Source organism: Pedobacter gandavensis, from assembly GCF_032678465.1.
Taxonomy (GTDB): Bacteria; Bacteroidota; Bacteroidia; order Sphingobacteriales; family Sphingobacteriaceae; genus Pedobacter; species Pedobacter gandavensis_B.
Window position 1 is genome coordinate 57,672 of sequence record NZ_JAVTSK010000006.1, and the last position, 334,082, is coordinate 391,753.

A 334,082-nucleotide genomic window follows, 5' to 3' on the forward strand; every position below is an offset into this window, starting at 1 on the left:
TGTGCATGAAAGAGGCATGTTGTGGGTTCCTGGTTGTTTTACCCCAACAGAGATCAATACGGCACATCAGTTGGGGGCTGGACTGATTAAATTATTTCCAGCGAATATCCTTGGCCCATCTTATATGGCGGCCATTAAAGATCTTTTTCCGGGTCAATTGTTCATTCCTACAGGCGGTGTTGAAATTGAACAGGCTAACATCAGCAACTGGTTTAAATCGGGCGTATGTGCCGTTGGAATGGGCAGCAAGCTCATCAGTAAAGCTATTTTAGAAAATAAAGATTATATCGAATTAGAGAATCTCACCAGAAAGTCGATTGAACTGGTAAAAGCAGGTAGATAATACCGCAGCAATCGAGAACCACAACCAACCAAAAACCAAATATAATGAAAGAGACTAAAATGAGTAATTACAGATGGACAATCTGTGCGTTACTGTTTTTTGCAACCACAGTCAATTACCTTGACCGACAAGTGTTAAGTCTCCTGCATCCCATGCTGGAGAAAGAATTCAACTGGACAAACAGCGATTATGCCAATATAACTGCCGCATTCCAATTCGTATACGCCCTCTCTATGCTCTTTGCCGGGCGATTTGTAGATAGGTTAGGTACGAAATGGGGCTATACCGTAGCCTTGATCATCTGGTCTATTGGTGCGATTATGCATGCAGTAGCCATTCCAATAGGAGAAGGCGCGACCTCTATCCTGACCTGGATCGGTCTGGGAGCAATGCCGGTTTCTGTAGTTGGGTTTATCATTGCCAGAGCAGTGCTCGCTTTTGGTGAATCGGCGAACTTTCCGGCAGCCATTAAAGCTACAGCGGAGTATTTTCCTAAAAAAGAACGTTCTTTTGCCACAGGTATATTCAATTCCGGAGCTAATGTTGGTGCAATTTTAGCCCCTTTAACCGTACCCTGGATTGCGACGATGTGGGGTTGGGAGGCTGCATTCTTAATTATCGGTGCCGTAGGCTTTGTATGGTTGGCTTTCTGGGGTATTTTCTATGAGAAACCGGAAAATCAAAAGAGAATGTGTGCCCAGGAACTGGCCTATGTAAATAGTGATCAGGAAGAAGCTGTAGCGGTAGAAGTCATTGAGGAAGGAAAAAAAGTAACCTGGACTAAATTATTGGGCTATAAACAGACCTGGGCTTTTGCCTTTGGCAAGTTCATGACTGATGGAGTATGGTGGTTTTTCCTATTCTGGTTGCCTTCTTATCTTAAAGTGCAGTATAACCTGCAAGGAACAGACATCATGTTGCCATTAACCGTGCTTTATAGCATGACCATGATTGGTAGTGTGGGCGGCGGCTGGTTCCCGATGTATTTCATCAATAAAGGATATTCAGCATATGACGGCCGAATGCGTGCCATGTTTCTGATTGCTTTGTTCCCGCTGTTGGTTTTATTGGCGCAACCATTAGGGCATTACAGTTATTGGATTCCAGTGGTATTGATTGGTATTGGTGCTTCAGCACACCAGGCATGGTCGGCAAATATTTTCACTACCGTATCAGATATGTTTCCTAAGAAAAGCATTGCTTCCGTGATTGGTATTGGCGGTATGGCTGGAGGAATGGGTGGAGTAGTGATGTCTAAACTTGGAGGCGCATTATTTGACCATTATAAAGAACTGGGGCATACACAAACCGGTTATACCATCATGTTTGCCATTTGTGCCGTAGCATATTTACTGGCCTGGATCGTTATGAAATCACTGGTTCCAAAATATGCACCCATTACCGATCTATAATTCATTTTTTATTTAACCAACCACATTACTATGAATTTTAATGAGCAGCTCCAGTCTATTTTTGTAGAGGAGCATCAAATTCCTGAGGAATTTAGGCTGGCAGAAGAGGTTCACCAACGCGAATATTTAAGCAATGGAGAACTATGTGCATGGGATGGAGAAATACATGAAGTTTTGTCGCCCATCTGCGTCAGGAGCCCGGAAGGCCTGAAGCGTAAAGTGATTGGCACTTACCCTTTGTGTGCTGAAAAGGAAGCTGCAGAGGCCTTAGAAGCTGCTGTAGCTGCATACAACAATGGTAGGGGCGAATGGCCAACCATGAGTGTAGCAGATAGAATCCATTGCGTAGAGAAGTTTACGCATCGTATTGTAGAGAAGAAAGCGATTGTAGTGAAGCTTCTGATGTGGGAAATCGGCAAGTCTTATGCCGATTCTCTGAAAGAGTTCGACCGTACAGTGGAGTATATTCATGCAACGATAGATGCTTTAAAGGACCTGGACAGACAATCTTCCAGATTCAGTATAGAACAAGGAATTGTGGCTCAGATCAGACGTTCTCCATTGGGGGTGGTGTTGTGCATGGGCCCTTTCAATTATCCCTTGAATGAAACTTTTACCACATTGATCCCGGCTTTGATCATGGGGAATACCTTGTTGTTCAAACCACCTAAGCATGGTACTTTATTGCATTATCCTTTGTTGGAAGCCTTCCGCGATTGTTTTCCTAAAGGTGTTGTGAATACAATTTACGGGCGTGGGAATAAGATCATTCCTGGTTTAATGAAATCCGGACAGATCAATGTGCTGACTTTAATCGGTTCGAGTAAGGTGGCCAATGAATTGAAAAAGCTACATCCCAAAGTAAACCGTCTGCGTGCGATTTTAGGATTAGACGCAAAGAATGCAGCGATCATTACCGCTAAAGCAGAAGTCAGTTTGGCTGTTCAGGAAACGGTATTGGGTGCCTTGTCTTTCAATGGGCAGCGTTGTACTGCATTGAAAATCATATTTGTTCATCGAAGTCTGGCAGAGGTGTTTTTAAAAGAGTTGAATGCCGCAGTAGCAGCGTTGAAATTTGGAATGCCCTGGGAAAATGGGGTGGCTTTAACGCCGTTACCAGAACCTCATAAACCAGCCTATTTACAGGAATGCATCGCAGATGCGATCGCGCATGGTGCTCAGGTCGTCAACGAAAATGGCGGAGCGGTCAACGCATCTTTCGTGTACCCGGCGATTGTTTATCCGGTGACAAAAGAGATGAAACTCTATACTGAGGAGCAATTTGGGCCGGTAATCCCCGTAGTCCCTTTCGATGATTTAGAAGAAACCATCGAATACCTGATTGAATCCACTCATGGGCAGCAAGTCAGTATATTTAGTAACGATAATGAAGAAATTGCCTGTCTGATTGATCCTTTGGTAAACCAGGTAAGTCGTGTCAACATCAATTGTCAATGTCAGCGCGGTCCGGATGTTTTTCCATTTACCGGCAGAAAGGACAGTGCAGAAGGTACACTTTCTGTTGTAGATGCCTTGAGGTCATTTTCTATTCGTTCCCTGGTGGCAACGAAACTTAATGAAAACAATAAGCACCTGATCAATGAAATTGTAGATAACAACAGCTCTAACTTTTTAAGTACAAAGTACCTGTTTTAATTAAAACGGCTATAATGATATAAGCCGGAATCATGGACTTTACTCCAAATTGATTCCGGCTTCTTTATAGGCTTTTAAACTTTCATCATTTGGATCAATATCCGTAACTATGATGTCAATATCACTGATGCTGGTAATGTAATAAGGCTCTGTGGTCCCAAGTTTTTCAACGGTGGCCAGTGCCACAATCAGTTTAGATGTTTCTACCATGGCTTTTTTAACCTGGCAATCCTCATAATTAATCCCGGTCACTCCTGAGATCAGGTCTATACTGCAAATGCCCAGAAAGCATAGGTCAGGGCGGATACCTCTTATAGTTTGAATCACTTCAAAACCGGTAGTAGAGAAAGAAGTTTTGTTGAGCCTGCCTCCTAAAAATATGACTTCAATGCAGGGATGATCTTCCAGTACTGTAGCCACGGGAAAGCTGTTGGTGATCACCGTAATCTGTAAATCTCTGGGTAAAAGCGTTGCAATTGCTAAGGCAGAGGTTCCTGAATCAAACAATACTACTTGTCCGTTCCTGATCAGTTTCAATGCCTTTTCAGCGATAATTCCCTTATGACTCACATCATAATGTTCCCTTTCCCGGAAATGACGGGGGATTGGAGACCTGGAAATTGCACCTCCACGTACGGCTTTCAGTAATCCCTGATCGGAAAGCTCCTTGATGTCGCGCCTGACCGTATCCTCAGAAACGCCCAATAGGGTACTCAAGTCGCTCAATAGCACCTTTCGCTCTTTGCGAACATGCTCTATGATCAGTTGTAATCTTTCTTCCTTTATCATATTGTTGCAAATGTAAGTAAATAATCTGAGCAATATAATGCAATATATTGCAAAGTATTGCTATATTTGTTGCAAGATATTACAATAACATATGAATGAGATCAAAAAAACAATAGGAATTGACATGGATGGCGTTCTTGCAGATATAGAAGAACAATTTATGGATTGGTACGAAAACGAATACGGTGTGAGGGTGCCAAGATCGGAAAGACTGGGTGTGCTGGAGCCTGAAGGTTTTCCTGAAAAAGGAGCAATAAAGCGCTATGTAAATACCCCCGGTTTTTTTAGAAGCATCCCGGTAATGGAAGGGGCAGTAGCAGCTGTTAAAAAACTGATGGAAGATTACGAAGTTTATATCGTTTCGGCAGCAATGGAATTCCCATTATGTTTATCAGAAAAGCATGAGTGGTTAGCGGAACACTTCCCTTTCATCAGCTGGAGAAATATCATTTTCTGTGGAGATAAGAGTGTGGTAGTGACCGATTATCTGATTGACGACCACTGTAAAAACCTCGACTTCTGTAAAGGAAAGGCCATCATGTTTGATGCTTCGCATAATGTAAACCAACATCATCACTTAAGGGTGAAAAGCTGGACAGAAGTACTGGACTTTTTTGAGCAGGAGAAATCAAAAATGCAAGACACTGCTAACGCTGAAATTGCTTAGAACTTATTTCTTTTATCTATATTTCAATTCTTAACGGAAGCACAAATATATGATAGAAGAAATCAACCAAAACTATCCCAAGGCCTATATGGCCATCGATGAAGTGACAAAATATGCAGGCTTTTCTATGGCCTCTGCAACAATGACCTGCTCTTTATTGCAAACCCTTGCCGCTTCAAAACCAGGTGCTGCTTTTCTGGAACTGGGAACAGGAACGGGCTTGTCGACCGCCTGGATTTTATCAGGAATGGACAAGGGGGCTACTTTGACCTCCATCGACAATGATACACAGTTTTTAGACATTGCCAGTCGTTTTCTTGGGGAAGATGAACGATTAACATTAGTATGCATAGACGCCGGGCAATGGCTGCTCCAAAATAAAGGCCATAAGTTCGATTATATCTTTGCGGATACCTGGCATGGGAAATATTTAATGCTGGATGAAGTACTGGAGATGTTGAACCCTGGAGCATTTTACATTATTGACGATATGCTTCCTCAGGAAAACTGGCCGGAAGGACATGCAGAGAAGGTGTTGCGCTTAATTGAAACACTCGAACAACGTGAAGATCTGGTACTGACCAAGCAATGCTGGGCAACAGGAATTGTAATTGCTACAAAAAAAGCAATATAGGTCATACAAAATCTGATTACCTTTAAGGCCTGGAATTGCCAATGCAGATGGAGGTTAGAAAAGAATACCTATTAACAGATTTTGATTTCTCAGAATTAACAGATTTATATATATTAAAACACGTCAATGAGCGCGTAGATACTGCGGTTAAAGGGTTTTACGAACTGGTCCCGGAGCATCTCGACATTGACGTTGTTTTTTTTACCCAAGTGGGCAGCAGCATTCCATTTCCCGGGGTAGGGATTAGTCAGCGGAATCGTCAGACCCTGATTACCTGTGGCTGTATGGATGCCAATCCAAAATTATGCAGTCATCAGGCTCAGGCGCTTCATAACCTTTTAAACCGGCCTTCTTTACGTCTTTTCTTTGACGAAAAACTCCGCAGGGAAAGAATGAAAATACAAGCCAAAGATTATGGATTAGAAGCAGAAGCGAACCTGACTGATTTTTTTGAGCTGGTATATCAGCAGGGTCAGACACTAATCAAGGCTAAAGTAAGAGAAATGTTTCCCTTAAACGGAGATACGAAACAACATCTTAAAAAAAATCTATTGCCAAAAGAAGGATTGCAATTACCGCTTTCCGGCGGACTGAAACCTAAACATAAAATGGGATTGGTGTTCGGTCAGCATCGTTTCTATGGTCACCTGACTTTAGAAATTATTGAAGCACAAACTACGTTGGATGGAAAATTCAAAAATCCGGTTCAAACGATCAGTCCTTCTGACCTCCTTTGGAAAACAGAAGATACAGCCTCTTTAAAATTCTATAGTGGCATTTTAAAGTTCCAAAACAATTATAATGCAGAACGCAGTGATTCAGATCTGGATGCCCTCCGTGCCATAGCAAAGAATCCGCTAAAGATGGAAGTCTTTTTGCATGATCCTAAAGTTTCAACGAATATTACCGCTAGCGCTATGATTCCGATACAACTCAATGCGCTCCGAATTGATATGGCCATTCATGTCAGTCAAAGGCAGGAGTTTTATGAAATTTCCGGAAAGTTGACATTAAATGGGACAGCATATGCAATGGATCAGATCCAGTTGAAATACAATTATTTCATTAAAATGAATCAATGTCTGCATTTTATCGATAATCCAAACTTTCTTCGTGTCATCGATTTTTTTAAACAGCATCATGACAGGCTACTGATTCACCATTCTAAATTTGAAGCGTTTCAGGAGGAGATCCTTTCCAAATTAGAAAATAAAGTCAAGGTAACTTACGATTACCTGAAACCTGCTACAAAAAAACAAATTGAAGAAAAGGGTTTTGACCTGGAGAATGAAAAAATCCTATACCTTACTGAATCCGATGATTTTGTATTAATAACGCCGGTTATGAGGTATGGTCATCTGGAAATCCCTGTATTATCCAGAAAACAGATTCAGTCTAGGGATAGAAATGGCAACTTGTTCAGTTTAAACAGGGATACAGAAACTGAGCTGCAGTTCATTTCAGATATCATGAGGCAACATCCTTATTTTGAGGAGCAATTGGAAAGCAATGACTGTTTTTATCTCCATAAAACCAGATTATTAGAAGATCAATGGTTCTTGCATGCTTTTGAAGCGTGGAGGAATAAAAACATCAACATTTTAGGCTTTAATCAGTTAAAAGACAATAAGCTGAATTCCTATAAGGCCAGTATTTCCATCCAGGTGATGAGTGGAATTGATTGGTTTAAAACTTCCCTGAAACTGAAATACGGAAATCAGGTGGTTTCTCTTAGGCATTTACACAAATCAATCCGCAATAAGCACAAGTTTATAAAGCTGGATGATGGTACGATGGGGATGCTTCCTGATGAGTGGATCGAGAAATTCAACAAGTATTTTAATGCTGGTGAAATTGAAGAAGAACACATTTTAACGCCCAGGATTAGTTTTACGGCTATTGAGGAGTTGTACGAATCACAGCTATTGGATGAATCTGTAAAAGATCAGCTGGCATTATATAAAAGTAAGCTTTCGGGCTCTGCTCATTCCATTACTGAGGTTAAGATTCCCGCAGGATTGAATGCCACTTTAAGGCAGTACCAGAAAGAAGGATTGAACTGGCTTAATTTCTTAGATGAATTCAACTTTGGAGCTTGTCTGGCAGACGATATGGGACTTGGAAAAACCATACAAATCATTGCCTTTATTTTGACTCAAAGAGAGAAAAGCCAACACAATACCAATTTAATCGTGGTTCCGGCCTCTTTGATTTTTAACTGGCAACAGGAACTTCAAAAGTTTGCACCTTCAATCAAAGTATTGACGATTTATGGCGCCGACAGGATTAAAAGTCATCAGGATTTTGATCGGTATGAGGTGGTGTTGACTTCTTATGGGACATTGTTGACAGATATTCGATTCTTAAAAGATTATAGGTTCAATTATGTCTTTCTGGATGAGTCTCAAACGATCAAGAATCCGGAATCCCAGCGGTATAAATCTGTCCGCTTATTAAAATCCAGAAATAAAGTAGTGCTCACAGGTACACCAATAGAAAACAATACGTTTGATTTATATGGACAATTGTCTTTCGCCTGTCCGGGTTTGTTGGGCAGTAAACAGCATTTTAGAGAAATCTATTCCACACCAATAGATCAGTTTAAAGACCGTAGAGCGGCAATGGAACTGCAGCAGCGGATTAGTCCTTTCTTGTTGCGAAGAACAAAAGAGCAGGTTGCTAAAGAATTGCCGGATAAAACGGAAATGGTGATTTATTGTGAGATGGAGGCTGATCAGCGTAAAGTATATGAAGGGTATGAAAAAGAAATCCGTGATTACCTGACCAATCAGACAGATGAAGAAGTAGCGAGTAATACCATGAATGTGTTGAAGGGCATCACTAAATTAAGGCAGATTTGTAATTCGCCGGCTTTGTTGAGTGAGGATGAGTTTTATGGTAGTTCTTCTGCTAAAATGGAGGTCTTGCTGGAACAAATTGAAAATAAATCACCACAGCATAAAATTCTGGTTTTCTCCCAATTTGTGGGGATGTTGGATTTGATTAAAAAAGAACTGCAGGACAGGGGAATTGCTTTCGCTTATTTAACTGGTCAGACGAAAAACCGGGAGTCGGTGGTCGATTCCTTCCAGAATGATCCCAAAATAAGAGTCTTTTTAATTAGTCTTAAAGCAGGAGGAGTGGGGTTGAACCTTACCCAGGCGGATTATGTGTATTTGGTTGATCCCTGGTGGAATCCAGCGGTTGAAAACCAGGCGATCGACCGTACTTATCGGATTGGCCAGCAGAAGAATGTAATTGCGGTGCGTTTGATCTGTCCGGATACCGTCGAAGAGAAAATCATGAAACTCCAGTCTACTAAAAAAGATCTGGTCAAAGATTTGATCAAAACCGATACTGCTATCTTTAAATCTTTATCGAAAAAAGACCTTCTGGCGCTATTTAGTTAAGGATTTCATGCAAACGTTTGTGTGAAATTTGATGGGTTTTAGCTGTGATGGAACTCGAATTTGTACTTAGCTTGGTGTTGGAGGAGATCAACATCCTTAAACCACACATGAAAAGAAGAAATTTTTTGAAATCAGGCATTACCGCTGCTGCATTACTTCATATTGGAACACCAGGGGAAGCCAGGACCGTAAATCCGGATCTTGAAACTAAAGCGTTTGACAATGAGGTTAAAATGGTCGGCTTTCCAACACTGATGTCTCCCTATGAAGATACGATATCCATTGTCTGGCAAACTGACCAGCCTTCTGTAGGTTGGGTAGAATATGGGACTGATGAAAAATGTAGTCAGAAGCAGGAAACACAACACAATGGGCTTGCCGAGTTTTTCCATGTGCATAAAGTGACACTAAGGGGGCTTAAACCAGGAACCACCTACTATTTCAGGACCTGTATTGAAAGTCCCCTGGCGGAGGAGCTTCGTCCGGTCGTAAAAACCGATCCTCAGTCATTTAAGACTTTAAATTCCAAAGCCGGAACGATCAGCTTTGGAATCATTAATGATACCCACGAAAATCAACCGGTACTGGATAGGATTCAGCAAATAAATAAAGATTTTAAACCTGATTTCTTATGTTGGAATGGGGATCAGATCAATGACCCTTCTTCGGAGAAACAGATCACTACAGCTTTATTGAATCCTACAAAACAAGCCTTTACCAGTGGAACGCCTTTAGTATATGTTCGTGGAAATCATGATACACGTGGAAGCTGGGCATCCCAACTGAGCAGATATTTGTCTGTCCCCAACGGTGCTTATTATTATCATTTTATTCATGGCCCGGTAGCTTTTACAGTACTGGATACCGGCGAGGATAAACCTGATCAACACAAATATTGTAAAGGAAGAACACGTTTTGAGCCGTATCGGGACGAACAGGCCATCTGGCTGGATCGGGCATTGAGTAGGAAGGACATGAAGCGTGCGGCATTTAATGTGGTTTTGTTGCACATTCCATTATTCACAAAAAGTGGCTGGGATTCACCGGATTCCAGAGGTAAATGGTTAGCAATCCTTCAGAAGCATAAAGTCGATTTGTTAATTTCAGGTCATACCCATACCTACGAATTTGTGAAGCCTGGAGAAATCACTGAATCTTCGGAATGGCTGGACTGGAATAAAAAAACGAAGGTAAAGGCGAGTATTCCACAACTGGTTGGTGGTGGGCCAAAACTGGAAGGAGAAGAGTTTGCGACCTATATCAAAGGAGAAGCTTCTGCGAAAGAGTTGAAAATTTCTGTATTGGATATGAAGGGAAATACACTGGATACTTATACTTTTCCAGGTTCTAAAAACCCTAAAATCTAAGGTTTAAGCATTGACGGTTCTCTTTTTTGGAAGCAGCTCTACAGCGCTTTTATATTCGTAATGATTGATTCCTCCTTAACATGGCTTTGCTAGGGCTTTAATTGCGCTAAATGCCCTGTTAAGGTGGTTTAATAGACATATTGTTCAGGCATAGGTTCAGAACTCTTCCTCACCTGAAATTGTAATTTCCGGCCTGTTAAGTCAAAAAAAGTCAGGAATAAGATCCTGACTCAGCTGGAGAAAGCTGGCACAATAGATTTACTTTATTTTAACATTAAATTTACGTATATTTAATAGGAAGCAATCCTTTTTTTATGGGCCATCTCTTAAAAATATTCGGAACATTATGTTTACTGTTGATGCTGGGTACCGCTTATGGACAGCAAAAGCAGGATATTTCTTTTGAGTTTTATGGAGGAACATTTCATAGCAGCCTGGATTCTTCCTTATTTGTTCCCGCTCCTGAGCTGTCATCAGGCTCTATTAAAAAAGCCTATCAGCTTTTAAACTCCGGTGATTACCATGTTATTATTGATTCCCTCCTGGCTTATAAGAACAAACTGGAGCTTAACGATTGGTTATATTACCAATTGATTCGGAAAACGGCGGAGCAATTGAGTCCGAAATCGGTTAATTATAGTCGTTATACCTTATATAAGTGGTTTTTATTGGCGAAATCCGGTTATGATGCCCGTTTGGCCTTAAGCAGAGATAAGATCATTTTTTATGTGTTCAATGATGAGGATATTTCTGATATTCCTTTTTTTATGGTGGATAAAAAGAAATACATGTGTTTAAACTACCATGATTATCCGAAAGCTGACCTGAACCTTGATCCTCCGGTCCCAGTGCAAATTACGGTGCCTGAAGCAACTAAATCTTTTTCTTATAAAGTGACCAAATTACCGGATTTTAAACCCGAGAATTACGAAGAAAAGAAACTGGAGTTTGTTTATAAGCATAAAGCATATCATTTCAATGTGAAATTGAGTAAAGATGTGGAAGCCATATTTGCCAATTATCCCGGGGTAGATTTTGAAACTTATTTCAACATTCCCCTGAGTAAAGAAACCTATGGTTCATTGATTCCCTTGCTGAAAAAAAATACAAGGGGAATGAGCCAGAAAAAGGGTGTGGATTACTTAATGCGTTTTACCCGCTATGCTTTTCTTTATCAGGATGATGAGCAGAACTATGGGATGGAGAAGCGTCTTTCTCCGGAAGAAACGCTGTTTGCCAGTCATAGTGACTGCGATGATCGTGTTGCATTGTTTTTCTATTTGGTCAAGGAAATCTATAACCTGCCGATGGTTGCCATGCTGTACCCTACACACATCACTATGGGGGTTCAGTTTGATCAGCCGATTGGTGATGCAATTCTGTACAAAGGAAAGCTGTATTCAGTATGTGAACCAACACCGCAGAAAGAGGATCTGCCAATTGGAACAATTGCGGCTAAACTAAAAAACATTCCTTATCAGATTGTTTATCAGTATGATCCTAATCGCTAAATTCCTATCTTAAGCACTCAATAATTACTGATCATTTATGACCAAAGTACTTTTTTGTTTTTGCGGCAGTTTGCTGTGTAGTGTAGTAATGGGATATGCGCAGTTAAAACCATTGGATGATGGTAATTATATGGAGCAAAGAGCTGGTTTAGGGCATTCCATAGAAATATTTGAACATCAGAAAACCGCGACGGTTGCTTTTTTGGGTGGATCTATCACTTATAATCGAGGATGGAGAAATAAAGTCTCTGCAGATTTAGAAAAGCGCTTTCCGGAAACAAAATTCCATTTTATTGCCGCTGGGATTCCATCGCTTGGAAGTTTACCTCATGCCTTTCGTTTGAAGCGGGATGTACTGGATTCCGGAAAAGTAGATTTGCTTTTTCTGGAGGCTGCTGTAAACGATGAGGTAAATGGTACGGATAGCCTCAGCCAGGTCCGCGCGCTGGAAGGGATCATCAGACATGCTAAATTAAATAACCCGAAGATGGACATCATCCTGATGTCTTTTGCGGATCCAGATAAGACAAGCACTTATCATAAAGGAAAGGTTCCGCTTTCTGTAAAAAACCATGAATTAGTGGCCGGTCATTATGGATTGCCATCTATAAATCTGGCAAAAGCAGTAAGCGATAGGCTGGCCAATCAGGAATTTAGCTGGGAACATGATTTTAAAGATCTGCACCCTTCCGAATTTGGTCAGGAGCTCTATTTTAAAGCCATTCAACGTTTATTAACTGATGCCATTTCAGTACAGCAAGTTAAGGGAGTTTCCAGCAACCTGAGCTTAGCAAAAGCATTAAACGATGGTAATTTCTCAAAAGGACAGTATGTAGATATTCAGAATGCCAGAATAAAGACTGGCTGGGTATTGCAGCAGGATTGGAAGCCTGAAGATGGAAAAAATACCCGAAAAGGCTTTGTACACATTCCGATGCTATGTGCCACCGAGGCAGGATCGGAATTGAGTCTGAATTTTGTGGGCAATGCGATTGGAATTTCAATCGTTTCCGGACCAGATGCAGGAATTTTGAGCTATTCAATTGATGAAGGGCCTGAACAGCAAATTGATTTGTATACGCAATGGAGTAAATCATTGCATTTACCCTGGTACCTGTTATTGGGTAGCAATCTTAAAGCGGGGAAACATCAGCTCAGGTTAAAAATCAGCGAAGCAAAAAATATTAATAGTAAAGGTAATGCCTGCCGAATTGCTCATTTCCTCCTAAATGCAGGTTAATTTGAATACGAATACTTTTATTTCTATAAATAGCACTTTAAATAGGCTTAGGAGAGTTCCAGTTTTTGGATTATTTTAGCGCCACAAAATGAACCATGAATAGACGATTAGCCATAAAACAGGTATTGATATTTGCAGGGGGAATGGCCTTGTTGCCTTCTTGTTTAAGAGAAAAGGGAAAAGTGTCCATTCAACTTAAAAACCTTGATATTTCTGCCGAACAGGAAAATCTACTGGCAGAGATTGCCGAATTGATTATTCCCAAAACTGACACTTCCGGGGCAAAGGACCTGAAGCTCCATCTTTTTGTATTGAAGATGCTGGATGACTGCTACGAGCCTGCGGATCAGCAGGAGTTTTTATCAGGATTGAAAACTTTTGAAGGCCAGGAGGGCAAAGATTTAGCGAAGTTGGTTGCTGATGCCAATAGTCAGGTGTCTGGAACTACCGCAGCAGTCTCTAAGTTCTACGGAATCATGAAATCAAGAACAATTGCTGGATACCTGAACTCCAAGTATGTGATGAGTAATTTGTTGATCTGGGAACTTGTTCCAGGGAGGTATAATGGTTATTTCCGGGTTAAATCCGCTTAATTAATATCAAAAATGTCAAATCTGAATATAGATAGTATAAAAGAACATACCTATGATGCCATTGTAATTGGCTCAGGGATTAGCGGTGGCTGGGCAGCCAAGGAGTTTACTGAAAAGGGATTAAAAACCTTGGTGCTGGAGCGGGGTAAAGACGTAAAACACATTGTAGATTATCCGACTACTAATAAGTATCCATACGAATTTGAACATCGAGGGGAACTTACTTTGGCGATAAAGAAGGAAAATCCGGTGGTGAGTAAATGTTATGCTTTCAGGGAAGATGCCATGCATTTTTTTGTAAAGGATCAGGAACATCCATATGTGCAGGAGAAACCCTTTGACTGGATTCGTGGTTATCAGGTAGGTGGTAAATCATTACTTTGGGCCAGACAGACACAACGCTGGAGCGACCTGGATTTTGAGGGACCGCTACGCGATGATTTTGCAGTTGACTGGCCGATCAGGTACAAAGATCTGGATTCCTGGTATACCTATGCGGAGAAATTTGCAGGAATTTCAGGAAATAAGGATGGTTTACCGGCTTTGCCAGATGGCGATTTCTTACCAGCTTTTCCACTGAATGCAGTAGAAGATTATTTTAAAAACACCATAAGGGAAAAGTTCGAAGGTCGCCATGTGATTAGTGCAAGATGTGCACATTTATCTCAGCCTAAACAAGTGCATTTTGACCAGGGGAGAGGGAAATGCCAGAACCGTAATTTATGTCAGCGGGGTTGTCCCTTTGGAGGTTATTTTAGCAGCAATTCTTCTACCTTACCATGGGCAGAGAAAACAGGTAATTTAACATTAAAGCCTTTTTCTGTTGTAGAGTCTGTCTTGTATGATGAGAAATTAGGCAAAGCTTCCGGTGTCCGCGTAGTGGATACCAATACTAAAGAAGTCCGGGAGTATTATGCAAAAGTGATCTTTGTGAATGCAGCAACCATTAATACAAACCTGATTTTATTGAATTCTAAATCTTCACGTTTTCCAAATGGCCTTGGTAATGATAGCGGGACATTAGGAAAGTACGTTGCTTTCCACAATTATAGTGCGAGAATCAGTGCGGAATATGATGGGTTAAGAGAATTCAGTACTGATGGCAGAAATCCTGCTGGTGGAGGATATATACCAAGATTTAGAAATTTATTGAAACAGGAAACCAATTTCAAACGTGGTTATGCTGCCGGCTTTTCGGCTTACCGAAGTCCGGATAGGGATACTTCTGGATTTGGGACAGATTTAAAGGCGCAATTGCTCCATAAGAATCTGGGACTATGGCAGGTCGGTTCACACATGATGGGTGAAACGATTCCTAAAGCTACGAATTTTGTGAAATTAGATGCAGATCAGAAGGATGCCTGGGGAATTCCGTTGCTCAGGATCTCTGTTGACTATGATGAAAATGATGCGAAAATGAAAAAGGATTACCTTGATCAAATGACGGAAATGTTTAGCGCAGCAGGTTTTACAAATATCAAGGCAAATGATGCAGGACAAGCACCTGGTTTAGATATTCATGAGATGGGAGGGGCCAGAATGGGGCATGATCCAAAAACTTCGGTACTGAATAAATGGAATCAGTTACACGATTGCAAGAATGTTTTCGTTACTGATGGGGCTTGCATGACCTCTACGTCAACGCAAAACCCATCATTAACTTATATGGCACTTACAGCACGTGCGGTTGACTATGCTGTTTTTGCGCTGAAGAAAGGGGAGCTTTAAACTCTTCTTCCATCTTTAGATATTCTTTTAGCAGGGCAATTTGATTGATTGCTCTGTTAAAATTATGGCCTTCATATTTGGCTCCATAATAAATGTCGTTCTGCAAGTAGTCTGCAAGGAAGCGAATTGCCTGCATATAGATGATGAACTTTCCGGCATAACTGAAATATTGTTTTTCAGTTTCGCTCAATACTTCTGCCATTTCTTCCATATACCCTTCATGAATGGCTTTAAAGAAATCCTTTCTGATGCTGATTTTAGTCAGGTCAGTTTCTTCTTCACTTGCTGCACATAGATAGGTCCTCATCATATCGCCCACATCACTGATGAAATAACCAGGCATTACTGTATCCAGGTCAATTACACAGATTCCTTTATTGTGTTCGTCAAATAAGACATTGTTGATCTTTGTATCGTGGTGAATTACCCTTAAAGGAACTTCCCCGTTGGCTACAATTTCAAGATAGGTATTGACCAGATCTTTGTGGTCATTGATGAAATCAACATATTCCTTTGCTTTTTCCAGGCGTTCCGGATTTGCATTGGCACAGGCAGTTTTAAATTGCTCATACCTTAAACTTAGGTTATGGAAATCAGGAATGGTGGTATTTAAGGTTGAAGCGTCAAAATCTGACAATAACCCTGAGAATTTTCCAAACTGTTTAGCTGCTTCATAGGCTTCTTCTCTTTTTGTCAGTGCATTCAGAGAAATTGAGCCTTCTACGAATGGGGTCATACGGAAATATCCGGATGGGGTATTTAAAAGTGATTCGCCTGATAACGCCTTAATCGGAGATACAAATAGGTATTCCGGGTCTTTTTTGTTTAAAAAGTCCTTTAACAGGTTAAGGTTTTTATCAATATTTGAAGGCTCTTTAAATACATCAGTATTTACCTTTTGCAGGATATAGCTTTGCTCATTGGCAGTTACTTTCCATGTATGGTTTATCAGGCCATCGCCAAATAGGTTAACAGTCGTGTTATCAGAATTCAGGCCATACAATGGTAAGATATTTTCGAACATGCGTCTTTTCAAGATTGGTTACAAATTCAAACGTAATTATTTATATGATTAAAACCATTGAGCAAACGTTTGCGCAAAATTACTTAATATTAGAAATAATTAGCTCCGAATCTACAACTACGTTAAAATAAGCCTGTTCCGTTCCGGTTTCATTCTTAGGCCTGTTGATCAGGTCAATTAAAATATCAGCGGCTTTCTTTCCTTGCTTGTATGGGAATTGCTCTACAGAGGCTATTGGCGTGTAATCCATATAATTGATGATGGGAAGATTGGCATAGCTGACAAAATCAATTCCTTCCAGCTCCAAGGAACGTGTGTATCTCATCGCAAATAAAGCAACATAATCATTAAAAGTAACGATTGCTGTTGGTTTACGTCTATGGTTAAGCATGGTATTCATCACCTCAATAGTACCGCTTTCGGAAAGGTCGCAGCTGACAATCAGAGAAGGGTCAAATTTCAGACGGTTAGAAATCATTGCTTTAATGTAACCTTCTTTTCGCTCATGACTGGCTACCAGTGTGGTAGGGCCGTTGATCATGCCTATAGTGCGGTGTCCTTTCTTTAATAAGAAATTGACAGCTTCATAGGTTCCATTCTCCAGGTTAGAGGCCACATAGTGGATGTCTTTAATAGGAGGTATGCGGTCAAAGAATACGACCGGAATATTCAGTTTTTTGAAAATCTCAAAATGTTCATAGGTACTGGTGGTTTTGGAAACGGAGACCAGTAGTCCATCAACACGTTGGGTTTTCATTTTTTCTACCAATAGTTTCTCGCGATCCGCATCATCATGCGATTGCGCGAGTAGTACAGTATAGTTTCTTTTATAGGCAACATCTTCAATGCCACTAATGGCAGTGGAGAAAAAAGATTCAGACAATTCCGGTAAAATCACCCCTATAATATGGGACTTCCCTTGTAAAAACTGGATTGCTTTCTGATTTGGTTCATAATTTAGCTCTGCAGCCAGCTTTTTGACCCTCATCTTTGTTGTTAAACCGATACTGGAATGGTCATTTAAAGCCCTTGAAACGGTGGAAACCGAAATCTTAAGTATTTTGGCTATTTCTTTTATCGTGGTTGGTTTATCAGACATGATGTTCAAATATTGGCATAAAGTTTCAATAACCTTCAATTATTTTTAAAAAACAATTCTCCTAAAACCCAATTGTTTGATGCTTAGGTCTAAAATGTGCGCAAACGTTTGTTTGGAAATACTAGCCTTAATTCTGGTTTTGGAAGAGATTTTTTTTGTGTAAATCCTGTTTTATAACCTGAAATAGCCATGTTTCGTTGAATTATGTCAGAATTGTATGTGCAAATGATCATGAAATTGTTACAAATTGGGCAGAGTCGATGTTTTTTATTGAATTCTCTTGTTTATCGGATAGATAATTGGAATATCAAACGTTTGCGTGTATTTTTTGAAGGTCAATCTGCATCAGTTTTGGATATAGTCTATACCTTGTAATCGAAAAATCGTGGATGGTATGCCATAAAAGCGATACTTTTGAACCGAACATATATAATGAACTGAATATTATGAATAGAAGACAATTTGTTAGAAATAGCGGCATCACTGCCGCAGCTATAACGGTTTTACCTGAGCAATCTATTTTTGCGAGCACTAAGGGTGAAAAGATTAAGGTAGCAATGATCGGAGTGGGAATGAGAGGCCAAAATCATCTTGATCTTTTATTGAAGAGAAATGATGTGGATTTGGTAGCGATTTGTGATGTAGACGATGTGATGTTGAATTCTGCAAAAGCAATGATTGCTAAATCTGGAAAACCTATGCCAAAGATTTACACAGGTGATGAAAATGCCTGGAAAAAACTTTTGGAAACAAAAGGATTAAAAGCGATCGTAATTTCTACACCATGGGAATTGCACAAGCCAATGATCATTAAATCTATGGAAGCTGGTCTTAAATATATCGCGACTGAAGTGATGTTAGGCGTGACCCTTCAGGATCACTGGGATGTGGTACAAGCAGCGGAAAAACATGATGCTCATGTCATGATGCTCGAGAACGTTTGTTACAGAAGAGATGTTTTAGCGGCATTGAATATGGTACGTCAAGGTGTATTTGGTGAAATTATGCACTTACAAGGTGGATACCAACATGACCTTAGAGAGGTTAAATTCAATGATGGTAAAAAACCTTATGGTGGTGGTGTAGAATTTAATGAGAAAGGTTTCTCAGAAGCAAAATGGAGAACCAATCACTCTGTACACCGTAATGGTGATTTATACCCAACTCATGGTATTGGTCCGGTTGCACATTGTATCAACATCAACAGAGGTAATAAATTCTTAAAATTGAACTCTTTTGCTACTAAAGCAAGAGGTTTGCATAACTATATTGTAGAGAAAGGTGGCGAGAACCATCCAAATGCAAAAGTAAACTTCCGTTTGGGAGATATTGTAACGACAACGATCGACTGTGCAAATGGCGAGACCATTATCTTACAACATGATACTAACCTTCCTAGACCATATTCTATTGGTTTCAGAGTTCAGGGAACTAAAGGTCTTTGGATGGACATCAATAAGAGCATTTATGTAGAAGGAGTAAGCAAATCTCACCAATGGGATCCAGCTAAAGAGTGGTTAGAAAAATACGATCACCCACTTTGGAAAAAATATGGTAATGATGCAGAAGGTGCAGGACACGGTGGAATGGATTTCTTCGTAATTCATGCGTTCATTGAAGCAGCAAAAAGAAATGAGCCGACTCCAATGGATGTTTATGATGCAGCTGCATGGAGTGCAATTACACCATTAAGTGAGCAGTCTATTGAATTAGGAAATGAAACAGTTGACTTCCCTGATTTTACAAGCGGCAACTGGATGACTAGAAAACCGATTTTCGCATTAAACGACGATTATTAATCATATTGATTTTTAGCCTGCTTTTCTGATGATTTTTGAATTGAATTAATTTAGTCTCAAAATTCCAGACAATTGCTAAAAGTTGAATAAGTATATTTTCATAAAAGGAGCAAGTGTTTTTTGCATTTGCTCCTTTTATTTTGACAAAAAAATGGGAAGAAAACGATTTTCTTAACGTTAACTTAACATTGGATACGCATCTTTGCATATGTTTTTACAGATTCTTGCCTTAACCTTTTTATTGTTCGCTTTGATCGCAGCTTTTAAAATGGAGTCCTTTTTACAAGGACTTTTATTTATTGTGGCTTTGGCTGTCGTTGCTGGAGTATTTTATTTATTTATTCTTTTTCCGGGCCTTTCAGGCCTGGCGGTAGCTTTAATGCTGGCAGCTTTTATTTTTAGACAGTCTAAAAAGTAAAAGTCGCTATCTACCTATTATGCAGCGATTTGTCTGATTAAAATCGGGCGTTTTTCTTGTGTTTTTTTGCCTTTTTGGGCCTAAAAAAACACAAGAAATTCAACTGCTTTTAGCTCGTTTTTTTGCTAAAATCTTTAGTTTAAAAAAGCCCTCCAGATTATTTATTTCAAAATTTTGTAATAATATGATAATATTATATTTAATATTTCTTAAATTTATTTCAATTAGGGGTTATTAAACAATAATAATATTCATTATGAAAACATTAGGGGAGAAATTTAGAATTTTACGTCAAAAAAAAGGGGTCAACCAAAAAGCGATGGCCGATTTGTTGGATATCTCAATTCCAGCATACTCAAAACTGGAAACTAGTATTACTGATCCAAATTTTAGTCGTATCAATCAGATCGCTGAAGTACACGGATTGAGCTTAAGAGAGTTTCTAGATGTTGGGGAAGAAGGCGTAAGCGAACACATCCAGATCATCGAACAATTGAAAGAAAAAATCAGTCAATTGGAAAGTTCTGTGATTCGTTTGCAAAGTAAACTGATTGATTTATATGATAAAGAAGATCAGCGTAATAAAAACGCTTAGTATTCTCTAACTTTGTAAGTATCAGTGTTTTAAAAGTCCTCATTTTTTGAAGATAGGCTTGGTTTTTTCCAATATTTTTCAAAAATAATCAGCTTTTTTAGACACTGATACTTCCTGGTTTATCTTCAGTTTTCCTACAGAATAGTCGCTTACATTTGACTATAATATTATAGTTATATGAGCTTTTCTTTTCTGTTGAAATCCAGGTACACTGTACTCATTTCTTATGTAGCAACCTTTATTGCCGGGTCGTTCCTGATTCGTCTTGGGTTAATGGTTGCTACATTGGAAAAAACCGGGTTTTCTTTCTTTTCCATCCTTCGTATTTTCTTTCAAGGATTCGTTTACGATTTTGGTGTGGCGATGTTTCTGGTTTTGCCATATGCCATTTATTTGTGTTTTCTGCCTCAAAGATTCATCAGGTCTACTTTTAATATTGTGCTCAGCTATTCGGTTTTATTGCTGATGATCGTCATTGCCATGTTTTCATTTTTTGCAGAACTAACTTTTTGGCAGGAATTTGAGAGTAGATTTAATTTCATTGCTGTAGATTATCTGGTATATACCTATGAAGTGATTCATAATATTAATGAATCTTACCCTTTGCCATTGTTAATTGGTGCAGTGCTGTTGATCAGTCTTTTGGTATTGTTCGGCTTTGTAAAAATCAATGCATTTACCCGATATTTTCAGTCGAATATGCCTTTTAAGAAAAGGGGATTGGTGTCTGGAATGATCTTGCTGATTTGTCTGTTTTATGGATTTTTTGTGCCGAATTCCTGGGCAGAGGAAGGCTCGAACCGTTACCATAATGAGCTCGCTAAAGCAGGGATATATGCTATTTTTTCCGCTTTTAAAAACAATGAACTGAACTATAATCATTTCTATAAAATGCTGGATAAGCGGGAAGCGAATCGTGTGATCAGGTCTGTCCTTCAGGAAAATAATAGCCATTATCTACAGGCGGATTCGGGAATTAAAAGAATGATCAGCGGGACCGGATCTGCTTATACACCAAACGTTATTATGATTACAGTGGAAAGTCTAAGTGCAGATTTTATGGCACATTTTGGAAACAAAGAAGGCTTAACACCTGTGTTGGATTCTTTAGCCAGTGCAAATGTGTTGTTTACCAATATGTATGCTACCGGAACAAGAACAGTAAGAGGAATGGAGGCGCTTTCTCTGGCTATTCCACCTACACCAGGAAGTAGCATTGTTAGACGCCCCGGTAATGATAGCCTGACTACTATTGGAAATATTTTTGCCAAAGCAGGGTATCAACGTAGTTTTTATTACGGTGGGGATGGTTATTTTGACAATATGAATCAGTATTTTGGAAGCAACGGTTATGACATCATTGATCGTGGAAGAAAGGTCATGGCTGGGGATCATTATCTGAGCAGGCGAACGATCATTTCGGACGATCAGGTTCATTTTGAAAATGCATGGGGAATCAGTGATGAGGATTTATACGCTGCGCTGATCAGAGGTTCTGACCAACAGTTTAAAGCGGGTAAACCATTTTACAGCTTTGTCATGACCACCTCAAATCACCGCCCATTTACCTATCCTTCCGGGGAAATTGACATCCCTTCCGGAACTGGTAGAAACGGAGCGCTCAGGTATACAGATTACGCAATTGGTAAATTTTTAAAGGAAGCCGCTCTGAAACCATGGTTTAAAAATACGGTGGTGATTATCGTGGCAGATCATTGTGCCAGTAGCGCTGGTAAGAATGAAATAGATATCAGTAAATATCATATTCCTTGTATGGTATTGAATTTGCCTGAACAAGCTTTGCACCAGGTTGCGCAGCTTCCGGCTTTGAATCATTCTTCAGAAAACAGGAAGAACGAAATCACACCATTGTGTTCCCAAATTGATCTTTACCCAACTTTATTTCAATTATTCGGATGGAGTTATGAAAGTAATTTATTTGGTAAAGATGTTTTGTCAACAACCTACGTTCCAAGAGCTTTTCTGGGAACTTATCAAAAGCTGGCGTATTTAAAAAGAGATAGTTTGGTGGTATTGAGTCCTCAGCAAAAAGTGGAGACTTACATTTACAACCAGACGAAAAACGAACAGATTCCCCGGAAATTCTCGGGGAAGGTAATCAATGAAGCTATTGCAAATTACCAGACTGCTTATGATCTTTTTAAGAACGGTGGTCTTCATCAATAAATAATGATTAACTTAAAAGGCATCTAAACTACCATATTTAATGAAATTACTATTAATTGAAGATGAGCAGTCGCTTCGGGAGAGTATCCAAACTTATTTTAGTGCGGAAGGAAACATCTGTGAATTGGCTGCTGATTTTCAATCCGCAATGGAAAAGATCAGCCTTTATCAATATGATTGCATTTTACTAGACCTGACCTTACCTGGTGGAGAGGGCATGGAAATTTTGCGTGCTTTAAAGAAAAGGAATAAGAAGGATGGGGTATTGATCATTTCCGCAAGGCATTCGCTTGATGATAAAGTAGACGGATTAAATCTGGGTGCTGATGATTATCTGGTGAAACCTTTCCATCTTTCTGAATTGCAGGCCAGGGTAACTGCGATTGTCCGGAGGAAGAGTTTTGATGGAAATAATACGATTGTATTTAATGAAATCAGTATTGATACGCTTGCGATGAAAGTGACGGTTCTGGACAAGTTGTTGAATCTGACTAAAAAAGAATTTGATTTATTGATCTATTTTACGGCCAATCAACGGAAAGTGGTCACAAAGAGTGCAATCGCAGAGCATTTATGGGGGGATGAGATGGATTTATCGGATGATTTCGACTTTATATACACACACATTAAGAATTTAAGGAAAAAATTAATCGAAGCTGGTAGTAAGGATTACATTAAATCAATGTATGGTGTAGGTTATAAGTTTGAGAACATATCATAAGATCGGACAATCATGAAACTTTCCAGCAAATATAATCGCGTCAATATATTGGTATCTCTTCTGGTATTGTTATCCACCGGAGTGATTTATTATGTGGTCATTCACTTTATTTTGACGGAGAAACTGGACCGTGACCTTCGGATTGAAGAGGAAGAAATCCGTGCCTATGTAGAAAAGTATCATAAACTCCCTTTGCCTGGTGATTTTCATGACCAGAAGGTAAGTTATAGGAAGGTAAGTCCTTCCGACACTGCAGGTAGAAGTTATAATAATACCATTTATCTGAATGAAAAAGAACATGAAAAGGAACCGGGAAGGAGCCTGACCACCTTTATGACCGTAAAAAATGAGGTATTTGAAGTGACCGTCGCCAAATCCAGATTGGAGGCGGAAGGTCTGGTGCGCATCATTTTTATCATCAGTTTGTTGATCATTATCCTGTTGTTACTCACACTTTTTATCGTCAACAGGTTTTTATTAAAAAGCTTATGGCAACCATTTTACCATATTCTGGATCAAATGAAAGCGTTTAATCTGACGGGTAAAAATGAGGTTAAAGTGGAGCATAGTAAGATCGATGAATTTGTGGAATTGAATCAGGCGGTATTATTAATGTCTCAGCGGGTTAAAGAGGATTATAAAGAATTGAAATCTTTTACAGATAATGCTGCACATGAGATGATGACGCCACTAGCAGTGATCAATTCGAAACTGGATACTTTATTGCAAACGGAAGGCTTTACTGATCATCAGGGTGAATTGATCGAAGATATTTATCTCGCAGTAGGCCGACTAACCCGCCTCAATCAATCTTTGTTATTATTGGCAAAAATTGAAAACAATATGATCAAGAACGAAGAGCTCATAGCGCTTAAACCATTGATCGAACAGAAGCTAAGACAATTTCAGGAGTTACTGCAATCTGCTGAAATTTCGGTTAAGACAATATTGGAGGATAAAGAAGTATCCATGAGCAAGTATTTGGCTGATATTTTACTCAATAATCTCATCAGTAATGCGATTCGCCATAACATTAAACCTGGTCGGCTGGAGATTCAGTTGACTGATCATCAGTTGATTTTTAGAAATACGGGAGCCAATTTGCCTTTGGATGGGGGAAGGACTTTTGAGCGTTTTAATAAAACCGCAGCATCTGAAGGGATGGGATTAGGATTGGCCATTTCCCGACAGATTTGTAACCACTATGGATTTACGATGAGCTATACTTATGAGGCTGATTTTCACATTTTCCTGATTCATTTTTAAATTTATTTTCTAAAGTAACGCGGAGATCTCCGGATTCCAATCTGATCCTCTAAAACGCAATCGTTATCGTAAATATTTCAGGGTATTCAAGGGTATTCAATGTTTAATTTCCTTAACATTGATTCTAGTATTTAACCTATATAATCATAAAGTATGAAGGGCAAAGATCTGTTTTCATTAGAAAACAAGGTAATTGTAATTACCGGTGCAACCGGTGTTTTAGGCGAGTCATTTGCATTGGCTGTAGCTGCTGCCGGAGCAAAAGTTGCCATTTTAGGCAGAAATGAAGAGAAAGCGAATGAACGTGTTAAGGCGATCACCATCAATGGCGGAGAAGCTATGGCAGTCATTACCGACGTCCTGGATGAAGAAGCATTGATCGCAGCAAGAACCCAAATTTTAAATGCATGGGGAACCATTGACGGTCTTGTTAATGCTGCCGGAGGTAATATTCCAGGCGCAACGATCGGTCCGGATCAAAATATATTTGATACAAATATCGCCGATACCCAGAAAGCGGTAGAATTGAACCTCTTTGGAACAGTACTGCCTACACATGTATTTGGAAGGGTAATCGCAGAAAAAGGAAAGGGTTCTATTGTCAATATTTCTTCTTTAGCAGCCCAACGTCCTTTAACCAGGGTTCTAGGTTATACTTTGGGTAAAAATGCAATAGAAGGGTATACGAAATGGATGGCGGTAGAACTGGCGCAACGTTACGGCGACCGTGTCCGGGTGAATGCCTTAGCTCCGGGCGTATTTTTAACGGAACAAAACCGTTCCCTACTGACCAATCCAGATGGCTCTTTTACAGATCGTGCCCAACGTTTTGTAAATCATACTCCTTTTGGTAGATTAGGTAATCCGGAAGAATTGAATGGAACATTGATCTATTTACTTAGCGACGCTTCTGCTTTTGTAAATGGAGAAACGATATTAGTAGATGGTGGATTTAATGCCTATAGCGGCGTATAGAACTATGAATAAAAAGAACCATAAATTATTACAAACATGGCGCTGGTATGGGCCATCAGACCCTGTAAGTTTAGCTGACGTGAAACAGGCAGGAGCGACAGGAATTGTAACCGCTTTACATCATATCCCTCATGGGGAAGTCTGGCCAATTGCTGATATCCTGGAAAGAAAGTCAATTATTGAGGCTTCGGGCTTACATTGGGCAGTAGTAGAGAGTGTACCGGTTCATGAGGCCATCAAAACCAGGCGTAAAGATGCTGAAGTATATCTTGCCAATTATAACCAGAGTTTAAAAAACCTGGCTGCTTGTGGAATTAAAACCGTGTGTTATAATTTTATGCCGGTATTGGACTGGACACGTACCCAGTTAGACCTGACCATGACAGATGGTTCTAAAGCACTGTATTTTAACTGGACTGATTTGGCGGTATTTGATCTGTTCATCCTGAAAAGAGAAGACGCTGCAGCAGATTACCCGGAAAACATCAGAGAAAAAGCAAAATTGAGGCATTCAGAAATGACGGATTCCGAGCTGGAGTTGTTGAGAATCAATGTCTTGATGGGAATTCCTAATGAGAAAGAGATTGAGCTGGACGCACTGCGCAACAGCATTGATGAATATAAGGTGATTGGAACTGCAGGTTTGAAAGAAAATTTAATCTGGTTTCTGAACGGAATTTCAACAGTTTGTGAATCCGAAGGGATAAAAATGACGATTCATCCGGATGATCCACCATATCCGATTTTGGGTTTGCCAAGAATTGCGAGTACCAGGGAAGATTTACTTCATATCATTAATAGTGTAAATCTGGATTTCAATGGCATCTGTTTTTGCACAGGCTCTTTAGGAGCAGGCCTAACGAATAACCTTCCGGAGATCTTTGAAGCAGTGAAATCAAGGGTGTATTTCCTGCACCTTCGAAATGTAACCAAAGATGAAGAAGGTAATTTTTACGAGGCTGATCACCTTGGGGGTGATGTAAATATGTATGAAGTGATGAAGGCGATTGTTGCGGAGAATACTTCCAGAGCATTGCCGATTCCTTTTCGACCTGATCACGGGCACCAGATGCTGGATGATCTCAACAAGCAGACCAATCCGGGCTATTCTGCGATCGGCCGATTACGAGGACTCGCTGAACTTCGCGGATTAGAATTGGGGATCAGCGGAAATTATTAGTTATTCAAAATGAAATTTTTATAGTCTGGTTCGATCTGGTCCATTTAACTGGACCGGATCGAACCAATTTTGTTTGAAGCAGGCTAAGTATGGCTTTGGACCATTTGTGTGGAATCCCGAAACATAATTTCGGTGTCCAGCTTAATGGTTTCAAAATCAACTTCTCTATGTTTTTGCTCTATTAAGGAGATCAGTTTTTCTGCTGCAAGTTGCCCGATTTCAAAAGCCGGCTGATGAATGGTACTCAAGGCGGGTTTCATCGCATCTGCCAGTTCCGTATTGGTGAAGCCAATGAGCGCCAGGTCTTCAGGGATTTTATAGCCTAGTTTATTTAATAAAGATAAACACCTGGTAGTGATTTGATCAGTAGCCGTAAATATGGCATCTGGTGGCTCTGGTAATGCCATGTAATACTTTATTGCTTCTTCCAGATCCTCATTTAATTTATGGGTATCGGTATAATCACAAGAGCGAAGGTAAGCTGGCTTGAACTCAATATTCCGATCTGAAAGTGCTTGTTTATAGCCATTTAATCTATCAATAGAAATGCTGAGTTTTGTATTGGTATTGAGGTGGGCGATTCGCCTGAAGCCATTGTTAATCAGGTGCAATGTGGCATCATAAGCTCCTTTAAAGTTATCAGCACCAACTTTATGGGTATCTATCTGATCCGTAAGTCTATCGAATAAAACCATAGGTAAACCAGATTCCTGTAAATTCTTAAGGTAACTAAAATCAGTCGTTTCACAAGCAGGGGAAATGAGCAGGCCATCTATTCCTCCAGCGTAAAGCAAATCTATACAGGCGATTTCCTGCTTTTGCGATTCTTTACTTTGCATGATGATGATCTGGTAGGACTTATCCGTACTGATTTTGTCGATTCCATCGAGCATTTGCGCGACAAAGTTATTATCCAATGAACATACGACAACACCTATCGATTGACTTCTGCCTTGTTTTAGTCCCTTAGCCATCCGATTCGGAACATAATGATGTTCCCTTGCATAAGCAATCACTTTCTTTTTTGTTTCTTCTCCAATTTCATAGCTGTCATTTAAGGCTTTGGAAATCGTAGAAGTAGACAAGTTGAGTGCCTTTGCAATATCCCTCAATGTGATATTGTTGTTCATACCAGTTTTATATTTACGGCCTAAAATGCAATTATTAGAGGAAATAAGGGAATCTTTTTTCATTTAGCGGGAAATATGGATGCCTTTTAAAGGCAATTCTTTCAATTTTATTTTTGATTGATCTTTAATATCTTTAAGGGAATAAACACTTAAAATATTCCTCATGAAAAGAACGCTCGGTTTACTATTGCTGGTTTTGTTATTTGGTTCAATGAAAAATGATAACGAGCAGCGAGCTTCAAAGGAGCGACTGGGGAAAAAGGTGGTGATTGGTTATGTAGGTGGTTTTAGGGGATTAGTGAATATGGATCTGATATCTCCAGAGAAGCTAACACATATCAATTATGCCTTTGTAGATGTTCAGGGAAACCGCGCTTTTCTAACCAATGAAAAAACAGATACGGTAAATTTCCGGAAACTATTGTTGCTGAAAAAGAAAAACCCTGCACTTAAGATTTTGATTTCTATTGGGGGTTGGGCATGGAGCAAAAATTTTTCAGATGCTGTTTTAACCGATACTTCAAGGGCTGCTTTTGCAGCAAGTGCTGTTGATATCATTAGAAAATATAAACTGGATGGGGTAGATATTGATTGGGAATATCCTGGGAGACCTGGAGAAGTTGGGAATATTTACCGGCCGGAAGACAAGCGCAATTTTACCTTGATGTTTGAAGCAATTAGAAAAGACCTTGATGTCCTGGAAAAAGAGACTGCTCAAAAGAAACTGTTGACTACTGCGGTGGGTGGTTTTTCCGATTTTCTGCTACATACTGAAATGGATAAAGCTGCAAAATACCTGGACTATGTTAACCTGATGACTTATGATTATTATTCCGGTAAAGTAGCAGGACATCATACCAATTTATATGCTTCTAAGCTTTATCCCGGAGCGAATTCGGCAGATATCGCTGTACAGGCCTATATTGATGCTGGTGTTCCAGTTTCTAAATTAGTGATGGGACTGGCATTCTATGGTAGAAATAGTAAAGTGGAATCAGGAACAGCAACAGGTCTTGGAGCGAACTATATTAAAGGAGAGTTTGGTAGTGGTTTTACCAGGATAAAAGATAGCCTGATCAATAATAAGGGCTTTGTAGCCTATAAAGATAAGGATGCCAGAGCTTCTTACCTTTTTAATGCGAATACGCAGACCCTGATTACTTATGATGACGAATGGTCAGTGACTGAAAAATGCAATTATGTGAAAGAACATCAAATGGCAGGGGTGATGTTTTGGGAATATGCCTCAGACCCAAAGGAATACTTGTTAAATGAAGTAGTCAAGTCTTTTAGATAAGGAACAACCTTTATATTTCCTCTTCTCATTCTTGTTCAATCTCTCAAATTTATTCAGCGTAAATTATATCTTTGGGAAATTATATATTTAATTATGGTTGCAGGGGATATGTTAAAGAGAAAGGCAAGATACTTTTTATTAATACTGATTTTATGTGTTTTTTCCTCCTGTTTTCAGATTATAGAAGAAATCAATGTAGCTAACAATGGCTCAGGCACCGTTAATTTAACAGTGAATTTGAGTGCCAGTAAAACTAAAGTCGCCTCATTGATGCTACTGGATAGTGTGAATGGCTATAAGGTTCCAAGTAAACAGACCATTCAAAAAGAAATGGAAGAAGCAGTGGCTTATCTTAAAAGTTCTCCAGGAATCAGCAATGTAAAGAAAACCCTTGATTTTGATAACTATATTGCGACTGTCAGTTTCGCTTTTAAAAATATCTCCAACATCAATAATGTGAATCAGAACGTATTGAAAAAGATGAAAATTAAAGCGATTAATAATTCTTCCTATAGTTTCAATCCGGAAAGTGGAATTTTTTATCGTCGTTATACCCATACTAAGGGGGCTTTAATCGAATATAATAAGCTGAAACCAGAGGTCAAAAATGTGTTCAAGGATGCCAGTTACACCAGTATTTATCGCTTTGAAAAACCAGTAGCCAGCAGTTTGAATCCATTGTCTAAAGTCTCAAAAACCAGGAAAGCAGTGATGATGAATACTGGGATCATGGGCTTGATTAATGGAAAAACCAATATTGCTAATCAAATTATACTAGCGAAATAACGTCATTTTACCTCTACTATCTATTTTAAAACACCTATACAAACATGAATTATTATTTTAAATCTGCAATTGCTGGCTCTTTCTTATTCAGTACCCTTGCAGTAAATGGCCAGGATTTAGCTCGTAAAATACCTGCTGATGCGCTCGCTGTTGCAACGATTAAAGGAGGGAACCTTACCGAGTTGATGTCGGTTACTGAGTTCAACCAAACCTTTCTTGGTAAAAAGCTATTGGAATATCTGGCTAAAGACGAAAAAAGCGGTATCACTGGTATGGAAGATTTTGGTTTTAACCTGTCTTCGGATTTTTATTATTACAACCAAAGTACTGATAGTGTAAGTTACAACTGTTTGTTGTTTCCTATTAAAGATGCAACCAAACTAGATCAGTTTTTTACAAAACGTGGTAAGAAATTTACATTAAAAGACCAGGTTAGGTCATATTTTAATGCAGACTCAACAGAAATGGTTCATTGGAACGGAGAAATGTTGTTGACCGTGATGCCAATCGAAAAGAGCGCATATTTCAAGCTTCCGGAGAACAGGGAACGATTTGGTTTATCGAAGCCTGATGAGATCAGTATAACAGCTCCTGAAAATTCAGCTGAAGAGGCTGTTACAGATTCAGCAGCAGTCGCCGTGGCTGTTGCCGAAGCAGCAGAGGTTGTAGAACAGGAAACAATTGCCGTTCAACCACCTGCAAAGAAGAAATCTACCACAGGTTTAAAAAACAGGTCCAAAAATAACAGGTCAAAAGGGAAGAAAACAAGCGCAAAAAACTATAAGAAGAAGCCGCTAAAAAAGAACTCAGCTCCTAAGGAAGCCATAGTGCTAACAGCGGAGGAAGAAGAGTTAATCAGGTCTTCTACTGAGGGCGGAGAGCGTATGGCGGATGAGGCAGCAATGCCAGAGACCGTAGATGCAGCATATGCTCTTGAAGATACAGTCAATCCTTATTTTACAGACTTAAAATTGAAAAAAAGCATACTGGCTGGATGGACCGCGAAAATGTCTGAAGATTTTTTTGCAGGAAAGCATCAAAGTTCCATTTTAAGCAATGCAGATTTTGCTAAAAGTATCGATCAGAAGGCAGAAGCAACGATCTGGATTTCCGGGGTCGAAAAGTTAAGTAATGCCTATTTGCCGTTGGAAAATTTTAAAGGAATCAACTTTATGGGTGGCTATGGTACTGCCAATGCGAAGTTATTCCTTGAAGATAAAGCGATCAGGATGAGTTCTTCAATGACTTTCAGCGATGATATGGGCAGTGTTTTGAGAAAAGTCCACAAAAGAAAGTTGAATAAAAAATTTCTGAAATATATCCATGAAGATCAAATGATCGGTTATATGGCCTATGCGATGGATACCAAAGCCTATTTACAGGAATACCCAAAATTGGTTTCTAAAATCTATGGCTCTGTGTATGCAGAGGAAGTAGGGATGGCTACAGATTTGTTCTCTTTATTATTGGATGAAGAAGCAATTGGAAAAGTGATCAAAGGAGATGGAATGTTCATTTTCAACGGATTGGTGCAAAAAGAAACTTCTTATAAGTCGTACGACTATAATGAGGAAAATTTCGAAACCACCGAAGTGATGAAAACCAAGAAGGAGACTTTGCCAGATTTCTTAATGATGATTTCTACGGAGGATACTCGTTTGATCGACAAATTGATTGCTTATGGTGTAAAAAAGGAATTTCTGAATAATAGTTATAAAAGCAATTTGTATGAGATTACCATTCCTAAAAGTCCGATGGCCCTCTATTTCAGTATCAAGGATGGTGTGATTTTCCTAAGTACTGATGAGCGTGCGATTTCGGAAATATTGACCAATACGTTTGCTTCAAAGCTAAGTTCAAAGCATAAAAAAGCATTGTTAGGTAATAATTATGCAGCCTATTTCAGCCCTAAAAAACTGGCAGGGAAAATACCTGCAGAAGAATTAGGCAATGGAGTTGAAAAGGTCAATAAAACTTTAAATTCATTAGGAGATATTTACATCAGATCTTTCCCTATGAACAGCAACACTGTTTCTGCAGAAATCAGCATGGATATTCCAGCTCAGCAGAAAAATGCTTTGAAATACCTCTTTTCTTTAACTGAGGACCTTCAAAAGTAACCATATCCGGATGAAATTGACATTAAAAATATCAGCAGCAATAATTTTATTGCTGCTGATTTCTGTTTATGGGTATTTGCAATTTAGAGATTCCCGTTCTTATGAAGGACAGATTGCTAAAAATGCCCAGGTGGTTTATAAATTGAATGTGGATGCTTTAATGAAAACCATGGCCGCGGACTTCATCAGCAATCCTGGTTACTATATGAAAAGTAAAGGACAAGGAGGGGAAAGACCCGATTTCTCTTTACCTGCGAATTTATTTGCCTACTCATTGAAAACAAATGAGCCTGGAACTGTTTTCTCATGTATGACCTTATCTGACAGCACAGGATTAAATGCTTATTTGAAGAGGGCTTTGAAAATAACTGATTTTACAAAGTTTTCAGAAGAAGTAACAGCAAGCAGTACTGATAAGGGAAGAATTTTGGGTATTTCTGCGGATCGTAAACTCACAGTACTTTATAATGAGAAGGCTATTGCCATTGCTTTTTCTCTTAAAAAAGAAAATGTAATGAAAGAGTTGAATGACATTCTGGATCAGAAAAATAGAATGGAATCCTCCGATCCCCTGATGATTGCAGTGAAAAAGGCAGAAGGTCATTTGAGCTGGATAGCCGATGGTTTTTCTGGTCGGCTGGACTTCAAAGACGGCCGCGCCGAAATGCAGGGAAACTTTCCCATTGCCGGTTTGAAAATTCCTGCTCAACCACAATCATTGGTTAAATTCTCGGATCGTGCATTAATAAAAGCCTGGGTAAATGCTGGTTTAAGCGATCAAGCCAGTAAGTCTGGGAAAGCAGAAAGCGGTACATTTAAGTGGTCAGGTAGGTTTAAGGAACAAACCCTGAAGGGAATAACAATTCAGCCAGATAGCTTGCTGAAATCATACCATGGTTTTGCAGCGCTGGAAATGGGCCCAGGAATTACACAAATGGATTCATTAGTTGCCTATGAATATAATGACGACTTTGAAAAGGTCGCTACAGTACAATTGAAAAAAGTAACCGTACCACATTTCAGGATTAGTGTTGCAGCTCAAACGAAGACTTTAATGGAGTATTTAAAGGCAAAACAAGTCCTGCTTCAAGGTCATCGGTTGAATAAGGAAGTTTTTCCCTTATATCAGGTATTTAGTCAGAATAATGGCCTTATTTGGCAATTGAGCACACTGGAGGATGATGTCATCACTTTAGAGAAACCAAAATCAGGTTCTTCGGCTCCGAAGGCGGAGCATGCCGATTTTTTTTCTTTGACTGCTGATTTAAAGGGAATTAAAGCCCAACAGTTATTTCCATTATTAAACACCTGGATAAAACCCTTTTCTCATTTGAAAATTACTGCAGCTAAAATAGATGAAAGAACTGGTAGGGTATCCGGAATACTGAAATTCGAAAATAAAAACCTCAATGCTTTTATACAATTGATCCGGTAAATTTGATCCGGCTAAAGATTATCTTAAAACATAAGGGGGACAATTTTATCAGCAGATGAGCACTCTTTCTCAAAATTGAATACAAAAAAACAGGCTTTAATACTTATTAAAGCCTGTTTTTTTGTATTTGACAAATTAATGATGGATTTTATCAGAACAACTCTATACATTTGCTTAACAGTGTTAAATTATTTACACTGTTATATTTTCTAAAACATGGGCAGTAAAGAACGCATACAACGATTAAAAGAGGAGACTAGACTCAATATATTGGATGCTGCCCTGGAAATCGTGAAAGAAGATGGTTGGCAGTCACTCAGCATGAGAAAGATTGCCGATAAGATTGAATATACTGCACCCATTATTTATGAATATTTTGCAAATAAGGAAGGGATCTTACTGGAATTAACCAGAAAAGGATACATCATCCTATTTCAGGAATTGAAAGCGGCTAAAATACAACATGAATTACCACAGGATCAACTGGAGGGAATGTGGATGGCTTATTGGAACTTTGCCTTTAAATATAAAGAACTTTATCAATTGATGTATGGGGTGGATATGAGTTGTTGTGAAGTGATAAAGGCTTTTCCTGAATCTGAGGCGACAACCAACATCATATGTGACACGATAAAAGACCTGATGACTGCTAATCCGATCAATGACGACCTGGTTTGCAGAAAGTACTTTACTTTCTGGTCTGTTGTTCATGGTTTGATTTCCATCAATTTTGTCCGTAAAGGAACTGATAATACAACGAATCAACATATTCTAAGAGATGCACTCAAAGGGATAATAAAATACATTAATGATTAATCATCAGTATTATGCAAATAAATTTGATTAAAACTGAACAGAATTCTGTCTAGACATTTGACAAAAGAAATAAAATAAATATACTTTGTTGGTATGCTCATCTAGAAATAGATCCTATACTGGCAGAAAACAAAAACTCAAGAAGATAACAGACGGATAAATGAAATCCGTTTTTTTATCCAAGACTACTTAACACTGTTAAATCACTTATGCCCGTTATTTGCACCTGTAAGGGAGCATTATAGGGAAAGTGTTGAATTTTAACAACGATTTAACGCTGTTAAATTACTTATATCCGTTATTACGCATCAAAATCAATAAAATGACATGAAATTTCCATCGCTCAGTACTTCCTATTTAACACTGTTAAATTACTTATATCTGTTTTTTAAACTTAAAATCAAATGATCATGAAATATTACCCCTCATTCATACAACAGTCCGAAATGATTCGTCGGCCTTTATTTATTAAACCTTCAAATTATCTTATGAAATCAATATTTTTACTTTCTACAGCCGTATTTTTATTCGGATGCGCTGCTGAGCCAGCAACAGAAATTGCCGCTCCTGCGCCGACATTACCCGTAGTTGCAATCAGCAAAACTTCGGAAACCACTTTTCTGGAATACCCAGCCTCATTACAAGGTGCTGTGGATGTGGAGATCCGCCCTCAGGTAACTGGGGTACTGGAACAGGTTTTGGTAAACGAGGGTGCACTTGTTCATGCCGGACAACCTTTGTTTAAAATTAATGCACTTCCTTTTCTGGAACAGCTGAATAATGCTAAAGCCAATCAACGTGCCGCAGAAGCAGCGGTATTGAATGCCCAACTGGAAGTAGATAAACTGATTCCTTTGGTTCAGAACAAAGTAGTTTCTGATTTTCAATTGAAAACTGCCAAAACAGCACATCAGATTGCGTTGGCTAATGTTGCTCAAGCAAAAGCAAGTGTAGGGACCGCACAAATCAATATGGGTTATACCCTAATTAAAGCTCCGGTAAGTGGTTATATCGGCCGTTTACCTAAAAAACAAGGAAGCTTAGTTTCAGCAGCAGATCCATTGCCACTCACCAATTTATCGGATGTACATGAAATCCGTGTTTATTTTTCCTTAGGTGAAGCCGACTTTATCAATTTCAAAGCGAAGTATCCATCAGAAACTACAGCTGGAAAATTGAAAAACCTGGCACCAGTATCTCTGATTTTATCAGATAATAGCGTATATGCCCAACAAGGTAAAATTGATATGATCGATGGTCAATTTGATAAAAATACAGGTTCAATCACACTCAGAGCAAGTTTTCCCAATGCAGAGGGCTTATTAAGGTCTGGAAACACAGGAAAAGTAAGGATGAGTCTGGAACATGATCAGGCCATGCTGGTTCCGCAATCCGCTACTGTAGAAGTTCAGGATAAAGTATTTGTTTACACGGTAGACCAACACAATAAGGTTTCTAAACAGCCGATTAAAGTGATCGGAACAAGTGGTACCAACTATCTGATTAAAGAAGGATTGAAATCTGGCGACCGTATCGTTTCTAAAGGATTTGAGATTCTTAAAGACGGAGATGCGATTGTGCCGGAAGTATCCAATGAAAAAACATCAAAAATAGCCGCTAACTAACAACAGTCATGTTTAAGATATTCATACAAAGACCGGTCCTGGCCACAGTCATCTCTATTTTATTAGTGATTCTGGGTTTGCTTGGACTTTCAAAATTACCATTACAACAGTTTCCCGATATTGCTCCGCCAGCAGTTCAGGTAACGGCCCTGTATCCGGGGGCAAATGCGGAAACCGTATTAAGGGCTGTAGCGCCCTCATTGGAAGAGTCCATTAATGGGGTAGAAGGCATGAGTTACATGAGTTCTACTGCCAGTAATGATGGATCTTTAGTGATTACGGTTTATTTTAAATTAGGTACTGATCCGGATCAGGCCGCAGTAAATGTACAGAACAGGGTGGCTCAGGCTACCAGTCAACTGCCTGCAGAGGTAGTTCAGGCAGGTGTCTCTACCGCAAAACAACAGAACAGTTTAATCATGGTTTTGGACATGTACACTGATAACGAATCAGAATATGACCAGATTTTCCTGACCAATTATGCTCAGATTAACCTGATCCCAGAGATTAAAAGAATTCCTGGAGTAGGCTCTGCCAGTGTTTTTGGTGGTAATAAAGATTACTCTATGCGTATTTGGTTGAATCCTTCACAAATGGCCAGTTACAACCTGATGCCCAATGAAGTGATGGCCGCGATTCAGAGTAAAAACGTAGAAGCAGCTCCAGGAAAATTTGGAGAAAGCAGTAAGAATGCTTTTGAATATGTGATCAAATACAAAGGAAAGCTAAATCAACCTAAAGATTATGAAAACATGGTGATCCGTTCTAATGCGGATGGTTCATTTTTAAGGTTAAAAGATGTTGCCAGAGTGGAGTTTGGCGCTTATACTTATGGAAGTTTAACCCGTATCAACGGTAAACCCGGACTTGTAGTTGGGGTTTTGCAATTGGCAGGTTCCAATGCCAATGAGATACAGATTAAGATTCAGGAATTCATGACCAAAGCAGAGAGGGATTTTCCTAAAGGTGTTCATTATGATGTATTGTACAGTACTAAAGCATCTTTGGATCAATCTATTGATCAGGTAAAACATACCTTGATTGAGGCCTTTATTCTGGTATTTATTGTCGTATTTATTTTCCTGCAGGATTTCCGTTCTACTTTGATCCCGGCTATTGCTGTGCCGGTAGCGATTATTGGTACATTTTTCTTCATGCAACTTTTTGGCTTCTCCATCAACTTGCTGACTTTGTTCGCTTTGGTATTGGCCATAGGTATTGTTGTGGATGACGCGATTGTGGTTGTAGAGGCGGTCCATGCAAAGATGGAACAACAACATTTACCTCCAAAAGAAGCAACGGCTTCCGCGATGCAGGAAATTACTGGAGCCATTATCTCGATCACCCTGGTGATGTCTGCTGTATTTTTGCCGGTTGGTTTTATGGAAGGATCTACAGGGGTATTTTACAGACAATTTGCATTTACACTGGCCATTGCGATCGTAATTTCAGCAGTTAATGCACTGACCTTAAGTCCGGCTTTATGTGCATTGTTCTTAAAAGACAACCATGCTACTCAAAATGGAGGAGCAAAGAAAACTTTTACAGAGCGTTTCTTTTTAGGTTTCAACACTGGCTTTAACAGCCTGACTAATAAATATGTTGCTGGCCTTCGGTTCCTGATTCGCTTTAAGTGGCTTGCATTAGTTGGACTTTTGGTGATCACCCTTTCTACAGTATGGATGGTGAAGAAAACACCAACTGGATTTATTCCATCAGAGGATCAGGGTTTTATCGCGATTGCGCTGTCGATGCCTGCAGGAGCTTCACTGGAGCGTACCACAGCGGCATTAAAAGAAGCTGAAAAAATTCTGTTGCCCTTAGAGTCGAGTCGCCTACTGAATGCACTATCTGGTTTTAATATCATGACCCAGAGTACGAGTCCTTCTGCGGGGGTGGCCTTTGTGTTGCTGAAACCTACGGAAGAACGTGGTAAATTGAAAGACATCAATGCCATCATGAATGATATCAGAATTAAACTAGCTAGTGTGAAAGGGGCCAATTTCTTTGTCTTTACTTTCCCTACGGTTCCGGGTTTTAGTAACGTGGATGGTTTAGATCTTGTTTTGCAGGATAAAACCGGAGGAAAACTGGATAAGTTTAGTGGTATCGGTTATAATTTCATTGGGGAATTGATGAAACGCAAAGAGATTGCAATGGCCTTTACCACCTTTAAAGCTGATTATCCCCAGTTAGAATTAAAAATCGACGAGGAGAAAGCAGAGCAGCTAGGCATAAACGTTAAAGATGTGCTGCAAACGATGCAAGCTTATTTTGGTAGTGCTCAGGCTTCAGATTTTAACCGTTTTGGTAAGTATTACCGCGTGATGGTACAGGCCGATATTGCAGATCGTGCTGATGCTTCGGCAATGGATGCGGTATATGTCAAAAACAAACAGGGCGAAATGGTGCCGATTAAAACGGTAGCCACATTATCCAGAGTGTATGGTGCAGAAACTGCCTCCAGGTACAATTTGTTTAATTCAATTGGCGTAAATGCCATTGCTAAACCTGGTTATAGCTCTGGTGATGCGATTAAAGCAGTGGAAGAAGTGGCAAAGAAACACCTGCCATCGGGTTATGCTTTCGAATTTTCTGGTCTGACAAAAGAGGAGATTTCTTCAGGTGGACAATCGACCGTCATTTTTATGTTGTGTCTAGTTTTTGTTTACTTCCTGTTAGCTGCTCAATATGAAAGTTACATCCTGCCATTGGCGGTAGTACTTTCTATTCCAGCAGGGGTATTTGGGGTGTTTGTGGCCATTGGCTTGACGGGTATTGAAAATAACATCTATGTACAGGTAGCCTTGGTAATGTTGATCGGTCTATTGGCAAAGAATGCGATTCTAATTGTAGAATATGCAGTTCAGCGTAGAAAAGCAGGAAAAACATTGGTTGCTGCCGGTTTAGAAGCTGCAAAATTACGTTTACGTCCGATTATTATGACCTCTCTTGCCTTTATTGTGGGCTTGGTACCGATGATGAGTGCTACAGGTCCATCTGCAATGGGTAATCATTCGATTAGTATTGGTGCAGCAGGAGGAATGGTTTCTGGTGTAATATTAGGACTATTCATCATCCCGGTGCTATTTGTCATCTTCCAGTATTTGCAGGAAAAGATAAGTGGTAAACCAGTATTGGCAGAAGAAGTAAAGCATGGGGTTAGTGTTAAACCCGATACGGAAATCATTTACTCTTAATTTTTTAAAATGGGTCAAACCTCCAGCTCAGTATGACAAGGATATTTAGCTGGTGGTTGGCACTCAAAAAAACATTAGAAAACAATATTTCAATAGAAAAATCAAATGAAAACACCAATAAATAAATTTGCAGCATTGATACTCTTGTTGGGGCTGGCAGGCTGTAAAGTTTCAAAAGACCTTGTTTTACCTGTACAAAGCATTCCGGAAACTTTCAGGGATACCCAGGTAGATAGTACGAAAAGTATTTCTAAATTATCTGTGCAACAATTTTTTACAGACATAACCTTACGTAATCTTATAGATACGGCTTTGCTGAGAAATTACGATTTGCAAATTGCCATGAAAAACATGACTGCTGCTGAATTGTTGTTCAGACAAACGAAATTGGGAAATCTACCACAAATCAATTTAAACATCACGGCCAATAGCAGCAGGCCTTCAGACAATAGTCTGAACGGACTGAGTGCGGGTCAGTTTCTAGGCACGAAGCATATTGAAGACTTTAATGCCAATCTGGGATTGAGTTGGGAAGCAGACATCTGGGGGAAAATTGGCAGTCAGAAGAAAGCAGCACTGGCGAGTTATCTGCAAAGTGCTGAAGCCAGGAAAGCAGTTCAGATGAGATTAATTGCCAGTGTTGCTCAGGGTTATTACCGTTTATTAATGTTAGATACGCAAATGCTGATAGCCAGAAGAAATGTAGCTTTGACCGACAGCACTTTAACCATGATCAAAATGCAGTTTGATGCCGGACAGCTGAGCTCTTTGGCGATTCAGCAAGCAGAAGCACAGCAACTGGTGGCCATTCAGCTGGTTCCGGCATTGGAGCAGGACATTGCGATACAGGAAAATGCACTAAGTATATTGGTTGGTCGGCTTCCAGCTGCGATTATTCGTAAAGGCAGTCTGGATCGGGCTAATTTTCCAGCTCAATTATCTGCAGGAATCCCTGCGGCATTACTGGCGCAAAGACCTGATGTTCGTTCAGCTGAGCTGGGGCTGGATTTGGCAAATGCTCAGGTTGGAATAGCTAAAGCGAGCATGTATCCATCTTTAAACATCAGCGCTACGGCCGGATTAAATGCCTTCAAGGCCAGTAACTGGTTCAATATTCCCGCTTCATTATTTGGGGTAGTTGCAGGAGGAATCACCCAGCCCTTATTTCAACGTAAACAATTGAAAACTCAGTTTGAAGTGTCGAAAATTGAAAGAGAAAAAGCAGTCCTTCAGTTCAGACAATCTGTTTTAATCGCTGTGGGGGAGGTTTCCGATGAGTTGATGCGCATTAAAAAGTTAAAACAGCAGCAAGTTATTGCTGAACGCAGGGCTGAGACTTTAAAGCTGGCAGTTAAAAATGCAGGTTTATTGTTCAATAATGGAATGGCAAATTATCTGGAAGTCATCACCGCTCAAAGCAATGCTTTACAAAGTGAATTAGAGTTGGCCAGTATTAAAACAGCAGAACTCAATGCTACTGTGGCACTTTACCGCGCTTTAGGAGGTGGTTTTTAAACTCAGTACTAATTGAACGTTAATTTTATTATTGTAATAATGATAAAATTAATGTTTTAATTATTTAACATTGGCCCTTATTATAATCTCTTATAAAGGCTATGTTTCCTAATAAACCGGAAGGTTATACCGAACAGGAATTGCTGGAGGAAGTTGCGGGGGGCAACGAATCAGCGTTTAAACTGCTGTATGATAAGTACGCGGCGAAGGTATATACCATGGGTATGAATTATCTAAAATCCCCCTTTTTGGCCCAGGATGCTGTCCAGGAGGTGTTTGTGAAGGTTTGGAAGAATCGGGAACAATTGACTACCCTGAACAGCTTTCCTGCATGGCTGACTACCATTACCAGGAACCAGTTAATTAATGACCTTCAGCGTCAGATTCCAATGGAATCTCTGGAAGCCATCCCTTCTGGGGATCCCAATCAGCATCAGACCAGCACCAGTAATGAGATTGATTTTCGTGAACTCGAAAAAGCCATCAAAATTGGCCTCAATAGCTTTTCTCCACGGCAGCAGGAAATTTATAATCTGAGCAGGGAAGAAGGACTGAGCCATAAACAAATTGCCTCGAAACTCAATATCTCCTACGATATGGTCAGAGAACATATGAGCAATGCATTGAAAAACCTACGTAAGTTTCTTGAAAACCATTATACCCATTTGCTACTCTTATGGTTGTTTTTCAGAAATAATTAAAAAAAATAAAAAAACACCCCCCCACAACATTTCATTTTCACTGTCTATATCATTGTAATGACACCAGAAACATTTAAATCACTTTTAACAGGTTACCATTTGGGCAGTTTAAGCCCGGAGGAGCAACAGCAGCTTCAGGCTTTGTTGCACGACCCGGACTATCGTGAACAACTGGAAAATTTATTTACAGAAAACCTGTCAACACCAGATATTGCTGTAACTGCCAGCAAGGAAGAGCTGGATTTGATTTTTGAGCAAGTTAAGTTACACACAAATGAGGCTAAAGTAGTCGCATTTCAGCCGATGAGATGGGCTGCTGCAGCAGTAGCGGTTTTGGCTATAGGAATTGGTAGTTATTACTTCAGTTCCAGACCTGAAGTGAATCAGGTGAACAGGATAACTTATAGTAAGGGTGAGCACATTCGCCCAGGTGGCAATAAAGCAGTGCTTACTTTGTCAGACGGTTCTCAGATTGAGCTGGATGATATGGCAAATGGAGAAATTGCCAAAGAATCTGGAGTAAAGATAACCAAAACTGCAGATGGCAGAATTTTATATACAGTAAGGGAAGGATTATCCCATGTAAAGCCGGCTTTTAATACCATTTCAACTCCTAAAGGTGGACAATATCAGATTGCCCTTCCTGACGGGACCATGGTTTGGCTGAATGCAGCTTCTTCTTTGAAATATCCTTCATCCTTTACAGGAAAGGATAGGTTAGTGACTTTGATTGGTGAAGGCTATTTTGAAGTAGCGAAGGATAAAAAACGGCCATTTAAGGTGGAAACAGCTCAGCAGGAAGTGGAAGTATTGGGGACGCATTTTAACATCAATGCTTATGACGATGAAGATGGCGTCAAGACCACACTGATTGAAGGAAGCGTAAAAGTTAAATTACCCTCTAATAAATCAGCAGTACTTAAACCAGGTGAGCAGTCCTTGGTCTTAAATGGAATTCAGGTTAACCAGGTAGATGCAAACTCGGCGATAGACTGGAAGCAGGGTTTGTTCTGGTTTAATGATGAGAGTATCTATAGCATTATGCGTCAGTTTTCAAGATGGTATAATATAGAAGTAGAATATAGGGGAGATGTAAGTAATGTTCGTTTTGGTGGACAAGTTTCCCGGATGAAAAATTTATCACAGGTACTCCGCATTATGGAACTTACGAAATCCGTTCAATTCAGAGTGGAGGGGAACAAGATTATTGTGATGCCATATGTTTCAACAGCTGAAAAAGGCATGAAATAGATAAAGCGTAAAATTTTTAAATAAATAACCATTGAATACCAATTAATATACAAGTTAGACAACACATAAAACACACACAAAATGAAAAACCTATTCTTATTTGCAGTTGCCTTGCTTTTTAGCATGACTGCAAGCAGTCAGATCCTGAAGCCTGTGAAATGGAGTTATGCCGCCAAAAAAACTTCTAAAACTGAAGCCGTATTGTACCTAAAAGCAACAATCGAAGAAGGATGGCACCTTTATTCACAAAATATTCCTGATGGTGGTCCTGTAAAAACATCTTTTACCTTTACGCCTGCAAGCAGTTATAAGCTAAATGGAAAAACGATTGAGCCAAAACCCATCGTTAAATTTGAGAAAGCATTTGATATGAACGTTGGTTATTTCGAAAACTCAGTAATTTTCCAGCAAAAGATTAAGTTAACCGGCGCAAATGCGACCGTTAAAGGCACATTGGAATTCATGGTTTGCGATGAATCGCAATGTCTTCCTCCAGAAACCGTTCAGTTCTCGATTCCGGTAAAATAAGTTAAATATGATTTTTAAATACATTCAGACGAGCGTTAAAACGCTCGTCCTGGGACTCTTATTGCTTTTTTGTTCGGTATCTCTGGCATTTGCACAAGCGGCCGATACGACAATGGACGACCTTGAGTTTACGGAAATCAAGGAAGAAGCACCATTGAAGGATAGCATTACGGCTACTATTGTTGCGGCTTCCAAAGACAGTTCAGTAATTACAGATGGGAAGGTGATGGTCAGTACTGAGCTTGTTCCGGCAGAGCAGGAAGAAGAAAAAGGCCTGATGGGGATCTTTATCGCGGGTTTTATAGGTGGTTTAGCGGCATTATTGATGCCTTGTATTTTCCCCATGCTTCCATTGACTGTGAGTTTTTTCACTAAGGGGAGTCAGAATAAAGGAAAAGCCGTAAGTCGGGCCATGTTTTATGGTTTGTCTATCATAGTGATTTATGTGGTATTGGGATTACTAGTTACCGTAATCTTTGGTGCCGATGCTTTAAACAGCCTTTCTACTAATGGGCTCTTTAACTTCCTGTTCTTTATTTTACTGTTAATCTTCGCAGTTTCATTTTTAGGTGCTTTTGAAATTACCTTACCCTCTTCATGGGTGAATAAAATGGATGCGAATTCAGATAAAGGTGGACTTGCCGGATTATTTTTTATGGCGGGTACCCTGGCATTGGTTTCCTTTTCCTGTACTGGTCCGATTATCGGTACCTTATTGGTTCAGGCAGCAACAAGTGGTGCTTTATTAGGCCCGGCAATTGGAATGTTTGGTTTTTCTTTTGCACTGGCTATACCTTTTGCGTTGTTTGCACTGTTCCCATCATGGTTGAGCGCCTTACCAAAATCTGGTGGTTGGTTAAATAGTGTAAAAGTGGTATTGGGTTTTCTTGAACTTGCTTTAGCAATGAAATTCCTAAGTAATGTTGACCTTGCTTATCATTGGAATTGGTTCGACAGGGAGGTGTTCCTGGTATTGTGGATTGTGATTTTTGGATTAATGGGCTTATATCTGTTAGGAAAACTTAAGTTTTCTCATGATAGTCCGGTTCATTTCATCTCTGTTCCAAGATTAATGATTGCTGTAATTGTGCTTTCCTTTACCGTTTATATGGTGCCAGGTTTATGGGGTGCCCCATTAAAGTCTATTTCTGCATTCCTGCCTCCGCAAAGTACCCAGGATTTTGATTTGTATACGCCAACTTTAACCGGAGGTGTAATTGCAACTACAGATAAACATGCAGAAGGGCCTCATAAATACTCAGAGATATTCCATGCTCCTTTAAACCTGAATGTTTTCTTTGATTACGAAGAAGGGATGGCTTATGCTAAAAAGGTAAACAAACCTGTTATGATCGATTTTACAGGTCATGCCTGTGTGAATTGCAGAAAAATGGAAGCTAATGTATGGCCAGATAAAGCTGTTTATAGCAAATTGAGCAATGATTTCGTCATCATTCAACTTTATGTAGATGACAAAACGGAGCTGACCCAGGATGAAAAATTCATTTCAACATTTAGCGGTAAATCCGTGAATACGATTGGAGGTAAATGGAGCGACTTTCAGGCCGCGAAATTCAATTCCAATTCTCAACCTTATTATGTGCTTTTAGGGCATGACGAAAAGTTGCTGGTGCAGCCTACAGGTGCAAATTACAATGCAGAGGAATACCTTAAATTCCTCAATAGTGGCTTAATTAATTTCAATAAATAATTGAAATTTTAGGTTAATAGTTAATAGTCGTAAATGATGGCCTGTGGATGCAGGTCATCATTTTAGTAAACAGACATTTTTTTATGGTAAAAAAAATGTTATTCTCCGTCTGCTATGTTAGATCATGAAATTAAAAAGATAATTTAGAAAAATATAAACCAATTATTAAGAATGAAACAATTAAGTTTGATCACACTGGTGTTATTAGGCGCCGGTGTACAGGGCTTTTCTCAGCAGAAAAATCCGAAAAAAGGAACGGTAGTTCCTCCTGGAAACCCAAATCCGGCTAACAGACCAGTAACGAGTGGTCCTAAGCCTTATAAGGAAGTCATTACAGCTAAAGCTAAAACTGACAATGGACTTTTTAAAGTGCATACGATCGAAGATCGTTATTTCTTCGAAATTCCTGATACACTATTAGACAGAGATATTTTGGTCGTGAATAGAATCAGTAAATCGGCGGCAGGAAACCGTTCGCAAATGATGGGCTATGGTGGTGATCATATTGGCGACAATGTAATTTCCTTCCAAAAAGGTCCTGCCAATAAGTTGTTTCTTAAGAGTATTTCTTATGCGGAACGTTCGCAGGACACCACCGCACATGGTTTATATAAATCTGTAATGAACTCAAACTTACAGCCTTTAGTGGCTTCGTTTGATATTAAAGCTTTAGCTAAAGATTCAGTTTCAGGCGCTAAAGGGGTTGTGATTGATGTAACAGAATACATGAATGGCGATAATGAGATTTTCTTCTTTGACCCAAGTGTAAAGAAAGCATTGAACCTAACGGGAATGATGCCAGACAGAAGTTATGTTAAAGAAATCAAGGCCTTTCCAATGAATATTGAGATCCGTACCTTGAAAACCTATATGAAATCTGCTGCACCTTCGCCTGGTGGCCCTCCGCCAAGTGCATCTCCTGCAACTTATGAGCTGAATAGTTCAATGGTATTGTTGCCTGAAAATCAAATGAAGGCCAGGTATTTTGATCCACGTGTAGGTTATTTTGCTACTGGATATGTAGATTTTGATTCAAATCCACAAGGCGTAAAAAATCTTTCTTTAATCACCAGATGGAGATTAGAGCCAAAAACCGAGGATATTGAGAAGTACAATCGTGGAGAATTGGTAGAGCCTAAAAAACAGATTGTATATTACATTGATCCGGCTACTCCAAAAAAATGGGTACCTTATTTAATGCAGGGCGTAAACGACTGGCAGATTGCCTTTGAGAAAGCAGGCTTTAAAAACGCGATTGTTGCGAAAGAAGCACCTTCAGACCCTTCATGGAGTATTGAAGATGCGAGACATAATGTAATTGTTTATAAACCTTCTGATATCCCTAATGCAAGTGGACCTCACGTTCATGATCCCCGTACCGGAGAGATTCTTGAAACGCATGTGAACTGGTACCACAACGTGATGTTGCTGCTAAGAAATTGGTATCTGATCCAGGCTGCTGCAGTAGATCCTCAGGCTCGTAAGATGAAATTTGATGATAAATTAATGGGTGAACTGATCCGTTTTGTTTCTTCGCATGAGATTGGTCATACCCTTGGCTTGCGCCATAACTTTGGTTCTTCTGCCACCGTACCAGTAGAAAACCTGAGAAACAAACAATGGGTAGAGAAAAATGGTCATACGCCTTCTATTATGGATTATGCACGTTTTAACTATGTAGCACAACCTGAAGATAACATCAGTTCTAAAGGAATTTTCCCAAGAATCGGGGATTATGACCTTTGGGCAATTGAATGGGGTTACAAATGGAAACCAGAGTTTAAAGGTCCACAGGAAGAACTACCTTCTTCGAATAAAGAAATCATCAGCAGAATAACTGCGAATAATCGTTTGGTTTTTGGTACGGAAATGGACCCTAATGATCCACGTAACCAGAATGAAGATTTAGGTGACAATGCTATGCTGGCTTCGGCTTATGGTATTAAAAACCTGAAGCGTATTCTTCCTAATCTATTAACCTGGAGTAAAGAACCAAATGAAGGATACCAGAATGCAAGAATGTTTTATGCTGAGTTGATTGGTCAGTATGGTCGTTATATGGGCCATGTCGCCAAAAACGTTGCTGGTATTTACACTACGCCAAAAACAGTGGAGGAAGTAGGTGCAGTATATGTTGCAGTTCCATTTGCAAAACAAAAGGAAGCAATGACCTTCTTAAACAACCAGTTGTTCAATAGCCCAACATGGTTGATCAATAAAGAATTGATAGACCGAACTGGTTACAATCCTGTTGATGTTTTCCAGGGGGTTCAGAAAAGTACATTGAGCAGATTACTTAATGCAAATACGATCAGTAAACTCATCAACGCAGAAGTAATGAATGGTGCTAAAGCTTATACTGCTGACCATCTTTTTGCAGATCTTAAAACTGGTGTCTGGTCTGAATTATACAGCCATAAACCAATTGATGTGTACAGAAGAAACCTTCAGAAAGCCTATGTAGACTATTTAAGTAAGCTGATGGTAGCTCCGGCTGCGACTGGACAGGCTGGCTTCCCAGGCAGAGTAATTGATCCTACAGCATCGGATGTATCGAGTATCAGTCGCGCAAATATGGCGGCTTTAGCTAAAGATATTCGTGCAGCTATCCCAACGGCAACAGGATTGAGTAAATACCATTTACAGGACCTTTTGGTGCGTGTAAATAATGTATTGAATCCAAAGTCTTAATCGGATAACAACAAGTTTTAAGAGGCCCTTCCGGATGTTGCAAATTAGCAACATTTGGAAGGGCCTCTTTTTTTTAGTTGCTTATTGAGGATCCAAAACAGGTTGCAAATGGGTGCTGATGGCAATCCTGTTCCAGGCGTTGATGGTTACAATTGCCATGATGATTTCGGTGATCTGGATTTCTGTAAAGAAGGCCAACATCGCTTCATGAGTTGCTGATGAAACACCGGAAGGGATTAGGGTAACTTCCTCTGTAAATGCGAGTAAAGCCATTTCTTCTTTAGTAAAGAAGGAGGTTTCTCTCCAGGCACTTAAAGTATGTATTCTTTGAGGGCTTTCACCATGTTTTAGGGCGTCTTTGATGTGCATGTCTAAACAAAAAGCACATCCATTGATCTGCGACGCCCGGATTTTTATCAGCTCTTTTTGGGTTTTGCTAAGGGAACATTCGGCTAGAAAACCTTCCAGGGCATACATTGCTTTGTAAGCTTTAGGATTAATTTCCTGCATATTGATTTGATCTTTCATATTTTTGTGGTTTTAATTTCTGATTCAAATTTACACAATCTCCAGCTCAAGAAACTTGAACTAGTTTAAGAAATGGTCCGTACTTTTTTTGCCCTGATCTTACTTAAAAATTCAGGTGTAAAGCCAAGGTAGGAAGCCAGCATATATTGGGGGATGCGCTCTGCAAAATCAGGAAAGGATTTGACGAAATGACGATATTGTGCTTCCTTGGATAAGCTGTGATTGTATCTGGCTAAATGCTGACTGGCGCCATAAGCACGTTGGAGCATGACGCGGAAATATCGTTCCAGACAGGGTACTTGTTCAAACAGTAGCTCCTCAGTTCTGGTTTCCAAAAGGAATATGGTACTATCTTCAATTGCCTGTAAATAAAAAGTAGATTTTTTTTTAAGTGCAAGGCTGGTATAGTCGCTGATCCACCAGTTTTCAATTGCAAATTGGGTGGTTTGTTCAACTCCTTTATCATCTATGAAAAACAGCCTTAGACAGCCTTTCCCAACAAAATAATTGCCTTTACAGCTTTGTCCTGGTTCAAATATGATGGTTTTCTTTTTGACTTGCAGTATGCTAATGCTTTCCGAAATTATTTTTTCTTCCAGCTTGTTTAAGGGAATGTATTGGCGGATGTGTTGAAGAAGTGATTGCTGCATAGATCCGGGTTAAGAATACAAAGATAGGAATCTCCCTGAGGATCTAATAAACGGCAGGTCCCTGCGACTTTAACTGCCGTTTATGATGCTTTTATAGCTTAGATGCTTAAAGAAGTGTCCGCTAACTCTGTTTGCGGCACCGTATTGATGTCATTTGTTGCATACATTGCCGCAACATGCGTATTCAGGTATCTGGAAGTGTAATATGGGTCACTTACATTAATAAATAAAACCGTCCCACCTTCAATAGAATTGATCACCTGGTTTGCCAATTCTGGAGCCACTGCAGGGCATCCCTGACTGCGTCCCAATCTGCCCAGTGCATTGATGGTGCCCTGACTCACATAATCCGCTCCATGAACTACAATAGAACGTTTACGCGCATTGGAATTAAAACCTTCATCCATGCCGTCAAGACGGAGTGATTTACCATGTTGTCCTCTGTAAACTTCAGCAGTTAAATAGAAACCAATGCTGCTCTGAAAAGAATCATTTGTATTGGAAAAGCGGGTAGCTTTATCCGTTCCACTACGCTGTCCGTGGGCCACCCAGGTGTTGAGTAATAGTTTTTTTTGATCAAGATCAATGATCCAAAGTCTTTTTTTAGTGCTGCTTTGATCAAAATCTGCAATCGTCAAAATGTCTTTGTGTTCAGAAAGTTGTCCGGATTTTTTGAGGTTATAGAAACCTGTAACGGCTTTCTCGAATACGGATTCTGTTAATCCGCTTTCAGCAAGGTGTGCTGATTTATACAACTCATTTACATGCCTGTTGTAAATACTATCTGGCGTTAATTTTACAACTGATGCAGTCGGGGCCATTGGAGTGCTTAGCGATTCCTGGTTAACCAGGGTAGTAAGTGCTAAAGAAATTGTAATCAGGCCTGCTCCACCAAAAAGGTATTTCATCATAGAATCGGGTTTTAGTGCTATGAATAATTAATCTGTTATTTAAGTTGAAGTGTTTCTATAAGCTTTTGTTTTTTTACAAATGTATTGATTAGTTGGTGGTTAACTAAATTTATCTTAATTTTTTGTTTTAAAATGACGGTATTGCTACATGTTGAGGGATGCCTGCATCTCTCTATTGCTTCATTGACTTTTCCTGAGGCAAAAGGTTTAAACCCGGTTTTTCCAGTTCTTAGTGTAAGCCAGACGCCAGTTGGTGTAAAAGATTAGTTTAATATCTAAATGTAATGGAAATTCCATGAAAAAAGCACTAATTCTTTTGTAATGAATATTAAATTAAATATCAGTCCTGTAGTGTTGTTGCGAATTCCAGCCTTTTCATTAACAGATGAATTACCTGAAGTGTGGGAGGAGCTGAAGGAAGCTATTGCTCATTCATCCAGTAGTTTTTATAACCGAATTCAGTCTTTTAAAGCTGAAGATATTTCCCATCTGGAACCCAAGATGCAATTCAGCATTTGGAAATACTTTAACCGCTCTAAGTACCGCGGGACACCTTTTGGTCAGTTTGCAGGCTTTGCAGTAGCCAGCCTGAGTTCTGGTAATGCTGAATTGGTTTTCTCAAAAAAACAGTATTTCCATCGTTTTAAGGACTGGTCAAGCTATGAGAGGCCTAAGTTGTCTCATGCTAATTTGACTGCCTTAGATCGCATCTATTTATCAAATTCCAGCCTTTATAGGATGGCTGATCATATTCGTTTCATTTCTTTGGAAAATAAAGCTTTTGAATTGTCATCAATCGCTTACAGTACGTTCATTTATGACTTACTCGTATTTTGCACAGAAAAGGTCAGATACACCAAGCTGCTTCAATTTGCAAAGGAAAAATCAATTACTGAAGAAGTATTGCAGGGTATTTTGGAGGTAATGCTGGATTTTCAACTGTTATTTACTGATTTGAATGCAAATTTAATTGGTCCGGATTATTTCGAACGGAGCAATCAACTTCATCAGGAAAGTACCGGAGATTACCTGATTGCGGAAAGAAAACTGATTTCCGGTCATTTGTCTGATGCTCCACTTAGACATCTTTCATCGTGTATCAATTCTTTGCTTAAATTGGGTCATTATAAAGAAAATAAGGGTATTAAGGATTTTGCTACCCACTTTAATCAGCGTTTTGAAGGAAGCATGATGCCCTTGATGCATATCCTTGATCCGGATTCGGGGATCGCTTATGGGGAGTTTATAGCATCCAGCGGAAATGCCGGTTTGGCGGAAGAGTTGAGTGGCTATACCCCTGAGAAGAGTTTATCTGCAACTCACTGGACGGATTTTAATAGCAGTCTGCTGAGGGCGATGCTTAAAGGGGCTGGAGTTAAGAATCAGGTATTGCAACTGAAGGATTTAATGACTACAGCTAATGAAGTAGCAACGTTAAAACCGGCAAATAGTTTTAGTGTGCTGGCCAGGTTTGCTGGTGATCTTGTGGTATTGGATAGTGTGGGTGGTTGTACTGCGAATGCACTTGCCGGGCGTTTTTCCTTGGCCAATGAAAGCTTCGGCGAACATTGTATTGCGACTGCTTCAGGAGAGTCTGCTGCAAATCCTGAGGTGATTTTTTTTGATGTTGCCTACATGGCAGAAGGAAGGGTGGATAACATCAATCGCAGAAAACAGATTTATGCGTATGAATTGCCGATTCTTAATTATTCCTGTACTGAAAATCTGATCGGGTTGAATGATATTCTGGTTACCGTTCAGGGGGAAGAGGTCATTCTTTTCTCTAAAAAATATGGAAAAAGAATGATTCCGAGACTTGCCTCGGCTTATAATTATAGTCGATCAGATTTGCCGGTTTACCGTTTTCTGTGTGATCTTCAACATCAGGGAATTCAATCCCAGCTTTTATTTAATGTTCAGGAACTCCTTCCAGGATTAGATTATTATCCCAGAATTCAATATGAAAATATCGTGCTTTCTCCGGCCAGGTGGAGGCTTAGGGCGAAGGATTTGAAGGGGGTAGCGCTCTCGGTAGTATTGGAGAATATGGGGCTGAGTACTTATTTTTCAATTGGAGAAGGTGATCAGACTTTATGTTTTAATAAAAGCAAAACCAGTGATGTTGCTTTCCTAAAACAGTATGTAAATCAATATGACGATTTCGTTCTAACTGAGGTTATATGTGCAGACTGTCAGGTATTTAATGACGAGTTGATGAATAAATACTTTACGCAAGTTTTGTTGAGTGTTTCCCATCATGAGGAAATTTATTCCGGTTATACACCCAGTGTTTCTAGTCCATCTCAAGGCCTGGAGTCAGTGATAATGCCCGGAAAGGATTGGTTATATTATGAAATCTACTGTCACCCGGACACAACCAATTTCCTATTGTCAGAGCGAATTGCTGAGTTCATCAATGCGCATGATGCGGCTTTCAAAACCTGGTTCTTTATCAGGTACAATGACCCCAGTCCACACCTTAGATTAAGGATTCAATTGAAAGATCAGCAAAGCGGATATGTATATATGAGCAGGTTAATGGAGCTGCTGGCAGCAGACCTGCAGGAAGGACTGATTAAAGATGTAAAGCTGAATACCTATCATAGGGAAATTGCTCGATATGGCGCATTACAAATGCCGCTGACGGAACAGCATTTTAAAAAAGACAGTAATTATGCACTGGAAGTAATTGGGCAAGAATTGAATGATTTTGCTATTTATAGAAACTGTATAGAATTGATGAAAGCTGCATTAAAACTGCTTTCATTGGAAGGGAAAAAATTGCTCGGATTTGTCCTTGGGATACAGCGTGCCTTTGAGAAGGAGCACCAACTCAAAAGCAATGATTTTAAAATGGTGAATCGGGAATGGGCCGATTTTAGAGTCCAGGCTCAATTGCCAGAAGAAGAACTGCCCTCATCCTTAAAAGAATTGCAGCAGTCCTTCCTGGATACGCTATGGGCAACAGAGGAGACACAACGGCAATCATTGTTCCGTAGTTTGTTTCATATGCACATTAACCGCTTGTTTTCTCAGTACCAAAGGGCGCATGAATTGCTGATTTATAGCTTTCTTCATAAGCAATTACAAATGGAACAACAAAAACTATTGCAGGAATAAGGTTTAAGTTTTTACTGGGTATTGAGGTCTATTTCCAGTAAGACCATAAATTGATCCTCTTGTTTAGACGTATGGATAGCTGCCCGCTCTCCATACGTTGCTTTTAGACGCTTCTTTACGTTATCCAGGCCAATATGGTGACTAGGATGCGTTTGTTTTTTATTAATCAGGTTTTTGGTTTCCAGCTTTAACAATCCCTTTCTATACTTTAGGTCAAGATATGCAGGATAGGCTTCCTGTAACAAATCGCCATGTTTAAACATATTTTCAGCAAGCGTCATCACCAGAAGGGGGATGATTTCCAATTCGGCGACTTCTTCATCATAGTCCAGGCTGATGTAAAGCTCCTGATGTGACTTGATCTTATGCAGTTTAATGAGATTTTCCACTTGCTCCAGTTCTCCGATCAGAGGAGTATTGGAATGGCTGACTTCCTCAATCGAGAACCTCATCATTTCCGATAAAGCAAGAATGGCTTCAGCTGCCTCTGGGGTTGTTTTCCTGGTGCTTGTATAAATGAAATTTAAGGTGTTAAATAAGAAATGCGGATTGATTTGTGCTTTCAGGTGTGCGTGTTGGGATTTGATCAGATCGGCATATATTCTTTGATTTTCAATAATCACCAGTAACCGTTCTTTTTCCTTTTCCTCCACGAGTTTCCTTTCTTTAAAATAGCCCAGGATATAATAATAGGCACTTGAAAAAAGAATAAAATAAATGACGCGATAAGACATGCCAATGTAGGCATCAATGCCAAAGTAGGGTGGACTTTGAAAAGTCATATAGCCATTTCTATGAAGGAAACTTGTTAAATTTAAGGTAATGGTGATGTAGACGAAAACCTCGATGACAATAAACAAAGGTAGCCTCCAGAGTGCCTGAACGGTCTTCATCCTGGCCGCAGGCATAACGAAATGCGCATGAAAATAAAACAGGGTAATATTAAAAAAATAAAAGAAAGCGTAATTTCCAAAAGGAGCAAATTGTTTTCTTATAAGCCCCATGATTACTACCTCGTAAAAAATAAAGATAGACCAGCCAATGAAATGGATCTTGTAGTTACGTAAATAGTTAATCAGATCCGATGTAGTAATTTTCATTTTGTGTAAAAAAAAAAAGCGTTAACGTAATACTTTTCAGACAGGTTTGGGACTGCGCTAATTTTCATAAAAAAACACAGTTATGAAAAAAGAAATCATCTCATTCGACCTCAAAAAAAGTACTTTATTTGTATTTAAATCAAAAAAAGGTAAAACAAACATCCCAACTGTAACTGATCCTACAAATGGAACAGCAACCTCGCATACCTGCTCTATAATCCCGATGATCGCGGGGTAATTTTATGCATAACGATGAAATCTATTCAGATATACTTCGGTTAGATTTCATCGTTTTCTCAGCAAGGAACATCAGGAATTGCTTTTTATAGGTTGTTCCCAAAGGAATTTCCATCTTATTACTCATCACAATTGTATTCCCTTCTACTTTCTGAATGTAATTTACAGCAACAATAAAGGAGCGTTGAACGCGTACAAAATTGTGAATGTCCTGTAGCTTACACTCAAGCTCTTTCATCGTCAGATAAGCCACATGGGTCTCCGAACATGTATGGATTTTTACATAATTGTTCAGACCTTCAATTGTGATGATGTCTTTAATATTGATCTTCGTGTATTTCTGGATCTGATCTGTTTTGATGAAGAAAAAGTCGTCAGCAGGACTGGATGCTTTAACCGTGTTTTCCAGACTAAGGAGTCGCTTAACCATTAGAGCAAACTTACTCATTGAGATGGGCTTTAACAGATATTCATTGGCCTGCACTCCGAAAGCTTCATAGGCGTATTTGGAATGACCTGTAGTAATGATCAGGTATTTTGTTTTTGCCCTAATGGCCACAGAAAGATCTATACCTGATATTCCAGGCATATCCATGTCCATAAAGATAATGTCAATATGGTCATCCTCAGATATCTCCATTAAAGCTTGTAATGGATCTGTAAAATATTTTTGCAGATGCAAATTCGGCATGGTTTCGATATAATCTGCCAGGAGTTCTACCGCATGCTTCTCGTCGTCAATAATGACGCAGTTTAATTTTTTATCCATTGATCTCCTCCTATAATTCAAATACTTTTAATAAATCTAATCAAAAAATATTCACAACGTAAAAACTGCAATTGACGTAATACTTTTTTTTGTTTCATGAAATTTATTATGGATTTGTAAAGGTAAATCAAATTTGGGGATAAATCCATATTTTCAGCATAGGAGTGAAGGTTTATGTCAGGATTGATTGATTCATAAGGTCGGCAGACTGCTGATCAGTGATTAATTCATTGACCACAAAATTATACTCATTCACCACGTAGATCACCTATTTGGTGTAAAAGAATTCGCAGATCAAATTCACTTATCTACTTTTAGAGCATCCCCCCTATAAAACAAGATTCCTGGTGCATGGAGGTGCATCAGGGATTTTAAATCAAGAAATCTATACGCGCTCAAATTATAAGAAAAAGGGGGTCATTCCCCTTTCTAATGCGTCCAATGCCCAACTCTTCTATACTTCATTCTCCCTCTTTTTAAATCCCCAGCAACAGGAATTTTCTGCAATGAAATTTATGGCTTTTGCTATATTTGAGTTTAAATGTGGAATATGCAAAGTGAATTGTTTCAAATTAATGCAGAAATGCCATGGGAAGACCTTGGGAATGGAATACAAAGGCAGGTATTTGGCCATAATGACCAGATTATGCTAGTGAAAGCCAAATTTGAAGTAGGTGCTATTGGTACCTTACATGAGCACCACCATACGCAAGTAACTTATGTAGACAGTGGGATTTTTGAGATGACCATTGGAACAGAAAAAAGAATCATCCAGGAGGGGGATGGGTTTTATGTCCCACCGCATACAGTTCACGGATGTGTGTGTATTGCGGCAGGCATATTGATTGATGCTTTTAATCCAGCTCGGGAAGATTTTTTATAACAGAACTATCTACTGCCTTCATGTATTTATACAAATAGGCACAGGCGAGTAAAAGGCAGGTCAGGATGAACCAAAGTACGGTGTATCCATGATGCTCAGCGATGTAAAATCCTGCCGATGGGCCTACTACCTGTGCAATTGACCATACCAGCATATAGCCAGCAGCATATTGCCCTCTGTTAAACTCATTTGCCCTGCTCATCACAAAAGTGTTTACAAAAGGTAGGGCGAACATTTCACCAAATGTGAACAAAACAATGCACAGCAGTCCCAGTACCAGGGGCGAACCAAATGGCAACATTAATACCATAAAAGAAGCCGCAATCAGCAATACGCCTATGGTGATAAAAAATACGGATGACTTCTTTCCTTCAATTTTATGGATCATCACCATTTCAAAAAGGGCAATAATCACTCCGTTGAGCCCTAAAATCAAGCCAATCATAAATTCGTCAATTTTCCAGGATTCTTTAAAAAATACTGGAACTACTCTGAACATCAGGAAAAAGCAAATGATAAAAATGGTGCTCAACAGTAGAAATTTGATAAATAAGACATCTTCCCAGGGTTTACGCACCACAATGCCTTTTACCTTTTCCTTAATTGCCTTTCTATACCCTTTGATTTTTGGAAGGAACCATAAAATGCTGAAACCAGCAAAAATGCTCACTGCACCATCTACATAAAATAATAATTTGTAATCGTATGAGGCAATTAATCCACCCATACTCACCCCGAAGGCCCATCCTATATTTGTGGCCAGTCTGTTTAAAGAATAGGATCGGGTTTCCAGTCCAGGTTTGGCATAGGCCGCAATAGCAGCAAAGTTTGCCGGACGAAAAGCTTCCGCGAAGAAACTGATGACTACCGCCAGAATACAAAGCGTATGAAAATGGGTAATGCTGGCAAAAAACAAGAAGAAGCTGCCACCAATGATGGCGGAAAGGATCTGAACAGGTCTAAAGCCAAAAACATCAGTGAGTTTACCACCCGCTGCAGAACCCATAATCGAACCTACACCAAAAAGTGTAATGATCAGTCCTGCATCTGAAGCTGAATGGTGTAAAGATTGTGTAACGTATAGCCCCATAAATGGGACCGCCATATAACCACTACGATTAATGAGCATAACAATGCTTAGAATCCAGGTTTCCCGGCTCAATCCAGAGAACGATCGTTTGTAGTTCCCTGCAATATCTTGAAATAATGACATGTTAAATTTTTGCTGTAAGCTGCCTGATGTAATATTTCTGCCAAGATATTAAAAATGAATTGCCATTCTGGTAAAAGCGACTAACTTTAAAAAGTTCAAATAAAGAAATTATGGCAATTAACTTACGTAAAGGCGAAAAAATTAACATTGGTCTCAGCAGAATTAGTGTGGGCCTAGGTTGGGATCCTAATGAGGGGACAGGACATGACTTTGATTTAGATGCCTCAGCATTTATGGTGGATGGGAGCAGGATGATTCCTGCGGAGGAGTTTTTTGTGTTTTATGGGAATGAAAAATCACCTGATGGTGCATTGTTTCATACTGGCGATGATCCTACAGGAGGGAACAGTGCTACTGGTGATGATGAGATCGTTAAAGTAGACCTCTCTTTAGTAGATGAGCGGATTCAGGAAATCTTGTTTGTCGTGACGATACATGATGCACAACTTAGAAGACAGAACTTTGGACAGGTGCGCAGTTCTTATATCCGTATTGTAGACGACACCAATGGTGATGAAGTAGCTAAATATGAATTAGACGAAGATTTCTCTATTGAAACAGCTATTGAATTTGGCAGGATTTATAAAAGAAATGGAAGCTGGAAATTTGAAGCCTCCGGGAGAGGATATAAAGAAGACCTGGCCTTCTTTCTTGCAAAATATTATACAGGGGAAATTATCAAGTAAAATCCCCTGATTGATTTACCTTAAGCTGAGTGCGGTAGGTGGATCATTTATCGGGAGAAGGATGTGAAATATACTTCCTTTTCCTGGTTCACTTTTTACCTGTATCGTGCCACCAAGATCTTCTACCTGGGTTTTTACCATAAAAAGACCCATTCCTTTTCCATCTACAGAAATATCAAATCTCTTATAAAGTCCAAATAGCTGACTGCCATGTTTTTTAAGATCAATACCTTTTCCATTGTCTTCAAAAACAATATTCAAATGTTTTCCAGTCAGGTAAGTTCTAATGATCATTCTTGGAGAAAGCTGTTCCTGCCTGTATTTTATACTGTTCAGGATCAGGTTATAGAAAATGCTGTATAGATAACCACGGACGGTATATACTTTTTCCTCTTCGAGCTGATATTCAAAGGTCATATGCTCACTTACCACCAGGTTATTGATGCTGTCTTTAATTTCACCAATGAGTGTTTGAATGTCTACCAGTTCTTTCATCCGTTCAGGTGCATCTTTTTTAACCGTCAATACATAATTAAGATCTTTAATCACGGTATCCAGGTTTTTAATAGAGGTACGGAGCCCTTGCAATAAGTCGGAAACAGCAACCGGGTCTGATTCCACCTCAGTTAACAGGTCGCTTAAACCCATAATGTTGGCAACCGGAGCGCGTAAATTGTGTGAAACCACATAGGTGAATTGCTCCAGGTCCTTATTCCGGCGAATCAGCTCTGAAGTAGTTTCATTCTGTGCTTTTGCAATATTCTTTTGCTCAGTGATGTCTTTGATGGACAAAATGAATCCTCTATATTGATGCTCATTGTCGTTCACACCAATCCATTTTAAAGCGTACCATTTTTCTGAGCCGTCTTTTTCGATGACATTGGTTTCATAAGACATATTTTGTCCTTTGATCACATCCTCAACAATCCGTTGAAGTCTGGCTCTTTTATTTTTGGCAAAATAGTCCAGTATACTATTTCCCTCCAGTTCTTTAAAATGCCCTCGGAATTCCGCAATTTCTTTTGCCAGCTGGCTATAAGAAATAATTTTGAATTGCGGATCAACCAAAATGTAAGCGGCATCTGTATGGTTTAATAAAGTACGTAGATTGGCTTCTGATTTTTTTAAAGTATCTTCTGCAACTTTTATGGAAGTTACGTCTTGCAAAGTACCATAAAGTCGGGTTGTGATGCCTTCCTTATTGATTTCAATTCTATTTTCTCCCTGTAATATTTTAACTTCTCCAGCTTTATTTTTAATACGAAAGCTGGTTTTCATGTTTTTTCCTAACCGGATCAATTTATCTACTTCATGTTCTACTCGTAGTTTATCATCCGGGTGGATGAGCTGATCAAAATGTTCATTTGCAGGGACAAGAGATTCATCTGCCCAGTAAATTTCTTTTAGGCCGTCAGACCAGGTCAGTTCTTGCTTAATGAGGTCAAAATTCCAATTGCCAATCTGGGCCATTTTTTGTGCTTCCGAAAGGACGGCTTTGGCCTGTTTGATCTGATCTTCGGTTTCTTTCCATTGCGTGATGTCGCTGATCACACCTTCTACGGTATGAAGCTGTCCATTGATCAGATGAGGCACTGCTTTGATTTCAATCCATCGGATACTTTTGTCCTGACATATAATACGGTACTGGCTTTTTATTTTTTCACCTTTCTCGAGGATTTCTCCATCCCGATCAGCAATATAACGGTCTTCAGGAAGGATAACATCATACCATAGATTGGGATTTTGATGAAATTCATCTAAATTATAACCGTATATCCGGGAACAACCTGCCGACAATTTCAGGTATTTATTATTTTGAACGTCTTTAAGGTAAAACCCTTCATTTACGGCATCCAGTAGTTTTTCAATTTCATGACTCACCAGGTCCTTTTCTTTTCGGTATTGTACCTGTTCTGTAACATCAGATCCCAGAAGGACTAAGCCGGAAATTTGTCCGGCAGGATCTCGCAAAGCCTGTATGGTAAAGTTGAAATAGGCATCTTCTGATGAGTCGGTGCTTACTTCTTTGATAATAGCAGTTTTTCCTGTTTCATAAACCTCCTCTGCTTTTTCATGTAGAAAGGCGAATTTAGTACCTTCATAAGTCTCTTTTAAAGTTTTGTTTATCGCGGCTTTATTCCCGATATTTTGTTGAAAAAAAGTATTGATAAACGTAAAGATGTGATGCTTGCCCTCGAGAACCGCAATTGCGGTAGGAATTTCCTGAAGTAAGGTAAGGCCTTTTGAGTTTGTAGCTGAACGACGTTCTTTTATAGCCTTTAAAATAGCATTTGGTAATCTCATGAGCCGATCCTCCACCAGGTAATCAGCTGCTCCGGACTCTAATAGTTTAAGGGCCTCATTTTCAAATTCAGGTTTGACAATACAAATGAAAGCTGGCTGATCCTCAGCTTCCTTGACTATACTTAATGCCTGATGGCCAATGGAATTTGTACGCGCACAGAATGCGAGGACTATATCAGGAGCAAAATTCTTTAATGTAAGCTTAAAATCATTTAGCTCAGTTATGGTTAATTGTTGAAAGTTGAGTTCTGACTGATCTAAGATGCTGGTTATTAAATTACTATCATTAGCTGGATCTCCCAAAATAAGGATTCTCAGAATGTTTCTCATTAGTTAAACGTGTTTTTAGATGTAGGTAAAGGATAATATAGACAAAATTTTAAAATCCAAACCATTATTTTGAGAAAAAACAAAAAGCCTCCAGAGGAGGCTCTTTTTTGTTTTTAAATGCAGACCAGTTATGGCAATTGTTTAAAGATGTTTTGTACTACTTTAGGGATTTCGTTAATGGCTTTTTGTGGATCTGTTAATTCGCCTTCAGCCCAGCCTCTCCATATTACTTTTGAGCTACTGCGTTCAATGATATCGATCATCACATTACCTTCTTTAATTGGCATTTTTCTTTCCCTACTTCCAACATATACGGGGAAGGGATTATCATACACATAGAAGAATCTGGCCTTGCCTTTATAATAAGCCACTCTCGGACTAAGCATCGGTGGCTGATTGTAATAAATGGGCTCATCATAGATTTTCATGCTTTTATTCACAATAGCCGAATAACGGATCAATAGGTCTGGATTTCTATTGTCAAGCGTTAAACCTTTTTTAGTCAGCTCGGTTTCCGTGGTTTCTACAATTTTATCGGTTACAATGTCATTGTTATAAATATTATTGGTTTGTCCGTCTTCTGGGGGTAACCAGGCGTAGGTTTTAAAGTCGGTTCCAACAGGCTTGCTGCCAACTGCATAGTAGTTGTAGGGTGAACAAGCCGACAGCATTCCTGCCGCTACGAGTAGTAATAATAGTTGTTTTTTCATGGTAAACGTTTTTAGAATGGGGTAATTTTTATGTTTCTTTAAAAGGTAAAAATCAGTTGTAATAGATACAAAACCGATTTTTTAACCTAATAATAGTATTACAATAAAAGCTCAAAAATGTTTAGTCAATTTGAAAAAAAATATAATAACATCTAAAATTTATCGTTTTCAGCAATTAAAACTTAACACGTAATCCGATTCCAAGCTGGAATATATCTGCGAGTGTTAGGGCAGATGTATTTTGGATATAATTAACCAGGTAATAATCGTTGGTGTTAATTTCAGAATAAAGGCTGATGGCTTTTAATCCAGAATCTTTCCAGATCTTTTTTGTATTAATCTCTAGTTCATTTCCAATGGAAATGTGTGGCCTAAAGGCTTCAGACCAATAGTAGTAATTGTCCGGGAAAAGGTTTTCATTGAAACGCATAGACAATTTGGGATGTGAGGTATAGCTGATAAAGAAACCAGGATTAAAGGGATAGAATTTACCCCAGTCTTTCAGTTTCAGCTCATACACTTTATAAGCGAATTTTGTGGTAAATACATGGAGTTCGCCACCTTTGCTGGCAGGGACATATCCATAATTAAAATCCAGAATTCCTTTTTTATTCTTAAAAAGGTCATAACCAGCACCTACACTAAAATAGCCGATGCTTCCTGCAAATTGGACAATTGCATTATCGGGGACAAGAAAATTTAGCTTCTGGGCAAATGCTTTTCCAGAAAAAACACTGAGGAATAACACCAGGATGGAGGCGCGCTTAAAATGATATACGTTCAAAACTAAATTTATGATTAATGATTTCAACTAATAAAAACTCTTGATTGCCCATAGCACTGGTAATGACATATGGAATTCCTGAATGGTCAGGGAAATAGCTTTCAAAAGAATGGGTATGGGCATGTAATGAAGCCAGGAAACCCGGAGTTTGAGCAAAAGCACCGGTATAGGCTTTGACTAACTTCTGGTCAAAATCCGGGGATAGCGTAGGGACATGAGAAATCGCAATATAATTACTCAGGCCTGCTTCCGCCTGAAGTTCTTTGGTCAACCATGGAATGTTAGGAACCTGGCCGTTAAATTTATATTCCCTGCTGTTGGTGTCATGACAAATAAATTTTGTACCCCCATAGTTGAATGTATAGTTTAAAGCTCCAAACATGCGCTCAAAAACTTCCTTTCCGCGAGAGGTCAGGTCATGATTTCCAATCACGCCCATATAAGGAACATTTAATTTTGATAGACTTCTGGCAATCCATTCCATTTCCTTCAATACACCAAATTCGGTGAAGTCGCCTGCAATAAGGATAAAGTCAATTCCTTCCATTTGATTTGCTTTTTTGACAAAAGCTACAGTCTCATCTCTGGATCTTTGGGTATCTCCGGTTAAAATAAAGCGTACAGTATCATCGGTTTTACCTTCGCCGAGGCGTTTTAAGCTGCTGGCATTGATATCCTGGGGGGAGTTTCTGTCGAAAGTCTGATTTGGGCTATACTCAAAGCGATTACAGCCAAACAATCCGGCTGTAAAAACAAGCCCCAATAGTATAAATTTGTTCATGGGAATTTTTAATATTTCCGCAAACCTAAGCTTAAAAAAAAGAGTTTAAACATCTATTATTGCCTTGTGGCATTCCTATAACCATTAAATGGCATTAATTTAACATTTCTGTCAAACTTAGGATGGTTATATTTCCGGGAAAATATCAGAAAGAATCGTAACTGCCTGTGCTTCTATAGCTGTGGATTTAAATTTGGCAAGGGGGATGAATTTCCAGGTAATTTGCGCTGCTGCACCTACGTTTAGAATTTCGATGGCCTGATTCATTAAATGTTGTTCAAAGAAGGATTGTTTGCTGTAAGCCCAGGCTTTAGGATCCCCTAAATTTGCTGGCCAGGTATATAGTTTATGGGCTTCAATTGATTTTTCCCCGAGCATATGATCAGAGGTTTTGGCAAGCAGTGAGTGGATGTGGTATTCTTCAACGGAGACTTTCGAATCTGCTTCATCCTTGCTGATATGGATTGCAGTAGCACTAAATCCAGTCACCATGGTGTTCTGGCCTTCATGGGCCGAGGGTGTTCCAAAAAACAAATACAATCCTGTCCTTAATTGTTGAAGTGCTGCAGCCATAATGATTTTAAGACAAAGCTACATTTTATATCCTGTCGTTTTGAATAGTAATCTGGTTTTTAAATTAACGAAAAGGGGCCGGATTGCTCCAGCCCTTTTTAAACATACATTGTACTATTGCATAGGGATTACTGAATTATTTTACCATCAGCACCGATTTTGATTGCTGCAGTTTCTGCGTCTTTCTTAACTTCTATGTGGTAATATTGTGTTTTGTCAGCATTAGTCACCAGGAATGCTGCTGTTGGTGTCCATGCTTTAACAGGATCTGATTGTAAAGTAGTTTTAACGGCATCAGGAAGGTCTTTCAATTCCACAGGTACTTTTGTAGTGCTATCTTGCTGTACTGTAATAGTCGTTGTGTTTTTTACTTCTGATGCGTTTACTGCTGAAATTCCTGCGAAAGCTAAAAATGCTGCTGATAAAATGATCTTTTTCATATCTTATGTTTTACTGTTAAATATTCTTGTTAATTCTGATTAGTCTATGCTTCATAATGATGCCATAAGAAAATACTTTTTGTAAAACCATGATTTTCAGGTGTTTATTTTTATTCTTCGAAATTTAACTGTAGAGATGCTCCACACTTTGTGGTATAAAGAAGCGCTTTATCACTGAATAATGTTAATTATTTATGTTGCTGTCCTAAAATATAAATCTTGTTTAGCCATTTTTCACGTTGCGCAGCAGTTGAGGTTTTGACGATTCCAATGGTACTTACTTTTACAGGTGATACACCACAAAATTCTAAAGTGCTTTTTTTCAATTGTCTAATGCTGGGATTTCCATAAACAAGGCGGTAAAACCAGGAGGGTTGATCCATGGTGCTAATGATTCTGGCCGTTTTACCTTTTAAAAGTCTATCCCAGAAAATGGAATTCTCCCGATATTGAAAAGCAATACCAGGAAGAAATAGACGGTCGATAAATCCTTTCATCAGCGCAGGCAATCCTCCCCACCAAACTGGATGAATCCACACCAGGTGGTCTGCCGCTTTGATTTTTTCTAAACTTTTTAAAAGATCAGGTTCTAAATCTATTCTTTGCGTATACCCATAAGCGAGATTCGGATTAAACTGAAGATCTGAAATGTTGATCTGACTAATCAATGCCCCCCTTTCGACTGCCCCGGAGGAGTAAGCTTCCGCCAGTGCATGATTAAAACTGTCCCTATTGGGATGTCCGTTTATGATAAGTATTCTGGTCATTTTCTACAATTTTATGGTACAGCACAAAATTAGCAGAGCGGAGGAAGCAGGGACAGGACAAATGTCTAAAAAGAAATTTCTTTTCTAAGCCGGCTGAGGTGTCTGGAGGTAATTCCTAAATAGGAGGCAAGATATTGTAATGGAATCTGCTGAACGTAAACCGATTGGTTTTCCAATAGATCAAGATACCGAACTTTTGCTTTTACCTGCTGAAATTGAAAAACTCGTTTTTCTAATTCCAGGTATTGTTGCTCGGCGATGATTTTTAGGAACTTAGTCCAATTGGGATTGGTATTGGATAAATGATCCAGGTCTTTTTTTTGAATCACCAGTAAATCGACAGGAACCAAGGCCTGTATGTTTTCTATACTTGGTACACCAGTAATAAAAGAGGAGTAGGCAGTCATTAATGTACCCGGGAAGGTAATGCAATAAGTGGTTTCTATCCCGATTTCCGTACGATAAAAGGTACGTAAAATGCCCTTATTTAGGAAAGCTACTTCTTTACACGTTTTACCCTCCTGAATAAAATAAGATCCTTTCTCTAAAGTTTTAGGCCTCATTAACGCTATAACTTCATCTATTTCTGATGAATTGAAAAGTTGGAAAGAAGTTAAAAAATCACGAATCATCTGGCTAGTCCTTTATTTGTTCTTTGAGGGTGTTTTTCAAAGATATGATTTTATCAGACTGATGAAGGAATGGCCTTAAAATCCATAAGATATGTTTCTAACATAATCACTATATATTACCTGAATAATAAGGGTATAATAAGGGGTTGGTATGTAGTTGCCATGTATTTGAGATATTCTTGCTATGTAGTTGGTATATTCCTGAATATAGCAACTACATAGCAACTATATACCAACAACATAGCAACCCCTTATTATACCCTTACAATAGCCCTGGAATGTATCGGCTGTAATGCTAAAAGCCCCCCATTAAGTCCTTAAACTTTATGGGGGGCTTCATTATGAAACTTTTTTCGGAAATATAGTGCTTCAATTATTGTTTAACAGGTTTACCGTCTTTATCTAATTTTACTGCAGCGGTTTCATCACCTTTTTTAATTTCTATATGGTAATAACTGGTTTTATCTGCATTTGTCACCAGAAATGCTGCTGTTGGAGTCCATTGCTTTACAGGTTCTGTTTGCAAGGTGGCTTTAACAGGCTCAGGTAAGTCTGCCAGTTCAACTGGAACTTTAGTGGTGCTGTCTTGTTTAACTGTTATTGCTAAAGGTTCTTTTACTTCTGTTGCGTTTGCTGTTGTTAATCCTGCGAAAGCTAAAAATGCGGCTGATAAAATGATCTTTTTCATATTTCTTGTTTTTCAGTTAATATTCTAATTAATTACGTTTAGCATAGGTTTAATAATAATGCCGTAATTATAGTTTTTTGGCATATCGCTGTTTTACAGGGTGTTGACTGGATTGTCTTCTGTTTTTATTGTAGCGTAATTCCACAGTTTGTAGGAGAGTGCATCAATTTGGAAATACCTAAAGAAATTTTCTTGTTTTCATTATAAATAAACAGGCCTGCTTTTCTAAAAAAACAGGCCTGTTAACTTGAAATCTTAAGGAATAGTAATTGTTAATTCATATCTCTTACTACTTTTTTAGCGGTACCTCTTCCTGGAAGATAAATTTGGAAACCTACTCCTAAGCTCAGGGTATGGCTATAGGCACTACTACCAAAACCTACAATCCCATTGTATTTTAGAAGCCCCTCCAATCCGATTGAATTAGTAACGAAATAAGTGAAACCCGGACCAAAGCTAAAGCCAAGGCCATTTGTTGATCCACCAGATCCCGCAGGGTTAATTCCATTTACACCTACAGTAGCCTCGCCAAAGAACCGGGAGTTTTTAACCACTTCATTTGCGCCGGTCATTCCATAAAACCTTCCCAATGCACCAATGCCATAGGAAATGCTGGTTCCTGCGCCTTTTGCCGTGGCTAAACCGAAATTAACATCACCACCCAGTGCCAAACCATCCTGAATAAACCAGGCCGCTTTTGGATTGATGTTTAAACTAAAAAGATTGGGCTTGTCTATCCCAAATTTAAGATCGGAAATGTTGGCACCCATCATTACATTTCCTTTTTGTATCTGTGCAGATGCTCCATAAAGCATCCCGATACTTAAGCCAAGTGTCAAGCATAATTTTTTCATGATATACGGTTTAAATGTATTAGGGTAACAACTTATATCAATTTTGGTTTTTGTAAACTCATTATCACTTAGGGTTTTAATGTTATAGCCCCAGTATTATTCCCGGATTAAATTTTATTTGTTTGGCCGATTCATCCCTGCTATAAAGCGCTTCGCGAAATATCTTAGTACCTTTGCTGATAGAAATTAATGTTATTTTAATGAAATTATCCTTTGGAACGGTTATAAATGATCAGCCTAATTACTTTATTGAAAAGATCTGGAAAGGCTTAACAAATGTCTCTGTACACATGGAAAAGGAATACTATCGATATCTGCAACGTCATTTAGAAAAATTCGGCCGAAGTTGGGATGGTGATCAGTATACAGAATTCCTCGAGCCTAAAATACACACCATCCGTAAAGATACTGAAGATTTATGGCATCCTGGTATGGAGATCGTCATGGTTATTGATAAAGACGGAGCCGAAGAATTTCAATTCGCAGCCCCATTAACCTGTCAGTCTATTCAGAAAATTAGAATGGATCAGAATGGAAGAGGAGGTATCCAGATCCGAATTGATGACCGCCTCCTTTCGGAACCTGAAGGACATCAGTTTGCAGTTAATGATGGATTTCAAAACACAGAGGATCTATATGCTTATTTTAAACAGGATTTTGCAGGTAAACTCATTCACTGGACTTCATTTAGATATTAGTTCTTTATCATTATGATCGTTACTTATCAACTTGGTGATTTCCATTCTCCTTGTGCCATTCCAGGTCAGTTTATCATGGACAGATTTGAAAATATAGGCCGGCCGATAAATATGGCATGGCCTCATAAACATGATTTTTATGAAATCTTGTGGTTGGAAAAAGGACCTTCATTGCATACCATCGATCATCATTCCTTTGAATTGTCTTTTGATTCTATTTTTTTTATTGCCCCCGGACAAATTCATGAGCTCGAGCATGAGGGGAATTTAAGAGGTTATAGCATTATGTTCAGTCCGGGATTTCTGGCTTTGTCTGATGCAGGGCATGAGCTGTTTTCGGGCTTGTCATTTATGGAGGATACCTATGCTCATCCCGCCTTAAAATTGCTTTCAAAAGATAAGGAAGAACTTTTTAATTCCCTGAATAGCTTACATGCAGAAGCGGCAAGAATGGATCGTTCTGCAAATATCATCAGGCATTTACTACTTGCATTTCTCTTTCAGATCAAAAGGATCATTCCTGAAAAACCGCAGTCAGTGAAAGATAACTTTCAGGTAATTACTTTTAAAAAGTTCAAGGTACTATTGGAACGACATTTTAAGCAGGAAACAAGACTTCCTTTTTACGCAGATGCCTTGTTCATCACTACAGCACAGCTCAATGAAGTGCTGAAAAATGTGGCCGGTAAAACTGTTGGAGAGAGCATCAGGGAAAGATTACTATTAGAAGCGAAAAGAATGCTGCTCCATGGGCATCTGAGTGTTGGGCAGATCGCCGCTGAACTTGGATTTACTGATTTTTCTTATTTCTCCCGACAATTTAAGAAGCAGGAAGGCTTGAGCCCGGCAGCTTTTCGGAAAACAAAACAGCTCATGTTGCACTAATGAAAGTGCGAAATACCTGCACATAAAAGTACCAATAATGCCGGGCTTTATCCTAAAATTAAAAATCAATTTGAGATACCTTTGTGCACTGTTAATTATTAAAAAGAGTTCATGCAAATGAGATTGAATACCATTCCTGAAGCAATTGATGCCTTGAAATCGGGTAAAGTTATCATTGTAGTAGATGATGAAAACAGGGAAAATGAAGGTGATTTCATTACCACTGCCGAAAATGCGAGTCCGGAGGTCATTAACTTTATGGTGACCCATGGTCGGGGTTTGGTTTGTGCACCCTTAACGGCTCAGCGATGCGAAAAACTTGATCTGCACCAAATGGTAGTGAAGAATACAGCGGCATACGAAACCAGTTTTACGGTCTCCGTAGATTTGCTTGGGGCTGGTTGTAGTACGGGAATTTCTGCCTCAGACCGATCCAAAACCATTCGCTCCCTGATAGATGATAAAACTAATGGTTTTGATCTTGGCCGTCCGGGACATATTTTCCCGCTTCGTGCACATCCAGGTGGAGTATTGGCTAGACCTGGTCATACAGAAGCAACTGTAGATCTGGCGCGTCTGGCTGGAAAGGCTCCTGCCGGAGTATTGGTGGAAATTTTAAATGAGGATGGAGAAATGGCCCGTTTACCTGATTTAATGAAGATCGCTGAAAAGCATCAATTGAAAATAATTTCTATTGAAGACTTAATGGTATATCTGGAAAAACAGAATTAAGGCTGATGGCTTTGATCTGCTAATCTTTTGATCATTGCAGAACTTTGTTCCCGTCCGTGTTCCAGTCTATCTTTGAAAAAGAGTTTGGTCTGATCAAAATGCTGTTTGTAACCCGCTATATCGCCGTAGCCAATAATTGATGCCCATTCCCGTACTGCAGAATGAAACTCCAGATCGTCTGCACGTATACTTTTATCAAATAAAGCGGCGCTGATGGATTCTTCCAGTAGTTCTTCGTTCCGAAACAGGTATTCTACAATTCCAAGGCGCAATCTGAAGGGTGGGGTTTGGCAAATCAGATTGTCGTAAGGGTTGGTTTGTAAATGGTACCAGGAATCCGCCATGCTCAATAAGCTGAGATGGGAATTCGCTTTTCTAACACCCGGTTTGGCAGAAAGGGAGAACTCCTGCATGATCTGATCATCCAGTAGCAAAGGCTTTCTACTTTCATGGAAAACAAAATCCCGGACTTTATAAAGTCGGGTTCTGAAAGCCTGTTCTTCCTCCATAATCATCATTTTGAAGAGTTCAGACTCTGATTGTGCATAGCGTTTTACCTGCTGACGGGCGAAGGGATTTAAAATGGCTAAACCAGCATAAATATGTGCTTTATAGCTAAAAATTCTTAAAGTAGTGAGGATCTTCACATTGTCGACTCCGCCCAGATAAGAAGCATTTTCCCAGGGAAAGAAGCCAGCGGATGCCCAGGCTGTCCCCATACTTTCAAAACCAACATGGGTAGCAGCCTGTGTATCGGCAACAATGCGGTCGTGGTCTTTATAATCCTTCATTTCCACCATCTCGGATCCTAAACAAGAGAGTAGGTCAGTCATGCGCTGATATGCAGCTCCGTCAGTTCTATGAGGAATCACGATCATTTTTTGTCCTGCAGGATCAAAGCCTGGACCATGTAAAGAATGACAAGTGATGATGTGGACATCTCTTGGCAAGTGCTTTTCAAAAGCCATAATTTCAGGATATTTTACTGAAGTCTGTCCAGCTACAATAGCTCCATATTTGGTAGAGCTACCATACCGTTCCAATACTTCTTCAATCTTTTCAGACTCTACTGCGTAGAAAATAACATCGCAAATGCGTGAAACCTCCTTGCCATCATAAAGTATGGCGATGCCTAAAGGGCTTAATTCTTCTTCCAGTTGGGAGCGCATTTGCGGAAGATCTGAGCCATAAACGGAATAACCTGCCTTAGCAAAGCGCTTGGCGTATAATTTCCCCATATCACCCAGACCAATGATGCCTACATTCATAATACCTGTTCTAATTGCAAATAAGGGAAATAACGTTTAATTACAAAATGATCAGCGTCACATTGTCGGGAGGCTTTCATTAATAAACGACCACCTCATCCGTAAACATGAAGCCTTTTTTCTCATTCTTTGCGGTAATTCTGATGTATCGTGCAGTGTTTCCTTTAAGGTCAAAAACAAATGTTTTAAATCTTAGGGCAGCATCTGTATAAGGCACATCATTATTTACCTGTGCGAATGGTTTGAAATTGATGCCATCGTTGGAAAGTGCGATTTTAACGTTTGCAGGCATATAGACACCAGGACCGATCAATTGCATGTACCTCATTTTCAACTGCTGCAATGCCTCCTGGTTTTCCATGTCAATTGTGATGTCCAGATCACCAAGGAAACCCTGCCATTGTCCGTCACCATAGGTGAGGTCTCCGGTTTGGCCATTCACAAGACTCAGCTCTTTTTGTGCCGGGTAATTGCTGCTGTACTGATGGTTATAAATTACTTTTTTCCCGATCGCTTTATGAAGGTCGATCTCTAATTCCTGTATTTTTCCTGCAGGAACCTGCTCTTTGAAAATTACAGCTTTTACAATGCCGGTTTGTGTTAAACTAATGCCATGAGTATACAAGGGAGATTGAACGCTTGGCGTACTTCCATCTGTAGTATACCTGATTTCTGGTTGAAATTGTTCAGAATTGATGGTCAGCTCAGCGACTTTATTGGCCATGTTAAATTTTGAAAGAATACTCAGTTCATTAGATGGTGGATAATAATTTACGTTAAATTGTTGTAGTAAACGGTAGTGTTTTTGCAGGCGAAACTGAAAGTCTTCCCAATTTTTGCCCGCCACTGGCGTCCATGCTACCTCAGAAAGGGCAATTGCTCTGGGGAAAACCATATAATCAACCTGATTTGAAGTATTCATATATTCAGCCCAAACATTGGCCTGAACGCCCAATACATGTTTTTGTTTTGCGGGATCAATCTCAGCCGGAATCGGTTGGTAGCTATAAACCTTTTTTAGGGGCAAATATCCGCCAATGGCTTCCGGCTGACCGATCGGGTTCGTTTGATAGGAATCCAGGTAAAGGTGTGAGCCTGGTGTCATGATCACATCATGTCCTGAGTTAGCCGCTTCAATTCCACCTTTTTCGCCACGCCAACTCATTACTGTCGCATCTGGTGCCAATCCTCCTTCTAAAATCTCATCCCAGCCAATCAATTTTCTTCCTTTACCGGTCAGGTAGGTTTCCATTCTTTTTATCGCATAACTTTGCAAACCATGTTCGTCTTTCAGATCCTGATCTTTAATGAGCTTCTGACATTTCGGACATTGCTTCCAGGCGGTTTTATCTGCCTCATCCCCACCAATGTGTATGTATCTGGAAGGGAATATTTCCAGGACTTCATCCAGTACATTTTGAAGAAAAGTAAAGGTATCCTCATTTCCGATACAGAATTCGGAGTTTTTATAAGGCAAACCATAACAAGAAAGGTGAGGATAGGCGGCCAGTACTTCTTCACTATGTGCTGGCATTTCAATTTCAGGAATAATGGTAATTCCTCTTTTATTTGCATAGCTGATCAGGTCTTTGGCTTGTTCGGCAGTATAGAAACCACCAAAAGCAGCCGGACTTCCCATTTCTGAATATTTTCGGCCATTGTTCCACCATTGTTTCCAGCTGGCGTCGGTTCTCCAGGCTGCGAATCGGGTAAGCTCCGGGTATTTTTTTATTTCTAATCGCCATCCGGCACCATCTGTAAGGTGCCAGTGAAAGGTGTTTAATTTATATAGAGATAGGAGATCAATGTATTTTTTTAAAAAGGTAATTGGTAAAAAATGTCGGGATACATCGAGCATTAGTCCGCGGTAACCAAAAGCAGGCTGATCTTCGATCCATACCGCAGGTAAGGTTTTGCTATCGTTTCTGGTATAAGCAATCTGACGTAAAGTAGAAATACCATGAAGTGCAGCCTGGACTTGATGTGCTGTAATTACAATTCTGTCTTTCGTGATTTCCAGGCGATAAGCATTTTGCGCAAGCGGATCTGATTCAGGTGCTTTAATTAAGATAATTCCTTGCTTTGGCAGTTGTCTCGTATTTTTTAGTGCTTTAACCTGATCAAATTTCAGGTAAGGATGTTCCTGTAACAATTGTGCGGCATCTTTAAAATCAGCACTGGCAAAAACTTCGGTTTGAGCAGGATATATATAATGCCCGGCTTTTGCAATTTGAACAGTAGGCTTAGGGATGATGTATAAAGAGTCTTGTGCAAGTGTAATTTCTGGGTTTAAACATAATGTTGCAGCAAAAGAAAGGGCTGCCACCCATTTAAAAGATGTATTCATGAAGCTTTGGTTTCAGGTTTGTGTAAATCAAATCTACACATTATATGGACAAAAGAAATTGAGATTGAATTTTGTTTTAGAAGGAAAGGCCAGATTTTATCTTATTAATTAATAAAGAAATTATTATATTTAAAAGGCCATAAATTACACGCTCATGGGTTTCTTGTCACGTTTTTTTGGAAAAGGTAGCTTAGAAGAAGGAAAAAAGAAGTTCAGTTTAGGTTATATACCGAAAGAAGATGCCCAGATGAATTGGGCAATGGAAAAGGCCAGGTTAACATTGTGGTATTTTGAAGCACAATTGAAGAGACCTGCTCCCGGTCAGGATTATTTTTCCATAAAAGTAATGGTAAAAGATCAGGATCAGGTAGAGCACCTTTGGTTGACCGCACCTGATTTTGATGAAGAAGGAAACCTATATGGGAAAGTAGGTAATGAGCCTGTTCAAGTGAAAAGCATAAAATTAGGTCAGGATATAGGGATTGGACGTGCTTTAATTTCAGATTGGATGATCGTAGAACAGGGGGTTCTGCTAGGGGGCTATACAATTCGTGCGATTCGAGATCGCCTTCCAGAAATGGAAAAACAATTTTTCGATGAATCCATTGGGATTGGCATTGATGCAGGAGCAGATCATTTTGTTCCTGATTTTAATACTCCTGAAGGGGCAATCACTGCTTTAGAAGAGGCTTATATCAATGAAGATCTGAGCGCTGCGGTGTCCTGCAAGGATTTCTACGAAGAAGCACGCTTATTATTGGCACATCTGGATTTAAAAACAACAGATGAATCCTTCATTCAGGAAACCTCAGAAGCGCTGGAAGCAGCTTTCATTGAGGGGCTGACTTCATACGGAATGCCTGATCTTTCTCAGATTAAACGGGCATTTTCTAAAAGGGAACAGGTTTCCGAGAATTCCGTTATCGTGACAGAAGTTTGTACTTTTCCCAATGGGCTGGTTACAGAGCAACGCCTGCTCACCTTTAAAACCAGGGAAGGCTGGAAAGTGATTGGTGTCATTAAAGAAAACATCGCTTCCTCATCCTGATAAAATCAGCAGCAAGCGATGTTAGCAACATATAACTAGTGATCGCTGGTATCTACACCTTTTTTAATGAAGGAAAGATAGTACGCGGAAAACATGATAATAACCACAAGAGAAAGTAAGAAAACTAACATACGTATTGATATTTAAAGTTGATAATAATTATGGTATGAAGGTAATGATTCTTTTTAAGACCCACAGCGATATCGTTGCTGTTTTTTTACATTCCAAATAACTTTCTCTTTTCCATAGTTTTATATTGAATTAAGGGTTGAATTTGTTGGAAAGAAGAGGTTCTTTATAATCATTATAGGGATAAATTGCTTTTACAATCGTAAATTAGCCGCGCCCGGACCCTTAATCCCTATTGAATATGGCCTTAAAGAGAGTATTAAAAGTCGGTTTAGATTCTGCCGCACCCTTCCCGATGCACTCAGACTATAATTCTGAACGTTTTGAAGGTTTTGAAGTAGATCTTTTGACTGAGATAGCAAAGCTGCTTGACTTTGAAATACAGTATGAAGTTTCTTTATGGAAGAAAATACTGGGAAAATTATTTAAAGGAGAATTAGACCTGATCTGTTCTGCGGTAACGATGACTTCTACACGTAAACATATCCTCGAATTTACCGAACCTTATCTTCACTTCAGACTCTGCGCTGTAGTTGCTGCAAATGATACCATGATCAATGAGGTCAATGATTTTAAAGAAAAAAAGGTAGGGGTAAGGATCGCAGCTGAAGCGGAACGCCATGTGCATACTAAATTCCCTGAAGCCAATATGGTTCATGGAGATACCAACAAGGAGTTGTATCATCAATTGGAATTGGGTGAAATTGATGTATTGATTGATGATTCTCCAATTGCAAATGGTTTCCTTAGAAATAATGACAAGTTAAAAATTGGCTTATTCCTGCCAGGAACGGATTCTCAATATGCAATTGCCATGAAAAAAGGAGACCTGGAATTAAAAGACCAGTTTAATGAAGCTTTGAAAATCATCAGAGAGAATGGTACTTATGACCGACTTTATGATAAATGGTTTTCGGGAATGAACTTTTAGAGTTTAGTTCCGCAATACTTGCAAAATTTAGCGTTATCGTCGTGGCCTTCACGTCCACAACCTGGACAAACTTGATTGTGAAAACCTTTCTTTCTGGCGGCAACAGCCATTTCTGTGGTGATGATACCTGTTGGAACGGCAATAATGGCATAACCAATCAGCATAATCAGGGAAGCGATGAATTTACCAAGTGGTGTAACCGGTGAAATGTCCCCATAACCAACAGTAGTAATGGTAACTATTGCCCAATAAATGCTTTCTGGTATGTTAGAAAAACCATTTTCCCGGTTTTCTACCAGGTACATGATAGAACCTAAAACAATGACTAAGGCCAGCACCGTGAGCATAAAGATGCTGATTTTACGCATACTTCCTTTTATGGCCACGGTTAGGAACTTCATCTCCGACAAATAATGCCCGAGTTTAAAAATCCGGAATACACGGAGTAGTCTTAGCGCACGAAGGGCAAGTAAGGATTGTGCACCCACAAAAATTACACTGAGGTAGGAAGGGATCAGGGCGAGTAAATCTACAATACCCAGTGGACTTTTGATGTAATTAAGAGGATGTCTGATAATGACTAGCCGCAGGATATATTCTATTGTGAACAAACCCGTAAATGCCCATTCCATAACAGAAAAGATCGCACCATACTTTTGATGGTAACTATGCACACTATCCAGCATGACAACCAGTATGCTGGTAAAAATGGCAATGAGTAAGGCCACATCGAATGCTTTTCCTGCATAAGTGTTGGACTCATAAATGATTTCATGGAGCTTTGCCCGCCAATCCTGATTTTTTTGTTGCTCCATGCTTTAATTTAATTCAGGGATTTAACTAAAGATTCTCAAAAAGTGGTTTTCCAGGTGATTTCTCATCGCATTTCTGAATAATTCAGGTGAACCGTTTTCCAGAATGTCTACCAGGCCTTTATGAGAAACAAACTTCTTAATTGTAGCTTGTTTTTTTAATAATCCACTGTTGTGTACATAGTCAAAAACCGGTAACAGGAGTTTCTGAAATTTCTTTAAGGTTTGATTTCCGGTGATTTCATACAGTTTTCCATGAAAAGTAATCTCATGATCGATATGGAAAACATAGTCCTCAGAAGTATCCGGTTCATTTTTTACGATTTCTTTCAGTTCCTTGATGTGCTCAGGAGTAATGTTCTGAAAAAGAAAATCAGCCATGCCAATTTCCAGAACGAGGCGCATTTCAAAAATTTCTTTTAGGGTTTCCTGATCCAGTAAATGTGGATCCAGAGATTTTTCAATGATGCTGAAAATATCAGGGCTGGTGATCACCGATCCTTTTTTCTTCTTGGTCTCGATCAGACCCCTCATTCTTAACCTTAATAAGGCTTCACGTGTAACGGTGCGACTTACACCAAGATTTTTTGATAGATCTATTTCTGTAGGAATGACATCGCCAATTTTCAACTTCCTGTCTACCAGTAGTTGTACCAGATTAGCCTCCACTTTATCGACCAAACTGCTGGTGTCCATTTGGATAAATGTATTCGATGTGCTGCTTTCCATATTATGTATAATAATAAACTGTTGAGAGAATAGCCTAAATTATATTAATAAAGCGATTTATCAAAATTGGCGTAAAAAAAAATATTAATAATTCTTGCTTTCGAATAATATTTATCTCAACTTAGTAGTATTATGTTATACATAATGCTAACCAAAATTTGAATAGTATGAAACAGTTTTACCTAAAAACGATTGTTTTAGTGTGCTGCCTATCCTCCTTTATAGGCGCATTTGCACAAAACAAAAAGGTAACCGGTACGGTTACTGGCGAAGATGACGGACAGGGGATTCCTAGCGTCAGTATTTCAATTAAAGGAGCAAAATCTGGGACACAAACCGATGTGAATGGGAAATTCGTGATTGATGCGAGTTCAAACGACATTCTCGTGTTTTCTTATGTGGGCTACTTAACCCAGGAACAGAAAGTTGGTAATAACACCAATTTAAAAGTAGTGATGAAGCCTTCAAATGCTAATCTGGATGAGATTGTGGTAGTGGGTTATGGTACGCAGAACCGACGTACGGTAACCAATTCTATCGCAAAGCTCGATAAAGAGGTGCTGGCAAATGCACCCCGTGCCAATGTGGGAACCGCTTTACAAGGAACGATTGCAGGTATTCAGGCGATTAGCAAGAGTGGTCAGCCAGGTGTTGGTCCAACTGTCTTTCTAAGAGGAGGGGCTTCAATCAACGCTCCCGGGACGCCATTAGTGATTATTGATGGGGTGATCAGAGATTACAACGACATCCCTTCAGAAAATATCCAGTCGATGGAAATTCTAAAGGATGCGGCTTCCACTGCAATTTATGGAGCCCGCGCTAACAATGGGGTGATTTTGATTACCACTAAAACAGGTGCTGCGGGTGTCGCTCAGATCAATTACAAATTTACCGGGGGCTACAATGTAAGACGAGACGGGTATACCTATTTAGGTGCTAAGGATTATATTTATTATACCCGTTTAGGATACCTGAATTCAGGTAAACCTATTGCAGATGCAAACAATGCTAGAGGTTTGGGTTTATTAAGCGATGCAGCCAATCTTGCGAGTTTTGACATCAGAAGGTATGTGGAAGGCACAACAACTTTACCAGCAGGCTGGGGCGTAGTAAATGATCCATATGGTGGACAATTGATGTATAAAGACCACAATGGTGAAATTGAAGATCTGGTATTCAGAAATACTTATACTAAAGACCATTATGTAAGTGCAAATGGCGGTAATGACAAAGGTAAGTTTTTTGCTGCTTTTGATTCATTTAATGAGGATGGTGTAATTGTAGGTTCTAGCTACAAACGTTATAGTGCTGACCTTAATGGTTCTTATAAAGTGAGATCTAATGTTGAGATCGCTGGTGGAACAACACTTTCTACTTCTTCCCAATTGGGTACAATTGGAGGTGAAGTGAATTCATTGTATAGAAGTTTGGCTTTATGGCCTACATTTAATCCATGGATAGATGAGGCGAAAACGCTTCCAAATCCAGGAAATAGTACAAGTGATGGTAATCCATTATACTGGTTGAGTAGGTTGAAACGCCAAAATGAGGTAAATAAAGTGGTGGTAAATGGTTCTGTTAAATGGGATATATTACCAGGACTATTCTTTAAAGGTACGGCGAATGCATATCTATTAGATAGAAAAGATGAGTCTTTCCAGAAATCAACTCAAACCTATGCCAATATTTTTGCCACGCCACAGTCGATTGGCAGTGCCAGCAGAGATGCAATTCTATGGTCGCGCAGAGATTTTCAAACACAGTTTAATGGAATCCTGAACTATACTAAATCTCTAAATCAACATAATTTTACTGCTATGGCTGGTGCGGAGACCTTTCAAATCAAAACATTAAACTCACAATTGTATGGTCAGAATGCACCTACGGATGAAATCCCTACCATTAATGCATCTACTGTATTCCCTGCAACGCTTAACAATGTAAAAGTAAATTATAGTGAAAAATCTCAATACCGAATCAATTCATTCTTCGGAAGATTTGCTTATGATTTTGATCAGAAATATTTATTTACTGCTGTATTCCGTGCAGATGGTGCCTCCAGTTTACCAGATCAACATAAATGGGGCTATTTCCCAGGAGTTTCTGCAGGATGGAATATTCAAAAAGAGAATTTCTTTGTGAATTCTGGGGTTGATAAATATGTTTCGACCTTAAAACCTAGATTGAGCTATGGTATCAATGGTAACATCGCAAATTTAGGAAGATATGAAGTTCAAGGTGTCTATTCTTCGCCTGTAAATAATTACGATGGCACTGGTGGTTTCTTCCATGATAAATTATCCAATAAGGATTTAAGATGGGAGCGTAGCAAAACTCTAGGAGCTGGTCTGGACTTAGGTATATTACAGGACAAAGTAACTTTGTTATTCGATTATTATGATCGTAGAACTTCAGATTTAATCACAGACCTGCCTTTGCCAGATTACATTGGTTATCCTCCAATCAGAACTAATTCTGGTACACTACAGAACAAAGGTTATGAGTTTGCGGTCAACGCCAGAGTGTTGAGTACTGAAGGTGGTTTTTCATTAAACTTAGGTGCAAACGCAAGTTTTGTGAAGAATAAAGTGCTAAAACTTCCTTTCAATGGAAATGAGAACAACAGACAAGGTGGTCTACAGGTATTTGATCCCAAATCAGGTCAGGTGATCTGGGTAGGCGGTCTTCAGGAAGGTCAGACGATTGGTGATATTTATGGTTTCAAACAGGTTTCTATTTTTAAAGATCAGGATGAAATCAACCGCATTGCAGCTAATAGAAGGGATGTGATCGCAAATGTTACCGGACCGAACCTGCCGGCAGGTTCTGCACCAGGTGGTAGAATTACTCCAGGTGATGTAAACTGGTTAGATGTAAACGGTGACGACATTATTGATTCAAGAGATCAGGTGTATCTGGGTAATATGGCACCAAAATGGACCGGTGGCTTTAATGCAAATGCAAATTATAAAGGGTTTAATTTATATACCAGATTTGAGTTTGCCTTAGGTCATACTATTTATAATGATTTATTGGCACGTACCCTTGGAAATTATCAGGGAACTTTCAACTATACCGACCTAATGCTAAAATCATGGACTCCGGACAATACGGTGACGGATGTACCTAAAGTATATTTTGCGGATCAGGTACAAGGTTCTAAACAAAATTATACCAGGGCAAATAATGCGGCTACGGTGGTAAATGGGAACAATTCAAGGCTTTATGAAAGAGGAGATTACCTGGCGCTAAGAGAGGTGACACTTTCTTATACTTTGCCAAAATCACTGTTGGCTAAAACTAAGTTTCTTTCCAATTCAAGAATCTATGCCACAGGAAGCAATCTTTTCTATATCACCAAATTTACGGGCTCTTCTCCGGAAGCACCTTTAGATGCGAATAACAAACTTACCGGTGTGTATTTAGGCGCATATCCTACTGCAAGATCCTTTGTTTTTGGTTTAGAAGTATCCTTTTAATCACCTTTAAGATTAAACATCATGAAAAATAATTATAAAAATATAATCGCAGCGGCCTTACTGGTGATGAGCCTCGGCGCCTGCAAAAAAAGTCTGGAATTAAATCCAATCAGTAACCTGAGTGATGATAATTTCTGGAAAACAACGGATCAGTATGATGCTTTTGTATCCGCAGTTCATAACAAATTCCGTGTTCACAATAACAATTTCATGCTTTTGGGTGAGTTGAGAGCAGATATATATGGAACTGATCCAGGTACAACTGCCTCATTTACCGGTGAGGCTCCACAAGGTTTAGAGCGTATGTGGCTGCAGACCCTGACCTTGGATGCAGCTGGCGTAATTACCTTTGGAACTTTTTATAGTAATATCAACCAATTGAACCTGTTGATTTACAAACTGAACACAGGAAATGTGGTATCGGAGGCGACTAAAAAGTACGATTTAGGGATGGCTTATGGCTTGCGGGCGTTTTATTACTATCAATTGTACCGTAGTTGGGGCAATGCGGTTATCGTTACTGATTTTGTTGATGCAGCGAATCTTGATTTGTTTAACCTTTCCAAAGCTGCTTCTCCAGCGGCAGATGTGTTGAAGCTTGTTAAGGATGATATTGAATTGTCGCTACAGAATTTTGGTACTGATTATTCGATTAAACGCAACAAAGGATATTGGTCTAAATCAGCCACGCTGATGCTTAAAGCAGACACCTACCTTTGGACTGCACATAGGACAGGTGGTCCTGCTGATGCAACTATTGCCAAGAATGCTTTAACAGAAATTCAAACAGCTGTTCCAGCTCTAGGTTTATTAACTGCTTCGAGTAATCCATTGAACACACCATTTGTCGATATTTTCTCTACTACAAACAGAGGAAATAAAGAAATTATTCTGGCCAGCAGAAACGGATTGAACGAAGCTGAAATGACTTATATTGCGGGGTCATTTACACCACAAACAGGTTTGATTTCAAATTTCTTTGATTCTCTGGCTAACAGACAGTTTAACGTAACTACGGATAACTATAATGGTTTGCTACGTGCACCTGTGAAAATTGCTACTTACAGGAAGTTTGATTCAAAAGACTCTCGTAGAGAAGGAACGATACAGGCTGCTTACAGAAGACCAAGTCCTGGAACCTATGTAATTGCAGGAGCTTTCCTAAGAAAATACCAGGGACAACAGGATGCGGCAACCAGAAAATACACCAACGATTTCCCAATTTATCGCTATTCAGACCTCTTGTTATTACTCGCGGAAGCCAAGGAGGTGTTGGGCGAAAGTCCTGCCGCTGAAATCAATGCCGTTAGAGCGAGAGCTTATGGCGCAAATTATAATGCGGCGGTTCAGGGTTTTCCAAATATGCCTGGTGACGCTGATATTAAACAAGCAATTTTAAGAGAACGTTTGTTTGAGTTTATCGGTGAAGGAAAGCGTTGGTATGATTTAAGACGTATGGGCGACAGTTATGTCTATGCCAATACGACACTTACCTCTGCTGAAGCCTATAAATTGTTATGGCCAATTGATCGTAATTCTTTAACAAATAATAAAGCCCTGAATCAAACCGCCGGCTACTCACAGTTTTAAGCTAATATTTGGTTGTAGGAGTGGAGACCTTTATGGTCGACACTCCTCATTTTTCCATCTCTATTTTGCATTCTTTAAAATACATATAAAATGACTATTCAACACTTACAAGGCCTTATTGCTGCACCATTTACTCCAATGGATGAAAATGGACAGTTAAATGTTTCCTTGATTCCGAGCTATTATCAGTTTTTAAAATCCAACAAAGTGACCGGCGCATTTATATGCGGATCTACCGGAGAAGGCGTATCCTTAACAAATGCCGAGAAAAAGGAAGTTGCACAGGCATGGGCCGATTGTACACGTGGCGACAATGACTTTAAAGTGATGATGTTCCTTGGTGGAACAAGCGTTGCTGATTGTAAAGACCTTGCCCGGTTTTCAAAAGAAATTGGCTTGTATGCCATCTCCTTCACTGCACCCTTTTACTTCAAGCCTGCAAATGTAGAAGTGTTAGCTGCCATGTGTGCTGAAATTGCTGCTGTAGCACCAGATATGCCTTTCTATTATTATCACATTCCAGTATTAACAGGGGTAGGTTTCGCGATGTATGACCTTTTACAGGCGATCGACGGTAAAATTCCTAATTTCGCAGGGGTGAAATATACCCATGAAGATTTTATGGATTTCCTATCTTGTATCCATTTCCAAAACGGTAAATATGATATGCTTTGGGGACGTGATGAAAACATGCTTTCTGCCTTGGTTTTAGGAACAAAAGGTGCAGTTGGAAGTACCTTCAACTATGCCGCTCCTTTATATTATGATATGATTGATGCTTTTGAAAAAAATGATTTGAAAAAGGCTCAGCTTTTACAACAAACTTCCATTGATATGATCAGATTGTTGGGTAAATATGGCGGTATTGCTACAGGTAAAGCCTATTTAAAATTAGTTGGTGTAGATTGCGGTGAATTTAGATTGCCAGTGAAAAACATGACTGCGGCAGAATTTGAGAATTTTAAACAAGATGTAGCTGCTGTTGGTTTCGAAAACTTTAAATCAAAAGCAGCTCATTAGCCTTAATAATGAATGCGATGAGTAAGTACTTATTTTATCTTTCAGTTCCCTTTATGTTGACAACAACAGCCGTTTTCGCGCAGAAAACTTCTGCTGAGCAGATCAAATGGTCTATCGCAGCTAAATTACAAACGCCCGATGGGCAAACTTCAATTGGCTTTGCCGGTGCGATAAATGCAGTGCTTGAGGATTGTCTAATAGTGGCCGGTGGTGCTAATTTTCCAGGCAAAAAACCATGGGAAGGGGGTAAAAAACACTACTCAAATGAAATCCATATTTTAGAGAAAACAGGACCTACTTTTACCTGGAATAAAGTGAAAGCATTTTTACCTGAGGCGATTGCCTATTGTGGAAATACCAGTACTAAATTTGGACTGGTATACGCAGGTGGGGAAAATGAAAATGGATTGTCCAGGAAGGTCTTTCTATTGAATTGGGACGGGACTCAGATCACTGCGAAAGCTTTAGCAAACTTACCTGTTGCAGTCACAAATGTTGCATTAACGAATATTGGAAATCTGGTTTATGCAATTGGCGGCGATCAGGAAAAAACAACTTCTAAAGCGATTTTTAGTCTGGATTTAACTAACACTGATGCGGAATGGAAGGTTCTGCCAGAGTTGCCAATTCCTCTGGCAAACTCAGTGGCTATCGTGCAAAGCCCGGAAAAACAGGCCTTAATTTATGTAGTTGGCGGACGAACTAAAACTGCTACTGGCATTAGCAATCTTCATTCTACACTTTTCATATATGATCCTATGAAACAAGAATGGAAAGAAGGAGCCCGGATTAAAGATGGTAAAGAAGTGATGAATTTCTCTGCTGGTACAGGTGTGGCTGTAGGAAAAGACCGTCTTTTGATTTTTGGCGGTGATAATGGAAAGACTTTTCATCAGATAGAAACATTTATTTCTGAAATCGCTAAAACTGAAGATCCGGAAAAAAAGGCAAAGTTAACGGCAGAAAAAAATCAACTGAGCATACATCATAAAGGTTTTTACAAGGGCATTTTATGCTATGATATACTTAAAAATACCTGGTCAAAATTAGGAGAAATGCCTTTTCCTGCACAGGTAACGGCCACGGCCACAAAATGGAATCATGATATCATCATTTCCAGCGGAGAAGTACAACCTGGAGTCAGGACACCGAACATTACGCTGGGAAAAATTAAAGATTAAAAATGAAAAGCACGAACAGATATGCCTGGGTGGTGGTTGGATTATTGTGGGTAGTGGCACTTTTAAATTATATGGACCGACAAATGTTGTCGACTATGAAACCGGCAATGCAAATGGACATCCATGAACTGCAGTCGGCCACAAATTTTGGTTACCTGATGGCGATTTTTTTATGGATATATGGATTTATGAGTCCGGTTTCAGGAATTATTGCCGATAAATTCAATAGAAAATGGCTCATTGTCGGTAGTTTGTTCGTCTGGTCATTGGTAACCTATTTAATGGGATACGCGACTACTTTTAATCAAATTTACTGGCTAAGAGCATTGATGGGAGTGAGTGAAGCACTATATATCCCAGCAGGATTATCGCTGATCGCTGATTTCCACTCTTCAAAAACCAGGTCTCTGGCAATTGGAATCCACATGACTGGTCTTTATATGGGCCAGGCATTGGGTGGTTTTGGTGCAACGATTGCCGATAAATTTTCATGGCAGGCCACTTTCCATTCTTTTGGATTAGTTGGGGTGGTTTATGCTTTTGTATTGGTGTTTTTCTTAAGGGAGAAGAAAGCTTCAGAAAGGACAGGGATGGACGATGAGATTAAAGTAAAAGCGAAACCTTCAATCTTTAAAGGCTTTGCCATTCTTTTTACCAATATCTCTTTCTGGATTATTCTGTTCTATTTTGCTGTTCCAAGTCTACCAGGTTGGGCCGCCAAAAATTGGTTGCCTACACTTTTTGCGCAAAACCTGAACATTCCAATGGCCACAGCGGGTCCTTTGTCGACCATCACAATCGCTTTCTCTTCATTTGTAGGAGTGATTTTTGGTGGAATTCTTTCGGACCGCTGGGTACAGAAAAACATTAAAGGGAGGATCTATACCAGTGCAATCGGTTTGGCATTGACCATTCCTTCTTTACTGTTTTTAGGCTTTGGTCATTCCCTATTCCATGTCCTGGGTGCAGCTTTGTGTTTTGGCCTGGGCTTCGGAATGTTTGATGCCAATAATATGCCCATACTTTGTCAGTTTGTTTCCTCAAAATATAGAGCAACAGCTTATGGTCTGATGAACATGACTGGTGTTTTTTTTGGTGCTTTTATTACTGATTTACTAGGTAAATCTTCTGATGCTGGTCATCTGGGACAAGATTTTGCCATGCTGGCTGGCATTGTTTGCCTGGCACTGTTTGTACAACTTTATTTCCTTAGACCAGTAGTCAACGATTTTGCAGATGCTTAGTTGGAAGCCAATCCTCTAAGCTAATGGGTAGCTTAGAGGATTGGCCAACAAACTAAAATACCTGCCGAAACTTTTTAATTACGATAAAAAATTATGATGATTACACAACACTATAAGTCTGCTGCCTTGGCACTTTTTTTATTAGCTACCGGTTTAACCGCCAGTAGTCAAAATGTTCAATCCAATACTGCTGATTTAAAAATTACAGCTCAGCAAACGGTAAACCCAATCCTAAAAAGAAAGGACATCAATCCGGTATGGCGTATGGAGATCGAAGTTCCTGAAGGAGGATCGACGTTTACAGCACTAATAGGTACGCTAAATAAAGTAGGTACAAATGATCTGAAATCCCTGGAGGTATATTTGAGCACGGAAAAACAAGCACTGGATGTAAAGAAAAGGCTGGGTTTAGCAGAGGTGTCAGGAAAAAACATCCGCATTCCGATGAATGCTAAATTAGCTCCGGGAAAACACCTGATCTGGATCAGTGCTACATTGAAACCGGAAGCGAACATCGACGACCGTGTGGAATTTAAAATTTCCAGCTTAATTGATGCAGCTGGAGCAAAACATAAAATCAATGTTCAGGGACCAGTTGTTGCCTCGAGACTAGGGATTGCTCTGCGAAATCCTAACGACGATGAGGTCAACTCTTACCGGATTCCAGGTATTGTGGAAACGGATAAAGGAACACTAATTTCCGTTTATGATGTTCGTTATAAAAATAGTGGTGATTTACCCGGAAATATTGATGTTGGGATGAATAGGAGTACTGATGGAGGTAAAACCTGGGCGCCAATGAAAATTATTATGGATATGGGTGCTCCTCATGAAAATAATGGTGTTGGTGATCCTTCTATCTTATTTGATCCGGCAACTAAAACCATTTGGGTAGCGGCTTTGTGGAGTAAAGGAAATCGTTCTATCGCAGGATCTGGACCTGGTCTGTCGGAAGAGGAAACCGGTCAATTTGCGGTAACCAGTAGTACGGATGATGGCCTGACCTGGTCGAAACCCTACAGCATTACCAATCAGGTAAAAAATCCAATCTGGAGATTGTTTTTCCCTGGTCCTGGAAATGGCATTGCCATGGCTGATGGTAAAATTGTTTTCCCAGCGCAATATTGGGATGAAAACAAGATGCCACATTCTACATTGATTTATAGTGAGGATCATGGAAAAAGCTGGAAAGCCGGAGTAGGGGCTAAATCTAATACTACAGAAAGTCAGCTGGTAGAAACTACGCCAGGAAAGCTCATGCTCAACATGCGTGACAATCGTGGTAAATTTAGAAGTGTGGCCACAACGACAGATATGGGCCAAAGCTGGAAGGAACATCCAACTTCCTATAAAACACTGATTGATCCGGTTTGTATGGCTAGTTTTATTAAAGCCCGTGTGAAAGTAAATGGAAAAATGAAAGAGGTTTTATTTTTTAGCAATCCGAATTCCTCTACCGATAGAAAAGACCTGACGATTAAGGTAAGTCTTGACCTTGGAGAGCATTGGGAGGATTCCAGTTTGTTGATTGATGAGCGAGGTTCTTTCGGATACTCGGCGCTGACTAAAATTGATGATGAAACTTTGGGGCTGTTATATGAAGGTGTGCGTGATTTATATTTCGTACGTATTCCGGTAAAAGACCTGATAAAATAGATTTTAAAAGAAATCCCTATGCAGAATTGAGGCTGGCATAGGGATTTTTTATTGGACTTATCTTTTAATATAGCTTAGCAGATACTAAGCGCCTAAACCAAAATAAACAAGGCTGCTAAAACAGCTGATCAATATCAACAAAACGGAATGAGAACCACTTTAAAAATCATCCTTGGGCTGTTGTTGCTTTTCTTGCAGTTTAACCTGTTTGCCCAGAATAAAAAGATCAAAGTAGCCTGCATCGGAAATTCCGTTACTGCAGGTTATTTGCTTAAAGATCCAGGGCATGAAGCCTATCCTTCTGTACTTCAGAATTTATTGGGCAATGCTTATGAAGTAGGAAACTTCGGACTGAGCGGGGCGACTTTACTAAAGAAAGGACACAGACCTTATTTTAAGACTAAAGAATTTACAGCTGCCCTGAATTTTCAGGCAGATATTGCCATTGTCCACCTTGGTTTGAATGATACAGATCCAAGAAACTGGCCGGAGTACAGGGATGAATTCCAGCGGGATTACGCCTGGCTTTTGGATACTTTAAAAAAAAACAATCCTAAAATCAAATTATATGTTTGCCGCTTAAGCCCCATATTTAGTGAGCATCCAAGGTTTAAATCAGGAACACGTGAATGGTATTGGCAGATTCAAAAAGAGATCCCTCTAATCGCTAAAGACAATCAGGCTTCGCTGATTGATCTGAATGCGCCATTAAATAGTCGTACAGATCTTTTTGCTGACAATCTGCATCCGGATAAGGAAGGTGCAGCTATTATTGCGCAAACAGTTTATCAAAACATAAGCGGTAACTATGGTGGCTTAAAACTGCCAGCATTGTTTACCAGTCATATGGTTTTACAACGTGATCAGGCCATTCCTATTTATGGAGTAGCTGATGCCGACGAACCAGTTACGGTTTTATTTAAGGGTGTCAGGAAAACGGTGATCACTGGAAAGGATGGTAAATGGAAAGTGCTATTTCCTGCCATGCCACATGGCGGGCCATACCAGCTGCAGATCCAGGATAAGAAAAGGAAAATCATCTTAAATGATGTTTTAATCGGGGATATCTGGCTATGTTCCGGACAATCAAATATGTATTTCAAGTTGAAACAATCTGCAACAGGTGCTGCCGTATTAAAGGATTTTCCGAGGCAACCTGAGTTGAGGTTAATGAAATTTACCCCAATTGCAGAAACTGATGCCGTTTCATGGGACAGTACGACCTTGGCTCAACTCAACCATTTGAATTATTTTTCAGGAAATTGGGAAACAGCAACTGCGGAGAATGCGGCTGATTTCTCTGCAATTGGTTATTATTTTGGTCAGCAATTGCAGCAGGACCAGGGCGTACCTATCGGTTTGATTCAAATGGCTGTTGGCGGTTCTACACTGGAATCCTGGATCGACCGTTATACGATGGAACATGATCCTCAATTGGTGGATGTGTTAACCAATTGGCGGAAGTCTGATTTTGTGCAGGAATGGGCACGTGGAAGGGCAAACCTTAACCTTAAAAACGCTTCGAACCCCAGACAGCGCCATCCCTATGAGCCTGCCTATAACTATGAAGCAGGGATTGCACAACTCATCGGCTCTCCCATAAAAGGCGTTATTTGGTATCAGGGAGAAAGTAATACACAGAATCCGGAACTTTATGCACACAGTTTTCCTGTACTCATCAAAAGCTGGCGCGAGAAATGGGGTATTGACTTCCCATTTTACTATGTACAACTTTCGGGAATTAATCGTCCTTCCTGGCCTTATTTTAGAGATATGCAACGCGTAATTCAATATCAGCTAGCTGATACTTATATGGCTGTAAGTTCAGATTTGGGTGATTCACTGGATGTACATCCAAACAAAAAGAAGGAGATTGGTCAACGATTGGCTTTACTCGCTTTAAAACATAGCTACCATAAAGACCTGATAGCCGAAGGCCCGGTCGCTAAATATGCATCTAAGAAAGGGGATAAAATAGAGATTTCCTTTGCAAGCGGAACAGTATTAAGCCCGAAAGATGGAGGCTTATTAAAAGGCTTTGATTTAGTGCTGGAAAAGGGAACGATCATTCCTGTATCAGCTTCGCTGTCCGACAATAAAGTGGAACTCCAGATTCCTACACAGATAAACAAAGAAAGCATAAGAACAGTAAGGTATAGTTACGAACCGTATAGTCAGGCCAACTTAACCAATCAGGTCGGACTGCCGGCCTCTACATTTACTTTACCTATAAATTAATAGAAGACATGAATTATACGCAAGAAGACCTTAAACAATTACAACAATTTTATAGTGATCAACTTTTAAATGATACCGTTCCTTTTTGGTTTCCAAGATCAGTAGATACTGAGTTCGGAGGTTATCTGTTGATGCGTGATCAGGATGGTACATTGATAGATGATGATAAGGCAGTTTGGATTCAGGGCAGAGCAGCATGGTTGCTGTCTACTTTATACAATACTGTTGAACCAAAGCAAGAATGGTTGTCGGCCGCAAAATCAGGAATAGATTTTCTGAATAAGTATTGCTTTGACGACGATGGACAGATGTTTTTCCATGTCACACGTGATGGTCAGCCGATTCGGAAACGTAGGTACTATTTTTCGGAGACTTTTGCTGTGATTGCCAATGCGGCTTATGCAAAAGCCAGTGGTGATCCTGCGGCAGCAGAAATGGCCAGATATCTTTTCGGAAAATGTATCGAGTATGCAACTACACCAGGCTTACTACCAGCTAAATTTACTGGAACGAGACCTACCAAAGGTATCGGTGTGCCCATGATTATGATGAATACCGCTCAGCAACTTAGAGAAACGATTGGAGATCCACGCTGTGATGAATGGATCGATAAATGGATTACCGAAATTGAAACTTATTTTGTGAAGGATGACATCCGATGTGTGATGGAACAGGTGGCTCCCGATGGCAGCATTGTGGATCATATTGATGGTAGAACGTTGAACCCCGGACACGCAATTGAAGGGGCCTGGTTTATTCTTCATGAAGCGAAATACAGAAATAATGATCCTAAGCTTATTGCTTTAGGTTGTAAAATGTTAGACTACATGTGGGAACGCGGATGGGATAAGGAACATGGAGGAATTTTATACTTTAAAGATGTATATGATAAACCAGTACAGGAATACTGGCAGGATATGAAGTTCTGGTGGCCACATAACGAGGTGATTATTGCCACTTTATTGGCCTATACCATCACAGGGGATGAAAAATATGCAAAATGGCATAAAATGGTGCATGATTATGCCTATGGTCATTTTCATGATCAGGTGAATGGAGAGTGGTTTGGATATTTACATAGAGATGGTAGTTTAGCACAAACGGCTAAGGGAAACCTTTTTAAAGGACCATTTCATTTACCAAGACAAGAATGGTATTGCGCGGCTTTACTGGCAGCGGAGCTCAATAAATAAATTTTATTATTCCTGATTTATAATTATGTTTATCCGAAACCTTTTAATAATTATCACTTTGTTGCTCTCTAACGATATATTATACGCCCAGGTCCCAACTCTGAAAGAGGACCAAAGGGAAATGCCCGCTTTAATGCCCCTTCCTCAACACCTGGAAAAGAAAACTGGTGTTTTTGATTTTAAAAAGTGTCAGGTAATTATAGTGGATAATGATCAGTTCATTCCAGAAGCTAAAATCCTGCAAAAGGGACTTAAAACTCAAGGCATAGAGGTTAAAATTGGAAAAATCCCAACAGATCATTCTCCATATATTCAATTGGGAAATGATGAAATGTCAGAGGCAGAATTCAAGGAAGAAGCTTACCGTCTTTCTGTGAGCCCAGAAAAAATACGCATTTCCGCCTTAACTAAGAAAGGTATTTTCTATGGTATTCAAACCTTAAAGCAATTGATCGATCCAGACAAAAAAGCGGTTTCCTGTGATATTGTAGACTGGCCAGCCTTTTCATGGAGAGGTTATATGGTGGATGTTGGTCGTAACTTTCAGCCTGTTGCGATGTTAAAGCAGCAAATTGATGTGATGGCTGCTTATAAGTTGAATGTTTTTCATTTTCATGCTACAGAAGATATTGCCTGGAGATTGGAAAGTAAACTTTATCCTCAATTAACCGCGGCTGAAACAATGATTCGAAATAAAGGTGACTTTTATTCTGTTGTTCAAATGAAAGACCTCATCGCATATTGTAAAGAACGTCACATTACTCTGGTGCCAGAAATCGATATGCCTGGACATAGTGAGGCTTTCAAAAGAGCGATGAAAACGGAAATGCAAAGCGATACCGGATTGAATATCGTTAAAAACCTGATTCGGGAATTTATTAAAACGTATAATTTACCTTATCTGCATATTGGTGCTGATGAGGTGAAAATTACCAACGTGAACTTCCTTCCAGAAGTGACAAAACTCATTGAACAATTAGGGAAAAAAGTAATCGGATGGGAGCCGGGTGGTAATTTTACAGAAAGTACCATCCGACAATTATGGATGGAGGGCGCTACAAAAGTTAGCAAGAATAAAAATATACAATATGTTGATTCCAGACACTTGTATCTGAATCATATGGATCCATTGGAAAGCGTAGTGACAATTTTCAACAGAAAGATCTCTAATCTGGACAAAGGCAATGAGAATGCCCTGGGCGGAATCATTTGCAACTGGCCAGATCGTAACATTACTAAACCAGAAGACGCCCTGATACAGAATCCGGTTTATCCTTCAATCTTAGCTTTTTCGGAGCGCAGTTGGAGAGGTGGAGGAATTCCAGGCTGGTTGGCAAAAATAGGTGGTGTTTCATCTCCGGAAGCACTTGCTTTCTCGGAGTTTGAAAGCCGATTGATGCAACATAAGCATCGTTATTTTGCAATTTTGCCCTTTCCTTATGTGGCTCAGTCTGATGTCAGCTGGAAATTAATCGGTCCTTTTGCTAATGGAGGAGATTTAACAGCTTCATTTGATCCGGAATCGCCTACTTTAAGTAAAGACAGTTTGCCAGTAGCAATGGAAGTTGTGGGGGGTACTATCGTACTTAGACATTGGTGGACACCACAAGTAACCGGAGTTTTAGACAAGCCTCAGGAAAATACCACCTGGTATGCTTACCGTAAAATTTGGAGTGATGATAATGAAACTAAAAATTTCTGGATCGGATTTAACAATATGTCCAGATCTTATGCTTCCAGTTCTCCGGAAAAAGGAACATGGGACAACCGTAAGAGTAGTGTTTATGTCAATGGAGTTCTGATAGATCCACCTGCCTGGAAACAGGCAGGCTTAGCTGGAAACATGGAAATTCCTTTGATCGATGAAGGTTATGAATTTAGAACACCTACCAAAATAGCCTTAAAGCAAGGTTGGAATGAGATTCTGCTAAAATTACCTATTGCCAGTTTTAAAGGAGCGGACTGGAAAAATCCGCAGAAATGGATGTTCACATTCGTGGCTGCAGATCCTTCCTTATAAAATGGGTTTTAGCACGCTCCATACATTCTCTGCCAGGATTTTCTGCCCTTCAGCTGTAGGGTGAATTCCATCTTCCTGATTCAACTTTGGCACTCCACCAACGCCTTGAAGAAGAAAGGGCACCAATTTCATATCGTTTTTCCTGGCTAGATCCGGGAAAAGCGATTTGAACTCATCTGCATACTTCGCCCCCATACTTGGAGGAATCTGCATACCGGCCAGGACAATCTTTGCTTCTGGATATTTTTTCCTGACTTTATCTGTGATTTCCTGAAGGTTCTTTTTCGTCTCTAATATTGGAAGTCCTCTGAGTCCATCATTAGCCCCTAATTCGAGGATCAATAGGTCTACCGGTTGTTTTAATAACCAATCAATGCGACTGTTTCCAGCAGCAGAGGTTTCACCACTTAAACCTGCATTGATCACCGTGTAGGGAAGTCCGGCTGCATCTATTTTCTCCTGTATCAAAGCTGGGAAAGCCTCCTTTACATCAAGGCCATAACCGGCAGTCAGGCTGGTTCCAAAACATAAGATGGTTTTATTGCTATTCTTCTTTGTTTCCATAGGGCTTTTAGTTGATTTGTTCTGGTTTTGTTTCATTTCGTCGGATGTGTCAGCAGCGCCCTGTCCAGTGCAGGAGCTGAATAGGCTGAATACTGCAGAAAATACCAACATTAAAACCTGGGAACCTTTAAATCTAAGCTGTAACATATCAAATTATTATTTATCAAAATACCACGAATGCACACTAAAGCCATTATATTTAATGGCATTGCCATTCATTTTTTATGTCAGGTAATATCGGTTGCAATTTTCTGAGTCATTAATTTATAGCAAGATCCTAAATAAACCGCCTGTGGAAGACATTCTAAACATTCGAAATGTAAGTAAAATTTACGAAAATGCCGGTCAAAAATTGCGGGTACTCGATCAGATCAATTTTTCCATTGAAAGGGGCACTACAGTAGCCATTACTGGTCCTTCGGGGAGTGGAAAGACAACTTTATTGGGTTTGTGTGCAGGTCTGGATCGTTCCAGTTCAGGGACAGTGTCTTTAAATCAGATCGATTTAGATCATTTAACCGAAGACGAAAGGGCAGCTGTAAGAAACCGTTATGTTGGTTTTATATTTCAGAATTTTCAGCTTTTGCCTACACTTACAGCCTTGGAAAACGTAATGGTTCCCCTGGAACTGAGAGGGGAAAGAAATATCAGACAACACGCCTTGGATTTATTGGATAAGGTTGGTCTGGCCGACCGATCCGGGCATTATCCTATACAGCTTTCCGGTGGTGAGCAGCAAAGGGTTTCTTTGGCAAGGGCTTTTTCAAATCGACCTGCCATATTGTTTGCGGATGAGCCCACAGGTAATCTCGATGCAGATACCAGTGATAAGGTGATTAAACTGTTGTTCGATCTGAATAAGGAGGCGGGAACTACGCTGGTTATCGTAACTCATGATCTGGAACTGGCCGCTAAAACAAACCGAATGATCAAATTAAAAGGAGGTCTGGTTGTTGATGATTTATTATTGAACCATGGCTGATCTTAATTTGAATAATAAGAGAGTAATTAATTACTCCTGGTTAATAAAAATGGCTTGGAGGGATAGTCGAAAGAACCGTTCAAGGTTGCTGCTATTTATGTCTTCCATCATCCTGGGAATCGCAGCATTGGTCGCAGTTTATTCATTTAAAGCGAATTTACAACGTGATATTGATGAACAAGCGAAAACATTAACAGGTGCTGATTTAATCGTACAAAGTCGCCGAGTTATAAGTCCGGCTGTTACCCGGTTATTAGATACTTTAGGAACGGTTCGTGCAAAGGAAAAGAACTTTGTGTCGATGCTCTACTTTATAAAGGGAGAAGGCTCCCGTTTGGTTGAAGTTAAGGCATTGGAAGGTGCATATCCATTTTATGGGACTATACAAACAAAACCTGTTGCAGCTGCCCAGACCTTCAGAACAGGCAGGAAGGCTTTGGTGGACCATACATTGATGGTACAATATCAGGCAAAAACCGGCGACTCCATAAAAATAGGAAAGCTGAGTTTTATGATTGAAGGAAATCTGGAGGGCGTTCCTGGCCAGGCTGGAATTACAAGCAGCATCACGCCTGTGGTCTATATTCCACTCGAATATCTGGAAAAAACAGGTTTGACTCAGTTAGGTAGTAGAATACAAACCCGCTATTTTTATCAGTATAATGACATTGCGTCCCTCAATAAGGATTTAAAGCGCTATAAGCGCTTCATGGATAAAGAACAATTGGGGCGGGAAACCGTGGCAACCAAAAAGGAAAGTACAGGAAGGGCTTTTAAAAACCTGAACGAATTCCTTGCTTTATCAGGATTCATTGCATTACTATTGGGCTGTATCGGTGTAGGAACTTCAATACAGGTCTATATTAAAGAAAAACTAGCAGTAATCGCTACATTAAGGTGTCTGGGTTTAAGTACCATAGAGGCCTTTCTGATTTATCTGATACAAGTGATGGTGATCGGCCTTCTGGGAGCGATAACAGGCGCTTTACTAGGAACTGCTTTACAATTTTTATTACCCCTGGTACTTAAGGATTTTATTCCTTTGGAGTTGTCTGTAGGTATTTCCTGGTCTGCAATCGGACAAGGCCTGGCCACAGGACTCTTCATATCCGTTTTGTTTGCATTGCCATCGCTCATCTCTGTCAGAAGCATTTCGCCTTTAAATGCAATCAGAGTCTCTTTTGAATGGTCAAAACCGAAAAGAGATATTTTAAAATGGTTTGTTTATTTACTGATCATTGGTTTTGTATATAGTTTTACCTATTTGCAAATGCATGATACTGCGAAATCTCTCGCTTTTTTAATCGGGATTTTAATTGCATTTCTCTTATTGGTAGGCCAATCTAAATTGCTGATGCTGATATTACAAAAAATGATACCAGCAAGTATCGCTTATGTGTGGCGTCAAGGTTTTGCCAATCTTTACCGCCCTAATAATCAAACGATGCTCCTTACTGTTGCAATAGGCTTATCTACGCTTTTTATCGTGACTTTATACCTGGTTCAAGGACAGCTTTTGAATAAGGTGTCGGTTTCAGGAGATGGTGCAAAATCCAATACGGTACTTTTTGAGGTTCAACCGGCACAGAATGCTGGCCTGGAGAAGCTGCTAAAAGCAAATAAACTTCCTGTTTTAGGACAAGTTCCTATTGTGACGATGAGAATTACCGAGCTCAATGGTAAAACCGCCGAACAATCTGAAAACAGTTACCTGAGTAAGGATGGCAATGATCAGGCTTCAGGTGCTTTTAGAGGGGAGATCAGAGCTACCTATCAAAAAACTTTAAGAAATACAGAAATGATCAGCGATGGAAAATGGACAGGGAATGTTTCAAAATTCGGGATCGTTTACATTTCTTTGGAAAAAGCCTATGCAAATCGTATAAAGGTAAAAGTCGGCGATTCTATTGTTTTTAATGTACAGGGAATGCCTGTTAAAACTATTGTGGGTAGCCTCCGCTCGGTGAACTGGAATACCGTAGAGCCTAATTTTCGTGTAGTATTTCCTGAAGGTGTGTTGGAACAGGCACCTCAGTTTTATGTATTTATGACACATGTTGATGGCACAGAACTTGCCGCAAAACTACAGTCTCAGGTATTGAAACAATTTCCAAATGTGTCAATTGTTAATTTAAATATGATTATTAAAGCAATTGATGAACTGCTGAATAAGATAAATTTTGTGATCCGTTTTATGGCCGGTTTTAGTATGGCTACTGGCTGGATTGTATTGTTGGCTTCGGTCATCAGCAGCAAAGGACAAAGATTAAAAGAAAGTGTGTTGTTAAGAACTATGGGGGCAAGTAGGAAACAAATCATGACTATCACAGGCTTGGAGTACCTCTTTCTCGGATTTATTGCCACAGCTGCAGGGATTATTCTTGCCATATTTGCCAGCTGGACTCTGGCAGTTTTTGCATTGGATAGTAATTATGTGCCAAATATTTTGCCTTTAATGGGATTCTTGCTAGGTATTCCTCTTTTAGTCATGATCACTGGTGTCTACAGCAGCAGGAGTGTTTTGAACAGACCCCCATTAGAAGTTTTAAGAAAAGAGTCCTAAGCAGCAATAGCATATACCTGCTATGCCTTATGAATTTAAAACTCAATTTATAGAAAGAAGATAGCATGAATTTAGTTGCCCTGGATTACTTTTATACGCTGCTGCATTTATTGATCATTGGCTTTAACCTTTTTGGCTGGGTATTTCCGGCTACCAGAAGGCTGCATTTATATGGTGTAGCCATTACTTTATCTTGTTGGTTGATTTTAGGAATCTGGTATGGAATTGGTTATTGTCCAATCACAGATTGGCAATGGCAGGTTAAGGAACAATTGGGAGAAAGAAACCTGCCAAATTCTTTTGTGAAGTACTATGGAGACCGGATGACCGGATATGACATTAACCCGGAGTTGGTAGATACCTTAACCTTGGGTGTATTTCTGATTTCGATCTCTATTTCTGTATATCTTAATTTTTTTAGAAAAAAAACATAATAGAAATTAGGGTGTATATGAACACTGTAACAGCTCTGTTACTCTGTGTTTTATGTGCTAATCATCTTTTGCACAGTTGATTATTCTTTTGTTTTCAGCTTAGAACCTAATAGAAATAGCCTCCAAATCCCTATTTTTAGAAAATTTCAGGCTAATCCCTGATTGAATATTGTTTTGCTAATGTTCCCGATTTATGAATAAAAAGCTGATTTTCCCCTTTATTTTTGTTGCCGCCATATGGAGTTCATGTTCCTCTATATACATGCCTAATGTTCCAAATACACCAATGTTGAGTGAAAAGGGGGAGCTAAGTGCAGGCGCACACATTTCACCAAAAGGAAACGCAAGTATCAATGCTGCTTATGCAGTTTCCAATCATTTTGGAGTATTATTCAGTGGTTCCTATATGAAAAATGAAAAAACCAGCAAGGATTTTCGTCATAAACTGCTCGAAATCGGAGGGGGGTATATCGATACCTTTGGAGAAGATAACAATCAGATCATCGAAATTTACGCTGGATTTGGTGGGGGAAGTGCTGATAGAAATTTCAGAGACTATGATGATCATGTTTTGATCAGCAGCTCTAAAGAAGAAGTGAGCTTTACAAAAAAATTTATTCAGGTAAACTACAGTTCTAAAAAGAATAGCTACCTGAAGCTTTTTGGAAACAGATATGCTTTGAACTATGGTACGGCCATCAGAATTAGCCATGTAGGTATGGATACTTTTCTAATTAATAATATTGGCCAGGCTAAAGAAGACAATATGTTCATTGAACCAGTTTTCTTTACCCGAATGAGGCTAAGTGATGCAGTACAGCTTCAATATACCACAAGTGGTAATTTTGGTTTACGAGACAGGAAATTTATGACTGCCGGGAATTCCATTTTTACCATTGGTGCAGTAGTCAACCTTGGAGGAAAGAAAGCGATGGTCAAATAGATAGCATCGCTTTCAAATTCCTCAATTTAGTAGTTAAGCTGCTGCCTTTTTTCAAGAAAGCCGGATAGCCTTTTAAGGTTTTTATTGCTTTAATTGCTTCATATCCCAAGGCAATACTCCGGATTTTATTCAGAAGAAAGGTATCGTCCTTAAATAAATCAGTCTCCAGTAGGAAGCCATTTCTCAGGAAATCCCGGATTAATATGGCCATCTGCTGGTTGGCATAAAGATGTAAGGGGAGTTGGAATACTTCTTTGTTTAAACGTTCATAAAGCGCATTGATCCAATCTACCTGTTCTTCATTGGTGACCACAATACGTTCATCTTGTACTTTAATGTGTTCCAAAAATAACTTGGCCGCGGGCCTATTGATTAATCCTGCATGAATGGAATCTCTGAGGGTATAATCCAGTCTGTCTGCACAAAGATCAGGCAAAGGTTGCTCCAGCAAGGGAAACTTGCCATCCAATATCTGATCCAGATGATAGCCGTGTTTTTTAAGTATATCGGGAATATCAGAGTTCATCAGTACTTCTGCAAACATTTCCTCATGATAGTTTTCCTCTTTATTTTTAAAGACATAATCGCCTACATGTGAGAATGCAGTATGGGAAAGGTCATGTAGTAATCCGGCAATTTGCTCCAGTTCAGAACCACCCAGTTTTCTAATCAGTAGCATTACCCCAGTTGAATGTTCTAACCGGGTATGGTTCAGTTCAGGATTAACGAGAAAGATGGCGCCACTTTGATGAACCCCGCCCAATCTTTTTAAAGCAGGACTAGCTAATAAATCCTCAAAAACCAGGGGTAGTTCTACATTGCCATACAATAAATCATTTACTATGATCATGTCTTTTCGAATTAAAATAAGTTTAACCATAATAGCCAGAAGGCTATTGTTGAGTCTACAAGTATACTAATAAATTTAGTTTAATGCCTATGTTTTTGGTTGGAGATTACTAATAAAAATAGATTTTAGTTTTAATATGCCTCCAGCTATCATCAGGAATAGTGGAATGGACAGTTTTTCTACTTATCTTTGGCCATTCAATCTTCTAATTTTTAATGCAACAATCTTCCGATTCTATTTATACCTTTCAATTTGGTCTGGTCTGCCTGAGCTCTTTTTTGTTTTCTGCCAGTTTCAATATGCTGATACCTGAGCTACCTGCTTATTTAACAGCCATGGGAGGCGTGGAATATAAAGGCTTTATCATAGCCTTATTTACGCTAACCGCGGGTATTTCCAGACCCTTCAGTGGAAAGTTGACAGATACTATTGGAAGAGTACCAGTAATGGCTGTAGGTTCTTTGGTCTGCTTTGTATGTGGTTTTTTATATCCAATGCTAACTACAGTTGCAGGTTTTCTGTTTTTAAGATTAATTCATGGCTTTTCTACCGGATTTAAACCTACAGCTACAGCAGCTTATGTTGCAGATATAGTGCCGGTTAGTCGCTGGGGTGAGGCAATGGGCGTACATGGTGTTTGTTTTAGCACCGGATTGGCTATTGGTCCTGCGATTGGGAGTTTAATTACCGATCATTTCGATATCAATATCCTTTTTTACTGCTCTTCACTTTTTGCCCTTTTATCGATTGTAATTCTGGCGAATATGAAAGAAACCCTTCCTGATAAAGAGAAATTCACAATCAGCCATTTAAAGATCAATAGAAAAGACATAATTGAATGGAGGGTAATTCCTTCAGTGATCATCATTTTCATGACTTATATCAGCTATGGAGCGATACTAACGGTAATTTCTGATTGGAGTGAAGCGTTGGGAACAAGTAATAAGGGGGTATTTTTTATGGTATTCACTTTAACTTCTCTTTTGATTCGTTTTGTGGCTGGAAAAGCTTCTGATCAGTACGGCAGACCTTTGATTTTAAAAGGTTCTTTAATATTACTCGCTGCTTCCACTTTATGGATAGCCCTTGCAGATTCTTCACTGATGTTAATGTCTGCCTCAGCATTGTATGGCGTAGCTACGGGAATGCTATCCCCAACCGCAACTGCATGGACCGTAGATTTAAGTGATCCGCATCATCGTGGTAAGGCAATGGCTACCATGTATATTGCATTAGAAGCTGGAATTGGACTTGGCGCATTACTGGCCGGATGGTTGTTTATCGATGATCTGGCAATGATTCCGGTTACTTTTTATGTTTGTACCGGAGTGACCCTAATGGCATTGCTGTACCTCCAATTTATCTATAAACCAACAAGTTTAAAATCAGAATAGCTAACGAAATAAACACCGCTTTTCTGGCTACCCTAAATTAATTCATTTTTTCTGTTGTTTTCTGAAAACTTATGTCAAATAAATTTATATTTTAGCCAGCTAATCAATATTTAAACCACAATGAGCGGACTTCACAAATACGATTACATCGTATTTTTCATTTACTTCATTATCGTATCTTCTTACGGTTTCTGGATCTATTACAAAAAGAAAACTGCAGCTGCAGATTCCAAAGATTACTTTCTAGCTGAGGGTTCTTTAACCTGGTGGGCCATCGGAGCTTCACTGATCGCCTCTAATATTTCAGCCGAACAAATGATTGGAATGAGCGGTTCAGGATTTAAACTTGGACTTGCTATTTCTGCCTATGAATGGATGGCCTCGGCTACGTTAATTGTTGTAGCAGTGTTTTTTATGCCAGTATACCTAAAGAATAAGATCTTTACTATGCCACAGTTTCTAAGTCAGCGTTATAATGAAAAAGTAGCGATGATTATGGCTGTATTCTGGTTGATGTTATATATTGTTGTGAATCTAATGTCTATACTCTATCTGGGAGCGCTGGCCATCAGTGGGATATCTGGACTAGACTTAACAGCTTGTATTCTTGCATTAGCTATCTTCGCTATTTTTATTACTCTGGGAGGAATGAAAGTGATTGGCTATACAGATGTAATTCAAGTATTTTTCTTAATTCTTGGAGGTTTAGTCGCAACCTACCTTGCTCTGAACCTGATTTCAGGTGGTGAAGGTATTGTAAAAGGCTTCGGTCTTTTAAGAACAGGCGCATCAGAACATTTTCATTTAATTTTCAAAAAAGACAATCCGAATTATATGGACCTTCCTGGTCTGAGTGTATTAATTGGTGGAATGTGGATTGCAAATTTAAGTTATTGGGGCTGTAATCAATACATCACACAAAGAGCACTGGGAGCTTCTCTACCAGTTGCCAGAGCTGGACTTTTGTTTGCTGCATTCCTTAAAATGCTGATGCCAGTGATCGTGGTTATACCAGGTATTGCCGTATATTTTATTGTTAAAGAGAATATGGGGGGTATTAAGGCAAGTGATTTATTAACTGCCTCAGGTGTAGAAGATCCAAATAAGGCATATCCTGCATTATTAGGTCTATTGCCAATCGGATTAAAAGGATTGTCATTTGCAGCATTAACTGCGGCTATTGTAGCCTCACTAGCTGGAAAAGCGAATAGTATTGCAACGATCTTTACCTTAGATATTTATAAGAAAGCATTTAATCCGAATGCAGGCGAACGTACCATGGTGAATGTAGGTAAAATCACTGTAGTGGTTTCTATGTTGATGGCAGTAGTTTTATCGCTAATTGTAGGTGATGCCTTAATGGGAGAAGGAAAGCAAGGTTTCCAATATATTCAGGAATATACAGGCTTCGTTTCTCCTGGTATTTTCGCCATGTTTATTCTTGGATTCTTTTGGAAGAAAACCACTTCAAATGCGGCTTTGTTTGCTACAATAGGAGGTTTCATCGTATCTGTAATCCTTAAATTCTTGCCGGGATTTGTTGACCTATCTTCTCTACATGAATATGGATGGGCAATTGCCAATTCAAGCGGTGTATTTGAGATTCCATTTATGGACAGAATGCTGATTGTTTTTGCAATTTGTATTCTTGGAATGTACCTGATTAGTATTTATGAAGGTAAGAAAGGCATAGTGACCAAAGGACTAGAGATTGATGCCAAAATGTTTAGAGTGTCCACTTCATTTGCAATTGGTTCTTTAATCATCTTTGCGATGTTGGTGGCTTTATATGCTGCATTCTGGTAGAAAATGATAATTATCCTATAAAAAAAAACGGCTTCTAAATATAGAAGCCGTTTTTTTTTAGGACAATATAGCGCTATTACACCAGATTATATTTTGGTTCCCATCGCTCAATTTGCTGGCCGTATAATGCTTTATTGGCCAGATGTACACAGAAAGCTGTGGTAGCACCTGTAATTACATTGGAGTCTGGCTGTTTTTTTTCCAGGATAGATTTATGAAAATCCTTTAAGGAGTAATAAGTGCCATCCTTAGCCGGAAGATCTGTTTTAATTGGAATACCACCATTCTTATCCCAGACGATTTTAGTCGCACCTGTTACACCATCAACAGTTTCAAGTTCTTTCTTAAGGCTCTTTTCAGGATAAAAAATCGCATCATTGACTAACAATGAAATCGTGCCTTTTGTGCCTTTTAGTTTAAATAAATAACCATCTCTTTCATTTCCAAGCGTAGTACCGAAATTGCCAATCATGTCATCATACCGAAACATTACCTGGACATTATCATAGGTTTCCCTGCCGTCTTTATAAGTGTCAATACCTCCAGTGGCCATAATTTCTTTTGGATGGGTATGAAAAGCCCAGTTGATGAAATCCATTTGATGTGATAACAATTCGGCCATCAATCCACCAGAATACTCTTTGTACATCCTCCAGTTCACTTTTCGCTCAAATGAAGGATCAGCTATTGGTCGCCTCCAGTTGTTGTTCCTGTCCCAGCGACTTTCAATTTGAGTTACTTTTCCTAAATACCCATTGTCGATCATTTCCTTAACCTTATAATAAATAGGAGCATAACGGTATTGATGGCCTACCTGAAGTGTTTGTTTAGGGTGCTTTTTCACTAATTCTACCAAAGCAAATGCTTCAGGAATATCATAAGTCATGGTTTTTTCCAGATAAACATGCTTACCTGCCTTTAATGCCGCAGAGGCAATAGGGAAATGCATATTCAATGGAGTAGAGATGAAAACTGCAGTGATCTGAGGATCATCAAGTAAAGCCCGATAATCAGCATAGGTTTTAACTCCTACAGCCCCAGGTTGCTGTAAAGTTTCCTTGATTCGAAAATCCAGCACATCTGCAATGGCCACAAGTTCAAATTCATCCGGTAATTGTTTGGCGATGTGAATTAAACCTTTGCCACGGTCTCCACACCCAATTACACCTATTTTAATTCTATTTTCGACTGCTTTTGGTTCATAACCGAGAAAGCTATCTGTAGCAAGGAGTTCCGACGGTAATAATAAGCCGCCAGCTAGAATACTACTATTTTGTATAAATTTCCTTCTTAGCATCATTAATATTTAAAGGGCTTTCCATCTACCATTACTTCTTGTTTTACCTCATCGAATATGGCCTTCTTACCTGTTCTGGCTGCTGCATTCGTCATAATATTTGCAATAGAATGGTAATAGCCAGCTTCTACTGGAGCATTGGTTTCTTGTCTGCTGCGGATACACTCCATCCAGTTTCTCATATGCGCTGAAGTTAGTTTATCTCCACCTGTATTCGCAGAGGCTGCTACTTTTTCAACCATATCTGTCAGCTTTAATTCTGGCAATAGATTTGGCTGCATATGCATGGCACTTGCAGCACCCGCTTTTAAGCCACCTTTAGGGGAAACCATATTGGTGTTTAGGTTCAGTTCGCCACCATTTGCGTAATAGATTTCTGCAGGATTTTCATCACCATTATGCATTCTGGAGGTAAATACCACTTGAAAACCTTTCTCTGGATGGTTATCCGGCCCATAATCAAACACGGCAGTGGTGGTGTCCCAGTTTCTGCGCCCATCGTTCCATTGGTAAATGCCACCATTGGCGACTACACTACGTGGATGTTTTAAGCCGGTAAACCAATGAACGGTATCAATTTGGTGAGACATCCATTGACCAGGCATACCGGAGGAATAAGGCCAGAATAGACGATATTCCAGGTATTTTCTAGGATCCCATTCCTCAAAGGGACGGTTGATGAGGAACCGTTTCCAATCCGTATCTTCCTGCTTTAGTTTGGCTACCAGATCAGGTCTGCGCCATCTTCCGGGTTGATTGACATTCCAGCTTAGCTCCACCATGGTGATGTCGCCAAACTTACCTTCTCCAATAAATTTTGAAGCGGCTTTATAATTTCCACCACTTCTCCTTTGAGAACCAATCTGAACGACCTGCTTTGATCCTTTGACTGCTTTTAAGGCCGCTCTGGCATCTTCCATTGTTTCGGCGAAAGGTTTCTCACAATACACATCGCATTTTGCTTTAATGGCTTCTATGGTGTGTACAGCATGTTGGAAATCCGCTGTGCTAACAATTACCGCATCAATATCTTTTAAATTGTATAATTCTTCATTATTCCGACAAGCCGAAATGTCATGACCAAATTTGGATTTCAACAGCTCCTGACCTAAACCTCTACGGTAGTTCCATAAATCAGAAACCGCTACAATGTCGAAATTGAGTTCTTTATGATGATTTAGGAAACTTGGTAGGAGAGAACCTGCAAAGCGATCGGAAAAACCAACTACACCAACCCTTACACGATCGTTGGCACCAATAATGTTTCCATAACTTTTTGCAGTTAAACCCATAGTCCCCATATAGGTTCCTGCAGCTGCAATTGCAGACTGTTTGATGAATTTTCTTCTTGAAGATAACATAATAACAAGGGATTATAGTTGTTTCAACTTGATGCTTCTGAAAGAAACCTGGTCGCCATGATCCTGTAATAGGATATGACCCTTAGGTGCCATTCCGAAATCTTTCCAATTCTTGTATTTACTATCAGCTACCAAGGCCAGAAATTCTGCCGATCCCCTGGTATACTCCAGAATTTTGTAACCGTTCAACCAATATTCGATTTTGTTATCTGGAAATACACGAATCAGGCCTCTGTTCCACTCACCAATACTGCGTTGGGCATTTGGAATCTTTTTACTGGTCATGAGGTCATACAAAGAGCCTAAAGTACGGTTGCCATCTTTTCCTAGTTTTGCATCAGGATGTCTGGCATCGTCAAGGATCTGATATTCAGGACCGATTGCAGAGCCTTTATTGCCTTCGCTGAGCGTTACAAAATACTTTACACCACTATTTGCGCCTTCAGAAAGTTTGAAGTCGAACTTTAGTTCAAAAGCAGCATACTGTTTTTCAGTTACAATATCACCACCATTGGTAGACTCGGCGCCATTCGATTTTTGAACGCTTAATTCTCCGTTTTCTATATCCCATCCGCTTTTTGGAAATCCAGCTTTATAAGCACCTCTCCATCCTTTACTGGTTTTACCATCCCATAACAAGGAATAACCTTCTGCTTTCTCTTGAGGGGAAAGGTCATTTGGTACCAGGTTGACTACAAAAATCTCATCTTTCTTTGATGGCTTTAGGTTTTCCGTCTGAATTCGGATATTTCGCCAGCGGATTTGTTTTCCCGGAGTGTCATTTTTACCAATCCCATGTACCTGTAGAGCAATGAAACCAGAAGGTGTCATTGCATCCACCACATTGGCAGCAGGAACTCCATTCACCCAGGTGCGAATAGAATTACCAATACATTCTACCCGATATTTATTCCATTGCTGATTTTTAAAGGCCATTTTTCCTTTGGGATTGATGTCCATTGGATATAACCATCCTCTTCTGGATTCATCATAAAGTCCACCGCTAAATTTCCTGTCTGATGGGTCGATTTCCACCTGATAACCATGAACACGACCATTTTGGTACTCCGGCTTGCTTTCACTTCTGATCTGTACCCCTGAATTCATCGAATCATCTACGAATAGTTCTAATTCCATAATGAAATCTCCGTAATTTTTTTCCGTGCTTAGGAAGGAATTGGGTTGATTGGATACTGTAGTACCTACAATCTCACCATTTACCACTTCATATTTTGCTTTTCCATTAAGTTGTTTCCAGCCTTGAAGGTCTTTGCCATTAAATAGGTCATGCCATTTTTGAGTCTGTGCCTGTAGTCCGGTTGGGTTTCCTGCCCATAGCAAGGCAGCTAAAAGTAGAATTGGTTTAGTTTTCATTTGTATGGTTTTGGTATGATTATGTGTTGAAATTGTATATAATTCTTATTGTTTATACTTAAAGCGTTGTTTTACTGAATTGTAAAGCCTGTTGATTTAAACTCTGTGTAGTAGGTTTTTCTGTTGAGCTGATCAATATCCGATAGCGGAAGGTGACCGATTGGCCAGGAGATAGGCTGAGGTTTAAATTTTCCTTTCCATTACTAAATACCTGCTGACCTAATGGGTTTGCTGCAAATAAGCCATAATCCCTGGCATGCCAATAGGTAGGATATCCAGGATTTTTTGGGTGATCAATTATAGCAATAGAGACATCCTGCTGGTCTTTTACACCAGCAAGTAAGCACCAGTTGGCTCGTGTTCCCCAGGCATCGTTGCCCTTTTTACCAGCACTGGTCAGATAATCGCCATTAGCGCCGTTTCCTGACGCAGAAACTTTAGTACGGTTGCCCTGACTGTCGGTAAATTCTGCGGTTTGGTTGGAAGGCATTTCCAATTCTTTGGTTACCCGGAGGGCAATCATTCCATCTTTTACATCCTTAAATTTTACGGTGTCTTTAACAGCGGTAAGTCTGGTAATTCGGTCTATCGTTCTTGTGTTTTTTGTACCCGAAATTATGAATGTTGTTTTTTCCTGTAAAAGTACATGTCGGTCTTGTCTTTCCCAGTTTGCGGTATAACTTAGCTCTCCTTTTTGAGAACCTGAGGTATAGCCAGTAACTTTAATTCCTCTTATCCAACCGTACTTATTTTTCTTTGCCTTCGGAATGTTGTAGGAATTGTTCCAAAAGTCGAGGCCGTTTACACTTTCATAGTTGAGCCACAAGCCCACATGATGAGGGTGGTCAGTACGTTCCTGATCTCTGGTCTGTAGTGGGAATCCACGGGTCAGGGTGAGTCCGCTTGCAGTTTGTAAAGGATAGAGAATAGGCTTTTCTAGACTATCCGGATAGATGAAGCTGCTGAAAAATTTTCCGTCCACATTGATGTTTATCTGTTTTCCATTTTTATGCGGCTGGAAACTTACGCGCCTGGACTGCGCATTTATTTGAAGGCTTAGCCCACAAAGGGTAAGGATCAGATATTTAGTCATACTTGGTTAGGTTTTTTACAGAATCAAACTGAAAAACAGTCAGTCCCTGCTTAGCTAAGATACTTTTCTTCTTGCACAACCCAATTAAAGAAAGACTTAATCCCATATAAAATTTACGAAAACGATGGAGTAAATCATATAGATTTCCTCAATTTGACTTATCATTGCAAAACAAAATTCGCATTTACACATAGTGAGTAGCTCATATGAAAAGGAAAGGTTTTATCTCTTTGATGCTGACTGCAGGATTTACAGTCCCAAGCTACTTTTCATTAGGAAATTCCTTAAACCTGTTTCCTGTTGCTCCGGTAATTATTCCAGCCTATCTAAAAACAGGTGATACCATTGGAATCACGAGTCCGGCGGGCTTTATGACCAGCGCAGAGCTTTTGCCTGCAATAGCCATGATAGAAAGTTGGGGTTTTAAAGTTAAAGTTGGGAAAACCATCGATAGAAGAGATTTCTGTATGGGTGGAACAGATCAGGAGCGTGCTGTTGACCTTCAGGAAATGTTAGATAATCCGGAAATTAAGGCCATCATGTGTGCAAGGGGTGGATATGGATTGGTCAGGATTATTGATCAATTAAATTTTACTAATTTTCAGCTCAATCCCAAATGGATCATAGGTTTTAGCGATGTTACCGTTTTACATTGTCATTTGAATCGCCAATATGGCATTGCCAGCATTCATTCTAAAATGTGTAATTCCTTTCCTGCTGATCCTGCTTTGGCAGATGCCGTTCAGTTGGAAACGATTCTATCGATAAAAAAACTGCTTAAAGGAGAATATCTCCAATACCAGGGACCTATGCTTAGTATCAACAAGCTAGGTAAAGCCAGAGGAATGTTAATTGGTGGGAACCTGAGTATTATTGAAACTATGGCCGGTACAAAATCAGACCTCAATACCGAGGGTAAAATCCTGTTTGTGGAAGATACCGGCGAATATCTTTACCGACTGGATAGGATGTTCTGGAACCTTAAAAGAACGGGAAAGCTGGATCGTTTAGCAGGCTTGATTATTGGTGGATTCAAGGTGAAACCGGATGATCCAGGCGAAGAATTTGGAAAAACAGTTTATGATATTGTACTTGAAAAAGTTAAAGATTATGGATACCCTGTAGCTTTTGATTTTCCAATTGGGCATCAAAAAAATAATTTTGCCTTAAAATGTGGAGTAATACATAGTTTAGATGTGGGGGAAAAGGGAAGCCGACTTTCTCCGGCTTAAGGTTTTCGTTTTTTACTAAACCAGGATTTTACTTTATTAAATACTGAAAGAACTTTCTCCCTCGGTTTTTTTGTGTATTTTTTTGCAATATATCCTGGAGAATGCTGATGAAGATAAATTTTTATACCTTGTTTTAGTTTTTCCTGATATTGCTCCTGGACATACAATAATTCAGCTTGTTTCTTTTTTAAGTCTGCCAGACTATTAATCTCTTTGTAATTGTAGTCATTTCCCATCAAATCTCTTTTTTGTAATTCCCAACATCAAAAAATTTTGCTAGACATGCTCTACGTGGTCGGCAAAGTCGTCCTTTTCAAAAGTATTCATCAAGCGCTCTTTTAAATGAGCAATATGTTCCAATTGTCTGGTCGTTTCAGCCTCGCTCTGCTGACCAGCACTTGTTAAACCAACCGTATGGCCATTGACTTGCTTGTTTTTCCTTTCAGAAGAAAACAATAGTCCCAATGCAGCACCAGCAGCTAAACCGGCAAAAATGCCCAATATTATTTTTGTATCCTGGTTCATATTCATCATTATAATTTCATTCCTGCATTATAAACTATCAAACAGTTGATTTGTTTTTAGTTTTCCTAACTTTAGGCCATAATCATACAGAAGTAGAACTATTGAACACTATTCCCTCCATAAAATTATCCGAACTCACCCGCCAGATTCAACAGGCAATTGATGGTGTATTCGGGCAACAGACTTTTTGGATCATCGCTGATATTACCAATTACACTTATAAGCCACAGAGTAATTACCACTATTTTGAACTTGTAGAAAAAGATAAGACAACAGCAAGAATCTTGGCTAAAGTGGCTGGTAGGGCATGGGGTAATGCTTCGCTGAATATTAATAATTTTGAAAAAGCGACTGGTCAAAAGTTCAAAAATGATATTAATGTACTCGTGCAGGTGTCTGTTCAATTCAATCCCACATTTGGTTTACAGCTCAACCTGCTTGACATTGATACCAATTTTACACTTGGAAAATTTGAACAGCAGAGAAAAGAGACCCTGGAACGTTTGCTACGGGACAATCCCGGATTTATTCAAAAGGATGGAGACCGATACCTTACTCGAAACAACAGTTTGTTATTAGGTCCAGTGATCCAAAGGATTGCCGTGATTTCTTCAGATACTTCTGCAGGATTTCAGGATTTCCGACACAGTCTGGAACATAATCCTTTTGGTTATAAGTTTGAAATAGACGACTATTTCGCTTTAGTTCAGGGAGATGGTAATGCCAAACAATTCCTTGCGCAGATCATCGCCGTTTATGAGTCTAAAATGCCATATGATGCTTTGATCATCATTAGGGGTGGTGGTTCACAAACCGATTTCCTGATGTACGACAATTACGAATTGAACCGCGCGATTGCAAAATTCCCAATCCCGGTAATTACAGGTATCGGGCATCAGAAAAATGAAACTATTGCGGATTTAATGGCGCATACTTCCACGAAAACCCCTACTAAAGCAGCCGAATTTATCATTTCCCATAACCGTAATTTTGAAGATTGCTTAACCGGTCTCCAGAAAATGATCCTGATTAAGACCTATCAGATGATCAATCATCATAAAGATCGTCTTGTACAATTGAATCAATCCACCATTAATACGAGCAGGAATTTGTTACATGGGCATCATCAACATATTTTACAGCTCTCTGGCTTCATTCTGACCAATCCCCGCATCCTTATTTCCAATAAAAGAAAAGACTTGAACAATCTGGCGCAGAACATGCAATCATACAGTAGAATGTATTTTGTAAACAAAAATGGAAACATTGCCCATTTCCAATCTGTTATGAGACTAATGAGTCCGCAAAACATCCTGAACAAAGGTTTTGCAATTTTAAAGGTAAATGGAAAGATCACCAGCAATGCCGATCAGATTGATGTAGGGGAAGAATTGACCATAAGACTGGCCAATTCAGAAATCAAAACAACAGTAAAATCAAAATCAGCATACCATGAAAACGAATTTAACCTATGAGTTGGCCTATAAAGAATTGGCAGAAATCGCACAGGAAATAGAGACCGAATCTGTTTCTGTGGATGTTTTGGCAGAAAAGGTGAAACGCGCCTCAGAACTCATTGAATTCTGTCAGAACAAGTTGCGTGCAACCGAGACAGAAGTAAATAAGATCATTAAACAAATGGAACTGCAAAAGTAGTATATTAGTCAGATTCGTAAACCATTTAAGCTTAAACATTATGTCTACACAACGGAATTTTAACGCCGAACAAGAAGAAGAGTTTTTTAATAAGATTGATCAGGTTTATGATTTAACGGAGGCTTCAGACTTTGATGCCGCGGAACAATTGTTAATGGAGATCAATGGTTCAATACCTGGACCTAAGGAAAACAGCAGTGTCGGAGGGGTGGTGCTCGACAGCATTTATTCGTTTTATGAGCAAACGGGAGCTTTGGAAAAGGCCTTGCCTTTCTTCCTTGAGGAGACGGAGTATCTGAAAGAAAAGATGGCACATCAGAAGATTCATTCTACACGTCATTTCCTGACCACCGGAGCAATTTATTATGCTTTAAAGGATCTGGACAATGCTAGAGCTAATTTCCTGATCGCTTATAACAAGGAGGGCAGCAAGATTTTCATTGATGAAAACACAGACTACCTGAAAATGGCTTTAATGGATGAACCTGAGTTTATTGCTTTCAAAGAAACCTTTGTCCCAAATCAGGATGAAGAGCAAATGGAACTCACGGAACAGGAGCATGAGCTATTGGATAAATTCTGTGAAGAAGGAAATTCGGAAATGGACAAAGAGAACTATGCAGCAGCCATCGCAGCTTTTAACAAAGCTTTAGAGGTATTACCAGCACCAAAAGACAATTGGGAAGCTACAGCATGGATTTCAGCTTCAATTGGCGATGCACACTTTGCGGAGAAAAAGTACAAAGAAGCATTAGACCACCTACACCGTGCTTACCAGATTTATGGCGAAGAGGATCCAAATCCATTCGTACTCTTACGTATGGGACAAAGTTATCTGGAGTTAGGTGAAGAAAAGCATGCTACAGATTATCTGCACCATGCTTATAAATTAGAAGGTAAAGAGCTATTTGATGACGATAAGAAATACCTTAAGTTTTTAACCTCAAAAGTTAAACTCTAATTGAGGAAATACAATTTGTTTATCCCAATTAAATAACCTTATAACCAATTATTCTTTTTATACCAGCTGACCGTTTCTATTAATCCTTTTTCAAGATTATAGCGGGGCTCAAAACCCAGGTCAGCTTTTAAATGGCCGATATTACATGCCCAGTTTATGGCAGTAAGCTCGGCCATTTTTTCCTGGTTCAACGTTGGAGTATTCTTGCTCTTTGCATAGAAAATGTCCATCATTGTCGCCATGAAGCTCACTACCGGAACCGGTAAATGAAACTTAAAAGTTTTCTTATTCAATGCTTTTTTAATCGCATCTGCTAAAGCATAGCGATTATAAATCTGCCCATCAGAAACGTTATAGCTATTTCCAACAAGGGGAGAAGTAAGTGCTTTGACAATTACATCAGCCAAATCTCTCACATAAATAAAGCTAAGTTGTTGCTGAAAGCGACCAATATGAGGCTCTAATCCTTTATTAATCGTGTTAAATAAGATGAACAAATCTTTTTCTCTAGGCCCATATACCGCTGTTGGACGGATGACCGTTAAAGGAAGGTTTGGAATCTCTGCTAAATATTGCTCCGCTAGTAACTTACTGGCACCATAATTAGTAACCGGACGCCCTGGAGAATCATCCTGAATTTCAGCAGATAAATCAGTTAAGGGACCAATTGCTGCCAGACTACTTACAAATACAAACTTTTCCAGCTTAATTGCTGCCGTACTTACTGCTAAAGCCAGGTTTTTAGAAAACTCAGCATTAACCTTATTGTAAATCTCTTTGGTCTTTGCTTTGGTAATTCCTGCAGCATGAATGATGTAATGGTATTGTTGTTCTTCCAGAGCGTTTTTGAGGTGATCTACGGAACTATAATCCAGGGTAGTATATTTGATGTCAAAATCTTTTAAATGAGACTTATCAGTGCCCGGACGAACTGCTGCATGCACCTCCAATCCTGCGCCTAATGCCTTTTCTATCAAATGATAGCCCACAAACCCTGTTGCACCGGTAATTAATACCTTTTTTATCATATTGATTTTTCGAAAATCCTGTATTTTCTGTAAAGTTTACCATTGATTTGCTCAATAGCACTGTTTACCATAGTGTTATGTTCTAAAGTCCAGGATGCTTCAGCATAATCAAACTTCTTTTCCTGGAACGTTTTTATGGTCAATCCATAGAGGCAAGCTTCAATACCCATTTTACGGTAACCATCTAAAACACCCAAGGCCATGATACGTAAACCTTTAATTTTACGCTTGTACCAAAGTAGTTTGAAAATTCCAAAAGGCAATAACCGACCTCTCTTAATTTTAATCAGTGCCTGGTTGATGTCTGGTATAGATAAAGAAATTCCTACCATTTTACCATCCTGCTCTGCTACATAGATAAAGTCAGGGTCTACAATCATTTTTAAATCCTTTGCCAGATAATGAAATTCTTTATCTGTTGCCGGAACAAAACCCGTATTGTGGTCCCATGCGCCATTATATACTTCACGTACTTTCACCACCTCATTCCAGAAGTCATTCATGTTGATCTTTCTGATGATGATGTTATTGCGTTTCAAGCGCTCGCGAATGGCTTCGGTTAGTTTAAGAGAACGGTCATTGTAATCACCGGCGATAAATTTATAAGCTCTTAAGTCTACCTTTTTAGCCAATCCCGTATTTTCCAGTAGTTGCTGATAATAAGGTGCATTATAAGGCATCATTGCTACAGGTGGACCATCAAATCCTTCAATTAATAAGGCGCAAATGTCATTGGTGGAGAAGTTTACCGGACCAATCATGCTGGTCATGTTTCTTTCTTTCAACCATTTTGCCGCAGCATTAACCAATAGCTGTGCCGTTTCCTGGTCATTGATACAATCGAAAAAGCCAAAATGTCCTTCGGTTGTTTGATTGACCTTATTGTGGTTGTTATTTTGAATTCCGGCAATTCTTCCAATGATTTTATCCCCGTCATAAGCTAGAAAAAGCTGTAAAGTAGAGTGTTCATGAAAGGGATGCTTACCTGGGGTAAGCATATCCTGTTGTGCTATAAAAAGTTCCGGAACATAGTTCGAGTCATTTTTATATAAATCATGTGGAAAGTCAATGAAAGATGCCAGTTGTTTCTTGTCGTTTACAGCAACGATTTTTTTCATATTGCGATCTGAGAAGGAGTTAAATCCACTTCTTTAGCTGCAAGAGCAATTTTCTCTACTGCCTCTTCAATTTGCGCAAACGTATGAGTTGCCATCAATGAGAACCTGATTAATGACGCGTCAGACGGTACTGCCGGAGAAACTACAGGGTTTACGAAAATGCCGTTATTGCTTAGAATATTGGTGATCATAAAAGTCTTGTCGTTATCTCTGATATACACCGGAAGGATTGGGCTATCGGTATGGCCAATGTCAAATCCAGCTTCTAATAATAGTTTCTTAGCATAATTGGTATTTGCCCATAATTGGTCGATACGCTCTGGCTCAGCTTCAATAATATCTAATGCTGCGATTACACTAGCAACTGCCGATGGAGGCATACTTGCACTGAACATCAATGAGCGTGCTCTGTGTTTCACATATTCAATTGTTTCTTCATTACCCGCGATGAAACCACCAAGGGAAGCTAAAGATTTACTGAATGTGCCCATGATTAAATCTACCTGATCAGTTAAACCGAAATGGGAAGCAGTACCTGCACCATTCACACCGATTACGCCTAAACTATGGGCGTCATCCATCATAATGTTTGCACCAAATTCTTCAGCGATTTTAACAATTTCCGGTAATTTCACTAAATCACCTTCCATACTGAAAATACCGTCCGCAACTATAAGTTTAGCAGCATCTTCTGGTAAACGGCTTAATTTCTTACGTAAATCGTCCATGTCATTATGGGCGTATTTGATAGATCTTGAAAAGGATAGACGGCTACCATCAATGATAGAAGCATGGTCATATTCATCCAAAATCAAATAATCGTTTCTGTCCAATAGGCAGGAAATCACACCAAGGTTTACCTGAAATCCGGTACTGAAAAGTACTGCAGCTTCTTTGCCTACATAAGCAGCAAGTCTTCTTTCCAGTTCGATGTGAATGTCTAATGTTCCGTTCAGGAATCTTGAGCCGGCACAACCTGTACCATATTTATCAATTGCAGCTTTTGAAGCTTCCTTAATTTTTGGGTGATTGGTTAATCCCAGATAGGAGTTGGAGCCAAACATCAACACCTTCTTCCCATCAATAACCACTTCTGTATCTTGTCCTGATTCAATGGCTCGGAAATAAGGGTATAGACCTCTTTCCTTGATTGCTGTAGCGTCTTTAAAAGCGGCTATCCTATCGTGTAATTTTTTGCGCATGCTAGTACTGTATGTTTAGATCACGGAGCTTTTTGTTGATGTTTGTCGGTTTGAACGAAAAATCATTAGCTCAGTATTTAATAATTTCTCCCGTTAAATCGTTTGTTCAATTTTGACAAATTTGTCAAATATTAAAAAACTTCCCAAAGCTAAGATCATAAACACAGAAAACAAAACTTCAGGACCTACAAGTTTGAATATATTACTTTTTAAAACAAAAATTACAATTTTCTTATAAAATCTTTGATTTAAGGCCAGAAATAAACTGTCTACTGAGTTATGATTTGCAAGCAAGGATACAATATTGATACCAAAAAACAAAACTTAGTTCTGCTTATGTATCATAAAATTGGGATATAAGCGTTAATAGCGATTCATATCCGGGATAAAATAGGGGTGTTTTCTATCTGATCAAAAGATTTTGTGTATTTTTGAAAAAAAAGATTACATGAGCACGATTAATGTTATACCTACGTTTGACAATTTTACCGATTTTTATAAGCAGGCTGTGGCGCCTTTAAAACAAGCCAATATAGCCCACATCAGATTAGATGGGAAACTAAAAGGAAAAACCAGGAACGTATTTGCCTACTTCATGTATGAGGGTAAGAAGTGGAGAGTAGATGCGGATACTTATATTGATAGATTGAAACTGGCTTATGAATTGGCACAGCAAACGGAAGCACCTTTTGTGATTAAAGCAACAAGAGATAATAAAGGTGAGTCGTTGTGTATAAAAGGACAACCAGTGAGAAATGATAGATTTAATGTTTACCGTGTAGGTTAATTTCAACCGGTATTAAACCATATAGAAAAGGCTATATCAAGATAAATGATATAGCCTTTTCTGTTTTTGACAGGTCGCTGGAATCGCTATGCTTTTAGAAACAATTGTTCCGGTTTATCCCTCTCTTTTTACATAAGTTTTGTTGCCGTTTTTGTTGATATAGTATTTACCACCTCTGGGGCCGGTTAAAATTTCTTCTCCGTTTGGCCCCTTCATACTTCTGTCTACAGTAGGTTTGTAATCTTTAACAGTGGTAGATGTTGCTTTAGGCTGGGTAACTTTGGTTGTAGCTGGAGTTGCTGCCGGGCTTGCTGCTGCTGCTTTAAAGCGTTTATCTGGGGTACCGTCTTTTTTAAGTCCAGGTGTAGTTGCTACAGTTGCTTCTTTTTTGGCTGAAGCAGCTGCAGCTTTTGTTTCTGTAGCAGTGCTTTTAGCTGTTGCTGAATAGCGTTTATCCGGTGTTCCGTCTTTTTTTAATTTTGTCCCGGCTGCTGCTGTTGTCGTTGCCTCTGCTTTTGCAGCCTTTTTAGCTGCCGCGGCTTCTTTTTTTGCAGCTGCCGCTTCCTTTTTAGCTGCCGCAGTTGCTGCTGTTTTTGATTCGCTAGTGGTACTACTCAGTTCTTTTTTTGCTTTTTGTTTTTTAGTAGTAGTACTAGGTACAGCAGTTTGAGCCATGCTTAAGCCTACACAGAAGCTCAGCATCATTAGTAATGAAAGTACTTTTTTCATGGTTTCTTTTTTTGATACGAGGTTAATAATTAAGATTGATCCTCAGGTAGATACAAACATTAAACCAATTTAACCATTTAAACAGAGAACATCTATGAAAACCGTAGGGTATTTTTTGTCAATTTTCTCGTAATCAGTTCTATAATGGTATTTTAAACTTTCTAAAAGTGCTTTTAAGCCCGGAAAATACTTATATTGGAATCAGTTTTACTTCTTTTAAATTTATCAAAATGGATCAAAGAATTATCAACCTTTACGATCAATACACCCATAGCAACATCAACAGGAAGGAATTTCTTAAAAAGCTGGCACTTTTAACTGGCAGTACCGCCCTGGCATTGAGCGTTCTGCCTTTACTGGAAAACAACTATGCGACAGCGGCTCCAGTTGATGATGAGGGACTCAGCACTGAAAATATCACCTACAAAGGTGTTAAAGGTGATATGAAGGGTTTTTTGGCAAAACCAAAAGGGAAAAAGAATTTAGGAGCTGTATTGGTGATTCATGAAAATCGCGGACTTAATCCACATACCATAGCGGTCACAAAAAGAGTCGCTGCTGAAGGTTTTTTAGCACTAGGTGTAGACGGATTGTCTCCTTTTGGGGGCACTCCTGCGGATGAAGATAAAGCCAGAGAACTGATTGGTCAGCTAAATCCAGAAGAAACACTTCAAAATTACCTGCTTGGTCTTGATTACTTAAGAAAACATCCAGATGGAAATGGAAAGGTAGGCTGTGTAGGTTTTTGCTGGGGTGGAGGAATGGCCAACAAATTAGCCGTAAACGATCCTACATTACAGGCAGCAGTAGCCTATTACGGGGCGCAGGCGAAAACAGCTGATGTACCTATGATTAAAGCAGACCTCATGCTTCATTATGCTGGTTTGGATGAGAGAATCAATGCTGGAATTCCAGAGTTTGAAGCAGCACTGAAAGAAAACCATATTCCTTATCAACTTTATATTTATGAAGGAGTAAATCATGCTTTTAATAATGATACTTCTCCTACAAGATACAATGAAGCAGCAGCCAAGTTGGCCTGGGGGCGAACCATAGGACTCTTTAAGAAAACCCTTGCTTGATTTCGATGTTTTAGGCGAAATTAGGAAGATCAGCACTGAAAAAACTAAAGAAAATAAGGGCAATTCATCGGGTATTGCCAATTACAGTGCTACAGAATTTCATATTGGGACTAAGAAATTAGCGTCGATTTAAGCCTTAAGAGGGGCTGGAAGTCATTCACATTTAAAAATTATATACTTTTTTTTATGGGAAGGAAGAATTCTCTTGTTTGCACATACTGAGTCGGTTGACTTTTCATAATCTTCCTTTCTGCGTCATGAAGAGGTAAAAAACGATTATTTATTTAAAATAACAGCGGTCCATAAAACAAAGAATAACCATTGACTGTTTGAAAAGTAATTAGATAATTATACTTATAACTGACACTAGCATTGGAATTTAAGCTAAAAATGCTTAACTTTGTGCAAATTTTTAAACATTAATGAAGATATTTATTACAGGCCTTCCACTAGAAGTAGGGGAAGATGAATTAACAGCCGTTTTTGGTGATTTCGGTCAAGTAAAATCACTTAGAATTATCAAAGATCGCGAAACTGGTCAGAGTCGTGGGTTTGGTTTTGTGGAAATGCCAGTAGAAGAAGAGGCAAAAGAAGCAATCAAACGCATGAACGGTGGCGATTATAACGGTAATCGAATTAAAGTTGCTGAAGCTCAAGAGAAACCAGGTACTGGTGGCGCTGGAGGCGGTGGTGGCTTTAAACGCAACAACCGTACAGAGAAAAGCTATTAATAGCTTTTTTCTTTTTGTAGACAATTCACTCTATCTATAGAGGTAAATTCATATGGAGCAGGAAATATAATGCAAGTTATATTTCCTGCTTTTTTGTTTCCAACCATCCAATCAGAAGCTTTTTCCATTCTGGGCATGTTTAAAAACCATTTTTTCATATATATCCATTTCGAAATCTCTTTCTGCATCTGGATGTTGTTTCTCATAGTAAAATTAACTGATGATTTATGACAGTTGCCAGTGCCTGATCCGCTCAAACACTTAAAATTTTTCACGTTCATCAGCATGTTTGATAATCGCGTGGAATATAATAACCCCTCGTTTTATATTATGTTTCTCATTTAACACTTTAACGGTAAAGAATTTATCGTGTATTTTATTAAATTAGGAATATGAAAGTTGATTATATCGCATTGTCTGTCCCCGTGTTCTTCATTCTTATTGGAATCGAATTGGCCTGGACCTTTTATAAAAAGCTAGATTATTATCGCTTTAATGACTCAATTGCTAATTTGAGCCAGGGAATTGGGCAACAGCTGACTGGCATCTTTATGAAAACAGCCTTATTTTTTGGTTACATGTATATCTATGAGCATTGGCGCTTATTTACGCTGCCACAAAATATTTGGATCTGGCTTTTACTGTTCCTTTGTGTCGACTTTTTTTATTATTGGTTCCACCGTATGAGTCACCAGGTAAATGCTTTATGGGCTGCGCATATTGTACACCATCAGTCTGAAGAATATAACCTCACGGTTGCCCTTAGACAATCCTGGTTTCAAGGTTGGTTTTCCTGGGTGTTTTATTTGCCGTTGGCCTTCCTGGGCTTCGATCCACTGATGTTTTTAACCCTAAGCGCATTCAATACCTTGTATCAATTCTGGATTCACACCAGGTTGATCAAAAACATGGGACCTTTAGAATATATCCTCAACACACCTTCTCATCACCGCGTTCATCATGGCTCTAATCCTAAGTATATTGATAAAAATCATGCAGGTACATTGATCATATGGGACAGACTGTTTGGTACTTTCCAAAAGGAAGAAGAAGAGGTTTATTATGGCATCACCACACCTTTAGCCAGTTGGAATCCTTTATGGGCGAATGTTCATTATTGGGATGAACTGTGGAATACTGCAAAGCAAAGCCCAAGATTACTTGATAAAATCAATGTATTTATCAAACCTCCAGGCTGGTTTCCTGCACATCTTGGTGGATTTAAATACGCACCAGAAATCGACACCCTCAATTACCAAAAGTACAATCCTGCATATCAACAGAAACGGCTACCTTATGTGGTCTTCCAATTTGTGATCGGTTTGATCGCAGCCATCGCTATATTGTTTTTATATCCAACGCTTCCCCTGGTCGCGGTGGTTACCGGGGTGATTTACGTCATCCTCACTCTCGTGACCTGCTCCGCTTTATTGGAAGATAAGAAATGGCAGGTTAAATTCGAATATGCTCGTCTGATATTAGGGATTTTAATAGTTTTGCTGCAGGATTTTCCGGTAGGATACCAGGTCATATTTTCTGGCCTTAACCTCTGCTCGGTGGTCTGGTTTTTTAACCTTCATAAAAAGAATAATAATGCTGAAGAAATACCTGAAGTTTAACCTTTTATTTGCCCTGATCTTTGTATTGCAGTTGGTAGCAGAGTTCCAACAGAACGCTACATTAACCTATTTCATCAAACCCTGCATTGTGATTTCCTTAATGCTGATGCTTTATAGAAGTACAAAATTAAATGGTCGTTTCCATAAACGCCTGTTTACAGGCTTGTTTTTTTGTTTATTGGGAGATGTATTGCTCATGTTGGTATGGCAGAATCCGGGTTACTTTATGTACGGTTTGGTGTCTTTTCTTTTGGGGCATATTTTTTATATCCGCGCATTTTACCTGGACTTCCGTTCCGCGCAGGAACTGGATAAAAAAGGAGCCAGGCTGGCCATCGTTTTGTGTGCAGCCTTCGGTATTGCCTTTTACTTCTATTTAAGGCCTCACTTAAATGATATGAAGCTTCCGGTAATGATCTACACCTTTGTAATCTGTTTGATGATGATGATGGCCACATTCCGTAATCAAAGAGTAAATGCTTTAAGTTTTAATCTCATCTTTCTTGGTGCATTTTTTTTTCTCGCATCCGATGCCACGCTTGCATATAACAAGTTTGTCAAAGGATTTGACTTTGCCGGAGTGCTGATTATGGCGACTTATATGATCGCTCAATACCTGATCACGATGGGTGGCGTTGAAAGAAAACTACTTAAAAAAGATTAGTCTTTTTCCTTGCTGAGGATAGTGAAAGATTGAACCAGTCTTTCACCATCTTCATCTACTAAGGTGAGTGTATGCTTTCCTGGCGCTGGATTTAAGGCGAGCTGATGAAAATTCTTCGTCGTCCCTACATACTCCTCATCAATGTGCCAGTAAATCTTCCCCTCGGTATTGCGGTGTGATACATTAAACACTACTTTTCCTCTGCTACCGTCCAGTTCAAGCGGGATGTAAATCTGGGCATTAGGCTTAGGATAAATCATCTCCATCACAAAATTGCTTCCTGCATCTCCGCATCCCGGCAGATAGGAGGGTAAGAGTTTATAATCGCTGTTCTTGATTTTGTAATAATATTCCATTGCCGGAGGTAAGACAAACCAGGCTTGGTGAACCATCATTGCAACTGGCTCACATTCATCTGTAACGCGGTAAGTTCCGGTTCTGTCCAGATGAATGAGCTTGTGATATGGACAGATCATGGTTTTTACCGCTGCAGGAGGAACCAGTTCTTCCACAACTTCTTTGCAATTTTCGCCAGCTTTATACCCGCTTTGCTTACATACACGCATTTTTTTGAGCTGATGTTTAGGTGTGCTAAACCATTTTGCATTGGGAAGCTCCCTGAAAATATCAAATAAGACCGGTGCAGCCACATCTACACCTGTTAAACCAGGCCGACCTTCACCATCGGCATTGCCCACCCAGACACATACGACAAAATCTGGTGTCAGTCCAACAGCCCAGGCATCTCTTGAACCCACACTGGTCCCTGTTTTCCAGGCTACCCTTTGAGAAGAGGCAAACTGCTCCCAAAGTCCTTCTTCTCCGGGCCGCATGACTTCTTCCATGGCATTAAAAGTATTCCAGATTGAAGCATAATCCAAGATGCCATTTAGCTGTGCATCCTCCGATGATAAACGTTTTTTGATCTTTTGTTGAAGATATACCGGGGGATCATAGTCTTGTGGATTGTAACGGCCCTGGTAATCATTAAAATGATTTAATGACCTGGCCATGCCCATATATGTTTTAGCCAGATCCCACATCGTCACTTCACTGCCACCAAGAATAATAGACAAACCATAATGATCTGCCGGTTTGCTTAAGGTACTGATGCCTAGTTTTTTCAACTGATCATAAAAGCGCTGATACTTATAATTTTGCAGCATCTTAACTGCAGGTATATTTAAGGATCGACTCAAGGCATGGTTTGCAGGAATTGCACCATCATAGCCTAAATCATAATTTTGTGGAGCGTAACCATTGATTTGTGTCGGAACATCAGGAATCAGGGTGCGGGGCAGGATAAATCCGTCATTCAACATACTCGCATACAATAAAGGTTTGAGTGTACTCCCCGGACTTCTGGCTGCTTTGATCATATCCACATGACTTTGCATTTCCCGGTTATCTGGCTGGTAAATATTGCCTACATAACTTTTTACAGTACGTGTTCGCACATTTAGTACCAAAGCGGCGATATTATTGATATCATTGGCACGATACCTATTCTGATAGCGCTTCAATAGGTTATTCACCTTGATCTGCAAGTTATAATCCAGGGTAGAGGTGATTCTCGTCGCCGGAATTTCCAATAGGCTGCGCTCAGTTTTAAAACGCTGCAGCAAATGAGGAGCATACTGTGGTAAGGGTAATGGCTTTCCTGGAATGGGTTCTAATTTAGAGAGATTGGCCGTTTCCTGATCTATGATTTTTAAACGGGCCAATTTATCTAATAGATCATTCCTTTTTTTGATCAGTTTTACAGCGTTTTTTCCTGGATGGACTAGTGAAGGACTGTTAGGTAATACAGCAAGTGTCGCCATCTCAGCCCAGGATAAACGATCCGCACTCCGGGCAAAGTAGCGCCAGGCGGCGGCATCCAGTCCAACTACATTACTTCCGAAAGGTGCATTGGCGGTATATAGTTTTAAAATATCTTCTTTAGAGTTACTGAATTCTAGTCGAATAGCCATGACTACCTCAACTAATTTTTGCCAAAGCGTCCTGCTTTCATTGCGGGATAATCGGATCACCTGCATGCTTAGGGTACTACCTCCACTTACGACTGTTCTTGCCTTAAAATTCTGTTGCATTGCCCTGGCCATAGCCAATGGATCTACGCCTGGGTGCTGATAAAATCGCTGGTCTTCAAAGGCAACAATACATTGTTGAAATTTTATTGGAATGGTGTCTGATACCGGAAATCGCCATTGACCGTCCTTTGCAATAGCTGCACTTAACAATTCCCCGTTAGAAGCCTCCAATACATAGGAGGTAGGGCTTAAAAACAATTTTGATGGTAAGAAGAACCAAAACCAAAGCAGCAAAAGCAAACAAAGCAAATCACTGATCAGTAGTTTTGGTTCTCCATATATTTTTTTAAACATTCTATTTAATTACCTGTGCCCATTTACCTGGTGTTGTGGCGCTAATGTTTTGGTTATACATCGCTTCACACTGTACTGCAGATAAATAATAACGACCAATATAGGCCGCGTTTAACAACACTTTATAAGTTACCGTTTCATTCTCCCTCAAATTGAAATAGGTAAAGACACGGTCGTCCCTGATGTCCCTGTAAATGTAAGGAGAGGAGGCAATTGCACTTTCCGTATCACTGATTCGCGTATTGATGATTTCCCATCCGGAAGGGAAAATCTGTGTCAGGGCCATTTGCTCATAATATCCCATCTTACCTGGGTTCTTAATCGTAACCTCCGCATAAAAATCAGTACTTTGTTTCAATATCGATGGGTCGATGGACTTCCCATTTAAGGTTTTATAATTAATACTCATGTCCAGTGCTTCCGGGTTGTTGGGAAGGAAGGTATTCTGACCGGCAGCAGGTTGTCCTTGTAAGATCAGACGGGCAAACAACACGCGGTTCCCGGTATTGGTAATGGATAGATAGGGGCTTTTAAAGTTTAAAGGAATGCTGTTCAGGAAGTCTTTGCTATCCTTACTTCCCTTTTTACCATCAATGATATAATTATATTTTAAGTTGTTGGCGGCGGTATTTGCACCACAGAATTTAGCAATCGCCAATAAACTGTAAGCAGTGGTTTGTGTGCTGTACCATTCATTAGCCCCTAATTTTGAGGCTACAGGTTGCAGTAATTTAGCCCCTTCCGTTTTTCGGCCCAATAAAGTCAGGGTTTCTAAAATCATGGCCTCATCTCTTAAATCAGAGCCATAAGTGCCGCCCAGTTGCTGATAAGGTTTTACTTCTATAGACAATCCTTTGATCAAACCATTTGCCGCGTCGGCTTGTCCTGCGAGCTGATATGCCGCTGCAAGGCGCCATTTTGCTGCCAGGGATAAATACTGGAATCCTTTAAGCCTATTCATTGCCGCCATTTCAGGCTTTTTAGCCAATGCAAGGACATACAACCGGTAAGCCTGGGTTAAGTCAGCTCCATAGAAATTGCTGCTGTTAGGCGCCCAGTTTGAAGCTTTACCTTTTAAATGGCGTAAAAGTTCATCCTGAATACCGACTGGTAAGCTATAACCGGCATTTTGTGCTTCAGTTAGGAAGTGAGCTCCATAAATACTTCCCCATTCGTCAGCACTTGTTGCACCAGGCCAATAGCCCAGTCCGCCGTCACCGGTTTGGAACGTACGTAATTTATTGATGCCAGCCTTGATATTTCGTTCTGTATTGGTCTTCTGCTGTTCAGTAAGTGGTGTTAATTTATTCAGGAACAATTGAGGGAACACTCCAGAAGTAGTTTGCTCTACGCAACCATGTGGATATTGCATCAGGTAACCCAGGCGCTTTTTAAGGTCAATGGGAGGGATGGCCGACAATTCCAGGTTCCCAGAGTTGCTTCCAGCCATGCCAATTGGGGCATAAGGTTGTGTCCAGCTTTTGCCAGGTTCGATAATGGCAGAGACCACATTGCTGACATAAGGATTTGGGTTACGAATATCCAGTTCTACATCATAAGCGATTTTTTCATGACCACTCTGAGCGATCAGCTTTACTTTCGCGATACCAGTGATTTCAGGAGCTTTAATTTCAAAATAAGCCATCTGTTCTCCAGGTTGTTTAAACACCAATTGCTGTGTCTTGCTGCCAATTACCTCCAGATTATTGGTCTGTAATTGCAAACTCACATTTTTCAGGTTCTGCTCTGTGGCAAACACTGTTGCTGGTAAAGTAAAGCTCTCCCCCGGACCGATAACTCTTGGAAGTGTGGCCAGCAACATCAACGGTTTTTTCACCTGGACGCTTTTCTCTGCATTGCCATAGGCACCATCCTGACCGGCAATAACCATGGCTCTTACCGCTCCAATATATTGTGGTAATTTAAATTTGTGGGTATTGCTGCTTCCTTTCGACAAGCTAAAGGGCCCTAGGTATTTCACTACAGGTACAAAGCGGTTTGCTTTGGCAGGGTTGAGGTTCTTGTTGATACTGCCATCACCACCAATGCTGAGAATCCTTTCCAGATTGCCTCCCCATGCACCCAATACATAATCAAACAAGTCAAAAGTTTTTACTCCTAAACCTTCTCTTGCATAGAAAACAGCATGAGGATCTGGTGTTTTAAATCTGGTCAGGTCTAGTAAACCTTCATCTACTATTGCAATAGTATAGGTCATTGCTTTTCCATTTTGCTCAGAAATACTGATGGTACTTTCTGTTTCAGGCCTCAGTTTATCCGCCATCTTGATGAGTGGTTTTAAGATGGTTTCCGGATCTTCAATCAGCAATGGAATCACCCCATACATACGGATTGGCAAATCATTTACTGTTTGGGCATGGGGTTGTAATAAGGTAATATTCGCAAACACATTTGGCGTCATGCTTTTCTCTGCCTTGAATTTAAACTGCGTTTGTCCTGCCTTGGTGTCTGTCCAAAAGGTTTTCAACACCCTGCTGCCGTTTTCTATGGAGATTAAGGCTTTACCATCTTTGCCTGAAGGAATTGTCAATACGATTTCTTCGCCTACTTTAAATTTGGTCTTATTGGCGGTAAAGGATAGCATCGCCGCTTCTGTTGGATTCTGTCCCTGTTCGCGTTGCGCCCAGCCTGGCCAGTCAATATAAACTGATTTTCCGGATACATGACCTGTTTTACGGTCTCTTACCAGGATCAGGTAACGACCCCATTCCGGTTCATCAATCCTTAACTTCCATTTTCCTTTTCCATTATCTAAGGATACTGTTTCTTTCCTGATCAGTTTGTTGTAGGAGTTCTGTGTGAAATTTGCATAAGCATCTTCCTGTTCGCGTTCCCACCACCAGCGCCATTGTACTTTATAGAGTTCTACATCTACCTCTTTAGTACCAGCCAAGATTTTTCCATCTCTGTTAACATTGACTATGTCAATCTGGTGGTCTTTACCAGTCAGCAACATACCTGTTAAACGGTCGCCCTCCGGAGTTTTTATGCCGTAATAATCGGAATATACATGGTAAGGGATGCTAAAATTATCGATGCTGAAATTACCACCTGCCTCGAAAACTTTAATAGAAAAATTGGCTTTTAACATCCCTGGTGCAGTATGATTTTCATTGAGGTTGGTGTTCACCGTAGCCATTCCATGCTCATCTAATGTGCCTTCAAAAATGGTCTTCAGCTGCGATTCGAAAACAATGGTCGGGTTGTCAAAGCTATAGGCTTCAAATCCTTTAAAAGTAGTTTTCATGGTATTTAAGCTCACATCTACTTTTGCCTTCAGATGTTTTCCAGGGGCACCAAACAACCAGGTGGCCGATAGTGTAGCGGTAGAGGCGCCACCAGAACCTAAATATGGACGATTGCCATAATTGAAATTAATTTTCAATCGGTTTGGCATTACGGTCTCTATCTTAAGGCTTTTAGAGAATACTGCTCCTCCGGCTTTTACCTTAGCCATCCAGTTACCAGTAGGTGCTGTACTTTCGGTAGCCGTTCTAAAGGAGTAGAAACCATTTAAAGGCTTACCATTTACCATACGCTTAACCAGTTGCCCTTTAGGGTTGTACAGTTCAAAAGTTACTGGATAAGCCCCTGGTAATTTCTTCAGTTTATCTTCCAGAATAAAGGATAGGAATAAGGAGTCTCCAGGACGCCAAACACCACGTTCCCCGTAGATAAAGCCTTTTAAACCCTGTTGAACCTGATCTCCAGCCACATCAAATCTACTCAGCGGTAAAGCATTTTCATCATTTACTTTAAGATATCCACGTTCATCACCCATTTTGGCAACCAGTAAAAAGGGCTTTCTTTTCTGCTCAAAGCTGACCATACCATTGCCATCCGTTTTAACCGTTTCAATTACCTGTCTCTGGTAGTCCTGTAATTCTATGGATACACCGCTCAATGGCTTTGCACTGAGCAGATCTGTGGTCACAATCAGCATACTGCCATCATTGCCGTTTTTTGCAATCAGACCAATGTTGGACGCGATTAGATTACGACTTGCAAACCTTTCACTTCTATAATAGGATGGGGTACAGGGGTTATCTCTATCTTCCCAACTATAATTAGCCGGGTAATAATTATCATATCTCAACCAGAAATCATCAAATTCATCCAGTTTTTCTCTAGGGTAATTCTCAAATTCCTCTTCATTTTCATCGCCCTTAACTTCATTATCCTCTGCACATTTAAACAGATTGTATGCACTTCTAAAACCAATGGTCACCCGATACATCGCGCCCGGCTCCGTACGGATGATCTTGTCAAGATCCAGTGTAAATCTATTCTTCTTGTGCAGATTTAGTGATTTATCTTCATCAAGGCGGATGGTTTTTTGGACAATTGGTCTACCTACACGACGTAATTCCTGATTCCCGTCAAATCCATTACTTTGGAAAAACTGAGGAATGTTGTTTTCATAAATTTTAATCACTGTCACATCAACCGCTTTCAGATTGACGGCATCAAATGGCAAGACCAATTTCCCTGAGTTCGGAAGGATGGTTCCTTTTCCGGAAATCTCTACTGATGGTAATCTGTTTTCAAAAACAATATTTGCTGTTTTTGCTGCTTTTAATTTTACGTTGCTGATGTTTTCTACAGCTCCATTTACGGTAAACTGGTAATTGCCCTCTAGTTTATCCGGGCTGTATACTTTTACCTGACTGCCATCAATGGTAAACCTAAGATTAGACAATTGCGATAGGGTAATTAAACCGTTCAGATCCTGCCCCACGTTAACAGGCTCAGAGAACTGTACCAGTGCAAAATCTTCCATATCCTGTACTGCTTTCATGTTCAGGATTTTGAAAACCCCTTTTGCAGGGACTACCAATTCTTCTTGTCCTGTTCTTGGTGCATGAATGGGCTCACCATTCCAATCTAAACTTAATCGCGTGTCTGAGGTAGCTTTAGGAATACTATCTATCGTAAAGCTGGAAGTATTTTTTGCAGGAAAATGTTGCCATTTCACTTTTAGAGTGCTTGGGAAATCAACTTTCAAACATTGTTCAATCAATTTTGGATCTTCCTGATCTGCCGTACTGATTTCTCCGTTTAACTTCATGTAGTCCAAAGAGGTATTATTCTGAGAAATCAATCCTTCCTGTGTTAAACTCAATCCAGGGTTGATGACTTTAAAATCGAAGTCAAAATCTCCCAGGTCTTTTTCTGTTTCTGTTACCTTGTCCAGGTGAAAAGTCATCTCATAGGTTTCTCCGGATTTCAAGGGTTTTTCCGGACGAAATTCTAAGGTTTGCGCGTCAATCCAATAGGTTTTTCCTTTGATGGAAGGGGAACTGCTAAATAAATCCCGGGAATCAGCTACGCCAATATCGCCCATGGTTTTCACCTGACTGGCTAATCTGATGGTAATGTTACTCTTTTTGGATACGGTGCCAGAGGTATAGGCCTCTATGTATTTGGCAAAGGCCTGATGGTTATCTTTTGAAGTTTTCTTCTTTAGGAAGAAGAAAACGGCAAGGCCGATAATGACGAGCGAAACTGCGCCAATAAAAAATCCTTTTTGTGTAATTTTCATGTAATCTGTTCTTATTGGTATAGATGTACATGAAAATTAACAAAAAGGATTGATTTCGGAAACTAAACCGAAATTAATTAGAATTATTTTATCATCACTCCTGGTTTGTTTACCAGCGGGATACGGATTAAATTCTCGTCTACGATGCTTTCAGGAAGAAAAATGAACTTCTTGTCATAAATTACCCCATTGATATAATAACTCAACCAATATTCATTGGTTAAGCCCAATACCTCAGGAGCAATTGCTTCTACACCAGCAAAAGTCTGTGGCAAAATATTTCCAAGGGAATGGCGCAATACAGAAGTCTGTACTTTTTTACCATCTTTTTCTCCGTAACCTTTTGAGCTGATCATTACATTTTCTAAAACCTCATTTTTCAGGTTCACCAGGTATACGGTCCAATTCTTAAACTCCGGACTTTCACTAGTCAATACCACCGCAATAGCGATATCTTCTACTATATTTTCTGGGAGATCTTTTTTCATAATTACGCTTAGCAGGGGTTACCTACACTTTATTTCTTTGCTACTGTTTTCTTTTTTGCAGGTGCTTTTGCCGCTTTTGCAGTGATCTTGGTTGCTGCTTTTTTCTTGGTTGCTTTAGGTTCGAATGCATTTGGAACCTGCTCCACAATTAATTTTTTTACTGCTTCAAGTGAAACGGAAGCCAGATCTTCAGGGCTATACTTCTCGCCTGTAGCTGGGTTCTTACCCAATTTCAGCATGTCTTTGCCGAAACGAATAAAAGGTCCCCATCTGCCGTTTTCAATGGCAATTTTTTCCTCTGGCCATTGCTGGATGAATCTATTGGCTTCTTTCTCAACTTTCTTAGAAATCAGCTCATTGATATCAGCCGCTGATAGCGCATCGAAGTTGTACGCTTTAGGTACATTGATAAATAAGTCATTCCACTTGATAAAAGGACCGAAACGGCCTTTACCCTTAGTCACAGGTAATCCTTCGTAGTGTGCAACAGGAGCATCAGCAGTGATTTTCTCCTGAATAATTTCAATAGCACGATCTCTATCTACTGATAAAGGTTCTTCATTCTTAGGGATAGAGATATAAGTATCCCCCCATTTCACGTATGGTCCAAAACGGCCTACACCTACAGAAACCTCTTTGCCTTCATAATCCTCCAATTGGAAAGGAAGTTTGAATTGTTCTAAAGCATCTTCAAGTGTTACGGTAGCCACAGATTGTGATTTCGCTAAACTCGCATAACGCGGCTTCTCTTCATCATCATTCTGTCCGATCTGTACCAATGGACCAAATTTACCCACTTTAGCATAGACATTCTTTCCAGAAACTGGGTCAACACCTAATAAACGTTCTCCGTTTGCACGCTCAGCTGTTTCTAAAGTGGTCTCTACCTCATTATGGAAAGGTGTATAGAAGGAGTGGAGCATTTTCGTCCATTCCTGTAAACCTTGTGCGATCTCATCAAATTCCTTCTCTACATTTGCTGTAAAGTTGAAATCGACGATCCCTTTGAAGTGTTCTACCAGGAAGTCGTTTACCACTTCACCTATATCTGTTGGGAAGAGTTTTGATTTCTCTGCACCTGTAATTTCTGTTTTAATTTGTTTGCTGACCTCGCCATTTGCCAATACTATTGAGGTAAATGTACGCGGACGACCATCACGATCTTCTTTGACCACATAACCACGGTTTTGAATGGTAGAAATGGTTGGCGCATAAGTAGATGGACGACCAATCCCAAGTTCTTCCAGTTTCTTGATCATGCTGGCCTCAGTATATCTTGCCGGCGGACGGGAGAAACGCTCTGTTGCATTCATTTCTCTTAAGCTCAATTCCTGACCTTTGGCCAATGGAGGCAACATGTTGTTGTCTTCAGAATCCTCAGCTTCATCATCATCGCTGGATTCCAGGTATACTTTTAGGAAACCATCAAATTTCAATACTTCACCTTCAGCAATCAAATGTTCTTTTCTGGTACTGATGGCGATCTGTGCGGTAGTTTTTTCAAACTGCGCCTCAGACATCTGAGAGGCAATCGCACGTTTCCAGATCAATTCATACAATCGTTGTTCTGAACTGTCGCCGGTAACGGTATGCTGATTAAAATAAGTAGGGCGGATGGCCTCGTGAGCTTCCTGTGCACCTGCAGATTTCGTTTTATAAGTTCTTAAATGGTGGTATTTTTCGCCCCATGCGGAGTTAATCTCCGCTGCCGCTGCCTGTAATGCGGTCTCCGATAAGTTTACGGAATCAGTACGCATATAGGTGATTCGTCCACTTTCATATAGCCTTTGTGCAACCTGCATCGTTCTGGAAACAGAATATCCCAGTTTACGGGAGGCTTCCTGTTGCAAGGTGGAAGTTGTAAAAGGAGGAGCAGGGTTTCTTTTTGCTGGTCTGGTTTCTAAACTGGCTACACTGAACCCGGCCTGGATACAATCGTTCAGGAATTTTTCCGCATCAGCTTCTTTTTCAAAACGATGAGGTAATTCTGCTTTTACCACTTCTTTCCCTTTTCCGGTGCCGAATTGTGCAGACACCTTAAAGGCTGCTGTCGCATTAAATTTATTGACTTCTCTTTCCCGGTCTACAATTAAACGTACAGCTACAGATTGCACCCTTCCTGCAGATAAAGAAGGTTTTACTTTTTTCCATAATACTGGTGAAAGTTCAAAACCTACTAACCGATCTAGTACACGGCGTGCCTGCTGGGCATTTACCAGATTATAATCGATGGTCCTTGGGTTCTCTATCGCCTTTAATATGGCAGGCTTAGTGATCTCATGGAATACAATTCGTTTTGTTTTATTTTCTTTTAGTCCTAATGTCTCAAATAAGTGCCAGGAAATCGCTTCCCCTTCACGGTCCTCATCGGAGGCTAGCCATACCATTTCGGCTTCCTTAGCTAACTTCTTAAGTTCGGCCACTACTTGCTTCTTATCGGCAGGTACCTCGTAGGTCTGGGCGAAATTATTGGCTACATCGATGCCCATATCCCCCTTAACCAAGTCCCGGATGTGTCCGTAACTTGATTTAACAAGGAAATCCTTTCCTAAATACCCTTCGATGGTTTTAGCCTTTGCAGGTGACTCAACTATTAATAAATTCTTCGCCATTCAGAACGTTTTTCTGCAAATAAAGCTATAAATAAGGCTAATTTCAAAATCCGACACGATTTTTATAGTAAATAAATTTGAAAAAGTCTCATTTTAGCCTTTATAAAGTGGTGATATCTAGCTAATTTATGGGGATTATGCGTTGTAATGTGTTTTTTTTCATAAAAACCAATGTCTTCGCCTGAAGAGAACCTCTGGTTTGGTTTATACATTAAAGCCTGATTTGTGTCAGTTTTAACCAAATTTTTGGTTAAAACCATCTTTTTGTGCTTAACTTCGTTTATATATTAAACATATCAAACTATGAATACATTATTAATATTATTGAGCCTGATCTTTAGCCCGCCGGCAAAAAGCGTGTATGATTTCAGCTTTAAAACCATCGATGGTAAAGAGGTAAAGCTGTCGAAATTTAAAGGAAAGAAAATCCTGATTGTAAACACAGCATCTAAATGTGGTTTTACGCCGCAGTATGAAGAATTAGAAAAGCTGAGCAAGCAATATGGTAAGAATGTAGTGTTGATTGGATTCCCTGCTGGAAATTTCAATGGACAAGAATTCGCCACTAATTCAGAGATTCAGGATTTCTGTAAGAAGAATTTTGGGGTGACCTTTTTATTAAGTGAGAAGGTGAGTGTTAAAGGAGATGACATTAATCCATTGTTCAAATACCTGACCACCGCCGCTAATCCTGATTTTACTGGTGATATCGACTGGAACTTTGAAAAGTTCCTAATCAATGAAAAAGGAGAACTGGTACATCGTTTCCGCTCTAAAGTAAAGCCTTTAAGCGAAGAACTGACTAAAAACCTTTAGGATTAAAAAAATGATTAAAAGACCTGTTTCCTTCGAAACGGGTCTTTTTTTAGGCGACTATTTACTTTACAGGAAGTAGTTTCTCCATTTCACCACACCTCCTTTTAAGCTGTAGCTATTTTTTGTTTGCCCGTATTTCTCATATAGTGCCTCAGCCGCAGCAACACTGCGTATTCCATGCTGACAGATAAATACGATGTTTTTTTCGGGAATGTCCGTAGCTAAAAACTCGGCAAACTCAGACATAGGTACTTTCTTGAATAGCTCCCCATCCAATACAGGGAACTCATGACGTTCCCTAACATCTATTAACAATGTAGAAGCATCCTTTTGAAGGTTACTCAGTTCTGCGGCATCAATTTCTATATATCCTTGCAGGAGTTCACAAGAATCCTGGTGTTCTATTTCCATATGGCAAATTTAAGATAAATACTGATGATCCCCGAATTTGAATTGTTGTCCGGCAAATCCCTTCAATTATCAGTGAATTTTCAATTTTAGTAGAATCATTTTTTTCTTTCAATACTTTGATTAGTTTTGCGACCAAAATGAGAGTAGTCGTATTTTTCGTGTCATTGTTTACCTTCCTGCTTTGCGGAGGGCACTATCTTCATGCAAATACACCCCATCATGCCAAACATTGTCCATCACAGCAAAGATTGGCAAAAAGCGAAAGGCCTAAGTTAACCCTTGCCGGGCAAGACATGACCATCATTGAAGAGGCCGATTTGGATCTTGACGAAGAACACTCGAATGGTGATGAGCTCCCAGTTAGAAACTTACATCAGGCGGACTATATCATTGAAAGGTGGTATCTGACCTTTTATTCACTTTTCAATGAAGAGGATGAAGATCATCAGTACTTCCAAACTTTTCAGCCGTTTTCCGGTAATTCTTCACCTATCTACATCAGACAAAGGGTTCTGAGGATTTGAGCATTAAATAACATCAGTTTACCGACTTAAACCTACTTCGTTTCCTGAAGTATGTTCAGGCAATTTTCTGGCTTGTTTTTTAAATCCAGCATTTAAAACTGATGTCTTTTCCATTAATTGGAATTCCATCCATTTATTCGCTTAATTTCCAATAATTACCCATGAAGAAAATACTCTTGTTCACAGGCGCTATTGCCTTGTTGAACCTTACAAGCTGCACCACAAAAAAAGAAGAAAAAAAAGAAGAAAGTCAGTTTACCGTGACTAAAGCACTAAAAACGGACACTTCATTTACTAAAGAATATGTTTCCCAAATTCGTTCTGTCAGAAACATTGAGATTCGCGCCCAGGAAAAGGGCTATCTCCAAAATATTTATGTCGATGAAGGACAGACAGTCAAAGCTGGTCAGTTATTGTTTCGCATTATGCCTAAACTGTATGAAGCAGAATTGCTAAAAGCTCAGGCAGAAGTGAAAGGAGCGCAAATAGAATTACAGAATGTGAAGTTGCTGGCAGATAAAAATGTAGTCTCCAAAAACGAACAGGCCATGGCTCAGGCTAAACTTGACGCTGCAAAAGCAGAAGTCGCTCTGGCAAAACTGCATTTATCGTTTACGGAAGTCAAAGCGCCTTTTGATGGCACTATAGACCGTATTCCTTTGAAATTAGGTAGTTTTGTTGATGAAGGTGCGCTGCTCACCAGTCTTTCCGATAACAGTCAGGTTTTTGCCTACTTCAATGTTTCAGAACCGGAATATTTATCTTATCAGATGAATGCCAAGGATCGTGGCGACAAGAAAGTTAGTCTGCTATTGGCCAACAATCAGCTTTTGGAGGATAAAGGTAATGTAGAAGTCATTGAAAGTGAATTCAATGGTGAAACCGGAAACATTGCTTTCAGGGCTCGTTTTCCAAATGCAAACAAGTTACTGAAAAATGGGGAAACGGGTAAAATCCAAATGTTGGTTCCTTTACGCGATGCATTGATCATTCCGCAGAAAGCAACTTATGAAATCCAGGACAAAATGTATGTGTTTGTGGTTGGAAATGACAATGTAGTCCGTTCCAGAAACATCACTATTGCAAGTGAAATGCCGGACCTGTACGTGGTGGGTAGCGGTCTTTCTGAAACCGACCACATCCTTTTAGAAGGGGTTCAAAAAGTTAAAGATGATGAAAAGATCAAGGCTAAATTCCAGGATCCTAAAGAAGTCATTGCTCATTTGAGATTAAAGGCGGAATAATCACCAGTCCTTTCAGTTTGATCCTATCACTTAAAACTAAGTAAATGTTTAATAAGTTTATACAAAGGCCCGTCCTTTCTATAGTAATATCGCTCATTATTGTGTTTCTTGGCGCATTGGCCTTAAGCCATCTGCCCGTTACACAATTTCCTTCTATTTCACCACCAAAGGTGAATATCACAGCCGAATATCCAGGAGCCAATGGTGAATTGATGATTAAATCGGTAATCATTCCATTGGAAAGAGCCATCAATGGTGTTCCGGGGATGAAATACATGGCCTCTGATGCCGGTAATGATGGTGAAGCCACCATCCAGGTCATCTTTAACCTTGGAACAGATCCTAATCAGGCCTCCGTTAATATCCAGAATCGCGTAGCGTCGGTGATCAATAAATTACCGCCATTAGTTGTTCGTGAAGGGGTAAAAATCACCCGTGAGGAATCAAACATGCTGATGTATATCAACTTGTATAGTAAAGATCCGAAAATGGATCAGAAATTCCTCTTCAACTTCGCAGATATTAACGTCCTTTCAGAACTGAAAAGGGTAGATGGTGTTGGTGTTGCCGACATCCTGGGTAACCGGGAATATGCCATGCGCATCTGGCTCAAACCAGACCGGATGCTGGCCTATAAAATTTCTGCTGATGAAGTTTTAGTAGCATTGAATCAGCAAAGTTTGGAAGCTTCACCAGGAAAAACCGGCGAAAGCTCTGGAAAAAGATCACAATCATTTGAGTATGTATTGAAATATCCAGGACGATTCACCACGAAAGAGGCCTATGGAGATATCATTTTAAGATCGACTCCGCAAGGAGAGATTTTAAGGTTAAAAGATGTGGCCAATATTGAGTTTGGAAGTTCAATGTACGATATCTACTCGAATCTCAACGGCAGACCATCAGCTGCCATCACAGTGAAACAATCTTACGGCAGTAATGCGAGTCAGGTGATCAAAGACATCAAAACCAAAATGGAGGAGATTAAGAAAACTTCATTTCCTAAAGGCGTAGATTATGAAATCAGTTATGATGTTTCGAAATTCCTGGACGCTTCTATTGAAAAGGTAGTACATACCTTGGTAGAGGCTTTTATCCTGGTGGGATTGGTGGTGTTCCTATTCCTGGGCGACTGGCGTTCTACCTTGATTCCTGCGATTGCTGTGCCTGTATCCCTGATTGGAACTTTTGTATTCATGCAGTTTTTCGGAATTACCATCAATCTGGTGACTTTATTCGCACTTGTGCTGGCGATCGGTGTGGTCGTCGATGATGCCATTGTGGTGATTGAGGCCGTTCATGCGAAAATGCAGGAGCAGCACATATCCGCCAGAAAAGCGACAAAGAAAGTCATGCATGAGATCAGTGGAGCGATCATCGCGATCACTTTCCTGATGGCTGCAGTGTTTATTCCAGTGGCCTTCATGTCTGGTCCGGTAGGGATTTTTTATAGACAATTCTCCATTACCATGGCTACTGCGATTATTCTTTCCGGTATCGTGGCCCTGACCTTAACTCCGGCTCTTTGTGCCATTTTATTGAAGAACCATCATGGAAAAGCTAAAAAGAAAAATGCTTTAGACAAATTTCTGGATGGCTTTAATAGCGGTTTCGACAAACTGTCTGGCAAATACCAAAAACTGCTAAGCCTCATCGTGAATCGGAAGGTGATCACTTTTGGCGTTTTACTTGCTTTCTGTGCAGGTACTTTTTTCCTGAACAATAGTCTACCTTCAGGCTTTATTCCCAATGAAGATCAGGGGATGTTTTATGCCATTATCCAAACGCCTCCAGGTTCCTCATTAGAAAGAACCAATGAGATCGCAGAACGCTTACAGAAAATTGCCGAAGGTGTCGAAGGTGTGCAATCTGTTTCCGCCTTAGCTGGATACGAGATCCTCACGGAAGGAACCAGTGCCAACTCCGGAACATGTTTGATCAACCTGAAAAGTTGGGAAGATCGCAAGCAGGGTGTGGAAGAAATTATGAAAGAACTGGAAGAAAAATCCGAGGGGATTTCAGGTGCTACCATAGAATTCTTCCAGCCACCAGCGGTTCCTGGATATGGTGCTGCCGGAGGTTTTGAATTACGTTTACTAGATAAAGCAGGGTCGGGCGACTTCAAAAAGATGGAGACGGTAAGTAAGGATTTTGTGAAAGAATTGAGTAAACGCCCTGAATTGTCTTCTGTATTTACTTTTTACAGTGCGGCCTTCCCGCAATATATGTTGCGTGTAGATAACGACATCGCCCAGCAAAAAGGAGTAACAATTGAGAATGCGATGAACACGCTTTCCACACTTGTTGGTAGTAATTATGAAACCAATTTCATTAAGTATGATCGTCAATATAAAGTGATGGTACAGGCTTTGCCTCAATACAGGGCGTTACCAGAGGACATATTGAAACTATATGTGAAAAATAACCGTGACGAAATGGTGCCTTTCTCTGCTTTTATGAGGATGGAGAAAGTGTACGGATTATCCGAAATCACCAGACATAACATGTACAATGCGGCCGAAATCAGTGGCTCTGCAGCCCCAGGTTATAGTAGTGGTGCCGCAATTAATGCCATCAATGAAGTGGCTGAAAAAACCTTACCAAGAGGTTTTAGTATCGATTGGGCAGGTATTTCAAAAGATGAGGTATCTCGTGGTAATGAAGCGATGTATATTTTCCTGATCTGTCTCGGATTTGTTTACCTGATTCTTGCGGCTCAGTATGAAAGTTTCATTCTGCCCTTAACGGTTATCCTTTCTCTGCCATGTGGAATTTTCGGTGCCTTCTTATTGCTGAAAATTTGTGGTTTGGAAAACAATATCTATGCTCAGGTGGCCTTTGTCATGCTGATTGGTTTATTGGGTAAAAATGCCGTACTGATTGTAGAGTTTGCAGTGCAGAAGCACAGAGCGGGAGCAAGTGTTTTACAAGCGGCCATGGAAGGCGCGGTAGTGAGGTTCCGCCCAATTTTGATGACCTCATTTGCATTTATAGCAGGGTTAATCCCATTGGTGCTGGCCAATGGTCCCGGCAAAATTGGAAACCGGACAATTGGTTCTGCAGCGGCAGGAGGAATGCTTTTAGGGACCATTTGCGGGGTATTGATTATTCCTGGCTTGTATTATGTATTCGGCAGAATTGCTGAGAAACATAAGTTAGTTAAAAACGAAGAAGAAAATCCATTAACCGAAGAAATTGATCACAATGTATAAAAACAAGTTATCAGGCTGCTTGCTTGCCTTGAGCGCTGCAATGGCTTTTGCCGGTTGTAAGGTGCCCTCGCTCGCAACATCAGTGGCAAATACGGCTGTTCCTGAAATTTACAGTAATAGCAAGGACAGTACCAATATCGCTTCGATTCCATGGCGTAGTTTTTTTAAGGACCAAAACCTGGTCAACCTGATTGATACCGCACTAAAAAACAATCAGGAATTGAAAATCACTTTGCAGGAAATTGAAATTGCAAAGAATGAAATCAGGATTAAAAAAGGAGAGTTGTTGCCAGGCGTTGGCCTGCGTGCTGGCGCCGGGCTAGAGAAAGTCGGACGGTATACCAGTCAGGGGGCAGGAGATGCAGGAACGGAAATCACTCCTGGAAAACCAGTTCCTGATCCCTTGATGGATTATAACCTTTCTGCTTATGCTCACTGGGAAGTAGACATCTGGAAGAAGTTACGAAATTCCAAAAAGGCTGCTGTGAGCAGGTATTTATCAACTGTAGAAGGCAGGAATTTCGCATTGACCAATCTGATTGCAGAAGTTGCCGATTCCTATTATGAATTGTTGGCTTTAGACAACCAAATGGAAATCGTGAAGCAAAACATAGCATTGCAAAAGAATGCATTGGCAATTGTAAAAGTTCAGAAAGAGGCGGCCAGAGCTACAGAACTGGCAGTTCAGAAATTTCAGGCAGAAGTACTGACTTCCAAAAGTCTGGAGTTCGATTTGCTTCAAAAGACCAAAGAAGCAGAGAACAGGATAAATTTTCTGTTGGGTCAATATCCGCAGGAGATCAAAAGAGACCGGACTAACTTTTTAAGTTTAGTGCCTGCTAGTGTTCAGGCTGGAGTTCCTTCACAGTTGCTGATCAATCGCCCGGACATTAAACAAGCTGAATTAGAACTGGCCGCTGCAAAACTGGATGTAAAAGTAGCCAGGGCTGCATTTTATCCTTCTTTGGATATTTCTGCGGCAATCGGCTTACAGGCATTTAAACCGGGTTACTTCTTAAAGTTTCCGGAATCGGTGTTGTATTCCCTTGCTGGAGATGTAGCTGGACCACTGATCAATAGAAACGCGATTAAAGCAGAGTTTAGCTCCGCAAATGCACGCCAGCTTCAGGCCATGTATAATTATGAACGAAGCATTTTAAATGCCTATTTAGAGGTTTCAAATCAACTTTCCAAGATTGGGAATCTGGAAAAGAGCTATGCACTGAAATCTGAGCAGGTAGCTGCATTAAACACCTCTATCGCGGTTTCAAATGATTTGTTTAAGTCCGCCAGAGTAGATTATTTCGAAGTACTCATGACACAAAGAGATGCATTGGAATCTAAACTTGAACTGATTGAAACAAAAAAAGAACAGCTGAATGCTGTAGTCCATTTTTATAGAGACCTGGGGGGAGGTTGGAAGTAAGCTCTGGCTTACTAACGCCCCCGGATGATTCCGGGGGCGTTTTTTTTATTATCTTTATTCAAGATATGCAATTGCCTCCACAACATTCGGTTCAGGGTTTGGTGAAACATTACCTGATATTAAATCAGCAAACTGATCAGCAACAGCAATACAGAATGTTTTCTGATGGTAATCCTGGAATGGTGTTCCATTTGAAAAATCCTTTATTGCAATGGAATGAGGGCGATTTAACACCCGGGTTACAGCCACGGAGTTTTGTATATGGTCAACTGAGTCGATACAATACGATTTCTTCGAGCGGTGCATTGGACATGATTGTGGTAGTTCTGGAACCCCATGCCATATTTTCTCATTTTCATATCCCTGCCGATCAGCTAACAGACCAAAGGATACCTCTGATTGATTTATTCGGACAGGAAGCGAGAGATCTGGAAGAACAAGTCCTTTCCGCATTAACAATTGATGTGGCCTTGAACTGCATTGAAAAATTTTTAAGCAAAGGAGAATTTCTCAGCAATGGCTTAAAAGGAGAGATCGCTGAAGCGATGCAGGTAATTTATCAGCACCGCGGAATGATCAATATAGATCAGCTATTGCAACTCGTCCCTATTACAGAAAGACAACTGGAACGTAAATTTAGAGAGGTGATTGGTACTACGCCTAAAAAATTCGCTGACACCATTAAGTTTCAAAATTTACTGAAGCTCTTTCAACAGCAACCTGCACATGAAAAAATTTCCGCATTGATCTATAGATCTGGATATTATGATCAGGCCCATCTGAACAATAATTTCAAAAGAATGACGGGGCTTACCCCAGGTCATTATAAAGATGCGCGCCAGTTGTTGGCGATCAATCTCATGACCCTTTATTAAATCACTTTTGTCGGTTTTATACAACTTTTCAGCAACCGGGCCAGGTAATTTTGAGGATATTCATTAAATACCTTAAATATGAAAAACATTAAAATAGCCTCAGCGCAATTTGAAAATCGTAGTGGTGATAAAGCTTATAACCTTTCGGTCATTGAGGAATTAACCAGGGCTGCTGCTGCAGAAGGAGCAGAAGCGATTGCCTTCCATGAATGCGCTATCACAGGTTACACTTTTGCCAGGGGGCTTTCCAAAGCTGAAATGCTGGATTTGGCCGAATTTATACCGGAGGGGCCAAGTATCCTTAAATTAATAGAGCTGGCTGCAAAGTACAAGATCGCTATTCTGGCCGGTTTGTTTGAAAAGGATCAGGAAGATCACTTGTATAAAGCCTACGTTTGCGTAGATCAAAGCGGCCTCATCGCGAAGCACCGTAAATTGCATCCATTTATCAATCCTCATCTGACTGCTGGTGATGCATATACTGTATTTGACCTTTGTGGTTGGAAATGTGGCATTTTGATCTGTTACGATAACAATATTATTGAAAATGTAAGGGCTACCAGATTATTGGGTGCTCAAATCATTTTTATGCCTCATGTAACGATGTGCACGCCCTCTACCAGACCTGGTGCTGGTTTTGTAGATGCGGCATTGTGGAAAGACAAAACAGCCAATCAGGTGGAGTTACGTCAGGAGTTTGATGGATTAAAAGGCAGAGAATGGTTGATGAAATGGTTGCCCGCACGTGCTTACGATAATGCGATATATGCGGTATTTTCAAATCCGATCGGAATGGATGATGATCAACTTAAAAATGGCTGTTCGATGATTTTAGACCCATTTGGTACAGTAATAGCCGAATGCAGGTCTCTGGGAAATGAATTTGTGATCGGAGATTTTAATCCGGAAACACTGAGTATGGCTGGAGGCTACCGTTATATACAAGCCAGAAGGCCGGAACTTTATAAAGAGATTATAGGAGCTGAGCATGAAAGTAACCAGCAAGTAGTCTGGCTCAAAACAGCACAATAAAATAATGAACTGTTAAAACCAAAAACCCTGCTCATTCCAGAGAATGAGCAGGGTTTTTGCTTAGATGATGTTTTCGCCATCTATCATGGTCACTTGTTTACCCATCTTTTTTTGAATGACTTCAAAATGATGTAAGTCATTTTTGCTGACTAAGGAAATGGCCTCTCCCGGTGCTTCTGCACGACCGGTTCTACCAATTCTGTGTACATAGTCTTTAGGTGATCTAGGTAATTCATAATTGATTACGTACGGAAGGAAATTGATGTCGATTCCTCTGGCCATCAAATCTGTGGCCACCAATACTCTTAATTTTCCTGACTTAAACAGGTATAATGATTCTGTTCTGGAACCCTGACTTTTTTTACTGTGGATCGCTTTCGCATCGATGTTATTTTTGCGTAGCTTGTTCACAACCGCATCGGCCTGGTGCGTAGAGGAAGTGAAGACCAATACTTGTTTCATGTCATGATGGTTGATCAGGTAGCGCAGAAATGGACCTTTCTTCTCTTCCGAAATGATATAAGCCAATTGATTGATGGTATCCAGTGTGTCTGCCTCAGCTTCAATTTTAATCACTACTGGATCATGAAGCAAAATCTGATTAATGTTTTCAATATCAGGACTTAGTGTAGCAGAAAACAGTACATTTTGACGCTTTTTAGGTAATAGGGCAAGAATTTTATTTACTTCTTCCTTAAAACCTAAATTCAGCATTTTATCGGCCTCATCCAGGACCAAAGTTTCAATTTCTGATAAGTGCACTGCGTTATGGTCTACCAGCTCCAATAACCTGCCGGGTGTAGCCACCAATACGTTTACACCCTGCATTCCCATCATCTGTGGATTGATTGATACTCCTCCATAGGCAGCCATGGTTTTCACAGGCTTTGGCAATGCCGGACTAAAGGTCTTGAATACTTCTTTTACTTGTTCTGCCAATTCACGCGTAGGTACCAACACCAATACATTCGCGTGGCGATTTTTTACACCAATGGTTTGCTGTAGGTTCATTAAAAGAGGCAACACATAACTGGCCGTTTTCCCTGATCCGGTTTTAGCAATACCTAAAACATCTTTCTTATTTAATATAGCTGGAATAGCTGTTTGTTGAATAGGAGTGGGCGCTATGAAATTCTGATCTGCTAGTGCTTTTAATAAAGCAGGCGACAAACCTAAGGCTGTAAAAGGCATAATTACTCAGTTTTTTGCGTAAAAGTAAGCAAAAAACGTTGTTACCGGTGGTTTATGTTTTGTTCCCTTCTAAATTTTGGAGAAATGTGGAGCATTAACTACACAGCTGGCGGATTCCCGGGAGGGCGCCAGCTGTGTAAATCAGATTAAAATTTAATCAGTAATTTTTCAGTTTTCAGTTTACCATTCTGATAATATTCAAAGAACCATTCGCCATTTTTCTTAAAGGCGATGCCTTGTGAGGTTGCATTATTTGCGATAAAATAGTCCGGTACGGTGCTGGTCAATAAAGTCAACACTACCTTTGGCTCCGTATTGATCAATTGAAAACCATTTGTAATGGGCTGAGCATACAAGGTGCCTGCGGGAGTAACCACTTCAGATGTTGCAGCAGGAGCTATGATCGGGCTAACTGTCACTACAGTTGCCTGTGGCGGAGCAATCATCGTAGTTGGCGTGGTAGTTGGCGCCACATAACTTAAGCTGTCCAGGGAATTAAATGCATCTCTGAGCGCAAAATTATAAGCGACTTTGTACTCTTTTTCTCTGCTTTTACCTTCTTTGCTTTTAAAAAGAATATTGCCCTGGCAATCCTTTAACATCACCGTAAGGTTGGTGGTAAACATGGTTTTTCTTTCCGCTAGCTCCAGATTAAGTGCTTTACATTTATTGTTCGCAATCTCTGAAGGCAATTCTGTATTGTCAAAATAAGCAGTAAAGCCCTTTTGCTCCACAAGAAATTTAGTAAGGTCATTTAATCCGTAAAGATTCGAAGATTTAAGAAAACTGAATTTTTCAGGAACCACTACATATTTGTAGTTATTGATGCTTTGTTGCGCAAATCCTGAAAAGGAAAAGAATAAAAAGAGTATAATGAAGTATCTTTTCATGATGGTGTTGTTAAAAATGATTTAGTATATGGAATCAAATATAGAAATCTGTTTTGTTTGTTGAATGTCCTTTATGTTCATTGATGAACAAAACACGGAAAATAGTGTTTTTACTGGTATCAACGTCAGAATTTAATGCTAAATCCATTGCCAGATTCTTATAGATAGGTCTTCATTGGTTACTTTTATTTTCGCAATTTTTTATACCTACATAGGCGTATTTTTATGACTAAAGCTACTACTTAATAGAGGAATGAGTAATTTAGGATATGCTCAGGATACTATTGCTTTGCACTTTATTCATTTTCTTATGCCTTCCAGTAAAAGGACAATTGCAAATCTTTGCCAATGGCCGTCAGATCGATTATAAAAATGCCAAGGTTCAATACCTGCTCACTTCATCCAGCGATTTTAGCGACACTGCCTTACTAAAATTACAAGCCAAACAATGGAAATACCTGATCAAAACCAAAACACCAATTAGTTATACTCCTTATAGCGTCTGGGTGAAAATTCCGATCAACAGCCTGCTGAAATACAACAACTTCGACTTTATTGACCTTCAAAATCCACATATCAATTTCCTCAAATGTTGGATCGTTAAAGATGGAAAAATCATCAGGCAATTTAATCAGACTGGAGATAACCTCCCTTTTGTCACCCGTCCATTACCGACTGCCAGCTTTGTCTTTCCAGTAGAAGGAGCAATTTATAAAGATGCAGATTTTGTGATGGTCACCGATAAAAGGTATACCAGACTTGATCTGCCAATTCATTTTTATTCGGAAGCCGTATATTTAAAAGAAAGTCAATCCAGAAATCTACTCACTGGTTTATCTATTGGAATCCTACTTTTCGCTCTTATTTTTAATTTCTACCTCTTCCTCAGTATGCGACAAACGCTATACTTATGGTATAGTATTTACCTGTTGATGATTGTCTTTTACCTTGGGACAAATCTGGGTGAATTGTTCAGGTATTTTTATCCGGAATGGCCATTTTTAAACGACATTATCAGACCCGCTGCATTTGCTTTGAGCTTTGTTCCACAGGTTCAGTTCTTTAATGAACTCATGGAGTTGAAAACAAAAATGCCTAAGATCTATCTTTTCAATATTAGGTTGTTAAAAGTATTTGTGGCTTTATTTATCATTGCTGTCCTGACTTCTGCCAGTGGTGATTACCGAATTCAAAGTTATTGGGTGTTTGCAAACCGGATTCTATACCCATTGTCCTTATTAATTATCCTGGTAGAAGCGATCTACTGCTTCCGGAAAGGATTGAAATATTCCATCTTCGCAGTGGCTTCCTTTTCCGGAATTGTAGTTTTTATAGTCATATATGTACTGCAACAAACGGAACTTTTGGTAAGAAACAATTTTACCGTAAACGCCATTTACATCGGACTGTTTTTTGAAGGAATGATCATGGCATTAGGATTGGCCTGGCGTTTCAAATCCTATAAAGAAGACTCAGAGCGCATGTCGGCAGAGTATCAGTTGCAACAGGAAAATATCTTTAAAGAAACCGCCACCTATCAGCAAAAAGAAATGCAAAGAATGTCTTCTTTATTACATGATACCGTTGGTGCTAATTTGGGTTTTCTAAGATTAGAAACTGATAATATGCCTTTAACGGAGCAAGGGAGGACTAAAATTGCCACTGCTATTACACAGCTTGGTCATGAAGTGAGGGCGATGAGTCATGGTTTTTCCCCACTGGTCTTACAAAATAAAGGGCTATATCAGAGTATTGAAGAAATGGTACAATTGATCCACAGAAATAACCAGATAGACCTACAGTTCGAATGGTTGGGTAAGAAAGAAGGAATGCCCATTCAGCATGAAATTCTGATCTATCGGATGGTGCAGGAAATTCTGCAAAATATGTTGAAACATTCCAAAGCAAGTTCGGGATTTCTTCAGATTATGATAGAACAAGGACTGATATCTATTTATGCAGAGGACAATGGCATTGGGTTAAAAGAAGATCATGTAAATGACGGTCTGGGTTTGAAAAGTTTAGAGAACCTGGTGGAGTTGTTAAAAGGTCGCTTTAATATCGACAGTAGCGAAAATAAAGGGTTTAGTATTTCCATTGAATTTAATCAGCCGAGCCATGAAAATTTATAATATTGGGATCACCGATGATCATCTTTTATTTGCACAGGGTATCAGTAACATTATTGCAAATAGAAGCGATCTGCATTTGACTTTTGTAGCCTCTTCTATGCCGGAGATGTTCGAGCTTTTAGCACAGGAACCTGTGGATTTTTTATTGCTGGATATCAATTTACCTCCTTATAACGGACTGGAACTTTTAGCCCAACTGAAACAGGAGGATAAAAAAATGAAAATTATGATTCTGTCGATGTACCAACCTGCAGATATCGGATTGGATCTGACCAGCTTTAAAGGGGATGCCTATGTTTTGAAAATATCAGGAAAAGATATTTTAGAAGAAGCATTTGATGCGATGAGTAAGGGAATCCTATACTTTGATCCAAATATCATCCGTAAACCAATGCAGGAAGATGCTTTCACCCATCAATTGAGACTCACCAAGCGGGAGAAAGAAATCATTTCCTTAATCGCTTTGGGTAAAACAAGCAAAGAGATCGCTGCTTTACTTTTTTTGAGCGAACTGACTATAAAAACCCATAGAAAAAACATCAGTGAGAAACTAGGTACAAAGAATGTGGTCGATCTGCTCGCTAAAATCTCTGGTAAATAAAATGACCAGATACAAAAAGCACAACAGAAATAGGGCAAACTGAAGCTCTAAGCTTCAGCAATATCGTATACCACCACTTTGGACCATAAATGGCTGTAGTTTTTAATGAATTCCAAATGTATAGGATGTGTTTGGTAAGCCGCTTGTCCAGCCAGATCTTTAAAAAAAAGGAGTTCTGAAACGCCCCAGCTACTGTCTACCACATCGCGTTTCTCCGTATCTGCCCTGATCCCCACATGCAGCTGTTGTACGCTTGGTATTTTTTTAAGGGTTTTTACTCCCTGAACCAATTGATCCCGATCAGCTTTGGAATCCGGATTCTTCAGCCAGAAAAATACATGATGTACCACAGGGTAATTTTCTTTTCCAGATGACAAAGGCATAGCTGATGCTGCTGTGCCTACTGCGATGACAGCGGCAGCGGTTCCAATAAATTTTCTACGGTTAGACTTCTCCATGCCCTGAATATATAAAAAAAGAAAACAATATACCGCCTTTTAGTTTGCAGTAACTCCTGTCGTCTCGCTCTTATGCTTTTTACCCCAGTCACTTAATTGTGCCCAGATAGGAATCAGCTCTTTGGCAAGATCTGTCAATTCGTAATCTACTCTGGGTGGGACCTCTGCATAAACTGTTCTTTTTACTAAACCGTCTTTTTCCAGCTCCCGTAATTGTAAAGTAAGCATGCGCTCTGTCACACTGGGAATCAGCTTCCTAATCTCGCCAAATCTCAATTTCCCATCTTCCAGCTTGCAAAGAATCAACAACTTCCAACGACCGCCCACTTTACATATCGCATACATTAAATCGCAACCTTCTGTGATGCATTTTTCGTTCAACATATTGGTTGAACCTTCTTTTCTTATTGCCATTACTTACAAATTTGTTAGTACCGTACAAATCGTTGTACAGTCCACAAAAGTAAAGTTAGCAAATAACTTTGCGGCATATGATTAAAACAAATACACATATGTATCCATCTAAACAAGGAAATAAGAAATTTGCCTATATCGGCTGCCTGGGCTTTATTGGCGTGATCACCACGGAATTCGGCGTCATTGGAATCCTACCGCAAATCGCTGCGCATTATCAGATCAGCATTGATACTGCCGGAATTTTACTGAGTGCCTTTGCATTGGTGATCGCATTAACCGGGCCATTCATGACCTTGTTGACGGCCCGGTTTGACCGCAAAAAAGTCATGCTGACGGCCATCTCAATTTTCCTGATCACTGGTGTGGTTTCTTCATTTTCACCGCCATTCTGGTTATTGATGCTGGTGCGGATGCTTCCTGCTTTTCTGCAGCCCGTTTACATCGCCTCCGCATTGTCAGTAGCGGTTTCTCAAGGCAATAAAAACAATGAAAATGAGCTGATGAGTATTGTATTCAGTGGGGTAGCAATTGCAATGGTCACTACTGTTCCATTTGCCACTTATCTGGCCAGCCAGTTTTCCTGGGAATATTCCTTTATGGTACAATCTCTGGTCAGCTTGATTGCAGTACTGGGCATTTACTTTCTCTTACCCAAAATGCCGGTAAAAGAGAAAAAAAGCTTTGGTAGCCAGTTGAAAATACTCAGTCAGCCTACGTTTATGATCAGTACCGCCATGAATTTCTTTATGATTTCCGGTTGGTTTTCTACGTATAGCTATTTTGCCGAATATCTGAATAAAGCGAAATTAATGGACAACACCATGGTCAGTTATATGCTCTTCTTATTTGGACTGATCGGTGTGTTTGCAAATTGGATCGCAGGGAAAATGTTGAATAAAAATGTGTCCAGAACTACCGCGTTTTTCCTGTCAGGAACGATCATCATTCCCATTTTACTGCATTTCTCAGGTGGAAATACCATTGCCACAATTTTAGTTATCGGAATCTGGGGATTTTTATACGCCCCAAGTTTCCTAAACGCATCCACCTACATGATCTCTTCAGTGCCTAACTCGCTGGAATTTGCCAATAGTCTGGCCACTTCATTCGGCAATCTGGGTGTCACTTTAGGAACCACACTCGGCGGTTGGATCATTGCCACAAAAGGAGTGAGCTACACCCCATGGGTTACGGTGGTTTTCGGAGCATTAGCCTTCCTGATGATGGCCTGGCGCAGCTATTTAGAAAAAGAAGCAAAAACCACTGATAAACAAATGCTCTGTAATTCAGAAGGCTAAAGCAAATCAGTAGGTCGGCCTAAAATGATCAACATCCAGCGTAAAATTGTTGTCAGATTTCTTTTGAGCGCAATTTAATTGGTTATTTTGTGGGCATACACCAATGCTACTTTCAAAGAACCAATTATGAAACGCTTTAAAGAAATCTGCTTCCTTTATGGTTTATTCCTGGCCAATTGCACTTCCCTTTTTGCGCAGAGCAAATCAACGGACAGACCCAATATTATCTTTATTATGGCCGATGACCATACCTCACAATCCTGGGGGATTTATGGGGGCGTGTTGAAAGACTATGTGGTCAATAAAAATATCAGGCGAATGGCGGCAGAAGGAGCAGTTTTAAACAATGCTTTTTGTACCAATTCCATCTGTGTACCTAGCAGGGCGACTATTATGACCGGACAGTACAGTCAGAAAAACAAGGTATACACCCTGGGTGATGGCTTGAGTCCGGAACACCCAAGCATTGCAAAAGTCCTGCAAAGCAACGGCTATCAAACCGCATTAATCGGTAAATGGCACCTCAAGCAAAAGCCTGCTGGCTTCGACCATTTTTTGGTGATGGACAATCAGGGGGTCTATTTTAATCCCACATTCAAAAGCGACAAGGATTGGAAAGATGATGGGGAAACCACCGGAACGGTCCATAAAGGTTACAATACAGATCTGGTGACCGATTATTCCATCGATTGGTTAAACCAGCGTGATGCCAGTAAACCTTTCTTCATGATGACTCATTTTAAAGCGACCCATGAGCCCTGGGAATATCCGGAAAGGTATAATGATCTGTATGCAGGAGTAACGATCCCTGAACCGGTATCCATCCTCGACTTTGGACCAGAAACCAATGGCAGAAGCTTTAAAGGACAGGACCTGGAAGAGCTGGAACAACGCTGGGAGCAATACCAGAAAAATCCTAAAACCTACTGGACCACCTATCCTGGAATGCCTTTCGATATTAAAGGTCTGGACAGCATTCAGGCACGTAAGAAAATCTATCAGAAGATGGTGAAAGATTACCTGCGTTGTGCCGCTGCAATAGATGATAACATTGGGCGCTTGCTGGATTACCTTAAAAGTAATGGCCTAGCAGAAAACACGATTGTGATCTATACCTCTGATCAGGGTTATTTCCTGGGAGAGCATGGTTTCTTTGACAAACGGATGATGTATGAAGAATCTTCCAGAATGCCATTTGTGATCTGCTATCCCAAAGAAATTAAAGGAGGAACAAGGTTAAATGACCTGGTGATGAATATAGATTTTGCCGCCTTATTCGCGGATTATGCAGGGATTAAGAAACCTGATTTCATCCAGGGCCAGAGTTTCAGGAATAACTTAAAGGGGAAAACGCCGAAATCATGGCGCAAATCTGTGTACTACCGTTATTGGGAGCATAGCAAAGACAGACCAGCCCACTTCGGACTCAGAGATCAGCGTTATAAACTGATCTTTTACTACGGACAAGGATTAGGAATGAAAGACGCTTCAAATGTAGCTACTCCAGCTGCCTGGGAGTTTTATGACCTGCAAAAAGACCCTAAAGAATTGAAGAACGCAATTTATCAGCCGGAATACCAGCAAACGATCACCGCCATGAAAGAGGAATTGCTGAAACAAAAGGCAGAGAGTGGTGATGATGACTCTGGTAGACCTATAATGAAAGAGATTATGGATAAGTATTGGAATATAGCAACTTTGTTGCATTAAATTTTGTTTATTGCGAAATATTAATGCAACTTTGATGCAGTTGTGAAAGAAAGCAAAAAACAAATCAGGAATCAATTGAAGCAGGGACTTTCTCTGCTGCTGCTCTTTTTGTTTTCCTTCCTCGCTGCGCTCCAGCTTTTCCATGTACATCAGGAGATGGAGAGGGGAAGTGTAGCACAAAACTTTCGGAAGGAGCAGGTACAGCTTTCAGACAAATGTTCGATCTGTGATTATTTCCATCATATCCAGGGCAAACAACTTTTTTCAGGAGCGCAATTGTGCTTACCGGCGATTTACCCAACAATAATTACAACTAGAAGGCAGCTAAATTCTGATAAATATAAAATCACAGTTCAGGGTTTTAGCAATAAAGGACCTCCCTATATCTCCTAATTTTCTGGCCGCTTTCCGGGCGGCCATTTTTTATCTGAATTTTTCTTAACCAGAAAGTCGAATGGATGCAGTCCGCTCATGGGCAGTTAATGCACATTCACGTTCTATAATTTCCAATATTTCCACTTGAATGAATAGAAGTTACAGGCTATTATTTTGCCTTTTAATTACCTGTTCCTCTGTTTTTGCACAGCAGCAGGTTCCAGTTACCGACAGTACCAAAACAAAAGCACAAAAACCAGCAGTCAACCAGCTCAAAGAAGTCCAGATTAATGACCGTCGGTTACAATTGCGCAAGGAAGAAGATGCCTTAAATGTAGAAATCCTGAGCAGTGATTTTATTCAGCGCAATCTGGGTGGAAGTTTAATGAAAACACTGGAGCGTCTGCCCGGAATTAAAACGATTGGCATTGGCTCCGGACAATCAAAGCCACTCATCCGTGGATTAGGCTTCAACCGGGTAGTGGTGGTGGATCAGGGCTTGAAACACGAGGGACAACAATGGGGGGCTGATCATGGTCTGGAACTGGATCAGTTCGCAGCTGGCGAAGTGGAATTGGTTAAAGGAGCAGCCTCTTTTATGTATGGTTCGGACGCGATTGCCGGGGTCATCAATGTAAAAGCACAACCCATACCACTGAAACATAGCTTTGGTGGATCGCTGAACTTATTAGGTAAAAGCAATAATCAGCAGTACGGAAGTTCTGTGAATCTCTACGCCCGTAAGGAAAACTGGTTTTTTGATTCCCGATTCACCTATCAGAATTATGGCGATTACCGGGTACCTGCCGACACGATTTATGTATACGATTATGCGGTTAAATTACACAATAGCCAATTGCGTAATACTGCCGGTCGGGAAAGCGCGCTTCATTTCAGCACTGGTTATGTTGGGGAGAAATTCAGGTCCCAGCTTTCTGTCAGCAATGTCTATAGCAAAAGTGGATTTTTCGCAAATGCACATGGTCTGGAACCCCGGAATGTAGATACAGAAATGCATGATGCTTCCAGCCGGGATATTTTAATGCCGAGTCAGGAGGTGAATCACCTTAAGTTGATCAACAGAACAGAATACCGGAGCAATGCACACCATTTTGCAATGGACCTCGGTTATCAGCGTAACTTCCGACAAGAGTTTAGTTCCTATGTGAATCATGGTTATATGCCAGCTGTATATCCTGCAGATTTAACGCTTTCTCCAGATCTGGAGCGGGAATTTGATAAACAGGTCTATAGTTTCAGTTTAAGAGATCTGATGGAATTGGGCAAGCACCAGCTCAGTATAGGCCTTAATTCCGAATTTCAAAACAACCAGATTGATGGCTGGACCTTTTTAGTGCCTGCTTTTAAACAATTTACTGCTGGTGTTTTTGCCTATGATAAATATAAGATTAATGAAAATCTGCTTTTACACGGCGCATTAAGGTATGACTACGGCCATATCCGGATGTTTAAATATGCCGATTGGTTTGAATCCGGTACCGCTCAAAGCGAATTGAAAAAGCTGATTCGGGCAGATGATCTGAACAGGTCTTTTCATAGCCTCGTTTGGTCGGCTGGAATGAATTATAACTTGGAAAATTTCTCGATGAAGGCAAATATCGGTAAGAGTTTCAGAATGCCAATCGCAAAAGAGCTTGGGGCAAATGGGGTGAATTATCATTATTTCAGTTATGAGAAAGGTGATCCAACACTAAATCCGGAACAATCTTATCAGCTAGACTTAAGTCTGGGTTGGACAGCAGATCGCTGGTCTGTTTTAGTTAGTCCATTTTACAATTATTTTCCGAATTACATCTACTTAAATCCTACTCCCGACCACGATTATTTCTATGGTGCAGGGAATCAGATTTTTCAATATGCACAAAGTAAAGTAGTTCGTTATGGTGGAGAGCTGCAGCTAAAAGTAAAATGGCTAAAAAGCCTGAGCACAGAGTTTCTGGGGGAATATTTACATGCCCAACAACGCTCTGGAGAAAAGAAAGGCTATACCCTTCCATTTTCTCCACCTGCATCAGCCTTATTCAATTTAACCTGGTCGCCGGAACTTTCATCGCAGTTTCATAAGACGTATTTATCTGTTGATTACAGGATTACTGCAAAGCAAAACCATATTGTTCCTCCGGAAAAGAAAACACCAGGTTATGGATTGATTAACCTGCAATTGGGAACGGAAATCCTGATCAATAAAAGACCGCTACAAATTAGTTTGCAGGCGCAAAATCTGATGAACACCAGGTACCTGAACCATACCAGTTTTTACCGCCTGATTGGCCTGCCAGAAGCGGGGAGAAACCTTGTTCTTTCCCTGAAAATCCCTTTTCAAACCACATTAAATAAATAGAAACCCATATTAAACACAAATACAATGATAAAGACAAAACAATTGATGAGCGCAGTGCTGGTATTGTTTACCGCTTTTTCGGCCTGTAAAAAAGACGAACAGATAGAGCTGGCCCTTGCGACTGCCGAAAACATAGAGATTGGCACCTCGAACAACAAACAAGCCCTTAGAGGAAGAGATTTTCATTTCAACGCAGATGTGACCGCGGCTACGAAAATCAAGAGTGTACAGCTTCAGATCCTGCAAAAAACCGGGGAAACCTATACTGCAAAATGGAAACTGGAATTGAACTGGCCGGAATATGCAGGCACGAAAAACACGAATGTTCACAAGCATTTCACGATGCCAGCTGAAGCACCGGAAGGCCGGTATGATTTCCTTTTTATTGTACAGGATGAAAATGGAACCAGTCTGGAGGTCAGGGAAGAAATTAGCATTACCGACCCTTCAAATATGCCTGTCGACCCAAAAATAGGCCGGGATATGATCTCTCGTAATGAGACCATGATTTATTACATGGAAACTTATGTAGAGAAAGAATTGATCTTCAAAAAAGGGGATGAAATGACGGCCCATGCCCAGGTTTCTGAGATTAAAAGCGATGGAGTTTTGTACACTTTATTGATCAAAAAGTCAGCAAATTACTATCCAGAATCTATTGATAAGCTTGATTTCAGCAAAGTGATTGTGATTTCAAAAGTGGAACATAAAAACCTTCCTGCGGCTTCAAAAATCAGTACCCTGAAACAGGTAAACGGAGTTTATGGCGGAGAGAAAATTACCATTGGAGCAGATAAAGATGGCAACGAACCAATACCCAATGCCATTAATGGTCCAAAAGCATGGGAATCTGGAAAGTATAATCTGGTGATCCTTTATAAAAATACGAGTTACAACAGAAGCGTTTATAAGAACCTTCCCATCACCATAGATTATAAATAAAATGAAAAAACTGAATTTAATCCTAAGTGGGATGTTGCTTAGTTTTGTGCTGAGCAATTGCAGTAAAGATAAGGCAGAGCCTATCGATACCATTTATCCGGAGATCAATACCAATCTGGCGGATGCCTTTCCGAAGCAATGTAGCGTACTGAAAAGAGGAGAAAAGTTTTCTTTTAAAGCGCTGCTGAGCGACAATGTGCAATTGGGCTCATTAAGTGTCGACATACACCATAATTTTGACCACCATACCCATAGTACTGAGCTGGAGGAATGTGAGATGGAACCAGTAAAGAAAGCAGTAAAACCATTTTTGTTGATCAGGAATATCCCTATTCCATCCGGACTGAAAAGCCATCAGGTGAATGCTGAAATTGAAGTTCCTGAAGATATAGATCCCGGAGATTACCATTTTATGATCAGACTAACCGATAAGGAAGGCTGGCAGACCATCAAAGGATTGAGTATTAAAATCAAATAAGCGTTTAAAATAGCCTTTCATCTTTATGGAAGGCTATTTTGCTTTTCCTTCCCGCGAAGCTTCAAACCTTTTGGTATTCAACAGTTGCTCTCATAGCTAGTTTTAGTAGTCCAGCTTCACATGTCCTCCCGATAAAATATATATATAAAGAACAGAATTGAAATTTTTAATTAGAATTTTCGAGGAGGTTGCTAGGGCTATTGTTGTACAAATTGCCAAATCAACTTTGGTACAACTTATTGTAAATCAATTAAAATGTTACTTGAAAATAGGAGTTTGATATAGAGTAGGTATGGGTAATGTGTTGATTTAATGTTATCTTGCTCTACGTCAATATAGACGAATTAACCTCTCAATTATGGCAAAATGCACAATAGGCCCTTATGGGCATCCTTCCGGGAAAATAGGAAACGTAGTTTTCTATATGTTAAATGGACAGCCGGTTTGTCGTCTTATCGGTCGACCAGGAAAACCAAGTTTAAAACAAAAAGGAAACCGTCAGGCCATGTCTGTGACTATGGATCTGGTAAGCTCATTGACTGATTTTATCAATGTCAGCTTTAAACTGGAGGCCGAAGGCACCGTTAGAAATCCACATAATCTGGCTACTTCCTATAATAAGAAACAGGCTTTAACAGGTGAATATCCCAATATCAAAGTAGATTACACCAAAGTCATCCTTAGTAATGGAGATCTGGAAATGGCAGAGGATTTGAGAATCAGAAAAGGAACAGCTGGGATCAATATCAGGTGGAATTCCAGTGCCTTACGCAATGGAGCTGCGGATGACATCCTGATGGTGGCGGTAAGTCATCCCACAAAGAAGCGGGCAACCAGCTTTCTGAATGCCGCGAGAAGGAGCGATGGGGGCTGTTTTATCCCATTGAACGAAGAATGGATGTTACAAGCCCAAATGGAGGTTTATGTATGCTTTAAATCGGCCAATGAAAAAATGATCTCTGATAGCGCCTATGCAGGCAACCTGAATGGGCAGCCAGAAACTGCGGGAGACATTGCGGCAAAGACAAAGTACAATGCTCTAAAAGCGCGTTTTGACTTGGTTGAGGCAGATTATTTAAAAAAAAGAACTGAAATTGAGGATGGCGTTCTTGGTGCCAAGGCCTTCAGAACGCTGGCTACAGAGTATCATGCATTAAAAATGAAGCTGGAAAACCTGCCCGGAAAACCTTCATGATGCCTGAAATAGAGCTATAAGTATTAATACCTGATTTTTTAAAACGGAGGTATTTACCTGTAAAAATCCGCGATTTATAGAATAATTTTAGGTCAATCAACCTTTTGTTCTAATAAATCTAAAAAAATGAAAACAATCACTTCAGCGATCTATGGAGGAGGTTCCATGTACGCTAACGAGAGCTCATTATTTGCCCTTAATCAATCCGGTTTTTCCACGATCATTTGTTGGTCGGTGCATGTAAGTGCAACCGGAGATTTGGCCTATAACAACATTCAACTTTGCAGCAATGGCAATTACATCGCAGATCCCAATTGGCCAGCTCAGTTGGAAGCGGTAAAAACCGGTGGTTCCGTAAATCGGATTCTTTTCTCTGTTGGTTCTGGTGGGGTTTCAGATTATACCCACATTATGCAACTCATCAATGAATATGGTACCGGGCCTGAAACCAATCTTTACAAAAATTTCCAGGCTTTGTTAACAGCCATTCCTGTAATTGATGGAATTGATCTTGATGATGAAGACAATCTGGACCAGAGCACCATTGTGAGATTTTCAGAGATGATTGCTGACATTGGGTATAAAGAAGTTACTTTTTGCCCTTATTGGAATAGTGACTTATGGAACAAATGTTTAGTTGAGCTGAACACCAGTAATCCTGGTTTGGTGACCGCTTATAATTTGCAATGCTATTCTGGTGGATCTGGAAATCTATACAGTGTGCCTGAATGGATTGCTTCAGTAAAACAGGTAAAGGGGTCGGATTTTGACGCTGCTGCATTTATCAATCCTGGACTTTGGTGTCAGAATGGTAATGGATGTTCCAGCGGAATGAGTCCGGATAAAATACAATCTTACTTCCAGGGATGGGCACCAGATGGGGTTGCCGGTGGATTTATCTGGTTATATGATGATGTAGTGAAATGTGGCAATGATCCATCCGCATATGCCTCGGCAATAAATAATGGCCTTTATGCTGACATCCCACAGGTACAACCTTAGATTTAAAATGATCCTGCATTTTAATCTTTTAAATAAGAAAAAGACTTCTGATTATTGTCTTTTTCTTATTTAGAGTTGACCTCTTTATTTTTCTAGTTTTTCTTGTTGGTTAAGTATTGAAGTGCTGCGGAAGCAATGTCTCTCGCGATTTGTGTGGGCGATTGGCAGTCACAGTTACTGAATCCGACCACATAAATGTCTTTTGAAGGGAGGTAAACCCCCATGGTTTTAAACCCAAAGATGCTGCCGCCATGTTCTCTGCTTGGCGTTCCATGGATAGATTTAATGTGCCATCCGTAACCATAATCAAAGGCTTCTCCGTTGTTTAACCGGTATTTCTGAAAAGCTTTGTTCGTGTTTTTTGTACTGAGTAAGCGATGCTGATTTAACGCATTTTGCCATTTTAATAGGTCAGTTGTAGTTGACATCAGGGAGCCTGAAGAGAAAGGAATACTAAAACTGATTACTGTTTTGTTGACGTAGCCGGTTTCTTTTTTATGATATCCATAAGCTCTTTTATGAATAACTTTTCGATCACTGGCATAAGAAGATTGATTCATCCCAATTTTTTGGAAGATCTGTTGTTGTATAAAGTCCTCGTAAGATCCTCCGGAAACCAATTCTATTAGGTATCCTAATAAAACATAGCCGGAGTTATTGTATTCAAATTTTTCCCCGGGTAAAAAATCAGCTTTTTCATCTTTAAAGAAGTCTACCATCATTTTTGGTGTCATCTCTTTTTGGGCAATCGTAGATAGGGATTTCATTTTGGTGAAATCTTTAATTCCAGAAGTATGGGTCAGCAAATGATGGATGGTTATTTTATCCCCTAAGGGGTAATCCGGGATGTATTTGGAGATAGGATCTCCAGTATTTAATTTTCCCTGCTCTTCCAGCATCAGCACAGCCACAGCAGTAAACTGCTTGGTCATAGAGCCCAATTGAAATATATTTTCAGGACTGAGGTCCAGCTCTAATTCCAGATTCGCTTTACCAAAAGCTTTTTGATATACAATTTTCCCATTCTGAGCAACCATAAATACGGCGCCAGGGCCATTTCTATCCTTAAATTCTGCGAGAATCAGGCTATCAATTTTGCTTTCAAGATTTTGTGCATTGGCAACCTGGAATGGATTAAAAAGGAAAATCAATAAGAATAGTAACAGGTATTTAGTCATGGGTTTTGCTTCATTTTTCACATCAGACGCGGTTAAAACGGATCCGGTTACAGCTCCTGAATAAAAGTTTATTTTATAGTGTAAAAAAATATCGTAACTTCTACACTTGTTTTACCTGGTAAAAAAAGCATTGTATCAGCTATAATCAGCAATTTTTATCTAAAACCATCAGATCAAATATGAACCAGACCGCTATTCCAACTTTTACTACTGAGGAAACATTACCATTAAAGACAGAACCTATCAAGATTAACGCCCATAAAGTACCCTACCTCTCTTCTTTGACCGCCTTACGAGGAATAGCAGCATTGCTAGTTGCGGTGTTTCATTTTGAAATGGCTGTTGCGAGATTCGTTCCTGCGGCAAGCTCCATGTTTTTTGAAAAATGCTATTTAATGGTGGACTTGTTCTTTATCATGAGCGGTTTCATCATGATGCATGTGTACCGCGATCAGTTCAAGGACAGTATTCAGGTGGAACCTTTAAAAAACTTTTTTGTAGCACGATTTGCCAGGGTATACCCTTTACATATATTTTCCTTATTGCTGTTGGTCGTCATCGTCCGCTACCTTACAGATTGGGGGAATCCTCCAATTCTTCTGGAGCAGCCATCTGACATTTTACCGAATATATTTTTACTTCATTCTTTTGGACTAACCAACATCTATTCCTGGAATATTCCTTCCTGGAGCATCAGCGCTGAATGGGCAGCTTATCTGCTGTTTCCGGTAATTGCCTTGTGCATCAATAAAAAGAGAACCATTTCCGTGATTATATTTCTTGGGCTGATCGTCTTTGCATACTATGCGATCATGTATATGTTACCGAGAAAAAATCCCATTAATCCAGCAATACCGGTTCCTCATAACCTAAATACTACATTTGATTACGGTTACATTCGTGGAATCGCCGGTTTCACTGTAGGCGTTTTAGTTTATTTGTTATACGAGCTAAAAGCCTTCAGAAAGGCTTTTTCTTCAGACTTCGTTTCTCTGATTCTAATCCTTGGAATCGTTTTATGCTTGCACTTTGCACTAAATGACGGAATAACGGTATTGTTATTTGCAGCATTGGTACTTAGTTTTACGGCTAATCAAGGCAGTATCGCTAAGTTCTGTAACCTGAAATTTATGCAGTTTTTAGGGAATATCTCTTACTCCGTTTACCTTATGCAGATCTTTTTACAGGAACCATTTTCACATGGAGCCTATTTGCCAGGCACGGTAGGAGTCGGAAGGGGGAAGCAGAATATTGATCTTTTTCCTGGACTGATGTATTGCCTGGTGTATCTCGTTTTACTTATTTTGATCTCTTATGTCACATACAGATGGGTAGAAGGACCTAGCAGGAGATTTATAAACCGCATCTGGGGGAAAGTCAACTAACATTCATGAGCTTAAAATTATATTAGATGAACGAACAAATCAAATTCTATGAAAACAAATTGGCCTTTGAAATGGATCCTTCAGATCTTTTTGAGGCTTTAAATAATGGAGAAAAGGTGATTGCACTAGATGCAAGAAAGCCTTTTGGCTTTGATACCGAGCATATTCCTACCGCCATTAATATCCCTCATCGTGAAATGAATGAGGAGCGTACAAAACATCTGGATAAAGATTATACTTATGTAACTTATTGTGACGGGATCGGATGCAATGCCTCAACAAAAGGAGCTTTAAATATGTCCAAACTTGGTTTTAAAGTCAAAGAGCTGATCGGGGGACTAGAGTGGTGGAAGTTTGATGGCTTTGCCACAGAAGGAAGCAATGCAAGTCAGACCGGTGAAAAAATTCAATGTGCTTGTTAATTGCCTTAAGCCCATTTAGATATGGGTAAAAATACCTGTTTTTAACAAATGGGGATTTTTACCCATAAAAGCTCGCGAAAGACGAGCTGGATCAGCAACTGATTAAAATGAGTGCGACCTGGAATTCTCCGATATTGCAGAGTGAGTTAATCCAGACCAATCCATTGCTATTATCGTGAGCGATTCAATTGCCAATATGGTTGGCACCACCGTTTAATTTTTCTATTACTGAACCATAAACCCATAATATTCCTTTCCCATGAAAAATAGAATTTTCATTTTAATCCTCATTTTTGTCGCAATCATTTCTCAAAATCAATCTGCTCTGGCACAAGATACCCTGAGGCGTAGATTTGACATCGGAAAACTTGATTCTTTAAACTCAAGGATATTAAAACAAAAACGGTTGATCGAGATATTTGTTCCGGAAGGCTTTACACCAGGGAGTACAGATAAATATGATGTGCTTTATGTGCTGGATGGTGGAAATTGGAATACCGGATTAATTAACACCATTAATGGTTATTTACAGGCAGAGCATTATATGCCTTCAACCATAGTGGTAAGCATCATGGGGATTGATCGCAATAAAGACCTTACACCAACGCATGTGGAAAATCTCAAGACCTCTGGAGGAGCTGCGAATTTTCTGGCTTTTATCAAAGAGGAGCTAATTCCTTACATCAATCAAAAGTACCCTTCAAATGGTGATAATACGCTCTGGGGGCATTCTTTTGGAGGCTTATTTGTAATAAATGCGCTATTGAATGAACCAAATAGCTTTAAATCTTACATTGCTGTGGATCCAAGTTTATGGTGGGATAATGGCTACATACAGCGCATCTCAGCAGATAAACTGCCTGCTTTGAAGGATTCAAATGTGACTTTGTTTATGAGTGGAAGAGAAGGAAAGGACGGGGAGGGAATGAAGATTGATACCATGGATTTGATTCTTAAAAAACTTGCCCCTGAAGGACTGACCTGGAAAAGCATTCGATACCCGAATGAAACACATAGTTCAGTAAGATTGAAGAGTATTCATGATGGCCTGAAGTTTTCTTATGGCTGGCAGAGCAGTGGTGTTGAGTTTCATCCGATGAATGGGATGGTATTAAAAGACAAACCAGTTCCAGTTTGGTATTTTGCCGATACCACAAATGTTCGATATACCACAGACGGAACTATTCCTACATTTAAATCAGCGAAGATTAAGCCAGAACTGTATTTAACAGGTGGAACAACACTTAATGTAAAGCAGTTTACGAATCGGAGCCGTTATGATAAACTTGTTACAGGTTCCTTTGTGAGGGGAAAAACTCTAATTCCTGTTTCCAGGAAAAGTGATTGGCAGTCAGGCGGCTTTCATTATGATTATTATGAAGGAGAATTTAACGAAAATGATGATTTTAAAAATCGGCAGCCAAAACAATCAGGGACGACCAATGCTGATTTTGGTATAGATAAATTACCCGCTAAAAACAATTTTGCGGTAGTGATTAAAGGCTTTTTGGAATCAAGGGAGGAAGGATATTATGCCTTTGTACTCAATGCGAATAAGGATTCAAAATTATATCTAAATGACCAGCTACTGATCCATTGTGAAGATTCTAATACTAACAAAGAATCACCATACACTTATGTGTTACCCTTAATTAAGGGATTCTATAATTTCCGTTTGGAATATATCCAGAAAAATGAAGGGAATAAATTAAAACTACAATACCTAAGCCCAAATAGTTTTGCAAGTAAACAACCTGTTCCGATTCCTTTAATGCTTCAATATAGAAAGCCATAAGATTCAAGAGTGAAAACATCGCTGGAATGCGATCTTATTTGTTAAATGTTCAGGGGATTATTAAAACTCCATCGAGTGGCAAGCAGGCGATGGAGTTTTAATTTGCTGAGTACATTTAGAGGAATAAATAGAATAAGTTTTGCTTAATAATACTCAAGGTTAAAGCTGCCGCAGCGCCCAATATCCCAAACGCGATCAAAGCGATTGTTATGGTCAACTTCCTCCTGGCAAGCTCATTTAAATTAAGTTCTGATAGTCTCTTCATCATGAAAAAATTGTTTAGTCAAATTTGGTCACTAAAATATCTTTATATGCTACACTGTCGTGTAAAAGAGCAAATTTCACTGTAAACACATGGAAGGAATCTCCTTTCGTTGACGTCATTGAGCACTTGGTTAAAAATGATCTTTCCACCAATTGCAGCAAGTGAAAATTTAATCATTGACATCAGGGGGAATTATCGGGATACAGCCAGATATATACCTGGATAAGTACGTTAAAGACTGGTTGCAATATGCATTTGAGTTTCTGGAAGAATAAATGGACTATACTAAAGTGTAATTTTATGATCTGGAATTCCTAACAATTGTCAAGTGGATCAGGTAGCCTATTCATGAGCTTTGTGTCATTAATAAAAAAACATCATGACACAGAAAAAATTAGCATTGGTTTCAGGAGCAAATGGACATTTAGGAAATAATCTGGTTAGGTTTCTCCTGGAAAAAGGGATACCTGTCAGGGCTTCAGTTCGCAATATCAGGAATAAAGTACCTTTTGCAGGACTGGACTGCGAGGTAGTACAGGCAGACATCACAGATAAAACATCTTTTGTAAAAGCCTTACAAGGTGTAGATACTTTTTATGCCGTTGGGGCGTCCTTTAAAATTTGGGCTAAAGACCCCATAAAAGAGATTTATGATGTCAATGTTCAGGGAACAAGGAATACGATTGAAGCAGCAGCAGCAGCTGGTGTAAAGCGCATTGTTTATGTCAGTTCGATAGCAGCGTTGGACTATACAAATTTACCTACAAAGGAAAGTTATGGCTATAATCCTGACCGCAGAGACATGTATTACAATTCTAAGAACGATGGCGAACGCCTGGCTTTTCAACTGGCAAAAGACTTAGGAATCGAACTTGTGGTGGTGATGCCTTCTGCCATGATCGGTGGTGAAGCTTTATTACCTCTTAACGTATCGTTCGGAGTGCTTAAACTAATTCTTAATAAAGAAATTCCTGTTGATACGAAAATAACACTGAATTGGATCGATGTCAAAGATGTAGCCGAGGGTTGCTGGCTGGCTGCAGAAAAAGGAAGAAATGGGGAGCGTTATATCCTGGCAAATGAACAATGTATGACGATTACCGACACCACCAGGCTCGCTAAGGAATTATATCCTGAATTAGGTCTTCGAGTCCCCGGTGCTGTTCCAAAATTTTTGTTATTTGCTATTGCAGGAGGAATGGAATTTGCAGCCAAATTGAGGAATCAGCCGCCTAAAATTACAAGAACCAATATTGCTGTATTTTCTGGATTGCAACAGAATTTTGACATCAGCAAGGCCAGAAAAGAACTGGGTTTTAGTCCAAAAAAACCAGAAAAGGCCGTAAAAGAAGCTTTAGCCTATTTAATGGAGCATAAAGTATTACATTGCTTACCATGAAACCAGGTCTTTTGAATTGGCAAGTCTTTCTGGGGAGCAGCGATACTCAAAGCTGATTGAGAATTATCCTGGGATTTTGCACCATGTTCCTTTGACCTATATTGCTTCTTTTCTGGGGATGAAGCCGGAAAGTCTAAGCCGAATCAGGAGGAAGAAGTAGTTAATAACCCCTGCCTTGTGTTTGGCAGGGGTTATTTGTTTTGCTATATAATTGTTTTACGGCTACTCAAGACATTGTCCGGGTCCTTACTGTAGTTTTCTTTTATCTCCTTGAGGCGATCATAGCTGTCCTGAAAATAAACTTTAGTTGGGATGCTGTCATCTTTAAAGCTGATGAAAGCACCGTAAGTAGCAGGAATATCATAATCACGGCAAGCCTCTAACCAGTCGAGCGCCCGGTTTACATAAGGGTGTACCAGCGTATTATCTACACCATCATTGTTCCACCAAACCTGATATTGTATGGTATAATTACATCCTTTGTATGGGAAGGAGCTGCCCTGCGGAAAAGTATTTCCCTTGTAATCGTAATTTTTATAATATTCGCCGCTAATGGCACCAAGGGTAAAGTAAGTCACCAAACCTTGTTTTGCGCCTTCCGCGTATAAGAGATTAGATTCCATACTTTCAATCAGCTTTTTTCTGCGAAGTTCAGCCAGTGCCTTATCATTCGTTGTTGAGGCGAATCTAGATGTGATTTTATGTGGTGCTGGCAAGTCTATTTCAGGTGGAATGGCCTGAAAGTGATGTGGTAGGGCAGCGGTATGATAAATGCCTTCCAGGACTGGGTTTTTATGGTGATCAGTATCCCAATTTACAATTCTGTCCCATGCAGAAAAGCTACTCCATGATCTCTTGTTTTTATCAGGAACTGCCATCAGTTTCGTAGCCGCACCATCGGTGGTATTATTGGATAATGCAGCCTCTATGCTATCCTCAAAACAGATTTTATATTCTCCAAATTGTTTCTTCGGAAACCAATCTTTGATGATCATTTCTTCGATTTGTTTTTCGAAGGCTGCCTGGCTGTTGAATTGTTTTTTAGTACCCATGTAATAGCCATAGAAATAACAATCGTGCAGGGATTTCTCTACAGGAGTCTGAGCTTTTTCATCTTTAGGTTTGGCTACAATTTTGAGATTCGTTCCAAGGAGGTCTTTTTTGACATCATAGTTAATGAGTTCTTCCCAACGTTTCAAAATATCGATAGCAGGAGCAGTGACTTTGCTGAACTTTTGATCCCAGGCAATTGTAAATTTAGTGGTGTAATCAGGTAAGGTAAAAGTCTTATAGATGAGTTCAGTAACTATTCCATAGCTCATACCTCCGCCGCCACGCAATGCCCATAAGAGTTTGCGGTCTGCTTCATTCAGGTCTTTTACGGGTTTACCTTCGTAGACAGGGATCAGTTTATTGTCTATGATAGATTTGTAGGAGCCATCTCCTAATACAATAGTAACTCCGGCAAGGCTTTCACAGCCCATACCTTTCTGACGTGTCCAGGGACCCCAGCCTCCACCGAATGAATAGCCTGCGATGCGTACAGAAAAGCAGGTACCATGGGGTAATCCAACATTCTTTGCATTCATTTGTTTTATGAGGTCGATAAACCTGATTCCGGGTTGTATGATGGCATAATTCTTTTCTGCCCGGATGTCGACTGTTTTCATGCCCGAAAGGTCTATTAAAAGGGAATCTGTTGCCGAGCATTCACCTTCATGGTCATGACCACCGGAAAGCACTCTCAAGATTCCTTTGTAATTGTATTTTTTAATACACTGCATCACTGCTGATACCTGTTCGGTGTTTGTACAAAATACTATTGCCGTGGGTCTGAATTGGTAATAAATGTTGAAAATCTGCCTTTTCTCATTGTAGGTGAAATTTGTTTCTGGCGAGTCGTACAATATTTCAGGCATATTGTCTTGTGGGAGATATTTTTTCAATATCTCAACGATGTTTAGGAGCGTTACTTCCATGATGTAAGTTTAAAGAGGTTAATAATTATTAAAAATAGGGTAAAATATTTATAATTATCAAGGTGTTTATACTTGTTTTTCCAGGGGAATGGGCTGGTGATTGGTTTTGCCTTCTATTGGACGATACGTGCGCTGGTTATTTACTATCTGATTGGCAAGGATTAAGTCATTAGGTAAATATACCCATTTAAAAAAATAGGTATTAATACTTACTTTCTCCAATATTTCTTTATAGACATTTGATTATAACTAATAGTTTTAAAAATAGTTGAGGCAGCTGTTTGATTCTTATAAGTAGAATTATATAAACTAAATGTTGAAAAATGTTTTTTTTGTTTAAAAAAAAACGCCAGATGATGTTAATAGATAAGAACACACATAATATGTTAATACAGAAGCTAGTACTTGTAGGATACGATAATACCGCGAGTTTATTGGTGTTATTTGATAAATTGAAAGAAACCGGACCCTTTACTTATCATATCATTTCTGCTACAATGGCTTCTAGTTTAAAAAGTATGCTCAGTACATTGAAACCGGATCTGATCATTTTATCTTTTCGAAATAATCAATATGTACTTAACGAGCTCCGACTTTTAACTGTACAGCCAATAATTCCGATACTGTGTCTTACCAATCGATTTGAAAATGAAAGTCTGAATTGGCATCAAAACAATAGTGTTTTTACCTGCCAGTTGGAATATCTTCAACAGACTAACTACCTAAGTTCAAGGGTAAGCTCTATTTTATTGATGACAAAAGAACAGATAATCCCACAGCAGAGCATGGGCCTTGCCAATGCGGCCATTGCCACTGTCGGGACTGACCATACCAGAAATTTGAGCAGGTATGTGATGGAACTCGATCAGAAGGTAGAGGTACTTTTAAAAGTAAAAGAACGAATAGGGGAGCTGTATCCGAATGTAGACGATCGGACGAGGACTCAACTTATATCTATTGTTAACTCCATCAAAATATCAGCAAATGATCATAGGCTCTGGGATAATTTTAAACTATACTTTGAACAGATCAATCCAGGCTTTCTATTACAGTTAACGAGCAACTATCCTTCTTTAACTTCAACCGACCTCAAGTATTGTTGCTATCTTAAAATGAACATGAGTAATGACGATATCAAAAACCTGTTGGGAATTAACCAGGAGAGTGTACGAACCCATAAGTACAGGCTAAAAAAGAAGATGTCATTGAGCAGAGAACAAGATCTGCTGACTTATCTTAGAACGGTAGACCAGCATAAATTAGCACCGGTATAAGTCTACGATTTGTCTACGTCATTTCTTCCAGTTCAGGGTTGCTGTACATGAAAAGTGTATGCTGCAACTTCTTTTTTTAAAAAGCAACTGCCTAATTTTAGATAAGCTGTTCAACCGAGGTTGTCACCCTTAACTGAGCTGAAATATTCAGGCTAAAGTTTTAAATATGATAAACAAAGCATTGCAATTTACAAGTGATACACTCAATCAGTTTCTAAGAAACCGCTTTGGTTTGGATGAAACTAAGGTAGTGATGAACAAGCTGATTGACAGTAACGGGCAGGTTCCATCAATTAACCAGAATAAAGTAATTATTTCATTGATTAATTTAGAAAAGGAAACGACTAAAGCCTATCATATCAGAAATCATTCGCTAAGCAATGGGAGTTTTGTGAATGTCAATCCTGCTGAAAGGTTCAATCTGGATATTTTGCTAAGTGCTAATTTCGATGATTACAGTGAAACGCTTAAATTCCTGAATGCAGTGATTCTCTTTTTCCAACTCAATAACTCCTTATCTGTAAACACCTCTTCCTCTTTTCCGGCGGGGCTTGAGAAATTGGAATTTGATATTGAAAAACTCAGTTACCAGCAGATGAATAATCTTTGGTCGGCGATGGGAGCTAACTATCAACCATCTGTAATTTACAAAATGAGGCTATTAACGATTCAGGGCTTTGAGTCTGAAGGATATGTCGGCGCTATTTCTACAATAGATAATCAGGTCACACAATGATAGAAAAGTATCAACGTCTCTTTCAGTTGGATGTGTTTCATTCCTATTTTCAGAAAGGCATTTGCCGTTGCCTGGAGTTTAATGCAGAAGCTGCAACTGAGCAGTTAATGAAGAGATTTCGTTTCCTAATAAGAAAGCAGATTAATGGGATTGGCTTCTATGTTCAGGGGGGACAATTAACAGAAGCTTTGTTGAGCTATATTGAAAGTTCTACGGGACAGGATTCTTTTTGTTTTCAAATCAGAAGCAATAATCCTGACTTTAACTTTTTTACAGAACTACCGCCCAACTGGGTTGGGCAGCTCTTATACGACAGTAACAATAGTACGGTAGTCGATCAGCAGATATATCTGAATCAGCAACTGTCTGGAAACGCAGGGACATTATGCATGGGTAAAGTAACACTTCGTTTTGCTGATATATTGAAGTTCAGCGATCAAACTGGCTTTGCCAATTTTGAGATAAAATATATGGCAAGGGCTACCCAATGGCAATATTTTGTAATCAACAGGAGCTCAGTTTCTTACGATGGACTGAGCATTTCAGGAAAGGGAAATATTGATTTTGAAGGACCTGAGAATGTGCAGACTGCAGCTGGAGAGGCCGCAATTTTATTCTCATCAGGAAATAATTTTATTCCATTAAGCGAGGCAGGTATACACAGATTTGATTTAATGAACAGTCCGGTTTCTGGCGATGGTACGGGTTTATCGCCACAGATTATTATAAAAGGACTACCAACGCCGATTCCAGAATGGATAGGACAGGTAATGGATAAAACGAACGGCCACCTTTCTTCACCAATGTATGTTTATTTATAAACCAATAAAAGCTAAAAAATAAGTCATGATTGAATCCAACATTAAGTCACCCGGTGTTTACATCAACGAACAAAATGCCTTTCCCAATAGCGTAGTCTCTGTAGCTACTGCTGTTCCGGCATTTATAGGTTATACTCCCCAGGCGGAATACAATGGGAAATCGTATACGAATGTGGCACATAGAATCACTTCTTTTGCCGAATTCCAGTCAATTTATTGTTATCCAAATCCTGCCCCACCAGCTAGTCCGGCCATTCAGTACAGCCCGGAATATTATCTGGTGCAGCAGAAAGCTAAGCCAACGGACAACAGTTACATGATTATTAATGGGTCTTATTATTCCATTTTGCCGGATCCCAATACCATCTATTATATGTACAACAGTATTGAACTGTTTTATCAAAATGGAGGAGGAGAGGCTTATATTGTTTCGGTAGGGACATATGGGCCGGCATCTGCGCAGGCAATGGGTGTTGGAGAGCAGATCATTAATCTCAATGTAATGTTGACCCAGCTTACAGATGGTCTTGCCTTGTTGCTGAATGAACAGGAACCCACCATGTACATCTGCCCTGAAGCGACCTTACTTTCCCCTGCGGAGAATTCGACATTGATGACCACGATGTTGTTGCAAAGTCAGACTATGCAAACGGCGATCTGTGTATTTGATCTGATTGGTGGCCGGAATCCCAATCCATTAACCTATTCTGATGACATTGATGCTTTCAGGGAGTCCACTGGTCAGCAGGGATTGGATTATGGAACGGCTTATTACCCCTTTATAGGAACCACTATCATGGAGAGTACGGATATTAATTATACCAATCTTTTTGGTGGTGATGTAGACTTTTTAGATCCATTAATCAATCCACCATCTAATCCGAATCCAACAGCGGCTACGATCCTCCATAATATTAAAAATCCTCCAGGAGGTGTGCCTTTAACGGTGACACAATACAATAATTCCTTGATTAATGCGAGTGCCGTTTATGCAAGTATCCTGAAAAATGTGTTGGCAGAAGCCAATATTCTTCCGGCAAGTGCTGGTATGGCGGGTGTGATGACTACTGTAGACAATCAGGAAGGCGTATGGCAGGCACCTGCAAACACTTCTATTGTTGGCGCGGTATCTTTACCGATTAATTTATCAGAGAGTCAGCAGGGAAACCTCAACGTAGATCCCGTTTCTGGTAAATCTATTAATGCGATTCGGTTTTTTAATGGAATTGGTATCCTGGTATGGGGCGCAAGAACATTGGATGGTAATAGTCAGGACTGGAGGTATATTTCGGTGAGAAGAACGATGATCATGATAGAGCAATCTTGTAAACTAGCTTCACAATCTTATGTTTTTCAACCCAATGTAAAGAATACCTGGGAAGCAGTGAAGGCCATGATCAGCAGTTTTCTGAATACCATTTGGAAGGAAGGTGGGCTACAGGGTGCTTCCGCTGCAGATGCGTTTTCTGTACAATGTGGTTTGGGAACCACTATGACCTCTGATGATATCCTGAATGGCTTTATGAATGTAACGGTAAAAGTTGCCGTGGTTCGTCCGGCGGAGTTTATCGTGCTTACTTTCCAACAGGAAATGCCAGTTTCGAGTTAATAGATTTATTCATTATAATTTTTAAAACACAATATTATGGCAGATGATGGAAGCGCACAAGGCGCAACATGGCCTATGCCCAAATTTAGATTTGAGGTGGACCTTGGAACAGAATTAAAAGGCGTAGGATTTCAGGAGGTATCTGGAATGGATGTCGAGAATCAGGTGATAGAATACCGTAAAAGCAATAGTCCGCTTTTCTCTCCGGAGAAAATGCCTGGCTTGGTGAAATATGGTAATGTGACCATGAAACGTGGTATTTTTGTGAACGACAATGTCTTTTGGGACTGGCATGCTGAGATCAAGATGAACCTGATCAAAAGAAGAACGGTACTGATCAAATTACTGGATGAAAGTGGTAATGTCACCATGCAATGGCAGCTTGATAATGCATGGCCTACAAAAATTAGCAGTACTGATTTGAAATCTGAAGGAAATGAGGTCGCCATTGACACCCTCGAAATTGCGCATGAACAATTAACCATTACGAATGGCCAGTAATAATTATCCATTAGGATTTTACTTCATGCTCTCTTTAAAAGGGGAGGATGCCGCTTTTCAGGAGGTATCTGGAATTTCTAAAGAATTGGGTGTTGAAGAAGTGGTATGTGGTGGGGAGAACCGGTTTAAATACAGGCTCCCCAATACCTCCTCCAGTCAGAATCTGGTGCTTAAAAGAGCATTGGTTCCAGGAGGTTCCGCCCTTGTGGATTGGTGCATCACCTGTATGGATGGTGGACTTGGGCCGGCCATTCAGACGAATGATATTTCGGTGAGTCTTTTGGACGCCAGTGGTGATGTTTTAGTGATGTGGACTTTTCATAAAGCTTATCCCATTAAATATTCGGTATCAGATTTAAAATCACAGGAGAACACCATCGTCATCGAGTCTATGGAGTTGGCCTATACTTATTTCGAGATCTCAGAAAGTACTAATATTTCTAATTTATATGACTAAGGCTTATGGCTATTGAAATCAGAGAACTCATTATCAAAACAGAAATTTCCGTTCGTGATCGAAATTATGAATCTGGAATTAATGAAGAAGAACTCCGGCAGCTGAAGAAACAGGTACTGGAAGAATGTAAAAGATTTATTGCCGAACGGACAAAAAAAACTAGTTATAAACGATAAGTAAAAACATATGGGAAGCCTGGAACCAATGAAGATCACCGGTTACACGAATGAACAGTTTACCAAACGTTTTCCAGGAGCTCCGTACCTGATGATGCTCAATCCAGAGTCGATTAAATGGCAGCGGAGCATCGACTACAATCAGCAACAGGCACCGGATTCGAGTTCTCCTTCTCAGCGTTATAAAAGTACGCCAAGTGATAAGTTGAACTTTGATATCGTGATTGATTGTACCGGAATTGTAGATCCAAAGCGGATCAATATGGCCACAGAAATCAGCACTTTAGAGAACATTATTTTCACCTATAACGGGACCATCCATCGGCCTAATTTTGTTAAGGTGCAATGGGGTAAGGATTTGGTTTTTAATGGTGTGCTAACTTCTTTTGACATCTCCTATACTTTGTTCAGACCAGATGGGAGTCCTTTAAGGGCAAAGATCTCTCTGGGATTTGGGCAGTATATTGCTCCTCAAACTGTAAAGATACAAGACCAGGATGAATCCCCGGATATCAGTCACCTTGTGACGGTCGTAGAAGGGGTCAGTCTACCGGAATTGTGCGAGAAGATCTGGAATAAAGAAGCATATTATATCCAGGTTGCGCGTTACAATGACCTCAATAAGTTCAGGAACTTGAAGGGGGTTGAGAAACTGATTTTTCCCCCTATTATACCCACAACATAATGGCATCATCATCCACAAATATCCCTAATGGCAGTCTGGCCACATATTCCATAAAAGTAGCCGGGAGCACCATTCCCGATGAAGTGAGTATACTTTCTGTTCATATAGAGAAAAGCGTAAACCGCATCTCCTCGGCAAAGATCGTGATCCTGGATGGAGAGCCGAATACAGGTACATTTGAGGCCAGTTCTTCAGATATTTTTGTGCCGGGTAACCTGATTAGTATTGAAGCAGGTTATGATTCGGACAATGTGGTGATATTTAAAGGGATCATTACCAGACAATCTATTCACATCGACAATGTTATTGGCTCTGCATTAGAGGTAGAGTGCAGGGATGAAGCGATCAAAATGATTGTGGGTAGGAAGAGTCTGACTTTTGCACAAAAAAAGGATAGTGATGTCATCACTTCCATCATTAACAGTTATAACGGATTGTCTTCAGAAGTTACGGGCACCACTACGGTATGGCCGGAACAAGTGCAGTTTTATGTCACCGATTGGGATTTTATCCTTTCGCTTTCAGAAATGAACGGGCTGATTGTAACCACCCTCAACGGGAAGGTTTCTGTGTTCGAGCCTGGAGCGAATGCTGATCCTGTAATGAGCATTGGATATGGTAGCGGACTGATGGAGTTTAGGGCGGATATGAATGCGATAACTCAATTAGAAAGTGTGAAAGCCAGCTCCTGGGATTATAAAAACCAGGTGGTGGCAAGTGCTACGGCTCCAAATGATTATGCAGGTCCGGGAAATATTTCTTCGAAAACATTGTCTGAGGTGGTCGGTTTGAAGGAATACGACTTACAGACCACAGCACCTATTGAAACAGATGAGCTTTCCAATTGGGCAAAAGCACAAATGCTCAAAACTGAATATGCAAAGATACAGGGAGAAGCGAAATTCCAGGGTAACAATTTGGTCGATCCCGGTAAATATATTAACCTTAATGGATTGGGAGGACGGTTTAATGGCAATTACCTGATTTCTGGTGTGACACATGACTTGTCTGATGGAAACTGGATTACTGAGGTTTCTGTAGGACTTTCGCCAGTTTGGTTCATTGAAGAACCTGATGTGATGGCTCCTCCTGCTTCAGGAACGTTGCCCGGGGTACGTGGTTTATTCAATGGAACAGTTAAAAAGATGTATGATGATCCGGATTCGCAGTTCAGAATTTTGGTGGATGTACCCATGTTCGACCAGGGTGGTGAGGGGATTTGGGCAAGGCTTGCCAATTTTTATTCTACCAGTGGTGCAGGTGCATTTTTCCTGCCTGAAGTGGGAGATGAAGTCGTACTCGGATTTTTAAATGAAGACCCACGTAGTCCAGTCATCCTGGGTAGCATGTATAGCAATACAAAGATACAACCTTATCAAGGGCTAACCCCGAACGAAAAAAACACAATTAAAGCCATTGTCTCCAGGTCAAAGCTCAATATTGAATTTGATGATGAGAACAAAGTGCTGACCATCGCGACGCCAGATAAAAACACCATGATCTTTAGTGATAAGGATAAAATAATTACGATTAAAGATGAGCATTCGAACAGTATTGAAATGTCTTCTTCAGGGATTAGCATGAAGAGCTCCCAGAATATCAATATCCATGCAGATCAGAGAATTACCCTTAGTGGAACACAAGGCGTGGTGATTCAGGCTTCTGCAGGAGATGTGGCACTAACTGGAATCAATATTAAACAGGAAGCGGAAAGTCAATTTTCTGCGGAGGGATCGATGACTGTTCAGATTAAGAGTGGGATGGAGATGAGCCTGAAAAGTGCAATGATCATGATTAATTAAAAAAACAACTATATGCCACCAGCAGCAAGATTAACTGATTTTCATGTTTGCCCTATGGTAAATCCAGGTCCAGTGCCAACACCACATGTTGGGGGACCAGTTATAGGGCCTGGCCAACCGACCGTATTAATTGGAGGTCTTCCTGCCGCAACAGTAGGTGATATGCTCATGTGTGTGGGACCTCCGGATAGCATTGTAAAGGGTTCTGCAACGGTGTTGATTGGCGGAATGCCGGCAGCAAGAATGGGGGATTCAACTGCCCATGGAGGGGTTATTATGGTTGGCGCATTAAATGTCCAGATAGGTGGTTAGTCATCAAAAGAAATATGGAAAAAGAATTAAGTAAAGCAGATCATCATTTTCTAGGATCAGGATGGGCTTTTCCAGTCACCTTTTCTATCGGAAATCATCAATTGAACCTCAGTGCTTACGAAGAAAATATCAATGAATCGATTGATATTATTCTGCAGACCAGGAATGGAGAACGCTGTATGGAGGGAGGTTTTGGAGGAGGCTTACAGCAGTTTCTCTTCAAAAAAATGGATGAAACGTTAAAGGGTGAGATCGCGGAAGCGGTAACTTATGCCTTGATGTATAATGAACCTAGAATTACAGTAACCGCTGTTGATGTACAGTTTAGAGATGTAAGAGGTGGGGTTGTAGAAATCTTACTGAGTTATTTCTACAACCTTACCAATACCAGGCACAACTATGTTTTTCCCTTTTATATCAATGAGGGAACTAATTTAATTTGAGCATATGAAGTTCGTTAATCAGCATAGTCTATTAAATTCGCTTTATGACGCACTTACACCAGACGCTGCCCTGATTGATGGGAGAACGGAGGAAGACTGGCTTCGGTTTTTGTCGGAGTTTGCTACGTTGATTAATTTCTATGACCTGGATAATTCGCTGAATGGGAGCTGGGAGCCCTTTTTGTTAAAGGATCCTGTTTTTTTGATGGCAGCGATTTCTGGAGCCAATTATACAAAAATGTATGCGCTTTATTTGAATACCTGCTATAAACTGGAACAGCTTTTAGGAATAGGTGGGGGAAATGAGGATTTGGCACACTCTTTTAATCAACTTTTTGATCAGCTGATTAACAACTTTCTTAAGATCAAACAGTGGTACAATTACATGGCGAACTCGAAAGTCGACTATCCACTTAAAACCTATGTGGCGACGCAGATCAGGACTACTTTTGGAAATGAGCTACAAGCCATTCTTTCTTTACGTAAGGAGCTGTTCAGGTCTGGGCTGATTGTTGGTTTTGCTTCCGTAGATCCTGCTGTGCTTGAGGAATTCTCAGGTTACAAGTCAAGGATCTGGAGGGAAGGCGCATATAGTGGACACTATTGGGAACTCTTGGGATTAACCTCTATTAAAGATAATTCCATTAATGATATTTTTAAGGCCTTAAGCCATGTAGCTGAGGCTTTGTTTAATTTTTTAAAAGTAATTATTACACAGGCCAAAATAGAGTATAGCCGGTTGCTGAAGTTAAAAAGCAGCTTTCCTGATACTACGCTATTACGCAGCTTTATTCATCTGCTAAAGGTTCAGCAAGCTCAGTTAAATGGAATTGCAGATCATCATCTCCGTTTTTACTACAGGGATGTTCTAATGCAGACTGAACGGAAGGCCGTTGCAGATCGTGCTTATTTAGTGGCTACTTTGACCGCCAAAGATGCGCTTGTTAGTTTGCCTGTGGCTACACTTTTTGATGCAGGATTAGATGCAGAGCGGCATCCGATTCTATTTGAAAGTACTGAAGAGGTGGTTCTGAATCCGGCAGCCATCCCTATGGCCTATACCTTGTCGAGAGTACCGGCCTCAAATGAGCTTTCCATTCTTCAATTATTAAGCATCAGTGATCCAGGTGTACTACAAAAAGATGAAGAAGGGAAGATTATGAGTTGGAATACAATGGGTAGCCATGAGCCTGATCCTGCCGCTCAAAAGCCACTAGGTATTGCGTTTGCTTCGCCAATGCTGTTACTGAGAGAGGGAACAAGGAATATTAAAATCTGTCTGAATTATACCGGCACAGTAAATTTGAACATGATACAGGGTGCACAGTGCTACCTGAGTACAACAACTGATTGGTTAGAGGTAACTGCGGAACTTACACTTGAAGAAACAACTGATCTGTCTGGGATCATTATTACGATTGCGTTAAAAAGTACAGATCCGGCAATTGAACGGTTTTTGGAGCATCCGGATGGCATTGACAGTTCCTGGCCGATGTTTAAACTGATTTTTAATCAGGTTACTGAACCAAAGGTGGCCGTTCCGGTATTACAGGCCATGAAAATCGAGGTCAGTGTTACCGATATGGAAACCTTTCAATTGTATAATGATTACGGTGCATTGAGCAGTAAAGTAAGCTATCCACTATTCGGGCCTACGCCTGAAAAAGGGAGTAATTTTATACTGGGCAGTAACGAGATCTTTAGTAAACCTGTGGAATCTTTAAATATCGAGTTGAATTGGGCTACACTGCCACAGCCGCCAGATTTCTCCATCTATTACCAGGCTTATAATTTATACCTGAATAAAGGACTTACCGTTACAAAAACGCCGGATTCCTGTTGGTTGAAGAATATTTTTAGCAACAAGAATACAGAGGTGCCGGCGACTGACATAGTGAATAAACCTTATAATAATACTTGTTTTGTGGTCGACTTTCAGGTGTTGGATGAAAAGAACTGGGAGTCAGTTGCATTTGATTCAAATTTGCTTTTTAGTCCGGATGGCGAAGGCCTTAGTAGCCAGAGTACTTATAGTTCCAATGCGATTCCGCTTAATGCATGTGATCCTTTCTTGCAAAATCAGCCCATGAAATTTACGGAGACTAGTACCGGGGGCTTCCTAAAGATGGAGCTGACTGGTCCCGACTATGGTTTTGGAACTACAATTTATCCCAATGTAGTATCGGCAGTTACTTTATGTAATTCGCAGATCCTATACAATAACGAAGATCAGCCCTTTTTTGAGCAGGCACAGTTGCCTTATACGCCGAAATTAAAAAGCTTTACCGGATGCTATGCCGCTTCGGCTCAGTATGTATTTAATCAGGAAACAGGGCTTGTGGATACCATCGACTCGTACCCTGTACAGGCGTTTTTATATACCCCTTTTACAAATTATTTGGTTTATGATAATTTGAATGAGGTTCCAGCACAAAAGGATACGATTGGTGATTCGGGAAGTGTGATAAGCGATGCATCAGGTATCCCCTTGTATGCCTCCTTTAATTATGATGGTTTTCTTTATTTGGCCATAGATAATTTGATCCCTGCTAGCAGCTTTAATATTTATTTTGAGCTGGCCAGAACGCATGTCAGCGGAAATGTTGAATTGCCTCAGGTGGAGTACTATTATTTAGGTAATGAAGGTTGGGCAGCGCTGGCTGTATTGTCTGATGGCACCCATAACCTGAGTTCATCAGGAATAGTCAGTTTAAACATTCCCGCAGACATCAGTTTAGAAAGTTCGCTAATGCCTAAAGGTTGCTATTGGATCGCCATTGTTGCCAACGACATTTCCCATGTGGCCGCCACGGTTTTATTAAGTACCAATGGGATAAGCGTACAACGTGCAACTGCTGATCCAGATATGGCTGCTCAACCCAATATCCCTGCGGGGACAATTACCCGGACAAAAATGCCATTTTCGAAAATCAGTAGCATTATACAACCTTTTCCTTCCTTTGGTAAAAGGGCAGCAGAAGATTTCAGGACAATGAACAGGAGGGTTAGTCACCGCTTGAAAACAAAAGATCGGGCAGTCAGTGCAACTGATTATGTGGTGTTGATTAAACAGGGATTTGAGGTCGTTTTTGATGCGGTTGTTAATTTCAATCCGCTTCAAAAAACGACAAATGTATATGTCGTAAAGTCTGTAGATCACTGGACGGTAGCACATGCCTTTATTCCAATGCTTAGTGTTGATGAGGAAGCGCAAATAAAGTTGTTTTTACAAAAAAGAACTTCCGCTTTTTCATTGCTGCGGGTAATGAATCCTGAATTTCAGAAGGTAGTAGTTTATGCGACCATCAGTATTCAGCCAGGTTATGAATTTTCCTTGGTTCAGCAGCAGGTAATGCAGGCATTGAATATTTATCTCTCTCCATGGATTAGAGACCCTGGACTACAGGTTACCATTTATGAGGACATTAGTGATGTGCAAATAGCTTCTTTTATCAAAACGATAGAGGGAGTGGAGGCTGTAGAGAGGGTGTGTTTTAAAACCTGGATGTATCATTCGGATTTTACTGAAATTCCGGAAAACCTGGAAGCCATACCATTAGTTACGCCCTTGATTAAATCAGCATTGTTTATTTCTAATATGATCCATGAGATCAGCCTTAATCCTTCTGCTAAATGAGTATAAATCATGTGATTGTTGATCATCCCTTGCCAGTCAATCAGGATTACCGTGCATTGAAGGATATGGGACTTGCTTATATCCAGATGCATAGCGGACAGGAATGGAGTAATCTGAATAATGTTGATCCTGGGGTAACTATCCTGGAGCAGGTTTGTTATGCGCTCTCTGAACTCGGTTATTGTACTGATTTTTCAGTCGCCGATATTTTGACCGGGCCAAAAGGAGATTTAATACTGAAGGATCAGTTCTATTTACCGGAAGAAATCTTGACGACTACCCCCGTCACTATAGATGATTATCGGAAATGCCTTATTGATGGCTTGTCTGGGCTAGCTAATGCAGTGATTCTTGCCCTACCATGTCCGAATGGTAGTGGAAACGGTATCTATCAGGTTTATCTTATGCCTTATCCTTCGCTGACCGCAGAAGAGCGGGAAATGCTTTGCAAGTCTGCCTATGTTTACCTGAACAAATGGAGAAATCTGGGAGAGCGCTTTTTGCTCCCGGTTTGTCTGGAGGATGATTTGTATACTATTGCAGGTAGAATAGAAATCAATGATGAAGCACAGCTCAACAGGATATTGATCGCATTGCAACAGCAGGTTCAACAGGCTATATTTCCATCGGTTGAGCCTTTGGGTTATGATACGTTGACGCTTGAGGGCATCCCAGCGGATGAGATTTTTAATGGTCCCTTATTACAGCATGGCTGGATTCCCACTTCCGCATTAGGGGAAAAGAAAGACGAGTTGCAATTGATCAGATTGAAACAACAAATCCTGAGCGTTCCTGGGGTAATTGAAGTTCGCAATTTATTGTTTGCTCAACATCCCTTAGTACAAGAAATTCAAACGAGCAGTACTCAATTGTTGCGGATTGATTGGATAGCCTCTTTAGGGGCTGGTCTGGATATTTATTGCAAAGAGAAAAAGCTGAACACAGCCAGTCATTTACGCTCTCTTTCTGTCAGCCGACAAAAAGCAATGGACCCAGGGCCGATATTTGGAGCAGCAGCAAATGTCCGCACAAGTTTGCCAAAAGGGAAATTCAGGGATATCAATTCCTATTATTCTATTCAAAATACCTTTCCGGAAATCTTTGCTGTAGGAGAAGACACAACGGTAGATTGTGCTACAGATTTTCAAATTGCGCAATCGCGACAGCTGAAGGGGTATTTGACCTTGTTTGATCAGGTTCTGGCCAATCAATTTGCCCAGTTGGCGAATCTGGGAACCTTGTTTTCTTTTAAAAATGCAGTTACTGGAACACCATCCGACCAGTCGACTTTTTATGACAATATAAGTCGGCCGGAACAAACACCATCCGAATATCCGGTTCCTTATCTTGCATTTACAGCTACCTACTTTTATCAGTCGCTATATTCAGTTCCACACATTAGACCTATACTCAAAGACAATGATATTTACAATTTCAGCAGGAGTAATGAAAGCGAAAAAGAACGGGAATATCAGAGTTGGATAGCCTATAAACAAGATCCATATAATGCCTATATAAAAGGATTAATGGACATTATGGTCGAGGATCAGAGTAACCTGACCAGGAGAAATAACATGTTGGATCATTTGCTCGCACGCCATGGAGAATCACCTCTTTTGATCAATACCATTCTTCAGGGGTCTTATTATGTTGGAGAAAGTATAAAGGATCAACTGATTTTTAAAAGTATTTATTTGCAGAATTTAGGCTTGTTTTCTTATTTCAGAACTAAGGCCTACAACTATGTCGAAGCAAAAAAAATAGCTGCCTATTTTAGTGATGTTCCGCATGACTTTGAGCGCCAGATTATGGGCAGCAATACTCATGATTTTATATTTGATTCGGAGAAAGTGGATCGGATGGAGGAACTAACAGCGGATGCCTTTGTCAATTACTGTGCTTTGGAGTTGAAGCTGAGCTTGCTTTTTGGATTGAAAACTTTATATCGTGATTTTATTGCAAACTATCTTGAAAAATTAAGCAGGGCCAGAGATTTAAAGTTAGCCATGTGGATGATCATGGAGCGTAGAGGTCTGCTGGTTATTGAAACGGGGCTGTTATTTCCGGACCATGAAATTCCATCGGGTATAGCACAGGTGATGCTGATTTTTCCAGCATTTATTCCGCAACTGCAGACTGAGGCATTTATGGAAAGACTAACCTTGTTTATGGAGGAGACGATGCCCGTACAGGTTTCTTATTGCTGTTATTTTTTGATTCCTAGTGTGTTAGAGATACTGATCATTGCTTATGCGGAATGGCACAACAGCCTGATCCATTCAAAGCGCAGCGGAGTTACGGAAAATTCCTTGCCTAATGCTGCTGATCTTCTTAGCGTTATTCATCAAATTCATCAAGAAAGTTATGCGTCAAAATAGTCATCATCTCATATCCAGGTTAAGGTGGGATACTTTATTTGATAATAAGGCCCAGGGTGTGGCACTTCAAGAGCGGCTAAGCGACTGGACTGGCTTCCAGATGCAGCAGGAACTAAGCGCTGTTTTTGATAAATTTTGTCCGCCGGAACAAACCTGGAGGATCCAGTCTTTAGAATTGGATCTGGGGACAATAGACTTTGATCATCTGGAAACGGAACTGACCATTAAACTTCGTCAGCAATTGAACGAAAAGCTCATTTCCTTGATGCTCTATTCACATCAATATGGTAGCGATATAGAGATTCTGGATGAAAAAAGATCCCATATACAGTTGATCCGGTATTTCTTATGGCATGGTTTATTGCCCTGGAATTATCAGGCTAACGATGGTTCTGTGAATCAGATCCTGACTGTACAGTTGCAGAATAATCAGGAGGAGTTACTGTTCATGTTAAAGGAATCAGGGTTAAATGCCCTACAGGTTAGGCGACGGATGGCCTGGCAGTTCAACGAACCGAATATGATCAGAATTATCACCGCCATTGAACCCAATGTGGCTGGGCAGATTATTCTGTTTTCAAATGAACTGACTAAAATTCAGCAAATGGAAAGGGTGGTACAGGTTAGTAGTACTACTGATTTTAAAAAAAATGTATGGTTTTGGGTATTGAACTACTTGCTCACAGAACGTGGAACTGTATTTAACAGGATCCAGTTTATGAAAAGCAATATCATTCAAATGGCAGCTCATTACAATATGAAATACGATCAGCTGTTTGAGCTCATTGAACTTTCTGTTTCAAAACTCAGCAGCAGTTTGAGTCTGCAACCCGATTTTATCATTACCCTGCAACTCCTATCTAAAGAAAATAGGGCTTACAAAAAAAAGAAGGTCAGTCCGGCGGAGGAAGTGGAGGATCATTGGTTGGCATTGGAAACGTTATTTCTAGATCAAACCCTGAGAAGGAATGCAGGAAATGTGGTGCGGTTTAATGACCTGGTTGCTGTGCTTTCGAATCAGGATCGAGTACGTTTCAGAACTCTGATGGTAGCTTTTGAAAACCGTGCTGAATTTTGGTTGATATTGATCAACGATTTGTCGGACCATAGCCTGAAAATGATGTTTAGTACCCTTAACGACAACAGGTCCGTTATTCTAACGGAGAGTATCTTCTTTTTGAACCGTTTACTGGGATCCGTTATGCAGGCTTCGGAGCGGAACGCGCTTTGGCATACAGGCTTGATTTTTCTGCTGGCGCATAAAAATGAGTCTTTTAATGAGACTGCCTTTGTTCATGTACTGGTTGCTGTTTTAGCTCAGAAAAAACAACGCTCTACCATGGTTTTGTTAGACCAGTTATTGGTCGCAGAAATCCCCAGCTCCATAAAAATATTACGTTATACCACAATTTACCGTACGCTGGTTAGTGTGTTTAAGATGGAGATTTCGAAGATGCCTGGTCCTCAGTTTAAAAAGCACCTGCATCAGTTGATGGAGCAGTTTCACTTGCAGGTAAGAGGAGGTGGCAAAAATCGAAAGCGCTTTGAAACCCTGAAAAATATATTAGAAAATTACTTCATATTCCAACCAAAAGTCTTTATGGAAGCACTAAAAACGACACCTTATCAACAAAGTCTTGAATTGTTTCTTCCAGAGGCTGTTTCAGGTAAAAAACATACCTTTATCAACCTTGCTGATGGTATTCACCGGAGTATAAATCAGAAAAAAACGGGGAGAAAGGAATTACAGAAAACAAAAGAATGGTTGGATGAGATGCTGCTTCAACCTGAGCAGTTTCTCGATTTTGTAAAAAAGGAGGTGATTGCGGAACCCCAATTACTTTGGCTCTACCAGCAGATCAACTTTGAAAGACTACTGAAGATGATTGGCAGTCAGCATCAAGCTCCTCAACCTATTTTGTCGGTTTTAGGACAATTTTATTATGTATTGGGTTTAGTTTCATTAAGCGGAATTTCTTCTGGAGAAATGCAGTTGCTATTGTTTAAAAAGGTGATCAGAGCCTGGACTTCAGGTAATTGGAAATTGATTGCTGCGGAAAATATTTGGAATGAAATGATATGGGAAGTATGTAGTAAAAAAGGGGTATCTAAAACGGACTTTCTTAGGGGTATGAATGTTCAAAATAGGATGTTACCTCCCGTGTTACAGCTGACCTTAGAATCCCTCCAGACTCAGGATCGTTTAGCTGCTCCATCTGATCAAGGTTCCGGATCAAAAAAAACGCTTCCAAAAGTAGGGCTGCCTGTTATAGGAAAAAATGACCTTATTAAAGAGCCTATACCTGTTAAAAATGCTGGCCTGGTCTTGCTCAATAATTATATCTCTTTGCTTTTAACTCGTTTGGAGCTGGTTCAGGGTGGGGATTTTTGTAATACCGAAAGCCAGGTAACCGCAGTACATTATCTACAATATTTGGTGACTGGGCAAAGTCATACGGAAGAATTCTTTTTGCCACTCAATAAGGTACTATGCGGTGTAGCTTTATCACAACCGGTACCGGAAGGCATCCATATGTCTAAAGTTCAGCAAGAGTTAATAGAAGGTCTAATTATGGCAGCTTTAAGCCATTGGCCATCCATTGGAAAAAGTTCAGTAGATGGATTTAGAGGAAACTGGCTGGTTAGAGATGGCCTGCTTATAGAGAAAGAAGACCGTTGGGAGCTGATCGTGGAGAAACGGGCATATGACCTGTTGATTCAGAAATCACCATTTTCATTTTCAGTGATCAGGTACTCCTGGATGGATAAACCGCTTCATGTGATCTGGCCTTATTAGAATGAAAAAGAAGAAATCAGTATAAATCAATTTAATGAACTAAGACCTAAATTATGAACTCTTACAATGAAAACCTACATTCCGCTATCGTAAGCTCTTTACAGAGCCTGGATACTGAGGAACAAAGTCTGGAGTCGCAGGTAAATGCAGCGATGTTTACGCTCTATCACTCGGAAGGTGCAGTCATCACGGCAGAACAGAACCTGGCTGCGGCAAAAGACATCTTTAAATCTAAATCTATCACACAGACTGAGACGGTAAAAGCCAGCAATGCGACCACCAATCTACTCAATTGTGTTACTCAGGCTAACCAATATGTTAAGCAGTCGACCACCAACGTAGCGGTTTGTGCTGCTAATGTTCAGATTTCTGCAAATGCTATTGTTCGTTTGGCGAGTGATATAAGTAGCATTTATAGCATTGTGAATGCCGCAGATTTTGACAGCGACATTTATTTGCTGGCGCGTGATGCTGCTGAGTTAATGAATGAAACTGCCTACGATGCAGAACTGGCTTCACAAAAGGCGATGGAAGCGTCGATGTTTACTGCAGAGGTTTCCAGTTCAACCGTACTTGATATGGCTAAAGCGACCAGCTCATTGATGAGTTCTGTGTTAAAAATCAGCACTGCTGATTTTGATGCATCTTCACAAGCAATTGTGACAGACAGTACTTTAGTTTCTACAGTTAGGTCTACGGAAAAATTGGATGAAGGCTCGCTGGAAATGGTCAGTATTGCTTATCATGCGACTACTTCAGCATATGCTTTGACCAATAGAGAACTAAATCTTGATTTGACTGTGACCACCTCCAAAAATGATGCACTTGAATTTACGGTTGATTTTAACACCATTAAGAACCCATTTCCAATAGAAAAATCACATCAAAGTCCGATGTTTCCGGTAGCGAAGTATTCGATTATCGTGGTTAAAGATCGGAAAAAGCAAACCTTCTCGATCTCTAATGCAGAGAACTTATTGTTAACGAAAGGAGGAGAGGTGATTGGTTTAGCGCCTACAGATAATCACCACATCAGACAGGTGGTAAATGTATACAGCAGCCTTTCAGAAAGTAAGGAAGTTGTAGTCTCGGTAGATTCGGACAATGATCCTATTGAATTAGGGAAAAGCTATGTGGTTTTTGTTCTGGCCGTTTTTAGCGATGAATATAAGAGAAAGACCGGTAGTTACGACGATTATTTATCCGCGCCATCTCAACCATTTACCTTAGCAACCAGATTGGAATCTATTCCTGGTCAGGCGATAACGGTGAAGCCTTATGTTAAAGGCGATTTGACGGATGAGGAAAGCAAACTGGAAGAAGAGTTTAGAGCCGAGCAGCTTAATAATATTGTTGACGCTACGGATGGAGATACACTGATTAATTACAATTATGTAATGAAGTTTCAAAGCAAAGAAAATTCAGATATAGCGCTGGAATACAGGTGTATGTTGTTGCCTTTTAGTCTAGATGTTTCTGATAAATTACTGACTGTTGAGTCACTTAACTTTTTAATCCAGAATGAAATTGCAAGAATGGAGGTTGCTGAAGCTCAGTTTGATCCTGAGATTACCCGGTTGGAGGAGGAGATTTATACGGAAGAACTTAAGTTGGATTTGTTGAATAAAGAATATGATGCCCTGGCTAAGGTACTGGATAATTTAGCAGGTTCTGGAGCACTTAGAGAGGAAACTACAGCCAGGATTGACGCTTTAAAAGCAGAGCAAAAGGCTAAACAGTCTCAATTAAAGGGATTGAAGAAAGATCAGGATGGCAAGATTAATCTGCTGAAATTCTTAAAAGAACAAGAAACTGAAAACTCGGAATTGGTACCAACGGTAGCCTCTGCCAAACCAGGCTTCCTTTTTAATGTGGCGATCGCCGAGCAGGTTTATGCAGATAGTTATACTGTGGCTAAGAAGGTGCCTGTAGGGAAAGATAGTGATCCGACGCAATGGATTGCCTTTTTTGGGCCAGACACGACTGATAACTTCGGCAACCGGTTAAATGATAATGAAAAATACCTGCCGGTAGTTCTTTCTTATTCCAAGGCAGCAGCGGAAAATGAAGCTGCTTTTGTGAATGTCTTATCAGTGATGGCTGATACCGATTATTTTCCAGTTTAAACTTTTATTATTCAATAATTTACATTATGAAATCCCCTCAAACAATGAGATATACATCAATTATCCAGGAGCGCCATAAGCGACATGGTATTACTGAATTCAAAAAAAATGAATTGGATGCTTTAACGATACAGGTCACAAATGCGCAGGAAAAGGTGGCACAATACCAATCTATTGTGAATTCTTTAACCACAAAATCTACTGACCTGCAGGGCTTTTTCGCTACCGCTACTAATAATAAAACTCAGGCTTATACGAACAAAATGCTGGTTGATCAGCTGGTATTAAGTGCTGCAGACCTTCAAAGGAATTCTGATATCGCCTTTAATGAAATGTCTAAGGCTAATTTGGCGATGAAAACCTTAACCGTTAACGTCAATTCGGTGATGAGTAAATTGATCTATACTGCGGATGTAATCAATAAACTGGCAACTTTGGTGCTGAGGAAAAAGGCGATGAATCCGCTGATTTCTGACGAGCTGGTGAGTATGATTAGCACGGCAGGGACAGATGCGAACAATGCAGTAGCGGTAACGCTAATCTCGCTTCAAAGCTCCTTTCTGGCACAAGCGACAGAGATGGAAGCTGAAACGGCAATAGGGTTAGCGTATACGCAATCTATCGCCTTAACTAAACTGCTTACAGGATCTTTTAAAGAGGGGAATCCAAACTCATTACAAAGTATTTTTTATCAGGCGTATAAGGATGCTAGTGTAAACTATACTTTAATAGAAGCAGCCAATTTCAGAACGAGCAAACAATTGGGCGCAGCTAAGGCACAGCTCAATACCGCACAAGTGAAACTTAAATCATTACAATCTGGTTTAGCGGCAGCCAATGCGGCAGCTTTAGCTTCTTAAATTGAATAAATTATTGTCCACCGTTTCTATGGTATAGGTACGGTGGATTTAAGCTCTTAATTTTTGCATATGGAAAATGTGTATAGGAATTTTTACCGGAACTTCTACAAGCGTACAAATGGTTTTATCCCTGTAGCACCATTCGGTCAGACTGTTTATCCGGGAGATTTTTTCCAGATCAGGAATGGTCAGATGATTGTTCTTGGGAATATTTTCAGGAAACAGGTGATTGAAGCTCATGACGTTGAAATCGGCTATCACCATCAGCTAAACCCGGCAGGATGGAACTTTAGTGATGGGCTAAGCAAACCTTATTCTGGCCGTGGAAGCGGTCTAGGGCCTATTGCAGGAGAATTTGAATTTAGCAAGCAAATCCTGGCTTTTGCTGCAAGGGGTAGTTTTATTTTCAAGGCCAGCGAGCCGGAATCGGTCAGAATTCTTAACTGGAATGATATACAACAGACGCTGATCATTAGGATGACGCAAACTTTTTATTCGTTCAGAGAAGTATATATAGTTACTGAAACGGCAACTGCCGCAGGTTGGACATTGGCTATTGCCGGCGCAAGTCAGGCTGAGCTGGAAATTGCTACAGATATGGAGAATTTTGGATTGGTGGACTTGTTTGGTCAGCAGTCTTCAAGAACAATACAGTCCAGAGACATTGAATTCTATCAAAGAGAGGAACTGAGAAAATCTTCCTTTTTCAAAGCGAAGAAATTGGTGATGAGGGAAGAAAAGTTAGAAAACTTAGTAAGTGATTTGATGTTGGAGTGGCAGGATCATAATGAATGGGCAAGGAGATTTTATGCCTATAATTTTCATTACGATCAACATTATCGGACAGGTATGGGGGGTATTTCGGAGCTGAATACCATGGATTTACTTCCTCCAAATGTGCTCAACCCCAACACGGCACTTCTTTATTTTAAATGGGTAGATGCGAGTCTTGAGGAAGTAGAAAAACTATTTTCAGCTGATGGGGAATAATATAGCACTATCGGTACTGAGGCATGAGATGGACTGGTTATCAGCGGTGATTAAACAATGCATGATTAGTTATTTTTTACAGGAAGGGCATGAAAAACAATGGACAGCTATTCCGTTACCGGATTTGTCTTTGGTTGATTGTCCATATGCGGATTTGGTTAGGAAATGGGAGCTGGATATATATTCGAGACTGGCGATTGCGTTAAGCATGGCGCCGCACCTTTGTCCGCATACCCTGGATCTTTTTTTTACCAAAAACCAATTGCAGGACCGTAGTTTTACCGAGTTTGGAGGATTGGTTGCCAAAGAGCACAACGGCTTTTTACCTACTGGTAACACCCTATGTTTTTTGATGACCATCCATCGTCCGGAGCTTCGCTATCTAGTCATGGATTTATTGGGGAATGGAAGTATTCTGATCAAAGAGGGGGTACTTAGTCTTGCTGAAACTGCGCCTAATTTACCCTGGTTTAATGGGCAGTTGATATTAAGCAGGAGCTGGTTTGATTATTTCCTCAGTGGAGAAAGGCAAATGGAGCAGAATAGTGCTTCATTTCCTGCGCAGCAGATTGACACTGCGATGGAATGGGAAGACATCGTACTCGATCGTTTGGTGTTAGAACAGTTGAACGAAATCACTTCCTGGCTAAAGTATGGAGATATCCTTATGAAAGATTGGGGGTTAAATAAGCAACTTAAGCCAGGATACCGGGCCTTGTTTTATGGGCCACCAGGTACTGGTAAAACCTTAACGGCAACACTGATTGGTAAAACAACTGGTCGTAGGACATACAAAATAGACTTGTCATTGATTGTTTCCAAATATATTGGTGAAACGGAAAAGAACCTCTCCAGGATTTTTGATCTAGCCAGTGATCAAAATTGGATTTTGTTTTTTGACGAAGCAGATGCTTTATTTGGAAAGCGAAGCACAGCAGATTCTGCAAATGATAGGCATGCCAACCAGCAAACGGCTTATCTATTGCAACGGATTGAGGATTTTCCAGGCGTAGTGATTCTGGCTACTAACCTCAAGGCGAATATGGATGAAGCTTTTGCAAGAAGATTTCAATCGATCATTCATTTTACGATGCCATCTACTGAGGAGCGCTATGCACTTTGGCAGAAAGCTTTTTCCGGTATTTGTAGGCTGGATGAAAAGATAGACCTAAATGCCATTGCTGAAGAATATCAGTTAACGGGCGGTGCTATTATCAATGTTTTGCGATTTTGTGCTTTGGAGGTTGTCCGTAGAAATGATACCGTAGTTAGCCTACAAGAGTTGTTGACAGGGATTAAAAGAGAGTTTAAAAAGGAGAACCGAACCCTGATCAGTTCAGGATGAGGTTGTTCTTGTAAAGTTTTAATCATGATTTGTGCTATAATTCTGCTCCAGGGTTTTGCAGGAGCTGGTCTATATATAGTTTAGGCATTGAAATCTTATTCCCGTCTAATTAGAAACTTTTAAAAAGTAAACAATGAATTCGTACGTCGAGAAAACAGAGGAAAATAGAATTCAAGTAGTATCCCATACATTTACCAAAAAAAGGAAAACTAGTGCAGTTGATTTGAGTTTAACAGATCGCCACCCAGTGAATGTTGCACAAATGCAGGTACAAGAAATAGCAAACAACAGCCCACAGGTACAAAAAGCTAAGCAATTACAAGCGGCGGCAAATACCTATTCTGCTTTGCTTGTTCCAAACCAAGGTATTGAGAAAGCAGAATTAATACCAGATGAACATTTGCATCAAGAGCAGACTGATCGGGCGCCGCGGTTAACGCGTTCGAACAGCATTGATAGGCAAGGATTGCCATTGGCAATTTCGGAAAGGAATACTAGCAGTACGGCGTTGAGTAGAACAGAAATGAAAGACTTCAGCGTGATCGCTGTTTTTTCACGAGAAGCCTTTGAAAATTTCGGAATAAAGTGGAAGGACAGAATGAATGACGAACCTTCAGAACTCGCCACCATGAGCTCGAAGAAAGAGATTAGTGATGAAGATGCAACAAAATTACTTTCGCTCCAATCCAGAACTGATTTAGGTACTGATTTTCAAGCCCAGGTACAGGCCTTACTGGAAAATAAAACAAGCCCACATGTCATTGCCGTAATTGAGGGTAAAGAAGAAATGTCTTCCCTTTCTGTGAAGACCAAAGTTGGAGATGATCTCATAGATGTTCCTTATACTCACATTACTTATATACAGGGTAAGAATACGAAAGGTTCTAATGACAATAAACAGAGCATGAGTGTTTACGTAAGGGACGATATGACAAGTGTATACAGTTTTTCTAAAGAAAAGATCATACATGATGGTGGTAAAGAAATAAATGCAGTAGGCGTGAATTACGCTACCTCAGATGGCCTGAAGTACAGGTCGCTCGTTGTTCATATTCCCAATGAATTTATCAAAACCGGAGTTGACCGGAGCAAAACGCATGCGTCATTCCAGAATTATGCCAGAAATGAGCGTGATAATTCAAGTCCGGTTATAGTAACAAGCTATTTTGGCGATACAAATTATGCATCCGAAATGGAGCCCTATTCATCTCCTTCTATGGGTGGCCATTCGTCAAATGGCAGGACTTTAAGTCCGCAAAGTAGCGGCGCCCAAAATGAAACTCACTTTATGCAAAGTGTGCCTTTGAATGAAGGCCGATTGGATCATAGTGTATTACAACCCTCGGCATTGAATTATGTATTTATCAATCCGAACGCAGCCAGCAGGGAAGCTACGGATCATCCTAGCATCATGCAATACGTCGCCCACGCTGGCGAATTAGTAGGGAAAGTCGATACGGATGCGCTGAGGCCTTTGGAATATGTGTAATCTGATCAGTCTAATTGAGATTACTATTTAAAGCTTTTGACTTTAGGTATGCGTTTAGCCTTCATAAAGTTGAAGAAGTTTCTACCGTATCTGATGCGCTAATATAAAATGTAGAAGAAAAAAACGAATAGGTTATTGACTGCAGTCCTACGAACAGTACTGGATAATATGGATACTTTCTACGAAACCATTAAAATTATAACAGCTATTGATAGTTATCGTTATGAAACAGACATGGGGTTTCAACAAACTAAACTCAAATTTGTCTTATATAGTTTTCCGATAGGGATAGTCTCATCCCCAATCTGTAGCTGTGATTTACTGATGTTCCTAATCTTGTTTTTATTAACTAGATAGGAGCGATGTATTCTTAGGAATTTCTCATCAGGTAAAACTTCAATTAGATTCTTCATGGTCATGTGAGTCATATGCCGTCCAGCTACAGTATGCAACAAAATGTAATCTTTTACTGATTGTGCATATAAAATATCACAATGATCTATTTTCAGTAATTTCCCGGATACTTTAAAATAGGTATAATCACGTATTTCAATAATCGGTAGGGGTTGGAGTTTAAGAAGCTTCGTTAGGCTTTTATCAAAGCGCTCTTTTGTAATTGGCTTAAGCAGATAATCAATAGCCTCCAAATCATAACTTGATGCTGCATATTCAGAAAAGGCGGTGGTAAAAATTACAGCCGGAGGGTTTTTAAGTGATTTCAAAAAATCGATTCCATTTAAACCCGGCATTTTTACATCTAAAAATAGTAGATCAATTTGTTGTTGATGTAGTATTTCAAAGGCTTCGAACGCAGTACTACATTTTTTATACAAACTTAGCTGATCATTAGCATATATATATTCTTCCAGGATATCCTGTGCCAATGGTTCATCATCAACAATTAAGCAATTCATCATTTCATTTCTAAGGTTAAGCTCACTTGATAAATTTTTCCATCATTCTGTATTTCCAAGTTATGATTTTTTGGATAGAGGATTGTTAATCTTTTTTTAACATTGACCAGTCCAATTCCCCCTGTATTTTGGTATGTTTTTGAAATGCTGTTATGTACTTCTAATGTTAACTCTTTTCTGGTTTTGCAGATTATGATGTTTACAAAACCTTCGTTTTCTTCTTCTTGAACGCCATGCTTAAATGCATTTTCTATAAATGGCAATAATAACAAGGGGCTTATCTTGCTTTCATCGACTATTCCCTGGGTATCGAAATTTATAGTGATGGCAGAGCGGTAACGAATATTTTCAACTTCTACATAATTTTTAATAAATTTTACCTCTTCTTTTAATGAAACCCATTTCTCATCAGCCTTATAAAGAATATAGCGCATCATCTCTGCTAGTTTAGCTACTAACGGCGCAGTATTCTTATCCTGCTTCAATGCCAAACTATAAATATTATTCAAGGTGTTAAAAAAGAAATGGGGCTGCAATTGAGCTTTTAAATAGGTTAACTCAGAAATGAGTTGTTGTTCCTTGAGCGTTTTTAGCTGTTCGTTTTGTTTGGCAGCGTGGATGAAATAGGCTAAAAATCCAATCCCACAAAGCTGTCCAATCATATAGCTAATCGTAAATCCCAACCGTTTTAAATGATACCATTTTATGGCGTCACTGCGTATGCTATCAGAAAGAAAATCCAGGTGCGAGATCAGTAAATGGGCTGCCTTTTTATAAAAAAAATGAAAGACCAAGAATAGCAAAATCATAGCTAAGAACGCCCATAATTTATTTTTTTTTAAAGTGTACTGTAATGCACGATAAAATAGCAGAAATGCAATGACATCACAGGTGCCATAAACCCACACAAATTCCAATTCCTGAGCTGAGATTCCTGTATAATGATTCTCCCAGAAATTATACTCAAAACTGGATAGTAAGCTTTTACCATAAAAATACACTAAGAAGAAAACGATTTCAATTTTAGTGTATTTAGAAAGTTTGCAAATCAGGCCTGGAGACATGGCATCAAGATAAAGATTATATAATAATTCGAAATTAGTCAAACTAGTTTTTCGACTAAACTGCGCTTTTTCTCGACTAAAGTTAATTTAATGTATCGGACGAATTAATCTGGGCCTTAGTCTAATTTTAAAAAACTAAAGGGCCGAAATTGATAGTTTTAAATAAAAAAATATAGCCCATGAACATGCTTAAAGCAATTGTAGGTATCCTAGTTATACTTTATATTTCTTCAACTTCAACGTTTCCGAAAACTTTCATTATCACAAGTACAACAACTGAAATTGATGATGATAATAATTTGGATTCATCAAAAGTGAGAGATGGTAAATTGATGCTAGATGGAAAAACCGAGGAAAAAAATAGCCACATGACTTATCGCATTGCAATTTTCAATCAAGTGAATGAAAAGCTTGCAAGCATGAAAACAGTAAAATATCATTATTTAAGAGAATTTAACTATCCATCAGCAGGATATATAAATAAAACCGAAGGTGAAATGTATATTGACTTTGCTAAGGAAAACGACCTTACAGGAATGAGATTTCAATATAAAGATGCTCAGGGTTTTATCATTTTCAATAATTCTCAACTATTTAACGGCAATAAAAAGGAACAAACGATATCGGTATCTAATATAAAAGCTCAAAAAGATCTTGAGGGCAAATCTCCGCTTTACAATTCTTTAGTAACTTTAAGAAATGCGCTTCCTCTCATCATAAAAGATGAAAATATTCAAAAGTCAATTACTGATACCTTGATCAATAATAAAAGGTATCATGTACTGCAGTTCTTTCTACAAAACAAACTTCTTACATACCTAGGGTCTGATTTTTCAAAAGTTACTAAGGATCTCACATTTAGATATCAAATTATTGTAGATAAAAGCACCTTGTTGCCATTAACCATTTTACAGACTAATGCTAATTCACAAGATTTAAATCGAACTGATTTTAAAGAGATCGATACGAGCCCAGCTCCTGTGGAAGAGATTTCATGGTTTTATACGAGCTATTTAAACAACTACACTATAGAGACTCCAAAAATCCCAGTTGTACTCATAAAAGCTGGTGAAGTAGCTCCTGATTGGGAACTAACAAATTTTGCTACCGATGTAAAAGAAACACTTGCACAGCACAAAGGCAAAATAATTTTATTAGAATTCTGGATCAAAAATTGTGGCTACTGCATTGAAGCTGTTCCTAAACTAAATGCGCTTAATGATTATTATGGGAAGAACAATTTCAAGATAGTGGCAATCAATACCGAAGATAATCGGTATAATGTTGGCGTATTTACTGACAAACATCCAATGAACTATTCAGTCGTATACGGAGATGACCCCTCTATAAATAAAAAATATGGTGTAGCTGGTTTCCCAACAGTTGTGCTGATCGCTAAAAATGGCAGGGTCCTTTATTCAGGAAGTCTTGACATAGAAACACTAAAACAACTAATCAATAAAAATTTATAGGTCAGATTTTATTGATAATGACCTCCTCCCTATAAACCGAGCATTCTAATTATAAAAATTGAAATTAACCGCATTTTCAGTGACATCTAAAAATCCGTTTTTGTAGGTGCCTTTTTTATCATAAGGACTTATGGTAAAGAGCTGATTTCTGCAGCAATGTTAACCCTTGCAGGTTGTTCGTAAATATTATGAAAGAAATCAGTTTTAAAAATGCGATCCATACCTAAAAAGTACAGAAGAACACGCTTTCTTCCCTGATCGAATTGTGATGTGTTTTCATATTCCAAAAGATGAAGCCAAGGTCTTCGCCTAAGCCAAAGAGCATGGGTTCGGATAGTTGAATATCAAGCTGGTGTATTAAAGTTCCGGTAGCAGTTGTTTCACAATGTTGTCCATCAAAAGGTTTTAGGATTTTCATTTTTTTTCTCAAAATTATATTGCCAACTGATAACCCTATGTCAATTGGCAGTATTTTTTTTTACGGATAACTTTTAGCTATCGTCACATTTGATGGCTCAGGGAATACAATACGAAGAAGATTCATTATTGCATAAACAAAGCAGCGATAGCAATTAAAAATAATATCATGAATACAAAAAGAATGATCTTGGTCCAGCTTATGGGACGTTGGCCAATCACTTCACCAGTACTGGCGTTAACCGTAAACTGATAGATTTTGTTATTGTAAGAATAAGCACTAACCCATACCGGCAGCATGATGTATTTTATTGCCTTATTTAGGTAATCGGTTGAAGTGTTGTCAATATCCTGTTCGTCTCCGCCAATATCATTTGCTATTGCTGCTCTAATTCTATCTGTGGTTTGTCGAAATGCGATCTCGAGACCAGTTTGAGGATTAAGCTGGTAGGTTTCAGAGCGGAAACCGCTCATGTACCGCTCGTCGAACTTCACCAGCAATTTAAAATTCCAGGGAGCCAGGTCATTTAGGGTTTTACTGGGAAGAGAATCACTAGCAGGTACGATAAGATCACGAAAGTCGCAATTGACCTTACCTGATACAGGTGACCATCTGGTGTGCCTTACTTGTCTTGTTCTGGTTTCTGTTTTACCGTTTTCCGTCACAGTGTAGTTTTCCGAGGTATAATAATAGTCACCACGATTACCATTATAATTGGTAATCGTGTCTGTATCATATGCCCAGTAGGGTAAGTAGATTCCATGAAGTGCTGTCGCACTCGAATTTACTATTTTTATCAAATCACTCGGTGCCCACCAAAGTCCACTGAGCCAATTTTGAAAATAGTAAATCCCTTTCTCCTTACTAATTTCGAAAGGTAAAATGTAATGTGGCGGCAGATATTGTTGTCCATCTTGTGGACTCAATACTAATGCTGCTGTGCAAAATGAGCATTTATCTGAGGTGGCAAAAGAGCTAAGTACTGTTTGTGAACCGCAGTTGCTACAGTTGACCACTTTCATTTCGTCACTCTTTTTATTCTGATCTAGATGGGTAATGAAAAGCTCATAATCAATAGACTTAATTGCCCTTTGTGTTTGATCAGTTGCTATAAGATTGCTCTCACCACAATGATCACATTTAAGACTCCCGGTGCCAGGTACAAAATAAAGCAATGCGCCACAACCATTACATTTTAGAGAAGGATTAAGGACACTGGGTTGTATTGTGTTGTTCATGAAATTAAGCTAGTGGTGGTGGTTCATGGTCAAACAATTCTGTTAACGATCCTGCCGGAGCCCATGCAGCCATACCTTTTTTCCAAACCTGTGTTTCTTTATTGATCACATTTGAGGCGATCAAGGTTTTAATTGTAGCAAGGGGGTGAGGGCCATCAGGCTTGCCATTATTTGCGAAATGGTATTCCACTATATTTAATGACGGAGGAGTCTCCCTGAGATTTTCATTGGGATTAAACTGGTTGTGCTGAAATATATTACCCACCTGACCCATCATTGCCGCGCCAACACCAAGACCCATACCTGCTGCACCAAGGTTACCACCAATGGTGTTTTCTGCAGATTTTTCAATTGCATTTGCTGCCTGAAACTGTGCATAAGCCCCAAGGTTTCCAATGATGCCCATTTGACTGCGTTTGTCTAGTGCCTGTTCTACTTCTGGAGGTAAGGACACATTTTCAACCAGTAATTTAGTAAGGTGAAGTCCAAGTTCAGCAAAATCAGGTTGTATGGTTTGCGTAACCAGCAGCCCCATTTCATCATAATTGGCTGCAAGATCAAGTACTGGTATTTTGGATTCGGCGAGGGCATCCATGGCACGAGAAACTACAGTGTTACGTAGTTGCTCATTAATGTCTTCTATACTGAAATTAGGATTGGTTGCGGCAATTTGAGTTAAAAACACTTTAGCATCCAGCACTTTAAAGTTAAACGTGCCAAAAGCACGCAGACGAACAGGTCCGAATTCTGCATCACGAAGCATCACAGGATTTTTAGTACCCCATTTTTGATTCAAAAATTGACGCATGCTAACAAAATACACATCTGCTTGAAAAGGACTGTTGAAGCCATGTTTCCAGCTCATAAGTGTAGTTAAAATGGGGATGTTCTGAGTACTGAGCTCGTACATTCCTGGGCTGAATACATCAGCGATCCGACCTTCGTTCATAAAAATTGCAACCTGCGACTCACGTACCGTAAGTTTAGCGCCCATCTTTATCGCGTTGTCATTTCGCGGAAATTTCCAAACTAGAGTATCCTGGCTATGGTCCACCCATTCGATAACATCTATAAACTCGCCTAATAATTTGCTAAATAATCCCATTGGATGATAACTTAAAAGTTTCTTTTCATAAATATAGTTTTATTACCCAATCAATCAAATATTACCTTAGAGTCAAGAAGGGGATTTTGCTACAATGTTTTTTTATGAAAATTGGCAGCTTAATCTGATGGAGCTGAGATCGCTATTTTTTCAATTGATGAGAATAAAGTATCTGGAATACTGAATCAAATGGAGTTTTAGCAGAATATAGATAGTATTGCCATGTACTATAGTTATCTTAACGAAATTATGGCCAATATTCCTTTTCGAAATAAGCTTGTACTTTGTTTATCCTTGATTATATTTTCATCCTGTAAGCATGAAAAAGTATATCAAACTTCACTTTTTGATATAAAAATTAATTTAAATGAACTCCCAAATGGTAAAAAACCTATATTTTCACAGCGTCATCTAAAAAGCAAGAAACAAAAATGGGTAGGGGGGCTATTTGGTTCTAACCAATTTATGGAATGGAATGAAGTGCTTTACAATGGTACGGTTATCAGGATAAATCCCCAGGTACCACCGCCCAACGATTCTGAATTTTCAGCTTACGCTTCTCAGGAGCGTTCACAATATGACTTTTATGACGTTACCTATATTAATCCATCCAAGACAAGTTTTATTGCGCGCATTTCTGGTCCAGATAATATCGGCAATAGATTTTATGTATTCAATGCACGAAAATCGGGTTTAGAGGTTTATAGTATAGATAGACCTACCATTATAGAGGGCGACCGAAAATGGGAAAACCGCGATATGCTGAAGATTGGAACTAACTTATTAATGGTAGATAATGACTATGTTTTTAACCAGAAAACCGGTAAAGCTTATGAAATAACCCGGCCAGGAAAAGACAGAGTTCGGGGAGAATTCACAGCATTGTCGCCAGATGGGCAAACTATAGCCTTTACAACCAGTCAACTGTTATACCAATGCCATTATCCCAGCGGGGAAGTCTACATCGAACCTATAGATGATCAACAACTGTCTAAAATTGTGAATAATAAAACAAAAGAGTGGCCATACAATTATTTCAGTTGGATTACTGTGAATGGCAAAATGTTTTTATATCCCCTTGTTTCTATGTTCCCATAAAAATCAATGGCTACCTGCCATGACTTTTTCAATAATTTATTTGAACTCGTCTGACCCCTATTATATATCTAATTTGCGTTCACTTAGTCATTTTAATTTTGCAGGGATCAGGATTGATCCAATAACACTGCGTTTAAATGATTTTAAAATAGAAAAACCTCAGAGAAATCTAAGGTTTTTTGTGATCCAGCTGGGATAAGAACCTTGTCCTATTTCCTGTGATTAATGACTATCTGTAAAGGTTTTGAGTGCTGACTCACCGAATCGCTCACCTTTTAATTGTATCTTTTAGTTGCAATTGCTGTTATTAAATATAGGGAATTTCTTTAAATAGTTCAAATAAAACTTAAGGTGGGAATTTATTTATAAGGTATTATATTTGTTGTCCGTTTTCTGATAGCGAGACTGCTATATAAAATAAGAAAGGCCAAAAAACATGTAGGTCTTGCAATGTAAGGTAATAACTTATTTGTTGTGCAATTTTCACTATTTGCTAATTTCTTTGCAAAAGGCTATTTTTAGAGCCAAGTTAGAACAAATGACATTCCGACTTAATTAATAAACGCTTTTCAAATGACATTTAAATTCCTCAAGGCTCAGAACGGAGACTGTACTGTTATTAAGTACATCGATGATAGTGGAACCAGACGCAATATTATTATTGACGCTGGTTTGGACGCAGCATATTTCGATCAAACAAACAATGTTTTTGGTGAACTAAAAGCAGAGGTTGAAGATATTAAGACCAAAAAGGAAAACATCGATCTTCTAATTTTAACGCATATTGACAACGATCATATATGTGGATTTTTGAAACTCTTTGAGATGGACGATGAAATACCAGCTTTTATTAAAAAAGTTTGGTTTAATTCTGGGAAGCTCATTGCAGAAGAGCTGAAAAAAAAGGAAAATAAAATGCTCACAATCTCAATGCTACAGGCTGGAGTAACGAATACTGGTGTGGCGGAGGGAATAGACTTTGAGAATTTTTTGCTAAGGTTCAAATTTTGGGAAAGGAAGTTAATATTATGCGGCCAGGAACATGAAGTCCATGATGCGAAGTTTCAGATACTCGGTCCAACTATACCACAGCTAAAAAAACTATTGAAAGAATATCATGAAGAAACTGGAGACGATAATTACACTGGCGCTGGCGGAAACGATTGGGGAACTGACATTGAAAGTTTTATTCTTGAAGAAAAAGCAAAAGGTTTTAGATTTTCCCAAGACAATAGTCCGAAGAACGGCAGCTCAATATCATTCATCTTAGAGCTACAGGGTAAAAAGTTTGTATTTCTAGGTGACGCACATCCAAATCCAGTTGCCAAAGCGCTTGCAGACCAGGGATACAATGCTCAGACTCCTCTAAAAGTTGAATTCCTCAAGGTTTCGCATCATGGTAGTAAAGCGAACAACAATAAAAAATTGCTTGCTGTAATCGATACTGACAAATATTTGGTCAGCACTAATTCGGTCGGTCACGGTCATCCACATAAGAGAACGTTATCTAGGATTATTTCAAAAAACCCGAATGCAATATTTCATTTCAATTATGAAAATGTTTGGGAAGGTGTTTTCAATGAGTCCGATAGGAACAAGTACAAAATTAATGCTTATCTGACACCTCATTTGGATTTTTAGTATGACGCCAGAACTGCTTAAAACATATGTAGTGTCATTAAAAAATGGCAGCGGATGCCTCTTCCAGCCTATGGCCGGAACAGATTCTTACACATACATACTTTCCGCAAAACACCTTTTCGAAGGGACCCGCCGTGCTGCTAATGGTCAAATGGAGCAATACAGTATTGATGCCGGAGACATCATACCTATTACAAGGTTGCTTTATCTTGACGGAATTTGGTCGGAGGTCGTGATCGATTTTGTCGTGGAAAAAGGAGTTAATTATTTCGTATCAAGTGTAGCTGATGCCGCAATTCTGAAAGTCGATTATATTCCCGGATTCAATGAAATTTTTCAGACAAATATTGGATTAAACACGGTTGGATACGCACTCAACGGTTATCCCCATTTGTTAGCAAACAGCATTGTTGGTGAAAAAAGTACCGAACATCCGATTGAACGATTGATAAGTCCAGGAGTATTTAATTACAGGGCACAATTGTTCGGTACAGCTCTTGCACATCCTCAAATTGAGGGAATGTCGGGCGGAGGAATAGTGAAAATTGTTGATGATGCAATTTCTATTATAGGGATTCAAAGCAAGGTTACACATCAAGCCCTTGCTTCGGGACAAATTGATTTTGTTCCAATACAGTATTTTAATCAAATCATCACTGAACTTGCAAACCCTCAGATACTTTCTGCATTATTTCCGCCATTCCTTAGTTCATTCGAATTTTTGAAAGATTCGGCTTTCATGCTTCCAGTCGACCAGATTGATGAAGATAATATTGCTGGCGCAAGAATAACACTTCGAAATAAAGCTGAGCAAGTTGTCAACTCAGATATTACGCCACGAGGAATTAAGGAGTTATTTGAAGCCAAGCTCCTGATTATCGAAGAAGAAACCAGTTGTTTCGCCCATAGGGAAATCTGGATAGCATGGTTGGAATTCCTGACAATTTTAAATATTGCGAAATATGACCCGATAGAAATGGAAATGCTTTCAGAAATATTCAACAATTATAGACTCAAATATATTGATGGGCATGGCTGGACGGAGGTTAGGGCAGATTTTGGCAAATCCGATTATGTAGGATTGAAGCCTGATTCAACAATATTTGTCAGTTCAAAGACGCCACCGAAATCGTCATTTATTTTAAAGAAAGGTAAAGTAATTGATATTGCCAAACCTTATGATAAACGTGGTTTCAAAACTGATGCAGGTATTGATCCATTCACCTGCTTTGACTTCGTCCATCTTGAACATTTCAAAGAGGTGTGTATTATACGGAAACTAGAGGAATATAGAGACTTGAATGAAATAGAGTTGTTAGCTAAACTTAAATCAGAATATCATGAGCTTTTCAATTGATCAATTCTTAGAGGTTGCAAATGCCACCTTTCAGCCATCGAAGGTAAGTTACCAAGAGCTTGACTATAATGGGAAAATCCCTGTGTTTTTTATCAAATGCAGCTCAATTGAAGATTTGGAGAATAATTGGACCGGATTAGTTGATTCAGTTGCTTTTGATTTTCAGAGTCAATTGACAGACGAGTTCCAAATTTGGAATATATATATGTTTTTTATTAAACCTGCGAAGACCATTGATTCGGTAAGATTTAATAGTCTTAAGCTAAAAATAGAAAATGATACATTTTCGAGCCGAAAGATTGTTGTGGAAGACCAAGATGCCAGTGACATAATTAATGAACACATAGTAAATAAGAATGTAAATTTCTCTGTCGAACTTGAAGCATCTCCAAAATCAGCATTTGCCGCAAATCCACTACTGTGGTCTATTTTGGAAGATAAAACGCTAAAGAAACAGAAACTTACAGCAGAGGCTACCAGTACATTTGATGACCTTGTTCAACAACTAAAAAGACAAATCGATGAAATTTAAGAAAATAGAAATTTCGGCATTTCGTATATACGACAAGGTTGAAAATGCGACCTTTGATTTCTCAATCGGTGAGAATTCAACCGCTGATTTTGTTTCTCTTTTTGCTCCGAACGGTTATGGTAAAACTTCGTTTTATGATGCAGTTGAATGGGGAATGACCAATAATATTCAGCGATTTTGGCAAAACAAGGTAATTACGAGCAGCGCTATTGATGCACTAAAAAGTCAATCCGAGGAACAAGTTAAACTCTGGCGGAATATACATTCGAACGAGCCGACGTATGTGAAAATTTTGGGAGATGGTATCGATCCAATAAATCGACAGTTGAAGCCACATGGCAATAAAAAGTCGGATGCTGATATTGAAAATGCTGATAACCTTGAAAACAGGACTTTTCGCAATGTTATTCTTTCTCAAGAGTGGATATCAGCTTTTCTGCGAGAAGTAGACGGGACAAAGAGGTATGAAATCTTTATGGATAACCCCGAGCTCAAAGAGATAAATAGTTATTATAAAAATCTTAAAGCGCTAATTAGCTATTGTCAAACAAGTATCAACTCAATTGATGGGAAGATAAGCGATGAGCAAAAAAGAATTTCTCAATTAGAGAGTGAAAATGTTTTAGAAAAGATAAACCAGCAGATCGATATCCTAATTGAAAAGTTTGCTCAAACGGGTCTACAGAAATTGACTTTGAAAACATCTAAAGAAGAAGTCAGTCGTTTAAAAAACCTAGTTGCAGATCAGTTAATTTCCTTAAACGAAGAATCTGCTATCCGAGAAAAGATAGGATGGGTTTCAATGGCAAAGATCGGAGGTGACCAGTATATCTCAATCCGAACCTACTTTGATCTAGAAAACCGAATCAAGGCAATAGATGAAGAAACTAAGCTAATCGTCGGCAGGTTAAACAAATACCAGACCTTAGAAATTAAAACAAATGAAATATCGGCGCTTAATAAGTTACTTTCTGAAAAAGAAGAATTAAAGGAAATTATTTCTGCTATTTTAATTCAATATGATGAGTATAGCCGCGTTGCCAACCTTTTGGTAAACAATGCAAGCAAGTTAACGGAGCTTAGATCGGAGACTAGTATCAAATCAGATCGTCTCAGCAGTCTTGAAGCAAAAGAGACAGAAACTAGGGCTGATCTAAATAATTCGCTAGCTGAAATAGAACAAACGAATGCTACGATAACTGCATTGCCAGAACGGGCAATTATAATCCAAAATCTAAGAGAGGAGATACAACAATTTAAGAATAAGATAACTGACGAGGACAATTTGGTAAAGCCTTTGGAATCCCAGCTTAGAGAAATCGAAAAGCAGATTCAAGCGTTGGAACATGAGTTGTCAGAGGTAAACAAAGGCGTATACTCAAAAAAATTGATCGAAGATCAGGTACTAGCATCAAGTATAGATGTAATCTTAGCAAATCGTGATGCATTGGCTAAAAATGAAGAGTTGCATAAACAACTGGCCAAACGCATCACAGAACAGGAGACGCTGAATTCTGAAATATTGGCATTTGTCCGCCAAGGCCTTGAGATTGTAAACAGCGATACATCGCGTATTTCGTGTCCGCTTTGTGAGCAGGCATACAATACTCATCAGGAGTTGGCAGAGCGAATAGCAAACAATAACTCCCTGGATAATCTTCTTAAGGGGCTTTTGGGGGATAAAAATAGATTGGATCAGGAATCTACAAGGCTTCAGGAAGAAATAAAATCCGCAACAGCGCTGTTAATCCGCTATCTTGAAGATAAAGTTAAAGACAAATTAGTTTCTAGAACTGCTGTTTCCGATCACATTAAAACGTGCAAAAATACGATTACTTCATTTCGAGAGTTGCTTGGTATAAGGGAGAATGATCTCCGCGAGATTGTAATGCGGCAGCTTGGTCTAAGTGATGAAGAATATGAGAGCGACTTAAATAAAAAACTTACTGTACTTAAGAGGGATGAAGAAAATTTCAACATTTTACTTAAGAAACTAGCCGAGGATAAAAAAGAGCTAACAGATTTTCTAGCAAAGTCGCGTGACGAAATTTCACATTTAACTGATTCTAATGATAAGTTAAGAGCATCTGAGCAATATTTGGCGGTCTTAAACTGGTTTCGCTCAAATTTCAATTCCGAAGAGGTTTCTTTGATTATTTTACAAAACCATCTTACCGAAAGCGATTCCTCTATTAAGGAATATTTTGACAAGATTGCCGCATTCAGATCTGAGCAGCAAGCCTTGCAATTGGAATTGAGTTCTTTCAATCAAGAAGCTGAAAAAGAACGACAAAAGAAATTGAAAGACGAGAAAGGAGAAGCAGATGGAAAGATGGATGGTTTCCGAAGCCTACTTAAAGATAAACTGGAAATCGAATCACAATTTATAGATCAAAAGACGCTTTCGGCTACTTTAGATTTAAAAGAGCAAGGGTTTAATATTTCGCTACTCAACAACAAATCGCTGCTCGATGAATACGCTAAAATCGAAAGGTATGCAGACCACATAAATGAGTTCCTCCAATCCGAAAATGCCAAACTAGCTTTAGAGCAGTTGGCTAAGGATAAAACATTCCTCGAAGAAAATGTTAAATCAGTTTTGAGCGAAGAATTCTCAAAGACAAAAGTATTCCTACAAGATAAAGTTAAGGAGTTCTTTTATGAGAGTTTGATCAACGACCTATATAGAAAAATTGATCCGCATCCTGATTTCAAAGAAGTACATTTTAGTGCTGATTTTGACGCAGATGTACCTAGGTTGGATGTTTTTGTGAGAGATCAGGTTAATAAGAAAATTGATCTAATTCCTAATCTCTATTTCAGTACAGCTCAAATCAATATATTAAGTTTAAGTATATTTTTGGCAACGGCATTAAACACACCTAGTTATGATTGTATTTTTATAGACGATCCGATACAATCGATGGATAGTGTAAATATTCTTTCTACAATCGACCTTTTGAGAAGTATCGTCTTGAATTATGGCAAGCAAATCATCCTCTCTACTCATGACGAAACATTCTTTAATTTGTTGAAGAAGAAAATGCCAGTCGGACAATTCAAATCTAAATTTCTTGAATTGGAAAGTGTTGGGAAATTAAAAACCACGTCTAGGTTATAGAATTAACACAGAGAAGGAACATGGGATATCACGACGATCCGATTGTAGATGAAAGTGAAAATGATGATATTACACAAGCTTAATCTGGATGTAAACTTATTTGTATGTACTCACCAACTGGATATTTAAGGATGGATTTAGGTATTTATATAATTAAATGGTTTCTAGGCTCGAAAATAGACTGTTCACATATCTATGCAAGTGATCCCTTCGATACAAGCGTTAAGGATGGCTTAGAAGTGACGGGTAATGGAGGAAATTTTTAATGGCAATGCAAAAACTAAACTTAATTCAAGACTCCTATAGGGAGGACTAAAAATATGCAATCATACCTACCATTGATTCATCTCTATAACAAATAATAAATTTCAAAAAACGATATTTCAGGCTAAAAGCATTGGACTGATAACATAAACCTTTGAAATGAAAAAGTTCATTAAATTCATAGCAAAACTTCAGTAAAACTGCTATTATCCTACTTAATAAATGGCAAAAAGAGAGATGGCGCCAGCTGATGGTGACCGATTAGATATTGGCGGAAAGCTACCGCAGTTTAAGGCATTTGCCTATTTTGTTTATAGACATTTATCCGCTGGTGATCTTGATTGGATAAGAATCGCCGACGTTTATGCGGATAAATTAGATGACATTCAATTCGCCACTAAATCAGAGATACATGCCTATCAGATGAAATGGAGTAATCAGGAGAATCCACCTGCATTTTCCTATCTGAATTTCAAAGAGCTTTTATTTGAGATGATTAAAGGTTGGAAAAATCTTATAACGTTCCATGCTAACGAAGGCAAGTTTCTCCACATACATATGATTACCAACAGGCAAGCCTCAGTGAATGATGATGTGCTTGATCGTAGTGGCAGTAAGGTTGGAAATTTTAAAGATTTTCTTGAACATGTTTACCATCCGGTGAAAAATGGCCAACCGGTAAGTCGCCGATGGCTGGGGATTTTGGCAAAGCTACATCGTGACACAGGTTTGGAAAAAAAACAATTTATTGATCTTTTTTCTGCATTGATTTTAAATATTGGGTTTGTTATTCCAACGCAGGAAGGAATAAAACCCGAGGAACAAAAGAAACAACAAGACCTGTACGATTTGACACGATTTATCATTGAAGAAATAGCAGACAGAAAGAAAAAGATCCATTATACTCGTGAGGAACTTATAAAATCACTCAATTGGGAACATCGTTTTAAGACGACTTTTCAACATGAGTTTTTCGTTGATAAATATCGATATCAGCCGATTACCTCGACCATTGAAACATTGAACGCAATGATTCGGCAAAATAGCTCAGGCTACATATTTTTAAGCGGATCGCCAGGTGCAGGTAAGTCAACATTACTTACGCAGTGGTCGAAGGCAAGTTTAGATCATATTGTGCGTTACTATGCCTTTTCAAATATTTCCATATCTCAAAATTTTAGCGAAAGAGGTGAAGCGGAGAAGTTTTATTTCGATTTGGTAGTACAGTTAAATGACCTTATTCCAGTAACGCGACAAACAATACTCCCACATCACGACGAAACTTATCTCCGAAGTGTTTTTTTTAATCAACTTCAGGATCTGAAAGAATCATATCAAAAAACTGGTAAAAAAACGATTATCATTGTTGACGGCCTTGATCATATTCCCAGGGAATATCAGACCATCAAAAGCTTACTCGGGAGTTTACCATCACCGGCCACACTGCCGGAAGGAATAATTTTCGTTTTAGGTAGCCAAAATTTTGAAATAGAAACGCTTCAGTTGGACGTGAAAAATTCGTATCGCACTGCCAAAAGAAATATTATTCTTGATTTTTTGGATAGAAAGGCTGTGTTTAACTATATAGAGCAATATCAGCCTAAAGTTATTATGACCATAGAAGATAAGGAAAAAGTATTCGAAGTATCTAAAGGTCACCCATTGCAACTCACTTATATACTGGAAGAATTATCCAACTTTCCTGATCATACTACATCTATATTGGCGTCTGACTATCATTATGAAAACATCGATGATTACTACCAAAAACTATGGGAAAGTATTATTGATGTAACCGAATTGCATGATATGCTCAGTCTTATGGCAAGAGTGCGTGGTGAGATTAGTCCTGAATTTGTAAACGAGTGGGGATTTAAAGAAAATGTCAAAGCAGAATTTCGAAAGAAAGCTTTTCATCTTTTTAGCAAGTCCAGTCATTCATGGGTTTTTTTTCACAATTCATTCCGGCAATTTATTATTAGAAAGACCTCAATAGATGCGCTGACGGGTAACTACAGCGAGCAGTACAATGAAGATTTTCATGAAAAACTGGCAGAATATTATCAATCGAGCAAATCTGAACCAGCGTGGAACCGTCTTTTCCATCTTTATCAAAGTAAGCAATATAAAATATTCCTTCAGGAAGCTACAGGTGCTGCATTTCTTTCACAAATACTGGAATACCGCCCTGTAGAAAAAGTTAGACAGGACATGAAACTTGGCCTGCAGATCGCCGGTAAACTTCGCGATCACACAGCACTCGTACGTTACCTTTTCCTTCTTTCCGAACTATATAATCGCGAGCAGAATTTTAACCCTATCAATTTTGTAGAGGAACATCTCAAATTAGGCAATCGAGAACAAGCGATAAGATACATGAGAGATGATCATATCCTAAATAGTTCGAAACGATATGCATTATCAGTCAGCCAAGACATGTATGCAATCGGGCTTTTTGATGAGGCAGTAAAACTCTACAACCTTGCTGAACCAGATGAAGTGCATGAAAATGGAATTATGGTTAATGCTGATCACCATTACGACGACACGAGCTCAACAATTGAAGAGTGGGCATCTGCCTCTGTTTTATTTGAAGACATAGAAGAAATTGTCCGCCTTATTACAAATACTGATCTTCAAGGCGATAAGAATCACATGCCGGGTAATGACACCGCCGAAAAATTGAAAGCACGGTTGTTCTATTATGCGGGACAAACAATAATTGGACAGAATAAATGGGACAAACTTGATCAAATACTCATTCAGCTAAACGGATCAAATGAGTACGAGCGGTATTTATTTATCATGCTACTTAGATCTGCTGTAAGATCTGCCGACCGCGCAGGAAATGATCTAATGGCAGAAAGATATTTTCGGCGTTTCACCTCACTCAACCCAGATGAATGTTCTGAACGTGAACGGGTCGTTATTGCAATGGCAATCTTTAAAAGAACACAAAATCGCGAAGATATTGAACGTTGGATTAATGAAATACCACAACCTAAACTGAATGATTTTGACCTGAGCGAAACCTATGATCTTCATAACTATTACCAACGGTTCGAACTGAATGTATTGTTAAATATAATGGATAAGGGAATAAGCCCTATTAGGGCAGTTCCATCAACCGGTAGAGATTATGATGATACGATGGTAGAGTTTGAGCGTATGATCTGCCTTTTGGCGGCTATTCATGCTGATGGTCTGCTAAAAAAGGGGGCAAATAACCTTATAAATAGAATCAAACCACTTCTGAATTTTTATTATGCAAAACGATCACACCGCGATACTAATAGGTACAAGATAAGCCGGCTTCGTAAAGCCTATTTTGAATTATTAATCAAAACCTGTTCGTTATATGGGGATGAGGCATTGAAAGAGTTAAAGGATTTTTTTCTTTCTCAATTTGGGGAACAGGAAGAGCACTGGGATCCCGAACAACGAACCGAAGTCCTTTTTCAATTAATCGGACAAGGGATACCCAAACATGATCTATTGCCTACTATTCAATCTCTCGAAGAAACACTTCTTGAAGGCGCAGATATGGCAGGTCGCGTCGAACGAGCGCAAACACAGGCTGAAGATTGGTTAAATATAAATGAACCGATCCGAGCAGAACAATGGATGCATAAAACGATTGAAGAGTCTTTAAGTATCGGATACAGGAAAGATTATCAGTTGAATACATGGTTGGATTGGCTGAATAAGGTTAACAAGATCGAACCTGAATTTGGCGAAGAGCGGCTACAACATTACCTGGAACGTTTGCAGTACGTGAAAGATGTTACCGAACTACGCCCTTTTTATCTTGCTGCGAAAAAGGTTCTGTCCGTTACTTATGAATGGAATTTTGGTGCCGGTGCCAATGCCCAGAAATATATGCTCAAGAATGGTCTGATCCATTATGAAGATTCAATTGTTGAATTAGTAAGTGGATTCTTAAACCTATGCCCACTTGAAGATTTGCCAGTAGTTAATGCATTGTTTGGCGACGTGTTACTTGATCTTTCTGAAGAAGAGCACTCTAAATTATTCAGAGGCTTGATTGAGCGGATGTGGCAGGCAAGAAATGTATTGGATCTAACGCAAGAATTGAGTTCGGCTGTTGCACGAATCAATACTAACGCACTGGAAATAAATAGAAAGTTTTATTATGAAGAACTGGTTCGCTTTAGTGAACTAACTGGCTTTGTAGTTACTATGTTCGATATACCAGTAAATACCAAAGCAGCCAAGGAGAGTTTTGAATATGAGAATCATTTAATGCTAAATGATCATTCCTCATTAAACGAAGAAGATGTTTTGGCAAAAGTGAATGATTTCGAATCACTTGAATCAATTTTTAATAAAGAAGACACGACCAATTCAAGCTTTAGATGGAAGCCCATATTTGATAAAGTTGGAAAACGCCTTACGCCTGATAACATTCGAGATCTTGCATCGTATTTGAAAAACCGGCGTAAGGATGCTGCTACCTCTTACGAACTTAGTAAGGCTGCCTACAATGCAGGAGATCATCATCTTGCGACAGAATTAGCTAACTTGGCTATAGAGCGTTCCAGTAGCAGTGGTTGGAATGAGTTTTACGATGGTGGTTCAAGGATTAATGGTTTTCGAGCACTTCAACAAACCGAAGGTACGGTGGCAATCGATAAGGCTTTTATTGCATTTTTGAACGACGTCTTGGCTACCGACTATCCGACAACTTATACTGAATCAATAGATGAAATACTACCAGTCATTACAGCTGATATTAACCTAAAGAAAGTTTATTTAGAAGTTGACAGTCATGTTAAGAATCTGTTGGCAAATGCCACGCCCGATCTTCGATCTGAAGGGGTTCTTAGTCTTAAATCTAATGACATTAAAGAGTCTCTTTTTGATTTGCTCCATTATTTAAGCAGGTACCCTGCCACGCCGATAAAATATAGGGTGAGGCGTTTTCTAGCACAGTATCTTGGTTACTTTCAAACAAGTGGCATAGGCAAACTGGCTGATGGTGATGATACAGATCAGGAGTTACTAATTGATTTTTTGCTATTTAATCAGGATGATTGGGAAATCTTAGAGGCTATGGCCGAACCGATCAGCAAACTACGAGAATCAAAGAGTTTTATTGTGAAGGATGGGGCACGCGCTCTAACTTCGTTAATTTCTTCGAGTATTATTGAGGATGAAGCGCCAATTACGACATCCTTAAACCCTACCTATACACTGGAAATACAACAATTAGGTAAATTAAATCCTCAAAAGACTGTGGATGAAGAAGGAAATATAATTGATACCGATGACGCGTCCACGCTTACAAGTTTTGTCCGGGTTCAGTCAAAAGCTATTTCAAAAACTTTTGGTTTTCGGGAAATTAACCTACATCATAGACTCTACGCTATAATGCGAGAGCTTGCAGAGCCATTCGCCTGGTCATCAGCAAATGAGAAAAAGGTTCGTGCTGAATTAGAATCGGTCGGGATTAAGATGTCAATGGTTAGGCCGAGAGTAGAACTCGTGTTACAAGCAATGTCACGAATGGTTGCAGAGCTTAATGATGCTGGTTTCGTACTACCAAGTTATTACATTCCTCATTTTTTCTTCAAAGATGTCGCCGTATGGTCGTTCACTGAGTCTATGCGGCCGTCATTTCTTAATCGACTAAAAACTGAACGATTTTCGGTCGGAAAAGAATGGGTAAACGATGTGAGAAAACACCCCCGGTTACAGACCGCGCCTGAAATAACAGATAGTGTTTGGAGGGTAATTGGAGAATATTATGTTATAAAACAGATGGAATGGGGTTTTCCTGAAGAGACCTTTCAGTCTCAGCTTCGAGCGAAAAATGCAATAGATGGATTTCACAGAGACTTCATCTTTGGTTCGGTTATGGAACGTCATGTCGACAACTATCTGTATTTGGAAGGGTATCCAGAGTCTGGTTACTTAGTAATTACCAATGAACAACATTCACCCCTCGGTGGGATGTCGTCAAGATGGATCGCATTTAACCCTAAAATAGCAGCGAAACTTTGCTGGGAGCCGTCAGAAGAAGAACCTTTTGGGTGGGAGGATGAAGAGGGCAATTTGGTCGTTCGGTCGGTTTACTGGCGAGACGGAAATGTTAATCTCTCTCAGAGAGTAAATGATTGCGAAACTGGTGGAGGTTGGTATCTAATTGCATCTGACAGCGGACTGAAAGCTATTGCTGAAATATATCAGGAACTAATATTTGAGAAACGTATCGAAAGAATTCATTTGGATGACAATGTTAATAGATCGGACATAGCAACACATTTAACACCTTTCAATCTGAATAGTTAAGAGATGTATCGCCCACAAAGCAGAGATGGAATATAAATCAGAGACATGCGTTTTATTGACAAATACATAGCGAAAAACAGTATTGATATTCATGCTACAATCGCAGGACGAAAGATCATTTATCTGGATTTGAAATATTGGATTATTTTAAGGGACGGGCTTGAGCAAGAGAATGATACAGTTGCCCGTAAAGTAGCTCATAGGATTATAGAATTGTATGAGAGCAGGAAATGTGTTTTTCCTGTAAGTGAGGTGGTGTTATGGGAAATATTGAAGCAGGAAGACAAAAATTCATTGATCAAAACTTTCCAATTAGTAGAACGGCTTTCCGAAGGAATTGCGATACTAGGCGATCAACAAAGAGTCAAAGTTGAATTTGCTTGCTGGTATTTGACTAATGTTAAAATAGATGATTTTCCAAAACTTGAAAAACTAGTCTGGAGCAAACTTCCGCTAATTTCTGGCTACTTTTTTTATTCATTAAAGGTAGAAGTGTAACCCTCCCTTTTTTCGAACTGGTTTAGGAGACGAGAATTCAAATCTATATAATATTTTTCATCCCTCATCATGCAATCAACTCCTGTGGAGTCGATTGCATGATGAGGCTCCATTCTGCTCTATATTCCAGTGGAGTTTTACCACCTAATGTTTCATGTGGTCTCCTGGAATTGTAATCTGTTACCCATTCTTCTGCTAGTATCTGTACCTGCATTACATCTTCAAATAAGTAGGCATCCAGAATACTTTCTCTAAAGCTTCGGTTGAAACGTTCGATGTATCCATTTTGCATGGGTCTGCCAGGCTGGGTATATTGAATTTTGATACTGTTGCCCTCGCACCAGGTGTTAAATTCCTTACTTATAAATTCTGGACCATTATCTACCCGGATACATTTTGGTTTCCCGTGTTCATAAATAATTTGTTCCATTAAGGCCGTAACTCTAACTGCAGGCATAGAATATGCGACTTCAATGGCAATTGCTTCCCGATTAAAATCGTCTATTACATTCAGTGTTCTGAATTTTCTTTGGTTGATAAGTACATCACTCATAAAATCAACAGACCACATCTCCCGTGGGGCCGATGGTTGTGTAAGGGGATTTTTCACTCTTTGTGGCACACGTCGGCGTGTTTTTCTTCTTTGATTTAACCCCAATAATAAATATACACGTCGCACCCGTTTGCGATTCCATTTAAAACCTTGTGTGCGGATTCGTCCATAATAAAGATCCTGTCCTTCAGTAGGATAACTAGCCGCTAATTCCTCCAGCTTATTAATCGTTTCTGAATCATCTTTTATCTTTTTATAATAATACATGGATTTCGGTAATAATACTACACGACAAGCTCTGCTAATACTAATCTGATGGCTCAGCACCACATAGGTAACCATGTCTTTACGCTGGCAGGGCTTTAAAACTTTTTTGAAAGCACCCGAGCAAGGTATTAAAGGGGAGCAAGTAGTGACCGTATTGGAAAGATTAAAGGAGGAATTCAACACCATTCCTAAAAAAATCAGGGTAGATAATGGTAGTGAATTTATCTCCAAAGTGTTGGATAGATGGGCTTACGAAAACCAGGTCATACTTGATTTCTCAAGGCCTGGAAAACCTACAGATAATGCGTATATTGAGTCTTTTAATGGAAGCTTCCGCGATGAATGCCTAAACACTAACTGGTTCTTATCGATGGAAGATGTCGTTGAAAAAGTTGAAGCCTGGAGAACAGAATATAATACCTTTAGACCTCACAGTTCTTTAGGAGGATTAACACCTCAGCAGATGTGGAAAAAAAGCCAATTAACGCCCTGATTTTCGAATTTACATTGTCCTAAAGTTGGGGGGAGGTCAAAGTTACGAATTTTCGCGTTTCAAAACAGTCCGATTTTTTGGGAGGGTTACACATTTATATTTCTTAATTATGACTTTAGTAGTCATCTATCCTAAACAGTTAACAGCAATCTAAAATAATCTCTAGCTTTACAATAACCAACAAACCAAATAAATGAACAGATTAATACTCTTAGGCAATGGCTTTGACTTAGCCCATGGCATGAAAACTAGCTACAATGATTTTATTTTAGATTATATGATTAAGTGTTTAACTGAGGTTCAGGAAAACAAAACGTTTGGAGACGAAGCGCTTGAGGTTACTACAAATAATTATTATTACATACTTGAAAGTTTAGGATGGGACTCGTTGGAAGCGTTTGTTATGGATATTTACCATACTTATGGATTAAAAGGATTATTTGATACAGAAACATTTTTTATTGGTACACGTTCAATAAAAAATATTTATGTGTTTAACTTTAAATATCCTTTTATCAAACACCTATTAGAAAATTGTTCGCTTAATACTTGGGTGGAGATTGAAAATGAATATTATTCTGAACTTAAAAGTATTTTAAGTAACAAAAGCACCAATAAAAAAGAAGAACTCATTGTACTAAATAAATCTCTTGCCTTTCTTATCAAACTCCTTGAAAATTACCTTTCTGATCTTCCAGAACCAGAATACCACCCGGATTATAGAAATATCCTGAGCAGCGTGTTTGACAAACCTATCGCTGATGTTTATAAACCGCTTGCCTATATGCAGCCCGAACATACGATGATTTTAAATTTCAACTATACATCGACCGTTATCCCGTATCTACGGGATATTGAAATCCATACAGAAGTTAACTACATCCATGGCAAACTAAATGATCTGCAACAACCAATCATCTTCGGCTTTGGAGATGAAATAGATAAAACGTATCAACAGATTGAAGATGATCAAAACAACCATTTCTTTACTTATATCAAATCCTTCTGGTATTTTCTGAATTCAAATTACCACGATTTAATAAGATTTATTGAAAGTGAAAAATATGAAGTATTTATTCTAGGTCATTCTTGTGGGCTTCCTGACCGTACGATGCTTAACATGGTTTTTGAACATGAAAATTGCAGAAGCATTAAAATTTTCTACTACCAAAATGAAAAAGAGCATACTAATTTTATTGAACTGACTCAGGAAATTTCCCGTCACTTTACTAATAAAGCAACCATGAGAAAAAAGATTGTTCCTTTTCCACTCTTATCGCCTATGCCGCAAGTAAAGCCATAAGTATTCTACACCCGAGAATTTATAAGATACTAAAAAACATGATTTACGATAACGACCTAGATGATTGAATACATGTTCTGATTAGATGTTACCGATTAAGCAAATTAACCTTCTATAGCAACTAACTATTCTCAAAAATTAAACAAATTAGTTAATTTGGTTTATAACCAATAAATTAAACGCTTATGTTTTTTCATCACCTCAAGAATTTCAGTCCTTATTCCGGTCATATCTATAATGACATGCGGTCTGGTATTGTAAGAAAAAATGGTGAACTAATCAGTAAAAATGATAACCGCTTTAAACTCATTGAACGTCTAGGTTATTTCCCATTTAGGGAACTACGTAGAAACAACCAAGCCTATTTTATAAGTAATCTGGAATTGTTTGATTTCTTTCAGGCTACAGAGCAGGAATTAAACGATTATCATGTAGAAGCTTATCCGAATTGGAGTTATACAGCAAAAGAACAATTGTTAAAACTATTTCTTGACGGATATCAAAACGGCCTAAACGCATTTACAGAAAAAATCGGGATATCATACTACACACTATCTTATGAACATAAAATAGAATACCTACGCAATTTCTGCCTGTTCTGTCTTGACTTTCTATATTTTGACGGTGAACTTGATAATACTCTATTTTATAATCTGGGCTATATTCAGGCTAGTTTGTATCTCGGATTTATTGACTTAACCATTTGCATAATAAATCTGTTATGGTTGATACAGAAAGAAGACTAAAACTCGCTCTTCATTTACGACATCTCTCCGTTGGGCTTATTTCAAATGACGATTTTGAAGATAATCTTATGAATGACGTTACGAATGGCTGGCTTCCAGAGCAATACTATAAATCGAAAGAGGCCAAGTTTGATGATAAAATAATCCAACCTATGCTTGAACTCTGCTGGGGATTATACGATGATACGAGAAATCATAGATTAAGAGGTTCGGACAAATTACCAGAGCAGAGCTTGAAAGTAATTGCACGTTGCATATTGTTCCTTCGAGGTGAAAAAGAATATGAATGGCCATATTTTGACACTAACAGTCCCTTATTTAAATTTTCATTGGGGGAAATTATTTTGACTATTCTTTCTCTTGGTCAGTACTCCCGAGACTTAAAGAAACATCAGGAAAAAGCATTCGAGGAATTTCAAAAACTTGGCAATTTTGAAATTTGGCCATTTATGAACCAAAACGACTATAATGAGCAGTTGAAGCATCAGCCATTTTTAAAATAGAAATTTCCATACTATACAAGACAAATGTTCAATCTTGAATAACGAAATTATTAACAAATGAATATAAATTACAATAAAGGAGATACCACAACTCCTCAGAACATAGGCAATAAAATAATCGTAGATATTTGTAGTGACCAATCCACTTTAATGGGAAGAAATATATCCGTGACGGTTTACGATTTTTAGTATGTGGACACCGATTTCATTAAGCGAATTAGAAAAGTGGATCTTACGTGGTGAGTCAGAACTTGAAGTTGAGTTGCTAAACTTTTGGACTTTAATAAAAATAAAGCCTCAAAAATGGCAAGAGGAAAAATATGGTGGCGAGGGCGGTGGTTTTTGGGTTGTGGCGATTTTTGGAACTGAAGTTATTTATTACAATGACATTGAAGAGGGGGTTTAACATTTCAAATTACGAAACTTATGGGCAAATTAAGGAATATCGGTGTAATCAAGCGAACTTAATTGGATAGTAATTGAACTTTACGAACGAATGAAAAGCAAAACATAAAGAATGGACTGGAGATTTAACACGATATGGTTTGAGCAATTAGAGAAAGACACTTTTTTTGAAAAGGACTTCAAGGAAAATACGATTGCGGCGAGCAATAATACTTTTGAAAACTCTGAATACGCAATTTTATGGCACCTAAAAGAAAAGTTAAACTCTTTTGGTGCTTTATCTGAATCAGATAAACTATTATACCTTGAATTAAACTGGGCTAACATCAAGGACTTTATTGGAATTGAAAAGTTCAGGAATCTAAAAAGACTTGAGCTTCATTATTGTGTAAAACTAGAAAATGACCAGGGTTTAAGTCAATTGAGAGATAGTGTTGAATTCTTGCATATTAATTCATCGAAGAAATTTAAATTTTCCAACGAATTACTTGGGCTTAAAAAATTGAAAGTTTTATGTTTAAACAATTGTGGGTCAATTGAAAACCTTAATTTTTTGAATGATTTCCCTAGTCTAATTGATTTTAGGTTTGTTAACACAAATATTTTAGATGGTAATCTCAATCCAATTTTAGACCATCCAACAATACGAACGGTAGGGTTTCTAAATAAAAGGCATTACAATTTTAAAGACGAGAAATTAAAATTAGAACTAAATAATAAGTTTTCTAATGAATACAAAACGATGGCTTATAAAGGACAGTACTTAACTTATAGATATGAGTATGAATAAACAAAAAAGCGGAAAGATCACTCTGACCATTCCCGCTTCATCTAAATTAACGCTCTCATATATAAAGACGTTAAACAGGGTTCAATATTGTATTGGCAATTAAATTAATGCATACTTCTTTTTCAATAGCGCCATATCAGAACCAACTTTTACATCCAGTATCTTAGCATAAAGCTGAGTAGTATGGATATTCGTGTGTCCTAGCATCTTTGATACACTTTAATAGGCACACCATTCATTAGCGTTACCGTTGTTGCAAAAGTCCGTTTGGCAATGCGGTTACCAATCTTTTTATTCACCTGCGAAAGTGCGGCGATCTCAACAAGATATTCGTTCATCTTTTGGTTACTGGAAACAGGCAAAACTCTGTCATGACTAACACAATAGGGGTGATCTTTATATTTGTCAACGATATTTGCTACAATCGGGAGCAATGGAATTGCCGCCCTTTTACCTGTTTTTTTTCGGTAAGTAAATATCTATCTTTCCCCATCAACCCCCTCACTGATATCGGACGGCCTGAGTTTCTCCACATCGGCATAAGAAAGCCCGGTATAACTGGGTATTTCGGAGTGATGGTGCCAGTGATTTCGGTCAAACCGTGCCACTTAAAAGATCATACAATTATATAAAAAAGCTGGGATTATTCCTTTTTCAATATTCCTTTTCTCAGGGATTCACCTTTCAGGTCAATCCGGTGTGAGGAGTTTACAATCCGATCCAGGATGGCATCTGCTATAGTGCCTTCACCACCAATGATTTCGTACCATGCTGATACCGGTATTTGGGAAGATATTATAGTTGATCTTTTACCATGCCGATCGTCTATAATATCCATTAGTGTTTCCCGGTCCTGGTTATCAAAAGCCTGCAGACCAAAGTCATCAAGTATCAACAGTTCCATTTTAGTTAGTTTTTCCAGTTCCTTGAGGTAGGTTCCGTCAACTTTACTCAATTTCATCTTTTTGATCAGTCTGGCAGTTACCATATAGAGTGTTTTTACTCCCGTAAGGCATGCTTGATTCCCAAGAGCCTGTGATAGATAGCTTTTCCCTGTGCCGGATGCGCCACATACAATGATATTTTCCTTTCTCAGCATAAAGTCGAGTGTACCAAGGCGTGCGAGCATGTTCTTGTCCAGATTTCTTTCACTGGCATAGTTTATATCACCAAGACTGGCGTTCTGCCTAAAGTTTGCCAGTTTCAGCAACCTGTCAATTTTATTGTTCTCCCGATCTTCCCACTGATGATCCGTAAGTAGGGCCAGGTATTCGTCGCATGTAATACCTTCAAACCTGTTTTCCTTTACATACTGTTGGTGTAATTGAGCCATGGCTCCCAGGCGCATGTTACGTAGTTTTTCAACTGTCTGATTGTTCATTTTTCTGATTTTTGATTGTCATTATTCATAAGCGGAAGCACCGCGTATATTGCTATGAAAAGGTATATGCGGTTGTATGGGTTCTAGCTGGTCGTTAAATAGCGGTAGTCTGTCCATATTGTTTTTGAGTATGTTCTTTATGCGCAGGTAAGAGCAGCTATCTGTATCTAAAGCCCTTTTGCAGGCATTGTTGAGTCGCTCAGAGCCATAGGAACGGTTCAGCTGGATAATGCCCAAAGAGCGCTTGTAGCTTATTTCAGGGTAATCCTGCGAGGCCAGTATCTTTTCAATACACGTCAAAACATATTCACCCTGGGCCAATGCTTTTTTCCTGAAGAACTCAGGGCTCCACTCCGAGTAGAACTTATGAGTGCTGCTCAGGTGATCTGTATTGGTGATATAGCTGCCCTTGTTCAGGTTGCGCTGATGCAGCGCAATCCTTTCATGGTTATAAAAGATCTCAATACGGCTCCTGGTGTAATGGATCATTGTCTCCCTTCCGATATACCGATATGGAACACTATAGTAACACTTGTCGGGAGAAAAGTATGCGTAGCCCATCTTCTGGATTTTGGCCCTTTTATAGTCTTTCATTTCATATGTATCAAGCGGTAGCTCTTTGAGATACTGACGTTCAATACTTTGGAAGAGTTCAATACGGCTGGATTCTTTTCGTTTAAACAAAAGATTGTTGTAAGGCTCCAATAAGACGGCAATTTCCCTGTTGAGATCTTCCAGTGAAAAGAACGTCATCTCCCGTAATGGATAATAAATACGCTGATAGACCAAATGCACCGCGTTCTCAACCAGGGCCTTGTCCTGGGGAGCATAACTACGGGTGGGATTGATGACACAGTTATAATGGCGGGCAAAGTCTTTAAAGCTACGGTTGACATCGGCTTCATATTTACTGGATCTATTAACTGCGGACTTTAGGTTGTCTGACACAATAGCTTTAGGCGATCCACCATAGAAACGTAAGGCATTAGCACAACAGGATATCATTTCTTCGCGTTTCTGACTCATACACGCCTGAACATATGTGTACTGGCTGCACGGAAGTATGGCTACAAACACTTCCATGGGAACAATCTCTCCTGTGTGCTTATCGATGATATGCAGCTTTTTACCGGCAAAGTCTATGAACATTTCTTCGCCAGCAATGTGCTGAAGTTTCATTGAGCCTTTTTCCTTAGGATACTTACGGCGGTAATGCTCAAGGAACTGCGTATAACTGTAGGGGTCTGCTGCTAGTTCAACATATTGCTGATAATGATACAGAAAGATAAAACCGGGGTGGTTCCGGGCCTTGTTGACCCCCTCAAAATAAAGCATGAGTTCATTATGCCGCACGGGATCTAGTGTAGTATGGGAGGAGAACAGCTCAGATAAAGCAGGGGTATCGAACCCCAGAAGCTCCTGAAATGAATAGTCGCTACCAGCAAATAGTTGCATATAGGTATTCACTGTATTACGGGAAATACCGAGAACAGAACCTATTTTACGATTACTGTAACCCTCCAGATGTAATGTGAGTATTTGTTTTAAGTCCATCGGATCAAGTTTGTTGGCCATATCGCTGTATTTAAAAACGATAAGGTAATTCTTTCTTGATCTTTTAAAGTGGCACAATTCAAACCGTAAAAAACGGAAAGATGGGCTAAAACTAAACCACTAAAGTGGCATCATTTAAACCGTAATCGCTGGCACTATCAGGCCGAAATAGCTGGCACAATTCAAACCGTAATATCCAGTATAACAGCTAAACAGGAAAACATCCTTAACCTGGGATAGTCTTGTGGTCGTAAATTCTTTCTCTTCGATTTTTCGCAATTCATCGGCTGTCAGGTATTCTCTATGCACCACCTTGGTTTTTAACTTGTAACCAAAGAAGGGGTCTGTGGTTATCCATTTTTCACTTAAACAGATTCGAATGATCTTACCTAAGTTTTTAAGATGTTTTACAGCGGTGTTAGTGGTGTTATTTTGGGCGGTTCGCAAATAGTAATCGAAACCACTGATAAAATCATAATTAACGTATTTAATATTGATGTTGCTTTTATGATATTTAGAAGCAAGAAAACCATTGACGTGTCTTTCCAGTATTTCAAATCTCTTAAGTGTTCCAATGGCATAGTCCTTACCAACCAGCTTTTTCATGTTCTTATTGTGCGTTTTAATGGCTTCGCATAAAGTATGCGTCTTTTCCTCTTTGCCCAGAAACCTACATTTGATGCTTTCTGCTCTTATTTCGGCATCTTCCGCACATAGTAGGCTATGTGCAACATACACTTCAGCCTTCATCTTATCCAGATAGGCATTCAATGCTCTAATATCGTCTTTTGTGCCTATTAAATGCCCGGCTTTAGCATTCCATTGGTTTGGCTCACATTTCCGGCTGGTGGCAAGTTCCGCACGGTTTCCCTCAACTGTGATCCTTAAATAGATAGGAACAACGCCATTACTGTAATTTTTCGGCTTTTTTAGATAGAAAAGCAAAGTGAAATTAGTTTTCATAATCAACTGACTTAAGGTTAACAAAATTAGCCTTGCAGTCTAAATGTATCAAGTCGCTTCATGATGAAACTTTCTGTAAATCAGAAAGTTGTATTTTATTCGGTGAGTAGTGAAAGCCTTGATTTACTCACCGAATCACTCTATTTTATATGCGATTTGATGGATATTTTAGGGTTTTCGGTAAAAAACAAAAGCTTGCAATCATTTGATTTGCAAGCTTTTACGTAGTTTTGATACTATCTTCTGTGATCCCGCTGGGATTCGAACCCAGGACCACTACATTAAAAGTGTAATGCTCTACCAGCTGAGCTACGGAATCAAAGCTTTCTAGCTTTACTCTAAGCGTTTCCGTTTAAAGTGATGCAAATATAGGGTTAGGAAATATATACTGCAAATTAAAACTATGTAAATTCTTTACTGTACTGATTCTAAGGAAGATTATTTTTCCTGAACTTATATTATCAGCCAATTTTAATGCCTAAACCTGCATTTTTAACCTCAATATGCATAAAAAAGGAGAGGAGTAGCGGAAAATAAATCAATTCATTTCCGCTCATTTACTCCTCATTTAGCTATTACCTTTTAAGAAAGTTCACCAGCAATTGGTTCACTTCTTCTTTATGTGTGATAAATAAGCCATGTGATCCGCCTTCTACTTTATAATAATCTGCATTAGGCAAAAGCATAGCAGTAATTGCACTCGTGGCTTCAGCAGGAACAATTTTATCATCATCTCCATGAATCACCATCACTGGAATTGTAATCGTACTCAGGTCTGTCCTAAAGTCCGTTTCTGAGAAAGAAGTAACACAATCCACCGTTGCTTTTGGGCTTGCTACTATAGCCAGCTGATGCATCCAGTTCTGAATCTCCTGGCTAACCGGCTTATTCGACACACCTTCGCTGAAAAAGTCTTTACCGAAACCAGATAAGAATGCGGGACGGTCTTTTTGGATATTGGCAATCATACCATCAAAAACTTCCTGAGGAACACCTTCCTCATGGTCATCAGTTTTTAACATCAAAGGTACAATTGAACTAATCAGCACTGCCTTTTCTACTTTAGAACTACCATATTTACCTAAATAACGAACGACTTCTCCGCCACCCATAGAAAAACCGACCAGGGTAACTTCTGATAAATCTAACGCAAGAATCAGTTCATTTAGGTCTGAAGCAAGAGTATCGTAGTCATAACCACCCCATGGTTTATCCGATTGACCAAAACCACGCCTGTCGTAAGCAATGCAGCGATAACCACTGTATACAATAGAGGCGACCTGATATTCCCACATTTCGTGCGATACGGGCCAACCATGAATTAAAATTACTGGTTTTCCTGAACCAAGATCTTCGTAAAATATATTAACAGATTTACTGTTTTCGGGATTTCTTTTGATATAGGGCATAATAAAAATTTTAAAGGTTCAACGCTTAATAACACCATATATCGTGATTATGTTTAACAAAAACGACATGAAGAGAGAATAAACAATTATAATATCTACATCTTTGCTGAAAAAATAACAATCAAATGAATAAAGCTATATTTCTTGACCGTGACGGTGTGTTAAATCACGAGATCTACGATTACATCTGCAGATTAGAAGATTTTGAAGTCCTGGAATACCAGATTCCACCGTTAAAGAAGCTGTACGACGAAGGTTATATGCTGATCATCATCACAAACCAGGGAGGAATTGCTTTGAAGCGATATACAGAAGAAACACTCGCTGAAATGCACCGCATTCTGGGCGAAAAGTTTGAAGCACAGGGGGCAAAAATCGCGCATGCGTACTATTGCCCACATCACCCAACGGTTTCTGAGCCTTGTAATTGTAGAAAGCCTTTATCAGGAATGTTGTTGGAAGCGATTGAAACTTACAACATTGATCCGGCTTTATCTGTGATGATTGGCGATAAGCCAAGAGACGTAGAAGCTGCAAACGGAGCAGGAGTGAAGGGAATCCTGATCGAACCTGACGAACAAATCAGTTATGAAGCCATAAAAAAAGTCCTGTCGAATTAAATCAACAGGACTTCTTAATATAATTAAATTGCCTATTTACCTGCAGCTTTCGCGTGATCAGCTAAGAACTGAGCAAGACCGCTGTCGGTTAATGGGTGCTTCATTAATGCAAGAATCGCAGAAAGTGGACCAGTCATTACATCAGCACCTAATTTAGCGCAGTTTACAATGTGCATTGGACCTCTAACTGAAGCTGCAAGAATTTCACATTCGTATTGGTAGTTATCAAAAATCAATCTGATGTCCTCGATCAATTGGAAACCATCTGTAGAGATGTCATCTAAACGGCCTAGGAAAGGAGATACATATGATGCACCAGCTTTTGCAGCGATTAAAGCTTGTCCAGGTGAGAAGATTAAAGTACAGTTGGTTCTGATTCCTTTAGAAGAAAGGTATTTAATTGCTTTAATACCATCTTTAATCATAGGAATTTTAACAACAATCTTTGGATCTAATTTCGCTAAAGCTTCACCTTCTTTGATCATGGTTTCATAATCAGTAGAAATTACTTCCGCACTAACGTTAGCATCTACGATATCACAGATTGCTTTATAGTGGTTCAATACGTTTTGGTCGCCAGTAATACCTTCTTTAGCCATTAAGCTAGGGTTGGTAGTTACGCCATCTAGAACGCCAAGGTCTTGAGCTTCTCTGATTTGATCTAGATTAGCTGTGTCTATGAAAAATTTCATAAGATATATAGTTTAAGAAAATATGTGGTTTTATTTAACTCGGGTTGGTAGTTAGAAAGAAGAGGATGCAATAGTAGCATATCAATCTAAAAAAATAAAAATGGGCAAGCCCCTTACATCGCACCGCTACAACCTTCTACCCTTGCTTCGTTCCCGCCCTGGGGGAGTTCAAAGGGAGCTGATCGTGTAAGACTTGCCCGTCACAAAAGTAGGAAAAGATCTGAATCTACCAAAGTATAAAATGCTTTTATTTCACTTTTTTCGCGGTTTTTTAGCTAAAACATTGAAATTAAAGGTATTGATGATGAAAATAATTTTAAACTTTTTTTTTGTGCGGGAAAGGGCTTTAGGACTAGAAGGACTGATTTTGAAGCTAACTCCCTTATATATACAAACCATCATTGCCAATATTGCATTTTACATCGATTTCAGATATCGATATTGCAATAAAAAGAGTTTATATTTTAAATGTACTGCATTTTTCCTAAAAAAGATGCCGATATTACAATTACTTGATTTATTTGCGTAACTTAGTGTTCGAATCACACTATACCAACCAACAATAAATTAAACTTATGGAACAAACACAAGATCAGCAAGGGTTATACGACCAGCGTTTTGAACATGACGCATGTGGCATTGGTTTCGTTGCTCATATCAAGGGGAGAAAATCGCAACAAATCATTTCCGACGCAATAACCATTCTTGAAAATCTTGATCACCGCGGAGCTTGCGGCGCAGAAATCAACACAGGAGATGGTGCAGGTATCATGATACAGATCCCTCACGAATTTCTGTACGACGAATGTCTTAAAATAGGATTCAGTCTGAATGAATCCGGAGACTACGGAGTAGGGATGTTGTTTTTACCGAAAGACGTTAAAGCGAGAGAAGAGTGCAGAGAAATTATTTACCGTGCAGGAGAGAAGCTAGGATTGGAAGTCTTGGGCTTTAGAAAAGTACAAACCAATACCGAAGGTATTGGAGATATGGCCCTCTCTGTAGAACCGGAAATGGAACAAGTATTTATCGCACGCCCGTATGCAATTGCTGCTGGTGCCGATTTTGAACGTAAGCTTTACGTTTTTAAGAATTACTTATCCAAGACTATTAATAATACGGTAAAAGGAATTAATGGCGAGTTTTACATTGCCTCTTTCTCTTCAAGAACGATAGTATATAAAGGACAGTTAACCTCATTGCAGGTTAGGTCTTATTTTACCGAGCTTAGCGACAAGCGGGTTGTTTCCGCTTTTGGCCTAATTCATAGTCGCTTTGCAACAAATACATTCCCTTCATGGAAATTGGCGCAACCTTTCAGGTATATTGCCCATAATGGAGAGATTAACACCCTACAGGGTAACCTGAACTGGTTTAGGGCTAGTGTGAAGTCTTTGGCTTCCTCTCATTTTACACCAGAAGAACTGAATATTTTACTTCCTGTAATTGATGAATCCAATTCCGATTCTGGCTGTTTAGATAATATAGTAGAGCTTTTAGTGCATGCAGGTCGTTCTCTGCCACATGTTTTGATGATGTTAATTCCTGAAGCATGGGATGGAAATGAAGATATGGATGAACTTAAAAAAGCATTCTATAAATTTCACGCTACTTTAATGGAGCCTTGGGATGGACCGGCGGCTGTTTCCTTTACAGATGGTAACCTGATTGGTGCCACACTGGATAGAAACGGATTGCGTCCACAGAGGTATGCCATTACGGAAGATGATCATGTGATTATGGCCTCAGAAGCCGGTGCATTGGCATTAGATCAAAGCAAAATCATTGAAAAGGGTAGGTTGACCCCTGGAAAGATGTTTGTGGTAGATATGGAGCAGGGTAGAATCATTTCTGATTCTGAGATCAAACAAATTGTATGTAGCCGCAGACCGTATGCAGATTGGTTAAATCAATACCAGATCAGATTAGAAGAGCTTTCTGATCCAAGGGTGGTATTCAGTGGTCTTTCTCAGGAGTCTATTTTTAAATACCAGCAGGTTTTTGGCTATAGCCGTGAAGACATCGATTTGATCCTGAAACCAATGGCTAAGGATGGTAAAGAACCAATTGGTTCAATGGGAACTGATATTCCATTGGCGATTTTGTCTCAAAAACCACAACACCTTTCCTCTTATTTTAAACAGTTGTTTGCCCAGGTAACCAATCCGCCAATAGACCCGATCCGCGAAAAAGTGGTAATGAGTCTTGCAGGATTCATGGGGAATAATGGTAATATCCTGGAAGAAAATGCTTTGCAATGTCACTGTGTGGGTATCAAACATCCGATTTTAACCAATTTAGAATTAGAAAAACTTAGAAGTATAGATACAGGAGTTTTCCAGTCTAAGACTTTACAAACTTATTTCAGAGCTACAGGTAAACCCGGCGCCATGGCCAAAGCATTAGATAGGTTATGTCGTTATGCGGTAGACGCGGTAGAAGACGGTTTCCAGGTAATTATCCTGTCTGACCGCGCTTTAGACTCTGAACATGCTGCAATTCCTTCTTTGCTGGCCGTATCTACTGTCCACCATCATTTGATCCGTAAGGGTTACAGAGGTGATGTTGGACTAGTAGTAGAGGCTGGTGATGTTTGGGAAGTGCACCATTTTGCTTGCTTAATCGGCTTCGGCGCAACTGCAGTAAACCCTTACTTAGCAGAAGAAACAATTACTGGTTTTGAAACAGAATTGGAGGTTAAACCTGCTAAATTGATCCAGAACTATATATATGCTGTAAATAACGGATTGTTGAAGATCTTCTCTAAAATGGGAATTTCTACTCTACAATCTTACCATGGTGCGCAAATCTTTGAAATTCTTGGTTTGAATAAACAGGTGGTCGACAATCACTTCACCGGTGCAGTTTCCAGAATCGGTGGTTTAGGGTTGGATGAGATTGCCAGAGAAACTTTGATCAAACACAATAGGATTTTTGGTTCGGCAACGCGTCCGGATATGATCCTGCCTACAGGAGGTAATTACAAATGGAAACGTAAAGGTGAGCAGCATTTGTTTAACCCTCAAACGATCCACTTGTTGCAAAATGCAACCAGAAAGAATGATTACAATGTATACAAACAATATTCTAAGCTCGTAAATGAGCAAACACATCAGGCATTTACCATTAGGGGATTGTTTGAATTTAATTACAAACGTCCTGCAGTATCTTTAGCGGAAGTAGAACCCGTAGAACAGATCCTGAAGCGTTTCGCAACAGGCGCAATGTCTTTCGGTTCGATTTCTCATGAAGCACATTCTACTTTAGCAATTGCAATGAACCGCATCGGCGGAAAAAGCAACACCGGAGAAGGTGGTGAAGATGAATTGCGTTATGAGACTTTGCCTAACGGTGATTCAATGCGCTCTGCGATCAAACAGATTGCCTCTGCACGTTTCGGTGTAACAAGTTATTACCTGAGCAATGCAGATGAGTTGCAAATTAAAATGGCACAGGGTGCGAAGCCTGGTGAAGGTGGACAATTACCTGGTGATAAAGTAGACGACTGGATTGCAAAAGTTCGCCATGCTACGCCTGGTGTAGGTCTGATCTCGCCGCCACCACACCACGATATTTATTCTATTGAAGATTTAGCACAGCTGATCTTTGACTTGAAAAATGCAAACCGCGAAGCTAGAATCAATGTGAAACTTGTTTCTAAAGCAGGTGTAGGTACGATTGCTGCCGGTGTAGCTAAGGCACATGCCGATGTGATCCTGGTATCTGGATTTGATGGTGGTACGGGTGCTTCTCCATTAACTTCTATTCAACACGCTGGTTTACCCTGGGAGCTTGGTTTAGCAGAAGCGCACCAGACTTTGGTAAAAAACCGTTTGCGTAGCAGGGTCGTATTACAAACAGATGGTCAGCTGAAAACAGGTAAAGACATCGCCATTGCAGCCTTATTAGGTGCTGAAGAATGGGGAGTAGCTACAGCGGCATTGGTGACCTCAGGTTGTATCATGATGAGAAAATGTCATTTGAATACTTGTCCGGTGGGGGTTGCTACCCAGGATCCTAACTTGAGAAAGTTGTTTACCGGTGAGGCAGATCACGTAGTGAACTTGTTCCATTTCTTAGCAGAAGAGTTAAGAGAGACCATGGCAGAGCTAGGTTTCAGAACGGTAGAAGAAATGGTAGGTCAGGCAGATGCTTTGAGCTTACGTGAAATAGATCCTAGCGACTGGAAATTAAAAGACCTGGATCTTTCTGCGATCTTATATAAAGCCCCGGACAATGGCTTAAGCTTATATCAAACAGAAACACAAGACCATGGCCTGGCAGATGTATTAGATCATCAATTGATCAAAGCTGCAGCTCCTGCATTATTGAATAAAGAGCCTATTTACAGAGAGTTTGAGGTAAAGAACACCAATCGTGCTTTAGGTACCATGCTTTCAAATGAGGTGTCAAAAATTTATAAATCACAAGGTTTACCAGCAGATACAATCAACTTTAAATTCAAAGGTTCAGCCGGACAAAGTTTTGGCGCTTTCGCGACAAAAGGAATCTCGCTGCAACTGGAAGGTGAAGCCAATGATTACGTTGGTAAGGGACTTTCTGGAGCTAGATTATCAATCTATCCTTTCAGTACGATCAGCTATGTACCCGAGCAAAACATCATCATTGGTAACGTAGCCCTATATGGTGCCACTTCCGGTGAGTTATTTGTAAGAGGTCAGGCAGGTGAAAGATTTGCGGTAAGAAACTCTGGTGCTACCGCTGTAGTGGAAGGTTTAGGTGACCACGGTTGTGAGTACATGACTGGTGGTGAAGTCCTGGTAATCGGTGATACAGGTAGCAATTTTGCTGCTGGTATGAGCGGTGGTGTGGCCTGGATCTATGACACGAAGCAGGAGTTTACCAATAAATGTAATAAGGAGATGGTAGACCTTGATCCACTGGACGAACAGGATGAATTGCGTATCAACGTATTATTGAAAAAGCACATCCAGCTTACAGATAGTAGTTTAGCTAAGTTTATCTTAAGCGACTGGGCAACTCAATCCGCACATTTCATCAAGGTATTCCCTAAAGAATACAAAGCAGTAATGATGAAAAGGGCTGCAGTAAGTGTTTAAGTATAGATCAAACAAGAGCCACCGTAAATTGAAACACAAAATGACGACAACCACTAAACTAAATATAGCTTAACCATGGGAAAAGTAACTGGATTTTTAGAGTATGAAAGAACTGCTCCTGTAAAAGAAGATGCTAAAACTCGTTTAAAGCATTATAATGAATTCGTAGAGAATTTTGAATTGGAACAGGTAAACCGTGAAGCCGCAAGGTGTATGGATTGTGGCGTTCCTTTCTGCCAATCGGGCTGTCCATTGGGAAATGTAATTCCTGAATTTAATGATGCCGTATATAAAGGAGATTGGCAGCTTGCTTCAACTATCTTGCTGAGCACTAATAATTTCCCTGAATTTACCGGAAGAATTTGTCCGGCACCATGCGAGTCTGCATGTGTACTTGGAATCAACAAATCACCAGTATCAATCGAGGAGATTGAAAAACATATTATTGAAATTGCCTTCAACAAAGGATATATAAAAGCAGAAGAACCACTGATCCGTACCGGTAAGAAAGTAGCTGTTATTGGCTCTGGTCCGGCAGGATTAGCTGCTGCAGCACAGCTGAACAGAGCTGGGCATGAGGTGGTGGTTTATGAACGCGATGATGCACCCGGGGGTTTACTGAATTATGGGATTCCTGATTTCAAACTTCAGAAGGATGTAGTTACCCGCCGCATCAAACTGATGGAAAAGGAAGGTATCGTGTTCAAATGTAATTCTAATGTTGGAGTAAATGTAGAATTGAATACTTTATTGAGAGAGTTCCAGAGTATTGTTTTGGCAGGTGGTTCTACCATCCCAAGAGATTTAACAATCAATGGTCGCGAAGCTAAAGGGGTTCATTTTGCTATGGATTTCTTAAAACAACAGAACAAACGCGTTCAAAATATCAGCTTTGAACAGGAAGCGATTCTTGCTACTGGTAAAGATGTAATTGTAATTGGTGGGGGTGATACGGGTTCGGATTGTATTGGTACTTCAAACCGTCAGGGTGCAAAATCTGTGATGCAGTTTGAAATCATGCCAATGCCTTCCTCACAACGTACTTCGAACATGCCATGGCCAACGTTCCCAATGTTGCTTAAAGTGACTTCTTCACATGAAGAAGGTTGCGAAAGAGCATGGGCTGTGAACACCAAGGAGTTCATCAAAGATGAGAACGGTAACCTTAAAGCGTTAAAAGTAGTAGATGTTGAGTGGGAAATTGATCCTACAGGCAGACCTTTGAATTTCAAGGAGAAGCCAGGTACAGAAAGAGATTTACCTTGTCAGCTGGTATTATTGGCCATGGGTTTCCTACATCCTCAAAAAGAAGGCTTGATTGAAAAGTTAGGTGTAGAGCTTGATAATAGAGGAAATGTGAAAGCCGAAGAAGGTAAATATCAGACCAATATTGCAAAGATCTTTGCAGCAGGAGATATGCGTCGTGGTCAGTCCTTAGTGGTTTGGGCCATTTCTGAAGGTAGGGAAGCGGCCCGTAAAGTAGATGAATACTTAATGGGACATAGCAGATTAGCTTCTAAAGACGGTATTCCTTACGCCTAAGCTAAAGCAATTTCAAAATAAAAAAGGTCTGGTATAATACCAGACCTTTTTTATTTATCGGATGCTCATGGAGAGCGATATTTTCCAGCTATTTAGCAGTTGGGTTTTTCTTCCCCGACAATAACATTTCAATTGTTTTCTCTATCCTAACAATTCTGGTTTTATCCTGTTTGGCAGTCAATATCCACAAAACATATTCCTTTTTATGGGAATAAGCCAATGTCAGGAAGTATTCCAGGGCTTTAGGATGTTGTTTTAATGCAAATTCCAAATCCTCTGGCATTTTCACCTGCTTACTCTGCACGTCGATGTAATTAGAAAAATCATTCTTTTGAATGTTCTCATTTCTGACCGCCGATGCTTTGACCTGGTCTACCGGCTTTAAACGGATACCTGTCCAGACCTCAGAAATCGAAGCAGAAGCACAAGGTGTTAAATGATAAGTTTTCAATTCATCCCATGGCCCCATCATGTTTAAATCTGTAGTGATTCCTGAACTTTTCTTAGGATAGGCAATCCAGAAAAGGGTGGTAGGTTGTAATAGTTGATGCAATCGACCAAGATGCTCTTCCAATTCATATGCATTGCTCACAAATAAAATCACTGCATCAAATTCCTTCTCCGAATTAAAACTAAGCTGGATCGCATCATAATCCCCCAGGAATTCTACTAAATCATCCGGAGCATGCTCGATAAGTACTTTAAATCCTGGTTTAATATGCAGTTTTTTAAGTAGGGAATTTTCCTTCAATCCGCTCATTTTATAAACGTTTTTTACAACCTTAATTTAGCAAAGAAATCCCAAAGTACAATCCCAGCAGAGATCACAATATTAAAGGAATGCTTGGTTCCGAATTGAGGAATCTCTATACATTCATCAATCTTTGTCATCACCTCATCGCTCACACCATTCACTTCGTTTCCAAAAATCAGGGCATATTTTTTCTGCTGATCCGGTTGAAAAGTATTCAACATGGTACTACCCGAAGCTTGCTCAATGGCTATGATTTCATATCCATCTTCCCTCAAACTGGCTACAGCATCCAATGTAGTTTCAAAATGTGCCCATGCTACAGATTGCGTTGCACCCAATGCGGTTTTCTCTATCTCGCGGTGTGGAGGTTGAGCGGTAATACCACATAGGTATAATTTCTCTATAGCAAAACCATCTGCAGTTCTAAATACAGAACCGATATTGTGCATACTTCGCACATTATCCAGCACTACAATAACCGGTAACTTTTCCTGTTCTTTAAACTCTTCTACACCTACACGGTTTAGCTCGTCTGTTTTTAATTTCTTCATTAAGGACTATTATTCTGTTCTAGTTGGCAAAAATAAGATTAAATTGCCGAAGCGCCATTGCCAATCTCACTGATATAGATAGATGCCGGATATCCAACACGTGCTACATAAAAATCGCTCAGTTTTTTAGAAAAATCTTCTTCTTCACCCTTTTTTAGCAACGCGATCGCACAACCGCCAAAACCAGCACCCGTCATCCTGGCACCAATTACATGTTCATAATTACTGCAAAACTCCACAACAGTATCCAATTCTTTTCCTGTTACTTCATAAAGGTCTTTCAAAGATTGATGAGAAGCATACATCAAACGACCAAATTCCTGTAAATTTCCATCGTTCAATGCTTTGGCAGCAAGGTTTACCCGATCGTTTTCCTTGATCACATGCGTTGCTCTTTTCAATACGGTTTCATCAGTAATCAATTGGCTATGCAAGGCAAACTTCTCTGCGTTAAGTTCGCATAGGTTGTGCAACTTGATTTCCTGGTTTAATGCCGCTAAAGCTGCCTGACATTCCGCTACTCGTTCATTGTATTTTGATTCCGCAAGCTTTCTAGGTTTATTGGTATTGATAATGGCCAGACGGTATTCACCAAGGTTGCAATCCACTGGTTTGTATTTTAAAGTGTCGCAATTCAAGACCAAAGCTTTGTGTTCTTCGCCAAATGCAACGGCAAACTGATCCATAATGCCACAGTTCACACCGATAAATTCGTTTTCTACTTTCTGTGCCAGCAACGGAATTTCAAGTTTTTCATATCCTAAGTTGAAGAAATCATTTAAGGCATAGGTCATGATCACCTCAATAGATGCAGAAGAAGAAAGACCTGATCCAATTGGGATATTACCGAAAAACAATAAGTCTAACCCAGTAGGAATTTTATGTTTTTTTAGAATTTCATGGAATACACCCAATGGGTAGTTGTACCATTCCGGGCCGGTTTTAACATAAGAATCCTGCAATGGAAACTCTTGCTCCTCAGGGAAGTTAAGACTTTTAAAGCGAATCACCTGGTCGTTATTAGGGGCAATACTCAACCAGGTACCAAGGGTAATCGCGCATGGCATTACTAATCCACCATTGTAATCAATATGCTCTCCAATCAGGTTCACGCGTCCAGGGGTAAAGTAATTCGCCTTTGGTTCTTGTCCGTATAGCGCTGAGAATTTTTCGGTCAATTCCGCTTTCATTGTAATTTTTTAAATTAATGTTTTTGTTTTAAGTAAAGTATTGATAGTATTGTTATAAATAACAACCGCCCTAATATACAATTTATGGAAACAAAGCTAATCAAGACCGGAAAATTTATTGACGATAAAGAAGTCTTCGGAATTGAGTTAACAAATACACAAGGAACTTATGTGAAAATATACAACTATGGTGCAATCATCAATAAGTTCATTGTAACTAATAAAAATGGTGAAAAGCAGGATATTGTACTTGGTTTTGATGATTTTGAAGGATATATCTCTGAAGATTACTTAGCAAACTACCCTTATTTGGGTGCAATCATCGGTCGTTATGCCAATCGGATTAAAAATGGAAGGTTTGAAATAGATGGGAAAGTACACCAGTTATCTACCGCAAAAGGAGGAGATTGCCTGCATGGTGGTGATACCGGTTTCGACAAAAGAGTCTGGACCATTTTGCCTACGATTGATCCGAGTCTGACACTACAATACATCAGTCCGGCGGGAGAAGAAAATTTCCCTGGAAACCTGACGATTCAGCTGACTTTTAAGCTAACAGACGATAATGAATTGAGACTGGACTATAAAGCGAGTACAGATGAGGCAACGGCAATCAACTTAACGCATCATAGTTATTTCAATCTTTCTCCAGACCTTGGTCCGATTGATCAGCACTTCCATAGAATGCCGGCAAGCAATTATCTGGAACAGGATGATAATTATGTGGTAACTGGTAAATTAATCCCGGTAGAGGGCACAAATCACGACTTTCTGGGCGGTAAGACCTTTGGTCATGATTGGAATCCTGAAGAAGGTTATGATCAAACTTACGTTCTGGATAAGCCATATGGAGAATTTACGCTTGCGTCTGAAACCTCAGAAGAAAAAAGTGGACTAAAGCTATCTGTATATACTACTGAACCTGTTGCACACCTATACACGGCAAAATATTTGACGGTGCAGGATGGCAAAGCCGGAGCAACTTATCATCCTTTTGAAGCTTTTTGCGTAGAAACACAACATCATCCAAATGGAATCAATATTCCTTCTTTTCCAAGTACAATTTTGAGACCTGGTGAGATTTATACACAAACAACAGTTTATAAAATAGAACATAATTAATATGAAAGTTGACATCTGGTCGGACGTAAGGTGTCCGTTTTGCTACATAGGAAAGAGAAAGTTCGAAGCTGCTTTGGCTAACTTTGATCACAAGGGAGAAATAGAAGTGGAATGGCATAGTTTCGAACTGGATCCAAATGCGGTCACAGTATTAGACAAGACATCTGAAGAGTATCTGGCAGAGCGTTATGGAAAGTCGAAAGAATGGGCAGCGGAAACCCATAAAAATGTGGCAAACGCAGCTGCAGAAGTAGGGCTTGATTTCAATTTTGACAAGGCCATTGTAGCCAATTCTTTTGACGCACATCGCTTAATTCAACTGGCAAAAACAAAAGGTCTTGGTGATGCAATTGAAGAAGCCATGTTTAAAGCACATTTTACCGATGGGAAAAATATTGATGATCATGAAGCTTTAACAGCAATTGGCCTTGCTGTCGGTTTGGAGGCCGCTGAAATTATAGAAACGTTAAATAGTGATCGTTTTACCGATGAAGTAAGGTATGATGAAAAAACGGCAGAAACCATTGGGGTTCGTGGCGTACCTTTCTTTGTATTTAATGAGAAACTGGCGGTGTCAGGTGCACAACCACCGGAAACATTTTTAGGCGCTTTAAATCAAGCCTGGGAGACCCGTTAATGATCTGGTAAAAAAGCCTTGCCCTGAATTAACTTTCATGAGCAAGGCTTTTTACCTTATAAAGGGATGTTATGTTGGGTAATTCTTTACTTTTTCTGCAACATTTCTTTTGCTATCATCGCCTTTTCCTCTAAAGGAAGACTTAAGCGTACAAAAAAAGGTTCTTCCTTTTCGCTAGGTTCATAATAAAGCATGATCGCATCCCCGTAAAGTTGACTATAGTTACTTTGATAATCTTCCAGGTCAGCTAAAAGCTGAGCTGTTGGTTTGGAATCATATTGCATTTCCAGGTGTAATTCATCTGTTTCAATTAAAATGATCACCTCTAATGAAACGGGATGATCGTGCCGGATCTTACAAAAAACTTCCAATAGGTTAACAATAGAAAGTGGCGCAATGTACTTATCACTCGTTATCCCTTGAATAGCTAACTTGAGTTGAAGCTGGTGATGTTGTTGATCCAGGCTAATAAAATGTACAAAAGACTGAAAAGCTGATAGCTCTTCTTTCAAAGGACTATAGAGTTGACGACCTCGGTAAAGTCGGTATCTCAACAGGTCAGAAAAAGTAAGGATAGCCTCAGGCGTGCTTTCTTCAGGCACTTTAGCTGACTCCTTCAACTGATGCAAAGACCTCATCAGGAAGTCAGGATTGATATTGTTTTTCAATAGGTCTAATTTTACCTGCTCAATTTCTTTCTTTTCTTTTTCCAGCTCTAACAATGTACTGTTTTCTTCATTTTTCTCCATAAAGAAGAGCATAATAGAGAAAAAAAAGAAATTCAGAAGATAGGTTGCCAGTTTACCAATATAGATTTGGGAGATGCCCAGGTTTGTATTGGGTTCAACAGGGTCTGTGAGGTGAACGAAGGCTCTTCCAAAAAAAATATCAAGAAAAGCTATCGTTAAATAACAAGTGATCACCAACAACCAGAACTGCAAATTCTTATTCCTTTTAAAAAAGTAGGGAATAAAGTATAAGCAATAGAGATAAAAAAAAGAAGCAATTAATAAATTCGACAGAAAGAAATGATTGAAAATTAAGGAAGGGGTAATTGGTCCCTTGGCACGCATTAACGTACTAACAATCAATACCCATATCCAATAGGCAATATGGGCTACCCAACGGTACTTATTAAAATAAACCCATCGGTTACGTTCATTAATCTCAAGTTGTACAAGATTGCTCATGGTTAAAAATTAAGGATTAGATAGATTTCAAAATAATCAGGAGCATTGTTGATATTTAATTTATGACGTCTCGGATATAGAATTTCCAGTCGTCGCTTAACATTCTTTAAACCGATTCCTCCTTGATATTCAGAAAAAACCTGGGGAGAGGCATGTGCAGGTTTGCTATTTTGCAATTTAAAATGAAGCTCATTTTCTAATACTTCAATCTCCATATTAATCCAAGAATTGCCTAAACTAGTTTTAGTGCCATGTTTGAATGCGTTTTCCAAAAAATTAATCAATAATAATGGTGCGATCTTACGTCCTTCAGTTTGTCCTTTAATTGAGGTCGTTATAGTACATTGTTCTTCGTTATGTCTTAATTTCTCCAGTGCCACATAACTATTGGTAAAAGTAAATTCATCGTCTAGATTCACCAGTTCTTCTTTACATTCGTATAGCATGTAGTGTAATAAAGACTCTAATCGTTCAATAATGATCGGGGTTCTTTCAGATTTCTTTAAACTGAGGGCATAAATATTATTGAGTGTATTGAATAGGAAATGTGGGTTGACCTGCGACTTTAAAAACCGGCTTTCCAATTCAATCTTTTCAGATTTAAAGTGCTCCAAACGCTTAATTTCCTTTTGCCGGTCATAAATGTCAATGAAATAATAAAAAGCAATAAACACAGTTGAAATGAACATATAAAGCATAAAATGCTTTTCCAGGAGAATCTGGAAGCTAAATTCTGGTTTAACACTCATTGCAGGAATTGCATTGATGGTTAATTTTATGATGCTAATATTTAAAATAAACCAGCTTAAAAAAACAAGTGGAAAACATAGCCAAAAAACATACTTCTTTTCCTTCTTATTTAATGGGATGATGAAAAGCAAAAATGTATAGGATTGCAAAAATATAGTCAGACAAAATGTGCTGAGAAATACTACTGGAAATGGTTTAGGGAATCTTGGACTGTTAAAAAATCCACTTCTACTGAAAATTAATAAGGCCAAACCAACAAATATGGTCCAGAATATAAGGTGAAGTAGCCATCGATAATTAGAAAAGGTTTGAGAAAAATGCTGTTTGAAAGCGGGAGTCATCAATTAATAGTTTAGGTTCGGCCAGGTAAAGTTATAATAAATTTGCTTCCTTCATTCTCTTTACTTTCCACAACTATGCTTCCTTCATGCTTTTCAATAAAATCTTTACATAACACTAGCCCCAAGCCAGTTCCACTTTCATTATTCGTGCCTCTACCAGGCATCTTCTTTTCAATACGGAACAGATTATTCAATGTTTTGATGTTCATTCCTACTCCAAAATCAATCACAGAAATTCGGACGGATTGATTGGTGATTTCTGCATGTATTTCTACGCTACCGAAATTTGGAGTGAATTTAATCGCATTGGACAATAGGTTTCTAAACACGGTGTGAATCATATCAACATCGGCTGAAATCAGAATTTTCTCAGGAACATAATTGATAATTTCAATATTTTTCTGGGCAGCAACGATCTTTAATACTTCTATGCTGGATTTCAAGGTCTCATAAACATCTAAAATACGGGGTTTAAAATTCATGATTCCAGCTTGATTAGTAGACCATAACAATACATTTTCTAAAAGCTTTGCACTATTACTTAGGCTGTTCTGTAACATGTGATAGGTTCTATTACGCTCTTCTGGATCTTCCTCAAATACACCTTCTTCCAGAAAAACAGTTAAGGCAAGTGCCGAATTTAATGGTCCACGAAGGTCATGTGCCAAAATAGAGAAAAACTGATCTTTACTTGAATTGATACTTTCCAGTTCTTCATTAGCAATGGTCAGTTTATCATACTGATACTCCAATATTTGTTTTTGGGATTGTATGAGACGATCCTGCTTAAAACGGGTCATATTATTGTTCCACAAAACCCAGGATATGACAAAAGAAACACCAATTACACAAAGTCCGTCGATCGCATTGAATAAAATAGTGTTTTGATTAGGCTGAGTGAGGGTAACTCCATAACAAAAAAAACAATAAATCATGAGGAAGTAAATCCCGGCATTTAAAGGTCTGATTAGAATAGTTGCGGCATTTAGTACACAGGCCAGCATAAAAGTAATGATGGCATTGTCTAATGACTGTCCGAAAATAGAGCACAGTGCACCACAAATAGCAAATACTAAGAAAACCAGATGTGGTAATAATTTACTGATCAGGGAATATTCTCTTTGCGTAAATTTAAGAAAGAGTCCAATCAAGCTTAAAAAAAGACATAGGGGCCCCATCACCATGTTGATAAAGAATAGGTCATTTAACCAACTCGTTTCCTCGGGACCTACTTTAAAATTACCATATCTAAAATAGAGATGGATAATTAAAGTGATTGGAACAAATAGACTGGTGATAGTGATACACCTGTCGAGGTTAGTAGAACTAACTTCATCTTCCATGATCATTTTGTCTAGAGGTGGCCTTTGAAAGAACCTCAGAAATAGATTGAGCGTGTTTGCCATTTTGATAATAGAACAAATCTATTCTTTTATTTTATAAATAGCTAATCTTTTGAAAATGAAGTGTTAATGAGCTTTTTATTTTAGATTATGTATGGCATAATCTACTTTTTAAAGCAAAAAAATTAAGCTTATCTCATCTTAAATAATCTTATCAATGGAAGTCCAAATGATTCGCAAACTTGACAATATGACGATCACTGCAACGCCTATAAACATCTTCTTAATGGGAAGTTTTCCTACTAAACGTGCAGCGATTGGGGCAGCAACCACACCACCAATGAGCAATCCAATAATAGACTGCCAATGACTTACACCAAGAATGAAGAAAAATGTGACTGCACTGGCCATCGTTACGAAAAACTCTGTTAAACTGACTGATCCAATCACATATTTAGGAGTTCGTCCTTTTGAAATGAGCGTAGAGGTGACTAAAGGTCCCCAGCCGCCGCCGCCAAAGGAATCCAGGAACCCTCCAGCACCAGCTAACCAACCTGCACGTTTCACTTTCTGCGGTTTAGGTTTTACCTTAAATGCATTAGTTAATATTTTGATTCCCAATGCCAGGGTGTAGACAGATATCACAGGCCTTATGTAACCAGAGAAAGCTTCGCCAGCATATCCTAGTAAAATGGCACCTGTTATTGCGCCTAAAACACCAGGGATAAGTAAAGTCTTGAAAAGTTTCTTGTTGACATTGCCAAATCGATAATGACTAAAGCCTGATGCACCGCTGGAAAACATCTCAGCAGTATGGATACTTCCCGAAATTACTGCAGGATTCAAGCCTCCCGACAACAATAACGTTGTTGAAACAACACCGTAGCCCATGCCCAGAGCTCCGTCTACCATTTGAGCAAGAAATCCAACCATGAGCATCCATAAGAAATTCTTATCCATTAATAGGTAAATCTCATTACCGTAAGCTAGCACAGATTCGTAGCTCAGATAAGAAGCTATTCCATAACCAATAAATAAGGCAGCTAAAATCAACAAGCACAAATAGGCAATTCTCTTCCATTTTTTTTCTTGTGAACCGCTAATTTTTCGGCTTAATGTAATTTCTTTTTCTTCTAAACTCATGAGTATCCTGCGCTAAAAATTTTGTTTGCTGAACCCTGGCACATAAGGACCAAGGCTATATTCAATCGACACACATAAAGTCTATCTAATTAGTAGACAATAATATGGTAACTTTTTGAATAAACAAAATTATCACAGGCATTTCAGGTGTTTTTAATTTAAAAATAACCTGTTAAGTTTTTAAAATGAGTAGGATATGATCAGCGATGAGTTGAGGATGGTCCAATAGCTGATGGGAGAAAAGGAGAGGGGTTAAAGACCGTCTTAATATAAAAAGATCCTGAAAAATTAATTTCAAGATCTTTTTATCAAGAAATATAATTTAAATCGCAGTTACGCGAGTTTCGATATTCCCTCTGGTAGCTTTAGAATATGGACAGGCGCGGTGGGCTTTGTCTGCCAATTTTTGCGCTTCTTCAGTAGTAATTCCTGGAATATGAACATCCAGATCCGCAGATAAAACAAAGGAATTATCATCTTTATTAAAAGAGACATGAACTTCGACGGTTGCTTCAGAAACATCAACTCCGTCATGATTTGCTACAGCACCTAAAGCGCCCAGATAACAAGGACCCCAGGCCGCTGCAAATAGTTGTTCAGGATTTGTTGCTCCACCTTGTCCACCCATTTCCCTTGGTTTTCTTAAGTCAAATTCTATTGTTCCATCGCTGGACTTAATATGCCCATCACGGCCACCTTTTGCCGTCACAGATGCGGTATATATTTTTTCCATAATTTAAATTTAATACCACTAGAACATTCTTTATGGCTATATGGTTTTAAATTTTAATTTTTTCGCAGAGTTTGAAAATATCGTAAGCTACTTTTTGGATCAGGTCAAATTGTTCATGAATGATGTCATCACTGTTGTCAATACCTGAAATTCCTGACTTTTTATTTTGTCTGATCAAGGGCACATTGCTCAGAGTAGTACTTTGTTTATCTAAGACCTCAAGAGATAAATTCATCAAATAGGTCGTATTATTCACTACTGGTTTCAGCTCTTCAAAGTTCGATATTCTAAAGGAATGCTCCTTGTTATATAAGGAGAGCGTGGCTACATAAGATGATAAAAGATGATTTAAAGCCGTAAACTGATGTAGCTCCTTCATCAGTAATTGCTTACTCTTAGGCTCGGAAAACATGCGCTGAAATAGTGAAGCTAAATTAGCAGTGGTTACATAAACTTCTTTTCTGGCCACCTTATAATTGGTCATGTTATGAGCGTCATCGCTATATAGAAATGTAACCTGTTCGAAATAATTCATATTAGCCCTTAAGGTAGCCAACATGGCTTCTTTTAGCTTTTGATGTTCCCAGTTTGGAAATAGGGAATAACTGGCCAGTAAAGCAATTCCAGATCCAATTAAGGTATCATAAATGCGTTCTCTTGCGACAGATAATCCACCCATCCCAAGAAAATCAAAAAGCACAAGAATATAAGGTGTCATAAATAAAACACTCACCACATAATTTTTACGCTGAAAGCTATAGCAGCCGATCATACAGAACAGCAGAATGACGAATAGGGTATGTTTATCCTCTATATACACTAGAATTCCCATTCCTATAAATGCGCCAACCACCGTGCCGATCAACCGTTCATAGTTTCGTTTTTTTGTGAGACTAAAACCTGGTTTAGATATCACGAGAATAGTTAATAAGATCCAGTAGCTGTGTGAAAAATTCAGCAACCTGGCTACTACAAAACCTATCAACATCACTATTGCAACCCTCAGCGAATGTCTGAAAGTAGAGGAGGTGAAGGTGAAGTTTTCAAATAGTAATTTTAAATCGATAGGCTGTCTGGTGATAAACCTTTCCACATCAATCTCCCTGGGTTTTAGATTTTTCTTTTCTTTCTTATTAAAATAACCATTAATTGTTTTTACTCTGGAAAGTATGTTTTCGATATTTACTTCTATGTTTTTAAGTGCAATGATTCCTAAAGTATTGTACTTTCCATCAGTATTGTTATTTTCGAGTGCGGTAATTTCATTTCTCAACGTTTCCACATCCTCAATTAGAGAAGTTGGAATTTTAGGAACACCACCACTTTTTAAAGCAAATGCAATCTCATCTAATTCCTCCGCGATTTTGATAATAACCGATTCATAATGTGCCAAGATACCAGACTCATCAAATTGGTCATGAAGCTGCTCATAATTATAATAGGTCGACATAACCTGCTCAAAAAGATCCACCATATCAACGAATACGAGCAAAAGAAAACGTCCCTCAGGTGTAGATTCCCTGATAATTTCACGGGTTTTGAACAACACTTCCCTTACAGCATCTTGCTTTTCATGCACAAGTACCTGTAACTGAAGTAGCTTTGCGTAATTATCATCATAATCGGTATTTTGATGATAGAATCTGGCCTTAGCACGTAAAAACTCGCTAATTTCATGAATTGAATCACTTAATGTTTGTTGTACTAAGCGGAATGGTCTGATTCTGTACACAAAATAGCTCAATAATGTGTACCAAATGCTACCTATAAAAATGAGTAAAGCAAATACCAATACTTCTTTCCAGGGCCTTACATCATCAATACTCAGCACCATGATCAGTAGGGCAGCAGTGCCAATGGCTGCAGACCTTAAACCATAGAGGAAAAACATAGAAAAAATGAAACTACATATAAATAGCAGTGTCCCAATGAAATAAACATTACTATTGGTTAAACCGACAACTATTGATATGATTGTAATCAAACCTGTAGTGATCATCATGGCATTCCGACGGTGGACAATCGGACCAGGTGTATCCACAACACTAACACATAAAGCGCCTAAAGATAAGGTCATTCCGTACTGAAGTAAGCCAAATTGTGCAAGAATAAGTGAAGGAAGCAATACACCGATGGTAATCCGGAGACCATCAGCAAAATATGTACTTAATAAAAAATCCTGGATACTTCTGATTGGACGATTGAACATAACGTAAAAATAAATTTACAATCATCAATTGTGCCATTAACAACTGCTTTATGCAAAATAACAAAATCACACCATAGTATTAAGACTTATTGCCTCATATCTAATAATAATTTTAATCTTGAAAATTCTAAACAAAATCTGTGAAGTTTTTTGCTTAATTTAGCTTTGAGCAAGATTTTTATTCTTAAAACTCGCTTTGCTATTTATTTTGCCCGAATTACCCGAATTTTAAAATTTGAGTCAGGATCGAGGCAAAATCAACCTGTGTAGTATAGGTTGACCATGATATAAACAGCTTTAAATCAAACAAATGAACAAGTTTGTTTAAGTGATTTTTACAGAGATTTTTGCTTTAATAGTGCTCGTAACAAAAGAATTTCTGGAATAAGCACATCTGTTCACAGATTCTCGACTCTCAAAATACCAAACAATCCATTACTTATATTAAAGTCTCATAATTAATATTATGTTAAGTAGTATTCTTTGATACACCTATTTGATGGTGTATTCTTGTGATTATTAGCTGATTAAAATTCTTTTCTAAAACTCTTCCAATTTCCCTTTTAGCTCCTGGACTTTGTCCAGTCTGTTTTTTCGGGTATAAATATCAATCAACAACTGAACTGTAGATTTGTCATTCTGATTGATTTCATGAGCTTGAAGTAAAGCGATTTCTGCACGATTAATATAAGACGTAAACGACGGGCCATCAGATTTCTTTGATTTTAACGATTCGTTTGCAGCATTTATATAAGCAATACCGAGTTGATGAAGTGCATCAAAATAATTCTCATCAATACTTAAAGCTTTATTATAGGCTAAAATTGCAGTGTTGTTGTTTGCTCTGTTTTGCTGTAGATATCCGTAAAGGAAATACAGCAACTTATTTTTACTCTCCGTCTTTAAGGTAGATTCTATGACACGCATGGCATCTTCATACTTCTCAGTATCCAATAAAAGATTAATATAATCATTGGTAAGAAATACATTGTAAGGATTCATTTTTAATCCATCTTCTAAAGATTTCAATGCCAATTCATGTTCAAATTTAGACGAATAAATTCCACTCAGTTTTTGATATACCGCTGGGTTTTTAATTCCGTTGTCTTTTGCTCTTTTATAATACACCAGGGCTTTATCCAAAGCTTGCATATTTTGTGCAGACAGAGCTGTATTGATCGCCATGGTGGTGTCTTTCGGAAAAAAATCACTTACTTCCTTTAAAAGTTCGTAAGCTGTACTGAAATCATTACTTGCAAAAGCAGCATTCCCTTTATCTTGTTTCTTGATATTTACATTGTAAACTGATGCCGAAATTAATTGCGAATTTGCCTGAAACTTATCTAATCTCTTGGCTGAATCGATGGCTTCAATTGCTAAATTGTAATAACGGTCTGAATTGCTCACATCTGTATCAATGATAGCAACATAAGAACTTAGGTATGCTTTAATCGCCCAGGTTTCCGGCCATTTTCTTGTTTTTTTATCATTTTGAGCAGCCTCAGCAGCCTTAACCCCCTCTCCTAGTATACTTAGCTGTTTTTTCTCGTCTGCTTTGTCGGCAATGGCGAGTTGTAGTTTACCTACACTATTTCTCGCAATTTGCAATTGACTTGTTTGCGAAAAAGCATGGTCAGCACTCAATAAAACTAGGAAAGCAGCATTCAATAAAAGGGTCTTTTTCATACTAAAGGGTGTTCTAGCTACAAACTTATAAAAAAAAAGGAGGGATAAAAATTACCCCTCCTTTTTAATCGAATTATTACGCGCTGATTAAGGTTGTGTTCCTCTTAAAGCGTCTAATTTTTTCTTGGTTGCTTCATAGTTTACCTTGTCATCTTTAAATAAATAAATGATTTTCAAGTTCTCTAATGCATTCTCATTTTTAGGATCCAATTCTAAAGCTGCTTTATAGTAAGGAGTTGATTGATCAATTAAAGCGATCATCTTGTTACTAACTGCGTTGAATTCTTTAGTTTTTTTAGGATCAATTTTATTTCTCTCTGTCTGTAAAGCTAAGGCTTGTTTGTAATAAGTGTCACCTAATAGATATTGATAAATTGCATTTTTTGGATCTTTTGCAATTAATTTATTCAACATCTCCTGAGATTTAGCAATATTGCCAGATTTGATATAAAGGTCAGTTTCTAACCCAATGAAATAAGAATCATCAGGAAATTTGCTGCTCGCTTCTTTTAGGATAGTCAGACCACCTGTAGTATCCTTTAATTTATCGAAAGTAATGTTAACAATCTCAGAATAAAGCACTTTTGAATCTTTGTAACCTAAATCAATTGCTTTCTTGAAGTTTTTAACTACTTCAGGATAGTTTTCAACTGCTTTTGCAGTCACACCTGCATTTACATAAGTAGCGGTATCATTTGGATTTTTAGCAGTTACTTCATTGAAAGCCGATAAAGCAGCAGCGAAATCTTTTTTGTTATAAGCGAAAATAGCGCGATTTCTCAAAGCATTGTCCACATTAATTTCTGCTTGCTGAATGTTATCCTTCTCAGCGCCCTTAGTGTCTAAAGCTTTTGCCTTCACGATTGCTTCTTCAGCAATTTTCTGGTTTGCTTTAGCATTATTAAGGTCTAATGAATCCACTAATGCAATTCTAGATGCAAATAAAGCTCTGTAAGACCATGCTTCAGGCATGTCTTTAGATTTTTCATGAACAATTGCTTTATCAGTATGTGCTAAACCTTCGTTTAACGTTTTCAAGTTATCTGCTAAAGTTGTTGTTTTAGCAATTGCTAACAACGTCCAAGCTTTTTTAGCTTCGTTTACTTCACTTTTTTGCGCATTTGCATAGGTGGCAGCACCTACAAGTAACATACTAAAAAGTACTTTTTTCATCTTGTTAATTTATGGGTCAAAAATTTAATTTTCTTCTTCTTCAGTATCGTCCTCAGCTTCCTCATCTTCTTCTTCCTCTTCTAACTCTTCTTCGATGATTTCTTCTGATTCCTCTGCGCCCTCAGTAACGATCGCATCGTTTACCACAACAGCACCTTCTTCTCCTTCTTCAACTTCTTCAACTTCTTCGTCTTCATGCTCAATCTTAGCTACAGAAGCGATTTCATCATTTCCTTTCAGGTTGATCAGACGCACACCTTGAGTTGCTCTTCCCATTACCCTAAGTTCACTTACTACAATTCTGATGACAATACCTGATTTGTTGATGATCATTAAATCATCTGCATCAGTTACATTCTTAATGGCTACTAATGCGCCGGTTTTTTCCGTTACACTAATGGTTTTAACACCTTTACCACCTCTGTTAGTCACGCGGTAATCTTCAATATCAGTACGTTTACCATAACCTTTTTCTGAAACTACCAGAATAGTTACGCCCGGATCATCAACAGCAATCATGCCAACAACCTCATCCTGGTCGTGTGCAAGGGTTACTCCTCTTACTCCAGTTGCAGTTCTACCCATTGGTCTCACTTTCTCTTCATTGAAACGAATTGCTCTTCCTGAACGTAAAGCCATTACAATTTCGCTCGATCCTGTAGTTAAACTTGCTTCCAGAAGTTGGTCACCTTCGTTAATGTTGATCGCATTGATACCATTTACACGTGGTCTAGAATAAGCTTCTAAAGAGGTTTTCTTAATTGTTCCCTTTTTAGTACACATGATAATGTAATTGTTTTCCAGATACTCCTGGTCTTTCAAGTTCTTTACCTTAATGTATGCTTTGATTTTTTCTTCTTTTGGAATGTTGATGATGTTCTGAATCGCTCTACCTTTACTTAGTCTTGATCCTTCTGGAATTTCATAAACTCTTAACCAGAAACAACGTCCTGATTCAGTAAAGAACAACATATAATTGTGGTTCGAAGCGATCAATAAATGTTCGATGAAATCTTCATTTCTTGAATCACTACCTTTAGATCCTTTACCACCTCTACCTTGAGTACGGTATTCAGTTGCCGGTGTACGTTTGATATAACCTTCATGTGAAATCGTGATCACTACCTCTTCATCTTCGATGAAATCTTCCATGCTCATGTCTTCCGCAGAATGTACGATTTGAGTTCTACGCTCATCACCGTATTTTTCCATCATCTCCGTCAACTCTTCCTTAATGATTTGCATACGTAAATCTTCTGAATCCAGAATAGATTGTAAGTATTCAATAGTTTTCATTAACTCATTGTATTCATCCTTGATTTTATCACGCTCCAGACCTGTTAACCTACGTAAGGTCATGTCAAGAATCGCTCTGGCTTGAATATCGCTCAAACCAAATTTCTCCATTAATCCAGTTCTTGCTTCTTCAGGAGTCTCAGAACTACGGATCAATTTAATTACTTCTTCAATATGATCTAAAGCAATTAATAAACCTTCTAGAATATGCGCTCTTTTCTTCGCTTCTGCCAATTCGAATTTCGTTCTTCTCACGACCACATCATGTCTGTGGTCAACGAAATGACGAATCAAATCTTTCACGTTCAGCATCTGCGGTCTACCATTCACCAAGGCAATGTTATTTACACTGAATGAGGTTTGTAAAGCTGTCTGTTTGAATAGGTTATTCAATACAATTGATGCATTCGCATCACGTTTTATTTCATAAACGATACGGATACCATCCTTGTTGGATTCATCTTTAATATTCGAAATACCTTCGATTTTTTTCTCACCTACCAGTTCAGCGGTACGCTCAATCATCATCGCTTTATTTACCTGATACGGAATTTCTGTAACGATAATGGTTTCACGGTCTTTATTTGTTTCAATTTCCGCTTTAGCGCGCATTACAATACGGCCTCTACCAGTTTCAAAAGCTTCCTGAACACCTGTATAGCCATAAATAATTGCTCCTGTAGGAAAATCAGGTGCCTTTATGTGCTTCATTAATTCAGCTACAGTGATTTCTTTATTTTCGATATAGGCAATGGTTCCATTAATAACCTCAGTAATATTGTGTGGAGGCATATTCGTTGCCATACCAACCGCAATACCAGAAGAACCATTGATCAGTAAGTTTGGAACTTTTGCCGGAAGAACCGTAGGCTCCTGCAGGGAATCGTCAAAGTTAAGTTGGAAATCTACCGTATCTTTATTGATATCGGCAAGCATATCTTCTGCGATCTTTTGGAAACGGGCCTCCGTATAACGCATTGCTGCCGGAGAGTCACCATCAATCGATCCAAAGTTACCTTGTCCTTCTACCATCAGGTATCTTAAGCTCCATTCCTGAGCCATCCTCACCATGGTATTATATACAGAGGCATCACCATGTGGGTGATACTTACCTAATACCTCCCCAACAATACGGGCAGATTTTTTATAAGGTTTGTTGTTTGCAAGTCCCAGATCCAGCATCCCGTATAAAACCCGGCGGTGAACTGGTTTTAATCCATCACGAACATCAGGTAAAGCCCTTGATACAATAACCGACATCGAATAATCGATGTAAGCGGATTTCATCTGCTCGTCAATATTGATTTTTATTATTTTGTCGTTTTCTTGATTTTCTAAATCTTCTGCCATAAATAGTAATGTTCCCTAAGAACGATTTAAACGTGGTATTCTTATAACCTTGCGAATTTAATAAAAAATGCGCCATTCAGGCGCATTGTGGAAAAAATTTATCGTATATATTTTAGGGCTAAAAAGGGCGGTTAAGCCCATTCAATGCCTTTTTTCAGCTTACTTAAAGTATCCGCTTCCGGGCTGTCAGTTAATGGCTGATAATTATACACCCATTTAGCCATTGGAGGCAGGCTCATTAGAATAGATTCTATCCTGCCGTTAGTTTCCAGGCCGAATTTAGTGCCTGCATCATACACCAGATTAAACTCCGCATAACGGGATCTTCTCAGGTACTGCCATTCCTGTTCTTCGGCACTATAATCTGCATCACGGTTTCTATCAATCAATTCTGTATATGCAGGAAGGAAAGTATTCCCAACAGCTGCAGAGAAATCCAGTAGGCGATCAAAATCTAATCCTGTGTTTTCCGGCTTCAGTTTATCATAAAAAATACCGCCAACGCCGCGGGTCTCTTCTCTATGCTTGATGAAAAAATAATCATCGGCATGCGCCTTAAATTTAGGGTAAAAAGAGGCATCAAATTCATCACAGGTTTGTTTCAGTAAATGATGAAAGAAACGCGCATCTGTATCAATTACATAGTGAGGCGTCAGGTCTATCCCACCACCAAACCATCTGGTCTGTCCATCCATCTCAAAATAACGGATGTTCATATGAATAATCGGCACGAAGGGATTATTTGGGTGCATTACAATAGAAACCCCGGTTGCAAAGAAATCATCGTTGTCGAGCTTAAAAGACTTCTTTATCGCCTCCGGTAATTTACCGTGTACCGCCGAGAAGTTTACTCCTCCTTTTTCAATTACATTACCATTTTGCAGAATTCGTGTTCTGCCGCCACCGCCACCATCACGGCTCCATAATTCTTCCTCAAATTTTCCTTTACCATCCGTTTGTTCTAAACCCTGGCAAATGGAGTCCTGAATTTTCTGGAAAGCTGCGACTACTTTATCTTTAAATACCATTTCTCTTAAACTTATCCTCAAAGTTAACTTTATAAAAATTGCCTTTGATGTTTAAGTTGAGATAGTACATTTTTTTGACATAGCGCCATTAAAGAGATGGATTTGATTAATCGTGGTGCATTTTTAGCTTATCCAGCAGCTCGGGAGAAACGTTTTCTGCATATACTCCATAGGCGTCTATTAATACTCCTTTCAGGTTTCCTACCGGTGAGGAGATTGCATAGATAACCGAACTGTCGCCGGGATCGGTCATCCCCTCAAAACGATAAAATTCATCGATCTCAAATTCCTCAGGCATCAACTGTAAATCAATAGCCTTGCATTCAATACAATCGGATGCCAGAATAAAATCATATTCATAACCTCTTTTCTCAAGGTCTGAAACTGCGGCGGTTAGGGTGTCATAAATATACATAGCTCTAATTTAATTAAAATTAATTGTAGTAAAGACCGTTTTAAATTTCATTGTTCAATAAACTTTCAGATATTTAAGCATCATGGTAGTATCAGAAAAAACGCTAAAATGGGGACTTTGTTTGTATCCACCTTTATTATTCCAGCGGATATGGGTAAAAAGATTCCATAAAGGTTTTCGGGGGGTAGATGTCAAAATCAACAGGAGTCTTTTTAACAAGAATTACAATGGATCAATATTCGGAGGGACGATTTATGCCGCAACAGATCCGTTCTATGCCTTATTGTTTGATCAACTCCTCAGACGGGAAGGTTATAAAATAAGGGTCTGGCTAAAAAGTGCTTCCATACAATACCTGAAACCGGGACATGGGGATCTCTTTTTCACCATAAGGGTGACTGACGAAATGCTCAATGAGGCGATAGAAGCAATGAACACGGTAGGCAAATTTGTCAAAGCCTATCCAATGGAAATCACCAATGCCCAGGGAGAATTATGCGCAACAGTGATGAATGAAATATATGTGCGCAATTTACATCATGGAGAAAAACCTCGCATCGCCTATTAGCTATGAACATCAGGAAACTCATCTTGCAAGGCGAAGGAACGACCCTTGATTTTAAGAAAACCATTACCAATCACGAAAAAATCGCGCGTAGTCTCGTGGCATTCGCCAATCATAAAGGTGGACAATTATTGATTGGCGTAGCCGATGATGGTACAATTAAAGGGGTGAAATCTGAAGATGAAGAAAAATATATGCTCCTTAAGTCTGCTGAGCAATTTTGCAGACCGGCGGTCGATTTAAGCTTTGAAGAAATCTATGTGGATGATAAATTGGTTTTGGTCGTGAATATCAACGCCAGCGAAACCAAACCTCATTACGCATTGGATGAAAACAAGAAATGGTGGGTGTATTTTAGAATTCAGGACAAAAGTTTACTGGCCAGTAAAATTTTAGTGGATGTCATAAAAAGAACAACGGAACATCCGCTACCTTCCATTCCTCAGGGGAAAGAAGAAAAGGCATTATTCGATTACCTGACACAGGAAGGGCGAATTACTTTAAAACAATACAGCAAAATCATTAAAACCTCGTACAAAAAAGCACAAAAGATACTAGTCAACCAGATTCTGACTGGCGCTATTCAACCCCATACTTCCGAAAAGGAAGAATATTTTACATCAATTTCACAATAAGATCATGTAAAATAATTTCATCTTCAAAAATTTGAGGATAGAAATGTCGACTTTTGTAGCAATGCTACAAACACTTTATTCAAAATATAAACCTTATTACTCAGACAACCTGCGTTTGGCCATGCCGATTGTAGTGTCGCAGTTGGGACACACACTTGTTCATTTAGCCGACAGTGTAATTGTAGGGCATTTTGCCGGAACCATTCAGTTGGCGGCAGTTTCCCTGGTCAACAGCCTTTTTATGCTCATTCTGGTCATCGGAATGGGGATTTCCTACGGACTAACGCCATTAATGGCTCAGGAAAACGGCCGTAAGAATTACGATGAATGCGGAAAATTGTTGTCAAACAGCTTAATCATTAATATCCTTACCTCTATTTTACTATATGGTTTCGTGCACCTTGGAACTTTACTGGTGATTGATCACCTGGGGCAATCTCCTGAAGTAGTGGCTTATGCCAAACCTTATCTTGGTTACCTGGCTATTTCCATCATTCCATTAATGATCTTCCAAACCTTTAAGCAATTTGCGGAAGGCCTGGGGTTTACTAAACAAGCCATGTTTGTGTCGATCTGGGGAAATCTCCTGAATATCATTTTAGGAATTGTCCTTGTAAAAGGAATGTTCGGCATCACGCCTATGGGGGTCAAAGGTGTCGGGATCAGCACCCTGGTAGACCGTACACTAATGGCCATTGTAATGTCCATTTATGTATTAAAATCCAAGTACTTTAAGGAATACATAAAGAGCTTTAAAGTCAGTTTTTTTGATAAAGTCAGGGCTTTGAAAATCATTAAAATTGGTGCTCCCGTAGCCTTACAATACTCTTTTGAAATCAGTGCTTTCAGTGGTGCTGCAATCCTGATAGGTACCATTGGCGCCGTTGAACAAGCTGCCCATCAGGTGGCTATAAACCTAGCCTCTGTCACCTATATGATGGCCAGTGGTATTGCTTCTGCAGCCACCATTAAAACCGGGAATAACTTTGGGAAGAAGAACTTCCTGGACCTCAGACAGTCGGCTATTGCCAGTTATCATGTCATCATTTTATTTATGAGCATTACGGCAATTTTGTTTATTGTAGCCAACAATTTGCTGCCCTTCATTTACACAGAAGATACAGCCGTAATTGGTATCGCAGCGCAACTGTTAATCATTGCCGGATTCTTCCAATTATTTGATGGCACACAGGTGGTCGGATTAGGTGTGCTAAGAGGAATTGGCGATGTCAATGTCCCTACATTCATCACCTTTGTTGCTTACTGGATCATTGGCATTCCACTGGGCTATTTATTGGGAATTCAACTCGAAATGGGCGTAAACGGAATCTGGTATGGTCTTACATTTGGTTTATTAACGGCTTCTATATTGCTATTCCTTAGGTTTCAGAATAAAACCAGGGCATTAAATGCTACGCTTACCTAATACGCGCAATTCTACATAAAAAAACTCCTGTGGTTCAAACCATCAGGAGTTTTTTTTATGTCTGATTTAAACTGATGTTACAGCAAAAGCTTGCTGGCTAGTCCGAGTAATAATAAAAATCCAAAAACGTCAGTAAATGTGGTGATGATAATCGAAGAAGCGATCGCGGGATCGATTCCAACTCTTTTCAGGATTAGAGGAATACCTGCTCCAGTTACCCCGGCAATCAGTAGATTCCCAGTCATCGCTAAAAAGATCACCAGCCCTAACAATGGGTTGCTATCAAAAAATATGGCGAAGATAAAAACAATCAAACCAGTCACCGCACCATTGATCAATCCTACTGTAAACTCTTTTAATACCGTCCGATAAGCCTGGTTATCAGTTAAGTCATATAAGGAAATCCTTCTTACAGTTACCGCCAGGGCCTGTGTTGCGGCATTTCCACCCATACCCGCAATAATGGTCATATATGCGGAAAGTACCGCAATTTTTTCAATTGTAGAGCCGAAATGCCTCACTACCGCTGAAGCTAGAAATGCAGTTCCAAGATTTAAGATCAACCATGGTAATCGGGATTTTACCGCTTCCAGCCAGTTACCGCTTAGTTCCTCATCCTCAGAAACCCCTGAAATTTTCAGAATATCCTCAGTATTTTCATCTTCCAAAACGTCAATTACGTCATCAAAAGTTACACGCCCCAGCAGCCTCATGTCATTGTCGACCACCGGAATACTGGTAATGTTGTATTGTGAAATCAATCTGGCTACCTCTTCCTGGTCTGTATCTGGTGTCACCCAGGCCACTTCAGCCTTCACTAATTCTGTAATATGTACGTTTCCTTTTGCTTTAATGATGTCTTTCAAAGACACGATTCCCTGAAACACATTATCGTCATCAATCACAAAAATGGTATAGAATTCTTCGATTTCTTCACTCTGACGGATAATCTCATCAATAGCATCCTTCTTAGTCAGGTTCAGATTCACACGAATAAACTCGGTGTTCATTAAACCACCTGCCGTCTTCTCATCGTAACTTAGTAAATTACGAATATTGGAGGCGTCATCTTCACTTAAATCTTCAAGGATTTCCTTTTGCTCATGCTCTTCCAGCTGGGAAATGATATCTGTAGCATCATCATAATCCAACTCTTCCACGATTTCCGTTCTCTTATCCGGGTGCAGTTGCAATAGCAATTCTTCCGGATGGGATTCCTCGTGCATCTCAGAAATTACTTCTGAAGCAATCTCTACTGGCAAAAGGTTAATGATGCGTTGGCGATCTTCTTTTGTGATGCTTTCGAATAGAATGGCTATTTCTGAGGCATGATACTCCGATAGAATAACTTTAAGTTGTTCATCATCACTATTTAAGGCGTTTTTTAATTTAGAAACGTCTGTTTTGTCCAGGTCGAAGGATTGCATCTATTGCCAAAGTTACAATAATCATGCTTATTTAAACCATCCCTTACGCCAGAAATATATGATTTGTAATACTGCAATTGCTGCCATAACCAGCATCGTATACACATAGCCATTCGCCTGATAAAGCTCTGGCATGTTCTGAGGCAACAGTTTACCGCTGACCGGATCTACATTAGCAAAGTTCATCCCGTAGATTCCTGCAATGAAAGTTAAAGGAATAAAAATAGAAGAAATGATGGTCAGCACCTTCATAATTTCATTCATCCGGTTGCTGATGATCGACAAATACATGTCTATATTACTTGCAGAAATCTCTTTTAAAGACTCCACAATATCAATGATCTGAATGCAATGATCGTAAGCATCCCGGATATACATTTTAGTCTGATCAGTTACCAAATGGCTGTCACTACGAAGGATATCGTTCAATTTATCCCGTTCCGGCCAGGCCACCCTTCTGATATTGATCAGGTTTCTTTTGATCAATTGTGTATCAAACATGACCGATTTATCCGGTTTATCGAATAACCGATCTTCGATATTGTCTAATTCATCGCCCCAGGTGCCAAGAATTTCGAAATAGGTATCAATAATAATGTCCATCAGGGCATACATCAAGTAACTACTGCCACCTAGACGGATGTTACCCTTCCCTATCTTAAGTCGGGAGCGAACAGGATCCAGACAGTCTTCATAATTTTCCTGAAAAGTGAACAAGGCGTTATCCGTAAGCAGGAAAGAGTACTGTTGATTCTCCAAATTCTGGTTTTCATCCAGTTGCAACATCCTGCTCACTGCAAAAACGTAATGGTCATACTCTTCCTGTTTCGGTCGCTGGTAAGTTCTGGTAATGTCTTCCAGAATCAGTTTATTGACCTCAAAATCCCTGCTTAAGGTTTCAAACAAAGCCAAAGAATTAAAGCCTTTAATCTCTACCCAAAAAGTACAGCTTTTATCCTTTAATAAGGATTTCAAGGTACTGATGTCATATAAATCCCTGACATCATAAGTTTCCGCATTATAGCGGTATAGCTTGATGACCGGCTTTAAGGCCTTTGGATCAATATAAATCATCCCCGGACTAGATCCGGCATGTGGTAGCGCTAAATGCTGTCGTTTCTTTTTGTGCTTTGCTGTTTTAGCCATTTAAAAATAGGATTTCGATTGCGGACCCTGATTAAACAACAAGTCCACGATACTTAAGTTTGGCTTGAAGCCCTGCCTGTCGTCAAAGACTTGAAAGTACGGTTTGAATTCGCCTTCTGGTTTTTTAAATACCGATTTGGAACGGAAATCAAGTTCCACAGGTACCTGATCCAGGTATTCATTCGTCAGTTCATACTTGGCGGTAATTTTCAATTGCTTGAACAACCACTCCATGATTTCCTGATTATAATCAAAAAGTGAATCAAATTTCTGGTGATAAAATCTGGAAAACTCATCCTCGTAGTACTCAAAATAGGCGGAATTTCGGTAACAACTCTCCAGGCTTTTCCAATGTAAGCGTTGCCAGTTAAAATCATTGCTGATTTTTACATCTTTCATTTTGGTATGTACCTCCTTACCACGAATCACAGGAACAATTAAATCTAAACTGCCATTCGGTGAATAGATGGTTGCACGGTTTCTGAATGTCTGTTTTGGGAAATGCTCCTCTTTTTCCAATAAAAACTCATTTCCAAAACGTTTCAATTCTTTGAAAAAACTTACTGGGGGAAGATAAAAAAGGGGAAATATAGCTAAACTTTGCATCTGTTATTTTATGTTTGCATTCTTAATCCGCCAAAATAATGATAAAAAAAAGCTTTTCTCACATAGGAGTAGTTTTTTTAAGCTTTTTCTCTCTTCTACCTACCCAGTTTTTATACATAATCTCTGCATTCTGTTACTATATCCTATATTATTTAGTAGGTTATAGAAAAAAAGTTGTACGTGAAAATCTGGTTAATTCTTTTCCGGAAAAAAGTATAAAAGAAATCATTCATATAGAAAAAAGATTTTTTCGCTACTTTGCTGATTTAGCGGTGGAAGTGATAAAAATGTCTTCGATTTCTGAAAAAGAGGTTTTAAAACGCGTCAAATTCAAAAACCTGCATCTGGTGGAAGCCCATTTTAACAAAGGAGAAAGCGTATTGGCCTGCACCGGTCATTATGGCAATTGGGAATGGGGAATGCTGGCACTAGGCCTCCAACTCTCCAAAACTTCCTACGTGATTTATAAACCACTCAACAATAAAATTTTCGACAACTGGTTCCTCAAAATGAGAAGTAAATATGGTAATGTTTGTGTGCCTATGCGACAAACCTTACGTATGTTGACCAGTAAAAAGGATGAACCTAGCATGTTCTGTTTTGCCAGTGACCAAAGTCCGGTTCGTGGGGAAGCGCATTATTGGCTAAACTTCCTGAATCAAGATACTTCTGCTTTACTGGGCCTGGAAAAAATTGCATTGCAAACCAACAGACCGATCTTTTACTTCAAATTGACCTACCTGAAAAGAGGTTATTATGAAGTAGAATGCGTTCCAATTTGTCCGGTGCCAAAAGAAACTAAGGAACATGAAATTACCGATACCCATTTCAGATTCCTGGAAAAAATTATTAATGAAGATCCATCTTACTGGCTGTGGAGCCATAGACGATGGAAAACAAAACGAGAATACGCATCATGACAACAGCAAGTGTAGCAGTAGTGATTTTAAATTGGAATGGAAAAACACTCCTGGAAAGGTTTTTGCCGAGCGTTGTACAATCCTCCTATCCTAATCTACAAATTATCGTAGGCGATAATGCCTCAACAGATGGCTCCGTCGCATTTGTTTCTGAAAACTATCCAAATATCCAGATCATTGAAAATGATCATAATTATGGTTTTGCCGGAGGTTACAACAAAGTACTGGAGCAAGTTGAGGCCGATTATTTTGTATTACTGAATTCGGATCTTGAAGTCCCTGAAAACTGGATTCAACCAGTTATCGATCTTATGGAAAATGATTGGGAAATCGCGGCTGCACAGCCAAAAATCAAGTGGCAAAAAGACAAGACTAAATTTGAATATGCAGGAGCTGCCGGGGGCTACCTCGATCTCCATTGCCTTCCCTTCTGTAGAGGACGATTATTTGATACCGTAGAGGATGACCATGGTCAATACAACGACGTAAAAGAGATTTTTTGGGCAAGCGGGGCTGCATTATTTGTTAAAAGTGAATGCTGGAAAATATCCGGTGGACTAGACACTGACTTTTTTGCGCATATGGAAGAAATCGACCTCTGCTGGCGTTTAAAGAATCTGGGCTACAAAATCATGTATTGCCCGGATGCAGAAGTTTACCACCTGGGTGGAGGAACTTTAAATGCTGATAATCCATATAAAACGTATTTAAACTTCAGAAATAACCTGATCATCATGCAGAAAAACCTGCCCTTATCAGATGCTTATTTTAGGATTTTCATCCGCTTTTTTATCGATTTTGTCGCATTGCTGAATTTTGTAGCAAAAGGAAAATTAGACTCCGCAATGTCGATTAGTAAAGCACATTTTCATTTCCTGCAAAAATTATCCATCAATGGGAAGAAAAGAGCAAAACACCAGATTCCTTACCATAAACACGCAGGATATTACTCTTCAAGCATAATTTATGCCTATTTTATCAAGAAAATAAGGTTCTTTAATGATTTGGGCATTAAGAACTAAGCCCTCAGCCTATCGGATCTGTAAAAAGAAAGCCTGTACAATTTAATGTACAGGCTTTCTTTTTACAGGCTAAGCGCTTTGCTTACTTTTTTTCAGGAACAAAAACAATTGGGCCCGGTCTGTTTGCAACGGTCGTCAAAGCTTTATAAATATAATCACAAACCAATTTTTCCCCCGGAACATTAATCAGCCTTCTGTCGTCTTCCGGAGTATGATATTGGGGATGTCCACCAGTATGAAATCCCAATACCGGGATGTTTTTCTTGTAGAAGGATACATGGTCAGAACCGCCTACATCGTAATGGTTGACAAAAGGATGAACACCAATTTCAGGACCTAGTTTGGTCAGTAATTCTACTCCACCATCAAATGTTGCAGCACCTCCCATATACAAATGCTTTTCTGTATTCATCCTACCCACCATATCCATATTGATCATCAGTTTAATCTGTGCTAATGGAACCAGTGGATTTTCGGTAAAGTACCTGGATCCCAATAAACCTTGTTCTTCCGCACCAAAAGCAATGACCATCACACTACGTTTCAGGGATGCTTTATTGGCGACCAGCTTTTCCGCAATCTCCAATAGTGCTGCAGTTCCACTTGCATTGTCGTCTGCCCCCAAATGAATCCCTACAGTATCAGGTTTTTTAGAAGATGCCCCTCCCATTCCAAGATGGTCATAATGTGCTCCAATTACAATAAACTCCTGCTTCAAAACCGGATCAGAACCTTCTATATAACCGATCACATTTTGAGTTTTCACATATGGCGTATCCGTAACTCCTTTTTTAACCCGCATTTTTGCAGTAAATTCCTGGATATAAGTTCCATTATATGGTGCAACTCCTGATTTTTTGAATTGCTTAACGATATAATTTACGGCTTTTTTGTTTTCAGCCGTTCCTGGAAAACGTCCTTTCATTTGCGGAGCTGCCAATGTCCAGATGTGTTCTTTGATTTCCTTTTCAGTGATGTCCGCCTGCGCGAATGCAGATGCGCAGATCGCTACGCATGCCGCAGATAAAAGAACTTTTTTCATTACAGATTTAGCTTTTCAAAAAACTCTCTATCGCTAAACGGTAGCCATCCAGACCAAAACCTGTCAGCACTCCTTTACAGTTTTTTCCGGTTAAGGATACATGTCTGTACTCTTCCCGGGCATAGATATTTGATACATGCACCTCTATTACCGGAGTCTTAATAGAAGCAATTGCATCTGCCAATGCTACAGAAGTATGCGTATAGCCACCTGCATTGATCACAACCCCATCATATTCAAAACCAACTTCATGTAATTTATTGATCAGTTCACCTTCCACATTACTTTGGTAGTAATCGATATGTAGGATGCTGTACATGCTTCTCAATTGCGTGATATATTCATCAAAACCTAAATTTCCATAAATTCCTGGCTCCCGAATACCTAAAAGGTTTAAATTTGGGCCGTTAATAATTTGTATCTTCATTAGCTCAAACTTAAAGCTAAAAACTTACAGTAGAAAATTTTTGTGTGATTAATAACCCTTATTTACCCTCGTTTAAAGCCTATTTAAAACTGGAACGCTCGCTATCCGGGAACTCCGTTGCAGCCTATCTAAATGATGTTCAGAAACTGTTTCAATATTTTGAAGCTGTAGAAGAGTCTCCGGCTGTAAAAGAAATCAGCAGTACTGATCTAAAAAAGTTCATCAGCTGGATCAATGAGCTCGGCATGTTGCCCAGCACTCAGGCAAGGGTAATCTCCGGATTAAAATCCTTTTTCAGCTTCCTGATGCTGGAACAAATCATTACAGTAGATCCTTCAGCCTTGTTGGAAACTCCCAGATTAGGAAAAAAACTTCCTGATGTATTGAACATTGAGGAAATCAATGGCTTGCTCGAAGCTATTGATGCTTCCAGGCCTGAAGGTATGAGAAATAAGGCCATTATTGAGCTATTGTATGGCTGTGGACTTCGTGTATCAGAATTGACCAATATCAAAATCTCCAATATCTTTTATGATAGTGAATTCATTAGGATCGTAGGAAAAGGAAATAAAGAGCGGATCATTCCAATTGGAGCTACCGCGCTTAAGTATATTAAAATTTACCTGGAACACAGCCGCGTTCATGTCCCTATCAAAAAAGGATATGAAGATTATATCTTTTTGAATCGTAGAGGTACAGGCTTATCAAGAATTTCTGTGTTTACCATTATTAAAGAGCTCGCACTGGCTTCAGGCTTAAAGAAAAGTATTAGTCCACATACCTTCCGCCATTCCTTTGCAACGCATCTGATTGAAGGTGGTGCCGACCTACGGGCTGTGCAGGAAATGTTGGGCCATTCAAGCATCACCACCACAGAAATTTACACCCACCTGGATAGAGCTTACCTGAAAGAGGTGATCACCGGATTTCATCCCAGAAGTTAAATTCTGGCTAGAATCATCCGAGGTTTACCTTGCATATCATTTCTTAAGCTGATGTCAGTAAAGCCTTTATGCTTTAACATCTGAATGGTTTCTTTTGATAAGTACTCATTTATCTCAAAAAATAATTCACCATGCTCATTTAAATGCTTCATCGCAAAATCGGCAATGGCTTCATAGAAAAGTAAAGGCTTTTCATCCGGAACAAATAATGCCAGATGAGGCTCATGTGCCAATACATTCTGATGCATTTCAGCCATTTCTGTACCTGTGATGTAAGGTGGATTGCTTACAATAATGTCGTATTTTCCGTCGATTTTCAGATTTAAAATATCAGCATGAATAAAATTCACATCAGTTTCTAATCGCAAGGCATTTTCTGTGGCCAGTAATAAAGCTTGTTCAGAAATATCTACAGCAGTTACCGAAGCTGCTTTGCTATGCTTTTTCAGGCTGATTGCGATACAACCACTTCCAGTTCCAAAGTCTATTACATTTTTATTCTCCAGATCAGAAGCCAGAATCCAATCCACGAGTTCCTCGGTTTCCGGTCTCGGAATCAACACTGCTTCATTTACTTTAAAGAAGGAACCATAAAAAAAAGCTTCTCCTAAGAGATACTGAATAGGTTTCTGCTCCCCTAAACCCTTCAGAATTTTCAGGAACTGCTGCTCTGCTTCCAGACTCGTTTCTTTATCCCAATTCATCATCAGGCAGCTCCTACTGAGCCCAAGTAAATGTTCTACACAAACAGAGAAAATCGACTTAACTTCCTCTTCCTCATAAACATCTTTTAATTCTGTCTTAAAATGGGCTAATAACTGGCTTAAATTCATGCCCTGCAAAAGTAAGTAAATCGAACAATATACCTTACTTTTGCTTCAATGGCCGACGAATTATATATAAAAAGATGTTTGGAGCTTGCTATTCTTGGCGCTGGAAAGGTTAGTCCAAACCCAATGGTAGGTTGTGTAATTGTAGCTGATGGACTGATTATTGGTGAAGGTTATCATCAAAAAATTGGGGAAGCGCATGCTGAAGTAAACGCCATCAAAGCAGTATTTTCCAAATATGGCGAGCTAAAAGCAGCTGCACTACTCAAAAAAGCAACCGCCTATGTGAGTCTGGAACCATGTGCACATTTTGGAAAAACTCCTCCCTGCGCAGACCTGCTGATTAAACATCAATTGAAAAGAGTGGTGATTGGAAATCGAGATCCATTTGCTGCAGTAGATGGTAAAGGCATCACTAAATTAAAGAATGCGGGCATCAATGTGGTTTCAGGTGTACTCGACGAAGAATGTGCCTATTTAAACCGGCGTTTCTTTACCAGAATTCGTCAACAAAGACCTTACATCATTTTAAAGTGGGCTGAAACTGCTAACGGCTATTTTGCTCCTGTAGGGAATGTACAAAAATGGATCAGTGGCCCATTGGCTAAACGACTCGTTCATAAATGGAGAACTGAAGAAGATGCAGTGCTTGTGGGTAAAACAACGGCTATGGTCGACAATCCTCAATTGAATGCACGTGAATGGCCTGGCAGAAGCCCGATCAGAATCATTATCGACCGTAAGCTGGAAATCCCAACTACACATCACATTTACAATAACGAAGTTAAAACCATTATATTCAACGAAGTAAAGACTGATGTTATTGGGGCGCTGCATTATATTCAAATGGAAGATATGTCCTTTTACCTTCCTCAAAAAATTGCCTTCCAACTGTATTTAATGGACATACAATCGGTAATTATAGATGGTGGAGCACAATTGTTCAATCAGTTTATTGAAGGTGGATTATGGGACGAAGCACGTGTATTTACAGCTAAACACTCCTGGTCGGATGGAATTCCTGCACCAAGAATCGGTAAGCCTATGACTGCTCAATATCAAATCGGCAACGATCAGTTGTCCATTTACCAAAATCACAACAAAGCATGATCTATTTAATCATCAGTATTTTTTGCAGTGTTACCGTTGCAGTTCTTTTAAAACTTGCACGCAGGTATAAAATCAATGTGTTACAAGCGATTACCTGGAATTATCTCTTTGCAATTGCCCTGAGTTTCATTTTTTTTAAACCTTCCATTGCCGAATTAACAAATGCAAAGCTATCGCCGGTTTATCTCTGTCTTGGTGTCTTGTTACCCCTTGTTTTTTGGTTTCTTGGTGCTTCCATCAGAAACATCGGAATTGCCAGAACAGACATTGCACAACGATTGTCTTTGTTTATTTCTATCCTTGCGGCTTATTTTCTGTTTGGTGATCAGTTCAATACCTTAAAAATCCTGGGCCTGTGTTTTGGATTTACCGCCATTATCTTCACCCTTTACCGCAAATCAGCAAGCCTAACCACTGGAGGAAACTGGATTTATCCATTACTCGTATTCTTTGGTTTTGGAATTATTGACATTCTTTTTAAGCAGATTGCACAAATTAAAGACCTGGCCTACACCAGTTCTTTAATCCTGACTTTCGCCATTTCCTTTGTCATATCTCTCCTCAGCATCTTGTACCTCGCGGTTGTTAAACAGCAGAAACTGGAACTGGTTAATTTTGCCTGTGGTGCTGTTCTTGGTTTTTTCAATTTTGGTAACATTCTTTTTTACCTGAAAGCGCATCGCGAAATGGCTGATCATCCGTCTACCGTATTTGCAGCAATGAATATCGGTGTGATCATTCTAGGGACCCTTGTAGGGGTGTTTTTATTCAAAGAAAAGCTGAATAAACTCAACTATCTTGGATTAGCACTGGCCTTAATCGCGATCATTTTAATTACTTTATCACAGTTTCATGCTATTTGACGATACTTATAAAACCATAACTGCCCCGGTTCAAGGACTATTCAAAGACCGTGGCAGTAAGTTTATTGCATTTGCTTACCCCATTCGTTCTGAAGATGAAGTAAAGCCTATACTCGCACAATTGCGTGCTGAACACGGCAAAGCCCGACATTTCTGCTGGGCCCTCAGACTAAGTCCGGATCGTTCTGTGTTTAGAATCCAGGACGATGGAGAGCCTTCCGGAACCGCAGGCCGGCCAATTCTAAATGCACTGCTTTCTGCCGATTTAACCAATATCCTTATCGTGGTAGTCCGTTATTTTGGAGGAACATTACTGGGAGTTCCTGGTTTAATAAACGCCTATAAATCAGCCGCAATTGAAGCCATTGAAACTGCAGAAATCGTAGAAAAAACGGTAAATGATGTATATGAACTGCGCTTCGATTACCTCAGCATGAACGATGTAATGCGCTTGTTTAAAGAAGAGCAACTTCAGATCCTATCTCAGGAATTCGACAACTCCTGTACCATAAAATTTGAAGTTAGAAAAGCTCAACTCAATCAGGTGTTAGGAAAGATCGAGAAAATCGATGGTATAAAACTCAGCTATCTGCAGACCATTTAAAAACAAAAAGTAAAGTAATTTCATCATTGAGCCACATTCAAAACCGGCATCTTCAAAATAGCGCTAATGAATTAGCCTGGATTAAAGATGCCGGTCAGAAATTAAAACGAATTAATAACCATCATTCTGATAGCCACTTTTATTGATGATGTTGTCAATCTCTACCTGAGGAACCGGATAAAGACTTCTAAATGCTGGAATCCCTGGGAAAATCACACTCATTTGATTCGTTCTCACAATATCAAACCAGCGATCTGCCTCTAAAGCCAATTCCAGCCGTCTTTCTAAATATACTGCCGTTCTGAATTCAGACGTAGAAGTCAACAACAAGGCTGTTTTTAAACTAGCGTTCGCGTTGCTACGGACGGCATTTAGGGCTTTAAAAGCTTCTGTATTTCCGTAGGACGTTTCGTTTAAAGCCTCTGCATACATTAATAGAACATCAGTGGTACGCAATATCGGAAAATCACCACTGGTCTCATTGTTTACTTGTGGGGAGTTAAACTTCCCAGGGCGACCACCTGTTCCTGTCGCAGCCACTAAAGCCCGACGGTTATCTTCAGTTTCATATAATGATTGAGGGATGCTGATGATATTCGTATTGTTGTTATTTCTGTAACGGTTATCCTGATTCACAAATTCTCTAACTCCACCCATTAAATATTGGACCGCAAAAATGATATCCTTACTTGTCTTTAGGTTGTCAGGAAAAGTCAGGTTCTGCGGTACAGTTGCTATGGTCGTTCCATTATAAATCGCGGCTACAACGGGTTGTAAAGTAGTTGCCACCAGATCATACCTCTTCTGATAAAGATAGACCTTGCCTAACAAAGCGGTTGCGGCAAAATTAGTGGCTCTCCCACGCTGCGCAGCTGCCCAGGTTGCAGGAAGTTTTACTGCAGCATCTTTTAAATCATCAATCACCTGCTGGTAAACCTGAGCAGTAGTTGCGCGGGTATTTTGTCTGGCTTCTTCGGTTTTTTGAACCTTCAAAACCAATGGAACATTGCCCCAAATCCGAACCAGGTTAAAGTAACTCAGGGCCCTGATAAACTTCGCCTGTCCAATGATCTGACTTTTGGTATTTTCATTCATGGAAATACCAGCAGCACGGTCTAAAATGATATTACAGCGATAAATGGCCTTATAATGCCCCATCCAACTGGCAGAAATAATACTGTTGGCGGAGGTTTCAGAAAATACTTCAATCTGGTTGCGGACACCAGCTCCTGAACCCGGATCATTATCAATCAGGTTATCCCCGCGAAGCTCAGCTAAAGTCAGGAAATTGTTACCATACAAACTGTCCGTCTGTAAAGCATCGTAACAAGTCACCAATCCACCCTGTAATCCTTTTTCATCCACATAAAATGTCTCTTCAGTGTAGGAATCCAATGGTTTTAAGTCTAAAAATTTCTTGCATGATGTGGCAGAAATCATTAAACCACAAATTAATATGATATATTTTTTCATCTTTCTAGTATTATAATGTGATGTTAATGCCTATTGATGTTGTTTTTGCTGTTGGATAAACGCCATAATCTTCTCCATTTGTGGTGGCATCGCTTCTGTTAGTCACCTCAGGATTATAGCCGGTATATTTGGTGAAAGTGAATGGATTTAGCATCGCTACATATACCCTAACCTTTGTTAAAGCTAATTTTTTGACTAGATTTTCAGGTAAAGTATAGCCAACTGCGATGTTACGGATACGCAAATAAGATCCATCTTCAATGTGCCAGGTTGAAGTAGTACCATTACTCCCTTTCGCCGCACGGTTGGCCCTCACATCCCGACCACTTCCCGGGTCACTTTCAGATTTCCAACGATCCAATGAGCTGATCATGTTGTTCATATTTCCTTCTTTATTCGCAAAATACCTGCGGGAAAGGTTCAGAATTTGATTGCCATAAACTCCTTGCATCGCAACATTCAAATCAATTCCCTTATACTCCAATGAGGTTGCAAAACCGTAAGTAAACTTGGGTAGGTAATTCCCAACAATCTCTCTGTCTTTTGTGAGATCAATCACGCCATCACCATCCACATCTTTGAATTTAAAATCTCCTGGCTTAGAAGTATTCACATCATAATTCCCCTGAGTATCTGTATAATGAGGATACGCATCCAGTTCCGCCTGATTTTTGAATACACCAAGCACTACTGGTAAGTAATAAGAACCAATCGGCTCCCCAACTCTTGTGATAAAATAAGCATTGGCAACTGAACCAGTTTTAATGATATCTGCATTACCGGGACCCAGTTCCACTACTTTATTGACGTTCTTAGAGAAATTTCCATTTGCAGTCCATTTTAAAGCAGCAAATTGTTGCTGCGTGCCTAGATTGATATCAATCCCTTTATTATTCACTTTACCTATGTTTTTCAACTCGGTCGCAAAGCCTGTAGAAATAGGAACCGGCACATCCAACAACAGATTATTCGTATTACTATTATAAACATCAACAGACAATGTCAGTTGGTTTTTGAAAAAAGCTGCATCAAAACCAAGGTTTAACTGTGCTGTTTTTTCCCACTGCAGATCGTCATTAGGTTTATAAATTGGTGCAGCACCATTCACAACTGCTGGAGGTGTACCACCAAATACATATCCATAATTGTTCATCGCCCCCTGGGCGGCATAATTAGGTATGTTAAAATTACCCGTTAAACCATAACTGGCTCTCAGTTTCAAATCTGATATGGTCTCTGAGTCTTTAAGAAAATCCTCTTCAGACATTCTCCATCCCAATGATGCAGATGGGAAATACCCCCATTTATTGTTCTTTCCAAATTTAGAGGAACCATCTGCCCTCATCGAACCGGTAAACAAGTATTTCCCTTTATAACTGTACTGTAACCTGGCAATTCCGGAGGCTAGGGCCCATTGTGTGCGGGTAGCAGTACCATTGGTCACCAAACCGGCCTTAATAAACTCTACCTGATCACTGATAAACCCTTTAGAAGCGAAAGCGTAATTACCGCTCAAATCATCTTTTTGGGTAGAGAAGCCCAATAAAGCATTGATACTATGGTCGCCAATTGTTTTCGTGTAATTTAAAGTCTGCTCCAACAACCAATTCGTTTCTTTGATGGTTCTGGAAGAACCTGTAGCCTCCGAAAGTGGATTTCCAGCGGTATTAGACTGAGGAAAAATAGAAGGTCTGAAAATATCTTCAGCGCTATTAAACAGGTCGATTCCCAACTTAATCCTATATTTTAAATCTTTGGTAAAATCAGCTTCTAAAAAGGCACTTCCGGTCATCCTGGTTGCAGCTACATCATCTTTTTGAAGCATCGCAAGTGCGACTGGATTCCAGGCTTGTGTTTCCCCGTTCCCGGTCTCATTTTTATTATCGGGACGCGTGGTAATTGTACCGGCACTCCAGGAGTTCTGGTCAAAATTATAACTGCCATCAGCGTTGTAAACCGGGAAAATTGGCGAGTAATGAAGCGCTGATGCGACAATACCCCCGCCATTAGAATTGTAAGCACCATTCGCATTTACTTTTCTTTCATTGATCACAGAAGGACTAAAATTCATCCCATATTTAACTGCTCCTTTTTTACCTTCCAGGTTAATTCTTCCAGTATAACGCTTGAAACCGCTATTTAAAATGATCCCATCCTGATTAAAATATTCCAGGGAGCCATAATATTTCATCAGCTCTGAGCCGCCAGCAGCCGAAACGGAATGGTTTTGAATCGGTGCTGTTCTGAAAATTTCATCCTGCCAGTCCGTATTTGTTAAGCCTTGCTGACCTGCTAAGTAAGGCAAAACTTCTAAAGGCATCACCGTATTGGTATTATTACCCGTATTAAATAAGCGGATTCCGTTGTTATCATTTACACTGTAAGGCACCAATGGTAAACCTTTATCCGCATATTTCCTATTATTGGCTTCCATCACATCTACGTAAGAGTTATTTCTGGATTCCAACACCATTTGTGCATACTGATAGGCATCCATCATTTTGATTTTATGCGCAAGCGTTTGCCAGCCTGTATAGCTGTTTACATTAATGGTAGTAAGCCCGTTCTTTCCTTGCTTAGTCGTGATCAGGACTACCCCATTGGAACCCCTTGAACCATAGATAGCAGCAGATGAAGCATCCTTCAGTACCTCTATCGAAGCAATATCGTTCGTGTTTAAAGTATTGATATTGTCGTTGGAGATCGGTACTCCATCAATTACATACAGTGGATTTGAGCCCGCGGTAATTGTGCCCACACCTCTCACCTTAATGTTCAATGCGCCACCAGGAGCACCTGAACCTTGCGAAACCTGTACCCCAGCCATCTTCCCAACCATTGCTTCAGCCGCATTACTTATGGGTTGGTTTTCGATGTCTGCGGCCTTGATGCTGGCAATAGAAGTGGTCACATCTTTCTTCTTCTGGCTACCGTAGCCTACCACTACCACATCTGATAAGTTGTTGGCACTTGGATTTAACTGGATCATTAAGGTAGCCTGTTCCCCAGGTTTTAACACATAATTACTGATGGTTTTCGTCTCATAACCGATATAAGAAGCGCTAATGCTATAGGGAACACCGGCAGATAGCCCCTTTACGGAAAACTTCCCTTCTGAGTTCACCATGATCCCCTTCTTTTCATTGGTTTTGGTGTTCAATAACAGTACAGAAGCCCCAAGCAAGGGCTGCCCGCTCTCATCTTTTACAACCCCTGTAATCTCCGACGAAGTCTGAGCCCAGGTCTTTGCCGATACTGATATCATCAGCAGGCAACAGCACAAGTGTCTAGTAAATTTTCTAAGCATAGTTTATTAATTTGATTGGTTTTAGGCAAAAGGAATCCCATTCCCGCTATAAAAGCGGGTCAGGGCAAGAAATAATAGAGATTTGGATTTACTTTCTAATCAGATAACCCTCGGTTGTTTTTATGTGGTTTAGTTTATTTAGTTCGGCAATTTCTCCAAGTATGGTTGCTATCGGTTCTGTTAGTTTTATACTTCCTGTGAACGACATTTCCGACAGCTCAGCACGGTCGTAGTTAATGTTCACTTTATAATGTTTTTCCAGTTGATCAAAAACATCCACTAAGGAAGCCTGCTGGAAATTCAGCTCCATAACCGGACGCAGCGTTTTAGTCAGCAATGTTCTGCTTTCTGAAACCCTGAACTTGTTCTTTTGGCTATTGTAAACCAATTCATTTCCAGGTAGCAAAACTTCCTTAAATGCAGGGATACGGGCAATAGAGTCGATATTTTTAACCAATACTTTTCCCGTATGTAGCTCTATTTTAATGAACTTGCTTTTGTTTAAAGCAGTAACGGTAAATGAAGTTCCCAATGCTGTAGTAGAAATCCCTTTCGCGTAAACTACAAAAGGATGATTTTTATCTTTTGCAACGTCAAAAAAGCTTTTTCCATTTAAGAACACTTCCCGTTGATTGCTCACAAATGGAATGGCATATCGCAATTCCGCGCCTGGAAACAATTTAACGGTAGAACCGTCTGGCAGATTCATCAGTTGTTGCTGGTCTGTATAATTCACAAATGATTTCCAATTGATCGGATTGCTCTTTTTAGTTTTTAAGCCCTGGTTGCCTGCCAGTTCTACTCCTGATTTTCCTGAATTCAAATTCGGAAGATGCATGAGCCCAACAGATATTGTGATCAAAAAGATTGCTGCAGCTGATATGATTTTAAGCCATTTTAACTGATAAGTTTTGCCAGTAGTCTGTTTTTTTACCAGCTTAAACATCTCCTCAGATTTTAATTCATCAAGTTCAGCCTCCTGGCTTTCATCCCATTCCGCTTTGTTCAACAAATGATCTGGCAAGTCTTCGACTTCATTTAAATAATTCCATACCAGAAGTTTTTCTTCCGGGCTGCATTGTCCTTTAAAATATTTATCCAACAGTTGTTTAGAGACGCTCATACTACCAATACGATTCAATTGAGGCTAAACCCGTAACGGAATAAAAATATTTTTTTAAGGAAGGAATTTTGTCAGCATGATGAGTACCGGAACATAAGCATAACCATCCAGCTGCTTCATGGCCAGAGAAATGTGCTTTTCTACAGTTCGGGGAGAAATAGACAGTTGTTCGGAGATTTCCTTATAGGAATACCCTTGAAGGCGATTTAAAATGAAAACCTTTTTACGCGTTGGAGGCAAAACGCTTAAGGCTACTTCCAATTGCTGGTTGATTTCAAATTTTTGATGTTGATCTGCAGCTTGATCAGAAACACTATGGTAATAGCGTTTAAGGTTTCGATCGTCGTTGCTCAATTTTTTGAAGTAGTCTAATAAGGTAGTTCTGGCAATGCGAAACAATTGAACATCCAGTTCATGTTCTTCTGAAAGGGTATGTTTGAAATTCCATAGCTTAATAAAGGCCAATTGCGTAAGCTCCTGCGCAATGTCTATATCATTCGTCTTCTTCAGAAAAAAGGCATAGACCTTTCTGTGAGATAGCTTGAATACCATCTCAAAAGATTCGTGGTTGCCATTTTTTAATTCAGGGATATAGGTTAACATCAGGACACAAAACTATTATATACATATTAGCCAAAACTAAATATAGTGTTAATTCTGATTAAACAATGTGACCTGGAAGTGGCTTAAGCGAAGGTGTTCAACTTCTCTTTAATTCTTACTGCCTGTGTTCTGTTTTTTACATCCAGTTTAACGTATAAATTACTGATGTGGTACTTGATAGTATTCAGGGAAATGAATAATTTATCTGCCAGCTCCTGATTACTTAAACCATCCCAGATTCCTTCCAAGACCTCCGCTTCCCGTTCGGTAAGCTGAAAATCAGCTTTTAACACCTGTAAAGTAGAAAGATCATTGCGATTTGGATGGTTGGGGATATCTGGTTTAGAGGCTACTGTTGCAGTTTCTTTTACCGTAAACAAATACTTATTGATCTCCAACCTAAAGCGCTCATTCTCTTCTTGTAATGCTCTAACTTTAAAAGTAATCGCAAAGCCAATGGCAATAATTTCAAAGGCACTAACCATCCTTAAGGCATCCATGTCAAATCCAGAAAGCCATGGCAAACCAACATTCATATTGAGTACAAAACCTACACCAAAGATCACGATGACTCCAAAAGTGAGCACTAAAAATCTGGCATAAACATCCTTTTTAAATCTGGAAACGGCTATACCAATTGGAATTGCTGCACTTAAAAAGCTGAGTAAATCAATAATTGGCAGAAATCCATTCCATTTGAAAATTGTAAATAAGACTAAATTTAGCAACGCAAGTCCCATTACCGGACCTACATATCGCCAGTAATTTTTGTGGGTATCTCTAAGATCTAAGAAATAATAAGCAAATATACAGGCAAATCCTGCGGTTATTGGTACGGTATAGACCAATAAGTTAGTTAAAACAAGTTGTCCGGACGACAAATAATAAAACATCCCATCCTCATAGAAGAACTCCACAAACACGCCAAGTTGTAAAAAGCAGTACGCAAGGAATCGTTTGTCTTTAAAAATAAGATAAAAGACCACATTAAACAGGATCGACATCATTCCAAGTCCATAGTAAAAGCCAATTCTAAATAGGCGTTTCCCCTCCTTTTCATTAAAAGATGGTGTATCCATGAGCACCAAAGGCAGTTGTTTTAATAGGGCATCCGAACTTCGGATATAATATGTAGTACTATCAGTTTGAAAATTAAACTGATCATATCTCACCAGATTCATTTCCTCTTTTACCGGATATAGCTGTCCATTGTTAAAGGTGTACAACTTTGTTTGATGAAGATGTATCGAAGAGATCTGAAGAGTCAGCGCCTGGTTTAACTGATCTTTATGCAGTTTTCCTTTTAACCAAAAATACATCTGCTCCTTTTGGGCTTTGGCACCTCGTTTTTGATCTCCCTCCAACACTTCCTGTGTGGCCAAACTAAATGAAGGATCTTTTTTCAGAGGTGTAAACTGGAGATTTGAAATTTCTTTTTCTAAAAATTTTATCCTGTCATGCCCTTGACCATTCGCAGAAAAAACCAGAGAAGAAAGCAACAACATAACAATGAACTGCTGATAAAAAAAACGGGATCGGATAAACTGGAGGTAATTCATTAACATTAAAAGAGATAATATGAACGCTAAAATTAGCAATTTCCCAGTATTCTGTAGGCAATAAACCCGGAGAGATTTGTGTGACTTTAAGAAAGTAAGGACATTTCCCAAAATGAAATAAAATCATTTTGATCAGTACTCTGGAAAGAGGAAAATCATAAACAACTATACCTTAAATAGATACAACATAGCCATCTTTTATCCTACCCGGATGGGTAGGTAGAAAAATGACTGTATTTTTTTAAACCTACCCCTATGGGTGGGAAATTTAAAGCTAAGGAAGCATAAGTTTGTCGGAGATCCCGTTAAGAAATAAACCAAAAAAACCAGCAGTATGATATAGCGATTCATACTGGTTCGATATAGCAACAATGAAACAGTTCAGCTGTCAAATCAATTGGAGCCTCTCAAGCCGGCAGCGTCGCTGCTGCCGGCATCATAACCATTGTTTTCTTTTGAACCAGAAATAAATGGCTACAGTAACCACCACCATTAGGGCCAATACACCAGGATACCCCATTCTCCATTGCAATTCTGGCATAAAATCAAAGTTCATTCCATAAATTCCAACAATAAAAGTGAGGGGCATAAAGAATACAGAAAAGATAGTCAGCACCCGCATGATTTCATTTGTTTTCTGTGAAGAAGCAGAAAAATAAATGGCCAGCAACTGATGGATATTTTCAGCAAGTGCATCCAGCATGCTCTGATGTTTAACATATAAATCTCGGGTATCTCTTGTGTTTACATTTCCTTCCTTGGCATCTAATGCATCAATAATATCAAAAGATAGGATCAACATTCTTTTCAAAAGGTCAATTTTTCTTTTCAAATAATAAAGTCCTTTCAGCAATGGTGCTTTCTTTGGTCTTAAGAATACAACTTCTTCATAGTAGTCGACCGATCGGGCTAATTTATTTAAAGGATCAGTGTAAGTATTTAAACAAGCATTGATCAGTAGATTCAATAGATCAAGGGTGTTATTGCATTTTTCATTTTTAATCAACTCCACTATTGGGGAGATTAAATCATGGGTTCTACGATGTACCGTAATCAGAAAATTACTGGAATAGAAAAAGGCGATTTTATGGGTAAGTTCCTGAACAGTGTCGGCCTCAGCAACACTATTCTGCGTGTGTATCCTGAAAATAATGAAAGCATAATCATCCATCCTTTCGTATTTTGGCAAGTGATCGGGTTGTAAACAGTCGTTCACCAATGCGGGATGTAATTTATATTTTTCAGCTATGCCAGACAGCTCCTCAGTTGTCGGATCAGTTAGGTCGATCCATTCGAATTTTTGATGCGTAGTAAAATTATTGATCATACATGATATCGTCAGATGATTAGTATCTTTAACATCTGACCTATCTCCATTGTTCTGATTTAATAAACCTTATGCGCTGCAGAAGTATTATAACTTCATTAAAGCTCGCACTTTCCAAATCAAATCTTAGTGATAAAAGTGGCTTCAAATATGATTTATTCCGATGAATGGATTGATTTGAACTATCGATCAACTGAGTTCGATAGCTGGAAACATCCACTTTATCTTCAATACATCTCCTATTAATGGTTAATTAATCCTTAATAGGTCTAATTGACCTTTTAAACATCATTTGAATATGAAGAGGAATTGAATTTAGGTTTCGTTTCAAACTTATTTACTATATTACATTCACTTACCGACAAACAATAACGCTATGGGAAATTTGCAAAACGGATTATTTGGTGGATTTGTAGGCCGGGTAGGCAATTTAGTAGGTTATATGCTGAATGGAAAGAACGTCATCAGGACGATTGGTCATACTGGGAAGCCCCTCAGTCCTGCGAGAAAAATCAATTGCGATCGCATGAAGATCATTAATGGTTTTCTACAACCCATCATTCCATTTCTTAAACTTGGGTTCAAATTAAAGGTACATGGAACCGATAGAAATTATTATAATGAAGCCGTTTCTTATAATAAAAAACATGCAGTAGCCGGCGAATATCCAAATGCCACAATGGATTATTCGAAAGCAAAGATCAGCATGGGCAGTTTATTAAAAGCAGAAAATCCACAAATTCAGGTCCTGGATACCGAAATTGAATTTAGCTGGGACGTACCTGCTGAACTGAGCTGGAGAAACAGAACAGACCGGGCAATGGTGTTACTTTGTTTCCCGGGGCATTCCGATGCAAGATATTGTCTGAGTGGCGCTCAAAGACAGGAAGGGAAGCATCGCATTCCTATCCCCCTTTACCTGTTAAATGAGAGAATAGAGGCTTACATTTCATTTATCAATGATGACGGCTCCGAAATCTCAGATAGTGTATATGCAGGTAGTATTGCCAAAAAAGAAGCCCTTCCTGAAGAAAAAGCAATTGATTCTGCTGATAACCAGGAGCCAATCGTTGCTCAGGGCATAAAAACCTCGAGGAAACGATCAGCTCAAGCTAAAACCAGTTCTAAAACCATACTTCAGTCCAAAAACAAAGTAAAGTTAAGATCGAAACTCCCGTCTTTTCCAGAAACGATCTCTTTAAGCCCCGATCATCCGGACCCGGATATTTCTGAATCCGATTAAATTATAAGTCAATCTCCTTCTCCACACCGATGTCCTGAAGGAAATGCAGGTCATGAGAAATTACAATTAACGTCCCTTTGTATTCATTAATAGCGGCGGTCAGGATCTCTACGTTTTGCATGTCCAGGTTATTGGTAGGCTCATCAAGAATAATTAAATCCGGGCTTTGATTGCCAATTGTTAGGACACAGAGGATTAATCGCATTTTTTCTCCGCCACTTAGCGCTGAACATGGCTTGTCCCATTGTGACTTATTAAAGAGAAATCTGTTTAAACGAAGCTTGATTTCATGTTCCTGTAACGTTCCGCTATTAAATTGCTGTGCCTGCTCATAAACACTCAGTTTAGTATCAATCATGGAATAATCCTGATCCACATAAATCGCATGGAAAGCCGTCCGAACGATGCTTCCTGAAAGCGGCGATAGTGCTCCTAACATGAGCTTGATTAGAGTGGTCTTTCCTGCCCCGTTTGAACCTTTAACCGCGAGACGATCACCGGTCCTGACCTGGAAATTCAGACCTCCCGCCCACAGTAAATCCGGTACTTTTCGTAATGGATGCTGATATCCATAATTGAGTTCTGCAGCGCTGAGCATTACTTTTCCACTATGGAGTCCTGAAGATTCCAAATCCATTTTCATGCTGTCCAATGCTGGTGCTCCTTTCCGCAGAAGAGCTAGTTCCTGAGCAATACCCTGCAATTTATCTGCCTGGACTCCTTTCAGTCGCGAGCTACTATGCTCTGCATGATTTCTCAAGGTGTTCATCATGATCGTTGGAAGACCAGCCTTTTCTTGTTTACGTTTTCCTCGCGCATCTAATTTCTGTTGCCTTTCCAGCGCTATCCGCTCCACTTCTTTGGCTTTCCGCAAAGCCTTTTCCTTGCTACGCAAACTCTGCTCGAAAGCTTCCTGCTCAATAGCGCGTTGCCCGGCATAGAACTCATAATTTCCGCCATAAGTGCTGATTCCGTCCGACTGCAGTACTAACGTTACATTCAGCAGATTTAACAATTCCCGGTCATGGCTCACGACCATCAGGCTTCCACGGTGCTGTTTGATTTCTTCATAGAGCAATAATCTGCCCTTGCTGTCCAGATGGTTGCTGGGTTCATCTAATAAAATAATCTCCGGTCGTTGAATCCGAATTCCAGCCAGGAATACCCTGGTTTTTTGGCCACCACTTAAGGCGTTCATCTTTTGTGATAAATCCAGACCGTCTAGCTGCCAATAGGCAAAGGCTTGCTGACATCGGGATTCGAAATCCCAGTCGTCATTCAACACATTTAAATTTTCTTCCGTCGCCTGTCCGTCCAGGATTTCCTGTAAAGCTTTTAATTTATCGCCAAGACCCAATACTTCCGCAACGCTCCTGTCGTTATATTCATCCAGCAATTGAGGGACATAATACGGTTTTGAGGCCATTTTAACGGTTCCTGCAACTGGTACTAGTTTGCCTGCTGAAATTTTTAGTATAGTAGATTTTCCAAGACCATTATTGCCAATTAAAGCAATCTTGTCGTTTGCATTCAGGCTAAGATTTAGCCCCTTGAACAGCACATCTTTATTGGGGTGCTGATAGGTAATATCATGAAGGTTAAGCATAAGATCCTTTCTTTTAAAAATGAATAATGACGTAAGCCAGTAATGGCTGCGTTTTATTTTCCTGAAAGAAATGAGATCCTACATGCGGTGTTTATGATTTATTTACGCCGACAAATATACGATTTCCATTGCAATTTTCTTCTGGATTTTGGCCATAAACTCCTTCGGGTTTCATAGGTTTGCAGTATCAATCGCCGTAATTATGGAAAACAAAATATCAGCAGCAGATTTAATCATCAATCCAGATGGCAGTATTTACCATCTTAACTTATTACCCGAAGACCTTGCACAAACCGTCATCACGGTAGGCGATCCTGATCGGGTATCGGAAATCACTAAACATTTTGATCGCATCGAGCTTAAAAAAGGAAAACGTGAATTTATCACCCACACCGGTTACCTGGGGAAAAGAAGAATTACGGTAATTTCAACCGGCATAGGAACGGATAACATTGATATTGTATTTAATGAATTGGATGCCCTGGTGAATATTGATTTTCAAAATAGAACTGTAAAAGAAAAGCTGACTTCATTGGACATCATCCGCATTGGAACCTCTGGCGCAATTCAGCCTGATTTGCCAATGGGTACAATTCTGGCTTCCTCTTTTGGTTTAGGCCTGGATGCACTCATGCAGTATTATGTTCATGAGCTTTCTGGAGAAGAACGTCCAATTTTGGAAGCATTTCATGCCCATTGTGCGCATATTAAAGGAATACATCCCTATTTAACGGCTGCTGATGACACTTTATTAAATACTATCGGTGCAGATATGGAGAAGGGAATTACGGTAACCGCACCAGGTTTTTATGCGCCTCAAGGCCGTCAGGTACGCGCTAAAAATGTCATTCCAAATTTCATATCCCTGCTAAATAGTTTTGAGCAGGGAAAACATCGGATTACAAATCTGGAAATGGAAACTGCAGGAATATATGCCCTAGCCAAAGTACTGGGGCACAAAGCACTATCTGTAAACGCAATACTCGCCAGCAGGGTAAATTTTGAATTCAGTAATGCTCCGGATAAAGTGGTAAATCGGGCCATCAGCATGGTGTTGGAGAAACTGAGTAATTAAAGATTTTCAAACAAAATACGCGTTGCTGTGTTCCATTGATAGATATAGAACGAATTTTATGTTTGAATTACTAAAAAATAAAATAGGCATTTTAGCCGCTACATCAATGTTAAGTGCCTACGATACAGAAGAATTAGATGCAGGAAAAAGATTTATTGCCATCCTTGCTGGTGCATATATCTTTTCAAAAGGAATCAAAGCGATTAAAAAACATCCCCTGATTGGGATTCAGGAGGCTGTGCTTGGTGGAGTTTTGTTATACACGGGTGCAGTAGGAATCAATAAGAAAATCATTAAAAAACCAAGAGAACATTCTGACATCAGAAGGAATCAAATACAGGGTAATGATCCAAGATCATCAGTCCCGGCTTTTGTTTAAAAAAAATACGGCCGGAACCTCCGGCCGTATCCTTTAAATTCTATATAAGTACTCCATGATTTATTTCGATAATTTTGTTGGTCTAGAGGACATATAGAAAGTCAATTTCCCACCTTTCAAAATATCCGAGTGTTTAATCAGATTATTGCTGATTACATTTCCATTAAGTAATACCTTTTGAACATAGATATTTTTATCACTCTGGTTGATGGCTTCTACAGTAAAAGTATTTCCTGCTTCTAACTGAAGTGTTGCAGATTTTACAGCTGGACTGCCTAAAGTATAATCCTCAGAGCCTGGTGCTACAGGATAAAATCCCAATGAAGAGAACATATACCAGGCACTCATTTGTCCACAGTCATCATTTCCACCCAATCCATCTGGAGTAGGTTTGTATTGCATTTTTAAAATCTTTCTTACCTTTTCCTGAGTTTTCCATGGTTGTCCGGCCCAATTGTACAAATAAGCAACATGGTGAGCTGGTTCATTTCCATGCACATATCCGCCAATAATTCCTTCTCTGGTGATGTCTTCTGTATCTGCGAAAAATTCATCCGGTAAATGCATGTTAAATAGGGTATCGATTCTGGCCCCAAACTTCTGCTTCCCTCCCATGATATTCATTAAAGCTTCCGGGTCTTGTGGCACGAAGAAACTGTAATTCCAGGTATTGCCTTCAATAAAGCCTTGTCCATGCGTACTCAAAACATCAAAATCTTTTTTGAAAGAACCGTCTGCCAGTCTTGGACGCATGAAACCAATACTTTTATCATATACGTTTTTCCAGTTTCCTGAACGTTTCATAAATTCTTCATATACTGCCTGATTATTCAGTTTTTTGGCAATTTGCGCAATACACCAATCGTCATAAGCATACTCTAATGTATTCGAAACAGAGGTTCCGCTACTTTCAGCAGGGATATAACCCAGATCAATATATTTTCCTATTCCCTCATAATTACGGTGGTTTGCCGTAGTTACACAAGCGTCCAGTGCTTTTTGAGCATCACCATCATAAACACCTTTAATAATGGCATCAGCAAGCACAGAAACACTATGGTACCCACTCATACACCAGTTTTCATTCGCATAATGCGACCAGATCGGTAGCATTTTCAATGAACTCTGGTCATAATGAGCCATCATTGATTTTACCATATCATTGTTCCTCGAAGGCTGAATCAGGTTAAAGAAGGGGTGTAATGCCCTATAAGTATCCCATAAGGAAAAGGTGGTGTAATTTGTAAAACCATTGGCCTGATGTACATTTTGGTCTAAACCTTTGTACTGGCTGTTGACATCTCCATAGGTGGTTGGGTTGATGAACGCATGATACATTGCCGTATAAAAATTTACCTTGTCGTCTTCAGAACTTGCAATGTCGATCTTATTGAGTTCCTTATTCCAATCTGCTTTTGCCTGAGCTCTTACGCCATCAAAATCCCAGGCCGGGACCTCCGCAGTCATGTTTTCCAGGGCATTGGCCTGGCTTACCGGTGATACTGCGAATTTTACCTGAACCTGCTCTCCTGCCTGGGTATCGAAGTCAAAGTGCATACGGATGCTCTTTCCGGCAATTTCCGGGAAGTTATTGTTTTGGTCGAATTTCCTCCAGAAACCTCCATAAACCTGTTTCTTGTCGAAATTCTTCTGCCCATAACTTTTAAAGGGCTTCGAAAAAGTCATGGCAAAATACACCGTTCTGGTTCTTGCCCAGCCATTGGTTTGGCGGTAACCAGTTAAAAGCGTATCGTTTACCACACGTACATAAGTCCACACCGTTTTATCGTCATAATTATAAATACCCGACATTAAATCCAGGATAATATGCGATTGGTCAGATTTTGAAAAAGTATAACGGTGCATCCCCACCCTTTTAGTTGCGGTAAGTTCAGCCTCAATCTGGTGGTCATCCAGTTTTACTTTGTAATAGCCAGCCTCAGCTTTCTCATTGGCATGAGAAAAAGAAGAGCGAAAACCACTTCCTGGGGCATCTGCTGTACCGGGATTCATTTTTAAAACCCCCTGGGTTGGCATCAGCAGGAAATCACCCAGATCTGAGTGACCAGTTCCACTAAAATGAGTATGACTAAATCCAACAATAGATTTATCTTCATATTTATAGCCCGCACAGTATTTATAAATGTCGCCGTTATACTTCCCATTCAGTTCATAAGAGAGTGTGTCTGTGTCGGGACTCAGCTGTACCGCGCCAAAAGGAACTGTGGCTCCTGGATACGTATGGCCCATTTTCTGGGTGCCAATAATCGGTTTTACATACTTTGCCAGATCTTTTTGAGCCTGTGCCGAAAGCGCTGGAAGCAGTATACAAAACAATAATGCTTTTTTCATTTGTTTGGTTTGAGGTTTTTTTTATAATACCCTAAGGTATAAATAATTGGCATAAAATCCGCTTTATTACATTGCTATAACGTTTAATCTAAACTTTAAACTTTTATCCTTTTTACAAGCAACTGACGGCCCAAATGAGAATGTATGGGTAAAAACCGCTATTTTTGCCTTCAGAATAAATTATAATGAGTAAACTCGGTAGAATATTGGTAGCCATGAGTGGCGGAGTAGATAGTTCAGTGGCAGCAGTGATGTTGCATGAGCAAGGATATGAAGTAATCGGATTGACCATGAAGACATGGGACTATGCGACCTCAGGTACCAACGGTAAGGAAACCGGATGTTGCAGTCTGGACAGCATTAACGATGCGCGTACATTGGCGGTAAATTATGGATTTCCACACTATATATTAGACATCAGGGATGAGTTCGGTGATTATGTAATTGATAACTTCGTAGATGAATATCTTGCTGGCCGTACGCCTAACCCTTGTGTATTGTGCAATACCCACATTAAATGGGAAGCACTTTTAAAGCGTGCTAATAAACTGGATTGCGAATTTATTGCAACCGGTCATTACGCAAACATCAGACAGCACGACAATGGTCGTCATGTCATTTCTAAAGGATTAGACGAGAATAAAGACCAGTCATATGTACTTTGGGGTGTATCTCAGGAAAACCTGGCGCGTACTAAATTCCCATTGGGCTCTTTCGCAAAGGCAGACATCAGACAAATGGCTTTAGATATGGGTCAGGAAGAACTGGCGAAAAAAAGCGAAAGTTATGAGATCTGTTTCGTACCGGATAATGATTACCGTGCTTTCTTAAAACACAAAGTTGGCGATTTGGAGAGCCGTGTGGCTGGTGGTAATTTTATTACCAGCGACGGTATGGTAGTTGGACAGCATAAAGGTTATCCTTTCTACACCATTGGACAACGTAAAGGTTTAGGAATTGCTTTTGGTGAGCCGATGTTTGTGACCCAAATCCTTCCGGAAAGTAATACGGTAGTTTTAGGTAGAGCAGACGAACTGGAACGCCGTGAAGCGCTGGTAAGAAATGTAAATCTGATTAAATACGGAAGCATTTTAGAGCCAATGAATGAGGTGGTAACTAAAATCCGCTATAAAGATGCAGGTACCCTAAGTACTATTGTTCAGGAAAATGACAAAATGAAAGTTGTATTTGATCATGCAGTTTCCGCAATAGCACCGGGCCAGTCCGCAGTATTCTACGAAGGAAACGACCTTCTTGGAGGTGGTTTCCTTTGCTAAATAAAATATATTAAGAATCTAATTGATCTGAAATGGTATAAGGTGCGGCGGTTTTGATACGCTTGCCCTTATATCTTTCAAAGTAGTAATCCAATCTGCCTAGATTAATCCCTGCAAATCCTACTTGATTGATCGTCGTGATTTTTCCATCCAGATTCAACACATCTTCTGGTTGCTCCATAAAAGTATGGGTATGGCCGCCGATAATTAAATCTATATTTCTGGTGTTCTTAGCCATCATCTGATCTGAAGCTCTGTCACTGTCGTATTTATAGCCCAGATGTGATAAACAAATCACAAGATCACATTTTAAATCATTTTTCAGGAGACTAGCTGTATCGTTTGCTGTTTTTACAGGATCTAAAAATACGGTATCTCCATAGTTCCGGTCTCCAACCAATCCGGCTAGTTTAATACCAATACCAAACACCCCGATTTTGATGCCCTGTTTTCTAAATATTTTATATGGTAAAGTCGATTTGTTCAACAAAGTATTGGAGAAGTCGTAGTTGCTACATAAGATTGGAAAATTAGCATGCGGCAATTGTTTGTAAAAACCTTCCAGTCCGTTGTCAAAATCATGGTTCCCCATGGTTGCGGCATCATACTTCATTTCCGACATCAATTTAATTTCCAGCTCTCCTCCGTACTTATTGAAATAAGGTGTGCCCTGAAATATATCTCCAGCATCAAAAAGCAAAACGTTATCTTCTTTTGCGCGAATAGATTTGATCAGCGCCGAACGTCTGGCTGTTCCTCCTAAACCAGCATATTTAGAACCGTCCATTGGAAATGGCTCTATTCTGCTGTGCACGTCGTTGGTATGCAAAATGGTCAGCTTTACCAGGTCTCCGGCCGCGAGTGCATCAAATGCATTTAAGTTTAATGCGGCAGCTGCTGCAGCTATCCCTCCTGTTTTAAGGAAGTTTCTACGGTTAATCTTTAGTAATTCTTCCATCTAATTTTGGATTTATGGTTTTTCCAGCAGCCTGGTTTTCTTTAATATAAGTAATCAATGCATCGCGCATTCGGATGCCCAGAATTTTTGTCTCTATGGGATTTTTAAAACTTTGCACATTATCGCCGCCTTGCGCCACATAATCAGAGGTTAAGATCTTGTAATTCCTGTTGGGATCCAATGGCTTTCCCTGAATCATTACCTCAGTTGGCTTATCGTTTACGATTTTCATTCTCAAACCAGCGATTGGTTGTCCACCTGTTTTGGCAATATATTCCAACAGATTTTGTACATCTGCCGGACTCAAAACATACACCATCATCTCATTCTCAAAAGGCATGACCTCAAAAATGTTAGATAGTTTAATGTCTCCTTTAGGAAGTGCTACCCGAATTCCACCATTGGTGGAAGGCATGGCGAAGTCGATCGTAGGATCATATTTTAAGGATTCATGGAATAAGGCATCCGAGAAGAAGTTCCTTAACAGATTTTCAGCCACAGGCTTGTTGTCTTTCTTATCCAGTTTTTCCATTAAAACCTCCGACCGGCCGATGACTGTATTCATCTCCTGATCCATTTTAATTTTGTAGGGAAGATAAGTTTTGATCACCGAGCTGTCTGCTGGCTGACTGCTGTTCATATTGTACTCCGTCCGGTTGCTTTTCACTACGGCATAGTGCGAGCTACAGGCAAGCATCAAGGGTAGCCCTGCTAATATCAGGTACTTTTTGATTGGATGAATATTGTTCATATCGAATTGAAAGTACAAAGGTAAAGAACCTTATGCTTATCTTCGTTCAATATGACGCATTTCAATAGACTTTTACTTTCGGCAAGCTTATTTTTCATCTGTGCAACGATCCCTGAGCTAGTGTTTAGCCAGGAAAACCAACTGGATAAAATCCATTTAAAATGGAGTTCATTCCGCCAATTGAAAAACTCTGATCGCCCCTTTATTGCATATACCGCGCATCAAACGACACATAAATACCGGGCTACTCAAAATGGCAGAAACCTGTCTTTAAAGTTCATCGTAGGTGTTGCCTTAGATGGAAAAGCCTCCAGCATTGATCCTGATAGGTTATCCGCTCTGAATGAAGAAGAGCAAGCCAGTTTACTGAATCATGAGCAGGGTCATTCCGACCTGGCGGTCATCTATGGCAGGATACTTTATAAGAATCTTTCTAAAGGGGTGTATAGTATCAAGAATTACCAGCAGGAAGTGAAAAAAATATACGATACCACCATGAAAGAACTGGCGGTCATTAATGCTCGGTACGACATGGAAACTGCACATGGAGAAGAAAAGGAGTTACAAGAGAAATGGGATTTGTATTTTAAAAAAGAGTTAAAGGGTTAGTTTTTAACTGACCTCTGCGGAGTGTCTAATCTATTTACTCCAAATGCTGTTGATACCATCCATTCAGTTTACGTACAACCAAGGTCGTTTCAAGTTGTTTTTATTCTATTCAAACAGTCACCAAAATACAAAAACCAGACAAATAGGCTTAGAGGTCCTAAAAATGCCCGTTAAAATCCCTTCTAAAGCCATAGCGTACTATAAATTTACAGTTAAAAAGACAGTCATTAAACAAACGCTATCTAAAAACTAAACTTTTTTGAGAACAAAATGCCAATAAACTTAATAAACAAGATAATATAGTTTATATTATCGCAATAATTAAATCATATCATTGTGGACAGGAAACAATAATATGAAAATATCAATTAGCTCAATACTATATTTTCTACTTATACCCATAATCTATAGCTGTAAAAGACCCATAGGAGGTGTCAGAAATCCTCCTTATATCTGATAATAACAGGCATGAAATTGAGAGAGTTATAAACCACTTCAAGAAAGAGAATAATGATAAAAAACTAAAAGCAGTATATTTTCTTATTGGAAACATGAAAGATAAGTTTTTTAGCTGGAACAGTACAAACGGCCATTGGAGTAGGTCATGGTCACCTTGGTGATTCAGCCCCCTCACCAGCTGATGCAGTTTGGGCATATGGAAATTTAAGTAATTCAGAATTTGTTGCTGGAGGAAGTAGTCAAATTGATTTTTATAAAGCAAAGCCTACACTTTCCAACAGCCGAACCAGGGAGTACCACCTATGAACCATTAAACCTTAATGCTGCAGGAGTTGTAGCAAAGAAACCATGTCAATAACGATTAATGCTTAAATCTTTTAAAAATGAAAAAAATTAGTTTAGTAATCATCAGCATTATCTTTGGATTTACCGCTATGGCACAGCAAATTGCTGTAAGTAGTATTGTCGATATTAATTTCCAAAAAGGGACAAAAAAGCTCAGCTCTACGGAGGCTCAATCTTTATCAAAAAGAAATAACGAAGGAGATGACATGAAGAAGAATGGTGAGTTTTATGCTATAGATGATTTTATATTATGGCTTGTTCCAGGTCAGGTAAATGTTCCGCAAGGATATCTTGAGCAAGTGAAAAAAGGAATGTTTAATTTCTACCAACTAAGCCCACCCAAAAACTATAGCGCTATCATTAAAACAATCAATAACTATCAGGTCCTGATTTTTAATTATGATATTGATAGTTTGAGTTATTATAATTTTCACTGCGTCTATAGCGATAATAAAAAACTATTGAATGGGTCTGCAGTATTCAATGTCTCAGAGAAAAAGGAAATTATTGGAAAATTAGACAATTTATTAAAGAACATACGATTCAAACCTTAAAATAAAGTATGGTCTTTTAAGCTTAAACCCTATTTTTCAAAAATATTGATTTGCACTGATTGTGCTTAAAACTTGCTGAAATGGCAATAATTTGGTATCCTTGGGGCAACACAACCACAAAAGAAACCAAATTATTACATCTTAAAGAACCAAATTTAAATGAACGCAACGTCGTTGAATCCTGAATTATTAAAAACCAAAGAACATTTTCATATCCTTGATGGCTTACGAGGAGTAGCTGCAGTAGCGATTGTTATCTTCCATTTTATGGAGGTGGTATTTGTTCCTGCAAAGAATTTCATCGGCCATGGCTTCCTTGCCGTCGACTTTTTCTTTTGCTTATCCGGGTTTGTCATCGGCTATGCTTATGACGATAGAATCGGGAAAATGGGAATTTTAGCTTTTTTAAAAGCAAGACTGATCCGCTTACATCCTTTAGTGATCATGGGATCGGTATTGGGGCTTCTCGCTTTTTTGTTTGATCCCTTCGGCATGCATCCTGAAGTATATAGTGCTGGTAGAGTTGCAGTTCTTTTTTTAAGTTCTGTTTTATTGATTCCTTTGCCGGTAGTACCAGAAAGGTATTTCAATTTATTTAGCTTTAATGCACCTGCCTGGTCCCTGTTTTGGGAATATGTAGCTAATTTTGTTTATGCTATTGCGCTTTACAAAGCGACAAGAAACCTGCTGTTGATATTGACCATTATAGCAGCTGCAGGGATTTGCTATATAGGCTATTCTAGCGGCAACCTTCTTGGTGGCTGGAGTGGAGAAACCTTCTGGCATGGGGCTGTCCGCATTTCCTATTCATTTTTAGCCGGATTATTGGTCTTCCGTTCCAAATGGATCATTAAATCGAACCTGGGTTTTGTAGGCTTAAGTGTTTTACTTTTACTGGCTTTCCTTTTACCGGATAGCAAATGGAACTATATCACTGAACCACTTGTTGTATTGTTTTATTTTCCCTTCTTGATTTCATTGGGTGCAGGAGCTAAACTACAGGAAGGTGTCAAAAAACTTTGCGTTTTTTCCGGAAACATCTCCTATCCCCTATACATGACACATTACACCGTACTTTGGCTTTTTGCTGATTATTACTTCAGCTATAAACCAGATCATACCCAATTGTTTTTTATCATTACGGCTGGCACAGCTTTACTAGTTGGTTTCGCGTATGTAATCATGAAAGTTTATGATATTCCTGTTAGAAAGTATTTGATGAATAAACTGAAAAAAGCTTCTTAATTACGGTATCCTACCGAATTGAAGAAAACGTCCTTCTTCGCAAACTGAGCGGAAGGACGTTTTTTTATGACCAGAAAATCCTTCATATTTTTAACTTAGCCAAAAACACCCCTATGCCTGAACCCACTGAACAACATTACTGGCAATCATTTAAAACCGGGAATTCGGAATCCTTCGAGTACCTCTATAAAAGCTATGCTTCAGGATTATATAACTATGGCTCGAAATTCAGCAAGGATAATGACCTGATTAAAGAGTGTATTCAAGATCTGTTTGTAGGTCTTTGGACCAGGAGGTCTACGCTAGGAAACCCTGATCACCTCAAAAACTATCTCTATAAATCTTTCCGCCACTTGGTTTTCAAGAAGACTTTTCAATTGCAAAACTTTGAAGTCTATGAAGAGGATTCCGATACTTATTCTTTCCAGGTTAGCTTAAATATGGAGGAAGCTATCATCGATGGAGAACAACGGAATAAAGTCACAGAACAACTGAATCTGGCCTTGGCCAGGCTTACCGCCAGGCAAAGAGAAGCTGTGTTTCTTAGATTCTATGAGCAACTGAGTTATGAAGAAATTGCAGAGGTGATGGACATTTCTGTAAAAGCCAGTTATAAAATAATGGCAAGAGCTTTAGGCTTTCTAAAGGAAAATTTATCAAAAGAGGATTTCTTGCTCCTCTCTCTATTGATTCATTTGAAATTATTAAGCTGATTAACAGGGCAATAGCTGTTAGTTTTAATTTTCATGTAAACTGGTGGGGTAATCTTCATCATTTTCAGCTAATAGGATCAAAAGCAATCATATGAAGAAACAGATTAACGTATATGAGACCTATACCTTAACAGAGCTGATCAATGATCAGGATTTTCTGATTTGGGTCTTGTATCCGGATGAACAATCAAATTTCCATTGGCAAAGTATAGAAGATACTTATCCTCATCTGAGCGGGCCTATCCGCCAGGGAAAAACAATTGTTCAGTCCATGAGATTCGAAAGGGAGGATTTGAGCCTGAAAGATCAAAATGAGATTTGGAATACCATCCAGTTGGAAACGATCTCCAGAAAAACACCTGTCCGCAAATTGTGGTATCGCTATGCGGCGGCAGCTGTACTGGCAGGAGTCTTACTCGGCATAGGGATCCTGTACCAGGTAAACCAACCTATCGCCATCAATACCCCTTATGGAAAATTGAAAACCATCACCTTACCAGATGGCTCTTTGGTTACATTAAATGCCAACTCTACCATTAAGTATGATAGAAACTGGGATAAAAATGAAATTAGAGAAGTTTGGATCGACGGTGAAGCCTTCCTAAAAGTTAAGCATTTAAATACTTCAGGAAAGGTATTGGATCGCGAGCGTTTTGTAGTGCATACCGGTGATGTCAATGTTGAAGTACTTGGTACTTCATTTAACGTAAATGACCGGCGAGGACGTACAGAGGTGGCCTTATTAGAGGGAAAAATTAGTTTAGGTCTGAATGGTGCCGCTGGCAAACCATTGGTACTTGCTCCTGGCGATATTGCAGCATTTGAGCATGGTAAACTATTGGTAAAACCAATCAATGTAGCCCAATATGCTTCATGGAAAGACGGAAAGTTGAATTTCAACAATGTTCAGGCAGCTAAAATTTTTGATTATTTCGAAGATGTTTATGGGTACAAAGTCATTGTGAATGACCCGGAAATTCTTAAAAAACGAGTTTCAGGATCGATGAGTACTCAAAATGAGGAGGTTTTATTTAAAACCCTGGGAATGGCTTTAAACCTCAACATCAACCTAAACAAAAACACCAATGAACTAATGATTACCTCAAAATAATGCCAGCTATGAACAACCTAAAAACAGGCCTGATGTCCTTAATATACATCCTTATGCTTCATCAGTTTGCATTTGGAAGACAAACTCAACCAACAGAAAAACAATTATTAACCAAAGTACTTACTGAATTAACCGCTCAATATAAAGTCAACTTCTTATATGAGGAAGTCAACCTCAAACAAAAAACAGTCAATTATAAGGCCACAGATTTTAAGGGAAAGCCCATTTCTGAAATACTAAATAGCTTGTTGCTCCCATTAAACTTATCCTGGTATAAGGTTGATGCAAGGAATTATTCGATATTTCTAACGCCAAAAAAGTCAGACGCAAAGGATAAAAGCAAAGAAATGAGATCCGGTATGTCGGATTCACCGAAAATGGAAAAGGTGACAGGTTCCGTATTAGATGAAAACGGAAAACCCCTGGAATACACCACTGTTACCCTGGTGTTATCTGTTGATTCAGCTTTCGTATCCAATGCATTAACAGATTTAGAGGGTGTGTTCACTTTCTCATCCGTCAAAACAGGAACCTATAAAATTAAGGTTTCTTCGATGGGACATCTACCCTATCTCAGCCAGGCTTTCAAAGTGGGCGATGGAAATCCGACTGTAGCTATTGAGCCCATTGCAATGAAAGTGTCCGACAAAACTTTGAAAGAAGTTCGGGTAACCGCTAGCAAAGCTTTGGTAGAAACTAAAAGTGATCGTTTTATTTTCAATGTAGACAACAGTGCGATGGCAGTTGGGAACTCTTTGCAAGTATTAAAATCTGCGCCATTTGTCCGGATTTCTGCTGATAATGTTCTGTCACTTCAAGGCAAAAAAACCATGGTATTGATCGACAATAAGCCCATTCCCGATGCAGCTTTGGAGAATATTTTGTTGACCATGCCAGCTGGTAACATTTCAAAAGTAGAATTAATTACTCAACCCTCTGCTAAATATGACGCATCTTATGGGGCGGTGATCAATATCATTACCAAGAAATCTCAGGTGGAAGGAATTACCGGGAATTTACGTCTGGATGGTTCGACGGGAAATTATGCGACTGGTAGCGCCAATGCAGGGGCAACATATAAGCATAAAAACCTCACTATTTATGCCAATGCTGGGATTAATAAAGGAGACAATTATTTCAGTACTGAATCGAAAAGATATCAGGATCCCACAGATCCCTCTTACTATTTAACGAATAACTGGACGCGTTTATCTCACAACCTGATGTACACTTTCCAAACTAACATGGAGGTGCAGCTAGACAAAAATCAAACTGTAGGATTATTTGTGGATATCAGTGATGTGGAGTTTAAAGGACCATGGAGAACCACAAATAGCTTTGGTCGGGAAAATGGGAGAATTGATTCTGTATTGTTCACAGACGCCTCATTTAATCAAAAAGGGCAATCACAAACCTATAACCTGAATTACCGACTGCTTTCTGATTCCGGCAAAAATGAGTTGACTGTTCTGGGTACGTTTACACCATGGCAAAGGAATCTACTGCAAACATTTCCTTCAACACTTTATAATGGAGATGGTGAAATCATTAAAAACCCTCCGCTTTACCAGACCCGTAATAAAGGGAATATTGATGTTTACATTGCTCAAATCGACTATAAGCATTTGTTTAATAAAGATTGGTCGCTGGAAACCGGACTAAAATACCAGCAAACCAATTCCAGGACTTTGGTGGTGTATGAAGATTATAAATCAGGGCAATTGGAAGTAGATCCTAAATTTTCCAACAATAATAACCTGAAGGAATCGATCTCCGGAATTTATGGAACTTTAACCAAAGACTGGGAAAATGACATGGTTCAGTTAGGTTTTAGAGCGGAAGGAACAGATGTAAACTCGGTAGGGAGTTTTAAACGACAGAAGTTTAATTTTTTTCCAAACCTAATGTATCAGCACAATATCAATAAGGACCTGAATATTTCTGCCTCTTATAAAAAAATCATCAATAGGCCACGTTATAATGAAATGGTTCCATATTCAGTGTTCTTAAACCAATACAGTATTGAGCAGGGAAATCCGGATTTGAAACCACAGTTCGATAATGTTTATACATTGACTGCAAATATTAAGAAGTTAAACATTTCCCTAAGCTATACGGATACCAAAGGAATGATTGGCTTGTTTCCCTCAGAACAGGATTACATCACTAAGGTGACTTATTTTAAGCGTCAGAATCTGAAGAAAGCTTCAGCATTAGCGCTAAATATTTTCTTCCCTTACCGCATCAATGAATGGTGGGAAACCATGAATAGTGGAACTCCTATCGGCCGGAATAGTGCAGAAGGCGTGGTTCTTGGCAGTACGCACAAGCTATCTGCTTTTTACTCTGATTTTAGAACCGCACATATTTTCAAAATCACAAATGATATCAAACTACAGATAGATGGCTATTACTGGACGAAGTATACACAAGACCTGGGCACTTACCAGGGAAATAAAAACATTGATGCCTCAATAATGGTCAACCTATGGAAGGGAAACGGTCAGTTTAGACTAGGTGGAACTGAGCTGGTTTTTAAAAGGAATGACTATTTACTAGAAAGAGACTACGGAACATTTAAGTCCTCAGAACGCATTTACACTGATAGCAGACGCTTACTGATTGGCTTCAACTATAGATTTGGAAAATCACGTATTGCGAAACCTAATTCAAAATTAGGAAATGCAGATGCAATGAAAAGATTATAATAAGCCCCAATTCCCCCTTTTTCTTTCTAAAGCCATCAGAGCGTTTCTGATGGTTTTTTTATTTTCAATAACAATTTTGATTATTGAAGTTCTGATCGTTGATTCTGAGGCAGCTATTTTACCTGCATTTAAGACTATCCTCTTTACAACTCTTTTCTATAGCTTTTCTGGAAAAATTCAAAAGCAGGCTACTTTTTCATGATAAGAGAACAAGTCGTTTAATTTACTCAAAAATAAATTGTTTTGGCTCAAAAGAAACAACTGTTAATCCTATGAAATTCACACAAACGTTTGCGCAGATAATTATTTCATCTAATGACCTTAGTTGATTAAGGCTGTAGTTCTACTTACCCATTTCTTTCTGCTGTTCAGGCTATACTCAATCAGGATAATTATGATTTTACAATACTTTTAAAACTTTACTGCAAAACCAGAGTTTTGAATAAAAGGAATTGAAATGAGAACATTACCACAAATTGCCATATTAGACGATTACCAGGATGTAGCGCTGACTTTTGGAGATTGGTCAGAAATAGAAGAACTGGTAGAGATTACTGTTTTTAATGATCATTTGACGGAAACTGCTGCAGTAATTGAAAGGCTACAGCCCTTCCAGGTGATTGCCGTAATGCGGGAACGTACACCACTTACCAGAGAAATTCTCTCCCAGTTACCGAATCTTAAACTCATCATTTCCACTGGTCGACGAAATGCATCAATAGATATGAAAGCTGCTGAAGAATTAGGGATTACCATTTCTCCAACCAGATATCAGAGTAGCGGAGCGCCAGAATTGACCTGGGCATTATTATTGGCATTGGCCAGGCATATTGTTCTGGAGTCAGGCAATGTCCGGAATGGCAACTGGCAATCTGAGATAGGGATAGATTTAAAAGGTAAAACTATTGGCATAGTTGGACTGGGAAACATAGGTAGTACGATTGCACGCTATGCCAAAGCATTTGAGATGGAAGTAATTGCCTGGAGTGAAAACCTGACCGAAGAAAAAGCAATGGCACATGGTGCAACTCTTGTCAGTAAAGAAGAGTTGTTTCAAAATGCTGATTTTGTAACGGTTCATTTGATCCTCAGTTCCAGGAGCCGGAATATCATCAGCGCTAAAGAACTTGAATTAATGAAATCAACTGCCTTTTTTATCAATACTTCCAGGGGACCTTTAGTAGACGAAGCTGCTTTAATTCAGGTATTGAGGCGTAAAAAAATTGCAGGTGCAGGTCTGGATGTTTATGATCTGGAACCTTTACCTGTCCAGCATCCCTTTCGGACATTACCAAATGTGCTCGCCACACCACATATTGGATATGTTACTGAAGATACTTATCAGATCTTTTATGAAGATATCAAAAGCCGTATTGAGCAATGGCTGGCCCAATAAATATTTAGATTTATTTTGCTTTCCTGGCAGGAAAGCAAATAGCAATAAGGCATAGTATCAATACAAAGCTGAATTCCATTCCATTTCTGCCCGGGCCTACCACGTACCAACCATCTGGATAATGAACCAATACGATACCGGTGATCAGGATCAGAATAAAGCCAGGAACCACATAATTCAGGTATTTTCCAAATAAAATAAATATGGAGCCTATGATTTCAAATGCCATCAATGCCCAGGCCAGATAAACACCAAAAGGTGCAAAACCTACTTTATTAAGGTAAAACTCTCCGAAGTCATTTACTGTCTGGTTATATACACCATGTAAGCTGTGAGATAAAAATATTGTAGCAATGGCAAGACGAATCAGGAATAGAGGGTTGAAGCTGTTAATTGTTTTCATAAATAAATATATGTTTTTCTTCTCAGCACAATCACTTCAAAATAAATATTTTTTATTGGAACAGTAATTGCGCCGAATTCAGGAAAGCAAACACTAGCTTTGTATATTCAGATAAGGCATTATCGGGATCGATATAAAGATTTATATGCAGTTAATATTTTAAAAAAATTGAAGATAAAGCAATTCTACAAAGTAAACGCGATTATATTGATCCTGAGTGTATCAGGAATAATATCCGGGTATGGACAAAAGACATCAACTAGTGATTCCCTTAAAAAGGATAGCGTAAAAAATGCTTATGATATTGGTGATTTAATCCATCAGATCTTTCGTCCTGGTAAGCCATTAAAGCCTGCTCAGAAGAAATCGGGCATCACTCCTATGCCTAGTGTAGCCTATAATCCAAGTATAGGTGCCCAGATCGGTCTCAAAGCAGTGGCCGGAAGAGTACTCGGGCATGAACCGAACACATTGATGTCAATTGCAGCGACATCGGCTTCCATTACCACTAAAGGCATCATTTATTTCTACCTGAGTCATAATGTGTATACGCCGGGAAACCGTTGGAATTTCCAGGGAAGTCTGGTTGCCGCTAAAACTGTTACACCAGATTTTGGATTTGGAATTGGGGGAAATGTAAGCGGCACACCTGAAGAAGTGATTTTAGCAAATCCAGACCGGAAAGGTTATGTAATTCATGGGGAATACTATAATTTCAGGGAAAAGGTCTACAAACAAGTCATGGATCATCTTTTTGTGGGCGCTGGAATTTCTATTGACATCAGAAGAAAACTGGAGGATAAAAATAATCCTGACGGGCTTACCCCCTATCACATCTATAGTGAACAAAACGGTTTTAATACCGATCATTATCTTTCTAATGGTTTTCTGTTTAACCTACAATACACTACCCGGGATCATCAGAACCGTGCCTATAAAGGCATGTACGCGGATGCAGGTTTAAGGGTGAATCAAAGCTGGATAGGCAGTACAAAAAATGCGGTTCAGCTGACTACAGATTTCAGAAAATACTGGAGCCTTTCGAGTAAAAATCCTGAGCATGTGATCGCTTTTTGGAATTGGGGCTCTTATTTGGTCAGCGGAACTCTTCCTTATCTGGAGTTACCTGGTACTGGTAAGGATCCTAACTTTAGAAGTGGCAGAGGTTATACTGTAGGGTATTTTAAGGGCACGAATTACTTCTATTCTGAACTGGAATACCGTTTTCCAATTACTGCCAATAAGTTTTTAAGTGGGGTAACATTTTTTAACATTCAAACAGCAAACGACAATTCAGGAACCAAACTATTCCAGAAATGGCAGCCTGCGGCTGGCGCAGGACTGCGAATACTCTTCAATAAAGCCACCAGAACCAATTTAGCAGTAGATTATGCTTTTGGAAATTATGGTGCTAAAGGGCTTTTTCTTGGTTTGAATGAAGCATTTTAAATGCTTTCTGATCAGCGTGCTTAAAAAAGATTTTTTTGTTATCAGAAATAATAAATCTCCGCATTCTACTATAATAGTAGCCAGGGCATTGAGCAAGCCTAACACTTAGCATCATCCTGCACTCATTTGCTCAGAGGGCAGTTTTGAAACAATAAATAATTTAGTCTTGTTATATGGGGAAACAAAACCCAAGATTATGAAAAAACTAATTTATTTATGTGCAATTTCTGCCACTGCCTTTGCATTTCAAGGATGTAGCAGTACTCCAAAAGACGCCAGACAAGAGGCTGATAGTTTAAACATGGTAAAAGATACCACCTCAAATGAAAAGATGACCGGTGGAATCGCAGTAGAACCTTCCGATTCAGAATTTGCAACCAAAGCTGCAGTGGGTGGCATGGCCGAAGTAGAATTTGCTAAAATCGCGCTCGGCAAAAGCACTGATCCACAACTCAAAGAATTCGCCACGATGATGGTGTCCGACCACGGTAAAGCCAATGAAGAATTGATCGCCATCGCAAAAATGAAAAACATTACTTTGCCTACCGGACTCGATGAAGCACACCAGAAAAAGCTCTCAGAATTGAATCAAAAGACAGGCAAAGATTTCGATAAAGCTTATACAGACGCAATGGTAGAAGGTCATAAATCTACACTCGACCTGATGAAAACTGAAGCTAAAGATGGTACGGATATGGACCTGAGATCATTTGCCACAAAAACCGAATTGATTGTACAAAAACACCTGGACATGATCAATGCGATTCATGACCGTATGAAATAATTCAATTGATAAAAAAAATCCCGGTTCAACAGACCGGGATTTTTTTTGAAAAGATATTCTAGTTTTTTTTATGACATCTTGTCTGAACTAATTTCACAAATAACTAATAATCAATATAATTAAAAGAATTATATAAAAAAGTAAATGAACTAACCTTCCCCTCCAAAACCCTCTTTTTGTGCTCCTTAAATCCGCTGGGTAGATTTTCTAACCATCAGTTTCGGTTTGATGTTCACCGTTTTTTTGATCACCATTCCGGAATTTTCCATTTCCTGAAAATGCAGATTCCCTATGGTTTTTCCCATTTCCACACTAAACTGATCGATTGTACTGATAGAAGGACTGGTAATTTCCGTGAAAGGCTCATTCGAGTACCCACAAATGCCTAAATCTTCTGGGATGCGTATTCCCTTGGCTGTAGCAGCTTCAAGAACACCTAAAGCCGCAAAATCAGAAGTAGAAGCAAAAATCGCATCTGGCGGCTGTTCCATTTCCAGCAATTTCGAAGTAGCGATGGCCCCTAACTCTTTTGTCCAGGCATTGGCATACATCAATTCCGCTAACACAGGGTAACCATGAGCCTGAAGGGCAGCTACATAACCCTCTTTTCTTTCTCTAAAAATATGGAGTTCCTGAGGCCCTTCTAAAAGGGCAATCCTGCGATATCCTTGCTCAATCAGGTGTTTTACAGCCTCATAAGCGGCTTTATAGTTGTCGTTGACCACTTTAAAAGTTTCCAACTCTTCCACTACCCGATCGAACTGTATCAATTGAATGTTACGGTCTAAAACCTGCTGCAAATGATCTGAACTACCTTTTTCAGCAGCAATGGAAATCACAATTCCACTCACATTCTGGTTCATAAGCGCATTTACTACTTCTACCTCACGACTATGAACTTCATTGGACTGGCAAATCACCAGGTTATAGCCTTTATTAAAGGTGACTTCCTCCAGTCCGGCGATGATATTGGAAAAGAAATACTGATTGATCCTTGGAACAACCACACCGATGGTTGGATTGCTGCCTTTCCTTAGATTTGAAGCCATTGTGTTCTGTTGATAATTCATCTCTGCAGCGGTCTTCAGCACCAATGCTTTCGTCTCTGCGTTGATTTTATCGCTATTGCTCAGGGCTCTGGACACAGAAGATGCCGCTAAGTTTAGTTTCTGGGCAATGTCGTATATGGTGGTTCTTTTCTGGCGGTTCATATTCAAAGTAAAAATACAAAATTACATAGGCAATCGATTGCAATTCTAAAACTTTCTGCTAAATTCGTTTCCTGACAACCAAATATTCATTCCATAAAACACACTAGAACACCACGATATGTTATTATTGGGAATAGACATTGGCACCTCATCCATTAAGCTGGCCATTGTAGACGCGCAAACACAACAAACGATAGTCAGCGCACAGTATCCGGAGGAAGAAGCGACCATCCTTGCCCCTCATCAGGGATGGGCGGAACAAGATCCTGAACTTTGGTGGGCGCATACCCAACAGGCATTTGCACTCTGCAAGAAGAAAGCGAATTTTCAGCCACTGGACATTTCCGCAATTGGCATTGCTTACCAAATGCATGGATTGGTATTGGTCGACAAAGATCAGAAACTCCTTAGAAATAGTATTATTTGGTGCGACAGCAGATCAGTACAAATTGGAAATAAAGCACTTAATGACATCGGAGAAAACTATTGCTTGAAGCACCTGCTTAATTCCCCTGGGAATTTCACTGCATCAAAGCTGGCCTGGGTAAAAGAAAATGAACCTGAATGTTATGCTAAAATTGACAAAATGATGCTGCCTGGAGATTTCATAGCGATGAAACTCTGCTCCAGCATCAGCAGCAGCATCCCCGCGCTATCGGAGGGTGTTTTCTGGGACTTTCAATCAGACACCTTATCAGAGACATTAATGGATCATTATGGTTTTGATGCTAAACTCATCCCCGAAATTAAACCTGTATTTTCAGAACATGGACAGGTAAGCAGTTCTGCTGCAGCCTTATTTGGACTGAGACCTGGCATTCCGCTGAGCTACAAATCCGGAGACCAACCTAATAACGCCCTATCCCTAAACGTATTAGAACCTGGGGAGGTCGCCGCTACTGCAGGTACTTCTGGAGTAATTTATGGGATTAGCGACCAGTTAACCTACGATTCGCAATCCAGAGTAAACACCTTTGCCCATGTCAATTATACGGAAAAAGAAAAAAGGCTGGGTATCCTGCTCTGTATCAATGGAACAGGTAGCATGTACCGATGGGCAAAAAGTTTAGTGGCCCCTGGCATATCTTATAGCGAAATCAATACGGCAGCAAAGAGAATCGATGTTGGCGCAGCAGGATTACGCATCTTCCCTTTCGGAAATGGCGCAGAAAGGATGCTCAACAACCAGATTGTTGGGGCGCAAATAGAAAATATAGATTTCAACCTTCATAATAGTCCACATCTCTTCCGGGCAGTGCAGGAAGGAATTGCATTTGCCTTCAGGTACGGACTCGACATTATGCGCAGCAATGGGCTTCAACCTAAAGTCATCAGGGCTGGAAAAGCCAATCTCTTTCTAAGTGAGTTGTTCCTTGAAGCCTTCGTCAACAGTACGGGTGTACCTGTTGAACTTTACCAAAATGATGGCAGTGTAGGTGCTGCCTTAGGTGCTGGGATTGGTGCCGGAATCTATAAAGATGCTGCAGCTGCATTTACCCTTATTAAACCCTTACAACTGGTAGAACCAAGCCTGGAATCCAGCTATGAACCGGTGTATCAGGACTGGCTAAATCAATTGAAGCTAAAAATAACAAATAACCAATCATGTAACTAATAAACAATTACTTATAAAAAATAAAACGAACCAAATTCAAAGCTTTAATTCATCAGATTAATATCACCAAAACATAGAACCACAATGACAACAGTAATTACAGGAGAAAAGGAATTTTTTAAAGGAATCGGGCAAGTAAAGTTCGAAGGATTAGGCTCAGATAACCCACTGGCATTTCGCTGGTACGACGAAAACAGGATTATAGCAGGCAAGAGCATGAAAGACCATCTGCGCTTTGCCTGTGCTTACTGGCATTCATTTGTAGCCACAGGTGGAGATCCATTTGGAGAAGCTACGCTAATTCATCCCTGGAATGAGAAATCTGATCCGGTAGCACGTGCAAAAGACAAAATGGATGCTGCATTTGAATTTATTACCAAAATGAATCTACCCTATTACTGCTTTCATGATGTCGACCTGGTGGATTATAGCAATGATGTCCTTGAAAATGAAAGACGCTTGCAGGCTTTGGTGGATTATGCAAAGCAGAAACAATCCGCAACTGGCGTAAAACTACTATGGGGAACTGCGAATCTCTTCTCCCATCGCCGCTATATGAATGGCGCAGCTACCAATCCTGATTTTCATGTGCTAGCCCATGCTGCTGCCCAGGTAAAATCTGCAATAGATGCTACGATAGCCCTTAATGGTGAAAATTATGTATTCTGGGGAGGCCGTGAAGGTTACATGAGCCTGCTGAATACCAATATGAAACGTGAACAGGAACATATGGCTAAATTCTTACATGCGGCGAAAGATTACGCCCGTAAACAAGGGTTTAAAGGCACTTTCTTTATTGAACCTAAGCCTTGTGAACCCTCTAAACATCAGTATGATTATGATGCCGCAACAGTCAGTAATTTCCTTCGTCAATATGATTTGATGAATGATTTTAAACTGAACATTGAGGTCAACCATGCCACGCTTGCGGGGCATACCTTCCAGCATGAGCTACAGGTTGCTGCTGATGCGGGCTTATTAGGTTCTATGGATGCGAACCGTGGTGATTATCAGAATGGTTGGGATACCGATCAATTTCCAAACAACATCAATGAGCTCACTGAAGCTATGCTGATTGTACTGGAAGCCAATGGCTTAAAAGGTGGCGGTATTAACTTTGATGCCAAAATCAGAAGAAATTCAACCGATCCTGCAGATTTATTCCATGCACACATCGGCGGAATGGATACTTTTGCCAGAGCCCTGATAACTGCAGATCAGATCCTTCAAAATTCTGATTACCTGAAAATCAGAGCCAGCCGCTATGCTTCATTTGATCAGGCTTCCGGAAAAGACTTTGAGAATGGAAAACTGAATCTGGAAGACTTGCGCAATTATGCTGTTGAAAAAGGAGAACCGAAAACGATCAGTGCGCAGCAGGAATTATTGGAAAACATCATTAACAGATTCATTTAAACCAAAATAACACAGCCTATATGAACTCATTGAGTACTTACGATTATGTCGTTTTTCTGGTTTATTTTCTAATTGTTGCAGTGTATGGCTGGTCCGTTTATAAGAAAAAACAAGCCCATGCGGAGAATTCAAAAGATTTCTTCCTGGCCAAAGACTCCTTAACCTGGTGGGCAATTGGAGCCTCTCTGATCGCTTCAAACATCTCGGCCGAGCAATTTATTGGAATGAGTGGTTCTGGCTTTACTATGGGGCTTGCAATCGCTACTTACGAATGGATGGCTGCTGCCACCCTCCTAATTGTTGCAATATTTTTTATTCCGGTGTATTTGAAAAACAAAATTTACACCATGCCTCAGTTTCTTGGGCAACGTTACAACAGCACGGTTGCGATGATCATGGCAGTGTTCTGGTTGTTGCTTTATGTGGTGGTGAATCTTACTTCTATTCTTTACCTCGGCGCTTTGGCCATCAATAGCATTTCTGGCATCAATACCACTGCCTGCATGTATATGCTTGCGGTGTTTGCCATTATCATCACGCTTGGCGGAATGAAAGTGATCGGTTATACCGATGTGATCCAGGTGTTCTTTTTAATCCTTGGTGGATTAGCGACCACTTATCTGGCTTTAGAACTGGTCGCCACTCATTTTGGCAGCTCTGGTGTGTTAAATGGCCTGGCGATGGTCAAAGAAAAAGCTTCAGATCATTTCCATATGGTTTTCAGGCAGGAAAACCCGCATTATATGGACCTTCCAGGCTTAACCGTACTGATTGGTGGGATGTGGATCGTAAACCTGAATTATTGGGGCTGTAACCAGTACATCACGCAAAGAGCCCTGGGGGCGGATTTAAAAACCGCCAGATCTGGTTTACTCTTTGCCGCTTTCCTGAAATTGTTGATGCCAATTATTGTGGTATTGCCTGGAATTGCCGCTTATGTGCTGTACAAGGAAGGTTATGGTAATTTTCATACGGCTATGTTAAAAAATGGCGAACTCAACGCGGATTCGGCCTATCCGGTATTGCTGAACTTATTGCCAGCAGGATTAAAGGGGCTTTCCTTTGCCGCATTAACCGCTGCGATTGTGGCCTCTCTGGCAGGAAAAGCAAACAGTATTGCAACGATTTTTACGCTCGATATTTACAAGAAAGTAATTCGTAAGGACGCGAATGAACATAAACAAGTGATCATAGGCAGAATCACAGTCATCGTTGCCATGCTATTGGCCATCCTGATTGCCCCGCAACTGGGAATCGACAAAAAAGGCGGTTTTCAGTTCATCCAGGAATACACAGGTTTCGTATCTCCAGGAATTTTTGCCATGTTCCTACTTGGCTTTTTCTGGAAAAGAACCACATCCAACGCAGCATTATTTGCTACAATCGGCGGATTTCTACTCTCTGTGGGCTTTAAAGCCTTGCCAAATTTTTGTAATCTGGAAGGATTGAGCAGATTTGGCTTCTCTAAACTGGCCGAACAAAAAGATGGAAGTATGCTTTATGAAATCCCTTTTCTGGATAGAATGGGCTTTGTTTTCATCATCTGTGTGCTGGCGATGGTGCTCATCAGTATATTTGAAAACCGGAAAGGTATCAATCCTAAAGGATTAGAGGTGGATCGGGGAATGTTCAGGACCAATGCTGGTTTTACGGCAGGAGCATTGATTGTCACAGGAATCATTATTGCCCTTTACAGTATTTTTTGGTAGATATTGAACCTTTCAAATATTCCTGCTCACTACAAAAGAAGGTCATACTAAGGGTATAACAAGGGCTTGGTATGTTGTTGCTATATAGTTGCCATGTAGTTGGTATATTCCCGAATATACCAACTACATGGCAATAACATCTCAGGTATATGGCAACTACATGCCAAGCCCTTACTATGCCTTTACTATACCAGGTGTTTATTATCATTAATTTCTGGAAGATCCTGATTAGAATGTACCTTGAACCTGGCATCCCCGAAATGAATTACATTCTGCCATTATTCTGAAAACTTTAGCCGTTTTTTTTTGTTAGGAGTAACAAATACTGGATTTATCCAATAAAAACCTTATTTTGAACTAAACCTTATGAATGAATCCTTTACCTACACGAATGTCTTTTTGTAAATCAAGTTACTCTTCCAATACAGGCTTATCCAAACAACAAGGATGCGCTGCCCTTGTTTTATTTGTCCTCTTCTGCTTTAATAGTTCCACTCTTTTTGCTCAGGAACAGCCATCGAGGTTGGACATTATGAAACAAACTGAATCAAAGGAAGAAAAACCGGATGGTTTGGTGATAGAAAAAGGCCTTAAATTTAATATCCTAACTTTTTCCCTTAGCAGCCGTAATGCGGTAAATGACAACAGTATTTTCGTTAATTATATAGATCAAAAGAAAAACAGCTGGACTGTTCGCGGCGATGGTGGTTATATCATTAAGAAAAACCTGGGTGTGGGTCTGGGCTTATCCTATGGCCAATCAAAAGACAACAATCTGATTAAAAACGCAGATGGCAATTTAACCAGCAATAAAAGTTTTTCCAATAACTATGGGGTACGACCATTTATCAAGAACTTCATTCCTTTGGATCGTAAAAACAGATTTTACATCGTCAATCAAACAGAAATTCAGTTGCTGTTTGACCGGAGTGTAAAGGAAAGCGTTGTGGATGAAATCCTGACCAGAACCTATACTTCAAAAGATACATATGGCGTTGGACTAAGGCCGGGATTAATGATCTTTATCGTGAAAAACTTCGCATTTGAGACTACTGTAGATATTTTTGGGATTAACACCAGTATTGAAAGAGGGAAAACTACTGGTATGCCTGATTCAAGGGTAACCACCACAGATATGAACTTTAAAATCAACATCCTAAAAATCGGTTTTGGTTTCTCGACTTATTTTTAACGGGTTCTCCTAAAATTTTAAAAGCATATGTTAAACTATAAATCACTCCTTTTCGTATTTGTTGGAGCAGTATTCCTGTCGTCCGGATGCGTAAAAGAAACCTATTTTGGGAAATCAAATTTCAAGAAAATACTTTATTTTACCCTTTCCAATGAATCTGGAAGTACTATTATTCATCAGGACAGTTTAATCATCCGTCTGAATGTAGATGCGAATGCTGATCTGACAAAATTATTTCCAGACTCTGTTCGTTTATCTACTTACGCCAAACTGAGTCCAGCTGCTGGAGTTGCTCAGGATTTCAGTAAACCTGTCCCATATACTGTAACAGCTGAAGATGGCAGTCAGGTTGTTTACACCGTCATCGTCGGTAAACAATCTGCGAATCCACAGATCAGCAATTCTAATTTTGACGATTGGTATACGCCCAGCGGGAAAAATTATAAACAGCCAGGCTTAGATGCAAATACAGAATGGGCTACAGGAAATGACGGAGTGGTGAGTCTTTCGACAGCCAATACCACGCCTATTGAAATTGCTGCGGGCGACCTGGCAGCTCAAATGATCACCAAGGATTTGGGGGTTTTAGCTCAATTAACTGGTCAGCGTATGGGTGCCGGAACCTTGTTTACCGGGACATTTAAACTGGACCTGAGCAATCCTTTAAATTCTGCGAAATTTGGAATTGCTTTTACTTCCAGGCCGAAGAGTTTCTCGGTAACTTATAAATATGCACCAGGTACGCCTTATAAAAATGGCAATGGCCAAACCTTAAATAAGGTAGACAGCTGCGATATTTATTTGCTATTGGAAAACAGAAACGGACAAGTAGTCAAAAGAGCAGCAACTGCCTGGTTCAGGTCTGCGGAAAGGGTAACTGAGCTGACTAAAATTACGATTCCACTAGTTTATGGTACTTTGCCTGCGGGTAGTCCAGGATATCAGCTGCCTGTAAATGGCTTGTTTGCCAATGAGAACGAAGCCATCACCCACATCAGCATCATCTTCTCTTCTAGCGCTTCCGGGGCAAAATATGAAGGCGGACTGAATAGTACACTAGTTGTCAATAATCTTGTACTGAACTATTAAAAATGGAGGATTTACCAGCCAATTCCATAATCTTCACCATGGTTACTGGATCCACCCCAGAGGCTACCATGTTTCCAATCAAAATAAATGGCATTAATCGGGCCACTGGTTCTGTCGCCAAAGCTCAGGATATAGCCCATCTTTTGAAGTGCTTCCCGCGTAGCTGCCGGTGTATTGCTATTGATTAAGATCTGTCCCGGCTTAGGCATCCGGTCTTCGGTCTTCGTTCCTCCCAATGATAGCCAAAGTTGATTGGTATTGATATTTGGCGCCTCGGAAGCCTGTTGAACGTTCATTCCAAACTCAGTAACATTTAAGAAAAACTGCAATAGGTTCTGATCCTGAGTATCACCTCCCTGTACTGCGGAAGCTAAAAACGGCTTCCCATCTTTTAGAGCCAGGGCTGGCGACAAAGTCACTCTCGGCCTTTTTCCAGGAGCAACCACATTAAAAGGATTCAAGGTACTATCCAGCACAAAGCTTTGCATCCGCTGGCTCATTCCAATACCAGTCTCGCCAGCAATACAAGCTGGAAGCCAACCACCACTTGGGGTAACTGAGACCACCCAGCCTTCTTTATCTGCAGATTCAATCGAGGTGGTCCCCAGTAATAGTCTTTCCTGATACAGCTCATCAGGAGAAGTATTCAGTTTCCCAAGGTCATGTTTTGGTGCAAAATTCCGACGACTGGTATCCAGCTCATACCCTCTTTTTTGCAGGAGGTTTAAGTAAGGATTGGTTTTACCTTCAAAAGGATAAGGATTTCCTGGCCCGATGTTCGGATTATTTTTATCAAACTGGATGAGTTTAGCACGTTCTTTTGCATAATCCTTACTCAATAATCCTTTGATTGGCCCCAAAGGTTTGGTATTAGGATCTCCATAATAGAAATCACGGTCGGCAAAAGAAAGATTCATTGCCTGATACAGGGTATGGATATATTTCGGACTATTGAAGCCCATTCCTTTCAGGTCAAAATTCTCCAGAATATTTAAAGCCTGGAGCATCACTGGTCCTTGTGTCCATTGTTGTAATTTGTAGACTTCAATTCCCTTGTAATTTGTGCTGAGTGGTTCTTCGGCCAATGGTTTCCATTTGGCCAGATCTTCCATGGTAATCAATCCGCCCTGCTCCTGTGCGCCCCTTACAAACTCCTTTGCAATGTCTCCTTTATAAAAACGATCATAAGCCGCCATTAAAGCTTGTTTTCTGCTTTTCCCTTGTTTAAGCGCTTTGGTTTCGGCCTCTACCATTTTTGTCAAAGTGGCCAACAGATCTTTTTGCACAAAGATCTCTCCTGCCTGAGGTGCCTCTCTTTTTTCCCCTGGATGGGTTAGAAAAACCTTTTTGCTATATGGCCATTCCTTGATGAGCGCTTTCCCTCTTTCTATGCTATTTGCAGCCTGAGCTTCGATCGGATAGCCTGCAGCCATTTCCATAGCCGGTGCCAGAACTTCTTTCAGGCTGAGTTTTCCATAATTGATCAGCATATAAATTAAACCACCGGGTGTACCAGGCGTAGTTGCGGCCAGTGCTCCATATTCCGGAGGAAAATTATAGCCCTTACTTTTAAAGAAATCTACGGTTGCTCCGGTAGGCGCCATGCCCATCGCATTGATGGCAATGACTTTTTTGGTTTTAGGATTATAGATTAATGCTTGCGTTTCTCCACCCCAACTGAGGGTATCCCACATAGTACAAGTAGCGGCCAGCATCGCACATGCGGCGTCAACAGCATTCCCTCCTTTTTGGAAAGTCATCGCACCAGCGGTAGCGGCTAAAGGTTTCCCTGTAATTGCCATCCAGTTTCGTCCGTACAAGACCGGTTTTTGGGTTTGTTGAGCAGACAATGGCAAAATTGTGCTGACTGAAAGACAAAGAACAGAAAACAGGTGTTTCATAGCAATGGGATCATGGTTGGTTTAGCAGTCACAATTTAAGTACTGAATTTCATAAACTTTGTGTTTTCGATCATTAATGTTCAATATTGAACGTAATTTAATTGATATCCTGAGAAAATCGCTGGAATAAGGGATTTCCAAAGGGAAAAGAACAAATCGTGGTTACCATCTGATCTAAGAAGATGCTTTTCTTTCTTTCGCTTTTCTGAGAAAACGCAAAAGCAGTATCCCGATCGATATGGTGATCAATCCTTGTATCATCACCGTATCCGGAGTACCAATCAATTGAGATAGATAGCCCACCAGCAGACCGCCTAATGGTTGCATCCCAAAGAAGGCCATGGCATAAAAACTAATCACCCTGCCCCGCATAGCCGGATCTACTGTGGTTTGGATGAGGGTATTGCTGATGGTAATCTGCGACATCATCCCAAAACCGGAGATTGTCGCAAAAACCAGGGCGATGGGATAATACGTGGTATGAGAGAATAAAATCAGTCCTGCGCCAAAAATCAGCGTATTGATTGCCAGGATTTTTCTGAGGTCTCTTCCAGGTTTTAGAGAAGCCAGGAATATCGCCCCGCAGAAAGCACCCAGACCGATGACGCTATCAATGACTCCGAAAGTGGATGCTGTACCTTTAAAGATGTCTTTTGCATATACGGGAATTAAGGTGCTAAACGGCAGAACCAGTAAACTGATCAAAGCGAGCATGATCAGTACAAAAGAAATGGAGGGAGTTCTTTTGATATATTGGAAGCCTTCTTTGAGTTCTCCAAATATATTCTTGGTATGTGGAACCACCTTGAATTTCGGCAATCGCATCATCAATAAAGAACCAATCACTGCAATAAAGCTCAGGGCATTCATCCCAAAACAGATGTCTTCGCCGAATTTTTCCAGTGCTATACCAGCAATCCCCGGCCCGATTAATCTGGAAAGGTTCACCATAGAGGAATTTAGGGCAAGGGCATTGGGCAAATCCGACTTATCTTCTACCATTTCATAGACCAATGATTGTCTGGCGGGTACGTCGAATGCGTTAATCAGCCCCAATAATGCAGACAAAGCAATGATCTCCCAGACCGAATAGTCTTTAAAGAAGATCAGTAAAGTAAGCAGAACTGCCTGAATCATGGAGGCAACCTGCGTTAATAGGAGTAATTTGTATCGATTATAGCGATCGGCAGCCACACCTCCAATAAAGGAGAATACAAAAGAGGGAAATAAGCTGGCGAAAAGTGTGAGTCCCAGCATAAAATTAGAATGAGTCTTCTCATATATCACCCAGCTTACTGCAGTCTTTTGCATCCATGTTCCGATCAGAGAAACAGACTGTCCTGTAAAGTACAATCTATAATTACGGCTTTTAAATGCGTTAAAGGTGCTAATATTCATAATTAAAATGGCGCCAGAGGATCGAAAGTGCTCTAATCAGAGAATGAAAATTAAGTGACAGAAATTGAGCCAAAAAAAGATAAAATAAAAAAGAAAACCTTTTGAGGTTATCAAAAGGTTTTCTTTTTATCTGATCATGAATTTAAATGTGATTACTCGATTTCCAGGGGCTCATTATCAAGCCCGATTACTTTATAGGTAATCTTAGTGCCATCTACCATTTTTTCATAATAGACACCATCCGGACTCACATAATAAGTAGATCCTTTGATCAGTATTTCTCTGGAATCTTCTGGAAGTTGATCCACTACATCACCCATTTGAACTACAGGGTTCACATAGACAGTTTTTCCATCAGTATTCAATACTCCATTTTTACCTGCCACTACATAGACCTGTTTTCCATCCGCATTTTTAGTGACTGAATAGTATACCCCTTTACTTTCATAATAGGTATCTCCATTGATCACCACTTCTTTTGCATCACCAGGAAGTGTAGGCACTTCTGCACCTACTGGAGGTACTACCACTTTATATTCATTGTCGTATTGTTTATAAAACAATCCATCAGAGAAATAAAAACGGTCAGAACCAAAGTAGAATGGATAATATCCATAAGGCAATACATTAAAGCTTAAACCAATAAAGGGCCTGTAATAGTTATAATAACCATAATGAGGTCTGTAATATGGTCTATAATGTGGCCTATATCCAGGTCTGTAATTTGGCCTGTAATTGTTACCCGGACGATAATCTCCCCCAGGTCTGTTAGGTCTGTAATTATAATCCGGTCTGCTTCCAACAGAAGGTCTCTGACTTGACGATGGTCTGTCAGCAATAGATGGCCTGTCGGGTCTGCTTCCTGTAGAAGGCGCACCTATAGATGGTCTGCTGGTCGAAGGCCTATCAAATGAAGGTCTGCTTCCACCTGTTGAAGGCCTGCTTACTGATGGTCTGGCAGCACCGCCTGCACCACCAGATGGTCTTTGTCCTCTTTGGGCAAGAACATCTGTTGCAGTGATTCCGCTTGTTAACAAAACGGTAGCTGCTAGGACGAACGATTTATACCATAAACTTTTCATATCTTCTCAATTTTTATTATTTGACTCCTGAACACTAAAAAGGATTATTCTATATACAAAGATATCAAAAAGCTGACCTACAGATGATAAAACTGCTTTATTTTTAGTATTTTGAGCAATACCATAACCTACTTTCTATGCCGATCCTTTGGAAATACTTTAAAGTACAAAAATGGTGGGTGCTTCTGGCGCTTTTGCTTGCCGGTATAGCTCAGCTCCTCAGTCTTACAGATCCGATTATTTTTGGAAAGATTATCGATGAATATGCTAGTAATCCGGGTAATAAAAGTCAGCAAGAATTGGTAAATGGGGTGTTGTACTGGCTGGGGGTTGCCATCGGGATCGCTATTGCGGCAAGAGTTGCCAAAGCTTTTCAGGAGTATTATACCCGTCTGGCAGTCCAGCAATTTGGAATGCAGATTTTCAATGATGGCATCCGTCAGACTTTGCGCCTCTCTTTTCAGGAATTCGAGGAAAGTCATAGTGGAGAAACTTTGTCGATTCTACAAAAGGTGAAAACAGACACGGAGCGTTTTGTGAATGCCTTCATCAATATTCTATTTTCTTCATTTGTGGGTATGGGTTTTCTCATATGGTATTCTATTACAAAAAACTGGATGCTGGTACCGGTATTTGTAATTGGTATTTTGGTGTTGGGTTCTTTAACAGGGTTATTGAGTAAAAAAATAAAAATGGTACAGCGCTCCATCAATCGGGAAACCAATAAAATGGCAGGAGTCATTACGGAGTCGCTTAGAAATATCGAGCTGGTGAAAAGTCTGGGACTTACTTTCCCGGAGATTCGTCGTTTAAAATTACAAACCAAAAAGATCTACGATCTGGAGATGACGAAAACCCGAAGGGTTCGGACGCTTTCTTTCCTTCAGGGAACCACGCTCAATGTCCTCAAACAGTCTATTTTATTCATTTTACTCTGGTTAATCTTCAGGAATAAATTAAGCACCGGGGAGCTGATTACCATGCAATTCATCTCTACCTCTATTTTTGGCCCATTACAAGATCTTGGAAACATCATCCTCAGTTATCGGGAAGTGGAAGCTTCTGTACATAGTTTTGATCAATTGATGCATAAGCCGGTAGAACGGAAACCGGATTCCCCGCAACAGACTGGCCCTTTGCAAAACCTTTCATTTGATCAAGTGGTTTTTCGTCATAAAACGGCACAAAGTAATGCCATTGATGGTATCTCTTTCCATGTCAACACCGCTGAGACGATTGCATTTGTTGGCCCTTCAGGTTCTGGAAAATCGACATTGGTAAAACTTCTGGTGGGCTTATACCGACCGGTTTCTGGCAGCATTTTATTCAACAACATCCCTTCTACGGAGATCCGCTACAATGAACTTCGTCGACAAATCGGTTTTGTCACACAGGATACCCAACTTTTTGCAGGGACAATCAAAGAAAATCTTTTGTTTGTCAAAGGAGATGCTACAGATGAAGAATTGCTGCAGGCATTGGATAAAGCTTCCTGTAGCAACCTTCTTGCAAAATCGCAAAAAGGAATGGATACTTTATTGGGAGAAGGCGGATTGAAACTATCGGGAGGTGAAAAACAAAGAATTTCCATTGCCAGAGCCTTACTGAGAAATCCAAGACTACTGATTTTCGACGAAGCAACTTCAGCGCTGGATTCTTTAACGGAGGAAGAAATTACGACCACCATACGTGATCTTTCGTTGAGCAGAGAACGAATTACAGTAGTGATTGCCCATCGGTTGTCGACCATCATGCATGCCGATGTGATCTATGTTTTAGAGAAAGGACAACTCTCTGAATCCGGTTCCCATGCCGAATTACTGGAGCAAAAAGGATTATATTACGCTATGTGGAGGCAACAAGTTGGCGAAAGAAAGTGATATTTTTATATTTTTGTCCATGATACACGCCAATTTACTGCTGATCCTTGCCTTGTTTTTTGCAATGGCACTCCTTTATTTGTTGAGTCAACGTTGGAAAATTTCCTACCCTATATTTCTGGTGATTGGTGGACTGGGCATCAGTTTTATCCCTGGAGTTCCTGCAATCAGCATCAATCCTGACATCGTATTTCTGATTTTTTTACCCCCATTGTTATTTGAAGCGGCCTGGTACACTTCCTGGAACGACTTTTGGAAATGGAAAAGGTCCATAATGTTGTTGGGATTCGGTCTGGTGTTGATCACCTCTCTTGCCATTGCATATTTTTCAGTGAGTATCATTCCGGGTTTTACACTGGCTTTAGGTTTCTTATTGGGTGGGATCATCTCTCCTCCTGATGCCGTAGCCGCTACTTCAGTATTAAAGGGTGTGAATATGCCTAAAAGAGGTTTAACCATGCTGGAGGGTGAGAGTCTGGTCAATGATGCAGCTTCCCTAACCGTGTTCAGGTTTGCCCTGGCTTCTATCCTGACTGGTCAGTTTGTTTTCCAAAAAGCTGCTACAGACTTTTTAGTGCTGGCAGTGATGGGTGTATTTGTTGGTTTAGCCATTGCCCATGTGTTGTACCTGGTATTGAGGTATTGGGCAAAATCATCCAGTATCACTACTCCTATTACTTTAATCGCGCCTTATCTGATGTATATCGTGGCAGAGGAATTCCACTGGTCGGGTGTTCTGGCTGTAGTGAGCGGTGGTTTATTTCTCTCCTTCCGTTCTAATGATTTCTTAAACTACCATACCAGGATTCAAACCAAGGAGGTTTGGGCTACGGTAGGTTTTCTTTTGAACGGTTTTGTGTTCATCCTGATAGGTCTCGAATTACCAGTCATCGTTGCCGCATTAGATGGTTATTCGATTAAGGAAGCCATTCATTACGGATTGATTATTTCTGCGATCGTGATCATTGCCAGAATCATTTTAGTCTATGTAGTGAGTTATCTCCCAAGATTCCTGAGTCCAAAAATAAGGAAATCAGAGAAAAGTCCAGGTTTTAAACTGCCATTCATCATTGGTTGGGCGGGTATGCGTGGTGTAGTTTCCCTGGCTTCGGCATTGGCCATCCCTTTAACCTTAGACAATGGTGAGGCTTTTCCACATCGAAATCTGATCCTGTTCATCACCTTCATTGTGATTTTAGTAACCCTGGTATTTCAGGGCCTTACCCTTCCCATTTTTCTCCGGTTATTGAAAGTAGAAGAAACGGATGATCATGTTCCTTTTGAGCAGCAAAAAGAAGCCATCAGGTTACAACTGGCCAAAGAATCTGTGACCTTCCTGAACAACAAGTACAATCAGGAAATGAGAGAATTTGAAACCATTGCAAGAATTAAAGAACAATTGGAACGCAGCATCAATGCTACAGAACAATCTTTAACGGAGCAAAGAGAACAGGTCGCTTCTGTAAGAAAGTTGTACGGCAAAGTCATGCTGGATCTGATCAGATTGAGAAGAAAAGAATTGAATAAATTAAGATCCACCAAACAATATGATGATGAGGTTATTCGTGACCTGGAAAGCAGTCTGGATTTAGAAGAAGCAAGAATATATAAACAATAGCAAGGGGCGCTGCTCGAAAACATCCAGTTTTTGTAACAATTATTCATAAGCATCATCCAACAATTGGAAGGGCTATAAATAAGAGATGCGTTTTTGTTTAAATAAATATGGATAGCTTTGCAAAATATGATCAAAATATCCGCACTAAGCCTATTATTGTGCCTTTTTAGCTTATCCAGTAACGCTCAAAATTCAAAAAAAACATTACATCAAAATATCAGTGCTGCACTGGCTAATGAAAAATTAGCCGGAGCAGCCTGGTCTACAGTAGATTCCATTGGGCAGATTTGGACAGATGCGAGCGGAATAAAAAACGCTTATACGAAACAGACATTGACTAGCTCCGACAAAGTTCAGGTCGGTTCCATTACCAAAACACTCCTTGCGACTGGAATTTTAAGACTGGTAACGATGAATAAAATCAGTCTGGAGAGTCCGGTTGAAGAGATTTTACCGAATATTCATTTTCAAAATCCCTGGTCAGCACAAGAAAAAGTCACCATTAAGCATTTGTTAGACCATACCGCCGGATTGGAAAACCTACGTATATGGCAGATGTTTTCTAAGCAAGTGACTCCAAATACCCCATTGGCTGAAAGTTTCAGCAGGGAACCTTCCGTTTTACAGATATATAGTCGGCCGGGAAGTCGTTTCTCCTATTCAAATATGGGTTATACCCTATTGGGGATGGTCATAGAGGCGGTAACCAGGCAGCGCTATGAAGATTACCTGGATACTTATCTTTTGCAGCCTCTTGGTATGAAGGAAAGTACTTTCAGTTTTGTGAATCAGAAAGGCAATTATCCTGAGCCGCGATTGGCGATGGGACATCTGGAGGAAATGAAAACACAAGCTGCGGTTCCTATGTATCTCCGTCCTGCCGGTCAGTTTACCACAACTGCTTATGATATGGGGATTTTCATGCGGTTTTTAATGGGTATTGGTCAACTGCGTGGATATTCTTTTATTGATAAGGAACTATTGGCCGGTATGGGAAATCCAGGTGCCGATACAGAAGCCAAACTGCATGGTTTGGATATGGGTTATGCAGCTGGATTGATGAAGAGAGATCGGCATCAGGTTGTTGGACTGGCACATTCAGGGAATACGGTAGGTTACCATGCGATGATGTACCTCTTTCCAAAAGAAAAGAAAGCTTTCTTTATTACTCATAATATGGATAGTGAAACTGCGAATTATGAGGTATTCAATAAGATCTTAATCCAACATTTAAACCTTAAAAAGCAAGAAGCTGTTCCTGTTGGAAGTATGCCAGTAGACATTCAACATTGGATAGGAAATTATGTGGAATTGGGCCATCAGTTTAAATTCATGGCCTATCTTGATTTTATAAGTGGCTTTGTTACCCTTATTCCTGGGAAGGATCATCTGGTATTCCATCAATCGCAAAAGGATCCCAAAATTTTGAAACCAACAAGCCATCATTTGTTTAGAGCTTCAGATAAGCTCGCTGATTCTCATGTTTTCTTTACTGATGGGGAACAAAACCGATTGATTACTGACGGTTTTAAAACATATAAGAAAATCAGTTCATTTTATTTATGGACGATGTTGATGAGTTTGATTCTTGGTTTGCTGGGCTTGCTCTATCTGCTGGTTTCAGGATTGATCAAATGGATAAGCAATAGAAAAGCGTTTTTACAACAGCCCATTGCCATGCCTTCAATTTGCATTCTGGCTCTTTTACTTCCGATTCCATTCTTTTTGATGCAACATTTTACGAGCATGGGAGACCCCACCTTGGCTAGTGTAGTTTTAGCGGTCCTGACCATAATGCTTCCTTTATCCTTATTATTCGGAGTATGGGGCACAATCAAAAAAAAACAGACTGACCAATCCATTGGTATTGAAATGATGGCCTATATTTTCTCCCTGCAATGGATGATGGTACTCCTTTACTGGGGTATGCTTCCGGTCCTTCTTTGGGTTTAAAAGGTAATAATCTAAGATTAAATGACGTTTTCAGTGTGGCTAGACCTAAAAACAGGTCTGTTTTAGCGAGGCCGGAAACATCATTATTAAGGAAATTGTTTAACAAAAATACTTTTTTTTAAGCGTGTAATTCTCCTTTGAAAATCAATGATTTATAAACCGAATACTTTTTAAACGCGGTAATACTTTGCAACATTTTAGTTACTTTTTATTTAGATTTCTCCGCTAAATCAAGAGTTTGGCATCATTTTTACAGGTGTACAGTAGTAAACAACATTCAAAATTATGAAAAAGATATTTTCAGTAGCAGCATTAGCGATTTTATTATCTGCATGTTCAAATAACGCAAAAGAAGAAGCAATGATCAAACAACAAGCGATTGTTGCTATAAAAGATAGCCTGAAATTGGATAGTTTCAAAAGAGCGGATGCTTTGGAAAAAGAGAGAATTGCTAAAGTAAAAGAAGAAGAAATTAAAACTGCACGTATACAGGAAGAAAAAAGAACCCTTCTTTTAGCAGAGCGTAATGAGGCTGCAGAAAGAAGAGCATCTTCTGCTTCCTCATCAAATACAGTAGCTACTCCTGCTAAGAAAAAAGGCTGGAGTCAGGCGGCAAAAGGTGCAGCAATTGGCGCTGGCGCCGGAGCGATTGGCGGTATCCTGGTGGATAAAAACAATGCCAGAGGTGCAATCATCGGTGGTGTTGTTGGTGCAGGTACAGGATATGTGATTGGTAGAGCTCAGGATAGAAAATCAGGTAGAGTACAGCCTAAAAACTAATCTGGCCGAATAATATAAAAAAGGAAGGAAACTCTGGTTTCCTTCCTTTTTTATTTAAGTGCTGTTTGCTTTTATCGAGGCTGCTGTTTTTTAATAACGATCCAATTCCGACAAAGCAATAGAAATGAATTGTAGTTTTTCAGCTATTGACTTGCCATCTTCCAGCATCCATGCCGTAGAAAGCCCCGCCCAGGCAAGCACCCATTGAAGTAGTCGTTTAGGGTCCAGATTTGCGGCAGCAGCCACTACATTCAATTGCCTGGATAATCGACCCGGCTGAATGGCCATCCCGCTGTCCGGATTACAAAAGAGATTGGCAAAATCAAAACCACGTTCTCCATATAGCGCTTTAGGATCGATAGCCAGCCAACCACGTTCTTCTGCATCCAGCACATTTCCATGATGAAGATCTCCATGCAGGACGACTTCATCCATGGGCTTATTTAACAATAGCCTGGCCGTTTCCGCACAGCTTACAAAAACCCCTCCTAATTGCTCAGCGGCAAAAAACAAGGACTTGAACCATGCTGATAAAGGAATGAGCTGCAATGTTGGTAAAACTATTGTCTGATGTAATTTAGCGGCAACCGCACAGATGATCCTACTCGCCTGATCATCTCCTGTCTTATCCGAAACACATCTGGCCATCTCTGCCAGTGAACCTCTTCCTTTCGCTCTTTCCATCAATAAAGCCGCTGGTTGATGTTGCAATACCTTAACTGCAGCGTTTCCAGCATAATGTACCATCAGTTTGGCTGCACGACGTTCTTCGTCAGCAATCATAATTTTAAGCATCGCGGGGATACCTTCATAAATTACCGGCTGTAACAGACCGGAATTACTGGCAAAAGCATCACCATCCGCCTGCAGATTCCAGATCTGATGACATTCCTGTAGCTGGACTTGTGCAAAAGCTAATTCCTTCATTTATTTTTTAGCCAGTGATTTGATCACTGCCATGACATCTTCTTCTCCCAGACCTTCCTCTTGTGCCTTTTGAAAACTATTAAATAAAGGATCAATTAATGGTGCCTGTAAACCGGCTTCCTTAGCCAAACGGAGGTCTTTAACCAGATGTTTCAGTGCGAAAGCAGCAGGATATTCTTCATTTAATATGGCCGGTGTTTTCAGTTTTGTAATGCCATTACCACAGGCACCTTCGTTAATAATGGTCAACATATCTGTTTTACTTACCCCATTCTTTTCCGCGAAAAGTACGGTTTCCGCCAATCCCTGTAGATTGAGTCCCAACAGGTAATTGATCGCCAGCTTGGCAGAACTACCTACCCCAGCTCCTCCAACATGAAGGGATAGTTTCCCTAACGCTTCAAAAGCGGGTTTTGCTTTCTCATATGCGGCAGCAGTTCCTCCAACAAGGATAATCAAAGTACCATCTTGTGCAGGCTTTACACTGCCCGAGACTGGTGCTTCCAGAAAATCAATACCTTTATGCTGGCAGGCTTCAGATAAATACCTGGACGTATCTGGTGAAACAGTACTCATATCAATGATCATTTTACCGGATGCTCCATTAGTCAATAGCCCATACTCGCCTTCAAAAACAGCTTTAACAGCCTGATCATCGGCTAACATGGTAAACACCACATCACAACTTTCCAGTAATGCCTTTGGGTTTTCTGCGCTTATAGCACCCTGGGCTATCAATTCTTCTTCTTTTTGTTTCGTACGGTTGAAAACAACCACTTCAAATCCTGCCTTTAGTAAGTTTTTTACCATTGGCGTTCCCATATTTCCAAGACCTATCCAGCCTAATTTCAATCTACTCATGCGTATATTTGCTATAATTCAAAAGCCTAAATTAAGCAATTCACTTAGTCTGGCCAATATCAGGCCTGATCTAAAAAGAAAAGCGTGTCTTTCTCCTGAAAGGCACGCTTTTCTTTCCCATTGCCTGGGCGCAAACTTGATTTACAATGTCAACATTGTCCATCAAGCTCCATTATTGGCTGATTATTTCTGCTGGTAATCAAAGTTGACCATCCATTGGATACCAAATTTATCTGTCAACATTCCAAAATAAGCACCCCAGAATGCTTTTTCCAGGGGCATCACCACGTTTGCTCCCGGGGAAAGACCGGCGAATAGACGATCAGCTTCTTCTTCGCTGTCTGCATTGATGCTAATCGAGAAGTTATCCCCAATATTGAGCTTCTGCCCCATAGCAGGCAATACGTCTGTACCCATCAGTACGTTTCCGTTACCAATCGGATAGGAAATGTGCATGATCTTTTCTTTGTCATCTGCAGACATATTGTCTCCATGCGGTGTGTCTTTAAATCGTTGTATGATTGCAAACTCGCCGCCAAAAACAGATTTATAAAAATTGAATGCTTCTTCTGTATTTCCAAGGAAATTTAAATAAGGATTAATAGTTGCCATTGTTAGGGTTTTAAGGTTCGTGGTCCTGCTTTTTTGCAAAACCTAAATGTATTCGGTTAATTCTATCATCCAAATTTAAACATTCCGTCTGGTGTCGGTGCTGGTTTCATCAGACAATAAAAGGGGGCATTTGCGACAAAATATTTCGCCCCTCCTATTATCTGCTCAATGTAATATCCTGAGAAAATTCTTGTAAAATTAGGAGTCCGGTTTTAAAGTTGTATTTTTGATGCAACTTTAAAATATCACTATGCTTAGCACAACAGAAATAGGTCTGATCAAGGCCACAGTACCAATTTTAAGAGAACATGGTTTATTATTAACTCAGCATTTTTATAAGAGAATGTTCCAGTATAACCCAGAATTGAGAAATACTTTTAACATGGGAAATCAACAAAATGGGACACAACAAACTGCCTTGGCACTTGCTGTTCTTGCATATGCTGAAAACATAGAAAATCCGGGGGTACTCCTACCCGTACTTCAGAGAATTGGCGATAAACATACCAGTTTACAGATCACTGCAGAACAGTATGACATTGTAGGTGCGCATTTGCTGGCTTCTATTGGAGAAGTACTTGGCGATGCAGCTACCGCCGATCTGATAGCTGCATGGGCTAAAGCTTATGGGCAACTTGCCGACTTGATGATCAATCTTGAAAAATCAATCTATTTAGAAAAGGCTTCAGTTCCTGGTGCCTGGACAGGTTGGAGAAAATTCATTATTGATAAGAAAGTACCCGAATCTGAGGAGATTACTTCGTTTTACTTAAGGCCTGAAGATGGGCTTGAAGTGGTTCAACACCAGCCAGGTCAATATTTAAGCATTAAAGTATTTGTTCCGGCTGTAGGCATTTATCAACCGCGCCAATACAGCATCTCTTCTGCACCGGATGCTGCATATTACCGCATTTCAGTGAAAAAAGAACAAGGAAATGAGGAAAAAGAAGCTGGAACTGTTTCTAATTTACTACATGCTCAGCTTGAAGAAGGCGCTGTAATTGAAGCCACGACTCCGGCTGGAGACTTCGTATTAAGCACCGAACACAGCACTCCTTTGGTTCTTTTAAGTGCAGGTGTAGGTCAAACTCCATTCATCTCCATCCTTGACTTTCTAACTAAATCAGATCAGCAACGTCAGGTGAAATGGGCACATGCTTGTCGCTCGGAAAATGTACATGCCTTCCGTGAGCAGATCAACGCATGGCAAATGGAACACGATTGGTTTGAACATGTGGTATTCTATGAAAATATAGAAAGCTCTACAAAAGACAATGTATTGTCAAAAGATAGTCGTTCGGGACGTATGAATGTTGCTGAAATAACTGAAATGCTCCTGATACCGGAAGCAGAATACTATCTTTGTGGACCCAAACCATTTATTGAGAAAGCGATAAACGATTTGTCTGCTTTAGGTGTGGATCGTAAAAAGCTATTCTTTGAAGAATTTGGTCCACAAACAATTCAATTGAATTAATCAACATATGAAACTGAACCAATTTACCGATTATGGATTGAGAATCCTGATGTACATGAGCCGGAAGCCAGCACATTTGCCAGCAACGACCATTACAGAGCTGGCTGACCAGTTCGGAATCTCGAGAAATCACCTGGTTAAAGTGGTTCAGTTTCTTTCTAATAATGAGGTTTTAGATGCTCAAAGAGGCAGAGGCGGCGGGTTACGATTGTTTAATTCTGCGGGAACCTACAAAATCGGGAAATTAGTCCGACTATTGGAACAAGATGAAGAGTTAATCAATTGTGAAAATCCGCGGTGCATCCTTGCCGGAGATTGCGGTTTAAAAGGGATATTAAATGGTGCACAAAATGCGCTGTATGAGTATCTTGATCAATATACATTGGAGGATATTAGTCAGCCTGCGCTTAGCAAAACATTACAAGCTTTATTTGAGGCTCCCTCTGATCAAATGATATAGTCCTTTTTCAAGGATGTAATCCTTCGCCAACAGGCAAAAAAAATGGTTGAACCAATGGTCCAACCAATATGTTGTTCTTATCTTGTGTTCACTAACTTAACTTCCAGTCCGGTCGCTCATAATGGCAGGTATAGCCATAAGGTACCTTTTGTAAATAATTCTGATGATCCTCTTCTGCATTCCAAAAATCCATTGCAGGAACCACTTCAGTGACAAATTTACCAGGCCATTTACCCGAAGCTTCTAATTCTGCGATTAAAGTCTGTGCGGTTGATTGTTGTACTTCATCTAAAAAGAAGATGGCGGAACGATAAGAGCTCCCGATATCATTTCCTTGTCTGTTTTTTGTAGTTGGGTCGTGAATCTGAAAGAAATACTCTAAAAGTCTACGGTAAGATATAATGGAAGGATCAAATACAATCTCAATTCCTTCTGCATGAGTTCCGTGGTTCCGGTAAGTAGCATGAGGAACATCCCCTCCGGTGTATCCAACTACTGTTGAGATTACGCCTGGTTGATGACGGATGAGCTCTTCTACTCCCCAAAAGCAACCGCCTGCTAAAATGGCTTTTTCAGTATTCATAGTATTTTCTTTTAAAACAATAAAGGTATCAATTTTTAAGTCGGATGGTCCGGACATATTGTTAACCTTCTATCATTTTTATGGGATTAGTTGTTAAGATAATTCTTTCTAAATATATTTAGGAGATTTCGTTAATTTTTAACGCTCGGCATTCTTCAAAAGAACTACTGATTAAGACCTATGCTTAACATTTATACCGCCACATCAAATGATTTTCCGGTGATCCAAAAGATCGCCAACAAAACATGGCCTGCCACATTTGGCGAAATATTGTCTCCACAACAAATCAGCTATATGCTGGAAATGATGTATAGCACTGCTGCATTAACTGAACAGGTAGCAGAAAAAGGTCATCGATTTTTGTTGGTAAAGGACGAGATAATGGACCTGGGCTACGCCTCCTATGAACTGGATTACAAGGCTCAGGCAAAAACAAAAATTCACAAGATCTATTTACTTCCAGAAGCACAGGGCAAGGGTGTTGGCAAATTACTGATGAAAACCATTTCTGAAATTGCCAAAGACAACCAAAACAATGTGCTTTCTTTGAACGTAAACCGCGACAATTCTGCTTTTCAATTCTACAAAAATATAGGCTTTGAACAAGTCGGAGAAGAGAATATCGATATTGGCGATGGTTTCCTGATGGAAGATTATATTATGGAAAAACAATTAGCATAAGCCCCATACCTGTTGGAATATTTCAAAAAACTCCTTGAGTTATTAAAGATTGAACGCGAAGAAGACTTAAGGTCTTACCTACAATTAACAGAATCTTCTTCTGTAGCTACCCGTAGAGCAAACGGATTAACCTGGTACCCTATAGCCATCAGAGGCTCAGAAATGAGCAGAGGTGATTATTTAACTGTAGAAGCTGAACGCACTACACATCAAGACATTGTACACCAACTTCGCTTTGGTGCATCAGCCGTTTTATTTTCGAATCATGATCCTAAAGATCGTATAGAGGGCACCATTACCCATCAAAGTGGAAACCGCCTGAAGATCACCCTAAAGACGGATGAACTGCCGGATTGGACACGTGACGGTAAGCTCGGTATTGATGTGTTGTTCGACAACAACAGTTACGATGAAATGCAACAGGCGCTGAAACAAGCTGCTGCATCATTAGAAAAGTCCGAAGATAACCGCCTGGTTAAGATCTTAACCGCTGAGGCGAGCCCAACCTTCTCTACTGAACAGCCTCACTATAAAATTCCAGGGTTAACCCCCCTGCAACAACAGGCAGTTGATCAAATCCTTTCTGCCCAGGAACTGGCCATAGTTCATGGACCTCCGGGAACAGGAAAGACAACGACCCTGGTACAGGCCATCAAAGCCCTGATCAAGCAGGATCACCAACAAATTCTTGTGGTAGCTCCTAGTAATACTGCGGTAGACCTGCTCACAGAAAAGCTGGATGAAGAAGGCCTGAATGTTTTACGTGTTGGAAATCCCGCCAGAGTTTCAGAGAGACTCTTGTCTTTAACACTCGATGGCAAACTGGCTGAACATGAGCATATGAAACAAATTCGCGCCTTAAAGAAACAGGCTAATGAATATAAAAACATGGCCCATAAGTACAAGCGAAATTTCGGACGTGCGGAAAAGGAACAGCGTAAAGCACTGTTTGATGAAGCACATAAAATCATGAAGGAAGTAGGCAATACCGAGCAATACATGATCGACGATCTGCTGAGTAAAGCACAAGTGGTGACTGCTACCCTGGTAGGCGCGAATCATTATACGATCCGGGGCTTAAAATTCCATACTGTGGTGATTGATGAAGCCGGACAAGCCCTGGAGCCTGCCTGCTGGATTCCTATCCTCAAAGCAAAGAAAGTCATCTTTGCCGGAGACCATTGTCAGCTTTCACCCACGATAAAATCGAATGAGGCTGCAAAAAATGGTTTGAGTACCACCCTGCTAGAGAAAACTACGATGATACATCCGGAAGCTGTAACCCTTCTGGAAGAGCAATACCGGATGAATAAGGCCATCATGAGTTATTCTTCAAAGGTATTTTATGGCAACAAATTGATAGCCCATGATACTGTTGCGGAACAGGTCTTATTTTTTGAAGAGCCAGCGCTATCCTTCCTGGATACTGCAGGCTGTGGCTTTGAAGAGAAATCCGAAGGCAGCAGCACCACTAACCCGGAAGAAGCGGCATTCCTGTTTAAGCATCTTACACAACTCGTGATCAGACTTGAAAACCATTATACAGCAGCAGATTTTCCAAGCATCGCCCTGATCTCTCCTTATAAGCAGCAGGTCTTACTCATGAAAGAATTGATGTTACATTCGCCGGAACTGATGGTTTATGCCGATAAAATTTCAGTGAACACAATTGACAGTTTCCAGGGACAGGAACGCGACATGGTGTATATCAGCATGACCAGGAGCAATAATGAAGGCAGTATTGGTTTTCTATCGGACATCCGAAGAATGAATGTTGCCATGACGCGCGCCAGAAAGAAACTCGTGGTGGTTGGTGATAGTGCCACCCTATCGCGCCTTCCGTTTTATGCTGATTTTATCAGCTATGCCGAAGAGGTTGAGGCTTACCAAAGCGCATGGGAGTTTGCAGATCTTTAATCTGCAAACTTCTTCATCGTACCCATTTCCCGCAAACGGCTATACCAGGAAAATGCTTCTTCTAAAAGATGAGGTGTTTGTCCGCCACGAACGCAAGCCCTTTCGAAGTAATCCAGCAGCTCTTCCCTGTAATCCGGATGCGCACAATTTTCAATGATCACTTTAGCACGCTGTCTCGGTGCTAAACCTCGCAGATCAGCTAAACCCTGCTCGGTTACAATCACATCCACATCATGCTCCGTATGGTCAACATGGGAAACCATAGGAACAATCCGTGAAATGGTATTGGATTTTGCAGCAGATTGCGTTACAAAAACGCTCATATAAGCGTTACGGGCGAAATCGCCAGATCCACCTATTCCATTCATCATATCTGTTCCTGCTACATGGGTAGAATTTACATTACCATAGATGTCGCATTCCAAACCGGTATTGATGGCAATGACCCCAAGACGACGAATCACCTCTCCTGCATTGCTAATCTCTTGTGGACGTAAGATAATCTTGTCTTTATAAGATTCGAAATTATTAAATATCTTTTGATAGTATGCTTCCGAAACCGTGATCGAGGAGCCAGAGGCAAAAGTCATTTTACCTGAGTCCAATAGATCAAAGGTACTGTCTTGCAAAACTTCTGAATACATGGTCAGGTTTTCAAATTCTCCATCCATAAATCCATGAAGAACTGCATTGGCTACCTTACCAATACCTGCCTGTAATGGAAGTAAAGATTTAGACAAATGACCCTTTTTTACTTCTTCTGAAAAGAAGTTCACCAGATGTCTGGCGATGGCTGTAGTAGACTCATCCGGCGGAGCAATTTCTGCCGGACTATCCGTTTTATTGGTGAGCACCACCCCTATGATCTTTTTAGGATCGATGTAAATGGAACTGCGCCCTATACGATCTGCTCCAGCTACAATTGGAATCTCAGAACGGTTGGGGTATTCTCCTGCCGAGAAGATATCATGCAAGCCGCAAATGGAAAAAGGAATCGCTGTATTTACTTCGATAATCACCTGATCTGCCAATGCAGCAAACGACGCTGAATTCCCTACAGATGTGGTAGGTATGATACTTCCATCTGCTTCAATCAGCGTAGCTTCCAACACTGCTATATCTATTTTAGGAAAATGATTTGATTTCAGAAGTGTGACAGTTTCGCCTAAATGCTGATCAATAAACAGGACTTCTGCTTTGTTAATTGCCTTTCTCAAAACTGGGTCTACCTGAAAAGGAAGACGTAAAGAAAGGGCATCCGATTCGGCTAAAACACCATCGGTGCCATGACCTAAAGAAGCACCTGTCATGAGTGTGATCTTTAGCGGTTCTTTTTTTGCGCGTTCTGCAACTGCAGCCAACACAGCTTTACTATCCCCTGCCTTGGTGAATCCACTGGAAGCCACCACCATTTTGTCTTTAAAGAGCTGTGCGGCTTGTTCTGAGGTCATTATTCTGGAAATTAATTCCTCCCTCAGTATTCTATCTGCGTACATACATTTGGTTTAGAACACAAATTTATCCGCATTAATCAGCCAAAAGGTATCCTTTCCGGCCAATTGCGTATCTTATTATGCCAGCATAGCATCTAAACCTAAAACCCCTTTCATTTTCACATATTCTGATGGCCTCAATCCTAGTGTCTTATAAAAAGTTGTACTGAAAGTGGGAATGCTATTGTAACCGACCATAGAAGCGACTTCCTTCACCGACATTTTATCCTCCAATAAAAGCTGTACCGCAAGCATCATTCTTTGTATCGTTAGGTATTGAATAAATGACATGCCTACATCTCCCTGAAAAAGACGGGAAAGACTTCTTTCACTCAGTCCAAATTGTGTAGCCAGGGCAGGAAACACGATCGCTTCCGATAAATTATCGCCCATGTATTTAATCACTGCGGCAAGGCGTTTATCTTTCGCATAAGGTAATGCCAATGGTAATTTATACAAACTCACTTCTGGTAAAATTGCTTTTAAAGCCAATGCAAAGCGATATGAATTCTGATCATCCTGATCAATATCCCCACTCCATCGGTTGCTGAATATGATCATTTGAAGCAACAAATCATTCACTGGATAAATTCCTTTTTGAGCATAAAAGGGATGCTCCTTTTCCTCTACCGGAAAATAAAGATTCCTCATGGTTACATCTGCAGAGCTTGGATGAATGCTGTGCATCACAGCCGGGGGAATCCACATATAATGTCTGGCAGGCAGGAAGTACGTCTTTTCTGCTGTACTGACATGAACCAAGCCTCCTTCAGTATACAGAAATTGCCCTTTCAGATGCTGATGAGCCGAGATATCCTGCTCCCCCATAAGATCATGCATACAATAAATGGTATTTGGGTCTTTATCAACCTCTGTTAGGTAGTAATCTTTTTGAATATTAGACATGGCGGAAATGAATAAACATTTGACGCACAAAGATAATCAAGCCATCACTAAAGCTTGCAACTTTGTAATGAAAATTCTACACAATGAAAAAGCTCCCCCTTATTGCAAGGGAATTATTAACTGCCTTGAGTAATCAACAGAGAACACTTCTCGGCACACTATTCTTAACAGGGACAATGATGCTCTCAGTTAAAGCTCAACAGCCACAGGTTTTAAGTCTTCCACAAGCCCTCAGTATGGCAACTGAGCACAACAAAAGTGTTCAAAAATCCAGGATACAGCAAAAAATCGCTGAAGAAGAAAGGAAAGAAAAACAAGAAATGAGCTTACCGGATGTCGGTTTCCATGCTTCCTATGCCAGAATCACTGACATCACCGAGTACAAACACGGTTTATCTGGAAAAATGAAAACCGCGACTATACCTGAAATCGCAGACCTTTCATCTACTGCGAGGTTGCCACTTTACAATGGCGGACAGATTAAATACGGTATCAAAAAAGCTAAACAAGAGGAACAAATCAGTGCATTAAAGGTTCAAAAAACGGTAAATGATGTAAAAATTGAAGTAGTAGCCACTTTTTTAGGAGTGTTTAAACTTATGGAATTACAGAAGTTGATCCTGGAAAACATCAAAGAAGAAGAAGATCGTTTGAAAGAAATCCGCGCCTTTAAAGCCAATGGGACAGTAACTGGGAATGAAGTTTTAAGAGCGGAATTACAGTTGTCGGACATGCAGTTGCGTCTATTATCCAATAAAAGAAACATTGCTATTGGCTTGCACGACTTACAAACCTTACTGGAAATACCTGAAGAAAACCATTTATTACTGGACACTACATCGCTAATTAGCAATGCATTAAAAATAAAAGACTACCAATACTACCTGCAGTCTGGCTTTCAAAAGGAAGAAATGGGGATTGCAAAACAAGAGGAGGCCATCCGTCAGACAGAACATCGCCTTGCGAAAAGCAATTACTATCCAAAGCTCTCTTTGATTGGTTCTTATGGCTATAATTATCCGAATTACCTCTTCTTTCCGCCTGGTAACCATGGCTATACCATGGGTAAAATTGGTATAGAGGCGAATTTCAGCTTGTCTGATTTATACAAGAACAAGAGCAAAATGAAGTTGTCCGACAAAAGAATGGAGGAAGAAAAAGCAAATACAGACATTTTGAGAAACCAGATCAGCGAGGAGGTATTTAAACAGTACAACAGGTACGAAGAAATCATGGATCAGCTTCCCCTCACAGAGAAAGCAAAAAAACAAGCTACGGAGAACTATAGGATCATCAAACTGAAATACCTGAATCAACTGGCCCTGGTTACTGATATGCTGGATGCCGACAATGCTTTACTTCAGGCCAGATACAATGTCGTTTCTACCAGAATCGACGCATTAATGAAACATTACGAATTGCGTTACGCAGCAGGGTTATTATAACATCCTATACCATATGAACAAAGCAAAAACGCCTGCACCGCATGGCCCATTTCACACCCTATTTACCATTATTGCCAGCTTAATTGCTGCAGGAGGCCTAATCATGGGCATCTGGTTTTTCATCTTTTACAACAATAATGAGGAAACCAATGATGCACAGATTGATCAATATGTTACCCCAGTAGTCACTCGTATCACTGGTTACGTAAAAGAAGTCAAATACCTAGAAAATCAATTTGTGCATCAAGGAGATACCTTAATTATAATCGACAACCGGGAATACCGGGCACACCTGGACATGGCCTTATCTGAAGTTGAAAACGCAAAAGAAAACGTTGGTGTATTACAAAAAAACGTAGCGACAACCAGGAGTTACACTGCAGTTCAGCAATCTCAGCTGGATGCGGCAAAATCGCAAGTCTGGAAGGCTGATGAAGAATACAAACGGTATACCGCATTATTCAAGGAAGATGCAGCTACTAAGCAGCAGGTAGAAACGATGAGAACAAATTATGACTCTGCAAAAGCACATTATGAAGAGATTATGCATGCTTTGCAATCTACTGCGTTAAGCACGTTGGAAGCCAATGCTAAGGTTCCAGTCGCAAAAACGGTAATTGGTGGTAAAAAAGCAGCAGTAGATAATGCAGCATTGTACCTCTCCTATACCGTTTTAACTGCACCTTACGATGGCTGGGTGGGTAAAAAAACCATACAGCCAGGGCAACTGGTAAAAGAAGGACAGACGCTGGTTTCAGTTGTCAGTCAGGAGAAATGGATTACAGCAAATTATAAAGAAACTCAGGTAGGACAAATTGAAATCGGTCAGGCGGTTACATTTAAGGCTGATGCGAGTGGTGATCAGGTATTCAATGGACTTGTTGAATCCTTCTCTCCGGCAAGTGGTGCAAGGTTTTCCATGCTTCCGCCGGATAATGCCACTGGTAATTTTGTTAAAATTGAGCAACGCATTCCAGTTAGAATTAAACTTACTGATCCTGCAAAGGAAATTGAGTTTCTACGTGCCGGCATGAATGTCATCGTTGTGGCCAATCACCAGAAATAGCAATGGCCAGTCAAACTGTATTTAAACCCTGGATGCCAGATTGGGCAGTAAAAGCTGTGCTTATCTTTTGCATGTTGCATTCCATGGTTTTATTGGGACTTTACACCTCCAATATGACCTATTCAGCTAGTTTTCTGGATGTAGAAGTCGAGGATTTACAATATGCGATGAGCATCACTTACGGCACCTTCCTGGCCACTATATTGATTGAAAGTCGAATTTTTAAGTTCTTTCCAACCCGGAATTATTTCATGGCCATCTATTTTCTGGCAGCAATCACCTTCATCATCTCGGCCTACACCCACGATTATGTGTTGTTTATCATTTTAAGAATGGTTGAAGGTGTATTAATGGCCCTGCCCTGGATTCCTTTAAGATTACTATTGCTGACAAGATTTAAATCCAAAAACGCCATCATTGTGGTCTTTTCCCTGACTTATGGTACTTTACTCATCGCCTCACCTTTTATCATGAATATTGTGGTCTGGTTGTTAGAAAATTACGACTGGAAATATATGGCCTATGGTTCGGCATTTTTTCAATTTCTATGTGTGGCATTGGTACTGATTACATTTAATGGGCATCGTTTCCATAAAAAGACACCACTTTACCAGATCGACTGGGCAAGTTTTGTATTGGTACATACTGCCATTCTTTGTGGGGCCTTTGTATTGGTCTATGGAGAAAAAAAATACTGGTTTCAATCCTCAGAAATTATTCTGGCTACAGCTCTGACTACACTGAGTTCTGGTTTATTCCTGGTGAGACAAATGTTGGTTAAACGTCCCTGTTTTGACTTAAAGGTTTTTCGCTATGCCAATCTGCGCACTGGTTTAGTTTTATTTGTGCTCTTTTATATTTCCAGAGCTAGTTTGAATATTTGTCACAGTACGATGAGTAAGGTTTGGAATTGGGAGCCAGTAAGAGTCGCTAATATTCAATATTTAAATGCGCTGGGTGACCTTATCGGAATTTTTATTGCTGCCATCCTGCTTTCCCGTTCTATAGCGACAAGGTATATTTTCATTTTGGGCTTTAGTTTAATGGCGATCTATCATTTATGGTTTACATTTCTTTTTGTTCCTGATGTAACATTACAGGATATTGTTTTCCCGTACATACTTCAAGGCCTGGCTGTAGGAATACTTTTTGTTCCATTGGTACTATTCACCGTTTCTTCTGTACCAGCTCAGCTGGCTCCTTTTTCTGGCACTGTAGGTGTTACTGGAAGATTCTGGGGTAGCACCATCGGTTTTTGTCTGATGCAAAATGCCCAGGTATTCCTGGAGCAAAAACACTATAATAAGTTTAGGGAAACGATCATTCCAGAACGGCCCGAAATTCAGGAACAACTGAGTAGATCTGTCCAGAAATTCCAAGGAAAAGGTTTTACCTTCGATGAGGCCAGTTCCCTGGCCATGCAACAGCTAACAGGAAACATGAGAAAGCAAGGTGTTTTATTATCTAATATGGAGATATTTACGGTTATTGGTTTAGGATTGATTGTTTTAGTGGTTTTACTGGTATTTAACCGTCACCTGAAGCAGACTTTTGATATTTTCAAAAATAGGATTTGGGGTAGTTAAGCTAAATTGATTTGTCAGCAGGTTTGTTTTTTAGTTTTGAGCTGGCTTGCAATATATTTATTAAAAAATAACGATGCGCTAAGAAAACCCTGAAACATTTGATTATTAAAGCTATACCATTACTAGAGTAAAAGGAAACAGAAATACTTCAACAAGTAACACAACTTTTTTGAAAATTAATTAGCAAGTTAATATTATTTTTCTACCTTTGCACTCCCGAAACAAGGGAACATAAATGATTCCGTAGCTCAGCTGGTAGAGCATTACACTTTTAATGTAGTGGTCCTGGGTTCGAATCCCAGCGGGATCACCAGAAATAGTAACAAAACGTATAAAAGCCTGCAATTCAATTGATTGCAGGCTTTTTGTTTTTACCCATAATTACCGTTTATTCAATAAATCACATATAAAAAGTGAGTGATTCGGTGAGTAAATTAAAGTTCCCCCGACTCACCGAATAAATATGTAACATTCTGAATTACAGAAAGTTCATTCATTGAACGACTTGACGTCCATTAACTGCAAGGCTACATTTGTTTAACCTTAAATCAGTTGATTATGAAAATGAATTTCAGTATGCTCTTCTACATGAAAAAGCAAAAAAACTATACTTGCGGTGATTCACCTATCTATTTAAGGATTACCGTGAATGGAAAGCGTGTGGAAATCACTACAGGACAAGAATGCAAACCGGAACACTGGAATCCCAAAACCGGAAGATTAAAAGGAACTAAAGAAGATACAAAAAGGTTTAATGCCTATCTGGACAACTTACAGGCAATGGTTTATCGGGCACACAAAGATCTGGCTCAAGCTGATTTACCTATTACAGCAGAAAGTATCAGGAACAAATTTCAGGGCAAGGACACCGCAACACATACTCTTTTAGAGGCTGTGAAGAATCATAACAGAAAAATGAAAGCCTTGGTAGGTAAACAATATGCGATTGGAACTTTAAAAAGATTTGAGATACTGGAACGCCACCTTCAAACCTTTATGCTCGAAAAATACAAGATCACGGATATCGGAATCAAAGAAATTAACCATTCATTTATCAGCGATTTTGAATTTTACCTGAGAACAGAAAACAGTTGTGCGAACAATACCGCTATCCGATACCTTAAAAATTTTGGCAAAATTATCCGCATTTGTTTAAACCTGAAATGGATCGACAACGACCCGATGTTTGGATATAAACTTAAATCTAAACCTGTCGAACGGCCATTTCTCTCTGAGGATGAAATCCAACGCATTGCGCAAAAACAGTTTAGTACCGCTAGGCTATTACAGGTTAGAGATGTATTTCTGTTCTGCTGTTTTACCGGCCTTGCTTACGCTGATATTCAAAAACTAAAACTTTCAAATATTACCAAAGGGGTTGATGGAAACTACTGGATCTTCACCAACAGAAAGAAAACAAATATCCGTGCGGCCATTCCCCTACTGCCTTCTGCAATGACTATTTTAGACCGATATAGTGAAAATGACTATTGCCTTACTAAGGACAGAGCTATGCCGGTAGCGAGCAATCAGAAGATTAACGAATATTTGAAAGAAATTGCAACTCTATGCGAAATTGACAAACCATTAAGTTCCCATATTGCTCGTCATACATTTGCAACTACGGTGACCCTTCTAAATGGTGTTCCTATTGAAAGTGTATCAAAAATGTTGGGACACACTAACATCAGAACAACCCAGATTTATGCGAAAGTACTGGATATTAAGATAGGTGCGGATATGGCATTACTAAGAGAGAAATATCGCTAAATTTATAACATTAGCAAACAACCAATATCGCATAATAACGCAAAATACAAACTCTTCTAAAACACAATTCGGGATAGTTTTCTAGGTTTCTATTTTGCGTTATTATGCGATATTACTCGTTTTTCAATACATAAAACATATAAAGCTATTCATCAGCTACTTACATTGATTGCTTAACAAAATAGTTTCACCCTAATAATCTGTTATTATCTAGCTAGTTATGTGGGAAATCTGCTAAATTATCTTGCCCTTCTTTTCTATTTCTGGATTAAGTTTCGAAGTCGAACCCGTGATTAAAAGATTATGAGCCCTATATACTCTTTTCATAGCATTTTTTCTAACTTTAAAAGACGGCAAAATTAAAACATCAACACTTTATACCTAAATCATATCTTAAAAACTTTGCTTTTTCTCCAGAAGATATCCATCTTGTTGAAGCTAAACGGCGAAATGAACTAGAGCCAAAAAAAGATCTAATCAGTACAAGGGATATTTGTGTAAGTAAGAACCTTTATACAATTCCAAATAAGGATGGCGATGAGAAGTTTGCACTTGAAAAATATTCTGCAAAAGAAATTGTTGCTGTCTATCCTGAAGTATCTGGGTGGCTCGTTGATCCCACTTTGACTAAGATAACACATCACCACTTCAACCATCCCCCCGGCATTAAAGCCCTGCTCTTCCAGCCATAAGCCGCAAAGCTTCAGTTCCGGAACCACCTTTGTCCTGAAAGCCAACGCCTGCAATTTAGGCTGTAATCTCAACTGCCTGTTCTTAGTAACTCCCATAATAAAAAAGTTTTTAGTACCTATTGGTGACAAATATAATGAATTGGTTCAACCAACTAACACCTTTATAATTTGTAAAACACCAATAAGTAACCTAACTTTACACTTATAACGCAATTAAGGTTATTTAAGACACATAAATATGACTTTCGGAGAAAAGATAATTAGTTTACGCAAGCAATTCAAATGGTCACAGGATGACCTCGCTAAAAAGATTGGCACCTCTGCACCTATTATCGGCCGGTATGAACGTGAAGAGATAAAGCCATCCATTGATGTGGCCGCTAAGATTGCAAATACCCTGAATGTTACCGTGGATTACCTGATCGGCCAATCTGACCACATCATCATGGATAAAAGCTTAATACGCAGAATGGAAGATATTGAAGCTCTGCCCAGCGAGGAAAAGGATAAAGTCTATTACCTGATTGATATGGCCCTGGCTTACAACAAAACAAAAAAAGTATTTGCCCATTAAAAGGTGGGTGAGGAAAACCGACATCCTGTAAAAAACAAGTTGCGTAGTTTTTCTCCCCCGCCTCAGGCGAAGACAGTAGTTTTTGGGTACCCAAAAACACAACTTGCAGATATAAAATCAACAATACGCCGTATATGCAACTAAGCATGTTACAGTCTATTAGATAACAGTAAAAGCCTGGGTCAATTAAACAAAGCCTTACTTAGCTTATATATTTTGTATTATTGGAGTATTATCTTACCCTTGGTATATATTTCAGTAGATATAGGCTTATTTTCACAGTCCACAAACTTACCTTTCAAAATAGGCTCTTCAGCATAAGGATAGCTTTCATTCTCAAACTTCTCTTCTTTCAATGGTGTTTTAATCACTGATGCACTTTTAGCTTTGAATAAACTTTCTTTCTCAAGATCGCCACTGCATAGAAAAAGAGCATTGCCAATTTTTATTACTCCTTTGTACTGCTGCTTTCCTGGGGCATCCCATAGTCTTGCTTCGATCGTCATCCGTCTGTTCCCGTTATTCAATTTGAATGTCAACGAATAAAAGAATTCTTCGTTCTTATAAAATTCCTTATTCGAATCTACTATAGAAACAAGTAGATTTGAAAGGCAAGGTACAGCCGTATATTCAGTAAATGTGTTGTTTACTTTAAGACTATCGGTCAATTTAGCGGATTGGTCACTGCTGACCTTGCCTTGGCAACTTATAATAGTTAAAGCAAGGCAGGAGCAGACAATAAGATTGATCCAAAGGTTTCTTTTCATTTTTTACAGATTTAGTTTCTTCTTCTCGGAGCCGTTATGATAACTTCCATTAAATTTGCCATTTTTGATTTTGACGAATATGGCGTATACTTGCCATTTGAAGGAGTATATATATTGTACTTTATGGGAGTATAATACCTACTTTCAAAAAACCTTGTTACGCTCATATCGCCTCCTCGATTCGTATTGTCACCCTCTGGGGTTAAACCAGAAGGGTTTGCAATTCCCATAGGATGGCTATGGGTGCTCTCTACCAACCTTGGGGTAAGCATGTTCATTGGCTGATGCCCGAACTTTTTGTTTACGACAACACCAACGATTCCAGCCTCACTTGTTTCTGAATGGGATGTTGTAACATAGTTCTTGCCGTCTGAAAAAACACTTAATCCCCATTCTACGTTACTGTTGTTTGCAGCAAAACTAAAGAGATCGCGAGCCTGTTCTCCGTTTGCCTGATAATAATCGAATTTTATCATTCCATTTGTTGTACGGAGTTGATCCTGACCACCATTGTCGAGAATGCCTTTCTCAACTGCTAAGGATTTGCTTTTATCAATCTCTCCATTAGCAGAAGTCGCATAGAGCTTATCTGTTTTATCATCCGTTTTAGCAACCAATTCAATAGCTCCGGTTTTTAGCAGTTTATAGTCATCAGTAGGCTCCATCCCATCAGGATCAATAAACCTAATCGGATTATTGAACGCATAGTTATATGGTGAATGCCTTCTCATCTGTTCTGCCAACGGATCTACGACATTCCACCTCCCAATTACCGGATCATAGAACCTTGCGCCATAATCATACATCTTTTCCTGATCCTGCTTCTCCTTTCCGTTATACTGATATTTGTTTTCAATCCCTATAATTGTTTCCTGTATATCCAGTCCAAAAGGATAATAGTTCGTTTCCTGGATCTTTCTTGCCTGGCTGCCGTTAATATCAAAGTACAATCTACCATTTCCCAAATGATCTGCTAAAGTATATTCATACTTGTAGTCTGTAGCACTATTTCTCACTACACGTCCTTCAGAAGTCTGTAGGTATTTCAATACTCCCTGTTCATATTGAATACCTCCAATATATTCATTCAAAACCGAAGAACCAACTACTTTACGTAATTTAATACCTGATGCATCATAGGTATAGCTAATCGCATTTCCTCCTGCAGTTATTGTTGAAGGAAGATTCAGATAGTTATAAGAGATGCTGGAAATGTTATTCCCGGTATTCACTGTATTGATTCTAGATGTCATATTACCATTTACATCATAGCCATAAGCAGTCGTTCCCGGAAGCTGAAAAACGGAAGAAAAGTTAGTACTACTATCTACAACTGAGCTTAACCGATTTCCAATATAATTATACTCCAACTGGTCTGTCAGTATATTTGCATTATAACGCTGCAGCCCCTGAATGTTACCCATCACGTCATACATGATGGATTTCTCATCGTTGTTGTCACTATTCAAGCCAGATTTCAAACGATTCAATCCATCGTATCTGTAATTATAATACTTCAGTCCAGCCCATTCCTGACGGCTAATGTTTCCATTATATTGTGGAACTACTCCTGAAAGGACCTCCTCATATTTCAAACTCTGGCTAAACAAGCCTGAGCTTTGACTTTTCAACCAACCTCTTGGATTGTAACTATAGGAAATTGTCTGAGCAAAAACAGGTACACTTAAATTTACACTATGCAGGCTCTTGGAAATCAACTGCCCTACCTCATTGTATTCATTTCTACTCAATAATACCTCTGCATTAGTCGTTGACGCATTATCCCCAGTCTTCTGATAAGTCTCCTTTAGCCTTCCAACATGATCATAGCTGTAACGGTTCGCTACATAGAGTTGTTCGATACCTTTTACATAATGTCTACGGATGCTGGTGCTTTCCTCCCCAGAGAAGAGATAAGTTTTAATCAACTCATCATAATTATTAGCCGCTGTATCACCTCCTTTATAATGCTGCTGAATACTTTTCACAATTCGAGCCTCGTCATCATAATAATTCACCTTCCATAGCATATGAGTCGTACCCAGCACATTCGTTCGACTTACCGTTGGAAGGCCTTTCAAGTTCTTGCTATAACTCCCTGAAAGATTATAAGGTGAAGCGGCAGGCAAACCTGGAACTTTGTAATCGTCATAATAATTAATCGTTAATGTAGTGGCAATAATACTGCTATGAGGAATGCTCAATCCATTATAGCCATTCCCTGAATCAACACGATCTTCCCATAACACTTTTGTAAAATTATTCAGCTTTTTATCGTTATCAAAATATCCTGAGTTCACATAACGCAACCAACGGTAGCCTCCGGGCTGAAAGGTGGGAAACACTATCGCTCCCTCGTTTAGAGATTTTTCCTTATTAAAAAGCTGATCAATATTTATTCGATTGACATAGCCTAATCCTTCACATTCTAAACACATCCCCTGTGCATGATTAAAAGAAAAAACATTTGAATAACCCACAAAAGGTTCACCCATCCTGGAATAAAGCAGCCGCAAAGAAGCATAAATATCAGTCGCCGTTCCTACTGTCGAACGTGCATTTCCTCCCAATCTTTGTTGATTGATTATAACTGGTACATTTAGATGCTCAATTTTATCAACATCAGCCCAACCGTAGTGCATTAAGCGGTTTCTCACAAAACTATTTTGAATTTCATTAATTTGTCGCTGAGCTTCTGCCCCTATAGTCTCAAAAACTAAAGAGGATTTACCTGATCCTGATACACCAGTGAAAACTGTTATTTTATTCTTTGGTATTTCCAGGGAAATATTTTTCAGATTATTTTGACGTGCGCCGTGTACAGAAATAGTTTTCATAATAAATTACTTAACTTTGTTAATGATTAACTAAGTTAAGTATTATTAATGAGATGAAAAATACAGAAAAAGAGTTTTATGATGTTTTTACAGATTTTCAATGTTTCATTATTGCACAGGTAAATAGTGGCGATTTTAATGGGGTTACCGCCACACATTACAATTTGGTGGAATTTATTTATAGGAATGGCGCCTCATCCAACAAGCAATTGTCGCTAAAGTTTCAGGTAAGCCAAGCGGCTATTTCAAGACAGGTAAAGTTTCTGCTAGCGGCAAATTTAGTGATGCAAACCCAACTAAAACAAGACCGCCGGGTCTTTTATTTGGAAGTGACTGAAAAAGGCAGGCAACTGATAGACGGCTCAGAAAATTTCAGAATGAACACCACAAACCAGGTCTGTCGGATTCTAGATAAGGAAGAACTGGAAGCTTTGACTTCGTTGTTACAAAAAGTTGTTCAGGGCTTGCATAGTTAAGTACTTGTCCTATCATTCTCAATGTGGAAGATATGTATACGGTTTTTAAGAGAATCTTGTTAAATGGCATAATATAAATGAAGGCTCTTTTGTAATAGAGATAGAGTGTGTAGGTGTACTAAAAAAACACCTACACCTACTGATTATTGGCTACTTTTTGCGTCCCATTTTTCAACAAAACTCTCCTCTAGTTCATTCGGTTCTTCTTTTAGGGTGGGCTGACCTTTACCGGTGGTAATTAGACTTTGCAAGCTATCCTTAATATAATGATTCCATGCATTTGAGCAAATATCATAACATTCATATTCAGGAATAAGACCTAACTGTGTAAATTGAAGTTCTGTTCGGTTGTCCTTTTCACTGATTTCAAAAATCATTAGATTATCCGTCCATTCATGTTTGTCTTTAGTAAACTTAAAGGTGTTTTCCATTACATGCCAAACCAATTTTTTGTTAGGGATTAATTCTGTTATTTTGAATTTGGTAATATGTACGTCCTGATAATGATAAGTAAATTCATCATTTAATTGTTCTGTACCACCTTCAATATTTTCTGACCACCACGCGCGTACATTTTTAATGGCACTAAATACTTCCTCGGAACTTTGGTCGACCAATATGGTCGCAATAAAATTTTGATTTTCCATGTTTTTACTTGGTTTAAATTCAACATTGATATCGACAGGATAGTAAAACATCTTCTGCTTTGATACCTTGATGAATATGATTTATACTTAAATACAATAGGTTACACTCAAAATTACTGACTTATGTTCAAAGCCGCAGGGTGCCAAATAGACTTTATAGAGGGTTGATTTAGACATTCAGTCTGCTTATTTTTGTTAAAACGAAAACAATGAAGCACATCACCATTATTATTCCTTGCGGAAAAAACAACTTAAGCACTATGACCTGCATTATAGGTGCTTATGAAATTTTTACACGTGCCAATGATTATTGGAGTGAAAATGGAAAGCAGACCTTATATGAAATTGAAATTGCTGGGATTTCCCCTGATACAAAATTCATGAAAGGATTGCTGACCTTGAAGACGGAAAAAAATATAATGGCAATAAAAAAGACCGACCTCATCATTATTCCCTCCCTAGGTCATGGTTATGAAGAAAATAATAAAGGAAATCTGGCTTTAGTTGATTGGATGACCAAACACTATTTGAGAGGGACTGAAATAGCAAGTATGTGTAGTGGAGCTTTCATGCTGGCCTCCGCTGGTTTACTGGAGGGAAGAAATTGTGCTACACATTGGTGCTTTGGAGATGCCTTTAAGAAAAAGTTTCCAAATGTGAATTTACAAATTGAAAAACTGATTACTGATGAGCATCGCATTTACACCAATGGAGGTGGATATTCATTTCTAAACCTGATCATTTACCTGATCGAAAAATATTATGACAGGCAAACGGCCATTTATTGCTCCAAAATATTTCAAATAGAAATCGACAGACAAAGTCAATCTCCATTTATCATATTTTCAGGGCAAAAACTGCACGACGATGAAATGGTAAAAAAAGCTCAAGCTTATATTGAAAGTAAGATACATGAGAAAATATCTGTAGAAGCATTATCATCTATGTTTGCTGTTGGAAGAAGAAACTTTGACAGGAGATTCATTAAAGCAACAGGAAACACACCTATTGAATACGCTCAACGAGCAAAGGTTGAATCTGCAAAGAAAGCGTTTGAGACCAGCCAGAAAACAATTCATGAGGTAATGTTCACCGTTGGATATTCAGATGCCAAAGCCTTTCGAGAAGTCTTTAGAAAGGTTACAGGAATGTCACCATTGGAATATCGTGGGAAATACAACAAAAATGCATTTATTGGGCCTTGAGGTAATTCTTTTAAAGCCTTATTCGTTATTGGAATAGCCTAGGAAGATCGTTTACAGTTGCATCAACAAAATCCCAATGCCTTGTGGAATTACAAACCAGCAAATACTCTTTATCATTCAAGTTTATCTGTATTTTAGTGGTTAGTTTATTAATTCCATTAGTTATAATGAGGTAAGAATAGTCTTTATTATCAAAGTTGATGCGCATAGGTAAATTCATAACGAAAATATACCATCGTAGATTTGCTTTTAATCTGCGGATATAAACCCTATAAATAGCATAGATTGATTAAAACTACTTTTCGTTGCGGTGCACAATAAACTTAAAAGACTTTGGGTTAAAGCTTTCTTCAAGTTCGAACTCAATAGCATCTTTTGGCATCTACAGCATAAGTTTATTTGCGACATTACGTTTAGTTTAACTCCACCTTATTTTTGATCAACTAGGATTTGAATTAAAAAGAATTTTTAGCTGAGTGCCTTTTTGAGGATGCCATGATGGCTTATAGTCGATGTAACCATAACTCTTTAATTCTCGTATATTCTTGTGGTATGTTGCAATGGACTTTACCCTCGAAAATCGCATTAGTTTCGATCGGCTAACTTGAAAAGGTAAATTTGGATGTTCACAATTGCTAAAATAAAATAAGGCAATAAAAAGGCTGATGTGAGAAGGGAACAAACGATCATCTGACACAATACGCTCAAAGTAATTACTTAATGCGTGTTTATGAAAATGGAGATAACTCATATTACCGTGTTTCATAATTTTATCCCTCCAACATCTTATCTATTAATAATTTATCATAGTACATCGTTCCTCCGATTTTTCTAAAAGTTAAGGTATTATTAATGCGAAGATTTTGTAATGTTCCGCCTGAAATTTTCAGCATAGCTTTTACTTCGCTACTCCTTAACCACTCCTTATTCTGATTCAGATTTTTATCCTGCAAAACACCTTTTATTTCCTGCATTAAATCCGTTTTAAACTGTTGCAGGTCTTCAATTGTAATGATATCTATTTTCATAATTATTGTTATTGATTTATAAAGCCAAAGTTTGAGTTTTTTAAATTCTTGCATTCCCATATGGGAAAATTAGTTTTACTTGATTAGTCTAGTTAATCAATGAAGTTCATACCAATCCCAGAAATATAATCTAAGGATGCTCAACAGGCATTAACTTAAATCCTACAGCATAAAATTGTGAGCAGGATCTATGAATAATAAAATCTTAAAAAAAGATAATCAAGGAATGTGCTTTTATGGTACGAATTAATGAGAATTTGGACTTGTGATATTTTAAATAAACAAAATTTAGTCGTATCTTTAATAGATATCAATTGCAGTTAAAACGTATAAGAAAAGTGGTGATTGATTCGGTGAGTCGAATTTAAAAACCAGGCGAAATACTATTTAAACGCTGATTTCAGGACTAGGTTCTGATCCCAGCGGGATCACCAGAAATTTTAACAAAACGTTTAAAAGCCTGAAATCAATTGATTTCAGGCTTTTTGTTTTTACAAAAAACTATAGTTTATTCAATAATTCACTTTT

At 39.4% G+C, this 334,082-nt stretch carries 269 protein-coding genes, 2 tRNA genes, 1 other RNA gene and 2 pseudogenes (1 of these 274 only partly in view); 167 read left to right on the forward strand and 107 right to left on the reverse strand.

From position 1 onward, the window contains the following. The 3 genes in view from R2Q94_RS12375 to R2Q94_RS12385 are tightly spaced (at most 44 nt apart) and all read left to right on the forward strand, a layout consistent with a single transcriptional unit that may run on beyond the window. Nucleotides 1-343, forward strand: partial view of a bifunctional 4-hydroxy-2-oxoglutarate aldolase/2-dehydro-3-deoxy-phosphogluconate aldolase gene (locus R2Q94_RS12375; RefSeq protein ID WP_316821775.1) — the 3' portion only. 317 nt of this gene lie to the left of the window's left edge; only the last 343 of its 660 coding nucleotides appear in the window; its start codon lies off the left edge, out of view; it ends in the stop codon at nt 341-343. A gap of 44 nt (nt 344-387) precedes the next feature. Beyond that, nucleotides 388-1,755 carry an MFS transporter gene (locus tag R2Q94_RS12380; RefSeq protein WP_316821776.1) on the forward strand — a complete coding sequence of 456 codons (1,368 nt, stop codon included), beginning with the start codon at nt 388-390 and terminating at the stop codon, nt 1,753-1,755. 30 nt (nt 1,756-1,785) lie between these two features. Next, nucleotides 1,786-3,411: an NADP-dependent glyceraldehyde-3-phosphate dehydrogenase gene (locus R2Q94_RS12385; protein WP_316821777.1), complete on the forward strand. Its 1,626-nt coding sequence runs from the start codon at nt 1,786-1,788 to the stop codon at nt 3,409-3,411. A 39-nt stretch (nt 3,412-3,450) separates the two neighbouring features. Here R2Q94_RS12385 and R2Q94_RS12390 read toward each other — a convergent pair whose 3' ends face one another. After that, the gene (locus R2Q94_RS12390; RefSeq protein WP_316821778.1) at nt 3,451-4,200 is read right to left on the reverse strand and encodes a DeoR/GlpR family DNA-binding transcription regulator; all 750 of its coding nucleotides are present in this window, start codon (nt 4,198-4,200) and stop codon (nt 3,451-3,453) included. A gap of 91 nt (nt 4,201-4,291) precedes the next feature. Between R2Q94_RS12390 and R2Q94_RS12395 the strand changes: the two genes are divergently transcribed. The 8 genes from R2Q94_RS12395 (at nt 4,292) to R2Q94_RS12430 (ending at nt 15,350) form a co-directional block, all read left to right on the forward strand. After that, on the forward strand, nt 4,292-4,867 hold the full coding sequence (locus tag R2Q94_RS12395) for a 5' nucleotidase, NT5C type (RefSeq protein WP_316821779.1): 576 nt from the start codon (nt 4,292-4,294) through the stop codon (nt 4,865-4,867). Between the two features lie 49 nt (nt 4,868-4,916). Beyond that, entirely contained in the window at nt 4,917-5,501 is a 585-nt protein-coding gene (locus tag R2Q94_RS12400; RefSeq protein ID WP_316821780.1) for an O-methyltransferase, read from the forward strand. 47 nt (nt 5,502-5,548) lie between these two features. Beyond that, a complete protein-coding gene (locus R2Q94_RS12405) occupies nt 5,549-8,911 on the forward strand; it encodes a DEAD/DEAH box helicase (RefSeq protein ID WP_316821781.1) in 3,363 nt (1,120 codons plus the stop codon). A gap of 107 nt (nt 8,912-9,018) precedes the next feature. After that, nucleotides 9,019-10,278 (forward strand): metallophosphoesterase, encoded by a 1,260-nt coding sequence (locus tag R2Q94_RS12410; RefSeq protein ID WP_316821782.1) that lies wholly within the window; start codon nt 9,019-9,021, stop codon nt 10,276-10,278. 314 nt (nt 10,279-10,592) lie between these two features. After that, the gene (locus tag R2Q94_RS12415; protein WP_316821783.1) at nt 10,593-11,789 is read left to right on the forward strand and encodes a hypothetical protein; all 1,197 of its coding nucleotides are present in this window, start codon (nt 10,593-10,595) and stop codon (nt 11,787-11,789) included. 37 nt (nt 11,790-11,826) lie between these two features. Continuing rightward, nucleotides 11,827-13,029: an SGNH/GDSL hydrolase family protein gene (locus R2Q94_RS12420; RefSeq protein ID WP_316821784.1), complete on the forward strand. Its 1,203-nt coding sequence runs from the start codon at nt 11,827-11,829 to the stop codon at nt 13,027-13,029. A gap of 95 nt (nt 13,030-13,124) precedes the next feature. Next, entirely contained in the window at nt 13,125-13,622 is a 498-nt protein-coding gene (locus R2Q94_RS12425; RefSeq protein WP_316821785.1) for a gluconate 2-dehydrogenase subunit 3 family protein, read from the forward strand. A 12-nt stretch (nt 13,623-13,634) separates the two neighbouring features. Continuing rightward, on the forward strand, nt 13,635-15,350 hold the full coding sequence (locus R2Q94_RS12430) for a GMC family oxidoreductase (RefSeq protein WP_316821786.1): 1,716 nt from the start codon (nt 13,635-13,637) through the stop codon (nt 15,348-15,350). Here the strand turns inward: R2Q94_RS12430 and R2Q94_RS12435 are convergent. Both R2Q94_RS12435 and R2Q94_RS12440 read right to left on the reverse strand, forming a co-directional pair. Continuing rightward, entirely contained in the window at nt 15,295-16,374 is a 1,080-nt protein-coding gene (locus R2Q94_RS12435; protein WP_316821787.1) for an aminoglycoside phosphotransferase family protein, read from the reverse strand. The genes R2Q94_RS12430 and R2Q94_RS12435 overlap by 56 nt on opposite strands. 79 nt (nt 16,375-16,453) lie before the next feature. Further along, nucleotides 16,454-17,473: a LacI family DNA-binding transcriptional regulator gene (locus R2Q94_RS12440; protein ID WP_316821788.1), complete on the reverse strand. Its 1,020-nt coding sequence runs from the start codon at nt 17,471-17,473 to the stop codon at nt 16,454-16,456. A gap of 446 nt (nt 17,474-17,919) precedes the next feature. Here R2Q94_RS12440 and R2Q94_RS12445 point away from each other — a divergent pair, with 446 nt between their 5' ends. The 8 genes from R2Q94_RS12445 (at nt 17,920) to uxuA (ending at nt 26,614) form a co-directional block, all read left to right on the forward strand. Further along, nucleotides 17,920-19,272 carry a Gfo/Idh/MocA family protein gene (locus R2Q94_RS12445; protein ID WP_316821789.1) on the forward strand — a complete coding sequence of 451 codons (1,353 nt, stop codon included), beginning with the start codon at nt 17,920-17,922 and terminating at the stop codon, nt 19,270-19,272. 250 nt (nt 19,273-19,522) lie between these two features. Further along, the gene (locus R2Q94_RS12450) at nt 19,523-19,690 is read left to right on the forward strand and encodes a hypothetical protein (RefSeq protein ID WP_316821790.1); all 168 of its coding nucleotides are present in this window, start codon (nt 19,523-19,525) and stop codon (nt 19,688-19,690) included. Nucleotides 19,691-19,946: 256 nt separating this feature from the next. Further along, a complete protein-coding gene (locus R2Q94_RS12455; RefSeq protein ID WP_062548871.1) occupies nt 19,947-20,285 on the forward strand; it encodes a helix-turn-helix domain-containing protein in 339 nt (112 codons plus the stop codon). 177 nt (nt 20,286-20,462) lie between these two features. After that, on the forward strand, nt 20,463-22,472 hold the full coding sequence (locus tag R2Q94_RS12460) for an LTA synthase family protein (protein ID WP_316821791.1): 2,010 nt from the start codon (nt 20,463-20,465) through the stop codon (nt 22,470-22,472). A gap of 40 nt (nt 22,473-22,512) precedes the next feature. Then, nucleotides 22,513-23,193 carry a response regulator transcription factor gene (locus R2Q94_RS12465; RefSeq protein WP_316821792.1) on the forward strand — a complete coding sequence of 227 codons (681 nt, stop codon included), beginning with the start codon at nt 22,513-22,515 and terminating at the stop codon, nt 23,191-23,193. Nucleotides 23,194-23,205: 12 nt separating this feature from the next. After that, nucleotides 23,206-24,459, forward strand: coding sequence for a HAMP domain-containing sensor histidine kinase (locus R2Q94_RS12470; protein ID WP_316821793.1), 1,254 nt, complete (start codon nt 23,206-23,208; stop codon nt 24,457-24,459). A gap of 153 nt (nt 24,460-24,612) precedes the next feature. Next, the gene (locus R2Q94_RS12475) at nt 24,613-25,434 is read left to right on the forward strand and encodes an SDR family oxidoreductase (protein WP_316821794.1); all 822 of its coding nucleotides are present in this window, start codon (nt 24,613-24,615) and stop codon (nt 25,432-25,434) included. Nucleotides 25,435-25,438: 4 nt separating this feature from the next. Beyond that, a complete protein-coding gene (gene uxuA, locus R2Q94_RS12480) occupies nt 25,439-26,614 on the forward strand; it encodes a mannonate dehydratase (RefSeq protein WP_316821795.1) in 1,176 nt (391 codons plus the stop codon). A gap of 83 nt (nt 26,615-26,697) precedes the next feature. Here the strand turns inward: uxuA and R2Q94_RS12485 are convergent, their stop codons facing one another. Beyond that, nucleotides 26,698-27,744, reverse strand: coding sequence for a LacI family DNA-binding transcriptional regulator (locus tag R2Q94_RS12485; protein ID WP_316821796.1), 1,047 nt, complete (start codon nt 27,742-27,744; stop codon nt 26,698-26,700). A gap of 163 nt (nt 27,745-27,907) precedes the next feature. Here R2Q94_RS12485 and R2Q94_RS12490 point away from each other — a divergent pair, with 163 nt between their 5' ends. The 13 genes from R2Q94_RS12490 to R2Q94_RS12550 all read left to right on the forward strand — a co-directional run bounded on the left by R2Q94_RS12490 (nt 27,908) and on the right by R2Q94_RS12550 (nt 47,420). Next, complete coding sequence (locus R2Q94_RS12490) at nt 27,908-29,041, forward strand: glycoside hydrolase family 18 protein (RefSeq protein ID WP_316821797.1); 1,134 nt, start codon at nt 27,908-27,910, stop codon at nt 29,039-29,041. A 108-nt stretch (nt 29,042-29,149) separates the two neighbouring features. Then, nucleotides 29,150-29,827, forward strand: a complete 678-nt coding sequence (locus tag R2Q94_RS12495) for a hypothetical protein (RefSeq protein WP_316821798.1) — start codon at nt 29,150-29,152, stop codon at nt 29,825-29,827. A 44-nt stretch (nt 29,828-29,871) separates the two neighbouring features. Then, nucleotides 29,872-31,947 carry a hypothetical protein gene (locus R2Q94_RS12500; RefSeq protein ID WP_316821799.1) on the forward strand — a complete coding sequence of 692 codons (2,076 nt, stop codon included), beginning with the start codon at nt 29,872-29,874 and terminating at the stop codon, nt 31,945-31,947. Between the two features lie 10 nt (nt 31,948-31,957). Beyond that, nucleotides 31,958-33,382: a hypothetical protein gene (locus tag R2Q94_RS12505; protein ID WP_316821800.1), complete on the forward strand. Its 1,425-nt coding sequence runs from the start codon at nt 31,958-31,960 to the stop codon at nt 33,380-33,382. A 216-nt stretch (nt 33,383-33,598) separates the two neighbouring features. Next, nucleotides 33,599-34,198 (forward strand): TetR/AcrR family transcriptional regulator, encoded by a 600-nt coding sequence (locus tag R2Q94_RS12510; protein WP_316821801.1) that lies wholly within the window; start codon nt 33,599-33,601, stop codon nt 34,196-34,198. A 488-nt stretch (nt 34,199-34,686) separates the two neighbouring features. Then, on the forward strand, nt 34,687-35,823 hold the full coding sequence (locus R2Q94_RS12515; RefSeq protein ID WP_316821802.1) for an efflux RND transporter periplasmic adaptor subunit: 1,137 nt from the start codon (nt 34,687-34,689) through the stop codon (nt 35,821-35,823). Between the two features lie 8 nt (nt 35,824-35,831). Then, a complete protein-coding gene (locus R2Q94_RS12520; protein ID WP_316821803.1) occupies nt 35,832-39,023 on the forward strand; it encodes an efflux RND transporter permease subunit in 3,192 nt (1,063 codons plus the stop codon). Between the two features lie 105 nt (nt 39,024-39,128). After that, the gene (locus tag R2Q94_RS12525; RefSeq protein ID WP_316821804.1) at nt 39,129-40,538 is read left to right on the forward strand and encodes an efflux transporter outer membrane subunit; all 1,410 of its coding nucleotides are present in this window, start codon (nt 39,129-39,131) and stop codon (nt 40,536-40,538) included. Between the two features lie 101 nt (nt 40,539-40,639). Beyond that, nucleotides 40,640-41,239, forward strand: coding sequence for an RNA polymerase sigma-70 factor (locus R2Q94_RS12530; RefSeq protein ID WP_316821805.1), 600 nt, complete (start codon nt 40,640-40,642; stop codon nt 41,237-41,239). A 57-nt stretch (nt 41,240-41,296) separates the two neighbouring features. Continuing rightward, entirely contained in the window at nt 41,297-42,490 is a 1,194-nt protein-coding gene (locus tag R2Q94_RS12535; protein WP_316821806.1) for a FecR domain-containing protein, read from the forward strand. An 81-nt stretch (nt 42,491-42,571) separates the two neighbouring features. Beyond that, on the forward strand, nt 42,572-43,018 hold the full coding sequence (locus R2Q94_RS12540; protein ID WP_316821807.1) for a protein-disulfide reductase DsbD N-terminal domain-containing protein: 447 nt from the start codon (nt 42,572-42,574) through the stop codon (nt 43,016-43,018). A gap of 7 nt (nt 43,019-43,025) precedes the next feature. Next, nucleotides 43,026-44,729 carry a protein-disulfide reductase DsbD family protein gene (locus R2Q94_RS12545; protein ID WP_316821808.1) on the forward strand — a complete coding sequence of 568 codons (1,704 nt, stop codon included), beginning with the start codon at nt 43,026-43,028 and terminating at the stop codon, nt 44,727-44,729. Between the two features lie 171 nt (nt 44,730-44,900). After that, entirely contained in the window at nt 44,901-47,420 is a 2,520-nt protein-coding gene (locus tag R2Q94_RS12550) for a zinc-dependent metalloprotease (protein ID WP_316821809.1), read from the forward strand. Nucleotides 47,421-47,501: 81 nt separating this feature from the next. On the opposite strand, the gene R2Q94_RS12555 is transcribed toward R2Q94_RS12550, so the two are convergent. From R2Q94_RS12555 to R2Q94_RS12565, 3 genes are all read right to left on the reverse strand, one after another. Next, nucleotides 47,502-47,948 (reverse strand): carboxymuconolactone decarboxylase family protein, encoded by a 447-nt coding sequence (locus R2Q94_RS12555; protein ID WP_316821810.1) that lies wholly within the window; start codon nt 47,946-47,948, stop codon nt 47,502-47,504. A 65-nt stretch (nt 47,949-48,013) separates the two neighbouring features. Then, the gene (locus tag R2Q94_RS12560) at nt 48,014-48,598 is read right to left on the reverse strand and encodes a Crp/Fnr family transcriptional regulator (protein WP_316821811.1); all 585 of its coding nucleotides are present in this window, start codon (nt 48,596-48,598) and stop codon (nt 48,014-48,016) included. Between the two features lie 98 nt (nt 48,599-48,696). Continuing rightward, nucleotides 48,697-49,509: a murein L,D-transpeptidase catalytic domain family protein gene (locus R2Q94_RS12565; protein WP_316821812.1), complete on the reverse strand. Its 813-nt coding sequence runs from the start codon at nt 49,507-49,509 to the stop codon at nt 48,697-48,699. Between the two features lie 321 nt (nt 49,510-49,830). Here R2Q94_RS12565 and R2Q94_RS12570 point away from each other — a divergent pair, with 321 nt between their 5' ends. Continuing rightward, on the forward strand, nt 49,831-52,629 hold the full coding sequence (locus tag R2Q94_RS12570) for a thiopeptide-type bacteriocin biosynthesis protein (RefSeq protein WP_316821813.1): 2,799 nt from the start codon (nt 49,831-49,833) through the stop codon (nt 52,627-52,629). Nucleotides 52,630-52,640: 11 nt separating this feature from the next. Here R2Q94_RS12570 and R2Q94_RS12575 read toward each other — a convergent pair whose 3' ends face one another. Then, nucleotides 52,641-53,729 carry a sensor histidine kinase gene (locus R2Q94_RS12575; RefSeq protein ID WP_316821814.1) on the reverse strand — a complete coding sequence of 363 codons (1,089 nt, stop codon included), beginning with the start codon at nt 53,727-53,729 and terminating at the stop codon, nt 52,641-52,643. An 82-nt stretch (nt 53,730-53,811) separates the two neighbouring features. Here R2Q94_RS12575 and R2Q94_RS12580 point away from each other — a divergent pair, with 82 nt between their 5' ends. Further along, the gene (locus R2Q94_RS12580) at nt 53,812-53,967 is read left to right on the forward strand and encodes a hypothetical protein (RefSeq protein WP_316821815.1); all 156 of its coding nucleotides are present in this window, start codon (nt 53,812-53,814) and stop codon (nt 53,965-53,967) included. A gap of 21 nt (nt 53,968-53,988) precedes the next feature. Here R2Q94_RS12580 and R2Q94_RS12585 read toward each other — a convergent pair whose 3' ends face one another. Continuing rightward, complete coding sequence (locus tag R2Q94_RS12585) at nt 53,989-54,735, reverse strand: LytTR family DNA-binding domain-containing protein (RefSeq protein WP_316821816.1); 747 nt, start codon at nt 54,733-54,735, stop codon at nt 53,989-53,991. Between the two features lie 550 nt (nt 54,736-55,285). On the opposite strand from R2Q94_RS12585, the gene R2Q94_RS12590 reads away from it, so the two are divergent. Next, complete coding sequence (locus R2Q94_RS12590; RefSeq protein WP_316821817.1) at nt 55,286-55,618, forward strand: cupin domain-containing protein; 333 nt, start codon at nt 55,286-55,288, stop codon at nt 55,616-55,618. Here R2Q94_RS12590 and R2Q94_RS12595 read toward each other — a convergent pair. Further along, on the reverse strand, nt 55,590-56,831 hold the full coding sequence (locus R2Q94_RS12595) for an MFS transporter (protein ID WP_316821818.1): 1,242 nt from the start codon (nt 56,829-56,831) through the stop codon (nt 55,590-55,592). The genes R2Q94_RS12590 and R2Q94_RS12595 overlap by 29 nt on opposite strands. A gap of 110 nt (nt 56,832-56,941) precedes the next feature. Here R2Q94_RS12595 and R2Q94_RS12600 point away from each other — a divergent pair, with 110 nt between their 5' ends. After that, nucleotides 56,942-57,517, forward strand: coding sequence for a TerD family protein (locus tag R2Q94_RS12600; RefSeq protein ID WP_316821819.1), 576 nt, complete (start codon nt 56,942-56,944; stop codon nt 57,515-57,517). A 15-nt stretch (nt 57,518-57,532) separates the two neighbouring features. Here the strand turns inward: R2Q94_RS12600 and R2Q94_RS12605 are convergent, their stop codons facing one another. The 10 genes from R2Q94_RS12605 to R2Q94_RS12650 all read right to left on the reverse strand — a co-directional run bounded on the left by R2Q94_RS12605 (nt 57,533) and on the right by R2Q94_RS12650 (nt 66,380). After that, on the reverse strand, nt 57,533-60,151 hold the full coding sequence (locus R2Q94_RS12605; RefSeq protein ID WP_316821820.1) for a PAS domain-containing protein: 2,619 nt from the start codon (nt 60,149-60,151) through the stop codon (nt 57,533-57,535). 128 nt (nt 60,152-60,279) lie between these two features. Further along, a complete protein-coding gene (locus R2Q94_RS12610; protein WP_316821821.1) occupies nt 60,280-60,861 on the reverse strand; it encodes a DUF4136 domain-containing protein in 582 nt (193 codons plus the stop codon). Between the two features lie 175 nt (nt 60,862-61,036). Then, on the reverse strand, nt 61,037-61,645 hold the full coding sequence (locus tag R2Q94_RS12615; protein ID WP_316821822.1) for a hypothetical protein: 609 nt from the start codon (nt 61,643-61,645) through the stop codon (nt 61,037-61,039). Continuing rightward, the gene (locus R2Q94_RS12620) at nt 61,626-62,426 is read right to left on the reverse strand and encodes a metallophosphoesterase (protein WP_316821823.1); all 801 of its coding nucleotides are present in this window, start codon (nt 62,424-62,426) and stop codon (nt 61,626-61,628) included. Before R2Q94_RS12620 ends, R2Q94_RS12615 begins: the two co-directional genes overlap by 20 nt. 126 nt (nt 62,427-62,552) lie before the next feature. After that, nucleotides 62,553-62,999, reverse strand: a complete 447-nt coding sequence (locus tag R2Q94_RS12625; RefSeq protein WP_316821824.1) for a hypothetical protein — start codon at nt 62,997-62,999, stop codon at nt 62,553-62,555. Between the two features lie 128 nt (nt 63,000-63,127). Beyond that, the gene (locus R2Q94_RS12630; RefSeq protein ID WP_316821825.1) at nt 63,128-63,439 is read right to left on the reverse strand and encodes a hypothetical protein; all 312 of its coding nucleotides are present in this window, start codon (nt 63,437-63,439) and stop codon (nt 63,128-63,130) included. Between the two features lie 188 nt (nt 63,440-63,627). Further along, the gene (locus R2Q94_RS12635; protein WP_316821826.1) at nt 63,628-64,206 is read right to left on the reverse strand and encodes an NAD(P)H-dependent oxidoreductase; all 579 of its coding nucleotides are present in this window, start codon (nt 64,204-64,206) and stop codon (nt 63,628-63,630) included. Nucleotides 64,207-64,271: 65 nt separating this feature from the next. Next, nucleotides 64,272-64,838, reverse strand: coding sequence for a Crp/Fnr family transcriptional regulator (locus R2Q94_RS12640; protein ID WP_316821827.1), 567 nt, complete (start codon nt 64,836-64,838; stop codon nt 64,272-64,274). Between the two features lie 373 nt (nt 64,839-65,211). Continuing rightward, entirely contained in the window at nt 65,212-65,526 is a 315-nt protein-coding gene (locus R2Q94_RS12645; protein ID WP_316821828.1) for a hypothetical protein, read from the reverse strand. Nucleotides 65,527-65,798: 272 nt separating this feature from the next. Then, nucleotides 65,799-66,380: a hypothetical protein gene (locus R2Q94_RS12650; RefSeq protein ID WP_316821829.1), complete on the reverse strand. Its 582-nt coding sequence runs from the start codon at nt 66,378-66,380 to the stop codon at nt 65,799-65,801. A 200-nt stretch (nt 66,381-66,580) separates the two neighbouring features. Between R2Q94_RS12650 and R2Q94_RS12655 the strand changes: the two genes are divergently transcribed. The 3 genes and pseudogenes from R2Q94_RS12655 to ribB all read left to right on the forward strand — a co-directional run. Next, nucleotides 66,581-67,078 carry a hypothetical protein gene (locus tag R2Q94_RS12655; RefSeq protein WP_316821830.1) on the forward strand — a complete coding sequence of 166 codons (498 nt, stop codon included), beginning with the start codon at nt 66,581-66,583 and terminating at the stop codon, nt 67,076-67,078. Between the two features lie 12 nt (nt 67,079-67,090). After that, the gene (locus R2Q94_RS12660) at nt 67,091-67,963 is read left to right on the forward strand and encodes a helix-turn-helix transcriptional regulator (protein WP_316821831.1); all 873 of its coding nucleotides are present in this window, start codon (nt 67,091-67,093) and stop codon (nt 67,961-67,963) included. A gap of 111 nt (nt 67,964-68,074) precedes the next feature. Continuing rightward, nucleotides 68,075-68,677, forward strand: a pseudogene (gene ribB, locus R2Q94_RS12665) (3,4-dihydroxy-2-butanone-4-phosphate synthase); the annotation flags it as partial. A 14-nt stretch (nt 68,678-68,691) separates the two neighbouring features. Here ribB and R2Q94_RS12670 read toward each other — a convergent pair. Together R2Q94_RS12670 and R2Q94_RS12675 are read right to left on the reverse strand one after the other, a co-directional pair. Next, nucleotides 68,692-69,963 carry a prephenate dehydrogenase gene (locus R2Q94_RS12670; RefSeq protein ID WP_316821832.1) on the reverse strand — a complete coding sequence of 424 codons (1,272 nt, stop codon included), beginning with the start codon at nt 69,961-69,963 and terminating at the stop codon, nt 68,692-68,694. A gap of 79 nt (nt 69,964-70,042) precedes the next feature. Next, nucleotides 70,043-72,310 carry a family 20 glycosylhydrolase gene (locus R2Q94_RS12675; protein ID WP_316821833.1) on the reverse strand — a complete coding sequence of 756 codons (2,268 nt, stop codon included), beginning with the start codon at nt 72,308-72,310 and terminating at the stop codon, nt 70,043-70,045. A gap of 154 nt (nt 72,311-72,464) precedes the next feature. Here R2Q94_RS12675 and R2Q94_RS12680 point away from each other — a divergent pair, with 154 nt between their 5' ends. Then, nucleotides 72,465-73,358: a YegJ family protein gene (locus tag R2Q94_RS12680; protein WP_316821834.1), complete on the forward strand. Its 894-nt coding sequence runs from the start codon at nt 72,465-72,467 to the stop codon at nt 73,356-73,358. 370 nt (nt 73,359-73,728) lie between these two features. Further along, complete coding sequence (locus R2Q94_RS12685) at nt 73,729-74,418, forward strand: transporter substrate-binding domain-containing protein (protein WP_316821835.1); 690 nt, start codon at nt 73,729-73,731, stop codon at nt 74,416-74,418. Here the strand turns inward: R2Q94_RS12685 and R2Q94_RS12690 are convergent. Next, nucleotides 74,415-75,233: an ion transporter gene (locus tag R2Q94_RS12690; protein WP_316821836.1), complete on the reverse strand. Its 819-nt coding sequence runs from the start codon at nt 75,231-75,233 to the stop codon at nt 74,415-74,417. The genes R2Q94_RS12685 and R2Q94_RS12690 overlap by 4 nt on opposite strands. Nucleotides 75,234-75,254: 21 nt before the next feature. After that, a complete protein-coding gene (locus R2Q94_RS12695) occupies nt 75,255-75,959 on the reverse strand; it encodes a FadR/GntR family transcriptional regulator (RefSeq protein ID WP_316821837.1) in 705 nt (234 codons plus the stop codon). Nucleotides 75,960-76,126: 167 nt separating this feature from the next. Between R2Q94_RS12695 and R2Q94_RS12700 the strand changes: the two genes are divergently transcribed. The 9 genes from R2Q94_RS12700 to R2Q94_RS12740 all read left to right on the forward strand — a co-directional run bounded on the left by R2Q94_RS12700 (nt 76,127) and on the right by R2Q94_RS12740 (nt 91,580). Beyond that, a complete protein-coding gene (locus tag R2Q94_RS12700) occupies nt 76,127-79,438 on the forward strand; it encodes a TonB-dependent receptor (protein WP_316821838.1) in 3,312 nt (1,103 codons plus the stop codon). 21 nt (nt 79,439-79,459) lie between these two features. Further along, nucleotides 79,460-81,028 (forward strand): SusD family outer membrane lipoprotein NanU, encoded by a 1,569-nt coding sequence (nanU, locus tag R2Q94_RS12705; protein ID WP_316821839.1) that lies wholly within the window; start codon nt 79,460-79,462, stop codon nt 81,026-81,028. 90 nt (nt 81,029-81,118) lie between these two features. Continuing rightward, entirely contained in the window at nt 81,119-82,048 is a 930-nt protein-coding gene (locus R2Q94_RS12710; protein ID WP_316821840.1) for a dihydrodipicolinate synthase family protein, read from the forward strand. 17 nt (nt 82,049-82,065) lie between these two features. Then, nucleotides 82,066-83,229: a galactose oxidase gene (locus R2Q94_RS12715; RefSeq protein WP_316821841.1), complete on the forward strand. Its 1,164-nt coding sequence runs from the start codon at nt 82,066-82,068 to the stop codon at nt 83,227-83,229. 2 nt (nt 83,230-83,231) lie between these two features. Further along, nucleotides 83,232-84,473: an MFS transporter gene (locus R2Q94_RS12720; protein ID WP_316821842.1), complete on the forward strand. Its 1,242-nt coding sequence runs from the start codon at nt 83,232-83,234 to the stop codon at nt 84,471-84,473. Nucleotides 84,474-84,566: 93 nt separating this feature from the next. Next, nucleotides 84,567-86,129 carry an exo-alpha-sialidase gene (locus R2Q94_RS12725; RefSeq protein WP_316821843.1) on the forward strand — a complete coding sequence of 521 codons (1,563 nt, stop codon included), beginning with the start codon at nt 84,567-84,569 and terminating at the stop codon, nt 86,127-86,129. A 147-nt stretch (nt 86,130-86,276) separates the two neighbouring features. After that, a complete protein-coding gene (locus R2Q94_RS12730) occupies nt 86,277-88,367 on the forward strand; it encodes a GDSL-type esterase/lipase family protein (RefSeq protein ID WP_316821844.1) in 2,091 nt (696 codons plus the stop codon). An 8-nt stretch (nt 88,368-88,375) separates the two neighbouring features. Then, on the forward strand, nt 88,376-89,560 hold the full coding sequence (locus R2Q94_RS12735) for an AGE family epimerase/isomerase (protein WP_316821845.1): 1,185 nt from the start codon (nt 88,376-88,378) through the stop codon (nt 89,558-89,560). 133 nt (nt 89,561-89,693) lie between these two features. Continuing rightward, nucleotides 89,694-91,580 carry a family 20 glycosylhydrolase gene (locus R2Q94_RS12740; RefSeq protein ID WP_316821846.1) on the forward strand — a complete coding sequence of 629 codons (1,887 nt, stop codon included), beginning with the start codon at nt 89,694-89,696 and terminating at the stop codon, nt 91,578-91,580. Here the strand turns inward: R2Q94_RS12740 and R2Q94_RS12745 are convergent. Beyond that, complete coding sequence (locus R2Q94_RS12745; RefSeq protein WP_316821847.1) at nt 91,575-92,291, reverse strand: arylesterase; 717 nt, start codon at nt 92,289-92,291, stop codon at nt 91,575-91,577. The genes R2Q94_RS12740 and R2Q94_RS12745 overlap by 6 nt on opposite strands. Nucleotides 92,292-92,436: 145 nt before the next feature. On the opposite strand from R2Q94_RS12745, the gene R2Q94_RS12750 reads away from it, so the two are divergent. The 4 genes from R2Q94_RS12750 to R2Q94_RS12765 all read left to right on the forward strand — a co-directional run bounded on the left by R2Q94_RS12750 (nt 92,437) and on the right by R2Q94_RS12765 (nt 97,066). Further along, complete coding sequence (locus tag R2Q94_RS12750) at nt 92,437-93,126, forward strand: ABC transporter ATP-binding protein (protein ID WP_316821848.1); 690 nt, start codon at nt 92,437-92,439, stop codon at nt 93,124-93,126. A gap of 97 nt (nt 93,127-93,223) precedes the next feature. After that, complete coding sequence (locus R2Q94_RS12755) at nt 93,224-95,689, forward strand: ABC transporter permease (protein WP_316821849.1); 2,466 nt, start codon at nt 93,224-93,226, stop codon at nt 95,687-95,689. Between the two features lie 65 nt (nt 95,690-95,754). After that, nucleotides 95,755-96,123 (forward strand): DUF2784 domain-containing protein, encoded by a 369-nt coding sequence (locus R2Q94_RS12760; RefSeq protein ID WP_316821850.1) that lies wholly within the window; start codon nt 95,755-95,757, stop codon nt 96,121-96,123. A gap of 193 nt (nt 96,124-96,316) precedes the next feature. Beyond that, on the forward strand, nt 96,317-97,066 hold the full coding sequence (locus R2Q94_RS12765; RefSeq protein ID WP_316821851.1) for a hypothetical protein: 750 nt from the start codon (nt 96,317-96,319) through the stop codon (nt 97,064-97,066). Here the strand turns inward: R2Q94_RS12765 and R2Q94_RS12770 are convergent. After that, a complete protein-coding gene (locus R2Q94_RS12770) occupies nt 97,059-97,916 on the reverse strand; it encodes an HD domain-containing protein (RefSeq protein WP_316821852.1) in 858 nt (285 codons plus the stop codon). The genes R2Q94_RS12765 and R2Q94_RS12770 overlap by 8 nt on opposite strands. Before the next feature lie 215 nt (nt 97,917-98,131). Between R2Q94_RS12770 and R2Q94_RS12775 the strand changes: the two genes are divergently transcribed. After that, nucleotides 98,132-99,310, forward strand: coding sequence for an MFS transporter (locus tag R2Q94_RS12775; RefSeq protein WP_316821853.1), 1,179 nt, complete (start codon nt 98,132-98,134; stop codon nt 99,308-99,310). Nucleotides 99,311-99,430: 120 nt separating this feature from the next. Beyond that, nucleotides 99,431-101,116 carry a sodium/sugar symporter gene (locus R2Q94_RS12780; protein ID WP_316821854.1) on the forward strand — a complete coding sequence of 562 codons (1,686 nt, stop codon included), beginning with the start codon at nt 99,431-99,433 and terminating at the stop codon, nt 101,114-101,116. Nucleotides 101,117-101,192: 76 nt separating this feature from the next. Here the strand turns inward: R2Q94_RS12780 and R2Q94_RS12785 are convergent, their stop codons facing one another. From R2Q94_RS12785 to R2Q94_RS12800, 4 genes are read right to left on the reverse strand one after another with little or no spacing between them, the layout of a single operon-like run. Further along, nucleotides 101,193-102,416, reverse strand: a complete 1,224-nt coding sequence (locus tag R2Q94_RS12785; protein WP_316821855.1) for a Gfo/Idh/MocA family oxidoreductase — start codon at nt 102,414-102,416, stop codon at nt 101,193-101,195. After that, entirely contained in the window at nt 102,416-103,774 is a 1,359-nt protein-coding gene (locus R2Q94_RS12790) for a Gfo/Idh/MocA family oxidoreductase (RefSeq protein WP_316821856.1), read from the reverse strand. The genes R2Q94_RS12785 and R2Q94_RS12790 overlap by 1 nt, the downstream gene beginning before the upstream one ends. 12 nt (nt 103,775-103,786) lie before the next feature. Beyond that, on the reverse strand, nt 103,787-105,148 hold the full coding sequence (locus R2Q94_RS12795) for a DUF1080 domain-containing protein (protein WP_316821857.1): 1,362 nt from the start codon (nt 105,146-105,148) through the stop codon (nt 103,787-103,789). A 58-nt stretch (nt 105,149-105,206) separates the two neighbouring features. Beyond that, nucleotides 105,207-106,241: a PmoA family protein gene (locus R2Q94_RS12800; RefSeq protein ID WP_316821858.1), complete on the reverse strand. Its 1,035-nt coding sequence runs from the start codon at nt 106,239-106,241 to the stop codon at nt 105,207-105,209. Between the two features lie 206 nt (nt 106,242-106,447). Between R2Q94_RS12800 and R2Q94_RS12805 the strand changes: the two genes are divergently transcribed. Continuing rightward, the gene (locus R2Q94_RS12805; RefSeq protein WP_316821859.1) at nt 106,448-107,473 is read left to right on the forward strand and encodes an LD-carboxypeptidase; all 1,026 of its coding nucleotides are present in this window, start codon (nt 106,448-106,450) and stop codon (nt 107,471-107,473) included. Here R2Q94_RS12805 and R2Q94_RS12810 read toward each other — a convergent pair. Further along, nucleotides 107,470-107,709, reverse strand: coding sequence for a hypothetical protein (locus tag R2Q94_RS12810; protein ID WP_316821860.1), 240 nt, complete (start codon nt 107,707-107,709; stop codon nt 107,470-107,472). The genes R2Q94_RS12805 and R2Q94_RS12810 overlap by 4 nt on opposite strands. 40 nt (nt 107,710-107,749) lie before the next feature. Next, nucleotides 107,750-107,998 (reverse strand): YtxH domain-containing protein, encoded by a 249-nt coding sequence (locus R2Q94_RS12815; protein WP_316821861.1) that lies wholly within the window; start codon nt 107,996-107,998, stop codon nt 107,750-107,752. Between the two features lie 50 nt (nt 107,999-108,048). On the opposite strand from R2Q94_RS12815, the gene xseA reads away from it, so the two are divergent. From xseA to R2Q94_RS12830, 3 genes are read left to right on the forward strand one after another with little or no spacing between them, the layout of a single operon-like run. Beyond that, nucleotides 108,049-109,473, forward strand: a complete 1,425-nt coding sequence (xseA, locus tag R2Q94_RS12820) for an exodeoxyribonuclease VII large subunit (RefSeq protein WP_316821862.1) — start codon at nt 108,049-108,051, stop codon at nt 109,471-109,473. Then, nucleotides 109,451-109,654 carry an exodeoxyribonuclease VII small subunit gene (gene xseB, locus R2Q94_RS12825; RefSeq protein ID WP_316821863.1) on the forward strand — a complete coding sequence of 68 codons (204 nt, stop codon included), beginning with the start codon at nt 109,451-109,453 and terminating at the stop codon, nt 109,652-109,654. The genes xseA and xseB overlap by 23 nt, the downstream gene beginning before the upstream one ends. A gap of 40 nt (nt 109,655-109,694) precedes the next feature. Then, nucleotides 109,695-110,615 (forward strand): tetratricopeptide repeat protein, encoded by a 921-nt coding sequence (locus R2Q94_RS12830; RefSeq protein ID WP_316821864.1) that lies wholly within the window; start codon nt 109,695-109,697, stop codon nt 110,613-110,615. 38 nt (nt 110,616-110,653) lie between these two features. On the opposite strand, the gene R2Q94_RS12835 is transcribed toward R2Q94_RS12830, so the two are convergent. The 3 genes from R2Q94_RS12835 to spt are packed head-to-tail and all read right to left on the reverse strand — an operon-like array spanning nt 110,654 to nt 113,963. Then, a complete protein-coding gene (locus tag R2Q94_RS12835) occupies nt 110,654-111,643 on the reverse strand; it encodes an NAD(P)-dependent oxidoreductase (protein WP_316821865.1) in 990 nt (329 codons plus the stop codon). After that, entirely contained in the window at nt 111,640-112,761 is a 1,122-nt protein-coding gene (locus tag R2Q94_RS12840) for a hypothetical protein (protein ID WP_316821866.1), read from the reverse strand. The genes R2Q94_RS12835 and R2Q94_RS12840 overlap by 4 nt, the downstream gene beginning before the upstream one ends. Further along, on the reverse strand, nt 112,758-113,963 hold the full coding sequence (gene spt / locus R2Q94_RS12845; protein WP_316821867.1) for a serine palmitoyltransferase: 1,206 nt from the start codon (nt 113,961-113,963) through the stop codon (nt 112,758-112,760). Before spt ends, R2Q94_RS12840 begins: the two co-directional genes overlap by 4 nt. A 448-nt stretch (nt 113,964-114,411) precedes the next feature. Between spt and R2Q94_RS12850 the strand changes: the two genes are divergently transcribed. Next, nucleotides 114,412-114,750, forward strand: coding sequence for a hypothetical protein (locus tag R2Q94_RS12850; RefSeq protein ID WP_316821868.1), 339 nt, complete (start codon nt 114,412-114,414; stop codon nt 114,748-114,750). A 114-nt stretch (nt 114,751-114,864) separates the two neighbouring features. On the opposite strand, the gene R2Q94_RS12855 is transcribed toward R2Q94_RS12850, so the two are convergent. Further along, a complete protein-coding gene (locus R2Q94_RS12855; protein ID WP_316821869.1) occupies nt 114,865-115,479 on the reverse strand; it encodes a hypothetical protein in 615 nt (204 codons plus the stop codon). 230 nt (nt 115,480-115,709) lie between these two features. Here R2Q94_RS12855 and R2Q94_RS12860 point away from each other — a divergent pair, with 230 nt between their 5' ends. Both R2Q94_RS12860 and R2Q94_RS12865 read left to right on the forward strand, forming a co-directional pair. Then, nucleotides 115,710-116,561: a dienelactone hydrolase family protein gene (locus tag R2Q94_RS12860; RefSeq protein ID WP_316821870.1), complete on the forward strand. Its 852-nt coding sequence runs from the start codon at nt 115,710-115,712 to the stop codon at nt 116,559-116,561. Nucleotides 116,562-116,983: 422 nt separating this feature from the next. Beyond that, a complete protein-coding gene (locus R2Q94_RS12865; RefSeq protein ID WP_062548794.1) occupies nt 116,984-117,292 on the forward strand; it encodes an RNA recognition motif domain-containing protein in 309 nt (102 codons plus the stop codon). On the opposite strand, the gene R2Q94_RS12870 is transcribed toward R2Q94_RS12865, so the two are convergent. Beyond that, a complete protein-coding gene (locus tag R2Q94_RS12870; RefSeq protein ID WP_316821871.1) occupies nt 117,289-117,420 on the reverse strand; it encodes a hypothetical protein in 132 nt (43 codons plus the stop codon). The genes R2Q94_RS12865 and R2Q94_RS12870 overlap by 4 nt on opposite strands. A 264-nt stretch (nt 117,421-117,684) precedes the next feature. Between R2Q94_RS12870 and R2Q94_RS12875 the strand changes: the two genes are divergently transcribed. After that, the gene (locus R2Q94_RS12875) at nt 117,685-118,911 is read left to right on the forward strand and encodes a sterol desaturase family protein (RefSeq protein WP_316821872.1); all 1,227 of its coding nucleotides are present in this window, start codon (nt 117,685-117,687) and stop codon (nt 118,909-118,911) included. Next, on the forward strand, nt 118,886-119,575 hold the full coding sequence (locus R2Q94_RS12880; protein ID WP_316821873.1) for a lysoplasmalogenase: 690 nt from the start codon (nt 118,886-118,888) through the stop codon (nt 119,573-119,575). Before R2Q94_RS12875 ends, R2Q94_RS12880 begins: the two co-directional genes overlap by 26 nt. On the opposite strand, the gene pbpC is transcribed toward R2Q94_RS12880, so the two are convergent. From pbpC to topA, 4 genes are all read right to left on the reverse strand, one after another. Next, entirely contained in the window at nt 119,572-121,962 is a 2,391-nt protein-coding gene (gene pbpC / locus R2Q94_RS12885; protein WP_316821874.1) for a penicillin-binding protein 1C, read from the reverse strand. The genes R2Q94_RS12880 and pbpC overlap by 4 nt on opposite strands. A gap of 1 nt (nt 121,963) precedes the next feature. After that, the gene (locus tag R2Q94_RS12890; RefSeq protein WP_316821875.1) at nt 121,964-127,525 is read right to left on the reverse strand and encodes an MG2 domain-containing protein; all 5,562 of its coding nucleotides are present in this window, start codon (nt 127,523-127,525) and stop codon (nt 121,964-121,966) included. 83 nt (nt 127,526-127,608) lie between these two features. Beyond that, nucleotides 127,609-128,013, reverse strand: coding sequence for a hypothetical protein (locus tag R2Q94_RS12895; RefSeq protein WP_316821876.1), 405 nt, complete (start codon nt 128,011-128,013; stop codon nt 127,609-127,611). A gap of 29 nt (nt 128,014-128,042) precedes the next feature. Further along, nucleotides 128,043-130,625 (reverse strand): type I DNA topoisomerase, encoded by a 2,583-nt coding sequence (topA, locus tag R2Q94_RS12900; protein ID WP_316821877.1) that lies wholly within the window; start codon nt 130,623-130,625, stop codon nt 128,043-128,045. 303 nt (nt 130,626-130,928) lie between these two features. On the opposite strand from topA, the gene R2Q94_RS12905 reads away from it, so the two are divergent. Continuing rightward, nucleotides 130,929-131,441, forward strand: coding sequence for a glutathione peroxidase (locus R2Q94_RS12905; protein ID WP_316821878.1), 513 nt, complete (start codon nt 130,929-130,931; stop codon nt 131,439-131,441). A 66-nt stretch (nt 131,442-131,507) separates the two neighbouring features. Here the strand turns inward: R2Q94_RS12905 and R2Q94_RS12910 are convergent, their stop codons facing one another. Continuing rightward, entirely contained in the window at nt 131,508-131,852 is a 345-nt protein-coding gene (locus R2Q94_RS12910; RefSeq protein WP_316821879.1) for a rhodanese-like domain-containing protein, read from the reverse strand. A 137-nt stretch (nt 131,853-131,989) separates the two neighbouring features. Here R2Q94_RS12910 and R2Q94_RS12915 point away from each other — a divergent pair, with 137 nt between their 5' ends. From R2Q94_RS12915 to R2Q94_RS12940, 6 genes are all read left to right on the forward strand, one after another. Further along, nucleotides 131,990-132,376 (forward strand): hypothetical protein, encoded by a 387-nt coding sequence (locus R2Q94_RS12915; protein WP_316821880.1) that lies wholly within the window; start codon nt 131,990-131,992, stop codon nt 132,374-132,376. A 161-nt stretch (nt 132,377-132,537) separates the two neighbouring features. After that, complete coding sequence (locus R2Q94_RS12920) at nt 132,538-133,620, forward strand: efflux RND transporter periplasmic adaptor subunit (protein WP_316821881.1); 1,083 nt, start codon at nt 132,538-132,540, stop codon at nt 133,618-133,620. 44 nt (nt 133,621-133,664) lie between these two features. Further along, the gene (locus R2Q94_RS12925) at nt 133,665-136,832 is read left to right on the forward strand and encodes an efflux RND transporter permease subunit (protein WP_316821882.1); all 3,168 of its coding nucleotides are present in this window, start codon (nt 133,665-133,667) and stop codon (nt 136,830-136,832) included. Continuing rightward, nucleotides 136,825-138,258 carry a TolC family protein gene (locus tag R2Q94_RS12930; protein WP_316821883.1) on the forward strand — a complete coding sequence of 478 codons (1,434 nt, stop codon included), beginning with the start codon at nt 136,825-136,827 and terminating at the stop codon, nt 138,256-138,258. Before R2Q94_RS12925 ends, R2Q94_RS12930 begins: the two co-directional genes overlap by 8 nt. A 65-nt stretch (nt 138,259-138,323) precedes the next feature. Then, a complete protein-coding gene (locus R2Q94_RS12935) occupies nt 138,324-139,133 on the forward strand; it encodes a helix-turn-helix domain-containing protein (RefSeq protein ID WP_316821884.1) in 810 nt (269 codons plus the stop codon). 78 nt (nt 139,134-139,211) lie between these two features. Beyond that, nucleotides 139,212-140,165 carry a nitrilase family protein gene (locus tag R2Q94_RS12940; RefSeq protein ID WP_316821885.1) on the forward strand — a complete coding sequence of 318 codons (954 nt, stop codon included), beginning with the start codon at nt 139,212-139,214 and terminating at the stop codon, nt 140,163-140,165. Between the two features lie 60 nt (nt 140,166-140,225). Here R2Q94_RS12940 and R2Q94_RS12945 read toward each other — a convergent pair whose 3' ends face one another. Both R2Q94_RS12945 and R2Q94_RS12950 read right to left on the reverse strand, forming a co-directional pair. Further along, on the reverse strand, nt 140,226-141,356 hold the full coding sequence (locus tag R2Q94_RS12945) for a DEAD/DEAH box helicase (protein ID WP_316821886.1): 1,131 nt from the start codon (nt 141,354-141,356) through the stop codon (nt 140,226-140,228). 146 nt (nt 141,357-141,502) lie between these two features. Then, entirely contained in the window at nt 141,503-142,246 is a 744-nt protein-coding gene (locus R2Q94_RS12950) for a hypothetical protein (RefSeq protein ID WP_316821887.1), read from the reverse strand. 269 nt (nt 142,247-142,515) lie between these two features. On the opposite strand from R2Q94_RS12950, the gene R2Q94_RS12955 reads away from it, so the two are divergent. After that, complete coding sequence (locus tag R2Q94_RS12955; protein ID WP_316821888.1) at nt 142,516-144,378, forward strand: 7TM diverse intracellular signaling domain-containing protein; 1,863 nt, start codon at nt 142,516-142,518, stop codon at nt 144,376-144,378. After that, the gene (locus R2Q94_RS12960) at nt 144,365-144,979 is read left to right on the forward strand and encodes a response regulator transcription factor (RefSeq protein ID WP_316821889.1); all 615 of its coding nucleotides are present in this window, start codon (nt 144,365-144,367) and stop codon (nt 144,977-144,979) included. Before R2Q94_RS12955 ends, R2Q94_RS12960 begins: the two co-directional genes overlap by 14 nt. Before the next feature lie 47 nt (nt 144,980-145,026). On the opposite strand, the gene R2Q94_RS12965 is transcribed toward R2Q94_RS12960, so the two are convergent. Both R2Q94_RS12965 and R2Q94_RS12970 read right to left on the reverse strand, forming a co-directional pair. Next, complete coding sequence (locus tag R2Q94_RS12965) at nt 145,027-145,437, reverse strand: Dabb family protein (protein ID WP_316821890.1); 411 nt, start codon at nt 145,435-145,437, stop codon at nt 145,027-145,029. 39 nt (nt 145,438-145,476) lie between these two features. Continuing rightward, nucleotides 145,477-145,851, reverse strand: a complete 375-nt coding sequence (locus R2Q94_RS12970) for a helix-turn-helix domain-containing protein (RefSeq protein WP_316821891.1) — start codon at nt 145,849-145,851, stop codon at nt 145,477-145,479. 98 nt (nt 145,852-145,949) lie between these two features. Here R2Q94_RS12970 and R2Q94_RS12975 point away from each other — a divergent pair, with 98 nt between their 5' ends. The 7 genes from R2Q94_RS12975 to R2Q94_RS13005 all read left to right on the forward strand — a co-directional run bounded on the left by R2Q94_RS12975 (nt 145,950) and on the right by R2Q94_RS13005 (nt 155,216). Beyond that, nucleotides 145,950-147,152, forward strand: coding sequence for an MFS transporter (locus R2Q94_RS12975; protein ID WP_316821892.1), 1,203 nt, complete (start codon nt 145,950-145,952; stop codon nt 147,150-147,152). Between the two features lie 126 nt (nt 147,153-147,278). Next, nucleotides 147,279-148,862 (forward strand): sulfatase, encoded by a 1,584-nt coding sequence (locus R2Q94_RS12980; protein WP_316821893.1) that lies wholly within the window; start codon nt 147,279-147,281, stop codon nt 148,860-148,862. Between the two features lie 523 nt (nt 148,863-149,385). Next, nucleotides 149,386-151,599 carry a TonB-dependent receptor gene (locus R2Q94_RS12985; protein ID WP_316821894.1) on the forward strand — a complete coding sequence of 738 codons (2,214 nt, stop codon included), beginning with the start codon at nt 149,386-149,388 and terminating at the stop codon, nt 151,597-151,599. A 24-nt stretch (nt 151,600-151,623) separates the two neighbouring features. After that, nucleotides 151,624-152,541, forward strand: coding sequence for a DUF4625 domain-containing protein (locus R2Q94_RS12990; protein WP_316821895.1), 918 nt, complete (start codon nt 151,624-151,626; stop codon nt 152,539-152,541). Nucleotide 152,542: 1 nt separating this feature from the next. Further along, nucleotides 152,543-153,019 (forward strand): DUF4625 domain-containing protein, encoded by a 477-nt coding sequence (locus R2Q94_RS12995; protein ID WP_316821896.1) that lies wholly within the window; start codon nt 152,543-152,545, stop codon nt 153,017-153,019. A gap of 358 nt (nt 153,020-153,377) precedes the next feature. Next, nucleotides 153,378-154,214, forward strand: coding sequence for a DUF6266 family protein (locus R2Q94_RS13000; RefSeq protein ID WP_316821897.1), 837 nt, complete (start codon nt 153,378-153,380; stop codon nt 154,212-154,214). A gap of 126 nt (nt 154,215-154,340) precedes the next feature. Then, entirely contained in the window at nt 154,341-155,216 is an 876-nt protein-coding gene (locus tag R2Q94_RS13005; RefSeq protein WP_316821898.1) for a hypothetical protein, read from the forward strand. A gap of 92 nt (nt 155,217-155,308) precedes the next feature. On the opposite strand, the gene R2Q94_RS13010 is transcribed toward R2Q94_RS13005, so the two are convergent. Next, nucleotides 155,309-156,415, reverse strand: coding sequence for a serine hydrolase domain-containing protein (locus tag R2Q94_RS13010; RefSeq protein ID WP_316821899.1), 1,107 nt, complete (start codon nt 156,413-156,415; stop codon nt 155,309-155,311). 158 nt (nt 156,416-156,573) lie between these two features. Between R2Q94_RS13010 and R2Q94_RS13015 the strand changes: the two genes are divergently transcribed. From R2Q94_RS13015 to R2Q94_RS13025, 3 genes are all read left to right on the forward strand, one after another. Continuing rightward, entirely contained in the window at nt 156,574-157,779 is a 1,206-nt protein-coding gene (locus tag R2Q94_RS13015) for an acyltransferase (protein WP_316821900.1), read from the forward strand. 26 nt (nt 157,780-157,805) lie between these two features. Next, complete coding sequence (locus tag R2Q94_RS13020) at nt 157,806-158,201, forward strand: rhodanese-like domain-containing protein (RefSeq protein ID WP_316821901.1); 396 nt, start codon at nt 157,806-157,808, stop codon at nt 158,199-158,201. Nucleotides 158,202-158,460: 259 nt separating this feature from the next. Continuing rightward, complete coding sequence (locus R2Q94_RS13025) at nt 158,461-159,996, forward strand: alpha/beta hydrolase-fold protein (RefSeq protein ID WP_316821902.1); 1,536 nt, start codon at nt 158,461-158,463, stop codon at nt 159,994-159,996. A gap of 115 nt (nt 159,997-160,111) precedes the next feature. On the opposite strand, the gene R2Q94_RS13030 is transcribed toward R2Q94_RS13025, so the two are convergent. Continuing rightward, nucleotides 160,112-160,264 carry a hypothetical protein gene (locus R2Q94_RS13030; protein ID WP_316821903.1) on the reverse strand — a complete coding sequence of 51 codons (153 nt, stop codon included), beginning with the start codon at nt 160,262-160,264 and terminating at the stop codon, nt 160,112-160,114. Between the two features lie 376 nt (nt 160,265-160,640). Between R2Q94_RS13030 and R2Q94_RS13035 the strand changes: the two genes are divergently transcribed. Further along, on the forward strand, nt 160,641-161,660 hold the full coding sequence (locus R2Q94_RS13035; protein WP_316821904.1) for an NAD-dependent epimerase/dehydratase family protein: 1,020 nt from the start codon (nt 160,641-160,643) through the stop codon (nt 161,658-161,660). 203 nt (nt 161,661-161,863) lie between these two features. On the opposite strand, the gene R2Q94_RS13040 is transcribed toward R2Q94_RS13035, so the two are convergent. After that, nucleotides 161,864-163,639: an FAD-dependent oxidoreductase gene (locus R2Q94_RS13040; protein WP_316821905.1), complete on the reverse strand. Its 1,776-nt coding sequence runs from the start codon at nt 163,637-163,639 to the stop codon at nt 161,864-161,866. 353 nt (nt 163,640-163,992) lie between these two features. On the opposite strand from R2Q94_RS13040, the gene R2Q94_RS13045 reads away from it, so the two are divergent. The 19 genes from R2Q94_RS13045 to R2Q94_RS13135 all read left to right on the forward strand — a co-directional run bounded on the left by R2Q94_RS13045 (nt 163,993) and on the right by R2Q94_RS13135 (nt 188,077). Beyond that, complete coding sequence (locus tag R2Q94_RS13045) at nt 163,993-164,913, forward strand: hypothetical protein (RefSeq protein ID WP_316821906.1); 921 nt, start codon at nt 163,993-163,995, stop codon at nt 164,911-164,913. Between the two features lie 166 nt (nt 164,914-165,079). Continuing rightward, nucleotides 165,080-165,649 carry a DUF4255 domain-containing protein gene (locus R2Q94_RS13050; protein ID WP_316821907.1) on the forward strand — a complete coding sequence of 190 codons (570 nt, stop codon included), beginning with the start codon at nt 165,080-165,082 and terminating at the stop codon, nt 165,647-165,649. After that, complete coding sequence (locus tag R2Q94_RS13055; RefSeq protein WP_316821908.1) at nt 165,646-166,470, forward strand: hypothetical protein; 825 nt, start codon at nt 165,646-165,648, stop codon at nt 166,468-166,470. The genes R2Q94_RS13050 and R2Q94_RS13055 overlap by 4 nt, the downstream gene beginning before the upstream one ends. A gap of 25 nt (nt 166,471-166,495) precedes the next feature. Then, the gene (locus tag R2Q94_RS13060; protein WP_316821909.1) at nt 166,496-168,079 is read left to right on the forward strand and encodes a phage tail sheath family protein; all 1,584 of its coding nucleotides are present in this window, start codon (nt 166,496-166,498) and stop codon (nt 168,077-168,079) included. A gap of 36 nt (nt 168,080-168,115) precedes the next feature. Beyond that, nucleotides 168,116-168,580, forward strand: a complete 465-nt coding sequence (locus R2Q94_RS13065) for a phage tail protein (RefSeq protein WP_316821910.1) — start codon at nt 168,116-168,118, stop codon at nt 168,578-168,580. After that, a complete protein-coding gene (locus R2Q94_RS13070) occupies nt 168,570-169,037 on the forward strand; it encodes a phage tail protein (protein WP_316821911.1) in 468 nt (155 codons plus the stop codon). The genes R2Q94_RS13065 and R2Q94_RS13070 overlap by 11 nt, the downstream gene beginning before the upstream one ends. Before the next feature lie 5 nt (nt 169,038-169,042). After that, the gene (locus R2Q94_RS13075) at nt 169,043-169,213 is read left to right on the forward strand and encodes a DUF5908 family protein (RefSeq protein ID WP_316821912.1); all 171 of its coding nucleotides are present in this window, start codon (nt 169,043-169,045) and stop codon (nt 169,211-169,213) included. Between the two features lie 10 nt (nt 169,214-169,223). Next, the gene (locus R2Q94_RS13080) at nt 169,224-169,898 is read left to right on the forward strand and encodes a hypothetical protein (RefSeq protein ID WP_316821913.1); all 675 of its coding nucleotides are present in this window, start codon (nt 169,224-169,226) and stop codon (nt 169,896-169,898) included. Continuing rightward, nucleotides 169,898-171,700, forward strand: a complete 1,803-nt coding sequence (vgrG, locus tag R2Q94_RS13085; protein WP_316821914.1) for a type VI secretion system tip protein VgrG — start codon at nt 169,898-169,900, stop codon at nt 171,698-171,700. Before R2Q94_RS13080 ends, vgrG begins: the two co-directional genes overlap by 1 nt. A gap of 12 nt (nt 171,701-171,712) precedes the next feature. Then, entirely contained in the window at nt 171,713-172,012 is a 300-nt protein-coding gene (locus tag R2Q94_RS13090; RefSeq protein ID WP_316821915.1) for a PAAR domain-containing protein, read from the forward strand. A gap of 14 nt (nt 172,013-172,026) precedes the next feature. Continuing rightward, nucleotides 172,027-172,455: a GPW/gp25 family protein gene (locus R2Q94_RS13095; RefSeq protein ID WP_316821916.1), complete on the forward strand. Its 429-nt coding sequence runs from the start codon at nt 172,027-172,029 to the stop codon at nt 172,453-172,455. A gap of 4 nt (nt 172,456-172,459) precedes the next feature. Continuing rightward, nucleotides 172,460-176,092, forward strand: coding sequence for a hypothetical protein (locus tag R2Q94_RS13100; protein WP_316821917.1), 3,633 nt, complete (start codon nt 172,460-172,462; stop codon nt 176,090-176,092). Then, nucleotides 176,089-178,470: a hypothetical protein gene (locus tag R2Q94_RS13105; protein WP_316821918.1), complete on the forward strand. Its 2,382-nt coding sequence runs from the start codon at nt 176,089-176,091 to the stop codon at nt 178,468-178,470. The genes R2Q94_RS13100 and R2Q94_RS13105 overlap by 4 nt, the downstream gene beginning before the upstream one ends. Then, on the forward strand, nt 178,409-181,267 hold the full coding sequence (locus R2Q94_RS13110; protein ID WP_316821919.1) for a contractile injection system tape measure protein: 2,859 nt from the start codon (nt 178,409-178,411) through the stop codon (nt 181,265-181,267). The genes R2Q94_RS13105 and R2Q94_RS13110 overlap by 62 nt, the downstream gene beginning before the upstream one ends. Before the next feature lie 53 nt (nt 181,268-181,320). Further along, nucleotides 181,321-183,393 carry a hypothetical protein gene (locus R2Q94_RS13115; RefSeq protein WP_316821920.1) on the forward strand — a complete coding sequence of 691 codons (2,073 nt, stop codon included), beginning with the start codon at nt 181,321-181,323 and terminating at the stop codon, nt 183,391-183,393. Nucleotides 183,394-183,437: 44 nt separating this feature from the next. After that, entirely contained in the window at nt 183,438-184,253 is an 816-nt protein-coding gene (locus R2Q94_RS13120; protein WP_316821921.1) for a hypothetical protein, read from the forward strand. Between the two features lie 69 nt (nt 184,254-184,322). Then, nucleotides 184,323-185,243 carry a hypothetical protein gene (locus R2Q94_RS13125; RefSeq protein WP_316821922.1) on the forward strand — a complete coding sequence of 307 codons (921 nt, stop codon included), beginning with the start codon at nt 184,323-184,325 and terminating at the stop codon, nt 185,241-185,243. Then, nucleotides 185,233-186,588 carry an ATP-binding protein gene (locus tag R2Q94_RS13130; RefSeq protein ID WP_316821923.1) on the forward strand — a complete coding sequence of 452 codons (1,356 nt, stop codon included), beginning with the start codon at nt 185,233-185,235 and terminating at the stop codon, nt 186,586-186,588. Before R2Q94_RS13125 ends, R2Q94_RS13130 begins: the two co-directional genes overlap by 11 nt. Nucleotides 186,589-186,721: 133 nt before the next feature. Then, nucleotides 186,722-188,077 (forward strand): hypothetical protein, encoded by a 1,356-nt coding sequence (locus R2Q94_RS13135; protein ID WP_316821924.1) that lies wholly within the window; start codon nt 186,722-186,724, stop codon nt 188,075-188,077. Between the two features lie 242 nt (nt 188,078-188,319). Here the strand turns inward: R2Q94_RS13135 and R2Q94_RS13140 are convergent, their stop codons facing one another. Both R2Q94_RS13140 and R2Q94_RS13145 read right to left on the reverse strand, forming a co-directional pair. Beyond that, a complete protein-coding gene (locus R2Q94_RS13140) occupies nt 188,320-188,991 on the reverse strand; it encodes a LytTR family DNA-binding domain-containing protein (RefSeq protein WP_316821925.1) in 672 nt (223 codons plus the stop codon). Next, complete coding sequence (locus tag R2Q94_RS13145; protein WP_316821926.1) at nt 188,991-190,055, reverse strand: sensor histidine kinase; 1,065 nt, start codon at nt 190,053-190,055, stop codon at nt 188,991-188,993. Before R2Q94_RS13145 ends, R2Q94_RS13140 begins: the two co-directional genes overlap by 1 nt. A 179-nt stretch (nt 190,056-190,234) precedes the next feature. Between R2Q94_RS13145 and R2Q94_RS13150 the strand changes: the two genes are divergently transcribed. Beyond that, nucleotides 190,235-191,527 (forward strand): TlpA disulfide reductase family protein, encoded by a 1,293-nt coding sequence (locus R2Q94_RS13150; protein WP_316821927.1) that lies wholly within the window; start codon nt 190,235-190,237, stop codon nt 191,525-191,527. 223 nt (nt 191,528-191,750) lie between these two features. Here the strand turns inward: R2Q94_RS13150 and R2Q94_RS13155 are convergent, their stop codons facing one another. The 3 genes from R2Q94_RS13155 to R2Q94_RS13165 all read right to left on the reverse strand — a co-directional run bounded on the left by R2Q94_RS13155 (nt 191,751) and on the right by R2Q94_RS13165 (nt 194,288). Then, complete coding sequence (locus R2Q94_RS13155; protein ID WP_316821928.1) at nt 191,751-191,945, reverse strand: BtrH N-terminal domain-containing protein; 195 nt, start codon at nt 191,943-191,945, stop codon at nt 191,751-191,753. A gap of 125 nt (nt 191,946-192,070) precedes the next feature. After that, nucleotides 192,071-193,183, reverse strand: coding sequence for a hypothetical protein (locus R2Q94_RS13160; RefSeq protein WP_316821929.1), 1,113 nt, complete (start codon nt 193,181-193,183; stop codon nt 192,071-192,073). Nucleotides 193,184-193,187: 4 nt separating this feature from the next. Beyond that, nucleotides 193,188-194,288, reverse strand: a complete 1,101-nt coding sequence (locus R2Q94_RS13165; RefSeq protein ID WP_316821930.1) for an SPFH domain-containing protein — start codon at nt 194,286-194,288, stop codon at nt 193,188-193,190. A 249-nt stretch (nt 194,289-194,537) separates the two neighbouring features. Here R2Q94_RS13165 and R2Q94_RS13170 point away from each other — a divergent pair, with 249 nt between their 5' ends. The 7 genes from R2Q94_RS13170 to R2Q94_RS13200 all read left to right on the forward strand — a co-directional run bounded on the left by R2Q94_RS13170 (nt 194,538) and on the right by R2Q94_RS13200 (nt 209,111). Then, complete coding sequence (locus R2Q94_RS13170) at nt 194,538-195,386, forward strand: hypothetical protein (protein ID WP_316821931.1); 849 nt, start codon at nt 194,538-194,540, stop codon at nt 195,384-195,386. Between the two features lie 573 nt (nt 195,387-195,959). Further along, complete coding sequence (locus R2Q94_RS13175) at nt 195,960-197,027, forward strand: ComEC/Rec2 family competence protein (RefSeq protein ID WP_316821932.1); 1,068 nt, start codon at nt 195,960-195,962, stop codon at nt 197,025-197,027. 1 nt (nt 197,028) lies between these two features. Next, on the forward strand, nt 197,029-198,384 hold the full coding sequence (locus R2Q94_RS13180; protein ID WP_316821933.1) for an ABC-three component system protein: 1,356 nt from the start codon (nt 197,029-197,031) through the stop codon (nt 198,382-198,384). Next, entirely contained in the window at nt 198,368-198,916 is a 549-nt protein-coding gene (locus tag R2Q94_RS13185) for an ABC-three component system middle component 1 (protein WP_316821934.1), read from the forward strand. The genes R2Q94_RS13180 and R2Q94_RS13185 overlap by 17 nt, the downstream gene beginning before the upstream one ends. Continuing rightward, nucleotides 198,906-202,037, forward strand: coding sequence for an AAA family ATPase (locus tag R2Q94_RS13190; protein ID WP_316821935.1), 3,132 nt, complete (start codon nt 198,906-198,908; stop codon nt 202,035-202,037). The genes R2Q94_RS13185 and R2Q94_RS13190 overlap by 11 nt, the downstream gene beginning before the upstream one ends. 486 nt (nt 202,038-202,523) lie before the next feature. Further along, nucleotides 202,524-208,613, forward strand: coding sequence for an ATP-binding protein (locus tag R2Q94_RS13195; protein WP_316821936.1), 6,090 nt, complete (start codon nt 202,524-202,526; stop codon nt 208,611-208,613). Nucleotides 208,614-208,658: 45 nt separating this feature from the next. Continuing rightward, nucleotides 208,659-209,111, forward strand: coding sequence for a hypothetical protein (locus R2Q94_RS13200; protein WP_316821937.1), 453 nt, complete (start codon nt 208,659-208,661; stop codon nt 209,109-209,111). Between the two features lie 67 nt (nt 209,112-209,178). Here the strand turns inward: R2Q94_RS13200 and R2Q94_RS13205 are convergent, their stop codons facing one another. Continuing rightward, nucleotides 209,179-210,006 (reverse strand): IS3 family transposase, encoded by an 828-nt coding sequence (locus R2Q94_RS13205; protein WP_316821938.1) that lies wholly within the window; start codon nt 210,004-210,006, stop codon nt 209,179-209,181. 46 nt (nt 210,007-210,052) lie between these two features. Here R2Q94_RS13205 and R2Q94_RS13210 point away from each other — a divergent pair. The 6 genes and pseudogenes from R2Q94_RS13210 to R2Q94_RS13235 form a co-directional block, all read left to right on the forward strand. Beyond that, a pseudogene (locus R2Q94_RS13210) lies at nt 210,053-210,424 on the forward strand (integrase core domain-containing protein); the annotation flags it as partial. 193 nt (nt 210,425-210,617) lie between these two features. Then, nucleotides 210,618-211,727 (forward strand): AbiH family protein, encoded by a 1,110-nt coding sequence (locus R2Q94_RS13215; RefSeq protein WP_316821939.1) that lies wholly within the window; start codon nt 210,618-210,620, stop codon nt 211,725-211,727. A 185-nt stretch (nt 211,728-211,912) separates the two neighbouring features. Next, a complete protein-coding gene (locus R2Q94_RS13220; RefSeq protein WP_316821940.1) occupies nt 211,913-212,473 on the forward strand; it encodes a hypothetical protein in 561 nt (186 codons plus the stop codon). Continuing rightward, nucleotides 212,449-212,976, forward strand: coding sequence for a hypothetical protein (locus R2Q94_RS13225; RefSeq protein WP_316821941.1), 528 nt, complete (start codon nt 212,449-212,451; stop codon nt 212,974-212,976). Before R2Q94_RS13220 ends, R2Q94_RS13225 begins: the two co-directional genes overlap by 25 nt. 190 nt (nt 212,977-213,166) lie before the next feature. Further along, on the forward strand, nt 213,167-213,382 hold the full coding sequence (locus R2Q94_RS13230; protein WP_316821942.1) for a hypothetical protein: 216 nt from the start codon (nt 213,167-213,169) through the stop codon (nt 213,380-213,382). A gap of 111 nt (nt 213,383-213,493) precedes the next feature. After that, a complete protein-coding gene (locus R2Q94_RS13235) occupies nt 213,494-214,171 on the forward strand; it encodes a hypothetical protein (RefSeq protein WP_316821943.1) in 678 nt (225 codons plus the stop codon). Nucleotides 214,172-214,814: 643 nt separating this feature from the next. Here R2Q94_RS13235 and istB read toward each other — a convergent pair. The 5 genes from istB to R2Q94_RS13260 all read right to left on the reverse strand — a co-directional run bounded on the left by istB (nt 214,815) and on the right by R2Q94_RS13260 (nt 219,478). After that, nucleotides 214,815-215,552 carry an IS21-like element helper ATPase IstB gene (gene istB, locus R2Q94_RS13240; protein ID WP_316821944.1) on the reverse strand — a complete coding sequence of 246 codons (738 nt, stop codon included), beginning with the start codon at nt 215,550-215,552 and terminating at the stop codon, nt 214,815-214,817. 21 nt (nt 215,553-215,573) lie between these two features. Next, on the reverse strand, nt 215,574-217,127 hold the full coding sequence (gene istA / locus R2Q94_RS13245; protein WP_316821945.1) for an IS21 family transposase: 1,554 nt from the start codon (nt 217,125-217,127) through the stop codon (nt 215,574-215,576). Between the two features lie 114 nt (nt 217,128-217,241). After that, the gene (locus R2Q94_RS13250) at nt 217,242-218,069 is read right to left on the reverse strand and encodes a site-specific integrase (protein ID WP_316821946.1); all 828 of its coding nucleotides are present in this window, start codon (nt 218,067-218,069) and stop codon (nt 217,242-217,244) included. A gap of 246 nt (nt 218,070-218,315) precedes the next feature. Then, nucleotides 218,316-218,388: transfer RNA gene (locus tag R2Q94_RS13255), tRNA-Lys, on the reverse strand. A gap of 256 nt (nt 218,389-218,644) precedes the next feature. Further along, entirely contained in the window at nt 218,645-219,478 is an 834-nt protein-coding gene (locus R2Q94_RS13260; RefSeq protein WP_316821947.1) for an alpha/beta hydrolase, read from the reverse strand. A gap of 125 nt (nt 219,479-219,603) precedes the next feature. Here R2Q94_RS13260 and R2Q94_RS13265 point away from each other — a divergent pair, with 125 nt between their 5' ends. Then, the gene (locus tag R2Q94_RS13265) at nt 219,604-220,098 is read left to right on the forward strand and encodes an HAD family hydrolase (protein ID WP_316821948.1); all 495 of its coding nucleotides are present in this window, start codon (nt 219,604-219,606) and stop codon (nt 220,096-220,098) included. Between the two features lie 32 nt (nt 220,099-220,130). On the opposite strand, the gene fsa is transcribed toward R2Q94_RS13265, so the two are convergent. Both fsa and ffs read right to left on the reverse strand, forming a co-directional pair. Then, nucleotides 220,131-220,790, reverse strand: coding sequence for a fructose-6-phosphate aldolase (fsa, locus tag R2Q94_RS13270; RefSeq protein WP_316821949.1), 660 nt, complete (start codon nt 220,788-220,790; stop codon nt 220,131-220,133). 99 nt (nt 220,791-220,889) lie between these two features. Then, an RNA gene (ffs, locus tag R2Q94_RS13275) (signal recognition particle sRNA small type) lies at nt 220,890-220,989 on the reverse strand. 376 nt (nt 220,990-221,365) lie between these two features. On the opposite strand from ffs, the gene gltB reads away from it, so the two are divergent. After that, nucleotides 221,366-225,871, forward strand: coding sequence for a glutamate synthase large subunit (gene gltB / locus R2Q94_RS13280; RefSeq protein WP_316821950.1), 4,506 nt, complete (start codon nt 221,366-221,368; stop codon nt 225,869-225,871). A gap of 75 nt (nt 225,872-225,946) precedes the next feature. Further along, on the forward strand, nt 225,947-227,413 hold the full coding sequence (locus tag R2Q94_RS13285; protein ID WP_316821951.1) for a glutamate synthase subunit beta: 1,467 nt from the start codon (nt 225,947-225,949) through the stop codon (nt 227,411-227,413). An 88-nt stretch (nt 227,414-227,501) separates the two neighbouring features. Here the strand turns inward: R2Q94_RS13285 and R2Q94_RS13290 are convergent, their stop codons facing one another. The 3 genes from R2Q94_RS13290 to R2Q94_RS13300 are packed head-to-tail and all read right to left on the reverse strand — an operon-like array spanning nt 227,502 to nt 229,908. Then, entirely contained in the window at nt 227,502-228,173 is a 672-nt protein-coding gene (locus tag R2Q94_RS13290; RefSeq protein ID WP_316821952.1) for a YdeI/OmpD-associated family protein, read from the reverse strand. A gap of 14 nt (nt 228,174-228,187) precedes the next feature. Next, nucleotides 228,188-228,718 (reverse strand): RNA methyltransferase, encoded by a 531-nt coding sequence (locus R2Q94_RS13295; RefSeq protein WP_316821953.1) that lies wholly within the window; start codon nt 228,716-228,718, stop codon nt 228,188-228,190. A 38-nt stretch (nt 228,719-228,756) separates the two neighbouring features. After that, complete coding sequence (locus R2Q94_RS13300) at nt 228,757-229,908, reverse strand: galactokinase (RefSeq protein WP_316821954.1); 1,152 nt, start codon at nt 229,906-229,908, stop codon at nt 228,757-228,759. An 84-nt stretch (nt 229,909-229,992) separates the two neighbouring features. Here R2Q94_RS13300 and R2Q94_RS13305 point away from each other — a divergent pair, with 84 nt between their 5' ends. Next, the gene (locus R2Q94_RS13305) at nt 229,993-231,030 is read left to right on the forward strand and encodes an aldose epimerase family protein (RefSeq protein ID WP_316821955.1); all 1,038 of its coding nucleotides are present in this window, start codon (nt 229,993-229,995) and stop codon (nt 231,028-231,030) included. Nucleotide 231,031: 1 nt separating this feature from the next. Next, nucleotides 231,032-231,667, forward strand: a complete 636-nt coding sequence (locus R2Q94_RS13310) for a DsbA family oxidoreductase (protein WP_316821956.1) — start codon at nt 231,032-231,034, stop codon at nt 231,665-231,667. A gap of 86 nt (nt 231,668-231,753) precedes the next feature. Here the strand turns inward: R2Q94_RS13310 and R2Q94_RS13315 are convergent, their stop codons facing one another. From R2Q94_RS13315 to R2Q94_RS13365, 11 genes are all read right to left on the reverse strand, one after another. Beyond that, the gene (locus R2Q94_RS13315; RefSeq protein WP_316821957.1) at nt 231,754-232,857 is read right to left on the reverse strand and encodes a histidine kinase; all 1,104 of its coding nucleotides are present in this window, start codon (nt 232,855-232,857) and stop codon (nt 231,754-231,756) included. 2 nt (nt 232,858-232,859) lie between these two features. Continuing rightward, nucleotides 232,860-233,606: a sensor histidine kinase gene (locus R2Q94_RS13320; RefSeq protein WP_316821958.1), complete on the reverse strand. Its 747-nt coding sequence runs from the start codon at nt 233,604-233,606 to the stop codon at nt 232,860-232,862. Between the two features lie 353 nt (nt 233,607-233,959). Then, nucleotides 233,960-235,291, reverse strand: coding sequence for a HAMP domain-containing sensor histidine kinase (locus R2Q94_RS13325; RefSeq protein WP_316821959.1), 1,332 nt, complete (start codon nt 235,289-235,291; stop codon nt 233,960-233,962). A gap of 201 nt (nt 235,292-235,492) precedes the next feature. After that, the gene (locus R2Q94_RS13330; RefSeq protein WP_316821960.1) at nt 235,493-236,434 is read right to left on the reverse strand and encodes a sulfite exporter TauE/SafE family protein; all 942 of its coding nucleotides are present in this window, start codon (nt 236,432-236,434) and stop codon (nt 235,493-235,495) included. Between the two features lie 322 nt (nt 236,435-236,756). After that, on the reverse strand, nt 236,757-237,167 hold the full coding sequence (locus tag R2Q94_RS13335; RefSeq protein WP_316821961.1) for an organic hydroperoxide resistance protein: 411 nt from the start codon (nt 237,165-237,167) through the stop codon (nt 236,757-236,759). A gap of 46 nt (nt 237,168-237,213) precedes the next feature. Next, nucleotides 237,214-239,376 carry an FUSC family protein gene (locus R2Q94_RS13340; RefSeq protein ID WP_316821962.1) on the reverse strand — a complete coding sequence of 721 codons (2,163 nt, stop codon included), beginning with the start codon at nt 239,374-239,376 and terminating at the stop codon, nt 237,214-237,216. Between the two features lie 540 nt (nt 239,377-239,916). After that, nucleotides 239,917-241,062 carry a hypothetical protein gene (locus tag R2Q94_RS13345; RefSeq protein ID WP_316821963.1) on the reverse strand — a complete coding sequence of 382 codons (1,146 nt, stop codon included), beginning with the start codon at nt 241,060-241,062 and terminating at the stop codon, nt 239,917-239,919. An 87-nt stretch (nt 241,063-241,149) separates the two neighbouring features. Further along, on the reverse strand, nt 241,150-242,235 hold the full coding sequence (locus tag R2Q94_RS13350; RefSeq protein WP_316821964.1) for a tetratricopeptide repeat protein: 1,086 nt from the start codon (nt 242,233-242,235) through the stop codon (nt 241,150-241,152). Nucleotides 242,236-242,259: 24 nt separating this feature from the next. Continuing rightward, nucleotides 242,260-244,881: a DNA gyrase subunit A gene (gyrA, locus tag R2Q94_RS13355; RefSeq protein ID WP_316821965.1), complete on the reverse strand. Its 2,622-nt coding sequence runs from the start codon at nt 244,879-244,881 to the stop codon at nt 242,260-242,262. A gap of 131 nt (nt 244,882-245,012) precedes the next feature. After that, nucleotides 245,013-245,909: an oxygen-dependent coproporphyrinogen oxidase gene (hemF, locus tag R2Q94_RS13360; protein WP_316821966.1), complete on the reverse strand. Its 897-nt coding sequence runs from the start codon at nt 245,907-245,909 to the stop codon at nt 245,013-245,015. 106 nt (nt 245,910-246,015) lie between these two features. Beyond that, entirely contained in the window at nt 246,016-246,324 is a 309-nt protein-coding gene (locus R2Q94_RS13365) for a phosphoribosylpyrophosphate synthetase (protein ID WP_316821967.1), read from the reverse strand. An 82-nt stretch (nt 246,325-246,406) separates the two neighbouring features. Between R2Q94_RS13365 and R2Q94_RS13370 the strand changes: the two genes are divergently transcribed. From R2Q94_RS13370 to R2Q94_RS13380, 3 genes are read left to right on the forward strand one after another with little or no spacing between them, the layout of a single operon-like run. Continuing rightward, complete coding sequence (locus tag R2Q94_RS13370) at nt 246,407-246,892, forward strand: DUF4442 domain-containing protein (RefSeq protein ID WP_316821968.1); 486 nt, start codon at nt 246,407-246,409, stop codon at nt 246,890-246,892. Between the two features lie 2 nt (nt 246,893-246,894). Next, entirely contained in the window at nt 246,895-247,524 is a 630-nt protein-coding gene (locus R2Q94_RS13375; protein ID WP_316821969.1) for an ATP-binding protein, read from the forward strand. 43 nt (nt 247,525-247,567) lie between these two features. After that, the gene (locus R2Q94_RS13380; RefSeq protein WP_316821970.1) at nt 247,568-248,950 is read left to right on the forward strand and encodes an MATE family efflux transporter; all 1,383 of its coding nucleotides are present in this window, start codon (nt 247,568-247,570) and stop codon (nt 248,948-248,950) included. 77 nt (nt 248,951-249,027) lie between these two features. Here the strand turns inward: R2Q94_RS13380 and mgtE are convergent, their stop codons facing one another. Genes mgtE through R2Q94_RS13395 form a run of 3 tightly spaced genes read right to left on the reverse strand, consistent with a single transcriptional unit; the run spans nt 249,028 to nt 252,129 of the window. Further along, nucleotides 249,028-250,377 carry a magnesium transporter gene (gene mgtE / locus R2Q94_RS13385; RefSeq protein WP_316821971.1) on the reverse strand — a complete coding sequence of 450 codons (1,350 nt, stop codon included), beginning with the start codon at nt 250,375-250,377 and terminating at the stop codon, nt 249,028-249,030. A 27-nt stretch (nt 250,378-250,404) separates the two neighbouring features. Beyond that, complete coding sequence (corA, locus tag R2Q94_RS13390; protein ID WP_316821972.1) at nt 250,405-251,523, reverse strand: magnesium/cobalt transporter CorA; 1,119 nt, start codon at nt 251,521-251,523, stop codon at nt 250,405-250,407. Then, entirely contained in the window at nt 251,524-252,129 is a 606-nt protein-coding gene (locus tag R2Q94_RS13395) for a WbqC family protein (RefSeq protein WP_316821973.1), read from the reverse strand. It lies immediately after the preceding gene. 38 nt (nt 252,130-252,167) lie between these two features. Here R2Q94_RS13395 and R2Q94_RS13400 point away from each other — a divergent pair, with 38 nt between their 5' ends. Beyond that, nucleotides 252,168-253,049 carry a lysophospholipid acyltransferase family protein gene (locus tag R2Q94_RS13400; RefSeq protein WP_316821974.1) on the forward strand — a complete coding sequence of 294 codons (882 nt, stop codon included), beginning with the start codon at nt 252,168-252,170 and terminating at the stop codon, nt 253,047-253,049. Then, complete coding sequence (locus tag R2Q94_RS13405) at nt 253,046-254,071, forward strand: glycosyltransferase family 2 protein (protein ID WP_316821975.1); 1,026 nt, start codon at nt 253,046-253,048, stop codon at nt 254,069-254,071. Before R2Q94_RS13400 ends, R2Q94_RS13405 begins: the two co-directional genes overlap by 4 nt. 82 nt (nt 254,072-254,153) lie before the next feature. Here the strand turns inward: R2Q94_RS13405 and R2Q94_RS13410 are convergent, their stop codons facing one another. Continuing rightward, on the reverse strand, nt 254,154-255,113 hold the full coding sequence (locus R2Q94_RS13410) for a M20/M25/M40 family metallo-hydrolase (protein ID WP_316821976.1): 960 nt from the start codon (nt 255,111-255,113) through the stop codon (nt 254,154-254,156). 7 nt (nt 255,114-255,120) lie between these two features. Next, complete coding sequence (gene aroQ / locus R2Q94_RS13415; protein ID WP_316821977.1) at nt 255,121-255,540, reverse strand: type II 3-dehydroquinate dehydratase; 420 nt, start codon at nt 255,538-255,540, stop codon at nt 255,121-255,123. Between the two features lie 44 nt (nt 255,541-255,584). Between aroQ and xerD the strand changes: the two genes are divergently transcribed. Then, the gene (gene xerD, locus R2Q94_RS13420) at nt 255,585-256,484 is read left to right on the forward strand and encodes a site-specific tyrosine recombinase XerD (RefSeq protein ID WP_316821978.1); all 900 of its coding nucleotides are present in this window, start codon (nt 255,585-255,587) and stop codon (nt 256,482-256,484) included. On the opposite strand, the gene prmC is transcribed toward xerD, so the two are convergent. Continuing rightward, nucleotides 256,481-257,317 (reverse strand): peptide chain release factor N(5)-glutamine methyltransferase, encoded by an 837-nt coding sequence (gene prmC / locus R2Q94_RS13425; RefSeq protein WP_316821979.1) that lies wholly within the window; start codon nt 257,315-257,317, stop codon nt 256,481-256,483. The genes xerD and prmC overlap by 4 nt on opposite strands. 48 nt (nt 257,318-257,365) lie before the next feature. Here prmC and ribD point away from each other — a divergent pair, with 48 nt between their 5' ends. From ribD to R2Q94_RS13440, 3 genes are read left to right on the forward strand one after another with little or no spacing between them, the layout of a single operon-like run. After that, complete coding sequence (ribD, locus tag R2Q94_RS13430) at nt 257,366-258,424, forward strand: bifunctional diaminohydroxyphosphoribosylaminopyrimidine deaminase/5-amino-6-(5-phosphoribosylamino)uracil reductase RibD (RefSeq protein WP_316821980.1); 1,059 nt, start codon at nt 257,366-257,368, stop codon at nt 258,422-258,424. After that, nucleotides 258,421-259,287 (forward strand): EamA family transporter, encoded by an 867-nt coding sequence (locus tag R2Q94_RS13435; RefSeq protein WP_316821981.1) that lies wholly within the window; start codon nt 258,421-258,423, stop codon nt 259,285-259,287. Before ribD ends, R2Q94_RS13435 begins: the two co-directional genes overlap by 4 nt. After that, nucleotides 259,277-259,891 carry a YigZ family protein gene (locus R2Q94_RS13440; protein WP_316821982.1) on the forward strand — a complete coding sequence of 205 codons (615 nt, stop codon included), beginning with the start codon at nt 259,277-259,279 and terminating at the stop codon, nt 259,889-259,891. The genes R2Q94_RS13435 and R2Q94_RS13440 overlap by 11 nt, the downstream gene beginning before the upstream one ends. 111 nt (nt 259,892-260,002) lie before the next feature. Here R2Q94_RS13440 and R2Q94_RS13445 read toward each other — a convergent pair whose 3' ends face one another. From R2Q94_RS13445 to corA (R2Q94_RS13470), 6 genes are all read right to left on the reverse strand, one after another. Beyond that, nucleotides 260,003-261,364 (reverse strand): RagB/SusD family nutrient uptake outer membrane protein, encoded by a 1,362-nt coding sequence (locus R2Q94_RS13445; protein WP_316821983.1) that lies wholly within the window; start codon nt 261,362-261,364, stop codon nt 260,003-260,005. 10 nt (nt 261,365-261,374) lie between these two features. Then, nucleotides 261,375-264,671 (reverse strand): TonB-dependent receptor, encoded by a 3,297-nt coding sequence (locus R2Q94_RS13450; protein WP_316821984.1) that lies wholly within the window; start codon nt 264,669-264,671, stop codon nt 261,375-261,377. Nucleotides 264,672-264,759: 88 nt separating this feature from the next. Then, the gene (locus R2Q94_RS13455) at nt 264,760-265,794 is read right to left on the reverse strand and encodes a FecR family protein (RefSeq protein ID WP_316821985.1); all 1,035 of its coding nucleotides are present in this window, start codon (nt 265,792-265,794) and stop codon (nt 264,760-264,762) included. Between the two features lie 54 nt (nt 265,795-265,848). After that, entirely contained in the window at nt 265,849-266,397 is a 549-nt protein-coding gene (locus R2Q94_RS13460; RefSeq protein ID WP_316821986.1) for an RNA polymerase sigma factor, read from the reverse strand. An 83-nt stretch (nt 266,398-266,480) separates the two neighbouring features. Then, nucleotides 266,481-267,956, reverse strand: coding sequence for a LuxR C-terminal-related transcriptional regulator (locus R2Q94_RS13465; RefSeq protein WP_316821987.1), 1,476 nt, complete (start codon nt 267,954-267,956; stop codon nt 266,481-266,483). 436 nt (nt 267,957-268,392) lie between these two features. Beyond that, nucleotides 268,393-269,283 carry a magnesium/cobalt transporter CorA gene (corA, locus tag R2Q94_RS13470; protein ID WP_316821988.1) on the reverse strand — a complete coding sequence of 297 codons (891 nt, stop codon included), beginning with the start codon at nt 269,281-269,283 and terminating at the stop codon, nt 268,393-268,395. A 376-nt stretch (nt 269,284-269,659) separates the two neighbouring features. Between corA (R2Q94_RS13470) and R2Q94_RS13475 the strand changes: the two genes are divergently transcribed. Beyond that, nucleotides 269,660-270,526, forward strand: a complete 867-nt coding sequence (locus tag R2Q94_RS13475; protein WP_316821989.1) for a DUF6266 family protein — start codon at nt 269,660-269,662, stop codon at nt 270,524-270,526. Nucleotide 270,527: 1 nt separating this feature from the next. Here R2Q94_RS13475 and R2Q94_RS13480 read toward each other — a convergent pair whose 3' ends face one another. After that, nucleotides 270,528-272,132: an ABC-F family ATP-binding cassette domain-containing protein gene (locus R2Q94_RS13480; RefSeq protein WP_316821990.1), complete on the reverse strand. Its 1,605-nt coding sequence runs from the start codon at nt 272,130-272,132 to the stop codon at nt 270,528-270,530. Nucleotides 272,133-272,334: 202 nt separating this feature from the next. On the opposite strand from R2Q94_RS13480, the gene R2Q94_RS13485 reads away from it, so the two are divergent. Continuing rightward, nucleotides 272,335-273,207, forward strand: coding sequence for a nucleoside phosphorylase (locus R2Q94_RS13485; RefSeq protein ID WP_316821991.1), 873 nt, complete (start codon nt 272,335-272,337; stop codon nt 273,205-273,207). A 58-nt stretch (nt 273,208-273,265) separates the two neighbouring features. Further along, complete coding sequence (locus R2Q94_RS13490) at nt 273,266-273,586, forward strand: hypothetical protein (RefSeq protein WP_316821992.1); 321 nt, start codon at nt 273,266-273,268, stop codon at nt 273,584-273,586. 60 nt (nt 273,587-273,646) lie between these two features. Here the strand turns inward: R2Q94_RS13490 and R2Q94_RS13495 are convergent, their stop codons facing one another. After that, nucleotides 273,647-275,938: a GH92 family glycosyl hydrolase gene (locus R2Q94_RS13495; protein ID WP_316821993.1), complete on the reverse strand. Its 2,292-nt coding sequence runs from the start codon at nt 275,936-275,938 to the stop codon at nt 273,647-273,649. Between the two features lie 185 nt (nt 275,939-276,123). Here R2Q94_RS13495 and mnmA point away from each other — a divergent pair, with 185 nt between their 5' ends. Next, nucleotides 276,124-277,215, forward strand: coding sequence for a tRNA 2-thiouridine(34) synthase MnmA (mnmA, locus tag R2Q94_RS13500; protein WP_316821994.1), 1,092 nt, complete (start codon nt 276,124-276,126; stop codon nt 277,213-277,215). 10 nt (nt 277,216-277,225) lie between these two features. On the opposite strand, the gene R2Q94_RS13505 is transcribed toward mnmA, so the two are convergent. Together R2Q94_RS13505 and R2Q94_RS13510 are read right to left on the reverse strand one after the other, a co-directional pair. Then, entirely contained in the window at nt 277,226-278,173 is a 948-nt protein-coding gene (locus R2Q94_RS13505) for a metallophosphatase (RefSeq protein ID WP_316821995.1), read from the reverse strand. Continuing rightward, nucleotides 278,151-278,924, reverse strand: coding sequence for a 5'-nucleotidase C-terminal domain-containing protein (locus R2Q94_RS13510; RefSeq protein WP_316821996.1), 774 nt, complete (start codon nt 278,922-278,924; stop codon nt 278,151-278,153). The genes R2Q94_RS13505 and R2Q94_RS13510 overlap by 23 nt, the downstream gene beginning before the upstream one ends. 51 nt (nt 278,925-278,975) lie before the next feature. Between R2Q94_RS13510 and R2Q94_RS13515 the strand changes: the two genes are divergently transcribed. The 7 genes from R2Q94_RS13515 to R2Q94_RS13545 all read left to right on the forward strand — a co-directional run bounded on the left by R2Q94_RS13515 (nt 278,976) and on the right by R2Q94_RS13545 (nt 288,064). Then, nucleotides 278,976-279,533, forward strand: a complete 558-nt coding sequence (locus R2Q94_RS13515; RefSeq protein ID WP_316821997.1) for a DUF922 domain-containing protein — start codon at nt 278,976-278,978, stop codon at nt 279,531-279,533. A gap of 842 nt (nt 279,534-280,375) precedes the next feature. Beyond that, entirely contained in the window at nt 280,376-280,891 is a 516-nt protein-coding gene (locus R2Q94_RS13520; RefSeq protein ID WP_316821998.1) for a hypothetical protein, read from the forward strand. A 159-nt stretch (nt 280,892-281,050) separates the two neighbouring features. Beyond that, a complete protein-coding gene (locus tag R2Q94_RS13525; protein ID WP_316821999.1) occupies nt 281,051-282,136 on the forward strand; it encodes an acyltransferase in 1,086 nt (361 codons plus the stop codon). A 113-nt stretch (nt 282,137-282,249) separates the two neighbouring features. After that, a complete protein-coding gene (locus R2Q94_RS13530) occupies nt 282,250-282,849 on the forward strand; it encodes a sigma-70 family RNA polymerase sigma factor (RefSeq protein WP_316822000.1) in 600 nt (199 codons plus the stop codon). A gap of 91 nt (nt 282,850-282,940) precedes the next feature. Continuing rightward, complete coding sequence (locus tag R2Q94_RS13535) at nt 282,941-283,960, forward strand: FecR family protein (RefSeq protein ID WP_316822001.1); 1,020 nt, start codon at nt 282,941-282,943, stop codon at nt 283,958-283,960. A gap of 8 nt (nt 283,961-283,968) precedes the next feature. Next, nucleotides 283,969-286,668: a TonB-dependent receptor domain-containing protein gene (locus R2Q94_RS13540; protein ID WP_316822002.1), complete on the forward strand. Its 2,700-nt coding sequence runs from the start codon at nt 283,969-283,971 to the stop codon at nt 286,666-286,668. 457 nt (nt 286,669-287,125) lie between these two features. Then, nucleotides 287,126-288,064: a D-2-hydroxyacid dehydrogenase family protein gene (locus R2Q94_RS13545; protein WP_316822003.1), complete on the forward strand. Its 939-nt coding sequence runs from the start codon at nt 287,126-287,128 to the stop codon at nt 288,062-288,064. A gap of 10 nt (nt 288,065-288,074) precedes the next feature. Here the strand turns inward: R2Q94_RS13545 and R2Q94_RS13550 are convergent, their stop codons facing one another. Next, entirely contained in the window at nt 288,075-288,467 is a 393-nt protein-coding gene (locus tag R2Q94_RS13550; RefSeq protein ID WP_316822004.1) for a DoxX family protein, read from the reverse strand. Between the two features lie 168 nt (nt 288,468-288,635). Between R2Q94_RS13550 and R2Q94_RS13555 the strand changes: the two genes are divergently transcribed. Beyond that, complete coding sequence (locus tag R2Q94_RS13555; RefSeq protein ID WP_316822005.1) at nt 288,636-289,916, forward strand: BamA/TamA family outer membrane protein; 1,281 nt, start codon at nt 288,636-288,638, stop codon at nt 289,914-289,916. A 196-nt stretch (nt 289,917-290,112) separates the two neighbouring features. Continuing rightward, nucleotides 290,113-290,700 (forward strand): DUF4142 domain-containing protein, encoded by a 588-nt coding sequence (locus tag R2Q94_RS13560; protein WP_316822006.1) that lies wholly within the window; start codon nt 290,113-290,115, stop codon nt 290,698-290,700. A gap of 185 nt (nt 290,701-290,885) precedes the next feature. On the opposite strand, the gene R2Q94_RS13565 is transcribed toward R2Q94_RS13560, so the two are convergent. Beyond that, on the reverse strand, nt 290,886-291,911 hold the full coding sequence (locus R2Q94_RS13565) for a LacI family DNA-binding transcriptional regulator (RefSeq protein ID WP_316822007.1): 1,026 nt from the start codon (nt 291,909-291,911) through the stop codon (nt 290,886-290,888). Between the two features lie 118 nt (nt 291,912-292,029). Between R2Q94_RS13565 and R2Q94_RS13570 the strand changes: the two genes are divergently transcribed. The 5 genes from R2Q94_RS13570 to R2Q94_RS13590 all read left to right on the forward strand — a co-directional run bounded on the left by R2Q94_RS13570 (nt 292,030) and on the right by R2Q94_RS13590 (nt 298,932). Continuing rightward, entirely contained in the window at nt 292,030-293,526 is a 1,497-nt protein-coding gene (locus R2Q94_RS13570; protein ID WP_316822008.1) for a xylulokinase, read from the forward strand. Nucleotides 293,527-293,610: 84 nt separating this feature from the next. Then, nucleotides 293,611-294,942: a xylose isomerase gene (gene xylA, locus R2Q94_RS13575; RefSeq protein ID WP_316822009.1), complete on the forward strand. Its 1,332-nt coding sequence runs from the start codon at nt 293,611-293,613 to the stop codon at nt 294,940-294,942. Nucleotides 294,943-294,962: 20 nt separating this feature from the next. Then, the gene (locus R2Q94_RS13580; protein ID WP_316822010.1) at nt 294,963-296,651 is read left to right on the forward strand and encodes a sodium/sugar symporter; all 1,689 of its coding nucleotides are present in this window, start codon (nt 294,963-294,965) and stop codon (nt 296,649-296,651) included. A 370-nt stretch (nt 296,652-297,021) separates the two neighbouring features. Continuing rightward, nucleotides 297,022-297,843 carry a hypothetical protein gene (locus tag R2Q94_RS13585; protein ID WP_316822011.1) on the forward strand — a complete coding sequence of 274 codons (822 nt, stop codon included), beginning with the start codon at nt 297,022-297,024 and terminating at the stop codon, nt 297,841-297,843. 27 nt (nt 297,844-297,870) lie between these two features. Continuing rightward, a complete protein-coding gene (locus tag R2Q94_RS13590) occupies nt 297,871-298,932 on the forward strand; it encodes a PCMD domain-containing protein (RefSeq protein ID WP_316822012.1) in 1,062 nt (353 codons plus the stop codon). Nucleotides 298,933-298,943: 11 nt separating this feature from the next. On the opposite strand, the gene R2Q94_RS13595 is transcribed toward R2Q94_RS13590, so the two are convergent. From R2Q94_RS13595 to R2Q94_RS13605, 3 genes are all read right to left on the reverse strand, one after another. After that, complete coding sequence (locus tag R2Q94_RS13595) at nt 298,944-300,833, reverse strand: gamma-glutamyltransferase family protein (RefSeq protein WP_316822013.1); 1,890 nt, start codon at nt 300,831-300,833, stop codon at nt 298,944-298,946. A gap of 174 nt (nt 300,834-301,007) precedes the next feature. After that, a complete protein-coding gene (locus tag R2Q94_RS13600) occupies nt 301,008-302,231 on the reverse strand; it encodes an MFS transporter (RefSeq protein WP_316822014.1) in 1,224 nt (407 codons plus the stop codon). A gap of 152 nt (nt 302,232-302,383) precedes the next feature. Further along, the gene (locus R2Q94_RS13605) at nt 302,384-303,313 is read right to left on the reverse strand and encodes a DUF6515 family protein (RefSeq protein WP_316822015.1); all 930 of its coding nucleotides are present in this window, start codon (nt 303,311-303,313) and stop codon (nt 302,384-302,386) included. Between the two features lie 137 nt (nt 303,314-303,450). Between R2Q94_RS13605 and R2Q94_RS13610 the strand changes: the two genes are divergently transcribed. The 4 genes from R2Q94_RS13610 (at nt 303,451) to R2Q94_RS13625 (ending at nt 309,544) form a co-directional block, all read left to right on the forward strand. Beyond that, a complete protein-coding gene (locus tag R2Q94_RS13610; protein ID WP_316822016.1) occupies nt 303,451-305,193 on the forward strand; it encodes an ABC transporter ATP-binding protein in 1,743 nt (580 codons plus the stop codon). A 19-nt stretch (nt 305,194-305,212) separates the two neighbouring features. Continuing rightward, entirely contained in the window at nt 305,213-306,811 is a 1,599-nt protein-coding gene (locus tag R2Q94_RS13615) for a Na+/H+ antiporter (protein WP_316822017.1), read from the forward strand. 126 nt (nt 306,812-306,937) lie between these two features. After that, nucleotides 306,938-308,764 carry a serine hydrolase domain-containing protein gene (locus R2Q94_RS13620; RefSeq protein ID WP_316822018.1) on the forward strand — a complete coding sequence of 609 codons (1,827 nt, stop codon included), beginning with the start codon at nt 306,938-306,940 and terminating at the stop codon, nt 308,762-308,764. A gap of 285 nt (nt 308,765-309,049) precedes the next feature. Next, nucleotides 309,050-309,544 (forward strand): YMGG-like glycine zipper-containing protein, encoded by a 495-nt coding sequence (locus tag R2Q94_RS13625; RefSeq protein ID WP_316822019.1) that lies wholly within the window; start codon nt 309,050-309,052, stop codon nt 309,542-309,544. A gap of 90 nt (nt 309,545-309,634) precedes the next feature. Here R2Q94_RS13625 and R2Q94_RS13630 read toward each other — a convergent pair whose 3' ends face one another. The 3 genes from R2Q94_RS13630 to R2Q94_RS13640 all read right to left on the reverse strand — a co-directional run bounded on the left by R2Q94_RS13630 (nt 309,635) and on the right by R2Q94_RS13640 (nt 311,944). Beyond that, nucleotides 309,635-310,471, reverse strand: coding sequence for an aminoglycoside phosphotransferase family protein (locus R2Q94_RS13630; protein ID WP_316822020.1), 837 nt, complete (start codon nt 310,469-310,471; stop codon nt 309,635-309,637). Next, the gene (locus tag R2Q94_RS13635) at nt 310,472-311,332 is read right to left on the reverse strand and encodes an NAD(P)-dependent oxidoreductase (RefSeq protein ID WP_316822021.1); all 861 of its coding nucleotides are present in this window, start codon (nt 311,330-311,332) and stop codon (nt 310,472-310,474) included. Between the two features lie 183 nt (nt 311,333-311,515). Next, nucleotides 311,516-311,944 carry a VOC family protein gene (locus tag R2Q94_RS13640; RefSeq protein ID WP_316822022.1) on the reverse strand — a complete coding sequence of 143 codons (429 nt, stop codon included), beginning with the start codon at nt 311,942-311,944 and terminating at the stop codon, nt 311,516-311,518. 250 nt (nt 311,945-312,194) lie between these two features. Between R2Q94_RS13640 and hmpA the strand changes: the two genes are divergently transcribed. Together hmpA and R2Q94_RS13650 are read left to right on the forward strand one after the other, a co-directional pair. Beyond that, entirely contained in the window at nt 312,195-313,421 is a 1,227-nt protein-coding gene (gene hmpA, locus R2Q94_RS13645) for an NO-inducible flavohemoprotein (protein WP_316822023.1), read from the forward strand. Nucleotides 313,422-313,428: 7 nt separating this feature from the next. Further along, complete coding sequence (locus tag R2Q94_RS13650) at nt 313,429-313,881, forward strand: Rrf2 family transcriptional regulator (RefSeq protein ID WP_316822024.1); 453 nt, start codon at nt 313,429-313,431, stop codon at nt 313,879-313,881. Nucleotides 313,882-313,972: 91 nt separating this feature from the next. On the opposite strand, the gene msrA is transcribed toward R2Q94_RS13650, so the two are convergent. After that, entirely contained in the window at nt 313,973-314,464 is a 492-nt protein-coding gene (gene msrA, locus R2Q94_RS13655) for a peptide-methionine (S)-S-oxide reductase MsrA (RefSeq protein WP_316822025.1), read from the reverse strand. Between the two features lie 180 nt (nt 314,465-314,644). On the opposite strand from msrA, the gene R2Q94_RS13660 reads away from it, so the two are divergent. Then, nucleotides 314,645-315,145 carry a GNAT family N-acetyltransferase gene (locus tag R2Q94_RS13660; protein ID WP_316822026.1) on the forward strand — a complete coding sequence of 167 codons (501 nt, stop codon included), beginning with the start codon at nt 314,645-314,647 and terminating at the stop codon, nt 315,143-315,145. 12 nt (nt 315,146-315,157) lie between these two features. Further along, nucleotides 315,158-317,062 (forward strand): AAA domain-containing protein, encoded by a 1,905-nt coding sequence (locus R2Q94_RS13665; protein ID WP_316822027.1) that lies wholly within the window; start codon nt 315,158-315,160, stop codon nt 317,060-317,062. Here R2Q94_RS13665 and R2Q94_RS13670 read toward each other — a convergent pair. Together R2Q94_RS13670 and R2Q94_RS13675 are read right to left on the reverse strand one after the other, a co-directional pair. After that, entirely contained in the window at nt 317,059-318,558 is a 1,500-nt protein-coding gene (locus R2Q94_RS13670) for an acetyl-CoA hydrolase/transferase family protein (protein WP_316822028.1), read from the reverse strand. The genes R2Q94_RS13665 and R2Q94_RS13670 overlap by 4 nt on opposite strands. Before the next feature lie 75 nt (nt 318,559-318,633). Then, nucleotides 318,634-319,461 carry an AraC family transcriptional regulator gene (locus tag R2Q94_RS13675; protein ID WP_316822029.1) on the reverse strand — a complete coding sequence of 276 codons (828 nt, stop codon included), beginning with the start codon at nt 319,459-319,461 and terminating at the stop codon, nt 318,634-318,636. An 83-nt stretch (nt 319,462-319,544) separates the two neighbouring features. Here R2Q94_RS13675 and R2Q94_RS13680 point away from each other — a divergent pair, with 83 nt between their 5' ends. From R2Q94_RS13680 to R2Q94_RS13710, 7 genes are all read left to right on the forward strand, one after another. Next, the gene (locus tag R2Q94_RS13680) at nt 319,545-320,906 is read left to right on the forward strand and encodes a TolC family protein (RefSeq protein WP_316822030.1); all 1,362 of its coding nucleotides are present in this window, start codon (nt 319,545-319,547) and stop codon (nt 320,904-320,906) included. 13 nt (nt 320,907-320,919) lie between these two features. Further along, complete coding sequence (locus tag R2Q94_RS13685) at nt 320,920-321,972, forward strand: HlyD family secretion protein (RefSeq protein ID WP_316822031.1); 1,053 nt, start codon at nt 320,920-320,922, stop codon at nt 321,970-321,972. Nucleotides 321,973-321,974: 2 nt separating this feature from the next. Next, on the forward strand, nt 321,975-323,558 hold the full coding sequence (locus tag R2Q94_RS13690) for an MFS transporter (RefSeq protein WP_316822032.1): 1,584 nt from the start codon (nt 321,975-321,977) through the stop codon (nt 323,556-323,558). A gap of 237 nt (nt 323,559-323,795) precedes the next feature. After that, nucleotides 323,796-323,871 (forward strand) — tRNA-Lys (locus R2Q94_RS13695). A 245-nt stretch (nt 323,872-324,116) separates the two neighbouring features. Continuing rightward, nucleotides 324,117-325,328: a site-specific integrase gene (locus R2Q94_RS13700; protein ID WP_316822033.1), complete on the forward strand. Its 1,212-nt coding sequence runs from the start codon at nt 324,117-324,119 to the stop codon at nt 325,326-325,328. A 422-nt stretch (nt 325,329-325,750) separates the two neighbouring features. Then, nucleotides 325,751-326,020: a hypothetical protein gene (locus R2Q94_RS22220; RefSeq protein WP_410478545.1), complete on the forward strand. Its 270-nt coding sequence runs from the start codon at nt 325,751-325,753 to the stop codon at nt 326,018-326,020. 238 nt (nt 326,021-326,258) lie between these two features. Then, a complete protein-coding gene (locus R2Q94_RS13710) occupies nt 326,259-326,594 on the forward strand; it encodes a helix-turn-helix transcriptional regulator (protein WP_316822035.1) in 336 nt (111 codons plus the stop codon). A 221-nt stretch (nt 326,595-326,815) separates the two neighbouring features. Here the strand turns inward: R2Q94_RS13710 and R2Q94_RS13715 are convergent, their stop codons facing one another. Both R2Q94_RS13715 and R2Q94_RS13720 read right to left on the reverse strand, forming a co-directional pair. Beyond that, nucleotides 326,816-327,361, reverse strand: a complete 546-nt coding sequence (locus tag R2Q94_RS13715; protein WP_316822036.1) for a hypothetical protein — start codon at nt 327,359-327,361, stop codon at nt 326,816-326,818. Between the two features lie 11 nt (nt 327,362-327,372). Further along, nucleotides 327,373-330,198 (reverse strand): RHS repeat-associated core domain-containing protein, encoded by a 2,826-nt coding sequence (locus R2Q94_RS13720; protein WP_316822037.1) that lies wholly within the window; start codon nt 330,196-330,198, stop codon nt 327,373-327,375. Nucleotides 330,199-330,251: 53 nt separating this feature from the next. Here R2Q94_RS13720 and R2Q94_RS13725 point away from each other — a divergent pair, with 53 nt between their 5' ends. Then, nucleotides 330,252-330,674, forward strand: a complete 423-nt coding sequence (locus R2Q94_RS13725) for a MarR family winged helix-turn-helix transcriptional regulator (protein ID WP_316822038.1) — start codon at nt 330,252-330,254, stop codon at nt 330,672-330,674. A gap of 143 nt (nt 330,675-330,817) precedes the next feature. On the opposite strand, the gene R2Q94_RS13730 is transcribed toward R2Q94_RS13725, so the two are convergent. Next, nucleotides 330,818-331,321: an SRPBCC domain-containing protein gene (locus tag R2Q94_RS13730; RefSeq protein WP_316822039.1), complete on the reverse strand. Its 504-nt coding sequence runs from the start codon at nt 331,319-331,321 to the stop codon at nt 330,818-330,820. A gap of 209 nt (nt 331,322-331,530) precedes the next feature. Here R2Q94_RS13730 and R2Q94_RS13735 point away from each other — a divergent pair, with 209 nt between their 5' ends. Beyond that, entirely contained in the window at nt 331,531-332,526 is a 996-nt protein-coding gene (locus R2Q94_RS13735) for a GlxA family transcriptional regulator (protein WP_316822040.1), read from the forward strand. Between the two features lie 770 nt (nt 332,527-333,296). Here R2Q94_RS13735 and R2Q94_RS13740 read toward each other — a convergent pair. Beyond that, nucleotides 333,297-333,614, reverse strand: a complete 318-nt coding sequence (locus R2Q94_RS13740; RefSeq protein ID WP_316822041.1) for a helix-turn-helix domain-containing protein — start codon at nt 333,612-333,614, stop codon at nt 333,297-333,299. Between the last annotated feature and the right edge of the window lie 468 nt (nt 333,615-334,082).

Coding starts and splice junctions, on each gene's coding strand:
- R2Q94_RS12380 (WP_316821776.1), top strand. CDS start 388: ATGAAAGAGACTAAAATGAGTAATTACAGATGGACAATCTGTGCGTTA.
- R2Q94_RS12385 (WP_316821777.1), top strand. CDS start 1,786: ATGAATTTTAATGAGCAGCTCCAGTCTATTTTTGTAGAGGAGCATCAA.
- R2Q94_RS12390 (WP_316821778.1), bottom strand. CDS start 4,200: ATGATAAAGGAAGAAAGATTACAACTGATCATAGAGCATGTTCGCAAA.
- R2Q94_RS12395 (WP_316821779.1), top strand. CDS start 4,292: ATGAATGAGATCAAAAAAACAATAGGAATTGACATGGATGGCGTTCTT.
- R2Q94_RS12400 (WP_316821780.1), top strand. CDS start 4,917: ATGATAGAAGAAATCAACCAAAACTATCCCAAGGCCTATATGGCCATC.
- R2Q94_RS12405 (WP_316821781.1), top strand. CDS start 5,549: ATGGAGGTTAGAAAAGAATACCTATTAACAGATTTTGATTTCTCAGAA.
- R2Q94_RS12410 (WP_316821782.1), top strand. CDS start 9,019: ATGAAAAGAAGAAATTTTTTGAAATCAGGCATTACCGCTGCTGCATTA.
- R2Q94_RS12415 (WP_316821783.1), top strand. CDS start 10,593: ATGGGCCATCTCTTAAAAATATTCGGAACATTATGTTTACTGTTGATG.
- R2Q94_RS12420 (WP_316821784.1), top strand. CDS start 11,827: ATGACCAAAGTACTTTTTTGTTTTTGCGGCAGTTTGCTGTGTAGTGTA.
- R2Q94_RS12425 (WP_316821785.1), top strand. CDS start 13,125: ATGAATAGACGATTAGCCATAAAACAGGTATTGATATTTGCAGGGGGA.
- R2Q94_RS12430 (WP_316821786.1), top strand. CDS start 13,635: ATGTCAAATCTGAATATAGATAGTATAAAAGAACATACCTATGATGCC.
- R2Q94_RS12435 (WP_316821787.1), bottom strand. CDS start 16,374: ATGTTCGAAAATATCTTACCATTGTATGGCCTGAATTCTGATAACACG.
- R2Q94_RS12440 (WP_316821788.1), bottom strand. CDS start 17,473: ATGTCTGATAAACCAACCACGATAAAAGAAATAGCCAAAATACTTAAG.
- R2Q94_RS12445 (WP_316821789.1), top strand. CDS start 17,920: ATGAATAGAAGACAATTTGTTAGAAATAGCGGCATCACTGCCGCAGCT.
- R2Q94_RS12455 (WP_062548871.1), top strand. CDS start 19,947: ATGAAAACATTAGGGGAGAAATTTAGAATTTTACGTCAAAAAAAAGGG.
- R2Q94_RS12460 (WP_316821791.1), top strand. CDS start 20,463: ATGAGCTTTTCTTTTCTGTTGAAATCCAGGTACACTGTACTCATTTCT.
- R2Q94_RS12465 (WP_316821792.1), top strand. CDS start 22,513: ATGAAATTACTATTAATTGAAGATGAGCAGTCGCTTCGGGAGAGTATC.
- R2Q94_RS12470 (WP_316821793.1), top strand. CDS start 23,206: ATGAAACTTTCCAGCAAATATAATCGCGTCAATATATTGGTATCTCTT.
- R2Q94_RS12475 (WP_316821794.1), top strand. CDS start 24,613: ATGAAGGGCAAAGATCTGTTTTCATTAGAAAACAAGGTAATTGTAATT.
- uxuA (WP_316821795.1), top strand. CDS start 25,439: ATGAATAAAAAGAACCATAAATTATTACAAACATGGCGCTGGTATGGG.
- R2Q94_RS12485 (WP_316821796.1), bottom strand. CDS start 27,744: ATGAACAACAATATCACATTGAGGGATATTGCAAAGGCACTCAACTTG.
- R2Q94_RS12490 (WP_316821797.1), top strand. CDS start 27,908: ATGAAAAGAACGCTCGGTTTACTATTGCTGGTTTTGTTATTTGGTTCA.
- R2Q94_RS12495 (WP_316821798.1), top strand. CDS start 29,150: ATGTTAAAGAGAAAGGCAAGATACTTTTTATTAATACTGATTTTATGT.
- R2Q94_RS12500 (WP_316821799.1), top strand. CDS start 29,872: ATGAATTATTATTTTAAATCTGCAATTGCTGGCTCTTTCTTATTCAGT.
- R2Q94_RS12505 (WP_316821800.1), top strand. CDS start 31,958: ATGAAATTGACATTAAAAATATCAGCAGCAATAATTTTATTGCTGCTG.
- R2Q94_RS12510 (WP_316821801.1), top strand. CDS start 33,599: ATGGGCAGTAAAGAACGCATACAACGATTAAAAGAGGAGACTAGACTC.
- R2Q94_RS12515 (WP_316821802.1), top strand. CDS start 34,687: ATGAAATCAATATTTTTACTTTCTACAGCCGTATTTTTATTCGGATGC.
- R2Q94_RS12520 (WP_316821803.1), top strand. CDS start 35,832: ATGTTTAAGATATTCATACAAAGACCGGTCCTGGCCACAGTCATCTCT.
- R2Q94_RS12525 (WP_316821804.1), top strand. CDS start 39,129: ATGAAAACACCAATAAATAAATTTGCAGCATTGATACTCTTGTTGGGG.
- R2Q94_RS12530 (WP_316821805.1), top strand. CDS start 40,640: ATGTTTCCTAATAAACCGGAAGGTTATACCGAACAGGAATTGCTGGAG.
- R2Q94_RS12535 (WP_316821806.1), top strand. CDS start 41,297: ATGACACCAGAAACATTTAAATCACTTTTAACAGGTTACCATTTGGGC.
- R2Q94_RS12540 (WP_316821807.1), top strand. CDS start 42,572: ATGAAAAACCTATTCTTATTTGCAGTTGCCTTGCTTTTTAGCATGACT.
- R2Q94_RS12545 (WP_316821808.1), top strand. CDS start 43,026: ATGATTTTTAAATACATTCAGACGAGCGTTAAAACGCTCGTCCTGGGA.
- R2Q94_RS12550 (WP_316821809.1), top strand. CDS start 44,901: ATGAAACAATTAAGTTTGATCACACTGGTGTTATTAGGCGCCGGTGTA.
- R2Q94_RS12555 (WP_316821810.1), bottom strand. CDS start 47,948: ATGAAAGATCAAATCAATATGCAGGAAATTAATCCTAAAGCTTACAAA.
- R2Q94_RS12560 (WP_316821811.1), bottom strand. CDS start 48,598: ATGCAGCAATCACTTCTTCAACACATCCGCCAATACATTCCCTTAAAC.
- R2Q94_RS12565 (WP_316821812.1), bottom strand. CDS start 49,509: ATGATGAAATACCTTTTTGGTGGAGCAGGCCTGATTACAATTTCTTTA.
- R2Q94_RS12570 (WP_316821813.1), top strand. CDS start 49,831: ATGAATATTAAATTAAATATCAGTCCTGTAGTGTTGTTGCGAATTCCA.
- R2Q94_RS12575 (WP_316821814.1), bottom strand. CDS start 53,729: ATGAAAATTACTACATCGGATCTGATTAACTATTTACGTAACTACAAG.
- R2Q94_RS12580 (WP_316821815.1), top strand. CDS start 53,812: ATGAAAAAAGAAATCATCTCATTCGACCTCAAAAAAAGTACTTTATTT.
- R2Q94_RS12585 (WP_316821816.1), bottom strand. CDS start 54,735: ATGGATAAAAAATTAAACTGCGTCATTATTGACGACGAGAAGCATGCG.
- R2Q94_RS12590 (WP_316821817.1), top strand. CDS start 55,286: ATGCAAAGTGAATTGTTTCAAATTAATGCAGAAATGCCATGGGAAGAC.
- R2Q94_RS12595 (WP_316821818.1), bottom strand. CDS start 56,831: ATGTCATTATTTCAAGATATTGCAGGGAACTACAAACGATCGTTCTCT.
- R2Q94_RS12600 (WP_316821819.1), top strand. CDS start 56,942: ATGGCAATTAACTTACGTAAAGGCGAAAAAATTAACATTGGTCTCAGC.
- R2Q94_RS12605 (WP_316821820.1), bottom strand. CDS start 60,151: ATGAGAAACATTCTGAGAATCCTTATTTTGGGAGATCCAGCTAATGAT.
- R2Q94_RS12610 (WP_316821821.1), bottom strand. CDS start 60,861: ATGAAAAAACAACTATTATTACTACTCGTAGCGGCAGGAATGCTGTCG.
- R2Q94_RS12620 (WP_316821823.1), bottom strand. CDS start 62,426: ATGAACAAATTTATACTATTGGGGCTTGTTTTTACAGCCGGATTGTTT.
- R2Q94_RS12625 (WP_316821824.1), bottom strand. CDS start 62,999: ATGGCTGCAGCACTTCAACAATTAAGGACAGGATTGTATTTGTTTTTT.
- R2Q94_RS12630 (WP_316821825.1), bottom strand. CDS start 63,439: ATGAAAAAGATCATTTTATCAGCAGCATTTTTAGCTTTCGCAGGAATT.
- R2Q94_RS12635 (WP_316821826.1), bottom strand. CDS start 64,206: ATGACCAGAATACTTATCATAAACGGACATCCCAATAGGGACAGTTTT.
- R2Q94_RS12640 (WP_316821827.1), bottom strand. CDS start 64,838: ATGATTCGTGATTTTTTAACTTCTTTCCAACTTTTCAATTCATCAGAA.
- R2Q94_RS12645 (WP_316821828.1), bottom strand. CDS start 65,526: ATGAAAAAGATCATTTTATCAGCCGCATTTTTAGCTTTCGCAGGATTA.
- R2Q94_RS12650 (WP_316821829.1), bottom strand. CDS start 66,380: ATGAAAAAATTATGCTTGACACTTGGCTTAAGTATCGGGATGCTTTAT.
- R2Q94_RS12655 (WP_316821830.1), top strand. CDS start 66,581: ATGAAATTATCCTTTGGAACGGTTATAAATGATCAGCCTAATTACTTT.
- R2Q94_RS12660 (WP_316821831.1), top strand. CDS start 67,091: ATGATCGTTACTTATCAACTTGGTGATTTCCATTCTCCTTGTGCCATT.
- R2Q94_RS12670 (WP_316821832.1), bottom strand. CDS start 69,963: ATGAATGTAGGCATCATTGGTCTGGGTGATATGGGGAAATTATACGCC.
- R2Q94_RS12675 (WP_316821833.1), bottom strand. CDS start 72,310: ATGAATACATCTTTTAAATGGGTGGCAGCCCTTTCTTTTGCTGCAACA.
- R2Q94_RS12680 (WP_316821834.1), top strand. CDS start 72,465: ATGGGTTTCTTGTCACGTTTTTTTGGAAAAGGTAGCTTAGAAGAAGGA.
- R2Q94_RS12685 (WP_316821835.1), top strand. CDS start 73,729: ATGGCCTTAAAGAGAGTATTAAAAGTCGGTTTAGATTCTGCCGCACCC.
- R2Q94_RS12690 (WP_316821836.1), bottom strand. CDS start 75,233: ATGGAGCAACAAAAAAATCAGGATTGGCGGGCAAAGCTCCATGAAATC.
- R2Q94_RS12695 (WP_316821837.1), bottom strand. CDS start 75,959: ATGGAAAGCAGCACATCGAATACATTTATCCAAATGGACACCAGCAGT.
- R2Q94_RS12700 (WP_316821838.1), top strand. CDS start 76,127: ATGAAACAGTTTTACCTAAAAACGATTGTTTTAGTGTGCTGCCTATCC.
- nanU (WP_316821839.1), top strand. CDS start 79,460: ATGAAAAATAATTATAAAAATATAATCGCAGCGGCCTTACTGGTGATG.
- R2Q94_RS12710 (WP_316821840.1), top strand. CDS start 81,119: ATGACTATTCAACACTTACAAGGCCTTATTGCTGCACCATTTACTCCA.
- R2Q94_RS12715 (WP_316821841.1), top strand. CDS start 82,066: ATGAGTAAGTACTTATTTTATCTTTCAGTTCCCTTTATGTTGACAACA.
- R2Q94_RS12720 (WP_316821842.1), top strand. CDS start 83,232: ATGAAAAGCACGAACAGATATGCCTGGGTGGTGGTTGGATTATTGTGG.
- R2Q94_RS12725 (WP_316821843.1), top strand. CDS start 84,567: ATGATGATTACACAACACTATAAGTCTGCTGCCTTGGCACTTTTTTTA.
- R2Q94_RS12730 (WP_316821844.1), top strand. CDS start 86,277: ATGAGAACCACTTTAAAAATCATCCTTGGGCTGTTGTTGCTTTTCTTG.
- R2Q94_RS12735 (WP_316821845.1), top strand. CDS start 88,376: ATGAATTATACGCAAGAAGACCTTAAACAATTACAACAATTTTATAGT.
- R2Q94_RS12740 (WP_316821846.1), top strand. CDS start 89,694: ATGCCCCTTCCTCAACACCTGGAAAAGAAAACTGGTGTTTTTGATTTT.
- R2Q94_RS12745 (WP_316821847.1), bottom strand. CDS start 92,291: ATGTTACAGCTTAGATTTAAAGGTTCCCAGGTTTTAATGTTGGTATTT.
- R2Q94_RS12755 (WP_316821849.1), top strand. CDS start 93,224: ATGTCTTCCATCATCCTGGGAATCGCAGCATTGGTCGCAGTTTATTCA.
- R2Q94_RS12760 (WP_316821850.1), top strand. CDS start 95,755: ATGAATTTAGTTGCCCTGGATTACTTTTATACGCTGCTGCATTTATTG.
- R2Q94_RS12765 (WP_316821851.1), top strand. CDS start 96,317: ATGAATAAAAAGCTGATTTTCCCCTTTATTTTTGTTGCCGCCATATGG.
- R2Q94_RS12770 (WP_316821852.1), bottom strand. CDS start 97,916: ATGATCATAGTAAATGATTTATTGTATGGCAATGTAGAACTACCCCTG.
- R2Q94_RS12775 (WP_316821853.1), top strand. CDS start 98,132: ATGCAACAATCTTCCGATTCTATTTATACCTTTCAATTTGGTCTGGTC.
- R2Q94_RS12780 (WP_316821854.1), top strand. CDS start 99,431: ATGAGCGGACTTCACAAATACGATTACATCGTATTTTTCATTTACTTC.
- R2Q94_RS12785 (WP_316821855.1), bottom strand. CDS start 102,416: ATGATGCTAAGAAGGAAATTTATACAAAATAGTAGTATTCTAGCTGGC.
- R2Q94_RS12790 (WP_316821856.1), bottom strand. CDS start 103,774: ATGTTATCTTCAAGAAGAAAATTCATCAAACAGTCTGCAATTGCAGCT.
- R2Q94_RS12795 (WP_316821857.1), bottom strand. CDS start 105,148: ATGAAAACTAAACCAATTCTACTTTTAGCTGCCTTGCTATGGGCAGGA.
- R2Q94_RS12800 (WP_316821858.1), bottom strand. CDS start 106,241: ATGACTAAATATCTGATCCTTACCCTTTGTGGGCTAAGCCTTCAAATA.
- R2Q94_RS12805 (WP_316821859.1), top strand. CDS start 106,448: ATGAAAAGGAAAGGTTTTATCTCTTTGATGCTGACTGCAGGATTTACA.
- R2Q94_RS12810 (WP_316821860.1), bottom strand. CDS start 107,709: ATGGGAAATGACTACAATTACAAAGAGATTAATAGTCTGGCAGACTTA.
- R2Q94_RS12815 (WP_316821861.1), bottom strand. CDS start 107,998: ATGAACCAGGATACAAAAATAATATTGGGCATTTTTGCCGGTTTAGCT.
- xseB (WP_316821863.1), top strand. CDS start 109,451: ATGAAAACGAATTTAACCTATGAGTTGGCCTATAAAGAATTGGCAGAA.
- R2Q94_RS12830 (WP_316821864.1), top strand. CDS start 109,695: ATGTCTACACAACGGAATTTTAACGCCGAACAAGAAGAAGAGTTTTTT.
- R2Q94_RS12835 (WP_316821865.1), bottom strand. CDS start 111,643: ATGATAAAAAAGGTATTAATTACCGGTGCAACAGGGTTTGTGGGCTAT.
- R2Q94_RS12840 (WP_316821866.1), bottom strand. CDS start 112,761: ATGAAAAAAATCGTTGCTGTAAACGACAAGAAACAACTGGCATCTTTC.
- spt (WP_316821867.1), bottom strand. CDS start 113,963: ATGCGCAAAAAATTACACGATAGGATAGCCGCTTTTAAAGACGCTACA.
- R2Q94_RS12850 (WP_316821868.1), top strand. CDS start 114,412: ATGAGCACGATTAATGTTATACCTACGTTTGACAATTTTACCGATTTT.
- R2Q94_RS12855 (WP_316821869.1), bottom strand. CDS start 115,479: ATGAAAAAAGTACTTTCATTACTAATGATGCTGAGCTTCTGTGTAGGC.
- R2Q94_RS12860 (WP_316821870.1), top strand. CDS start 115,710: ATGGATCAAAGAATTATCAACCTTTACGATCAATACACCCATAGCAAC.
- R2Q94_RS12865 (WP_062548794.1), top strand. CDS start 116,984: ATGAAGATATTTATTACAGGCCTTCCACTAGAAGTAGGGGAAGATGAA.
- R2Q94_RS12870 (WP_316821871.1), bottom strand. CDS start 117,420: ATGGAAAAAGCTTCTGATTGGATGGTTGGAAACAAAAAAGCAGGAAAT.
- R2Q94_RS12875 (WP_316821872.1), top strand. CDS start 117,685: ATGAAAGTTGATTATATCGCATTGTCTGTCCCCGTGTTCTTCATTCTT.
- R2Q94_RS12880 (WP_316821873.1), top strand. CDS start 118,886: ATGCTGAAGAAATACCTGAAGTTTAACCTTTTATTTGCCCTGATCTTT.
- pbpC (WP_316821874.1), bottom strand. CDS start 121,962: ATGTTTAAAAAAATATATGGAGAACCAAAACTACTGATCAGTGATTTG.
- R2Q94_RS12890 (WP_316821875.1), bottom strand. CDS start 127,525: ATGAAAATTACACAAAAAGGATTTTTTATTGGCGCAGTTTCGCTCGTC.
- R2Q94_RS12895 (WP_316821876.1), bottom strand. CDS start 128,013: ATGAAAAAAGATCTCCCAGAAAATATAGTAGAAGATATCGCTATTGCG.
- topA (WP_316821877.1), bottom strand. CDS start 130,625: ATGGCGAAGAATTTATTAATAGTTGAGTCACCTGCAAAGGCTAAAACC.
- R2Q94_RS12905 (WP_316821878.1), top strand. CDS start 130,929: ATGAATACATTATTAATATTATTGAGCCTGATCTTTAGCCCGCCGGCA.
- R2Q94_RS12910 (WP_316821879.1), bottom strand. CDS start 131,852: ATGGAAATAGAACACCAGGATTCTTGTGAACTCCTGCAAGGATATATA.
- R2Q94_RS12915 (WP_316821880.1), top strand. CDS start 131,990: ATGAGAGTAGTCGTATTTTTCGTGTCATTGTTTACCTTCCTGCTTTGC.
- R2Q94_RS12920 (WP_316821881.1), top strand. CDS start 132,538: ATGAAGAAAATACTCTTGTTCACAGGCGCTATTGCCTTGTTGAACCTT.
- R2Q94_RS12925 (WP_316821882.1), top strand. CDS start 133,665: ATGTTTAATAAGTTTATACAAAGGCCCGTCCTTTCTATAGTAATATCG.
- R2Q94_RS12930 (WP_316821883.1), top strand. CDS start 136,825: ATGTATAAAAACAAGTTATCAGGCTGCTTGCTTGCCTTGAGCGCTGCA.
- R2Q94_RS12935 (WP_316821884.1), top strand. CDS start 138,324: ATGCAATTGCCTCCACAACATTCGGTTCAGGGTTTGGTGAAACATTAC.
- R2Q94_RS12940 (WP_316821885.1), top strand. CDS start 139,212: ATGAAAAACATTAAAATAGCCTCAGCGCAATTTGAAAATCGTAGTGGT.
- R2Q94_RS12945 (WP_316821886.1), bottom strand. CDS start 141,356: ATGCCTTTTACAGCCTTAGGTTTGTCGCCTGCTTTATTAAAAGCACTA.
- R2Q94_RS12950 (WP_316821887.1), bottom strand. CDS start 142,246: ATGAAAAGATACTTCATTATACTCTTTTTATTCTTTTCCTTTTCAGGA.
- R2Q94_RS12955 (WP_316821888.1), top strand. CDS start 142,516: ATGCTCAGGATACTATTGCTTTGCACTTTATTCATTTTCTTATGCCTT.
- R2Q94_RS12960 (WP_316821889.1), top strand. CDS start 144,365: ATGAAAATTTATAATATTGGGATCACCGATGATCATCTTTTATTTGCA.
- R2Q94_RS12965 (WP_316821890.1), bottom strand. CDS start 145,437: ATGGAGAAGTCTAACCGTAGAAAATTTATTGGAACCGCTGCCGCTGTC.
- R2Q94_RS12970 (WP_316821891.1), bottom strand. CDS start 145,851: ATGGCAATAAGAAAAGAAGGTTCAACCAATATGTTGAACGAAAAATGC.
- R2Q94_RS12975 (WP_316821892.1), top strand. CDS start 145,950: ATGTATCCATCTAAACAAGGAAATAAGAAATTTGCCTATATCGGCTGC.
- R2Q94_RS12980 (WP_316821893.1), top strand. CDS start 147,279: ATGAAACGCTTTAAAGAAATCTGCTTCCTTTATGGTTTATTCCTGGCC.
- R2Q94_RS12985 (WP_316821894.1), top strand. CDS start 149,386: ATGAATAGAAGTTACAGGCTATTATTTTGCCTTTTAATTACCTGTTCC.
- R2Q94_RS12990 (WP_316821895.1), top strand. CDS start 151,624: ATGATAAAGACAAAACAATTGATGAGCGCAGTGCTGGTATTGTTTACC.
- R2Q94_RS12995 (WP_316821896.1), top strand. CDS start 152,543: ATGAAAAAACTGAATTTAATCCTAAGTGGGATGTTGCTTAGTTTTGTG.
- R2Q94_RS13000 (WP_316821897.1), top strand. CDS start 153,378: ATGGCAAAATGCACAATAGGCCCTTATGGGCATCCTTCCGGGAAAATA.
- R2Q94_RS13005 (WP_316821898.1), top strand. CDS start 154,341: ATGAAAACAATCACTTCAGCGATCTATGGAGGAGGTTCCATGTACGCT.
- R2Q94_RS13015 (WP_316821900.1), top strand. CDS start 156,574: ATGAACCAGACCGCTATTCCAACTTTTACTACTGAGGAAACATTACCA.
- R2Q94_RS13020 (WP_316821901.1), top strand. CDS start 157,806: ATGAACGAACAAATCAAATTCTATGAAAACAAATTGGCCTTTGAAATG.
- R2Q94_RS13025 (WP_316821902.1), top strand. CDS start 158,461: ATGAAAAATAGAATTTTCATTTTAATCCTCATTTTTGTCGCAATCATT.
- R2Q94_RS13030 (WP_316821903.1), bottom strand. CDS start 160,264: ATGATGAAGAGACTATCAGAACTTAATTTAAATGAGCTTGCCAGGAGG.
- R2Q94_RS13035 (WP_316821904.1), top strand. CDS start 160,641: ATGACACAGAAAAAATTAGCATTGGTTTCAGGAGCAAATGGACATTTA.
- R2Q94_RS13040 (WP_316821905.1), bottom strand. CDS start 163,639: ATGGAAGTAACGCTCCTAAACATCGTTGAGATATTGAAAAAATATCTC.
- R2Q94_RS13045 (WP_316821906.1), top strand. CDS start 163,993: ATGATGTTAATAGATAAGAACACACATAATATGTTAATACAGAAGCTA.
- R2Q94_RS13050 (WP_316821907.1), top strand. CDS start 165,080: ATGATAAACAAAGCATTGCAATTTACAAGTGATACACTCAATCAGTTT.
- R2Q94_RS13055 (WP_316821908.1), top strand. CDS start 165,646: ATGATAGAAAAGTATCAACGTCTCTTTCAGTTGGATGTGTTTCATTCC.
- R2Q94_RS13060 (WP_316821909.1), top strand. CDS start 166,496: ATGATTGAATCCAACATTAAGTCACCCGGTGTTTACATCAACGAACAA.
- R2Q94_RS13065 (WP_316821910.1), top strand. CDS start 168,116: ATGGCAGATGATGGAAGCGCACAAGGCGCAACATGGCCTATGCCCAAA.
- R2Q94_RS13070 (WP_316821911.1), top strand. CDS start 168,570: ATGGCCAGTAATAATTATCCATTAGGATTTTACTTCATGCTCTCTTTA.
- R2Q94_RS13075 (WP_316821912.1), top strand. CDS start 169,043: ATGGCTATTGAAATCAGAGAACTCATTATCAAAACAGAAATTTCCGTT.
- R2Q94_RS13080 (WP_316821913.1), top strand. CDS start 169,224: ATGGGAAGCCTGGAACCAATGAAGATCACCGGTTACACGAATGAACAG.
- vgrG (WP_316821914.1), top strand. CDS start 169,898: ATGGCATCATCATCCACAAATATCCCTAATGGCAGTCTGGCCACATAT.
- R2Q94_RS13090 (WP_316821915.1), top strand. CDS start 171,713: ATGCCACCAGCAGCAAGATTAACTGATTTTCATGTTTGCCCTATGGTA.
- R2Q94_RS13095 (WP_316821916.1), top strand. CDS start 172,027: ATGGAAAAAGAATTAAGTAAAGCAGATCATCATTTTCTAGGATCAGGA.
- R2Q94_RS13100 (WP_316821917.1), top strand. CDS start 172,460: ATGAAGTTCGTTAATCAGCATAGTCTATTAAATTCGCTTTATGACGCA.
- R2Q94_RS13105 (WP_316821918.1), top strand. CDS start 176,089: ATGAGTATAAATCATGTGATTGTTGATCATCCCTTGCCAGTCAATCAG.
- R2Q94_RS13110 (WP_316821919.1), top strand. CDS start 178,409: ATGCTGCTGATCTTCTTAGCGTTATTCATCAAATTCATCAAGAAAGTT.
- R2Q94_RS13115 (WP_316821920.1), top strand. CDS start 181,321: ATGAACTCTTACAATGAAAACCTACATTCCGCTATCGTAAGCTCTTTA.
- R2Q94_RS13120 (WP_316821921.1), top strand. CDS start 183,438: ATGAGATATACATCAATTATCCAGGAGCGCCATAAGCGACATGGTATT.
- R2Q94_RS13125 (WP_316821922.1), top strand. CDS start 184,323: ATGGAAAATGTGTATAGGAATTTTTACCGGAACTTCTACAAGCGTACA.
- R2Q94_RS13130 (WP_316821923.1), top strand. CDS start 185,233: ATGGGGAATAATATAGCACTATCGGTACTGAGGCATGAGATGGACTGG.
- R2Q94_RS13135 (WP_316821924.1), top strand. CDS start 186,722: ATGAATTCGTACGTCGAGAAAACAGAGGAAAATAGAATTCAAGTAGTA.
- R2Q94_RS13140 (WP_316821925.1), bottom strand. CDS start 188,991: ATGAATTGCTTAATTGTTGATGATGAACCATTGGCACAGGATATCCTG.
- R2Q94_RS13145 (WP_316821926.1), bottom strand. CDS start 190,055: ATGTCTCCAGGCCTGATTTGCAAACTTTCTAAATACACTAAAATTGAA.
- R2Q94_RS13150 (WP_316821927.1), top strand. CDS start 190,235: ATGAACATGCTTAAAGCAATTGTAGGTATCCTAGTTATACTTTATATT.
- R2Q94_RS13155 (WP_316821928.1), bottom strand. CDS start 191,945: ATGAAAATCCTAAAACCTTTTGATGGACAACATTGTGAAACAACTGCT.
- R2Q94_RS13160 (WP_316821929.1), bottom strand. CDS start 193,183: ATGAACAACACAATACAACCCAGTGTCCTTAATCCTTCTCTAAAATGT.
- R2Q94_RS13165 (WP_316821930.1), bottom strand. CDS start 194,288: ATGGGATTATTTAGCAAATTATTAGGCGAGTTTATAGATGTTATCGAA.
- R2Q94_RS13170 (WP_316821931.1), top strand. CDS start 194,538: ATGGCCAATATTCCTTTTCGAAATAAGCTTGTACTTTGTTTATCCTTG.
- R2Q94_RS13175 (WP_316821932.1), top strand. CDS start 195,960: ATGACATTTAAATTCCTCAAGGCTCAGAACGGAGACTGTACTGTTATT.
- R2Q94_RS13180 (WP_316821933.1), top strand. CDS start 197,029: ATGACGCCAGAACTGCTTAAAACATATGTAGTGTCATTAAAAAATGGC.
- R2Q94_RS13185 (WP_316821934.1), top strand. CDS start 198,368: ATGAGCTTTTCAATTGATCAATTCTTAGAGGTTGCAAATGCCACCTTT.
- R2Q94_RS13190 (WP_316821935.1), top strand. CDS start 198,906: ATGAAATTTAAGAAAATAGAAATTTCGGCATTTCGTATATACGACAAG.
- R2Q94_RS13195 (WP_316821936.1), top strand. CDS start 202,524: ATGGCAAAAAGAGAGATGGCGCCAGCTGATGGTGACCGATTAGATATT.
- R2Q94_RS13200 (WP_316821937.1), top strand. CDS start 208,659: ATGCGTTTTATTGACAAATACATAGCGAAAAACAGTATTGATATTCAT.
- R2Q94_RS13205 (WP_316821938.1), bottom strand. CDS start 210,006: ATGGTTACCTATGTGGTGCTGAGCCATCAGATTAGTATTAGCAGAGCT.
- R2Q94_RS13215 (WP_316821939.1), top strand. CDS start 210,618: ATGAACAGATTAATACTCTTAGGCAATGGCTTTGACTTAGCCCATGGC.
- R2Q94_RS13220 (WP_316821940.1), top strand. CDS start 211,913: ATGTTTTTTCATCACCTCAAGAATTTCAGTCCTTATTCCGGTCATATC.
- R2Q94_RS13225 (WP_316821941.1), top strand. CDS start 212,449: ATGGTTGATACAGAAAGAAGACTAAAACTCGCTCTTCATTTACGACAT.
- R2Q94_RS13230 (WP_316821942.1), top strand. CDS start 213,167: ATGTGGACACCGATTTCATTAAGCGAATTAGAAAAGTGGATCTTACGT.
- R2Q94_RS13235 (WP_316821943.1), top strand. CDS start 213,494: ATGGACTGGAGATTTAACACGATATGGTTTGAGCAATTAGAGAAAGAC.
- istB (WP_316821944.1), bottom strand. CDS start 215,552: ATGAACAATCAGACAGTTGAAAAACTACGTAACATGCGCCTGGGAGCC.
- istA (WP_316821945.1), bottom strand. CDS start 217,127: ATGGCCAACAAACTTGATCCGATGGACTTAAAACAAATACTCACATTA.
- R2Q94_RS13250 (WP_316821946.1), bottom strand. CDS start 218,069: ATGAAAACTAATTTCACTTTGCTTTTCTATCTAAAAAAGCCGAAAAAT.
- R2Q94_RS13260 (WP_316821947.1), bottom strand. CDS start 219,478: ATGCCCTATATCAAAAGAAATCCCGAAAACAGTAAATCTGTTAATATA.
- R2Q94_RS13265 (WP_316821948.1), top strand. CDS start 219,604: ATGAATAAAGCTATATTTCTTGACCGTGACGGTGTGTTAAATCACGAG.
- fsa (WP_316821949.1), bottom strand. CDS start 220,790: ATGAAATTTTTCATAGACACAGCTAATCTAGATCAAATCAGAGAAGCT.
- gltB (WP_316821950.1), top strand. CDS start 221,366: ATGGAACAAACACAAGATCAGCAAGGGTTATACGACCAGCGTTTTGAA.
- R2Q94_RS13285 (WP_316821951.1), top strand. CDS start 225,947: ATGGGAAAAGTAACTGGATTTTTAGAGTATGAAAGAACTGCTCCTGTA.
- R2Q94_RS13290 (WP_316821952.1), bottom strand. CDS start 228,173: ATGAGCGGATTGAAGGAAAATTCCCTACTTAAAAAACTGCATATTAAA.
- R2Q94_RS13295 (WP_316821953.1), bottom strand. CDS start 228,718: ATGAAGAAATTAAAAACAGACGAGCTAAACCGTGTAGGTGTAGAAGAG.
- R2Q94_RS13300 (WP_316821954.1), bottom strand. CDS start 229,908: ATGAAAGCGGAATTGACCGAAAAATTCTCAGCGCTATACGGACAAGAA.
- R2Q94_RS13305 (WP_316821955.1), top strand. CDS start 229,993: ATGGAAACAAAGCTAATCAAGACCGGAAAATTTATTGACGATAAAGAA.
- R2Q94_RS13310 (WP_316821956.1), top strand. CDS start 231,032: ATGAAAGTTGACATCTGGTCGGACGTAAGGTGTCCGTTTTGCTACATA.
- R2Q94_RS13315 (WP_316821957.1), bottom strand. CDS start 232,857: ATGAGCAATCTTGTACAACTTGAGATTAATGAACGTAACCGATGGGTT.
- R2Q94_RS13320 (WP_316821958.1), bottom strand. CDS start 233,606: ATGAGTGTTAAACCAGAATTTAGCTTCCAGATTCTCCTGGAAAAGCAT.
- R2Q94_RS13325 (WP_316821959.1), bottom strand. CDS start 235,291: ATGGAAGATGAAGTTAGTTCTACTAACCTCGACAGGTGTATCACTATC.
- R2Q94_RS13330 (WP_316821960.1), bottom strand. CDS start 236,434: ATGAGTTTAGAAGAAAAAGAAATTACATTAAGCCGAAAAATTAGCGGT.
- R2Q94_RS13335 (WP_316821961.1), bottom strand. CDS start 237,167: ATGGAAAAAATATATACCGCATCTGTGACGGCAAAAGGTGGCCGTGAT.
- R2Q94_RS13340 (WP_316821962.1), bottom strand. CDS start 239,376: ATGTTCAATCGTCCAATCAGAAGTATCCAGGATTTTTTATTAAGTACA.
- R2Q94_RS13345 (WP_316821963.1), bottom strand. CDS start 241,062: ATGAAAAAGACCCTTTTATTGAATGCTGCTTTCCTAGTTTTATTGAGT.
- R2Q94_RS13350 (WP_316821964.1), bottom strand. CDS start 242,235: ATGAAAAAAGTACTTTTTAGTATGTTACTTGTAGGTGCTGCCACCTAT.
- gyrA (WP_316821965.1), bottom strand. CDS start 244,881: ATGGCAGAAGATTTAGAAAATCAAGAAAACGACAAAATAATAAAAATC.
- hemF (WP_316821966.1), bottom strand. CDS start 245,909: ATGGTATTTAAAGATAAAGTAGTCGCAGCTTTCCAGAAAATTCAGGAC.
- R2Q94_RS13365 (WP_316821967.1), bottom strand. CDS start 246,324: ATGTATATTTATGACACCCTAACCGCCGCAGTTTCAGACCTTGAGAAA.
- R2Q94_RS13370 (WP_316821968.1), top strand. CDS start 246,407: ATGGTAGTATCAGAAAAAACGCTAAAATGGGGACTTTGTTTGTATCCA.
- R2Q94_RS13375 (WP_316821969.1), top strand. CDS start 246,895: ATGAACATCAGGAAACTCATCTTGCAAGGCGAAGGAACGACCCTTGAT.
- R2Q94_RS13380 (WP_316821970.1), top strand. CDS start 247,568: ATGTCGACTTTTGTAGCAATGCTACAAACACTTTATTCAAAATATAAA.
- mgtE (WP_316821971.1), bottom strand. CDS start 250,377: ATGCAATCCTTCGACCTGGACAAAACAGACGTTTCTAAATTAAAAAAC.
- corA (WP_316821972.1), bottom strand. CDS start 251,523: ATGGCTAAAACAGCAAAGCACAAAAAGAAACGACAGCATTTAGCGCTA.
- R2Q94_RS13395 (WP_316821973.1), bottom strand. CDS start 252,129: ATGCAAAGTTTAGCTATATTTCCCCTTTTTTATCTTCCCCCAGTAAGT.
- R2Q94_RS13400 (WP_316821974.1), top strand. CDS start 252,168: ATGATAAAAAAAAGCTTTTCTCACATAGGAGTAGTTTTTTTAAGCTTT.
- R2Q94_RS13405 (WP_316821975.1), top strand. CDS start 253,046: ATGACAACAGCAAGTGTAGCAGTAGTGATTTTAAATTGGAATGGAAAA.
- R2Q94_RS13410 (WP_316821976.1), bottom strand. CDS start 255,113: ATGAAAAAAGTTCTTTTATCTGCGGCATGCGTAGCGATCTGCGCATCT.
- aroQ (WP_316821977.1), bottom strand. CDS start 255,540: ATGAAGATACAAATTATTAACGGCCCAAATTTAAACCTTTTAGGTATT.
- prmC (WP_316821979.1), bottom strand. CDS start 257,317: ATGAATTTAAGCCAGTTATTAGCCCATTTTAAGACAGAATTAAAAGAT.
- ribD (WP_316821980.1), top strand. CDS start 257,366: ATGGCCGACGAATTATATATAAAAAGATGTTTGGAGCTTGCTATTCTT.
- R2Q94_RS13435 (WP_316821981.1), top strand. CDS start 258,421: ATGATCTATTTAATCATCAGTATTTTTTGCAGTGTTACCGTTGCAGTT.
- R2Q94_RS13440 (WP_316821982.1), top strand. CDS start 259,277: ATGCTATTTGACGATACTTATAAAACCATAACTGCCCCGGTTCAAGGA.
- R2Q94_RS13445 (WP_316821983.1), bottom strand. CDS start 261,364: ATGAAAAAATATATCATATTAATTTGTGGTTTAATGATTTCTGCCACA.
- R2Q94_RS13450 (WP_316821984.1), bottom strand. CDS start 264,671: ATGCTTAGAAAATTTACTAGACACTTGTGCTGTTGCCTGCTGATGATA.
- R2Q94_RS13455 (WP_316821985.1), bottom strand. CDS start 265,794: ATGAGCGTCTCTAAACAACTGTTGGATAAATATTTTAAAGGACAATGC.
- R2Q94_RS13460 (WP_316821986.1), bottom strand. CDS start 266,397: ATGTTAACCTATATCCCTGAATTAAAAAATGGCAACCACGAATCTTTT.
- R2Q94_RS13465 (WP_316821987.1), bottom strand. CDS start 267,956: ATGAATTACCTCCAGTTTATCCGATCCCGTTTTTTTTATCAGCAGTTC.
- corA (WP_316821988.1), bottom strand. CDS start 269,283: ATGATCAATAATTTTACTACGCATCAAAAATTCGAATGGATCGACCTA.
- R2Q94_RS13475 (WP_316821989.1), top strand. CDS start 269,660: ATGGGAAATTTGCAAAACGGATTATTTGGTGGATTTGTAGGCCGGGTA.
- R2Q94_RS13480 (WP_316821990.1), bottom strand. CDS start 272,132: ATGCTTAACCTTCATGATATTACCTATCAGCACCCCAATAAAGATGTG.
- R2Q94_RS13485 (WP_316821991.1), top strand. CDS start 272,335: ATGGAAAACAAAATATCAGCAGCAGATTTAATCATCAATCCAGATGGC.
- R2Q94_RS13490 (WP_316821992.1), top strand. CDS start 273,266: ATGTTTGAATTACTAAAAAATAAAATAGGCATTTTAGCCGCTACATCA.
- R2Q94_RS13495 (WP_316821993.1), bottom strand. CDS start 275,938: ATGAAAAAAGCATTATTGTTTTGTATACTGCTTCCAGCGCTTTCGGCA.
- mnmA (WP_316821994.1), top strand. CDS start 276,124: ATGAGTAAACTCGGTAGAATATTGGTAGCCATGAGTGGCGGAGTAGAT.
- R2Q94_RS13505 (WP_316821995.1), bottom strand. CDS start 278,173: ATGGAAGAATTACTAAAGATTAACCGTAGAAACTTCCTTAAAACAGGA.
- R2Q94_RS13510 (WP_316821996.1), bottom strand. CDS start 278,924: ATGAACAATATTCATCCAATCAAAAAGTACCTGATATTAGCAGGGCTA.
- R2Q94_RS13515 (WP_316821997.1), top strand. CDS start 278,976: ATGACGCATTTCAATAGACTTTTACTTTCGGCAAGCTTATTTTTCATC.
- R2Q94_RS13520 (WP_316821998.1), top strand. CDS start 280,376: ATGAAAAAAATTAGTTTAGTAATCATCAGCATTATCTTTGGATTTACC.
- R2Q94_RS13525 (WP_316821999.1), top strand. CDS start 281,051: ATGAACGCAACGTCGTTGAATCCTGAATTATTAAAAACCAAAGAACAT.
- R2Q94_RS13530 (WP_316822000.1), top strand. CDS start 282,250: ATGCCTGAACCCACTGAACAACATTACTGGCAATCATTTAAAACCGGG.
- R2Q94_RS13535 (WP_316822001.1), top strand. CDS start 282,941: ATGAAGAAACAGATTAACGTATATGAGACCTATACCTTAACAGAGCTG.
- R2Q94_RS13540 (WP_316822002.1), top strand. CDS start 283,969: ATGAACAACCTAAAAACAGGCCTGATGTCCTTAATATACATCCTTATG.
- R2Q94_RS13545 (WP_316822003.1), top strand. CDS start 287,126: ATGAGAACATTACCACAAATTGCCATATTAGACGATTACCAGGATGTA.
- R2Q94_RS13550 (WP_316822004.1), bottom strand. CDS start 288,467: ATGAAAACAATTAACAGCTTCAACCCTCTATTCCTGATTCGTCTTGCC.
- R2Q94_RS13560 (WP_316822006.1), top strand. CDS start 290,113: ATGAAAAAACTAATTTATTTATGTGCAATTTCTGCCACTGCCTTTGCA.
- R2Q94_RS13565 (WP_316822007.1), bottom strand. CDS start 291,911: ATGAACCGCCAGAAAAGAACCACCATATACGACATTGCCCAGAAACTA.
- R2Q94_RS13570 (WP_316822008.1), top strand. CDS start 292,030: ATGTTATTATTGGGAATAGACATTGGCACCTCATCCATTAAGCTGGCC.
- xylA (WP_316822009.1), top strand. CDS start 293,611: ATGACAACAGTAATTACAGGAGAAAAGGAATTTTTTAAAGGAATCGGG.
- R2Q94_RS13580 (WP_316822010.1), top strand. CDS start 294,963: ATGAACTCATTGAGTACTTACGATTATGTCGTTTTTCTGGTTTATTTT.
- R2Q94_RS13585 (WP_316822011.1), top strand. CDS start 297,022: ATGAATCCTTTACCTACACGAATGTCTTTTTGTAAATCAAGTTACTCT.
- R2Q94_RS13590 (WP_316822012.1), top strand. CDS start 297,871: ATGTTAAACTATAAATCACTCCTTTTCGTATTTGTTGGAGCAGTATTC.
- R2Q94_RS13595 (WP_316822013.1), bottom strand. CDS start 300,833: ATGAAACACCTGTTTTCTGTTCTTTGTCTTTCAGTCAGCACAATTTTG.
- R2Q94_RS13600 (WP_316822014.1), bottom strand. CDS start 302,231: ATGAATATTAGCACCTTTAACGCATTTAAAAGCCGTAATTATAGATTG.
- R2Q94_RS13605 (WP_316822015.1), bottom strand. CDS start 303,313: ATGAAAAGTTTATGGTATAAATCGTTCGTCCTAGCAGCTACCGTTTTG.
- R2Q94_RS13610 (WP_316822016.1), top strand. CDS start 303,451: ATGCCGATCCTTTGGAAATACTTTAAAGTACAAAAATGGTGGGTGCTT.
- R2Q94_RS13615 (WP_316822017.1), top strand. CDS start 305,213: ATGATACACGCCAATTTACTGCTGATCCTTGCCTTGTTTTTTGCAATG.
- R2Q94_RS13620 (WP_316822018.1), top strand. CDS start 306,938: ATGATCAAAATATCCGCACTAAGCCTATTATTGTGCCTTTTTAGCTTA.
- R2Q94_RS13625 (WP_316822019.1), top strand. CDS start 309,050: ATGAAAAAGATATTTTCAGTAGCAGCATTAGCGATTTTATTATCTGCA.
- R2Q94_RS13630 (WP_316822020.1), bottom strand. CDS start 310,471: ATGAAGGAATTAGCTTTTGCACAAGTCCAGCTACAGGAATGTCATCAG.
- R2Q94_RS13635 (WP_316822021.1), bottom strand. CDS start 311,332: ATGAGTAGATTGAAATTAGGCTGGATAGGTCTTGGAAATATGGGAACG.
- R2Q94_RS13640 (WP_316822022.1), bottom strand. CDS start 311,944: ATGGCAACTATTAATCCTTATTTAAATTTCCTTGGAAATACAGAAGAA.
- hmpA (WP_316822023.1), top strand. CDS start 312,195: ATGCTTAGCACAACAGAAATAGGTCTGATCAAGGCCACAGTACCAATT.
- R2Q94_RS13650 (WP_316822024.1), top strand. CDS start 313,429: ATGAAACTGAACCAATTTACCGATTATGGATTGAGAATCCTGATGTAC.
- msrA (WP_316822025.1), bottom strand. CDS start 314,464: ATGAATACTGAAAAAGCCATTTTAGCAGGCGGTTGCTTTTGGGGAGTA.
- R2Q94_RS13660 (WP_316822026.1), top strand. CDS start 314,645: ATGCTTAACATTTATACCGCCACATCAAATGATTTTCCGGTGATCCAA.
- R2Q94_RS13670 (WP_316822028.1), bottom strand. CDS start 318,558: ATGTACGCAGATAGAATACTGAGGGAGGAATTAATTTCCAGAATAATG.
- R2Q94_RS13675 (WP_316822029.1), bottom strand. CDS start 319,461: ATGTCTAATATTCAAAAAGATTACTACCTAACAGAGGTTGATAAAGAC.
- R2Q94_RS13680 (WP_316822030.1), top strand. CDS start 319,545: ATGAAAAAGCTCCCCCTTATTGCAAGGGAATTATTAACTGCCTTGAGT.
- R2Q94_RS13685 (WP_316822031.1), top strand. CDS start 320,920: ATGAACAAAGCAAAAACGCCTGCACCGCATGGCCCATTTCACACCCTA.
- R2Q94_RS13690 (WP_316822032.1), top strand. CDS start 321,975: ATGGCCAGTCAAACTGTATTTAAACCCTGGATGCCAGATTGGGCAGTA.
- R2Q94_RS13700 (WP_316822033.1), top strand. CDS start 324,117: ATGAAAATGAATTTCAGTATGCTCTTCTACATGAAAAAGCAAAAAAAC.
- R2Q94_RS13710 (WP_316822035.1), top strand. CDS start 326,259: ATGACTTTCGGAGAAAAGATAATTAGTTTACGCAAGCAATTCAAATGG.
- R2Q94_RS13715 (WP_316822036.1), bottom strand. CDS start 327,361: ATGAAAAGAAACCTTTGGATCAATCTTATTGTCTGCTCCTGCCTTGCT.
- R2Q94_RS13720 (WP_316822037.1), bottom strand. CDS start 330,198: ATGAAAACTATTTCTGTACACGGCGCACGTCAAAATAATCTGAAAAAT.
- R2Q94_RS13725 (WP_316822038.1), top strand. CDS start 330,252: ATGAAAAATACAGAAAAAGAGTTTTATGATGTTTTTACAGATTTTCAA.
- R2Q94_RS13730 (WP_316822039.1), bottom strand. CDS start 331,321: ATGGAAAATCAAAATTTTATTGCGACCATATTGGTCGACCAAAGTTCC.
- R2Q94_RS13735 (WP_316822040.1), top strand. CDS start 331,531: ATGAAGCACATCACCATTATTATTCCTTGCGGAAAAAACAACTTAAGC.
- R2Q94_RS13740 (WP_316822041.1), bottom strand. CDS start 333,614: ATGGGAATGCAAGAATTTAAAAAACTCAAACTTTGGCTTTATAAATCA.